Here is a 461373-nt window from a genome sequence, read left to right as displayed (position 1 = left end):
CTGGGCGGGTGATCATCAGCCAGAAGATAGCCAGCACCGCTGCGAACGCCGGAAATCCGAATGCGAACCACCACCGGAAGAGACGGTCATACTCGGCGGGCAGCTTGGCGTCGGTCTCGACCGCACGGACGGCAAGATCGCGCATTTGCATCTGCATCCACACGACAGGCAGCCAGAAGGCGCCGGTCACCACATAGAGTGCGATGGATGCCGCAATCCAGCCATCGCCAAGGGAATACCCGCTCGACCAAGCGAGCCATGTGCCGGTGATCGGCTGCAGGATCACGGCACTCGCCGTGAACAGGAAGTCGGCCAGCACGACCGTCCGCGCGACCCCCGCGATCTCGCGCGGGTCACCGCGTAGATGCGCCACCAGCATGAAGAAGGCGATGCCGGCACCGGTGCCGAGCAGGACCGCAGCACCGATGATGTGCACCATCTTCACAAGGAAATAGAGCATCAGCGATCCTCTCGGATCGCCATGGCGACCAGATTGAGCATCAGCACCGGCCAGATCTTCAGCATCGGCCCAAGTGGATCGGCCCACAGCCGCGGCACCAGTGTCGTACCGATCACGACATAGGTGAGCGAGATGATCAGTGCTGCCCACAGCCCATAGCGGCTCAAAGGCCGGTAAAGAATTGCAAGGCCAATGACGATGTCGGCGAGTGCGCCGGCGATGACGGTGAGAGCCGCGAATTGTTCTTGCAGCCTGCCTTCCCGGAGCAACGACATGCCAATTTCCCAGCCCGGGCCGAGCGAGATGATGCCTGTGGCGATCCAGAACAGGCCGAAGACGCCGAATACCAGCGGCTTGAGCACATAGAGCCGTGCAAACCAGCGTTCCTGCACCGAGGCGGGTTCGCATGTGAGCGCGACTTCGAGATCGCGCGGCATCATGCCGGTGACCTGACGCCAGGGCTCGGGATCACCGGTCGCGCCGCGCCGCATCTCGCCCTGTGCCGTCGCGTTGACCGGCGTTGCCCAGCCCAGCATCTGTGCAACGTCACCGGCGCGATAAGCTGCCGAAGCCGCCCAGGACGGCAGGTGCAGGCGGTAAGCCGGCCTCCAGCGCAGCCAAGAGCGAAACAGCGCGACCGCGTCGCTGAAGGCCATCCGCCGCGGACCGGCCAGATCAAGCGCGAGGCGGGAAGGCGCGCCGGGTTGCAGGAAGAACACAACCGTGTCGACGACGTCGTCGAGATGCACCGGTTGGATCGCCGCCGTGTCCGGCATGACCGGTAGAACCGGTAGTGATGCCAGCCCTCGCAACAGCGCGCTGCCACCATAGGCGGCCCGGCCCACCACGACGGAAGGCCGCAGCACGACCCAATCGAGGTCCCGCGCCATCAAGGCGGCTTCGCCGTCCCGTTTGGTGCGGGAAAAATCGGTCAGGGCATCGCGATTGCTGCCGATCGCCGAGAATAGGATCACACGGCGGACGCCCGCGCTTTCGCACGCCGCATAAAGCGCCGCACTGCCGGCGACATGAACGCCTTGCATGTCCTGCCCCTGCAGGGCACCCGCCGCGTTGATGACGGCATCGACGCCTGCAAGAAGGCTCTTCCATGTCGAAGCATCGGTGGTTCGAGCAATATCGAGGGCGATGTGGTGCGCTTCGGGTGCCGCCGCATGACGCGACACCAATACGCATTCATGCCCTTCAGCGGACAGCCTGGCGTGGATTGCCGATCCAATAAGCCCCGTACCCCCAACGAGAAGGATGCGCATTACCGGGTCCTTCGGTTGGCGGCCCAGATACCGCAAACCGCTTCAAACTCTGATGATGCTGACGAATAAAGCGGGGCTGATGCGATCGTTCCTCGCGGCGGAACGGGTGAGTTCGCTGCAACCAGCGCCTAGATTACCGGCTGTTACCACTTACACCTCTGGACCCATCGCGGACACTATATCGGCCTTGGTCCATGGCAGTTTTTGACCCCGTTGCAGCCTTTCGACCTATCGCAGTTGCTGGTAAAATCGGCACAAAGCGCTAGGGAGAGAGCGATGCGGTCTCAGGCGGTGCCTGCACATCCAGTGGGGGGCGATGTCACGTCGACGGTGCTCGCCATCGGCCGCTCCGATTTTCCAAATGTGCTGATCGACACTCTGCGGCGGCAGGCCGATGTCGGCCATTGCATGGTGTTCGCGTTGAGCCGCGCCGGCGCTGCGCGCTGCCTGCTCGATGCCGGCAACATCCCGATCGGCGGTGATCTCGGTGCCGCCTATGCCGGACATTTCCACGAATCCGATCCCAACCGGGATACGCTGTTCGAACGCGAGAGTGGCGCGCCGATCATGCTGCCCGCGTTCGCGCCGCGCATGTATGGGGCGCGCTACCGGAAAATCTTCTTCCAGGATTCCGGCATCGTCGACAAATGCGCGACCGCGATCTGGGTCGATGACACCTGCTTCTACGTGAATTTCTACCGCATCACCGCGCAAGGCCGATTCAGCGCCGCGCAGCGCGAGCGGCTTTGGGCGATTGCACCGGCGATCGGCGCGAGCGTCGCGCGTCATTTTCAGCAGACCGCAACGCCCGATCAGTCTTTAGCTGCCTTGTTCGCGACGCGCGCGCCGCTTGCCGGGCTCACCCCGCGCGAGCAAGAGGTCTGCCGGCACATCCTCGCGGGCTACAGCTCCGAGGCGATCTCGAAAGGGCTCGGCATCAGCCTGCATTCGACCCTGACCTATCGCAAGCGCGCCTATGAGCGGCTCGGCATCTCCTCGCAGAATGAATTGTTCGCGATCGTGCTGCGCCTGCTTGCGGGTCCCCGCAGCCTGAACTGACGGGTACTCCAAGTCCCGATATCTGCTTCCGAGAGCAAAGCGGATACGCAGCCTGCCCGTCATGATCGTCGCCTTTTGACCTGAAGCCGCCGTCGATGAAGGGACGTAGTGTGTCCGCTCCGCCGGACCTCGACTCGTTTCGCGATGAGAAGCGCGTCGTCCACGTCGGGACCTGAATATCGAGCGATACTCCCGATTTTGATGCTGCCGAACAAGGATTCGGCGTTAACCATCGCTGACGGTTTCAGTCTGAGCGACATCGCTTCGAAGTTTCTTAAATTTTGCTGGGTACCTCTTCCAGGGACAGTGACCTGGGGAAAGATATGGGTAAGCGGGCGAAACGTGGAAAGGCAGAGACGCTCGCGATACCAATGGTCACGAGAGTCGCGATTGGCGCCGTGGCCGTCGCCGTGGTGGGGTACAGTTTGCTGTCTCGCCCGACGAGCGTGCAACCGATACGAAAACCGCCCGCGCAACAAGCCCAGGCGTCGTCAACTCCGGTTTACGTGGCAACTCCAGTTCGCGCAGCAGCGGCAGCGCCGGCTCCTGCTCCGGCTCCGATTCCGGCTCCGGCGCCTCTGGTCGAACCACCAAAAGCCGCTGACGGTCCCGGAGCACTTGTCCGGCAGGTGGTTGACTACGCCAGCCATCAGACGCCGGGCACCGTGATCATCGATACCGGAAGCACATTCCTTTATTTCGTTCTGAACGACAGGCAGGCGATGCGCTACGGCATCGGTGTCGGCCGCGAAGGTTTCACATGGTCCGGTGAACAGACTGTGGCCCGTAAAGCAGAATGGCCGGATTGGCATCCGCCTGCGGAGATGGTCTCGCGTCAACCTTATCTGCCGCGGTTCATGGCGGGTGGCCCCGGCAATCCGCTCGGCGCGCGGGCGATGTATCTCGGCGAGACCGAATATAGAATTCACGGCACCAACAAGCCCGATACGATCGGGAAGCGGGTTTCGTCCGGCTGTATCCGGCTGACCAATGAGGACGTCGTGGACCTTTATGAGCGGGTGAAGGTCGGGGCGAAAGTGATCGTGCTTCCGGCAACCGCTGCCCGTCGACCATCCCAGGGAGCGCCGCTAGACGCCGCTTCCCGATCGCCGGACCCGGCATCGCCGCCGAACCGGCCCTCGGCAACTAACGCGCAGATGCCGTCATCTGGACCGAAGATCGCCGAGGCCCAGTAACTCAGTCCGTCCCTATCGCTAGGGACAGACGCCGGTCGCGGAGTTCGGTAGTCTGGCCTGGAACAAACGAGAATCCAGGGGAGACCGCCTTGAGCACCGCGCCGCGCATCGACATCGACCCTGATACATTCTGGGCCGATCCCTATCCGGTGCTCGCGGAAATGCGCAAGCAGGCGCCGATCGCCTTCGTGCCGCAGCTCGGCTCGACGCTGCTGACGAGCCGCGACGACATCTCGATCTCCGAAAAGCAGATTGACGTGTTCTCCTCGCACCAGCCGGCAGGCCTGATGAACCGGCTGATGGGCCACAACATGATGCGCAAGGACGGCGAGGCGCATCAGGTCGAGCGCCGCGCGATGTTTCCGACGGTGTCGCCGAAGACGGTGAAGGCGCACTGGACGGCGCAGTTCCAGGCCCATGCCGACCGCATCATCGACGCGATCGAACCCGGGCGCATCGATTTCATGCGCGACTTCGCCTTGCCGTTCTCCGGCGAATGTCTGAAGTCGATCACCGGCCTCACCAATATCGGTTTCCAGGACATGGATGCGTGGTCGCAGGGCATGATCGAGGGCATCGCCAACTATGCCGGCGATCCCGCGGTCGAGGCGCGCTGCCATGCCGCGACGTCAGGCATCGACACCGCGATCGACGACATCCTGCCGGTGATGCGCAAAAATCCCGACCAGAGCATCCTCGGCGTGCTCCTCGCCTCCGGCATGCCCATGGAGAGCGTGCGCGCCAACGTCAAGCTGGCGATCTCAGGCGGCCAGAACGAGCCGCGCAAGGCCATCGCCGGCACGGTCTGGGCGCTGCTCACCCATCCCGACCAGCTCGATCTCGTGCGCAGGGGCGAGGTGTCCTGGCTCCAGGCCTTCGAGGAGTATGCCCGCTGGATCTCGCCGATTGGCATGTCGCCGCGCCGCATCGCAAGACCCTGGAGCATCCGCGACGTGTCATTCGAGCTCGATGAGCGCGTGTTCCTGATGTTCGGCTCGGCCAATCGCGATGAGAAGCATTTTGAGCGTGCCGACCAGTTTGACGTGAGACGAGACACGTCGAAGAGCGTCGCCTTTGGCGCCGGCCCGCATTTCTGCGCCGGCGCCTGGGCTTCCCGCGCCATGATCGCCGACGTCGCGCTGCCGACCGTGTTCGCGCGCGTCAAGCAGCTCGAGATCGCTGACGACGAGCCGGTGCGGATCGGCGGCTGGGCGTTCCGTGGGCTGCTCAATCTGCCGATGAGGTGGAATTAGCCTGCAATGTATCTGCGCTTCGCGCCAACGGGACGCAAGCGGTTGCCTCAACTGCGGTGTCATCGCCCGGCTTGACCGGGCGATCCAGTACGCCGCGGCGGTTGTGTGAAGCATTGACGCCTCAGGAATACTGGATTCCCCGCTTTCGCGGGGAATGACGGTGGAGGTGGTGCATGGAGCTCCGCGCCACACGGCTCCTAGTCCGCGACGATGACATAATGCCACTGTTTTGCCCGACGCGTCAAACGAATTTCGTAAAATAAGAAATCCGTGTTGAAGCAAGACGTTGGCTACTGTGCATGGGGTTGTTTTCGCACTTTCTTACCGGGGCGTGCGATTGTCACATTCGCGTGCAGAAAAAATTCGCGCTGCATTCGCTTGCCCGATTGAAAGATTGATCATGCGCGCGGCCTCGCGCGCAGTGCTCGTATCGCTATTTCTCCGCACGTCTCGACACCTCCGATAAGCCGCACCATCATTCGATACACGCGAATGAATGACGGCCGCGTGCGGCCGGGAGTGTTGAATGCAGCGTCGGGACTTTCTGAAGCTTTCCGTTGGAACTGCGGCCGCAGCGGCGTTCGCGTCCCGCGCCAACGCGCAAGGCGCGGTGAAGGAAATTCGTATCGGCTACCAGAAGACCGGCGTGCTGGTGATCGCGCGCCAGCAGGCCGCGCTGGAAAAACATTTCACGCCGCAAGGTATCGACGTGAAATGGATCGAGTTCTCTTCGGGCCCGCCGATGATGGAAGCCATGAATGTCGGCAGCGTCGATTTCGGCGCGGTCGGCGATTCCCCGCCGGTGTTCGCCCAGGCCGCGGGCGCCGCGATCGTCTATGCTGCGGGCCAGCCCATCACCAACGGCCAGGGCATCCTGGTGCCGAAGGATTCGCCGATCCGCTCCATCGCTGATCTCAAGGGCAAGCGCGTCGGCTTCACCAAGGGCTCGAGCGCGCACAACATCGTGTTGCAGACCCTGGAGAAGGCGGGCCTCACCTATGCCGACATCACGCCGGTCTATCTCACGCCGCCGGATGCCGGGCCTGCCTTTGCCAATGGCAGCATCGAGGCCTGGGCGATCTGGGATCCTTACTTTGCGATCGGCGAGACCAAGCAGGGCGGCCGCATCCTGATCAATTCGCGCGACGTCACCAGGACCAACTCCTTCTACATCGCCAATCGCGAATTCGCGAAGAACCACGGGGCCGTCCTGCAACAGATCGTCGATGTGACGACCGCGGCGGGTAAATGGGCCGAACAGCACCGCGATGAGGTCGCCAAATCGCTCGCCGCGATCACCGGCGTCCCGCTGGACATTCAGACCGTCGCGGCCAATCGCGCGAACTTCGTGGTCGGGCCCGTCACCGACGACATCGTTGCGACCCAGCAGGGCGTTGCCGACCGCTTCTACAAACTCGGCCTGATCCCGAAGCCGATCGTCATCCGCGACATCGTCTGGCGCAATCCGGCAGCCTGATCGTGCCGACGAGCCTTCCCATCCAAAAGGGTTTGAACATGAGGCGTATCATTCAGCGTCTGATCGCGGCCATCGTGCTGTCGATCGGCATCGTCGCCGCCGCGGTCGGCACGTCCTACGGACAGGATAAAGTGGTCCGCATCGGCTACCAGAAATACGGCAAGCTGGTGCTGCTCAAGAGCAAGGGCACGCTGGAGCCGAAGCTTGCCGCCGACGGCTACAAGGTGGTGTGGACCGAATTCCCGTCGGGTCCGCCGCTGCTCGAAGCGCTCAATGTCGGCGCGATCGATTTCGGCAACACCGGCGAAGCCCCGCCGATCTTTGCGCAAGCCGCCGGCGCGCCGATCCAGTATGTCGCCTATGAGCCGCCGGCGCCGAAGGGCGAGGCGATCCTGGTGCCGAAGGACAGCCCGCTGAAATCGGTCACTGAACTCAAGGGCAAGAAGGTCGCGCTCAACAAGGGCTCCAACGTCCACTACCTCCTGGTCAAGGCGCTCGAGAAGGCGGGCGTGAAGTATTCCGAGATCGAGCCGGTGTACCTGGCGCCGGCCGACGCGCGCGCCGCCTTCGAGCGCGGCGCGGTCGATGCCTGGGTGATCTGGGATCCGTTCCAGGCCGCGGCGGAGGCGGCCACCGGTGCGCGCACGCTCGCCGACGGCGCCGGCATCGTCGCCAATTACCAGTTCTATTTCTCCTCCAAGAAATTTCTCGGAGCCAATCCGAAGATCGTCGACGCCGTGCTCGCCGAGCTCAGCACTGTCGACGATTGGGCCAAGGGCGACATCCATGCGGTGGCCGAGCAGCTGGCGCCGTCGATCGGCCTGTCGGTCCCCGTGGTCGAGGTCGCGTTGAAGCGGCAGGCCTACGGCATCAAGCCGATCACCGATGCCGTCATCGCCGACCAGCAGCAGGTCGCCGACGCGTTCTTCGCGTTAGGTCTGATTCCGAAGGCAATCAAGATTTCCGACGTGGCGCGCAAACCAGGAACATGAGCAGCACGATGAGCAAGCAAGCGAACGCCAACATCCTCTGGTTCCTGCCGACCCACGGCGACGGCCGTTATCTCGGTACCGGCATCGGCGGCCGCGAGGTCAATTTCACCTATCTGCGCCAGATCGCACAGGCCGCCGATCAGCTCGGTTATTTCGGCGTGCTGCTGCCGACCGGGCGGTCTTGCGAGGATTCCTGGATCGTCGCCTCCAGCGTCGCGCCATTCACCGAGCGGCTGCGCTATCTCGTCGCCGTCCGGCCCGGCCTGCAATCGCCGAGCGTGGCGGCGCGCATGACGGCGACGCTCGATCGTATCTCGAACGGCCGGCTTCTCGTCAATGTCGTCACCGGCGGTGATCCCGTCGAGAACAAGGGCGACGGCATCTTCCTCGGCCATGACGAGCGCTACGAGGTCACCCGCGAGTTCCTCAGCGTCTATAGCGACCTGCTCGCCGGAAAGACGGTCAATGTCGAGGGCAAGCACATCCATATCGAGGGCGGCAAGTTGCTGTTTCCTCCGGTGCAGTCGCCGCGTCCGCCGCTCTATTTCGGCGGCTCGTCCGATGCCGGCATCGACGTCGCCGTCGATACCGTCGACAAATACCTCACCTGGGGTGAGCCGCCGGCGCTGGTGGCCGAGAAGATCGCGAAGGTGAGGGACGTCGCCGCTGCGCGTGGGCGAAAGCTCTCCTTCGGCATCCGCCTTCACGTGATCGTCCGCGAGACCAATGAAGCGGCCTGGCGTGCCGCGAACGAGCTGATCAAATATGTCAGCGACGACACCATCGCGTTGGCGCAGAAGAACTTTGCCCGCATGGACTCCGTCGGCCAACAGCGCATGGCCCAGCTTCATGGCGGCAAACGCGACCAGCTCGAGATCGCGCCGAACCTGTGGGCCGGTGTCGGCCTCGTGCGCGGCGGCGCCGGCACCGCGTTGGTCGGCGACGCTCAGACCGTCGCGGCCCGTATCAGGGAGTATCAGGACCTCGGCATCGACACCTTCATCATGTCGGGCTACCCGCATCTGGAGGAAGCCTATCGCTTCGCCGAGCTGGTATTCCCGCTGCTATCGCTGGAGCAACCCTCAAACGTGACGAAGCTGCACTTCAACGGCGGTCCTTTCGGCGAAACGGTCGGCAGCGATTTCCGTCCGCAGCACGGGGTGTCGCAGTCATGAGCCTAATCGACAGCGTTTCGCTCCCGCGCAGCATTCGTTTGCCGCGGGTCGACGGCCTGATCCAGTGGATCGTGCCGCTCGCCATCATCGCGATCTGGCAGGTCGCGAGCGTCACCGGCTTCGTGCCGACCCGGGTGCTGCCGGCGCCGAGCGACGTCGTGCTCGCAGGTTGGAAGCTGCTGCTCTCCGGCGAGCTCGTTCGCAACATCGGGGTCTCGTTCTGGCGCGCCTCGATCGGCTTTCTGATCGGCGGCAGCATCGGTTTCGCGTTCGGACTCGCCAACGGCCTGTCGCAGCTCTCGACAAAGCTGACCGACACCACGCTCCAGATGGTGCGCAACGTGCCGCATCTGGCGCTGATCCCGCTGGTCATCCTCTGGTTCGGCATCGACGAGAGCGCGAAGCTGTTCCTGGTGGCGCTTGGCGTATTCTTCCCGATCTACCTCAACACGCTGCACGGCATCCGCACGGTCGATCCGCAGTTGATCGAGATGGGCCGCATCTACGGCATGACCGACGGCGAATTGTTTCGCCGGGTGATCTTCCCGGGCGCGCTGCCCTCGATCTTCGTCGGCATCCGCTTCGCGCTCGGCATCATGTGGCTGACCCTGATCGTCGCCGAGACCATCGCGGCGTCCTCGGGCCTCGGCTACATGGCGATGCAGGCGCGCGAGTTCATGCTGATCGACGTCGTCGTGCTCTCGATCCTGATCTACGCCCTGCTCGGCAAGCTCGCCGACAGCGTCTCCCGCGTGCTGGAGCGTCTGACGCTCGCCTGGCACCCCGCCTTCCAGAAACGTTGAGCAGAAATACTGAGAATCCCATGCAGACAGCGCTTCGTACCTCCCTTCCGGAAACCGAGCTCGCCAGCCGCGCCAATTTCGCGCCGCACGCCCGTGTGGTGCGCGAGGAGCGCCCGACGACGACCGCCGGCCTGCCGCTCAGCATCCGTGGCTTGCGCAAATCCTTCGGCGACAACGAGGTGCTGCGCGGCATCGATCTGCACATCCCCGCCGGCCAGTTCGTCGCCATCGTCGGCAAGAGCGGTTGTGGCAAGAGCACACTGCTGCGGCTCATCGCCGGCCTGGAGAAGATCGACGCCGGCAGCATCAGCTTCGGCCAGGATATCCAGCCCGAGGACATCCGCGTCATGTTCCAGGAGCCGCGGCTGCTGCCCTGGGCGCGCGTGCTCGCCAATGTCGAGGTCGGCCTTGGCCGCGACCGCGCCTCGGGCGATGCGCATGCGCGCGCCGAGAAGGCGCTGACCGAAGTTGGCCTTGCCGACAAGCGCGACCAGTGGCCCTCGGTGCTGTCGGGGGGCCAGAAACAGCGCGTCGCGCTTGGCCGCGCGCTGGTCTCCCGCCCGCGCGTGCTCGCCTTCGACGAGCCGCTCGGCGCGCTGGACGCTTTGACCCGAATCTCGATGCAGCGTCTCTTGGAGCGCGTCTGGCGCGACCAGGGCTTTACCGCGATCCTGGTGACCCATGACGTCGCCGAAGCGGTCGCCTTGGCCGACCGGGTGCTGGTGATCGAGGAGGGCCGGATCGCCCATGACGTCACGGTTAACGCGGCCCGGCCTCGCCAGCGCGGTTCGGCCGAGCTTGCGGGGCTCGAAGGCTCGATCCTGAGTCACCTGTTATCGGCGGACGATCGTACCTAAATACAGAGAACCCCATTTCGGGGAGCAACGCCATGAATGTAGTGCCCCGCGATCTCATGACCGAAATCCCTGTCTCGTCCGCCGATTTCCGCGGCGCTATGCGCCACCTCACCGGCGGCGTCAGCGTCATCACCGCCGGGCGGGGCAGGGACATCACCGGCATGACGGTGACCTCGGTGACCTCGCTATCAGTCGAACCGCCGACACTGCTGGTCAGCATCAACAGGGACGCCTCGTCCTTTCCATTGATCCGTCGCCACAGTGCCTTCGGCGTGAACATCCTCAATGCCGACCAGCTCGATGTCGCCGAACGTTTTGCCGGCAAGGGCGGACTGAAGGGCGCCGACCGCTTTGCAGGCGCCCAATGGGTGACATCAGTTTCGGGTGTTCCGCTGCTGGTGGGCGCGCTCTCGGCGTTCGACTGCGAGGTCGAGGAGATCATCGAGCGTCACTCGCACGGCATCGTCATCGGCCGTGTCAGGGATATCAGGAGCTCGACCCGCACCGCCGCGCTGGCCTATTGGCATGGGCAATATGTGGCAGTCGACCAGGACGAAGATGCGGCCAGGCTCGCCGACGTCAGCGTTCCCGCGCGCGCCCGGCGCGGCATTTGATCGCCGCTGGCCGGCGGCCCACAGGCTGGCCTTTTTCCCGTCATCGCTCTAGAAGCGCCTGAGCCTTCCGCCGGGACGGCAATGGAGCGGATCGATGAAGCGCGTTGCGACCTGGGCCTTCTACGCTATCGGCGCGCTCGCGATCGCCTATCTCGCGCTCTATGCCTATGCGATGTTCAGCGGCCAGCCGATCGTGCCGGGCGATCCCATCCACATCTTCCGCAAGCCCGACGCGCCGAGTTATTCGTAGGACCTCCTAGGTCTCGTAGGGTGGACAAAGCGAAGCGTGCCCACCACTTCTATCCAGCGAAGACAAATGGTGGGCACGGCGCAAGTGCGCCTTTGCCCACCCTACGACACCTGCGTTCACCCCCTTAAAATCGCCAACGCCAGCGCCTGTGCGCGCGGCACGATGCTGTCGAGCTCGAGATATTCCTCCGGCGTGTGCGCGAGCCCGCCGACCGGCCCGAGGCCGCAGATGGTCGGCGTGCCCACAGCGGCGGTGAAGCCGGAATCGGCGCAGCCGCCGGAGAACTCGCCCTGCAGAGTGGTGAGGCCCACCTGCCTTGCGGCGGCCTGATAATCTTCGAACAGCGCCTTCGACTCCGCGCTCTGCACCACCGGCACGAACTCGCCCTTGATCGTCAGTGTCGCGCTGGTGCCCGGCACGTAGGAGGTCGCGACGATGTTTTCGATCGCACCCATGATCCGCGCGCGATCGGCCGGATCGACATAGCGCAGGTCGATCTGCCCTTCCGCGGAAGGCGCCGTCGTGTTGACGGACTGCCCGCCCGAGACGAGGCCGACATTGAGCGTGATGCCCTTGTCGAGGTCGGTGAGCGCGTGGATCTGGACGATCTTGTGCGCGAGCTCGCCGATGGCGCTGACACCGGCGGCGAAATTGGCGCCGGAATGCGCCGCCTTGCCGGTGATGGTCATGTACATGAAGATGCCGCCCTTGCGCCCGGTGACGACGTTGCCTGTGGGCCGGCCCGGCTCGGAATTGAACACCGCGCGGGCCGCGCGTCCCTCGCGCTCGATCACCGGGCGCGAGGAGGGCGAGCCGATTTCCTCGTCGGAGGTGATCAGCAGCTTGATCGGATGCGGATTGCCGCCGAATTTGTGGAAGGCGGTCGCCACGAACACGTTCATGACGAGCCCGGACTTCATGTCGGCAACGCCGGGTCCATAGGCGCGGCCATCTCGAATCGTAAATGGACGCCGCCCGGCCTCGCCCTTACCGAACACGGTGTCGCGATGTCCCATCAACAGCACCGGCTTCTCGTTGCTGCCGGGCTTTGCGACCTCGGCATGAATGGCGTCGCCAAACGTGCCGTGGCTTTCGCGCCGGTACGGAATGCCATGCTCGGCAAAATGCCGCTCGAACCGCGCACCGACCGCATCGACGCCTTCCTTGTCGTAGGATCCGGAATCGATGTTCACGACATCGCGGAGCAGATCGATCATCGCTTGCCGCTGCGACGTCAGCCAATCCGTGATTTGAGCTTCAGACATGTTTATCCCCGTGTGGTTCTCACGGGGGTTATAGAGCCTCGCGCTGCCGCGACCTAGTCGCCGGATGCGGTGCGGCCATGTTGCGCGCTATGGATTGGGACGCGTAGTGCCTCCTCAGTGTCGTCCTGGCGAAAGCCAGGACCCATACCGCGGAGCCTCTCGAGTATGGGCGGTAGGTGTACCGGACGACTAATCTTCGCCAAACCTCTCCCTGGGGTAATGGGTCCTGGCTTTCGCCAGGACGACACTGAGAGTGCGACGCAGGTTGCCTTGAAAACAAAATGCCCGGGACTGGCCCGGGCATCTGCATTCTCGATCAGCGTGGCCGCCTCACGCCCCGATCGGCACGCGCGGATATTCACCCGGCGTGCCCGCTGGCGGGATCGGGATGCCGCCGTCGGCGTATTCGTTGAGCTTGTTGCGCAGCGTGCGGATCGAGATCCCCAAGATGTTGGCGGCATGGGTGCGGTTGCCGAGACAGTGCTTCAGCGTCTCCAAGATCAGGTCGCGCTCGACATCGGCGACCGTGCGCCCCACAAGCGCGCGCGTCACCTGCTCGGCGGCCATCGTGGCATGCGCCACCGCCGGTGCGGTCTTGGCGAGGTCGAGGCGGTCGCCGTCGGGCGTGATGATCGCGTCGGGGCCGATCTCGTCGCCCTGCGCCATCAGCACGGCGCGATGCATGGTGTTTTCGAGCTCGCGAACGTTGCCCTGCCAGCGGTTGCTGGAGAGCACGCGGCGCGCCTCCGCCGAGATCGGGCGCAGCGGCACGCCGTTGGCCTCGGCATATTTCTTCACGAAGTGCTGGGCGAGCTCGAGGATGTCGGCGGGACGCTCGCGCAGCGGCGGGATCTTCAAATTCACGACGTTGAGGCGGAACAGCAGATCCTCGCGGAACGTGCCTTCGCGCACGGCTTCAGCGAGGTTGCGGTTCGAGGTCGCGATGATGCGGATGTCGACGGCGACAGGCTTGGTACCGCCGACGCGGTCGATCACGCGTTCCTGGATGGCGCGCAAGAGCTTGGATTGCAGGCGGACGTCCATCTCCGAGATTTCGTCGAGCAGCAGCGTGCCGCCGGTCGCCTCTTCGAACTTGCCGATACGGCGAGCCACCGCGCCGGTGAAGGCGCCCTTCTCGTGCCCGAACAGCTCGGACTCCAGCAGATGCTCGGGGATCGCGGCGCAGTTGATCGAGATGAACGGGCGCTTGGCGCGTGCCGAGCGGGTGTGGACGTAGCGGGCCAGCACTTCCTTGCCGGTGCCGGACTCGCCGGTGATCATCACCGAGGCGTCGGAGCCCGCGATCTGCTGGGCGAGCTTGATCACCCTGGCCATCGCCTCGTCGCGATAGACCAGCTCGCGGGAATCATTGGCAACGGCAGCCAGCACCGCGGCGATCAGCTCCGGATCCGGCGGCAGCGGGATGTATTCCTTGGCGCCGGCATGGATCGCGGCGACCGCGGCGCGGGCATCGTTGGTGATGCCGCAGGCGACGATCGGAGCGTGAATGTGCTCGGCCTCCAGCCGCATCACGAGGTCGCGGATGTCGTGGGCGACGTCGACCAGCAGGAGGTCGGCACCCTTGCCGCCGCGCAAGACGCGCATCGCCTGCTCGTGATCCTCGGCATGGGTCACGGTGGCGCCGTTCTCCATCGCGATCTTGGTGGCGGTGGTGAGCTGGCCCTTCAATGTGCCAACGATGAGAAGCCGCATGTCAGTCTCCTGTCCGTCTGGTCGCGCTGCCGCGCGTCATTCCCGTGTGTTCGCTAGCCGCGTTCGGTCTTGATGATTTCGGTCATGGTCACGCCGAGCTTGTCCTCGACCAGCACCACCTCGCCGCGGGCGACGAGACGGTTGTTGACGTAGATGTCGATGGCCTCGCCGACGCGGCGGTCGAGCTCGAGCACGGTGCCGGGCCCGAGCTTCAACAGCTCGCCGACATCCATCTTGGAGCGGCCGAGCACAGCCGAGACCTGCACCGGCACGTCGAACACGGCTTCGAGGTCGGCGGCGACGCGCGCCGCATATTCGTCCTCGTTGTAGCCGACGTCGGTGCCGGCAGGCGGCATCGGGCCGTTGAGATCGGGCAGCGGGACCTGTCCGTCGGTGTCGCTCATGGCTTAATTCCCCCTGCGGGACGCGATATAGCGTCCGACCATGTCGTCGATCTTGGCTGCGATGGCGCCGCGCTCCAGCACGACGCCGCCATCGGCCCATTCGATCCGGCAGTCGCCGGTGGCAATCTCCGGCTCGGCCAGGATGACCAGCCGGCCTTCGAAGCCGCTCTGCTTGGCGAGCCGCTCGAACTTGTCGCGCGCAGCGTCGTAGAGCGCGTCGTTGATGCGGACGACGAGATGCGGCGTCGCCACCAGATGCGAGAAGCAGTCCTTGACCAGTGCGACGATCTCGCCGAGCGGCTCGGCGGCGACCAGATCGGCGCACAGCTTGCGCGCCACCGCGACCGCGACGTCGACCGCCTCGGTCTCCATCTTGGACTCGATGTTGCCGATGCCGGAGGCGATGCCCCGGATCGCGATGTTGATCTCCTCCATGGCGAGCGCGACGCGGCGGTCGCTCTCGGCCTTGGCCTCGCGCTGGCCGGCGGCAAAGCCGTCCTGATAGGCGCGTGCCTCGGCTTCCGCGATCTTCTGGGCGATCTCGGCCGCCGTCGCGGCCTTCTCGCGCGTCGAGCGCTCGGGCGCGGCGAAGTCGGTATCGAACAGGAATTTTGCCGGAGCGCCCATCAGTACACCAGCTCGTCGTCGGCGCGATTCTTGGTCAGCATGATCTCGCCCTTGGCGGCGAGGTCCTTGGCGAGGTTGACGAGCAGCGCCTGCGCCTCGTCGACGTCGCGCAGGCGCACCGGCCCCATCGCCGCCATGTCGTCCTGGAGCATCTTGGCCGCGCGCGAGGACATGTTGCCGAAGAAGAAGCTGCGGACGTCCTCGTTGGCGCTCTTGAGCGCGACACCGAGCTTGTCCTTGTCGACGTTGCGCATCAGGGTCTGGGCCGAGCCGGAGTCCAGCTTGACGAGGTCGTCGAAGGTGAACATCAGCGCCTTGATGCGCTCGGCCGATTCCCGGTTCTCCTCTTCCAGCGAGGTGATGAAGCGGGTCTCGGTCTGGCGATCGAAATTGTTGAAGATTTCCGCCATCACCTCGTGGGCGTCGCGACGGCGGGTCTGCGACAGGTTGGACATGAATTCGGTGCGCAGCGTCTTCTCCACGCTCTCGATCACCTCCTTCTGCACGGCTTCCATCTTCAGCATGCGGTTGACGACGTCGAGCGCGAGCTCCTCCGGGAAGATGCCGAGCACGCGGGCGGCGTGCTCCGGCTTCAGCTTCGACAGCACCACCGCGATGGTTTGCGGATATTCGTTCTTGAGATAGTTCGCGAGCACCTCTTCCTGCACGTTGGAGAGCTTCTCCCACATGTTGCGGCCGGCGGGGCCGCGGATCTCGTCCATAATGCCGTTGACGCGCTCCGGCGGCAGGTATTGCTGGAGCAGTCGCTCGGTGGCGTCGAAATTGCCCATCAGCGCGCCCGAGGCCGACATGCGCGAGACGAATTCGAGCAGCATGTCTTCGACGGTGTCGACCTCGACGGTACCGAGTGTCGACATCTCCAGCGAGAGCTGGCGCACCTCGTCGTCGTCGAGCAGCGACCAGATCTTGCCGCCATATTGCTCACCCAGCGCCAGCATCAGGATCGCGGCACGCTTCGGCCCGCCCAACGCGGCGGTCTTGGCGCCGCCCGCGCGGTTGCCGGCGCGCTGACCGAGCGTGGAGATCACGCTGGTGATGTCGTTGGAGTTGGCGTTCTGCAGATTGGCGGCCATGTCAGATCACTTCTTGATTCACTTGGCAAAGTTACTTGGCTTGGTTATTTCGCGGGTTCGGTCAGCCATTGGCGGATGATGGCGACGGTTTCGTTGGGGTTGCGCTCGGCGAGCTCGCCGACGCGATGAACGGACTGGGCGTGAACCTGGCCCTGAATGGTGGCGACGTCGATGGCGCTGGCGGCGCCGCCCGGCAGCAGCGGCTGGCCGGTGGCGGGTGCGGCCTCTTCCGAAGCGGAGGGGCCCGTCAGCACGCCGGAGATGGCGGCGGCGACTTCGTCGGAGGCGAGGATGCGCTTGACCAGCGGGCGGATCACCAGGAACAGCACGACCAGGCCGAGCAGCATCATCACGCCGAGCTCGACGAAGTACATGACGTCGTCCTTGGTGAACTGGAGCATGCCGAGGAAGCCCGAGGGTTCGCCGATCGGAGCGGTGGAGGGCGCATCGGCAAAGCGGAGGTTAACGACCTCGACCTGGTCGCCGCGCTTCTGGTCGAAGCCGATCGCCGAGCGCACCAGCGCGGCGATGCGGTCGAGCTGCTCCTTGGTGCGGTCCTGATAGGCCAGCTCGCCCTTGTCGTTCTTGGAATAGATGCCGTCGACCAGCACCGCGACCGAGATGCGGTTGACCCGGCCGGCCTCGGTCACTTCGGTCTTGGTGGTGCGGGAGATCTCGTAATTGTTGGTCTCTTCGGTCTTCTTGCTCTGGTCCTTGGCCGCGACGCCGTTGTTCTGCTGGTTGCCGGGCAGCTCGTTATTGACTGTGACCTGGCCGTTGTTGTCGGCGGTCATGCTCTGCTCTTCGCGGGTCTGGCTCGAGCGCAGCACGCGGCCTTCGGGATCGAACTTGTCCGAGGTCTGGGTGACCTTGTTGAAGTCGAAATCGGCGGAGAGCTGTACGCGGGCGCGGCCGGAGCCGACCACGGAGGAGACGATGTCCTCGACCTGCTTGCGCATCCGCTTCTCGAAGGCGATGCGGCGCTCGTCGCCGACCGCCTGCTCCGGATCGGTCGCGGCGCCGTCGGCCAGCAGCTGGCCGGCTTCGTCGACGATCGAGACCCGCTGCGGCTTCAGCCCGTTGACGGCGGAGGCGACGAGATGGCGGATGGCGCGGATCTGCTGGGCTTCCAGCGAGCCGCGGACGCGGACCACGATCGAGGCCGACGGCTCCGGCGCCTCGCGCGCGAACAGCGGGCGCTCCGGCAGCACCAGATGGACGCGGGCAGCCTGGATGCGGTCGATGGCGCGGATGGTGCGGGCGAGCTCGCCTTCGAGCGCGCGGAGGTGATTGATGTTCTGGACGAAGGAGGTGGTGCCGAGCGCGTCCGACTTGTCGAACACCTCGTAGCCGACGCCGCCGCCCTTGGGCAGGCCGCCCTCGGCAAGCTTCATCCGCAGGCGCGTGACCTTGTCCTTGGGCACCATGATGATGGAGCCCTCGTTACGGATCTCGAACTGGATGCCCTGGCGTTCCAGGTCCTTGATGATGCCCGAGGAATCCTCGACGCTGAGGTCCGTGAACAGCGTCGTCATCTGCGGCGTGGTGACGCGCATGATGACGAACGCGAAGAAGCCGATGAGCGCGGCGGTAACCGCGATCATCGCCCCGAATCGGGCGGCCCCGATACCTTTCAGGAAGTCGACCAGACCTTGCAAGCAACCGCCCCAACAGCTTCGGCCGCTTTCACTGGAAAGGCCGAGTGGGCAATTATTGCCTAGGTGATGGTTTCGATATGGTTAACGACGGTTAAGAGGTCGGACAAAAGTTAACACCATGAAAAATCGGCCTCGCAGGGCGAGGCCGATTTTCGTCAAAAGCTGCAGATTTCCGGATCGCTTACTGGCGATATTGCTGGATGCGGGTGGTGCGAAGACCCGCCAGACCGTGCTGGTCGATGGAAAACTGCCAGGAGAGGAATTCGTCGACCGTCAGGGTATAACGGCTGCAGGCCTCCTCAAGGGAGAGAAGTCCACCGCGCACAGCGGCGACGACTTCGGCCTTGCGGCGGATGACCCAGCGTTTGGTGCCGGGTGCGGGCAGATCCGCGATCGTCAACGGACTGCCGTCCGGCCCGATGACGTATTTTACCCTCGGGCGATGGGGTTCTGTCATGGCGTACTCACAAACTCTCAACCACTGAACTCACGCCGTAACCCTACGCCCCGCGGCTTAAAAATCCGCTAAGCCTAAGGCTTCAATACAATTCTCGTTGAAACTGGCTGGAACGCGCTCGTCTCGGCCGGCGGGACGGGTGCGTCCAGGCCAGTCGAGGGGGACTTCGTAAATACTTTACTAACGAACGAGGCCTGCGCGCGCTCTTTCGGGCGTCGTCCCGGCCTAGTGCGCAATTGCGCACGGGGGCCGGGACCCATAACCACAGGGAGGAGTTTGGCGAAGACCCGTAGTTCGGAAGTCTTTCTTGGTACTGCTACCAGCGGTTCATCGATAGATCACGCGGTATGAATCCCGGCCTTCGCCGGGATGACACCGTATATGTAACGGCCCGCCAGCCCTCAATTGCTGCCGGTGGCGATGATGCTCTTGACCTGGCTCAGGGTGTAGCTGGCGCCGTCGATGGTGAGCAGCGGCGGCGACTGGGTCAGGTCGACCGATGACACCGTGCCCTGCACCTGCGCGGCGATGCCGACGGTGTTGTTCGCCACATCCTTGCCCGTGGCCGAGATCGTGTACTTGCCGTCAGGCCATTGCGTGCCGTCATTGCCCATGCCGTTCCAGGTGAAGGGGATGTCGGTGCCGGCGGCGGCGGTATATTTGCCGGTGAACACAGTCTGGCCGCTGGCATTGGCGACGGTGATGTCGACGGTCGAGTCGGTCGGCACATTGAGATGCCAGGTCGCCGACGATTTCGTCATGGTCGCGGTCGAGCCGTCGACCAGGGCGGTCTTGCCGACGAAGCCCAGCGCCTGGGTCGCCTGCGTGGTCTGCTGCAGGGTGACGAGCTGGGACAGCGAATCGTTGGTCTTGAGCTGCTGCTCGACGCCGGCGAACTGCACCAGCTGCTGGGTGAATTGGTTGGTATCGAGCGGATCCAGCGGATTCTGGTTCTGCAGCTGCGTCGTCAGCAGCGTCAGGAAGGTCTGGAAATTGCCGGCGAGCGTCGATCCCGTGGTCGAGCTCAGCGAGTTCGACGAGGAGGATTTCGGGATGTCGGTCGTCCCGGAGACGACGGAAGGTGCGGTGGCGGCATTCGTGGTGGCCATGTCGAATACTCCTTACACTCTGATGTCGACGCCGCTGCTCGGCCCATACATGCGGCCGTAGCCGCGCCCGACGGGCGCCGCTGCAACGGTTTCGTCCTCGCTGATGATCAGCCGGCGGGCATTGCCGCCATTGTCGTTGTTCTGGCCGGAGTTCTGCCCCGATGAATTCTGGTCGCGCAGGCTGAAGGACAACCCGTTGCTGCCGGTCTTGAAGCCGGCATCGTCGAGCGCGCGCTGCAATTGCGGCGCGTCCTGACGCAGCATTTGCAGTGTTTCCGGCTTCTCCACGGTGAGATGCGAGGTGACCTGGCCGTTGCGGTCGACATTGATGCGGACGTCGATGCGGCCGAGCTCGACCGGATCGAGGCTGATGTCGAAGCGGGACTTGCCGGCGCGCACGGCGGCCGCGATCTCGATCGGTATGCCGCTGATCGGCACCGCCGTGTTGGTTGCCGCGGTTGCGGTGAGCGTCGCGATCGATGCAGTGGCGGTCGAGGTCGTATTGGTCAGCGGCGCCTGCACGGCGGAGGCGGCTTGTGCGCTGGTATCCGTCGGGGCGACAGCCGCCTGCGGTCCCGCATGAACGTGCGCGGCGGATGCGCCAGGGGCCGCATCGGCGGTAGGCTCAGTGCCGGCCGCCTTCGTGCCAGTCGTTCCGCCATCTGCCTGCGGCTTGGCGGCCTGCGGATGCGTGGCGGCGTTGAGGGTCGCTGCGCCCGCTGCTTGCGGCGTGGCGGCGTTCGCTTTGCCGGTGTCCTGGCCGATATTGGAGATGTTGGTCTGGGCCTGCGCCGTGGCCGCGGCCTTGAATGAGGTCTTTGGCGTGCCCTGGTCCACGGCGGCGATCAGGCCGCCATTGGCTTTCGCATCGGTCGCGGTGGCCTCGCCCGTGCCGGTCGCGGTCTCGCCGAGCGTGGTCGTGGTGTCCGCATCGACCTCGGCGCTCGCGGTCTTGGCACTCTTGTCGCCCGCGGTGGCGGTATCGGTCTTGGCGCCCTGGATCTGCGCCGCGGTGGAGGCGCTGGCGGCGAGGCCGGCGGCGGCGATCGTCAGCGGTGAGGCGGAGCCGGTGGCCTGGTTCGCAGCCGCATTCGGATCGACCGGCACGACCGGTGCGGCAACGACGATCGCGTTCGGATCGGGCACGGCGACTTGCGTCGCATCGGTCGCCACGGCGGCCGCCGCGTCGACGGCGGCCACGACGGTGTCGGTGCCGTCGGTCTTGTCACCCTTGGTCTCGTCGGATTTGTCGGCCGATTTGGCGTCGGAGGCCTCGACCTTGTCCTTGGTCTTGCCGGCGTCCTTGGCCGGATCGGTCGTCGTGTCGCTCGTCTCATCGTTCTTGGTCGGCGCGGACGTGTCGGTGTCGTCGCTCGCCTTGCTCTGCGAGGACTGATCCGTGGACGACGTGTTGCGCGCAGCTCTGTCCGAGGAGGACGACGAAGACGAAGCATCGCTCCGGCGCGGCGCAGTGTCCTGCGCCTGCGAGGCTGCGTTGTTGCTGATCGCCTGGGTGTTGCTGTCGACCAGCGAGCCGAAGGAATCGGCCGCGGAATTATCCTTCGCCGCTTGCGACCGGGCAGACCTTTGCTGCGCGCTTTGGACTTGCACGCTTGCCACGACATCCGACGTCCGACCGACCACAGGCGACCCCTTGGAAACATCTTCGGCAGGAAGGGAGCAAGGAGCGGGCCAGCGCCCCTTCATGTCCATTTCAACAGCAAAATCAAAGTCTTGCGAAATCGGTGCCGCCGCCACGAGGCCTGCCGCGACCCCGTCATTTCTGCCTCCCCGGCAAGAATTGCCCTAAGCTGGCCGCCCGCGTGATTGCTTCAACGGAATGCCGCCTATATTAAAGAGGTCACTCTCAGCCGCTTTCGACCGGGCAGTCGTGCCCCCCGGGGGAACCAAGGTTCCCGGGGATCGCCCGATATCCCGCCGGAAGCACAGGAAATGCGGATCACACCACGCCGCCGTCACAACGCTTTAAGGCCCATGCTCAACAGTCTGGATCTCGAAGGCCGTCCTGAGGACACCAGGGTCGTCGTTGCCATGTCGGGCGGCGTCGATTCCTCGACGACGGCTGCGCTGCTCAAGGCTGAGGGCTACGACGTCGTCGGCATCACGCTCCAGCTCTACGACCATGGTGCGGCGACCCATCGCAAGGGCGCCTGCTGCGCCGGCCAGGATATCCACGACGCCCGCGATGTCGCGGCCAAGCTCGGCATTCCCCATTACGTGCTCGACTACGAGGACCGTTTTCGCGAGTCCGTCATCGACAACTTTGCCGACTCTTACGCGCTCGGTGAGACGCCGGTGCCGTGCATCGAGTGCAACCGTTCGGTCAAGTTCCGCGATCTCCTGAAGACCGCGCGCGAGCTCGGCGCCACCGCGCTCGCCACCGGCCATTACGTCGCCTCGCGTCGCCTGAATGACGGCTCGCGCGCGCTGGTGTGCGCCGCCGACGCCGATCGTGATCAGAGCTATTTCCTGTTCGCGACCACGCGCGAGCAGCTCGACTTCCTGCGCTTTCCCTTGGGCGACATGACCAAGCCGCAGACGCGCGAGCTCGCGCGCCGCTTTGGGCTCGCGGTCGCCGACAAGCACGACAGCCAGGACATCTGCTTCGTGCCGACGGGACGCTACACCGACATCATCACGCGCCTGCGGCCGAACGCGATGGATCCCGGCGACATCGTCGATCTCGACGGACGCGTGCTCGGCCAGCACAACGGCATCGCCAATTTCACCGTCGGCCAGCGCCGCGGCCTCGGCATTGCGGCGACCGCGCCGCTGTTCGTAGTGCGCCTTGAAGCCGCCAATCGCCGCGTCGTGGTCGGTCCGCGCGATGCCCTGAAGATGCACCGCATCCTGCTGCGCGACGTCAATTGGATCGGCGACGGTGACATCGACCGCGCCATCGGTGGCGGCCTCGAAATGTTCGTGCGCGTGCGCTCGACCCGCAGCCCCCAGCCCGCGTGGCTGCGCGGCGGCAATGGTCATTACGAGGTCGAGCTCGTTGCCGGCGAAGAGGGCGTCTCGCCGGGCCAGGCCTGCGTGTTCTACGACGCGCCTGGCGGCCAGGCGCGCGTGCTCGGCGGCGGCTTCATTCAGAGCGCCGCAGCGAAGGTCGGTACGGCCTCATTGCGGCCGCTCGCGGAAGCCGTGCGCGGCTAATCATGACGAAATTGGATCGCACTGCCGCGGCACCGGAAGTGCGCCCCCTCTCCCGCTTGCGGGAGAGGGTTGGGGAGAGGGCTCTCTCCACACGCGATATCTCGCGGGCGGATAGAACCCTCACCCGGCAGCTACGCGCCGACCTCTCCCGCAAGCGGGAGAGGCTCAGACCGCGCGCGGGGCGACTTTTGAATCCACCAACACGCATCACACACTAGAAGCGCGCAAGGGCAGGGGGCATGGCAGCAGACATCTCGCGGGCCGGGGTCGAGAAGGCCTATGGCCGCTGGGCGCCGGTCTATGATCTCGTGTTCGGCAAGGTGTTCGACGCCGGACGGCAGTCGACCATCGCGGAGGCCGACCGCATCGGCGGCCGCATCCTCGACGTCGGCGTCGGCACCGGGCTATCGCTCTCGGACTATGCGCGCACCACGAAAATCTGCGGCGTCGACATCTCCGAGCCGATGTTGCGCAAGGCACAGGCGCGCGTGCGCGCGCTGCGGCTCTCCAATGTCGAAGTGCTCTCGGTGATGGACGCGAAAAACCTCGCCTTCCCCGAAAACTTCTTCGACGCGGTGGTCGCGCAATATGTCATCACCGCCGTGCCCGATCCCGAAGGCACGCTCGACGAGTTCGTGCGCGTGCTCAAGCACGGCGGCGAGCTGATCCTCGTCAATCACATCGGCGCCGAGACGGGCCCGCGAAAACTGTTCGAGCTCGCCTTCGCACCCGTAGCCCGCCGCCTCGGCTGGCGCCCGGAATTCCCGTGGGCCCGCCTCGCCAATTGGGCCGCAAAACACGGCGGCGTCACGCTAGCCGAGCGCCGACCGATGCCGCCGATGGGGCATTTTTCGCTGATCCGCTACCGCAAATCGTGATCGTGATTGGACTGGCGCGCAGCCAGCCAGGCCGGCAGTGCGCCCCTCTCCCGCTTGCGGGAGAGGGTAGGGGAGAGGGCTCTCTCCACCAGCGATATCTCTCGCGCGGATAAAGCTTTCACCACCCCGTCATTGCGAGCCAACGGGTCCGCGCGAAGCGCGGCCCGATGACAGGCTCTGCGAAGCAATCCAGACTGTCTCCGCGGAAAAACCCTGGATTGCTTCGCTGCGCTCGCAATGACGGGGGAATACTTCAGGGATCGCCCGATCACATCGCGCTTGGCCCGGGAACGGGCCCCACGCCCAGCGCGTTTCCTTCCCATGCGCACGACATCAAACATCATCCTAGCGGGCCTCCTGATCGCCGCCTCCGGCAGCGCGATCGCGCAGGCCCCGCCCGCCCCGGCGACGCCGCCGCAACAGACCGCGCCACCGTCTCCGCAACATCCGACCAATTGCACAGCCCAGGACCGTCTGAACCGCCAGCCTGACGGCACCACCACCGGCCAGGCCCGGGAACCGCTCGGCGACAAGTTGGCCAAATCCGAGGGCGTGCTTTGCCCGCCCGCCGGCATCGACCCCGAGATGCACGCGCCCGCGCCCGACACCGGCGCCAACACCCCGGTGATCCCACCCCCGGGCAGCCCCGGCGGCGATCCGAACGTGCGGCCGAAATAGGCTGATTCTTCGCCCCCTTTCTCCGCCTCTCCCCGCCCGCGGGGAGAGGCTGGAATTCTGCGCAAAAGCGCGGATTCCGGGTGAGGGGGACTCTCCACAGGTCTGGTGTCGGAATGGGCCGGTCCGTCGCTGAATTCACTCAGCTAATCGACCGGGCTTTGCTTGACTTCCCGCCGCCCCCTTCCTTATATGCCGCGCGTTCGCGAGATCGGCCGTTTCGGCCACCGCGAGCCCTGTGGCGGGGTAGCTCAGCTGGTTAGAGCACGGGAATCATAATCCTGGGGTCGGGGGTTCGAGTCCCTCCCCCGCTACCAACCAATTCATTGTCCAGCCCGGACACATAGGTAACAGGTCGTACCTAAGACATGGGTGACAACCTCGTGCCGAACGGGTTGTCGAGGGGTTGCAGGGTCACTCACTCCAAGCATTCATGGCACAGCCGCATTGTTGCTCGGCACGCGCGTTCGCCGTCAACCCCGCGCGCCAAAGGCGCGCCCCTGCGGGCTGCGGGGGTTGACCGCTCAGCGCGGCCGAGCCAAGGGCTGCCGTGCCAAGAATGAGCAAGACTGCCTCTCGGTCAAAGCGAGGATGTCGTACCGGAGACATCGGTGACGGGCTTTGGGCCGAATGGGTTGTCGAGGGGCTGCAAGGTCTTTTGCTCCAGGTCGAAGTAGCCCAGATCGTAGTGCATGAAGCTGACGAGCCAAATGCCGTCGTCGACCTCCTTGATGCCGAGCTTTTGGCCGGCCAGCACGACGGAGATATTGATTTTCTTGCGGTGCAGGCAAAGGCGCCCACAGGATGTGATGACGACGTCGCGATCGTGGAAGGGATAGGTCAGTTCGGGCAGGCCATCGTAGCGGCGTGCTGAAGCTGTGTAGAGGTCTGCGGGACGCTTCATATCGAGAGCTTCGTGAGGGCGTTCCTCATTGAACTCGTGCCGGAAGCTATCAAAGCGATCCTGCTGCTGGAGGCTGTTGAACCCCGGCGGTCTGGTGGCTTCCCTTTTGAGCGTGAGATGCATGCGCTCATGACGGCCGTTCTGCTGCGGATGGCCTGGCTTAATGCGCTCGATCGCAATGCCGAGCCGGAGCCACCACACTGACAGCTTCGAGAGATTGAACAAAGCATTGGGACTGGCAAAGGGGACGCCATTGTCGGAGCGGATGGCAAACGGCAGGCCGCGCTCGCGGAACAGCTGCTCAAAGGCTGTGAGGGCAGCGTCTTCGCGCGTTGAGTCCAGCGCTTCGCAGAGCAGCAGAAAGCGCGAGGCATGGTCGGTAACGGTCAGTGGATAGCAGTATCGGCCATTGCCGAGCTTGAACTCGCCCTTGAAGTCGGCGCACCACAGATCATTGGGGAGCGTGCCCGGCGACAGCGGCGTGCCGTGCGCATGGTGGCGCGGCCCGCTGCTGCGCTTGACCAGACCGTGGCGGTCGAGCACCGCATGAATGGTGCTTTTGGCGGGAACCCTGATGTCGCCATCGAGCCGGCGTACCAGCAGTTCTCGGATCTTGCGGGCGCCCCAGTGCGGCTTCTCGGCCTTGAGCTGGACAATCAGGGTCTCGACCTGTTGCGGGAGCTGATTGGCGTAGCGTATGGGCCGCCTGGAGCGGTCGCTCAACGCCCCAAGCCCTTGCTCCTTGTAGCGGTCGAAAATCTTATAGCCGGTCTTGCGGGAGATGCCGAACTCGCGGCAGACCTCGGTCATGGCTTCCCCATCCAGAAGCCGGGCGACAAAGCGCAGGCGCTCTTCCATTACCGAACTCACTTTCCACGGCATCCACACCTCCCGCAGAACAAAAGCGGAAAGTGTAACCCATGTGTCCGGTACGTTCTGTCACCTATGTCTCGGGCCGCTCACACGAGCATTATCAAGACTTTGTCTGTGACGTCGGCAAGGCCTTTTCGTTGGTCCCGAGCGGTCCGTACAAATTCCGTACAAACCATCGCGCAATTCCGGCCCCGCAATTTCGAGTCCTTGACCCGTTGAACGATTTTACACTTGGGGGCTCTGTATTTAGGAATCCTCCACCACGTTGAAGATTCCTACGCCTGCGCCGCCTCGTAAGAGATTTGAGACCGAGCCCTCTCCGCGTACGCGATTTGAGACCGGCGTAAGAGATCTGAGACCGGCCGCTACCCTGCGTTCGTTTTTTTCTGCGCGGGTTCCGGTTTTTCTGCGGACCGCGAGTCCTTGCGCTTCATTGCCGCAGCGGCTGCGCAAGAAAGCCGTGCCGCGACTATCGAGGCCGAACGCGCGGCGCTCGAAGAGCGGGCGCAGGCCGAGGAGACCCAGTGGGAGAAGCAGAAGAACGTCCTTCGCGGGGCGCGGGAGTAGGCCGGCAGCCTTGTGCGCCGCTGGCGGTCTCATGCCGCTCATCCGATAGTTGGTTTGCGTCGGCTCTATGTTGCTTACGCTGCTCTTGCCAAGTCCCAGCCGGGATGTAGAGTTCGAGAGATTTTTTAACACCCTTTAATTCGACGCCGCAGTGATTGCGTTACGATAGTTCTTTCTTCTGGGGGTGCCCCATGTTCGATCCTGCTACCACCGCACTATTGCGCGCGGTCCTGAACGAGGTCTGCGAAAACGTTTCCCAAGCCGAGACCGGCGCCCGTACCCACGTGGCTTCGAAAATCCTGGAAGCCGCGACCAGAGGCGACACATCTCTGGACCACCTCAAGCAGGTCGGGCGCCAAGCTCTCTCGCGAGCGCCGACCATGTGGCGCTGACCGGCCAAGGGGGCGGGGTGAATTTCCAGGTCACGGTGCTGAAGATCCTGGTGAGCTACCCGGACGGATTTGCCGTTATGGCCGACCTCAAGCGCGACATGGCGATCCTGGCCACCAGCGGTAGCGACTGGGCCGATCGCACCAAGCGGCTGGCTGCCCGCGTGCCGGACCTCGACATCTTCTCGCAAGGCCTGGTCGAGCGCGAAAATGGCGGTTGGAAGATCACCGCCAAGGGGCGCGTCGTCCTGGAATTCATGGAGACCCGCCCCGCCGCCGAGCCGCTGATGGAGACGGTGCCGGCCGATGCGCCGGTGCCACCGCTGCCGCAGTCCGCCGAGCGCGCGAGGCGGCGGCGCGAACGTCGCGAGCGTCGGCGCGAGGCGCGCGAACGGGCGCGGGCGAACGCTTCCTAGTCTGCGTAGCAGCGCCCGCTCAGAAGAAGGCTGCTAGACTCAGGCCGTAGCTCATTGCGGCAATGAGGGAAAGCAGCAATTCCAGGTCGCAGAAAATCACGATGGTCTTGGGCGGAGCGTGCGCGGCGCGGCAACCGAGACAATCCGAAGGAGTCAGCGAAAAGGCTACGCAAAGCCGCCAGCGGTCAGACGGAAATGCTGATGCCTCTCGCCAACAAGAAGCAGGCGAAGGAGTCGGTGACGAAGAAGCCGGCTGCCAAGGCAACGGAGGTCGGATGATGTGGTGAGGCTCGACCCGATGAAATGGCGCGGTCCCGGTAGAGGTGGCCCCGGCTCTCGACATAGACCGAGAGGGGGCCACGTTCGTTGGACCTTCAAGCCTTGAAGAAGGTCGCAAGATAGAGCACGGCAGCCAAAAGGACCGTGATGCCGATGACTGTTAGGGCGGCCTGTTTGGTCGAAACGTCGCGCATATCAACGCCTCCTTCAGTTGGACACGCCTAGTATCGTCAGGGACCGCTTGTTATGACCCGGCGTTTGAAACTCGATGGCTTGGCCAACGGACAGGCCGATCAACGCAGCGCCGACCGGCGTAAGAACCGAGACGCGCTTTAGCGTTATGTCCGCTTCGTGCGGATACACCAACACCACGTCCCGGACTTCGCCGGTCTTGTCATCGCAGTACCGGACCTGCGAGCCCATGCGAACCACGCCGCGCAGATCTGAATTGTCCGCCACCACGCTTGCACGCTCCATCTCCTGTGAAAGGAAATGGGCCACGCGCGGGAAAAGCATCGCGCTCGAACTGGCGAGGGCGCTTAGACGCCTGGCCTCATCCTCCATCACTGTGATGGGCGGCAACGCGATTTCAGGCCTGCTCTTGCGATTGGTCTCGCTCATTACTTTCTCTCCTTTCCTAAGCGGCTGATGGCCCCGGATCATCGTCATCAAAGAGCTTTTCGCCCCTGACCACCGGATTGCTAAACAGAGCCCTGACAACATCATCCGGACCAGCTCGACTGACGCGTTCGATCCTGACGACGTTGGTGCGCCCTGCGGTGAAGAAGGGGATTTCGGTTCCGACCTTCAGCCCCACCAACGCTGCGCCCAACGGTGACATCACCGGGATTTGTGTTCGCTCAGACGTGTAGTCTTCCGGGTATACCAATTGCCTCGTCTCGCGAGGGAAGCCCCAGTTGATCCAGAACGTCACCCACGAACCCATTGTGACGATACTGTCCAGTCTGGCTGCGCGATCAGGGACGATTTCCGCACGGTTGATCTCATTCAGCAGAAAACGTGCATCCACGTCGCCCTGACCCGCGGCCACCCGCGCGAGCCGTTCCAAGCGGCGATGGTCAGACGCCGGAAGAGTGACGTCGGGGATAGAGGGAACGTTCATGACATGCCTCCTTGTTTGGCTTCCCTGCGGGAGAGCCACACACCAAACCTGTTTGATGAAAGAAGGGATATCCGGACGGCACCAACTACCGTCCGGCTAAGCTCCTGCTTGGAGCCGTCCGGCGTGCAAGCAACGCCGCGCAATGCGCGGATCGATGTCGAGGACGTGGATCATGTCATCACAAACATAGGACCTTCCACCCGACCCTGCATCGCGACCAAAGCGCGCACGGTCCACGCATTCCCTGACGCGAAGAAGCTGAAGGAGTCGGCGAAGAAGTCGTAGGCCAAGCCGCCACACTGGAAATCGGCGTAGCTCTCTCGAGGTCTAGCCGAACAGCCATTGCCGGTTCGCTTAGGAAGGGCGCTGTTCGGTCGGCAGCCCTCTTGCCGCAGATCATGGACGCGACCAGGTTTTCGCGATGCTCGAAGCTTGCGATCAGCACGCCGAGGACGTGCGCCACGACGAGGCCGCCGACGGTCAGGTTGGCCAGGAATTCGTGGACGTGTTCGATCAGCTTGAAGTAGGCGTCCGTCGTCATCATGTAGCCCGTGGCGCAGATGCCGGCCAGCGCGACGAGGAGCGCGAGGATCAGGGCACCGCCCGCCGGGTTGTGCCCGATGTAGCGGGGAGCTCTAAGCATCGCGACATCGCGGAGATAGGCGAGCACCTCGCGTGGCGGACGAACGAAGTTCGAAAATCGCGCATGCGGCGGGCCGACGAAGCCCCAGACGATGCGGGCTGCGAGGAGGCCGGCGATGGCGTAGCCGGCCGCGACATGCACCCGCTCGATCTCGTCGCCGGTGGCGTAGGCGATCACGAAAACAGGCCACCAACGACCAGTGGAAGATCCGCGCCGCGACGTGCGTCCTACTCGGTGGTGGAAGCGCGAAGGAGCGCGCGGACGAACATGTTGAAATCCTCCTTAGTTCACTATGGAGTTGTCTTATTTTTGTGAATCAATCAGGATTTGTGGCGTAAGGGGTTGGCTTGGCGGAAGCATCACCGCCAGGCTAAGGGCTGGGGACGGGAATGGCTGTAAGAGCAAAAAGAGCTAAACGCAGGCAGCGGGCAAAGTGGCTCTTGTTCGTTGATACCAACATTCTGCTCGACTTCTATCGGCTGCCAGGAGCGTCCGCGACGCGCACGTTAGCGCAACTAGAAAAGCACAAAGAGTCCCTCATCCTGACCGACCAAGTCTGGATGGAATTCTTGAAGAACAGGCAGAAGGTGATCACTCAAACAATTCGGGAGTTTGTAAAACCGGTAAACTCAAAGACCCCATCGTTTCTCAACGATGCACAAGCAGCGAAGACCTTCACGTCGCACCAAAAGAAGGCTCAAGCACAATACGAAAAGGTGATAGGTCAGATCGAGAAGGCTTTAAGAGATCCGGCGCGCCACGACAAATTGTTCAGGTCGCTTTCGCGGATATTCAGCTACCAATCTTCGCTAAATCTCAAGCGGCCGAGCAAGCGCCGATACGCCATTCGTCACCTCGCTAGAAAGCGATTCGGGCTGGGTTACCCGCCACGTAAGGACGACACGCTGAAGATGGGCGATGCGATCAATTGGGAATGGATAATTGAATGTGCATCTGAAAGCGCTGGAAAAGAGAATATCGTCATTGTGTCGCGCGACGGCGATTTTGGAACCTTTTACGGCAAAGAAGCGATCCTGAATGATTGGCTGCGGCTCGAATTCAAGGAAAGAGTGAGTCGCAAGCGAAAGATTGAACTCCGAAATACGCTCTCCGCGGCGCTAAAGCTGCTCGACGTAAACGTATCAGAATCGGATGCCAAGGAAGAGAGGATTGTTGCGACGGCAACGCCCGAGACTGTGAGTGAGGGTGCGACTGAGCGTCGTTTGCTTAAAACGATACTAAAGCTAACGTTCGACGGAAAAAAAGAAGATCCGCCGTCCGACGATGAGTGAGCACGTTTCCTATCTCCACCGTGATAGGATTGGTAATAGGCACGTTCAGCGATGCCGAGCAGCCAGGCCTGCCGCGGTTTCGTAGTCCGCGCAGCGATCTGGGAATACTGGACCCGTGGGGCCCTTCAGAACCAAATCGGCGGGCGAACCATTCACGGAACACTCCTGGACTACCAAGGCGAGGAGTCAATTCTTGCGATTGTGGGGCCACTTTGGCCACTAGGCTGGGGGTGATATCCGGAAAACTTACCGCATGGTGAAGGGAAAAATCCGGTCCCCATTCGACGTGAACCTTAGGGCCCTCGGGGTGGGGGAGCCTACATCACTTGGCGGGACGCGGTCCTCAAGCCCAGTTGGCCAATGTGAGTGAGATCGTGCCCCCGCGTCGTTGATACGACCAAATCCATATCGCCCCCCGAAGGCTAACCTTCACTCGTCCTGAATTCCGTATGTCTCATTAGTCGTCGTCATTATTACCCGACCGCCCGATGGCGCGCTGCATGAACCGCGGCGCTTGATCCCGCGCAATACGAGATGGCGCTCGCTCAGAAGGATCGCGCCCAATCCTTGGCTGCAGTTCTCTGACATCGCAAAAGAAGTCGGCCTGCCGTCGCAACTCGTCGGCGATCATTGACGGCTGAGTGGCAAGACTGGACACGACGGTAACACGGACCCCGTGACGCTGCACCGCTTCCACCAGTGGGCGAAAGTCGCCGTCGCCAGAGAACAACACCATTTCGTCGATTTGATCTGCGAGCTCCATCGCATCGACCGCCAGTTCAATGTCCATGTTGCCCTTGACCTTACGACGGCCGCTTGCGTCAATGAACTCCCTGGTGGCCTTCGTCACCACGGTGAAGCCGTTGTAATCCAGCCAATCGATCAGCGGGCGGATCGAGGAGTATTCCTGATCCTCGATGATCGCCGTGTAGTAGAACGCGCGCACCAGCGTTCCACGGTTCTGAAATTCTTTAAGCAGGCGCTTGTAGTCGACATCGAAGCCAAGATTCTTGGCGGTTGCATAAAGGTTAGCACCATCAATGAACAGCGCGACCTTGCTGGGGGCGGAGGACATCAAGATGTGACTGCGTTCGTGCTCGGTTTCAACGAAACTGGCTATTGAATTGGGATGGAAACACCGAAGGCAGGTGATGTAGCTGAAAATCATCTAACATCATTAGGAGAGTCGTCGGTCGTCGGATTGACATAAATGTGACTTCCGCTTTTTATCTTTGTACGAAATCGTACACATGGATGCCCGCGGTCGTTGAGGGGGCGTTAGGACATTCCACTCGATGTCTGCTGAAGTCCGAAACAGATTGCTGCGTCTTCTTCCGCATGACGAACTTGAGCATGTTCTGTCGCTCTCGGAAGAGGTGGCGCTGGCGAAACGCCAAGTGCTTCACCGCTACGGCGTTCGCATGCAGCATGTCTATTTCGTGGAGACCGGGCTTGTGTCGGTCGGTGCCAAGGTGAGCTCGCAAAAGTTTATTGAGGTGTGGCTGATTGGCTCGGAAGGACTTGTCGGAATACCTCTCGCTTTGACGACAAACGCGCGGCCGATGCACCGCCGAACTGTACTGGTGGCGGGTGCGGCCTATCGGCTCAGGGTGGATCGGTTTCAACAGGCGCTTGCTAATCTGCCGACGTTTCGCACCGTGGTGCACGCCTATATCGCGTCCGCGCTTGTTCAGACCGTCCAGTCAGGGGCATGCAATACGTCCCATCAGTTACAGCAGCGCCTCGGGCGATGGCTGCTGCTCGCGCGCGATGCTCTGGAATCTGACGACATCCCTCTCACGCACCAAGTGCTGGCTCAGCTTCTCGGGGTACGTCGTGCAGGCGTCACGGACTGCCTTCTCCAATTCAGGAGGGCGGGGCTTATCGAAATGATGCGTGGCCGCCTTGTCGTCCGCGATCCTGTTCGACTGGCGCAAATCTCCTGCGATTGCTGGCGTTTGATCGAACGCGAGTACGAACGTCAAATCCTTTCTCTTAGTGCTCCCAACAGCGAAGCGTTGGGCGCGTAAAATCCCTTGGTGGATGGACGCCCTAACGCGCGCAGGCGCAATTTGGCCGTGGCGTAACGCGGTTCGGCGAGAAAGATCGCGCCCATGTTGGCGCAAAAACTCGCGCTCGAAAGCTGCGAAGGCAAGGCGCTCGCAATTGCCAAACAATTCACTCCGCGGGACTCCTACTTTAGGCCAACAAGCCTTACTCGGCACGTGTGACAGGTCGAATGGAGATGGCCATCGTTTCGACCACCTTTGTCGAGGGCTCGTCCGCGACGAGCGCGTGGCCGTCATATTGATTTCCGTATGATAGTGGTCGCGACCGATCTTTTGCCCTGCCGTGTGTGGCCATATTGGCCCCTTCCTCTGGCAAGATCCGTGATGCGCTCGTGTCGTTAGCAGGCCGCGCCGTGCTGGCCTTCATTGCCGATCGATGGCGGCCACGATATAGTTCATCGTTGTGATCCGGCCCGCTTCCAATAATCCTTCAGCCGGATGGGAGTGGTCTGCCCCGCGCGCGCGGGTGGCTTTGAATCGGGGCGAACCCTTCCGCTTCCGCACGCCGGGGCTCCGTTCCATGGAGATCCGTCGCGTAAAAGTTTGCCTGTGCTCCGCTGGGGAACGCAGCTACTTCAATGTTGCAAGGTAGCCAATGATGTCCGCCCGATCCGTCGTGTTCTTCAGCCCCGCGTAGGGCATCTTGTTTCCGGGGACGGCCTTCTGCGGCGATTCCAGATATGCATCGAGCGTCTTCTCGTCCCAGACGATTCCGGAATTCTTCATCGCGTTACTGTAGCGAAAGCCGGGAGCCGTTCCAGCCGTCCTGCCGACAATCCCTTCCAGGCCCGGACCGACACGGTTGGTATGGTCCGTGGCGTGGCATGCCGCGCAAGCCTTGAAGACGCTCTTTCCGTGAGCGTCATCCTGTGTGTAGCCGGGGCTCGCGGTTGAGCCTGCAAGCATGAGCACGGCGATAAATGCGCCGAACCTTCCCGTGTCTTTCATTGTTGAACTCATTTTGCGAACGGGCTTAGAGGTGGCGCGGCCGTGCGACGTAGTCGTTGAGATCGTCGCCGAGTCTCAGCGCGAGCGCTCCCAACGGTCCGGTCGGATTGTAGCCGGCGTTGAAGGGGTAGACGGATGCCCCGACGACAAAGAGGTTCTCTGCGTCCCAATGCTGCAGATGGGGAGACACAACGCTGGTGCCGGGATCACTTCCCATGATCGTACCGCCTGTCACATGGGTGGTCTGGTAGACACGACCGTCGTAGGGTCCCTTGCGGGGTGCTGTCGGCGGCGCGACATCGGCGCCTGTCGCCTTGGCGATCTCGTCGATCTTCTTCGAAAGATATATCGACATCTTGTGCTCGTTCTCGCGAACGTCGAACGTCATGCGCAGAAGTGGTTGTCCATAGGCATCGACATAGGTCGGATCGAGATCGACATAATTCTCGCGATTCGGATACCAGCTGCCATGCGCGGATATGCTGAAATTATGCGCGTACCAATCTGCGTTGGCCTTCTTCCATGTCGAGCCCCATTTCGGCGTTCCGGGCGGCACGGCACGGCTCGTGATCGGCCGTCCGTTGGTCACATTAGCGTAGATGTATCCGCCTCCAAGGAAGCCGAGTTTGCTGTGGTCGAAATGGTCGCCGTTGAACTCGTCGATCACGGTCTGTGAAGCGCCGGAAGCAAGGAACGGGTTGATCCAACGGTCCTTGAAGAAGACATGTGTGCTCGACATCGTCTGGTGGCAGAAATTCTTGCCGACCACCCCATTGCCAGTCTTCGGATCGTAGGGCGTGCCGATCCCCGCCATCAGCAGGAACTTGTTGTTCGACATGGTAAAGGACGAAAGCACGACGACGTCGGCAGGCTGTTCATATTCTTCGCCGGTCACACGGTCTATGTAGCGCACGCCCGTCACGCGCTTGGTCTTGCGATCATAGAGGATCTCGAGAACATGGGTTCGCAAGCGCAGCTCGAAACCCTTGCGCTTCCGCAGCATCGGGTAAAGCAGGACTTCAGGGCTTGCCTTGGCGTTGGCTTCGCAGATGAAGCGTTCGCAATGACCACAGAACTGGCATTGACCAAGCTGCATGCCGTCAGGGTTGGTATAGGCCACCGGTGAGTTCGCCGCCGGCATGGGAAACGGTTTGTAGCCGAGCTTCTTGGTCGCTTCGGTAAAGATCACGCCCGCCTCGGTGATCGGCAGCGGTTTTTGCGGGTATTCGTTCTGCCGCGGTGCCTCGAAGGGGTTGCCGCTGTCCTGCACCTTGCCGCGCAGATTGCCTGCTTTGCCGGCAATACCGAACAGCTTCTCGAATTGGTCGTGATAGGGCTCCATCTGAGCATAGGTGACGCCCCAATCCTGGATCGCCATGTCGGCCGGAATGGCCTTCTTTCCATAGCGATTCTCGAGATGGGTGCGCATTTCCGGATCATGCTCGCCCCAGCGCCAGGTTTGGCCGTTCCAGTGATTGGCAGCACCGCCCATCCCCTCCCCCGGCTTGAAGGCCTGAAGGCGTCGTATCGGCAGGGCCGTCTCGCCACCGTTATGGCGAAGCGTGTAGGTCTGGATGGACCAATCCTGAAAGAGGTTGCCATGGACGTCCCAGCGCAGTTCGTCGCGCTGCGAGGGCAGGCTTGTTGCGGCGCTATGGGTGCGGTCATCACCGCGCTCGAGGACGAGAACGTCGACGCCTTTTGCCGTCAGCTGCCTGGCGGTCAGCGCGGCTGTAAATCCTCCGCCAACAAAAACGACAGTGCGGTGCTTTAAGCGTGTAGCCATGATTACCTCCCTTAGGCGAAGTCGGCGATCGATTTCGGATCGGCGGCACCAGGGAAGGGCTTGCCTCGAAAATCGATCATGTCCTGCGAATAAACCGCAGGAAGGCCTGGATAGCCGATGGCTCTCCAGAACACCTTGCCGACATTGCCGCCGTAAACTGGATCGGCGAAACAGGCTTGCTCAAATAACGGATAGACGAGTTCGTTGAACCACGAGGCGAGCGGGACGCTCTCGTCTGTCACCTTGCCATCGGCAATTTCGTGAAGAAATTTGTCCGCGTCACTCTCATCCAATTCACTGAAGCGTTTGCCGTACTGCTTTTGGCAGGCCGCATCTGCGGCAGCGAGCCCCGCCTTGAAAAACTGCTCGGGTGTGAGCGGTAATTGATAGCCCAGCTCAGGTTTACCTTCTCGCCAGGGGCCGCGCATATACAGCCGCGCGCCCTTGCCGAAGCCGCCGGCGAGTTGCCGATCGATGAAGACCCCAAGCCCGCAATCGACGCCGCCGGGTGTCAGCGCATCCGCCGGACACATCACGTTGACCATTGCCTCGACAAAGCCGGCTTCGTCTGGTCCGAAGGACAGATAGCCAGGTACTGGCAGCAGTAGTGTGCTTTCGCCGGAGCCAGCGGCGGCATTCGCCGTCTGGGCGGATGCAGGCTGGACCACTTCAGCAAGAACAGTGGTTGTGGCGGCCGTGGCGAGGACGGCGCGCGGCGCCATCGAAGCTGCGCCGACAACCCCGACGAGGAAGTCACGCCGGTTCGCACGAAGAGTCTTGTCCATCCGATCATTGGTCATGGGAGCTCCATTCCTGTTTTCAGATCACGACGCAATTACTGCGACAATCCAGGTTAGAGGCGAACGACATTCAGATTCTGTCTGATTACCTCGCCGAGAAGTAGTGCCGCGTCAGCATCATCTAAACTTGCATGCTGTATCTCATCCGAAATAACGTCAAACAAACGAATTTAATTGACGCTTCAGCGCATCATTTGTGTTGGATGAAGCATGGACATCGAACTCGCGGGAACCTTCTTGGAAATCGTTTCGACAGGACGATTTTGTGGCAGCGGGTGCGTCACCAAGTGGCGTTGCTGCCTGGTCACGGGGCTGCGTTGACCATCGCCAGCGAGGTTACGTTATCGCAACCGTTCTTGCTCGACTGGGCGCTATGGATGCGCCGATCGCTTCCTGACATCGCGCTTCGCGCTACGTCGACGTGCCGCACGATCTCCGTTCGGCCTTGCGATCCGGTGCATAGACATACACGACGCCCGGCGGATCGGTCTCGTCCTACGGGCGGTCGTTCCGTGCATAGGCCCAGAGCTGCCCGGTGCGTATCCGTTCATTGGGTTTGCAGTCGGTATGCCCAGCGACCCTCAACAAGTGCTGGTGTTCTGAATCGTGCCTGCGGGGTCTCGATAATCGTATCTGACCAGTTCGCCCAACGGACCCGGATCCGCAACCTCATCAGAAGCCAGAAACGTCGGCCATGCTCCATTTCGTTTCAAACGAGGCCGCAGCACTCCTTCAAGTCATAATGATCGACATGGTCTTGACCGGTGACAACGCCATTGTCATCGGCTTGGCCGCGGCAGGGTCACCGCTGCAGCAACGGACGAAAGCCGTCCTGGTGGGTATCACGACGGTCCTGCGGATAACGTTCGCCGCAGCCACGACCCAGCTGTTGCAGACGGTGGGGCTGGTGCTTGCGGGGGGCATTCTCCTGCTTTGGGTGAGTTGGAGAATGTTCCGAGAATTGCGGCTTTCCGCGGAGGGGAAGAACGACGCAGTCGAAGCAATGACCGATATAGACATCAATGCAGACGGGACAATTGCAAGGCATGCCCCGCGGAAGTCGTTTGCTCAGGCTGCAAGTCAGATCGTCGTGGCGGATGTATCAATGTCCCTCGACAATGTGTGGCCGTCGCAGGCACCGCACGAGAGCATCTCACTGTTCTGATCATTGGGCTTGGCTTGTCGGTTGCACTCATGGGCATCGCGGCGAGCTATGTCGCTCGGCTGTTGCACAGGCACTCGGAATCGAACCTCTTGGAAACCAATTTGCAGGGGAGGTCGCAATGGATCTCGCACAAGACGATTTTGCGATCCTTTAAGTGAGGCGCGTTCCAAACATAAATCCTGCACTCAAACGACAGTTAAATTCGTTTGCTAGGTGTTGTCGTTGATGAAATACCAAAATGGCGTTACGGCGCTCGTCAAAGGCTTGATTAAAGGTCGCGCCGATATAGGAGGACGTGATGTCACAAACCCTACCTTCAAAGAACGTTGCCAATCGTCGACGCTTCCTTACGCTGGCGGTTGCTACCGCGGCGATCGTTCCGGTTTCGGAAAGCGCTCTCGCGCGCGCCAGGCACGATCACAGCAAGACCGCCGCTTCGGGATCTGACGCACAAAAGAATGCTGCGAGTGATCAGAAGACGTTTCAAACCGCAGTGGCCCTTCGAGATCTTTGGCTTGGTCACATTTTCTGGGTGCGGAACGTTTCGGTCGCAGCGATCGACAAGAACGATTCGGCGATGAAGGCCTCGGAAAAGCAAGCAGTTGCAAATGCGCAAGCTATCGCCGCCTCAATTGAGCCCTTTTATGGTGCACCAGCAAGGGATAAGTTTTTCAAGCTTCTCGCTGGCCATTATGGCGCGGTGAAAGCCTATCTGGTTGCAGCTGTAGCCGGTGATGTTTCTGCCCAGGCAAAGGCAACTCAGTCCCTTACGTCAAACGCCGATGAGATCGCGACCTTCTTGAGTCAAGCGAATCCTTATTTGCCGAAAGACGCAGTGCAAAGCCTTCTTCTGGCGCATGGCGGCCATCACATCCAACAAATCCAGCAACTGAGGGATCGCAATTACGACGCCGAGGCCCAGACCTGGGAAGAAATGAAGAAGCATGTCTATCAAATAGCAGACGCGACGGCGGACGCTCTGGCCAAACAATTCGCTAAAAAGTTTTCCTGACGTTTGCCAGCCGCATGGGCAAACCCAGCGTTTTCCTGTCGGCGGACATGACGACCGGAGCACATCCGCCGAATTATCGCCTGGCGCGACGTCGATGCCCGTCGCATTCAGAACGGAGGTGACTGGATGAAACCGACAAAGACACTTCACGATTTGGGCCAAAGCCTGTGGCTCGACAACATCACTCGCGATTTGCTGAACAATGGCACCTTGCAACGTTACATCGACGATCTCTCGGTGACGGGAGTGACGTCGAACCCCACGATCTTCGATCATGCGATCAAAAACAGCGCAACCTATAACGCCGACATTTCCCGCAACGCATTGCCGACGAAATCGGCCGAAGATCTGTTTTTCGATCTGGCCCTGGCAGATTTGACCCGGGCTGCCGAGTTGTTCCAATCTGTTTTCGCCCGGACAAACGGGATGGACGGCTGGGTGTCGCTGGAAGTCTCGCCCGCCTTCGCTCATGACAACGACAGAACCATCGAGGCGGCGCGCGACCTTCACCGGCGTGGCGGCAAGCCCAACCTGTTCATTAAGATTCCCGGCACTGCCGAAGGGCTGCCTGCCATCGAGGCGGCTATCTTTGCCGGCGTTCCCATCAACGTCACACTGCTTTTTTCACGCGAGCAATATGTCGCGACAGCCGAAGCCTATCTGCGCGGCGTCGAGCGGCGCATCGCGGCGGGACTGAACCCGGCAGTCGCCTCGGTCGCCTCGCTCTTCGTCAGCCGCTGGGATGTCGCGGTCGCCGGCAAGGTTCCGGGCGAGCTGACAAACCGGCTCGGCATAGCCGTCGCTCAGCGGACCTACAAGGCTTATCGAGAGTTGCTCGCATCCCCGCGCTTCCTGCGCGCCGCCAACGCGGGCGCACTGCCTCAGCGCCTGCTATGGGCCAGCACCGGCACCAAAGATCCGCACGCCTCCGATATCCTCTACATCAAAGCACTCGCGGCACCCTTCACTATCAACACGATACCGGACGCGACCCTTAAGGCCTTCGACGACCACGGCGAGGTCGACACGACGCTTGCTCCTGACGGAGGCGACTGCGAGAGAGTTCTCACCCACTTCGTAAGGGCCGGTATCGATATCGACGTGCTCGCCGCCAAGCTGCAGGACGACGGCGCCCAGTCTTTCGTCAAGTCTTGGAACGATCTGATGGGCCGTATCGAATCCAAGGGCATCGCGATCCGCAAAGCGAGCTGACGTAGATGGTTATGACGTCCCGTACGCCACACTCTGTGAGGAAACATCGGTGAGCATTCCAGCTCTATGCCGTCGCCTGCGTTGGAAAAGCATGACACGATCGAGGCAAATTACCAGGAGGCGACTTCATGACCCCTGACGTTGATCGGTTTTATCGAACGCTGGTGCGCGAAGCGCCTGATGCCATCATCTATGCGGATTCGCAAGGCACCATCACTTTTTGGAACAGAGCTGCGGAGCGCATCTTTGGATTTTCCGAGGCCGAGGCCGTGGGAAAATCGCTTGATATCATCATCCCGGAGAGCCTTCGAACGCGCCACTGGGATGGCTTTGCAGAAACCATCCGAACCGGGAAGACGCGTTACGGTGCCGGTGACGTCCTTGCAGTGCCGGCGTTACGAAAAGATGGAACGCGCATCTCGATTGAATTCACTATCCTGCCGTTCTCCGACCGAACCGGTCGCATACTGGGAATGGCTGCGATCCTTCGTGATGTCACTGAGCGATTTGAGGAGCTGAAGCGATTGCGCGCGGTAGCCGCGACCCACGTCTTCAGCTGAGCTTTCGTCGAACGCTCGATCCAAATGAGATGCGTCTTGCCGAAGGCGCGGGACCGACAGATAGGCCGTTCTGCTCTGGAGAGGAAGCACTCCCAAGACAATGGTCCCGCCTAGCCTATGGTTCTCCCGACCCATCGCCATCGTAGCAGCGCCTCGCATCCGGTCACGACGTTGGCCGTGAGATCGACCAGAGGCTGGTACCGCAGTTCGAACTCACCGCGCACAAGCGCTTGACGAAGATCAAACTTTAGCTCGCGTCACTGACGGACCTTGCATCGTATTCGGGCACGAAGTAGCGGAAGGTGCGGCGTTCCTCGGATTTCGCCGCGTACATTGCGAGATCTGCGCATTTCAGCAGGTTGTCAAGATTGTCGCCGTAATCCGGCGGGATCGCGATGCCGATGCTGGCGTCGACCCGAAGCTTGCAATTCACAGGTGCGCGCAGCGCCTTCAGGATCTGCTCCGCCAGCACGCTCAGCTCGGCCTTATCGCTGGTACCTGCCGTGACGATCGCAAATTCACCGCCCCCGAGCCGCGCGACTAGGTCGTTGCCGGTGACACAGCTGCGCAGACGGTTTGCCGCCTGGCGCAACCACGGTAAGGAAAGCGTAAATGGCAAGCCTTCTCGCGGGCGTTCGCGGTGACTAGAGATTTAGACCAGTGGATTGTGGCGTGCGGTACGTCCGTTCTCGTCGAGTGGATCGAACAGTTGGACCTCCTGCCTGTGTGCGGCGCGAAAGCCGGCAGAGCGATCCCGGTTCTCCTTGACGTCGAGCGCAATGCCTACAACCGCCAAGAAGGTTTCGAGTATCGAGGGGTCACTGTCGGATACATCTCGTGAACCTTCCGGAATTCGCGTGTGATCTCTTCATAGCCGACTGCGTCGAGGAAGTCGCAGAGGACCGTGTCCGCGTTCGCATGCACGTTAGAGCCCTCCCCGCCGTGTCTTTGGAGAGAGCGAAGTCTCTCAATCGCGTCTTGTTTAGTCATGATTGAGCGTTCGATTTCTGACTTCGACGGTGCTAACATTCCAACCTGCTTTCTTGGCGATTGGGAGACCGCAGTATGTCGCCTCACGCGCCTCGTGGATTCATCTATTCAATTCGGGGCAAGACCTCAAATGGATGAAACGGCGGCGGCGAAGATAACGTCCACTCCAGCGTAGTCGCACCAGGCCCCCACGGGTTGTCCGCAGTCTTCTCCTTCCGGACGAACGCATAGACCATGCCAACGAAGAACGCGATCAGACCAGCTGCGGAGATATATGATCCAACCGAGGCAATCTGGTTCAAGCCTGCAAATGCATCAGGATAATCTGCGATTCGTCGCGGCATTCCCGACAATCCGAGAAAATGCATCGGAAAAAAAGCAAGATTGACGCCGACAAATGTCAGCCAGAAGTGTAGGTTGCCGACGGCTTTCGAGTACATGTATCCGGTCATTTTCGGAAACCAGTAATACCAGCCTGCGAAGATCGCGAACACGGCGCCAAGCGATAACACATAATGGAAGTGTGCAACCACGTAGTAAGTATCTTGCAACGTGCGGTCGATGCCTGGATTGGCGAGTACAACACCAGTGACGCCGCCGATTGTAAATACGAAGATGAACCCGATCGCCCACAGCATCGGCGTTTTGAATGTCATGGACCCGCCCCACATAGTGGCTATCCACGAAAAGATCTTAATGCCGGTCGGCACCGCAATCACCATGCTGGCGACCGCAAAATACGCCTGGGCGCTGCTCGACATCCCGACGGTATACATGTGATGGGCCCAGACCAAAAAGCCGATGACTCCGATTGCAATCAGTGCATAGACCATTCCGAGATAGCCGAAGATCGGCTTGCGGCTGAACGTGGAAACCACATGACTGACGATGCCAAAGCCTGGCAATATCATGATGTAAACCTCGGGGTGGCCGAAGAACCAGAACAAATGCTGATACAAGACTGGGTCTCCGCCGCCTTCCGGGGCAAAGAACGTTGTTCCAAAATTACGATCGGTGAGAAGCATCGTGATGGCACCGGCGAGTACCGGCAGCGACAGCAATAACAGGAAAGCCGTCACGAGGACCGACCACGCGAATAACGGCATTTTATGGAGGGTCATGCCCGGCGCCCGCATATTGAAAATGGTGGTGATGAAATTGATCGAACCGAGGATCGAAGACGCACCCGCGAGGTGCATCGATAGGATCACGAAATCGACGGCGGGCCCGGGATGGCCTGAGGTCGATAGGGGCGCGTAGAGCGTCCAACCCGTACCAGCGCCGTTTGAGCTGGGCCCGCCTTCGACGAACATCGAGATGATGAGTAGCGCAAACGACGCTGGCAGCAGCCAAAACGAAATGTTGTTCATGCGCGGAAACGCCATGTCCGGCGCGCCGATCATCAGCGGCAGCATCCAGTTGCCAAACCCACCCATCATCGCCGGCATGAGCGTGAAAAAGATCATGATCAGGCCATGACCGGTTACGAACACGTTATAGGTGTGCGTGTTGGAGAAAATCTGGAGGCCTGGGAGCTGCAATTCCATCCGAATCACGACGGAGAGGACTCCGCCAATCAAGCCCGCGCAAATCGCGAACACGAAGTACATCGTACCGATGTCTTTGTGGTTGGTTGAGTAAAGATAGCGCCGCCATCCTGTCGGATTTGCGTGAGCTAAAGTGTGCGCGTCAATGACCCTCGACGTAGTCGACATTATTAGATAGCTCCGACAAATCGGCTCGCACTCTTAGGTGATATCCAACATTCGCGCTTGTACCAAGTTGCGGACTTGACCTCGATGGCTGGTCCATTTGCTGCCGCAGCAAGGTTGCTATCTGTGTCTCACCCGCGGATGCGTCGGGCAATCGAATTTAATTGTCGTCTGAGTGCATTATTTTTGATCGATCTTGAACGAGAGCGCCGTCTTGCCGCTTATCCTGTTCGTTTGACTCCGCGAGATTTCCAATTGAGGTTTCTGCATCAGGCATCAGATTAAGGAAAATGATCGGTCACGTTTCCTATCATTGATGACTGTGTGTCCTGGCGGTCAACATCTCTTGACCACGGCAGTATCTCGGCTGTCGAATGGGATGTGTGGAGCGTTATCAGAGCGGTCGTCGACAGACTGATTGTCGTAAAACTTGAGCGCCAGTTTGAGCGATTCATTGCCGACCTTGACGCCGCCCGCTGCATTGATCTTGTCGGTCGCAAGTTGATAGGCGTCGCGATAATAGCGGCTGGTATTGGCGACCCGGCCCCGTCAATTGTACAGATGCTCCCAGGACGATGTCTTTTGCAAAAGCCGCCCGATGGCATCGTAAAGGTTGCGACCACTAGATAGGGCGTTTTAACATGAAGTTCATCACTTCCCCCGTGCCTTCAGTTGCTGAATCGGCGTGACGTTACTCGCTCTTCGCTCGGACTTTACGGCGACGAGCACGCTGCATGGAGGCTGGTGCAAGATAGATTCGCCGACCGAGCCATTCAACCAGCGCGCAAGCGTCCCCTGATCCCGATGACCGACGACGATCAAATCCGCGTCTATCTCTCTTGCGGACAGAATTATCTGTTCCGTTGGCTTGCCGTACTTAAGTTCGCTGGTTGCAGTACATCCAGCGCCTCGTAAACGCCTCACGCCCTCGTCAAGCACGGCCTGGATTACAAATTGTTGATTATCGGGGGTGAAAGACATTGCCTCAACGATAAGCATGCTTTCGGACGGGTCTATGATCGCAAGAAGATGAACCGTCGCACCGCACGCTGATGCCAAGGTCTCGGCTTGAGCCAGAGCTTCGCGACCATCGGGTGAGCCATCGAAAGCCAAGAGAATTTTCTGATACATGCGAGATCTCCTTTTTCGACATTTGGACCGACGTCCTGCGCCATTTGCTGCCGGGCCTGAGGCTCCGCCCTGCGTAGGCAACAACGGAATCACGCCTACTCACTAACCTGCCATCGATACTAAGGACGCCCGAAGCAAGGCTGTGGCGCCTCTGTTAGGGTTGCTGGCGGCTACTGCGAATAGATGCCCAGGCTGCAGGCGTCCTTCATCGATAGGCCAAACCGTACAGGCGATGACCGATCGTGCCGAGAATGCCAGGACTAACGAAGCGCGAACGTTCGTTCATCACCCCGCTCAACATTCTGAGCAGAGAAGTCGCCAGCTCAAATCCCGAAACGATTCTGCTGTCATCTGGGTCTCTGTTGCGCCTCGCAGCCAGTGCACCGATCACCGATCGTTGCCAACAGCGTATGTCCGCAACTAATTTTGACAAACGAAAAGTATCGCCACTTAATATCGAGTTTATTGGTGTGACGTCTCGCACGGATACGCAGCTGGCAAGGATCGCGCTTCGGTATCGCGTGGAAGCTTCATTAGCGCCGCTGACCGGCGTGACGTAAGCCAGTCGACGGTCGGCACGCACATTCACACGCTTGAAGACCAAAGGACTGCAAAGTCTTCGCCCGCAACAAGGCTGGCGCGACGCTCATGCCTGCCGGTCGATAATTTCAGGATTGGGACCCGAGTTTTATACGAGGCTCGGCATCACGCTCGAGATCATGCACAGGGTCGCAAGGCGGAAAAGCAACAATTGAGGTTCGAAAAAGCGTCCGAAGCGATCGAGAAGATCGCGCCTGTTTAAGCGCAATGCAGGGCGTGAGAAATCGGAGCCTCGGTCCACCCGCTCCACCCTCGAAGTAGACGACGGAGGAAGTGCGCGCATACCAGACTGCAAACCGAGCCATTTCGAACTTTTCCGACGTAACAAGTTTCTTGATGCAAACCGACAATATTTCTCGCTTGTGAAATTGGACCAAAAGGCGAGAGTTGCGTGCAGCCCATTAAGCAATGGACGGTCTGACGAAAATCAGGAGGGCGACTCCTCATCATCTCGTTCTCGCAGGGAAACGAAATCATGCAGAAAGTTCGGTTACCAAAACAAGCTGACTTAGACGACACCATCAAGAAACTGGCATCCTCTCCGTGCGGGATGAATGACGGCGATCCCGTCAATTTCGGCGATTGGTCTAAGGAAGAAGTACTGAATTTCCTCAAAGAGCTTCTTGAAGGGGAGCGTATCGGCGTCAAGGCGTTTGCGGCAATCGGACGCGCTGCCGACCTTCATGTTGCAGACATGATTTTTGAGTCTGAACTGGCCCAAGGGGCAATCTGCCTACTACTCAGAAAAGAGATTGCTATGCGAGGAGGAACCGATGCGGTTAGCAGCAAAAACACAACCGCAATGCTTAGTGCAAAATGCGGCCTGCAGCGTGTGATCGCATTCGCGAGCTGCAATCAGAGCAGGTTGGCGGACATGATCGAGGAAGCCGTTTTGAACATCTTCGATTCAAAGCTGAATGCGAAGCTTGTGTATCTGCTGCTGCTGCACCGCAAACAGGTCGAGCAACTTGAAACCCTTCTCACCTAAACGTCTCGGATGCGACTTCCTGATCTCTGTTAAATTCGTCCTGATGCTGCGGGAAAACGCCTTCGCGCCGAGCTTTGAAACTAACAATCGCGGGGCCAATGGTTGCTTGATAAATGTTCCCCATGCTGACAGCGCCGGCTCTGACATTGCTCCTTGTAGCCGTTGTTGTCGGCCTGGGCATCGCCTTCGTGTTGGTGCTCTGGGAGATCGAACAGGCGTCCAAACCGCGACGCAGCAGCGATCGGTTAGCTGCAACGGCGCCGCAACGTTTGCCAACACGGCGCCTTCCCCATCGAGAGTGGGAGTGTGAAATGACCGGACTTTCTCGTCTCGAGTCCCAGTACGATGCGTTCCTATTCGCGTCGGTTTGCGAGACAGATGAGATGACGTTGAGCGTCTTGTCCGTACTCGCGCGTCAGGACGTCGATCCATGGCAAGAGGCCGCTTGCTTGACCCAGCTTTCCAGGGATCAGGCGATAAACAGCCTTGCTTCGAAGATATGGAAATCGAACAGCGATCGGTGGTCGCCGTCGGAAGCAAGCATACTGGCGGCTCGTTTGATCGAGCTTCTTCCCTCACATAGCCGCCGCCATTCCAGCTCACTCTGGACGGACAACGGCAACGGCAGGCTGACGTTTTGGGTGGTCGCTGGGATGTTATTTATGTCAATGGCCATATCGGCAAATAGCGTGCGGAAAGTGACCAAGGACTCCAGCGCCCCGGCCCATAGCGTCAGCATGGCTGTACAGGAAGATGCGGTGACGCGATCGTCGCGCGGGATTGGAACAGACTAAGACATCGAAGATACGGGAGGAATATCGATGAGCAAGAGAATTGTTGCCGAGAACATCAAGCTAAAACGCGCATACGATTCCGTTGGCTCGGGCGATGGCACTCGAATACTGATCGATCGTCTGTGGCCTCGTGGCGTCAGAAAATCAGATGCTGCGATCGATCTCTGGGCCAAGGACATTGCTCCCAGCACCGCGCTGCGGAGGTGGTTCGGACATGATCCTGCTCGCTGGCACGAGTTTCGACGCCGCTACTCGGAGGAGATACATCGGAATCGCGACCGACTCGGGGAACTACGCGCCCTCGCTCAAAAAGGACGGATTACACTCGTTTTTTCAGCGCATGATGAGGTTCGTAACGACGCCGTTGTTTTGAGAGAGATCCTTCTTGGTCGAAACATCCCACGAGGGGCGCATCTTCGCTGGCGGTCGCTATGACGGTAGCTAATCGTAGCTTGGACGGCCGCACGTCATGCTTCGGACGCTCCTCCGTTTGAATGCGCTCACCGCGTTCATATGTTCTTGGACTGCCGTGACCTTTGGAAACAGGCTGGCTGATATGTCGATCATGGAAAACAGACCCACCAATCAAGTCACACGTTCAGACTTGCCTTTCCGATCTCGTAATGGTGCCGGGCGCGCCTTCATCGACCACCGAGCTCTTGCGTCTTGCGTCAGGAGATCGAGCGATCTGAGATTGTTGCCGCAGAAGCGGATCGTCGCTCATCGCGGCAGGAACTCGCGCCTCTTTCATCGACCACGACTCACAAAGGAGTCGAAGGTTCGATTGATCCGTCCCGGGAACGTCGGGCAGATCAACCTATCTCGATCCTTTCGCCGCTTGGCAGCGCGCTATTGGGGCTCTCGATCGACTGCGTCGACTATGCGGGTCAGGAACGCAGGCTAATCGTTTGTTCGTTCTTTCGCATCGAGCAAAGGTATGAGCGCTATGCCAATCCTGGGCACCGCGCTCCCTTCGGACTCCGATACCGGGCTAGACGGCGCGCCTGACCTTGAGCACGGTCAGCTCACGCTTTTCGCCGGTTCTGGTATGGAATGAAATAGTCTGATTGACCGAAAGCCCGAGAAGTGCAGCGCCGACCGGCGTCAAAACGGACACGCGCCGACGTGTGATGTCGGCATCTAGCGGATAAACCAGAATGATTTCCTGAACCGTTCCGGTTTGTTCCTCTCGAAATTCAACCTGGCTGCCGAGACTGACGATGTCCGGACGCAATGTTTCCGCCGGAAGGACATGCGCACGATCGAGTTCCTCACGAAGATACTCGCATACTTCCATTATCGGCCCGCGGGTCAGCAACGAAAGCGCAGATAGCTTGGCGAAGTGGTTCGCATCGATGGCAATTGGCGGTCTCTTTTCGGCTGTCCTGTCACGATGCATGTCGTACTCCCTAAAGTTAGTGAGCGATTGATCTCGTTCCAATCTAGGCAGCCTGGGGACCGTCGTCATCGGGCCAGCGCGGATCGGGGGAAGCCCGAGCGGCCTTGCGGCGAGCTTTGAGCGGAAACAGCAAGGGTGCGCCCGCCGGCGCGACCACATCCTCGACAATAACTGAGTGAAGTCCACCCTCGTTACTGAAGAATTTTATACGATGCCCGATGCTTACTCCGAGAACGGCGGCACCCAACGGCGAAAGTACTGATAGACCGACTTGATCGTTTCTGAGCCCGTCTGGATAGACCAGAACTCTGCTTTCAGACTGCCTGCTGCCATCGATCCTATATGTTACCCACTCGTTCATGCGAGCAACGCCGTCAGGTATCTTGTTAGTGTCGAACACAACGGCCCGACGAAGCTCCGACATCAGAAACCTGCCGACCGGATGACGCTCTCTCACAGCATTAGTAGCCAGTCGTTCTAGACGCGCATAGTCTCGTCGCGCGACGAGGATTGGAGGCAATTGCCCGGCCATGTCGACTCCCAATGATGTCATATGAAAGACACGCACCATTTGATAAGGGACAACGAAGCTTGCTACGATCCCTCGCGTTCTGAAGGGTTAAGACACATCCGTCGCATCTTGCGGGCAAGGTCGACGAGGCCGTCGGTGAAATCGCCTAGTGCGTTCAGTTGATTTCGATAATGCGCACCTGAAAACTCGATCGCCTCCATTCCAGTTTTCGCGCCAGCAAGCTGCGCTAAATACTCGAACGACCGCAGTGCACTGGCGCCTGACAATTTCATGCTCTTAAGGTTATGGTCAGCAATAGCCGCAACTGCGTTGCCGGCGGCTGTCATATACAACCGGCCTATCTCTCTTGTTTCCATCGTCGCTTTCTCCTTCTGTCACAATAATCTCGATCTTTCGGTCGAAGCACGGATCGCCATCAGTATTGGTACGTGACAGCTTTCGTAGGCTAGGCCGTTAGATCGCGTTGCCGTCGCCTAGCGGCGAATCCACGCGTGGGGCTCAAGCGCGAAACGATCGCGGAGTGCTCCGGAACGTCGCAATCAAGCAGGACAGCATTTGTGTGGAAACTTAAGCCCGGGCAGCAACAAAGGCAGCCCGGGCTACTTGCCGACTTGCAAGAGGCCCGCGCGACAACAATACGTTTGATCAAGCGCAATGATAACCATAGCGATATATTTGGCGAGATATCCCACGAAATCAAGCTGTCGAAGTAGCCCGCGCCGTTTTGTCGCTAACTTAGCTGCGCAATTCCCGTTCTCTAGACACCACCGCATCATAACGGAATCGAAAGGTATCTAGTTGATCGTTTCGGCGGTTCGCGTTTCTTACTTCGCCTAAGGACGCCGGCTCCTGTGCGTTTTGCTGCAGCACTGTGCGGACGCGAAGTCGCCAATGACAGTAGAGAGCTCTACATGCTGAATGGCCTAGAACGATTTGAAGCGCAGCGTGGCACTGCGAGGACACACCCGCGGCAACAGTCAGGCGACTTCAACGCATTGCGTTTCTCTCCATGGCTAGTTCGGCCTGCAAGCTGGCGAGGTCGCGGTAGATCGACGCGACCGCAAGTACGCGGTCCTTGCTTTTGTATTTCAGCAGGCAATCCCGGGCGGCGATGCTGCCGTCGACAGCAATCTCGTCCCACCTTTCGGCGTGACCGACGTAATTGATCGGCACGTCGTAATGCTGGCTCCAGAAAAATGGCACCGCATCGAACACCTCACGTGCTCCCAACATATTGCGGGCCGCAGCCTGTCCCTGGCGCTCCGCCACCACCCAATGCTCGACCCGGATATTTGCGCCCGAATGCGGATCGGGCCAGCGCGCGATATCGCCCGCTGCGTAGATTCCAGGGATGCTGGTTTCGAGAAAGGCATTCACGGTAACCCCGCGTTCCAGCGAAAGACCGGCCTGCTCGGCCAGGCCCAGCCGTGGACGCACGCCGACGCCGACGACCACAGCGTCGGCCTCCAACACGCCGCCGCCCTTTAGCGTCGCGCGTTTGCCGTCGATCGCGACCACGGTATCTCCGAGATGGAAGATGACGCCGTGCTCTTCGTGCAGCGCTCGCACGAAGTTTCCCATATCGGGCCCAAGCACGCGCTCCATCGGCCGTTGCTCCGGTGCAACGACGTGGACCTCCATACCTCGCGCACGCAATGCCGCCGCGACCTCGAGGCCAATGAAGCTGGTACCGATTACGATTGCGCGGCGCGCGCCGTTCAGAGACTCGATGATCGCTCGGCAATCCGCAAGCGAGCGCAGCGTATGGACATGCGGCTGGTCAGCGCCCGGGATCGGCAGCCTCACGGGCTCCGCACCTGTCGCCAGCAGCAAGCGGTCGAAAGGAATATCGCTACCGCCTTCAATGGCGACATGGCGTGCCTTGGTATCGATCGAGACGACCTCTGTATTGAGCCGCAGATCGACACGGGCTTCAGCGTAGAAGTTGCCCGGACCCAATGGCAACCAATCTTCTGGCGCGCTGCCAGCGAGATAGTCCTTAGATAGGTTCGGTCGATCGACTGGCGGTGCGCTATCGTTGCTCAGCATGACAATGCTGCCGCGAAACTCCTGCCGCCTCAGCATCTCCGCCGCGGCGAATCCCGCCGCTCCACCGCCGACGATCACGATCTTGCCGGGTGCATCAACGGGGCCCTTACCGCGCGACTTTGGCTGTTGGCGCTTTCTCCGAACGAAGATACGGTCGTCCTCGTAGTCGACTTGCCAGACCACGAGCGGGGAGAGCGCCGGCGCGCGGGTTGCTTCGCCGGTCCGCATATCGAAACAGGCGTGGTGCCAGGGGCAGCGGATGCTCTCGGCAACCACAAGCCCTTCGGCGAGCGGCCCGTGATAGTGACTGCAATAAGCGTCGATGGCAAAAATCTCCGGGCCGGAGCGCACCAGCAGAACATCCTGATCGCCGACATGCCCAAGTAGGGTCTCGCTCGTGAACATGCTAAGCGCGATGCCATGCGCCAGATCCGGACCGTTAGGCTCAGCTTTGTCCGCCATGTTCCTCTCCTTCAGAGGTTACACTTTGCATTAAACAGCCATCCCGAGGAATTCCTGGCGCGTCAGCGCACTGTCGCGGAAGCACCCCAGCATACGGCTGGTTACCAGATCCGTGCCAAGCTTGTGCACACCGCGGGTGGTCATGCAGTGATGCGTTGCCTTGATAATCACGCCAACACCCTGCGGCTTAACCACATCGTTGATGGTGTTGGCGATTTGCGCCGTCATCTTCTCCTGAATCTGTAGGCGCTTGGCATAAACGTCGACTACCCGGGCCAGCTTGGAAATGCCGACCACGCGGCCATCCGGGATATAGGCCACCCAAGCCCGGCCGATGATCGGCGCAATGTGGTGCTCGCAATGGCTTTCGAAGCGAATGTCCCGCAGCACGATCATTTCGTCATACCCTTCGATCTCCTCGAAGGTCTTTTGAAGCATTTCAGCGGGATCCTGGCCGTAACCCGAGAAATGCTCCTCGAATGAGCGGGTCACACGAGCCGGCGTTTCGATGAGACCGTCTCGGTCAGGATCTTCGCCGGCCCATCGGATGATGGTTCGGACCGCTGCTTCGACTTCCGTTCGACTCGGCCTTTTAAGTTCCGGTTGTGATGCTCTGCGATCCAGCATATGCACATTTGGATTCATCCGTATGCCCTTCTACGGCCGACGTCGAAGCGACGCTTGCTTCCATATCGAAGCCTCTTAGATGGTCTGCGAGCAGAAAGGTTCCGGAGGTCAGCGGGACAAAGAGAGCGGATTTCAAAAACTCAATCTGCAACGAGCGTTTTAAACTTCGCGCTTCCTCTGAACAAACGAAATTACTTGAGAGTTAGAAGCAGAGTTCATGCGGGGTGGAGGACGGTCAGCGCGAGCGGGTCTTCTTTCTGTTCCGACTGACTTGTCATCGCCGCATGCGTCTACAAGACAAGGATGAGATAACAATGCACTAGACCTTGTGCGCCGGCGCGCAATGCCTGCTTGCATCCCTCTGCAGCTCCGGTATGGACCGCCAACGGCAGGTCAAGCTGCTGCGCGGATTGTTCGAGACCCAGCATTTCATCTTCGAACCAGGTCACTATGGCGAGATCGTCGCCGGCGCTTATATCCGCCGGTGTTCATGGTCTTGATCAAGTTGCCGCCGAAAGCGTGCTCCACGCGGAGCAACTCGCGAATCCTCGCCGGCGAGTCCGCAACTGGACAGTCCCATATGGCATCGGCACGGGAAACGGGAACATGCCTTGCAGGTCGCCGTGGCCCGCGGTTGCGCTGATCATGTGAGCAACAATCAGACGCGGTCCCCGAACTAGGCCGCTGTCGATGGCGTCTCGCAGGTTGACGGGGGGCCCGTTCCGGATCCAGCGCGCCATATCGCGAGGTGGCGTGAAGCTATAGCGCATGAGTGCAACCGAAGAGATCAAAGCTGGTGCATGAGCTTTCCTAGCCGGCATGCGGAGTGCAAGCGAAGTGCGTGCACATTGCGCTCGCTCCGCTGACCGGATGATCCCGTTGGTAGGTGAGATCGATATCACTCGAAACAGGACGTTCGGTTCTTCGGCAGCTTCCGTCGCGGGTCTGGGCCCCGATATCGATATGATGGTCACGGCCGGAAACTCCAGAAAATCAGCGCCCGCCGCGAGGACGCATTATCTCTGCTGAAATCCAGCGGGCTCGCCGCTGAGCTGTCGCGCGATGAGCGGAAGGTGTTACGAATGTAGGGTGGCAACGAATAGGGCGCGCGCCGGAGGTCTTTTCGTCGCGGCGTGCAGAACACGGTCCACTCGGTGCTGGTTCCGCTGTGCTGGCCGTTTCCGCCTTCGCGCGTTTGATCGATCATTATCTCTGCATCTCTGCCAACGAGATCAATCCACGTTTCCGCCCGACCTCGACGCGAGTGCCCTCGACTGACGCGGCGGTTTAGACAGTCGTCTGTCCTTCGTCGCCGGTGTTGCGCCTCGGGGTGATTTGAGAGGCTGGGCTGCTACGCGTGACCTTTGGTGGATCGCTGGCCGGGAATGTTTCCTCAAGCTGACGGTTCAACTCGTCATCAAGTTCACGCTTTTCGCGCTGTTCGCGCGTTTCGTTTTCCTTGGGCATTGCGCGACCTCCGTTTTGGATTTCTGCTCCGCGACGACACGACCCGCGCCCCCCGAAGACGATAACGCCCGCTGACCAGGCACTGAGTAGGCGGCCTTACTTGCCGGAAGCAGCGCTTTTATGACTCCCAGGCGCATTTTTTTGGACGCTGGCGAGCGCCGGGGAGAGCGTCCAGACGACCTGTGGATCCGCCGATATCTAGGTGGGCCAGATCCAATATGATACCGTGGCGAACGCTGCACGCGGTTTACGATGAACCAACGTGCAATCCGGTGAACCATCCGAAGGATCGCGAGGTGAAAGCCTCCATCGATGCGCGCCAATTGGCCCCGGACCGGTGATCGATCTGTTTGAGGACTCGGACGTTCCCGGCGTGCGGTTCTTCCGAAAGCCACCGAAGCGATCCTTAAGCTGATCAAGCGTTCCTCAGGCATGCCAATTGTCCGCCCATACGCTTCTTCGCCGCCTGCAAGTTTCCCACGGGGTGGGCCTCTTGATCTCGCTACACGGTTAAACCGGCGAGTTTCATGATCACGCGGAAGATCAGCGCAAGAACACCAAGCGCGACCACACTCGCAACCCAGATCAGCACGAGCCAGCAGAAACGGCGCGGCCATGACTTTTGTTCGATCTGCGCGAACTCGGTCAATGATAGCCGTCCCCCGGCGTTACCTTGCCGCGAAACACATAATAGGACCACGCGGTATAGACCAGTATGATCGGGATGATGAAGAGCGCGCCCACAAGCGTAAAGCCCATGCTCTGCGGCGGAGCCGAGGCCGCCCGGATGGAGATGTCCGGTGGAATGATGTTCGGCCACAGGCTGATCGCCAGTCCGCTATAGCCGAGGAAAAGCAGCATCAGCGCGAGCAGGAACGGCGCGGCGTGCGTCGACCCCTTCAACATCTTTAAGAGAAGCCAGGTCGTGGCCAGCACCAGTACAGGCACCGGGGAGAAAAAGAGCAGATTTGGAAACGTGAACCAACGCTCCGCGACATGCGGATGATCAAGCGGCGTCCAGAGGCTGACGAGACCGATCACGGCAAGCAAGACTAGCGTGATAGGCCGCGCCAGCGCGATCATCCGCTGCTGTAGGTCACCCTCGGTCTTTATGATCAGCCAAGTGCTCCCCAGTAGCGCATATGCCACGATAAGTCCAAATCCGGTGAAGATACTAAAGGGCGAAAGCCAATCGAGTGGATCACCCGCGTAAGCGCCGTCACGTACGGTGAAGCCGTTGATGAAGGCGCCCAGCGACACGCCCTGAAAATAGGTGGCTAAATAGGATCCCCACATGAAGGCGTGATCCCAGAACGGCTTGTGGGTCTCATCCGCCTTGAAGCGGAACTCAAAGGCAACGCCGCGCCAGATCAATCCGGCCAGCATAAGGATCAGGGGAAGGTAGAGCGCGCTAAGGATGACTGCATAGGCCAGTGGGAACGCCGCCATCAGCGCGGCACCGCCGAGCACCAGCCATGTCTCGTTGCCGTCCCAGACAGGTGCCACCGTGTTGACCATCGTGTCGCGGTCCTCCCGATTCCGCACAAAGGGAAACAGGATGCCGATGCCGAGGTCGAAGCCATCCATGACGACATACATCATCAGACCGAAGCCGATGATAATCGCCCAGACTATCGGAAGATCGATGCCCATGTGTATCAGCCTCCTTGCCTGAAGGCGGGATCAATAGCGTCGGGGGCGGCAGACAGCGGCCTGGCCGGACGGCGCTTCTGCAGCAGATCGGCGTCGGTGGTATCGTCAGGCTCGCGTTCTTTCGGTCCACGGCCGACAAGCCTCAGCATGTAACTGACCCCAGTGCCGAACACCACAACATACATGACGATGAAGATGATCAGCGTCGTTGAGAGTACCAGCGCCGCATGGTCGGAGACCGCGTCCTTGGTGCGCATGACGCCATAAATCACCCAAGGCTGGCGGCCGATCTCGGTTGTATACCATCCGGCGAGGATTGCGGTCAGTCCGGATGGGCCCATCACAAGCGCAAAGCGCAAGAACCAGCGCGATTGGTACAGGCGCTCGCGCCAACGCAGCCACAGTCCCCAGACACCGAGCAGCAGCATCAGGAAGCCAAGCCCTACCATGATCCGAAAACTCCAGAACACGATGGTCGAATTCGGACGATCTTCCGGGGCAAATTCCTTCAGTCCGGGGAACTGGCCGTTCCATTCATGGGTGAGAATCAGGCTGCCGAGATTGGGAATTGCTATGGCGTAGCGCGTCAACTCGGCCTCCATATCCGGCCATCCGAACAGGATGAGCGGAACGCCTTCGCCCGGCTTGCTTTCCCAGTGACCCTCCATCGCCGCGATCTTGGCCGGCTGATGCTTGAGTGTGTTGAGACCATGCAGGTCGCCAATCAGAATCTGCAATGGCGCAACCGCCAGCACCATCCACATCGCCATGGACATCATGGTCCGTACTGCGCGTGTGTCGTTTCCTTTGAGCAGGTGCCAGGCACCGGAGGCACCAACAAACAGTGCGGTCGAAAGGAACGCAGCGATGGTCATATGAGCGAGGCGATAGGAAAATGACGGATTAAAAATGACCTGCAGCCAATCCACCGGCACCACGCGGCCGTCGATGATCTCGAAACCTTGCGGCGTTTGCATCCAGCTGTTCGACGCCAGAATCCACGACGTCGAAATCAGCGTGCCAAGCGCCACCATCACGGTCGAGAAGAAATGGAGCCCGGGCCCGACCTTGTTCCAGCCGAACAGCATCACGCCGAGGAATCCCGCTTCCAGAAAAAACGCTGTCAGCACCTCATAAGCAAGAAGAGGACCGGTAATGCTCCCGGCGAATGATGAGAAATAGCTCCAGTTTGTGCCGAACTGGTAGGCCATCACCAACCCGGACACGACGCCCATCGCAAAATTGACGGCGAAGATCTTAGACCAGAAATAGTAGAGCTCGCGATAGACGATTTCGTTCCGCCACAACCACAGCGCTTCCAGAACGACGAGATAGCTTGCCAGACCAATCGTAATGGCCGGAAAGACGATGTGGAAGGAAATCGTAAAACCGAACTGAATGCGGGCGAGTTCAAGCGCGGTCAAATCGAACATTGCGCACCTCTTACGAACGCTGGGACGTTCGGGCCTTTGACAATAGTATCGGGAACAAACAACGCTTGATTATCCTAGTTACGCCAACTCAGCATGCAATGGCACCCGACACGATGCGTTCGATCCATCTCTCTCGTCACATGGGGATCTCGCAGGCATCCACAAGCGGCTATCTCTTCTGGGTACCGAAATCTGGGCGGTTCACGAAAGGATTGTCGTTCAGTGTTGGTCGGACTGCGCGACGTTACATTGCCGCCAGCTCGCGAGCATCGCCGGCCATGTGAAAGAATGGAATCGTCTGACTAGCCGAGGGCGCCAGCGGGGATCATCGCGAAGACGCGCCTCTGAGGCGCGCCAATTTGCCGCTGGTATCGCAAAGCCTGCGCCCCATTCGCGGCCCCTGATTCACACGCGACCGTGAGTTTCGCGTGGCTCGCGCAATTTGCAGGACGCATCAATTTTTATGATGCTAACGCGCAAATTTTGTCGCTTGTCAAATGCGCGCGAAAGACAAAAGGTGAAACCAACGTGGATGGAAATTGAACCGAAGAGGACCGGTAACTGCTCGAAGTGATGCACTTTTTTGGCGCAACCAAGCCGCCCGGTCGCGAGGGACCCCAGACGAGAAGAACGACCGAGGGATTCCATGAATGATGACAAATCAACGGAAGTCATGAATGGCCCGGCAGATCTCGCTGACGCGGTTCTTGGAACGGTCTCGGACGCGATCATTGCCGCCGATAGGGCGGGAGTAATCAAATTCTGGAATCCGGGAGCAGTTCGGATTTTTGGCTTTACCGCAGAGGAAGCCCTCGGGCATTCCCTCGATTTGATCATTCCGAAGAATCTAAGAGCCCGCCATTGGAAGGGGTACTATCGCGTGATGGAAACCGGCGAAAGTCGTTACGACCACGACGACCTGTTGTCGGTGCCTGGAGTGACTAAAGATGGCCGGCGTATTTCTGTCGAGTTTACAGTTCTGCTATTGCGAGATGAGATGGAGAAACCGATTGGAATTGCAGCGATTATTCGAGACGTCACGAGGCGCTTTGAAGAAATCTGAAAACTGAAACGTCAGGCGATAGAGTCCAAGGCGTGACAATGAATATCGACCACGTCGCACTTCACTATGATGGCCCGTCTAAACTTCCGCCGGTGACGATTTCGGAGACCGATCGAGCAAGACTGGTCTCAGCCGCGACTGCCGCACTGACGGATAGGCTTGCGTCGCCGGCCGCCTCAAATCTGCTGAGAGAGATTAGCCGAGCCACTATTGTCCCTGATGCCCTACTTCCAGAAAATGTGGTCGCCGTCCACTCACACGTGGACGTGCACGACAACCTAACCGGTACAACTAGCCAAATAGTCATCGTTTTTCCAGACGAGACGTGCACCAAGCCAAATGAGGTTTCAGTTTTGACCCCGCTGGGGGTCGCCATAATTGGCTTATCTGAGGGTGCTTCGGTTGATTGGTGCACAGCCAGCGGCGATCGAAGCAGCAAAACGGTTCTTCGTTGTTGGCGGATTCCAGAGTGCGCTGGCCATCATTGATTGCGCTAGGCAGCGCCAGCGCGCGATCAATGAACTGGCTCCAATGCTATCCCAATGGAAGAGGGGAGCTCAATGGCCGCGTCTTTATACCCTCCATCGTCGCGCGAGCCGGCCGAGAAGCGCCGGGCGCTCGCTCCCGATATTGAGAACGCTTTTCAAGCGTTTAGTCAGAAGGTCTTCGCCGACAGTGCGTTGTCGAAAAAGACAAAGCGCTGGAAAAGGCGCGAATGGCAGTCAAACCTGAAACGCGGAAGTGGCGATGGAGACTGAATGCGCCGGGTATGATCATGCCGAGTATAGCCGTCGCCGCGGCTCATCGTGCGAGTGCTGCGCATCGCTGCAGTTTGACATTCCGGACAAAGCCTCTATCTATGAGTTATCATGTTTAGGTTCGCGAGATTTCGTCGTGGCCTGCAACGCGCAGGTAACCTGATCGCGGGCAATTAGCCCCGAGCTCAGCGCGCGCTGTCGCATCCCGGGCTCGGGGAATCTCACCAAAACAGCTGAGCCGCTCCGACCCTCGGTGGTCCGTTGCACGTCGAGTGCATCAAGCCTCGGATGACTACACCGACGCTCGCTCGACGACGGCTCCGGGCCTTCCGCCTGAAGCGGTGCCATTGCGAAATTACGCTCGTTGCGAAACTACAGGAGACAATAATGTCGACGCATCAGAAGACTGGCGCGCGAACCAAACACCTCAAGCCCTCCATTACGCTGACGGCCAGCGACCACGAGCGGCTCTCCGACCTCGTGCGCGCAGCGATGAACAACATGCCCGACGTGGCGTCCGGCCTCGCCGACGAAATCGAGCGTGCGCATGTTGTGACAAAAGGCCGCCATCCGATTGACGCGGTTTGCATGGGATCCGAAGTGAAGTTCCGCGACGACACGAGCGGGAGAATTCAAAAAGCGATCCTTGTCTATCCGGACCAAGCTGACATCTCCCAAGGCAAGATTTCTGTACTGACGCCGATCGGAACTGCTCTGATTGGGCTTCGGGCGGGGTCTTCCATAACTTGGGAAACGCGGACCGGCGAGCTTAGGCGGCTTACCGTGCTTGAGGTACGTGAGACGCTGCCGGCCTGAGCATTGCGCGAAGAGCAGCCGCGCGGCGATGCGCCGTGCGGCGTTAAGCCAGTAGACGTCGTGGGCGCGTCTGGCATGATGGATTGCTCTACCAGGGAGAGCCTCGGGCAGTTTGGCCCGAGTTTGGCGTGCAGCGACTCGCATCGAACTCGGGCATCACAAAATAGATCCCACCGCGATCCAATCCAGCTCGGCTGGATAGCCGAGTGGTGGGGCATTCTCCTTCACTCAAGGTAAGCCGCGCTGTCGACTATTCGACTTCCGCTTTCGCGACCGCGCGCAACACGGTAAGCGCTGCACCCAATGTAGTAGCCTCTACGTTCGTTGAGTGGGCGGCATAGACCGGAAACGAGAAGCGGGGCGCGCCAGGGACCAGATGTAGTTTTCCCGATGCTAGATGGGGCTGAACTGCATGCATTCGGAAGTAACCAGAACCACCCTCCAACAGAACATAGTTAAGGCCCAGGGGCCCAAGATTGGCCACTAGGCTGGGGGTGATATCCGGAAAACTTACCGCATGGTGAAGGGAAAAATCTGGTCCCCATTCGACGTGAACGTATCTCGGATCATTTGCGCGATATGTCCTGAGGTCGGTTGTTACCAGAACGAGCTCCTCCTCAATCAGCAAGTCTATCTCTAAACCAGGTCGATGCTGGGGCGCGTACATGATCGCGATATCCACCAGTCCGGCCGCTACGTGCGTTATTAGATCTTGCGGAACATCGACATGAACGCGCAGCGCTATGTCCGGATGCGAGCGTCGCATCATCCTGACCCATTCGACCAGAAGCGGCTGCCACAAGCTGACCTCGCTTCCAACCGTCAAAACCGCGCGGTGTCCTTCGGGTACCGCTACCTGCTGTTTTGCGCGCTGCCACAGTTGCACGAATGTCGGAGCGTAACGAAGGAATTGTTCGCCCGCCGGGGTGAGGCTCGCGCCGGCCTTATTGCGAACGAAAAGCGGTCGCCCGAGCTGCTGCTCAAGGAGGCGTACACGCGCGCTGACCGTTGTTTGGGCGACATGCAGACGGTCGGCGGCTTTGATGAAGCTTCCGGTAGAGACGATCTCTAAAAAAGTCCTGGCAAGCTCAATATCCATGCGTTGATAGCATAATTAATGAGGACAAATGTCAATGAAATTCGTTTGTCTGCACTGTTGTTCGATGAGAGGCTAATTGCATCACCGGTGACAGGAGAATCTGGTGCTCAAGTCTGTCCCGTCATCGAGGAAGCAGCTAACGGTTAGCTTCGATTTTGGAGCAGAGAGAAGAAGTTGAATCCGATCTCGACGCTAGTACTTGCTTTAGCCTCGCTCGTGGTCAGCCCAGTTCGAGGCCAAGATGCCATCCCCGGTGGCCGCCCTGACGCCGGTGCGATCGTGTTCAAGAAATGCATGGCCTGTCACCAGATAGGCCCTAATGCTCAAAATGGAATTGCACCGGTGCTAAACGGCGTCGTTAACCGGCCAGCGGGTCAATATCCAAACTATAACTACTCATCAGCGAACAAAAATTCAGGTTTGGTGTGGGACGAGCGGACATTGTTCGTCTATCTACGTGCGCCTGCGAAAGTCGTACCGGGCACAAAGATGATCTTCTCCGGTCTGAAGAGAGATCAGGAAATATCGGACGTGATCGCTTACCTGAAGCAATTCGCTGCGAACGGCACACAATCGAGGTCGAGGTGAGGGTGTACGCCGGCTATTCACCCGAACAGGGATCCCAATGAAAGCAGCCTGTCAAACTTACACACGCTAAGGTCGTAACTCGCGGAGGTAAAGTGTATGGGTTTGCCGAACGATCGTCCTATGTGTCCGGTCTGCAGGCATAAGATGGCGCTGGCGCGCATTTCGGCTGGCCGGCGGGGGTTTGAGATACGTACGTTCGAATGCTCGACCTGCGGTCGGACGGAAAATATCTCGCTCGCCGTTGATCCCATGAAGACGAACGCCGTGGGTTGGTTTGCAGCGGACTTTCCTGACATAAAGATGATCTTCTCCGATCTGAAGAGATCGCGAAATTCGCTTACTTGAAGCAATTCACTGCCGGTGCCGATGGAAGACACAGTGGTGAGCATGGGCCGCTGCGCCTTTAGCCGGTGCGGAACACTAACGAAAGAACTTGCCATGGACGAGAAGCCAGACACCATTAGCGAAGCAGTCGGCGTCTTTGGGAGCGCGAATGATCTTCAGGCGGCAATCGACGAACTCCTGAGCTCCGGCTTCCATCGGGCCGATTTGAGTTTGCTCGCCAGTGAAGAGGCGGTGAATGAAAAGCTTGATAGCGGCTTTGCAAACGCGCGCGCCGTGCAGGACGACCCGGTCGTTCCGCGAACGGCGTATGTCTCGCCTGAGGCCATTGGGGACGCTCAAGGTGGCATAGTGGGTGGCCTTGCATATGCAGGAGCAACCGTTGCCGCAGGCGCAGTGCTTATTTCCGGCGGAGCAATGGTCGCCGGGATCGTCGCGGCAACATTAGTCGGCGGAGCAGGAGGAGTCATCGGCGCGCTTCTGGCTAAGTGGCTGGGTGATAACCATGCGCAGTATCTGCAGACGCAAATCGACCATGGAGGTCTGCTACTATGGGTGCGAACCAGGGACGCTAAGGCCGAGGATCGCGCAGTAAACGTCTTGAAGAGACATTCGTCACGAGATGTTCACGTGCACACGCTGCCGCAGCCGGCTGCCCGGGTTCAGTTGGAGGCGCAGGAGCTCCCGCATCGATGAAGGAGGGAAATGCCTCGGCGTTCCCGTGGCCCAGATCTTAACCTTGGCAAGAACACAGTGCGTTGTTTGCGCCGATTGGCAGGAAAATTACAGTAGTTCGAAAGACCAGCGGAGGAAACGATATGCGTAGAACATTGTTAGTCGTGCTCAGTACAGCGTTCGTTGGGGGCGACGGGGATTGCGCAGAGCACGCCTCCCAGTTCCGATCTAACTCTGCCGCCAGCGCTTGAGGCGAGGATGCTGAAGCTTCCGCGCACCATCAGGCTTGACCCCTCGGATACGTTCGTGTTTGACCGAGCGGCCGATCCGGGCGAATGGGCCGTCTCGGGGGCTTTCGTATTCGAGGATTGCAACGATCCAACCGCTCTTGGCCAGAAGCAACGTGTGGCGTTGCGCTCGGGCTTTCTCGGCATCGAAAGCTTGGGTTGGTCGACGCTTGCCATCGTAACCGAGGCGACGGAGACGGACATCCTAGATGCTGTTGAGCGTCTCGCCGCGCAACTCCAGGCGCAGTTCGGCGCGCCTGATCTTCAGGTTGCTCGCGTAGCTGCGGAAGAAGAGGTCGCGTTTGCGGCTTCACTTTGCGATCATTCGCCGCAGACGCTGCTCGCTGTGCAGCGCAGTCTCGAGAACGGTGAGTTGCGCGAGCAGTTTCGTACGCTGAAGCCACGGGAACCAGTGAAGGGTGTCGATCGATTGCACGCGCATGCGCGCGCCTTCACCTTCTATGAGGTTGAAGGTGAAGAGCAGGCCGCGGAACATATCGATCTTCGCGGTCTGATAATCGCCGATCGCACATGAGAAATCCCATTGGGCAAGCACTTCGTGTTGCTCATCATCCATGGAGGGTCAGGGAAGGAGCCCCGTCGGCCGCCGAAGTGTCACGCTTTCACTGAAGATAACAGTTCAAGCACGACTCTTTCCGGCTACAAATCCAATGGCGTAGGCTACGAGCGTCGTTACTATGTCAAACCACGAACGGCGCTTGTCTCTAATTCATGCCGACCAGATTGTGTCCCGGATCGCCGACGCGCGTCTCGCTCGTTGAAAATGCGACGTCGACCGTCTCTTGTTGAACATGAAGCACATAGGAAGCCCCGACTCCGATCGCTGCCGCGCAAATCACTGCTGCAATGAAAGCTTTCATGACGTTGCCTCCAGAAGATGACGTCTCCAACCTAGTGCGTGCAGGGTACAATGCAAGAGATGTCGTGTCATGCCCGCCGACACTGCCCGCCAGTTATTGGCTCGTGACCGAAGACCTGATTAAGGATGTCGCTTATAGGATACGCGAAATTGAGACTCGTTCATCTTCGAAACTCGATATTGCTGAGAAGCCGACAGCGAGTACGCTGGGCCGCGCTCATTGGTTCTAAATAGTACCGAAGTGGAGTCGCGAAATGAGCCTGACGCACGCTAACTCTCCCTGGCCAGTTGAAATTCGCGTTGCGAAGGATCGTCGTACGCTGCACGTTGGGTTCGACGATGGTGCATCCTTCGACCTTTCCGCAGAACTGTTGCGAGTGACGAGCCCCTCTGCCGAAGTCCAAGGTCATTCTGAGTCCGAGCGCAAGACGATCGGCGGAAAGCGAAATGTTGGGATCCTTTCAGTCGATCCCATCGGAAACTATGCGGTACGCCTCGGCTTTGACGACATGCACTCGACCGGGATCTTTTCCTGGGCACTTCTGCATGAGACCGGGCGCAATGCGGGACCGCGATTCCAATCGTATCTGGATGATCTTGCCGCCAAGGGCCTCGATCGCGACAAGCCCGGCGTCCGTTAGCAGTTCGAACCGTGTTTATTCTGGAACTAACGGGCCGCTCAGTGGCAAGCCACACATTTCAAGACGTTTTCGTGGATCCCGGCGTCGCATGACGTGCGATCATTCTGCGACTTCTCTATGTTCAACGAGTTTTGCGTCAGACCGCTTTCTGCTGCCGTAGAGGCTGGCCGCCAACAGCCACGCTGGCATATTCGCTGTCTCGCCCCATATGCTGACTAGCGCAAAGTCATGGGACCGGGACGACAGTCTCGCCGAAGCTGCAGAAAAGGAGATATACATGCCGGACGTCGGACATCAGTCGAGCACACGGGGGCTTGCACAGAAGCGCAAGGAGTTGTCACCTAATGCTGAGGCCGCTTTTCAAAACTTCAGTCAAGCGGTTTTCGCGGGCGGCGCGCTACCTACCAAGGTTAAGCAGATCATCGCCGTCGCGGTGGCACATGTTACCCAATGCCCTTACTGCATTAAGGGGCACACGAAGGCGGCGCTGCGGGATGGCGCCTCGCAAGAAGAGCTGATGGAGGCGATCTGGGTCGCAGCTGAAATGCGAGCAGGAGGGGCTTACGCTCATTCTCTTCTGGCAATTGAGGAAATGAAGAAAGCTGCGGCGACGAATGCGTGAGCCGACGATCGCCGTGGATGTCTGGCCGACTTCTCGTCACTGACGAATACCCCAAAGTCTATCTGGCATTGGGTGGAACTAGCCCGTAGCCGATGTTGCGGAACACCGATGCCGCCGCTCTGCGCTCAGCGAACCAGTCCAGCGTCATCAGACCCCACGGGTTGACATTGAAGGATGCAAGCGTAAAGCGGTCCTTGTCATCTTGGCACTCACGTCCGGGAAAGTGCTGCGCACGAAACCGCAGAATCCCCTGATAAGGCTTCCGATCCGGAATTTGGAGGCGGTCGCGTGAACGTAATAGCAGCGCTCGTGCGGATTCCCATCGGCGTCGTGGTTGAACGATGTAAGGCAAATTCGCCGTGGTCTGAATTTATCTGGCGCCCGACGGCAGTGCTTGGCGGCCTCCCGGACGCGGATCCATGGACGCAGCTTGCGAGCGATGAAGAAAGCGTGACCTTCTACGCAGGTGCGGCGGAGATCGAGCTTTATCGCACCGAAACGGAAAACTACCGAAATAATCTCGTCTCGGCCGTGCCCTCACTGTGGGTCGCACTGCTCTCAACCGCAGGCGATCCCCCGTATGAAATTGCCGCCGTCACGGCGGACCCAGCAGAAGGGGAGGCTTTGACAGAACCGGGCCAAGGAATTGTGGAAGCCGTGCCGATGCCCGCCTCGGTGCGTGATACCATTGTCTCGTTTATCGCCGAACACCATGTCGAGCGAGCCTTCGAAAAGCGTCAGCGCAACCGGGCGGATCCGGAAGCGTTGGCACGGCGTGGCCCGCAATACAGGAGCGGCGATGAGTAATGATCTGGAGTTTCTGGCGCGATGGTCCCGCCGCAAGCATCACGCGGCTACAGAAATCACGCAATCGAAATCGGAGCATGCCCCTGATGATCTTGTCCCTTCGGCCGCTTCTCTTGCGCCGGGCGAGATTAGACTGCCGTTCGACCCTACGAGTTTTCCTAGAATCGAATCCATCGCTGCCGAGTCTAATATCCGCGCCTTTCTCGGAGCCGGGGTACCCGTCGATTTGGCACGTGCGGCGCTTCGTCGCGTGTGGTCGTTAGATCCTGCGATCCGCGACTTTGTCGGCCTGTCGGAGAACTCCTGGGACTTCAATGCATCAGGCGCGATGACGGGCTTCGGACCAATCGACGGGGAGGAAGTCGGGCGGCTCTTGACGCGGCTCGTAGGAGAGCCGGACACCATAGCCGCTGCGGTGCATCGTTCGCTCTCGGCTTCTCCCGCGAATGATCCTCAGATACAAGCACGCGAACCCAGGATGGTCGAGCAACAGGGGCCAAACCTCGAATTGGTGGCGCCGGATTCAGCTCAAGATCAACGGCCGGATTTGGATAAGACCAGCTCAGTGCAGCACAGCACGACGGAGCCGTCGCTTCACAACGTGGACGTATCTCAGCCGAACGCCGATCTGCGAACCTGCCGCGAAGTCATAGTGGCGCATTGCCTACGTCCGGTAATGCGCGGAAGGAGACGCACGACAGTGAGTTTCCAGCCTCTCTAGAATTGAAATAAGTCGAAATAGTCGACCAGCCCGACGCGCATTCGAGAGTCTCAGTGGATTGGGCTTGGGACGTCGCGAGCATTTGCGTGCCCGAGGCATTCGCTCTTTTGGGGGCATGGCTGAGAATAGCTGACTTGGAGCGTTAGGGTTGCTCCGTCTCTGTTGCGTACGAGTTCCGATCGCGCGAGCAGATTTTCAACGATACTGCACATGTTGATCTGGCCGCAATTCGGCCGGTCCGTGCACGCACCAAGCTCTAGCAGGAGCGATCTCTACGAAACGTTTCTAGAGCTCGGTGTTCCTAATATCTCTAACAAGAAAACTGCATTCAATTCTCAATAGAATTCGATTGTCTCATGTGTCCGCTGATGAGAGGGTCCTGCAAGTCGACGTTGCTGCGCATGCGTACTGAGCGAGCGATTGGCAGAGCGCACAGTCTGCGCATTTGGTGAGAGGCTAACGGGATGACCGGGCTTATCCGAAGTGGCGTACCGCAAAAAACGAAAAATCAAACAGGCGAGCAGAAAACTCAGGAAGCAGGCCGGTCAGTTGGTGGCGCTCTCGAGCTGGCACCTTTGATCGGTCCTGTGCCGAGCTTGTCTAGCGTTCCGAAGCGCGAGTTGTCAGTTGAAGCCGTGATGGATCTCGCAAGCGAGATCTTGTGGTCCGAACCTAGCCGCGAGCAACTGCTCGGGACCGACGACGTCGACGCGAACCGCGCCCAGGAATATTCGCTGCTCGCTATGCTGCTGGCGCGTCCACCAGATCGAGCCGCGCTCAGTCGGATTGCCAAACTTCACGGCGATTCGACGCCGCTCGGCCTCGCGCATCTGGCTCTTGCGTGTGCAGCCGGAAATGCCTGCGCGGAAAAGGTCGATCGCGAGTACTTTGACCTCTTTATTGGCGTTGGCCGCGGCGAGTTGCTTCCCTACGGATCATACTATCTCACAGGCTTTCTTAACGAACGGCCGCTGGCGCGATTGCGCGAGGATCTCCGCGCGCACCGCATTGAACGCACCGAAGGACAGGCGGAGCCGGAGGATCATGTCGCCATTCTTTGCGAGATTATGTCCGGTATGGCCAGTGGTCAATTTCCAATAGCCATTCAGACGCAGCAGCAGTTCTTCGCGAAACATCTCGCCCCCTGGATTGGTCGTTTCTTCAGTGATTTGGCGCGAGCCGAGGCGGCTGAGTTTTACCGTGACGTGGGAACGCTTGGCCGTCTCTTCCTGGAAATCGAGGCAGAGGCGTTCAGGCTGTGAGGAAAAGTGCGCATCGGGAGGACGCGAGAATGCATACGATAGACAGGTCGTCATTCGGACGTCGTCAATTCCTTCGTGCACTTGGCGCGGGAGCGGCGGTCGCCGCCACGTTGCCGCTTGCTCCAGAGGCGAAAGCCGATAGCGAGAGCACCGACGAAAAGCGCAAGTCTCGCTACAAGGAAAGCGATCACGTGAAAGCCTACTACCGCGTCAATCGTTATCCGAGCTAAAGGAGGAAACTGTGCTGATCAAGAGGACGGAACGCGAAAAGCACCGGAGCTCGCTCGCCGCCTTCGTCGGTGGGGCGAATGAGCGTCTCGATCGTCGCGCCTTTTTGAGCCGCTCGGGCCTTGCAGCGGGCGGTTTCGCGGCTCTAGGAGCGCTGCCGCTCGTCAGCGTGCGCAAGGCGAAGGCCGGTCCGCCGCCCGCGGCAGGCGCTGCGGTCACCATCCATAAGAACATCTGCACGCATTGCGCTGTTGGTTGCACGGTCACTGCGGAAGTATCCAACGGCGTATGGATCGGACAAGAGCCGAGTTGGGACAGTCCGATCAACCGAGGCTCGCATTGCGCCAAGGGAGCTTCGGTGCGCGAGCTGGTGCACAGCGAACGCCGGCTAAAATACCCGATGAAGCTCGTTAACGGCGAGTGGTCTCGTATCAAATGGGACCAGGCGATCGATGAGATCGGCGACAAGATGCTGGAAATCCGTCGAAAATCCGGGCCGGAATCGCTCTATTGGATGGGCTCGGCGAAATTCTCCAACGAAGGCGCGTATCTCTTCCGAAAAATTGCGGCGTTCTGGGGCACCAACAACAACGACCACCAGGCGCGCATCTGTCATTCGACCACCGTCACCGGTGTGGCCAATACCTGGGGCTACGGCGCGATGACCAACAGCTTCAATGATGTCCGCAACTCCAAGACCATGGTTTTCATGGGCTGCAACCCGGCGGAGGCACATCCGGTTTCGCTGCAGCATATGCTTGAAGGCAAGGAACTCAACAGGGCGAACTTCATCGTCATCGATCCGCGGCTGACGCGCACCGCCGCACACGCAAACGAGTATGTCCGCATCCGTCCCGGTACCGACATTCCGGTGTTGATGGGGATGATGTGGCACATCTTCAAGAATGGCTGGGAGGACAAGGAGTTCATCAAACAGCGCGTCCACGGTTTCGAGGAAGCGCGCAAGGAAATAGACAAGTGGAATCCTGAAGAGGTCGAACGGGTCAGTGGAGTTCCGGGCGCGCAACTCGAGCGGGTCGCCAAATTGTTCGCGACCGAGAAGCCCTCAACCCTGCTCTGGTCCATGGGCCAGACCCATCACACGGTCGGCACCGCGAACGTTCGCGCCAGCTGCATGCTATTGTTGGCGACTGGCAACGTCGGCAAGCCGGGGACCGGCGCCAACATCATTCGTGGCCATGACAATGTGCAAGGCGCGACGGACATTGGCGTCGATACCGTGACGACGCCGTTTTACTATGGTCTCAGCGAAGGTGCGTGGAAGCATTGGAGTCGTGTTTGGGAGGTCGACTACGATTATCTGGTCTCCCGCTTCGATTCCAAAGAAATGATGGAAACAGCGGGCATTCCCCTGACGCGTTGGTTTGATGCCGTTCTTCTGCCCAGAGACCAGGTGGACCAGAGCGACAACGTGCGAGGCATGTTCGTACAAGGACACGCGAGCAACAGCATCACGCGTATCCCGGAATCAATGAAGGCGTTGCCGCAGCTTGATCTGCTGGTTGTCGCCGATCCGCACCCCACCACCTGGGCCTCGCTTGCCGTGGCGGCCGGGCGCAAGGACAACATGTATCTGCTGCCGATTTGCACCCAGTTCGAAACCTCCGGCTCGCGCGTTGCGTCCAATCGCTCGCTGCAGTGGGGCGAGCCAATCGTTAAACCAAGCTTCGAGTCCAAGGACGATTATCAAGTTCTCTACTTAATAGCCAAGAAGCTAGGTTTCGCCGATCTCATGTTCAAGAACATCAAGGTCGAGGGTGATCGCCCGGTCCCCGAAGATGTCCTGCGCGAAATGAATCGGGGAAGCTGGAGCACCGGCTACACCGGCCAGTCGCCGGAGCGACTGAAGGCGCACATGAGGAACCAGCACAAGTTCGACCTAGTGACCATGCGCGCACCCAAGGACGATCCGGAGGTTGGCGGCGACTTCTATGGTCTGCCCTGGCCGTGTTGGGGCACGCCAGAGATCAGGCATCCCGGCTCTCCCATCCTCTACAACAGCGACGTTGCTGTCATGGACGGCGGAAATGGATTCCGTGCGCGATTTGGGGTGGAGCGTAACGGCCAGACACTGCTGGCCGAAGGTTCATATTTGCCGGGTTCGGAGATTAAGGACGGCTATCCCGAGTTCACGATGGGTGTTTTCAAGAAGCTGGGCTGGGACAAGGATCTTACGCCCGCAGAGCTCGCGACAATCGAGAAAGTCGCAGGCAGCCCTGACAATATCGACACGGTGTCATGGTCGACGGATCTTTCCGGCGGCATTCAGCGTGTTGCTTTGAAACACGGCTGTTCGCCCTACGGCAACGGCAAAGCGCGGACCGTGGCTTGGAACCTGCCCGATCCGATTCCCGTCCACCGCGAACCTATCTACACGCCGAGAATTGATCTCGTTGCGAAGTATCCGACGTTGCCCGATGCGAAGCAGTTCAGACTGCCGAATATCGGGTTCTCGGTACAGAAGAGTGCAGTCGATAGAGGCATTGCCAGGGCGTTCCCGCTGATCGTTTCGTCGGGTCGCCTTGTCGAATACGAAGGGGGTGGCGAGGAGACCCGCTCCAATAGGTGGCTCGCCGAGCTGCAGCAGGAAATGTTCATCGAAATCAGTCCAGCGGATGCGGCCGAACGCGGAATCGAGGATGGCAGTTGGGTCTGGGTCACAGGAGCTGAGAACAGCGCTAAGGCAAAAATGAAAGCGCTGGTCACTGAACGCGTCGGCAAAGGCGTGACCTGGATGCCCTTTCATTTCGGTGGCTGGTTCGCCGGCGAGGATCTTCGGTCCAGATATCCACAGGGCGCCGATCCGATAGTGCTCGGCGAAAGCGCCAACACAATCATGACCTACGGCTACGACCCGGCTACCGGCATGCAGGAGCCCAAAGTCAGTTTGTGTCAGATCAGCGCGGCGTAAGGAGGCCACACCATGGCTCGCATGAAGTTTCTCTGCGACGCCGAGCGTTGCATCGAGTGCAACGCTTGCGTTACTGCCTGCAAGAACGAGCACGATGTTCCGTGGGGTATCAACCGCCGGCGTGTCGTAACCATCAATGACGGCAAGCCGGGCGAGAGGTCGGTCTCGATGGCCTGCATGCATTGCACGGATGCACCGTGCCAAGCAGTATGCCCGGTGAACTGCTTCATCACCACCGCAGATGGCGTCGTTCTACACTCTAAAGATCTCTGCATCGGCTGTGGCTATTGCTTCTACGCCTGTCCGTTCGGCGCGCCGCAATACCCCCGCGTCGGAAACTTCGGCTCGCGCGGCAAGATGGACAAATGCACCTACTGCGCCGGAGGTCCTGAAACGGACGGCTCGAAAGAAGAATATGCGAAATACGGCGCCAACCGATTGGCCGAAGGCAAGCTGCCCCTATGCGCGGAGATGTGTTCCACCAAATCGCTCCTCGCTGGCGATGGCGAGGTCATCGCGCAAATCTATAAGGAGCGCGTGATGAAACGCGGTTACGGCTCTGGCGCCTGGGGTTGGAAGACCGCGTATCGCGAGACCATCGCGTCTTGATCCGATTGCGATGGTCAAGGCTCGATTACGTTTGAACTCGGCCCTCACAGGAGGTTGTGACATGATGATTATTGTCGCCAAATTTCGTGTCATTGTCGGGGCGCTGGCGTTTCTAGTAATGGCGCTCGGAGCGCAACTCTCGAGCGCTCAGCAACCCACGTCGGTTAACCCTGAGGCGAGCGCGGTGAAGGAAAGTCAGCTCTTCCAGGAGCTGAATCGCATCACAGGTCGCTGCACTGTACCTGATCAGAAGGCCTGCACGATCGAGCAGCCCGCCGGTCGTGATTGGCGCCATTTTCACGAAGTGACTCTCCGTTGGATCGGTGGCCTCGCCATCATAGGTACTCTTGTCGTGCTCATTGTTTTCTATCTCTGGCGCGGCATGGTGAGAATCGAAAGCGGACGGTCAGGTCGTACCATCGTGCGGTTCAACGGCTTCGAACGGTTCGCGCATTGGATGACGGCAACCTGTTTCATCATTCTTGCCCTTTCGGGGCTCAACATAACCTTCGGCAAGCCTCTGCTGTTGCCCCTCATCGGCGCCGAGCCGTTCACGGCCTGGTCGCAATGGGCAAAATACGCCCACAACTATTTGAGCTTCCCGTTCACGATCGGCGTGTTCTTGATCTTCCTCATGTGGTTGGCGGGAAATATCCCCAACCGCGTCGATCTGGAATGGTTGAAGCGCGGCGGCGGCATTGTCGGTCGTGACCACCCGCCAGCATACCGGTTCAACGCCGGGCAGAAGATGATTTACTGGATCGTCGTTCTCGGTGGCACTGCGGTAGCCGCTAGTGGCTATGTGTTGATGTTTCCCTTCTATGGCACAGACATTGCGAGCATGCAGGCCGCCCAAGTCACGCATGCTATCGTCGCTGTTCTGTTCGTCGCCGCCATGATCGGGCACATTTATATCGGTACCGTAGGCATGGAAGGTGCGTTTGAAGCGATGGGGACCGGCGCCGTTGACCTCAATTGGGCCAAGGAACACCATAATCTATGGCTTGAGGAGGAAAAGGCTCAGTCGGGACCGAGCGAGACTCAGCGGCAGCCGGCCGCAACCTTGGCGAAATAGGCATCTTCACGAATTCGGCCGATAGCGAGCCGTGGAGTATGACGACGTTCATTTTACGTTTCGGCAGCGCTCGTAGGGATACAGCGCGCGTCGTCAAGCTGGCAATGCCGACTGCGAGGATCGGTGCCGCGGGAGAAAATGTTGAGTGATACAGCACCTCATCTGATGATCTGCAGTTGCGAGAAAACCATGTCGCTGGACGCGCGGACGATAGGCCGCGCCTGTACGGGGCGGATCACCCAGGCCAACCAGCTCTGCGGTATCGAAATCGACCGGTTCAAGGCGGCGCTCGCCGATGGCGTACCTATTTCAGTAGCCTGTACCCAGGAAGCACCCTTGTTCCGGGAAGTGGCAGAAGATCTCGTCTTTTCCTCAGCGCTCACCTTCGTCAACATTCGAGAGACTGCGGGATGGTCGAAGGATGCGGCCGCGGCTGCCCCGAAGGTTGCAGCGCTGATCGCGGCGGCAGCGGAGGATACGCCGCCAATCGGGCTGGTGACGCTTAAAAGCGACGGCATCGCCCTGATCTATGGCCGCGACGGGGTAGCGATCGAGGTCGGTCGTCGACTCGCCGAGCGTCTCGATATCACGGTCCTTCTGACCAAGCCTGGCGATGTGATGCCTCGCCACCTAAACGAGTTTCCAGTCCTGAAGGGTAGCGTGCGCAATGGTCGTGGCCGTCTCGGCCAGTTTGAGCTCACGATCGACGACTACGCCTTTCCGGCGCCTTCGTCGCGCAACCGGCTGGAGTTCGGAGCCCCGCGCGATGGCGCGGTCTCGACCTGCGACATCGTGCTGGATTTAAGTGGTGACTTGCCGCTATTTCCCGCGCACGAATTGAGGCCCGGTTACCTGCGAGCCGATCCCCGCGACCGCGCCGCAGTCGAAAAAATGATCGCGGACGCTGGCCATTTGGTCGGCACGTTCGACAAGCCGCTTTTTATCCAGTTGGACGAATCGCTCTGTGCCCATTCGCGCTCAGGAATCACCGGCTGCACGCGTTGCCTGGACCTTTGTCCGACTGGCGCGATCACGCCGAACGGCGACGCGGTGGAAATCGACCCCGCCGTCTGTGCGGGCTGTGGCTCATGCGCCGCGGCCTGCCCGACCGGAGCAGTATCCTATGCGCTGCCGGCCGCGGATGCGCTGATGCGACGGTTGCGCACGCTTGTGCAGGCCTATCGCAAGGCGGGCGGTACCGATGCCGTCGTGCTGCTTCATGATGGCGACCATGGCGCGCCGCTCATCGACGCGCTGGCGCGGCTCGGCGACGGCCTGCCGGCAAATGTACTCCCTGTCCGGGTCAACGAAGTCACGCAGGTTGGACCCGAAGCGATTGCTGCGCTGTTCGCTTACGGCGCAACCGGCGTCGCAATCCTGACGCGTGCAAAACCCACTCACGATCCTCTCGGCCTGCGACGGATTGTTGAGACGTCGGGAACCATCGTCGCAACGCTTGGCTTTGGCGATGGACTGGTGCACATCATCGACACCGATGACCCTGATCGACTCCGTGCCATGCTGGACGCAGCGCCGGTTGGCGTTGCGACCAAAAAGCCAGCCACCTTCGTTCCGCGCGGCGCCAAGCGCGGCCTGCTCGAAACCACTTTTCGCGAACTGCACCTCGCGGCGCCAGTGCCCGTCGATGTTGTGGCGCTCGCGCCCGGCGCTCCATTCGGTGGCGTGTTGTTGAATGTCGATAGCTGCACGCTCTGTCACTCTTGTGTGACGGCTTGTCCCACCGGCGCACTGTCGGACAACCCAGAGCGCGCAATGCTGCGTTTCACCGAAAGCATCTGCGTACAATGCGGGCTGTGCGAAGCGACTTGTCCCGAGGACGCCATTACCCTGCAGCCGCGGCTCGATTTTCAGGCGTGGAATGCGCCACAGCGGGTGTTGAAGGAAGAGGATCCCTTCCATTGCATCGCATGCGGCAAGCCGTTCGGCACCAAGAGTTCAATCGAACGCGTCGTCGCCAAACTTGAGGAAAAGCATTGGATGTTTACCGGTGCCAATGCACGGCGCATCGATGTCGTGAAGATGTGCGAGGACTGCCGCGTCGAGGCCGTGGTCAACGAAAGTTTCGACCCTCATGCGGCGCCGCGCCCACTGACCGTGACCACCGAGGATTACTTGCGCGCTCGCGAAGCGGGTAAGGACAATCCGATCAAGTAGTTCACCCCCTCAAACACGCTGCAGCAGGTCAGTCAGGAGATTGGTGTGTCCGTTACCGAGACCGAAGCACGGGCGCGCGCGACGTCGAAGCCAACCGCTATTCCAGGTATCAGGCATATTGTCGCAGTCGCCTCTGGTAAGGGCGGCGTCGGAAAGTCCACGACGTCGTGCAATCTCGCCCTTGGATTCGTCGCGCTCGGGCTGAAGGTCGGCATCCTCGATGCTGACGTCTACGGTCCTTCGCAGCCAAAACTGTTCGGGCTTCGTGGCAAGCCACGGCTGATCGGCGCGCGGACGCTGGAGCCGATGGAGCGGTTCGGCGTGAAAGTCATGTCGATCGGTTTTCTCGTTGAGGAAAACCTCGCAACGATCTGGCGCGGGCCGATGGTGATATCGGCCATCACCCAGATGCTACGCGAAGTCGCATGGGGCGATCTAGACGTGCTCGTCGTCGATCTGCCGCCCGGCACCGGCGATGCGTCACTCACGATGGCACAACTGACGCCGCTCGCAGGCGCAGTGATCGTCTCGACGCCGCAGGACATTGCGTTAATCGATACAAGGCGCGGCGTCGCAATGTTCCGGAAGGTAAATGTGCCGTTGCTCGGCATGATTGAGAACATGTCGAGCTTTTGCTGTCCTGATTGCGGTCACGTATCGCCGATCTTCGGCCATGGCGGCGCGCGGATCGCGGCCGAAAAGGTCGGTGCGCCGTTCCTCGGCGAGATACCGCTGCACATCCAGATTCGCGCGACTTCGGATGAAGGGCGTCCGATTGTTGCGACCGAGCCCGAGAGCGTCCACGCCAAACTCTATATCGGAATCGCCCGTGAAGTCTGGTTGGCGCTGTCAACGGAACGAACCAACAAGCCCGCGCCACGTATCGTCATCGAATGAATTGGCAGGAGTCCGAGCCGAATGACTTGGCAACGTTGAAGATCAAAGTGCCGGCGGCCATGCTTCTGCTCATGCGTCGAATTTGAATTGCATTGCGGCAAGACCGCGCGTCGCCGTGGTGGACGACGGTGGGAGGCGCTCAAACATCCCGATCGCCTGCGGGGCCAAGGCTTTCCGCGCCACAGCGTCCACACCAGCCGGGAAAGCGATCTGCGCGCCCCGCGTTGGGAGAATACCGCGCGGGAACCGAATCCAGGCCATTGTCGAATCTCTTGCGGCAGATCCGAACCAGCTTCGCATTCCGGTCGATCATGACGGGACCTGTTTTGTCAGGGACCGACAGTCACGTCAACTTATCACTTTGGGCGGATCGGCAGCCCGACCAAGGGATTCTGAGGGTTCATATGAAGCTTTTTGTCAGGGGTCATCGCCAGGATCAGGTAGACGGGCTTCGATTCGATCTTTTCGATCACCACGGTGGGATCCTCGAACTTCAACTGGTAGAGGCCAACAATACTCGCTTCGCCTCTCGGGTCCTGAGAACCGGCATTCCACAAATTATCGCCAATTTGCGTACACCGCCTCAATCCTTGATAGCGCGCCGGACCGCTTGTCTGAGCTGAGGTATAACCTCCTGTTCAAACCAGGGTTGTCTTTGCATCCAGATTCGGCTTCGCCAACTCGGATGTGGAAGGGGGAAGAACTTCGGACCATATTCGGCAAAAGCCTTTACCGTCTCCGTCATCGAGCTCTTCCGACCTGATTCGAGATAGCGCTTTTGGGAATATTGACCGACTAGCAGCGTCAACCGAAGATTCGGCAGATGGTCGAGTACGCGTCCGTGCCAGAGCGGAGCGCACTCCGGACGAGGCGGATTATCACCGCCGTTCGCCGCCGCGCCGGGATAACAAAATCCAATAGGAAGGATCGCGACCTTTCTCTGGTTGTAAAAGATCGAGCGGCTCAAATCCGTCCAATCCCTCAGGCGATCGCCGCTTGCGTCGTTCCACGGGATACCAGTCTCATGCACCTTGCTGCCTGGCGCCTGACTGATGATCAATAGCCGTGCGCTTCCTGACGCGCGCAAGATTGGCCGGGCGCCGTGCGGAAGCGTGGCTTCGCAAATCCGACAATTACCAATTTCGTGCAAGACGCGTGATAAGGTCACTCGTGGGGCACCTCAATTTGCTACTCTGATATGGCGAACCAAACGAGCGCTGCAAGTCCCAGAGTGCCAACCCTGCAAATCCGCCAGTTCGTGTCTACCGAGAGATCAGCGCATCGGCATCGTGGCGCCAGTGCCGCTGATCGGAATAGAGTGGGACACCTACGCCGGACAGAGTAATGACCGACTACGGAATCGCCTCCCGCTAAGTGCCCCGAAATTGTTGGAACTGTGATTGCGAAACAGATCACGACGTTGCTGAACGAAACGTCGGACTGAGAGACCTTCTTCTAGTGCGCTCAACGTACTGACGGGCACATCGACAAAAATGCAGTTAAGTTTCAATAAAATTCGTTTGTCTAACGTCGTTGCGGGATAGATCGTTGTGCTGTCCGCGATCGAGGCGGGCGCTGATAAGTCGAAAGTCGGCTCTTTACCTCTGAAGGTGGGTGTTGCGGCGACGTCATATTAGACCAGGGAGAAATCGTGGCGAAGGTCTCTCGCGTGCTACCAGCCGCCCGACCTCCGGGCCGTCTTCATGCGGCACATGTCGCTGCCGAAGAAATTGATGGGCGCGTTCTGTTACCGAATGGCGATGGCTTGGCAGCGCACCGACGATCCGGAGAAGGTCGATCCATGGTTCTTGCGGGGCTCGTCGGGCTTCGAGATCTCGCCCGAACTGACGCCGCGTGAAAGCGGAGCGATTTTCGACAAGCTCACCGTGTCCGCCCTGGAGGGCACGCCGCTTTCGATGGCGCTCCGTGACAGCTGCATCACATCGATTGCCTCTGTCGGTGTCGCGATGGAAATCGAGATCGAACCCACGCCCAGACCCGTCGCTGAACTCGGCACGATTCTGGTCGTCGTGGAGGACGCCTGCGGCGGCGACGAACACGCCGAAGCGGCGCAGCCCTTCGTTGAATCGCTAAAATCCGCGGGGGATACCGTATTCAACGACGTAGAAGCGTTCTGCCAAGCATTGAAGTGCAAGGGCGGATGAACGACTTTGCGCGATCCGTCCGCGCGGCCGTCTCGCTGATCGGCGAGGCCGATCCCGAACTTCTCGACATTGTCGTCCTGTCGGTGCGCGTCAGCCTGACGGCCAGCATCGTCGCGTTGGTGGTCGGCGCTCCCATCGGGGCCTGGCTTGCGATCGCCCGCTTCTCGGGCCGGCACGCGCTCATCGTCCTTACCAACGCGCTGCTCGGCCTGCCCCCCGTCGTGGTCGGTCTCGGGCTCTACCTATTCCTTTCGCGGTCCGGCCCCCTAGGAGCTGCGGGGCTACTATTCACGCCAACCGCCATGGTGATCGCCCAGACGCTACTTGCCACGCCGATCGTGGTCGCGCTGGTGCATCGACCGTCCACATTACTCTGGGCGGAATACGGCGATCTCGCGCGCACCGATGGACTGTCGGTCGTGCGCAGCATCGCCCTCCTGTTCGCACTCGGGCGGGCATCGCTGCTGACGGCCTTCCTCGCCGCCTTCGGGCGGGCCATCGCCGAGGTCGGTGCCATCATCATCGTGGGCGGTAACATTCGTGGCTTCACTCGCACGATGACCACTGCGATAGCGCTCGAAACCAGCAAGGGGGACCTTCCGCTGGCGCTCGGGCTCGGACTGATCCTGCTCATGCTGAGCGTGGCGGTCTCTACCGTCGCATTACTGCTGGTGGGGCGCGTTGGGGAAAAATAGCCACTCGCCGCCGACCTTATAGGCGGCTATGGTCTCCTGCCCCTTGGGCGAGATGATCCAGTCGTTGAATGCCTGTCCGTCCGTCGCCTTCACGTCCGGATCCTTGGCCAGACTCGCCAGCATCACGCCATACTGGTTGAAGAGCCGCTTATGCCTTCGGTCAAGATGGCGAGATCGTCGCGATTCTTGAACGACAGCCAGGTCCCTCGCTCCCACAGCAGGTAGGCATTCGATGACGACACCATGTTGAGCGCCGGCCTCGTGCCCTCGCGGATTTCATGGCGCGTTAGCACTTCCCCCAGCTTCACCAAACCGGCCAATGGTTTTGCGCACGCTCATCCATTCAACCGAAAAAAATGGATTTAAGTGTCAGTATAATTCGTTTGTCTAACGTCCATACAGGAAGGATCCTCAGGCCTACCGAGGTGAAGACGCTGCTCATCATCTTCCTGCTGCTGTGCCTCAATGTCAGGTCGGTCACCGAGACGATGATCGTTATACTGTCGCTGCCGTTCGCGCTCGTCGGCGGGGCTTTGGCTGATTTGGTGGCTCGGTTTCAATCTTTCGGTTGCCGTTGCCGTCGGCTTCATCGCGCTCGCCGGCGTCGCTGCTGAGACCGGCGGGTGGACATTGAGCCGCGCCCATCTCCGCAAGGCGGTCATGTAGGGTGCCCTCGGGCGCGTCCGCCCGAAGATGATGACCGTGGTCGCCAGATAGGCGGCATGGTCTCGTCGACGTTGCTCACGCTGATCGTGATCCCGGCCATCTTTGGGTTGGTCAAAGGCTTCCGTTTGCCTCCTGCAAGCAAACCACGGCCGCCGATCGAGACGAAAGCGATCGTGACGAAACTGAGAATCCCGGAGCCTGCCAAATGAGGTGAGCCATGATGAACGACATGATGTCAGGAATGATGGGCGGCATGGGTCTCGTTACCGCGCTTATCGTCATCGTTCTGGTGTTGGGGATGGCCGCGCTGATCAAATATCTCTTCTTCACAAACAGGGGAGATTGACATACGTCGCATCCTATTTGCGGCGCTCGCGGCTGTCCTCGTCTTCCCGCCGGTTCGCGCCCAGCAAGACAGCTTCGCTCGCGGGGAGCGGGATTTTCGTGTCTGCGCACCCGGTACACGGTCCGAATATCGGTTATCCGTAATGGCTTGATCTTTCTGCAGATTCTAGCCTCTTCCAGGGGGTGGCAGAGAGTCCCACTCTCTCCGCCATCGGCCCGTCGTGAGTACCAATAGCTTCGTATCACCTGCGAAATCCTGCGAATTCGGCTCGCTGCAACACAAGTGCAACATCGTGCAGCGCATCTCTACCTGTTCCTCGCAGGCTTCGTGTTGATCATATCCGCGCAGGATATCGCCAAAGGGCCGAAAGGCATTGTATCGCAGCGCCTCAACGGGATAGGACCGTTCAGATTCAAAGAGCAGCCTGCGGCGTCGCTCTCTGCCGCGTCAGACGGTCGACGACGAGCAGATAACGGGAATGGAATCCGCATAGCCTTCCGCCTGCAATAAGGCCCTGACCTTGTCCTCGGCGCCCGCGGGCGCGTTAGGGCCGACAAGAATTTCCGCAATGGCGCTCGGGGTTCTCAAGAGCAATGGCACCTCGATGTACGCGCGCGTGCCCAACATCTTCCGGTGCGCGTCGAACCGGTTGCGAACTCCCATCACAATCCCGCGGACCTCCCGCTCGTTGGCGAATTTCATTTCCTTGGCCGTCAAACAGTTCCAGATGAGCTGTGAGGCGAGAACCTCGCGCGCCATGGCCGCCAGATAGGAAACCGGTCGTACGAGGTCGATCCATTGCCGGTTGCGGCGCACGACTTGGCTGGTAATGGCTGCCGCCTTCCTGATCACGAGTCGGTGTCGGGCCTTCGTTTCGCGATCGCCGTAGATTACCCGGCCGATGTGGAGGTTCTCGTTGGCCTGGGCGCTGAGCACATCCGTGTCCGGTTGCAGCAGGAGGGGCGTTACGCCGATGGCGAAGCCCTGACCATTCCTGCCATACTGCCGCCATTGCCCCGGATCGTCACGATGGCGGCTGAGGCTGAACAGGTAGAAATCGAACGGGCTGGCAAGGCCATTAGTCACCAGCATGTCTTCGAGGCAGCCGCAAAAATGCTTGGTCCAGAAGTCTTCGGACTTACCCACCTGTCGAATGACGTCGAGAGCGCCCGCCAGCGAATACTCGAATTCCTTCGGATCACTCTGGTGAAGATGGCTGAAGCACCAGAGCTTCTCGTGCCGCAGGATGCCAGCCAGCGCCTCTTCACCCGTGTAGTGATAGAGCGGCACGGTCGGGGTTGCCGCGTTCTGCTCGACTAGCAGCTGCTTCTTCGACCAAGCAGCGAACTTCTCCACCGCCACAATCAGCGGTGGCGGCAGCGCGTGCCGGTCCTCGTGGCTGGTCTCCTTGTCCATGATTCCGATTTAGCCCGGCCGCCTGCGAAAGCAAAGCTTGGGCGCGTCGGCACGCCGACCGGGCTCTATGCGCGTGCCGCGCGCCGGGCCAAGGTCCCGGCCTGTCGGTAACGATCCCTCGCGCGACATTTCGGCACGTACCATCCGCTTGTCGTGTCGTCGGGCTCGCCGCGCCTCAGCCCAGCGAAAGTGATCTGCTCCTGAACCGAGCGCGAAATGCTGATGCCGATCGAGGGCACGAAGCCGAAGGAGACGGCGGTGAAGAAGCCGTCGTCGAGGCCGCAGCGAAAGTCAGCCTGAGGTCTGGATAGGAGGACCGCATGGATAACCGATGGCCCTGACGTCGACGCTTAGGTGCCTAGGAGGCGAATTTAACCATATTGACGGCGCATCCGCCGAGACGGTTCCTCCGTGCGCTCAGGATCGTGCTTTGCGCCGACGAGAAGGGCCGTCCTGAGCTCTTTGCTGCCCGCGATCATGGTGGCCTTCATCGAGCCTGCGAAAGCTCTCGACGCGCCCGCTGCAGTCGCTGCATGAAGTGTGATGGCTTCGACGGTCGAAGCGAGCACAGGAGTATCAGTAATGTCTGGATCGCAGTTTGACGGTGCCCAACTCGATTTGTTTCCGTCCTACATGATCACCAAGAGGAGTTCTCGCCGGTTCATCGTTCGCACGACGGAGGATGGTCGTGGGATCCAGCGCTGCGTTGCCAGGTTGTGCGAGCACTTCGGGGGCCGTTATGTCGCCCGGGAGCAGGGTTACATCATGAGCAAGGCCGGCGTGGCCAACATGGAGGCGGCCTACGCAAAAGGCTACGAAGCGTTTTTCTGGCTGCTGAGCGACAAGGATAGGTAGTCTATTGCGAGCCCGCGCCGACGGATGCAGTTTGCAGCGGCAACTGTCGATTTTGCACAGTATAGCACGGAAGTTAGCCATCAAGGACTCACGGCACGATTGCTCAGTGCCGTGAATCCCAAGAGTACGGCCGCTTTTCTCACGCCAGGATTCAATGCTCAGCTTAGCGCCGGCAATGGCGACGTGCTTGGAGCAGGCGAGGCCGCCAGCACGACGTTCCCGCCTAGAAGCCGAGCCGGCCCTTCCAACTGCGATTCACCGGCAGTGCGGTCGGATGCAGAAGGCCACGGCGGCAGAGGCGGCAAGCCGAGAACGTTGCGTACAGGGCCGAACGATCTCCGGTGAGCTGCGCATGCACCAAGCCTGGCGAGCGCCTCATAGTGAGCCGGCACGGGGTAGCCCTTGTGATCCGCGAATTCGTAGCCGGGGTGACGCGCGTCGAGCATCCGCATCACCGCGTCGCGCTCGACTTTCGCAAGGATGGAGGCGGCGGCGATGCTGGCGGATTTGGAGTCGCCTTTGATGATCGGCCGCTGAGGGATGTCGATTTCCTTCAATCGCTTCGCGTCGATCAGCAAATGCTGCGGCGTCTCTCCCAATCCCTGGACCGCGCGCCGCATCGCCTGGATGCCCGCCCAATAGATGTTGATCGCGTCGATCTCTTCGACCTCGACGAACGGGACACTCCAACTCTCGGCCTTTTCCTTGATCTCCTTCGCGAGCCGCGGCATCAAGCCTTTTCGAATCGTCGATTCCGATTATCCGCGTGCCGGGTTTAAGGATCACGGCGGCAGCGGACACCGGCCCCGCGAGCGGGCTCATGCCGGCCTCGTCCACGCCTGCCACCGCATGATGGCCGCTTTGCCAGAGAGACGTCTCGAAGCGAAGCATTTTGCGAAGCCGCTGTCCTTCGGACCTGTTTTCGAAGCGTCGTCTTTCGATTGAGGCCAAAATGGCACGCGCCCCCGCGCGGCTGTCGGCGCGCAAGACCTGCTCGACGCTCGCCTCAAGGGGTCTTTTCTCGACGACATAGCGCTGACGCAGCACGTCGAGTGAATATCGGGTCAATGCAGCCTCTGTACGTTTGGGTCTGGCTCGGCTGCGCATTTCCGTGAAATTTGTGGCGATTATCTGAAAGACGTAAAAATCCGACCTCATCAGCGGTTATCGACGCAGCGAGACAGCCTCACCACAGGCGGTGGTTGAGATAGTGGGAATCCCTCCCCCTAGGCCGCGATTGCGCGAAATCCGCCGTAAAACAAGGATTCCTAAATAGCCCGGCCGTGATTTGTGACCACCGCCGTGTACCACCCGTCCGGCGATTTTGGGCGTCAATCTCGGCCTACTTCGGGGCGATCGGGGACGTCTCGAACGGGGGTTGGGCGCCGATCCCGGGGGGCCGATCCCGCCCGCACAACAGCGTTTGTTAAGCTTCCCGTCCATATTCCTGTGACCGCAGGGTCAATCGATCACGGGATCACAGAATTACAGGCGACGGGCTCCAAGGGCGCCCTGGACAAGGAGCGGCGAGGTGGCCACACGGAAGAACCTTCTCGGAGATCTCGTTGCTGACGCGCCGGCGCTTGCGCCCGGTCCCGCTCCGGATGTGGCTTCGATGGTGCGGTGCCGGCGCCCGGCGCCGCCCAGGCCAAGCGGCAATCGCCCGGCAGGTGTCGACCGACCGATGGCTTTCAGGCTCTCGAGCTCGGCCGGCCCCGGCGGGGCCACGGCGCCGGCCTCGTCGCGGCGTAGCATGGGCACGCTGAAGGAACGAACGCGCCAGATGTCGCTCTATCTGGAGCCGGCGTCCTACGACGCGCTGCGGGATATCGCGCACGGGATGCTGCTGCAGGCGGTTGACCAGTTTCTGAAGAAGCGCGTTACGCCGCCGGAATGATGCGATTGCCTCCCGTACTATCGCGCGGATAAAGGCGGTCAGGGCCCACGCGATCGATCATGCGTCGCAGGTTGAAAGCAGCCTATCGGTACGTGCCAATCGCCGGGAAGAAGCCAGCGAAGGCCGCGGCGAAGAAGCGCGATCAGGCAAGGCGGCCGAGCGGGCGCCGCTTCTGGCGGAGGTAGTGCGTAATTCCGGACAGCGTCATCGCGTTCAGGACCCGGTCGGCAGGGACGCGGCCTTTGCGGGCCATCTCGACGCCCCAGTGCACGTTCTCCAGCTCTGGAATCGAGTGCGCGTCCGGATTGCTGCTCAGCATGCAGCCCAACTCAAGCGCCGCCTGGTGCCAGCGCCAATCCAGGTCGAGACGCCACGGATGGGCATTGATCTCGACGACAACGTCGTGCTTCACGCAGGCCCGCAGCACCTTCTCGACGTCGGTTTCGTAGCCTGGCCGAGGCTGCATCTGTCGCCCGGTCATGTGGCCGATGATGGCGGTCGAGGATGGGAGACCGCCCGAAGCAGGCGCTGCGTCTGCGCCTTGCGGTCCAGCTTGAGGCGGCCATGGATGCTCGCCACCACGAAGTCGAGCCGCTCCAGCACGTCATCCGCATAGTGCAGCGAGCCGTCTACCAGAATGTCGGATTCGATGCCTTTCAGGATCCGGAAATCCTTGCCGAAGCGCTTGTTCAGCCGGTCGGCTTCGCGGTGCTCCTGCGCGATCTCCTCCACGGAGAGACCGCCTGCGTAGCGCGCGGACTTGGAGTGGTCGGCGACCCCTGAAATACTCGAACCCGCGCTGGCGGGTGTGGGACCCTCGAACACGAAGGGGCTCTACTCCCCGACCGGCTGCTGCGATCCCACCAGGACGACGACTCTCCTAATCCTTCGCTTTGTTCCTCTTTAGGAACTTGGAGTTGAGCTTGTCGTTATGATGGCAAGTTGCCTGAGAGCAAAACGAGGATTGACCCATGCAGAGGCGACGCCGTTTCAAGCAAGCGCTGTCGTTGCAGGATCGCCTGGCATCGTTCGCCAGGCAGGTGAGCGAGAACGCATCCAAGCTTCCGCCGGGCCCCGACAAAGAAAGCCTGCTGAAAAAGGCGCGTCAGGCCGAGACCGCCTCCCGGCTGGATGGATGGGTCGCCGCAAGCGACCGACAGCAGCGCCAAGCGCAACCCCCCTCGCTCATTCCCACGCGGAGCCGGCCATGACCGAGCTCGATGACCGCACGATGGCTAACCTCGACGTCGTTCTCGATGAGGTCTGCCGGTCGCTCCCTCACGGGGGCGACCACGAACTGAGGAAGCAGATCGCAGAAAAACTGCTCGAAAGCGCCAAAAACGGAAACCGCACGCTCGCCGCCCTTACCGAGGTCGGGAAAGCCGCGCTGGCGGAAGCGACCAAGAAGTCCGCCTGAAGGTCGCTGGCACACTCGCAAGCTGTTGCAATCCGTCGGGTACGGTTTCTTTCCTCATTCGGCAATCGAGTTCATCAGCCGCGCAGCGACATCCAGCGCATGCGCGGGTCGCCACTTGCGGACATCACTCACACGCCCGCTCGACCAGTTCACCTTTCAGTTTTCGGGGTGAAGACGGTCGGATTGTCATCGCGAGACGCGCATCAGCTAGGTGAATACGAGTCAGACAACGCCTTTCATGCCAAAGGCTGCCAGCTGGCGGCTAGTGAGGCACGGCCAGTTAACGGAGCGGGTCGACTTTGGCAGCCATGTCGGGGGCCCGGCTCACGCGGTAGCGCGCATTACCACAGTTGAGCACCCAAACGGCATAATCAGGTCTTGAGCGCTTCGCGTCCTTCTTCGCACCAATCGCCTTGTCACAGACGAATCCCTGCAAGCGGATCTGGGCAGCTAACATACTTTGCACGTTCTCCTGGGCAGCCAGCCCAGTGGATCCGCTGAAAGCGAAAGACACTGCTAAGGCGCGGACGTACAGTACAGCCGACCAACCAGGTGCCATGTGCCCCTCCTCTCGATGGTTCCTGAGCGGCAATTGCCAGCCTCCCTCGTCCAGCCTGCGGCGGCAGACGATTTGTTTATGCCTGCCGCCGCCGCATGTCACTTCACCTGCTCGACTTCGCTCAGCCGCCAGCTCTTCGTGAAGAACGGCTCAAGCGGGCTGTAGAGGCGCAGGATCACGAACCAGCCTTTCTTCGGGTCGGTCTGTATCCAGTTGCCGCGCTTCACTCCTGCGGGCTGTGTCGGGCCGAAGTAGATCGTCGTGGAGCCGTCGGCATCCGCCTCTGCCGCTGGCGAGGGGTAGCTCTGGCTGCCGGCGCGAGGATAGCGCTGGGGCGTGTCGAGCATCGAGCGCGTCATGTTGTCGTACACCGTGAACGACCAGAAGTTCTCTTCCGGAATGCCCTTGGGCAGCGTCACCTTGTAGGTCTTGGCGCCGTCGAAGTAATTCCTGTCCGCATCGGTCATCGCCAGCAGATATTGTGAGCCGATGCCGGGCAGGCGCATCGCCATTGCTGGCGTGATGCCGGTGACCCCGTAGAAGAAGTTGGTGCGCGCGTCCATGGTGCGGTAGCCGGTGGTCGGGAAGGGTTTGACTCCCTCGCGCGTGATCTCCGGGATCGGCGTTTCGAACTCGTAACCGCTCACGAACAGGAAGTTGAACCACGACGAGTTCGGGTAATAGAACCAGCTCGGGTCGCGCGGGACCATGAACAGGGCGCGCGAGGTCGCGTTGGCAAGCGCGAGCGCCTCGGTCATGATCTTCTTCATGCGTGCATCGGGCGCGAACGGCTTGCCTTTGACGATGCCGATGGCGGCGACCGGTCCCATCAGTTCTGCATCGAGCGAGGTGGCCGGCTCCTTCTGCACGACCTCGTTGAGCATGTCGTAGAAGGTCCAGTCGTTCGGCGGAAGGGTATTCATCACCTTGCCGCTGCCTTCATGGAAAACGGTCGGCGGTGGTGCGGTGACCCGCCCCAGCTTGGCTTTGCCGGCCAGGAAGTCCGAAATCGGCGTGCCCACGCCGCCCGGCTCGTAAGGGTAGACCTTGGTGAACTTACGGATTGTCTCGGCGACCGGCTTGGGGTCCTTGTGATCCTCCAAAAACGAGCGGCCGAACCACAGGATGGTGTTGGTGCGGGAACGCCCGATGAAGTATCCGCCGTCCGGCAGTTGCCCCTTATAGTCCGGCGGCACGATCAGGTACTTGCCGCCCTCTCCGCGGTCGGGCCCGGGTAGGCCGAGGTCGACGATCCAGCGAAACCAGGCATCCTGCACGGTGCCGAGAAACTTGGGCGGTGTCTCCACCACCACGGGCCCCTTGCTGAGATCGAGGTAGCCCATGACGTAGATGGTGTCGGCGTTCGCCGTCAGGAACAGCGACTTGGCATCCATCAGGTCGGAGAAGACGATCACCTCGTTCTCCTTGACGCCGACGCTCCGCAGACCCTCGCGCAGCGCGTGGATGCTGACGCCGCGCATGTTGTCCATGAACGCGCGATAGGCATAGGTGAAGTCGAGATTGTCGAAGAGCCGGTCGGCGGTGGCCTTGCTCGGGACACCGTCCTTGAACTCGAGCGCGCCGATGCGCGACTCGACTTTGTCCGGCGTGACCAGTGATGATGGAATAGGAGCCGGGGTCTGGGCAGTTGCGAAGTGCGGCAGCAGCAATACGGCGCAGCCAGCGATAGCTGCGATGCATCTGACGGCATTCATCATCGTTGTCGCCTCCCTGTGGAATACAACGTCCCCCTAGGAATGCAGCGCCTTCACAATTATAGCTTGTGAAACGCGCTAGACAATCCGCCTGAGCAGTCTCCCAGCAGCCAAACACATTGCGATCTGCTCGAAGGTGATTGGCGGAGCGCAACGTAAAACCGTGCACGCAAGGCTGAAGCGTTCGACACGAGGGCGGCACTTGGACCGGACTGGCTCAACAGCTCAACTACTTCGTTATAATCCTTCGAGTCGGTGCGACGGTGCTGGTGGGTGCCATTGGCGACAGCGAAAACGTCAGCCACGTATTCCAGCCGGCCGGCCGATTTTCTGCAGCGAACTCGCCATAGCCCTTCAAGTTCAAATATCCCTGCCAGTCTCCAACCGGAAACAGATATCCGACCTGAGGGCCGACGCCCACGACGCGCGACCGGAAACCGCCCAGAATTGGATTCGGACCAAAATCGTCCGTGATCTGTTGATAGTAGTAGCCGACCAACCCGACAAAGAGCTGCTTCGAGAGAAACTGCGAAGCACCCCAATCAATGTGGAAATCGATGCCACTTTGGTATTGCGTGTCAGGGTTCTTGAAATTGTAGGTGAACCCGGCAACCGCCGAAAATTCGTGCCCCAACTTCTCATTGAAATAGGTGTAGCCGCCGCCGCCGTCGATCGCGCCGTGCCCAATGCCAAGGTTGGCGAGACGCATCGGATCGTAGGCGCCAACCGGGATGTCACCGGTTAAATAGGTCATGAAATTGTGGACGCCGGCGTTCCACTTCAGCGTCATCTGAGGATATAGATCCCCAAGGGAGGTGACTGAATCAGAAAGTGTGCCGGTGCGGGTTGTCGCAAACGGCCCAACCGCCGTCGTCAGTGTTCCGTCGAGCGTTGCGGCGGATCGACCAAACAATCCGGTGATGCCGATCGCCAATTGTCCGCCGAGTACGGGCGTGGCGAACGTGTAGGTTGGGTTGAGCAGGAGAAGATCGCCCTGCGCGTTCAAACGCAGACTCAAATCGACATTGACGTTAGCGGGGATTCGGCTGACGCGAATTTCTCTTGCTGCGGCGGCGTTACCGAATGCCGAGACGCTCGTATGATAGTAGACCTCGGCCATTGACCAGCCGGGGACCGCGGGCACTGCCGCGAGGCTACCGAAGCGCCCTGGAAGCCAGTACGAAACGCCGTCCTCGTCCGCATATGCCGCGTCGGACAAGAGAGCCGCCAACGCCACCGCCAGGCCGATCGTTGCGCCAATTGGCCGATAACGAGACATTGGTTGGGATATGTACCGCATCACCTGCTTGTCCTCCCGCCAACAAATGACAATGTATCGATCCGCATTCAAAGTCTCACGCCCCGGCAGCGACCTGCTCACACTGCCCGCTTCGAGGGGCGCCGAAGTCACGCCGTCTTGCCGCTCCTTCGGGCGGAAGCGCTCTGTAAACTCCGAACCTGGCGAACAAAGCTCAGGTCCCGACGGTCGCCGGCGGTCAGACCGTGGTCACCTTTTTCACGGGCGGAATCTTCCACGATCCATCGATGATCGAAGGGTTCTTCTCGTTTGGCCAGTACAGCCTCATCATAAGGACGAAATCGCCGGATGGCGCAGGAAGCCAATTCGACTCCTTCTCCTTGCCCGGCGAGTCTTTCTGAATGTAGATGTCCGTTGAGCCGTCGGGATTGGACTTCAGATTCTGGCGCGCACTGATCGAATAACGGTTGAGCGGATTGTTCACGAAGAAATAGTCGGCGTCGTACATGGTCACCGACCAGAAACCGAGCGCCGGTGGCATCTGCCCCTTGGGGAAGCGAATAACATACTTGTTCGCGCCATTGTATTTTCGGCCTTCCGCGTCCTTCTGCGATGTCGGATAGACAGCATCCTGGGGCCGGTTTGCACCGAGTCCGATGGCAGTGACCAGCGCCCGCATCAGATAGTCGGTGCCGTAGATGCCTGTCTTGGTCGTGAATCCCCAGCCGTTCTCCTCCTTCATGTCCTTGTTGATCTTGAACTGGAGCATGATCCGGTCGAACGCGATCTCGGGTACGCGTTTGACGAAATCTGCCTTCAGCTTGCTGGCATCGAAATCCTGCCCCGCTACGATGCCGATCCTCGCGAACTTAGCGAGTTGTGGCATATCCGCAGCCGCGGGCGGGTTGTCCTTCATCAGCTTGCAAAGCAGAGTGAAATAAGCCGCCGCGTCCATGCGGTTGACCTGGTCGCGCACTGCCGTCTTCATGTCCTGGGACGGGTCGACCGCGCCCGGCGGCGGCGTGTAGGGCTTGCCGTACAAACTCAACGGCACGAGCTTGACCTCGTCCTGCAGCTTGTGCACCTCGGCATAGTCTTCCGGCGTGCCGGTACAATAGATGCGCCCGAGCAGCCACACGATGCTGGTGGGCGACTTGTATTCCTTGATGCCCTTCGGCAGCGTGCCCTTCCAGCCGGGGCCGGTGATCGCGTAGGTCTGCGCGCCGGTGCCAGTGGTTCGCTTGCCCGGCACCTGGAATACTGTGGTCCAGCCGTCGAGCATCGGAAATAGCGCGTAACGGCCCTTCATGTCCGGGAGGCTCAGCACCCACGGCTCCTTGCCAACGTCAAAGAACGCGCTGGTATAAAGTGTATCCGCGTTCGGCGCCGTCACATCCCGGAAGGACGCGTTTGGATATTCGCGCAGCTTGATGATCTGACCCATCGGCGCCCGCGTCCCGACCGGCGCTGCGACGTTGGTGATGACCCTCCGCGTCATCTCCATCGTCACCAGCGGATAGCCGAAGATATAGGCGTCGGTTGCAAGCGCGAAGTCTTCAAGGCCCTCGCCGAGGCCGAGGAGTTCACCGAACTCGGCACGACTCGGTACGCTCATCGAGGTGCTGGCAAGCAGGCTCATACCGCCAATCATCGCTTTGCGACGGGTGATACTCATGGAACGAACTCCTTGACGTAAGATATCGAAACCTCGTGATCGTTCTTCAAATTGGCTCGATGCCCGAGCGTCCCGTCCTCAATTGTCTCAGTAGCAAGGCGGATAGGGGTAATAGCCGCAGGCTGGGCGGCTATAGCCGTACGCATAGGGCGCAGCGTATGCAGCCGCTCCGACCGCGCCGGCATACATCGCGCCGCGGAATGCAGAGCGACGCGCGACGCCGGCAAACGAGAGCGGCGTGAACGGCCGGCCGATGATGTCGATGAAGAGGGCCGCTCCGCCGTCCGCTCCGGCGAGATCGCCTTCGAGGTTCTGAACATTGAAGGTCAGCTTATCGCCCTCGAGCTTCGGGTTCTTCAGCACCACGACGGCATCCTTGACCGAACCATCCTTGCCGAGTACCGACACGGTGGCGTTGGGAGGATTCTTGGCGAAGCTGTCGTCACCCGATCCCCATTCCGCGATGACATCGGCAGTCGGCTGGTGGCCCGCTGCCCTGACCGGCCGATCCGCAAATATGATTGCGCTCGGCGTTATGCCGACCAGCGTCAGGGTGTCGCCTTGCAGCATGGCGCCGCGCGCATTCAACACGAACAGCGAAGGCACGATCTCCGGCTTGGCCGCGGTTGTGGGTGTGCCGATTGTTTTCATCGACGGCTGTGGCGGCGTGGTTTGCGCAACAGCGGCTTCGACGCCGAGTGCCATTGCTGCGGCCAGCAGGCCGGCGATCTGAACTCTTCTCGCGCGGGTCATGTTTGCCTCACGGGTTGGTTCTTGAAAACCTGCGTTCGCGAAAGGTAGGCAGTCTCCGTAATAGGCACAGCAGGGCGCACGCTGTCCGCTGCAAAAGACGCAGCAGGCGTCCGCGGGATCGAAATAGCGCTGGTCTTTTAAAAAGGGTCGTCCAAGCCGGCTTCGAGGAGGTTTGCTTCACTACCTCCGCGAGCATTCACGCTAACACAAGGCAACTGCGGCTGCCACCGCTCATCCTATGTTATCTCGCGTGCGGGAGGTTTGTCATAGTTCAACGCCGCGCAATGTGCCGACCATCGGCGATCCAACTGATTTGCCAGCAGATTTTCTTGGGGCGCGCTCGCGATCTTCGATCGCTCGATTGCGGTTGCGATATCTGCGTTGTTTGGTCGCAGGACCTTCGGTCACCGCAGGCGAGGTCCGTTCAATAGCGGACGTTGCGACAGGACTGCCGGACGATAGCAGGGCCGGCCCGTCTCCTTGGCGATTGCACGCTACGCTGCTCCACGTCTGTCCTAGTCAGCGGCGGACCAGGCAAGTTGTTGAGCGTGGCGAGCAGGTCTTCCGTCGGAATCCAACATGGAGCCGGGGCCTTTGCGACCTCCTCCCGTTCTGCCTCCCACTTGCTCCAAACCGAACTTGCGCGATCGAGCGCGCTGACTATGTCGCGGGCAAGTCTATGCACGCTGTGGGAATCACGCAAATGCCGCAACGAGGGGCTCTTCACATAGTCGAAAAGGAGCGAGGCCACGGCGTACTGGCGGTCGGCGTTCATGCGCTCACCTCCACTTCCCTTTCCAAATCTGCGCGGCCCTACGAAGGTCCGGAAATATACGACCTGAGTGTGACCGACGACGCGTCAATTTTGGGGAATTCCCGGTCCTTGCACGCCGATCGGCGTCGGTGAACAGGGTCTCTGAATTGCCTCGGGACCTTCCGAACTGCAGGTCGGGATGTATGACTTATTCGGCCGCTCGCAGTCGCAACCGAGAACGACATCGGCCATTCCGCTCAGAGCAGGATTAGCTCCTGGAATTCGCTCGGACGGCCGTGCGCTTCCTAGGCTTGAGCAAGCTCACCTTTTTTTCGAATGCCTCCCGGCCCCCGACGGCGCTCCCGTCGGCATCGACGCAGAAATAGAATTCCTTTCCGTAGCTATAGTAGGCCCAGCCATCGGCCGGCCCCTCGACGATCTCGTTCTCGGGCAGGCTGACCTTCATTTCGATTACACCCCGCGCGCGCAGCACTCGGAATGCTTCGTTCAACGTGAAGGCCATCCTTTTTAATCCTTGGTTGCCGGCATGGCCCGAATCGGGCCGATAGGCGCGCGCGATGTGAATGTTGCACGCTAAATCCTCGTCGAGAAGCGGGAGAAGGCGGTCAATTCCTGGACCCGCGGATCGGCGTCGCGGAGATAGATCTCGGCCCGCAGAAACGCGATCTCGTCGGCGAACGCGTCCTCGGTAACGTCGATGTACCACGACTTCGGTCGACCGTCGCTGCCGTCGTTCCAGCGATAGCCGCGGCGTTTCAACGAGTCCTTGAGTTCGAACGGCGACTGCTCCGCCCAGACCCGCAGGGTCTTCCGTCGTGCGGTCTCAAGCAGGAGCGCGAGCGCCGGCGATCCGGTCGTCGGCAATTCGAAAGCGAGAACCTCCAGCAAGGCGTGGCAGTCGTCGACCGCCCGGTGCGCCTGGTGGAAGTAGCCGGCTCCGTTCAGCAGGTAGCCGAGCTGCGAACCCGCGAAGCCGAAATTGCGCCAGTCGATCTCGCTCATGCTGCAGGCCCAGGCCTTGTGCTCGAACACGGGCCAGTATCGCTCTACGAATCTCCTATCGAAAGCGCTGTTATGCGCGATCGTGACGACTGCGTTTTCGACGAAGGACGTGACGGCGGCATCGTCGAATCTGTGACCCGCCACCATCTCGTCGGTGATGCCGGTGAGTGCCGTCACTTCCGCGGAAATGGGCGCGCTCGGCTCATTGAAGGCGGAGAACACGTCTCTGACGCCGATGATTCGGCCGTCCGGCGTGTAGTCGAACTTGACCATCCCGAGCTCGATGATCTCATCTTTGGCGTGATCGAGGCCGGTAGTCTCGGTGTCCAGAAGGATGCCCGTCCTGCAATCCTGCCCGATGGTCGGCTGGTACGTGGGCCGCGGCACCAGGCGCCGCAGCACCCGGTAGTCCGCCGACCGGCTCAAGGCTTCCGCCATCGCGGCCAGATTCGTCGTGTCCTGAAGCATGGATATGGTTTGGCACGATATCTCATCAGGAGGTACTCGAAAACCAAGCGATTCACGGGCTTTTCGGCTCGCATCAGCCCATTAGAGCCCTGCTGCGGACTGCCGCTTCGCCCCGGACCAACCGGTGCCCGCGCGCTTGTGCTCAGCTTAATCGTCGACCGGATATGACCGGGTCCTACCGTTGGGAGCGTTCTGCTCGAGCCAATTGTCGGCCGCCTGCTTGGAGGCGAAGAGCTTGGCCCAGGAGGCGTCGCCGTCAGCACTCCGCCAGCAGCCGGGGCCGTCGACTTCTTGACGTGAGCGTCGCACGCGCCAAGTCGGCAACAAGTTCGCTCCTTGGCGCGCTTATGGCCCAAATGGCTGCCGCACCGCCCCTGATCAAGATCGAGGCGGGAGTGCAAGACAGCTATCCGCACACCCACACAAAGCCGATCGGACTACGGCGCCAGCAAGCGCCTACGCCATATGGCCACCAGCGGCCATTCCAGTACCGCCTCCCGGTGCCGTACCACACTCCTCCATAGTAGGGCCGGCCAACGACGGCGGCTCCGCCTCGGGGACCGACGACAGCCGCGCGGCCTCGCGGGCCAACGACAGCGGCTCCGCCGCGCGGGCCTCGAACGGCCGCTCCTCGTGGGCCAACAACAGCACCTCCACCACGCGGACCGCGTACGGCTGCCCGAGCCAAGTGCACGTTGGATGACGAAGGAATCGCGTCAACCAGGTGCGGATCGGCGGGGACGGCACGCGCTCCATTTTGGAGTCCGAACCCGAGCACTGTGACGAGTACAACAGAAGACAGCAGTAGCGCCTTATGCATGTTTCACCTCCAGGATGCTCCACGGAGGTACTGTATCCCGTCTCAAGGGTCGCGAGGCAGTTTTTTGCTCGCAGCGCCGGGCCGATGCCCGTCTGACATGAACGACGGAGAGGACTGATTCAGGCCTCTGCCGATCCCGAGAGGAGCATCGTCGGCGGCGTTGCCCTTGGCGCCGGAGCGCGTCCGTAGCTTGATCCGCTGCTCTTGAGATCGTACCGCTTTGCCAGGTCGAGCAGTCGCCGCTTGGTGAACGGGTCCGCATTCTCCGCCAGCTCGCGCGCCCGCTGCGCGAAGCCTCTGTAGAACTCTTCCACGACGCCACCCCCGCAACATCACCGAGAGCCGGATTTCAATGCGGGACGCTCTTCGCGTCAAGTGGTCTGACGCATCCGACGAAGAGCAACATGAGCGGCGACACAGGACGAAGCGTCCGCCGGCAAACATGCCTTTGCTTTCTGGTCGCTTCGGCTGCGTCCCGCGATAACTGCTCGGTCATCGTCGAACCGCGTTGCTTTGCGCGCCTCGCGAATTGTCTTGAGCGAGCGCTCGATGCGGAACTAAGCTGGGGCGGCAGGGAAATCGGATGTCGGTATCGCACCAGGTGCGGAAGTTGTGCCCGGTCTGCGGGAGGGCGATGAAGCTCGTTCCGGACCGGACGGGGCGCGACGCCGACCGATACGTCTGTCCCGCCTGCGACGATGATCCGCTGCACGATCCCGCCGCCCGGAGGTGGGTGGACAGTCCGTTGCGGCCGCCGGCGAAGTAGGGCCAGAGCGCCACACTCCGAACGTCCAGGTCTGAGGCGCGTGCAACGCGTGGCGGCCCGTCCATTGCCGCGACAGGGCTGGCGAGATCGGCGCCAGCCCATCAAATCCTTTGGAGGTTCTGCTGGGAACGTGGGGAGGTGCGATGTCGACCGTCGCGAAGTTGCTGGCGCGGAAGGAACGGCTCCTTGCGCAGCTCGAGAGCGATCCTGGGGCCAACGAGCGCGAGGAGATCGAAAGATTGCTCGCGCAGATCGAGACCGCGCTCAGCCTGCTCGAGCCCGGAAACGCCGCACCGAGCGAGGAATAGGATGGAATGCAGATCGGCCCCGGCAGCTGCATCGCTGCCGAGGCCGATCGTGCTCTCAAACTGTCCAAATGCTTCCGCCGTCCAACCCGCAGGTCCGGGCTTCGTTCCATCGAACGTGCCCGCGGGTTGTTCTCGGAGCCGACGCCGTATCCTGCGGTCGCAAAATCTTGGGGCGGAGCCCGGAGTGCCTAGGAAGTCCGGGGCTCCGCAACCGTAACGGCACCGCAGCACGCTCTCTTGCCGCTCGGTACGAAGCCAACTCTGCGCCTCCGAACGGTTCGCTTTGAGCCATCTCAACTTCGCGTCGCCGACCACGAAAAGGATCGACGTTGTCCCTCAAGCCGACTTGTGCAGACGGCGATGCTGAGGGAAATACCATCGCATGACTTCCCGCAGCTTGTCGGAATCTTCCCGGGCCCAGTTGCGCATGATCTCGCAACCGAAGGAGATCGCCGTGATCGGCCTTGCCCCGGCCTGGATCATTCGGTCGAACGCGCGTTCGTGCGCGGCCGGCGAGATGCCGCCCACGGCGTCGGCGACCGGGTAGATCTCATAGCCTTCGGCCAGCATGTCCAGCGTCGGAAAGGCGAGGCAGACCTCGGTCCAGAGCGCCCCGATGACCACCTTGCGTCGCCCCGTGTCCTGGACCGCCTTGCGGAAGTCTTCGTCTTCCCACGCGTTGACGCCGGTGCGGTCGATTTCTTCCACTCCCGGCAGAGCCGCGCGGATCTCCGGAATCGTGCCTTCGTTCACGCCCATGTCGACCGCCACCGTCGAGAGCACCACTGGGATGCCGTAGGCCTGAGCGAGTTTGCACAGCGCAATCGCATTCAGGGTGATCTCCTCACGCGAGGATGAAGTCACGCTGGAATACTGCTCAGGTTGGTAGTCGATCAGGACAAGAACGCAGTTTTGCGGGGTCAGAAGGTGATCGGCCTTCGGATCGCGGACGGGTTCGGGTCGGGTCTTTGCCACGTTGTTTCTCTTCGAATGGAAGTGAAGCGGTGATCAGGTGATGATCAAGGTCTATACCACCAAGATCTCCTGATGCGAGCTTCACCGCGGTCGATTAGCCGGAGGTCGGCCATCACAAGGTGCTGAGATCGTCCGGCACCTCGCCGAACTTCCCGATCAGCTTGGCGTCGCTGAAGTCGCCGCTGGACGGATCGCCGGTTCGGCTGAACGCAATGGCACCCGCGTGGCCGGGCTTTCTGGATAGCGCCTCGGCCCGCATGACGGCGGCGTTGGCGCTCAGGCACTCCGTCGCCTCGCCGGGGGCTAGGCCGTAGTCGGAGAAAACGAACGGTAGAGCGACATAGTAGGTCGCCATCTGCTTCATCCTTGCGTTCTCGCACTCGTGGGAGCCGTCCACGGGCGTAGCCGGTCGACACCTTCGACCGGAGCGCTTCGAGCTGGGGAAAGTCGTTGGTCACGATCAGCGCCTTCACCGCCTCACGAGCGTCGCCTCCGCAGGCCTCGATTGCCTGGTCGGCCGCCAGCTTGAGGTCGGCCAGCTCGGAGGCGGCGGCTTCGGGTGTTGCGGGCATAAGGCATGTTCATTGTTTGTTCGAAGTGAGTCAAGTCGACAAAACGGCCCGAAGTCCAGCCGCCTCCTGCCGAATTGTGCGCGCCGGCAAGCGCTTGGTCTGGCGGACCGCTGAGCTGGATCAAGGTAAAAATACCTACAGAACAGATCGGGAAGGTTCTGAAATCGTCTCCGAGCGGGTTCGCGATGTCGGAACCAGGCAATCTCGTTCGTCTTGAATCCAGGCCGCCCCGAACCGGAGTTCTGCGTACATGGCGCCCCGAGCCAACTGGAAAGGGTTTCTGAGACTCTCGCTCGTCACGTGTCCAGTGGCGCTATACCCGGCGACGTCGGAGAGCGAGAAGATCAGCTTCAACCAGCTCAACCGACAGACGGGTCATCGCATCAAGTACCTGAAGGTCGACGCCGATACCGGCGACGAAGTGCCCAACGAGGACATCGTCAAGGGCTACGAACTCGACAAGGGCCAGTACATCGAGGTCACGAAAGAGCAGCTCGAGGAGATCGCGCTGGAATCCACGCGCACCATCGAGATCGACGAGTTCGTCGACAAGGCCGACATCGACCCGCGCTACCTGATCCGGCCCTACTACATCCGCCCCGACGGCAAAGTCGGCCACGACGCCTTCGCGGTCATCCGCGAGACCATCCGCGAGATGAACAAGGTCGCGATCGGCCGCGTCGTCCTGACCAACCGCGAGCACATCATCGCGCTCGAGCCGATGGACAAGGGCCTGGTGGGCACGCTGCTGCGCTATCCGTATGAGGTGCGTAGCGAGCAGGAATATTTCGACGAGATCCAGGACGTGAAGGTCACGAAGGACATGCTCGATCTCGCCAAACACATCGTGAACCAGAAGGCGGGGCGCTTCGATCCGGCGAAATTCGAGGATCACTACGAGAGCGCCCTGGTCGAGCTCATCAATCAGAAGCGGGCCGGCAAGGTCATCCGTCCGAAGGAGCGGCCGAAGGGCGAGAACGTCGTCGATCTGATGGACGCGCTACGCAAGAGCGTGGGCGGCGCTGCGACCGAGGTCGCCAAGTCGAAAAAGCCTGCCAAGAAGCCGAAGAAGGCGGCGGCCGGCCAAAAGGAGATGTTGATGCCGATCGCCGGGAAGAAGCCGGCGAAGGAGGCCGCCGCCAAGAAGCCGGCGGCCAGGCCGCAAAGGAAGTCGGCGTAGGCCGGATCCACAAACGAGCGAGCTGGGTATGCAGGAAGCGTCCCACCTGAGTTTTCCGGAGATCCGTTTTGACCATTGGCTTCTGTTCATTCAGGCGATCGTTTTCGGGCTGGTAGCAAATTACCTTTATGACCGATCCAAGCACGACCGAACAAAGCTATTCACCTACGCAGTTATCCTTCAGGCCACAGGGATCATGATTACCGGTTGGATCGCAGCTTGCCAAATGCCTTTGGACCCGAAAGACCTGCAGCAGCACCCGGCGTATCTGATCAGAGGAATGCTTTGGCTGCAGGCGGGAGGAATTTGGAGCTACGACGGGCGTGGTCGGAATTTGCGCGGCTCGCCGGGTGGAGCGAGGCGCCGGACCCGACCCTGGCCGAACTCTTCCGGAATTTGTCTATCTTGTCGTTGTTTATCGTGGGCCCGGTCGTTTACGGGCACTATCTTTGGACCGCCAGACGACAGAAAGCTGCCGCCCGAGAATAGTGGTCCAGGCTTCCTTCGGGCGTTCGGCATCCGTCGTTTATGCTTTGGCGCTACGATATCGCGGGCATGGACAGCGCTTATGATCCCGAGTGCGAAGCCGAAGCGGCGATGAAGCTGGCGTCGCGACCGACGAATTGGAGCGGCATCAGCATCGAGATCGCTCCTGCTTGGTCGAATCCTTTCGCCCTGTCGCTCGTTCCGGCGCTTAGCCCGGAGCAGGGATTCGCAATCGTCAGGGCTATGGCTTGTCCACCAGTTCCGCAGCGTGTGCAGAACGCTACATTCCCGGCCCGGGGTCTTCCTTCGCGCCACGCGCAACGATTCTCAGCGCCCCGTCCGGAAGCGGTCGCTGCAGCGCCTTGGCCTTTCCCATTGAGGCGCGCCTCTAGACGTCGTGCTCCTCCGTTGTGGTCAGGATCACGGGCATGGCCTTGAGGTGAACGCGCGTGCATTTCAACCGCGCCGGTCTGCAGGCAAATGGCTATCCAGCATCTCAGCCCCCGGCCCATAGTGCGTCATTTCTGTCGGCGGCGTTCCGCGCAATGTCAAGTATCGCGAGAGCCCGGTCTTGATGGCCACCAGCAGCGGCGCTGCGACGACAAAGAGCAGGGCGACTGCATTGAAGGCCGTATCGAAGGCGATAACCGTGGATTGGCGAATGACGACTCCGTCCAGCACGGACGTCGAAGCCCGGCTGGCCAGGGCGTCCATTCCTGTCGCGGCAAGCATTGCTGCTGTCATTCTCAGCCGCTCGCTGACCGCCGGAGAACCGGCGGTCAGACTGGCCCCCAGCACCGTCACGTTGCCGGCGACACTGTGCTCGATCAGCGTCTGGAGGACGGCCACGCCGATCAGGCCGCCGAGTTGTCGACCGGTATTGAAGAGGCCTATGCCGGACGCGCGGTTGCCTTGGTTGAGGTTGCTGAAAGCAATCAGGGTGATCGATAGAAACAGGAAGCCGAGGCCGAGCCCCCGCAAGAGGACGGCAGCCATCATGTCGTGCGCGCCGCTTTCGCTGGTCGAGCCGGACAACATCCACATCGCCACCATGATCGTCAGAATTCCAAGGGGCACCGTGGCGACCGGAGGAACGCGGCGAACCTGCATCAGGAAGACGGCGACAAGGAGCGTGCCAACGAAGAGCGCACCGCTTGGCAACAACAGCAGGCCGGCGTCCGTAGGCCTGAATGCCAGCACGGAGACGGCAAAAGAGGGAATCAAGAACGCGCTGCCGAACAATGCAGCGCCTGCAACAAAACTGACAATGAACGCGAAGGAAAAATCTTCCGATTGAAACGGGGTGAAGTCGATCAGGCCGCGACCTCCAGTCAATATTTGCTGGCTGAGAAATGCCAGAAACGCGGCCGCTCCAGTCACTGTGAGCCAGAGGATTCCGGGCGCCTCGAACCAGTTCCAGCGACTGCCCTGATTGAGAACATAGGTCAGACTGAAGAGTGCGATCGAGATCAATGAGAGGCCGATCCAGTCAAGCGGACGGCGGACGAGCGTACCGGACCGCGGGTTGCCGGCGATCAGGAGCAGGCCGGCAGCCGCCAGCGCCAGCGGAACGACGCTGAAGAAAATCCATGTCCAGGACCGACTGTCGATCAACCAGCCCTGCAGTGCCGGAGCGGCGGTCGCGGGTGCCACGACCGATCCCATCGCAAACAACGCCTGAAGGATTGGCTGTTGGGATCGCGGATAGGCGCGGAAAATGATCGCCTGGCCTGCGACAAGCAGGATCGCGCCGGAGAAGCCCTGCACCATGCGCAGCGCGATCAGCAGGTCCAGCCGGGCGCTAATGGCGGTGATGCCACACGCCCCGCCCATGACCAGGGTTGAACAGATGACTAGGCGGCACGCATCAACACGCTGCATCAGCCAGGGAGTGGCTACGAAGCCAATCAGCTTCAGCGCTGTGTATCCGATATCGAGCCAGGCGAACTCATCGGGAGTGGTGTGGGTGTCGCCGATGATATAGCCACGCCCGAGCGACAGCACGGTGCTCGCGATGGCATCCGTTAACGTGGCGAGCACAATGCCCGTGACGAGAAGGGGTCCTGCGGCGGATCGTCCGCGGCTTGGTATGGTGCACGCGACCTTGATCATGAGCCGCTCCCGTGGTCGACGTCGACGCGCGCGGACAGGCCGGGCACGAGCCGGCCGGGCAACGGATTGCTTGCGAAGCGGATCTTCACCGGCACGCGCTGAACGACGCGAACGAAGTTTCCGGTTGCGTTGTCTGTCGGCAGCAAGCTGAAGGCGGAGCCGCTGCCGGGCGCAAAGCTGTCCACGACACCTTGTAGAGGCTGGTCCGAGTAGCTATCGACGATGATGCGGACGCGCTGGCCGGGCCGGATCCGTTCGATCTGGGTCTCCTTGAAGTTCGCCACGACCCACACATCGCTGACCGGTACGATGTCGAGCAGGGAAGTGCCCGGCGCGACAAGGCGGCCCACACGGACCTGGCGGTTGCCGATTACGCCGTCGACTGGCGCATGCACGACGGTATTGTCGAGATCGATCTGGGCGAGGTCGCGCGCGGCCCGCGCCTGTGCCACGGCGGCCACCGCCGCCTCCCGCTGACTGGCGAGGACGGCGATGCGCTGCTTCTGCGCCTCCACCGTGGCGGCCGCTGCGGAGACAGCCGCTTCAGCTTTCGACAGCGCCGCATCGCTTTCGTCAACCTGAGCCTGGCTGACCGCATTCGTACGGATCAGCTCGCGGCGCCGATCGGAGGCTTTGGTGGCCAGAGCCATCTCGGCCATACTCGAACGCTTCTGCGCCTCGGCCTGCCGGATCAGCGTATCCTGAAGCGGGATCTCCGCATCGACATTGGCGAGCCGGGCCTGCGCGGCCTCGACATTAGCCTCAGCTTGCGCCAGCCGCGCGCGGTAGTCCCGATCGTCGATCCGGAACAGGACGTCGCCCGCATGAACGGCCTGGTTGTCCCGAACCTCCACCGCCGTGACGTAGCCCGCAACCTTTGGTGCAAGCGAGGTGACGTCGCCACGAATATAGGCATTGTCCGTCGACGTCTCGCCTGAATGGGCATAGGTCCATCCGGCCAGCATGGTCACGACCGAGCCGAGGCATAGCAACAAGCCGATAACCTTCTTCTTGTTGGGATGCGCCACGATGTTCTCCTACCGTTGACAGCTCTGCCTATTCTCGCGGCTACCGTGCGGTCCAGCCGCCATCGATAGAGATCGCCGTGCCGGTGATCTGGTCTGCTGCGGCCGAACAGAGAAAGGCGACGGTGCCGCCAAGCTGCTCCGGAGAAGCGAATTGCAGCGAGGGCTGCTTCTCGATGAGAAGCTCCTCGGTCGCTTCCTTCTGGCTGATGCCTCGCTGCGCAGCCATGTCGCTGATCTGCTTTTCGACGAGTCGCGTTCGCACCCAGCCGGGGCAGACCGCGTTGCAGGTCACTCCGCTCCCGGCCGTCTCGAGGCCCACCACCTTGGTGAGGCCGACCAGGCCGTGTTTCGCCGCGACGTAAGCCGCCTTGTGGGTCGAGGCGACAAGGCCGTGTGCCGAGGCGATGTTGACGATTCGGCCCCAGCCCCGCTTTTTCATCTGCGGCAGGGCCGTCGCGATGCCGTGGAACGCCGCCGACAGGTTGATGTCGAGGATGGCATGCCACTTGGCGGACGGGAATTCATCGACCGGCGCGGTGAACTGGATGCCGGCATTGTTGACGAGGATGTCCACCCGTCCAAACATCTCGATGGTGGCGTCGATCAGTCGACGCACGGCCTCGCCCTTCGACATGTCGGCGCCATCATAAATGACGCGCACGCCATGCTCGCGCGCGATGCCGCTGCGAATTTTCTCGATCTCGCCGGCGTCGCCGAAACCGTTCAACACGATATCGGCGCCGAGCTTGGCGAGTTCCTTCGCAATGCCGAGTCCGATGCCGCTGGTCGATCCGGTGACGATGGCTACCTTGCCGTTCAACATGGGAGTTCCTTTCGATGTTCAGGAGATGAGTTGGCCGAGAGCTCAGTCGCGGCGATGTATGTCGTGGGTGACGATGCCAAGCTCGGGCGGCGGCGGGTCGAGGCGACGGCCGTCGGCAAGCGTGCGGCGGATGTCTTCCCGTCCGCTCTGCCAGTGTGCACGCATGGCGCTCAGCCCGAACTCGTAATCCCTGGAATGGCCCTCGTGGGGTTTGGTCTGATAGATCAGGTGGATGATGTTGTGGGAGCGATGGCGCGCCATATCCGAGATGGCGCGGATTTCCGGATCCTGCTTTGCGGCTTCCGGCAATCTCTCGATCGTCCGCTGTAGCGCCTGACGCATCTTCTGCATTCGCAGCGCTTGGTCGGTAACGGCGCGTGTGCGGCTCGAATACTGGATGTCCTTCTGCCGGCTCGATACCTCCATCATGTCGTAGGGAACGCGACCCTTGGCCGACCAAAGGTCGATCTGGAACGCCAGCGTGTCGCAGGGTTCGCCGGAGACCACGCGGGACAGGGGCGTGTTCGAAACCACGCCGCCATCCCAATAGTGCTCGCCTTCGATCTCGACGGCGGGGAATCCCGGCGGCAGGGCGCCCGAAGCCATGAAATGCCTCGGACCCAGCCGGCGCTCGGCGGTGTCGAAATAGGTTAGGTTGCCGGTACGAACGTTGACCGCGCCGACGGAAACGCGGACCTCGCCCGAGTTGAGACGGTCGAAGTCGACGAGTCGCTCGAGCGTTTTCTGCAACGGCGCAGTGTCGTAGAAGCTGGTCGCGGCATCGCCTGAGAATGGCGACCACAACGGCGACGGGAAGCGCGGCTTGAAGAAGCCTGGCTGGCCCTGCACCAGTGCCCGCATCGCCGCGAGCGCGTTGCGTACCGAGTGGATGTCGAATGCAAAGGGCAGGGCATTGGCCAGCCCCTCACCGGCGGGCCACTCGATCGAAAAGGCGCAGATGGTCTCCCAGAACTCGCGCAGCCGATCCACGCGCTCGGCCTCGGGCGAGCCGGCGATGATGGCGGCATTAAGTGCACCGATCGAGATGCCGGCCAGCCAGTTCGGCCGGATGCCGGCCTCGTGCAGACCCTCGTAGACCCCAGCCTGATAGGCGCCCAGCGCGCCGCCGCCTTGCAGCACCAGGGCGACGACATCGTATGGCAGCGACCTTGTTTGCTGCAGCTCAGAACCGGTTTGCTCGCGCATCACGTTCAGCATGGCTAATACTCCTTGCATGCGGCTCAGCCGGCGTTGCCTTCGATCAAGATTTCGGACTCAGTACCGCGTCGCCGTGAGACGGCGGCCGGCGAGAGATAGTCATGGACCACGGTGCCAAGGCCGAGGGTCAGATCAGCGATCACGTGCTTGGCCGACAGCACTTGCAGCACCGGCAGTTCGGCGACGGGCGCAAGCGCGTGCGAGTAGAGGTCGAGCGCAGCGGGCCCGGTCCAGGCGCCCCTCACCGTGATGTCCTCGCAATGGAAGCGCACGAGTTCGCAGATGCGCGCCGTGCCGTCGACATGCGGGATGATCTTGAGCAGGAAATTGGGCGCGGCGAGTTTTCGCGCCTCCGTCGCAGCATCGAGGGCGCGATGCTTGTAGCCCATGGTGCCGGTCGCGATGCGCACCGAACCGTAGTTCAAGGTGCCGACCAGGGTGTCGATCTCGACGGTGAGCTTCGGCTGCGCCAGCTTCTTGGGAAAGCCCCACAGTTCGCGCCCCCCGGCAATCGGCGGATGATCGTTCAGGAACATCTGGTGCACGAAGCTGCCGGTCTGGCCCTTGTAGCTCACCGGGATGACCTGGCCGCTTTCGGTGTAATCGCCGAAGCCGGTCGAGTCCGGCATGCGGATGAATTCGTAATTGACCACCGGCTCGATCAGATCTAGCGGCTCCGGCACGATCCGGCGCAGTGCTTCGGGATCGGTCCGGTACTGAATGATGAAGTATTCGCGGTTGAGAAATCGGTAGGGGCCCGGTGGAAACGCCGGGTTCGTCAACGGCATGGCGAACGCGCTCGTGCGCACGGTCTCGTGTTTCATCGGAATAGCTCTGCTGATGCTGTGATGTGAGCAGGTCGCGCGCCTTGCGCGCGCGGCCAAAGCTGGTGATTTACCGGAGGATTGGTGACACGCTTGCGAGCGGGGCCGGAGGCGCGAACTTGTTTTGCGCTATGAGTTCGCGCCTCGTTCGGTGCTAAGCCAAGAAGCGCTCAATAGTCCCACCAGGCCGGGACCCAGCGAAAGAGCTCGCCGGCGGCCGCGACCCGGCCTATGGACGGGAACGGCATATGCGTGCCCACCAGCCACGAACCGGTCGCCACCAGCTCCCACAGAAGTTCGAGCCGGACACGGGTCGCCTCCTCAGGGTCGTGCTCAAAGCCGTTGTGCCATTCGGGGTGGTCGAACGAGACCGGGAATATGGCGTCGCCAGCGAACATCAGCCGGTCGTCGCCGGAGGCCAGGCGAACCACGCTGTGCCCTGGGGTGTGGCCGCCTGTGCGACGGACGACGACCCCGGGCGCAATCTTGGACTCTTCTTCGAAGAGCTGTAGCTGGCCGTGATATTCGTCCAGGAATTGCTTGGACGCCCGCCGAGCCAAGTCTGCGAGCACCGGCGGCATGGCAGTGCGGGAGAAGTCGGGGGAAGCCCAGAACTTGACCTCGGCGGCGGCCACGTGGATCCGCAGGTCCGGGCGCAGCCGCTTCTTCACGCCGTCGACCAGCAGTCCGCCAACGTGATCGAAGTGCATGTGGGTCAGCACCACGTCGGTCACGGAGCCAAGATCGATGCCAGCGGCTTCGAGGCGCTGGCCCCACTGTCCCGCCCGCGGAAAGTCCGGGTACTCCTCTCCCAGCCCAGCGTCGATGAGGATGGTTTGGCCGCCGCTGCGCACCACCACCTCGTTCAGTGCCCAATCGAAGGCGTCCCGCGACAAGAACATGTTGTCCAGCCAGGCCGCCCGGACGGCCGGATCGGCATTGGTAGCCATGGACTCGGATGGCGGCGTTAGCACCCCATCGCTGATCACGAGCACCTCGATGTCGCCGATTCGCAGTGCATAGCGCCACGGAACCAGCTCGTCGGTCGCGGTTCTGCCGTGAGGGGAGGTGGTGTCGAGGTTCTTGATAGGCTTCTGCTTGATGCTGCGGATCGTCTGGTTCATCTTCAAGACTCCATTGCTTGACGTTGAGGTTCGATCTCTATGTTGGATTCCGGATGGGCCGCGCTTGACGCGGAGGCGCGGCCCGTGTTGCGTCGGGCGCCTACAGCTTGGTGACTTGCTCCGGATCGGCCGAGTCGAGTGCGGCGGCGCGCTCGGGCTTGGGCGGATAGATCCAGACGCCGTTGATCTCCTGCTTGGTTTTCTTGGCGACATCGCCGACCATTTCCACCGTGCGCTCCCAGCCGCGCGTGAACAGCGCGCCGGCCTCCCCGAGGTCGAGGCAGGTGACGTAGGCCTTCTGGTGGTAGCGCTTGGTCGGGACGCCAAGCAGTTCTGCCGCGGCGTTGTTGCCGGCGAAGGCGCCCATCCGCGTGGCGTGCTGGCACGACATCAGCGCATAGTTGCCCTCGTCGTCGCAGGCGGCGCGAGCGGCATCGCCGGTGGCGAACACGTCGGGCACACCGGGCACGCGCAAACAGGGATCGACCAGCAGCCGGCCGAAACTGTCGCGTTCAGCGGGGATCTGTTGCGTCAGTGGTGCCGCGCGAATGCCGGCCGCCCAGATCACCGTCTCCGTCTCGATGTGATCGCCGTTTGAAAGCGTGACGCCGGATTTGTCCAGCGCGGCGACGCCGACGCCCACGCGGATTTCCACGCCGACCTTTCGCAGCGCTTCCTCGATGACGGGGCGGGGCCCTTCGCCCATGTCGGGGGCGATCGCCGGATTGCGTTCGACGATGATGACGCGTGGCTTGGCACCGCTGCCCAGGATCGCGCGCAGTCGCGTGGGCATTTCGGTGGCCGCCTCGATTCCGGTGAAGCCGCCGCCGGCAACGACGACCGTGTCGCGACCGTTCACCGCAGGCCGCTTCGGCAAGCTATGCAGATGTTTGTCGAGGGCAACCGCATCATCGAGCGAGGCGACGCTGAAACCATGTTCGGCGAGTCCGGGAATATTGGGGCGGAACAGCCGGCTGCCGGTGGCCACGACCAGGCGATCGTAGGAAAGGGTCTTTCGCGTGCCTTTGTTGGTTGCGATCTGCACCATGCGAGACTTGGTGTCCACCGTCTCGGCACTGCCTTGCACGTGCACGACGTCGATGGCGTTGAGGACATCGAGCAGAGGCGCGGTCATGGTTTCGGGCTTCGGCTCATAGAGCCGCGGACGAACCACGAGCGTCGGCTCGGGCGCAACGAGCGCGATCTCGAGCTCTTCGGGCGAAGCGCCCTTGATATCGCGCAAGCGCGCTGCAGAGAGGGCGGCGTACATGCCGGCAAAGCCGGCACCGATGATGACTAGTCGCATGTGTTGGCTCCTGTGGTTGGACTTCCAATAGTCGCGCGCTGCTGCTCGCTGCCCGCGCAGCGATCGGCGACGACGCGAAGAGTGAAATGAGATGTCTCGGCCCTTACGGACGGAGGCAGTCCGGTATCGATGACATCGGCATGAAGGCCTCACATGCCGGCGCGACAGCCCAGCGAACCCAGCGGCCAACCGGAGCGAAGGACGATCGGCTGAGCGGTCCGCGCCATGTCCTCATAGGGAAGCCGCGGAGCGGTCCTGATCATGATGGACGTGACCGGCTTGATCATTTGCAGCGACTGCGTGGGCACTTCGTCGTCGCCTCCGGCTGCTGACGTGAAGCGGACAGCCAACGAAAGTCCATACAAAGTTGCTGTGCTAAGGCCTCTGCGCTGTGACGAGTGATTGGCAGCCGGCTGACGAAGTTCCTCCAGGTCATCTCTAGTCTCCGTCTGTTGGTTCGGACATGATGATGGTCTAACCGATCAGTCCTGCCGCTGCCCCAGAGGGATTGCCGTCACTGTAGAGAGATTGCTGCTAACGCATGCGCCTCCGCCAGTCGCGCGGTGTCTCGCCGGTCATTTTCCTGAACGCCGCAGCGAAGGCGGTCTGCGAGGAATAGCCGAGAGCGGCTGCGATCGAAACGATGTACTCATCGGTGTTGCGCAGCATGTTCATCGCCTGCTCGATCCGGTGCTGCCGCAGCCAGGCATGCGGCGACAACCCTGTGCTTTCCTTGAAGGCGCGGCAGAAGTGGAAGCGCGACAGACCGGCGTCCGAAGCCAGGGCTGCGAGCGAGACGTCCGCCTCGGCATCCGAGCGTAGGCGCTCGACCGCGCGGCGGAGCGCCGTCGGAGACAGCCCACCCAAGGTCGGCTGAAAGCGCGCTGGCGTACCGGCGTGCGCAGCCAACACCCGTGTGGCGAGAAGGTCGGTCATTTGTTGCCTGAACAGGGCATCAAGGGCCGCGCTACCATCCATTGCTTCCACTGCGCTCGTGAGCAATCGAGAAGTAATGAGGTCGGGGTGCGCGGTTCGCTCCAGGAGGTCACCGACCCCAGCCATGTCGGCTTCGACTGCGACACGCTCAAGCGTTCTATGCGGTAGATAGAGCTGAATGACATCGACAGCTCCAGGAATATCCCATCGGGCGCTCGAGCCGGCTGGAATGATCGTCACAACCCCGGTGCGCGCCGTTCCGAGCGCGACTAATCTTCCGCTGCGGCGCTCCAGGCGCTGTGTGCCGGTCGGATACGTCATGACGACGTGATCGGTCATTGGCTCGACGACATCGTGCAGGGCGCCGTGCTTCCAATGGGCGATCGCGCCACCGAATGGTTCCGACGCAATGCGTATCGGCGCGGTTCTTAGCACGCGCGCCATTTCGGCATCGGCGGCACGCCGTTCGCCGCTCGGCAAAATGCGGTTGTGCATCTCGGGAGTGTCTGGGTGATTTTCGTGAAGATCGCGCTTGGTCGGCGTGCAGCTCATGGACCTGTCCTCGCCGTTGAGTGGCATTTCGTTTGAGCGTTGGGCGCGCCTTCTACTGCTCTGCAGGTCTTCGGTCTTTCCCAAAACGGGGGTGCATTGCCTGATTTTGCTCCAAGCGGCAGTCACGCGACTGCGACCTAGATCCCGCTCAATAGATGCGCACTGCCGCCCTCTGCTGACAAATGAGGCAATTGACAACTCGGGTGATGAGTAGCGGGGCCGTGAAGGGACAACCGCGATGGATTGTCACAAAATTGCCGCGACCAAAGGACTCTAGACGGTCGTTCGCTCACGGCGGATAATGAGCTGATGTTCTGCGGACCTAGGGACAAACCGGCTCCGCGCAAGTTCACGGATGAGATCGACGCATGGCACAGGCGGGCGCCTTCGGCGCGAAGCTCGGGCAGCCTTTGAACCTGAAGGACGCGCCCTCGCTGATTACGCGCACCCTGCGTAGTGCCGAACTCGCGGTTGTCGAGACGCGGGATGACAATCCCGTGCAGGGCCTCTGCGGCTCTTTGCCTTCTGACGATGCTTATCTCGTCAGTCTCAAATTTCGAGATTACCCGGATTGCGAATGCTGGGAGCGCGGCAGGTGCGTCATCAAGGCGGATATCCGCAGCGGCGCGACATATCTGTACGATTTGAAACGCGATCCGCGCTACGTCATCGACAAGCCGTTCCACTCCTTGTTCTTCTATCTGCCGCGCTCGGCGCTCGACGACATCGCCAAGCAGAGCGGCGCGCCGCGCATTGGCGAACTCGCCTATCAGCCCGGGATCGGCCATGACGACGCGATTGTCCGCCATCTCGGCGCGTCGCTGCACCATGCACTGCATCGGCCAAATGAAGCCAACCAGCTTTTCGTCGACCACATGATGCTCGCGCTGTCAGCGCATGTCGCGCAGGTCTATGGCGGGCTGCGGCGCAACACCGATCTCGCGCGCGGCGGACTTGCGTCGTGGCAGATGAAGCGTGCCTGCGAACGGCTGGAGTCCGACCTCGGTGGAAGCCTTTCACTCCAACAGATCGCCGCTGAGTTCGACCTTTCCGTCAGCCATTTTTCCCGGGCGTTTCGTATGTCCACCGGCTTGCCGCCGCACCAGTGGCTGCTGCACCAACGTATCAAGGCGGCCAAGCAGTTGCTGAGCGTTCGCGACCTGCCGCTGGCCGAGATCGCGATCTCGGCGGGGTTTGCCAATCAAAGCCACTTTACGCGGGTGTTCTCTTCGCTGGTCGGCGTCAGTCCGGGCGCGTGGCGCCGCGAGAAGCATGGCGGCTCGGAAACTGAAACATAGTCGGCTTACCCTCGCATCCTCTGCGATATGGCGTAGGCGGTGCGGCGCGCGGCAAAGATCTCGTCCAGGGGATGACCGATGCCTTCCGCGAGAGTTGCCGGATTGAAGTTCGCCTCATCGCACGTCTCGTTGGCTTCGACTCCCGTGATGACAATCGTGCCTAGCCGCACCGCTTCGCGCTCGTCTTCGTCCGGCCATCGGACGGTCACGTCCATGACGGGATCGCCGCTCCGGTCGAGCAGCGCCATCACGCTGAACCTGACGTCGCGTGCCGCGATCCGCTGATCGAGATTGTCGCTCAGGAAGTCGGCAGACTTTCCCCCGGCTTCGTCCTCGGTCAGCGTAACCTCTCCGCCGACCGGCTCGACCTTGAATTTGATGAAACGCGTCTCGCCTCTTGAGTTCGTCGCGGGAAAGGCGTGCACGCCCCAATAGGTCGTCCCTGCAAAGCTTCCCGGCAAAGGCTGCGCGGCGAGATAATTCGCCTGAAACAGCGTTTCGGGATTGGCAGAGGAGAACGCCTTGACCTTCGCCGCATCGATCTTGCCGTCCGGCCCGGGAATGCGCGCCTTGAGGAAGTCCAACATCTGGTCGAGCGTTCTCGCAAAATGCACAGGCGCGTTCTGTGTGAAAAGCTCCGAGCGCTGACCGTCGCTGCCGAGCCGGAAGGCGAAACCGCGCAGCACAAGCTTGTCCGTGTCTGCGACCTTCGGATGGGCGCCGCCTACAGAGAACCGCGCCAGCACGCGGGATGGCTTCGTAAAACTCCGGGATTTCGTGATCTCGCTGGCCTGATTCGACGGGGCATAGGTGCCGCGAACGCATTGGCCCTTGGCAAAGCTCGCGCGTGCCTTTGGCGGCGCGTCGGCTAGCGTTCGCAGGGCTTCGACGATTGACGCGGCGGTGGCGGCGCTGCTCGGGAACTCGGGCATTCGTGGCCTCGGCCTGATCTTGGGTCTCGTTGTGGGCGCTGCGCGGGTCCGGTGTCTTCCCTGAATCGGCCGTGTCTTGTCCGATCCTGCTCGAGGGCTAGGATCGATAGCCGATCGAAGCCGCGAGCGATGGCGATCATCTAGCGGACCAGCCGCGCCGCCGCGCCAGAGCTATTGACGTGATTCCAGAGCTATTGCTGCCAATCCGGGAATTCCCGACCGCTCGCCCGCTCGCGCGAGTAACCGAGCGCGACCGGGAAAGCCGAGACGGTGAGGCGACCGACGTCGTCGTGGACCTCCCGAAGCCCCGCGATGCCGCCCAGCGGGCGGTGAACATTGCTGGTGCAGGCGGGCTGCACGGTTGTGTCGTTGAAGAACAGGGACATTGTATCTCTCCGGATTGAGAGATCACGAGACCAACGTCGTTAGACCAGAAAGGACCTTTGAAGCGTCACGCCTTCGCAGCGAACCATCGCAATGGAGGGGTGTCATCATCGGCTCTTCGGTTTGCGCCTTTCAGTTGCGGCGAGAGCGAATGCACTACATCTGCAAGCTCGGCCGGAGCGTGGGACGAAAACCGATCAGTCCATGTGGCGCATCTGCGTCACACGACGTCGGGCCTTGCGATCTGGCTTAAACCTCCGCGAACCGGATTCGATTGCGAGTACTTTGGGTCAGCGGCGTGCCGTAGTTCCAACAAAAGCAACAGTCCGAGCGTCTCCGCGTATGCGTGGTCGTCTACGCTGCCGTCGTAATTGTACACGAGCACGCCGATGCCGATACCCGCGGGGCTCCGCAAATCCACATATCCGATGGGCTTGTCAGTCAGCATCCGCGTCAGGATAAGTGCCGCGTAGAACTCTCTGAAGAATGTCCCTTGACGATTGATTTCTAGAACGCGGCGCAAACCCCGTTCGTAGAAGCGAAGCCACTTGTGAGCGTCGTAACGCTGGTATTGCTTTGTCTTGATCGCGAAACCAAAGGGAGACAGAGGCCGCAAAAAGATGCCGTCCAAGCCAAGGTTTAGGTATTCATCGATGATGTCGTCGACGCGATCCAAACTCGCTTCTGTCGTTGTCATCAACGCCCCGACCCGATCCGGCCCAAGGACTTCTTTCGCAGACGTATCCCGGCGACCGCTAACTCATAACTAGTGTCGCCCGGTCTCGGTCGGTTTTTGTTATGCAGTTCGGCAGGGCCATCGAGGGATGTGGAGAGCAATATTTCGTTAGATTTGCAAAACTCCAAAACGGAGTCATCCAACAAGGCGAGATTTGAGGCGATAACGAAGTCAACCTTTTTGCCGACGATTCTGGCCGCGGTGAAGGCGGGGGCATCGCACCGCGAGGCAGGTGAACGGTTTGGGGTGAGCGCGGCAAGCGTGAGCCGGTGACCGAAACCTCACTGATCTGCATGAGCGGGTTCACCGGGGAGCATATCGGGCACTGCCATCACGCCGGACGTACATACCGAAGGCTGATGGGAAACAGCGTCCGCTGGCGGTTGCGGCACTCGAGGACAAGATCGTCCAGAGAGCGACCGCGGCTGTGCTGAACGCCATCTACGAGGAAGACTTCCTCGGGTTCAGCTACGGATTCCGACCCAAGCGAGGTCAGCACAATGCGCTGGATGCGCTGGTCGTCGGGGTCACGAGCAGGCGAGTGAACTTCATTTTTGACGCAGATGTGGCCTCCTTTTTTGACTCAGTCAGCAAAGACTGGCTGGTGCGATTTGTGGAGCACCGTATCGGCGATCTGCGCATTATCCGCCTGATCCAGAAGTGGTTGAAGGCTGGTGTCCTAGAGAACGGGGTTGTCACGGTCAGTGAAAAGGGGACGGGGCAAGGGTCGGTAATCTCACCGCTGCTCGCCAACATCTACCTGCATTACGTGTTCGACCTCTGGGCCGCGCGCTGGCGACGGCACGAGGCCACGGGCGACATGATCCTCATGCGGTATGCTGATGACATTGTCGTCGGCTTCGAGCACGAGGCGGACGCCCGGCGCTTCTGGGACGATATGCGCAAGCGGTTCGAGGAGTTCTCGCTGTCGCTCAATCCGGACAAGACCCGCCTGCTCGAGTTCGGCCGCTTTGCGGCAGAACGACGAGCTCATCGCGGGCTCGGAAAACCGGAGACCTTCAACTTTCTTGGCTTTACCTTCATCTGTGAACGCAACAGCCGTGGGCAGTTCCTTGTCAAAAGAACAACACGGCGCGATCGCATGCGGGCAACGCTCAGGAGGATCAAGGAGGAATTGCGACGGCGCATGCACGAACCTATCCCCGAGCACGGGGCCTGGCTCAAGCAAGTGGTCAGAGGCTTCTTCGCCTATCATGCCGTGCCGACCAACGGCCCTGCATTGAGAGCATTCTACTATCATGTGACGCGCATCTGGTTGCGCACGCTGCGGCGGCGCGGCCAGAAGGACCGCTTCTCATGGCAACGAATGCAAGGATTGGCCGCCGACTGGCTCCCCCAACCGCGTATCCTTCACCCGTATCCTGACAAGCGCTTCGCCGTCATGCACCCGAGGCAGGAGCCGTGTGCGGGAATTCCGCCTGCACGGATTTGGGCGGGGGGCGGTCAGCAATGACCGTCCCTACCGCGCTTCGCTCTGAGTTCTTCGCATTTTGACCCGAACCCGACGCATCGTTATCACCTGAGCTACTTTCGGGCCTACCGGAGCCCGAGGCTCTCCCTTTGCTGGGATCGCCGACGCCGTAGAGTTGGTCTTCTTGCAGTGCGCCATTGTGCTAGACTTCCGCCGTCAATTCCATAGGGGATGGACCGTGGTCGAGCAGCCCGTCGAGCGCAGACTTGCCGCGATCTTGGCCGCCGACGTGGCGGGCTATAGCCGGCTGATAGGGGCTGACGAAGAAGGGACAATCGCGAGGCTCCGGATGCTGCGGCAGGACGTCATCGATCCAGCCATCTCCATCCATCATGGTCACATCGTCAAAACGACCGGAGATGGAATGCTAGTCGAGTTCGCCTCGGTCGTCGATGCCGTCCGTTGCGCCCTCGAGTTACAGCGCCAGACAAGCGATCGAAATACGGGCGTCGCTGCCGATAAGCAAATCAGTTTCCGCATCGGGATCAATCTTGGTGACGTAGTGGTCGAATCCGACGGCGACCTGATGGGCGATGGCGTGAATGTGGCCGCACGCTTGGAGAACATCGCGCCTTCGGGCAGCGTCTGTCTGTCCCGCGCAGCCTACGATCAGGTCAAGGGCAAGATTGCCGTGGCAGTGCATGATCGGGGCCGACAGCGCCTGAAAAACATCGCCGAGCCAGTGCAGGTGTTCATGATCGACTCGACTGGCACGCCGCTGCCGTCGCTCGCGAGATCCGGCATCCGATCAACTACAGTGGCTGCAGCCGCAATTCTCGCTCTCGCAGCTGTCGGGGGTGGCGGGGCGTGGTATCTGCTAAGTGGCACGGGCGTCACATCGCGGGTAACCCAGACCCCACAAAACGTTGCGCCATCCAGGACAGCATCGCGCTTATCCATCGTTGTGCTTCCCTTCAGCAACCTGAGCGGCGATCCGGGGCAGGATTACTTTGCCGATGCAGTCACCGACGGCCTGACGACAGATCTCTCGCGGATTCAGGGCAGCTTCGTTATCGCACGCAACACGGCGTTCACCTACAAGGGCAGGCCAATAGATGTCCGGCAGATCGGAAGTGAACTCGGTGTCCGCTATGCGCTCGAGGGCAGCGTGCAGCGCGTCGGCGATCAGGTCCGGATCAACGCGCAGCTGATCGATACCGAGACGGGCGGCCATGTCTGGTCGGACCGCTTCGATCGTCCCCGCAGCAACTATTTGGAATTGCAGGATGACATAACCGGCCGGATCGCACGTATGCTGGGACTGGAATTGGTTGTCCTCGCCGGCCGCAGCATCGAACTGGAGCACCAGACCAATCCGACCGCATCGGATCTTGCCTTGCAAGGGTGGGCCGCCTTGTACAAGCCGGCTGCGCCAGAAACGCGAGAGGAAGCGCGACGTCTGTTTGAGCGTGCTATCGAACTTGATCCTCACACATTGAGGGCGGTGACAGGACTTTCCCTGACACTCGCGAATCTGGTTATCAATGGACAATCGTCCAACCCGGACGGGGATTTGCGCCGTGCCTACGAACTTTCGGAGCGGGCAGTCCGGCTTGATCCGAACAATGCAGCCGCCCATGCGCAGCGCGCTCGTATCCTGCAGGCACAGCGGCGGCAGCGGGAGGCGGCCGAAGAGTACAGAGTCTCGCTGCAAATCAACAGCAACGTACCGACGACGACACTTTTTCTTGGTGAGACGCTAGTCTTCACCGGAAAATCCCTGGATGCAATCCCGCTATTCGAACGCGCCATTGAACTCAGCCCCCGCGACCCCGGCCTCGGCACGTGGCAGTTCGAAATGGGTCGGGCAATGATACTCCTCAGGCGCGACGACGAGGCGCTGACGTGGCTGAGCAGATCGGTGGCCACCAATCCGAGACTTGCATATGCCCAGCTTTACTACGCCGCGATCCAGGCTATCAAAGGCGATCTTTCCGCTGCCCGCGCAGCACTTGAGACCGCCGGTCGCCTGAACCCGAATTACACGTCGCTGGCGAAATTCAAGACCACAGATCTGTCCGATGATCCTACCTATGTGGAGCAGCGCGCCTACGTGGAAGAGGCTTTGCGCAAGGCGGGATTGCCCGAGCAGTGACTTCTGCTTCTGGCCCGTCGGCGAAGTTGCGCCTCGGCGGTCGGTAGTCCGCTCGTTGAGCCACGGCGGACCAGATTTGCTCAACCTGAGTTCTTCGCGTTTTGACCCGAAGCCGATCTTAGGCCGCCGCGCCGCGTCCAGAGCGGTTCTGCCTGCATCATCTGTGCAGGTGGCTTAGGTTGAATATGCTAGGCTCCATTTGATGGTCCAGTAGTCGACGCGATGAAGTGGGATCGCTTCATTGGTGTCAACAACTTAGCTGAGGTCGCGCCATGCCGTTCCGTTTCAGGATAGTTGTCACAGTCTTGCTCTTCGTGGGAGCTTCCGTATCGGGTGGCGAGTTGCAGGTAAATGGATTTCCCACCGATGCCAACTTCTTCCCGATTGGCGTTTGGTTGCAATCGCCGACTCGCGCTGCCTCTTACAAGGCAATCGGGATCAATACCTTTGTGGGATTGTACGAAGGACCCACTGAAGAGCAACTCGCCGCATTGGCGCGGCAGCACATGTTCGCCGTTGCCGGCCAAAACGACGTTGCGCTGAAATCGGTCAACCGGCACGTTATAAAAGCGTGGATGCAAGAAGACGAACCGGACAATGCCCGACCAATCGGGCCAGGACTGTACGGAACATGCATTCCAGCAATTGAAGTCGCTCGGCGTACGCAAGAGATGAAAGCCCGGGATCCAACGCGACCGATGATGATCAATTTCGGGCAGGGTGTGGCCAACGAATTCTGGCGCGGTCGTGGCCCCTGCAACGGTGATCAGGGATACTACGATATTGCGATCCAAGGTGCAGATATCTTGTCGTACGACATCTATCCAGTGGGATCCACTACGCCTCAAGTTAAAGGAAGGCTGGAATATGTTGCGGGTGGCGTCACCAATCTCGCGAAGAGGGCTACCGATGAGCAAAGCGTATGGATGGCGCTCGAGACGACGGCACTAGATCCTACTCGTCGACCGACTGCGGCGGAAGTTCGGGCGGAGATCTGGATGGCATTGATTCATGGCGCGACAGGAATTTTTTATTTCGTGCATGAGTTTAAACCAAACTTCCGGGAAGACGCCATCTTCCGTTACCCCGATATCGTGGAGGAGGTCACGAGAACGAACCGATTGATCTTGTCTCTCTCGCCAGCGTTGAAGAGCCCAAGCGTATCCGGGGCTATATCCGTAAGCTCGCAGGTCCCGATCGCAACCATGGTGAAGGTGTACAAAGACAACACGTATATCTTTGCCGTCGCGATGCAGAACTCTCCGTCCACAGCGCGGATCACGGTCAATAACGTTCATCAGACCAGTGCTCGGGTCGTCGGCGAGGAGCGTAGCGTATCCCTCGCACAAGGTTCTTTCGAAGACCAATTTGAAGGCTACGGGGTACATCTTTATCAAATTCCCTAGCAGGCCATTCTGGAGCGAACGGGATTTCGCCGCCCAAGCTGCGACTTCCGAATTTGGCCCAACTCGGACTTCTGGTAACGTCAGCTATCGCGTAGCTATCAGGGGCGCAGCAGACATCCACGGCCCGATCGCGATTTCCGGAATCCTGCCGAGCGCCGCATTTGCCCCTCGCATGGAACCGAAACCTTCTTACTCAACGTGGAGCTTAAGCGACGGGGCTCGCAGTGGAATGAGTCGAGCCATGACCCAGAGCAATGTGTTTCTTACTTTCACAAGCGTTGCTCTCCTGATCGAGGTCGGGCGTTTCATCGCACTCGGGGTAATCTGAACCAGCCTTGTCTTCGCCACCACGACCTAAGTCGCGGTGGATCCCGACCAATGGAGTTCTCTTCGTCGATGGGAACGATCGAGGGCGCCTCGCCGTCCAGCTCGCGAAGTCGCTGCATCTGCCTTTTGAGGCTTGAGGGCAACTCGACTTCCTCTCGCAGCAATCCACGCAGACGCTCTCCAATCTCATGAGCGATTGCATGGCCGTGTGTCTGGTCAATGCTGATGTTGGGCATGCTCGTTCGGTCCCGTGAGCATGGTCAAATCGATTACTCGGGCGTTCCAAGCCCTGCCCACGATCCAATACTTCCTTTTCTGGAAGGAGAGGCGGAGACCGTTGCCTTTGGCTATCTGCGCGGGCGCTGGTTTCTAAACAGCGGGTCCTTGCGTCAACGACCTTTGGCTATCCCACGACGTGCGCTGCTTGTTGAAACAGCGGGCGACAGTCTCATATGTTAATGCCGCGACGGGATGATCGTTCCCGGTGGGGCCGTACACCAAGTGCCAATTCTCAAGCGGCGTTGGCCGGGCGACTTTGCGGATATGCGTTCACTTCGATTTCAACGACGTCCTTCGATCGCCGTCGAAGGTTGTAAAATGTAAGTTCATGTTCGAGCATTGGGCAGTGGAAACTAACGAGCGCTGTATCCGGCAATCGGCAGAGTTCATCGATGAGATCGCCCACAGTAATGATCGGGGGATCGGCGGTCGCATTGCGGATAGCCTTACTCATGGCGCTACTCCTTGCGCTAACCTGCCCTAATCGTCCCAGACCAGCCTTGTGCAAGCCCCGCACTCGAAGACGCGGACGGTCTTGCCGTTTACAGTATGAAGGACAGTTCGGAGGAGCCGGAGCGAACTGTCGCAATGGGGACATCGCCGATCGTCCGCTGGATTAACTTCCGGAGATGAACAATCGACCACCATGGCCGCTCCTTTGCGTGTCTTCCGTTTCACAAAGTTAGCCAGGTTCGATTTGGTTCCGTCTGCGCACACGTTCTGTTTGATTCGTCGAAGAGAATGCAACGCAGCAACCCTCAGGATTCGTTCTCGTGGCCCAACAGCTTGTGCATCGCCCGACAGATGAAATGGATCTAACGCGACAGGGTTACTGGCGGTGTTTGAACCGGTTTTTGCTGTTTCGTAAGTTCCTGTTTGTCGCCTTTTTATCTTAACCTAGGAGCCGACCGGGAGATGTCCCACGTGGGTAATCAATGACCTGGAAGTCTTCACATCGTTTGTTGAAAGCAGTTGCGAGCGCACAAACGCCGGGACCGAACCAACGCGAATCAGGATCGCCCGATCGCGCGAGCAACTTGAGCGTTCGCGCAAATAGACCAGGCTCAGTTGGCGGGCAAATTGGATTGCCCAAAACTTCTCCCATCAGCACTAAACCAGCCGGCATATGCTCTGCGCTGCATGAGTCCGTTCCTGGGCCCTTAGCCGAAGAAGACTAAGGCCATTGCGGTGTCGGCTGTCGGGGGTACAGCGGCACGACAACGGGCCCGCCGGCTCGCGCTGGCGGGCCACCCCGGCGTACTGGCCTAGAAGGCGCATCCACGTCGGCGGATGCGCGTTTATTCGAGAACCTCATATTCGAACGCTACGCCCTCAGGGTCGTTTGTCTCGAACCATTTCTCTGCGGCATCCTGGTTAGCAAACACTTTAATGTGGTCCTTGTCGCCAGCCTGCTTGCCGGTGTTGACGTATACGAAGACTGTCATAGCTCGCGCTCCATCGCGGGATGGCTCCGGTTCTTCACCTTGATCCAGTGCTTCTGCCGCCCACCACGATACGGCCGATCGCGATGCTTGGAGACCAAGCCCTCTAGGCCCATCCGGCAAGCCGCCCGAAATAGGTCGGGCCCGATCTCGCCGCGCTCGAACGGTGCCACGCTGATCCCGTCCGGCCGGCGCGCCAAGAGCTGCTCCAAGTGTGGTTTGCGCATGTGGAGGGGCAGGGACCGCAGGTCGTCGCCGCCCATCGCAAGGATATCGAAGGCGTAGAGCTGCACCTCGTGGTCGTCTTGCCGGCTGTGCAGCGCGTTGAAGTCGCTGATGCCGTCCACCCCAAGGATCACGGCCTCGCCATCGATCACAAAGCGCTTCTGCCGGTTCTTCAGCGCGGCCTCAGCAATCCAGGGGTAGCGCTTCGTCCAGCCGGTGCCGTTGCGAGAGAGCAGGCGCACGCGTTCGTTCTCCCGGATGACCAGCATCCGGTAGCCGTCATGCTTCACTTCATGAATCCAGTCCGGCCCGTTCGGGACCTGCTTGCCGGCGGTCGCCAGGCACAGCTTGTATGCCTTAAACATACCGAGCAGATAAATAGTTCGGCGCGAAATTGCGAATCCCTGCCTCAGCGGCTCGCCGCTCTCTCCACGAACTTCAGGACGCATGCCGCCACTTCGTCGAACTCGACAAGGCGGCGGCGTAGCTCATCGGCGATCTCTACGGTTACATCGCGCGACCACCCCTCTGTCGTGTTGAATGCCACGATGCGAGTGGGATCCTCATACAAGCCGTCCATCAGGTCCCGCATCAGCGTCGCGCGACCGGTGTCCTCTTCGGCTGTTTCGCACCAGGCTCGCCGGCCGGCAAATTCCTCGACCACAAGGTAGACATCCTGGTCTGCTGCCACATGAGGCGCAATCGACGGGGAGCGGCTCATACCCGGAAAACTCCAACAAAAGTGCAAGTTCCATCATGCATATTGCGTGATTAAATCGAGAGATAAAATAAAACATAATGTCTATTAAACAATTTAAATCGTGCATATTATTTAAATTTAGATTAGGCTAGGAACTGGTTCGGGCAAATTGCGAGGCGAACCATGCAGTTCCTATCGGCGGGTGACCTGTTTCTCATATCCGCGATGACAGGGACGGTCTTGCTGGTTGAGATCGGACTTTTCATCATTTTGGGCATGATCTGACGGACGCCAGGAAGCGCGGCTTTTACGTCAGCATCACCGTTGCTTCTTGTGCTTCTTGTCTGGCCTCTTTTTCGATTTCAGAACGTCGGCCTGGTTTTGGAAGGCGCGCGCTAGCGTCCGCAGTTGCTCTGATACTTCCGCATCTGCGGCTGCCTTTGCGGCGCGCGCGGCCTTTTCAGCTTGCTTGCGCAGCTGTTTGAGTTCCTTCGCCATGGATGAGCTCCTTGCGCGCGGCAGTAGCTAAGTTGATCCTTCCGGATCACGCCTCGACAACGTGATGCCGACACAAGGTCTCAGCTTGGTGCCAGCCCCGGAGCTGAGGCCTTTTTATCGCCTGTGCACATTTTTGCACAACGCACCGGAACGCAATCCGGGTTCCTGACTAATCTCAAGGGGACTTCGGATCGGATAAGAGACGTGCCGCGCTACACCTCCTTCGCCCGAGAAGCCGCAGCAACGCTGCTGCGAATGGCCAAAACAACAAAAGACCCGCAGGTTGCCTCCGGATTGATCCAGCGTGCAGCCGATCTGAAGGACCGCACGGGCGAACTGCCCCCGGTTGATATTGAGGCGGTCGCCGAGGAACCAAAGAAGCCTCTAACGACGAACTGAGGCTGCCTCAGTTGGCGGCCTCTTTTCATCTCGAACTCGTGTAAGCAAAAATCGCCCCAGCTCCATGGGCGGCGACGCTGAGGCCAATCGGGGTCGACCTGGGCGACGGGAAAAATGGCATGGTTCCTGTCTGGAGCAAGCATCGCAATGTGCTGAAGCGAACAGAAGCGCTGGCAGCGCAGAGGTAAGCTAGCAATGCTTGGCCTTCCCCTAGGTCCAAGCAACCTCCAAGCGGCCCCGGCCTTTCTCGACGCCCAAAACCCACGGCCGGGGCCGTTCCGCTCGGTCAACCGGCCTGATACAGAGCAATCGAAAACTAGTTTAAATGGATTTCATAGCGACGTTTGAGGCGGTCGCTTGTGGTCTTTGCTGCGTATTGAATGCGTGCAAGGTCGCAGCCTTCCTGCGCGACGACATGCAGCTTCCAGTCTGAGGTGCCGGGTCGTGGATCGGGCCCGAACTCAACTTCGATGGACACGACCTTTTCTGTGCCTGGAAAACTTCGGATCTCCTGCAGCGCAATTCGCTCGAGCTCATCCTTCGACACCGGTGATCTGGACACCGTTCGCTTCTAAGGGTGGAGGCGGCTGCTTGAAGCCGCGCTCAGCTCAATGCAATCAGTGACCTCGACGTTCCTCAGATGAGAAGGCGCATCGCGCATCGCTCCAAGCTCGCGCCGATTTTATGGTCAGCGCAATTGCTGCAGAGCTTCCGGAGTCAGCTCGTATCGACTCCCCACCTTTTTCAACCAGCGCGCGTTAAGCATAAGCCTTGCAGTGTAGAACCCGCACAGTGGACGGTTGCCTCCTGGATGAAATAGCAGGCCGTCGCGTTCGATCAGATAGCCGTACAGCTGTGCGCTCCGCAGCGGCCTCAGCATTCCCACCATAATCGGCGTTGCTCCTTCGGGCGACGCGGCTCGGCTGGACAGGAGGTCTATGGGCGGGCAGTTGTACCGGTGAGCCGCTGCGAAAACAATGGCGGCTCTGCGCATATCGTTCCTACCTTTGGGGCGCATCCTGTCTGTTGGCGCTGTGAGCAGCCCGAAGAGGAACGGCGAATCGTCCGCTCTGGAACTGGAACCCTACTTATCCCGTTTTTAGCTAGCGGGCAGAACAAGGAGGAGGAAACCATGCCAGTCGTACTGCTTTGGGCTGTGCCTACGGTTCTCGTGATCGGTGGCGTCAGCTACTATTTTCTTCGTGTCGTGCACTGATCCTGTTGTTTTGAGCGTTCGGGCGATGCTTGATGGCGCCTAGGTCGACGCTGCAGCACTGCCGGAAGCCCAGCGCCCTCCCATTGCCCGGCGCTGGGCAGCTATTTGAAAAGGTCGAACCATGAAGCACGCGCTTCCGACAATCGGAATTGTTCTAGGGCTGATCGTGACACCTGCACTCGCCGACCCCTGGAAGGATGAGAGCGGCAAAGGCCGATGGGGCTACGATCATGGTCCTTACCGCGCCTACAACTACGACCGCGAGTACAAGCAGGAGTATTACCGAGGCCCCTGCAAGATCGAGCGTAAGTGGGGCAAGCACGGCGATTACAAAGAAGAGACGAAGTGCAAGGGCTATCGCGACTGACCGCCGAGCGCTGGAAGCGGCCTAGTTTGTAGGCCCGCAACTGCAAAATGCGGCAAAGGCCCCAGCCCGGGACTGGCCGGCTGCGGCCTTTGTACCCACAATCTTCATCCTTCGGACTCGCCCACGCAAATGCGCATCGCCGGTTTGTTTCCTGGAATTTCCGAATTAGGAACGTTCCTCATTCCTCCTGATTAGACGTGTTTGAGGAGGAAGGGACCATGGACGGACTGATTTATCTCATCGGCTTGATCGTCGTGATCATGGCGATCCTGTCGTTCTTCGGCCTGCGCTGAGAGAACGATAATGGCTATTGAAACACTCTCATGCGGGAAGAAGTCATGGAGGGCGGGGTGGCCGCCGAGGACCGCCGGACCATCCAATGGAGCTCGGTGCTCGCAGGCGCTTTCGCCGCCGGCGCGATGTCGTTCATCCTGGTCAGCTTTGGCGTTGCCATCGGTCTCGGCGTCAGTTCGGCCGCGCCGACCTGGCGTGATGCCTCCGCGGCGCTGGCGCTGCTCTCCGGGCTGTATCTGATCATCCAGGCGATCTTCAGCTTCGGCTTCGGCGGTTACATCGCCGGCCGGACCGCGCGCCCGGCGCCCGTCCTTGCAACGATCGAGGATGAGGGCGAGCGGCGGGACGGGCTGCACGGCCTGACGGCGTGGGCTCTCGCGGTGCTCCTCGGCGCCGCGCTGCTTGCACTGCTCGGTCCAGCCGCGATCGACCGCTCGCCGATGCGCAGCTCGGCCAGCAATATGTCTGCCGCCGAACCGCTGTTGAGCTATGAGCTCGACAAGCTGCTCCGCGCACCGCGGCGACCCCCCAACACCGATCTGCGGGAAGCCCGCGCCGAAGCGGGACGCATCCTGATGACGTCATCGAGCCACAGCGGTGTCAGCACCGATGACCGGACCTATCTCGTGCAGCAGGTGGCCGCGCTCACGGGACTTGCGGCGCCCGACGCGGAACGACGGGTCGACGCGCTCATCGCAGACTCGAAGACGGCCATCAACCGCGCGCGGCGCAACGCGATCATCGTGGCCTTCTCGGTTGCGGCCGCGACCTTGATCGGGGCCGCGGTCGCCTGGGCCGCAGCCGTAGCCGGCGGGCGGCATCGTGACGGAGAACCGCTGCCGAATTGGATGGCGAGCTCCAATCGCTTCCATCGCAACCCGCGCGCAATGCCGGTGCCGTAGGCCCAAAGCAAATGGCCGGGCGCGGGTGGCGGGCGGACAAGATTACGAGGTTCGCTATGAGGCGAGGAAGACGCGCCGCTCGGCTTCCGCCGTGAAGAAGGCGGTCAAGAAGGTGGGCAGCAGCCGTAAGAAGGCTGAGCGGCGCTTGGGCCGATGAGGGCGGTGGCGTTCAGGCATCGATTTCTTAGGAACGAGCGCCCCCGCAGCCAGTTCAATGATCGGTCTTGCGTGCCCATCCTTTCGCGAGACCTATTGCCAACTAAGCTCCAGCTCGTCCCCCGGCGGGCTGGGGCGTTCCTGTTGCGTCAGATTCACAAACTTGAATCCCAGAGGGGATGATTCTGCGGGATGAAGCGGCGTTTGCCGATCAGACAGCGGCGGACCCCTCGGTCCCAGCTCGTTTTCAATCTGAAAACCTCAGGCTGGGGCCAATGTGGTCTATGCCGGGCGCGTTCGATCAGTACCAGCCCATCTTGAAACAGAGACCAAACCAACCAGCGAGCGCGATTAGAGCGGCGATGTTGATGTACTTCTGAGCGTTCTGCATCACTGCACCGCAATCAAAGGCGCCCCGCCATGCGGAAGAATGGTGGTTGCTCGCTGCCCGTTCCACCTCTCCGGCCTTGACCGGATCAACAAGGTTCCGGTTTGTGGCGGCCGGTTCATCTCTCCACCTTATGTGCTTTGGCGTGTTCTTCTCGACCTGCGGGACCATGCGGGCGGGGTCGGGCGCGCCCGGAACGCCCCGCGGGCCGAGCAGCTCACGCGTAATGTCATCCTCGGTTCTTTCCGGCTCGACGCCGTTGATGGGCCGCTGTCGCACGGGAGCGACCTTCTGTGAGCGCACTGGCGACCCTCAAGCCTCCTCATCAGGTCTGAAGGTCTGCGGCTGACTTGGTGGCGGCATTTTGAAGGGGATGGGAAACGTTGTGCGCGCCAGGTTTTCCAGCGCTGCTCGTTGCTCGGAGAGACGGCTTTCAATGTACTCGCGCTCGATGTCGGAAAGGCGGGTCTTGAGCAGCCGGTGGTAGCGGTGGATGTTGTTGCGGTGGGTGCGCAAGCGGGCGAGCTTTACTTCGAGTGTCATCATCGTCGTCCTCGACGGTCTATGCGAGCAATCCTTTCAAAGGTCGGAGGGGCCCCTCCGCGCAAGATTTTAGATAGGCTTGATCTTTTTTCAAGATGGGCAGGAAAGTTCGGGCGACGGGCCAGGGCAGCGTGCGGGGCTCGAGATCACAGAGAAGTCGCTTTACGCGGCGAACCGATCCGAGAAGTCGGCGATAGCGGTCGACGCCATTGCGATGCACACGAATGCGGGCAAAATCCTCATCGAGGGACGATTGCTCGCAGTCCTTGGCCGGTCGCCAAGCGGCCTTTTGCGGCGCCACAACGGCCTGCAGTTCTGCAAGATTTTTTTCGACCACCTCTTGAAATGGCCGCTCGTTTTTCTAAGTGGTTTTTCGCCGCGAGAGCGGTGTGCCGGATGCCAGATCGGGTCCGGCATGGGCGCCGGGCCGGTGACCTTATGGCCTCAGCCTAGCGCTCCTTCGTATCCATCTTGCTCTTTGGAGGACTTGGTTATGAGGACCACCTTTGACTTCGCGCCCCTGTGGCGCTCCACCATCGGCTTCGACCATCTGGCCGACCTCGTCGACAGCACGCTGAGCCAGACGACCGAGGACAACTATCCCCCCTACAACATCGAACGCACCAGCGAGGATCACTACCGGATCAGCCTTGCCGTGGCGGGCTTCGGCGTCAACGAGATCGCCGTGACGGCCGAGCACAACGCGCTCACCATCGAGGGCGCGAAGTCCGACGGCGCCGAGCGCGAATATCTCTACCAGGGCATCGCCGCGCGTCCGTTCCGGCGCGTGTTCAACCTCGCCGATTACGTCCAGGTGAAGCAGGCATCCTTCCGGGACGGACTGCTGATCATCGACCTCGTCCGCGAGGTCCCGGAAGCGATGAAGCCGCGGCAAATCCAGATCGCGAGCGGCGCTTCTCCTTCCTCGCAGATCGAGCAGAAGAAGGTAGCTTAGGCTATTGAAAGCATTGAGGTGGAGCGCGGAACGTGGCGTCCGCGCCCCCGCCTGTTGAATAAAGGAGAGACACATGCCCATTCGTGATCTCATTCCCTCGTCCAGGAACCAGGAGCTCGCGCGTCGCGACAGTTTCGATCCGTTCTTGACGCTTCATCGCGAGATGAACCGGATGTTCGACGACGTGTTTCGCGGCTTTGGCGGTACGGGCCTGTCGCCCCTGATGGAGGGCCGGTTCGGCTGGCCCAAAATCGAACTCAGCGACACCGACAAGAAGCTGACGATCTCGGCCGAACTCCCGGGCTTGACCGAGAATGACGTCCAGATCGAAATCGCCAAAGGCGTCCTGACCATCCGCGGCGAGAAGAAGGACGAGCGCAAGGACGAAGGCAAATACTTTACCGAGCGCTATTATGGCGCCTTCGAGCGGCAGATCCCGCTCGAGGATGTTGACGAAGACAACGCCGAGGCGTCGTTCAAGAACGGCGTCCTGACCATTTCCCTGCCGAAGTCCGAGAACCCGCGAGCCGGCGCCAAGCGCATCGCGATCAATACACAGTAGCGACGATCACGGACGGCGGCGGCGCCGCCGTCCGCCCTCATCGATACCAATACCGTCCCTTGGAAAGGAGCGTAAAGGGAGGCATCCATGACCGACGTCAAAGCGAACACCGGCACTCTTCACCCTCTTTTTCACCCCGCTGCGCACTACGCCTCTCCGGCCGATGTCCTGAACGATGGCGAGCTCTCCGCACCGGAGAAGCGGATCATCCTGTCGTCCTGGGCCTCCGACATGTTCGCGGTCGAATCCTGTCCGGCCTTGCGCGAGATTCCCGGCATGGACCACACCATCCGGCTCGCCGATATCCTGGCGGCGCTGCGCCAGCTTGATGGCGGCGATGACGACCCGCCGCCCGGCGGCATTCCGATGCGGTTGCGGCGGCCGTGGGCCGCCGCGCAGCAGAGATGATGAAGATGCCAGTCAAACAAAGCAGCAAGCGGCCGCTTGAAGATATTGAGAATCTAAACAAGGCTTTTTGCAAAGCCCTACGCGCGCTAGATCTGGTCGATCGCAATGATCCGATCGCCGAAATGGTGGCCCGCAAGATCATTGCTATCGGCGCAACGGGCGTTCGCGATCCAGCGATGATTTCGGAAATCGCTATAAGGCAGTTCAAAACGTGGGGTGTCCCACCAGTGGACACCGTGGTTCTCCGGTAGAGACCAAAGTCACCTCAGTTGGCGGCCTCTGTCCGACGGACGGCGGGCCGCTCAAGCTGAACGCTTGCCTTCATCAGCCGTCAGCATCTGCATGATCTGGATGGCTTTCCGCCCCAGCAGGAGAGCGCCTCAAAGCTCGCGCTCTATCGCGGGATGGCTCCGGTTCTTCACCTTGATCCACTGCTTCTGCCGACCGCCACGGTATGGCCGATCGCGATGCTTGGAGACCAGGCCCTCAAGTCCCATCCGGCAAGCCGCCCGAAATAGATCAGGCCCAATCTCGCCACGCTCGAACGGCGCCACGGTGATCCCGTCCGGCCGGCGCGCCAGCAGCCGTTCGAGGTTCGTCTTGTGCAGGTGCAGCGGCAGATCGCGCAGATCGTTGCCGTCGATGGCGAGGACGTCGAAGGCGTAGAGCTGGACTTCGTGATCATGCTTGCGGGAGTGCAGCGCGTTGAAATCGGAGATGCCGTCGATGCCGAGGATCACGGCTTCGCCATCGATGACGAAGTGCTTCTGCCGGTTCTTGAGCGCAGCCTCGGCGATCCACGGATAGCGCTTGGTCCAGTCGCTCCCGTTGCGCGAAAGCAGGCGCACGCGCTTGTCTTCCCGGATGACCAACATCCGGTATACGGGTCGAGGGAACAATTCTTCCCGGCGCGGAAAAGCTGGCGACGGCGGCGACCAACCCCGGCAGCGCATCCTCGTTCAGAGCGTCCTTGGTCTTGTCGAAGAAGACTTTGCGCGTGCGCCTGCGGTCGGCGTCCGAGAACCAAGAGTGAAGAGCCTTCCAGTAGATGCGCTCGTCGCTCAGCCTGGCGAAGAAGAGCACGACCGGCACGTTCGAGCCCAACCAGTAATCTAGATCCTCTTGCCTGCAGATGTAGCTGAAGCTTATCGGTCTCCTCGGTGAGCCGGCCCTCTTTCTGAGTCTTCAACTGAGCGGTAATCCACTGCGCCCGGACCTCACCCGTTACCGGATCCCTCAATTCGAGAAAGCCGTCGATGCCAGCGTCCAGTGGCCCGTTCGGCTGAAAGTTCAGGCCGACCGACAGCAGGCGAGCCCCAAGGAGGTGCACGCCCTGCTCACCAATTCTCTGCTGTTCGGAGATCTTCTTCACGGTACCCCGACTCGCTGCAAATCCAACCGTATAGGCAGTATGCAACGAGAGCGAGAGTCCAGACAGGAAACTCGCTCTCCACACGAAAGCGACCGCTTGAATGATGCCTCGCTTCTTACTTCCCGAGCGGATGCTGATTCCCAATCCTCGGCGGCCGATGCGGCTTTGCTGCGGGGGGCGAGCTGACTGGAGGGCGCGGCCGTCTCGAACGTCGCGAGAGCGAAAGGCCGAGACCCATGGCGGCTTGGTTCGGGGGGCTGGGCCCGGCATTCGTGAGCCTCTAGTATTCGTATGGTGCTGCGTTAGATCACGCCGACTAGGCAAAGTGACTTGAGATCTAGCGCCATGGCGCCTCCAACGGCGCCGTGGCTCGCTTCGTCCCAGAGCCTCGCAGTCGAACAGACGCGCGCAAATGCGAAACGGCGTTTCGCATTTTAGTCCTTGGAGATTCCTTCGGCAGGCTTACGGTAGGCCACCGCTTGCCGCGCGGTGTTGCTCAGTGTGGTGTCGTTGGCGCGTCGTACCCTTCATTGCCTGCTTTGCGAGTGACCGTGGTTTGCTGCGGTGCAAAAAGGCGCAACGAGAGGTTTTGCCGCGATGGCCACTTTCGATTACTCAAGCCTTCCGCCGTCTGATGCTGATGCTCTGCGAGTGATTGCCGAGCGTTTGCGCGATCTTATCCCCAACGCGACTTCGCTCGTGATCGAAATCGGCGACTTGCTCAGAGCCGCAAAGAGCAAGCTCGAACATGGTACGTTCGGCCAATACTGCCTGGATAAGGTGGGAATTGAGCCCCGCACCGCAGAAAACTATCTCGCTCTTTCAGACCTGGCGAAAGTATATCCGTCGTCGGATCTTGCGAAGATTTCAGCTCGGACGGCGTACAAAATGGCGGCCAAGTCGGCCCCGGCCGACGTCGTAGAAGCGATCATGGGCGAGGTCCGTGGCGGCAAGATTCCCAGCTTTAACGACGTGCAACGCCGTCTCGCGAAGAGCAAGCCGGTGCCCTCATCCGGCCATGATGCCGGCGACGTCGCTGATCTTGCTGATCGCCTGATCGATGCGCTTGATCCGCGCAACATCGGTGACCTCGATCGTTTCCTGCGCAGGGGCACGAAGCGCGCGATCATAGCGCTTTGCGATGAGCTTCAGCGTGGTCTCGAAAGACAGCATCCGCAAACGGCGGCTGCAGACATGTTGCCGAAAAACTTGCTGTAGGGCAGCTCCAAATTTGATGGATAAACTGGCGCAAGATGTCGTCCGAGCGCGTTGGAAATCCGATCTGGCTTGCGAAGAGTCCCGCGAGCTGGGTTATCGAGAAGGAACGGAGCCCGTATTTGATTTTTAGAGGACATCGTAGGGAGCAGTGTAGGAACCGAAGTAGGCAAGGATTTGCCGACACCCCCCGTTACTTCCCCCAAAATGTAACGCTTGATTTAGGGAAAAGTAACGTTCAATTCTCGAAAAGTAACGCTTGATTTGGGAGCGTCGGTCTCAAATCCTTCGTTACAGAACTCGGAATTGAACGTTACTTTTCTCGAATTCACCGTTACCACGCTAGGCCTATAGGCGGGGGGAGGCAGAGTCCTTCCTCCCGGTTCGGGCGACCCGGCTTTCTACGCGCTCAAGGCGTTCTTGGTTCGGCTAGAGCCGAACGCGCATAAGGTCAATTCAGTCCGAAAAATAGTCAGTCTTCGCTCCGGACTCGTGCGCCTTCAACGCCGACAAGACCACGGCGCCGGCTTCGACGAATTTCGTGGGTTCGGTGGAGTGCCGGAAACCCCACCCGATCCACGAAACCGAGAGTTCTCTCGTCAAGGAATGGCCGAGGTCCGTAAGCCCCACGATCTGCGCCAAGACCAGCGCAGCGGCGGCCTCGCCGTTGAGCGCGCAGCGCAGCAGCGAGGTCATCGTGATGTCGGTGTGAAAATCGATGTTCTCGATCGGCATCAACGAAAGCGCCGTGGCGATGGCGGCAGCGACATCGCCATTCAGGGCTGCACGAAGTTCGTCACTGCCGCGAAGGACGTCGACGTGACGGAGCGTCTCGCCGATCTGCGCGCGCTCTCGCTCGCGAAAGGCATGCGCGGGCAGCTTCCGCCACCAGGTCACCGGCGTGCTGTCGTTCGGGGTGAACGGCCACGGCCGGTCGGCCGTGAACCTCCATGCCTGATCTTGGAGGGTAGGAAGAGGAATTTCGCCGCCGTGGAGGTCGGTGTGGCGTTCACCACCGCTGCAAAGCGCGACCGTGGTCTTGCCGCTGCGCCCGGGTGCCTTGGTCATGTCCTTCATAACGACGTCCTTTCCTTGACGATGCCGTCGCGGAGCTGACACGACCGCGTAGCCCGTCTGGTTAGATCTGCGTCAATTCAGAACGTTTTTCTCACGTCATATTAATAAAGTCAGTTGATCTGACAAATTAACCTTAATAGAGTCTTGCGATATGATTTCCTTAGAACAAATCCGCGCAGCTCGAGCTTGGCTGGGCATCTCGCAGCAAGAACTCGCCGACGCGGCGAAGGTTGAGGTGCGAACCATTCACCGCATTGAAAGCGGGTTTCAGGGAGCGACGGATCGGACGCTCAAAAAAATCCGGACCGCGTTTGAAGCGCGAGGCGTTGATTTTTTATTCGATGGAAGCAAGGCGAGTGGGATCCGAGTGCGAGGCAATTCGCTCCTAAGCCGGCCGCGGTCCCGGTAACACCAGTTTCCGCAGCGGCTATATTCGGTTCGAGTAGCGGTCCAGCGCCGTGAATTCCTGTCGAAGAATGTCTGCGTCGAGCTGGGAACTGATGCGCGTTACCCTTTGTCAGATACCGCCCACCGTATTTGTCGATCAGAGGTCCAACCTTGATCCGATATTCTTCAAATATAGCGGGCTCCGTGATGATGTGATGTGTTCAGCGACAGGTAAGCCTTTGAGGCCAGTCTCCGCTTTGATTCGCATGCCGGAAAATTATCACACCAGCCCACCAGCGGCAGGGTCAGCGCCCGGTATTGTGCGATACAAAATGTCGTTGCGGGGACGCGCGACTGCCCGCCGGACAATATCTTACGACCTTGTTTCCCAATCTTGCCTCGCGCAAGCGCCCGCCGGCGAGTTCGCTGGACATGGGGCTAATCCGGAGTGAGCGGCTTGCGTAATGGTCAATATTTCGGCCGTAATTGGCCAAGCTCCCAAAATGATTTCATTCCCTAGGGGATCTCCGCGCGCAGGCGGCGAGGTTCACTAGCCGCGGTCGCCCACCGCTCCACTCACTCGCTGCGCGTTCGCTCTTTCTTCGTGTGTGATACCTTTGTGTAGTGTACGATTGTTCGGACATCGAGAGCGAGCGCCAGGCCATGAGAGGCGTCACGGAGTGGCTCGAGTCAATCGGCTTATCGACGTACGCCCAGCGCTTCGCCGAAAACGGCATTGACCTCTCGGTCGTCCGCGACCTGACAGAACAGGATCTAAAGGAGCTGGGCGTCCTGCTAGGTCATCGGCGCAAGCTGGTTCGCGCCATCGCAGAGCTTGATGACGAAGTTAGGCCTCCGGCTAAAGCAGAGCTTTACCTGAGCCGACCGGATGAGGGCGAGCGGCGTTATCTTACAGTGATGTTTTGTGACTTGGTTGGCTCCACTGCCCTTGCGGCGCGATTGGACCCGGAGGATATGCGAACGCTGATTGGCGCGTATCACAGCTGCATCACCGAAGTCATAAGCCGCTATCAGGGAAAGATAGCCCGTTACATGGGCGACGGGGTGCTGATCTATTTCGGCTATCCGAAAGCGCATGAGGATGATGCCGAACAGGCTGTGCGCGCCGCCCTTGCAATCATTGATGCCGTAGCGAGCGTCCGGAATGTCGCCGCTGCCCTGGAGGTTCGCGTCGGCATTGCGACAGGCACTGTCGTGGTCACCGAGCTTCTGATTGGGAGTGTTCCGGCGGAGCAGGCAGTTGTTGGTGAGACGCCGAACCTCGCCGCGCGACTACAAACGATGGCCGAGCCAGGATCTGTGTTGATCTGCGCGAGGACGCGCCGGCTCGCCGGGGGGGAGTTCGAGTACTGCGAGCTAGATCCCGTCGCGCTGAAAGGCTGGGCGGAGCCGGTCCGGGCGTATCAGGTGCTGCGGACTAGCGGTGTCGAGAGCCGATTCGAGGCGATGCACACCACCAAGCTGCCACCGTTGTTCGGGCGTGACGAGGAGATGGAGCTGTTGTTACGCCGCTGGCGACAAGCTACCCAGGAAGAAGGTCGGGTGGTGACCCTTACGGGCGAGCCGGGGATTGGCAAATCCCACATTGCGTCGGCGCTTAACGAGCGGCTTCAGGGTGAATCCCACGCCACCCTGCGCTATTTCTGCTCCGAGCATCATACCCACAGCGCATTGTTCCCGTTCATCAGCCAACTCGAACGTGCTGCCGGATTTAAGCACAGCGACTCGCCTCAGGAGAAGCTATCCAAGCTGGACGCTCTGTTGGCGCAATCCACACGTAATCCCGAACACTTGGCAGTCTTGGCAAAGTTGTTGGTGCTGCCGGCGGATGATCACCACCGGCTGCAGGACCTCACTCCACAAAAACGTAAAGAGAAGACCTTCGCGGCATTATTGGCCCAGCTTGATGGATTAGCGGCGAGGCAGCCGGTCTTACTCATTTTCGAAGATGTGCATTGGATTGATCCAACCTCGCTTGAGCTGCTCGCAGCTATGGTGGAGCATACGCCGCGGCTTAGGGCACTGGTGCTGATCACGGCGAGAGCCGAATTCACTCCCCCCTGGCCGAGTTATCCTCACACCACCACCATCCCGCTCACCCGACTTAGCCGACGCAACGGCACAGCGTTGGTCCTGCGGGTGACCGGAGGCAAAACCCTCCCCAAGGAGGTAATGGAGCATATTCTCGCACACACCGATGGCGTGCCTCTATTCGTCGAGGAATTAACGAAGATGGTGCTGGAAGGCGGGCTTTTGCGAGAGCGCGACGGGGAATATGTTCTTGAGGGACCTCTGCCGTCATTCGCAATCCCAACTACCTTGCAGGCTTCGCTGATGGCTCGCCTTGATCGGTTGTCACCGGTGCGGGATGTGGCCCAAATCGGTGCTGTCGCGGGGCGAGAATTTCACTACGAGCTTTTGAGCGCCGTCGCTGGACTGCAGAAGCAGAAGTTGGACGAGGCACTTGAGCAGTTGGTCCGTTCGGAACTGATGTTTTGCAGGGGTGAAAATCCACACGCGGTATACACGTTCAAGCACGCTTTGGTGCGAGACGCCGCATATGCTGGGCTCCTGAAGAGCCGCCGCGTGCATCTGCACGCCGCTATCGCGAAGGCGCTGGAGCAGAAATTCCCCGAAGCGGTACGAACGCAGCCCGAGATAATTGCGTGCCATTACACTCAAGCGAAGAACCACGAACGGGCCTTACACTACTGGTACGAAGCAGGCAGGCAGTCAGCGGCCCGCTCGGCGCACAATGAAGCGGTCCGTCACCTGAAGCAAGGGCTGGATCAGATTCCCAAGATCGACAACCCGTTGCTACGCAACAAGTCGGAGTTGCTGCTTCAGATATCACTCGGCAACGCTCTCCGGGCAATTAACGGCTGGAGCACTGACAGCGTGAAGTATGCGTACACGCGAGCACTTCAACTCTGCAACGAGAGTGGGCTTGACGAACATGTCTTGCCTGCGATCTTTGGTTTATGGACGTGGAATTTCGTTCACGCATCGCTTGGTGAAGCGCAAGCCCTTGCAGAACATTTGCTGGATAGCGCCGAGAGGGCGGATAACTCGGTTTTCAGGGTTCTTGCCCACGAGGCTGTAGGGTTTACCTTGTTTGCACAGGGGAAATTTGCCGATGCTCACGCGGAGCTGCAACGTAGTGTTGGCCTCTGTGAGGACAGTAAGGCTGCAGAATACCTTGACCTGTCGGCACAGGACCCCCGAGTTCATGTCCGCGCATACGATGGCATGACTCTCTGCTTGCTCGGTCAACCAGATCGAGCTTTGCAAATGTGCGCGGAGGCACGCCGATACGCAGAGGCGTCTCAACATCCCTTTAGTGAGGCAATCGTACGAACGATAAGCCTTCGCGTGCATCAGCTTCGGGGCGATGCCGCCGCTGTTGCCGCGGAGGCGAACGTCGCCGTTGCATTCTGCAAAGAACATCAGTTTGCGCACTATCTGGCTATGGCCCTTATTTTGCGCGGATGGGCAAGCGCTTACCAAGGCAACTTTGAGAAAGGTCTCGCCGAAATTCAGGAAGGCTTGGAACAAGAGCGCGCCACTGGCGCGCTATTATTTGAGTCTTACGCTTTGGGCCTATTGGCGGATGCATGCATAGAGCACGAACGGTACGCGAAAGCGCTCGACTTTTTGAAGCAGGCGCAATCGAGGCTTAATGGAGAGAATTCCGAACGCTTTTACGCGGCTGAGATATATCGTTTGTTCGCCGAAGCCTACCTCCGATCGAACCAGGACTTGGATCAGGCGGAGTACTATTGTTCTAAAGGCCTTGAGGTTGCGCGCGAACAGAAAGCGAAGTCCCTGGAACTTAGACTTTGTTTGAGCATGTGTGACCTGAGCGAACTGAGACACAACGCAGATAAGTGTCGCTTACAACTCGGCGAGATTTACGGATCGTTTAGCGAAGGTTTTGAAACTCCGGACCTTGTCAAAGCCAAGGCAAGATTAGAAAGCGCTTGGTAATGATCAGCTTTGGACTTCTTTGGATCGAAATGCGACCGAGAGGAGGGCCGCTTCTGTGAAGGGTTTCGGATGCCGGCCCAATGATTGACGGTGCCGCGGGCTCCGAGGGTCGGCGTCCGAAAGCCTCCAAGGGAGGAAACCGCGGGAGGGGATACGTTGGTGGTGCGGCGTGCGCTATGGGGATTTGAGCGCCGCGGGCGGAGCGTGCGATTGGGATCGAGCCGACGCAGCAAGCTGGCTGACGATGCCGCGGCTGATGGAAGAGCGACAGATTGCGTCGAACGCAGCAAATTGTCGGGCGATTTTAGACGACAGCTTTACATCTGAGTGCACTCTGCCGTGGCCGGTCGAGAGCCGGCGCGTGTAACGAGCAGATTTGTAGGACTTTGACGCGGTCATGAGGTGTCGATCCTGATGACGCTCTGAGGACCTGTTGGCTGGTACCGTGACGTTGCACCGCGCGCGAAGACCTCGATGACGATCATGCGACCGCCGCAGCACGGACAGCTCGGCTTGCTGGGATCGATGGCGGCAGCGGTGGGCTCATCTTGAGGTTTTGCAACGGCGAGCAGCTCACGGGCGCGGGCTATAGCGCGACAATCAGGATGAGAGCGGCGCGTCAATCAAGATGAGACGAGGCGGCCGAGTCAGGAGATAATTGACGCTGGCCGCCGGCTTGGCAAGCGTTGATTGACGCTGCGCGACAATCAAGCGGCGCTGCCAGCGTCAATCGCAGTCTTGTCGAGTTCGTTGGGGGTAGTGTGAACAGGCGGCCGGCCTGGACCGCGCTTGCGATCGAGGGCAACTTTTCGACGGTAACTTTCGACGTTCATCTCGAGGATCGTGGCGTGGTGGACCAAACGATCGATGGCAGCCAACGTCATTGCTTGGTCCGGGAAGATACGCCCCCATTCGCCAAATGGCTGATTGGCCGTGATCAGCAGCGAGCGTCGTTCGTAGCGGGCGGCGATCAACTCGAACAGCACACTGGTTTCCGCCTGATCCTTGCTCACATATGTGATGTCGTCGAGGATCAGGAGGTCATAGCGATCGAGTTTGCCGATCGCGGACTCCAGCGCCAGCTCGCGCCGCGCGACCTGCAGCCGTTGCACCAGATCAGTGGTGCGCGCGAAGAGAACGCGCCAACCGTTCTCGACGAGAGCCAGGCCGATCGCCGCGCCGAGATGGGTCTTGCCGCCGCCCGGTGGACCGAACAAGAGCAAATTGGCGCCGGCCTTCAACCAGGCGTCGCCGGCAGCGAGCGCCATCGCCTGTGCCTTTGATAGCATCGGCACGCTCTCGAAGTCGAAGGTGGCGAGCGTCTTGCCGGCGGGCAAACGCGCTTCCACCATGTGTCGCTCGATCCGACGGCGGGTACGATCGGATGCCTCGTGCTCGGCAAGGGCGGCGAGGAAGCGGGCGGCAGGCCACCCTTCCTTGTCCGACTGTGCGGCGAGCTTCGGCCAGATCGCCTTGACGCCCGGCAGGCGGAGCTCATTGAGAAGCAACTCGACACGAGCAGCATCGACGGAGGTGGCGATGCTGGTCATGCTGCCTCTCCCAGATTCGAGCGGCCCGACATGACGCTGACGGAGGCGAGTTCATCGTAGACGTCGAGCGGCGCCAGCTTGACGGCGACGCGCGGGATCGAGGCCGCCTCGGGTCGGAAGCGGTCGCGCAGCGCGGCAAGATCGGGTAACTGTCCGGCGTCCAGATCCATCGCGATCGCCTTGGCGAGCTCGGCTTCGCAGGCTCGCTCGTGGGCCAGCGCTAGAAGTTCGACCGTCACCTTGCAGGCGCGCCGATCGTCACCGTGCTCCCGCAAGGTCTCGAACAGGCGTCTGTAAGCGGCGCGCGGGAAGAGCTGGTCGCGATAGACGAGGTTGAGGAGCGCCATCGGCTTGCGCCGCAGGGCATGGATGACGTGCCGATAATCGACGACATGCCCGCCCTGGCTCTCCGACACAGGCCGACCGCGCCGCAACGTCACAACCGGCGTGACGCCGAGGAAGCATTCGAGCCGGTCGTCGAAGATGCGCACACGCAGGCGATGGCCAATCAGCCTTGAAGGAACGGTGTAGAACACGCGCCGCAGGATGAAGCCGCCTGACGACGTCACCGGGATCACTTTCTCGTCGAAGTCGGTCGTGCGGCCTTTCGGCAGCGGCGCCAATGCCTCCTTCTCGAGCGCGATCGGCTTGGCGAGATTGGCGTTGCGCCGGCCGACAATCTCGTCGACAAAAGCCCGGTAGGCATCGAGACTGGCGAAGTCGCGCGTCCCCCGCAGCAACAGCGCATCTTCCAGTGCGCGCTTGAGATGGCCGTGCGCACTCTCGATCGAGCCGTTCTCGTGTGCAATGCCCGCATTGTTGCGTGTTGGTGCCATGCCATAGTGGCCCATCAGCGCAGCGTAGCGCTGTGTCAGATCCTCACGCGCGTCAGCCGCCAGATTGCGGAACGCCGCCGATAGGCTGTCGCTGCGATGCTCCCGTGGAACGCCGCCAAGCGCCCACAGGGCGTTCTGCAAGCCCTCCGCCAGGGCGACGAAGCTTTCGCCCCCGAGCACGACATGGGCATGCTCGAAGCCGGAGAACGCCAACCGGAAGTGATAGAGCCGGTGATCGAGTGGCTCACCTACGATGGTAATGCCGAGCGCGCTCACGTCGGTGAAGTCGGACAGACCCAGCCGCCCGGGCTCGTGCTCTTGGCGGAAGATCACGTCCTGTTCGGGGCCGTTGAGCGCCCGCCACGCATTGATGCGCCGCTCCAGCGTGCGTCGGATGTTGGGGTTGAGGTCGCGATGCCGCCGGCGCAGTTCGTCCAGCACACCGATCACGCGGATGCCGGGAGCAGCCTTCAGGATCGGAACGATCTCGGCGTCCCAATAGGGCGCGAGTGGATCGGATCGTCGCCGGCCCCTCGGCGCCTTCTTCTGCGATGGCGGGCGCGCATCGCCCTCAATCCGATACGCACTCGCTTTCGAGAACCCCGCCTTGGCCGCGGCCGCTTCGGGGGACAATGTCAGTCGGTAGGTCATGTACAGCCTCATCTGGTGGTCGGTGATGTGAAGGCCAGGCAAGGCATCGATTCCCTCTTGTCGAGACGAATCAAAAGCTTGCACCAGCCCCGCCCAGCCGCCAGACGGGTCCAAAAACGCGCCACGCCGATGGGGACGGTCCTCCGGTCGGGCTACGCCCTCCCTTCGGTCCGTCCCCATCGGCGCAGTCTCACCTTGATTGTCGCTGGAGTCTCACCCTGATCGCCGCCGCGCAGCGGGCGATGTTATCGGCGCAAGCGCCTTTGGCGAACAGGCCGTAGTGGCGGATGCGGTGGAAGCCGCGTGGCAGCACGTGGATGAGGAAGCGGCGGATGAACTCGAAGGTCCCGAGCGTCATCTGCTTGTAGCGATCACGGCCCTCGATGCGATAGTCCTTCCACTTGAAGGTGACGCCACGCTGGTCGCAGGCAATCAGGCGGCTGTTGGCGATGGCAACACGGTGGGTGTAGCGCGACAGATAGGCCAGCACTGCCTCGGGACCGCCGAACGGCCGCTTGGCGTAGACGACCCACTCGGCCTTGCGCAGCGGGGTGAGGTAAGCTGCGAAGGATTGCGCCTCGGCGAGGTGGGCGTAATCGCCGAAGAAGCTGAGGCGGCCGGCTTGGTGGGCAGCGACGAGCTTCTCCAGGAACACGCGCCGGAACAGGCGGGAGAGTACGCGCACCGGCAGCAAGAAGCCCGGCCGGCACGATATCCAGCGCTTATTGTCCAGCGAGATGCCGCCGCCCGGCACGATCATGTGCACATGCGGGTGATGGGTGAGCGCCGAGCCCCAGGTGTGCAGCACGGAGGTAATGCCGATCCTGGCCCCCAAATGCTTCGGATCGGCGGCGATCGTCAGCATGGTCTCGGCCGAGACCTTGAACAAGAGGTCGTAGAGGACGGTCTTGTTCTGGTAAGCGATGTCGGCGATGGCCGCCGGCAGCGTGAACACCACATGATAGTACGGCACCGGCAGCAGCTCGGCCGCGCGGTCGGCAAGCCATTCCTTCGCGGCGGCGCCCTGGCACTTCGGGCAGTGCCGGTTGCGGCAGGAGTTGTAGGCGATGGTCGTATAGGCGCAGTCCTCACAGCGCGCGACATGGCCGCCGAGGGCTGCCGTGCGGCAGCGCTCGATCGCCGACATCACCTTGAGCTGGTGGAGGCTGACATGGCCGGCATGGGCCTTGCGCCATGCCGGGCCATGGTCGCGGAAGATATCCGCAACCTCCAAAGCCGGGCGCGACACCGCTTTGGCGTCAGCCGGGCGGCCGGATCTCCTTGAGTTTGAGCGCGATGTGCTCCAGCGGGCTCATGACCTCGCTGATCGTCTTGGTCGCGACGCGGGTATACAGCGCCGTGGTGTCGAGCTTGGCATGACCGAGCAGCACCTGGATCACGCGGACATCGATGTTCTGCTCCAGGAGGTGGGTAGCGAAGCTGTGCCGCAAGGTGTGCAGCGAGACGCGCTTGTTGATCTCCGCCATTTGCGCAGCGGCGTGACAGGCGCGATTGAGCTGGCGCGTGGTCATCGGCTGCGCCGGATCGCGTCCCGGGAACAGCCAACCCTGCGGACGCGCCGCCTTCCACCAGGCCCGCAGCAGGTCCAGCAGGCTCGGCGATAGCATGACGTGACGGTCCTTGCCGCCCTTGCCCTGCTCGACGCGGATGATCATGCGCTTGCTGTCGATATCGGAGACCTTGAGCGAGACCACTTCAGTGGCGCGCAGGCCAGCGCCGTAGGCCACGCTCAAGGCCGCCTTGTACTTCAGCCCCGGCGCGGCATCGAGCAGCCGCGCCACTTCCTCGACGCTGAGCACCACCGGCAGCTTGCGCGGCTCGTGAATGACATGGGTGTGTTCGACGATCTCGTGGCGCTTGAGCGTGACCCGAAAGAAGAACCGCAGCGTCGAGACGGTCTGGTTGATGGTCGGCACGCCAACGCCGCTTGCCGTCAGATGTAGCTGATAGCGGCGCACGTCCTCGAAGGTCGCCGTATCCGGCGAGCGCCCGAGAAACGCGGCGAAGTTCTTGATTCTTTGCACGTAGTCATGTTGGGTCTTCGGCGCGAGCTTGCGGATCGTCATGTCCTCGATCATGCGCCGGCGCAACGGGCTCATTGCCTCGTCGGTCATGGGGATGCTCCTGTCTTGGATGAAGGTTGCGAACCCCTCATCTCAAGACAGGACGCCCCGTCGCGCTATCGTCTTGGCTGTGTCGCCAGCCCCGGGGTCCTACCGCGCGAGCGGTTTAGTCCTGTGGCGCAAAGCGGGCATCCTGCGGACACGCCACTTCTGCTAATGGGATGGTCCGGCCGTGCTCCGGCCCTGCCAGCAGCGAATGCTGGCAGGGGGCACCGAAGACAAGGAGCACGCCATGTCTCAGAAACTCAACGCAGCGATCGCCGTGATCGGCATCGATATCGGCAAGAACTCGTTCCACATCGTGGGTCATGATCACCGCGGTGCCATCGTGCTGCGGCAGAAGTGGTCACGCGGCCAGGTGGAAACGCGGCTCGCCAACCTCCCGCCGTGCTTGATCGGTATGGAGGCGTGCGTCGGCGCCCATCATCTCAGCCGCAAGCTCCAAATGCTTGGCCACGACGCCCGCCTGATGCCGGCGAAATACGTGCGCCCGTATTCGAAGGGACAGAAGAATGACTTCCGAGATGCGGAAGCCATCGCCGAGGCGGTCCAACGCCCGACCATGAAGTTCGTCGCGACCAAGAGCGCCGATCAGCTCGACCTACAGGCACTGCACCGCGTCCGCGATCGATTGGTCGGTCAGCGTACTGGCGTCATCAATCAGATCCGTGCGTTCCTGCTGGAGCGGGGCATCGCCGTGCGGCAAGGCCCACATTCCCTGCGATCCGAGTTGCCGGGTATCCTCGCGACCCGCACCGATGTGCTCTCGCCTCGCATGTTGCGCATCATCGAGGGGCTGGCGGACGACTGGCGCCGGCTGGATGAGCGTATCGAGGGTCTCTCGAACGAGATCGAAACACTCGCCCGTCAAGATGAGGCCTGCCAGCGCCCGATGACGGTGCCTGGCATTGGCCCGATCATCTCGAGCGCAATGGTGGCCGCGATCGGCACTGGAGAGGTGTTCTCGAAAGGCCGCGACTTCGGCGCCTGGCTCGGACTGGTGCCGAAGCAGATATCGACCGGCGACCGTACGATCCTCGGCAGTATATCACGGCGCGGCAATCGCTACCTGCGCGCGCTGTTCGTGCAAGCCGCGTGGGTTGTGCTGGTCAAGGTCAAGTGCTGGGAGCGCTATGGCCTCAACTTGTGGATCGAAGCCGCCAAGAAGCGATTGCACCACAACGTGCTGGCGATTGCGCTCGCCAACAAGCTCGCCCGGATCGCCTGGGCGGTTCTCAATAAGGGACGCGCCTTCGAATGCGTCACGACGGAGGAGACGGCGTCCCGACCGGCCTGATCCTCGCGCCGTGCGCGGGGCCGTCAAGGCGCAGCCTGGCAGCAGCAGAGCAAGACGTCAGGACAGCACGACGGCCGGCCTTGACGGCCCCTTGCGCGCGGCGCGTCTGCGCGCGCAGGCCGGGACGAAGGAGCGACCGCCAGGCACGAACAAACGAACAGCGCGAAGTGAGGAGCTATCGATGACGTAACAACACCCTTACCCGCCGAGGTCTGCGAGAGGATGAGACGACGATGGAGAATCGGTCTTCCCGGCGCATGCGAACCCTGGTGACCCAAATGGCCCGGTCGAGGCCTGTCCGCTAACCAGATCACATGCGTGCTGATAACCATGATGGCCCGGAGCACTGTGCTCCAAGCCGAGGCCGGATACATTGATGCAAGACCGCATCTACCGGATCGTCGAAATCTTCTTGCACCGCGCGGCCGGACCATACATGTGGGTCAAAGGCTGCCCTCGTTAGCCAGCATGACCTTGGTCGGGTCACCTGTATGAAGCGGACATCCCCGCGCTCTGGGCTGAGGTCAGCGACGGGCCATTTCCGGACACATGCACAGCAAACAGCGTCTCTATTCAATCACCTCGTCGGCGCGGGCGAGTATCGAAGGCGGTACGGTGAGGCCGAGTGCCTTGGCAGTCTTTATGTTGATCACCAACTCGAATTTGGTCGGCTGCTCCACCGGTAGATCGGATGGCTTGATGCCTTTGAGAAGCTTATCGACATAGTTGCCTGCACGCCGCCATATATCGGGTAATTCGGGTCCGTAGACGACCAATCCGCCTTTGGCAAATTGTCGGAAGAGATAAATCGCGGGCAAATTGTGCTTAGCCGCGAGGGCGACAACTCGCGGGGCCTCGAAAACAGTAAGATAGTCGCCCAAAACTATTATTGCGTCGGCGTGCTGGGCGATGGCCGAGGTAAAGGCAGCATCCAGCTCCTCGGCCTTGCTCGCCTCAACTGTCGGAAGGGCCACGCCCATGTTTCCGGCCGTACGCGGTATTTCTTCCGCTAAGAGTAGCCGGTGAATTGCATTTTCTGGATTGACCAACAGCGCAATCTTCGCAGCGCCAGGCACCAGTTCCCGGAGGATCTCTACAAATTTTCCTGTCATACCTCCGGGCACTGAGGTCGCGAGACCAGTGATGTTGCCGCCCGGATGTGACAGGCTTTGCACGAGGCCAACAGCTATGGGATCGTACACCGCCACGAACACAATCGGAATGGTGGTAGTGGCCGCTTTCAGGGCTAGGGCTGGGTTCGGTCCCGAAGCAATTATCAATTCGGGAGTTAAAGCCACCAATTCAGCAGCTAAAGCTGGTAGGCCGTCGGCGGCGTCACGATATTCGACAAGCAGGTTCTTGCCCTCGATCCAGCCCTTCTCGCGCAAGCCGCGAAGCCATGCAGCGTGACTTGGGTCGCGGACCGGATCATCTGCCCAACGGCCAAGGAAGCCAATTCGGCGAGGTTTGGTTTGCGCGAGCGAATGCCGAGATGAAACGAGCACCGCCGCAGTAGCCGCTATGAACTCCCGCCGCTTCATTCGTTCCTCATCGCAGCTTGAGGACGATGGGGCGCAGAGTATCAGCCCTTGACGTTCGTCGCACTCAGTGAAGTGCAATTCTCCGTCGCGAAGCGGCGCGATGCCGCATGCCCGCAATGGGTCAAAGGCCGCCCTCGGGAGCTTACCGGAGACGGTCGGCTCATCTCCCAGAGGCAGACATCGCGGCGTCTGATTGAGCGGCCACGGGGCCATTATCCGACATCAACCGTTCGTGGATCATGTTGGCTAGGACAGGGTAACGCCACTGCAGAACCGCGACGGGGCACTGCAGCCAGGCTCAAAGCAATTGCTGGGAGGGCAAGCCAAAGGATTCGTCGGGACCGACCATGCGATGCACGTGTGGATGGGGTAAGCCACTCGTCCGATCAGACTGGCAAGCAGTCCGTCTCCAATCGTTGGACTCGCCGATCGGATATCCCGCCAGTCTTGCTGACAGAAATTCCATCGCCCTGCCCGACACCCCGTCGTGCGCAGGTATTTAGGAAGTCGGTCGGTCTGGGTTCGGGACCCATTCCTCCGCGGTTGAGTCCCAATGATGGGTGTCGTCGAACTGCTTCCAGAGTGGCTGCTTTTGCTTCCTTTCGCCGTTCTGCCGGTTTGCCTGTGTGCGGACGACAAGCGCCACAGCCATCATTACCCATTCGCGAGCACTATGTCGGGAGTTCCATTTGATTGCTGCAAGCATTGGAGGCCTCCGTCAAGGTAAGAACCTTTCCCCACATTAGCGCGCGCCACGAGCGAAGAGATGTAAGCTACTTCGCAGGCAGTCAAGATCTTCGACATAGCCGAGGGCGATCACGGCGCGGCGAACGCGAGCAAATCGTCGGCTTGCCCTTTCCGTTAAGCCTCAAGGGCAGCGGTCGGCGGCCCTGGGTGGGGATTCATCGTAAGGGAGCCGCAGGCGGCCCGAAAAGCCAGTCCACCTTCCATTGCAGAGGAGCAGATCGAAGCCGACAACCCGTTGGCGCGCGGGCGAGCGTCGGTTTGCTCGGCCCGGCACCTGCAAGTGTCCTTTCCGTCGCAAGATGGAATGGGCCGGGAATAGAAGCAGCAATCCCTGCAACGATGGGCTCGCCCAATGATGTCGCTGCCATCGTGATTGTCATCAAAGATATGGCGACTACAAGCACATCGATCACAATGCGCTTCGAAAAGTGTTTCGTCATGAGTTGAGCCCTCACAACCGAGATGAAGTACTGCGCAGTTACAATCTTAGTCCGTGCGCAAATGGGTATCCCGAGCCATCGCCGCTTGTTCGTTATTGCGCCTCGTCGACGAGAGCCACAGGCCTTGCGGCCGCTTCAATTCGGCGCGCCGTAGCTGAATTCGTGCTGCGTGTCTGTGCTGCCAACGCTACTCTGATCAGCACGATCATAATCGGCTTGAAGGCCTTCAGGACTCTGTCCCGCAATCAGAAGCTGCTTCCGCATTTCTGCGAGGAGGCCCCCACCGTTTGAGTATCGCTATGAGATATTCCACCACGGATTTTCGGATAATCTAAGCCCCAGCGATGCTGTCCGATGTGAGCCCATCCACAGGCTGCGCCAATCTCAAAGAAAATGATCGGCTGACGTGCTTGTCGGTGCAAAACGGAACAGGGCTAGTTACCTAAAATCAAGTATAGCAGGCTTCTGTTTCAGCAAAACTTCGTCAAACAACTCAAGATCGCTGCTGCGCGAATAAAAATCCAACTACAGCGCGAAATGATTTACCACTGGATGCAAGCCCCGTTGGCTGCAACGCCGCCTGTTAGCCACCGGACCGAGGCAAGAATGGATCGACCGAGGCAGCTAGTCGGTCCGCCACTTGCATGTTCGGCGTGGACTGCTTTTCGGTAGGCAGCGAGCGGAGAGAACTGGCGGCCAGCCCGGTACAAGCGACAAGAGCAGCTATTGCTACCGCAGCGAGATATTTGGTTCTCATCTTGTCCCTCCCTTCATAGCCAGGAATTAACCGGGCGCTCTTAGAAATGGTTCCGGGTGCTGTTCGTTTCCTCGTTCGAATAGAGCCTACGTCGCGATCCCAAAGGAACGAAAGCGCCCGTCAAGGCTTTGGCAGAACACGAGGCCGTCGCTCGCCGGTCCTAACACGGCGCAGATCGCGGGATAGCCAAAGGTCGCGGCCACCGACCCGCTATGCTCAGTGCAAGCGCTCGCGTAGATAGCCAAAAGCGGCGGTCTCCGGTTCCACCAGTAGAGGGCAGCCGTGCTCGCAGGCGGAGAGCTGCGAAAAAGGGGTAGGCACGGAGGTCCGTTGTGCCCCGCCGCATCGACATAGACCACGAACACAGCCGAGCAATTGCTAAAGAAATCGGCGAGAAATTGCGCGCCGCGCTAAAGCCTGAGCCGGACCAACCGGAGAGGCTTAAAACGCAGATCGAACGGCTCCGGAAATTAGAGGAGCGCTCACCGTCAATCGTCCCCAATACCGAGCATGGGAACAAATCTCACCGTTAAGCCGTGTAGGCTACACGTCCTCAAGCGTGATCAGCATATCGAGATCACTCGTGCTCTCTTTGCGTAATTTTACGAGCGGCTGATATTCTGGCGAGTTGTACCACGCGTCGAGCGATTGCTTGTTGGGGGACTCGATGATGACCACGCGATCCGGCTCCCAGTGACCGCCTTCGGGGAATTGATGCGCGCCGCCCTTGGTCAGATACCGCCCGCCATATTTTTCGATCATCGGCCCGACCTTGACCCGGTACTCCTCGAATACGGCGGGCTCGGTGATGACGTGCTCAGCGATCACGTAAGCCTTCGGCATGGCCGCTCTCCCGCATGGTGTCCCGATAGAACCCTATCACGGATCGGCCCTAAACGGGCTTCTGCTCAAAAGGGAAGGCCGCGAGGACCCATTGAATGTTCTTTGGGTCCTCCCAGCAAGGCAGCGCGGGGCAAGTTCGCGCGACGGCCCGCCTTGAGAATATCTGGCGGTCTCGTTTCCCCACTTTGATTTCTCTTAGACGGCTACCGGTGCATACCGTCGTGGGCTACTCCGGGGCGAGCCTCATGCGTAAATCGCGGTAAACCCGGTCCGCGGGGCGGGGGAACGGCTAGCCGGGCGAAGGCTCAAGTGGCATCGTAATCCCGAGCCAAATCGGGCGCGTACGACGGCCGCTGTACCCCTGATAGCGGCGCCATAGCGGAATCCGAGTTGGGCCAGAAGCGGTCGTCGACCCGAACATCCTTTAGGCACGATACTTGCGTCGCCATGACTCGATCAACGCAGCGAGCTTGCCGTCGAGCACCTCATCCCCTCTGCCAAGCCTGCCTAGTATTCAAGCCAATAATCGCCCACCAGCGCGTGGGTTTTGCAGAACTTCTCGCTGTTCGCCCGACAGACGACAAGTCGCGTGAGCTGCCCATCGGGGTCGCGCGAACGAAACGCGGGACCAGCAGATGACCGCTAGACAGCGTAACACTCAACTCAAACGATTTATACCCACTACGGTCCGGGCCGGGACTCATATGAAACCGGTTCTCGCGCCATGATTTTAAGTCGAGATCGGCACCACTCTCCTCGCTGGATAAACAATGGACGGTCTGACTAACACTGCAGCCTAGTCGGTGCCCTGCGCGGGGCACAGACGCGCAAACAGTTCCCACAGCCGCATGTCATCGGGCCAGCGATCGGCAACGCCATGCTGCTGCACCTGTAGTCCGCTAGAGGCCTCGGGCCCATCTCGCGCATCCCGAACATCGGCCGCAAAACTCAGCAGCCGCGCAAGGGCTAGTGGCGTCGTCTAGTCCTGGAGGGGAGCGAGGGTAAACTGGAAGACGGCGCCCCGCGGTTTATTCACGGTGACCCACAACCGTCCGCCATGAGCCGCAATGATCGACCGGCAGATGGCAAGCCCCATGCCTAGGCCGTTAGGCTTGGTCGTGTAAAACGCGTCGAAAACACGTTCCGCACTCGTCGGCTCGAGCCCCGGGCCCGAATCCCGTACAGCGACGAGCACGCCGCCTGCAACATCCCTTTCGGTACTGATCTGCAACTCCCGCTTGCCGTCCTCAAGGCTGTTCATGGCTTCCACGGCATTGAGGATTAGATTAAGGAGCACTTGCTGCAGCTGAATGCGCTCACCTTCGATTTGCGGCAGGTCCTCAGCGAGTTGCATCTGTACCGAGATTCCATGCCTCACTGCCTCGCTCCGGACCATGGCGATGACGTCCAGAACGGCTGCGTTGACGTCGAGCCGACTTTTGGGCACCGGCGCTTTCCTGACCATAGCGCGGATCCGGTGGACGATGTCGCCAGCTCGTTGGCAATCTGTGACAATGTGGTGGAGGGACTCGCGGCCCTTGTCCAGGTTTGGCGGGTCCGCGGCGAGCCAGTTCAAGGCGGCGTCGGCGTTAGTAAGCACAGCCGAGATCGGCTGATTGATCTCATGGGCAATCGAGGCCGTCAGCTGCCCCATTGTGGCTACGCGACTGACATGAGCGAGCTCGACCTGTGTCTTTTGGCGTTCGACAATGCCTTTCTTGAAAACATTGACCGCGGCCGCCATCGCGCCGATTTCGTCACGCCGATCAATTCCGGGCACGTCGATGCTCGTGTCTCCCTTGGCAAGCGCCGCCATAGCCCCGGTCATGCGTGTGATCGGCCGCGCGATCGCGCGTGTGAGTAGTATGCCCATCAACACTGCGATCATGAGCGAGGCTGCGGCGCCCATCACGGTTGCCGTGTATGCAGTAGCATATGCCAACTTCTGTACGGCGTCACGCCTTGCCAACAGATCGCGCTCAACCTTCTCGATTTCGCTCGCCTTGGCGCGGATTGCGTCCATGGCAGCTTTGCCGGTCGCCCCCTCCAACGTGCGCGCCTGCTCCCGAGTCGTGGGATCCGCCATCAGCGCGATCTCCCGCTCGGCGGTCTCGACGCGCCACGTCATCGCTAGCTTGTTCAATTCATCTAGACGACTTTGCTGGTCTGGGTTATCCGAAGTCTGTTCTCTTAATTTTCGGATTGCCGCGCTGAAGTTGGCGCTGCCTCTGCGGTACGGGTCCAAGAATTTCTCGTCGCCGCTGATCAAATAGCCGCGCAGACTAGTTTGTTGATCCAGCGCTGCGGCCACTGCCGCCTCTAGCGTGTCCAACACGTCAGTGGTATGGACCCGCCGGTTTTTGGCCTCTTCGATCACGCTAAGTCTGTCGTAGACGATTGCGCCGCTCACGAATATGACTGCTACCACGGCGGCAAATGCCGCCATCAATTTGTGCAAAATCAGTAAACTCGAAAACTGGGGCACCTGACCCTCAAGGCCGAAGTCCGCGACCGACCAGACAGCTAGGTCGAGATTGCTCCCAAGCGATGGCATTCGCAAGAATTGGTATGGGACCGTGACGGGGCAAAGCGGCGCAGCCTCCGGAGTGGAGCGCAGTCAGTGTCTCGTCGGGCAACGGGGAAATTTTGGCGTGCCGTCGGACACAACAGGGCCGTCATATCGACGCGACCTTCATGACATCCAATGTTCCGCGAAAGATCATCTCAAGTGCCACGTAGAGAATGACGGCCAGACCGACGTAAGCAATCCAGCGATGAGTCTCCAGAAGGCGGGCAATGAAAGAAGCGGCCATTCCCATCATCGCGATGGAAAGGCCCAAGCCGAAAATCAGGACCACTGGATGCTCCCGCGCAGCCCCTGCGACGGCCAGAACATTGTCGAGAGACATGGAAGCGTCGGCAACGATAATTTGCCAACTCGCTTGGATGAGTGTTTTACGAGGTTTGCTTTCTGGGATTGCTCCAATTGCCCCTTTCCTATCGGTGGGGCCCGTGGGGGACGTGCGCAACTCTCGCCACATTTTCCAGCATACCCACAATAACAGGATCCCGCCAGCGAGCGGGAGGCCGACGATCTGCAGGATCTGCGTCGCTATCCCGGCTAACAGAAGGCGCAGTATCGTCGCGGCGACTATACCGATCAAAATCGCCTTGCTTCGTTGGGCCTGAGGAAGTCCCGCTGCGGCAAGACCGATGACGATGGCATTATCGCCGGCGAGCACAAGGTCGATTAGAACGACCTGCAAGAGTACGCTAAGAACATCCGTATTGAGAAAATCTAACACGGATCATGGTCCCCGATGCCAGGCAAATGGCAACTCCGAGCGATGGTCGCATACGTTCTTATGGATTGACCGTTACCATCCAAAACAGAGCGGCCAATTCAACTCTAGTCCGACGTCGCCGGCAATCAGGGCGCCAGGTGACGACCTCCCAAAACGGCGTCCGAATGTTGTCCGACCGGCGCCCCGAAAAGCATTGCGACTTGATCTGGTTCGCCAAAAACCGCTGCGGCGCAACACATCATGGTGAATGCACCTGCGATATCCCAGAGCGTAACATGTTCTGACGTTACATGTTCTGGCTTTGCCCAGGCCAAGAGCGCGGTGATCATCGCGTCTGAGAAAAATAGAAGACTGAGCGCTGGTAAGACGAGTTGGGAATCCAGCAGGAGTATCATAAAGAGGGCGGGAGTCGCGACCAGGATGCTCAACAACGCGAATAAGCAGAATGTGTCCCGCCAAGGAGCATTCCTGTTCCAACTTGCATGAGAAGCGATCATTTGATCCTCCTGCATACGAGCGCTTTATGTAGGAGCCATCTACTCGTTGAACTACCCGGTCTACTTGGCCGTTTTCCGCCTCTCCAACCAATGTTTTGTTGTCCTATGCCGGCGACCCTCAATCAACGTAAGAACGCCAGCGGTCGTTACGGCAACAATGACAACGGCTGCGAGCCCCTCGACGGAGGCCAAGGTCTCATACCACTTGTTCCAAAGCTCAATCATGTGCTGGCCTCTCTCGAGAGCGCACCCACGACCGATAGATTTCACCGCTTAAAAGACGACCGTATGCAATCAGAAACACAATGCTACTGATGGTCGCGCGCGTTTTGGCCGCGCGGCAACATGACCATGATCCGTTTGGCGCGCACGCGCATCAATCTTTCTACTGGAACGTGCGTGAACTCCGGCCGATCCGCCTGCTTGTTCCGCTGAGTGTGGACCCGTTCGATAGCATCGAGTCACATGCCGGCTCGTGGATCAACACGAGATCTATGGCTGAAAATGCTCATTGCGTTGACGATGGGGCTGAGTCTCTGGTTGGTGTACGGGCTCATTCGATGCGACTGGGTCATAATTGCCGCGAACGTCGTCGGTGCGGGGCTGGCAGGGACTGTACTCGGCTGCAAGCTCCGGGATCTCCACCGGTCCTGAATTTCATCACTGCATCTTGTCCAACTTGCGTCCGCTCTTTCCTCAAGAAGCGAAGTCAATGTTGATTTCCCACATCTTGCCTTCGGGCCAATTGCCGACATCCCCATGCCGACGTGGTGATACCGCAAATTCAAAATTGGGTGGACCAGTACTGGTTCTCTAGCCAGGAACACCAGATAATCCAATATAGTTGACGACTAAGACGGCGCTCCTCCGCCGCCATTTCCAATTTGGCTTGCCGGTACGGCGCAGCGGAGCGCATCCTGATTACCGAACTGTCAGCTTCGGGCGCCAATCAGGCTCGCTAGGGACACAAGACAGGTCCACACCCGCAAGGAAGGAGGGAATCATGAAGCAGAGGCATTTAAGTATCGCTGTGCTCGTCTGTGCGGCCTTCCTTGCGCTGCCGATGACCGGTGGCGCACAGATTCTCGTGTCCGGCAACGACGAGAAGGTCTTGTGGGACGACGCCGGCAAGACGATCTACCTGCCGCCCGGCAAGGATACGATCTCCTTCATCGATATCGGCGACCGTGAGAACCCGAAGATCCTGACGAGCATTGCACTCGAGAACAGCATTTTTGGGCCGCCTACCAATCTTGCCGTGCATCCAAGCGGTGAGATCGCGCTGGTCGCTAACTCAGTGACGCAGATAAAGGATGGCGAGAGCTGGAAGCCGGTGCCGGACGACAAAGTCTACATCTTCGACTTGAAGGCGAGCCCGCGTAAGCACATCGGCACCGTCAACGTCGGCAGGCAGCCATCGGGGCTTGATATCAGCAAGAAAGGTGACCTGGCACTCGTCACGAACCGCGCCGACAATTCGGTCAGCGTCCTCAGCATCTCCGGCAAGGAGGTGAAGGTCACAGACACGATTGCGATGGGCGATAGCGTCGCGCATGTCGCAATCTGGCGGACGGCACCAAGGGACTGGCTGTTAAGCCGGTCGTCAACAAGGTCGCGTTCTTGAAGATCGACGGTCAAAAGGTCCTCTACGAGAAGTACGATATGCCGACCGGCGTTTTCCCGTATAACGTCGACATCGTACCGAACGGCAAGGTCGCGCTCGTCGCCAACAACGGGGGAGGCGGCTACGCCGATGGCAATGTCGATACGGTGAGCGTCATCGACCTTGAGCAAAATCCGCCGCGCGTCATTGACCACATCGTCGTGGGCGATGCGCCGGAAGGCTTTGCCATTAGCCCAAAGGGCGACTTAGCGCTTGCAATTCTCGTCGGTGGCAACTCCGATAAGAAAGCGTTCTTCTCACGCAAAGCAGGCGCGGCCGTGGTGCTGAAGATCAATGACAAGAAGGTGACGTGCGCATTCCAGGAATGGTGATCAGGTGTTCCAGACGATGGCGATCACGGATTCCAGATGATCGTGATCACAGGAGACGAACACGACTGACAGGTTTAAGTGTGCTGGAAATAGTCTCCTCGTCAAGGGTGGTTGGGCTGGCTTGGAGATCGTCCCGGCGGTCCATGGGAGGGCCCCGTGCGCGGCGCGGAGTGCCCCCACGAGCGACGTAGCGACGCGCGCGGGAGGGGCCTGTGGGCCGGCGGGGCGATCGTGCGCGAGGCGCTCACGGTTTTTTCTTTTCGCCGGCCTGACGGCGCAGGCTGTCGCCCTTGAGCTCAAGGCGATGCGCATTGTGAATGATGCGGTCCAATATCGCATCGCCAAGAGTGGGGTCGGCAATGACGTCGTGCCATTGCGACACGGGGACCTGACTTGTGATCAACAACGACCCCTTGTCGTAGCGATCATCGACAATCTCGAGCAGGTCGCGCCGCTGGTCGGCGGTGAGCGGTTCGGGTCCCCAGTCGTCGAGAATGAGGAGATTGACGCGCTCCAGAGCGGCGATCAGGCGCGCCAGACGGCCTTCGCCGCGCGCCTGGGCGAGATCGGCGAACAGGCGAGATGCCCTCTTGTAGAGGACGGAGAAGCCGTCGCGGCAAGCCTTGTTGCCGAGCGCGCAGGCAAGCCAGGACTTGCCGGTGCCGGTTGGGCCGACGATGACCAGGTGGTTGGCATCACGGATCCATTGGCAGGTGGCGAGGGTCTGGAAGAGCGAACGGTCAAGGCCGCGGGCGGTGCGATAATCGACATTCTCGATGGCGGCCGCCTGGCGGAGCTTGGCACTGGTCAAGCGGCGCGTGAGGCGGCGGTTGTCACGGGCGGTGACCTCGCGATCGACGAGGAGGCCGAGCCAATCGGGATGCGGCATCCCGGCCGCCTCGGGATTGTTCTGCAGTTCGACGAGGGTATCGGCCATGGCGGCGAGGCCGAGGGCGCGCAAGCGATCGACGGTAGGGTGAATGAGCATGCTGATCTCTCCTGATCAATTGTAGTAACTGCGGCCACGGATGTTGGCGTGGAAGAGGATGGGCGCCTCCTCGGCGGGCGGAGCGGTTCTGTCAGTGCCGTTCTTGAGGATGGCGGCGACCGATTTGTACGAACGGGCGTTGATCAGGAGGGCACGGGCGCAGGCGGCGTCGATGCGTTCCTGGCCGTAGCGCTTGACCAGCCCGAGAATGCCGATGGCGGAGCGGAAGCCCTGTTCCGGATGCGGCCGCGACCGCAGGATGACGTCGATCAGAGTGTCGGCGTCGGGGCCGACCTTGGCGGCTTCGGAACGAATACGCTCGTGGGTCCAGTCACGATAGCGGCGATGCGAGCTCGGCATATGCTCGGAAATCGTCGTTGGGCGATGCGGCAGCGTGCTGCGCAGGTGCGAGGCGATGCGCTTGCCGCGCAGGAAAATCTCGACCGTTCGCGCGGTGATCCGAGCCTCGACCTCCTGATGCACGAGGTTGTGAGGAACGCTGTAGTAATGTTTGGCGATCTCGACATGATAGTCGAGATTGACCCGGCAGCGCTTCCACTCGGCATACTCGTACGGTTCATCCGGCAAGGGGGTGAGCGCCGGACGATCGAGCTCCTCGAACAGGTCGCGCCGACTTCGTCCCCAGCTGCGCAGCGGTCGATTGTTGAGATCGGCGAGAAGCACACGGATCGCCTCGTTGAGGGCGGCAAGCGAGAAGAAGCGGTGGTTGCGCAGGCGCGCCAGAATCCATCGTCCGACGATTTGGACGCCGACTTCGACCTTGGCCTTGTCGCGCGGCCGATACGGCCGCGCCGGGACGATGGCGGTGCGGTAATGGCGGGCGAGATCGGCATAGGTCCGGTTGACCATCGGCTCATGAAAGCAGGCCCGGGTGATGCCGGCCTTCAGGTTGTCGCTCACCGTCTGCCGGGCCACGCCGCCGAAATAGGCAAACGCCCGAACGTGCGAGGCGATCCAGTCCGGCAGGCTCTGGCTGAGGCTGGCCTCGGCGTAGGTGTAGTTCGAGGCGCCGAGCACGGCGACGAAGATCTGCGCGCTCCGCACCTCACCGCTGAGCCCGTCAACCACCTCCATGGTGTGGCCGGAATAATCAACGAACAGCTTCTCGCCGGCGACATGAACCTGGCGCAGGGGCGGCTTGAGGCGGCCGGCCCATTCCTTGTAGCGTTCACAGAACCACGAGTAGCTGAAGCTGTCGGAGTTTGCGTCGCAATACTCCTCCCACAACAGCATCAGCGTGACGTTTGAGCGCCGCAGCTCGCGATGCACCAGCGCCCAATCCGGCTGCGGACGCTCGTCGCTGGGCCGATCGGATGGTGGCGGATATAGGCGGTTCTCGAGCCGGACATCGTCATCCAGCTCCGGCGGCAACGGCCAGGTCAGGCCGGCGCGGCGGGTTCGGTTCAGGTACTTGCTGACCGTGCCTTGGGCCAGGCCGAGGCTGCGGGCAACGGCGCGTTGCGACATGCCGACGCTGTAGTGCAGGCGTAGAACTTCACGAATGTGGCGCATGGACAGTCTCTCGGTCGGCATCCCGATCCTCTGCGGTTAGGCAAAAGACCAAGGTAGCCAGGTTGCAGACTGTCAGCGGTGGACGCCTCCTGGTTGCCCCCCGATCGCGATCACTGGAAATAGCGATCACGATCGGCTGGAAATGGTGATCACGATGCTCTGGAACGCGTGATCACGATGGCCTGGAATCGGTGATCACGATCGGCTGGAACGCGCAGGTGACGAAAGTAAGCGACGAGATCGAGGTCGGCGGGCTTGCCGAGGGCGTCGCCTTTTCGCCGGACGGCAACTACGCCTATATCGGAAACTTCCTCGATAGCAACATGTCGATCATGAGGATAAACGGGACGCAAGTCACCGACACTGGCAACAAACTGCAACTGCCAGGTCATCCGGCCTCGCTCCGCGGTGCGCCGAAGTAATGGGATACTTGAAAAGGAGGACTTCGAGGCTGCGCAAATGGCCGTTCTGGGTCTTGGCCGTGTAAAAACGGCCTTACAGGATCATCAGTCTTGAAGCCAAAACTGGTCCGGTCTCAGGCCGCGATCGCGGCGATCAGCGGCCTGATCCCGAGGATATTCATTGCTCGGGTCAGATTGTAGGCCAGAACCGAGAGGGCCATCTCGGCGGCTACCTTTGGGAGGGTTTTGGTCAGGAAGTGCGTTGCTCCCATGCGTGCCTTCATCGTGCCGAACGGGTGCTCGACAGTCTCGCGACGAAGGCGCATAGCGAGCGGGTTCGCATCGAGCCGCTGCTGCACGGCGTCGAGCAGATCCTCGTGCTCCCATCGCGTGATCCGTCGCTCTGACCCGGGCGTACACTGGGGTTTGATCGAGCAATTCTTACAGGCGCTGGTCCAGTATCGCCGCAGCATCTTGTCGGCTTCTTCGTTTGTATAGCGATACGGCAATCGCTCCCCGGCCGGACAACGATAGGCGTCTTCCTCCGGCAAATAGACAAAGTCCTGCTTACCGAAGCGTCCGTCCGACTTGGCGCCCGAAGTCATCGGCTTAGGCAGAGTTACCGTGATGCCGGCCTCGTGGCAGGCGAGGATCTCCGGGCTGCTGAAGTAGCCGCGATCGGCAACGGCCTCGAGCGTCTCAGCCTTCAGAACAGCCTTCGCCTGCCTGGCCATATTGGCAAGTTGTGCCCGATCTGAGCCGCTGTTCGTCACCTCATGCGCGATGATCAGGTGATTGTCGGTATCGACGGCGACTTGGACATTGTAGCCGACAACGCCGGATCCGCGGCCACTGGTTGCCATCGAACGGCTATCCGGATCGGTCAGGGAGATTTGCTGATCCGGCGAAGCAAGCATCTGCTTCTCATAGGCAGCAAGCTTGCCCATCTCCCCCTTCAGCTTCGTCAGCTTCTCGGTAAGCCTCGTCACCTTCGCCGCCAGCGCCTCGCTCGGCTGCTGTCGGTCGGCCGTGTCAAGTTGGCCCAAATAGCGCGCGACGCTCTCCTCCAACTGAGCACGCCGCCGCTCCACCTTCGCGCGCGTGAAGTTCCTGTCCCGGTTGTTCACGGCCTTGAACTTGCTCCCATCGATGGCGACGCTCGCCGTCGTGAGAAGACCCATCCCGCGGCAGAGCTCGACAAAACGCGCACAGACCTTACGCAGCCCGACGCTGTTGTCCTTGCGGAAGTCCGCGATCGTCTTGTGATCAGGAGCAAGCCGACCCAGCAGCCACATCACCTCGATGTTCCGTCCAGCCTCTCGTTCCAGCCGCCGGCTTGACTGTACCCGGTTCAGATAGCCGTAGATGTAAAGCTTCAGGAGAACCGAGGGGTGATACGACGGCCGGCCAGTCGCCGCCGGCGCAACTCCGCCGAAGCACATCTCGGCCAGATCAAGCGCATCGACAAACTCGTCGATCGCGCGAACAGGGTTGTTCTCGTCAATGAAATCATCGAGGCATTCAGGCAACAGCGTCCGCTGCCCACGATCCGCCTCTTCAACGAAGCGCCTCATCGATTCCCCCAAAGAATCACAGGAGAATCATAACAGCAGCCCAGCGTTTTCACACATGGGGTAATTCCGGGCTCGGAGCCATACTCAGGCTCTGGGAATCAGCTCTCCAGGACTCGATGAGGCCTACCTCAGGGCCTTGCAATGACGGAGAGAGGTAATGGAGCGCTATGTCGGACTAGACGTGTCACTGAAACTGACTTCGATCTGCATCGTCGATCGGACAGGAAAAATCGAGCGCGAAGGGGTGGTTACGTCTGACCCGGAGGCGATCGCGACGTTCATCAAATTGCACACGTCACACGTCGTTCGGATTGGACTCGAGACCGGAGCAACGTCGACATGGCTGTGGACCGAGCTGAATAAGATCGGGTTACCCGTTATCTGCATTGACGCCAGGCATGCGAAGGCGGTTCTGAAGATGCAGATCAATAAGAGCGACCGAAATGACGCTGCTGGCATAGCGCGTATCATGCAATGTGGTTGGTACAAGAAGGTTTGCGTCAAGGATCTCGATAGTCACGCGACCAAAGCCCTTCTTGTCAGTCGAGCTCTGCTCGTCAAGATCAAGCGGGATATCGAAAATCAAATCCGGGGGCTCCTCAAGAATCTTGGGCTTGTCATCGGACGAGCAAAGATGAATATGTTTGCTGTGCGTGCCGCGCAGTTGGCCGAGGATCGGTCAGAGCTTTTTGCCGCGGTAGATCCATTGCTGAAGGCACGCGAGGCCGTCGAGCAACAGATTGTGGTCCTTGACCGCAAGGTGCTGCGGCTTGCTCGCAACAATGCTCAGGTGCGACGGTTCATGACGGCTCCTGGCATCGGCCCGGTCACGGCCCTTTGCTTCCTTGCGACGATCGATGACCCCGCTCGCTTCAAGAGATCACGAAGCGTCGGAGCCTACGCAGGACTAACGACCCGCCGATACGCATCCGGCGAAATTGACTGGACGGGCCGAATCTCGAAATGCGGCGATAAGATGCTGCGAAGTTACCTCTACGAGGCGGCCAATGTGCTGCTCACACGCGTAGCAAAATGGTCAGCACTCAAAGGATGGGGCATTCGGCTTGCGAAACGAAGCGGGCTACGCAAAGCCAAGGTTGCAGTTGCCCGAAAACTTGCTGTCATTCTGCATCGGATGTGGATCGATGGTACCGAATTTAAATGGTCATCAAAGGATGCTGCTGATCAGCCTGCATAAAGGATAACGAGTTCCCGCCGAACAGCGGGAGCGAACGTCCCTGCCGGGACGCTGGCGTTGGTGAGATCGCCCCTGGCTTTGCGGTGCTCGAAATGGCAAAGCGCGCTTCACACATTGATCCGCTAACGTCATCTTACGCCATCATGCGGAGGGCACGCCCCTACCGCGGAGAGAACCATGGACCCGGCAAGGATGTTCAAGGAGAGCTTGACCTCACGCCCGGAATTAGAGAACGGCCTGGGCCAATTCCGGAAGTTAGCCGTTTGATAAAATAGTCAGATCGGCCGCCCTCATTAGCGTGGCCGATCTCCGTCGACGACTGCGGAGGCGCTATTCGCTCATTCGGTTATTCCGCCCTACCATCTGCACCTTCTTAACTTCCTCTGCCGTCAGCTTCGGTCGGTCGATCATGAGCGTCAGCTTGTTGCGCTTGCCGGCGAACTTCATCGGCACCTGCCTAATTCTTGTCGTCGACCGGGGTACCGGTGTCGGCGCCGACGTCAAAGGTCTCGTCCTATTGCAAGACAATCGGAACCGTGCGGGGCGACGACCTTGCCATCGACCTTGAGCACGCTGGTGCGGCCCCCGGCCGATGCCGCCCCGCTGTTGAATGCAAGTGTGGCTAGGCGCCGAACCGTCCGCCCTGGGTGACCAGCATGCCCTCGGCTCCTCCCGCGGGATCTCTGCCTACGCCGTATTCGTGTAAGCGCGGTGTCAGCAATGGCCGACCCACGTCGGCCCCCGTCGCCGGCCGCCGAAACCAGCAAATGCAACGCGGCCCCGTGGGATCGAAATAAACAGCCAGCAGCTGTATGAGCGATTTAAAGTTCGCTTGGATCAAATGCCAATGGGGTAGGCGCTTTGATGAGCACCAAAAACAATCGGCGCTAAATTCTAGCAAACGCAAGCCCTTGCCTGGCGCTCATTCAACCTCCAAGCGTTCAATTAATATTCTGTCCATCTTTTTGGTTTAATTTAAACATTTAATATGATATTTTAATGGCATTTATTTGACTCGGGGCTTGAGATTGGATCGGCATCCCAGATTTTGACAAACTCGTTTTGGTGGCAAGGGGCCCGATTGACAATCGATTTGCGCTCTACGGTGTGAACCCTTTACTCGGAGAAAAATTATGGAGCAGAAAGGTTCTCATTCGACACGCATCCCAAAGTCAGGCTCAATCAGCTTCGGCCGTTCGAAAGCAGATTGCGTGATTCGCAGCATCTCCGCATACGGTGCCGCCCTGGATATTGTTGGAGATGGAAAGATTCCCGACGACTTCGCGCTGACCATCATTCCGGACGGTGACCTGCGCCGGTGTGCAGTGGTCTGGCGTAAAGACAAGCGTATCGCCGTCGCATTCTATTGACACGCCACCAGCTCATGCGGATGCAGGTGGAAGTTCTTAGGGCCATAGGCGCGCCGGCGACGACCAGGGGCTGGTGCACAGAAACCCGGCTTTAACATAACCAATCAACCCTACCTGCCGACGCGCGTGTCACCAACCGCATGCGGTGAGGTGTTGTTTTTTTGGAAGCTACCCAAAACGGCTCTGGTCAGGCCTGTCAGGAGGAAAGACTTATGGCCGAGAAGTGGATGGAGCAGCCCATCTGGGATCCGATTGCCCTTGCAGCGCAACTGCGTGACATCACGAAACAAACCCAAGTATTGATGCGGCACTTCACGCCTCATGAGGCTGACGCGATTAAGTTCGGCGTGGGCGAATGGTCAATGCTTGGGTTTGATTTTTTCGAGTTCATGACGAGGATGATGACCGACCCGGCGGTGGTCGCACGCGCGCAGATCGGCCTATTCCACAACATGGTAGGTATCTGGCAGAAAACCGCGGTACGCCTACTCATGCTGCGTGCACGCGAGGCCGATACCCCAAAAGATAAACGGTTCAAGCATCCGGAGTGGAGCGAGAATGCTGTCTTTAGCTTTGTGAAAGACAGTTATCTTGTTGCAGCAGCGTCGGTTCTTTCTGCAATCCGCGAAGTCAAAGGCATGGACGATGCCTCTGCCCGCAAGGTCGACTTCTATACCCGCCAGCTGGTTGACGCCCTGTCCCCTTCCAATTTCGTCGCTACCAATCCGGAGGTCCTCACCGCAACCTTGGCGTCGGGCGGACAGAACCTGCTGCGCGGTTTGGAGAACCTTCTTGCCGATCTGGAGCGCGGCAAAGGCCGTCTTGCGATCACGATGACCGACATGAAGGCTTTCCGCCTCGGCGAAAACATCGCAATGACTCCCGGAAAAGTGATCTATCAAAACGAGCTCATGCAACTAATCCAATATACGCCGTCGACACGAGAGGTCCGCAGGCGGCCACTCCTCATCGTGCCGCCGTGGATCAACAAGTTCTATGTTCTCGATCTGCAGCCGAAAAACTCTTTCATAAAATGGGCCGTCGATCAGGGACATACTGTTCTCGTCATCTCCTGGGTAAACCCCGACAAGCAGCACGCTGAAAAGACCTTCGAAAACTACATGCTCGAGGGCCCCTTGGCGGCCCTCGATGCTATCGAGTCTGCGACCGGAGAGCATAGCGTCAACGCGATCGGCTATTGCCTCGGCGGAACACTGCTCGCCTCGACGCTGGCATATTTGGTCGCGAAGGGCGAGGACCGGATTACAAGCGTCACCTATTTCGCGACGCTCGTCGATTTTACCGAAGTTGGGGATATGGCCGTCTTCATAGACGAAGAGCAATTGGCATATCTCGAAAGACGGATGCGCCAGCATGGATATCTGGAAGCGCATCAAATGGCGACGACGTTCAACATGTTGCGCGCCAATGACCTGATCTGGTCGTTTGTCGTTAGCAATTATCTGCTCGGCAAGAAGCAAATGCCCGGTGATCTTTTGTTTTGGAACTCCGATTCGACCCGCATGCCCGCGGCGATGCATTCGTTCTACTTGCGCAGGATGTATCACGAAAATCTCCTGACAAAACCCGGTGGGATCACGTTGGCGGATACGCCGATAGATCTGTCGAAGGTCAGGACTCCGAGTTTCATTCTGGCAACCCGCGAAGACCACATCGCGCCGTGGAAATCGACCTATGCGGCGACACGCTTGTACTCCGGACCGGTCAAGTTCGTTTTATCCGATGCTGGCCATATGGCTGGCGTCATCAGCCCACCAGGCACCAAATACGGGCATTGGGTGAACGACGATTTGCCGCCCAGTCCAGACGAATGGTTCGTCAACGCTGCGCCTTGTCAACGGTCGTGGTGGCTGCTTTGGGACGAATGGATGACCCAATTTGACGAAGGCCGCGTTCCGGCTCGCGACCCGGGCAGCGGTGGGTTGCCGATTATCGAAAACGCGCCCGGTTCCTACGTCCGCGTGAGATCGATGGCCTTGTAGGTTGCGGCGGAAGTGATCTGCCTCGCCGCCCTCCAAAAGGCCGCCAGCTATCTCGAGTTCGGATTGTGAGCACCATCGGCCGAACTGACCGGCCATGCTGGCGCTTCCCATGTCGGGCCTCCGGATGCGCCATTGCGCGTTGGCTATGTTGTAAACGGAGGACAGCGATAGATATGAACGCCTGGTCGCCTGCCTCGCTGGAGCGGCGTCCGACCAAGTCAACACCTGACTTCACTCGACGCGCCACACGCATCGAGCTCGAATAAAATTCCGTCAGGGCGATCAGTGCGGTCCTCGAGGTCCCTTTGTTCTCTGCGACGCGGCGCCACATACCTCATGGTTGCGTGATACCATCGACACACGAGAAAATACCGGGTGAGTAAGAAACCATTAATTATTCGAAGACAAGGATCGAACAATTTTAGATTGATTTTCGCAATGCATTTTCAGCATTGGGTCGGTGGAGACCGCAATGTCAAACGTGTTGAATTTTACGAGGCCAGGCCGCGTATCCGAGCAACCGAGTCCCAGCCGCGATTCGACGCCGGATCGCCAACCATTCTCGCAGGTCGAAGTTTTGCACATGAATGCGACGCTGGAAATTGCCTGCGCCATCACCCTGCTGGAAGCGAGTCACCTGCGAATACGCAAGATGGCCGCAGAGATCGCAAATCCCTCAATCAAGGCAAAGCTGCAAGGTGATCTGAGACTGATCGAGCAAATGCTTGAACTTGCCAAGTCGAAAGCGTCCGCCATTTAGAATTCCTGTTTTCATTCCAATTTGGAAAGCCATTGCAATGCTCACGAACATAAAGATCGCCGGCCGCCTTATGATTGGTTTCGGCTTACTCCTGGTCTTGACGGCCGCGATCGGCGGGTACTCGATCCACGCCTCCTACAACGCGAATGACGCTTTCGCAGTTGTGATCAGACAAAAAAATCACGTTGCTGACGACGAGCGCATAGAAAAGCGTGTCTTCGAGGCGCGCATGCACGTTTGGCTGGCTCTGGGTACCGGTGACCAGTCGCATTGGGAAAGGGCCGCCGATGCTTATAAGAAGGCGCTCGCACGACTCGATGGACTCATTGCCGACACAAAGGGTGCCGCCCGCCTGATTGGGGTCAAGGAGTTGAAAGCGGCGGTCGAAGACAACCAAGCTAAGGCGCTCAGGCTGAGGGAGTTCAAAGGAAGAAACACCGCCCTGGACACCGATGAAGCGAAGTCCGCAGTCGGTGCGGCGCTTGCGGCAGGGGCCAAGATCGAAACCATTGCGGAGCCACTCGCCGAGGATTACGAGAATGCGGCGCAAGCGACAGTATCAAGGGCGGAAGAAGATCTTGTCACAGCCATCAAAATGGCCTCGGTCCTCGGCGTTCTGAGTGTGCTGATTGGGATCGCTCTCTCGGTGCTAACGTCACGCAGCATCAGCAAGCCGATTCGGGCGCTGACCGCTTCGATGTTAGAGCTTTCCAACGGAAATTTTGATGTTGTGCTTCCTGGTCTTGGTCGCCGAGACGAAATTGGCGCAATTGCCAGTGCCGTTGAACGCTTCAAACTGAGGGCGGCCGAGAAGGCACGAGCCGAAGCCGAGGCCAAAGCCGCACAGGTTCACATCGCCGCCGAGCAGCGGAAGGCGGATATGCGCGAGCTCGCCGATGCGTTTGAAGCGGCCGTCGGCGAGATTGTCGAAACCGTCTCCTCTGCGTCCACCGAGCTCGAGGCTTCCGCCGGGTCGCTGACGAAAACCGCCGATTCGACCCAGCATCAATCCAGCGGAGTCGCATCAGCATCCGAGCAGGCGTCAGCGAGCGTGCAGTCGGTCGCTTCGGTCGCCGAAGAAATGGCAGCTTCGGTCAACGAGATCAGCCGGCAAGTGCAAGAATCAGCGCGAATTGCTGGTGAAGCGGTGCGCCAGGCGGAGAACGCTGACGAACGAGTCCATACGCTTTCGCAGGCCGCAAGCAGGATAGGAACTGTCGTCGAGATCATCAATACGATCGCCGGACAAACCAACCTTCTCGCCTTGAATGCGACGATCGAAGCGGCTCGCGCTGGCGAAGCTGGTCGCGGATTTGCGGTCGTTGCGTCAGAGGTAAAAACGCTGGCCGAACAGACCGCCAAAGCAACCAAGGAAACTAGCGATCAGATCATCGGAATCCAATCTTCCACCCGCGAGTCCGTTGCGAGCCTCAAGGAAGTCAGCGGCGTCATCAAGCGGATCTCCGAGATCTGTTCGACGATCGCCGCGGCGGTCGAGGGAGCAGGGCGCGGCGAACCAGGAGATTACGCGCAACGTACAGCAGGCCGCAATCGGGGTTACTGAGGTCGCCTCGAACATCGCCGAGGTGAACCGCCTCTACCCAGGTTCTTGCGGCGGCGAAATTGTTGTCGCAGGACAGCAGTCGTTTGAAGCTGGAAGTACAGAAGTTTCTAGCTAATGCGCGGGCAGCTTAGTCAGCAGCGAATATTGAAGCACCTGGCTCGCGGGCTTTAGCAGAATAGTGCGAGTTTGAGCCGCCCTTTACACCAAAATGCATCCAACGTGCGACGGGAAGGTATTTATCAATGACTGAAGTCATTCAATTCAAACCCAAGAGCCCCAAATCCGCCGACGAGAACATCGAGGTAATCGCAACGCGATACCCGGATCTCGCCGATGCCATGCGCCATTTCGCTCGCATCAAGAGCCTCTCGAAGGAGATGTTGACCGTCGCGCTCAATCAGCTCGACGACGTAGCTCGCTCAACGCGAGAGGCATCAACGTCTTCCTCAGAAACGTCTGCTCTGCACGAGCAATTGGACATGTTCTTGTCGATGCTCGTGCAGCTTCGCACTACAATCGATCGACTGTGAGCGGGCAAGTGTCGTTGCCGACTTTCCTCGCAGCGAGGAGTGTAAAGGCGGGTCTTAGATGCAGAGAGGTTGATCGTGCTCCAACCCCGGAGCATTCAGGGTAGTGAGCTGCCTGGATCCGTCGGACTGCTCACGCAGTCGATCAGTTGACCCAAGTCGGGCAGGGTCGGGGAGGACTAATGGCCGGATGGAGCCTAATAGTCGCGCAGTCGCGCAGGGGGGCAGAAGCCGATCGGGGCAGTGGCGCCTTTCGACGCCACTGGGCACTGGGCCATTAAGGCTTCGTTGACCAAGTTGTTCATATAACGAGCGGTTATTTTCCTTGAGGGAGCCGATGAAGGTCTGGGTCAGCCTGGCTTTGCTTGCGGCGTTCGTGCCGTTAGGGCAGCGCTTTGGCTCGACGGCGGCGGAGACATCGAGCGAGGCGGCGCAGATCCGCGCCAGCTACCGTCGGCCGACGGCAATTCCTTTCCCGGATGGCAACCCTTACTCAGCGCCAAAAGCGGCTCTTGGGAAGATGCTGTTCTTCGATCCGCTGCTCTCGAGGTCTCGCACCGTTTCGTGTGCGACTTGCCACAATCCGTCGCTGTCGTGGGGAGATGGCCTTGCGCGTGCGGTTGGGGAAGATCCGAAAGGCCTGCCGCTGCGTGCGCCCACTCTGATTGATGTGGCATTCACCGAGCCTTTGGGCTGGGACGGGAAGTTCAGGGATATCGAATCCGTGACTTTTGGTCCGATCACTGGCCGGGCGAACATGAACTTGACGGAATCGGAGTTGATTGACCGTTTGTCCACCACACCGGCCTATGTCGATGCGTTCGCAAGCGCATACGGGGGTAGCGCGATCACCCGGCCGAGGATCGAAGCTGCCTTGGCGACCTTTCAACGCACCATTGTCGCTGAGGAGTCCCCGTTCGACCGCTGGATCATGGGCGAGGAAACCGCAATCAGCGCGGCGGCCAAACGCGGGTTTGAGATCTTCAACGGCAAAGCGCGGTGCTCAAACTGCCATAGCGGGCCATCTTTTACAGACGGATCGTTTCAGGATATCGGCACTGCACAAGGTGACAATATAGGACGCGGCCGGCTGTTTCCGACATCACAAAAGCTCCGGTACGCGTTCAAGACGCCGACCTTGCGCAACGTCGCGCAGCGTGCCCCCTACATGCACGACGGATCGGTCGCAACGCTCGAAGACGTCATCGAACTCTATGATCGGGGTGGTATTGATCGTCCAAGCCGGTCGCCATCAATCAGACCTCTGTTTCTGACCGCAAACGAAAAGACGGACTTGGTCGCCTTTCTGCAGACGCTCAGTGCCACGTCCACAGCGACTCCCGTTCCCGACTTGCCGCGCTGACACTGTCCCGATCGCGTTTCTGAGCTGCCTCAGCAAAGGTGCGGCAATGCCGATCCGAGCAGGCCAAAGCCGAGGACAACAAGGGCGCCCGTCCAAAACTCAAAAGTTTCGCTGCGTACGGCGAAGCGCCCTGCATGGCGGACCAGCAGCGAGCCTCCTGCCGCACGCGCCAGACCTAATGCTCTGAACATGGACTGCTCCAGCCATCCGTTTTGTCGATATTCAGTACGACAGCGGGATTGAGGTCTCGTCCTCGAAATCTGTAAAATTTGAAAGGACTTGCTGGAGCTTTGACGGCTTGAATCGGTCCGCGCTGGTCCAATTAACCACCAAACAACCAGCGGATGTTGCGACGGTCACAATCCTTAAAATTTATGCTAAGGTGAATAAATCGTTAAAGCTGTGCTTTCCAAAACGGGCGGTTTTTCAAATGTTCAGTTCGTGGGCGCGGGATGCCATAGCGGCATCTCGGGCCGTTTCCTTGCTCTCGAAGTTTGTCGCCGCATTTTCCTTCTGGATCGTGGGGACTCAAGCCGCCAGCGCCCATGTCAAATGGTTCTGTGCGTATGATGCCGCCGGACAGCCAAGGGGCCTTGAGAACGTCCTGTGTCCGGATTTTGAGCTCCTCCTCGGAGTAGCCTTGCTCTGGTTTTTTTCCGGCTGCCTGGTGGAGCGCACGTCCTTGGGCGAACTGCTGGTCCGCTCCATCAACCGCGTCACGGAAGGCTTGCGGCTGCACACCGAGGTGATGATCCGCGCGGTCTGCGGCTTTTTCTTTATCTCGCTCTGGGCGGTCGGCGGTATCATCCTGACCCCCGAACTGAAGACAACGTCGCCTCAGGTGGGACTTCTTCAACTTGCCATCGCTGCCGGCCTGCTGTCGCGCCGCACGATGCCATTCTCGGCGGCGGGAATCGTGGTGTTGTTCGGGCTTGCCGTCCGCGATTACGGCACGTTTCATCTGGCCGATTACCCGATCTTTCTGGGTCTTGCGGCCTATCTTGCTCTCACGGGATGGCGAAAGGATTTGTTCGGCGTTCCGCCGCTCGATGTCGTGCGCTATGCCACCGCCGTTACTCTGATGTGGGCGTCAGTGGAGAAGTGGGCCTATCCGGAATGGAGCTTTCCGCTGCTGATCGAGCACCCCGGCATCACGCTTGGATTCGACAATGAGTTCTATATGCGGGCCGCTGGCATGATCGAGTTCACGCTCGCCTTTGCTTTGGCCTGGACGCCCCTGGTCAGGCGGGTTGCGGCCGCCATGTTGCTCGGCATGTTCATCAGCGCGTGCTTCGAATTCGGCTGGCTTGATGTGATCGGGCACTCGGGGATTATTGTCGTCCTGGTCGCGATCCTTGCCGACGACCGCCCGTGGGAAGCCGAGTATCGCGCCCCGTGGCTGGCTCCCGCCGGACTATGTGCGGCGCTGACCGTTACGCTGTTCACCTACTACGTCGGTCACGCTGCGATCTTCAACACCTCGATACTCTAGGCTCTCTACTTGGTGACATGCACGCCAAGCTTCATCTTGGGATGAATGCCGCACAGGACCGTGTAGTCACCCGCCACGGAAAACACGACGTCGAATTGGCTGCCCGGCTTTTGATCACCGCTGTCGAACTCGAACGTCTCCGCGCTCAAATAGGCATGATGCAAGAGCTCGCCATCGTCGTTAACGAATCGTAAAGTCTCGCCGCGTTTGATAATGATTTCTCGCGGCCTGAATTCGCGATCCCTTTGCGAGATCGTATAGGGATTTGCGCCTAGCGCGACTCCTGTGAGGAGTCCCCCTACAATGGTGACTGTGATCCCGAGGCCGAACTTCCCTGCGCGGAACGGTGCCAGCCTTTCCATTATTTCAACTCCGCTGAAAACATCAATTTAACCAAAATTCGAACCAGCTCGGATCTTCCGCAAGCGCAACTACTCCATAGTTATCACAGGTTGATCTTAACGATTTCCGCATCCCTTCCAGTCATTACTAGGGAAATTTGAGGCGGGCGCAGCCTGACTGCGTCCGCGCACACTTTTACGATTAGTAGTTTACAGCGAAAGACACCGCGATGATTGGTTTCGTCGGCAGGGTTGCGCGTCAATCGACAGGGATTCTTGCGGCCCTCCAGTCCAGGGCCGGCTCCGTGTCGCGCCTCATCATCGTGCGTGGGTCGATTCGAACCGGCATCTTGATATTTTGTCTCGCCATGAGCGCGATTGCGGCAGCCCTCGGTGGTTATGCCACCCTTGGTATTCGCCATGCAGGCGATCTGGTTGCCAGAACGTTCGACGAGTCGCTGATGTCGATCAACTACGCGCGCGCGGCTGGCGCTGATTTCGCCGCAATGCGCGTGGCATCGGCACAACGCCTCCTCACCAAGGACCCTTCGGTCCGCGCTCGACTAGACGCCGAAATTGACGAACTTGCGAAGTCGCTTTCGGAAGACGTGACGATAGCGGCGGAACGGTCGCAGTCCGCGCGCGCCGCAAAGGCTGCTGCCAAGGTTCAGGAAGCGGCAAACGCGTGGATTGCGCTGCATCAGCCGCTCCAATTGCCAACCGACGAGGATGGGAGCGTCGCAAGGAATGCGCAGGAGGTCGAACTCGATAAGTACTCGAAAACGGTTAATCAGCAGATTGAGCTGCTCGTAAATTATACCGCCGGTGACGGTTTTCTGTTCCGTCAACGCGCCCTGGCCGCGATCAAACGGGATCTGCAACTCAATGTGGCTGGGCTGACCATCGCGCTTCTGATGTCCGGGCTGTTTTCGTGGATATTGGCACGCCGGATCATCGGTCCGGTCGCGATCGCCTCCAAAGCGGCGACCAGCATTGCCGCCGGCAATTTGAACACGGACATTCCGAAGGGCGGTGATGATGAGCTGGGCATCCTACTGAGCGCAATGGGGAGGATGCGGGACAACATCAAATCGATGGTTGATCGCGAGGTCGCGCAACGGCGTTCGGCCCAGGCGCGGCTTTCGGATGCACTCGAGAACTCCCGTGAGGGGGTCATCCTCCTGGATAAGGACGGCGAGATCGCCTTGGCCAATTCCAGAGCCAGCGAATTCATCCGTTGCTTGCCCGAACTGGTGCACCCAAGTTCGTTGCGCCTGGCGCGGCCATCGAGTGAGGACGCCTCACTGGGGGGCGCGCTCCGAGACGCGCGTGGCGACGTCGATGGCATCGACGGCGAAGCCTTGCTCCCGGATGGCAGGTGGCTGCGGGTCAGCCGCAGCCCCACCCAGGAAGGCGGCCTGATGCTCGTCTATAGCGACATTACCGGTTTGAAACAGCAGAAGGCCGAGTTGCATGCGACAAATCTGAGACTGGATGCGGCGCTCACCCACATGTCGCAAGGACTCTGTCTTTATGACGGAGAGGGACGGTTGCAGGTCGTCAACCGCCGCTTCTGTGAGATATTTGATATTTCGCCGGAGCTTGTGCTTCCGGGCATGACTTTCGAAGATGTCCTCCGCCTGAGCGTTGCTGCGGGCAATCATGGTAACCAGACGGTGGCCGATCTTCTGGCGGAATGCGAGGGCTTGGCCCGACGCAAGGGCAGCAACTATTTTCAGCACCTCAGTGACGGACGCGTCGTCTCGATTGCCCATCGCTCTACATCTGACGGCGGCTGGCTCATCAGTTGTGAAGACGTGACCGAACAACAGAGGGCTCAGTCTCAAATCGCCTTCATGGCGCGCCATGACGCTCTGACCAGATTGCCAAACCGGTCTCTGTTCGCCGAGCGGATTGAGCAGGCTGTCGCAGAGACGGCCCTCGGCGCGGGATTTGCCCTGTTCTGCATCGATTTGGACAATTTCAAGCAGATCAATGACACGTTGGGACATCCCGTGGGGGATGGGCTGCTTTGCGCGGTCGCCGACCGATTGGGTGCCTGCGTCCGGGAGGCTGACACAGTTGCGCGTCTGGGTGGCGATGAATTCGCGATCATCCAAGCTGACGTCGGGACTGCCGAAGAGGCCGAGCGCCTCGCCCAGCGCATCGTGGAATGTGTCGGAGCGCCGTATCAACTGAACGGGCATCGCGTCATCGTCGGCTGCAGCGTCGGCATTTCGCTCGCGCCAGGTGACGGCACGACCCGCGAAAAGCTCCTGAAAAATGCGGACATGGCGTTGTACCGGTCGAAAATGGACGGCAGGGGAAAATGGCGGTTTTTCGAGCCGGCAATGGACGCCAATGTGCAGAGCCGCCGAGCTCTCGAAGTCGACCTTCGCGAGGCCGTGGCCAAAGACGAGTTCGCGCTGTTCTACCAGCCGATTTATGACTTGCGGAAGGACCGGATCAGCGGCTTCGAAGCATTATTGCGCTGGCAGCACCCGAAGAGGGGTTTGGTGCCGCCCGACCAATTCATCCCGCTCGCAGAAGAGATCGGTCTTATCACTTCGCTAGGTGAGTGGGTGCTGAACCGCGCCTGCGAGCAGGCGTCTGGCTGGCCCAACGAACTTAAAGTTGCGGTCAACGTCTCGCCGATTCAATTTCGCGATGCGAGCCTGGCGAACGTCATCGCCAACGCGCTCGATAAGTCAGCGCTGGCTCCGCACCGTCTTGAGCTCGAAATCACCGAGTCCGTTCTCCTCGGCAATAGCACTGAAACCATTGCGACATTGCATGAGCTGAAGGCGCGTGGCCTGCGCATTGCTTTGGATGATTTCGGCACCGGCTATTCGTCACTGAGTTACCTGCGCAGTTTTCCCTTTGACAAGATCAAGATCGATCAGTCCTTCGTCCGTGACGCAACGGCAACCAAGGGATCGAAATTGATCGTCAGAGCCATTACCAGCCTCGGAAGAAGCCTGGGCATGACGACAACGGCGGAGGGGGTCGAGACGGTTGAGCAGTTGAACCAGATGAAGGCGGAAGGATGCAACGAGGCGCAGGGATTCTTGTTCAGCCGACCGGTCCCTGCAACCGAACTCGCAACAACGATCCTGAGCTTGCGTAATGGTCTTAAGCGCAGTGACTGGAGCAGGGCGATAGCCAGTTAGCACCGCCCGAGGCTTGTGCCTCAACTTCGCGAAATCGACTACGGCCCCCTGGACTATCGTCCCCTTGGTAGCTGCGCAGCTCTCACCGCAAGCGGCCGCACCTGTCTGTGGATGTAGGAGAAAATTGGCGACCGAGGCGAGCTGTTGCGCCATCGAATTTGTCGGAGCGTCGAGCGGCTCTTCAACCTGCAGCTTTACTGTCGGTTAGCTTAGTCGCGATAGTGTTCCCATATGCGAGCAGGGCAAAACATCCAGCGCGCGCGCTGGCCCGGCTGGCTGAACGCAGCCGCGCTGCTTATCGCGAGTTGGAGTGTCGTCGCAGCACTATCGCTGCGCCCGCGCCTCGGTGCCGAGCTGGTGGCCGCGGCGTTTCCGCCATGGTGGAGTGCCCAGGAGGCGTTTCTGGCCACGGCATCCGCCAACGCAGCCATCGTCAGGACGACCGCCATTCCAGCTTTGCTGGTCGTACGGCCCGGCGACCACGATGGCCTCTCCCGGCTCCGCGACGCCGGTGCTTGGCTGATTATTGATCCGCAGGCGGTCGCCGCCTGCATCAAAGCAGATGATTTGAGAGCGGACGATTTGAGAACGAACCATTTGGAGATTGTAAATGACCTTCGAAGGCGATGAACTGGAACGCTTGCGCCAGTCCACCAGCAAGATCCTGCTCGCGGTGCTCTGGCTGCATGTGCCGGTTGCTGTCATCATTGCTCGGACACTCGGTGCCGACTGGCGTGCGCCGGCTTCCTTCATGGTCGCGATGGCACTGGCCGCGACCTGGTCGTGGCGAATGAGCGGGAGTGGGCTTTCGAGCCGCTTGGTCTTTGCCGTCGCCTTGATGGCCGGCGTGTCCATGTTTGTCTTCCAGTTCGCGGGACATGCTTGGCAGGTCGACATGCACATGTACTTCTTTGCCGCACTGGCGATCCTGGTCGCCTATTGTGATTATCGGCCCATTATCGCCGGCACAGCGGCGGTCGCGCTGCATCATCTGACGCTGAACTTCATTCTCCCCGCGGCTGTTTATCCGGGAGGCGCCGACTTTGGTCGGGTCATTCTCCACGCCGCTATCCTGCTTGTCGAGGCCGGCATATTGATCTGGCTTGCGCAGACACTTTCAAGTCTATTCGCGATGGCGGCGGAGAAAACGGCGGAGGCCGAGGCTGCCACCGCGGCCGAAGCGCGCGCCAATAGCGATCGAATCCGGAATGAGCAAGCTAAGCGAGACCGGGATGCAGCAAGGCACCAGCTCTCCGTCGGCTTCGAGCGCAAGATCAGTGAAGTCGTCGCGGCGGTTGCCGTGGCGGCCGGCGAGATGCAGGGTCTGGCGGCATCCATGAATGAGGGCAACGCGGAAACGACGCGGCAAACCGCAGCCGCTGCAGCAGCCTCGACGCAGGCCTCGACAAATGTGGAAACCGTCGCATCTGCCACGTCGGAGCTCACTGGTTCCATCAATAGCATCGCCAAGCAGGTAACGCGCTCCGCCGGGATTGCGGCCAGGGCGACCGAGCAAGCACAGCGCACCAATACCGTTTTTGAAGGTCTTGCTGCGGGTACGCGGAAGATCGGTGAGGTCGTGACGCTCATCCACAACATTGCCGGTCAGACCAATCTGTTGGCCTTGAATGCGACGATCGAGGCCGCGCGCGCCGGCGAGCATGGCCGCGGATTTGCGGTCGTCGCGAGCGAGGTAAAGGATTTAGCCAACCAGACGGCCAAAGCGACCGAGGAAATTGCAGCACAGATTCAGGATATCCAAGCTGCCACCGTTAAGGCCGTGAACGCGATCGCAGCGATAGGTACCACTATCGTCGAGATTGATCAGATCTCCGGTGAAATCGCAGCGGCGGTCGATCAGCAGAGTGCCGCAACGCACGAAATTGCGGGCAACCTGCAGCAGGCAGCTGATCGCACGAAAGACGTGAGCGAGAGCATCGTCAACATCAATAGCGCGTCCGAGGAGGCGAGCAGCGCCGCAGGTCGGCTGTTTGATGCTGCGACAGCGCTCTCGTCACAATCCGATCAGCTTAAGTTCGAAGTCGACAGCTTTCTGAGCTCGTTATCGGCCGCGTGAGGTCACCCGCAATAAAGCATTCTGGCGCATACCGACCGTGCGCCCTCAGAGTTGAACCATCTAAGCGGTTCTAATGCCGCCTTCGCGTATGGGCGGCCACCAGGCACAGTGAGCTTTGCGTTCGAAGCAAGCTCACGCCGGAAGGTGGTCGCCAATGGAATTTTGAAATCATTCGATCTCCCGCTTCAGTCGCAAGTGAATACCGGAGATTTCCGCGCGGCCGCTGGCCAGTAAGCGGTCCACGACTGCGTCGCTGATGATCTTCGTGCCAAAGCGCCAGCCTCCTCTCGGGCGCCGCTCGAACGAACTGAGTTCAAGAAGGCGGAGGTAATTGCGATCGTAACGGAGTTTTGCTTCCGGCATCAGGCTCCCCCACAATGAGCTCGAACGACTGACCCAAGCCTCGTCCGGCAAACAGAACTTGTCAACTTTTGCGTGCAGCACTCTTTAGCACAATGATATCTGGAGGCGCATTTTTGCCTCCCCTCCGGAATAAAACGCGCCAAACGCACTTTCATAAGGTTGCCGTGCGCGAGCTGTGGAGCCCCGCAGCGCAGCGGCCTACGGCGGATAGAGGTACTCGCCGGTCGGGTTGCGGACGACGCCGACACGCCGCTCGCGAACGCGTTCGATAAAGGGGCCGGGTTGATGTAGCCGACGATTGTCTGCAGGTGGCGGTCACTCGGCGCAGGCACCTGCGCGGATCAGGTCATCACGGCCGGCGGCGTGAGCGCGATTACAGGTAAGGGAGCACGGCTTCCCTGCCTTGCAGGCACGAGCCATCTTGAGTTCCTGAGGAGTAAGGGGGCTGGACTGAGTGTCTGAAACTTTTTTTACGGAATCGACTCGCTCAACAATCGTCATCCCGTGGCCATTGTCCCATCCGTACGCCTGGACTTCGCAGACGTCATCTTCCTTGCAGAAGTCGTAGACCTTGCCGGCGGGCTCGCCTGTGAAGCTGCAGTTCCCAATCACCAGAGTGTGGACGCCGGAGAAATCACCTCGGCAGGTGACGGACTTGGTGACCTTCGTGGGTCCGGCGGCAACCGCGGTTGACGACAGAACGAGCAAAGAAATAACGGGGAGGATCTTGTGCATGGTCTCACTCTTAGTGCTTGGATGGCGTCGCAGCTTCGTCCGCGGGCGCGGACGCGCGATAAAAAGTCTGGGATGCTGTCTGCCACGTCTCAGGATCTACTACCATTCCTGAGCCCAATGCGATCGGCGTGGCCATCAAGTGGAAGCCGAGCATGGCTCGGACTCGATCGGTGCATCGTTGCCAGGGCTGGCGGTGGGACAAGTTCGCTCGCGTCGCTCCTTCATGCGAATGACGGTATGTCCGACGTTGCGGTGCCGCTGAACGCACGCGGCCAGTTCCCGCGAAACTGAAGTGCAGGGCGACCGGCCGGCCGAACGACTCCCTTTTGGCTCCGCACGTTGGGAGGGTTCGCGCGATTTTTGCACAATGGAGGAGCGAGTGCGTCGGCGAGCGGCTACGCCGCAGCGCTTTGGGGAGCAGGTTCGGGGGCACTGCGGGAGAGGAGGCGGCTCAGTCTTGCCAAGTCGTCTCCGGACGCGGCCTGGCATCGCGACCCACCGTCGAATTTGGCCTGGTAGAGAGCCGCGTCGGCGACCCGCAGTAGGTCGGCCGAGCGGCTTCCGTGCTCGGGCGACATCGCGATGCCGACGCTCACCCCGATGCGAGCCGATGTTCCGGAACCGAGGTCATAAGGTGCGCCGATGGTCTCGACCAGTCGCCACCCGAAGGTCATCGCTTCTTCTGCGGTGCGGTCCGCGGCGAGCACGACAAACTCGTCGCCGCCTAGTCGCGCCGGCAGGTCGCCTTCGCGCAGAAGGCCACGCATGCGCTCAGCCACGCTCTCCAGCAACCGGTCGCCCGCAGCGTGTCCATGCGTGTCGTTGACAGCTTTGAAATCGTCCAAATCGAGATAGAGCAGCGCCAGCGCCTCGCCGGAGCGGTCCGGCCTCCGCAGCCGCTGCTCGAGGACAGCTTTCCGACGCCGGATGGCAGTGCAATCAGGGACTATATCCACGTCAACGACCTGGCGCAGGCGCACCTTCTCGCAGGCGACATGCTGGTGGCTCGAGGCGGTACTCATGTTTTCAATCTCGGTACAGGGGTTGGCACGAGTGTGCTCGAACTAATAAAGGCCGTGAAGCGTGTCTCCGGAGACGATCCGGTCGTCCGCCGCGGCCCACGCCGCGCGGGCGACCCGCCCACGCTCGTCGCCTCCTTTGCCAAAGCCAAGCGGGAGCTCGGTTGGAGCCCGCGCCAATCCGGGATCGATTTCATTATTGAGACTGCGCTCAGGTGGAGCGATAGCAACCCGCCGGCATATTTCGCACGACGATGATGGACACCCCATTCGCAGGAACTGGATTGGGAAGAGGCGTGACGCATGTCTCCGTGACGTCGGCGTCCGATGTTGCGGAAACGACATTGAACGAGGGCATGACGGTGTTCTGGCGCGCCGACCAGCCGATCGGCCATGTGCTGATGCATGAAGGCCAGATAGCGGCGGCCAGGATCGATCATATCGACGACGCCTTCCTGTCAGCCGTCGATTCCCAAGTGCGAATCCCGACGAAAGTGAGGCTCTCGGCGAGCGTGGTGATCTGCACGCGCGACCGTCCGGAGGAGCTGAAAAAATGCTTGTCGTCGTTGCCGCGGCAGACCCATCCTCCCCGAGAAGTCATTGTGGTGGACAATGCATCGCGCGATCGGCGGACGCGGGATGTCGCGTTGGCCGCGGCAGCAACCTATATTCGCGAGGAGCGACCCGGTCTGGATATTGCACGCAATGCCGGCGCGCTCCAGGCGACCGGAGAAATTGTCGCCTATACGGACGACGATGTGCTGCTTCACCCGCGTTGGCTGGAGCAACTGACATGTGCGTTTGATTCTCCCGAAATCGGTGCGGTGACTGGGCTGGTGCTTCCCGCCGAGCTCGCGACTGAGGCGCAACGGCACTTCGAGACGTATTGGGGATTTGGCAAGGGCTATCGCGAACAGGATTACGACAGCGCAGCCTTCCGGTCGCATCGCGGCCAGGTCCTTCCCGCGTGGGACATCGGCGCCGGAGCGAGCATGGCGTTCCGGCGCGAGGTGTTTCAGGCCGTCGGGCTCTTTGATGAGCGCCTGGACGTCGGTCAGGCCGGCTGCTCGGGCGACTCGGAATACTGGTATCGATTGCTCGCGGGCGGCTACACGTGTCGTTACACTCCGGCGTCAGTCGCATTCCACTTTCACCGCAGGACAATGGATGGCCTGGCCAGCCAGATCTATCACTACATGCGCGGTCATGCGGCCGCACTTTTGGTGCAGTATGAAAGAACCGGAATCTCAGCGAACCGGCGTCTGGCCTACTATCACAAGCCGCGTTGGTACTTCTCTCGGCTGCTCCGGAAAGTAGTGGAAGGAGACAATATTCGCGACCGCTTCCTGAAGGAGGAGGTGACCGGGTATCTCGCCGGATTGCTGTTCTATCATCGCCGAAGGTTTCGCAGATGACGGCCCATCCGCGTACGTCCGTCGTGATCGCCGCCCGCGATGCTGCAGGGACCGTTGCTGAAACGCTTGACAGCGTGCTCGCGCAGAGCGCCGCCGACTGGGAGGCGCTTGTCGTGGATGACGGTTCGACCGATGCCACGGCCGCGATCGTGGCTGAATACGTGGCGCGGGATTCCCGCTTTCGGATTCTGCAGACTGGCGGAGCAGGCGCTTCCGGTGCCCGCAACAAGGGAATTGCAAGCGCGCGCGGCGAACGAATACTGTTCCTGGACAGTGACGATTGGATTGATCGATCCTTCCTTGCGCGGATGAATGCTGCGCTGGATCGCGATCCCGCGGCGGTGGCCGCCTATTGCAACTGTTGCCGGGTTATGCCTGACGGCAGTGAAACTCCCGTTCGCCGCGATCCGGCCATCCAGGACAACGCATTTGAACGGTTCGCCCGCACGTGTGCCACGTTCATCCATGGCGTGCTCGTCCTAAAGGGCGCGGTCGCAAAGGTTGGTGGCTTTGAGACCAGTCTCCGCACGTGCGAAGATTGGGACCTATGGCAACGGATCGCTCGCTGCGGCGGCAGGTGGATCCATGTCGATGAGAAATTGAGCTATTATCGAACAAGCGACCGTTCTCTGACACAAGACGTCAAACGGATGCTGGCCGATGCGCAGGTGGTCATTGCGCGCGGATTTTCCAGCGATAAGCGCGTCAGCGAGCCGGCACCTGCACATCGGTCTGGAGCATCAACTGCATATGGCAGCGCCGCGACGGCGTACGCGTATTTCGCGCTCTGGTGCGCCGGAGTTGAATGCGGCCGCAGGAACGCCAGCGATCCATCGCTGGAAACGCTCAGCGACATTCCAAAGACCGAGACAACGGCGGACTTCATTGCCGCTGTTCTGCTCGATGCCGTGACGGTCGGGGCAAGAACGGTGCCCGCCAAGCTGGCGGAACGGTGGCCGCAATACGGGGAGGGCGTAACCAACCTCATTTCAGCGATCGGTCGCGCATGGAACGACCCGGCGGCAGGGCGAAAGTGCCAATACCGCTTTGAGCGGAAAGTGCTCGACTATGACGACCTTTCGGCGCCCAGGGTCCTCACGTTGACGTTCGGCACGCGCGTTGACCTTCGCCGTATCGGTACTATTAGGCCGATCGGGACTGTTGATCGATTGTACGTCTATCTCTGTGACGGGCCTCGCATCCTGACGCTGCTCGATATTGGTGCCCTCGGCACTGTCGACAGCCGCTTCTGGATCGCGCTGGCCGGCCATGGCCTCGTTCATTTGCAGGTCAAAGACCAGATTGGAAGGCTGGTTCGGGCGAAAATCGCACTCCACAAGCGGACCGAACGGGTTCGATCTTTGATGCGAGACGGCCGAGATACTCATCGGGAGCGCCTGCGCGAGTTGGCCACGCGGGCCTCGCGTGAGGCGCGGCCGCTGGCCATTTCAGGTATCCCCGATTCCAGCAGACGGAAGCGATGTGCCGAAAAGCCTCGAGACACCGCACGCCAGCAATTTTGGGAGGGTTTCTTCGAGCAGGAGGATCCTGGAACTATGGTTCGCCGTATGAACAGGAAAAGTACACTCGGCAGCTCGAGCTTCTGCCAGACCAGCCAGTGGATCACGCGCTCGAGCTCGCGTGCGCGGAAGGACATTTCACGCGCCAATTGGCACCCAGGGTCAAGCGCCTCAGGGCCGCCGATATTTCGACCAAGGCGCTCGATCGCGCTCGTGTCCGATGCAATGGGCATCAGAATATCGAATTCTCTCAACTGGATTTGTCCGCCGATCCGCTCCCGCAGGACATCGATCTGATCGTCTGCTCCGAGGTCCTTTACTACCTTAATAATGAAGCCGAACTAGAGTCGGTCGCGAAGCGACTGGTGCAGGCGCTGCGTCCTGGCGGTCACCTTGTGGCGGCCCATGCCTTTGTGTTGAAGGACAACATGTCGCGAACGGGGCTCGACTGGGAGAGTCCGTATGGGGCGGAGACGATCACACGAATTCTCCAGGGCGTACCCGGACTCGCCCTGGAGACGTCGATCGAGACGGAGCTGTACCGTATCGATCGGTTCAGGCGGTTACTTCCGGGCGAAGCGGCCCCTGACACACAGGTGACATGCGCGGCTATCGACGCGCCGATCGAGGTCGAGGTTGCGCGGTCCATCGTGTGGGGTGGGGCTGCGGCGCGCAGGTTTGACGTCGCGCAATCCGAAAGACGCACGCACGTTCCGGTCCTGATGTACCACCGAATTGCGGCCGAAGGACCCGGCGAACTGGCGCGGTACCGCTTGTCTCCGGATGCGTTCGGGCAACAGATGCTGTGGCTGCGCCGAAATGGCTACCACGCGATCAATTCGGATCAGCTCGCCTGGTTCGTGGCAAGCAATCATCCGTTCGTTGGCAGGCCGGTGCTGATCACCTTCGACGATGGGTACGAGGATTTTGCCGAGCATGCATGGCCGATCCTGCAGGCAAACGATTTCTCGGCAGAGGTGTTCGTTGCGACCGACTTCGCGGGAAAGCGGGCGGAGTGGGATGCTCCGTTCGGAGAACCCGCTCCGCTGCTCGATGCGGTCAGGATTGCCGGGCTTGCCGCCGAAGGCGTATCCTTTGGTAGCCATTTGGCGAGCCACCCGCGCAGCGAGGAACTTGCGACCTGGAATCTCGCCGAGGAACTGACGCGATCTCGTGCGCAATTGGAGCGATGGCTTGGGCGACCTATAACGTCGCTTGCCGCGCCGTTTGGCTCCACGGATCAGCGGCTTGGAATCCTCGCAGCCGAATGCGGCTACAAGACCCTGTTCAAAACGGTCAGCCGGGCCGCCACCCTCAGAGACAATTTGTTAGACCTGCCGCGAATTGAGGTCAGGGGCGATTTTACGCTGGACACATTCGCGCGCTGCTTGGAGCAGTATCAATGAGCACCGGTGCGCTCCTCGTCAGTGTGGTTATTCCGGCCTACAACGCCGATGCAACGATCGACGAGACGCTTCGCAGCGTCAGATCTCAGTCGCATCGGGAGCTGGAAATCATAGTCGTGGACGACGGCTCCACCGACAATACGATTGCGGTCGTCCAGCGACATTTGGCCGAGGATTCTCGAATAACCATCATAGAACAGCGTAATGCAGGGGTGGCGGCCGCCCGGAATGCGGGCTGGCAGGCGGCGCGCGCGGACTTCGTCGCGTTCATTGATGCCGATGATCTCTGGACGCTCCGCAAGATTGAGAAACAGCTTCAAGCCTTGCTTGATGCAGGAGAGCGGACTGGTCTTGTCTACAGCTGGTATGACTGGATCGATGCCGATAGTCGCGTAACTGCCAGGTCCGATCCCGTCTTTCATGCGGGCGAGGTGCTGGACTATCTCTGTCAGGGAAATTTCATTGGCAACGGCAGCTCGGCGCTGGTCCGCCGCGAAGCCCTCATAGCTGCAAAAGGTTTCGAGAGCGGACTCAGGGCATCGGGGGCAGAAGGCTGCGAGGATCTGCTGTTCTATTGCCGTGTCGCGGAGGCGTACCAGTTCGCGGTCGTGCCCGAGTACCAGATCGGCTATCGTTACCTCCCGAACAACATGTCAAGCAACAAGACGCGGATGTTCCGGTCGTGGATGCTGGTCGCGGATGAGATCATGACGCGGCACCCTGAGCGCAGGGCGCTCCTCGACCTGGGCTTCAGAAACTATGCGCGTTGGCTGCTTCGCAGAGCTCTGACGGGCGGTCAGTTGTGGTACTTCGTTTCAATCTTTGGACACCTTTTCAGACGGCATCCCTTGCTCGCGCTCAGGGTCGCCGTGCACGATGTTCCGCGGGATACCGTCTCGGAAATCCGGTGGAAATGGCGTCATCAGCGTCGCAGGGTGGTTCGACCTCCAGCTTCGTTGTTTGCCATCGGCGATCCAAGTCAATCGCTATGACAGAGCACCCGAACAACATACGAAGACCGAGAGCTGCTCGCCGCGCTGCATTGGTCGAACTGTTCAAGCTGCTCAAGCTTGCTCCGCTGCCCGGTTGGGTGACGCCCGCGCTGATTGTCCTTGGCCTTGCTACATCGTTGGCGGAGACGGTCGGGATTACTCTCGTACTCCTGTTCTTCTATTTCGCCATGGGTCAGGTGGAACTTGCAACGTCGACCAGTGGCCTCCTGGGCGAAGCGCTCCGATATGCGGCTAACTGGTTTCACAGCTCGAGCGAAACTGCTGTCGTGCTGCTCCTTCTCATCATTGCTCGCGGTGCTCTTTCCTTTATCAACACATTAATCAGTGCGCGTGTTGGAGAGAAGATCAATGAAGTCGCGCGCAACCGCGTTCATCTGCAGTATCTGTCAACTTCGTATTCGTTCTTCCAACGCCATGACGAAGCATATCTCATGGAGGTGTTGGGAACCGAGACATGGGTGATCTCCGGGGCATACGCCACTCTTACCCGCATTATCGTGAGTTCGTGCTCGGTTTTTCTCTTCGCGTCCTTTCTGTTGGCGCTCTCGATCAAGATAACCGTCCTCGCCGTCGCGGCCTCAATGCTCGTGTCGGCTGGATTGCGTCATCTTTCGTTGCCGATTCAGCAGTTGGGTGCCGGCGTCAAGCTGGTTCATCAAAAACTGGGTGAGCATATGCTGATGACACTCCAGGGTATGCGCACGATCCGCGCATATGGCCAGGAGGAGGTTCACCAGAAGCGCTTCGAGCACGCGTCGACGCAGGCACGGCAGGTCGCGCTGCGGCTTGCGCGTCTGTCCGCTCTGGTCTCGCCCCTGACGGAGGTGGGCTATCTTGCCGTGCTGTTTCTCGTCATCGCGTTCGCTGATATGTGGGGAATTGGCTTCGCGACAAGCTTGACCGCGGTCGCATTGCTCTATCGATTGCAGCCGCATATGCGAGATCTGGAAGGGAACCTGCTGTATATGGCGCAGATCGAGCCGCAGCTGCGGTCCATCAGACACATGCTGTCGACAGATGACAAGGAGTACCCGAAGGCCGGGCACGTGGCCGTGGCTAAACTGGAGAACGGCATTTCATTTCGCAACGTGACGTTCCGCTATGATGCCGGTACCGAGCCCGCGCTTTTGAATGCTTCGTTTGACATTCCTGCGGGGAAGACCACTGCGCTCATTGGAGCCAGTGGAGCGGGCAAGACCACGATCGTAAATCTATTGTTGCGACTCTATTCGGCCAACGCGGGTGTCATACGGGTTGATGGGCGATCCATCGAAGACGTTCGTCGAACCGATTGGCTCGGCATGCTCGCGATTGCGGGTCAGGATGTCGACCTGGTCGAAGGCACGGTGATCGAAAACGTGCGGATGGCCAAGAACGAGGCCTCCGAGGAAGAGGTTCGGCAGGCGCTGCGGGTCGCGGGCATTTCAGAGGTCGTCGAGGCCTTACCGGATAAATACGACACCTGGATAGGGCAGCATGGCCTGCGCTTCTCGGGCGGTCAGCGTCAGCGACTTGGTCTTGCACGTGCGATTGTGCGCAATCCAAAGTTTCTCATCCTCGACGAAGCGATGAGCGCGCTCGATCGAACCCTGGAGGAAAACGTTCGACGTGCGATTCAGCTGCAGTTGAAGGGCCGAACCTTATTGCTCATTACGCATCGCATCGAGTCCGTGCTCGATGCAGACCACGTGGTTTCTATCGAAAATGGCCGGGTTTGTGCGGAAGGCCCTCCATCGAAGGTTCTGGCGAATGCAAACCGTATGCTTTCGAGGAATCCTTCGAAATCTTCGGAACCGGCATCAAGTCCCGCTTCCAATATCTAGCCGCGCCTGAGGCGAGCCCGGTCAAAACGTTGTCCACACACAGAGGTTGCGTCGGGGACTTGCAAGACCACATGGTCGGCGTTTTGCGGGTAGCGAGACGGATACTGCTTCGCGCCGATCGTCAGCTGCAGCTGGTCGGTATAAAGGTCCCGGTGAAGCCGGATTCTTCGCCAGCCGCTGCGATCACGGGCGCGTGACGGGTTTTTCTAACTACCGCACGGCACGAAGATCGGCAACACCTCGGGACCGTAGCCGGTCGCAAAGACAAACGGAAGTGACAGCGCACCAGTTCGTCAGCGAGGGAGAACGCTCGATCTCCACGCAAATCGACATTGACCACTGCGTCGAAGCCACCATTCGCAATCTGGTCGTTCGCCTCGGCGCTTCGCCGAATGGACCGATCACTGCCGCTCCATGCGCCTTCAATTCCTGCTCCAAAGCACCGCCGTCGGATTGGATTATCCCTCGACGAAGCAAGACTAGGCTCGGAATGAGACGCTATCATCATTGCTCCTGATGGAGAACGTGCGCAGCCCTCAGAGCATGCGAAGCACCAAGCGAATGGAATTTGCGGTCAACCGCTTGCCCGCCCCCTTTGATGTGCCGCCAATCCATTTTCAATCGCAATAAAAAACGGCTCCAGTAGTGGGACTGGAGCCGTCACCTTCCTAAAGAGCGCCTCGACTTTGGGGGGCTTGGAGGGCTCGGAAGAGCGCCTTCATTCTGCGCTGAGCTTTTCGATCCCGTCAACTTTCGAGCCGATGCACTCAGGAACAAAAGTCAGACGATTGCGCTATCATCATGGCCAAGCACCGGACTGTCGCTCGCAAACTCAATCTGCGACAGTTTGACTTCGACACATCAGAGATAATAGGCTTTCGCAAAACAAGCCGAAGGGGAGGTTCGCAGTTGGAGAAGGTGAGACGCTTGCGCGCGATGGGTTCGCTCTGCCGTCAAAATGCCGCGTACAACAGCATGAACAAGTGGAAGCTCCTCGCGGAAGCAGAATACTGGGAGCATCTAGCTGAGCTTGAGCTGTCGTCCTATTTCGAAGAATGTAATGCCGTCAGCCCGACCAGTTCGCATGATCTGGCCGCGTGAGAAAATCTGCAATCCGGCGGACGAAGATCAAAGTTTGGCCGACTCTTCAAAAGTCAGGGGGCGTGCAGTGAGTAACCGCAATCGGGTGTACGACCGCCTTGTTCTGTGCCAGCGCGCTCAGGCGCTCATTTTTCAGCTTGCCGAACTGGAGATTCTTCGAGGCCGAGTGCAGGAGGCCGAGGAGAATACGCTGCTCTGTCGAGCGGCAGCCCCGGTGAGGTCAACCATTCACTAATGGGCGGCATCCTGCAGGCTGATTGCCGGGGGCGTTTTTCTATGGTGCAGCTCAGTGTTCGGGACTCGAAATGACGTGTGCGACGCTTGCGCCGATGAGTCAGCATTTTAGCGATCAGTCTGGAGGTGCATAAGCATCGCGTTGCAGGCTGCCTCGGCCTGCGCGAATGTATCGAAGGGCGAGCCGCCGATCTTGGTCGCGCCTTTGCTCACATGGAGTGGACGCCATGAAGCCATATAGCCTGCGCGTCCGTGAAATTAGGGACCGTTCGAATTCTCAAAGTAAGCGACGAGATTAAGTCAACCGTTCAGCGACAAGGGTATTACGTTCGTAGCTTGCGGCTCACGAATAAGAGCATCACTTAGTTCGAGCGCATTCGGACGGCGGGGGCTGCAATCTCGACAGCAGGGCTGTAGAGCCTGGAACGGCTTTTCGAATGACTGCCGGGTCTATAAACCAAACCCGCGGCCGATCTCCCGCATAAGCCTGATCGCGGCGTCAGTATTGCGCCCACTGAAGAGCACTCCATCAAGCTGAGAAAAGATGCCCATTCCAAATAGCGCGATAGCAATGCCTCTAAGCATGGTTGTGGCCCGGATTGAACGATGCTGACAAAGTTCAAAACGGCCCCAGCCGCAGGATGGGGTAAGCAGCCGGGGCCGGCATTCCCATTCCATATGCCGCAATCGGCGGGCGGCACGCTCCAAGATTAGGCACAGAGGAGCTAACGAACTATTTCGCGAGACCGCTCCGCTTCATTCGGCTCAATGCGAGACGCAGCGAGGACATTCGCTTCTGCGGCTTTGCTAAGCTGTCATGCAAATTCCTCTAAGCTCCTGTGGCATTCAACTTTTACCGTCCTTGATGATCCTCTTGCACGCTCGAAGACATGATATTTGGAAGCGTCATCGTCCACACGAATGGTCACCTCAACGTGGCGACAATCTCAAAAAGCAAACCCTAGTAGGCTCGCGGCGTTTGAGCGTTCCACTGCCACGCAATCTGTGGATGAGTGAAGATCGCCGGATCGGCCTGTTCGATGCTGCGGCGCTGGCCTCGTGTTCTTTCAGTCGATCGAGAAGCCAAGCGGATGATAGATAAGGAAAAATGTGCGTTGGCCTTCTTCCAACGCGATCGCGGCACTCAATTTGTCTGCCGCTTTTGAACCGAAGCCTCGTCGATTAGGAAATCGTCCAACTTCCGGCCGCCTCGAAGCTGCGGCCGCAGCCACCGAGGCAGCCTGCCGCGACCCGACCATGTCTCCGCCGGGTTCTTCGGATTGCGATATTTGGGACGGACGGGCGGGTATGGACGGCGCTTACGATCGAACCGTGTGGCCTCGTCGGCCAGTCCAATCTTGTGGAGCCGCTCCTCCAATCGTGCTTTTTGCACTAACATTTTCTGAGTGAGGCTGGCGGTGACCTGTTGGTGAAGTATCCAGAGCTCGTCAAGGGAGAGCGAATTGAAATGCTCGGTGTTCATGGCTCGATCCGAATTCTTGGGCGAAGGCCCAGGCAGACAAGTCGGGAATGAAGGAGCAGACAAGCCGTCAGTTAAACATTGGTCGGGCAATCCACATTTAAATGCGGGAGGTAGCAGGGAGAAAGGCATGACGGGGGTAATATCATGGCGGAGCATTTAATTCGGGCGAGGGACAACCCTCGCTGACGGCCCGCAGACCGGTATCATGACATCCACAAACTTAGCGCCCGACCAGTTGCGCTTTCGCATTGCCATTGCCGGCGCGGAGATAGGCGCAAAAGTTGGCGCAGCCGCGGCAATCGGCCGGGCGGCCGCGTCGCGGACCGCAAGCGGGATCGATCGCGGCGGACGCAGGTGGCTCGATTTAATTGAGCGCACAGCCGCGTGTCGCAACCCAGGAATGCCGGACCGGCCTAATTAATTCGGCTGGCATGGGCACAATTAATTCATCACGCCGTCAGATTTAAGCCGCATGGGAGCCCATGTCGCGGCGAAAGCTCGTTCCGGATGGGGGGCGCAACACCGGGAGTTTTCTATGTCCGGTCATTTACGATTTTACTTGGTCAGTTTGGTCCTTGTCGGAGTTCTTTCAGGGACACCTGCATTCTCGAACCCTTTTGCCGAGTTGTTCAATATCACTCCCCGCGAACCTGCTCCAACCTCTTCGGCGCAAGCGGAATGCTTGTGGCGCCCCGGCAACTCGACCCCTGACGGCCAGCATTGGGTCTATCGAATGGACGGTCACCGCAAATGCTGGTTCCTGGCCGAGGGCATCACGACGGTGAAGAAGCCCGTTCGTCGCCGCGCGGCCAAAGATCACGTCGCCAGTTTGGACGAGAACGAAACTGTGCGGCGCAGCCGGAGCGCGGTCGTTGATGCGCGTGCGGAGTTGCTGCGGTCCGCGCCGGCCGAGAGGTCTCAGCCGCCTCTACCCGAAATCAAGGTAGCTGATGCCGCTTCCGAACTCGGTACGCTTCCCGCCCCGACGTCGGCGGCCCCCATCCCGGAGCTTCACAGCCGCCTGCCCGCGCCCGAAGAATCCGTGCCTCGCCAAGTCGTTGTTGAGCAGCTTCTCGCGGTCGCGCCGGTGGCCAGCGATGCGGTGCTTTCGCCCGATCCTATGGTGCTGGGCTTGCGGAGTGGGGAGGCGCGCGACGAGTCGCGGAGCTGGACGGCAACTTGGTTAGGCATGCTGCTGATGACGCTGGGGGGCCTCTCCGTCTTAAGCTCGAGCCGCACGCTTCGGCAAGCGGTGAGAGTAGGGCACTGAGGTAGCTAGGCAGGTATCTGACGCGCCGCACGCGATCGATGAGCTCTAACGCTGGTATAGCCGAATTGCCACACGTACAAAGGTTCCGCCCGTCTGGACTTAGTTTGGCGCTGCCTGAGACGGACATTCGACTACCGTGACGGTCTCCATCTGGATGGGACGGCCATCATGCTGGACTGCACTCGATCCAACCCAAATCCATGGACTATTCTCCGTGGAATTGCAGGTTTTCTCGAATCGCTTGCAGCACTTCTTTTGGAGAAGAGCAAAAACGAGCGATCAAGAAAGTATTCGCCTGCCAACCCCGGGCGTGCCTGGGCTGGCTGCGGACGCACGGGGGCCGCCCGACGCACCACTTACGCAGCGCGCCGGCTGATATCGTATCGCCAAAATCGCAGGGGCAGCGTCCCAGATGATCTTCATCCAGATTAATTTGATGGTGCGAGTTCTCCCGGGCACACGGAGTTCATAACTCCCTTCCGATCGCCGGGTGGCTCCGGTTCTTCACGCTGATCCAGTGCTTCTGCCGACCGCCACGATAGGGTCGATCGCGATGCTTGGAGACCAGGCCCTCAAGTCCCAAGCCGCCAGAAATAGGTCAGGTCCAATCTCCCCGCGCTCGAACGGTGCCACGCTGATCCGGCCTGAGCGCTAATAGCTGCTGCAGATTTGCTTTGCGCAGGTGGAGGGGCGGGGACCGCTCTCGCGCTTTCCGAGACACAAGCAGAACTAATTTGAGCCGGGCGACAAAGGCAGCTACTGGACCCATAGCCGCCTTCATATCCACGCTCTTAAGTAATGCCTCGATAGGTCCGCCATTCCGCTAGGCGAGCGGCTGCGTCAGCAATCTAGACTTGGGAAGTGATCCGTAGCTTTTTAAGCAGACGCTTCCTTTGGTCGGAGATTTGATCAATTGTCCCACCGAGCTTGGCAGCAATCTGTCTGTCGGTTTTCCCTGCGGCGAGACGCCTTAAGAGCTGCTTTTCCCGCGGGCTTAGATTTTGCTCGGTCATCAATCTTACCCCGCCGAACTAGGTAAGTACCTCTTATCGCCATCAAAAAGCACATGCTAGGCGGAACACGGTGCCGTTGAGCAGGGAGGCCAATCGTGCGTAGGACGGTTTTGAAGCCGGGTATGCCTCGTTCGCTTTGCTGAACGCTTGGCGCTCGTTATCCTATCGTTCTGAGACAAGAACCGCCGGCCTCCGAGCAGACGGCTTCGCGCTACAGCGCCGGAGACCTTCAGAAAGGAAGGGCTGAGATCAAAACTGCAGGCACTTGATGTAAATCAAACGTCCACTTGAACCGGAGCAAAGGCTTCCGTTGCGTGCCGATGTGCGAGCGGCATCGCCTCGCAAGTTCACGGCACCCCTGCAAGCAATGGAGGAATGCCATGCTTCGATGCCTTCTCACTCTTTTGGCTGCTCTGGTTCTCGTCACGGTCAGCCTTATTCCTGACGATGCATACGCCCGCCGTGGCGGCGGAGGTGGGTTCCGTGGCGGCGGTGGATTTCATGGCGGCGGCATGCGCGCTGGGGCGGTCCACGGCGGCGCGCGCGTTGCGCATGTGCGAGGCGGCGGCCGGTATGGCGTCGCTGGGCGTGGTTACGGATACCGACCAGTGCAAGGCCGACCTGTGGCGCGCGCAGCGGTCGCCCGAGGGGCCTACCGCAATGCGGCCTACCGCGGAGCATATAGGGGTGCGGCGTATGGTCTAGGTGCAGCGGCGGTAGGAGCCGCGGCAGCCGGCGCCTACGGCTACTACGGCGGTTACAACAATTGCACCTACGACACTTACGGAAATTGGGTGTGTCCCGGCCAGTACCCATACTATCGGTATTGAGACGAGCACCTGGGACGACGCGAGCCAGTTCTTCATGCCGTCCCTTCCCCTCGGGCTCAAGAAGGCAGGGCTAACGCCTTAGCAAGTGCTGCAAGCTGTCAGGCGCCGCTCCCATCGGAACGGAGGGCGGTGGCATCTCTGTGTCTCGCTATGCGCACTTCTCTTGAGTCAAAGCCCGAAGCGAAGATTACCAAGCTACGACATCACGTAATCACTGCCGCATCCGGCATCTTACATCGTGGAGCGAGCCATATGAGAGGACCGATAGCAACGTTCTTGGCAGGAAACCTCTTACTGGCTGGCGCAAGTCCAGGCCATTCCGCAATACGCATTGTCAATGATCGCGGCGGACCAATCGCCTACTACATAGAGAGATACGAGAAGATGCGCGCTTCGCATCAATCCGTCGTAATAGACGGGCTTTGCGCCTCAGCCTGCACGATTGACTTAGCGACCATCGCTGCGGACAACATTTGCGTAACCTCAAGAGCGAAATTGGCCTTTCATGCTGCGTGGGAGTTCGGCAGGAGTGGACGGACCTTCACACATCAGGGCGCGACTCGGATGCTTTACTCGATGTATCCCTCGCCAGTCCAACGGTGGCTTGACAGTCGCGGAGGTCTAACTTCCCGAACCATTTTCCTCGAAGGCAAACAGTTGCATGGCATGTACAGGGGGTGCGTCCCCGATATGCAGGCAAATTGAGACTCAAAAGACCGGGAAGTCTCGAAAACACGAGATCGGCCGCCAGTCGAGAGAGGACTGGCTGTGTCGGGCACTCTAGCCCGGAGCTATGGGATCATCGGGATCGGCACTGGCCTTGATCGCGGTGTCCAACTTTCTGGCCATCTGCCGAAATCTTTTGGCAAGCCGAGCGAAGCGTTCGCGCTTGGCGGGATCAGCGGTAAGCTTGCTGAGCAGCGCGCAATCCTCGGCGTCGGTCAAAAGCTTTTCCAGCTTATCGGCGACGTCCATGGGATGCTGAGCCTGGACGGTTGGCCCGAGGACAGCGATGAGCCGATCTAGCAGCCACAGTTCCGCGCCGTTTTCATGCGGCAGGTACTGCGCGCGTTCTTTAGCTGCCTCATCGTCGGCGCATTCCAGATCGATCCGGCTGGCCACATGGCCGGTCTCGTCCAAAAGGTATGCGTAATAGGTTGCCATCAAGGCGTCCCCAGCCCGAGGAACTTACCATTTTTTCCCGGCCGGAGAGGAACTTAAATTTGCGACGAGACAGCATTCATCGCCTGCTCGAAGCAGCACAACAACTTTTTTGCCGATCTTTCCCAAATTGCAACTGATCGTAAACCCTGCCGCAGCTAATAGTTGTGGGATGGACGATGATGTTGCCGAACCGTCTTTCAGCGCGTGGCGTCGTAGCCTGCAGCGCCTTGCTGCTTGGATGGTGCGTGGAAACAGAATCGAGGAGCCGACGCGTCCTACTGTTGCAACGAGAACGCCGGCGCCAACTAGGCATGAAGCGCCGCCACGGCAAACGCTTCCGCCGCGCCCCTAAAGGAACCGGAACACCAAGCGGTGTTGAAGCTCTATGCCTAGTGCTCTGGTCGCTTGCCGCCGCCTGCGTGGTGGCGTTCAGTGTGGCCGCAATGGTTTCTCCTCGCTAATCGAAGTTTCTCCTCACTAATCGAACAAGAGGCCGTCCGCATTGGCGGCCTCTTTCACATCATCCGCTCGCCAATGTCGTCTCCTGGCCCTAGCCGAACAAGGCTGAGCCTATTGTGATATCGGCTATTGGCGGGTTAGGCGATGGACCGTTCAACGCTACCCCCTAATGGCTTAGTGCCTGATTCTGTATTTTGCCGTAAAATTTACGCTGTCCAGCTTCGCTAATTGGGAGGTTAGGATGAAAAAGTCTTTTGTCGTCGCGACATTGATCCTGTTCGCAGGTCCTGCGATGGCCCAAAACGCGATGAAAGTGGTCAAGCCCGATGGGTTAACATGGACGGAGCATCCGGTCTTCAAGGGCGTGCAAACCGTGATCTTGATCGGCGACCCGACCAAAGCCGAGACAATCGTCCAACGCGTGAAATTCCCCCCGAACTATAAAGTTGCCCCGCACATACATCCTTACGCCGAGGTCGTCACCGTGATGAGTGGCAGCTTCGGGAATGCCATGGGTGAAAAGTTCGACCCATCGCAAGGGGAGCTGTTGAAGGCGGGTTCCGTATTCGCGCTGACAGCGAAGCATCCCCATTATGTTTGGACGACAAACGAGGAGACGATCGTCCAAATTGTGTTCACCGGGCCAGGGGGCATCGAGTTCATTAACCCGGCCGACGACCCGCGCAAGAAGTAAAAAGAGCGCCAAGGGCGGCGCAACCAACTACTCCGTGTCCCCCCGATGAGGTGATCGAATAGATATGCTGGCAGCGCGTGAGTCGCGCATCTTTTGGCAGCGCCGCGATCTGAACGGAAACGTGCAAGACTACGCGTCTAATAGACGCATCATCCATACATCGTTCTGCGCAACTCCTCCTTCGAAGCAGAGTATGATTGCCATCGTGGAAATTGATGATGGAGATACTTGCTCCGACCAAATTTGTAACCCGCAACCCCTCTGGGAGGAAACCATGAGGTATCATCTCAATTCATCGTGGATGTGCGGTTGTGTTGTGCTTGCTTTGGCAGTCCTGGCGGCCACTGTCCCGGCCTTGGCAGAAGAAGCGGGCCAATGGTTCGGTCGAGCCGTTCTGGTCACCCTGTCCAGTAAGAGCGTGAAGCTGGAAGATAGGGCTGACCATACGGTGTCGGTCACCGAATACGACGGCGCCGTGTTCAATGCCGATGGCAAGCCCTTCCTTGACAAAGCTCGCTATCAGGTTGTTGATCTGACGGATGCTGGCAATTCCAGCGGCGGCCATAAGACCTTCACAGAGGCCGACGGATCCAAGGTCTTTGCCAAGTACGTCCTGAAAGACGCGAAGCCGAAAGAGTTCCGCGGCACCTTCGAGTTCACTGGCGGCACGGGAAAATATGCCGGGATCACGGGCCGCGGTGAGTACCACGTCGTGCTGGTCAGCGACACGGCCTTGTGGGATGAACTCCGCGGCGAGTACAAAATTCCGGCTACCGTCGGAAGTTCGCGACCTGATCCGACCAAATGAACATTTGGCACCACCAGCATGAGAGCATCTAGACTGGCCCCGCTGCGGCCGAAGCCGAGCGGGGCCTTTACATTTCGAACGAGAAGTCTTGCGGCTGCGTCTGCCTAAGTATGTCCGTTCCTGGCCGCAATGTCGGCTTCGAGACAAAGGACTAAACCGCTCGCGCGGTAGGACCCCGGGGCTGGCGACACAGCCAAGACGATAGCGCGACGGGGCGTCCTGTCTTGAGATGAGGGGTTCGCAACCTTCATCCAAGACAGGAGCATCCCCATGACCGACGAGGCAATGAGCCCGTTGCGCCGGCGCATGATCGAGGACATGACGATCCGCAAGCTCGCGCCGAAGACCCAACATGACTACGTGCAAAGAATCAAGAACTTCGCCGCGTTTCTCGGGCGCTCGCCGGATACGGCGACCTTCGAGGACGTGCGCCGCTATCAGCTACATCTGACGGCAAGCGGCGTTGGCGTGCCGACCATCAACCAGACCGTCTCGACGCTGCGGTTCTTCTTTCGGGTCACGCTCAAGCGCCACGAGATCGTCGAACACACCCATGTCATTCACGAGCCGCGCAAGCTGCCGGTGGTGCTCAGCGTCGAGGAAGTGGCGCGGCTGCTCGATGCCGCGCCGGGGCTGAAGTACAAGGCGGCCTTGAGCGTGGCCTACGGCGCTGGCCTGCGCGCCACTGAAGTGGTCTCGCTCAAGGTCTCCGATATCGACAGCAAGCGCATGATCATCCGCGTCGAGCAGGGCAAGGGCGGCAAGGACCGTCACGTCATGCTATCGCCGAGCCTGCTGGACCTGCTGCGGGCCTGGTGGAAGGCGGCGCGTCCGCAGGGTTGGCTGTTCCCGGGACGCGATCCGGCGCAGCCGATGACCACGCGCCAGCTCAATCGCGCCTGTCACGCCGCTGCGCAAATGGCGGAGATCAACAAGCGCGTCTCGCTGCACACCTTGCGGCACAGCTTCGCTACCCACCTCCTGGAGCAGAACATCGATGTCCGCGTGATCCAGGTGCTGCTCGGTCATGCCAAGCTCGACACCACGGCGCTGTATACCCGCGTCGCGACCAAGACGATCAGCGAGGTCATGAGCCCGCTGGAGCACATCGCGCTCAAACTCAAGGAGATCCGGCCGCCCGGCTGACGCCAAAGCGGTGTCGCGCCCGGCTTTGGAGGTTGCGGATATCTTCCGCGACCATGGCCCGGCATGGCGCAAGGCCCATGCCGGCCATGTCAGCCTCCACCAGCTCAAGGTGATGTCGGCGATCGAGCGCTGCCGCACGGCAGCCCTCGGCGGCCATGTCGCGCGCTGTGAGGACTGCGCCTATACGACCATCGCCTACAACTCCTGCCGCAACCGGCACTGCCCGAAGTGCCAGGGCGCCGCCGCGAAGGAATGGCTTGCCGACCGCGCGGCCGAGCTGCTGCCGGTGCCGTACTATCATGTGGTGTTCACGCTGCCGGCGGCCATCGCCGACATCGCTTACCAGAACAAGACCGTCCTCTACGACCTCTTGTTCAAGGTCTCGGCCGAGACCATGCTGACGATCGCCGCCGATCCGAAGCATTTGGGGGCCAGGATCGGCATTACCTCCGTGCTGCACACCTGGGGCTCGGCGCTCACCCATCACCCGCATGTGCACATGATCGTGCCGGGCGGCGGCATCTCGCTGGACAATAAGCGCTGGATATCGTGCCGGCCGGGCTTCTTGCTGCCGGTGCGCGTACTCTCCCGCCTGTTCCGGCGCGTGTTCCTGGAGAAGCTCGTCGCTGCCCACCAAGCCGGCCGCCTCAGCTTCTTCGGCGATTACGCCCACCTCGCCGAGGCGCAATCCTTCGCAGCTTACCTCACCCCGCTGCGCAAGGCCGAGTGGGTCGTCTACGCCAAGCGGCCGTTCGGCGGTCCCGAGGCAGTGCTGGCCTATCTGTCGCGCTACACCCACCGTGTTGCCATCGCCAACAGCCGCCTGATTGCCTGCGACCAGCGTGGCGTCACCTTCAAGTGGAAGGACTATCGCATCGAGGGCCGTGATCGCTACAAGCAGATGACGCTCGGGACCTTCGAGTTCATCCGCCGCTTCCTCATCCACGTGCTGCCACGCGGCTTCCACCGCATCCGCCACTACGGCCTGTTCGCCAAAGGCGCTTGCGCCGATAACATCGCCCGCGCCCGTGAGCTGCTCGCCGTTGCAAAACCTCAAGATGAGCCCACCGCTGCCGCCATCGATCCCAGCAAGCCGAGCTGTCCGTGCTGCGGCGGTCGCATGATCGTCATCGAGGTCTTCGCGCGCGGTGCAACGTCACGGTACCAGCCAACAGGTCCTCAGAGCGTCATCAGGATCGACACCTCATGACCGCGTCAAAGTCCTACAAATCTGCTCGTTACACGCGCCGGCTCTCGACCGGCCACGGCAGAGTGCACTCAGATGTAAAGCTGTCGTCTAAAATCGCCCGACAATTTGCTGCGTTCGACGCAATCTGTCGCTCTTCCATCAGCCGCGGCATCGTCAGCCAGCTTGCTGCGTCGGCTCGATCCCAATCGCACGCTCCGCCCGCGGCGCTCAAATCCCCATAGCGCACGCCGCACCACCAACGTATCCCCTCCCGCGGTTTCCTCCCTTGGAGGCTTTCGGACGCCGACCCTCGGAGCCCGCGGCACCGTCAATCATTGGGCCGGCATCCGAAACCCTTCACACAAGCAGAACTAATTTGAGCCGGGCGACAAAGGCAGCTACTGACCCACTTGTATGGTCCGGCCGCGCGGTGCAAGAAGATTTCGACGATCCGGTAGATGCGGTCTTGCATCAATGTATCCGGCCTCGGCTTGGAGCGCAGTGCTCCGGGCCATCATGAATATCAGCGCGCATGGGATCTGGTTAGCGGACAGGCCTCAGACGGGCCATTTGGGTCACCAGTGTTCGCATGCGCCGGGAAGACCGGTTCTCCATCGTCGTGTCATCCTCTCGCAGACCTCGGCGGGTAAGGGTGTTGTTACGTCATCGATAGCTCCTCACTTCGCGCTGTTCCTTTGTTCGTGCCTGGCGGTCGTTCCTTCGTCCCGGCCTGCGCGCGCAGACGCGCCGCGCGCAAGGGGCCGTCAAGGCCGGCCGTCGTGCTGTCCTGACGTCTTGCTCTGCTGCTGCCAGGCTGCGCCTTGACGGCCCGCGCACGGCGCGAGGATCAGGCCGGTCGGGACATCGTCTCCTCCGTCGTGACGCATTCGAAGGCGCGTCCCTTGTTGAGACCGCCCAGGCGATCCGGGCGAGCTTGTTGGCGAGCGCAATCGCCAGCACGTTGTGGTGCAAGCGCTTCTTGGCGGCTTCGATCCACAAGTTGAGGCCATAGCGCTCCCAGCACTTGACCTTGACCAGCACAACCCACGCGGCTTGCACGAACAGCGCGCGCAGGTAGCGATTGCCGCGCCGTGATATGCTGCCGAGGATCGTACGGTCGCCGGTCGATATCTGCTTCGGCACCAGTCCGAGCCAGGCGCCGAAGTCGCGGCCTTTCGAGAACACCTCTCCCGTGCCGATCGCGGTCACCATTGCGCTCGAGATGATCGGGCCAATGCCAGGTACCTCATCAGGCGCTGGCAGACCTGATCTTGACGGGCGAGTGTTTCGATCTCGTTCGAGAGACCCTCGATACGCTCATCCAGCCGGCGCCAGTCGTCCGCCAGCCCCTCGATGATGCGCAACATGCGAGGCGAGAGCGCATCGGTGCTTGTCGCCAAGATACCCGGCAACTCGGACCGCAGGGAAAGCGGGCCTTGCCGCACGGCGATGCCCCGCTCCAGCAGGAACGCACGGATTTGATTGATGACGCCGGTACGCTGACCGACCAATCGATCGCGGACGCGATGCAGTGCCTGTAGGTCGAGCTGATCGGCGGTCTTGGTCGCGACGAACTTCATGGTCGGACGTTGGACCGCCTCGGCGATGGCTTCCGCATCTCGGAAGTCATTCTTCTGTCCCTTCGAATACGGGCGCACGTATTTCGCCGGCATCAGGCGGGCGTCGTGGCCAAGCATTTGGAGTTTGCGGCTGAGACGATGGGCGCCGACGCAGGCCTCCATACCGATCAAGCACGGCGGCAGGTTGGCGAGCCGCGTTTCCACCTGGCCGCGTGACCACTTCTGCCGCAGCACGATGGCACCGCGGTGATCATGACCCACGATGTGGAACGAGTTCTTGCCGATATCGATGCCGATCACGGCGATCGCTGCGTTGAGTTTCTGAGACATGGCGTGCTCCTTGTCTTCGGTGCCCCCTGCCAGCATTCGCTGCTGGCAGGGCCGGAGCACGGCCGGACCATCCCATTAGCAGACATTAGCGCTGCGCTGCCATAGGCGGCGGCGTAGCGTTACCAAGGATTAATTTCTTCGATAGGAGGCGGAAAGAATCGATCTTCTAAGATGGCCTCAGTAAGGGGGAGATCGAGTGATCGCCATGCGCCACGGCTCCCTCTTGCACGCTGTTACCACAGCCGGTCTATTCTTGGGATTCAGCCTCATCTCAGATGCATCCGCCGCGACCGCCGACCACGCTTTGACTGTCTCCGTCGACGATTTCAAATATAGAGACACGTCGAGCGAGCCCACCGATCAGACGGCGTGCATGAAAAGCGATTGCGGGCTTTCGTGACCGCGCTGCGGGACGATGTCACGGCAGACCGCCGTTTTGAGCTCGTGCCGTCCTCCTGCGCACCAAATTGTCCGACCGACGGACGGGCGTTGCGCGATCGGCTGCGCGCGGCGTCACAGGCCGGCGCGCAGATCCTGATTATCGGCATCGTTCAAAAGCTAAGCACGCTGGTGCAGATTGCGCGGATTGCCGCCATCGATACAACAGCCCAGCGCGTCATGTTCAGAAAGTACTTCCAGTTCCGCGGTGACAATGACGAGGCATGGCAGCGGGCGGAGCGCTTTGTATCGGAGGAGATCCGCGACCGGCTGCTAGAAAGCAGATCACAGCAATAGGCGACGCGCGGCTCATGTGCATGGCCCCGCGAGTCCGGTTTTGTGACGAACGCGAAGTCCGGGCCAAGCCGCTCCTCGTCGGCTCATCAGGGTGGACAAGGCCACGGCCGACAGCTCTGACCTTCGGCACCACGCACTTTCCTTCATCCGCCTTGAGTGGTCTTGATTCTGCCGGTGGCGATGGGGCGGGCTTGAAAAACGCTGTCAGCGGCGGCAATCTCGGCCTGATTGAGGCTTCGATCTGACGAATCTCGGCTTATGCCGACCGATACGAGGATCGACGATGAAGCAGCGGCCGACAGTGTGGCTTGCCATTGTTGCGGGCGTGGTCCTGGTGCTTGCTGTCGCCTGGGCCGCCATCCTCTGGACGCGCCCAGAGCCTATTCGCATCGCATTCGCCAATTCGCTCTCTGGCCCGTCCGCCCCGGCCGGGGCGGAAAGCCTGGTCGCGACGCAGCTTGCAATCGACGAGATGAATGCCAAGGGGGGTGTCAACGGACGGCTGATTGAGCTCGTTCTGTTCGACGACGCAAGCAACCCAGCCGTGGCGCGCGCGAATGCGCAGGCGATTGCCGACAGCCCGTGCGTCGCTGTCCTCGGACATTATCTCAGCTCCGCGTCGCTCGCGGCGGCGCCGATATATAAGGATGCGCGGATACCGGCACTCACGGGAAGCTCGGCTGCCGACGATCTGACAAACAACAGTGAATATTATTTTCGCGCGCTGTCGCCGGTCTCCGTGCAGGCGCGCTCGATCGCGGAACATCTGCGCGCCGTGATGAGGGAGCCAAAAGTCCGTCTCGTTCACACGCGCGATTCCTACGGCAAGAGTTTTGAGCGTGGATTTGCGACGGCCTATCCGGCGGAGCAGTTGCGTGTGTTCGGACTGGACGTCGCAGCCGGTCAGATCGGATCGACGGATGAGGCGCTGGACGCTGCCGCGCAGGAGCCCGGGCCCGGTGTTATTGTCGTCGGCGCGGCAACCGATTTTAGCGCAGACATCGTCAAGGCGCTCCGCCGCCGCGGCATCAAGGGAATGATCATTGCATCCCAAGCCGCGGCCCGCGAAAGCTATTTGCAGAATTTCGCCAATGAGCCCGAGGAAAACGCGCAGCCGGGTTTCTTCAGCGAGAATCTGTATGCTGCTTCCTCGCTGATGTTCGACAGTGCCGGCGTGGCAGCGCAGGTCTTTGCCGCCGACTACAAAGCGAAAGCGGGAACCTTGCCAAGCTGGGTTGCCGGCGGCTCGTATGACGCTGCGCGCCTGATGATCGATGCGCTAAAACGAGCTGCCGTACATCCCCGGTTTATGGGGCAGGGGATTCAGAAACGATCCGACAGCAAGGTTGCAGATCGCGACCGTGTGCGCGTCGCGCTCGCCGCGATCGACGATCCGAAATCGGCGGTCGTCGGGCTGACTGGGCGGCTCTATTTCAACGCGAACCGCGACATTCCGCGCCCGATTCGATTGGGTTTCTTCCGTTACGGTTTGTTCGTCACTGCGCCGCTGCAACTCGTGCGCATCGATCAGCCCAAAGGAATCGATCTCGCCGCGGAACGAGAGGAGGGCCATGTCGTCACGTTCGACGACCGACACTACTGGATACAGCGCGTCGTTTATACCGGCATCGACATTATTCGCGTCAACCGGATCGACGTGAAACTGAATTCGTTCAGCGTCGACTTCTATCTTTGGATGCGGTTCGCCGGCGACGATGAGGCGCAGACGCATGTCGAATTTCCGGCCTTGGCGGATCGCGGGGCGTTCGATCCGGCTCGGCCAATTCAGGCTGGACGAGAAGACGGCCTGAGCTATCGGCTCTATCGCATCAGCGGCGATTTCAAGGCTCGTTTCGATCTCCATGATTATCCATTCGACACGCAGCAACTGCGCCTGCATCTCCAGAACACGGAACAGCGTCGGGAACTCATCACCTACGTCATCGATCGGTTCGGCTTGCGCCTCGCCGATGATGGAAGCTCGCGGGCCGAGGACGGGGCCTATTCCGGACTTCAGCTCTGGCGATTTCTCGGACTGAACTATTTTGTCGAATCTCAGTCCAGCGGATCGACGCTCGGAAAGGCGTCTTTGTTTGGTGCCGAGGCAATGACGGAATTCGCAGGCTTCGATGCGACCATCATGCTGCGCCGCAGCTCCGCCATCTACATGTTGAAGAACCTGCTGCCGCTGTTTCTGCTCGTGCTCGTCGTGTTCGCGACGCTGTTCTTTCCCGAAACCATGTTTCGTGAACGCGTGACGATTCCAGTGACCTCGATCCTAGCGAGCGCGGTGCTGCTCGTGACGGTCGCCAGTCAGGTGGGCGATGTCGGATACACGGTGGTAGTCGAAGAGATGTTCTACATTTTCTTCATACTATGCCTGATGACGATATTGGCGGGCTACAAACATGAAAAACTTCGAGACGCCGGCCGAAAGCGCGCCGCTATTATTTTGGATCACGCAGCGCGGGTCATTTATGCCGGGACAGCACTCGCTGTAATCGTCGTGCTCTACCGGCGTTATGCCGTGTGAGTAAGCGTGGATACCTCGCCGATCCGCCGCACCTTCTTGAAATTCGCAGCATGGGTCCGGATCTGGCCTTCGCGACCAATCGTGCGGCACGGGGAAACGTCCGAAGTCGAGGTGAGACCAGAAGTCACCCGCTAACGCTCAAACCGACGCTCATGCCCCGATCCGGAAGTTGGCGTCAGGGTAACGACAGGCCCGGCGTCTCCAATGCCAGCCATCCACCGTTATCAGTTGTGGGATCATCCTGCGGATCGGACGCCTCGTGGATCGACGTCTCGGTTCGCGGCGACGCAGTCGATCTCGCCGCGCGAGATACCGATATCGTGGAGCGCCATGTCGCCCAGTCGGACAAGTTGGCCTTTAGCCATCGGCGTTCGTGTCTTTCGCGAAGGGCGGCGCGGTAATTGGCGAGCAGGGTTCAGCCCAAGTCGAACCGGCGCGAGGGTTTGTCTCGATGCGGACAGGCAAAGCCTGAAGATAGAAATCATAGGCCGTAATTGTTCGGCCGCCGTCGCGTCGCCAACGCAATTTCCGTTTGAAGCAATTTCGGCTCAATGGCCGAGACGACAGCAACGGCGACTTCGTCCTAGAGGGCGAACACGTCCGTCAGGTCGCGCTCCCGTCGGCCCAGATGTGCGCGCCTGTCACCGCATCGATTCTAATAACCCACCTCGCCCCGCAAGGGGCGAGGTGCTGAGGCTCAGGAGCCCTCGAACTTGAACGATACGTTGAGCTTGGCGCGATAGGTCTCAACCTTTCCTTTGTCATCCAGTTGCATATCGAGCTTGACGACCTCTGCGATGCGAAGATCCCGGAGAGATTTTGCAGCTTGCTCGACCGCATTGGCAGCCGCCTTCTCCCATGAGTCGCTGCTGGTACCGACCAGTTCTATGACCTTGTAGACGCTGTCAGGCATGTCCTCCTCCTGTCCGGTCTGAGCCAGGAAGTCTAGCATCAGGATCTCGACGCTGATACCGTTTCGGGGATGCCTCGGAGCCGAGAAGGGGCAGACTGCATTTGGCGGAGGGCGGCTCTTACCTCCGAATTGACTGCCGGACCAGCGCATTCATGCCCGCTCATGGGCGGTGGAGGGAGAGGGGTCTGATTGGCTGTCACTTTCCTGTTTGACCCTCACCGACTTCATGCGGTTCTCCGGCGAGCTTGGTTGGGCCAGCTTCTGACCCTAACGCGAGGATCGCGGTCGCGGTCGGCACGTCAGCAGTTAAGGCCAGACCGGAGATGCCGAGACGTGCCAAATCGACGCGATTGACCCGAGCGGTCACGTTGAGGCGTGAGGCTCACAGCTTTCGTTGCCGTGCGTTCCAATGCCTTTCAAGATTGACGATCAGCTGATCGCTAAGATGCAGGAAAGCCTGCTCGAAGGCGTAGGTCGTCAGATATTTGCGCAATGCTTCTAGCGGTTCGGTTTGCTGCCGGATGGCTTTCCGATTTGCGCCAGGGCTCACCATTCCTGATCCGACTGCGCGCTCGATGCACCGTGAGACAGCCAAGTCCATCTCGTCGGCCGCCACCACTTCGTTGGCAATCAGCCGACCCTCCGGTGTGTCAGCGTAGAACATCCGATCAAATAGAATTGCCTCGCGTGCCAGCCGCTCACCGACAAAACGCGGTAAGCGCATGTTCGCGGCACCGGGCAAGAACCCTTCCTTGCGCGCGGGCAAATTGAAGTAGGACCCCGCTTCGGCAATAACATAATCGACTACCAGCAGAATCTGGCAGCCGCCGCCGATAGCGAACTTATCGACGGCCGCGATCCACAATTTCTCCCAGGTCCGTTCAGGCTCCTCGAGCGGTATACCGAGGTGATCAGGTTCATCCTCGACTAGCACGCCGCGGTAAAGTTTGTTGTGCATTCCCATGCTTCTGAAAAGGAAAGATAGATAGCTCTGCTTTCCCTGGTAGATGCGCGTCAGGTTGATCCCCGATGAAAACACGCGCTGGCCTTGGTACTTCGGATGATTGACCGGGCTCCCCCGCAGCACGCCGGGCCGAAGGAACAGGCCAACCGGCTTCCGTCAACCGATCTTGTCCAAAGTGGTAGTGCGGATCTGGTAGAGCGTACCGCGACCTGAAATCCCACCCGCCGGCCGCCCCAGGTCGGCGGGTTTTTCTTTGCTGAGCGAATCAAGTAGCCTCCGCGCTTTCATAGGAGGCCCTCTGATGTCAATTCAGATCGTGGGCGCCACCGTCGGACGGCAATTCATTGAGGGGCAGCCCGATCGCTTTACTTGGCGTGTCAGCTATGAGCGGGACGGCCGCGGACTTTTCCACTACGAGGTCGACGGCCGAAGAGCACAATCATCGATGGACGCCGTTGAAATCGCCCGGCGCGAACTTGGCGCAGATTAGCCGATGAAGAAACTCGAAGGCCCGCCGGTTCACGCTGGTGGGCCTCTGTCTTGGAAGCGTTTGCGCTCAGAAGTTCGGATCGTAATCTACCGTCCAAACTCCCGCCGGCTCACAAGTCGGCGGATTTGTCATTGGACTAGCCGTCCTGGCAGGTGATGCCGAGGCGGTCACAGGTGAGTGCGAATAACTCTTTTGATTTAGAATCTTCAAAGCAGAACCTGGTGCCGATCTCCGCGCGGTCGGTCCACCAGCTGACGTTAGCTCCTTGCGCGGTGCGGGAAGCTTCGCCCCGTACCAGCGCCTCTCGTTCCTCGGAGAGACGGCTTTCGATGTACTCGCGCTCCAGATCGGAAAGGCGGGTCTTAAGCAGCCGGTGGTAGCGGTGAATGTTATTGCGGTAGGTTCGCAAGCGGGCGAGCTTTCCATCGAGTGCCATCATCGTCATCCTCGACGGTCACAAGCAATCCTTTCCAAAAAGGTCGGAGGAGCCCCCTCCGGCGAAAGACTTAGAGAGGCCTGATCTGGTTTCAAGATGGATAAGGAAAGTTAGGGCGAGGGGGCCGGACCGGCCGCTGCTTCGGAGGACATCAGGTAGGGAGCAAAGTGCTACCCGGTTCTTCGGCGCTGGTTGGATTCCGGCCCCGATGGGACCTGCATGCCGGCGGTCGCCAGGCAGACGAAGATAAACAGTTCGACGCGAAATTGCGAATCCCTGCCTCAGCGCCTCGCCGCTCTCTCCACGAACTTCAGGACGCATGCCGCCACTTCGTCGAACTCGACAACTCGGCGGCGTAGCTCATCTGCGATATCTACGGTTACATCGCGCGACCGTCCCTCTGCCGTGTTGAAGGCCACGATGCGAGTGGGATGCTTATATAGGCCGTCCATCAGGTGCCGCATCAGCGTCGCGCGACCAGTGTCCTCTTCGGCCGTTTCGCACCAAGCTCGCCGGCCGGCAAATTCCTCGACCACAAGGTAGACATCTTGGTCTGCTGCCACATGAGGCACAATCGACAGGGAACGGCCCATACCCAGACCCCAACAAATTCCATCATCGATAATGCGTTATTAAATCGAAAATAAAATAAAACAAATGCAAATAAACAGTTTAAATCGTGCATATTATTTAAATTTGGATTAGGCTAGGAATGGTTGGGGCAAATTGCGAGCGGAACCATGCAGTTCCTATCCGCGGGTGACCTGTTTCTCATATCCGCGATGACAGGGACGGTCTTGCTGGTTGAGATCGGCTTTTCATCATTTTGGGCATGATCTGACGGACGGCAGGAAGCGCGGCTTTTACGTCAGCATCACCGTTGATTCTTGTGCTTCTTGTCTGCCTTTTTCGATCTCACGTCGGCCTGGCTTTGGAAAGCGCGCTAGTGTCCGCAGTTGCTCTGATACTTCCGCATCTGCGGCTACCTTTGCGGCGCGCGCGGCCTTTTCAGCTTGCTTGCGCAGCTGTTTGATTTCCTTCGCCATGGATGAGCTCCTTGCGCGCCCGTCGCTTGGCCGCAGAAAACCTCCGGGCTTGATCGTGGGCATCAGGCTTAACGCTTCAAATCGGGTAGCGCTCGCGACTATTTCCTGATGCCGGCAGCGAAACTTGTCGATCGCCTGAGGTTCACCGACAAGCGTTGCGGCCTGCGTTGGTTCAATCGCATCGGTGACCTCGCGCGGGCTATGAAGAGGCGGCTGGGCCGGGAGGCCAGGCAATGTGAGCGCGAGGGCGTCGGACGTTCAAGCCGAGGACCGTGCCAAAGAAACTGAACACGCGCCAGCTCTTGTCGCCATGTCACCGAGCGCTCCATTCTCGCGTCAACCAGATGTTGTGCTGAGACCTTTTGGCGAGTGCCTCGCGATTTAAATGGATTTCTATCGTTTCTGGCCGGCGAGATGTCGGAACTTGCCATGCCCCATTCGTCTTGAATCGGCAAAGCTTAACGGAGTTCCGCGTAATCGCCCCCCGCGCCAACTGGAAAGGCTTCCTGCGACTGTCTCCGGTCACCTGTCCTGTCGCGCTGTATCCGGCGACCTCGGCGAGCGAGAAGATCGCATTCAACCAGCTCAACCGGGCCACGGGCCACCGCGTCAAGTACCTGAAGGTCGACGCTGACACCGGCGACGAGGTGCCCAACGAGGACATCGTCAAGGGATACCAGTTCGAGAAGCACCAATTCATTGAAGTGACCAAGGAGGAGCCCGAGGAAATCGCGCTAGAGTCGAACGCGCACCATTGAGATCGATGAGTTCGTCAAGAGGGCGGATATCCGCAGTAGATCGGACACTGGTCCTCGTCCACAACCAGCGCTTTGGACCGAAGCGGACATTTGATCAGGGCTGTAGCAGCGAGAGGAGGCGCTGTCGGTCTTGATCGCGCGCTGGTTTTCGCGCAATATTTCGAGTTCTTTTTCAGCGTTGTCCGTATTCAGACCTTGCCGCTTCAACTCAATAATCAGCGCCTCTTGCGCCGCAAGCTGCCGCTCTCCTTCTACTACATCGCGTTCGACCTGCCTCAACTCATCGTCGATCGGGTCTTTGTACATCGGGAATACTCAGCAGGGAGAAGTCTCGCCGGCTGCGTTGGTTCTTTGAAATTCCAACTTGGCTGACTTTCCCACGTTCCTGCTGGAAAGCCATTTTGCCTATACGAGTGTTGTGCGAACGCGGCGATGTGAGGCCGCTTCAACTATTGGCCCGTCGCAACAACTACCGGCGACGCCTTGATGTCGGCCGTGAGTGGCAAACCGGACGCCACTTTGGCCGGGCCGAACAGATGCGATTGACTCATAACGGAATTACGGAACCGCTACGGACCTGATGACCATCGGCGCCTATTCGGGTAGACTGGCTCTAGCCCTCGAACCTGAACGGGTGTGGGCATGGCCCGGAAGCTCGCCGCTATCGTCGCCGCCGACGTTGTCGGCTACAGCCGGCTGATGGGTGTCGACGAAGCCGAGACCTTGGCGGCGCTCAAGACGCATCAACGAGAACTGATCGCGCCGAACATTGCCGAGCACCAGGGCCGCATCGTCAAGACAACAGGCGATGGCCTCCTGATCGAATTCTCGAGCGTGATCGAAGCCGTCGAATGCGCGGTCGAGGTACAGCGCGCTATGCAGGGTCGCAATGAGGACGTCCCGGCGGACCATCGCATCGAGTTCCGCGTCGGCGTCAATCTCGGGGACATTATCATCGACGGCGACGATATTTACGGCGATGGTGTCAATGTTGCGGCACGGCTCGAAGCCCTCGCCGAAGCCAATGGGATTTGCGTGAGCAGAGTCGTGCACGATCAAGTACGCGACAAGCTAGATCTGGTCTTTGAGGATCTCGGCGAGCGGCAGCTCAAGAACATCGCTCGACCGGTCCACGTATTCCGAGTGCCAGCACCAGCTACAGAGCTGCGGACGCAATCGGCAAGCCCCGCACTGGCGCTTCCGGACAAACCGTCGATTGCGGTATTACCTTTCACCAACATGAGCGGGGATCCCGAACAGGACTACCTTGCCGATGGAATGGTCGAGGACATCATCACGGCGCTATCTCATTTCAAGGCGCTGTTTGTCATCGCCCGCAATTCCAGCTTCGCGTACAAGGGGCGCGCCGTCGACGTGAAGGTAGTCGGGCGTGAGCTTGGAGTTCGCTATGTGTTGGAAGGAAGCGTTCGCAGGGCGACAAACCGGCTGCGCATCACGGGACAGCTTATCGATACCGCTACTGGCGCGCATCTTTGGGCGAACCGGTTTGATGGTGGGCTCGGCGACATTTTCGATCTGCAGGACCAGGTGACGGAGAGCATTGTCGGAGCAATCGCGCCGGCGGTGGAGAGAGCCGAGATAGAGCGTGCTACACGCAAGGCAACCGAGCGTCTTGAAGCCTATGATCACTACTTGCGCGGTTTAGCTAAGTCCTATCAGGATGCTAGTCAGCAAGCGTGCAGCGAGGCACCGCACCTATTCAACAGCGCGATCGAGCTGGACCCCTACTTTGCGACAGCCTACGCTCGTGCCGCCTTTTGCTATGCCAATGCCAAGGCCTTTGGCTGGATTTCACTCACACCGGAGGAGGTGGCCGAGGTATCGAGGCTCGCTCAGCGGGCGGTTGAGTTAGGTAGGGATGATGCAATCGCGCTCGCTGATAGCGGATGGGCATTGGCATATGTTGTTCGCGATCTCGATCGAGGCGCCGCCTTAATCGATCGCGCGCTTGCGCTCAATTCCAATGTGGCCGAGGCGTGGGATTGCGGTGGCTGGGTAAAGAATTGGCTCGGCGAATACGAACTAGCGATCGAGCGCTTCAAGCGGGGCATACGCCTAAGCCCACTTGATCCGTGGGGCGCACCGATGCGAGCTGGGACTGCGCATGCTCATTTTTTCCTAAGTCGCTATGACGAAGCGGCATCGTGGGCGGCAATCGCGTTGCAGGAAAATCCAAACTCTCAACCTCTACTTCGTATTGGCGCTGCGAGCTATGCGATGGCGGGAAGGCTCGATCAAGCGCAGAAGGCGGTCGTGCGCCTGCGCCAACTCAATCCTACACTGCGGGTTTCCAACCTCAAAAACGTGCTGGGACCTTATCGGCGTGCCGAAGACATCTCGCGATACGAAGAAGGATTGCGGCGAGCCGGGCTCCCCGAATGATACCGCTGAAGGAAGGAAACGTTAACTTGACCGTTGCTTTCGAGACTTCGGTTATTCGGTAACCACATGCGATGTCTGCGCATCTAACCTTACACCGGACGGAGAAGCGATGAGCGACAGAATGTCGCCAATTGGCCCATCGGCGAACTGCCACGGCTTCCAATTGAAGTCAGCTCGATGGTCCGGAGCCGACCGCGTTGGCGCACGCCGGTATTCGCCAGTTGGTCCCGAAAACGGACATTGATCAGACCTTCACCGGGCACGTTTCACCACCGCGGCATGCTTGGCGCTGACGCTCTCACCGCGCGGAACAGACGTGCGCGCTTTGGTCGCGATGCAGGCTCGGGCGGAAGGTCCTATGTTGGAAATGACATGATCCACGTCCTCGAAATCGATCCGCGCATTGCGCGGCGTTGTTTGCGCGCCGGGCGGCTCCAAGTGTGGCTCCCCCATGGGAAGCCAAACAAGGAAGCATGTCATGAGCTTTCCCTCCATTCCCAGGGTCACTCTTTCGGCCTCCGAGCATCGCCACCTGGAACGGCTCGCGCGCGCGGGCGCAGCTCGGGGCGACGGCACGCTGAATCTCACTCAACAGAAAGCGTGCATCCACGTCCTAGGAAATGGTAGGCAACAACCCAGAGAATGGGATGCCTCGCAGGCAATCTATGCCCAACGATCGCTCTGAGGGCAAGAAGGGTTCTCCTCTTTTGCGCGGGGAGCGCGTGCGTCTCGGGCCGGTCAACCTTCGAATACTCTCGAGAAGCTGGCCTGATAACAAAGCCCCGCGCAAAACAAGGCTTCTCATTCGTAGGATCCCCCGGCTCGGAAGCTGATCGGCGTTATCTGAGCGGGTTGAACGCGTACGCGAACCCGATCCTGCCGGACTGCATGGATTGCTCTACTGCTTCGAGCGCGAATAGGCCTGACTATTTGCGCCAGAGGTGCAAACTGATCTTGCGTCCGAGCGGTGTCGAACTTGATGTAGCGATACTCGGCTCGTATCCGCCAGTTGGAGGCGAGTCTTCGTTCCAGCCCCACGCCTCCCGTTGGGCCATTCGCCCAGAACGTTTCGTTCGGCTGGTAGAAGCCATTGTCCGTCAGGTTGCGAGCCTCGAACTGAGCAAAGGTCCAACCGCCTAGTCCGTACAGCAACGTGTCCTCGTCCAGAAGAACACCCGCACGAAGGAAAGCGCTGGCTAGCCAGCGCGCAGCTACCTGAGGGCGATAATCACTTGTAGCAGTCGCTCCCGTTGGCCCTGCTGAATTGAAGTACGTATATCGACCCTCGGTACCTGATCAGGCCATGCTATCTGCGGCCGGACGGGAAGGTGGGCCACGACGCCTCGCGGTGATCCGGGAAACCATCCGTGAGATGGACAAGGTCGCGATCGGGCGGGTCGTGCTGACCAATCGCGAGCACATCATCGCGCTTGAGCCCCTGGACAAAGGTCTCGTCGGCACGCTGCTGCGATACCCTTATGAGGTGCGTAGCGAGCAGGAATATTTCGACGAGATCCAAGACGTGAAGGTCACCAAGGACATGCTGGACCTGGCCAGGCACATCGTGAACCAGAGGGCGGGGCGGTTCGATCCCGAGAAGTTCGAGGACCACTACGAGAGCGCGCTAATTGACCTCATCAATCAAATGCGTGCCGGCAAGACCATCCGCCCGAAGGATCGGCCGAAGGGAGAGAACGTCGTCGACTTGATGGAAACGCTGCGGCGAAGCGTCGGTAAGGAGGCTGCCCCGGCGGCCAAGCCTGCAAAAAAGGCGCGGAAGGCCGCGGCCGGCCAAAAGGAGATGCTGATGCCGATTTCCGGGAAGAAGCCGGCGAAAAGGGGCAGCAGGCAAGAAGCCCGCGGCAGGAACGCGCCGGAAGTCGGCGTGAAGCACCCAGTGAATCGCCGCGATCGATAAAACGTCGTGCGGCAACGGCGCCGGATACTACGATCGAGGCGACATGCGCACGGCCGGCCCATGTCTGCTTTAGGCCCCGGATGCCGACAATTCGTAGGGTGTGGATCGAAGACTGCTTATGACCGGAACGGACTTCACCTGGCCATACCCGTTAATTTCACGCGGCGCGTTCCTTGTCCGACTGTTCCTTTGTGCCGATTGCGGTTTCTTCCAGTCCTTTTTCGTAATTGCCCGCGAACCTCTCAATACTATCGGCCCACATCCTCAGCAACGAGACTTGAAAGTGTATAATTGGATTCAAAGCATTCATCCCGATTGCTGTCGCTGCGGCGACGCGCCTTTGTGGGTCACGTACGGAACCGTTTGCATTAGCGATGTCGTCTGCCATGCCGCTCGCTCCTTCGCTCTGTTGTTATCGCCTAAAGCTGAGTGCCGGGCTGTGGACTGCGTGATTCTAAACAGTCCGCCAGAATTTAGTCTGCGGCGACTCTCGCGCACCGGTCGTCGTGCAATTCGTCTAGTTTTTTCAAGTAAGCGACTGCCGCTATTTGCAAAAGATCAAAATCATTCTCGCCAGCACCACGCAGACCGGCGACGTAGCTATAGAGGGCGAAGCGCCTGTTATCGTTCTCGCTGATGCCGCTGTGGAACAGCAGGTAGTTCCGCACAACCCTTGAGACCCGCACGAAACCTCAAGCAGGCGCAACGGAGGGGGCCTATTCGGCGCGTCCAGCGCAGTCAGTCCCAGCCGGCGCTCATGCCCCTCAATGGACGGTCGGTTGACATTTCTGAGTTCGAGAGCCGAAACAGTAAGGCGGTCTTTCCCTATAGATGGAAACCGATGCGTGTTCTTGGCGTTGGGATCAATGGACGATGACAATCTGCAAGCTCGCAGCGAACAAGCTCTCGTCGTCGTGACCCTTAGCACGGCGACGCTGATCGCCTGCGTTACACTTTTAGTATCTCAATTGTAAGCTTCATTTGGCGGTGATTGAGTAGTTCGCCGCGATGGCGCGAGTTGGCCTGGGCGAACACGTCCGGTAAGGAGGGCGACGCGGACCTCGCGGGGCGTTCTAGCCCCGAATGGGCATACTGAGCTAGAGCGCTCAGTTACAAGGAAAATGCCACCGGAGGCGGCTAGTCTTGGTCTTCCCTCTTGCTTATTTTTCGAGGGCGTCAGCGGCGTCCCGCGCGAGCAAAGTCGGAAAACGTGCGGGTGAAATATCCTCAAAGAGGGCGGTCACGCCCTAAAGGCCGCGTCGTAAGACCTGCCAAAGCGCCGACACAAAATTCCAGTGTGGTCGGGGTGACGTATCGTCCTGGCGATGCGCGGCCGACGGTGCACTGCCGTCCAATTCGGTCAGCCGCTCCACCATATTTTGCAGTTGCAATGGTAGTGGGTTGCAATGGTAGTGGGGTGAGATCGTCCGTGAGGGTGCCGCGAAGTTGCTCACCAGTCTCGTTGCAGATCGCCCGGCGATGCTCCGGATGATCTAAACTGGGGGGATGGACCACGGACGCGGTCGGAGGGATGTCCGCCATGGCTGCCACCGTTGGCTTGATGTGCACAGCCTCCTTGCCATGCACGGGTATCCTGCCGCCGCGTAACGCGCGACATGCTACCTTGATCCCGGCTTTGCACTAATACCGCTGCTCCAAGCGTCCGAAGTTCTCCGATAGCCAATCGGTTCCTCGTGCTATCATGCTCTCCCGCGTGGGCTTAGGAGGCAAGAAATGTCTACCTACCTGCGATTACAAACCGCCGACTTGAAGCCCGAAATGGTCAGCCGCATCACGGCAGCTTACGAGCAGGCGCTCCATACGCTTTGCGTTAAGGATCGCGACGATCCGCTCACGGAAAAGGTCGCAAGCAAGATCATCAGGATCGCCCAAACGGAGGCTCTCGCCCCGGCAGAAATTGCGGCTTTGGCGATCAAGGAACTCGAAATGCGTTAGGCATTGTGCTTAACGCCCTTCGAACCCGAAACATTTCCGCCATCAGGAGGTTGGCTAGTGGGCTTCGGGGCTTCGCAATATGCGAGTCACGCCATGACCTCTTTACCGCCGTGCGAAGCAATTCTTACAGTCGCCATCATGGGCCTCACTGTCCTAATCGAGATTGCGCTTTTCGCCTCGATCGGAATGTTCTGAGAGACCCGCGTATGGCCCTTCGGCCTGAGCACCCCTCAAGTCCGGCCAAGCTTGTCGCCGTTTCCCGCAACCATCGACCTGCCAACGGAACTAATTTTCAGCGAACACAATTGTCTTGTCATAGCGATGGAGGATCATCGCCATGAGGATCGAATATTTCTCTGCGATTGTGATAGCTGTTCTTGCCGTTGGGACCGGGCTGGCCGTCAATTCTCTCGGCTCGCTGCCTACCGACCAGCAGTCCACGCCGGCCGCCACGCAAGTTGCGGACCGATTAGCTCTGTCAATGGATCCGTTTCTGATGCGGTCTGGTGGCTAACAGATTGGGGTGAGGCGACGCCCGGCACGCTCAGCCTTGTGCCCGCGCTTTGAGCGCTCTTCCAACCGATGCGCGACTGGCTGGCGGCCAAGACGTGGAGCGACGGCCTCAGCGCGACATCTCGGTCTGCATTGCAGCTAGTAGTAAGTCGTTCCGCGCTGCAGTTGGATTTTGTTCGTAGTCGGTTGGCGACGCGCGAGAGGACCTTTCATCGACTCGGCAGGCGGTAGTTAGTGGACTGCCTACAGGTGCAGGCATTTGCTGATCGTCACCCATTTCGCGTTTGGGTCGCGACAGGCTATGTTCAACTTTCTTAGATTGAAAATAGGCTTGAGCTGCAGAGTGTTAGCCACTTCATAATTCTTGTCGAGCCTGCCGGCTTAAGCTTGTAGAGACAACCGCTCGGGAGGCAACGATGACACCCGGCTGGCTCATTTTCCCTGCGAATATCGCCTGTATCTACTTCCTGACCATCGTGAGCTTGATCATCCTTGGCGCTTGGTAGGCAGCTGACGAGAGAATCTTCAGAGAGCGCGCTCTGAAGATTCGTCCCTAGACCGACGTGCACTCATGTAGGTCAGCAATTCGATCGGGTGCGGCATGGATTGCCCGAGTTGCGGCAGAGTCAACCCAGAGGGAAAGAAGGTCTGCGGCGACTGCGGCGCGCCGCTATTCCTTCGCTGCTCGGCGTGCGGGGCCGACAATCCGCCAGGCAAGAACTTCTGTGGCGACTGTGGCGCAGCACTCACGCTGCGAGTAGCAGCAGGGGCGGGCGCATCGACGTCCATCGTGGCACGGGTCGCGGAGCGCTCGAGCTTGTCACCCGCACCAAGTTCTTCCGCCGAGCGTCGCCAGCTGACAGTGATGTTTTGCGACCTCGTCGACTCGACGGGACTTGCGACAAAGCTCGATCCAGAAGATCTACGAGACATAATCGCCGAGTACCGCGATAGCGTAGCGGCAGTCGTCCGCAAATACGGTGGCACCATCAGCCGCTACATCGGCGATGGCATGCTCATCCTGTTCGGCCATCCTTCAGCGCATGAGGACGATGCCGAACGCGCAGTGCGCGCTGCGCTTGAGATCGCCGCGCCCAGGCACGCGTCGGGAGCCCCACCCGGGTTCGAGCTGCGGGTTCGCCTTGGGCTCGCGACTGGTCTCGTCATCGTAGGTGACCTTATCGGCAGCGAAGCGGCGGAGGCACAGGCGGTCCTTGGCGAGACGCCGAATCTGGCCGCTCGACTCCAGGCCCTCGCCGAGCCGGATGGAGTGGTAATCGCTGAGGACACGCGGCGGCTCATCGGCGGGCTCTTCGACTACGAGGATCTCGGCGCGGTCACGCTGAAGGGCTTCGCCGCGCCGGTGCAAGCCTGGCGGGTGCTGCATGAGGGAACAGCGGAAGGCCGCTTCGAGGCGTTGCACCCTTCAGTTCTCGCCCCGCTGGTTGGGCGTGAGGAAGAACTCGCGCGGCTGGAACGGAGCTGGCGCCGTGCAGGGGCGGGTACCGGTCAAGTAATATTGCTAGTCGGCGAGGCGGGGATCGGCAAGTCGCGCCTCGTGGCGGCTCTCCAGGAGCGTATCAAGCGCGAGCCGCACACCTGCTTGCGCTATTTCTGCTCGCCACGTCATCAGGAAAGCGCACTCTATCCCTTCACCGCACAACTCCAGCGAGCGGCTGGTTTCGATCGTGAGGACACACCGAGGGCGAAGCTCGACAAACTCCGAGTGCTGCTATCCCCCGCATTGCCATCCGACGAGGACGTGGCGATCCTGGCCGAGCTGCTGTCGATCCCGAAGGGTGATCTGTACCTGCCCGTTACCGTTACGCCGCAACAAAAGAAGGAGAGAAGCTTCGCCGCTCTGGCTCGCCAGCTTGAAACTCTCGCGCAAAGACATCCAATCATGGTCGTGTTCGAGGACATGCAATGGATCGATCCGAGCTCGCGCGAGCTGCTGGACCGGACGGTCGATCGAGTAGCGAGCATACCGGTTTTGGTCCTGATCACCTGCCGCCCCGAGTTCCAGTTGGTATGGACCGGAAAACCGCACGTCAGCTTGCTCGTGCTGAACCGGCTTGACCAGAACGCGGGCGCTGCGCTGATCCGGAGCGTGGCTGGCACCCGGACGCTGCCGACCGAAATCGTCAATGAAATTGCTGAACGAACGGATGGCGTGCCGCTGTTCGTCGAGGAGTTGACCAAAGCGGTGCTCGAAACGAGCCCCGAGGGGGCCGCGCGAGCCATCTCTTTCGCGCCCCTGCCCGGACTTGCTGTGCCGGCCACATTGCATGCTTCGTTGATGGCGCGGCTCGACCGAATCGGTCCGATAGCTAAGGAGGTGGCCCAAGTCGGCGCGGCCATTGGCCGCGAGTTCTCCTACGATCTGCTTGCCGCGATCGTACAGCGGTGTGACAACGAGCTGCAAGCGGCGATCGATCGGCTGATCAACGCCGGGCTCATGTTTGGGCGTGGCGAACCGCCCGACGCCAATTTCTTGTTCAAACACGCACTGGTCCAAGACGCGGCATACGGCACACTGTTGCGCGGCCAACGCCGCGAGTTGCACGCGCGGATCGCTGGCACGCTTGAGGAGAGGCTCGCTCGGGGCATCCAAGAGCAACCGGAGATTCTCGCCCACCATTGCGGGCATGCGGGTCTGATCGAAAAGGCGGTTTCCTATTGGCAGAAGGCTGGTGAGCGTTCCAAGGCTCGATCGGCAATGACGGAAGCAATCGTGCAGATGCGAAAGGCGCTCGATCTGCTATCCCATCTGCCGGACACCCCCGGGCGCCAGGGTACCGAAACGGACCTTCAACTCGCGCTCGGCGGCGCATTGATCGCCGCAAAGGGCCATGCGGCCGAAGAGACCGGCAGGGCCTACGCCCGGGCGCGCTGCCTCTGCGAGTCACTGAACGACACGCCGAACCTGCTCAAGGCGCTCTGGGGCGAGTTCGTGCATTATCACGTGCGCGGTGAAACGGGCCGATCGCATCGCATCGCCGAGGACCTGCTCGATTTGGCAGGACGACAAAACGACGCGGCCATTCTTGTCGCCGGTCATCGGGCAGTCGGCGACAGCTGGCTTCATCGCGGACAATTGGCCTTGGCGCGTACCCATCTTGAGCGGGGGCTCGCCCTCTACGATCCGGAGCAGCAGCGCTTTCTGACGGCTCTGTTCGCAGAAAACGCCCGCGTAGCGATGCTTTCGTTCCTGTCGCTGACGTGTGGCCTACTTGGCTTCGCCGATCAGGCGCGCGTGCAGAGCAGTGACGCCCTGGCAGAGGCGCGCGAGTCGTCCCACCCGATCAGCCTCGCATTCGCGCTGAGCGTTGCCTGCCGATTGCATTTCGTGCTCGATGATGCGGATATGGTTGGGCGACGGGCGGAGGAGCTAGTTGCGCTCACCACCGAGCAGAGCTTTGCCTTCTTTCTCGCGATGGGGACGGCATATCGCGGCTGGACGCTGGCCGAGGCCGGCGACGCAGAAGCCGGGGTGGACTTACTGCGGCGCGGTATCGAGGGATTCCAGGCCTCCGGCGCAGTGTGGACTCTTCCATTCTACCTCGCGCAGCTCGCGGCAGCCGGGGCAAAGGCTGCGCGATTTGAAACCGGCCTCGGTCAACTATCCGACGCCTTGGCACTCACCGAGAAATTGGGGGTGCGATGGTTCGAGGCCGAACTGCACCGCCGACGAGGCGAGTTGATGCTGGCGGCTCGGCCGGGCGCCGAGGCCGAGGCGGAGACCGAGTTTCGCCACGCCATTGCGATTGCTCGCCAGCAGGAAGCGAAACTCTGGGAACTTCGCTCTGCCGTCAGTCTCGCCCGGCTCTGGCGTGATCAGGATAAGGTTGACGAAGCACGCGGTCTTCTCGCGCCGATCTACGGTTGGTTCAACGAAGGCTTCGACGTTCGCGACTTGAAGGAAAGCAAAGCACTGCTGGAAGATCTCTGGGCGTAGACAGTTTCTGAAGGCAAGACGGACGGACTTCGTCTAGCACGTCGGGCCAATCTTGCGATAATGTCATTTCAGCGGGGCGCAGCCAGACCTGCGTTCAGGCAGAATCCGAACCAAAGAGACCGTCGTCAGTGCCTGTCTTCGGGCCGGCACTCGGGACAAGTGTCGCCGATCCCGTCCAGGACTTCCGCTACGGCGACGGCAGCCGCCTCTGGCGAGACCCCGTACGGCGGCGTCTCTCGGGCGATCTCGATCGCGCGATCGCGGGCATGAGGATCCGTGCGGTCCTGCATCCAACCATGCTCCTCGCATTCACGAATGGCGCCAGCTTCCAACAACACCGACCGAGCCCAGCCTTCGATCGTGCGATAAGCGGGGCGTCGCTCCCGGAACATCAACATCACGAACTCCATCGACGCGGAAGGAATCGCCATCCAAGCCCGCCGTTCCGGCGCATAGCACAGAGCAGGGATTCGAAATGTGTAGGCTCAATCTTGTCCAGTGAAGGTCTGTGGACAGCTATTGTCCCGATTTCATGAGCTTCCCGTGTTCGCAGGCTTGGCACGTCGTGAAGCTGAAGTTGCGGAGCGTTGCACATTTGCAACCCGCACAGGCGTTCGAGGTAGTAAGCTGCTCGATCAGAATGATCGAAACATATTTCGTGTTTACTTCGACAGGCATTAGCAGGGGGCGAAAAATGTTTGATGTCTATCGCAATGGGAAGCGTGACTTGCTCGTTCTAAGCACAGGCTCCGCGATACCCGGGGCTTACTCTGCAAATAAGTGGCGCAAGAGCAGAAAAAGAATTCTCAAAGTAAGCGACGAGATTAGGTCAACGGTTCAGCGACAAGGGTATTACGTTCGTAGCTTGCGGGCCACGAAGAAGGGGATGATTTAGTTCGACGTCGACCGCTACTTGGCCAAGTTGCAGCCGATGCCCGGCGTATTGCGCAAGCCATTGTTCGCCGAATTTCGATAGCGTTCTCGACGCAACTTGCATACTACAATACCGGCTGCTCGCAACCTCATAACCGTTTGTCAATCGCTTTGGCATAATTCTGAACACGGACATTCTACAGATGGCCAGCGTGGCCATCGCTATTATGGCAAGCCTAGTCCGAGTTGGCCTGTCCTGTTGTACTCGCGTAAAGCTGTATTTTTCATCATCTCTTTTTTTGATTGCGTTCCGGCAAAGCAACGCCGACTCGCGAATAGAGAGTTGCGACGATGTCGTCAGCGCTAAAATTTCGGCAGCCCTACAAACCGAAATCTGAGACAAGTCCCTCGTGCCAGAGATTGCCTGAGATTGTGGCGAATGTCGCCGCTCTATTGTCGCAAGTTCAATCTCTAGAAATTCAAACAACAGATGACATCCGTCAGGCCATCTTCATTCTTGAACTCGCGAATGGCTGCATCCGATTGATCGTGGGGCAGACAAAACTGAATGAAACGACCAGGACGACCCTTCTAGCTCAGTCGACGAAGATCGATTTGCTTATTGCAGAAACGCGTAGGGAGGCGGCGCATTTATTTGGAGAAACTGATTTGAACTTGGGGATTGCAGATGACGGGTGCGCGGCGGCGATCAGGGTGAGACTCCAGCGACAATCAAGGTGAGACTGCGCCGATGGGGACGGACCGAAGGGAGGGCGTAGCCCGACCGGAGGACCGTCCCCATCGGCGTGGCGCGTTTTTGGACCCGTCTGGCGGCTGGGCGGGGCTGGTGCAAGCTTTTGATTCGTCTCGACAAGAGGGAATCGATGCCTTGCCTGGCCTTCACATCACCGACCACCAGATGAGGCTGTACATGACCTACCGACTGACATTGTCCCCCGAAGCGGCCGCGGCCAAGGCGGGGTTCTCGAAAGCGAGTGCGTATCGGATTGAGGGCGATGCGCGCCCGCCATCGCAGAAGAAGGCGCCGAGGGGCCGGCGACGATCCGATCCACTCGCGCCCTATTGGGACGCCGAGATCGTTCCGATCCTGAAGGCTGCTCCCGGCATCCGCGTGATCGGTGTGCTGGACGAACTGCGCCGGCGGCATCGCGACCTCAACCCCAACATCCGACGCACGCTGGAGCGGCGCATCAATGCGTGGCGGGCGCTCAACGGCCCCGAACAGGACGTGATCTTCCGCCAAGAGCACGAGCCCGGGCGGCTGGGTCTGTCCGACTTCACCGACGTGAGCGCGCTCGGCATTACCATCGTAGGTGAGCCACTCGATCACCGGCTCTATCACTTCCGGTTGGCGTTCTCCGGCTTCGAGCATGCCCATGTCGTGCTCGGGGGCGAAAGCTTCGTCGCCCTGGCGGAGGGCTTGCAGAACGCCCTGTGGGCGCTTGGCGGCGTTCCACGGGAGCATCGCAGCGACAGCCTATCGGCGGCGTTCCGCAATCTGGCGGCTGACGCGCGTGAGGATCTGACACAGCGCTACGCTGCGCTGATGGGCCACTATGGCATGGCACCAACACGCAACAATGCGGGCATTGCACACGAGAACGGCTCGATCGAGAGTGCGCACGGCCATCTCAAGCGCGCACTGGAAGATGCGCTGTTGCTGCGGGGGACGCGCGACTTCGCCAGTCTCGATGCCTACCGGGCTTTTGTCGACGAGATTGTCGGCCGGCGCAACGCCAATCTCGCCAAGCCGATCGCGCTCGAGAAGGAGGCATTGGCGCCGCTGCCGAAAGGCCGCACGACCGACTTCGACGAGAAAGTGATCCCGGTGACGTCGTCAGGCGGCTTCATCCTGCGGCGCGTGTTCTACACCGTTCCTTCAAGGCTGATTGGCCATCGCCTGCGTGTGCGCATCTTCGACGACCGGCTCGAATGCTTCCTCGGCGTCACGCCGGTTGTGACGTTGCGGCGCGGTCGGCCTGTGTCGGAGAGCCAGGGCGGGCATGTCGTCGATTATCGGCACGTCATCCATGCCCTGCGGCGCAAGCCGATGGCGCTCCTCAACCTCGTCTATCGCGACCAGCTCTTCCCGCGCGCCGCTTACAGACGCCTGTTCGAGACCTTGCGGGAGCACGGTGACGATCGGCGCGCCTGCAAGGTGACGGTCGAACTTCTAGCGCTGGCCCACGAGCGAGCCTGCGAAGCCGAGCTCGCCAAGGCGATCGCGATGGATCTGGACGCCGGACAGTTACCCGATCTTGCCGCGCTGCGCGACCGCTTCCGACCCGAGGCGGCCTCGATCCCGCGCGTCGCCGTCAAGCTGGCGCCGCTCGACGTCTACGATGAACTCGCCTCCGTCAGCGTCATGTCGGGCCGCTCGAATCTGGGAGAGGCAGCATGACCAGCATCGCCACCTCCGTCGATGCTGCTCGTGTCGAGTTGCTTCTCAATGAGCTCCGCCTGCCGGGCGTCAAGGCGATCTGGCCGAAGCTCGCCGCACAGTCGGACAAGGAAGGGTGGCCTGCCGCCCGCTTCCTCGCCGCCCTTGCCGAGCACGAGGCATCCGATCGTACCCGCCGTCGGATCGAGCGACACATGGTGGAAGCGCGTTTGCCCGCCGGCAAGACGCTCGCCACCTTCGACTTCGAGAGCGTGCCGATGCTATCAAAGGCACAGGCGATGGCGCTCGCTGCCGGCGACGCCTGGTTGAAGGCCGGCGCCAATTTGCTCTTGTTCGGTCCACCGGGCGGCGGCAAGACCCATCTCGGCGCGGCGATCGGCCTGGCTCTCGTCGAGAACGGTTGGCGCGTTCTCTTCGCGCGCACCACTGATCTGGTGCAACGGCTGCAGGTCGCGCGGCGCGAGCTGGCGCTGGAGTCCGCGATCGGCAAACTCGATCGCTATGACCTCCTGATCCTCGACGACATCACATATGTGAGCAAGGATCAGGCGGAAACCAGTGTGCTGTTCGAGTTGATCGCCGCCCGCTACGAACGACGCTCGCTGCTGATCACGGCCAATCAGCCATTTGGCGAATGGGGGCGTATCTTCCCGGACCAAGCAATGACGTTGGCTGCCATCGATCGTTTGGTCCACCACGCCACGATCCTCGAGATGAACGTCGAAAGTTACCGTCGAAAAGTTGCCCTCGATCGCAAGCGCGGTCCAGGCCGGCCGCCTGTTCACACTACCCCCAACGAACTCGACAAGACTGCGATTGACGCTGGCAGCGCCGCTTGATTGTCGCGCAGCGTCAATCAACGCTTGCCAAGCCGGCGGCCAGCGTCAATTATCTCCTGACTCGGCCGCCTCGTCTCATCTTGATTGACGCGCCGCTCTCATCCTGATTGTCGCGCTATAGACGGGAAACAGTCGAAAGGCGCACCGTGTTCGGTTTGAACACAAGCATACCGTCAGCATCAGCAATGCCTCTAAGCATGGTCGTGGCCCGGATTGAACGATGCTGAGAAAGTTCAAAACGGCCCCAGCCGCAGGATGGGGTGAGCATCCGGGGCCGGCATTCCCATTCTCATTCCATGTGCCGCATCGGCGGTGGGCGGCACGCTCCAACATTAGGCACAGAGGACGAACTATTTCGCGAGACCGCTGCCCATTTCATTCGGCTCAATGCGAGACGCAGTGAGGACATTCGCGGCCTGCGGCCTTGCTGGGCGTTGGGCTTCTTCCCAACGCGATCGCGGCCGCGGCGCTCAATTTGTCTGCCGCTTTTGAATCGAAAACTGGTCGATTAGGAAATCGTCCAACTTCCGGCCGCCTCGAAGCTGCGGCCGCAGCCACCGAGGCAGCCTGCCGCGACCCGACCATGTCTCCGCCGGGTTCTTCGGATTGCGATATTTGGGACGGACGGGCGGGTATGGGCGACGCTTACGATCGAACCGTGTGGCCTCGTCGGCCAGTCCGATCTTGTGGAGCCGTTTTTCCAATTGTGCTTTTTGCACTAACATTCTCTGAGTGAGGCTGGCGGTGACCTGTTGGTGAAGTATCCAGAGCTCGTCAAGGGAGAGCGAATTGAAGTGCTCGGTGTTCATGGATCCGATCCGAATTCTCGGGAGGAGGCCCAGGCAGACGAGTCGGGAATGAAGGAGAAGACAAGCCGCCAGATAGATATTTGTCCTACAATCCACATTTAAATGCGGAGGTGGCAGGGAGAAAGGCATGACGGGGGTAATACCATGGCGGAGCATTTAATTTGTGCGAGGAGGCAACCCCGCTGACCGGTATCATGACATCACAATCGTCACTGAATCGCGCTACACTGGGCAGTGTATCTGACGCGCTCACCGCGCGATCGATGAGCTCTAAGCTGGTATAGCCGAATTGCCACACGTACAAAGGTTCCGCGCGTCTAGACCTGGTTTGGCACTGCCTGAGACGGACATTCGATTACGATGACGATCCCCTCTTTTGGTTGGGACGGCCATCATGCGGTATAAGGTGTTCGTGGTGGACAGCAGCCGGCGAGTGATCTGCGCCGCAAAGCTTGACTGCATTAACGAGCAGGCGGCGAGGCGTCGAGCCGAGCAAATGTATGGCGAGCACGACGTGGAGCTTTGGGAAGGCGATCGGCTCGTTGCCTGCTTTTCAAGGTGCAACGTCGAACGGAAATCGGTGCGACTCCGTCCTGAATAGACGGCCCATTTCGCCGTCGAGTTAGTTCACGGCACTTGCTCTGCCGCCCGGTTTAACACGCTTTCTTCTGCCGATTGTTCTCGCTTCTACGCGTCGGAGCTTACTTCGAAGCTTCTCCACTTCTCTCAGCTCCGCCACAAGCGCTTGGCGTCGTTCATTCAGAACAGCACAAGTATAATTCTGACGCATACTGGACATGACCCGCCTCAAAATATGGAAGTCGATGAAAAGAGAAAAGACGAGAGATCGCTCGGCCGAAGCTCGTGAGCCAAAACCGCAGCCGCCAGATGCTCCCAGTACTCTGCCTCAGCGAGCAGTTTCCAGCTTCTCTCAGGTTGGCGCGCGGCAGTCTATCGGCAAAGCAACCTCATTGCGTCGAAAGCGGCGGGCAACTTCCATTCCGGCCTCCCATGTTTTCCCCAAAGATATTTTTCAATCTTGAAGTGGAGTCATCATGATTATCGTCCATAATCAAATTTAGCGTTTAACAGCGTCAATTGGATTAACGTCGACGAGCTGACCGGAGTTACTTTCGGTTCAGCTTCACATCCGTTTCGAATGCTGCTTGCTAGGATGCGTTGAAACGCATCTGCGCTCGATCGCGCGCGTGCGGGAAGCGTGGCTCGGTCAGCTTCGCAGAAACCAAGCCAAAGCTGTAAGTAGATAACCTTGCCTCCTCAACCGACGTCTCGTTGCCGGCCCCGTTTGGTGACTCCAAGCTATGGCCCGTGGGTCGGGGGATTCATGGAACGGGAGCGGTTGCAGAGCATGTCTGTGGAGGAGCTGTCGCAACTCCACACGCTAGTCAATGACATTCTCTCACTGAGGCTCTTGGCGAAAAAGGAAGAGCTGGAATGACGGCTTGGGCTGCTCAACCGAGGCGAAAATACTTCCTTAACTGGGTTTGACCCGGAGGAGTGAGGTCGCAGAAGTGTTGCCTCCTTGACAGCCGATTCCGTCGACTTCCGGCCACGGTGAACAGTGGACCTCGTCTCATTTGAAATCACGGCGCCTGCGGCGGGCCGCTGCTCGATGCCTTGCGGAAATGAGTGCCCTAATGCAATAGCCAGCGATGACGCCGATGGGGTGAATGCGGCCGCCACTATCAAAGGTAAAGAGAACCGCTGCATACAAGCGAATGCGGTACCAGGCTGCAGCGTTCCTACCTGGGCCACCGAACGGCTCGTATCGCCGAGGCTTAGTGCAATACGCGAGCGGCTTCTGCTAGCCGGACCTTCTCTCTCAGCCCCTCAAGATCTTTCATTGCTTTAAGCAATCTCACCAGATCAGAGATCATGTGTGCCAGAGTAGGCTTGCGCGGCTTTGGAACTCGAAATTTCTGTTTCATCGCGAAACGGCTCCCTGCCAGGACCGATGGAAGTAGGGGTGGATCGGCAAGGACCGTGCCAGCGAAGTGCAACCAGTCACGCCAGAGAGCGCGGGAGGGCCAGCGGGGTCATCGCGTCGGCAGCCGGTCAACCATATTTGCCAAAACCTTCGGCGGCAGCCCAATCCCCGAGAGCTTCCAGGTCGTCCTGTCGAGATGCATGCTGACGCTACCTGCGTCCTGACTGTCGCCAAGCCGCAACGCAAACTCGACAGGCTTCACCAGGGTGATCCGTCCGGCGAAAACGAAGATGTTTGAGATGTCGAGCTCGGCCAATGACGACATCGTTCCGAAGGTGATGTTCTCTGCGCCGTTGCGAACAGTGCCGCTCTTTAAAAGGGCGGACACATTTTCCGGCGTCATGAGCTTGATCGCGAAGTCATCGGCGATCGTTGCACCGAACGCGTTTATCGCCATTCGCTCGAATGGGCGCACCGGCCGCTTTTGGGCAAGTCGATCGAGGTAGGTGGACACAACCTGATCGACAAGGGAATGGCGGACACGCGGCAAATCCGTTCGGGCCATGACTTGAGAGGCGTCTCCGCTCCGAACGGCCGAAACGAGATCCAACGCGGAAACGAAAGCCGATCCGGCATACACCACAAGGCAGAGCAGGAGGACCGCAACGATGCCTAGGAGCCACTTCATGGAGCGGCAATCGAGGCGGCCGGGCTTTGTTCCTGAAGCTAACCGAGCCCGTGTTCATCGGTAGCAGCAACGTCAATCGAAAGGACTGTCAATTGTGCCCTTACAGGTTGGACAAACTCGCCAAGGAGCGGGCGCTCGGCGTTTGCCTGAAAACCCTTGGGCACCGGCGCTGTCCGCCTCTTTGACGAGCCGGCCGCGCAGCAACGCGAGCACGGCGGCTTCCTCGGGCTTTAGATTTTCCATCGCGTTCCGAAGCTCGGTCTCGGCTTGTGACTTGACCTGGAAGACGAGGTTGCCGTCCAAGTAGCAGTTCAGCACCCTCGGGGTGGATGTAGCACTTCCTGCAGATCGTGGGCGTGTTGCCAAGCCGTGCGGAGACTTTTTCGATCGCACTGCGAAGATTGCGCTTGGCCTCGGCGGCGCTGTCAAAGCTCCGAAGTTCATTCAGGGCCATGGCCGCCAGCACGGTCCCGGCCCAGGTTCGGAGATCTTTGGCTGTGATATCCTTCCCTGTGATTTCATTGAGGTACTTATTGACGTCGGTTGATGTGACATCCCGGCAATTGCCTTGTTCGTCGAGGTACTGAAGCAGTTCCTGCCCGGGTAACTTCTGACAGACCCTGATGATCTTAGCGACGCGGCGGTCTCGTACACGCAACGACCACTGCTTGCCGCTCTTGCCTGTGAAGCGGAAACGCATCTCGTTTTTCTCGACCGCGACGTGCCGATTCTTCAGCGTGGTCAGGCCATAGCTGTTGTTCTGCCTGGCGTAATCATCATTCCCTACGCGGATCAGCGTGGTCTCCAGGAGATGCAAGACCGTTGCCAGAACTTTTTCCCGCAGCAGGCCGCGCAATGCCATGTGCTCGCGAACGGTTTGTCGGATGGAAGACAGCGCGTCGGCAAACGCAACCACATGCTCGTATTTCGTGCTCTCCCGCACCTCACGGAAGCGCGCATGGTAGCGATATTGCTTGCGTCCTTTTGCGTCACGACCGGTCGCTTGGATGTGACCACTCGGAAACGGGCAAATCCACACGTCAGTCCAGGCGGGCGGGATCGCCAGTGCCCGGATCCGCTTCATCGCGTCAGGGTCGATGAGCCTTGAGGCATCGGGCCGAATGTAGCTGAAGCCGGTCCCCACCTTCTTGCGACGAATACCCGGTCGTTCGTCGGAAATATCTGAGGCCGGCAGATTCGGCGGCATCCCGCGGGTCGACGATCGCCTGCGCGCTATCAGGTGGCTCGACCAGCAACACACTGACTCCTTTCATGCGCTAAATGAACTTTTGCGATGAACGGCGGTTCCATAAAGTTTTGATGGAGGCATGACGGCCTGAGCTGTCGACCTGATCGCAAGCTTAGAGGAAATTAATGTTAGCAATGACGACGGTCGGCGCGGATGAAGCAACGGCGTGTGTCGGGTCATCCGGCTTTGTGGTGGCGCGCGCCGCGCTTTGCGGGGGTCCGTTTCCCCGTGCCGCGCCGGCCCGCAGGCTGGGCGGGACGCTCGGCGGCGACGCTTCGGCGGAGCGCGTCCATGAGGTTGACGACGTTCTCGCGTGATGGCTTGCTCGATGGCCGCTGCACTGGGCGTTTCGCCTGCTTCCTGCGCAGGATGCGCACGAGCGCTCTGCGGTAGTGATCCTCCAGCATAGCAGGATCGAAATCGGCCGACCTCGTCCGGATGATGTGCTGCGCGAGCTTCATCATTTCGGACGGCAGCTTCATTTCCGGAATTTCGCTGAAATAGTCCGCCTCATTTCGGATGTCCTGCGCGAAGCGCAGCGTCACGCCGAGAAGGCCGCGACCTGCCGGTTCGAGGAGAACTGGCCGCTCGCGCGAGGACAGCACCACGCGCGCAAGCCCGACAACGCCCTCCCGGCTCATTGCGTCTCGAAACACCGCAAACGATTCTTGACTGATCTCCTCGCGCGGCACGATGTAGTACGGCTTCTCAAAATATTGCGCATCGATCTGCCCTGCGGGAAGGAAGCGTTCGATCTGGATCGCGCGCGTATTCTGCGGCCGCGGGCGAAGGATAGTTTCCTCCTGCTCCTCGTCTTCATCCTCATAGTCGGAGGCGCCTTCGTCGGCCTGGTCGCCAAGGTCGGCGGGAGCGGTTGGCGGGCTTATACCGTGGGGTGGCGCGGTAAGCTCCTCCTCACCAGGCCCCGAGCGCATGCGTCTGGCCCGCTCAAGGTCTCGGTCCTCGACCAGCAGAAAGTCGTTCTTACCGACCTCATACCCCCGCGCCTTGTCTGTTGCATCAACGGTTTGGCCTGTGACTGAATCGGTCAGTCTGTGTTTGAGGCGATGGCCCGTTCGGCGGTTGACCTGCCGAAACGAGATACGCTCGGCCGCCGAGATTGCGGGATAGAGCGCAATCGGACACGAGACGAAGGACAGCTTCAGATAGCCCTTCCAGTAGGGGCGGGAGGCCGGCACCGGAAACTCCAACGCAACAGGGGTATAAACGCCAAGCTGGTAGGCAAAGACCGCGGAATTAACGGCCGAAATGGACGGGAGTTTCAAGCGCTTGAGAATCGTCCCGCGTGCCGGCGGGATGGCATCGCTCGAAGTCCCTCTGATCAGGGTCTCAAGCGAGGTCCTTTCGTTCTGAGCGAAGTAGGGGTTGACTTACCTACAATACTCGTTCGGAGCCGCCCGGAGTGCTGTCACGACAGAGAAGGAGGCCGTCAGATCGCGAACAGGACGTGCGGATCGACTTGATCCGACGGGTCTGTGCGGCCAAACTTCGCTTTCGGAGCCAGTTCTCTGATTTGACTTGCGCCTTGGCTCCATCGTTCGCACGCCATGCAGGCTATAAAGCACCGATAAGACCCCTGTGCGCATTCCCGCACCAATCGCCTATATAGTCCTGTACGTCGCCCTCTACTCGGCGTTCGGCGCCGCATCTCCGTTCTGGCCAAAATTTTTCGAAACGCGAACTCTGGCGACTCAGCAGATCGCTCTGATCCTCGCTGCCGCAATCCTGATGCGGCTCGTTTCCGGACCGTCAGTTGCTATGCTGGCGGATCGGCTCGGGTCATTGCGCCTCGTGCTCGCGGGCTGTGCTGCCGTGGCGGCCGCAGCAGCCGTCGCATTGTTTTGGGCCGATAAATTCTGGTTCTTGCTTCTTGTCGCGTTGGTTCAGGCTGCCGCTCTCGCCCCCACCACCTCGATCGCTGATGCGTTATCGGTCAATACAGCGAGGCCTCGGTTCGCGGGAAGGCCATTCGAGTACGGGTGGATACGGGGGCTGGCTCCGCGGCTTTCGTCCTGGGAACACTGGTCGCCGGACAACTCGTAAGCCCCGCCGATCTCACCCCGGTTATCTGGATGAACGCTGCCTTCCTGATCGCCGCCGCTGGCGCCACTGCATTGCTACCTGGGCAAGTCCGATCGCAGAGGTCGCCGTCCTTCGCCATGTCAGAGGTGAAAGCCCTGATCAGCGTGTCGCAGTTTCGCATCATGATTGTCGCATCGGCTTTGATCTATGGCAGTCATGCCGCGCACGATGCATTTGCAGTGATCAGGTGGAGCGATGCGGACATCAGCACTTCGGCGATTAGCTTCCTGTTGTCGGAAGCGGTGGTCGCTGAAGTGTTGGTGTTCATGCTGGCCGGTCCAGCGCTCCTGGATAGGTTTGGCGTGCGTGGCGCGGCTATCTTGGCAGCTGCGGCCGGAATCGTTCGCTGGTCCGTAGCAGGCGTGACCACCTCGGTGTTGCTGCTCTCGCTGATACAGCCGTTGCACGGACTAACGTTCGCTCTGCTTCATCTCGCTTGCATGCGAATGATGGGGACGCTGGTCGCAGCAAGCGTCGCCGCAACTGCTCAATCTCTCTATGCGTTTGGCTCGGGGTTGCTAACGGCAGTACTAACCTTCTTGTCCGGCGAACTGCATGCTTCCTATGCCGGGCGGCGTTCTTTCCTATGGCGGCGCTCTGCGTCCTCCTCCCATTCGCCTGGTTTGGCTTCGTCAATGGGAGGGGCTGATCCTTCGGTCGAGCGAACGGGGGTAGCGGCCGTCGGTCTACGCACCGCCGAAACGCAGAATTCGAACTGCGTCTCATGCCTCGGCCAGTTCGGCGGTCGGGCGAGATCCTGTTCGAGCCAACTGACGTCGTCTGCAACATGCATCTCATGCTCCGTCGGGACCACGTCGGGGCCTCTCGAAGGGCACGGCAGTCTAAAAAATCCACACTGACAGCGACGTAGCCTCGAATTTTCAGCTTAGTTGCTGTCGTCATGCGGGCTTTGCGGACAGGTGTCCCGATCCATTCGGCACGCCCTGAATTCTCCGATACGGCACAACTTTCGCCGATGCCCAAGCGAGGACCGTGGCGGCTCAACCAAGGAGCCGGCTTCGCCGAAACATGAAACCGGTCGGTGCGAACCTTCTGGCTACCTCCAGCGCGCGATTCTCGCAGCATTCCAGCGCGATCTTTTGGGAAAGCATAACATCTCCGACCGGCAGATTACCACGCGGCATGAAACACAGGCCGCGCGTAGGGCGACCCTTTTCGTCGATCTCGCAGACGTTCGTCGACGCGCCCGCGTAGATCCGATATTGCCTGCCAGTGTCGCCACCGATGACCTCGAAATAGCCCTTTCCCGCGAACTGTGCACGCTGGGCCGGCGATAGCCACGTCCGCAAGAGCTGCAGCGAGCGGCCGTCCGGAGTTCTCTCGGCGCCGTGTCTGATGAAGAGAGCCCGAATGGCTCTCGCCCGCCGGCGTTCATCTCGGCGAGATGATCTGAAGCCCAACATGACGCGGGCCGATCACCCGCCGACCAGCCTGGGGAAGAAGACGGTTTCTTCGGCGTTCGGGTCAAACGATCGCATTTGCGATACTTGACCCAGACCCGTCCGGACCGCCGCGGCGAAGCCGGCATCGGTCAGTTCGTAGAACCGCCGCTCCGCCTTCGCGAGCTCTCGTGCGTCGTCTGGATTGAAAAAGTGACGGCTGTCGCCGGTACTGTCCATCACGATCTGGATCGCCATGATCGTCTTCCTCGGAATGATGATGGCCAAGGACTTGATCCAAGTATCCGCCCGAAGTCGCGAAGTTTCAAGACAAGAAGAGGTCATCGCAACGCCGGGCTTGCCCAAAGAAAGCTATGCCGGTGACGCCTGCGATAAACCCGGCATCAACAGTGAACCGACTGCCGAGCGGTATTAAATTCCGATCGTATAAGTGCAAGGGCGGGCTGTGGATGGTTGAGCGCTCCGAGCGGAGCATGTGCCGGAGAGCCAAGTAGGAACCAGCCGGAGAAAGGAGATTTAGTTTACTAGATGCATTTCGAAGGGTTTGCCAATGGCGATCGATGCTTTTAGAGGAACAACGCCACTGTTTCTTCCAGAACGTTTTTTCGTCGGGCGGCTAGAAGGTTGGGCAGTGCTCGAAAGTCTAGTTGGCGGACTACTAAAGCGCGCAACCATTGCTGGTCACGGCGAACTGGATGCGGACACGGATACAGTGCTGTTCGTCGAGTCATACACATTTGACGATGGTCATAGTGATACTCTGCATTGGACGTTCCGAAAGGGTGAGGAAGGCAAGTACACCGGCTTGGAAAACCGACTGGAAGGTGAAGCCATTGGGGAGCAAGCCGGTTGCGCATTCCATTGGAAATACACGCGCGATACCCCGCAAGGGGACGGCAAATCGTTCAAGTTGAATTTCGACGATTGGTTTTATGGAATCGATGAACGAGCTTGCATAGTCCGCGGCCGTGCTGGCCGTGCTGGCATCCCGTTTGCGACGGCGCACGTTACTTACCATAAGCTTTAGCTTCGCTGGTGTCCGCCACTGCCACAGGGAGAGCGGGTGAGGACTCAGGGGAGATCGAACCGCGAACGCGTGGGTCGGCAACTGCTGGCAGACGTTTCCGGGCATGGAACGCCGGGTACGGCTGCAACGACGGCGTAGTCCTGGCGACGCTGTAGAATTGCTCGTGGAGCACCTCCGCTGGCCGATGCGCTCAAACTAAATCATTCCTTGTTGGTGACCTCTAGGCTACGGACGAAATACCGTTCTGGACGCTTGGCCTAATTTCGTCGCTTATTTTGCGGATTCCGCTTCTGCTCTTGCGCCAGTTGTTTGCAGAGTAAGCTTCGGGTGTCGTAGCTCCTGTGCTTAGAACGGGCAATTCCCGCTTGCCATTGCGATAGACCTCGAACACTTCTCGCCCCCGCTGATCGTATCGAAGTAAACGCGAAATATGTTTCAGTCATTCTGATCGACCAGCTTACTACCTCCAATGGCTGCGCGGGCTGTAAATGTGCAACGCTCCGCGACTTATGCTTCGGCGGCATTGTCATGACCTCGGAATAAACAGGCGTCCCGGTCTGCCGAGCTTCTCAAGACGGGTCTCGACGTTGAGCATTGGAACCTGCTCGGGATCAAAGCCCTCAAGCTCAACCCAGCCTCGCACCGCCCTTTCTGCGGGACATCCTGGTCGAGGCTGTGATAAGCTGCTTTTCAGCGCGCCTTGGCCGGGCCGGACGAAGATCAGCGTCCTTCTCAGTGGCTTGCCTGACGGCGGAGTCCAGCAATTTGGCCCGCCTTTTCGGCTCGGCGCTGATAGCGATAGTGGCTTCCAGGTCCAGCGGGCATGTCGAGCGAGACTTTTGCCCGAAATGGTGCCGGGCGCGCCGATGGCAAGCGAAAGGCTATCCTGGCCGCGTTGTCCGCGGCGGGCCACTCGGTGAGGTCAACCGTTGCTCTACAACTCTATCCAAGTACCTTCTGAAATCATCCATAAATGGCAAGAGGTCGTGGATGTGCTTGCCGAGATCATGCACGTTCCTTCTGCTTTGATCATGCGAGTAGAGCCGCCCAACATCAAAGTTTTCGTATCCAGCGAGTCCAAAGGGAACCCCTACGAACCGAATGAACTCGCACCCCTTAACACGGGGCTTTATTGCGAAACCGTGATGAAGACGTGCCAACCTCTGCTCGTTCCAGACGCCCTTCGCGACGAAGCGTGGAAATCAAACCCTGACATCAAGCTGGGGATGATTTCCTACCTTGGGGTACCGATCAGTTGGCCCGATGGCGAGGTATTCGGAACGATTTGCGTTCTCGACAACAAAAGCAACGAGTACAGCAAGCCCTACCTCAGACTCCTGCATCAGTTGCGCGACGCGGTGCAGATTGATTTGCAAAGGTTAGCGGCACAGCACAGACAGCTCGAAGAACGTGAGACGAAGATCCGGCGTCTGGTCGATGCCAACATCATCGGAATCTACATCTGGGAGCTCGATGGTCGGCTCCTTGAGGCCAATGATACGTTTCTGCGTCTGGTGGGATACGATCGCGAGGATCTTATCTCGGGTCGTGTGCGCTGGACGGACCTCACGCCGCTGGAATGGCGAGATCGCACCGCACGCGCCCAGGAAGAATTAAAGAGGACTGGCGCGGTGCAACCCTTTGAGAAGGAGTACCTTCGCAAGGACGGCAGCCGCGTGCCCGTGCTGATCGGCTCGGCGGCGTTCGATGAACAGCGAGACCAAGGCGTCGCGTTCGTGCTCGATCTGACCGAGCGCAAGCGGGCGGAAGCGGAAGCCCGCGAAAACGAGCGGCGCTACCGCGAAGCGCTGATGGAGCTCGCGCACGTCAATCGCGTCACGACAATGGGCCAACTGACGGCTTCGATTTCACACGAAATGAAGCAGCCGATCGGGGCGGTTGTCGCCAACGCAGAGGCTGGGTTGAACTGGCTTGATGCTCAACCGCCAGAACTGAATCGGATTCGCCAGACGCTTGGTTGGATAATAACTGATAGCCTGCGAGCCGGCGAGATCATCGGTCGGATCCAAGGGCTTATCAAGAAGGCACCTCCGCGGCGAGAGGAAATGGAGATCAACGCGGCAGTGCTTGAGGTCATAGCTCTGACCCATGGCGAAGTGGTGAAGAACGGCGTCTCGGTGCGGACGCACCTCGCGGAGGGCTTGCCGCTCATTCGAGTAGATCGGGTCCAACTGCAACAAGTGGTCCTCAACTTGATCATCAACGCCGTCGAAGCGATGAGCGCCGTCCGCGAGGAGCCGCGTGAGTTGCTGATCAGCACCGACAGAGATGCCCTGAATGGCGTGCTCGTCAGCTTGCGAGATTCGGGGCCGGGACTGGATCCGGCGAGCCTTGAGCACGTCTTCGATCCATTCTACACGACCAAGCCCAGTGGCCTGGGCATGGGATTATCAATTTGCCGTTCAATCGTGGAAGCGCACGGGGGACGCATATGGGCGGGCGCCAATGAAACTCGGGGTGCCGTTTTTCAATTCAGCCTGCCTCTAGAGCGAGAGGAGACCAGTTCCACTGAATACGCTGGCCAATGCCGGCGGTCCGAGAAGGCGGATACGGATCGCGAAAACGAGAGCCCGTTCTACGCGACGGCGGATGTCCCTACCTAGATCGGCCGCCCCGCGCTGGCGTCAGGCTGCGCGGTAGGGGTAGACCAGCACAAGCGGAGCCTCCACAGGGGGCGGGCGACGCCCAACTAAGCCGTGCAGTCGCGGTTCTATCCGGGACATGAATATCCGGTCGGCTTACTCATTGGCAAAGCGGGGGGCAACGCGAGTCAGCAATTGGAGGCACGCCCCGGTTCGCCAGCGCAGGCCTTTGTACTTCAGATCGCAGTTCGTGCGCCTTCGGCGCGTGACATCAGGACGATCCAGCCTCTTGATGCGGCTCGCCTTCAGGACTCAGCACGGCTTGGTCGAGCCCAACGCCGCCGAGCCGCTCGCGAGCGCGCGCGGGCGAAAGCAACCTGATAGACCTACCGAGCGCTTCTCCGCCAAAGGTATCGAAGCTTCGGGAAACACCGGAAACTCTCGCCATCGCGTTGAGTTGGCAGCGACTGGGTGCGATCGCTTGGAGCGGGAGGATGGTCGACGAAGTCACGGTGAGAACGGCGGCAGAGACGGCCTGGACCGTATACCGGGCGGCGCACCCTGACGTCGACGTTCAGGACAGCCGCCGTTGCCTGCTTGAGCGCTATGACGGGAAGAGCGAGAGAGCGATGCCGAAGAACTCGCCAGCTTCGGGATAGCCTACCTGCACCAGCTTCCCGAGGACGAATGTTGACGGGCATGAAGATGCTCGTCGCGCGCGTGGTTCGCGAGAGCACAAGGCCCGGTTGGACGCTGCTCGCGATTTCATACCTTATTTCCGCCGTCATCGTGATTGCCCTGCGGTTGTGATCGGGGCCTAAGGGTGTTGTTACGTCATCGATCGCTCCTCACCTGCGCGCGCAGACGCGCCGTGCGCGGGGCCGTCAAGGCCGGCCGTCGTGTTGTCCTGACGTCATGTTCTGCTGCCGCCAGGCTGCGCCTTGGCGGCCCCGCGCACGGCGCGAGGATCAGGCCGGTCGGGACGCCGTCTCCTCCGTCGTGACGCATTCGAAGGCGCGTCCCTTGTTGAGGACCGCCCAGGCGATCCGGGCGAGCTTGTTGGCGAGCGCAATCGCCAGCACGTTGTGGTGTAATCGCTTTTTGGCGGCTTTGATCCAGGAGTCGAGGCCATAGCGCTCCCAGCACTTGACCTTGACCAGCACAACCCACGCGGCTTGCACGAACAGCGCGCGCAGGTAGCGATTGCCGTGCCGTGATATACTGCCGAGGATCGTGCGGTCGCCGGTCGATATCTGTTTCGGCACCAGTCCAAGCCAGGCACCGAAGTCGCGGCCTTTCGAGAACACGTCTCCAGTGCCGATCGCGGCCACCATCGCGCTCGAGATGATCGGGCCAATGCCAGGCACCGTCATCAGTCGCTGGCAGGCCTGATCTTGACGGGCGAGTGTTTCGATCTCGTTCGAGAGACCCTCGATACGCTCATCCAGCCGGCGCCAATCGTCCGCCAGAGCCTCGATGATGCGCAACATGCGAGGCGAGAGCACATCAGTGCGAGTTGCCAAGATACCCGGCAACTCGAACCGCAGGGAATGCAGGCCTTGCCGCACGGCGATGCCCCGCTCCAGCAGGAACGCACGGATCTGATTGATGGCGCCGGTACGCTGACCGACCAATCGATCGCGGACGCGGTGCAGTGCCTGAAGATCGAGCTGATCGGCGGTCTTGGTCGCGACGAACTTCATGGTCGGGCGTTGGACCGCCTCGGCGATGGCCTCCGCATCTCGGAAGTCATTCTTCTGTCCCTTCGAATACGGGCGCACGTATTTCGCCGGCATCAGGCGGGCGTCGTGGCCAAGCATTTGGAGCTTGCAGCTGAGATGATGGGCGCCGACGCAGGCTTCCATACCGATCAAGCACGGCGGCAGATTGGCAAGTCGCGCCTCGACCTGGCCACGCGACCATTTCTGCCGCAGCACGATCGCACCACGGTGATCCTGCCCTACGACATGGAACGAGTTCTTGCCGATATCGATGCCGATCACGGCGATCGCTGCGTTGAGTCGGGCTCCGCTCGGATTGGTGCCTCTGGTCGCCTCCAGTTCTGGCCGCCCTGTCGGCGCCAGATTAGCGAATCCCACTCCGGATACCTCGCGGGTCGATGCCTCGATTCGAGGCAACGTAGTCGATCTCACCGCGGGAAGTGCCGATATCCATCAGTTCCCTGTCACTTAGGTCGCACAACGCCGCGCGCAATTTCTGCCGTTCGCGCCGCTCTTGAAAGGCATCCCAGTATTTCCAGATGAGGCCAGACGCGTACCGTGTCGATGCGGATGTCCGTTCCAGCCACGTTGTGCTGTAGGTCGTGCTCATTGCGGTGTCTCCCTCGGAATGCTCTCTAGGGTGCCAGGAGATCGGTGGGCGCGCTTGACCGGCAGCTTACATTTTCCTCATCGGCAGCTTATTCTTGCATTTTCTAGCGGGGCCAAAGCGCTAGCCGGTGATCGGGGGCTCCTCATGCAAGGGATTTCGTTGCGCTATCTGTTTGAGGACTACGCATTAGACCCGGAGCGTCGCGAGCTATATCGCGGCGCGGATGTCGTCTCCGTGGCGCCACAGGTATTTGATCTGCTGAACTACTTGATCCGCAACCGCGATCGCGTCGTCGGCAAAGACGACCTCATCAACGCCATTTGGAATGGGCGCAGCGTGTCGGATGCAGCATTGACGACCCGCCTGAATGTCGCCCGGAGCGCGATTGGCGACACCGGCGAGGAACAGCGCCTCATCAAGACACTGCCACGAAGGGGTTTCCGCTTCGTCGGGCCAGTGCGGGAAGTGCAAGTGCCCGGAGGCGCGGCAGTGGCCGACAAGTCGGTGGCGCCGCCGACATCCGTCCTCACACTGCCGGATAAACCCTCGATTGCGGTACTTCCGTTCGCGAACCTGAGCTCCGATCCGGAGCAGGAGTATTTCGCAGATGGCGTCGTCGAGGATATCACGATGGCCCTCTCTCTCTTTCGTTGGCTGTTTGTGATCGCACGCAATTCCAGCTTCACGTACAAAGGCCGGACCGTGGACGTGAAGCAGGTCGGCCACGAGCTTGGAGTGCGCTACGTACTCGAAGGTAGCGTGCGCAAAGCCGGAAACCGCGTTCGTATCGCGGGTCAGCTTATCGATACCGAAACTGGAGCACATCTCTGGGCGGACCGCTTTGAGGGGCCGATCGAGGATATGTTCGATCTACAGGACCATGTGACTTCCAGCGTCGTGGGAGCAATCGCCCCGAAGCTGCAGCATGAGGAGATCAAGCGGGCTAGGCGCAAACCAACCGAAGATTTGGATGCGTACGACTATTACCTGCGGGGGCTGGCGAAAGCTCGTTGGTCCGAGGACGCGAACAACGAGGCGCTCCAGCTCTTTTACAAGGCGATCGAGCTGGACACTCGTCTGGCCTGTGCCTATGGCATGGCCGCTTGGTGCTATGTTCGACGCAAAGCGCTTGGTTGCATGAACGATCAAGTGCAGGAAAGTGCGGAAGCCACACGGCTGGGCCGGAAGGCAGTGGATCTGGGGGCAGATGATCCATTCGCGCTATGTATGGGTGGATACGCTCTCGCCTTTGTAGCCCATGAGTTCGATGACGCTGCGGCTTTCATGGATCGGGCACTGGCCGTCAATCCAAACTTAGCCAGAGCTTGGATGCTCAGTGCCTGGTTGAGAGTTTGGAGAGGCGAGCCGGACCTCGCACTTGAGCACTCTGCGCATGCCATGCGCCTAAGCCCGCGCGATCCGTCCATGTACTACACCACGCACGGAGCCATGGCATATGCTCATTTTCTGGCGAGCCGCTACGATCTTGCGTTGTCATCCGCCGAAAAGGCAATGCGCGACAATCCGAGTTTTCTGCTGTCAATCTGCATTTCCGCAGCCAGCAATGCGCTCGCCGGACGGCTTGAGCAAGCGCAAAGAGCCATGTTACGCGCGCTCGAATTCAATCCCGATTTGCACGCCTCCAATCTAAGAGATTTGGCACCATTTCGCCGGACGGAGGACTTCGCGATCTTCGCTAGAGCTCTCCGTGACGCCGGCCTGCCAGAGTGAGACGCGCTCCGTCGCGCGCGGCAGCGCGATTTGTCAAGTAGCACTCGACATGTCGGCTCGTGGCCACACGCGAAGAAGAACGAAAAGCTTCCCGGGTCCGGTGTCAGGGGAAGAGCGGACTTGGGCCGCATGGTCGCCGACCGCACCTGTTGTGTTGACACCCAGCGGCTGTTCGAGCGGCTACAGCCTCCCGGCTAACCAGCTGGTATTTTTGTCCGCAGCTCTTGGGTACCGCGTTGCTGATCGGCACCTCGTTATACCCTGCGCGAGGCTGGAATTGACGCGATCGAGCAGGCAGCGGCGGCCGCTCCATGTTTTCGACATGCGGTCAGGCTAGATCGGCGGGGCAAAGTGGCCCACAAAAGGGAGGTATCGATGTACATCAATTGGGACGTAACGATACGCTTTGACCCGAGCTCGGTCCTGCCTTCCACACAGCATGGCATTCCTGTTCCGAGTTACGGAAACTATGGTGGCCCAAACTATTCTGCTGGCGAAGAAGGTGGGAGAACTCCTGAGTTCGGAACAGCCGACTATCTGGCTCATCCTCCAAAGGACGATCTCGATCAGCTCTTTTATGCACACGATCTCGTCTATCAGCATTTGAGGGATGGCACTGCAACCCCACAGCAGACCTTCGATGCGGATGCCAAGCTGCTGGAGGGCATGTACGCGCTAACGCAGTCAGAACCTGCGCTGTTCGCCAACGACCCTGAAGCACTTCTCTATGAGGGGTTCGCCACCATCGGCATTCTCGGCAAGATTGAAACTACGCCGGGCGAAAGTGAATATCTCCACTCGACTCTTTCTCAGTCCGAGGAGCTGTTGCTGGCTACTGCGGCAATACAAAACTTTGAGACTGGACTCGCCGAAACGCCAGGCAACGAATCCCGCAGCTTGCATGGCGCGTTGCACGTGTTCGAAGCTCATTTCGGAGATCTTCTGCTCGCATAAGAGGAGCAGTTTTAGAGGGACTGTTGATCGGCTATTCGCTGCTACGAAAAGGTCGCCCGACGGGGTGACCTCTGTTCGTCGTTCACGGCTTCCTTTGGGCTGCGAATTTGTGCACGTCGGGCGATGAACGTCCGCTTGCGCCGAACGCTGCCGCTCCGGTAACGTCGCTGCTGGCCCATCAGCGAAGTAACGCCTCGTCTGACGGAGGTCCGCTCATTGGGGCATGGCGGACTAGAGTTGCTCACCCCGAGTTCTTCGCATTGTGTGAAGGGTTTCGGATGCCGGCCCAATGATTGACGGTGCCGCGGGCTCCGAGGGTCGGCGTCCGAAAGCCTCCAAGGGAGGAAACCGCGGGAGGGGATACGTTGGTGGTGCGGCGTGCGCTATGGGGATTTGAGCGCCGCGGGCGGAGCGTGCGATTGGGATCGAGCCGACGCAGCAAGCTGGCTGACGATGCCGCGGCTGATGGAAGAGCGACAGATTGCGTCGAACGCAGCAAATTGTCGGGCGATTTTAGACGACAGCTTTACATCTGAGTGCACTCTGCCGTGGCCGGTCGAGAGCCGGCGCGTGTAACGAGCAGATTTGTAGGACTTTGACGCGGTCATGAGGTGTCGATCCTGATGACGCTCTGAGGACCTGTTGGCTGGTACCGTGACGTTGCACCGCGCGCGAAGACCTCGATGACGATCATGCGACCGCCGCAGCACGGACAGCTCGGCTTGCTGGGATCGATGGCGGCAGCGGTGGGCTCATCTTGAGGTTTTGCAACGGCGAGCAGCTCACGGGCGCGGGCGATGTTATCGGCGCAAGCGCCTTTGGCGAACAGGCCGTAGTGGCGGATGCGGTGGAAGCCGCGTGGCAGCACGTGGATGAGGAAGCGGCGGATGAACTCGAAGGTCCCGAGCGTCATCTGCTTGTAGCGATCACGGCCCTCGATGCGATAGTCCTTCCACTTGAAGGTGACGCCACGCTGGTCGCAGGCAATCAGGCGGCTGTTGGCGATGGCAACACGGTGGGTGTAGCGCGACAGATAGGCCAGCACTGCCTCGGGACCGCCGAACGGCCGCTTGGCGTAGACGACCCACTCGGCCTTGCGCAGCGGGGTGAGGTAAGCTGCGAAGGATTGCGCCTCGGCGAGGTGGGCGTAATCGCCGAAGAAGCTGAGGCGGCCGGCTTGGTGGGCAGCGACGAGCTTCTCCAGGAACACGCGCCGGAACAGGCGGGAGAGTACGCGCACCGGCAGCAAGAAGCCCGGCCGGCACGATATCCAGCGCTTATTGTCCAGCGAGATGCCGCCGCCCGGCACGATCATGTGCACATGCGGGTGATGGGTGAGCGCCGAGCCCCAGGTGTGCAGCACGGAGGTAATGCCGATCCTGGCCCCCAAATGCTTCGGATCGGCGGCGATCGTCAGCATGGTCTCGGCCGAGACCTTGAACAAGAGGTCGTAGAGGACGGTCTTGTTCTGGTAAGCGATGTCGGCGATGGCCGCCGGCAGCGTGAACACCACATGATAGTACGGCACCGGCAGCAGCTCGGCCGCGCGGTCGGCAAGCCATTCCTTCGCGGCGGCGCCCTGGCACTTCGGGCAGTGCCGGTTGCGGCAGGAGTTGTAGGCGATGGTCGTATAGGCGCAGTCCTCACAGCGCGCGACATGGCCGCCGAGGGCTGCCGTGCGGCAGCGCTCGATCGCCGACATCACCTTGAGCTGGTGGAGGCTGACATGGCCGGCATGGGCCTTGCGCCATGCCGGGCCATGGTCGCGGAAGATATCCGCAACCTCCAAAGCCGGGCGCGACACCGCTTTGGCGTCAGCCGGGCGGCCGGATCTCCTTGAGTTTGAGCGCGATGTGCTCCAGCGGGCTCATGACCTCGCTGATCGTCTTGGTCGCGACGCGGGTATACAGCGCCGTGGTGTCGAGCTTGGCATGACCGAGCAGCACCTGGATCACGCGGACATCGATGTTCTGCTCCAGGAGGTGGGTAGCGAAGCTGTGCCGCAAGGTGTGCAGCGAGACGCGCTTGTTGATCTCCGCCATTTGCGCAGCGGCGTGACAGGCGCGATTGAGCTGGCGCGTGGTCATCGGCTGCGCCGGATCGCGTCCCGGGAACAGCCAACCCTGCGGACGCGCCGCCTTCCACCAGGCCCGCAGCAGGTCCAGCAGGCTCGGCGATAGCATGACGTGACGGTCCTTGCCGCCCTTGCCCTGCTCGACGCGGATGATCATGCGCTTGCTGTCGATATCGGAGACCTTGAGCGAGACCACTTCAGTGGCGCGCAGGCCAGCGCCGTAGGCCACGCTCAAGGCCGCCTTGTACTTCAGCCCCGGCGCGGCATCGAGCAGCCGCGCCACTTCCTCGACGCTGAGCACCACCGGCAGCTTGCGCGGCTCGTGAATGACATGGGTGTGTTCGACGATCTCGTGGCGCTTGAGCGTGACCCGAAAGAAGAACCGCAGCGTCGAGACGGTCTGGTTGATGGTCGGCACGCCAACGCCGCTTGCCGTCAGATGTAGCTGATAGCGGCGCACGTCCTCGAAGGTCGCCGTATCCGGCGAGCGCCCGAGAAACGCGGCGAAGTTCTTGATTCTTTGCACGTAGTCATGTTGGGTCTTCGGCGCGAGCTTGCGGATCGTCATGTCCTCGATCATGCGCCGGCGCAACGGGCTCATTGCCTCGTCGGTCATGGGGATGCTCCTGTCTTGGATGAAGGTTGCGAACCCCTCATCTCAAGACAGGACGCCCCGTCGCGCTATCGTCTTGGCTGTGTCGCCAGCCCCGGGGTCCTACCGCGCGAGCGGTTTAGTCCTTTGTCGCGAAGCAGACTTCGGGCACCCAAAGTGCTATGCTTCAGCCAAACGTAGCCAATAAGGCACTATCATGCCGTACCTCATGCGAACTCCCGCGGTAGAAGAGCTGCCCGCGCTCTCAGCGTTATGTTTTCGGTCGAAAGCAGTATGGGGTTACGATAACGACTTCATGGAGGCGTGCCGTCGTGAACTCTCGTTTGATCCGCTTGAATTGCAGTCAACCTCGATCGTTGTTGCGGAAGAGCACGGGAGAATCGTTGGCGTCGCGCAGGTCAAGGTGGTTGGAAAGGAAGCCGACTTGCTCAAGCTCTTCGTTGAGCCTACCGTGCTGAGAGGTGGTGTAGGCAGGGCTCTATTTGTTTGGGCCTGCGGTCGGGCAGCAGCTATGGGCGCAGACAAGCTTATGATCGAGGGCGACCCGCAGGCCCCGCCCTTCTATAGACGGATGGGTGCAGAAGACTGCGGTTTCGTGCCGTCTGGCTCGATAGCCGGAAGATTGCTTCCAAAACTCGTTAGAGACCTGCGAGAATGCGAAGTTCGGGCGGCGTCCTCAGTTGTCGGCTGATCGAGGTAGACCAGAAGCAACCGGCCGACCTTCCAAACTGCGCTCATGACCCACAACAGACATCCACGCGGCTGCGGGTATACTGTCCTGTATGACCATCGAACTCGTCCTGCTCGCCGCAAGCGTAGTCCTCGGCATCGTGCACATCATTATCGTGTCGCACCTGCAGAGCTGGCAACGAGGCTATTGGTGGACTGCCAGCTCAAGGGAACACAGCGTTGCGCCGCTCACCGGCATTGCCGGAAGGGCTGAACGAGCACTTCGAAACCATCTTGAGATCTTTCCATTCTTCTCCGCTGCAATTCTTGCCGTCACCGTGACAAACACCCACAGCTGGCTGACCGTCTGGGGAGCCCACTTCTACTTTTGGGGTCGCATCCTCTACGCAATCCTGTATATGGCGGACCTGCCGTTAGCTCGTTCGCTCGTGTGGAACATCCCGACGACCGGCATCCTGATGATTGTTGCCGGGCTATTCCTGAAGTGACGGACCGCACGATCTAGGCTCATGTGTGGCACCTCTTCGCTTCCTCTGAAATGGTTAGCAGCGGATGCCAGCCTCGGCTTACCTCAACGCAGGCTTGTTCGTGGTCGCCGCGGCCGCCGCATTGTTCGTCGCAGCTGGCACGGTCGCCATCCCGGGCTTTTGGGCGTATCTCGCAATCTTTGCCGTCGTCATGATCGTTTCGTTCGCGATGCTCGATCCAGACCTCTTGCGCGAACGTATGCGGCCGGGCGGCATGAAGCCGCCACTCGCGCTGAAAGTCTTCTCGCTGGTTCTGTTTATGCATTGGATCGTTGCCGGGCTCGACCGTGGGCGTTTCCATGCCCGGCTGGCTGCAAGGCATTTGTCTGTTCACGGTCGGGTCCGGTTACGCCCTGGCACTATGGGCGATGCACGTGAACCGGTTCTTCTCCTCGGTCATTCGCATCCAGTCCGACCGCGGCCAGTACGTCGTTACCACGGGGCCTTACGCCTTCGTTCGCCATCCTGGATACACCGCCGGGATACTGATTATAGCGGCAAGCGGACCCGCACTCGAATCGTGGCTCGCGGCCGCGCTCGTTGTGATCTTCAGCCAGCCGTTTCTGCTCCATGGCACCATCACCGAGGATCGAATTCTTCACGTAGAGCTTGCGGGCTATTCGGACTACGCCGCGCGGGTCCGATGGCGGCTCGTCCCGAGCATTTGGTGAGAGCCAAACCTCACTCGGGAAAGATGCTCCTCGCCAAACGGGTCCAGCCTCTCGTAAATTCTGGTCCCATGAAGAATGAGACCGCGTGGATCGTTGTACCTGCTATCGGGGCGTTGCCCTGCTACTGGCCGCAAGAGTAATCCATGGGACCTGGCTTCTACGATCCACATCTAACACCCGAAAGCATCGCCGAGAACTACGTAAAGGTCGAATCGATCGAGGGCTTCTTCGAGCCGGGTCCGTTCGAGCCCGGGTAATCGAACTGCTCGTCGAAGCCCGGCAGACCTGCCGACGATCAGATCGGTCAAATTCGAGTTTGTCATAACCTCAAGACCGCGAAAGTGCCCGGGCTTGAAATATCACCAATGGTGTCGGCCCGCGCCGACGAGATCATCGGGTGACGATCCTGCCCATACCGGTTTGGCAGCCGCGTTCGACAGTCTAATGAGTCCGGAGTCCGGAAGTGGCCGATACTGCTGAAAAAGTCGAAAATAGTACCAGCGCAAAAATCTTGCTGAAATCAGCTCAGGGCGACCTCCGAAAGAAAAGCCTTCACGGCAAAGCTAGGAAGACCGCAGAGCGATCCAGTGTAGATTGACGTGGTCCCCGGTGTCTAACGGCGTCGACCGCACCGGTAGCACCTTAGAAAATAGGCGTGCGCGTCACATGGGACTTTTTCAACGGAATCGACCCTTAACGACGGTTTGCGCGACGCCTGAATATTTCCGAAGTTGAGGGTAGTCCGCACTTTGGCTGCTAACGGCGCTAAACCGGACGCCACGCGGATAGCCCAATTCGGTCGAGAATGACCCTAGCCGCTTCGAGCCGCCCTGAGGGGATCTTGGTGGTTGGGCGGGGGCAGGCAGTGTGGCATAATCCACGACGTGGACCCGTTAAGTCCATTGCTTCTTTGTCAAAGGAGAATCGCCATGTCCACGTACATGCTTCTCTGCAATTTCACCGAGCAAGGTGTTCGGACCATCTAGGACATGCCGCAGCGTCGAGCGGCCGCCAGGGAGTTGGGCAAAAAGTTTGGCGTTGACATCAAGGCCGGCTATCTCGCCATGGGAACATATGACCTCATCATCCACGCCGAGGCCACCGACGATGAGGCCATGGCCAAGTTTCTCTTGTCGCTGGCCGCCATCGGGAACGTACGAACGACTTCGGTCAAGGTGTTCGCGGAAGCGGACGTTGACAAGATCATCGCGGGACTTGCGTAAGCTAACGCAAATCAAAACGAAGGTCAGTTGTTGTGAAGGGTTTCGGATGCCGGCCCAATGATTGACGGTGCCGCGGGCTCCGAGGGTCGGCGTCCGAAAGCCTCCAAGGGAGGAAACCGCGGGAGGGGATACGTTGGTGGTGCGGCGTGCGCTATGGGGATTTGAGCGCCGCGGGCGGAGCGTGCGATTGGGATCGAGCCGACGCAGCAAGCTGGCTGACGATGCCGCGGCTGATGGAAGAGCGACAGATTGCGTCGAACGCAGCAAATTGTCGGGCGATTTTAGACGACAGCTTTACATCTGAGTGCACTCTGCCGTGGCCGGTCGAGAGCCGGCGCGTGTAACGAGCAGATTTGTAGGACTTTGACGCGGTCATGAGGTGTCGATCCTGATGACGCTCTGAGGACCTGTTGGCTGGTACCGTGACGTTGCACCGCGCGCGAAGACCTCGATGACGATCATGCGACCGCCGCAGCACGGACAGCTCGGCTTGCTGGGATCGATGGCGGCAGCGGTGGGCTCATCTTGAGGTTTTGCAACGGCGAGCAGCTCACGGGCGCGGGCGATGTTATCGGCGCAAGCGCCTTTGGCGAACAGGCCGTAGTGGCGGATGCGGTGGAAGCCGCGTGGCAGCACGTGGATGAGGAAGCGGCGGATGAACTCGAAGGTCCCGAGCGTCATCTGCTTGTAGCGATCACGGCCCTCGATGCGATAGTCCTTCCACTTGAAGGTGACGCCACGCTGGTCGCAGGCAATCAGGCGGCTGTTGGCGATGGCAACACGGTGGGTGTAGCGCGACAGATAGGCCAGCACTGCCTCGGGACCGCCGAACGGCCGCTTGGCGTAGACGACCCACTCGGCCTTGCGCAGCGGGGTGAGGTAAGCTGCGAAGGATTGCGCCTCGGCGAGGTGGGCGTAATCGCCGAAGAAGCTGAGGCGGCCGGCTTGGTGGGCAGCGACGAGCTTCTCCAGGAACACGCGCCGGAACAGGCGGGAGAGTACGCGCACCGGCAGCAAGAAGCCCGGCCGGCACGATATCCAGCGCTTATTGTCCAGCGAGATGCCGCCGCCCGGCACGATCATGTGCACATGCGGGTGATGGGTGAGCGCCGAGCCCCAGGTGTGCAGCACGGAGGTAATGCCGATCCTGGCCCCCAAATGCTTCGGATCGGCGGCGATCGTCAGCATGGTCTCGGCCGAGACCTTGAACAAGAGGTCGTAGAGGACGGTCTTGTTCTGGTAAGCGATGTCGGCGATGGCCGCCGGCAGCGTGAACACCACATGATAGTACGGCACCGGCAGCAGCTCGGCCGCGCGGTCGGCAAGCCATTCCTTCGCGGCGGCGCCCTGGCACTTCGGGCAGTGCCGGTTGCGGCAGGAGTTGTAGGCGATGGTCGTATAGGCGCAGTCCTCACAGCGCGCGACATGGCCGCCGAGGGCTGCCGTGCGGCAGCGCTCGATCGCCGACATCACCTTGAGCTGGTGGAGGCTGACATGGCCGGCATGGGCCTTGCGCCATGCCGGGCCATGGTCGCGGAAGATATCCGCAACCTCCAAAGCCGGGCGCGACACCGCTTTGGCGTCAGCCGGGCGGCCGGATCTCCTTGAGTTTGAGCGCGATGTGCTCCAGCGGGCTCATGACCTCGCTGATCGTCTTGGTCGCGACGCGGGTATACAGCGCCGTGGTGTCGAGCTTGGCATGACCGAGCAGCACCTGGATCACGCGGACATCGATGTTCTGCTCCAGGAGGTGGGTAGCGAAGCTGTGCCGCAAGGTGTGCAGCGAGACGCGCTTGTTGATCTCCGCCATTTGCGCAGCGGCGTGACAGGCGCGATTGAGCTGGCGCGTGGTCATCGGCTGCGCCGGATCGCGTCCCGGGAACAGCCAACCCTGCGGACGCGCCGCCTTCCACCAGGCCCGCAGCAGGTCCAGCAGGCTCGGCGATAGCATGACGTGACGGTCCTTGCCGCCCTTGCCCTGCTCGACGCGGATGATCATGCGCTTGCTGTCGATATCGGAGACCTTGAGCGAGACCACTTCAGTGGCGCGCAGGCCAGCGCCGTAGGCCACGCTCAAGGCCGCCTTGTACTTCAGCCCCGGCGCGGCATCGAGCAGCCGCGCCACTTCCTCGACGCTGAGCACCACCGGCAGCTTGCGCGGCTCGTGAATGACATGGGTGTGTTCGACGATCTCGTGGCGCTTGAGCGTGACCCGAAAGAAGAACCGCAGCGTCGAGACGGTCTGGTTGATGGTCGGCACGCCAACGCCGCTTGCCGTCAGATGTAGCTGATAGCGGCGCACGTCCTCGAAGGTCGCCGTATCCGGCGAGCGCCCGAGAAACGCGGCGAAGTTCTTGATTCTTTGCACGTAGTCATGTTGGGTCTTCGGCGCGAGCTTGCGGATCGTCATGTCCTCGATCATGCGCCGGCGCAACGGGCTCATTGCCTCGTCGGTCATGGGGATGCTCCTGTCTTGGATGAAGGTTGCGAACCCCTCATCTCAAGACAGGACGCCCCGTCGCGCTATCGTCTTGGCTGTGTCGCCAGCCCCGGGGTCCTACCGCGCGAGCGGTTTAGTCCTCTGGCACATAACGTCGGCCAGCGCAGGGACATGTCTGAAGTTGACGGCAGACCGGAAATAACAAGCCGACCTTCAAAACAACGCTCATGACCCGGAATGGACATTGGGTCGCAGCCGCGAAGGCTCGTTGGTACAGCCGTTCTGCTCTGTTTGGAAACAGGCATCTGATAAATTTGGCCGACGCCATCGACTGGGAGACGGCATGATGACAGCTGCGTCGGAAGTCAAATCTGCGGGCGCGAACATTCAGGCAAGCACGATCAGCACCATTGTGCTCGGCTTTGCAGCCGATCCAATGGCCCGTTGGGTTTGGTCCGACTCATCCGAATATCTCAGGATTATGCCTGAGTTCGTTAACGCATTTGGCGGACGGGCATTCGAGCATGGCACGGCTTACATCACGGAAGGGGCTCGCGCGGCCGCCCTGTGGCTGCCGCCCGGCGTCGAGCCTGATGAAGCGGCCATGGGCGCAATCATGGCGCAGTCTCTTCGTCCGGAGATCGCCGACGATATTCCACACCTGCTTCAGGGAATGGCCGAACATCATCCCCACGAGCCACATTGGTATCTGCCCCTCATTGCCGTCGATCCGAACTGGATCGGCCAAGGCCTCGGCACATTGCTGATGAAACACGCTCTTCGACGATGTGACGAGGAGGGCATCGCCGCCTACCTTGAAAGTTCGAATCCGCGAAACATTTCCCTTTATGAGCGCCACGGCTTCAGGATCATCGGTGAGATACAACACGGATCTTCGCCGACGATGACGCCAATGTTGCGGACGGTTTCTTGAGCGGAATGGCGGCCGGTTCTCCTTCCAACAGGAGGTATATATCGGCATAGCCTTCGCTTCAAACTGACTACGTCCGCAGGTGGGCCCCAAGGCGAAGTGGAGCGATCGATCGTTGAGGTCCGCTGTTAGTTGCAGAACGGACCTGCCGCTCTGCTCACAGCTCGCGCTCCATCGCCGGGTGTTTGCGGTTCTTCACCTTGATCCAGTGCTTGGTCCTACCGCCCTGATACGGCCGGTCACGCCGCTTGGATACCAGCCCTTCAAGTCCTACAGCTCGAAACAGATCAGGCCCAAGCTCGCCACGCTCAAACGGATTGACGAACACGCCTTCAGGACGCCGCGCCAATAGGCGCTCCAAGTTCGTCTTCCGCATCGACCGCGGGAGCATGCGCAAGTCGTCACTGCCTTCAGTAAGAATATCGAAGGCGCAGAACTGCACCTCGTGATCGTGCTTGCGCGAGTGAAGCGCGTTGAAATCGGAGATGCCATCGACGCCGAGCACGACTTGCTTCGCCATCGAGGACAAAATGCTTGATCCGGTTCTTGAGGGCGGCTTCGACGAGCCTGCTCGGCATGCCATCGCCGTCCAAGCCGGCGGCGATGGCTTTGATCCGATTGAGGTCAACGCTTCGGTAGCGACGCCATCACCTCGCCCGCGTCCCCGTCTTCAAGGCAAGGAGTGACGGTCAACGGGAGTAGGTCAGCCCATTGAGAGACCCAACGATACATGGCCTTTGGATCAGTCGATTCGGAGATGGCAAATCCCTGACCGTTCATGCCATGCCAACGCCCCAACATCTTGACGCCCTCGGGTGGTGCGCCACCGGTTTCTAAGAACCGTGCGACTGCTGTGTTGAATGTGCCTTGAGGTACAGTCCAAGCGACTATGAACTTCATGTGAGTCTCCCAAAATTGCAATTTAATGGATGAAACTCGCGGGTTGGCCGCTCGCATACGATAGCGCCTACCCGTCCAATAGCAATGACGAACGAACAGGTCTGCTGATTTGTTCAAGCGCCGTTTAGGCAGCAGCGCAATTCTTAATCGGCGGAATGTCCCATCGGGGTCACTCGCACCGATCCTGAATCTCTGCTTGGGCGTCAGAAGCTGACGCCCGCGCCTTTATGCCGCCGGGATTTTTTGTTTTCAGGACCATCCGCCAACTCAGTTGAAGGTATGAAACCTCAGCTTTAACGAACCATCTGCTTGGCGTTCGAAAACGTGCATTGCAAGTCCACTGAATGCCGCCGGCTTGCCATCCTTGTCCTTACCTGTAGCGCTCCACTTGGCCGTGCCAATCACGACCTTGTCGTCTCCGCCAGCGTCGATGACCTCCAGCTTATGATTGGTCACACCATTTGCGAAGAACCCGGCAAAAAACTTTTCAATCTCCGCTGGCCCGGATGTGACTTCGTGGGTCGGCGGCAGCACCTTGGCTGTCGGGACATAGTTGGCAGCGACTGCCTTCGCGTCCTGCTTGTTAAATGCGGCGTCAAAGGTGGCGTAGGCTTTCTCCACGTCCGTCTTGGCGTCCGCCGCGAGCGATATCGCCGGAGCGGCGGTGAGCAGAAAAGCCATTAATGTTGATGCTAAAGTAATGCGCATGGAACATTCTCCTCTCGAAGGTTGTCGTCTTTCGCGTCCCAAAAGTCGGTCCTGTGCGGATTTTTACTCACCATCTTCGCAGTCGCTCACGCTTCGCCGTCACACAAAGAAGCGTCGCCGTCACACAAAGAAGAAGTCGTTCGCGTGCAGACTAGTGATGGCGGAGATGTCACCAGCGGAGCGCGTAACGGCGCTTCATCAAACAACTTAGAAGCATGAAGGCCCGACCATCTGCGTCAGTTGCTACGACAGTCGTGACCGCAGTTGTGTCCTCTGGAATTGAAACAGCGGCCGTCCCCCGCCTCCATCGGAGGTGATAACCGGGCCGCCGCCTGGCACACCGGCGCCGTCCTGATACGACTGTTATACTTCGGCCTGCGACAATGCGCGGTTATAGATTGCCACACCATCGAGCAGACCATCGAAGCCGAATGCCTCGGCATGGCCGATTGTCAGTGGCGCGTTGACGTCTGGGAGGACTAATGACTCGGCGGCGGATCCGACAAGTTGTCCATCAACATAAAACTGGTATGACGATCCAGACTTGACGAGATCGAACGAGTACCACTGAAAAACCATTTGTTTGTCGTTCCGCCCCCTTCATCTTGCCCTATAAGCACATCTCCGGGCTGTCCTGCGCTGCCGCTAGGGATTGAATTGAAATTGGCCCAGAACTCAAGCGTGAAATCCCCGGATCCGAAGTTCCAGTCAGGTGAATCGGCCACGCTTACATAATCCGACGATCCGTTAAATTGAAGGGCGTTGCCGGTGACGCCGGGTACATGAGTGGCGCCACCATCGTACCCGTCTTGCTGATCGTGCGCGACGGAACCGCTAGTTTCATCGAAGGAGTAAAAGACAAGCGGATCATTCGCCATGTGATCTCTCCGTATGAGAGCACAGCAACGCGATCAATCCGCAGCTAATCGCGAGTCTGGCTCGACGGAATTCGCTAGCGACAGGGCAGATCGCTATCGTCGTTGATGCCATCTGCCAGGGCAGTGACGCGGTGCGCGTGTTTCACCTAAGCCTACGGTCCACCACCGCTGGATGTAAGGAAGGGAAACTAATGTGCCTGCTCGGAAGTAGTAGCAAAGCTCCCCAACACATCGAGTTTCAAGCCCGGAGAAATACCGTAAATGGTGTTGACAAAGATAGGGATTAATTGCTGGCAACGATCCGAGTCAGCAAGTCTGACTGTTCGTCGAAGACAACTTTCGCTGCGGACTGAATTTGAAATCGATGCAGCTTAAACGATCGCTATGGACGTATCCGTGGCGGCCGGCAGAAGCAATGGGTCAAGGTCAACACCCCGATGGGGTGAAGGCCCGCCAGCTCGCCAGCCCCGGCGGCCTTCCCTCACGTTGATGCAGTCAAGCCAATTATAGCAAGCCATAACGGCCACGATGCGCTCCGTCTCACCGGGGTGCGCGTCGCGACGCCGGACGCGCTGGTCTTGACCTCGGGTACCTCAGTCCGGAGTCGGGTCCGGCCTCGAAGGAATGTTGAATCAATCCTGGCACTGCCGCCTACGCTTGTGATTCATCACCGCTATGACGGCTGCAATCTGACGCGGCCTTCTGGCGTCGATCACTTCATCAAATGGGCGGGCGGCCGCGCGCGGGTGAGTTGGCTCTTGGGCGGCGTCAATCAGGGTAAGGCACCGAATCTCAGTTGGATGTCTACCTGGCGCTCAGCATGACGCCGCCGCGCTTTCATGTGCGTATGACGTAGCAAGTCACGAGAGAGGGCCTACGGCGCGCTTCGGCCGCAATGTGAGCGGGGTGTCCAAAGCACCTTCATTCGAATTCGGGTCCTTCGAAACAGTCCGTTAGCTTTCATGTGGCTAGCTAACAAGCGTGCCGATTACCGCCGATTGCGGCACATTGGAATGGGAATGCCGGCCCCGGCTGTTTCTCCCAACCTGCGGCTGGGGCCGTTTTGAACTTTCGCTGCATCGTTCAACCCGGTCCATAACCATGTTTAGAGGCATTGCCATCGCGCTATTTGGAATGGGCATCTTTTCGCAGCTTGATCGAGCGTTCTTCTATGGCCGCCATACCGACGCCGCGCTCAAGCTTGCGCGGGAGATTGGCCGAGGCTTTGGGCTGTAGGTCCCCTGCGCCGCGCTCAAGATCGCTCGGGGATTACTTCTTCAACAGCAGTCCCATGGTTCGCGCCATACGCCTCACCGATCCAGCGTGGCGGCCGAGTTCGGCGGCTATCCTCGATGTGCCAACTCCCTGCCGGGCGAGCCTGTCTAATCGTCGGACCTCTTGGTCGGCCCATTGCTTTGGCTTCTGTGTTTTCATGGTGAGCGCGACCTGCAAAAAGGATCGTCACTTGGAGAGAGCAGCTATGTAGCTTCGGTCTAAGACGGTCGGTCTGACCGCGCCGTCGAACAGCACCGTCACGCCAGGGGTGCGACTACTGGTTTCGACAATGGTGCCGGTCTTATGGGCGAACTCTGGGAGCTGAACGATCCCCAGCTCGCTCATCATGAAGCGACTGCCGACAACAAGCTTGTCAGGTTGCTGAGCGCTCATTTGGTGCCGAACTCGTCTCATTGTGAGCCGACAAGACGTTTCTGTGGACTTGCCGTCGCCTTCGTCTTTGCGGTGACGAATTGGACTCCGACGTGAGACCCATCCACCCAAATCAGCTCGCAGCGCCGAAATGCCAGTCCAGTGGACGACAGAACTAGGAAGAACTCCTGTGCCTTGAGGGGGTCCGTTGAGCCCTCGACCTCAAGCTTGGCACCGCTTGCAGAGGCATCGATGAGAATGCAGCTTCTTCGCCACGTGCCATCAACACCCATGATGCTCACGATGTGCTTGTGTTCAAACCGAACGCGGTGCGCCTTTCGATTGTCCTCGGTCATCTGCAATCCACGATTTCAAATCAGTTGGTTCAAACAAACAGGTCGCCTCTCTGCGGGTCTCTGCAATCAGCAGATCGATCCGCGCCGACTGAGCCGGTAGAGTCGTTCTGGCTGTCTCGTTCAGTGGGATTTGTCCGACGATCACCCGGATGCAGCCATTCGCGAGTTCAAGAATGAAGATCGCCTGACGAGCGTCATCTATTGTCTGAATTTCGAGAGCTTGAACTCGCGACAACAGAGCGGCGATGTTGGCGAGAATGTCAGGCAGTTTCTGGCGCGAGGGGGACGTCTTGGAGTTCGCGTTGTGCGGCTGGCGAAATTTAAGCACCGACGACATCGTCGCAATCTCTATTTGGTTCGGCGGCAGTGCCGAAAGGTATCGCAATGAAAATACAGGTATACGCGAGTACAAAGACAGGCCCACTCGGGCAAGCATTGCGGTCGTAAGAACGGCCACGCCGACCGACCGTCGAAGTCCGTGTTCAAAGTTTTAAGTCAAAGCGGTTGAAAAAAAGTTAGCAAGTTGCGAGCAACCGGTATCGTAGTACGCAGGTTGCATCGAGAGCATCGAAATTCGGCGGACACAATGATCGAATACTCCGGGCTAGCCGTGCGCGGTGAAGCAGAAGTCGCTGAGCGTTGCACGTTTGCAACCCGCACAGCCGTGCGAGGTGGTAAGCTGAGGGATCAGAATGACTGAAACATATTTCGTGCTTTCTTCAATACGATTAGCGGGGGCGAAAAGTGTTTGATGTCCATCGCAATGAGAAGCGCGATTTTCTCGTTCTAAGCACAGGCTCTGCGATACCCGCAGTTTACTCTCAGAATAAGTGGCGCAAGAGCAGAAAACGAGTTCTCAAAGTCAGCGATGAGATCAAGTCAGCCGTTCAAAGACAGGGCTATTACGTTCGCAGCTTGCGGGTCACCAAGGACCGGATGCTCTAGGTCGAGCGGGCCGGCGGCTTCTCTCCATGTGCAATCTTTACAGCATCACCGCCAACCAAGCCGCCATCCTCGCGCTATTCCGCGTGGTCAACCGCTACGTCGGCAACTTGCAGCCGATGGCCGGCGTCTTCCCGGACTATCCAGCTCCCGTGATCCGCAAACGGAAGCCGGAAGTGAAATGACTCTGATGCGCTGGGGGGCATGACGCCGCCGCTGCGCACTGGCGGGCCGCGGGTCCAACATCCGCAACACGTCACCGCCGCATTGGCGCGGCTGGCTGAAGCCTGAGAACCGGTGCCTCGTGCCCTTCAACAGCTTCGCCGAATAGGCGCCGGAGCCGGCAAATCAGAATTTGCTCCCTAGCCCAGGCAGCAAGAGACGAATTTCCAAATTCGTGCAAAAGCTGTTCGCCAGGAATTAATCAGCCTTAATGGTAAGAATTGCTTAAAGCAAGATCGTTACAACTTCTACTAGCATCGGGCGTTTACAACTGGTCCGGTCCAGGGGAGAGACGGCCACCTGTCAGATGGTATTGCGACGGGAGGGCATCACAAATTTAGTCCTTTTGGGGAGAATGCCATGTTTGCGAAGATGCCCATCCGCACCAAAATCTCCGCTGTCGTCGTCGGCCTCTTGCTGGCACTACTCGCCACCAGCGCGTTTGCAATCTGGAAGATGCAGGTGATCAACGCCGCGGTCATCGACATGCAGACCAACTGGCTCCCAAGCATCCGCGTGCTCGGCGAGCTGCGCGCAACCACGATCACTTACCGCAATGCGGTGCGGCAACACCTGCTGAACGACCGTGCAGAGGACAAGGTGGACTTTGACAAGCGGATCGAGCAGGTCGCCGAAAGGATGGCGCAGAATATCGCGGGCTACGAGAAGCTCATCTCCAGTGCGCGGGAGCGTGCGCTCTACGACGAATGGCGCGGTCTCTGGAACGAATACATGAAGGGCTCGCAGGAGGTGCTGCGTCTGTCGCGCGCCGCGGTTGGCCGTTTCCCCGAAGAGGCCAACGAGCTGAACAGCAAAACCGTCAATCCCGTCGGCCTGAAGGCCGACAAGGTCCTGACGAATGCCATCGACCTGAACAACAAAGGCGCGGACGAGGCGGGAGCGGAGGCCGCGGCCGCCTACAACTATACCTTCAATACTGTTGTGGCGATCGCGACGACCGCCGGCCTCGTCGGCGCCCTCGTCGCCTTCTTCTTGGTGAGAAACGTCTCGCGAGGCATTGCCGCGATCGTCTCGCCGATGAAAGCGCTCAGTGCTGGTGATCTGTCGGCTGAGGTAACGCATCAGGGCGAGCGCACCGAGATCGGGCAAATGGCCGATGCATTGCAGGTGTTCAAGGAGGCACTGATCGCCAAGAAGGAGGCAGAGGAAGGCAGGGCCGAGCAGGAGCGGCAGCAGGCCAAGCTCCAGCGGCGCGAGATGGATCGACTTGCCGACGCATTCGAGACTGCGGTGGGCGAAATCGTTCAGACGGTCTCCTCAGCTTCGAGCCAGCTTGAATCATCTGCAAGCGCGCTGAGGTCGACGGCCGAACGCACGCAGAGCGTGGCGACTGGCGTCGCCGCGGCTTCCAATGAAGCGACAACCAACGTCCAGTCGGTCGCGTCTGCCTCAGAAGAGTTAGCAGCCTCGGTGGGAGAAGTCGGCCGGCAGGTGCAGGAGTCCTCGCGCATCGCAAGCGAGGCGGTCCGACAGGCCGGAATAACGAATGAACAGATCACGCGTTTGGCGCAGGCAGCGGCGCGAATTGGGGATGTCATCGATCTCATCAACAGCATTGCCGGCCAAACCAATCTCCTGGCGCTCAACGCCACGATCGAGGCGGCGCGCGCAGGTGATGCCGGTCGCGGCTTCGCCGTGGTCGCGAGCGAGGTCAAGGCGTTGGCCGAACAGACCGCCAAGGCGACGGAAGAGATCAGCCAGCAGGTCGGGAGCATGCAGGACGCTACAGGAAAATCTGTCGCGGCCATCACGGATATCAGCGGCACCATTGCCAGAATGTCCGAAATCGCCACGGCGGTCGCGGTTGCGGTGGAGCAGCAGGGCGCGGCGACGCACGAGATTGCTCGAAACATTCAGCAGGCGGCCCAAGGCACCGGCGAGGTCAGTTCCGGCGTCGCCGACGTGCAACGGGGCGCAGCCGAAACGGGCAGCGCGTCGGCTCAGCTCCTGTCATCCGCCGGGCTGTTGTCGCGCAATTCGACTAGACTCAGCGACGAGGTCGCGAATTTCCTGCGCACTGTTCGAGCGTGACGCGTTCCCGAGAGTGGGTGGCAGTTGTTCGGCGCGCGGCTTGCGCAGCTAGGTCAAGCTTGTCCGCGCCAACCGGCAGCGAGGAGGATTGTGAGCCCCTTCAGTTCGGCTAAAGTACCTTCCTGAAGCGGTGCACCATCGCCTGATCGGCAAACGCGATCACTGCGAAGAAGAGTTCGCGCCTGAGGAGCTGACCGTTCTTGCGCCGCCGGCCGGGGACTGCGAGTTGATCTGCGCTCGGTGTATCGAAATCAAGCTCCGTCGAGCTGTCGCGAAGCTGCCGCGTGGTGATAACTGATGCTGGAAGGCCCGTTGGGGATGAACGCCTTGGCGTTGCTCCCGTTGCCTCCCGATGCCATCGCAAATTCCAAGTTGGCTAGGCGCCTAAAATATGGTCGTTGCGCGTCCCGCTCCGTATAGCGCGGTGGGCGGCCCATCGGGCTGCATTGAAAGAACGAGAGCAGCGCGCGGACGCATGGATTGCGACCGTCCCGCAGACCGACTACGACGCGATCGTCGAGGGGTTGCGCGCCCTTCGACGTGGCGTGCGGGGACGCAGGCCACACCTAGCAACTGCAACAAACCGCGCGTCTACCGGGCGTCTTTCCCATCCCCTTTATAGGCGAGCTTTTGTATCTCAGAGATTATTTTCCCCTTTACGCGTCCTTTTCCTGTGATCGGCCGCAGTTGAAGTTCTAAGTCGGCTACGAGTGTCTTAAACTGACCTCGCAGCGTCGCCGATAGAGGATGCGTGCGATAATACGCAAATAGACGGAGAACCATCGCGTTCTTGACCCAACGATCGACGTTCGGCTCAGAAGAGATTTCTGTAAACCTCTTGATGGCGCGAGACGGGTCCAGTTCGAGCAGGATGAAAAGCGAGAAAAGTCGCCGCAGGAGAGAAAATTCAGTTTCTCGGGAGACCTCGTCAAGGAGTTCTGCAAGCTTCTCACTGCCAATATTTTGGTAGGCGATGTCCGAAAGAGCGGCGGGCCAAGCGAAGGCCACCGTTTCCTCGAAGTAAATCACTGCCTTGATAAGTGGCTCTTTATCCTTCAACTGGGGGTCGCTTTCGAGGTCTCGTCGGAGTTCCTCTAATACCTCCTTGAATGATGACAGTACTCCTCGCAATCCCTTATCCCAAAAACTTAAGCAATAGTGCAGATGTTCCTTCTTCTGGGCTCGATCCACGAATTCGAGATTTCGAAGGAGTTCGCTATAGAGCTCCAAAACAATAAAATAGCTCTCAATTCGTCCTGGACGATTAGATGCCACTTTCTTCGGCTCGCCTCGCGATTGACGCTCCTCGAGTCGCCGATCGGCAGAATCTAAGATGGCATCGATTTGGTTGGCCGTAAGTGGCTCCTTGCGAGATATCGATCACAAGATCGAGTTGGCCGAGCTAAGGGCCAAGGCCGCTGATATTTACTCGGCGATGGCCGATCTCAAAATGGCGCTCGTCGATGCGCGCGACGAGATCGAGGAAAAGGACAAAGAAATTGAACGGCTAAGGAAATCGTTTGAGTTCAAGGGCAACACCATCGAAGCACGCAACATGCTTTATGAGGCGCGCGACGGCCATCCTGTAGGGATGCCTTTTTGCCCAAGATACCTAACTGTCGATGGTCGATTTATCAAGCTGACCAAGCTTGAGAAGCCCGGTAAACCCGCTCAATGTCCGCAGTGCAAGTCGGACTACGACCGTCAAAGCGAGTTTTTTCTTCCTCAAGGTGGCTCCTGAGCAAGCTAGCGTGGGCATCCCATGCCGTGACTTTGGTGTTCGCATGGATCGGCGCAGCCTTTGCCGCCGACATCAATGGGCGTGCCAGCATCCTCGACGGCGACACGCTCGAAATCCACGGCACCCGCATCCGCCTTTGGGGCATCGATGCGCTAGAGAGCAGCCAGCGTAGCCGGGGGGTCATGATTGCCGCACGCAAGCGCCGCGCCCTTGCGCCGCCTACCAAACCCCGAGAGCCATCAAAAAGACAATGGTGAGGGACGAGCCGCAAGCGACTATGGCACGCCAGCTGCTTCATCGAAGGCGGAAGATGCGTGGCGTTGCTGCGCATCTCCCCTCCGCCGAAACCAGATGTGGGCGACCATGCTCGAACTCCATGCCATCTCGAAACGGTTCGGCGCCATCGTCGTTGCAGACGCGATCGACCTGACGCTGTCCTCCGGCGAGGCGCTGGGCGTGATCGGGCCAAACGGCGCCGGCAAATCGACGTTGTTCAACCTGATCACCGGGCTGCTGCGGCCCGATGCCGGCCGCATCGTTCTCGATGGCGCCGACATTACGGGTCTCTCGCCCGAGGCACGCTGTCGCGCCGGCATCGGGCGCTCGTTCCAGATCCCGCAGCCGTTCGACCATCTCTCGGTGTTCGAGAACCTTGCAGTCGCCGCGCTGTTCGGCGGCGGCCTGTCGGAGGCGGATGCGATCCAGCATTGCGGCCGCATGCTCGATCTGACCGGCCTCGAAGCCAAGGCCAATCGGCTCGCGGGCAGCCTGCCGCTGCTCGATCGCAAGCGGCTCGAACTGGCGCGGGCGCTCGCCACCCGGCCGCGCACGCTGTTGCTCGACGAGATCGCGGGCGGCCTCACAGATGCCGAATGCCACGAACTGGTCGAGACCATCCGCATCATCCATGCCGAAGGCATCGGCATCATCTGGATCGAGCACGTGGTGCATGCGCTGCTCGCGGTTGTGCAGCGGCTGGTCGTCTTGAACTTTGGCAAGGTTGTCGCCCAGGGCGCACCCGTCGAGGTGATGCGCTCGCGCGAGGTCGAGACCATCTATATGGGCGTGCCGGCATGACCGCGCTGCTCAATGTCACGGCGCTCGATGCGTTCTACGGCGACTTCCAGGCGCTGTTCGGCATCGATTTCGAGCTGAACGAGGGCGAGGCGGTCGCAGTGATCGGCGCCAACGGCGCCGGCAAGTCGACCATGCTGAAATCGCTGGCGGGGCTGGTGAAGAACCGTCCCGATGCGATCCGCCTCGAGGGACGGGCGATCGGCGATGCGTCCGCCGCCAGCATCGTCCGGCTCGGCCTCGCGCTGGTGCCGGAGGGCCGCCAGCTGTTTCCCTCGCTCAGCGTCTAGGAGAACCTCTTGATCGGCGCCTATGGCAGCGAACGCAGCGCGCCGTGGGATCTCGCCGCGGTCTACCGCATGTTCCCGGTGCTGAGGGAGCGGCGGCGCGGCGCCGTCACCGCGCTGTCGGGTGGGCAGCAGCAGATGGTGGCGATCGGCCGCGCGCTGATGTCCAACCCACAGGTCCTGCTGTGCGACGAGATCAGCCTCGGCCTCGCGCCGATCGTGGTGGAGGACATCTACCGCATGCTGCCGCAGATCCGCTCTGGCGGTACCGCCGTCGTGCTGGTCGAGCAGGACATCGCCCGCGCATTGCGGGCTTCGGATCGCTTCTACTGTTTGCAGGAGGGACGGGTGACGCTGAGCGGACGGCCAAGGGATGTCGATCAGGACACGATCCGCGCGGCCTATTTCGGAGCATGAGGGAGCGATGAGCGGGTTCGACACCATCATCGAAGGCGTGCTGCTCGGCGGCGTCTATGCGCTGTTCGCGCTCGGCCTGTCGCTGATCTTCGGCATCATGCGCCTGGTCAATCTGGCGCATGGCGATCTGATCCTGCTTGCCGCCTATCTGGTGCTCAGCGCCACCACCGCGCTTGGTGTGCCACTTGCGGCCGCATCCCTGCTGGTCGTCATCACGATGTTCGTGCTCGGCTTCGTGCTGCAGCGGCTGGTGCTGGAGTGGGTGCTCGGCGACGACATCCTCCCGCCGCTGCTCGTCACCTTCGGCCTGTCGATCGTGATCCAGAACGGACTGCTGCTCGGCTACGGCGCCGACAGCCGCCGGCTGCAGGCAGGCGCCTTCGAATCCTCGTCGGTGGCGCTCGCCCCCGGCGTGAGCGTCGGGCTGGCGCCGCTGACCGCGCTGGTGACGGCGGTTGCCGCCGTCGCGCTGCTCCAGCTCATCTTCTATCGCACCTCGCTCGGCCGGGCATTCCGCGCCACTGCGGATAACCCCGCGATCGCGCAGTTGATGGGCGTCAACGAGCGCAACGTCTACGCCATCGCGGTCGGGCTGTCGCTCGCAGTGTCGGTGATCGCCGCTATTGTGCTCGGTATCCGCGCCAGCTTTGATCCGTCGATCGGACCGGCGCGGCTGCTCTACGCATTCGAGGCGGTGATCATCGGCGGGCTCGGCAGCCTGTGGGGGACGCTGGCGGGCGGCATCGTGCTCGGGCTGGCGCAGGCGATCGGAGGGCGGATCAATCCGGAATGGCAGATCCTGGCCGGCCATCTCGCCTTCCTTGTCGTGCTGATGGTGCGGCCGCGCGGCCTGTTCCCGGCGAGGCGGACATGAGCGTCGAAAGCATCCATATCCCGGCAAGTCGCGAGCAGGGCCTGGTGGACACGCCGGTGTGGCGGGTTCGGGTCGGCACGCGGCTGTCGCGCGTCGCGGCCGTGGCCGGCATCGCGCTGATCGTGGCGCTGGCCGCGCTGCCCGCGATCGCCTCGCGCAACCTGATCCAGGATCTGATCTTCGTCTTCACCATGCTGACCTTGGCACAGCTCTGGAACGTGCTGGCCGGGTGGGGCGGGCTGGTATCGGTCGGGCAGCAGGCGTTTGTCGGGCTCGGCGCCTATGCGCTGTTTGCCGGCATCGTGATGGCCGGGCTCGATCCGGTTGCGGCGATCCCGCTGGCCGGACTGTTCGCGGCGCTGGTCGCGGCGGTGCTCGGGCCGCTGCTGTTCCGGCTGGAAGGGCCATATTTCGCGATCGGCAGCTGGGTCGCCGCCGAAGCGCTGCGGCTAATCTGCGCCCAGTTCAAGTCGCTCGGCGGCGGCACCGGGATGTCGATCTCGCCGGGCGAACTGTCGCAGATGGTCGGGCTGAAGGCGGTGCAGGCGCTGCTTGGCATGCGCCCGGCGGCCGCGCGTGACGTGCTGGTTTACTGGCTGGCGCTGCTGCTCGCCGTGCTGGTCACGCTCGGCATCTACGCCTTCGTGCGCTCGCACCACGGCCTTGCGCTGGCCGCAAGCCGTGACAACGCAGCGGCGGCGCGCAGCGTCGGCGTCCGCACCGGGCGGACTCGTCACGTGCTGTGGATCGCAGTCGCGTTCGCCACCGGCATGGTCGGCGCCGTGGTTTATTTGCAGAAGGCGCGTATTTCGCCTGATGCGGCCTTCAGCGTCACCGACTGGACCGCCTATGTCATCTTCATCGTCGTGATCGGCGGGGTGCGCACCATCGAAGGTCCCATGGTAGGCGTGCTCCTGCTGTGGGGGCTCGTCACCTATCTCGCCCAATTTGGCAGTCTCTATCTGGTCGTGCTCGGCACGCTCGCCATCCTGATCATGCTGTTCATGCCCCACGGCGTGTGGGGCGCGGCAGCTCGACGCTGGCAATTACAGCCGTTCCCGACCCAGCGCTTGCTCGGCCGCAGCAAGTCCAGTCCAATGCCATTGTGACCCTCGTCCATTCAGAAACGCCGCCAGTCCGTCTTTGCGAAGGACGCGCTCGGGCGTCCAGGAGGTTAATTGCCCAAGCTGCTACCGTTTGGATGTGATGGAGCCGCGAGGCAATTCCGCTCCTTGCTTTGAAGAACGCTATCGAGCGCAAATTGAAAGTGCGATTCGTTCATTTGCGGGCCCAAACGCGAGCTCGCTTTCGATTCTCCATGATATCGCCCGCTTTGGCACGAGCTGGGCGACGCGGCCATTCAAAGATCACGTTCAAACGGGTAAAGTGGCGCTCGCCCAGAGCTCGCGATCTGCCCTTATGCGAAGGAATGGATGAGGTATCGCAGGTTTGGTTGGTGTGGGGAAAGGCGGTAGCGCTCCCCCGCTACCAATCGTACGAGTTTCTCCGCCAAGCTACGATTTTCCGCGACACCATGCGCTCGAAGGTAGCGCTTTGGGCCGGCGACATGGGTGGTCGCCAGCGCCGGATCAATGGCGGTTGAGGCGATACCGCTGACGCGTCGATTGATAACAAGGCCGCGCCGCTGCCTCTTCCGTCTCCGAACGCGTATCCAAGGCGGCCGGAAGAACATTGATCGGCAGATCGTCAAAGCCGAGGCGTAGAACGGCGAATAAATCTCCAAACCAAGCGCCGTCACCGATTTGAAGCTCCGACTTTGGGAATGCGACCAGAAGCGCCCAACGCTCCTGCGACATCAAACGCGTCCGGGTTCAATCGAAGGCAGCACGATGCGCCGCCATCCGGCTTCACCAATCGACAGGACTCTTCTGGTTGTTGACCCTAGGCCGCAACCGTCGAGAGCCCGGTCGCAAGCGGCCTTTGATCTCCACGTCAAACGCGCCCTGGCGGGGCGAGGAGCCTACGCATGTCTAGCGGCAGTTCATGGCGAAGTGGGCACTTTTTTCATCGATCGCTTCCCCAATCCAAACGCACTCAGGATCTTTGTTTGGATCATCCCAGCGACGTCGATGGTGTGAGACGAGCGTGAAGAACTTGAACTTGTCATGATCGAAATAGCTCGCGCATCGCCGGTGGCGATAGCCGGGACGCCTTTGGGGAAGTGCAGCGCGGATAGAGGCGCTTGAACTTGCCACGGCTGCTCCGCAGCTACGCAAGGGCGCGCTGGAATCACGCCTTTGAAATTTGCCGATCATGAGTCCGATGTGGATGTTCCCCGTTGCAAGAAATTCTGTGAGGACTCGTTACCGGAATGCCGCCCAAACACAATAATGGCAAAGAGTCGCGCGCGGAACTCTTCGGATGGGGCACACAGTTTCTAGAGCATTTTTTCGTGGAGCGTACCTGAACAGTGGAGCTTTCTTGAACGTCGTGGTCTTTGTTCAATCAATAGAAGATCACGAAGACGATTTTTTCTGTGCCCTACATGTCCATCATGATGTCTATCAATTTCGCGTGTGGTGCCTGTTGAATGCGGAGACAGGGGATCGCCGGGCCTGAGTTGCAGAGGCTCGAGTTGTCAACAGGCGAGTACGGAGCGGAACAATCAAGCAAATCGTGTTGCGACGATGCCTGCCGCTGCGGCGGGCAAGGCGAGGATATTTTGTCGCTGCGGCGCGACGCATCCTGCGTTCGGGGTGTGTCGCCGTCGTCGGTTGGTCGCTGTGCGAGCAGGCTCACGCGCTCGATTTCTTTGGCCTTTTCGGTTCCGACGATCCGCCGCCGGTCAGCGCCACGACGCTGTCCTATCGGCTGGAGATTGAGGCCAAGACGCTGGATGGCAAGAATGATAGTGACGCCAAGCAGGTGTTGCGCGATGCCTCCGGCACCTATCGCCTCCGACAGGAACCACCGCCGGATGGCGAAGGTCTCGTGCGCCGGCTTCAGGCCGATATCAATCCGCTGCTCGATGCCCTTTGGGGGCTTGGCCGCTATAATGCCCAGATCGATGTAACGGTGGACGGAGTTCCCGTATCCCCCGACGAGACCGGGCTCGCCGCCGCGGCGCGTCGGGCCGACACCTTTCGCAATCGGTCGGTCGTTCCAATCAAGGTCACCGCACGGCTCGGTCCGTTGTTCAAGCTGCGCACCGTCGAAGTGGACTATGCGCGCGAGCAAGCGCCGCGTGGATTGCCGCGCCGCGCCTTTGCGCTGAAGTCCGGCGATCCCGCGATTTCGGCCGACCTGCGCGCCGCGCAGGTGAAGCTCGTGGACTGGTTCCGCAGCAACGGACATCCGCTTGCGAAGATTGCCGACGTCAAGGCCACCGTCGATCATGCGGCCGCCGCAATGGACTTTCGGCTGCGGGTCGAAGCGGGCCCCGAAGCCGGCATCGGCGCCGTCACGATCTCGGGCGGAGATGTCGACCCGAGGGTGGTCGCCACGCATGTCCACCTGAGGGAAGGCGAGCCTTATTCGCCCGAGCGGCTTGCCTTGACGAAGACCTCGATCGCTAGGATCCCAGCCATCGGAGGAATTCGCATCCGCGAGGCCGACAAGCTCGACGCCAATGGCAACCTGCCGGTCTTCATCGATTTGACAGAAAGGCCGAGGCACGCGGTCGGTCTCTCGGCGAAATATTCCACCGTCGATGGTCCCGGCATTGCGGGCTATTACGAGGATCGGAACATATTCGGCGGCGGCGAGCGCCTGAGGCTCGAAGCGTCCGCCTCGCTTCTACAACGGGTCGACGGCACGTCCTTCAACGGCTTCAATAATCTCCACGCCTCGGATTTCGGCGCGCGATTGACCGCTACCTTCATCAAGCCGGGCATGTTCGGTACGGCCAACGATCTTCTGGTCGAGGCCACTGCGTTCCGCGAGCGTGTCGGCAACAACGACCTCGGCGGTTACGCCGACGATACGGTGCGCGGCACATTCGGCGTGATCCACCGCTTTTCGGAAGCGGCTTCGCTGCAGGCCGGTCTTCAGGTCGAGCAATCGAAATCGCTGGACGTGCTGGGGCGGGTCGACGCGACGCTGATCGGCTTCACCGCGACCGGCCGCTACGACACCACCGACAATCCGCTCGACCCCACGCGCGGTGTGCGCCTGTCGGCGACCGTCAATGCCTATCCGAAGCTGATGGGCTCCACCATCGATCTATTCGAAGGGCGGATCGCGGGCTCGGCCTACTATGCGCTCGACGAGCAGGCCAATTACGTTCTGGCGGGCCGGTTGGCTGCAGGCTCGCTTGCGGGAGCGCCGCTCGCCGAGATCCCGGATGCGCATCGCTTCTTCGCTGGCGGCGGCGGATCCGTGCGCGGTTACGGGTTCAATACCATTTCGCCGATGATGTTCGGCCAAATCACCGGTGGTCGCAGCCTGATCGAGGGCTCCGCCGAGGTGCGGGTGAGGATCACGCCCACCATCGGCCTCGTGCCATTCTTCGACTTTGGCACCGCCTCCCGATCATCCGTGCCAGGCTTCGACGACTATGTGGGCTATGGGGCGGGACTTGGCTTGCGTTATCTCACGCCGGTCGGCCCGATCCGCCTCGATGTTGCGACGCCGCTGAATCCACGCCCCGGCGACAGCCGGTATGCAATCTATGTCAGCATTGGGCAAGCATTCTGATGCGCATCCGACGACCGCTCATCGTTTGTTCCGCCGTCGCCGCCCTCGGGCTCGTCTGCGTCGCGTTGCTCGGCATCGTAGGCTACGGAATGGTGGGCGGGAGCGGCGAGAACCAGCAGGATGTGCTGGCCAGTCTTGTCTCGCGGACGCTCTCGACACCGGCGACCCAGGTCCATGTCGGCGCCGTCGATGGCGTGTTGTCCTCGGATGCCACGGTCCGCGACGTCAGCATCACCGACAAGGACGGAGTCTGGCTGACGCTCGACAAGGCGCGCCTCGTCTGGCGACGCAGCGCACTGCTGCTGGGGCGACTGGAGATCGACCGTCTCGAGATCGGCACGCTTGAGATCAGGCGAAAGCCTCTGCCATCCGACCAACCTGTCGCCGAGTCCGACCAGCCGATCCTGCCCGACCTTCCGGTGAAGGTGCAGGTGAAGGCTTTCGACCTGCGAGCCCTGACGCTTGGGCAGTCCATTCTGGGTGAAGCCCTCAGTGTCGCGGCGACCGGCAATACCGAGCTCGGCTCGCCCGCCGAAGGGCTCGTCTTCAATCTCGACGCCATCCGCAAGGATTTTCCGGGCCGCTTCAATGCCGCTCTCGCCTACGTTCCGCAGGGAAATGCGCTGACCCTCAACGTCACGCTTGACGAGCCGGCCCATGGACTCATGTCGAAGCTCGGTCATTTGCCGGGCGAGCCGCCCGTCACATTCGCACTGGGCGGCCAGGGCACGCTCGACAGCTTTCGTGGTGCCCTGAAGTTGCAGGCCGGCCCCACGATCGATGCGACCGGCACGATTACGCTTGACCGAAACGGTGCGGGCCGAGGGCTCGCAACGCGCCTTACTAGCCATCTCGGGCCGTTGTTGCCGGCAATTGCCGCGCCGGTCTTTGCCGGTGAAACCAAGCTCGACAGCACGACGCGTATTGGTGACGACGGCAGCGTCGTACTGGACGGGCTGACGCTCACGAGTCATCTCGCCCGGCTCGACGCGAAGGGCTTGCTCGGAGCCGACAAGATGATGGATTTCGCGGCTTCCATCCGCGCCCTGCCAAGCAACGGCGACGTGACCGAAACCGACCACGGCTCGATCCGCAGCCTCGTCTTCGATAGCCGCGTCACCGGCCCGATCAAGGCTCCCACAGCATCGGTCAAGCTCGCGCTGTCGGGTGCTCATCTACCGGACGGAGACGTCGAGACGCTTGACGCTTCCGTCACGGCCCTCCCTCGCGCCGAAGCCAGCGATCCCGCAACGCGTATTATCCTTGACGCGAACCTGCGCGCCTCCGGCATTGCGGCACGCGACGCGAGTCTGGCGGCCGCGATCGGCAACACCGCATCGCTCGTGCTCCACGGCGATACGGACCTGGGCGGCCGCGCCAGGATCGAGCGTCTCGAAATCGGCACCTCCACGGTTCAGGCGACCTATACAGGTGATGTCAGCGCCGATCGCCTGCATGGCCGTGCTGCCGGCACCGTGCCCGACCTCGGGTACTTTGCCGACCTTGCCGGGCTGAAGCTCAAGGGCTCGGCGGCGTTCGGCCTCGATCTCGACGCGGACCTCCAGCGTGGCAGCTTTGACGCCCGAATGTCAGGCACCGGCGAGAAGCTTGCGACGGGACTTGCGGCGCTCGATGGGCTCGCGGGGGCGCGGCTCGCACTCGCAGCCGATCTCTCTGCCGATGGCCGCGACACCTACACGGTCCGCGGCGCGTCGCTCGACGGAGCCAATGTCGCGGTTCGCGTCAAGGGAACGGTGACGCGCGACTCGAGCGACCTGTCGGCCCATGTGGACTTGCCGGATCTCTCGGCGGCCGATGCGCGCCTCACCGGTGCGGGAGCTCTCGACGTCGGCATGACCGGCGGGCTCGCGCATCCCAGCGTTTCGTTCGGAGCCTCCGTGGATCGCGCCACCGCGATGCGGCGCCCCATTCCGCATCTGGAGCTCGCCGCGACGGTCAACGACATCAACGGGCTCTGTGCCGTCGACGCCAAGCTCAGCGGCTCCGTCGACGGCAACCCGGCGCACGGGATTGTTCAGGTGAGCCGCCGATCGTCGGAGCGTGACGATCGCGGAGCTCCCGCCTTTGCCGGATGGCACGCAAAGACCCTCGACATCGCGATCGGCTCGGTGTCTCTGAAGGGCGCAGGAACGGTCGACGCGCAGAGATTCGCGAGCGGGCAGATTCGCTTCGCAGCTGGGGCGCTCGCCGACCTCTCACCGCTTGTTCTCACAGAACTCGCCGGTTCGGCCTCACTCGACCTTGCCGCTTCGGCCGATGGCGGCCGGCAGTCCGTCCGTCTCGTTGGCAAGGGCGCGGGAATCCGCGCCGCCGGTGCGGCCATCCGCAGTTTCGATCTGCGCGCCGATGGCGCCGATCTCTACAGCCATCCGGTGCTCAATGCGGATGCCCGGGTCAACGATGTCGCGTTCGGCGGTCAGACCGTCTCGAGCATCGCGCTGACGGCCAGGGGCAATGCCGATACGAGCGCGATCGGTCTCTCCGCCAAGGCTGCCGGCTTCGATCTCGATGCCGCGGGTGCGTTGACGTCCAGGCAGCGGACGCGGTTCGACCTCAATCGTTTCACCGCACGGCGTGGCGCCAACGCGCTCGTGCTGCAGGGGCCCGCAGGCTTCACGCTCGAAGACCGCACGGTGCTGATCGAGCATCTGGCCCTCGGAATTGGGACTGGCCGCTTCACTGTCGATGGCAAGGCCGGCAAGGCGCTCGACCTCAAGGCCGTGGCAAGTGCGATCCCGCTCGGCGCGGCCGATGTCGCGGCGCCCGGTTTGGGGCTCGCCGGGACGCTTGACGCTTCAGCCGCGATCGCCGGCTCCGCGAGCGCGCCGATGGGTCAATACAACGTGGCCGTCAAGCAGCTCGCGGCGCCGCAGACCAGGAGCGCGGGCTTGCCGCCGATCGACATTGCCGCGAATGGGCGGCTCGATGGAGGCCGCGCGAGCCTGAACACCACAGTTGCCGCGGGAAAAGCCGGCACGTTCACGGCGTCGGGCACGCTGCCGCTCGACGCCATGGGCCCGATTGCGCTGACCGCGAAGGGCCGCCTCGATGCCGCCGTCGCCAATGCGATGCTCTCCGCCTCCGGCCGCACCGTATCCGGTAGCGTCGCGCTCGATGCCCGTGTCGGCGGCACGCGCTCGAAGCCTCAGATCGGCGGTGTCGCCACCATGAGCGGAGGCACCTTCCGTGATAGCATGCTCGGCACGCGCCTCGATGCCATCGAGGCGAAAATCACCGCCGAAGGAGAGCGGATCGTCGTGGAGCGCCTGGCCGCGGTGACGCCCAACGGCGGCACGTTGTCAGGCTCCGGCCAGGTGAGGGTCGCCCCGGATGCAGGCTTCCCAGGCACGGTCTCGATCCGTGGCCAGCAGGCGACCCTCGCCGCCAGCGCGCTGGCGACCGCTCAGGCCAATCTCGCCCTCGACGTCACGGGCGCCCTGGCGCGCGATCCACGGATTGCCGGTCGCATCGACCTGACTCGCGTCAATGTCGATATTCCGGACCGCCTGCCTTCGACGCTCAAGCCGATCGACGGCATCAACCATGTGAACGCCTCGGGCCAGGTCGCCGCACGCCTTGCGGCTGCGCGCAAGGAGGAGACGCTAAAGGGCAACAAGGGGCGCCCGGCACTCTTCAACGCGTCGCTCGACGTGACGGTCTCGGCGCCGAACCACGTCTTTATCCATGGCCGCGGGGCGACTGCGGAGCTCGGCGGCTCCATTCACGTGGGTGGCACGACCAACGGTCCGGTGCCGAAGGGCGCCTTCTCGCTTTTCCAGGGCAAGCTGGTGGTGCTCGGAAAGACGTTGAACTTCACCAAGGGTAATCTCTCCTTCAACGGAGATCTCGCGCCCGAGCTCGATTTCGCGGCAGAGATACAGGCTTCCGACATCACCGCACAGGTCGGAATCTCGGGACCGGCGGCCGCGCCGGTCTTCGCCTTCCATTCGCAGCCCGAGTTGCCGCAGGATGAGATCCTGTCGCGCATTCTCTTTCAGAAGGCCTCGGGCAGCCTGACGACCTCGCAGGCCGTACAGCTCGCAGGGGCCGCGGCTCAGTTTGCAAGCGGTGGCGAGGGAACGGTGGACCGCATGCGCCGCTCGCTTGGGGTCGACAATCTGGACGTGGGTGCCGGGGCGGGCGGTCCGATGGTCGGCGCCTCGCGCGCGATCGGCGACAGGCTGAGCGTGGGTGTGCGGACGGGCGCGAGCCAAAGCCAGTCAGGTGTGTCGGCCAATGTCGACGTGACGCGCCACATCCGCGTCGAGTCGGATGTTGATGCGAAGGGCTCGACATCCGTCGGGATCGGCACGCGATTCGAATGGTAACGCAAAAGCGATTCTTCGACCCATCCCGGCTCATCCGAGAGGGGCGATCATCTGTCGTGCCGCGAGAACGCGAAGGCGCGTCTGCTGTTGGAAAATCGAAGCTGCTTGGCAAATCGATGTCCCCTGGCTGGAGTGCTCGCAGCGTGAGCGGCAACGAGGTCAGCGATTGTGTCGCGCGGGAGAGCGGTGTCCACGGGCTCATCCCCCGAAGCCGTAGTAGTCGCGCACCGCCGGCTCGCGCAGCTTGCCCGGCTCGAAGACCACGCCATCGGGCGCGCCGAGCATGAAATAGCCGCCACCTCCGCCCAGGCGGCGGATCGGATTGGGAATATGCAGGCTCGCGACCTTCATGCGTTCGTACAGCTCGTCGATACCGACGACCTGCATGCCGAGATGGTGGACGGCGTTCTTGCCTTCGCCGCGCGGAAGCTGGTCGTAGAGGTGGATGGCGCCAATACCGACCTTGATGAAGACGTTCCGCGCACCCGCGACATCGCCATCCCACGTCACTTTTGCATCGAACCATGTCCTATAGAAGTCGATGGTGGCATCGACGTTGGATGCAAACAGATGCACGTGCTGGAGGTGGTAGCGCTGCTTGGTGCCGTAGGGGTACTGCCATTCGTTTTCGGGCGTCGTCATTGTTGTCCTCGGATGTTTGATATCGCGTCAGTGCTTCACGAGCGGGCAGGTGCTCTCAGTCAGCGGAATGGTCAGGTCTCGAGCCGGGATCGTGCGCAAAATCTTGTAGAGGTCCCACTCCCCCTTGGACTCCTTGGGAGCCTTGACCTCGGCGAGATACATGTCGCGAACGACGCGGCCGTCCTCGCGGATCGTGGCGCCGTGGGTGAAGGCGCTCTCGATCGGCGTTGCGCGCATCTTCGCGATCACGTTGTTTGCGTCGTCCGATCCGGTTGCCTCGATCGCCTGCAGATAATGACGGACGGCCTCATAAACGCCGATCTGCATGAAGGTCGGCCGCTGGCCCTTGCGCCGGCCTGCGAACTTCTCCGACCAAGCGCGGGTCTGTTCGTTGAGATCCCAGTAGAACGGCGTCGTGAGAAAGGTGCCTTGCGTTGCCTGGAGGCCGAGCGAGTGGACGTCGGTGAGCAGCAGCAGCATCGCGGCCATCTTCTGCCCGCCGGCAGTCAGGCCGAACTCCTCGGCCTGCTTGATGGTTGCGACCGTATCGCCGGCGGCGTTTGCGAGCCCGACGATATTCGCCTTCGAAGCCTGCGCTTGCAGAAGGAAGGAGGCGAAATCGGTGGTGCCTTGCGGGTGCGCGGAAGCTCCCAATACCTTGCCGCCATTGGCTTGAACGACGGCGCTGGCATCCTTCTGAAGCTGATGACCGAAAGCGTAGTCCGCGGTCACGAAGTACCAGCTCTTGCCGCCGCCCTCGACCACGGTCTTGGCCGTGCCGCGGGCGAGGGCATAGGTATCGAAGGTCCAGGCCACGCTGGTCGGCGCGCAGAACTGGTTGGTGAGCGCGGTCGTTCCGGGCGACGAAAACAGCATGACGCGCGACCGTGTCCGGGCGACCTCCTGAACCGCCAGCGCGACGGCCGAGTTCGGAACGTCGGCGATGGCGTCCACGCCCTCCTGCTCGAACCATTTGCGGGCGATGCTGGCGCCAACGTCGGGCTTGAGCTGATGGTCTGCGAACACGATCTGCACAGGCTTGCCGGCGACGCGGTTGCCGAATTCCTCCGCAGCCAGTTGCGCCGCGACGACCGAGCCTTCGCCCGTGGCATCGGAGACGATGCCCGACATGTCGGTCAACACGCCGATCTTGACGACGTCGTCGGAGATCTGTGCGCAAGCAGGCGCGCTTGCGCCGATCGCCAGTCCTGCGACGAGCATCCCGAATACCAGCCTCATCCAGCGTTCCCCATCATGATTTGATGAAAGGGTCTGTGTCAGAGCCGGTTTCCTCGCCTTCGATCGGACACGCCGCTTCCTCTACACGGTGCATGGCGATCTCAGCGACATCACGGCGATGGCGATCGATCCAGCGAGCGGCAAGCTTGCCGTGATCAACCGTCAGAGCACGGAAGGAAAGAACCCGGTCCACCTCGCGATCGACCCGAGCAACCGGTTTGTGGTGGTCGCCAATCACATCACCTCCACGCTTGCTCTGCTGTCCCGGCACGAGGACGGGTCGCTCGGCGCCGTGATCGATCTGGTTAAGCTCGAGGGCAAGATCGGGCCACATCGTGTTGAGCAGCCCTTTGCCAAGCCGCACCAAGTCGAGTTCGATCCGTCGGGAAAGTTCATCGTGGTGCCGGACAAGGGGCTCGACCTCGTCTTCACCTACAGGATCGACGCCCAACAAGGAAAGCTCGTGCTCGTCGGCAAGCCGGCGCGGGCGCGTGAAGGGGCAGGCCCGCGTCACGTGGCGTTTCATCCCGGCGGCCGACTCGCCTATGTCGTCAACGAGCTCGACTCGACCGTTACGTCCTATCATTTCGATCCTGCAACCGGCACGCTTGCGCCGTTCCAGATCGTGTCGGCGGTGCCTGATGCCTACACGGGAAATAGCCGGGCGGCAGAGATCGCGGTGTCGGCAGACGGACGTTTTGTCTATGCGTCAAATCGCGGCGACGACAGCATCGCAACGTTCGCGATCGAGCCGGCGAGCGGAAGGCTATCGCCCATTGGCTGGACGGCGACTGGCGGCAAGACGCCTCGGTTCTTTGCGCTGGCACTGTCGGACAAATTCCTGTTCGTGGCGAACGAGGACACCGACACGATCAAGCTGCTCAAGCGCGACCACACCAGCGGCGGCCTCGTTGCTACAGAGCAGGCCATCCATGTTGGAAGTCCCGTTTGCATTCTCGTCAGGCCAGGTTGATCTGGAACTCATCTCAAATATTCAAGCCAGCTCGCGCAGCTTGGCTGCCCATGCAACCGAAGCTGAGCGCCTTGCTGGTCTCGGCTAGTCCAGACCGGCGTCACAAATTCGCCGGCTGAGGTAAGAGGGACGCGGCACGACCCGTGTCGGTCTTGAGGTGCGGCGAAGGTGTACAGCCGGGAGAGATGTATCACGCTCCGACCCGCACCCAAGATCAAGACAAGCTTCTGGAGTTACTAGGGGATTTCCTTTTTTGGAATGTGATGGCGGATCCCTCCCCCGCTACCGACGACTTCAAAGCGCATCATCGATCGACGTCTGGCCAAGTCCGCGCCGCGTAGCCGAGCTCGCGGGAGGAAAGGAACTCTTGCGCATGATCGAGGCTTGAATCCGCGGGCCAGCGTCGCCGCCGATTGCTGGTCTGCACGGCCCCGCCTCCAAGCCCCCATACTCCCCAAGGATGGGGCCGTGCTTTAGAGCAGGAGGTGCCCATGCCTGAGCCGACCGAGCAGGAGATCAGAGAGCGCGCGCACCGACTGTGGGAGCAAGCAGGCAAGCCCGAAGGTCGTGAGGACGAGTTTTGGCGCGCGGCCGAGCAGCAGTTGCGCAACGAGGACAAGTCGAACACCACGCGGACGCCGGATACGCTGTGACCCGCAAGAAATGCCCCTTCTGCCACGGTCTGGGATGGGTCTGCGAAAACCATCCGCTCCGGCCTTGGAGTGAGAAGTTGGGCGGCTGCCGGTGCGGTGAGGGAATGCCCTGCACCTGCAACACGACCGAAGATCCCGAAACAAGGGCAGTGATCGTCGAGGCGGATACGACGTGGCATTAAAGCATGATCCGGAAAAGTGCGAAGCGGTTTTCCGGAAAGATCATGCATAAACAGAAACCTGAAGCGCGATGAGGATTCATCCAAGTCTCATCGCGCTTGAGAACCGTCACGGCCGGCTCAGTTCGAAATGGTGGTCTGCGTCTGCGCTGCACGCGGAACGGAACTCTCGAGAATGAATTGAGGCTCTAAGCAGCATGAGCTGTGGTGCGGGTCCGTTCGCAGGGCGCGGTGTTCACCGTGGACGAGCAGCAAAAGATAGAGCACCAGATCGAGCTCGCAACGCGAGCGGCGGTGCTCGCCAAGGACGAAACCACTGTCACGCGATTCAGGAGCTTTGCCGAGGAGCTGACGCAGAAGCTCCTCCGCATGATGCGCCGCGGCAAGGTGCGGGCTCGCGCCTACGAGCTCTGGGAGCAGGCCGGCCGTCCGGCCAACCGCGACTTGGACTTTTGGCTGGAGGCTGAACGGCAGGTGGAAGAAGAGCGCGAACAAAGGAAAGGCTTTTGACCGAAATAGCGACGATCGCCGCCGGCGGCACTGGCCGCAAGGCGCTGGCTCCGGCCGCCCTGCCATAGAAAAAAGCCGCCGAGGTCTTCACCCTGGCGGCCTCGAAGTCCGTAGCTGTTGATCGCCTCCCCAGCCTCGTGCGTACCGCCGTTACCTTGTTTGCGGCCATGCCCGGTTGTTGTAGGCGAGGGCGAGTGATTCTGCTGTGACGTGAATCACACAGTGGAGGGATAATGGGGTCCGGTGCAGGGTGTCCATAAGGGCCTGCGATGGACCATTAAGCCGGCCGAGCTCGCCACCGCCTATGTCATGCTCGCCGATCCGCTCTCGAGCTACATATCAGGGGCGACCCTCGCCGTCACCGGCGGCAAGCCGTTTATCTGACCCGCAGCTCAATGATCGCGTGAACGGTCGTGGAGAGCGCGCTCCCCGTGATCGTGCTGCGCGTCAGGTGCGATACCAGCTCGCTAAGTTCCACGTCGTGACGTCCCAGCCCGACATGTCGACCATGAGGTTGTTGACGTTGGCGTTGACGACGTTGCGGGAGAGCAGCGGCAGGAAGACGTTAGCCTCGCAAAAGGTCTCGTCGACCTTGATCAGCAGTGCGGCGCGCTTGACCGGGTCGAGCTCGTTCTGCGCGGCCTTGTAGGCCTTGTCGGCTTCGGGATCGGAATAGCGGGAGATGTTGCGGCCCAGCCATTTGTTGTCCTTGCTGGCGATCTCCCAGGAGACGCACTGGTTCAGGAAACGCTCCGGATCGGGCTGCGGCTGCGTGGTGTTATACATCTCCATGTCGGCGTAGAATTTCGAGTAGGTGTCGGGGTTGCCCACATCCGAGGAGAAGAACACCGATGCGGTGACCGCCTTGATCTCGATCTCGATGCCGGCCTTCTCGCAGGCCTGCTTGATGATGGCTTGCGTCTTCTGGCGCGGGGCGTTGGTCGAGGTCTGGAAGACGTATTTGAGCTTCTTGCCGTCCTTCTCGCGGATGCCGTCCGCGCCCTTCTTCCAGCCGGCCTCGTCGAGGATCTTGTTGGCCTTGTCGATGCTGAACTCGTATTTGAGCTTGGGCGACTTGAACTGCTTGGGCGCGTTGACGAAGCTCGCGGTGGCGACACCGCCGCGGCCGTAGATGAATTTCTGGATCGAATCGCGGTCGAGCAGGAGGTTGATCGCGCGGCGCACGGCCGGATCGGACAGCGTCGGATGCTTGGTCTTGGCGTTCGAACGCTCGCCGTCGACCTCGGTCCACGGGTCGGTTGTGTTGAGGATGATGAACTCGACATTGCCGGACGGCGTGATGTCGAGCTTGCCCTTGCCGCTCGCCTCCATGCGCTTGAGGACCTCCTCCTCCACCTGCATGTTCCAGGCGAAGTCATATTCGCCGGTCTGCAGCACCGCGCGCGCCGCCGACACCGCATCGCCGCCACCCTTGATCTCGAGCGTGTCGAAATGCGGCTGGTTCTTGACGTGATAGTCGAGGTTACGTTCGGCGCGGATCAGGTCGCCGGGCTTGAACTCGACGAATTTGTATGGGCCGGTGCCGACCGGCTTCAGATTGGCCGGTGCCTCGCGCGACTTGGCGCCGCTATAGTCGCCGAAATGATGCTTCGGCAAGATCTGGCCGACCGAGCCGACGAAGGGATCGGCCCAGAACGGCGTCGGCGCCTTGAAGATCACCTTGATGGTGTGGTCGTCGATCTTCTCGACCTTGATGTCCTTGTATGATCCCGTGGTGTAGGCCGCAGTTGCGAGATCTGCGGCGTACTGCCAGGTGAAGACGACGTCGTCGGCGGTGAAGGGCTTGCCGTCGTGCCATTTGACGCCCTGCTTCAACTTCCAGATCACGCTCGTGCCGTCGGCCGCAAGGCTGCCGTTCGCCTTGGTCGGGACCTCGGCGGCGAGGCAGGGGATCAAATTGCCCTCCTTGTCCCAGCCGGCGAGCGGCTCGAAGAAGACGCGCGAGGCCATCTGGTCCTTGGTGCCGATCGCGAAATGCGGATTGAGCAGGGTCGGCGCCTGCCAGAACAGCAGCTTGAGCGGGCCGCCGCCGCCGGCCTTGGCCGGCTTGTACGGCAACGTGGCGTCCGCCATCGCCACATCGTTCCAGACCAGGATCTGGCTCGCGATCGGCGCTGCGATTCCGATCGCAGCCACCTTTTGGATGAACGAGCGTCGCGACAGCGTGCCTTGCTTCACTTCCGCGACCAGATTGCGGATTTCGTTCTCGTTCATCGGATGACCTCCACCTCGAAGACAAATCGTCGCCAGCAGCCATCATGTTGCATCATGCACAAGGCGGCAATGCCGGCAAGGCCGCAAGGCCCTGCGACGAAATGACGATGTGGAGCAACCCTGCGGGCGACGACCCGGATCGCCGCCCGAGAGCACCCAGGCGGCGATCCAGTGCGAACTTATGTGAACTTGGGGAAGTTCTAAGGCCGCGCCGAAACGCTAACCCGGTCACTGCTGGCGCATCAAGTTTCGTGATGTTGCCCCAGTCGGAGATTCATTGCAGCCGCCAGGAAATTGCCACACATGACCCCTGGAGCGCAGGCCTTAGCGGATGCTGACAACACCAATCGCCAGCACCGTGACGCGCCTCTGCGGAAGGCGCCGTCGCCGTGATTTCGTTTCCTGTTTGGTGCCGAATGGAGAAAGTGCGCCCGCCACCGCCTGCCAATATGGATTTCAATTTCATTGATTTCGCGCGGCAGAGAAGCGAATACGGTTCCATCATTGCCGAAGACCTACGGAGACCAAGATGTCGTTTCGCCTTCCCCTGATCCTCGCGACCGTGCTTGCCGCTTGGTCGGCCGCAGCCACCGCCGAGACCATCAAGATCGGCGTGACGCCGGGACCGCACGCGCAGATCCTGGAAGCGGTGAAGCCGATCGCCGCCAAGCAGGGCCTCGACATCCAGCTGATCGAGTTCTCCGACTATGTCGTGCCGAACGCGGCGCTCGATGCCGGCGAGATCCAGGCCAATTCATTCCAGAACCAGCCTTACCTGGACAACCAGAAGGCCGACCGCGGCTACAAGATCGAGGCCGTCGCGCTCACCGTGAACTTCCCGATCGGCGTGTATTCGAAGAAGCACAAGGCCTTCGCCGAGATTCCCGACGGCGGCAAGGTCTCGATCCCCAACGATCCGACCAACGGTGGTCGCGTGCTGCTGCTGCTGCGCGACAAGGGCGTGATCAAGCTGAAGGAGGGCACCGGCTTCAAGCCGACGGTGCTCGATATCACCGAGAATCCCAAGAAGCTGAAGTTTATCGAGGTCGATGCGGCGCAGGCGCCGCGCGCGCTCGACGATGTCGACGCTGCCGCGATCAACACCAATTATGCAACTCAGGCGGGACTCGATCCCGTCAAGGATCCGATCCTGCGCGAGGACCCGAAGGGTCCCTATGTCAACCTGATCGCCGTTCGCAGCGCGGACAAGGACAAGCCCTGGGTCAAGACCCTCGTCGACAGCTACCACACCCCCGAGGTCAAGGAGTTCGTCCTGACCAAGTTCAAGGGCGCGGTGCTGCCGAGCTGGTAGGCAGTCTGCCCAGGCTTCAGCGCAGGGGCGATGCCGACGGGCAGCCCTGCGCAATGCCCGCTTGTCTGGAGCTGCGGCAACCGACATCATCGGGGTCCATCCTCGCCCGGCAGGGGTCGTATGAAACGCTTTGCAAACCTGAAACGACTGGGATTTTTCACGCGGCTGCTCGACGAGGCTCCCCCGGCCGAGCGATATCGCTTCGCGGCCGAGCAGATCGTGCGCGCGGAAAAGGCGGGGCTCGATTCCGCCTGGATCGCGCAACACCATTTCCACGAGCGCGAAGGCGGCCTGCCGTCGCCCTTCGCCTTCCTCGGCTACGTCGCCGCGCAGACCTCGCGCATCCGCCTCGGCACCGGCATCGTTACCTTACCGCTCGAGAGCGCCGTGAGAGTGGCGGAGGATGCCGCGGTGCTCGATCTGCTCTGCAATGGCCGTTTCGAGCTCGGCGTCGGCACTGGCGGCAACCCGTCGGCCTTCGCCGCCTTTGGTCTCGACAGCGCGCAGCGCAACGAGATCTTTGCCCGCAATCTCGACGTCGTCCGCACCGCGCTGGCCGGCAAGCCGCTTGATGGTGGCGACACGCTCTATCCGCAGCGACCGGAATTGGACAAGCGCATCTGGCAGGCGACATTCTCGGTCGCGGGCGGTGCCCGTGCCGGCAAGGCCGGCGATGGCTTGCTGCTGTCGCGCACTCAGCCGCGGACCAAGGAGGCGCCGCGTGCAACACTGTCTGAGATCCAGAATCCGATCATCGACGCCTATCTGGAAGCTCTGCCACCAGGACGCGAGCCGCGCATCATGGCCTCGCGCAGCGTCTTTGTCGCCGACGACCGCACTGAGGCGATGCGCCTTGCCGACATCGGACTGCGGCGCGCGCTGCCGCAATTCCTCAAGGGCGGCCACGCCAAGCCGGGCGAGACGCTGGAGGAGATGATCACCGCGTTCGACACCCATGTCGGCGCGGCCGACGACGTCATCGCCTCGCTCCGCACCGATGCCACGCTGGAACGGGTGACCGATCTGGTGTTCCAGGCGCATTCGGTCGATGCGCCGCATCTCTATATCCTGCGTTCGATCGAGCTGGTCGCAGACAAGGTCGCGCCGGCGCTGGGTTGGACTCGGACGGCGCCTGGTGTGGCATTGGCGGGCTAACCCGAACGAACAGGATGGCGTTGCACGAGGCTGAATGATGGCAACAAAAGATATCATCGACACGCTCGCCGGAATCGAACCGGGATCGGCTCTGGATGCCATCCGCGCACGCCGCCTTCAGGCGCGCGAGAACGCCCAGAAGAGCTATCTTTCACTATTCGAGCCGATCGACGCGAGCGAGTTCTCGCTTGTAGAGCGTGCCGCGATCGCGGCTTTCGTGACCGGGCTCCATGGCGAGTCTCCCGTCGCGGCCTTCTATCGCGAGAAGCTTGCAGCGAACACGGATGGAGCGGCGCTTCTCGCGGCGATCCAGGTCGAGATCGAGCGCGGCAAGACGTCGGGCCCGTATGGCGCCTTTCCGGCTGGCCCGTTGTCGATCGAGAACAAGGCCGGCCTGATCTACCGTGTGAGCGCGGGGCGTAAGCCCGATCTCAGCGCCCGGCTTGTTGCGGCGCTCGAGCATGCGCATCTCTTGGTGTTCCGTCCCCGCGATGCCGCCTCCGCCGACATGAAGGCGCTGCTCGCCGCCGGCTGGTCGAACACCGGCATCGTCACCTTCTCCCAGCTCGTTGCGTTCCTGTCGTTCCAGGTGCGCGTGGTCACTGGTCTGCGCGTGCTCGGCGCTTCGCTCGGGCGCACCTCGGCCGGCGCGTAAGGAGATCGCATCATGAGTGCTGCAAGCAAAGTCAATCCGCCCGTCGTCTTCACCCAGGACGAGCTCGGCTGGGTGTCGTGGATCGATCCGCTGCCCGAGGCCGAATTGACCGAACGGCATTTCGCGGGCCTCGTCGATCGTGCCCGCGCCAAGTCGGAATATTTCCGCCTGCTGGTGCGCGATCCCGAGGTGCTGGAAGCCCGCACCAAGACCGACAAGGACATCTTCTACAACGTCGCCGATGGCCTGCCGCGCGCCGAGCGCGAGCTCGCGGCGGCAGCAACCTCGCGCTACAACGGCTGCATCTATTGCGCCTCCGTGCATGCGCGCTTCGCCAGCACCTACTCCAAGCGTCGCGACGACGTGCAGCGTCTGCTCGACGAAGGCGTCAAGGCCGATCTCGGCGAGCGTTGGAATGCCGTCGTCAAGGCGTCGGTGGCGCTGGCCGCAACGCCGATCGCGTTCGGCCCCGACAATGTCGAGGAGCTGCGCCGCGCCGGTCTCGACGATGCCGAGATCGTCGACGTCATCAATGGCGCGTCGTTCTTCAACTGGGCCAACCGGCTGATGCTGTCGCTCGGCGAGCCCTCGAAATAGGCAGTCGCAGCGGCATAGAAATTGCTGCTTGTTTCAACACTGAATGGATGGAGCCGTGCATGAGCAACATCGATCGTCGGTCCCTGGTCAAGGGCTCGCTCGCCGCCATGATGGCAGGAGCCGCCTTCTCGCGGAGCGCGTTTGCGCAATCCTCCGAGCCGATCCTGCTCGGCGTCAGCGGTCCCTTGACCGGCCCGAACGCGCAATATGGCGCGCAGTGGAAGCAGGGCTTTGATCTCGCGCTCGACGAGATCATGGCTGCCGGCGGCATCAATGGCCGCAAGCTCGCCTACCAATTCGAGGACAGCCAGAGCGATCCGCGCCAGTCGGTGGCGATCGCCCAGAAATTCGTCTCCGATGCCCGCATCGTCATGGAGCTCGGCGACTTCTCGAGTCCCGCCTCGATGGCGGCCTCGCCGATCTATCAGCGCGGCGGCCTCGTTCAGTTCGGCTTCACCAATTCGCACCCCGATTTCACCAAGGGCGGCGACTTCATGTGGAGCACGTCCGTGAGCCAGGCCGACGAGCAGCCGCTCCTGGCGTCCTACGCCGTCAGGCGCCTCGGCCTGAAGAAGCTCGCGGTGCTGCACCTCAACACCGATTGGGGCCGCACCAGCCGTGACCATTTCGTCAAGGCGGCCAAGGAATACGGCGCCGAGATCGCGGTGACCGAAGGCTACATCGCCGAGGAGCGCGATTTTCGCTCCACCCTGGTGCGCGTGCGCGATGCCAATCCGGACGGGCTGATCCTGATCTCCTATTATTCCGACGGCGCGCTGATCGCCCGTCAGGCGCGCCAGGTCGGCCTGAAGCAGACCATCTGCGCGGCGAGCTCGGTCTACTCGCCGAAATTCCTGGAGCTCGGCGGCGAGGCGGTCGAGGACGTTCATCTCGGCACGCGCTATTTCCCCCAAGACCCGCGGCCCGAGGTGAAGAAATTCATCACGGGCTTCAAGGCGAAATATGGTGGGCAGGAGCCTGACGCCTTCAACGCCTATTCCTATGACGCGATGAACATGGCCGCTGCCGTCCTCAAGATCGGCGGCACCGACCGCCGCGCCATCCGCGACGCTTTCGCCAAGGTCAAGGACGTCTCCAGCGTCATCTTCGGCTCGGCGACGTTCGACGTCGAGAGCCGCCGCGTCAAAGGCGCCATGAATGCCGAGCTCGTCGTGCGCAAGGGTCAGTTCGCGCTCTGGGACGGCAAGCCGACCTGACACGATGGCCGGAGCATCCGCTCCGGCCGCTTCTCTCAACTTGGGACCATCGCGTGGCTTCCTGGCTCGACTACACGATCAACGGACTGATCGTCGGCAATGTCTATGCCCTCGTTGCGGTCGGGCTCGCGCTGATCTTCGGCGTCAGCCGGTTGATCAACTTTGCCCAGGGCTCGATCTATCTCGTCGGCGCCTATATCGGCTGGGTCGCGGTGGTGCAGTTGCATACACAGCTGCCGCTCACCATCATCGTGGTCGCGGTCGCCGCCGCGATCGTCGGGTTGATCATCGAGCGGTTCGGCCTCCGTCCGCTGCAGAACTCGGTGCGTATCGCGCCGCTCTTGGCGACGATCGGCATCAGTTTCGTGCTCGATCAGCTGGTGATGCTGACCTTCTCGCCCAATCCGCGCGCGTTGCCGAGCCAATTGCCGGACGTCCGCTTCCAGGTCGGCAACGGCACGATCGGGCCGCTTGATCTGCTCATTGCCAGCGTTGGCATCGCCAGCGCGCTGCTGCTGTTCGTGTTCCTGCGCTATACCAAGCTCGGCTGGGCGGTGCGTGCCACCGCGCAGGACCGTGACGCCGCGATGCAGATGGGCGTCGACGTCAACCGGGTCAATCAGGCCGTGTTCGGCATTGCGGCAGCGCTCGGCGGCGTCTCCGGCATGCTGGTCGGCATGTACTACAACCAGATCGATACCGCGATGAGCCTTCAGGCCACGCTCAAGGGCGTCGTTGCCGAAGTCGTCGGCGGCGCCGGCAACGTGCCGGGCGCGGTGGTCGGCAGCCTGCTGCTCGGATTGGTGGAGAGCTACGGCGTCGCCGTGTTCGGCACCAGCTACCGCAACCTGTTCGCCTTTCTGCTGCTGGTCGTCGTGCTCGTGCTGCGGCCGAACGGCCTGTTTGCGAGTGCCCGCCAGGCGCCGCCGGAGCCGCTCACCGGCACTTTCATCGCGCCGAGCCGCCCGGTGCGCATTCCGCGCTGGGCCTTGCTGGTCGCCGTCGGTGGGTTCGCGATCCTGCCGCTGTTCCCGGTGTCCTTCTACGTGCTCCAGACCCTGATCAACGCCTGGCTCCTCGGCATGCTCGCGCTCAGCCTCACGCTGGTTGCGGGCACGGTGGGCCAGGTCTCGCTCGGCCATGCCGCGCTGCTGGCGATCGGCGCCTACACCGCCGCGCTGCTGTCGCTGGCGTTCTCCGTTCCGGTCGGCCTCGCCATCATCGGCGGCGGCCTGATGAGCGCAGCGCTCGGCACGCTCCTGATCTCGCCGTCGTTCCGTTTGCGCGGGCATTACGTGTCGATCGCAACGCTTGCCATCGGCGAGATCGTGTCGCTGGTGATCCTGAACTGGGAGAGCGTCACGCGCGGCCCGATCGGCATCTCCGGCATCCCGCCGCTGTCGCTGTTCGGCTACGACCTGATCAGCCCGGCGTCGGTCTACTGGTTCAGCCTTGCGGTGATGGTCGTGCTGGCGCTGCTTCAGGGCCGCCTGCTTGCCTCGCATCTCGGCCGCAGCTTTCGTGCCATCCGCGACGACGACATCGCCGCGCGCGCCTATGGCCTCAGCCTCAACCGTTACAAGTCGCTGGCCTTCATTTTCGGCGGCTTCGCCGCCGGCGTCAGCGGCGGCATCGCCGCGCATCTTTATTCCTACATCAACCACGAGACCTTCAACACGCAGCAGTCGATCCTGGCGCTGACCGTCGTCATCCTCGGCGGCCTCGGCAACGTCGTCGGCGCAATTCTCGGATCGGTGGCGCTGGTCGGCCTGCCGGAACTCTTCCGGATCGCGGCGGAGTATCGCATCCTGATCTACGGCATCGTGCTCTTGCTGCTCGTGCGGTTCAGGCCGCAGGGCCTGTTGGGGACGATCTGATGTCCGAGCAGCACATCCCCATGTTGTCCCTGCGCGGGCTGACGCGCCGCTTCGGCGGTCTCACCGCGGTCGATGCCATCGATCTCGACCTCGCCAGGGGCGAGCTGATCAGCATCATCGGCCCGAACGGCGCCGGCAAGACGACGCTGTTCAATCTCGTGACCGGTCTCGACCGGCCCGATGCCGGTACCGTCAGCTTCGCAAGGCAGGACATCACGGGTCTGTCGCCGGAACGGCTCGCAGGCCAGGGCATTGCGCGCACCTTCCAGCTCGGCCGCGTCTTCGGTAATCTCAGCGTCATGGACAACGTCCTGATCGGCGCGCACACGCGGTTGCGCGCAGTGAAGCCGGCCGTGCCGGTGATCGGCCCGCTGCTGGAATTGGGGCTGGCGCTGCTGCGTCCTGCGAGTGTCAGAGACGAGGAGGAGCGGCTGCGCGAAGAGGTGAAAGCCATTCTCGCCCGCTTCGGCGAACGGCTGCTGCCGCGGATCGACCAGCCCGCCTATAGCCTCTCCTACGCCAACCGCCGCCGCGTCGAGATTGCACGTGCGCTGGCGCTGAAGCCGCGCCTGTTGCTGCTGGACGAGCCGACCGCCGGCATGAACCCGACCGAGACCGCGGAGATGCAGGCCCTCGTTGCCGAGCTGAAGGCGGAGGGGCTGACCATCCTCCTGATCGAGCACAAGCTGGAAATGGTGATGCGGCTGTCCGACCGTGTCATCGTCATGGACGAGGGCAAGAAGATCGCGGAAGGGCCGGGCGAGGTGGTGCGGAGCGATCCCAAGGTGATCGAGGCCTATCTCGGCCACGGCCTCTCCGCAACGGCGGAGCAGGAGAGCGCGGCATGACGAACGTTTCTCCCGCACCGCTGCTGGCGCTGTCTGATGTCAACACCTTCTATGGCCAGGCCCAGGTGCATTTCGACCTCTCGATATCGGTCGCGCGCGGCCACATCGTCTGCCTGCTCGGCGGCAATGCCAGCGGCAAGTCGACGACGATGAAGATCATCCTTGGCCTGGTGAAACCGCGCTCGGGCGAGGTGACGTTCGACGGTGCATCGCTGATCGGGCTGACCACGCCGCAGATCGTCCGCCGCGGCATCGCCTCGGTGCCGGAGGCGCGGCGGCTGTTCGCGGACATGAGCGTCCGCGAGAACATCTTGATGGGCGCCTTCGTGCGCAATGATCGCGATGTCGTGGCCCAGGATCTCGACAGGATGCTCACGCTGTTCCCAAAGCTCGGCCAGCGGCTGTCGCAGCGCGCCGGCTCGCTCTCCGGCGGCGAGCAGCAGATGGTGGCGATGGCTCGCGCGCTGATGAGCCGTCCGCGCATGATCGTGATGGACGAGCCGACCATGGGCCTGTCGCCGCTCTATGTCGACCGCGTGCTGGAGCTGATCCGCACCATCAATCAGGACGGCGTCTCGGTGTTCATGGTCGAGCAGAATGCCAGCCTCGCGCTCGAGATCGCGCATGAAGCCTATGTGCTCCAGACCGGCAAGATCGTGCTCTCCGGCCCGGCGCGGACACTGAAAGACGATCCCCGCATCCGCGACGCCTATCTCGGCGGCTCGGAAGCTGCGTAGGGCGAGCTTGACCTCATGGTTCGAGACGCCCGCTATTGCGGGCTCCTCACCATGAGGGTCCACGGCTTTGCCGCAAAATAAGACCTCATCCTGAGGGCCCGCGCGAGCGGGCGTCTCGAAGGATGGCCGCAAGCACCGCTGCAAATCCGTGCCGCCCCTCCGGGATTGCACTGGTCAGTATGACCATCTTATGAAAAAATCATACCGCTGGCGCGACGGGGCGTGCAACGGACGGAATGGTTGTCGTGACGAGATGGTCTTTGCGGGCGGTCGAGCCCGGAGCGGCGCTCCTGTTCGGGGGGCTCATTGCCGCCAACATCGCCGCGTGGGCGTGGGCCTTTGCGCGGTTCGGCGACCGGCCGACGGTGATGGCGACCGCGCTGCTGGCCTGGGTCTTCGGCCTCCGCCACGCCGTCGATGCCGACCACATCGCCGCGATCGACAATGTCGTGCGCAAGCTGATGCAGGCGGGCGGCGCGCCGCGCAGCGTCGGCCTCTATTTCGCGCTAGGCCATTCCACCGTCGTCGTGGTCGCGACCATGCTGCTCGCGCTCGGCGTGGTGAGCCTTGGCGGCGACAGCCTGCTCAAGGAGATCGGCGGCCTGATTGGCACCTCGGTGTCGGCGCTGTTCCTGCTGGTAATCGCGGCCATCAACCTCGCCATCTTCGCCGGCCTGTGGCGGACGTTTCGCGCGGCGCGAGAGCACGGCGTTCACGACGCCGCAGGCCTCGATGCGCTGCTCGCCAATCGCGGCGTCCTGGCGCGCCTGCTCGGGCCGATGTTCCGCCTGGTGACAAAGCCGGGGCATATGTACCCGCTCGGCTTCCTGTTCGGGCTTGGTTTCGATACCGCGACCGAGATCGGCCTGCTCAGCATTTCCGCCAGCGAAGCCGCGCGCGGTACCTCGCTCGCCGATGTCCTGGTCTTTCCGGCGCTGTTTGCATCAGGCATGGCGCTCGTCGACACCGCAGACTCCGCATTGATGGTGAGCGCCTATCGCTGGGCCTTCGTCGATCCCCTGCGAAAACTCTGGTACAACCTCACGATCACCGGCGCCTCGGTCGCAGTGGCGCTTCTTATCGGCGGCATCGAGGCGCTCGGCCTGATCAGCGATCGGCTCGATCTCTCCGGCGGCGTGTGGGCGGTGGTCGAGGGCCTCAACGAGTCGCTGGCCAATGTCGGCTTCGTCGTGATCGCGCTGTTCGCGGTCGCCTGGCTCGTCTCGGTCGTACTCTATCGCCGCATGTTCGCGGATGATGCGCCGGATGCGGCCCGCGGCTTCGATGCGACCGAGGCGGCGTAAGTGAGGAGACGCCCCTGAATCCGCGGGCTCAGAGCGCGGCCGCGCTCTGCGCGGGCTCCATCGGCAAATCATCGCCATTGGGATCGCCCGGCGCCGTCGCCCAGGCCAGCTCCACCAGCGTCACGATCCGGCGGCCGCCGCCGTCGAGCTGGCAGACGATCAGGCCCTGCTCCTCCATATAGCTGAGCAGCCGCTGCGCGCGGCGCAGCGAGTGCGAGCCATAGGCGCGGGCGATCGCGGCATCGCCGGGACACGGCCAGCCCTCCTTCGCCGCGCGCGCGATCATCATGAACACGCCCTGCATGTCGTCGGGCAGGATCGAGGCGCGCAGCGAGACGTCCTGCCAGGCGTCATCGTCGGCGAGATCAGTGCCGAGCCCGGCCCGCGCATGCGTCAGCATGCGGCGGAATTCGTTGAGATCAGGCACGGCCGCGCCGAGCCCCTCGATGCGGCAGCGGACCACGAACTCCTGATAGAGCACGCCGATGGCGCGGAAGCCGGCGTCGGGCTCGGCCAGCACGGCACGAAGGGTACGATCCACGCGCTCGCGCCGCTCAGCGAGCTCTTCGGCGCTGACCGGCAGCTCGATCGGTTCCGCGCGCGCTTCGGGCGCGGCGGCCGCCTTTGCGGCGCGCAGCTGCTCGAGCAGATCCGGCGCGGGCCGGCGCTGCGGGCGGCTGGCATCGGGCGGCGGCGCCGCCAGGATCACGGCGCGCGCATCTTCCAGCGTCGCTTCCGGCAGCGGCATCAGCCGCGGTGTGGAATTGCGCGGGCTCGTGTCGGTCGGGCCGATGTTCAAGCGCAGGGGGCGGCGCGACAGCGCAGGTCCCAGTGCCATGAACTGTCCGCGCTCGAGATCGCGAAAAGCTTCGGCCTGCCGCCGCTCCATGCCGAGCAGGTCGGCGGCGCGCGCCATGTCGATGTCGAGAAAGGTCCGGCCCATCAGGAAGTTGGAGGCTTCCGCTGCGACATTCTTGGCGAGCTTCGCCAAACGCTGGGTTGCGATGATGCCGGCGAGCCCGCGCTTGCGGCCGCGGCACATCAGATTGGTCATGGCGCCGAGCGACAGTTTTCGCGCCTCGTCCGAGACTTCGCCCGCAACCGCCGGCGCAAACAGCTGCGCCTCGTCGACGACCACCAGCATCGGGTACCAATGATCGCGGTCGACGTCGAACATCCCGCCGAGGAACGCCGCGGCGCGCCGCATCTGGTTCTCGGCGTCGAGCCCTTCGAGATTAAGCACGGTGGAGACGCGATGCAGCCGCGCGCGCTCGCCGGCGACCTGAAGGCCGCGCTCGGTGTGATCCTCGGCTTCGATCACCAGATGGCCGAAGCGCTCGGCCAGCGTGACAAAGTCACCTTCGGGGTCGATGATGGCCTGCTGCACCCAGGGCGCGCTCTGTTCCAGGAGCCGTCGCAAGAGATGCGATTTGCCGGAGCCCGAATTGCCCTGCACCAGGAGGCGGGTCGCCAGCAGTTCCTCGAGGTCCATGGCCGCCGCGGCACCCGCCGTGGTCTGCCCCATCTCGATCGCAACCGTCATGTCCCCGACTCAAGTCCCGTCATTCGCGGACAGGGGCTTATCAACCCGGCCGGGGCGCGTCGAGCGCTACCGCGCGAATCAGGCCGTGTTGCCCACGGCGGAGTTCAGGCGTGATGCGACAGCTGTAGAAGCACAGGCCGATAGGGCGGTTGCGGATCGTCGTCCTCGTTCTCAGGAATGACGCAGGATCCGAATTCCTGCCTGATCCGTTCGATCTCGGCTATGCGCTCATGCAGCCGCTGCAAATGCTCGGGCGACGTCGCCCGCCAGAACCGGAAGGTGTCGGCGGTGAGCGGCAGGAATGCGGTGCCGAACAGCGTCGGATCGGGAACGACGGTGCGTCCCAGCAGCAGGAACCGCGCGGTGCCGGACACGACGAGGGTCGCATAGCCGCGGTTTCCGATCCGCCTGATCCCGTTCAGCGACCATTCGGCAAGCTTGCTGAAATAAGGCTCCTCGCGCCAGCGATCGGGACAATCATCGTCGACCGTGACGTTGACGGCGTCCTGGCTGAAATGCACCACGATGCCCGACGTCGCCGGAAACCAGTCGTCATCGAGATGGCCCTGCAGCCAGGCACAGACGAACGACCGGCACATTTGCGGGCGGCGATCGTAGATGGTGCATCCCGTGCCCGCCTGCCAATGTTTGCAGAGCTGGTTCACCGGCTTGTCGACGCCGGCCACTTCGAGGATATCGCAGCAGGCGTTGCACGAGCCGCATTGCCGAACCGGGCGCGCCGCCTTCGGCAGGCCGGTCGCGCGAAAGCCCTGGCCGTCGCGCACCAGCAGCTTCTGCTTCTCCAGTGCGGTCAACGCGCGCTCGATCTTGAGACGGGACAGTCCGGTGGCGTCGATCACGCTCTTCATCGTCGTCGCGCCTGCCTCGACCGCGCGGACGACGCTCAGCATCGCCTGATCCATTGTTGTTGTTCTTGTTCTCTTGGCCGTGCATTGCGATCATGCCGGAACAACGGACCGGCAAACAGGTCATAGACACCTGACCTAAAAAGATATGTTGCTCACCTCTCTGCCGCTGGGCAAGCAGTCGGACCCGTTCTGCGCGCATGCAACGTTTGCGCGAATGAAGGGCCTGCACGTGAGGGAAGCCCGTTCGCGTCGAATCGGCTCGCTTTGCTCGCGAAGCGCCGGGATATGACGGGCGGCATGCCGTGGTCTCACGCAGTCGTGATATCAGTGGACCGCGCGTAGGTGCGATGCGAGGGCGACGACCCGGCCGTGCGTCCGATGTGCGACGACCGTCGTTGAGTTTGCGCCACACTGGGAACAGTGCGGTACGCCGAATCTGCAGTGAGCGCTGGTTCAGATCGTCACGGCGGCGCGGCATGGTGACGTTGGGCGCAACGCTCGGCGCCGGCGCCCGCCGTCTCGGGGCGTCCCGACCTGGTCACGCGCACCGGTGCGATCACGCTGGTCGCCATGACCGGCGCGATCCGGATTCAATCGCTCTGGAGTGCGTGAGGGCCGACGCCGCTGGAAACGGCGCGCGCTACTGCGCGCCCGATCCGCCCTGCACGATCTTCTCGTTCAGCTTATGGTCCACGGTGTCGACGGTGCGGTCGATCTCGGCGTCGGGCACGCCGAGCTGATGTGAGATCAGCTTCACCAGAAGGTCGACGCGCTCGATGAAGGGCGCGCCGCTCGCGACCGCGCGCGCGGCCGAGGACGGCTTGAGCAGGCTCTCCGCGGCCTTGGCATATTTCGCGAACGGCACCTGGTCCTGCGGATCGGCGCCGAGGCGGCGGGCGATCGCGTCGACATGGTCGTAGATCGTCTGCGAGCGCTTGAGATCGCCGTGCACCGCGTCGCGGATCGACTGCGGCTCATTGGGCGTGATGCAGCGGTAATTGCCGGTCAGCAGCATCGACCATTTCGCCAGTGGCACGAACAACGAGTCGAACACCTTCAGCTTCACTGGCACGTCGTGGCCGTCGAGTGTCACCGCGTCGATGTCGGCTTCGAGCTCGCGCAGCAGCTTGTTGTGCTTCTCGTCTGCGAACACCGATGCCTTGAAGTTTGTGGGCAGGCCGACATGGAGCACGTTCGCCGCCTCTTCCGGCGGACGGAACGCCTGCGGGTCGGGCGAGCACAGCGTCACCAGCCCCGGCTCGAATCGCTCCCACACCTGCGCATTGGTGTAGGCCTCCTCGAGATCCATGTCCGCGAGCGCCGGAATCCGCTTCAGATAGGGCAGCGGCGGCATGTTCATGATCGACAGGCACGGCAGCTTCGCCGCGGCGATCTTGACCATGAGAACGCGCACCGTGTGGTTGGTGTATTGCGGCTCCTGCATCGCCAGGCCAACCAGGTCGTAACGGGAGAGGTCGACATTGGCCGGTGTCACGGCGTCGAGCTTGCCGGGCAGGTCGCGCGAGAAGATCGCGCGGTGCACTGCCTCGTCGCGCAACTTGATGCGCACCTCGGTACCGTCCCGGTTGATCAGCTCCGCGGTCTTGGCGCGGCAGACCAGGGTCACGTTATGACCCGCCATCAGCAGCTTCGTGCCCAGCAGCGAGCCGTAGGAAGCCCCAAGAATCAAAATGTTACGCGCCATGTTTCGTCCCTCAGAGCGGTCATGTGATTTTGGGCCTCGGCCGTGGTCCGAGGGCGGGTTGGCCGCATGTAAAGCGAAGTGCGCGAGGATGGCAACTGGGATAATGCATACAAAGGCGGCTGATATTCCCGCTTCGTTCGCATTTTGACGAGGAGCTCAACAGGATCGTGCCGCGGCAAGGCTCGCAAACGTCAGGACGGCAAGGCACGGCCGCTTCGGTCACAACGCCGAGAATCTCGATTTAAAGAATTCGGCAAAATCGTATCGCTCTTCCGGCTCGCGGGAGAGGCAAACAGCTGGAGCGGCGCGTCGCGCGGCGGTTTGCGACGATCAGATGACAATCCGCCGGATCTGCCGCTGAAATCGCGATTGCCTCCTCTGTCATCAAGCCCCTCTATATTTTAGGCGCCCGTCACAACAAAAAACTACAAACCGGGGACCGCAAAAATGCCAGAATGGCGCGGGGCGCAGACCAAGTGTCAGCAAGGGAGCTGAGCTGTGACGACTGAGTTGAGCCGGCGGGGACGTCGTATCGGGACCGGCTCGTTTGAACGATGGAGCGCCGGCAACTTCGCTGCGCGAAGCGAAGGCGGAGCGATCGTCAGGATGAATCGTATCGCGCAAAAGGCGCAAGCGGGCGCACGCGGTGCGGAGACTGCATTGCGTTCTCGCCATCCATGTCCGGGCAGCCGCTGACGGCGCCGTTCGGGGGGGACATGGAAGGTGATCATTGGCCTCACGGCTCGCGCGACGGTGCCGGTCGCGATCTGACGGGCTTGCGCAATCGCGTGTCCGAATTCTTCGAAAGCCTCACCGGTGCAGAGCTTGCGCGTGAGACGCACAGACATCTGTGGGTCGCGGATTGGCTGCGGGTCGCAGACGACTACCGGCTGTTCGCCGAGTCCGCGCGCAGAGATGGTTCGGCCCGGGTTGCGTCGGAAGCGGGGCTGTGTTCGCTCACGGCCCTCGAAGTCGCGCGAAGCTTGTCCTGTCCGGAGGATCCGGCGCTGGCCGGCCTCGCAGGCAGGGTCGGAGCCAACCTGAAAGCTTTCATGGACGGGTTCGGTCCGGCGATGGAGCGCGTCGAGATCGATGGCCTCGATCAGGGCCCGCTGTCCGGCTTCTTCGTGCCGGCGTCGCGTGGCGGACCTTGCGCACCCGCAATTATCTGCATTGGTGACGAGGACATCACGCTGGACTCGATGATGAGCCGGCTGTTGCCGGCCACACGCGGCGGGACCACGTCACTCCTCTTCCTCGGTGCCGGCGCCTCACCCGGTAGCCGCGGCGTGGAGCCGCAAATGCTTCAGTGCTGGCTGGACTATCTGGAAGCGCGTCAGGATGTCGACGCGCAGCAGATCGCGGTCTATGGCGAAGGGACGGGTGCCAGTCGTGCCTCCCGCCTCGCCGTTTCGGACTGCCGGATAGCCGCCGCGGTGTGCGACGCCGACTGTTGACCTCGGTCGCGCGTCGCGCATCAGTGCATTGGATGACCGGCGTCGATGAGAGAGCCTCGAATGGCGCGTTGCCGCCGTCGCGTCGGATCGCTTGCCCGCTTCTCATGGTGGTCGGCAGCCGCTCGATGCTGCGGGAGCGAGAGGCTCTCGAGTTGCAGGCCACCTATCGGCGGGCCGGAGCCGATTGCTCGGTCGTCGTGCCGAACCGCATCCCGCACCCGCTGGGTGAGACCGAGAATTTCATCGCCGCCGACAATTTCATTGTCCAATGGCTCGACAGCAAGTTTGGAGTGGCTCGTCAATTCGATCCCGTGACTTACCTCTAGCGCATCACGTGGACCTGTGAAGCGCCCGGGGCCAGGCGGATCATGAAGCCTCGATCGCCAGCAATCGTGCCGCCAACCGGGCGTTCTTGGCGATCGTCGCGAGCGTGGCGTTCAACTCGGCCAAGGTCTTTTCGTCGAGTTCATTGAACATGGTCGAGTTAAAGGCGAGCTTTCGCTTGGCCAGCTTTTCGATTTCCGTGGTCGCCTTTGCGGTGAGCGACATCAGAACGAAGCGGGCATCGTCCGGGGCCGCTCGTCGCGACAGAAATCCGCGCCTTTCGAGCGCCTTGGTTTGGTTGGTGACGAACGCGGGGTGGACCCGCAACTTATTCGCGATGTCGATGCCGGCGACGCCTCGCCCCTCATCGAGTTCGGTGATGGCCATCAGGATGAGCCATTGCGGCTGGGTGATGCCCAGCAGTCCGGCCCAGCTGGTGTGGATGTCCTCCAGCTGGGAGTGGATTTCGACGACGTTCCAAATGAATTCCGTAATCGCCCTGTCGAGCTTCTTCTCGAGCACCCTGGCTTCCCTCGTTCGATTCCTTTGATCCCTTTTTGCGGATAGTAACGGGATATTGAGCAGGCGTCTCGCCTGTCGCGCACGAAGATGGCGCAGATGTTGCACCCTGAAAGCGACCGACAGTTTAGTGCTTGCAAAAATCAATTGATTAAATTACGTCTCGACCACTCTCTCTGTGGCTCTTGACCTTGTCACGGCCGGCGACGTGAGACCTTCAAAAAAGCCCTCAGGATGCCCCCTGAGGGCTTTTCCGTCTATTTATGGCCTGCGAACGACGCTCTGTTGCCTTTGGGCCACATCCGCGCCGGAAACAGCGATTTACTAAATCAACAAATTGAGGTGATTGTTTTTATAAACTATACGAAAGGAACGACGGAGGGGGGGCACCTCGCTGTCGTTTCAGTCCGGACCTTCAGTGCGGACCTGAATTGAACGGAAATCAAAGTGGGTGAAGCGGCCTCCTCCGAGGAGCCGAGCCCCCTGAAGCGACCTGGAGGTTTACGAATGAAGTTAACGAAGACGCTGTTTCTCGGCTCGGCAGCCGGCCTGATGGCCGTCTCCGGGGCGTTCGCAGCCGATCTGCCGGTGAAGGCCAAGGCGGTCGAATACGTCAAGATCTGCTCGCTGTACGGCGCCGGTTTCTACTACATCCCGGGCACCGACACCTGCATCAAGCTGGGCGGCTATCTGCGCGCCGACGCGAACTTCAACACCAACTCGGACTTCAGCCCGAACCAGAGCGGTTTTGCCGGCGCCCGCAACCGCCTCGCGAACTACTACACCTTCCGTGCTCGTGAAGACCTGAACATCGACACGCGCACCGCGACCGAGTACGGCGTGGTCCGCACCTATTTCGACGCGGTCTTCACTTGGACCACCGGTGGCTACGCCGGCACGGGCTCCGCTACGGGCACGACTGGCTACACCGCCACGACGGCTGGCACCACCACCATCAACCCGTCGGACGGCGGCACCTCGGGCGGTGCGCTCGGCGTGTATTACGCCTTCATCCAGTTCGCCGGCTTCACCATGGGTAAGGCCGTGTCGCAGTTCGATGCGCCCTGGACCAACTATCCGGGCAACATCACCGACAATCTCGTCGGCGGCAGCGGCACGGTCACTGGTGTCAACCAGTTCACCTATACCGCTGACTTCGGTCAGGGCGTGACGGCGGCGTTCTCGGCGGAAGACGCGACGGCCTATTATCAGGCCGGCAACCTCAACATGTCCGGCGCGACTGCGGCTACCATGGTTGGCGGTTCGTACGGCTCCAACGCCATCGGCGGCTCGCGTTCGCCGAACCTCGTTGCTCAGGTGCGCGTCGACCAGGCCTGGGGCCTGTTCCAGGCGTCGGTTGCCGCGCATGACAACCACGTCGCCTACTACGGCGCGACCGAGCCGACCGGCCACCCCGACGACAAGTGGGGTTGGGCAGTTCAGCTCGCTCTGTCGATCAAGAACATCCCGACCGGCGCGGGTGACACGATCAACATCCAGGGCGTCTACACCGACGGTGCGACCCGCTACAACTTCCAGAACCTGTCGGGCAGCACGTATTCGCTGTTCGGCAGCTCGGGCATTGCCTATCAGAGCGTCGGCTTCGCCAATGCTCCTGACACGGTGTTCGTCACCGGCTCGCAGCAGGAGACGGTCAAGACCTGGGGCTTCCGTGGCGCTTACACCCACAACTGGAATCCCAACTGGAACTCCGCGCTCTACGGTGCCTACGCTCAGGCCCAGTTCGGCACGCTTGCCAAGACCACGCTCTGTGGCGCTGGCGGTACAGGTGGCGTGTTCGGCGGCCTCGCCGGTGTGACGAGCTGCAACCCCGACTTCGCTATCGGCCAGCTCGGTATCGTCACCCGCTGGACCCCGATCAAGAACCTGACGTTCTCGGCCGACCTCTCCTGGACGCACCTCGACCAGAAGTATTCGGGCACGGCCGTCCTCAGCCCGGCTGCCAACACTGCCAAGCCGACCGCTGTGTACGAGCTGAAGGACCAGGACTCGATCGCCATGATCCTGCGCGCCCAGCGCAACTGGTAAGATCTTTCCAACCAGTGGAACGAACACCCGGCGGGAAACCGCCGGGTGTTTTTTGTGCGCATTCTGCATGATATCCGACCCCTCGTGCGGACGGAGCGGAAGCGTAATCCCGGGCGCTGTAGAATGGGGGTGCGATCCCGGACAACGCTCCATCCGGGCTACGGCGCCCGACGGGCAAAACACCTGGATGTTTCCACATGCGGCGTTGTCAATCCGTCCTCGCCAAAAGATTCGACTTTACAGAAATTCGGATTTGTCGTATGTGTCGGCCATCCCGGCTCACTCTTGAGGGGCGATCTTGTGTCGTCACGTGTCGCGAGAGCCGGGTTGCGGTGGACGCGGCAGCGTCGGCACGAAGGGTGCGGGCAGGGCGGGTAGTCCCTGTGAGCTCGCAGCCGCGCGCGGACGAGCGGCGCTGAAAGGCTCGTCTCGCTAGCTTTCCCGTGACGTCGACAGCGCGGGAAAACTCTGCGGCGAACATGCGAGCCGCGCGTACGGCAAAACCGTGTGGTCCTGGCCGTCGTTGCTACGGTCAAGCCCTTCGAAGATGCGCGCGAGCCCGACCGGGCGGACGGCATCGTCAATTCGCGGGGTGAGGGAGGCCAGAAGGAACTCGGCTCCCGGGAGAGCGCGGCATAAGCCGTCCGACCACTGCGCAAGGAAGGCCGTGTGTACGGCTTCACCTGTATGCCGCTGTGCAATTTCTTTTGCGCTACACGCGCACAGCGGACCGTGGGTGCCAGCCGGCACCTGGCCTTCCCTGCGCCCTCTTGCATCGAGAGGGTGGAGCGACGAAGCAAAGCTCGGGCGAAATCAGCCGCGAGAACGGGAAGGCGTGTCTGCGATTCAAATGGGGATTGGGGAGCAGAGCAGCGCCGATGCCTCTTGCTCCGTCATTGCGGGCGCCCGCCTCACCCCTGGCTTGCCACCCGCGCACGGTCGAGATGTGCCTCGATCTTCGGGCGGTCGCGGGTGCGCTCGAAGCTGGTGCAGAGCAGCTCGGTCTCCTCGAGCGAAACGGGGGCGCGATACAGCCGGCACATGAACTCGGCGGTCGCGCGTCCCTTGCCGGTGCCCGGGCCGCGTTCGGCGAGAAACATGCAGTCCCGGCAGATGCTGGCGTCGAGGCGCTGATGGGCCGCGTCGAGATGATTGAGGATCTCCCGCAGCGAGTCACGCAATCTGATGCACTCGTCAGTGCCGAGCGAGGTGACTGCGTTCAGCACGTGATTGATCGGGTCGTGCTGGCTCAGGCATTTCTCGCCTTGCGCGGTGACGTGAAGCACGACCGAACGCTTGTCCTCGTGCGACGGCTTTCGCACCAGGAAGGACTTGCCCTCGAGCGTCTTCACGATCTGCGATGCCGTGGCCCTGGTGGCGCCGATGAAGCCGGCAAGCGCGGACGGCGTGCGCGAGAACCTGTTGGCGCGGCCGAGAAAGCGCAGCGCCATCCATTCGCGATCGCGCAATCCATGCTGATTGCCTTCGAAATACCAAGCCCTCGCCGCCTGAACCAGCAGCTCGACGGCTTCTCGCGCCAATGGCATGAATCTACCTCGTCCCCGGAACTTCGTGTGCGGCGTTCCGAAGCCGCCTCGCGCCCTGGCTTGCGAATCCGTCGTGAGGCGTCAGACCGCTGGAGGTGCCCGACGAGCACGTCGTGTCCAATTCTCGCTCGAAGGCAGGGACTGCAACGCGACCGACCCGGACTGATGGGCGCCGCGTCGTTCGAAGCGCAAGCCTGCGTCGCTGAGGGCATACCAATAGCGTCGTCGTCGCACGGGAGCCCGAGTTGCCGTCGCCAGCAGACGATGGATCGGAGTAGTTCAACCGAGGCCCCTAAAAGTTCAAGTCGCAAGCAGACGTTTCTTGTATCCATCGAAACGATGAATGAGCTTCTCAACAAAATCAAGTACAGACGCTCTCTAAGACTGGATGTCGTTGCGGGCGAATGTAACGTTCAAGACAATCTCGCTCGTCGGCACACATGATAGTGAACGCAATACGCTGCCCGATGAGCAGCATGCACCGCAACTATACGTCGGTTTGTGCACGCCACGTTGCTGTCTGTCGTTGATGCAAGTTGATCGAAGCTTGTGCATGACGACGATGTGCGTCGGCATGTCATCCACAACTTGTACGACCGTCGGGGAATCACCTGAGGGAACTCACAGGAATTGCACGCGGCGGTTGTTGCGGTCGCGGTCGCCGGAATGGCCCGTTCGTCGCTTCTGCTCGATTCCTCTCGTCCGATCGACTGACGTTCCCGCGACGCAAGCCGGTCATGGCTGCGCGTGCGCATGCGCTGGAAGCGTGGCCGCATGCGCAATCGGCTGTCGAAAACAACGGGCAGGGCGTCGCGCGCCATCTCACCGCGCAACCTGCTACTCGCCCCTGAGCATGTCCCGGAGTTCGCGGAATGGATCGGCGCTCGGTGGGGCCGACGCGTCCTGCCGCATCGCGCTGTAGATTCTCGGAACCATGTCGACCGCCTGGTCAAGACCCGAATCACGTCCCGATTGATATCCGCCCATCAGGCGAAGGTCGCGCGTGTCCTCGTATTTGGCGATCATGGCGCGCAGCTTGCTCACCAATTCGCGCTCTTCGGGGTCCCAGACGTTATGGGCGAGGCGGGAGACCGAGGCCAGAACGTCCACGGCCGGATAGCGCGCCTGGTCGGCGATGTGCCTGGAGAGCACGATGTGTCCATCGAGCGTGCTGCGGATGGTGTCGGCGATCGGCTCGTTGTGATCGTCGCCGTCGACCAGCACGGAGAAAATCCCGGTGATCGTGCCGGATCCCTCCTCGCCTGGGCCGGCGCGCTCCAGAAGCCGCGGCAGATCGGTGAAGACCGTCGGCGCGTAGCCGCGCGCGACCGCGGGCTCGCCTGCGGCGAGTGCAACCTCGCGGGCGGCGTGGGCGAAGCGGGTGATCGAATCGACCATCAGCAGCACCGATTCGCCGCGGTCGCGGAAATATTCGGCGACCGCCATCGCCGTCTTCGGCGCCAGCCGCCGCATCATCGGGCTCTCGTCTCCCGTCGACACGATTGTGACGGCGCGGTGACGGTCGGTGCCCAGCACGTCCTCGATGAACTCGCGCACCTCGCGGCCGCGCTCGCCGACCAGCGCCAGCACGACCGTGTCAAAACCCTGGCTGCGGGCGAGCATCGCCAGCAGCGTCGATTTGCCGACGCCGGAGCCGGCAAAGATGCCGACGCGCTGGCCGGCGCAGATCGGCGAGAACAGGTCGATGACGCGCACGCCGGTGCGCAGCGGCTTGTGCACGCGTGCGCGCTTCATGGCCGAAGGTGCCTCGGCTTCCGCCGAGACCGCACGCGATCCCGGCGTGAGGGGCCCCTGGCCGTCCAGCGGTGCGCCGAGCGCACTGATGACGCGGCCCTTCCAACTCGGATCGGGCGCAAAGGACAACGGCGGCATCCGGTATGCGACCGAGCCCAGCCCGCCGGCGAATTGGCGATCGAACGGCTTGGCGATGATGCCCTCGCTGTCGATCCGCACCACCTCGCCGATCTGGGGCCTGCCGGCCGAATTGACGCCGATGAGCTCGCCGAGCCTCACGAAGCGCGACAGGCCGGAGACGCGGAAATGCGTCGGCGCGATCTCGGAGATCGCGCCGCTGACGCTTGGCAGGGGCGTGCTCTGCTGAAGCTCCAGCAGCGCCCACTCGAGTTGCCGAAGAGCGTTCAAGGAAACCGTCCAACCTCATTGCGCGCGAGGCGCAGCCTATTTGCCGGGTTCGCCCAGCGTCCGGATTGCATTCTGGAGCGAGCTCTCGGTGCCCTCGATCATCGAATTGGTGCCGTCGAAGGCGCGCGAGGCTGCGATCAGCTTCGTCAATTCCATCATCGGATTGGCGCCGGAGCCTTCGACGTAGCCTTGCTTGAAGCCGTCGCGGGAGAAATCGGCGATCGCGGTCGCGGGACGATCGGGCGTGACGCCGGAATTGCCATAGCGCTCGAGATTGGCGTCAGCGGGAATGCTGAACAGGCCGATGGTGCCGATCTCGTTGTTGTCCTGGGTGATGGCGCCGCTGCGCGCGATCGAGATCGGTCCGCCGTTGGGATCGAGCGTGATTTGCGCGCCGCCGGAATCGATCACGGGAAAACCGGACACGGTCTGAAGGTCGCCGTTGGGGGCGATCTGGAGGCGGCCGTCACGGGTATAGACCGTGCCGTTCGGACCGGCGAAGGCGATCCAGCCCTGTCCGACCACGGCGACGTCGAGCGGGTTGCCGCTCTCGGTGATGTTGCCCGTCTCGCGGGAGATGATGTTGTCGCCGGGCGAGGAGAAGGCGACCGGGTTCGCGCCCGCCTTGGACAGCACGGTCTCGAACTTCACCACGTCGGTGCGGAACGCCGCCGTGTTGACGTTGGCGACGTTGTTGGCGATCGTCTGAAGGCGCTTTTCGAGGGCGACCTGCGCCGACAATCCCACATAGAGAGCCGATTGCATGACTTACTTTCCGAAGCGGATGGACTGAAGTTTCGAGAGCATGTCGGTATCCATGCTGGCCATCGACGACGCGCCGCCGATCAGGACCAGCGCGGGGTTGGTCGAGTTGTCGCTCTGGGCCTGGGCCGCATCCCACATCGCGGCAAAGCGCTGCACGAATTTGGTGACCTTGGCCGGGTCCTGGAAATCGGTGAGCTTGATCTTGTCCGTGATCATCTTGGCCTGGGCGTCGATGTCGGCCGAGCTGATCGTCGACGGCAGGCCGAGCGCGGTCTGAACCACCTGCGTCAGCGCCTTGTCGGCGAGGATCTGGTAGGCGGTGGTGACGGTGGAGGCCTTGCGGGTGAAATACAGCGCCAGCCGCAGGCCCTCGTTCTGGTCGCCGGCCTTCTGCTCCATCGTCTGCCTGACATATTGGGTCGCCGTCCCGGTCGTGGCCTGGGTGGTCTGGGTGGCGTTGCTGCCGAGGGCGGCGAAGTTGAACGCCGTGGCGAATTCACGATAGCGGACGTCGGTGAGCTTGTTGGCGAAGGTGTTCTTGTTGGCGACACCTTCGGTCAGCACCTTGCGCATGAACGCTTTGGCATAGGTCATGTCGCTGAGGCCGTAGGCCTTCATCGCATAGGAGTAGAGCCGGTAGTCCTTCAGGAAATCGTCGATGGTCTTCACGTTGCCGATATGGCTGAGGAAATAATCGGTCTCGCGGCTGACGTCCGGCTGTTTCGCGACCTGTGTCAGCGACTTACCCATATCCTTGGTCAGTCTGGTGTAATCCGCGATGGTGGATAGCATGACACGCGTCCCTCTGGCCGCTCTTGCAACATCGTCTCAAGCTGCCGCGAATTGCTTGCGCGAGGCTGGCGGTCCCGAAGCCAGCTTCGCGCAAGCGTCGCCGACTAGATATTCCCGCTGGGATCGGCGATGGAGCGGCGCGTTGGGCAGTTTCGTGGGGATTTTCATCACGGTGGCGGCACTGCTCGGCGGATTTGCCGCCATGGGCGGGCACCTGGCCGTGCTCATGCAGCCGTGGGAGTTCGTGATCATCATGGGCACCGCCGTCGGCACCTTCATCGTCGCCAATCCGTGGAAGACGGTCGTGGACACCGGCGTTGCCTGCATGCAGGCCATCACCGGCGCTGTCCCCAGTGAGCGCTATTATCTCGATCTGCTCGGCGCGCTCCATGCCCTGATGCGCGAGCTGCGGGGCAAGGGTCGCAACGAGGTCGAGGCGCACATCGACGATCCCTCCTCATCGGAGATCTTCAAGGCGTTTCCGAGCGTGCTCTCCGACCCCGCGCTGCTCCAGTTCATCTGCGACTATGTCCGCCTGATCATCATGGGGAATGCGCGCACGCACGAGATCGAGGCGTTGATGGACGAGGAGATCCACACCATCGTGAAGAGCAAGCTGACGCCATACCATGCGCTTGTGGTGGTGTCCGAGGCGCTGCCGGCGCTCGGCATCGTCGCCGCGGTGCTCGGCGTCATCAAGGCCATGGGGGCCCTCGACCAGTCGCCGAAGCTGCTGGGCGGCTTCATCGGCGCGGCCCTCGTCGGCACCTTCGCCGGCATCTTCCTGTCCTACGGCATCATTTCGCCCTTCGCGCTGAAGATCAAGATGACGCGCGAGAAGAAGTGCCGGCCCTATATCATTGTCAAGCAGACGTTGCTGGCGTTCATGAACGGCGCCATGCCGCAGATCGCCGTCGAGCACGGCCGCAAGATGATCGCCAGCACCGAGCGGCCGTCGATCGACGTCGTCGAGAACGAGACGATTGCAGGACCTAAGGCCGTCGTCACCGAGGTTGAACCGAAGGCTGCCCGCGCATGATGATGGAAGACGTCGACGTCGATCAGCGCAAGCAGCTGCCAAACTACCTGCTGGACGCCGCCGGCATATCGATCGAACGCATGCCGATGCTCAATGTGATCTTCGATCGCATGGCGGCATCGTGCACGGACAGCCTGCAGCCGATGGCCGGAACGCCGTGCTATTTCTCGGTCAACGGCATCACCAATGACCGCGTCGGCGACATCATCAAGGACTACGAGGCCAACGCGGTCGCGGCGGTGCTCTATGCCGAGCAGTGGGACTCCCGTGTCATCATCATGCTCGACCGCGATTTCGTGTTCACCATGGTCGAGGCGATGTTCGGCTCCGACGGCGCCGAACCGCCGCTCGACGTCGAGCGCGCGTTCTCGAACATCGAAATCCGCCTGGTCCAGGCGCTGTTCGAGCGGTTCGCCAAGGCGCTGCAATCCGCCTTTGCCGGCACCTCGAACGTCACCTTCCGCGTGGAACGGGTCGAGACCGCTATGGCCTCGCTGGCGATCGGACGCAGCGGCAACATGTCCATCTGCGCGAACATCATGTTGCAGGCGCTCTATCGCGGCGGCCAGATGTTCCTCATCATTCCGCACTCCGCGCTCAACCCGCTCAGGCAGAAGCTCGCGCATGTCGTCGTCAGCGACGGCCGCGCGGCCGATCCGCGCTGGCGCGAGCAGATGGAGAGCGAGGTTCACCGCACCGAGGTGACGCTGAGCGCGGTGCTCGACGAGAAGATGATATCGCTCGGCGACGTCGTGAAGTTCCAGGTCGGGCAGGTGCTCGAGCTCGAAGCCACGCCGCGCACGCTCGCCCGGCTCGAAAGCAACAACCAGGTGCTGTTCTGGTGTCAGATCGGCCAGCTTGATGGCTATTACGCCATGCAGGTGGCAGATCCCGTCGATCAGAAACGGGAGTTCGTCGATGATATCCTATCTCGTTGATGCCGTGCTGCTGATTGCGCTCGCTTTTACCAGCATGCGGGTGACCCGGATGCACCGCGAACTGGCGCGACTGCGCAGCTACCAGGGTGAATTCTCGACCATCGTCCATGAGACGGCGGGCGCCTTCGACACGGTCATCAACGCGGCGCACGATTCCACCGCAAATCTCGGACGGCTCGCCAACGTGCTGAGCACGAAGATCGATCAGGCCCACGAAGCGATCGCGGCGCTCGATGCAAGGACCGGGCTCGCGCCCGTCGCGACTGCAGGCGGCGCCGACGTGAACAAGCATTGAAGCCGGAGCCGGCGAAAACGATACGGTCGGAGCGCGGCGGCGCTCCGGGAGCGGAAATACCAAGAGGCGATACCAAATGGCGCAATCCTTCGACTATGAGTCTGCCACTCGCGCATCGGCATCCGACGAGGGGCACACCGATGCATCTCCACTGGAGCGGCTGGCGGAGATTGCCGCGCGCACGGCGGAGGAGACCGGCAAGTTCGCCAACGTCGATGCCATCCTGCGCATTCCCGTCACCATGCAGGTGGTGCTGGGATCGGCGACCATTCCGGTGGCGAACCTGATGAAGCTCGGGCGCGGCGCCGTGGTGCCGCTCGATCATCGGGTCGGCGAACCTGTCGATGTCGTCGTCAACGGCCGCATCGTCGCCCGTGGCGAGGTGGTCGTGGTCGAAGAAGACAATTCCCGCTTCGGCGTCTCGCTGACGGAGATCGTCGGTCCGCTGGGGCAGGGTGATACCTGACCATGGCGGCACAGGTCGGCATCGCTCCCGTCAAGCAGCGAGGCGTCGCCACGCTGGGCGGAACGGAAAAGGTCGCGGCCCTCCTCCTGGCCATGGGCCGGCAGGCGGCCGCGAGCGTGCTTCAGCAGTTCGAGCCGCAGGAGATCCGCATCGTCACCAAGGCCGCGGCGGAGCTGCGGCCGATCACGGCGCAGGAGCTCGAGGGAATCGTCGAGGAGTTCGCCCAGCAATTCTCGATGGGCGCCAACATCCTTGGCACGCTCGGCGGTCTGGAGGCCGTGCTCGGTGACGTGCTGCCGGCCGACCAGGTCTCGCAGATCATGTCGGACCTGCTCGGCAATTCGAGCCGCTCGGTCTGGGATCGCGTCTCCTCGGTATCGGAGAACTCGCTCGCGAGCTATCTCTCCAAGGAGCACCCGCAGACCGCGGCGCTGATCCTGTCCAAGGTGAAGCCGGCCTGCGCCGCCAAGGTGATGAGCCAGCTGCCATCCAGCCTGCGCAACGAGCTGATGCGGCGCGTGCTGAGCCTCAAGCCGATCGTCGACGACGCCATGCGCATCATCGAGAAGACGCTGCACGAGGACCTGACGCTCAACTTCGCCCGCAACCTCGGCGCCGACACCTACGCCCGCGTCGCCGACATCATCAACAAGATGGAGCGCGGCCATATCGAGGACATGCTGAAGAGCCTGTCGGAGAAGCGACCGAAGTCGGCCGAAGTGCTGAAGGAGCTGCTTTTCACGTTCGACGACGTCATCAACCTGACGCCGAAGGCGCGCACCATGATCTTCGACCAGGTGCCGACCGATCGCATCGTCGTCGCGCTGAAGGGGACCGACAAGAGCTTCCGCGAGCTGATCCTGTCCTCGGTCGCCTCGCGCGTCCGCCGCGTCGTCGAACACGAGCTCGCCATCGGCGAGCCGTCGAACCAGCGCGATGTGCTTGAGGCGCGGCGCGTGATCACCGACCTCGCGCTCGAGCTCGCGGAGAAGGGTGAAATCGAGCTCAACCCCGAGCAGGAGGATGAGCTGGTCTTCCGCTGACCGCTGAACGGGCATGGCAGAAACATCCGATCAGGAGAGCAAGACAGAAGAGCCGACCGAGAAGAAAGTCCGTGATGCGCTCGAACAGGGCAAAATCCCGGTCTCTCGGGAGGCTTCCATCTTCGCCTCGATGGCCGCGCTGATGGTGATCCAGGCCTTCCTGATCGGCCAGGGCGTGCAGCAACTGACCCCGACGCTGAAGAGCTTTCTCGACGATCCCGAAGGCTTCCCGCTCAGCACCGCGGCCGACGCACAGAACCTGCTCACCGTGGTGGGACTTCATTCACTGCGATTCCTGGTGCCGCTGGTCGTCATCATGATGGTATTCGGCCTCGCCGCCTCGCTGCTGCAAAATGCGCCGCGTTTGGTGCTGGAGCGCATCAAGCCGGACGTGTCGCGCATCTCCCCGGTCAGCGGCTGGAACCGCCTGTTCGGCACGCAGGGACTCGTCGAGTTCGCCAAGTCGCTGTTCAAGCTCGCCTCGGTGACCGCCGTCGTCGCCTTCGTGCTGCGCTCGTCCGAGGCGAAGGCGTTCGAGGCGATGTACACCGATCCGGTGGCGCTGCCCGAAATGATCCTCAACATCGCGATGCGGATCGTCTCGGCGATCTGCATCGCGACCATCGTCCTGGTCGCGATCGATCTCGCCTGGTCGCGCTTCCACTGGCGACGCGAGCTGCGCATGACCAAGCAGGAGATCAAGGACGAGCACAAGCAGGCCGAGGGCGATCCGCTGATCAAGGCGCGCCTGCGCTCGCTGGCGCGCGACCGCTCGCGCCAGCGCATGATCGCCTCCGCCGCGCGCGCGACGCTGGTGATCGCGAACCCGACGCATTTCGCCATCGCGCTGCGCTACAAGCGCGAGGAGAATGCGGCGCCGCTGGTGGTCGCCAAGGGCATGGACGTGATCGCGCTGAAGATCCGCGAAGTTGCCGAGCAGAATCGGATTCCCGTGATCGAGAACAAGGCGCTGGCGCGCGCGCTCTACGAGGCGGTGCAGGTCGACCAGGTGATTCCGGCGGAATTCTTCCGCCCCGTCGCCGAGATCATCTACTTCCTCCAGTCCAAGCAGACCGCACGGCCCGAGAAGGTCCAGTAGATTTCCGAGGATGGTGCTTCGCGCAACAGCTTGACGAAAGCTTAACGCCCTAGGGTTCTCCCGAATGGACCAGAACGGGGCTGTCGTGGGACCGCTTTATCTCTTCGAACTCGCATCGTCGCAGGCGCGCTACCTCGAACTCCGCCAGTCGACCATCGCCACCAACGTCGCCAACGCCAACACGCCGGGCTTCAAGGCGCGCGACGTCGAGCCCTTCAACAAGGTGCTCGACGGCATGCCGGTCAGGCTCGCGACGACGTCGCCCTCGCACATGCAGTTGTCCGCCGCCGAGACCGACACGCGCAAGATCGCCAAGAAGGACAGCTGGGAAGTGGTTCACTCCGGCAATTCGGTCAGTCTGGAGCAGGAGATGATCAAGGGCAACGACGTCAATCGCGACTATTCGATGAACTCGGCGATCGTGCGGTCGTTTCACCGCATGGTCCTGTCGAGCGCAAAGGCTTGAGGTGAATTGACATGCTGGACTCTCTGCAGTCGTCATTGACCGTCGCAAGCTCCGGGCTCGAGGCGCAATCGACGCGCATGCGCATCGTCTCGGAGAACCTCGCCAACGCGACGTCGACCGGGCGCACCGCCGGGGCTGATCCGTATCAGCGCAAGACCATCACCTTCGATGCCGCCATGGACCGTGCCTCGGGTGCACAGCTTGCGAAAGTCAAGGAGATCGGGGTCGACACCACGCCGTATCGCGTCGAGTACGATCCGGGGCATCCCGCCGCCGACAAGGCCGGCTACGTCAAGCTGCCGAACGTCAACATGATGATCGAGATGGCCGACATGCGTGAGGTCAACCGGTCCTATGAGGCCAATCTCCAGGTCGTGAAACAAGTGCGGTCGATGCTGGGAATGACCATCGACCTCTTGAGGAGCTGACAATGCTTGAGGCGATTTCATCCACCGCGATCTCTGCTGGGCGAGCCGCGAGCCGCGCGACCGAGACGCAGGCCATCTCGCCGGCGGCGACGACCGCGATCCAGGCCAGTGACGATGTCGGCTTCGAATCGGTGATGAAGCAGGTGACGACGGACGCGATCGGAACGCTGAAGGCGGGCGAGGCGGCGTCGATCTCGGCGATGCAGGGCAAGGAATCGACGCGGCGCGTCGTGGAGGCGCTGATGTCGGCCGAGCAGGCCTTGCAGACGGCGGTCGCGGTTCGCGACAAGGTCGTGCAGGCCTACCAAGAAGTCGTTCGGATGTCGATTTGATCTGAAGGAGTGACGATCGTGAAATCGCTCGCCATTGCGGCCACTGGAATGAACGCCCAGCAGACCAACATCGAGGTCATCGCCAACAACATCGCCAACATCAACTCGACGTCGTACAAGCGGGCGCGCGCGGAATTCACCGATCTGTTCTATCAGATGGACCGGATGCAGGGTGTCGCCAATGTCAACGGCTCCTCGCCGATTCCGGAGGGTGCCAATCTCGGCCTCGGCGTCAAGTCGGCGGCGATCCGCAAGCTGCACATCCAGGGCGCGCTGACGCAGACCGGCAATCCCTATGACCTCGCCATCAATGGCCGCGGCTGGTTTCAGGTGCTGGGCCCCAACAACGAGGTGCAATACACCCGCGCCGGCTCGTTCAATACGAATGCCAACGGCCAGCTCGTCACGATCGACGGCTATCTGCTGGACCCCGCGATCACGGTGCCGCAGGGAACGGTCGAGGTCACGGTCAACCAGACCGGACAGGTGTTCGCCAAGCTGGACACGGAAATAAATCCGCGGCAGATCGGCCAGCTCAATCTCGCCAATTTCGCCAACGAGGCGGGGCTCGAGCCGCTCGGCAGCAATCTCTACCGCGAGACGACCGCGTCCGGTACGCCGGTCGTCGGGCTGCCGGGCGATTCCGGCTACGGCAAGATCAACCAGAAATATCTCGAAGCCTCGAACGTCGATCCCGTCAAGGAAATCACCGAGTTGATCTCGGCGCAGCGTGCCTACGAAATGAACGCCAAGGTCATCCAGGCCTCGGATGAAATGGCCTCGACTGTCTCGAAGGGCATGCGCTAGTTCGGGTGGCTCGATGTTGAACAGGGTGGGCCTGATCATGCGCGGGTTGGCCGCCGTGCTGCTGGTTCTCGCCTCGGCGCGCCTGGCGGCGGCCGAGGAGAAGCGGCTTCCCGTGCCGGCCGTCTCGATCCGCGCGGGCGAGCTGATCCGGGACGACATGATCACCGAGCGCGCCTTCGCGCCGAGCCTGCTCGGCGTTGCCATGTTCATCGAAGGACGCCAGGTCCTGATTGGTCGCATGGCGCGGCGCACGCTGCTGCCGGGCCAGCCGATCCCGACCAATTCGGTGGAGGATCCCTGGACGGTTGCCCGCGGTGCCATGGTCAAGGTCGTGGTGGAGGACAGCGGCCTGTCCATCGTCACCTACGGCTCGGCGATGCAATCGGGCGCGGCCGGCGCGCTCATCCCGGTGCGAAACACCGACACCGGCGTGATCATCAGGGGCATCGTCCAGCCGGACGGCACGGTCAAGGTCGTGGATGGGTCATGACCAGAGTCCTGCTTGCGCTCGTCCTCCTCCTCGCTACCGCCAGCGCTCAGGCCGCGGTCCGCATCAAGGACATCGCGGACATCAAGGGACTGCGCGAGAACCAGATCGTCGGCTATGGCCTCGTCATCGGCCTGAACGGCACCGGCGACACGCTCCGCAATGCGCCGTTCACGGAACAGTCCCTGCAATCGATGCTTGAGAACATGGGCATCAATGTCAGGAACGAGACCACGAGCACCAACAATCCCACGCGTCCGACGACGCTGCGCACACGCAACGTCGCGGCCGTGATGGTGACCGCGGACCTGCCGCCCTCGATCGGAGCCGGCGAGCGGATGGACGTGACCGTGTCGTCGCTCGGCGATGCGACCTCGCTGCTCGGCGGCACGCTGGTGATGACGTCGCTGCGGGCGGCGGATGGTGCGGTCTATGCGGTCGCGCAAGGCGCGATCACGGTCGCCGGCTACAGCGTCGGCGGCCAGGCGCAGAACGTCAGCCAGGGCACGCCGACCGCGGGGCGCATCCCGAACGGCGCGCTGGTCGAGCGCGAAGTGCAGGGAAGCCTCCATGAAATGGAATTCCTGGTGCTGGAGCTCAAGAACCCGGACTTCGTTACCGCAACGCGCATTCTCGACGCCATCAACCGCTACGCCGGCGGCCGCTATCGCGCGCAGATCGCCTTCGAGCGCGACTATCGCACGATCGTGCTGTCGAAGCCGCGCAACATCGGCCCGGTCCGATTCCTGGCCGAAATCGGCGAGCTAACGGTCGAGCCGGACACGCCCGCACGGGTGGTGATCAACGAGCGCACCGGCACGGTGGTGATCGGACGCGACGTACGGATATCGACCGTTGCCGTGACGCACGGCAATCTGACGGTGCGCGTCACCGAGCTTCCCGTGGTCTCGCAGCCGGCGCCCTTCTCGCGAGGTCAGACGGTGGTCGTTCCGCAGACCGTGGTCGAGGCCAACGAGGCCGGCGCGCAGGTGGCGATCCTGAGCGGCGTCGATCTCCAGCGCCTAGTACGCGGGCTGAATCAGATCGGACTGAAACCATCAGGCATCATCGCCATCCTCCAGGCGATCAAGACGGCCGGCGCGCTCCAGGCCGATGTCATCGTGCAATGATGCACAAGCGTCGTGCAAGCTTGGTCGCTCAATGCTCTGGTCTCGACCGAGAATCGCACGCGGCCCGATGCTGAAGCTGGATCACAAAGCCAAACTCCTCCTCGTCGCGGTGTGGACGCTTGCGGGCGCTTCGCCCGTGCTGGCGCTGGACGAGGCGAAGCCATCGAGGCCGCTCAACCTGCTCTCCTTCGCGCGTGCCCGCGCGTCCGGACCGCAGAAGCCGGGCACGCCGTCCACCCCGAATCCGGGCGGAAGCGCCTCCGTCCATGCGACGGCGTGGGCGGCGGAAGATTCAGGTCCGGCTATCACCGGCGCCGTGCCGGCTTCCGAGACGCCGGCGCCGGCACCTGTACGTGCAGCCAAACCCGGCAGCGTCACGGCGCCGCCGAAGCCCACACCGCCACAGGCCGCCGTGTCCGTCGACAATGACGTCGCGCTGTTCTGCAGCAACGTGGCCGACCCCGCCGTCGATGCAAGGCTGGCCTGGCAGCTCAAGGAGCTGGAGAAGGCCGAGAACCTGCTGCGCGAACGGATCGCCGAGGTCGAGGCCAAGCGTGCCGAATACGAGAAGTGGATGGCGCTGCGCGACGATTTCCTGAAGAAAGCCGAAGCCAGCGTCGTCGAGATCTATTCGCGCATGAAGCCGGAGGCTGCGGCGACCCAGATTGCCGGCATGGCCGACGAGACCGCCGCCGCCGTGCTCGCCAAGCTCAGCCCGAGGAGCTCGAGCGCAATCTTCAACGAGATGGATACGGCGCGCGCGGCGCACCTCGCCGATTTGCTCGGCGGCATGCGTCGCGTGGATGACGGAAAGAGCAAATAGATGAACAAGCCGATCCTCATCCTCTACCTGACGGCGTCCGTGTTCCTGGCCGGATGCCTTCATGATCCGGCCGAAGTCCTGACCGGTCCGCAAATGTCGCCTGTCGGCAGCGGCTTGAGGACGCAGGCCGATCCGATCCCGGTGACGCCGCGCCTGCGTACGCCCGTCAGCTATCGATCGACTTGGGACGACGGCACCGATCTCTACCGCGATCCCCGCGCCCGGCGTACCGGCGACGTCGTGACGGTGATCATCTCGATGCAGGACAAGGCCAAGCTCGACAACAAGACCGGCCGCTCGCGCGATTCGCAGGTCAAGTTCGGACTCGACTGGCTGATGGACGTCGCAGGATGGAGCGACAAGGGCCAGACCAACGCCAATCTCAGCACCAACACCCAGATCAAGGGTAACGGCCAGATCGACCGCACCGAGGATATCAAGCTCTCGATCGCCGCCATCGTCACCGACGTGCTGCCGAACGGCAATATGATGATCAGCGGCTCGCAGGAATTCCGCGTCAACACCGAGATGCGCGTGCTCAATGTCGGCGGCATCGTGCGTCCGCGCGACATCTCGCGAGCCAACACGATCTCCTACGACAAGATCGCTGAGGCGCGCGTGTCCTATGGTGGCCGCGGCAATCTGTCTGACGTGCAGCAGCCTGGATGGGGACACCGGATCTATGACGCCGTGGCACCATTCTGAGATCCGCACCGGCCGGGCCGCGTCGCGAGGGCAGGGGACGTGATGCGCCTGATTGCGGCCATTGTCGTGCTGACCCTTGTCGCGATCGGTGCGGGCGCTCTTGCCGGCCTGCATCTGTTTGCGGCCGCCGAGCGCGTCGCCGATGCGAAGAAGAGCGCCACGCCGCCGCCGATTGCGTCTAGCTACGCCGGCAGCGCGCGGCTTCGAAAACTGTCCCCGATTGTGACCAATCTCGCTGCCCCTGCCAACAACTGGGCCCGCGTCGAGGCCTCCATGGTGACGGAGAGCATGAGCGACGAGGATGCCGGCATCCTGGCCGCCCACATCAGCGAGGACATCATCACCTATCTGCGGTCGGCATCGGTTGGCCAGTTCGAGGGATCGCGCGGGCTCCAGCACCTGCGCGACGACCTGACCGAGCGCGCCAATATCCGCTCGTCGGGCAAGGTCCGCGAATTGATCATTGAGACGTTGGTGATCCAGTGAGAGTGAGAGTCCTGCTGCTCGCGTTGATCCTGGTCGTGCTGCCCGAAGTGGCGCTGGCCCAGATTCCGGACCTCAACTCGCTGCTGCCGCCCGGCAACGGCTCGACCAGCGGCCGCATCATCCAGCTGATGGCGCTGATCACGGTGCTGTCGGTGGCGCCGGGCCTGCTCATCATGGTGACGAGCTTCACGCGATTTGCGGTCGCGCTGTCGTTCCTGCGCGCCGGTCTCGGCCTCCAGACCACGCCGGCCAACCTGGTGCTGATCAGCCTCGCGCTGTTCATGACCTTCTACGTGATGGCGCCGACATTCGACCGCGCCTGGGAGACCGGCGTCCAGCCGCTGATGAAGAACGAGATCTCGGAGGAAGAGGCCTATCTGAAGATCACCGATCCCTTCCGCGAGTTCATGCTGGCCCACGTTCGCGACAAGGATCTCCAGACCTTCGAGGCGCTCGCCGCGGAAAGCTTTCGCAGGAAGTTCGACGATAAGCGCATCGACATGCGCGTCATCATTCCGGCCTTCATGATCTCCGAGCTCAGGCGTTCGTTCGAGATCGGATTCCTCATCATCCTGCCGTTCCTCGTCATCGACATGATCGTGGCGACGCTGACCATGTCGATGGGCATGATGATGATGCCGCCGACGATCCTCGCGCTGCCGTTCAAGATGCTGTTCTTCGTGCTGATCGACGGCTGGAACCTGCTTGCCTCCGGATTGGTGCGGTCGTTCTCCTGAAAGAGCGCGGCTCGGACCGCGTCATCATGGTTAGCGGATGGTAACTGCGATACCGCCGCTACAGCGATGATATTCAAGGCGATTTTAATCCGGCGGCAAGATTCGGCGTGCTAGCAAGGCGTCACGGCGGGTTGGACCCCACCCACATCAGTCCAAAGGCATGATGCCGCCCCTCCGTACCGGTGAAAGCCCGGTATGTCCCAAAGTGAAAATGTAACGCGTACATAAAGGGACATTCGCAATGTCAAGCCTGCTCACGAACTCGTCCGCCATGACCGCGCTCCAGACCCTGCGGTCTGTCAGCTCGCAACTCTCCACGACGCAGACCCGGATCTCCACCGGCCAGCGCGTGGCCACCGCCTCCGACAACGCCGCCTACTGGTCGATCGCGACCTCGATGCGCGCCGACAACGCCGCGCTCTCCGCCGTCTCCGACTCGCTCGGTCTGTCGGCCGCGACCGTCGACACCGAATATACCGCTCTGAACAAGGTTCTCGGTGACAGCAACTCGGGCCTGACCAAGCTCCAGTCGCTGCTGGTCGAAGCCAAGACTGCTGGTATCGATCGCAGCAAGATCCAGTCGGAAATCACCCAGATCCAGCAGGACATGAAGAACGTGGCCAGCGCGGCGACGTTCAACGGCGTCAACTGGCTGAGCACCACCGCCACCACGCCGGCGACGGTCAATCTCGTGTCGTCGTTTTCGCGCGTCGGCGCCACGCCGACCACCCGCTCGATCACCGTCACCGTCGCGAACTACTCGCTCTACACCTCGACCACGAGCGGCATCTTGGACACGGTGAGCGGCAGTGCGTCGGTCGACACCATCAACATCGGTGCGCTGACCGACTCTGCGGCTGACCAGACCACGCTCGATGGCTACATCGCGCAGGTCACCGCTGCGATCGGCACGGTCTCCTCGGGTGCCGCCAACCTCGGCGCCATCAAGAACCGCATCTCGAACAACTCGGAGTTCGTGAAGTCGCTGATGGATTCGGTTGATCGCGGTATCGGCCAGCTCGTCGACGCCGACATGAACCAGGAGTCCACCCGCCTGGCGGCCCTCCAGGTCCAGCAGCAGCTCGGCGTTCAGGCGCTCTCGATCGCCAACAACAACAGCCAGAGCATCCTGTCGCTGTTCCGCTAAGCGTCAAGACGGTCAGGGCAGGGCCGCGCTTCTCGCGAAGCGCGGCCCTTTCGTTTGCGTGGCGCTGTGCACGCCATGATTTCGGCCGCCCTGTTGCGGTCCGATCACAGGGCCACAAGCCTCGCACAAGCTTCGCTGGCTAGTCTCGCCGCTACGACGGGTTGGGTTCACGCGCATTTCCGCATCCCAAAGGCATGATGCCGCCCTGTCGTACCGGTGCAAGCCCGGTATGTCCCCAAAATCCAATCTGCTTTCAAAGGGACATCAAAGATGGCTTCCAGCCTGCTTACCAACTCCGCTGCAATGACTGCGCTCCAGACCCTCCGGAATGTCAGCGCCAGCCTGCAGACGACCGAAAACCGGATCTCGACCGGCCAGCGGGTCGCGACCGCTTCGGACAACTCGGCCTATTGGTCGATCGCGACTTCGATGCGCGCCGACAACGCTGCGCTCTCCGCCGTCTCCGACTCGCTCGGTCTGTCGGCTGCGACCGTCGACACCGAATACACCGCTCTGAACAAGGTCATCGGCGACAGCAACTCCGGCCTCACCAAGCTCCAGGCGCTGCTGGTCGAAGCCAAGACCGCCGGCATCGACCGCACCAAGATCCAGGCCGAAATCACCCAGATCCAGCAGGACATGAAGAACGTGGCCAACGCGGCGACGTTCAACGGCGTGAACTGGCTGAGCACCACCGCCACCACCCCGGCGACGGTGAACCTGGTCTCGTCGTTCTCGCGCGTCGGCGGCACGCCCACGATCAACACCATCACGGTGACGGTTGCCAACTACTCGCTCTACACCTCGACCACGGCCGGCATCCTGGACACGGTGAGCGGCACCGCATCGGTCGACACGATCAGCATCGCTGCGCTGACCGACTCGGCGACCGACCAGACCACGCTCGATGGCTACATCGCGCAGGTCACCGCCGCGATCAACACCGTCAGCCAGTCCGCCGCGAACCTCGGCGCCATCAAGAACCGCATCTCGAACAACACGGAGTTCGTGAAGTCGCTGATGGACTCGGTGGATCGCGGTATCGGCCAGCTCGTCGACGCCGACATGAACGCGGAATCGACCCGCCTTCAGGCGCTCCAGACCCAGCAGCAGCTCGGCGTTCAAGCGCTCTCGATCGCCAACCAGAACAGCCAGAGCATCCTGTCGCTGTTCCGCAGCTAAGCGGCGCTTTCGAAAACGACCGTGCTCCCCGCGGAGCACGGTCCCCGCCGAGATCGGCGGACGTGACGGCACAAGACGTGCCCGAGATCGACCTTCCGACGTCAGATCTTATGCGACATGTCGCAGCCGCCCGGCGGCAATGCGTCCGGCCGTCCGTTGCCGATGTCGATTGCGCTACCGAATTTGTAAGATTGCAACGCCTCGCCAGCGAACCGACACATTCGCGCCCGCGCGCAACCTTCAGACAAGGTTGGCAGCGGAGTGTCTCATACGTTCGCATTGCTACGAGGTCATATGCTGCTCAGTCGTGCGCAGGTACAGCAACTGCTCAACAATCTGCTGGAGCTTGGGCCACGACGCCTGATGGCCTTGGGGCTGATCGGCTTTGCCGTTCTCGTTACCGTCGTCGGCGGTGCCTACTATCTGAGCCGGCCGGAGTTCGAGACGCTCTATACCGGCCTCACCCGCGAAGACGTGACGCGCATGGGCGCCGCGCTGCGCGAGCAGAACATCGCCTTCGACGTCAATACGGCCGGAGACGCCGTCTCGGTGCGCCCGAGCCAGACCATGCAGGCGCGGATGCTGCTTGCCGAAAAGGGCCTGCCGACCAGTGCTAATTCCGGCTACGAGCTGTTCGACAAGATCGGCTCGCTCGGTCTGACCTCGTTCATGCAGGAGGTCACCAAGCTGCGGGCGCTGGAAGGCGAGATTGCGCGCACGGTGCAGCTGATGAAGGGCGTGAAGGCCGCGCGGGTGCATATCGTCATGCCCGTACGCGGCTCGTTCCGTGCAACGCAGCAGCCGCCCTCGGCATCGGTCGTGCTGCGCACCGACGGCGCGATCGAGGCGCGCACGGCGCAGTCGATCCGTCATCTCGTCGCGGCCGCCATTCCCGGCATGAGCCGCGACAAGGTGACGGTGCTGGACGCCGACGGCTCGATGCTGCTCGCCGAAGAGGATGAGGCCAGCGCCGCGCCGACCAAGATGGCAAGCCTTCAGAAGACGGTCGGCGGCATGGTGCAGGAGAACATCCGCAAGGCGCTGACGCCTTATCTGGGTCTCGACAATTTCGAGGTGAGCGTCGCACCGCAGCTCTCCACCGATAAGCGGCAGATCAATGAAACCGTCTACGATCCCGAGAGCCGCGCCGAGCGTTCGGTGCGGAACGTGCGCGAGAAGGAGTCTTCGCAGAACGCGGATCGGTCGACGCCGACCACTGTGCAGCAGAACCTCCCCGATCAGCAGGTGAACGCCGGCGGAAGCAAGAATTCCAGCGAGGACAAGACCCGCCGCGAGGACGTCACCAATTTCGAGGTGTCGTCCAAGACCACGACGACGGTGAGCGACGGCTATTCGGTCAAGAAGCTCTTCATCGCGGTCCTGGTCAACCGCGCGCGCCTCGTCGCCGATCTCGGCGACAAGAGCAACCAGGCCATCATCGACAGCAAGCTCGCCGAGATCAGCCAGCTCGCGGCCACCGCCGGCGGACTGGACAAGCAGCGCGGCGACCAGATCCAGGTGACGGCCGTCGACTTCATTGAGGGCTCGCGCGAGCTGGCGCCGGTGCCGCCGATCAGTTTCGTCGAGATGATCAACAAACAGCTCGGCAGCGTCATCAACGCGGTGACCATCCTCGCCGTTGCCTCGATGCTGGTCTGGTTCGGTCTTCGGCCGGCGGTCAACGGTATTCTCACCCATCGCGCCGAACAGGAGCAGACCGAGGCAGCAGAGGCTGCCGCCCTCGAGGCCGCGGCCCTTGCATTGCCTGACAGCGAGGAGGCCGAGCTCAACCTCGTCGAAGATCTCGAAGGCAAGATGCAGCGAACGCCGCAAAAGCGGCTGGAGCAGATCGTCCGGCTCGATCAGATGCAGGCGGCCGCGATCCTTAAAGACTGGATGCGACGCGAGGAGGCGGCATGAACGCAGCAATCGGAAAGCTCCTGACGCAGTTCGATGCGAACGGCCGGGCCAAGTCGCCGCCGCCTCCGCCGCCGCCCAAGATCCAGGACGTGCTGACAAGGCCGAGGGAGGTTCGGCGCGAGCCGCAACCTCAGCCTCAGCCGCAGCCACAGACCCATTCGCAGCAGCAGCTTCAGCCGCCGTCCCCGGCAGCGGAAGCTCCGCCGGTCAACCTTCTCGACGATGCCTATCGTCGCGGACATGCGGCCGGCGTCGCGGAAGGCGAGGCCAGGCTTGCGGAGGAACGCGTCCGCAGCGCGATCCGGCTCGGCGAGGAGCGGGCCAAGTGGTCCGACCAGCAGGCGGCCACCATCGTCAACGGCTTCGAGACGGCTTGCCGCGAGATTGAGACCAATATCGCGAGCTCCGTTGCGCGGATATTGCTGCCGTTTCTCACGGAAGCGGTCCGCGACAAGGCGATCGAGTCGCTGGTCGAGCAGATCGCGGCGTTGACCGGCAATTCGCCGGTGCCGGCGTTCAAGGTCACCGGCCCGAGCGAGTTGCTGGACCTGGTGAAGGCGCAGCTCGAGAAGGCCCGGCGGACAGGCATCGCCTATGAGGCGGCCGACACCTTCGAGGTCCGCGTCGTCGCCGACCAGACCGTGATCGAGACTCAGATCTCGGCCTGGAGCGAACGCCTCAAGGAGGCGCGCCGGTAGTCCGCCATGAATGAGGTCAAACCAGAGCTCGTGATCATCCGCCGGCGCAGCGCCTTCGACGACGAGAAGCCGCACGGTGGCGTCTGGAAGATCGCCTATGCGGACTTCATGACCGCGATGATGGCGTTCTTCCTGGTCATGTGGCTGCTCAATGCACTCAACCAGGATCAGAAGCAGGTGGTCGCGAGCTATTTCAATCCGATCAAGCTCGCGGAAAATGCACCTGCTCCGAAGGGTCTGAAGGACCTCTCCAGGAAGGAGCCGTCGTCATTCGAAGGCCAGGACGGCAGGCGTAAGCCGGCGGGGCCGAACGAAGAACGTCGCGGCGACTCGCCGACGGCGGAGAAGCCGCCCTTCTACGAAGAGAAGGTCCTGTTCCGCGATCCCTATGCGACGCTTGCCGAGATCGCCAACAGTGCGAACCAGGTTTCGGGCCAGCGGCGCGCCGGCGCCCTGACATCGGCCGAAGAGGACGGCCTCAAGGGCGGCGACGCTTACCGCGATCCCTTCGATCCCGGTTATTGGAAGCTGGCGCCGCAGGTATCGAAGGACGCGGATCGCATCATCGAGAGCGAGCCGAAGCCGAATGTCTCCGCGGGCGATGCGTCCGGCACGGGTCAGGGCGAACCGCAGGCGCGCCGCGCCAAGGTGGATGATGCCGGCGGAAGCGTGGCGCCGAACGCGGATAGCTCGTCCGCAAGCCTGTCGCCCCTGTTGCCGCCTGGGCCTGCGCCGTCGCAATCCTCGCGCGAGGGCAGCGCCCAAGCGACCGCTCAGGCCAATGCTGCCGCGCAGGCGCGGCCCAACGATACGACGAAGGACTCCGAGCCGCGCGATGCGGCGCAAACGCAGCAGCCGACCGTCAAGCAGCTTCAGTCTGCGATCGCGGACGCGCTGTCGGACGTCAAGGCCGGCGCTGGACCGGCGGCCGAGGTTCGTCAGGTCGAGGAAGGCCTACTGATCAGCCTGACTGACGATGCGAGTTTCGGCATGTTCGCGGTCGGCTCGGCGGAGCCGCGGCCCGAACTCGTTCGCGTGATCGACAAGATCGGCCCGCTGCTGACGAAGCGGCCCGGCATGATCATCGTCCGCGGTCACACCGACAATCGGCCGTACAAGTCGGAGACCTACGACAATTGGCGACTGTCGACCGCCCGTGCGCAGATGGCCTATTACATGCTGGTCCGCTCCGGCGTCGATGCGCAGCGGATCGAGCATGTCGAAGGTTACGCCGACCGGCGGCCGAAACTGCCGAACGATCCGGCGGCCGCGCAGAATCGCCGGATCGAGATCCTGATCCGGGAGAAGCGCCCTTGATCTGGCCGCTCCTCCGCACCGTCTTGCTGCTGCTGCCGTTCACGATGGCAGGCGCATTGGCCGAGCCGGCGCCGGCCCCGGTATCGGGGGAGCCGTATGAACTCGTGCGCGCATTGCAGGCTGTGCAGGACGGCATCGCCAATGGTGACACCGCGGCGCATGGGAGCCACATCGCGCTGATCCGGCAGGTCGGCGAGAAATTTCTCGCCGCCGACGCGGACGTGTGGAGCAATCCGCGGAACGGCCAGGCTGTCGTCATCTATCTGCTCAGCGGCGGCGCGCCGCAGGTTGTGCGCAAGCTGCCGCGCGGCAAGCTGAATGTCGACGAGCGACTGTTCAATGGTGCGCTGGCCTATGTCGAGGGCCGCCAGGACGAAGCGCGCGAGCTGCTCAAGGACGTCAAGCCGCGCACGCTTCCGTCGGGCCTGGGCGGGCAGGTCGCGCTGGTTCAGGGCGCGCTGTTCGCACGTGCCGAGGCCTCGCTCGCGATCGAGCGCCTCGACGACGCGCGCCTGCTCCTGCCCGGTACGCTCGTAGAGGAGGCGGCGCTGCGGCGCGAGATCCTGCTGGTTGGGCAGGCCGAGGAATTCGACAAGTTCGAGTTCCTGACGCTGGCCTATATCCGCCATTACCGCAACTCGATCTATGCCGGCGATTTCTGGCAGCGCTTCTCCACGGGCCTGACGCAATCAAGCCTCGCGCTCGACGACCGCCGCTTTGCGCGGATCACGGCCCTGCTGGAGCAGATCGATCGCGCGAGCCGCCTCAAGCTCTATCTCGTGATCGCGCGCGCGGCGATGCTGCGCGGACAGCTGGCCGTGACCCGGCTCGCCGGCGAGCGTGCGCTGACGCTCAGCGCCGATGCGTCAGCGGATCGCGAGCGTGCGCATTTCTTCCGTGGCACCTCGCGGACGCTCACCGACGAGTATGACGGCGGTCTCGCCGAGCTGAAGGCACTCGACCGCTCGAAGCTGCCCGAGCGCGACGTTCCCCTTCTGAATGCGACGGTGCAGCTCGCGCTCGACGTCCGCAAGCCGTTCGCCGGCGGATCCGCGGCCGCAGCCGACAAGCCTCCGGCAACGCCGGCGCGCCTCGACCTTGCGTCATCGACCGCGACCATCGCGCGTGCGCAGAAGCAGCTCGGCGAACTTGAACTCCTCACCAGGGATCGCCGTCCATGACCAAGCTCAGCGGAACCTCCGGACAACCATTCTCGGGCCTCGCCGAAAGCCTCAACATGCGCAGCACGTCGCGCTCCGCCAAGAGCGCGGGGGCGAAATCATCGGCAGACTCGTCGTTCAACGATCTGCTCCACACCGTCTCCAATCTCGCCAAGCGCGCGCTCGACGATCAGGGCAGCGACACGAGCGCAAAAGCCGGAATACTGCGCACGCATCTGACGCACCCAATCGGGACAGACACGGCGAAGGACGAGGCGACGTCCGACCGCATCTCAGCGGCTGACGAGCCCAAGTCCAGTCACAAGACCGGCGACCGGAAGATCGACGAATCGTCGGAGACGGCAGATCCGGTCGACCCGACCGCAGCGGCGGACGTTACGAAGGGCATCCCCGTGATCGTCGGACAGGGGCTCGCCGCCGTGCCGGCCGCGAAGCCGCAGCCGGCGGCGGTTGACAAGCAAGACGCGTCCGCACGCGACGAGCGCATGTCCACGAAGCGTGAGGTTCAGGCCGCCGGCACGGCGAAGATCGCTACAACCGAGTCCGCGCCATCCGCTCTCGCTTCGGCCGGCACGCGTTCTCAGGATGCGGCGCTCCCGGCCGCACAGCAAGGCAGCGAGACATCGCCGAAGGCAATGCCGGCGCCTGGTTTCGAGGCGGTCACGGCCAATGTGGAACGCGCCGTCAAAGCCTCGGCGCGGGATGCATTGCCGGAGACGACCAAGGTCACCGTGGTGCAGCAGGAGACCCATCTGCCACCGGCGCAGTTCAACGCGCCGCAACAGGTCGCCAACGCCGTCGTTGCCGAGCTGAAGGAATCCGCGACGACCTCTGCCACCGCCGATCCCGCAGCGTCCCAGACCAACGCGCCGGACCAGCCGCTCAAGATCCTGACCATCAATCTGGAGCCGCCGGCGCTCGGCAACGTCACCGTGCGCCTGCGTCTCGTCCGCGCCGAAGTGTCGGTCCATCTCGCGGCCGAACGCAAGGATACCAGCCAGATGCTGGACCAGCAGCGCGACTCGATCCGCGATCTCATGCAGTCGGCGGGCTATGTCGCTGACGTCGCGCCGGTCCAGCACGGCTCGCTGGACGGATTCCAGAGCGGCTCCGGCCAGTCGCAGTCACAGCTTTCGAGCCAGCAGCCGCCGCCATCGCAGTCGCAAGGCTCGTTTGGTGGCGCCAGCACGTCGTCGGGGCAGTCCAACGGCGACGCGAAGCAGGCCCGGCAGGAACGCCAGCCCAATCAGGAGACGCGTCATGAGCAGGACGTGGCGCCGCAGATTCGTCGCGGCCCTGTTTATCTGTAACGCCGGCGCTGCCGAGGCGGCGGTCGACAACGCGCGCCCCTGCGAGCGCGAGATGGCGCGTGCGGCCCGGCAGCACGGGATTCCGCTCGGCATTCTCTATGCGGTCGGCCTTACCGAGACCGGGCGGCGCGGCGCGCTCCATCCCTACGCGCTCGGCGCCGACGGCCAGACCGTGTTCGCCAAGGACATGAACGATGCGATCGCGAATTTCGAAACCATGCGAAGCAAGGGCATCAAGCTGATCGACCTCGGCTGCATGCAGATCAATCACTATTATCACGGCGACAAGTTCGCCTCGGTGCGCGCGATGTTCGATCCGGCCAAGAACGTCGAATATGCCGCGCTCTTCCTGAAAGAGCTGAAGCAGCGCGAGGGCAGCTGGACCATGGCGGTCGCCCGCTACAATGCGGGGCCCAACAATCAGCCGGCGCAGAAGCGCTACGTCTGTCACATCGTTGCCCATCTCGTCTCCAGCGGCTTTGGCGCGTGGACCGACAAGGCGCGCTCGTTCTGTCAGCCGAAGACGACCTGACGACATCAAGTTGTGCACGGTTCCCCACCATCAGCCCCGCGCAAGCAAGAACCCTCATTGTAACTTCAACCTACCACAGGAGCCCAATCCATGAGCCTCTACGGCGTTATGCGCACCGGCGTTTCCGGGATGAGCGCGCAGTCCAACAAGCTGTCGACGGTCTCGGACAACATCGCGAACGTCAACACCACGGGTTACAAGCGGGCTTCGACCGAATTCTCCTCGCTGATCCTGAAGAGCGGCTCGGGCAATTACGACTCCGGCGCCGTCGAGACCACGGTCCGCTACGCCATCAGTGACGCGGGGCATACACAGTTCACCACGTCGACCACCGACCTCTCCATCCAAGGCAACGGCTTCTTCGTGGTGTCGAACGCCAACAACACGCAGCAGTTCATGACGCGCGCTGGATCGTTCGTGCCGGACTCCCAGGGCAATCTGGTGAATGCGGCCGGTTATTACCTCTTGGGCAAGCCGGGCAAGGTGGACATCTCGCAAAATACCCTCGGCGGGTTGCAGATCGTGAACATCGCGCAGGTGTCGCAGCAACCCGTAGCGTCAACGGCGGGGACGCTGACGACCGGCAATCTGGATCCAAAAGCGGCTGTCATTGCTGGTCCTCCCGGTCCGGCCTCATATTCATCGAAGAGCTCGATCGTCGCTTACGACAATATCGGCCGAGCCGTCACGATCGACCTCTATATGTCCCACACCGCAACGGCCGCCGGCTCGGACACCTGGCAGATGCAGGCCTATGATTCTGCGACCGGTACGGCGCTCGGCGCCGCCACCACCTATACCTTCGATACGACAACGGCCGGGAAAGGCGCGCTGGCCGCCGCAAGTCCGACAACTCTCGCGATACCGGTCCTCGGCGGCGCGACCGTGACCCTCGATGTGTCGAATTTGACGCAAGCCGGCACGGATTTCAGCTTCAAGGCGACCGTCAACGGCAGCGTTCCGTCGGCCATCGACAAGGTCGACGTTGACGAGAATGGGTACGTGACAGCGATCCTCAAGAACGGCCAGCAGCTGTCACTGTTCACAATCGCAATTGCGGACGTGGCGAGCCCCGACAATCTCACGCCGGAACCGGGCAATGTTTACTCCACCAATATGAACTCCGGGAACGCGGAGGTCACGAATGCCGGCAGAGCTGGGCTCGGCACCGTCCAGTCCGGCTCGCTCGAAGACTCCAACGTCGATCTCGCGGACGAGCTCACCGGTATGATCGAGGCGCAGCGCGGCTTCACCGCGAACTCGAAATCGTTCCAGACCGGCGCCGACCTGCTCGACGTCGTCGTCAACCTGAAGCGCTGAATCCTCGAGCGCTCATCCCGGGCAAGAGCAAATCATGTCCCTTACCGCCGCTCTCGACTCCGCTCGTGCTTCGCTCATGGCGTCGGGCATCCAGTCGTCGACGATCTCGCGCAACATCGCCGGTGCCAGCACAGCCGGCTATTCGCGCAAGATCGCCGTGCTGGATAATCTTCCCAATGCCGGTGTTTATGTCGCGGCGATCCAGCGAGCCGCCAGCGGTGGCCTGTTCACCAATGTCCTGACCGCGACGTCGGCGTCCGCCAAGCAGAGCGCGATCTATGACGGTCTCCAGAAGATCGCGACCTCGACGGTGGACGATCCCGAGCTCGAGCAGTCGCCGACCGCCCAGCTCACCAAGCTGAAGCAGGCGCTCCAGCAATACGCGAACTCGACGGACAACGCGACGTTGGCGCAGGCCGCGGTGACCTCCGCCAAGGACATGGCGACCGCGCTCAACCAGGCCACCAAGACCGTGCAGTCGGTCCGCGAAGGCGCGGACGCCGACATGGCGACGTCGGTCGCCAATATCAATCAGCTCCTCACCCAGTTCGACAAGGTCAACACCGCGATCGTGAGGGGGACGATCTCCGGTGACGACGTCACCGACTATCTCGACCAGCGCGACAGCATCGTTTCGAAGCTGTCGCAGGAGGTCGGCGTCTCGATGTCGCTCCGCGCCAACGGTGATGCGGCGCTCTACACCGACAGCGGCGTCGTGCTGTTCGACAAGACGGCGCGAACAGTGAGCTTCACGGCGACCAACGTCTATACGCCGGGCACCACGGGCAATGCGGTCTATATCGATGGCGTCCCGGTCACCGGTGCCAATTCCGTGATGCCGCTCAAGACAGGCAAGCTCGCGGGGCTCGCCGAATTGCGCGACAACGCCACGGTCACCTATCAGAGCCAGCTCGACGAAATCGCGCGCGGTCTGATCGACGCCTTCAAGGAGGTCGACCAGTCCGGCGCCGCGCTGCCCGATGTGCCCGGCCTCTTCACCTATCCCGGTGCGCCCGCGATGCCCGCGAGCGCCACCATTTCGGTCGGCCTTGCCGGCACGATCAGTGTTGCCGCGTCGGTCGATCCGGCCTCGGGCGGCAACCCGAACCTGCTGCGCGACGGCGCGATCAGCGGCAACGCCGCCTATAATTACAACACGACCGGCAACGCCGGCTTCTCGGCGCGGCTCCAGCAGCTCATCAACGAGATGGACGCGCCGCAGCCGTTCGATACCACGGCGCAGGGCAAGCCGAGCGGCAGCGTGATCGAATTCGCGTCCTCCTCGGCGAGCTGGATCGAAAGCCAGCGCAAGGCCGCGGACGACAGCGTCAAGTACCAGAACACGTTGCTCGACCGCAGCACCGCGGCGCTGTCCAACGTCAACGGCGTCAACATGGACGACGAGATGTCGCTGATGCTCCAGGTCGAGCGCACCTATTCGGCATCGTCGAAGATCATTTCCACCGTCGATGAGATGTTGCAGAGCCTGCTGGCTGCCGTGGGGAATTAAGTCATGATGAGCGCGAACTACATCTCGACCTTGATGCTGTCTTCGTCCTTGAGGTCATCGATCACCAACAATCAGAGCGCGCTGAGCAAGGCTTCGAAGGAGGCGACCACGGGTCGCTTCGCGGACGTCGGCCTCGAGCTCGGCACGGGGACGGGTCGCGACGTGAGCTTGCGCGCCGAATTCAACTTCGCCGACCAGCTCGTCGATACCAACGAGCTCGTCGCGGGTCGGCTTGACGTGACGCAGAACCGGATCACCCAGCTCGGCTCGACCGCGTCGGACTTCCTCAAGAACCTGATCGCCGCCCGCGATGCCGATAGCGGTGCGCGGATCATCCTGCCGAGCGCATCCGCCAATCTCCAGGATCTCATCGGCGCGCTCAACGTCTCCTATAATGGCTCGTACCTCTTCGGCGGCATCAATACGCAGACCCAGCCGGTCACGAATTACACCGCCGGCTCGGCCAGCAAGAACCAGGTCGATGCGGACTTCCTCGCGAGCTTCGGCTTCGCGCAGTCCTCGGCCAGCGTGAGCACCATCACTCCGGCGCAGATGCAGAACTTCCTCGACAACACCCTCGACACCGAGTTCGCGAGCCCGGCCTGGAACACCAACTGGTCGCCGGCGACAGACCAGACGCTGTCGAGCCGCATCTCCACGACCGAGGTCGTCGACAGTTCCGTCAGCGCCAACCAGCCCGGCTTCCGCAAGCTGGCCGAGGCCTACACCATGCTCACCGATCTCGGAAACACGAGCCTGAGCAAGGATACGTTCCAGGTCGTCGTCGACAAGGCCATCAGCCTCGTCAGCGGTGCCATCAACGATCTCGCCGTGCTCGGGGGCACGGTCGGCTCGATCCAGCAACGCGTCACCGGCGCGACCGAGAAGCTGAAGATCCAGAAGGACATCCTCAACGACCAGATCGTCAAGATGGAGGCGGTCGACCCGACCGAGGCCTCGGTCCGGGTCAACACCTTGCAGACCCAGATCCAGACGGCGCTCGCGCTCACCTCGCAGCTCCAGAAGATCAGCCTCATCAACTATCTCTGAGCCAAAGTTCGCTGGTAAGGCTCGCATCCTTGTCCTGTTATTCGGTCTCCCGTGCAGAGTGGTTCTGATGACGTTTGAAGCCTATGAAGCGGTCGTCGACGAGAGTGGCCATGAGGCGCGGGGCCGCGAGCGGCAGGCACTCAGCCTCGGCATCGACCGGCTCGAGCGGATTCAGCGAGGCGGATTCCGCCTCGAGGATCTGGTCGAGAGCCTGCTCTATGTCCGGCGGCTGTGGACGATCTTCATCGAGGATCTCTCGCATCCGGAGAACGGATTGCCGGACAAGCTGCGGGCCGACATCATCTCGATCGGCCTGTGGGTCGTCAAGGAAGCCGATCGCCTTCGCGAAGAGAAATCGAACGACGTGATGCAGCTCATCGAAATCAACCGCCTGATCCGAGACGCTCTTTGATGAAGATCTCCTTGCGGGCGGGCGAACGGATCTACATCAACGGCGCGGTGCTGCGCGTGGACCGCAAGGTCTCCGTCGAGCTCGTCAACGACGTGATGTTCCTGCTCGAAGGGCAGGTCATGCAAGCGTCCGACGCCACCACGGCGATGCGGCAGCTTTATTTCATCGTGCAGCTCATGCTGATGAACCCGACCGACGTCCGGGATGCGTCGGCGCTCTACGCGCAGCATCACGCGGCCCTGCTTGCGGTGTGCGAGAACGGCGAGATGCTCGACGCACTTGCCGCGGTCGATGAGCTGGTCGAGACGACCCGTTACTTCGAGGCGCTCAAGCGGATCCGGGCGCTGTTCCCGGTGGAGCAGGCGATCCTGGCCGGCGCCACCACCCATACCCCATTCGAGGCTGCCTGACAGCGGAGAACTAGATGAACGTCACCAGCGCGACCGACACGACCGGCAAGTCCTCCAGTGCGACCAGCTCCACCACGGCCACGTCGAGCAACAGCGTCGACTACAACACCTTCCTTCAGCTGCTCGTCGCCGAGATGAAGAATCAGGATCCGACCAATCCGATGGACACCTCGCAATATATGAGCCAGTTCGCGCAGCTCTCGACGGTCGAGCAGGCCATGCAGACCAATGCGAAGCTGGATGCGCTGCTGTCCTCGCAGTCGTTGTCGCAGGCCAACGGGCTGATCGGAAAGACCGTCAGCTTCACCGACTCGACCGGCGCCAGCTTCAGCGGCAAGGTCGCTTCGGTCTCGATCAACAGCGACGGCTCCATCGCCACCCTCGAGAACGGCACGAAGGTTGCCGTCGGGCCCGGGCTCACCATCAGCCAATCATGAACGAGCGGGACGCCCTCGACATCGTCCAGGCCGCGATCTGGACCATCATCGTCGCCTCCGGGCCCGCGGTCGGTGCCGCAATGCTCGTCGGCACCGTCATTGCACTGATCCAGGCCCTGACCCAGATCCAGGAAGTGACGCTGACCTTCGTCCCGAAGATCATCGTGATTCTCCTGGTCGTCGCCGTCTCCGGCTCGTTCATCGGGGCGCATCTCTCCACCTTCACCGAGATGGTCTATTCGCGGATCGAGCACGGCTTCTGATCTCCGGGGCACCACCCTCGCGTAAGCTTTGCACGGCAGATTACCGGGCGGATCCTCTGCCGGTGACCCATGGCCGATACGTTAGCTGCTAGCCTGCCAAGCCCGCGCCGCCTCGGGGCGGACGCCTTCTTCGCAGGCGGTATCGTGACCATGCTCACGATCCTGTTCCTGCCCATACCGCCGATCCTGATCGATCTCGGCCTCGCTTTCTCCATCGCGCTCTCGGCGCTGATCCTGATGGTCGCGCTGTGGATCCAGCGGCCGCTCGACTTCTCGGCCTTCCCGACCGTGCTGCTGATCGCGACGATCCTGCGCCTCGCGCTGAACGTCGCGACGACGCGCCTGATCCTGTCGCGGGGCGGGGAGGGCGAACAGGCCGCGGGCTACGTCGTCGCCGGATTCTCGAAGTTCGTCATGGGTGGCGACTTCGTCATCGGCCTGATCATCTTCGCGATCCTGGTGACGGTGAACTTCGTCGTGATCACCAAGGGCGCGACGCGTATCGCCGAAGTCGGTGCCCGCTTCACCCTGGACGCCATCCCCGGCAAGCAGATGGCGATCGACGCGGATTTGTCGGCGGGCCTGATCGACGACAAGGAAGCCCAGCGCCGGCGCCGGGAGCTCGAAGAGGAGAGCGCGTTCTTCGGCGCCATGGACGGCGCCTCGAAATTCGTCCGCGGCGACGCCATCGCCGGCCTGATCATCACCGCGATCAACATCTTCGGCGGCATCATCATCGGCGTCACCCATCACGGGCTGACGCTGTCGCGTGCCGCCGACGTCTACACGAAACTGTCCGTCGGCGACGGCCTGGTGTCGCAGATGCCGGCACTGATCGTGTCGCTGTCGGCAGGCCTCCTGGTCTCCAAGGGCGGCACCAGGGGGTCGGCGGAGCAGGCCGTGCTGCGGCAGCTCGGCAGCTATCCGCGCGCGGTATCCGCCGCCGCGCTGATGATGTTCGTGCTCGCCTTGATGCCGGGGCTGCCGATGGCGCCGTTCGTGCTGCTCGGCGGCGTCATGGCCTTCGTCGGCTATTCGCTGCCGAAGCGGCAGGCGGCGCTGAAGCAGAAGGAAGATGCGCGCAAGGCCGACGAACGTGCCCAGGCCGATGCCAAGGAATCCGTCAAGGAGCAGCTCAAGACCGCGGAGATTGAGCTGGCGCTCGGCGGCCATCTTTCGGTCCATCTCCTGGGCTCGCGCACCGAGCTTGCGCACCGCGTCGCCAAGATCCGCAAGAAGTTCGCCAAGCAGTACGGCTTCGTGATTCCGGAGATCAAGCTCAGTGACAATCTGTCGATCGATCCCAAGGGGTATCAGATCCGGATCCACGACACGCGCGTCGCCCATGGCGAGCTCAGGCTCGGCGAGGTGCTGGTGCTGGTCGACAAGGACGGAAAGCCCGATGTCCCCGGCGAAGAGGTGATCGAGCCCGCCTTCGGCATGAAGGCGCTGTGGGTGACGGAGGCCTTCACCGACGAAGTCAAGCGGCAGGGCTGCAAGCCGGTCGACAATCTGTCGGTGCTGCTCACGCATCTCAGCGAGGTGATCCGGGCGAATCTCGCCCAGCTCCTGTCCTACAAGGACATGCGCGCCCTGCTCGACCGGCTCGATCCGGAATACAAGCGCCTGGTCGAGGATCTCTGTCCGTCGCAGATCTCCTATTCGGGACTGCTGGCGATCCTGAAGATTCTGCTGGCCGAGCGCGTGTCGATCCGCAACCTTCACCTCATCCTCGAGTGATCGCCGAGATCGCGCCGCACGTTCGGCGCTCCGAGCAGGTCGCAGAGCATGTGCGGACACGTCTAGCCCAGCAGATCTGCGGCGACCTCTCCGACAACGGCGTGCTGAACGTGGTCCGCCTCGGCAATCGTTGGGACTTGGCGTTCCATCAGAGCCTGAAGCGCGACGGCAAGGGCGACGTCGTCGAGTTCGACGCCGATCCACGCCTGATCGAGCAGTTCGCGACCGAGGCCAGTGCGGCGATTCGCAAGTTCACCGAGAACGGCACCAGCGTGGTGCTGGCGGTGACCCCCGAAGCCCGTCCCTATGTCCGCATGATCCTGGAGCGGGTGTTCCCGACCTTGCCGATCCTGTCGCATGTCGAAGTCGCACGCAGCGCCGAGATCAGGGCGCTCGGAGCCGTATCGTGATCAGCGGCCTCGCCGACAGCGTGCTGGTGACGTTCATCGTGTTCTGCCGCATCGGCGCCTGCCTGATGCTGGTGCCCGGCTATTCCAGCATCAACGTTCCGGCCCAGGTCCGCCTGTTCGTCGCGCTCGTCACGACGTTCGCGTTGACGCCGATCCTGATCGCGGTCCTGAAACCGCTCACGGACAACGCGGCGCCGCTGACGCTCGCGCTCCTGATCTGCTCCGAGCTCGTGGTCGGCAGCGTCATCGGCCTCGGTGGGCGTGTGTTCTTCCTCGCGCTTCAGACCATGGCGACCGTGATGGCGAGCGCGATCGGACTGAGCAACATCCCGGGCACGCCGGTCGGCGATACCGATCCGGCGCCGGCCCTGGTGCCGCTGATCATGGCGGCCGTCACTACGCTGTTCTTCATGACCGACCAGCATTGGCAGGTGCTGCGCGGGCTGATGAACTCCTACGACGTCTGGCATCCCGGGAACAGGCTCGGCGGCAGCATGGCGCTCGACCAGCTCGTCGGCCGCCTCTCGGAAGCGTTCGTGCTGACGCTGCGCATCACCAGCCCCTTCATCGTCTATTCGGTCATTGTCAACCTGGCGGTCGGCCTGATCAACAAGCTGACCCCGGCCATACCGGTCTATTTCATCTCGGTGCCCTTCGTCCTGTTCGGCGGCTTCCTGCTGCTCTATCTCACCAGCGACGAGCTGCTGACGCAGTTCATGCTCGGCGTCTCGTCATGGCTGGCGGAGTGATGGTCATGACGTCGCGCGCGGACAAGCTCGGTCGGATGGTCTCGCTGGTGAAGCTCCAGCTCCGGCTGTCCGAATGGCAGCTTGCGCAATTGCGCCAGCAGGAGCGCAGCCTGCAGGACGAGCAGGAATGGCTGGTCGGGGCCCTGAACGAAGGGAAGCCGCCGGCGGGATCATCAAGCGAATCGATCGCGCGGCGCCTCAACAGGACGAGCGTCGGCGCCCGCGCGGTTCAGGCGCAGGCATCGCAGCAGCTCGACCTGGTTCGCTCGGAGAGCCGCCGTGTGAAGCAGCTCGAGCAGGTTGCGAAAGCGGCGCTCGCCGACAAGCTTCGCGACGCGGAGAAGCGATCGCTCGAGGAAATGACGGGCACAAGCCCAGCCGTGCGCGAGTGGACGCCGTGGCCAGCCAGCCGGAACAAGACATGATCGTGACAGCGACACCCGACCTCGTTCTCGACGTCCTCGAAGCCGCCGACCCCGTGGCGCAGCGCGCGGCCACCGCGAAGCTCGATGCGCTGAAATCATCGGACGCCGATTTCGCCGCCACGATGGAGGCGGAGGTCGGCAAGGCCAAGGCGGCTGCTGCCGATCAATCCGCGACGAAGATGTCCGAAGCACAGTCGGGCGCAGTGAACGGCGCTCCGGTGCAGGTGATCAAGGCGCCGGCCTCCGGCGAGGTGTACCGGAAGTTCGAGGCCTTCATCCTCCAGACCTTCGTCGAGACGATGTTGCCGAAGGAGTCGGAGGAGGTCTTCGGCAAGGGCACGGCCGGCGGCGTTTGGAAGTCGATGCTGGCGGAGCAACTCGGTAGCCAGCTGGCCAAGGGCAAGGGCATTGGCATCGCCAGGCAGCTCGCTGCCGCGCATCCGGCAGGACCGGACGTTACGGGGAAGGCCGGATGACGATCCGGGAATGGGTGACAGAAGTTGAAGGGTGAATTTCCTATGCAGGCACAACAAGGCGCGGCGGCCCTGGTGATGGAACAGCCGGTCGCGGACATCGAGGCGACGACGACGGACCCAGCAGATGCGCTGCTGCCCGTGCTCCTGCCGAATCCCGGCGGCGAAGCGGTGATCGAGGGCACTGACGCGGCGAGATCGGACGAGATGCGCGGCCTCCTCGCGGCGATCCGCCGGCTCGAAAGCATCGTCGAGGAGGAGACGGCTGCGCTCGCGGCCGGAAAGAAGATCGATTTCGACGATTTCAGCGCCCGCAAGAGCCGGAGCATGCTCGAATTCGTCCGCCTGATGCGGGCACGGATGCATCTCGGCGGCGAGATCGAGATCACCGAGGAGATCCAGCGGTTGCGCGAGAAGCTGGAGCGGAATCGCTCCGTCCTCGAAATGCATTACGACGCGGTGCGCGAGGTCGCGACGGTCATCGTCAAGGCGATCAAGGATGCCGATTCGGACGGCACCTATACCGGTCGCGCAACACAGGATGGAAAATGATCAGACTGGTGCTGGCCGGGCTCTGGGTATGCATCCTCACCGCAGGCACGAGCTATGCCGTGGCCTATTGGAAGGAAAACGGCAGCCTGCTGCCGGCGAAAGACGAATATCTCGATGGGCTGCAATATCAGAAGACGCGGGCGCTGAGCGTGCCCATGGTCGAGAACGGCAACGTGCAGGGCTACATCGTCGCGCGCTTCGTCTACACGGTTGAGGCGCGGACCATGCACCAGCTCAGCGTTCCGCCGGAGCCGTTCGTCGTCGACGAGGCCTTCCGCAGGATCTATGCCGACGATCGGCTCGATTTCAGGAAGCTCGCCCGCTACGACCTCTCCGTCCTCACGACGGCCATCAAGCAGCGCGTCAACGAGCGGATGCAGGCCGACGTGGTCCAGGACGTCCTGGTTGAGGACTTCAACTACGTGTCGAAGGAAGAATTCCAGCAGAAGCCGTAGCTCGCTCTTCGCTGCTGCGCTTCGGCGGCATTCCTGCCGCTTCCGTCAGCCTTCAGAACACTCCGGCCTCCGCGGGGATATCTCCGCGAAGGCCGCCTTCGTATCGCTGTCTTGCCGCGCTAGTTACCTGCCGAATACGCTGCCGGGGCGGCGTGCGCCCTGTTCAGGAGGATGCCGACCTCGTCGAGCTCCTGCATCGGTACGTCGATCGTCTCGCCGGCCGGGATGTTGAGGCGATACCCGACGTAGCGCCGGGCCACGATCGCGTCGAAGCCGAGGCGGTCGCGGAGCTTCTTGCGCAGCTTGCTGACGTGGCTCTCGATCACGCTCTCGTCGAAGGTCGACTCGAAGATGCCATAGACCGCGTTGAAGATCTGCGTCTTGGTGATCCACTTGCCGTGGTTGCTCACCATATATTCGAGAATGCGCAGTTCGCGGCGGGGCAGGGTGAGGGCGTGGCCTGCGATCTCGGGGTCACGCCCGTTGAAGAAGACCTGGATCCTGGTCTCGCAGGGCCTTGGCAGCTCGCCAACCCGGCGGCGCGCGATCGCCGCCGTTCGGGCGAGGATTTCGCGCAGGTGGATCGGCACGTGCACGACGTCGTCGACGCCGGACTCGAACAGCTCCAGCGTGTTCTTGAGCATCTTCTGGCCGCTCATGGCGATGATGGGAGCCGAGGAACGCTTGCGCATCGCCCGCGGCAGGCTTCCGCGGGCATCGCAGTCCCCGAGCAGGAAGGCGTCCACCGCCGCCAGATCCGATTCACTCGCAGATTGCAGCCAGTCCCAGAATTCTCCGGAGGAGAAGCCGATCGACGATACACCTTCGCGAACGAGCCCTCCGACGTAGCTGTTCGCGACGCTCTCGCGATCATCAACGATAATATACATCAGTCTTTCGCCCCTGTTTCGCACTTGTTGCGCGCCCGGTTGGTTATTGTGATGCCCCGGCTCGGCAACGATGCTGTTTGACGACATTCCATCCCGCGTATCGTTGTTATGGTTCCGATATTCGCGGGCAGCCCTACGCATTCAGTGCCTGCGTCTCGCAGGCCTGCTACTTCGACTCGATACTGAACGCTTACTGCGTGAGGCCCGGCGGGTGTCTTACGGATCACCTCGCGGAGCGGATTGAGAAACGACCTAGAACAGTTGCGCCAAGTTGCTCATCGCGTCCGAACACTACTGAACTGTGTCGATCTCCTCGCCAACTGACGAGAATCACTTGACTAGGACCGTAACGGTTGCCCATTTCCGATCAAGCGTGCGCCACAAAGCGATTGCTACGTGTGCTTGATGCTGTTGGTTCGCTTCGAGTTGTTTCTTGATATATTCAAACGCATCAGTTGATTTGGATCTTGAACTAGTTTTGCACGTGGCATTCCTAAAGTTCCGCATCCCCGTATAATTACAGCCGTTTTGGGTGATGCTGCTCGTCATGCAAATTGAGGGGTTTTCAACCCGGGATTGACCCCCATGACCCCGTTTCCACATGCGACAATTCGACTCATGTACAGCGGCGAGACTCCAGCTTGGCGAAATCTTGGCGAGGGTGTGTCTTTCGAGTCGCACTCTTGCCACGTGCATGACGTGTTCGACTCATCTGACGTCGCATCGCGCGCCATGAAAAGTTTTTCGGTGCGCACGGTTCAGGCAAGCTTCGACACATAACGTTGCCGTTCGACAGATCGAACCGAACGGAGCATTTCCAAAATGTTGTCCGATGGACAAGCTCGTCCCAACGCGACCACTGATGTTTCCGCGGCGGCGAAGCCGGCGCCAGAGGCGCGCGATACAAAGGACAATGCGGCACGAGCGACCAAGCCCGCAGCGAGCGCAAAGCGTGTTTCCGCTGCGGCGAGCGATGAAGCTCTGGCGAAAGAAGCGCTCGAAGGGCTGAAGCGCATTCGCGCCAAGGCGCGCCTCGACAAGATGGCGCTACCGAAACCTGCGCCGGCCGTGATCAAGCCGGCTGTGATCGTGGCCAAGCCGCCGCCGCCGCGCCCGACATGGGTCGCGCCGCTCGCAACATTGGCCGTCGCCGCCATTCTGGTGGTCTGCGCCTGCACCGGCGTGATCGCCTATCTCACCACCACGCAGCCCGTCCAGAACAACGTTGCGGCCAATACGGAGATCAGGAATCTGCGCGAGACGGTCGCGCAACTGCGCAAGCAGGTGTCGGGCGTGTCCGAAAATCTCGACGGCCTGCGTACCGCGGTCGATCAATCGAGCAAGGCGACCAATGACCGCTTCGGCAGGTTTGCCGAGAACCTGGACCGCATCGAGCGGGTGAGCTCGTCCTCCACAGTGAAGCTCGACAAGCTCGCCCAAGGACAGGCTCAGGTACAGGCCCAGGCTCCGGCGCCGGCAACTGTGGCATCGCAGCTGCCGTCATCGCAGGCAATGCCGATGATGGCCTCGGTCGCTGCGCCCGAGGTCACAGGCTCGCTTGCTCCGTCGGCGCCGCGCAAGGTGATCAAGGGCTGGTCGGTCCGCCAGGCCTATGAGGGAATTGCGATCCTGCAAAGCCCGAACGGCGTCATCGAGGCCGTGCTGGGACAGCAGGTACCCGGGCTCGGCCGTATCGAGGACATCAGGAACGAGAACGGGCGTCTGGTGGTGGAGTCCAGCGGAGGCGTCGTCTATTCGTCGCGCAAGGCAACGCCCTGATCGATGGAGTCTTCTATTGGCGGTGATGCTCGAAGCTGGTGCATAGCAGATCGACCTCCGTCTCCGCGATCGGTGCGCGAAACAGGCGACAGCTGAACTCCACCGTCGTCTTGCTGTCCGTGGCGGTGCGATCTTCTCGGAGGAAGATGCATCGCCTGCAAACATCGGTGTGGTGCCGCTGCTCGGCTGCGTCCGACTGATCCAGCACGTGCCGCAACGTGTCGCGAAAGCGGATCTTGACGTCGTCGTCGAGGACGGCAATCGCCTCGACGAGAACGGTGACGGGGTCGCGCACCAGGAACTTCTTGCCCTGCTGCGTCACGCTCAGCATCACCGAGCGCTTGTCCTTGGCCGAGCGCTTCCGCTCGAGATAGCCGAGCCGCTCAAGCTCGCCGATGATGAATGAGGCGGTGCCGCGCGTGGTGCCGACGTAGCTCGCCAGCGCCGAAGGCGTCCGGGAGAACGGGTTGGCGCGAGAGAGGAAGCGCAGCGCCATCCACTCGCGGTCGCGCAATCCGTGCTTGGTGCCTTCGAACCACAGCATTCGCGCGACCTGCTCCAACAGTTCAATCGATTCGCGAGCCAAATTCATTTCAATTCCAGGTCGGATAAAGCTTTATTCAATTGAGCCCTGAGTGAGCGCAATCTGGGTGGACGAGATGATGCACTCGGGCGCTCCTTCGTCCTGGCCGGACGGCAGTTCGCGCCGGGAAGACCTTCTCCGGTTTCCGGAGATGGAACTTCCGGCCGTGGAACTAGGGCGTCACAAAGAAAGTTCGAGTAAATCGCTCGGCTCAACTCTTCTGAAAATTTCAATCAAATCACGGCGGCTCGCGCCCGGATTGACGGTGATGTGCGATGACTGAGCAATATGATGTGTCGCTCCGGCCCTGATGACGCCCATTTGTTGCAACGGCGCGCGTCGATTTGCGCGGGGGCGCGGATCGTTGGCGGCTTCTCCCGGATGGACTGCGGCGGAAGAACCGCAGTTTTCGGTTAATGGATATCGCGCCGCAACGCGGCCAAGCAGTTAAATCCGGCACACGATCAGATCCGGAAAAGCCTGGCGAGCCGATACCGGGATTCCCGTCGTTCAGGAGCCCTATCGTCCTTCGCCTGCGCGCCACAGGGCATCGAGGCCGTGCCGATAGGTCGGGCAGGCGAGGGTGACGCCGAGCTCGCGCTTCAGTTTTGCGTTGGAGACCCGGGCGCTGCTGGCATAGAAGCTGCGGGCCATCGCCGACATCTCGGCGGTCGCGAACGCTTCTTCCGGCGGTGGTGCAACGCCCATCAGCTGCGCGGCGTAGGCGATCACGTCCTGTGGCGGCGCAGGCTCGTCGTCGCACACGTTCCAGGTGCCGCCGCCCTGGTGATGAATCGCGGCCATGATCGCGCTCGCGATGTCGTCGACATGGATGCGGTTGAAGACCTGTCCCGGCTTGATGATGCGCCGGGCCGTTCCTGCCCGTAGCGTCGCGAGCGCGTTGCGGCCGGGACCGTAGATGCCGGCAAGTCGCAGGATCGCGACATCGCCGCCTGACGCATCCGTCCAGGCTTGCTCCGCTGCGATCCGCATTTGCGTGCGCTCGAGCGCAGCCTGCGGCGGCGTGTTCTCGTCGACCCACCCGCCTGCGTGATCGCCATATACGCCAATTGTGGAGAGATAAACGACCTTGCGGCGGCCTGCTGCCAGCACATTGCCGAACGCCCCAAGCGCGGGATCGCCGGCACCGCCGGGCGGGATCGAGATGAGAAGGACATCGGCGTCGCTGATGCGTTCGACCGCCCTGCGATCTGGATCACGCCCGGAGAAGGGATGCAGCTCGATGCCGGCGAGATCATGCCGCTGGGTGGGATCGCGCACGGTGCCGGCGACGTGCGAGAAGGCGCCGCCGAACCTGCGGACGAAGTGCCTGGCGCTATAGCCGAAGCCAAGAATGAAGAGCCGCATGCGTCTGCCGTGCTGGTCGGAGTTCCCGTCGCGCCGCTGCGCGCCTCCCCGCTCATAAGAGATTTTTGGGGCCGGCAAAAGATATTGCGATTTGTCTCACCTGCGGCCTCGGGCGATGGTCACCCGGGCGTCAGGGGAGATCATCGATCATGCAGGCAGAAGCACCCGCCGCGTTAGCATGCGAGGCCGCCGACCTGATCCGGCGCGCCGCCGCGCTGATCTTCGATGTCGACGGCACGCTGGCCGAAACCGAGGAGCTGCATCGGCAGGCCTTCAATCGTGCCTTCTCGTGCCACGGGCTCGGCTGGGAGTGGGACCGCGCCGTCTACAAAGACCTGCTGCGGGTGACTGGGGGCAAGGAACGCATGCGCGCCTACCATGCAAGGCGGCGGATCGCCCAGCCATTGGCGGACGCGGACATCGCGGAGCTTCACCGCATCAAGACCGCCCACTATGCCGAGCTGGTCGAGACCGGCTGCTGCCCCTTACGGCCCGGCGTGGCGGAGCTGCTCGCCGTGGCGAGGGAGCGCGGCCAGCGGCTCGCGATCGCGACCACCACTTCTCACGGCAATATCGACGCCTTGCTCTCGCAGGCACTGGGGACGGGCTGGGCCGGCGATTTCGACGCGATCGTTGCCGGCGACGACGTGCGGCATAAGAAGCCGGCGCCGGACGTCTATCTCGATGTCCTGGCGCGGCTGAAGCTGAATGCGCACGACTGCGTCGCGATCGAAGATTCCGCCAACGGCCTGATCGCGGCCTCACGTGCCGGCATACCGGTTCTGATCACGCGCAGCATGTTCTTCCGGGACGATGATTTCAGCGATGCGCGGGTCGTGCTGGACGATTTGTCGGGGCTTGAATGAGGCGCCAAACAAAAAGTCGCAAAACAACCCCATGCACAGTAGCTCACGCCGGCGTGATCGCCGTCTTCAGTGGACCCGGTGGCTCGGGCTATCCTCTTCTGCCTGCTCGACAATCTGCGCGATCGGGCTCGACTGGTGATGCACCAGGCGCCAGCCGTCGCCGACGCGCCGGAAATGGTTCGATGCGGCCAAGGCGGTGCCGTCGACGATCTCGATGCAGAGCACCCGCGCGCTGTCGCCGTCGATGATCGCCTGCGGCTCGGCGCAGACGATCTGCGGCCGCTCCGGGTTTTGCAGGATGTCGCGCCAGCTTCCGATCACGGTGGCCCGCCCGATAATGGCCGGCCAGCCGGGATGGATGCAGGAAATGGCGTCATCATCCGCCCACATCCGCTCCATTTCGTCGAAATTGCCGGTCGAAAAGGCGGCGTAGAAGGCCGCGTTCGCGGCGATGACCTTGCTGTCCTTTGCCATGCCTCTCGGGTGCGGCAATGACTGGCAAAAATCAAGCGCGACTTCCGTCAATTTTGACCGCAGTGCAGCATGGCCCGTTCGCAGTCACGCCGAGACGTGCGTTGCCACTGCCCGCCGTGCGCCATCCTTGTAGAGACGGCCGAGCGCCGCGGTCACCGCCTCACGCAGGCGCGGCTCGGCGCCAAGCGGCCCGAACACCTTCGCGACGGCGAGCAATGCGGGCGCGAGCCGTTCGGCGACAGGACCTGCCTCGCGCGCCAATGCGGCGAATTCGCCGGCGAGCGGATCGCGCACGTCGATGGCGCGGCCCTGCTCGTCGAGGCCGGTGACGTAGCGCATCCAGCCGGCCACCGCGAGCGCATGGGTTGCGATCGGCAAATCCTTGCGCAGGCGATCCTGCATCGCGCCGAGCAGGCGCTGCGGCAGCTTCTGCGAGCCGTCCATCGCGATCTGCCAAGTGCGGTGGTGTAGTGCAGGATTGGCGAAGCGCTCGAGCAGCGAGGCGCGATAGGCGGCAAGGTCGGTACCTGAAGGCATTGTTAGCGTCACCGCGGCTTCTTCCATCACCTGCGCGGCGAGGCGCGCGAAATGCAGGTCCTGCATGGTGTCGGCGATGGTCTCGTAGCCTGAGAGATAGCCGAGATAGGCGAGCGCCGAATGGCTGGCATTGAGCAGCCGCAGCTTCATCAGCTCGAACGGCTTCACGTCGCTGACGAGCTCGACGCCTGCGGCGGCGAGATCGGGCCGGCCCGCCGTGAAGCGGTCCTCGACCACCCATTGCGTGAACGGCTCGGTCATCACGGGCCATGCATCGCGCATGCCCAGCGCGGATGACACCGCTTCCCGGTCGGCATCCGTGGTTTCCGGCACGATGCGGTCGACCATGGTCGAGGGGAAGGCGACCGCATCCGCGATCCACTTGCCGAGCTCCTTCGAGCGCAGCGCGGCGAACTGCGTCACGATCCGCTGCACGGTGTGGCCGTTGGCGGCGAGGTTGTCGCAGCACAGCACTGTGAAGGGCGGAAGGCCCTGTGCGCGGCGGCGTGCCAGCGCAGCCACGATGAAGCCGGGCGCCGAGCGCGGCGCGTCGAAATTATTGAGATCGTGCACGATGTCGGGATGCCGCTCGTCGAGATCGCCGGTCTGCGGCGTGTGGCAATAGCCCTTCTCGGTGACGGTCAGGGAGACGATGCGAATGGCGGGATCGGCCATCCGCCCGACCAGCCGTGCCGGATCCTCGCGCGCGACGACGCTGCCGAGCAGCGCGCCGATGACGCGGTGCTCGGTGCCTTCGGCCGATCGTATGGCAACGGTGTAGAGGTGGTCCTGTGGGGCGAGGGCATCGCGCGTATCCGGGCTGCGCAGGCTCGCGCCGACGATGCCCCAGGACGCAGCGCCTGCGGCAAGGCAATCGTCGATGACGACGGCCTGATGCGCGCGATGAAACGCGCCGAGACCAAGATGCACGATTCCGGACGTGACGCGCGAGCGGTCATAGGCCGGCCGGCGGATGCGAGGTGGCAGCCGGTCGAGATTGGCGCGGCCAAGGCGCGTCGAATTAAGGCGCATGGACGTCTCCCCTTTGCTTTGCCGCTGCTTGACACGGCGCCCGTCCTCGGTCAATGCTCCGGTCAATTGGTAAGACCAATTTTCCAAAATTGGCCGGTCGCGGAGTGCTTGAGGTGCGTCGCGCGATCCTTTCGGGAGGACCAGCGTGCCGCTGGAAGCTGTGGAGGCGAGACGGCTCTATCGCCAGGTCGCCGATCAATTGCGAAGCCTGATCGACAGCGGCGAGTACGCGGTCGGCAGCCGCTTGCCGACCGAGCGCGAGCTCGCCGAGCAGCTCAAGGTGTCGCGGCCGACGGTGCGCGAAGCCCTGATCGCGCTCGAGGTCGAAGGCCGCCTCCGCATCCGCGTCGGGTCCGGCATCTACGTGATCGAGCCCGCCGCCATTGCGGCACCGGCACCCGCTTCCGTCATCGAAGGCCCGTTCGAGCTGCTGCGCGCCCGCGAATTCCTGGAAAGCGCCATCGCCGAACAGGCCGCGCGCGTGGCAACCAAGGACGATATCTCCCGCATCGATGCGTCCCTTGTCGCGATGGAGAATGTCGAGCATCCCGGCGAAGCTTCGATGGTCCACGACCGCGCGTTTCACGTCGCAATCGCCGGCAGCCTTGGCAACGCAGTCCTGGTGCGCGTGGTCGGCGAGCTGTTCGATCAGCGCCTCAATCCCTATTTCGCGCAGCTTGCGCATTATTTCGAGAGCCCGGGCACGTGGCGCACGGCGCTCGACGAGCATCGCGCGGTGCGCGACGCGATCGTGGCGCATGATCCGGACGCCGCGCGCGATGCCATGCGCGTTCATCTGGCGCGCTCCCAGGAACGCTTTGCGCAGAATTTTGGCGCCGAGAACGCGGCGGGATCGTCGTCCGGACGCGGCAGCATGGCGCGACCTGCGGCAAAACCGTCAAAACCAAAACATGCGCCGAAGAAGCGGGCTGCGAGCAGCCACGCGCGGCGGCGATGAGATTGGGCGGTCCGCATCCTTGTCGGGGCGGGCGAACAAGAAGCAGACTTGAACGATGGAGGAAAAGTCGATGTTGAAGAAGATGACGATTGCCGCGGCGATCACCGCCGCTGCGCTGCTGGCTGCGACCAATGCGGGCATGGCGCAGACCAAGCTCAAATGGGCTCATGTCTACGAGACGTCGGAGCCGTTCCACACCGCCTCTGTCTGGGCCGCGCAGGAGATCGGCAAGCGCACCAACGGGCGCTATCAGATCGAGGTCTATCCGGCCTCCCAGCTCGGCAAGGAGGCCGACATCAACCAGGGCCTGTCGCTCGGCTCGGTCGACATCATCATCTCCGGCTCGAGCTTCGCGGCCAAGAGCTTTCCGCCGATCGGCGTGACCTATTATCCCTACACCTTCCGTGATGCCGACCATCTGCTCGCCTACACCAAGAGCGACATCTTCAAGGAGCTCGCCAAGGGCTATGAGGACAAGAGCGGCCACCACATCGTCGCGGTGACCTATTACGGCGTGCGCCAGACCTCGTCGAACAAGCCGATCAAGACCTGCGCCGACATGAAGGGCCTGAAGATTCGCGTGCCCGACGTGCCGGCCTATCTGGCGATGCCGCGCGCCTGCGGCGCCAACACCGCGCCGATCGCCTTCGCCGAAGTCTATCTCGCGCTCCAGAACGGCACCGTCGAGGCGCAGGAGAATCCGCTGACCACGATCGAGGCCAAGAAGTTCTACGAGGTGCAGAAGCACATCGTGCTGACTGGCCATATCGTCGATCACCTCAACACAGTGGTCGCCGGCGCGCTGTGGAAGAAGCTCTCCGACGAGGACAAGAAGATCTTCACCGACGTGGCGCAGGAAGCCGCCGCCAAGGCCACCGGAGAGATCAAGCAGAACGAGGCCAAGCTGGTCGCCTTCTTCAAGGAGAAGGGCTTGAGCGTGACCGAGGTCGACAAGAACGAGTTCCGCGACACCGTGCTGAAGAACGTTGCGTTCGAGACCTTTGGTTATCGCAAGGCCGACTGGGAGCGGATTCAGGCGGTCAAGTAACCGATGCCCGTCGTTCCGGAGCGACGCGTAAGCGTCGAATCCGGAAACCTCGAGATTCCGGGTTCGGCTCTTCGAGCCGCCCGGAATGACGATTGAGACGTTTGAGGAGCAACCCCATGTCGACCGCCGAAATACACCGGCAGATCACCGCGGACGAGATCGCCCACACCTTCGAGGAGGAGGCGACGCCGAAGGTCGATCTCGGCATCTACGCGTTCGAGGATTGGGTGGCGCTGGCGATCTTCTGGGTGATGGCGCTCGCCGTCTTCCTCCAGTTCTTCACCCGCTACGTGCTCAACGACAGCTACGCCTGGACCGAGGAGATCGCGACCTATTGCCTGATCGGCGTGGTCTTCATCGGCGCCGCGATGTGCGTGCGGCTGTCGCGGCACATCCAGGTCGATCTCGTCTATCGCTATCTGCCGCGGCCCGTGGGCCGTGCGCTGTCGACGGTGATCGACCTGATCCGGATCGCCTTCTTCGGCTACGCCACCAAGCTGGTCTGGGTCTACATCCAGATCATCGGCGACGAGCAGATGACCACGATCAACTTCCCCAAGAACTATGTCTATTACGCCGTGCTGCTCGGTTTCGTGCTGATGTTCCTTCGCTCGGTGCAGGCGGCGCTGCAACACTGGCGGCAGGGTTATTCGGTCCTCGAACGTCCCGGTGCCTACGACGGATCGGAGATATAACATCATGCTGCTGTTGCTCGGAGGCTTTCTCATCCTGATGCTGCTCGGCGTTCCCGTGGCGATTGCCATGGCCGCGTCGTCGCTGCTCTACATCCTGGTCAGCGGCGTGACGCCCGACGTCACGCTGGCGCAGCGCATGATCGCCGGCGTCGAGAGCTTTCCGCTGCTGGCCGTGCCGTTCTTCATCCTGGCCGGCAACCTCATGAACATTGCCGGCGTCACCGGGCGCATTTACAAATTCGCCGTCGCGCTGGTCGGGTGGATGCGCGGCGGCCTCGGTCACGTCAACATCATCGGCTCGGTGATCTTCTCCGGCATGTCCGGCACCGCGATCGCGGACGCCGCCGGTCTCGGCACCATCGAGATCAAGGCGATGAAGGACCACGGCTACTCTACTGAGTTCTCGGTCGGCGTCACCGCAGCCTCGGCGACGCTCGGGCCGATCATCCCGCCGTCGCTGCCCTTCGTGATCTACGGCATGATGGCGAACGTCTCGATCGGCGCGCTGTTTCTCGGCGGCGTCATTCCCGGCATCGTCCTGACCCTGTTCATGATGGCCACCGTCACCTATTTCGCGCACAAGAACAAATGGGGCAGCGATACGCCGTTCTCCTGGCCGCAGCTCGGCTCGGCCGGGCTCGAGATTGTCATCGTGCTCTCGTTTCCCCTCGCGATCTGGCTGATGGTGCTGGCCGGTCTTTCGGTCAACATGGCCGTGGTCATCGGTCTCGGCACGCTGCTGGTGATCGACTGGTATTTCGACTTCTCGGCGGTGATGGCGCTGATGGCGCCGGTGATCCTGATCGGCGGCATGACGCTCGGCTGGTTCACGCCGACGGAAGCCGCGGTCGCCGCCGTGATCTGGTCGCTGTTCCTCGGCCTCATCCGCTACCGCACCATGACGCTGCAAACGGTGGCGAAGGCGACCTTCGACACCATCGAGACCACGGCCTCGGTGCTGTTTATCGTCACGGCGGCCTCGATCTTCGCGTGGCTGCTGACCGTGTCACAGGCCGCGCAGACGTTGTCGGACTGGATGCTCAGCGTCACCCACAACAAATGGGTGTTCCTGGCACTCGCCAACGTCCTGATCCTGTTCGTCGGCTGCTTCATCGACACCACGGCGGCGATCACCATCCTAGTGCCGATCCTGCTACCGATCGTGCTCAAGCTCGGCATCGATCCCATTCATTTCGGCCTGATCATGACGCTGAACCTGATGATAGGCCTGCTGCACCCGCCGCTCGGCATGGTGCTGTTCGTGCTTGCCCGCGTGGCAAAGCTCTCGGTCGAGCGCACGACGGTGGCGATCCTGCCCTGGCTGGTGCCGCTGATGCTCGCGCTGATCGCGATCACCTACATTCCCGACCTGACCCTCTGGCTGCCAAAATACATGGGACTCTCCAAATGACCTCCACTGCTCTCGCCGCGACCCTGTTCGGACCAGAAGACCTGCGCATGATCGAGCATCCGCTCGACAAACTCAGTGACGGCATGGTGCGCATCCGCTTCGGCGCCGGCGGCATCTGCGGTTCGGACATGCATTATTTCCGCCACGCCCGCACCGGTGATTTCGTGGTGAAGTCGCCGCTGGTGCTGGGCCACGAGATCTCCGGTGAGGTCGTGGAGATCGCAGGTCCCGCAGCAAACCTGAAGATCGGGGACCGCGTCGCCGTCAATCCGTCGCGCTGGTGCGGCCATTGCGTCGCCTGCCGCGAGGGCCGGCCGAACCTCTGCGAGAACATCTACTTCATGGGCTCGGCCTCGAAGACGCCGCACATGCAGGGCGGCTTCGCCAATTACTTCGATGCGATCCCGGCGCAGTGCGTGAAGATCCCGGATCACGTGTCCTATCAGGCTGCGGCGCTGGCCGAACCGCTCGCGGTCTGCCTGCACGCGGTCGCGCGCGCCGGCAACATCGAGGGCAAGCGCGGCATCATCTTCGGCGCCGGCCCGATCGGGCTTCTGACCATGCTCGCCGCACACCGCGCCGGCATGACTGATGTCACGGTGGCCGACATCGCGCCGGCGCCACTGGCTTTCGCAAGCCGGCTCGGCGCCTCGCATGTCGAAAACGTCTCGGGCGGGGAGGAGGGTCTGAAGGCGCAGGCGGCTTCGCGACCCTATGACGTCGCGTTCGAGGTCTCCGGCACGGCCGCGGGGCTTGCGAGCGCGATCGGCATCGTGCGGCGCGGCGGCGTCGTGGTACAGATCGGCAATCTGCCGGGCGGGCAGATCCCGACGCCGTCGAACGCGGTGATGGCGAAGGAGATCGACCTGCGCGGCTCGTTCCGCTTTGGCTTCGAGTTCATGACGGCGGTGGAACTGATCGCGGCCGGTAGTCTCGATGTGCTGTCGCTGGTCACCGCCGAACGGCCGCTGTCGACCGCGCCCGATGCGCTCAGGCTGGCACTCGACCGCTCGCAGAGCGTCAAGGTCGTGCTGACCGCGAACTGATTGGAGAACTGGCATGATGCTGGAGGGATGGCGCTGGTACGGGCCGGATGATCCGGTGTCGCTCGACGATGTCAGGCAGGCCGGCGCGACCGACATTGTCTCCGCGCTGCATCAGGTACCGATCGGGGAAGCCTGGACGCGCAAGGCGGTCGAGGAGCGCAAGAATTTCATCGAGAACGGCCAGCCCGGCCGTTCGCCGCTGACCTGGTCGGTGGTGGAATCGATTCCGATCCCCGACGACGTCAAGCGGCTCGGGGGCAAGGCGACGAAGTCGATCGAGGCGTGGATCGCAAGTCTTGAAGCCGTGGCCGCTTCCGGCATCAAGATCATCTGCTACAATTTCATGCCTGTCGTCGACTGGTGCCGCACCGATCTGGAATGGGAGCTGCCGAACGGCGCCCGTGCCATGCGCTTCGACCAGGACCGCTTTGCCGCCTTCGAGCTGCATATCCTCAAGCGACCTGCCGCCGTGCAGGAGTATTCGCCGGAGCAGCAGGCGCGCGCGAAACGGCTGTTCGACAAGATGAGCCAGGCCGACATCGACTACCTCGTCATGGTCATTGCCAGCGCGCTGCCGGGCTCGACCACCGAGCCGATGACCATCCCGCAATTCCGCGACCGGCTGGAAACGTATCGCGACATCACGCCAACGATCCTGCGGCGGCATCTCGCCGAATTCCTGGGCCGGGTCGCGCCGGTCGCCGAGCAACTCGGCGTATCGCTGACGCTGCATCCGGATGATCCGCCGCGCCCGCTGTTCGGCTTGCCGCGCGTTGCCTCGACGGCCGAGGATTACCAGGCGCTGTTCGACGCCGTGCCGTCCAAGGCGAACGGCATCTGCCTGTGCACGGGCTCACTCGGCGTGCGGCCTGAGAACAATCTGCCGGAAATGGCAGAGCGCTTTGGCCCTCGCATCGCCTTTGCCCATCTGCGCGCGACCAAGCGCGAGGCCGACGGCCTGTCGTTCTACGAGTCCGATCATCTCGACGGCGACGTCGACATGGTCGCAGTGCTTAAGGCGCTGCTAAAGGAGAATGCGCGGCGTTCCCGAGACAAGAGAATCGTGTTCCGTCCCGATCACGGCCACCGCATGCTCGACGATCTCGCCGCCACCAAGCGCACCAATCCCGGCTACACCGCGATCGGCCGCCTGCGCGGCCTCGCGGAACTCCGCGGCGCGATCAGGGCGATCGAGCATCGGTGAACTCTTCGCCTCTCCCCGCTTGCGGGGAGAGGCCGGAATGCGCGCTGAAAGCGCGGATTCCGGGTGAGGGGGACTCGCCGCGAGTCAGATAACCGCTATACGAAAGCCCCACCCACATCGTCATTGCGAGCGTAGCGAAGCAATCCAGAATCCCTCCGCGGAAAGAATCTGGATTGCTTCGCTGCGCTCGCAATGACGTGGGGGGAGAGGTGCCTCACTCCAACGCGTCCTCAATAGCACGCCGCCATCGCGCCGAGTTTCGGATAGAGCCGGTCAATCGCGGCGATCTCGCTTTTCATCTGGGCGATGATCCAGTCGCGGATCTCGACGGCGATGGGGCGCATCGGTCGGTTGCGCGGCGGCAGGAATTCGCAGACGCGGCGCGTGGTGGTGAGGGTATCGGAGGCCGGCACCAGCGCGCCGGTGAGAAGCCAGTGCGAGGCCACCGTCAGCCAGCCGAGCGCGATGCCCTGGCCGAGCAGCGCGGCCTGCACCACCACGGCATAGTCGGTGAAGCTCAGCGCCTTGGCCGCGCCGCGGCGCCCGGTGAGGAGCGATGCGTAATCGGCGGCCCAGTCGCCCGGCGTCTCGGCGAGGCGGATGATGGTGTTGCCTTCAGTGGGATCGGTCTCACCAAGATAGCCGGGGCTGCACATCGGCAGCATGACTTCCTTCATGATCAGCGTGCCGCCGGACGACGGCTCGTCGCGATCGCGAAAGCGCATGCCGAGATCGACATTGTCCACTGGCCCGCGCAGCGCGCCGGAGATCAGCTGGAAGCGGAGATCGACTTGCGGAAACTGCTTCTGGAGCTTGTCGATGCGCGGCATCAGCCAATGCGTGGTGAAGGCGGAGGAGACCGACAGCGTCACCGTCTCGGTGCCCTTGCGCCGCCGTTCGATTTCCACGAGGCCGCTCTCGATGCTGCGAAAGCCTTCGAGCACGCGGCGATACAGCAGTTCGCCTTCTTCGGTGAGCACCGCGCGTCCGGCCGTGCGATCGAACAGGCGAACGCCGAGATGCTCCTCGAGTTGGCCGAGCATCCGGCTCACCGCCGGCTGCGTGACGTTCAATTCTGCGGCCGCCGCGGTGAAGCTGCCATTGCGCGCCGCCGCGTCGAAGACGAACAGGGCGTTGCTGGACGGCAGCATGCGGCGCAGCTCGGGCATAACCTCATGTTATGAGCCGCGTGAGAATTTGGCAATTGCCGAGTTTTGCCAAGTCTGGTGTCATTGGCATGACAGCCCAAAAGACAGGGCCTGCGGAGGAAGATTTGGTGCGGTGCACGCTTCGTCCGTGAGTGCTCGGAATCCCTGTCTATAAAGCAGGCTTATGGCGCGCAGTGAGGCACGCCATCACACGGACGTGGCGAGGGTCGATCGTTGGACAAGCGAGCGGAAAGCGTCGAGATCAAGTCCGCGAGCAAGACGTACGGCGCGGTTCGCGCCCTCGATGACGTGTCCCTCAATGTCGGCGCCGGCGAGTTCGTCTCGCTGCTCGGCCCGTCCGGTTCCGGCAAGACCACGCTGCTCGGCATTTTGGGCGGCTTCATCCTGCCATCTAGCGGAGCAATTCTCTTCGGCGGCCGCGACGTCACCTGGATGCCGCCGCACAAGCGCGATCTCGGCGTCGTGTTCCAGAACTACGCGCTGTTCCCGCATATGAGCGTCGGCGAGAATGTCGCCTTTCCCTTGCGCGCGCGCCGGCTGCCGAAAGCGAGCTGGCCTGACAAGGTGCGCGCAGCGCTCGCGATGGTCGGCCTCGCCGGCTATGAGGCGCGCGGCATCGCGCAGCTCTCCGGCGGCCAGCGCCAGCGCGTGGCGTTGGCCCGCGCCATGATCTTCGAGCCGCGGCTGATCCTGATGGACGAGCCGCTCTCCGCGCTCGACAAGCAGCTGCGCGAATCCATGCAGATCGAGCTGCGCGCGCTGCACAAGCGCATCGGCGCCACAATCATCTACGTCACCCATGATCAGCGTGAGGCGCTGACCATGAGCGATCGGGTCGCCGTGATGAAGGACGGCAGGCTGATCCAGATCGACGTGCCCGAGCGGTTGCACGATCATCCCGCAAATTCCTTTGTCGCGAGTTTCATCGGGGAAGCAACGATGCTGCCCGTTCGCCGTGTCGATGCGGCCAGCGTCGCGCTCGGCAACGCGCTGCTGCGCAGCGCCCGTGCCATTCCGGATGGCGATGCGTTGATGCTCGCCGTGCATAGCGAAAAACTGCTGATCGACGACGGCGTGCAGGATGCCGCCTGTAACCGGCTGACGGGCACGGTCACCGACGTCGTCTATCAGGGCGAGAGCCTACGTGTCTTCCTGGCGCTGGAAGGCGGCATCGCGCTGAGCCTGCGCCAGCCGAGCTACCATCAGGCCTACAGCCGCATTCCGCCGCTCGGCGGCAGTCTCACCGTCACCCTTCACCCCGAGGACACCATCGTGGTGCCCAGGGTGGACTGAAGCCTTGTTGCAACCTGAGAGAAGAAACGAACATGTCGACCCAAGCCGCGTTCAGCAATTTCAAGGTTCTCACCTTCGACGTCGTCGGCACCTTGATCGACTTCGAGACCGGCGTGCTCGCCGCGGTGCGCAGGATCTCGGGCAAGACGCCAGCCGAGCTCAGCGACGACCAGATATTCGAATCCTACAAGCGCGGTCGTGACAAGCATTACGAGCGCTCGAGCGAGGTGATGTTCCACGTCTACCGCTATCTCGCCAAGGAGCTCGGGCTGCCGGCCGACGATGCGTCCTGCGACATGTTCCAGCTCGCCGTGCTGCGCTGGGGGCCGTTCCCGGATTCGGTCGAGGCGCTCAAGCGCCTGCGCACCAAATTCCGGCTGGTCGCGATGACCAATGCCGACCGCGTTGCGCTCTCCTGTTACGCGCATGCGCTCGGCAATCCCTTCGACGACACGGTCTGCGCCGACGAGACCGGCGTGGCCAAGCCGAACCCGGAATTCTTCGCCTACAACAAGGGTCGCCAGTCCGCCTTCGGCTACAAGCAGTCCGACATCCTGCACGTCGCGCAGAGCCAGTACCACGACATCGGGATCGCGCGGAAGCTCGGCTACAAGGTGTGCTGGATCGAGCGCCGCCAGGGCATTGCCGGCTTCGGCGGCACGCCGGCGGTGGAGACGCTGACCAAGCCGGATTTCCATTATCCGACGCTGAAGGCGCTCGCCGACGCCGCTATCGGCCCGGCGGCCTGAGTCCGTGAGCGCAGGCATGACACGGGACTGGAGCGCGCTGCCGTCAGCCAATTCGCTGTGGGCCGCCACGGCCGAGCCGGCGCGCGAGTTTCCGGTTCTGTCGGGCGAGCGACAGGCGGATGTGGTGATCATCGGTGCGGGCTATACCGGCCTCTCCGCTGCGCACCACATCGCCAGAAGCGGGCTCGCACCGGTCGTGCTGGAGGCCAACCGCCCCGGCTGGGGCGCGAGCGGCCGCAATGGTGGGGTGATCACCGCGAAATTCCGCCTCTCGTTCCGCGAGATCGATGCCGTGCACGGCCGCGCCATGGCGCGGCGCATGTACGAGATCGCGCATGAATCGACCGACATGGTCGAAGAGATGGTCTCGGAGTTCGGCATCACCAGCGCAAACCTCACCCGCACCGGCCAGGTCAAGGCGGCGCATAACGAGACGACGCTGAAGGCCGCGATCGACGAAGCCAACTGGATGACGCGCGAGATGGGCGATGCGGAGGTCCGCATCCTCGACAAGCGCGGCGTGCGCGAGGAGACCGGCTCGGACGTCTTTGTCGGCGGTGTGCTCAATCCCGGCTCGGGCGGCATTCATCCGCTGAATTATCTGCGCGGCCTTGCCGACGGCGTCGCGCGCCGCGGCGTTGCCATCTTCCAGGAGTCGCCGGTGCTCAAACTCCGGCGGGAGAATGGCGGCATCGTCGCCGAGACGCCGAAAGGCGCGGTGCGGGCGAAGCAGGCGATCATCGCCACCAACAGCTATTCGGATCTGACCGATGCCACCGCGCAGATGCAGCGCACGCTGATCCCGTTCCGCAGCGCCATCATTGCCACCGACAGGCTGCCGCGCAATCTCGCCGGCAAGCTGATGCCGACGGGGCGCACCTATACCGAGACCAAGCGCATGATGCGCTGGTTCCGGATGGTCGACAATCGCGTGATCTTCGGCGGCCGTGGCGCCTTCGGCAAGCAGGATTCCGAACCGGCGTTTGATGCGTTGCGCAAGGCGATGGTCGGCATTTTCCCGGATCTCGCCGATATCCCGCTCGCCTATAAATGGTCGGGCCTTGTCGCGATGACGCTGGACTCGGTGCCGCATATCGGCCGGCTCGACGACCGCACGCTGGTCTCGATGGGCTACAATGGCGCCGGTGTCGCAATGTCGAGCCTGATGGGCCGCTATCTCGCTGCTTTCGTGCGCGGCGAGACGCCCGAGGTCGGCCTGCTCGATATCAGGCGCATGAAAGCGATTCCGTTCTATCCGCTGCGCGAGCCCGCCGTGCGCATGGTCGCCGGCTGGTACCAGTTTCTCGATGCGATCGGTCAGTGAGATCTATTTGGAGGAGGTGAGGATGACGACGAAGCAGAAGTTTGGATTTGGCTGCGCATTGCTTGGTGCAATCGGATTGACCACCACGGCTGCCAGTGCCGCCGAGCAGATCACCTTCGTCTCGCAGGGCGGCGCCTATCAGCAGGCGCAGACGGTGGCGATCCTCGATCCCTCCGCCAAGAAGCTCGGCATCACCATCAACCAGGACTCCATTCCCGACGCCTGGCCCGCGATCAAGACCCAGGTCGGCAGCGGCAAGCCGATCTGGGATGTTGTCGACACCCCGACCGGCTATTGCCTGCGCGGCGGCGAGCAGGGGCTGATCGAGAAGCTCGACTTCTCCAAGATCCCCAACGCAGCGGCGATGCCTGAGGCCTATCGCAGTCCCTATTCGGTGTCCTACGAATTCTATTCCAGCGTGCTGGCCTACAGCCAGAAGACGTTCCCGAAGGATGCGCCGAACAGCTGGGCCGATTTCTGGGACGTCAAGAAATTCCCCGGCCGCCGGGCGCTGCGCAACCACCCGATCGCCACGCTCGAGGCGGCGCTGATGGCGGACGGCGTCGCGCCCGACAAGCTCTATCCGCTCGACGTCGACCGCGCCTTCAAGAAGCTGGAAGAGATCAAGCCGCACATCACGGTGTGGTGGACCTCGGGCGCGCAGTCGGCGCAGCTGCTCAATGACGGTGAGGTCGACATGGAGATGGCCTGGAACGGCCGCGTCAGCGCGGTCGCCAAGGAAGGCGCCAAGGTGGCCTTCACCTACAACCAGGGCATCCTGCAGAGCACTTCGCTCTGCATTCTCAAGGGCGCGCCGAATCACGAGACGGCGGTGAAGTTCCTCAACGAGGCCGTCGATCCCGTGCACCAGGCCAACCTGCCGCTCCACATCGACTACGGCCCCGGTAATCCGAAGGCGTTCGAGACCAATGTGATCAAGCCCGAGCGCGCCGCGCAATTGCCGAGCGAGCCGGCCAACGCGGCCAAGCAGGCGCTGATGTCCTATGCCTGGTGGTCCTCGCCCGCGGGCGAAGCGGCCGAGAAGCGCTGGGCGTCGTTCATGCAGAAGTGAGCGAGGCAGCCTTGACGACATCCGTGTCCGATCCATCGCAGAAGCATCAGCGCCGCGAGCACGGCCTGATGCTGGCGCTGGTGTCGCCGGCACTATTGGTGATCTTGGCGCTGATCATGCTGCCGGTCGGTTGGCTCGCCTGGCAGTCGGTCTACCACGACGGCTTTACGCTGGAGAATTATCGCCGCGTGTTCACCGAAGATGTCTATTGGCGCAGCTTTGCGCTGACCTTCGAGATCAGTCTCGCGGTCACATTGATTGCGCTGCTGCTCGGCTATCCCGTGGCCTATCTCGCCAACTCGTTGCCGAAAGCGTGGAGCATCCTCGTCCTGTCGCTGGTCGTGCTGCCGTTCTGGACCAGCGTGCTGGTCCGGGCCTATGCGTGGCTGGCGCTGCTGCAGCGCACCGGCGTGATCAACCAGTTCCTGCGCTATCTGGACGTGATCTCCGAGCCGCTCGCGCTGGTCCACAACACGTTCGGCACGGTGGTTGCGACCGTGCACATCCTGCTGCCGTTCATGGTGCTGCCGCTCTATGCCACCATGCAGAAGATCCCCGGCGATCTCATGCAGGCCGGCGCCAGCCTGGGTGCGAGCCCGTCGTTGACGTTCTTCCGCGTGTTCCTGCCGCTGTCGCTGCCGGGCGTGCTCGCTGGCTGCACCATGGTGTTCGTGCTCTGCCTCGGCTTCTACATCACGCCGGAGCTGCTCGGTGGCGGCCGCACCGTGATGGTGTCGATGCTGGTGAGCCGCAATGTCGAGCTCTACAACCAGTTCGGGGCGGCCAGCGCGGTCGCGGTGGTGCTGCTCCTGAGCGTGCTCCTGATCTTCTTCGTCGTCAGCCGCTTCATCTCGCTCGACCGCGTGTTGGGGCAGAAATGATGCGCGCCTCGCCCGCACGGATTGCGCTCTACGTGATCAGCGCGCTGGTGCTGGTCTATCTGATCCTTCCCGTGCTGATCATCGCGCCGATCTCGTTCTCGAGCGCGCGGTTCCTGACTTTCCCGCCGCCGTCGTTCTCGCTGCGCTGGTACCAGCAATATTTCGCCAACTCCGCCTGGATGCAGGCGACGCGGGTGACGCTGACGGTCGCGCTGCTGACCGTCGTGATCGCGACCCCGCTCGGCGTGGCCGCCGCCTATGCCATCAGCCAGTCGAAGCTGCGCATCATGCGCATCATCCACATGGCACTGCTGCTGCCGCTGGTGGTGCCGATCATCATCACCGCGGTCGGCATCTTCTTCGTCTATGCCAAGGTCGGCCTGGTCGCGACCATGCCCGGCCTCGTGCTCGCGAACGTGATGCTGGGATTGCCCTATGTCGTCATCTCGGTGCTCGCGGGCCTGCAGAGCTTCGACCCCGCGCAGGAGATGGTGGCGCGCAGCCTCGGCATGAACCGCCTGCGCAGCTTCTTCGCGGTGACGCTGCCACAGATCAAGTCGAGCGTGCTCGCCGGCGGCATCTTCGCCTTCATCTCGGCGATGGACGAGACCATCGTCGCACTGTTCATCTCCGGCGGCCAGTTCCAGCCGCTGACCAAGCGCATGTTCACCGCGCTCCGCGACGAGATCGACCCGACCATCGCCGCGATCTCGACGCTGATGACGGCGGCCTCCTTCATGCTGGTGCTACTGGCGAGCACGCGGCAGAAGAGGAGCGGGTGAGGGGAGTTATTGTCGTCCTGGCGAAGGCCAGGACCCATTACCCCCAGGGAGTGTTTTGGCGAAGATTGGTCGTTCGGGATTAGTACCATCCGCAACCGACAGACCTCGCGGTATGGGTCCTGGCCTTCGCCAGGACGACAGCTGAGTTTGCGGCGCGCCGCACCCTCACCCCTTCGCCCCCAGCCAGGCCAAAATCATCTCCACGATCTGGGTGCGGCTCTTCGCCAGCACCCCGAGTTCGCTGAGGTCGCGGTCGAACAGCGCACCAAACGTGTCGCGGTTGGCGACGCGGAAGAAGCAATAGGAGGAGATGGCGAGGTGCAGGTCGATGGCGTCGACGTCGTCGCGGAAGGCGCCTTCCGCGCGGCCGCGCTTCAGGATGCCGTCGAGCGTCGCGATCACGCTGGCGTTGAGCTGGCGCAGCTGCGGGTTCTGCTTCAGATGCTTGCCATGGTGGATATTCTCGATGCTGACGAGGCGGATGAAGTCCGGATTGCGTTCGTCATGGTCGAAGGTGGCCTCGATCAGGCGGCGCAATCCCTCGCGGGCGTCGCAGCTTTCGATGTCGAGCTGGTCCTCCAGCGCGCGGATTCTGCGATAGGCCTCTTCGAGCACCGCGAGGTAGAGCTGCTCCTTGCCGCCGAAATAATAGTAGATCATCCGCTTCGACGTGCGCGTCCGCGCGGCGATGGCGTCGACCCGCGCGCCGGAATAGCCCTCGCGGGCGAATTCGGTCATCGCCACTTCGAGGATATCGCGCTTGGTGCGCTCGGGGTCGTTGGTACGCTTTAATGGGGGCGGCATGCGTTCGAGCATCATCCCATGGCGAAATCGGCCGCCGTCTCGGCATGAATTGCCGTCGTGTCGAACGTCTCGACTGAGGTGTCGTCCGGGCCGACCAGCATCGTGATCTCGGTACAGCCGAGGATGATGCACTCCGCGCCGGCGGTGACGAGCGCTGCCATCACCTCCTGATAGCGCCGGCGCGAGGGAGCGGTGACAGTTCCAAGGCACAGCTCATCGTAGATGATGCGGTTCACGTCGGCGCGGGCGTCGGCGGGAGGAACCAGGACATCGAGATCATGCGCGCGCAGCCGGTCGGTGTAAAAGTCCTGCTCCATCGTGAATTTCGTGCCGAGCAGCCCGAGCCGCCGGTACCCTTTGGCCCGGATCCGCTGGGCCGTTGCGTCCCCGATGTGAATGAATGGAACGGTCAAGCTCGACATGATGTCGGGTGCCAGTTTGTGCATCGTGTTCGTGCACAACACGATCGCACGGGCCCCGGCGCTTTCGAGCCGCCGTGCGACCTCCGCCAGGCTGGCCGCCGCCTCGCTCCAGCGATCGGCGTACTGCATTTCCTTGATCTGTTGAAAATCGTAGGAATACATCAGCAGCGGCGCCGAATGCAGCTTGCCCTTGCGGTCGCGGACCCGCTCATTGATGAGCTTATAGTAGAGTGCGGTGCTCTCCCAGCTCATGCCTCCAATCAGGCCGATGGTTTGCATTCCCATGCTCCAGACGATTTGGTCCGGCCGGATCGTAGACGAAGACGACGAAGCTCACCATCGTGACAGGGAAAATAGACCGGTTGGCGTGTGGCCCATGGCGGAGGCCGGGATTGCGCGGACGTGGCCTCAAAGCCCGATCAGTGCAAACGGCAAGGGCGGGCATGACGCCTGCGCAGGCGGCGAGAAGCCTTTCGATCTTGCGCGTCCTGTCGGCCTGTCCTACGCCAATTCCGCACATAATGGCGAGGCGCTCGGGCGCATCGCCAAAGCCTTGAGGGAGCCGTCATGACCATTCGCAACACCCGCACCGGGGGCCAGATCCTGATCGACCAGCTGGTCGCGCAAGGGGTCGAGCGCGTTACCTGCGTGCCGGGCGAGAGCTATCTGGCGGCGCTCGATGCGCTGCATGACAGCCCGATCGACGTCGTGATCTGCCGCGCCGAAGGCGGCGCCGCGATGATGGCGGAGGCCTATGGCAAGCTCACTGGCCGCCCCGGAATCTGCTTCGTCACCCGCGGACCCGGCGCGACCAATGCCAGCCACGGCGTCCACATCGCGATGCAGGATTCGACGCCGATGATCCTGTTCGTCGGCCAGGTCGACACTGGCATGCGCGAGCGCGAGGCGTTCCAGGAGCTCGACTACAAGGCGGTGTTCGGCACCATGGCGAAATGGGCGGTCGAGATCGATCGCCCCGATCGCATTCCGGAGCTGGTGGCGCGCGCGTTCCGCGTCGCCATGCAGGGCCGGCCGGGTCCCGTGGTGATCTCGCTGCCCGAGAACATGCTGACCGAGACCGCGGCGGTTGCGGACGCCATGCGGATCGAGCCTGCGGTGAGCTGGCCGGCGCCGGCCGACATCGAAAAGCTCGGCGCCATGCTCGCCAACGCCAAGGCGCCGCTCGTCATCCTCGGCGGCTCGCGCTGGACCGACGAGGCGACCAGGAGCATCGCGCGATTCGCCGAGCGGTTCGACCTGCCGGTTGCGACCTCGTTCCGCCGGGCCTCGCTGATCGACGCCGACCATTCGCATTACGCCGGCGATCTCGGCATCGGGCCGAGCCCGGGGCTGAAGGCGCGCATCGAGGGCGCCGACGTCATTCTGCTCATCGGCGGCCGCATGTCGGAGATGCCGTCCTCGTCCTACACGCTGCTCGACATTCCGACCCCGCAGCAGAAGCTGATCCACGTGCATCCGGGCTCGGAAGAGCTCGGCCGCGTCTATCAGCCGGCCCTTGCGATCCAGGCGACGCCCGCCGCATTCGCCGCCGCGGTCGAAACGCTGAAGCCTTCCGGTGCGGTGGCCTGGAAGGGCGAAGCGGCGAAAGCACATGCCGATTATCTTGCCTGGACCGAGAAGGCGCGCGAGCTGCCGGGCAGGTTCCAGTACGGCCAGGTCATGACCTGGCTGCGCGACCGCCTGCCGAAGGACGCGATCGTCTGCAACGGCGCAGGCAATTATGCCGGCTGGATCCATCGTCATCACCGCTTTCACAGCTTTGCCGCGCAGCTTGCGCCGACCTCGGGCTCGATGGGCTATGGCGTGCCGGCGGGCGTGCTGGCAAAACGGCAATACCCGGATCGCGTCGTCGTCGCCTTTGCCGGTGACGGCTGCTTCCTGATGAACGGCCAGGAGTTCGCGACCGCCGTGCAGTACGATGCGCCGCTGATCGTCATCGTCGTCGACAATTCGCAATACGGCACCATCCGTATGCACCAGGAGCGCGACTATCCCGGCCGCGTCGTCGGCACCCAGCTCAAGAACCCCGATTTCGCGCTGTACGCGAAGGCGTTCGGCGGCCATGGCGAGCGCGTCGAGCGCACCGAGGAATTCGCACCCGCGTTCGAGCGCGCGCTCGCCTCGGGCAAGCCGTCCATCCTCCACTGCATCATCGATCCGCGCGCGATCTCGGTCGGCAAGGATTTTGTGCCAGCGGTGAAGGCTTAGCGATGGCGACCGGCCGCCACGTCGCCATCATCGGCGCCGGCGCGGTCGGCGTGATCAGCGCCATTGAAGCGCTGCGCGAGGGCCATCGCGTCACGTTGATCGATCCGGGCGAGCCCGGTGGCGAGCAGGCGGCCAGCTACGGTAATGCCGGCTGGCTGTCGTCGCATTCGGTGATCCCGCCGGCCGAGCCGGGCGTCTGGAAGAAGGTGCCGGGTTATCTGATAGACCCGCTCGGCCCACTCGCGATCCGCTGGTCCTATTTGCCGAAGGCGCTGCCCTGGCTGATCAAATATCTGCTCTCGGGTTGGACGGAGGCGCGGGTCGAGAAGACGGCGTTCGCGCTGCGCGATCTGTTGAAGGACGCACCGCTTCTGCACAAAAAGCTCGCGGAGGAGGCGGGCATGCCTGAATTGATCGAGCGTAACGGCGTGATGCATGTGTTCCCGTCGCGCGGCAATTTCGACAACGATCTCGGCTGGCATCTACGCAAGAAGGTCGGTGTCGAATGGCTCGAGCTCAACGCCGATGAGATGCGCCAGCGCGAGCCGGACCTGCATCCGCGCTACACGTTTGGTGTGGTGGTGGAGGAGGCCGGCCGCTGCCGCAATCCCGGCGCCTATGTCGCGGCCCTCGCGCAACATGCGATGGCAGGCGGTGCGAAGCACGTGCGGGCCAAGGCAACGGGTCTCAAGCTCTCCGGCAACACGCTCGTCGCCGTCGTCACCGAGACCGGCGAGATCCCTTGCGATGCCGCAGTGGTGGCGGCGGGCGCCCGCTCGAAGCAATTGACTGCGTCGGTCGGCGATCCGCTGCCACTCGAGACCGAGCGTGGCTATCACGTCATGATCGAGAATCCTGAAACGGGTCCGCGCAGCTCGATGATGGCGTCAGATGCCAAGATGGTGGTGAACTGGACCGACAAAGGCCTGCGCGCCGCCGGCACGGTCGAGATCGCCGGCTTAGAGGCCGCGCCGAACTGGAAGCGTGCCGAGATTCTGCGCAACCACCTCTTCAGCATGTTCCCAAAACTGCCGAAGGACATTCCAGCCTCGCGCATCAAAACCTGGTTCGGTCATCGGCCGAGCATGCCGGATGGACGGCCCTGCATCGGCTATGCGCGGGCCTCGCGCGACATCGTCTATGCCTTCGGCCATGGCCATGTCGGCCTGGTCGGCTCGGCGCGTACCGGCCGGCTCGTCGCGCAGCTCCTCAGCGGCAAGCAGCCTGAGATCCCGCTCGCGCCGTTCGCACCCGATCGTTTCCTCTGAGATCGCACCATGACCCATCCAGCCAATTCGTCCTCCCGCATCGCCCGTGGCGGCAAGGCCATCTATGGCGCGCCGCTCGGCATTTTGATGCTGGAAGCGCGCTTTCCTCGCATTCCCGGCGACATGGGCAACGGCACGACCTGGCCGTTCCCCGTGCTGTATCGCGTGGTGAGCGGCGCCTCGCCGGAGAAGGTGGTGCTGAACGGCGCGGCCGGCCTGCTGCCTGATTTCATCGACGCGGCGAAGGACCTGGTGCGGCTCGGCGCCGAAGCGATCACCACCAATTGCGGCTTCCTGTCGCTGTTCCAGAAGGAGATCGCGGCCGCCGTCGGCGTGCCGGTTGCGACCTCCTCGCTGATGCAGGTGCCGTGGGTGCAGGCGACCTTGCCGCCGGGCAAGCGCGTCGGCCTCGTCACCGTGTCGGGCTCGACGCTCTCGCCCGCCCATCTCGAAGGTGCAGGCGTGCCGCTCGATACGCCGCTGGTCGGCACCGAGAACGGCAAGGAATTCTTCCGCGTCCTGATCAAGGCCGAGAAGGACGACATGGACGTCGCGCAGGCCGAGCGAGACGTGGTTGAGGCCGGCAAGCAGCTCGTCGCTGGGAACCCGGATGTCGGCGCCATCGTGCTTGAGTGCACCAACATGCCGCCTTATGCGGCCGCGCTTCAGGCCGAGGTCGGATTGCCGGTTTACGACATCTATTCCATGATCACCTGGTTTCATGCTGGACTGCGCCCGCGCGTCTTTGCGTGAACGCGTTCGTAAGATCGTCACAAGTCCTGGAGCGAACCCATGAAACTATCCGGCAAGGTCGCCGTCATCACCGGCGCGGCGCGCGGCATCGGCAAGGCCTGCGCGAAGAGATTCTTGGACGACGGCGTCAAGGTGGTCATCGCCGACGTCGATACCGATGCGCTCGAGAAGACGGTCAACGAGCTGGGCAAGCCCAAAGAGCTGTATGCCCTGCCGTGCCACGTCGCGCGGCGCGCGGACGTCGATCGTGCGGTCGCCACCGCGGTCCGGGAGTTCGGTCGGCTCGACATCATGGTCAACAATGCCGGTGTCGCCCGCAACCAGGATATTCTCGATATCACCGAGCAGGATTTCGACGAGATCATCGGCATCAATTTGAAAGGCGCGTTCTTCGGCGTGCAGGCCGCGGCGAAGCAGATGATTGCGCAAGGTGGCGGGGGGGTCATCATCAACATGTCCTCGGTGAATGCGCTGCTGGCGATCCCGACGCTTGCGACCTATGCCATCTCCAAGGGTGGCATGAAGCAGCTCACCTCCGTCGCGGCCGTCGCACTGGCCCCGCACAACATCCGCGTCGTCGCGGTCGGGCCGGGCACGATCCTGACCGACATGGTGGCGTCGTCCATCTACACTTCGGAGGAGGCCCGCAAGACCGTGATGTCGCGCACGCCGGCGGGCCGCGGCGGCGAGCCGAGCGAGGTGGCCTCCGTCGTGGCGTTCCTTGCCAGCGACGATGCGTCCTACATCACCGGACAGACGATCTATCCGGATGGCGGCCGGCTGGTTTTGAACTACACGGTGCCGGTGAAGGAGAAGTAGGGCTCGCTGCCTCTCACTCCGCCGCGACCGTCATGCCGTGGCCGAGCCGCTTCGAGATGGCGCCGGCGCAGTCGCGCAGCGCATGGGCGATCGGGCTGTCCCAGCGCGCATCGAAGGTGCCTTCCGGTCCCATCGCGGTGATGACCAGCGCGACATGGCCGGAATGATCGAACACCGGTGCTGAGAACGCATTGACGCCGGGCAGGGGATCGCCGAGCGCGCGGGCGAGGCCATGCTTGCGGACTTCAGCGAGCATCTCGGTGACCTTCGCGCCTTTCACCGCGCGCTTGGGATTGTACCCGACGCCATGGCGGTCGAGGCCGCTTTCGAGCGCGGCATTGATGGTCTTCTCCGGCAGGAAGGCCGCGAAGGCGCGGCCGGTCGCGGTCTCCAGCAGCGCCATCACCGAGCCGGCCCGCATCACGATGTGGACGGGCTGGGCCGGCTCTTCCAGTTGCACCACGGTCGGACCGTGTGTGCCCCAGACCGCGAGCGAGACCGCGTGGCCGATCTGGCTCGCGAGCGCCGCGATCTTGGGACGTGCGATGCGCACGCCGGAGAGGCGGCGCAGGCTGATCAGGCCGAGCTCCAGCGCCAGCGCGCCGATCTCGTAGCGGCCGGTGGTCTCGTCCTGCTCGATCAGCCCGATACGGGAAAAGCTGGCGAGATAAGGATGTGCCTTGGCCGGCGTCATGCCGGCCTCGCGGGCGAGATCGCGCAGCATCATCGGCTCGCCGCTCCTTGCGAGCGCACGGAGCAGTTCTCCGCCGACCTCGATCGACTGGATGCCGCGGCTTTCCCTCTTCATGCGCCTCCTGGCGTGCGTCTGCTTAGGCCGCCTTGCGCTTGGCGGCGCTGTCGGCCAGATGTCGTCCGGCAATGTAGCCGAAGGTCAGCGCCGGCCCAAGCGTGATGCCGGCGCCGGGATAATTGCCGCCCATGATGCTCGCCATGTCATTGCCGGCGGCATAGAGCCCGGGAATCACCCGGCCTTCGGCGTCGAGCGCCCGCGCGTTCTCGTCGGTGACGATGCCGGCATAGGTGCCGAGATCGCCGATCACCATCTTGATGGCGTAGAACGGCCCGTTCTCGATCGGTGCGACGCAGGGGTTCGGGCCATGCAGGGCATCGCCCTGGTAGCGATTATAGGCCTTCGAGCCCTTGCCAAAGGCGGCATCGTGGCCTTGCGGCGCGGTCGCATTGAACTGCTTGACGGTCTCGGTGAACGCCTTGGCATCGATGCCGGCCTTCGCCGCCAGTGCCTCCAGCGTGTCGCCACGCATGAGGTAGCCGGTCCGCAAATGATGGCCAAGCGGCATCGGGAATGGCGGCACGCAGCCGAGGCCATATTTGCGCAGCGTCTTGTGATCGCAGACGAGGAAGGCGGCAATCTCCTCGCCGGGCTTGGCGGCCTTCATCATGGCCTGGACGAAGTCGTGATAGGAATTGCCTTCATTGGCAAAGCGCCTGCCGTCGCGCATCACCGCGATCACGCCGGGCTTGGCGCGGTCGATGAAATGCGGCATCACGCCCTTTGAGCCGTCCTTGCGCGTGGTCAGCGACACCGGGACCCAGGCGGCCGCGTTCGGCAGGCGATCCTCGACATGCCCGCCGGCGCTTTCCGCAAGGCGGAGGCCGTCACCGGTGTTGCCAGTCGGTCCCGGCGAATAGTGCTCAGTGCCGGTCGGCGCATGTGGAAACATCTTTCTGCGCCGCTCGACATCGTGCGGGAAGCCGCCGCAGGCGAGCACGACGCCCTGGCGCGCACGGACGCGCACATCGCGTCCCTCACGCGAAACGATCGCGCCGGTGACGGCGCCATTCTCGACCGTCAGCTCGCGCGCCGGCGAGGACAGCCACATCGGAATCCTCAGATCGAGCGCGGATTTTGCCAGCCGTCCGGCCAGCGCATTGCCGTTGGTCAAGGTCATGCCGCGGCCGTAGCGCAGCACGTCTATGAAATGCCGCGACAGGCGCTTGGCGACATAGACCGCGGAGGCCAGCGACTTCGTCACGCGCATGAAGTGAATGATCTCCTTGCCGGAGCCTAACATCATGCCGAACACGGTCAGCTCGGGCAGCGGCATGCCCAGCGCCGTGATGTGATCGCCGAGCTCGCGGCCGTCGAACGGGCGCGTCACCATGGAGCGGCCGCCCTGCGCGCCGCCGGGTGCTTCGGCGTGGTAGTCGGGAAACACCAGCGGCATGTCGAAGCGGAGCGCGGTCTTGGTGATGAAGAAATCGACCGCCTCGGGTCCCGCGCTCAGGAATGCATCGACCCGTGCCGCATCGTAATTGTTGCCGGCCTCGTGCCGCAGATAGGTGCGGGCCCGCTCCGGCGTCTCCTCGATGCCATAGGCCTTGGCAAGAGAGGTGCCGGGGATCCAGAGCCAGCCGCCGGAGCGGGCGGTGGTGCCGCCGAAGCGCGATTCCTTCTCGACAATGAGCACGTCGAGGCCGCGAGAACGCGCCGTGATTGCCGCCGACATGCCGGAGGCGCCTGATCCGGCCACGAGCACATCGCACTCGTAAGTCTCAATTGCGCTGCGCTCGTTACCGGTCATGCGGGCCTCACTTCTTCAAGAGTGGGCATTTGGACTCGGAGACCGGACGGAAGGCGTCCTCGCCCTTCACGGTCTTGACGATGTCCAGATAGTCCCACGGCTCCTTGGACTGCTCGGGCTTTTTCACCTTGGCGAGATACATGTCGCGGATGACGCGTCCGTCCTCGCGCAACTTGCCGCCATGGACGAATGTATCCTCGATCGGCAGCTCGCGCATCTTGGCCATTACCTTGGCGGACTCGTCGGTCCCGGCGGCCTTGATGGCCTTGAGATAATGCAGCACCGAGCCGTAGACGCCGGTCTGGATCATGGTCGGCATCACCTTGGTGCGCTCGTAGAACTTCTTCGACCAAGCGCGGGTCGCCTCGTCCATGGCCCAGTAGGAGGCCGTGGTCATGTAGGTGCCCTGCGCGGCCTTGAGGCCGATCGCGTGCACGTCGGTGTCGAACATCAACAGGCCGACCAGCTTCTGACCGCCCTGGACGAGGCCGAATTCGCCGGACTGCTTGATGGCGTTGTCGGTGTCCTGGCCGGCATTGGCGAACGCGACCACGTCGGATTTCGAGCTCTGGGCCTGGAGCGCGAAGGAGGAGAAATCGGCGGTGTTGGTCGGATGCTTGACGCCGCCGAGCACCTTGCCGCCCATCTCGTTGATGAAGCGGGTTGCGTCCCTCTCGAGCTGCTGGCCGAAGGCGTAGTCGGCGGTGATGAAGTACCAGGACTTGCCGCCCTCCTTGATCACGGCGGAGGCCGTCACCTTCGACAGGGCATAGGTGTCGTAAGTGAAGTGCACGGTGTTGGGGCTGCACAGCTCGTCGGTCAGCGAGCTCGCGCCGGGGCCCGAGAGCAGGGCGACCTTGCCCCGCTCGCGCACCATGTTGTGCACGGCGATCGCGATGCCGGAATTGGGGATGTCGACGACCGCGTCGACCTTGCCGTTGTCGAACCAGCCGCGCACGATCTGAACGCCGACATCGGTCTTCATCTGATGGTCGGCACTGATGATTTCGATCGGCTTGCCGAGCACGGTCGGCCCAAATTCCTCCACGGCCATCTTGGCCGCTTCGACCGAGCCCGGTCCGCTATTGTCGCGGCCCCAGCTCGACAGATCCGTCAGCACGCCGATCCGCACCACGTCGTCGGAGACTTGCGCAGTGGCCGCTGTGGTCATGGCAGCTGAAGTCATGGCCGCGAGCATGGCGCAGGCCAGAAGCCCTTTCATCGTGGTTCCCTCTCTATGGGCCGCTTAGCGCGGCGGGTTATTCTGGTGGCAAATTAGATATTGGCGAATGAATTTGTCAATGGCGAATAAAGGCTGGGTTCCATGACGGCCGCGACGACTCAGCGGAGATGTGCCCGCAACTGTCACCACGAGCGCAGCGAAGCAATCCAGAATCCCTCCGTGGACGCAGTCTGGATTGCTTCGTCGCAAGGGCTCCTCGCAATGACGGTTGTCGAAGCAGCGGTACCCGACACTCTCGTGTCCCGGACGCGATGCAACGCCCCTTAGCGTTGCAGCGCAGAGCCAGGACCCATACGACACGGATTGCGCGAGGCCGCATGGGCCCCGGCTCTGCAGCGCATCACTTCGTGCTGCGCAGCGTCCGGGGCACGAGAGCAATCGAATGCGCGGGCAGGTTGCAAGCGTCGGCGCGATTATTCATGATGCCGTCCGGAATCTTTGGGGGCAGGGCATGCCGGCAGCAACGGGGCTCTCCGCTTCGGCGGAGAAATCGACGACGGCGCATGTAGTGTGGGCGAGCGCGCTCGGCACCGCGATCGAATGGTACGACTTCCTGATCTACGGCACTGCCGCGGCGCTCGTCTTCAACAAGCTGTTCTTCCCGAGCTTCGATCCCTTCGTCGGCACGCTCGTGGCGTTCTCGACCTATGCGGTCGGCTTTGTGGCGCGGCCGATCGGCGGCGCAATCATCGGGCATTACGGCGACCGGCTCGGCCGCAAGACCATGCTGGTCGCGACCATGATCGCGATGGGGCTCGGCACCTTCCTGATCGGCTGCCTGCCGACCTACAGCCAGATCGGCGTCTGGGCGCCGATCCTGCTCGTCTGCCTGCGCTTCGTCCAGGGCATCGGCCTCGGGGGCGAATGGAGCGGCGCGGTGGTGATGGTGATCGAGCACGCCGGCAATCGCCGCGGCTTTTACGGCAGCCTGGTGCAGGTCGGCTTTCCCGTCGGCGTCGCCGCCTCGACCGGCATCTTCGGCCTGATGACGAAGCTGCCCGAGGCCGACTTCCTCAGCTGGGGCTGGCGCGTGCCGTTCCTGATCAGCATTCTGCTCGTCGGTATCGGCTTCATCGTGCGGCTCAAGCTGGCGGAAACGCCGCATTTCAAGGAGGTGGTCGAGCGCAAGGAGGTGCTGGCGCAGCCGGTGCTCGAGGTGCTGCGCCGCGACTGGCGCAGCTTTCTGCTGGCGATCGGCATCACGGTATCGGAGGTCGGGCTCGCTTATCTCCTCACCGTCTTCACCGTGGTCTATGCCACGACGAAGCTCGGACTGCCGCGGCAGGTGATCCTGGACGCGGTCGTCTGTGCCGCCATCGTCGAGTTCGCGACGCTGCCGCTCGCGGGGTGGCTCTCCGACCTTTTCGGCCGCAAGGCGCTGTATCTCGCCGGCGGCGTGTTCTCGGTAGCGCTGGCGTTCCCGCTGTTCTGGTTCCTCGACACCAGGGAGCCGGCGCTGATCACGCTCGCGCTCGTCGTCACCATGACGCTGACCCATGCGCTGCTGTTCGGGCCAAAGGCCGCATTCATGCCGGAGCTGTTCCGCACCCAGGTGCGCTACAGCGGCGCCTCGCTCGGCGCCAACGTCGCGGCGGCATTGAGCGGCGGCTTCTCGCCGTTGATTGCGGCCGCGCTGCTGGCATGGGCCGGCTCGTACTGGGCGGTGTCGGTCTACATCGTCGCGCTGTCGATCGTCACGATCATCGCAACGCTGATGGCACCGGAGACGGCGCGGGAGTCACTGAAGTCCTGAGCGTCGCGGCAAGCAGGCGGGATTTGCCGCGTTCGGAATCACCAGGAAGGTGATGGTCGCTGGCGCAAGCCGGATTGCTCCCGCCGGTGTTGCCCGCGCCTCGAGCCTGGGCAGCATGCCATCGGCAGTCAGCGTGAGCGTCTTGCCGTTCAACTGCACGGTCGGGCCCTGGAGCCGCACCGCGTGCAGTGTGTACCGCTCGGCAGAATCCGAGAGCGTCAGCGGGTGCGTTGCGCTGCGCGAGGCGTTGATGGCGAGCAGCGACACCGCGCCCGCCATGGCCGGGTGGCAATGCGCGTAGAGATGAAGATCGGACGAAGCGGCCTTGCCTGCGTCGAGCACGATCGTTCCCATCAGCCCGCGCCAGAGCAGCGCAGCCCAGTAACTCGGCCGCGGCCGGAACGTTGCTTCGTCGAGCAGACCGTAATCGCTGGCGGCCAGCGTATTGTGCATCACCACCTGGACGCCGGCCTTCGCCAGGCGTCCGAGCTGGTCGAGATAGCGGAAGGTGTCGAGAAAGGTCTGGTCCCATCGGCCGCCGCCGCAGGCCGCATCAGCCGTCTCGGTCAGCCAGATCGGCTTGCCCGGTTCGAAGGCGTCGCGCAGGGCTTGGTAGATCTTGAGTGTCGCATCCGTGCGCGCCAGCCATTCCTCCGAGAGCGCCTGCGCCGGATCATCGTGCCCGCCGCAGCGTGGCGAGATCGTGTTGTAGTGATGATAGGAGAAGCGATCGACGCCGGGTCCGGATGCGGCGAGCAGGTCGCGCGTTGTGATGGCCGCGCCGGATGGCGATGGTGCGTCGCCGGCCGAGCCTGGGCCGAGGATCAGCGTCTCCGGCGCGGCGCGTCGCATCCAGTCGCGGAAGACCTTGAAGTCGCGGCCATAGGCGGTCGCGTCATAGCCGGCCGGTGCACCGTTGGTCGCTGCGAGCGTCGGCTCGTTCATGAATTCTGCGGCGGCGATGCGGCCGCCCAGCGCGCGTGTGGTGTCGACCACCTGCTGCGCCTGGTCCGGTTTCCACACGCCATCGGTATCGCGGCTGCCGGGACTGATCGCAAAAGAGGTGACGATCTCCGCATCGACCGCGCGCGCGAACTCGACGACGCCGCGCCACTGCGCACGGCTGAGCACGGAGTTGAATCCCGGCGGCGGCTTTCCCGGCGCGTCGGCAAAGAACGTCGCATTGGCCCAGGTTCCGCTGACGCGCAGATAGGCCGGCGACAAGGCGGCCGCGAGCAGGCGCAGGCGTGCATTGGCCAGATCGATCGGCGGTCTTGCGCTGTAACGATCCAGCTGGTCGAAGCCTCGTGCCGTTCGCGGATAGGGCTTCCAGAACCGTCCGCCGGTCACCTCCACCATCTCGATGTTGTAGGACTGAAAGCGCGTATCGATCGTTGCGACCGCCTTCAACTGCGCTGCCGCGACGGTGCTGTCGTCGGCGCGCGCCGCGCACAACGTTGCGGCCGCGAGCAGCGCAATCGTCATCGCCCCTGCTGCTGCGCAAGTGGTCCGGCGCGTTCGGGAGCCTTGTCGATCATGCATGATATTTCTTCATGCCCGCTGCGGGTCCACATGCACAAGGCCCCCCGGGCCTTGCCTAAATCGACATTTCTATCTTCCTTTGCCGTCGCCGCCGAGAGCTTCCGGGGCATCCGCGCCGGGGCGCGCTGGAGAACCCGTTGCGAGGGCCTGTTGGGACGAGCCCGACAGCCGACGATCAACGCGGGTAGGGCGAAAAAATTTCTGGCAGCCCCCTTGAAATCGATATCCGTTTTTCTAAGTCGTCTTTCGCCGCGAGAGCGGTGTGCCGGATGCCAGAATCGGGTCCGGCGCGGGCGCCGGGCTGGTCTTTTCGGACCCGTCTGAAACCCCCGCCTTGCGCTCCTTCGTATCCATCTTGCTCTTTGGAGGACTTGGTTATGAGGACCAATTTTGATTTCGCGCCTTTGTGGCGCTCCACCATCGGCTTCGACCACCTGGCCGACCTCGTCGACAGCACGCTGCGCCAGGCGACCGAGGACAACTATCCCCCCTACAACATCGAGCGTTCCGGTGAAGACCACTACCGGATCAGCCTTGCCGTGGCGGGGTTCGGCGTTAGCGACATCGCGGTGACGGCCGAACAGAACGCGCTCACCATCGAGGGCAAGAAGCCCGAGACTGCTGCGCGCGAATACCTGTACCAGGGCATTGCCGCCCGCCCCTTCAGGCGCGTGTTCAATCTCGCCGACTATGTTCAGGTGAAGCAGGCCTCGTTCCAGGACGGGCTCCTGATCATCGACCTCGTCCGCGAGGTTCCGGAAGCCATGAAGCCGCGCCGGATCGAGATCGCGAGCTGCACATCTCCTACGTCGCAGATCGAGCAGCAGAAAGCAGCTTAGGCTCGTCCAAAGCGTTATCTTGGAGCGTGGACGGCATGTGGCCTCCGCGCTCCCGAGACCGTTGAATGAAGGAGAACACCATGGCTATTCGCGATCTTATTCCCTGGTCGAGAAACCAGGAACTTGTGCAGTTGCGCGGCAACTACGATCCGTTCATGACGCTGCATCGCGAGATGAACCGTCTGTTCGACGATATGTTCCGGGGCTTTGGCGGACCCGGCCTGTCGCCGCTCATGGAGGGGCGCTTCGGCTGGCCCAAGATCGAGCTCAGCGACACCGACAAGACGCTGACGATCTCGGCGGAGCTGCCCGGGATGACGGAGAAGGACGTCCAGATCGAAATCGCCAGGGGCGTCCTGACGATCCGCGGCGAGAAGAAGGATGAGCGCAAGCACGAAGGCAAATACTTCACCGAGCGCTACTACGGCGCCTTCGAGCGGCAGATTCCGCTTGAGGACGTCGATGAAGACAAGGCAGAGGCATCGTTTAAGGACGGGGTCCTGACCGTATCGCTGCCGAAGTCGGAGAAGGCACGCGAAGGCGTCAAGCGCATCGCAATCAATACGCATTAGCAACCACGGGCGGCGGCGGTGGGCGCCGCCGTCCATCATCAACAAACCCGTCCCTTGGAAAGGAGCATGAGGGGAGGCACGACCGATGACCAACGTGAATACCAATGCCGGCACTCTCAACCCGCTGTTTCATCCCGCTGCCCATTACGACTCACCTGCCGACGTCCTGAATGCTGAGGAGCTCTCCACACCGGAGAAACGGATCATCCTCTCGTCCTGGGCGTCCGACATATACGCGATCGAATCCTGTCCCGCTCTGCGCGAGATGCCGGGCACGAGCCAGACCGTCCGACTCGCCGATATTCTGACGGCGTTGCGCCGGCTCGACGGCGACAATGACAATGACGACCCGCCGCGCGGCGGCGGCGTCCCGATGCGGCTGCGGCGGCCCTGGGCCGCCGCGGAGCGGCGAGCAGCATGATGCTCACGCACACCGTTCTGGCGCTCGTGCTGCTTGGCCAAGCCTCGGCGACCTTGGCCGTTCCGTTTCTGGCCATGACCGGTCTCATCGCTGCGCCGCGTGACTGAAGCCACAAAGCTCTTCCATGCAATCCCGGGCGAAGCGGCAGGTGACGAAGATGAATGCTGTGCGTTTGCTTTCTCTGGCGTTGCTGGTGCTGGCGCTCACGGCGTCGCAGCCGGCCGCTGGCCAAATCCCAGACCTGAAGACGGGCGGGTCGGTGCCGACCCTGGCACCGCTGGTGCGCCAGGTAACGCCGGCCGTCGTCAACATCTCCGTGCATGGACGCGTGCGCGAGGACAATCCGCTCTATCGCGACCCGCTCTTCCGCGAATTCTTCGACGTCCCCAGGCAGATCGAGAAGGAGGTCAACGCGACCGGCTCCGGGGTCATCGTCGATGCCCAGCGCGGCTACGTACTGACCAACAATCACGTGGTCGAAGGTACCACCTCCGCCGTTCAGATCACCACCCAGGACGGCCGGCAGTTTTCCGCCAAAGTCATCGGCCGTGATCCGCCGACGGATGTCGCGGTGCTCCAGATCCAGAACCCGGCCGGGCTCAAGGCGCTTTCCTTCGGCGACAGCGACGCGCTCGAAGTCGGGGATTTCGTGCTTGCGATCGGCAACCAGTCGCCGCGCCGATCAGTGTTGCTGGCATACCAAATATCGATTATCAGCCAGATCGGCGCGCATGACGGCTTGCAACCCCGGTTGAGGGCGCAAGCTGGGAACGGCGAGTTCCATGGTCGATTGCCCCTTGTTGGCCGGCAAGCGAACTTCGTACGGCCATATTTGAGCAGGAGTGATCTCCCGCGAGGGAGGCACTCCGATGAACAAGGCTCTGATCACCGCCATTGCAATGCTGGCTTGCGTGCCCGCGAGCGCAGTTGCGCAGGAGCGCGCGGGCGATGCAGCGCTCGGCGCCTTATCCGGTGCGGTCGTGCTGGGCCCGGTCGGAGCCGTCGCGGGAGCTTTGGTCGGCTACACCGCCGGACCTTCGATCGCTCGATCCTGGGGCATGAGAGGTTCGCAGTCGGCAAGGCACCGCCAGCCGCCGCGTCGCGCGGCCGCGACCCGCGTCCCACCGCCCGCGCGCGAGGCGATGGCTGCCAACGGCCAGATGAGAGCTGCCGGCAATCCGACGCCGCCGGTTCAAGCCGCGCCCGCCGTGCCGCCGCAAACCTCGACGCCGCCCGTTCAGGGATTCGACTGAGGCCGATCGATAGTCCGCGCAATCAGCGCGGCTTGGCGAACGATCATGGCGAGGCTTGCGTCCTGATCTAGGGTTGGCCGAGGATATTCTTCGCGGCGCGAAGATGCGGCTTGTCGATCATCTGGCCGTCGAGCCGCAGCGTGCCGGAATTGGGATTGCTCGCGAACGCGGCGATCACCTTCGTAGCCCATCTGCGCTCGGCGTCGGTCGGCTCGAAGGCCGCGTTGACGATATCGACATGCTTGGGATGGATCAGTGCCTTGGCCGAAAAACCGTCGCGCCGTGCCGCGCGCGTTTCGGCTTCGAGGCCGGCGAGATTGTCGATGTCGGTATAGACGGTATCGATCGGTGCGACCTCGGCCGCCGCCGCCGCCATCAGGCAGAGATCGCGCGCGAGCCGATAGGGGCTGTGGAACACGCCGCCCGAGGCTTTCTCGGTGGCGCCGAGCGAGGCCGAAAGGTCTTCCGCGCCCCACATCAGGCCGGCGAGGCGCGGGGAGCATCCCTTGTAGCTGCCGAGGCCGAAGATCGAGCCCGCGGTCTCGGTCGCGACGCAGACGATACGCGTCGTGCCGACCCTGATGCCAGACGCCGCCTCGAACGCTTCGAGCCAAGTTGCCACCTGCCGCACATCGTCGCCGCCTTGCGATTTCGGCAGCACGATGCCGTCGGGCTTGCCGGGCATCACCGCCGCGAGATCGGCGAGTGTCATGCCGGTGTCGAGCGCGTTGATGCGGACATAGAGCTGGTGCGGGCCGCGAGAGCCCTTCAGCATCGCGAGCGTCAACCCGCGTGCTTCGTCCTTCTTCTCGGTGACGACGGAGTCCTCGAGATCGATGATCAGCGCGTCGGCCTTGCCTTCGCTCGCCTTCTCGAATTTGCGCGGGGAATCACCCGGCACGAACAGCATCGAACGCATCAGACTGGCCTCTTGTGCATCATCGCCATACGCCGGCATTTGCCGACGATCTCATCGTTCTGGTTAAGAGCGTGGTGCTCGAACTCGACGATGCCCGCCCTGGGGCGCGATTTCGATTCCCGCAACGAAAGCACCTTCGTCGTTGCCCGTAACGTATCGCCATGGAAGACAGGCTTTGGAAAAGTGACGTCGGTCATGCCGAGATTGGCAACGGTAGTCCCCAGGGTCGTATCATAGACTGTCATGCCGATCATGATGCCGAGGGTGTAAAGGCTGTTGAAAATGCGCTGGCCGAATTCGGTCTTTTCGGAGAAATGCGCGTCGATGTGCAGCGGCTGGGGGTTGAGTGTCAGCAGGCTGAACATGGTGTTGTCCATCTCCGTGACGGTCCGGGTCAGCGGATGCCTGAACTCCTGGCCCACGGAAAAATCCTCGTAATAAAGTCCGGCCATCGCGGTTTCCCTCCCTGCGAAATAACAGCGCGCTCGCACAGTCGCGCCGCATGACCCTATGCATGGTACACACAGTTGGCGGACAAATTCACGTATCTGTATTCAGTTTTTCCAGCTAAAGAACGCAACCGAGGGAACGTCCGGCGCAGCAATCGGTCATGGCCTTTTGGGTGGGTCACGCGAAGAGAACAGAGATTGCGCGCGGTCGCGGCTGCCACGGTCATTTTCCAACTCGCCTCAAGATCGGGCCCGTGAGTCGCCGCTGCTCCCAATAAGGAGATCAAGAACATGGATTTCGCGCTCACCGATCAGCAGGAAGCCATTCGCGATGCCATCGCCAAGATCTGCGAAGGCTTCCCCGATGCCTATTGGCTGAAGAAGGACCACGACGGCGGCTTCCCGCACGACTTCCACAAGGCGCTGGCCGACGCTGGCTGGCTCGGCATCTGCGTGCCGGAGGAGTACGGCGGCTCTGGGCTCGGCATCACGGAAGCCGCGATCATGATGCGCACCATCGCCGAATCCGGCGCCGGCATGTCCGGCGCCTCTGCGGTGCACATCAACGTGTTCGGACTCAACCCCGTCGTCGTGTTCGGCACCGAGGCGCAGCGCAAGCGCATGCTGCCGCCGATGGTCGAGGGCCGCGAGAAGGCGTGCTTCGCTGTCACCGAGCCCAACACTGGCCTCAACACCACCCAGCTCAAGACCCGCGCGGTCGCCAAGAACGACCGCTACATCGTCAACGGTCAGAAGGTGTGGATCTCGACCGCGCAGGTCGCGCACAAGATCCTGCTGCTGGCGCGCACCACGCCGCTGGAAGAGGTGCGCTCGCCGACCCACGGCCTCAGCCTGTTCTACACCGATTTCGACCGCAACAGGATCAAGGTGCACGAGATCGAGAAAATGGGCCGCAAGATCGTCGATTCCAACGAGCTGTTCTTCGAGGACTTTGAAATTCCGATGGAGGATCGGATCGGCGAGGAAGGCAAAGGCTTCCAGTACATCCTCGAAGGCATGAACCCGGAGCGTATCCTGATCGCGGCGGAGGCCGTGGGGCTCGGCAAGCTCGCGCTGTCGCGCGCGACCGAGTACGCCAAGACGCGCGTGGTGTTCAACCGCCCGATCGGCAAGAACCAGGGCATCCAGCATCCGCTGGCGGTGAACTGGGTCGAGCTCGAGGCGGCCTGGTTGATGGTGATGTCGGCGGCCTGGCAATACGACAAGGGCATGCCCTGCGGCGCCGCAGCCAATGCGGCAAAGTATCTCGCGGGCGAAGCCGGCTTCTCGGCCTGCGAGCAGGCGGTGATGACCCATGGCGGCTTTGGTTACGCCAAGGAATTCCACGTCGAGCGGTACCTGCGCGAGATCCTGATCCCGCGCATCGCGCCGGTCAGTCCGCAGCTTGCGCTCAGCTTCATCGCAGAAAAGGTGCTGGGGCTCGCGAAGTCCTACTGAACGAGTCTTGTGGCGCAACCAAACAGGCCGGCCTATTCGGCGGCGATGCGTTCCATGGCCATGGCGCGAAGCCTGGCGCGCTGGATCTTGACGCCGTTGGCACTGTCGGTGACGGGGAAGGCGTCCACGACATAGATCCGCGCCGGCACCTTGTAGCCGGCGAGCCGTTCGCGCAGATGGGCAGTCAGCGCGTCCTGTCGCGGTGGCTCTCCAGCCGGGATCACGAAGGCGACGCAGCGTGCCTGACCCCTAAGATCGACCGCAACCACCTGAGCGTCGGCCACCCCAGCGCACGACTTGAGCTCGTCTTCGATTTCGCCGGGCGCGACCAGGAAGCCGCCGAGCCGCATCGCATCGCCTGCGCGCGTCTCGTAGACGAAGGAGCCATCGCCGCGCAGATGGCCGATGTCGCCGGTGCGGAAGAACCCGTCGGCGGTGATCGCTTCGCGCGTCGCCTCGGGATTGTTGAAGTAGCCGAGGAAGCGCGACGGCGCGCTGATCTCGATCTCGCCGGAAACGCCCTGGGCCGCAAGCTCGCCGGTCTCGACATCGCGGACGCGAACTTTCGCGTTGGGCGACATCGGCCAGCCGCCGCCTTCGATGCGGTCGGCGAAGGCATCGCTGCCGCGGCCGATCGAGAACAGCGCCTGCACCTCGCTCGACCCGTAGAGGCCGAACAGCGACATGCCGCGCGCCTCGGCCTCCGCGGCCAGCTCGCGCCAGCCGGGCTGGAACGCGGCGAAGCCGCAGATTTCGAGATGCGGAAACGGACGTGGTGCATCGGTGAGCGCGAGGATGCGGCGGACCATCTCGTCCGAGCCGAAGGAGTGCGTGATCCTGCACGCGCTGAGGATCTTCGCCGCCGGCGCCGCTTCGAAGGCGTCGAGCACATGAATGGTCGCGCCCGCTGCGATGAAGCCGAGCAGGCTCGTCATGCCAAACGTGCCGCAGAACGGCAGCATCGCGAGCAGCGAGTGGCGCTGTGGATCAAGCTTGAGCTCTTGGACGATGGAGGCGGCGTGCGTTGCCAGCGTCCGCTGCGAATGGGCGACGAGCTTCGGGCCCTTGGTCGTGCCCGATGTCGTGTAGAGCAGCACCGGCAGGTCGATGTCGTCCTGAGCCGGCGGAGCGGGCGGACAGGACCGCTCGAACGCATCGAACCGCACACAAGGCCAGTGTGCCGGGATGGCCTCCGCGCCGACCACCGCGAGCTGTCGCAGCGCGGGCACCTCGTCGTTGGCGATATCGGCGAGAATGGCGGCAAAGTCGATCGAGCGGAACGCGGCCTCGACCACCATCAGCTTGGCACCGGACACCCGTAGCAGATGCGCGACCTCCGCGCTGCGATAGCGCGTATTGACGGCGGCAACGACCGCGCCCAGGCGGGCGGCGGCGAACAGCAGTGCGAGCCATTCGATCCGGTTGACCAGCCAGACCGCGACGACGTCGCCCCTGCCGATTCCGTGCGCGGCGAGCCAGGCGGCGGTCTGCTCGATCCTTTCTGAGAACTCTGCGGGCGTGACCGGCGTGCCGTCGAACACGAAGACGGGACCGGCGGCCTCGGTCCGGATCAGCGATTGCAGCGAAAATCTGTCGGTCAGCATGGCAATCGGAGTAACCCGATCGCGCAAAGCTGTCTACTTGGTGCCGAACATCCGGTCGCCGGCATCGCCCAGGCCCGGCACGATGTAGCCGTGGTCGTTGAGCCGCTCGTCGATCGCGGCGGTCCAGATCGGCACGTCGGGATGCTCGCTCTGGAACTGGGCGATGCCCTCGGGCGCGGCGAGAAGGCAGACGAAGCGGATGTCGCGGGCGCCGCGCGCCTTGAGCAGGGATGCGCCGGCGCAGGCCGAGTTGCCGGTCGCGAGCATCGGGTCCATCAGGATCACGGTGCGGTCGGACAGGTCCTGCGGTGCCTTGAAGTAATATTCCACGGCCTGCAGCGTCTCGGGGTCGCGGTAGAGCCCGATATGGGCGATGCGCGCCGAAGGCATCAAGGCGAGCATGCCATCGAGGAAGCCGACGCCGGCGCGCAGGATCGGCGCCAGCGTGAGCTTCTTGCCGGCGATCTTCGGCGCCTGCATCGGCGCGATCGGCGTCTCGATCTCGACCAGCTCCAGCGGCAGGTCACGCGTCACCTCGTAGCAGAGCAGCATCCCGATCTCGTTCAGGATCTCGCGAAAGCTCTTGGTCGAGCGGTCCTTCTCCCGCATCAAAGAGAGCTTGTGCTGGACCAGGGGGTGGGCGACGACATTGACGCTGCTTGTGCTCATGAAACCGATCTACACGGTTCCGTGAAATTGCGCCAGATCGGGCAGGCCCTTTCCGCGGGATAGCTGGCCTCAACCGGGCATTGCGGCTGCGCTGCGCGCGCGGTTGCTCGCTTCAAAGGCAGCCATGGCCGGCTCGCGTGCAGTTGCCGAGCGCGGCGGCGCGACCCTAAACGCCCAGGCCGCGTGCTGCCAGCGCGATCACGAGCGTCAGCACGGCGCCCCAGATCATGCTCAGCGTCATCGTCAAGACGATAACGGTGACCACCCGCTCCAGATTTCGCCTGCCGGTCTGCATGCGCGTTTAACCGACATTGTCGCAGCCGATCGGCTCGTAGAGCGGATCGCGGGCCGGACGAACAGAGGGAACGCTCGGCCGGGCTGCCTCCGCGGTCCGCACCTGCACCTCGGCAAAGGCCGACATCAGAGAGAGCGCAAGGTCGGCATGGCGGGCCTCGACCGCCGAGTCCAGCCAGTCCGGCAGTTCGCGTTGGCGCGACAGGGCGCAATGCCACTCCCCATCGTCATAGGCGATACGGCGGACTTGCCAAAGCGGCAGCTCGAGCTCCATCAATGTGAGCGCGGCATCGGCCCAAGCCTCGACGTCGATCAGGCTCATGACGCGCGCGGTGCCTGCGCTTTGCCTGAGCGAGGGGAAGCGTCGGCACGCCGTATCGATGATCTCGATCATCAACGGCCGAGTCACTGCACTCGCGGCGCGAATGCGTTCACCCAGCAAGAGCAGATCACGGCGTTCGAGAGTGGCGGTCACTTAGGCCTCGTGGACATCTGCGTCGGTCAGTCGGCCGGCGTGTCCAAGATGGCTGGAACGGCATTTGAAAACGAGGTGAGAAAGGGGCTGAAGATATAAGGATTTCATAAAGGCGCGGATGCGCTTGCCTGACCAAACACGGCAAGCCAGCTCGCAGGCCTTTATGAGATTCCTATAACTTCGCCGCGGCCTCCGTCTCGAAAACCTATGTCCGCAGTGGCACGTCAGCGTCGTGCTGCCGGCAGGCCGAGAATAATTGCCGGGCATAGGGACAGACGAGGATCATCTCCATGATGGACATTCTGATGCTGGCGCTGGGCTTTGCCTTCTTCGCGCTCGCGGTCGGCTACACCTACGCCTGCGAGCGGCTGTGACGGAGCGGATCATGATCTTCGATTATGCGCTCGCCGGCGCCGTCTCGTTCGGCCTTCTGATGTATCTCACCTACGCGCTGCTGCGGCCCGAACGGTTCTGAGCGGGCGCCGCTCAAACGCGATTCCACAAAGGCTCTCTCCATGACTGTGATCGGTTGGCTCCAGATCATTCTGTTTTGCGCCATTATCGTTACGCTGACCAAGCCGCTCGGCTGGCACATGACGCGCGTGTTCAACGGCGAGCGGACGTTCCTGTCGCCGGTGTTGCGTCCGATCGAGGTCGGAATCTACTGGGTATCGGGCGTCGACGAGAAGCGCGAGCAGCACTGGCTGACCTACACGGTCGCCATGTTGCTGTTCCATGTCGGCGGCTTCCTCATCATCTATGGCGTGATGCGGCTTCAGGCCGTGCTGCCCTTCAATCCGGCCGGGCAGAGCGCGGCCGCCGAGGATCTCTCCTTCAACACCGCGGTCTCCTTCATCACCAACACCAACTGGCAGAACTACGGCGGCGAGAGCACGCTGTCCTATCTCGTGCAGATGCTCGGCCTGACGCACCAGAACTTCCTGTCGGCCGCGACCGGCATCGCGCTGGCGATGGCCTTGATCCGCGGCTTCTCGCGCGCCTCGATGCGCACGGTCGGCAATTTCTGGGTCGACGTCGTCAGGTGTACGCTCTACGTGCTGCTGCCGATCTGCGTCGTCTATGCGCTGTTCCTGGTCTGGCAGGGCATGCCGCAGACGCTCGGGCCGTATATCGAGGCGACCACGCTCGAAGGCGCCAAGCAGACCATCGCGGTCGGGCCGGTCGCCTCGCAGGTTGCGATCAAGATGCTCGGCACCAATGGCGGCGGTTTCTTCAACGCCAACGCCGCGCACCCCTTCGAGAACCCGACCGCGCTGTCGAACTTCGTGCAGATGCTCTCGATCTTCGCGCTCGGCGCCGCGCTCACCAACGTGTTCGGCCGCATGGTCGGCAACCAGCGCCAGGGCTGGGCGATCCTCTCCGTGATGGGTGTGCTGTTTCTGGTCGGCGTGGCCATCACCTATTGGGCGGAGGCGCACGGCACCTCGACGCTCCATCCGCTGGGTCTGACCGGCGGCAACATGGAGGGCAAGGAGGTCCGCTTTGGCATTGTTGCCTCCTCGTTGTTCGCCGTCGTCACCACCGCCGCCTCCTGCGGTGCGGTCAATGCGATGCATGACAGTTTTACCGCCCTCGGCGGCATGATCCCGCTGATCAACATCGAGCTCGGCGAAATCATTGTCGGTGGCGTCGGCGCCGGTATGTACGGCATGCTGCTGTTCGTCATTCTCGCGATCTTCGTCGCAGGACTGATGGTTGGCCGCACCCCGGAATATGTCGGCAAGAAGATCGAGGCGCGCGAGGTCAAGATGGCGATGCTGGCCATCCTGGTGCTGCCGCTGATGATCCTCGGCTGGACCGCCGTCGGCGTGGTCTATCCGGCGGCAGTCGCCTCCATGGCAAATGCCGGACCGCACGGCTTCACCGAAGTGCTCTACGCCTTCACATCGGCGGCCGGCAACAACGGCTCGGCTTTCGCCGGGCTCACCGGCAACACGTTCTTCTACAACCTGACGCTGGCAAGCGCGATGTTCGTCGGCCGCTTCTTCATGATCGTCCCGGCCATGGCGATCGCGGGATCGCTTGCGGAGAAAAAGTCGATTCCACCGTCCATGGGCACGTTCCCGACCACCGGCGCCCTGTTCGTCGGCCTCGTCGTCGGCGTCATCCTGATCATGGGCGGCCTGACCTTCTTCCCGGCGCTCGCCCTCGGCCCGATCGTCGAACATCTGGCGATGAACGCCGGCAACCTGTTCTGATTGTTGGAGTGGCCTCCATGGATACGATGAAACTGCAAAAACGTGCGCCGATGTCGGCAATGCTCGATCCTGGAATCGTGATGCCCGCGATCCGCGCCTCCTTCATCAAGCTCGATCCGCGGCTGATGGTGAGGAACCCTGTCATGTTCGTGGTCGAGGTCGTGGCTGCGCTCACCACGGTGATCTTCCTGCGTGACATTGTCACCGGTGGTGCCAGCCTCGGCTTCACCTTCCAGATCATCGTCTGGCTCTGGTTCACGGTGCTGTTCGCCAATTTCGCCGAAGCGGTGGCCGAAGGCCGCGGCAAGGCGCAGGCCGAATCGCTGCGCAAGACCCGCACCGAAAGCCAGGCCAAGCTCCTGACCGGTGCCGAGCAGTCCTTCAAGCTCGTGCCTGGCACGAGCCTCAAGGTCGGCGACATCGTGCTGGTCGAGGCCGGTGACACCATTCCTTCCGACGGCGAGGTGATCGAGGGCGTCGCCTCCGTCAACGAGGCCGCCATCACCGGCGAATCCGCACCCGTGATCCGCGAATCCGGCGGCGACCGCTCTGCGGTCACCGGTGGCACGCAGGTGCTGTCGGACTGGATCCGCGTCCGCATCACCGCAGCCCAGGGCTCGACTTTCATCGATCGCATGATCAAGCTGGTCGAGGGCGCCGAGCGGCAGAAGACTCCGAACGAGATCGCGCTCAACATCCTGCTCGCCGGTCTCACCATCATCTTCGTGTTCGCCACCGTCACCATCCCGAGCTATGCGGCCTATGCCGGCGGCTCGATCTCAGTGATCGTGCTGGTCGCCCTGTTCGTGACGCTGATCCCGACCACGATCGGCGCGCTGTTGTCGGCGATCGGCATCGCCGGCATGGACCGCCTGGTGCGCTTCAACGTGCTGGCGATGTCCGGCCGCGCCGTCGAGGCTGCCGGTGACGTCGACACGCTGCTGCTGGACAAGACCGGCACCATCACGCTCGGCAACCGGCAGGCGACGGCCTTCCGTCCTGTGCGCGGTGTCACCGAGCAGGAACTGGCGGACGCGGCCCAACTCGCCTCGCTCGCTGATGAGACACCGGAGGGCCGCTCCATCGTCGTGCTGGCGAAGGAGAAATACGGCATCCGTGGCCGCGACATGGCCGAGCTTGGCGCCACTTTCATCCCGTTCACCGCGCAGACCCGCATGAGCGGCGTCGATGCCGGCGGCTCGTCGGTACGCAAGGGCGCGGTCGATGCCATGCTGAATTATGTCGGCGGCGGCGCGCCGCTGGCCGTTGCCTCCGGTAACGCGGTGCGGGCAATCCAGCCGGCCGCGCTGTCGGATCTCGGTCGCGAGATCCAGGCCATTGCCGATGATATCTCGAAGGCCGGCGGTACGCCGCTGGCCGTCGCCAGGGACGAGAAGCTGCTCGGCGTCATCCAGCTCAAGGACATCGTCAAGGGCGGCATCCGCGAGCGCTTTGCCGAGCTTCGGCGCATGGGCATCCGCACCATCATGATCACCGGCGACAATCCGATGACGGCGGCTGCGATCGCCGCGGAGGCCGGCGTCGACGACTTCCTGGCGCAGGCAACGCCGGAGGACAAGCTCAAGCTGATCCGCGACGAGCAGGCCAAGGGCAAGCTGGTCGCCATGTGCGGCGACGGCACCAACGATGCGCCGGCGCTCGCGCAGGCCGACGTCGGTGTCGCCATGAACACCGGCACCCAGGCCGCCCGCGAGGCCGGCAACATGGTCGACCTCGATTCCAATCCGACCAAGCTGATCGAGGTGGTCGAGATCGGCAAGCAGCTCTTGATGACGCGCGGTGCGCTGACCACGTTCTCGATCGCCAACGACGTCGCCAAGTATTTTGCGATCATCCCGGCGATGTTCCTGGCGTTCTACCCCCAACTCAGCGTGCTCAACGTCATGAACCTGTCGAGTCCGCAGAGCGCCATCCTGTCGGCGATCATCTTCAACGCGCTCATCATCATCGCGCTGATCCCACTGGCGCTGAAAGGCGTTGCCTACCGCGCCGTCGGCGCCGGCGCGCTGCTCCAACGCAACCTCTTGATCTACGGCCTCGGCGGCATCGTCATTCCCTTTGTCGGCATCAAGGCGATCGACCTCGTCGTCACCGCCTTGCATTTGGCATAGCCCCGTCATTGCGAGGAACCCTTGCGACGAAGCAATCCAGGCTGCCTCCATGGAAAGACCCTGGATTGCTTCGCTTCGCTCGCAATGACAGGAAGACATAGGAGAACCAAGATGCTCAGAGAAATTCGCCCCGCCATCGTGCTGTTGCTGGCGCTCACCGCCATCACGGGCCTTGCCTATCCGCTCGCAATGACTGCCATCGCCGGCACGTTGTTTCCCGTGCAGGCGCAGGGCAGCCTGATCGAGAGGGACGGCAAGGTGGTCGGCTCCGCCCTGATCGGGCAGGAGTTCAAGGAGGACAAATACTTTCACGGCCGCCCTTCGGCGACGGTTGCGCCGGACCCTAATGATTCAACCAAAACGGTGCCGGCGCCCTACAACGCCGCCAATTCGGGCGGCTCCAATCTCGGCCCGACCAGCAAGGCGCTGGCCGACCGGCTCAAGGAAGATGTGGACAAGCTGAAGGCTGAGAACCCGAATGCGGCCGTGCCGGTCGATCTGGTCACGACGTCGGCCAGCGGCCTCGACCCTGATATCTCGCCGGAGGCGGCGCAATTCCAGGTGCCGCGCGTGGCGAAGGCGCGGAAGATGCCGGAGGATCAAGTCGAGCAACTCGTGGCTGCCAACACCGAAGGCCGTTTGCTCGGCCTGATCGGCGAGCCCCGCGTCAACGTGCTGGCGCTGAATCTCGCGCTCGACCGCGCCGCGAAGTAGTCTAGGCTCGGCACGCGGGGGTGATTATATTGGCCTGATGGTTCAACAGCGCCGTGATCCCGAACAACGTCCGTCGCCCGAGGCGCTGCTGGAAGCAGCGCGGCGGGAGGAGAGCGCGAGCGGCAGGCTGAAGATCTTCGTCGGCGCCGCCCCCGGCGTCGGCAAGACCTACGAGATGCTGCAAAGCGCTCACGCCAAGCGCAAGGCGGGGGTCGACGTCGTGGTCGGCTTCGTCGAGACCCACGGCCGCGCTGAGACCGAGGTGCTGGTGCGCGGGCTCGAGGTGGTCCCGCGCAAGCGGCTCGATTACCGCGGCCAGGTGGTCGAGGAGATGGACCTCGACGCCGTGATCGCGCGCCGGCCGCAGATTGCGCTGGTCGACGAGCTCGCCCACACCAACGCGGCGGGCAGCCGCCACCCCAAGCGCTATCTCGACGTCGAGGAGCTGCTCTCCCACGGCATCGACGTCTATACCGCCGTCAACATCCAGCACATCGAGAGCCTGAACGACGTCATCGCCCAGATCACCCATGTGCGGGTGCGCGAGACCGTGCCGGATTCGGTGTTCGACCTGGCCGATGCGATCGAGCTGATCGACCTCACGCCTGATGATCTGATCCAGCGGCTGAAGGAGGGCAAGGTCTATGTGCCCAAGCAGGCTGAGCGGGCGCTGGAGCATTATTTCTCGCCAGGCAACCTGACCGCGTTGCGCGAGCTCGCGCTGCGGCGCACGGCCGAGCGGGTCGACGAGCAACTGCTCACCCATATGCAGGCGAACGCCATCGCCGGTCCGTGGGCCGCGGGCGAGCGCATCCTCGTCTGCGTCAGCGAGGATCCGCGCGCGGCCGGGCTGGTACGGTATACCAAGCGGTTGGCCGATCGGCTGCACGCCCCGTTCACCGCGCTCTCGATCGAGACGCGGCGATCCCTGCAATTGTCCGACGATGAGCGCGACCGGCTGGCCGATACGCTGCGGCTGGCCGAATCGCTCGGCGGCGAGGCGCTGACGATTCCCGCCGTCGGCCGCCGCATCGCCGACGACGTCGTCAACTTCGCGCAAGGCAACAACGTCACCCAGATCGTGATCGGCAAGTCGACGCGCTCGCGCTGGTTCGAGATGACGCGCGGCTCAGTCGTGCATGACCTGGTGCGCCGCGCCGGCAACATCACGGTCCATGTCATCGCCGGTGACGAGCTGCCCGGCGAGGCCGTGCCCAAGACCGCGGTGCAGACCGCTGCTCGCTCGGAGCCGTTCAACCCGCGGCCCTATCTGAAGGCGCTCGGCATCGTGCTGATCGGCCTCGGCGCCGCCGAGCTGATCCAGCCCTATTTCGGCCTCGAGAACGTCGATCTTGTGCTGCTGACCTCGGTCGTCGCGGTTGCCGTCCGCTATGGCTTGTGGCCGTCCCTGATGGCAACAGTGGCGGCGTCGCTTTGCTACAACTTCTTCTTCATTCCGCCGATCTACACCTTCACGATCACCGACCCGACCAACGTTGCCGCCTTCGTGCTGTTCATGGTGGTGGCGATGATCGTCTCCAATGTCGCGGCGCGCGTGCGCATCCAGGCCGACACCGCGATCGGTCGGATCCGGATGACCGAGCAGCTCCATGCCTTCAGCCGCAAGCTCGCCGGCACCGCAACGCTCGACGACGTCTTGTGGGCAACCGCCTACCAGATCGCCCTGATGCTGAAGGTCCGCGTCGTGTTGCTGCTGCCGGAAGAGGGCCTGCTCACGGTGAAATCCGGCTATCCGCCGGAGGATGAGCTCGATCAGGCCGACCTCGCCGCCGCCAACTGGGCCTGGAGCAACGACCGCCCCGCAGGCCGCGGCTCGGACACGCTGCCGGGTGCGAAACGGCTGTTCCTGCCGATGCGCACCGGGCGCGGGCCAATCGGCGTCATCGGCATCGACAACGACCGCACCGGCCCGCTATTGACCCCGGACCAGCGCCGGCTGCTCGACGCGCTGGTCGACCAGGGCGCGCTCGCGATCGAGCGCGTGCTGCTGGTCGAGGACATGGACCGCGTCAAGCGCACCGTCGAATCCGAGCGGCTGCGCTCGGCGCTCCTGACCTCGATCTCGCACGATTTGAAGACGCCGCTGGCCTCCGTGCTCGGGGCGGCCTCCACCATGCGCGACCTCGCCGGCGCGCTCTCGGACACCGAGAAGCGCGACCTGCTCGCGACCGTGATCGACGAATCCGAGCGGCTCAACCGCTTCATCGCCAATCTGCTCGACATGACCAAGCTCGAATCCGGCGCCATCGTGCCCAACACGGCGCTGCACGATCTCGGCGAGATCGTCGGTAGCGCGCTGCGGCGGGCGGCCAAGATCCTCGCTGCCCACAAGGTCGAGCTCGTGCTGGCGGCCGATCTGCCCATGCTCGAGCTCGATGCCGTGCTGTTCGAGCAAGTGCTGTTCAACCTGCTCGACAACGCCGCGAAATATTCGCCGGCCGACACCACGATTGCGATCCGCAGTCAGCGCGAGCGCGATCACGTCGTTCTCCAGATCGCCGATGAGGGCGGCGGCATCCCATCCGACGAGCTTGAGAGCGTGTTCGACAAGTTCTATCGCGTGCAGAAGGGGGACCATGTCCGTCCCGGCACCGGGCTCGGCCTTGCCATCTCCCGCGGCTTCGTCGAGGCGATGCGGGGCACGATCTCGGCCGCCAACCGCAGCGACCGGAGCGGCGCGATCCTCACCATCCGTCTGCCCGTCGCAGTGCAGACCCACGCATTGGATACCGCTGCATGAGTGCTGCCCTGATCAAGGTTCTGGTCATCGATGACGAGCCACCGATCCGAAAATTGCTGCGGATGGGGCTGACGACGCAGGGCTATGAAATCCTGGAGGCGTCGAACGGCAAGACCGCGCTGGACAAGCTTGCCGAAGAGCCGGCGCTGATCATCCTCGATCTCGGCCTGCCCGACATCCAGGGCCACGAGTTGCTGCGCGCCATCCGCGCGCGCAACGAGGGCGTGCCGATCGTGGTGCTGTCGAGCCGCGGCGATGAGGCCGGCAAGGTGCAGGCGCTCGATCTCGGCGCCGACGATTACCTGACCAAGCCGTTCGGCATGGATGAGCTTCTGGCCCGCTTGCGTGCCGCACTGCGCCACCAGCTTCAGATCAAGGGCGAGCGCCCTGTGTTCCGCACGGGCGATCTCTCCGTCGATCTCGTCCGCCGCATCGTCAAGGTCGGCGAGCGCGATGTGAAGCTATCGCCGAAGGAATACGACCTTCTTCGCGTGCTGGTGCAGCACGCCGGCAAGGTGCTCACCCACCGCTTCCTGCTCAAGGAGCTCTGGGACGAACTGACGGATGCGCAATATCTGCGCGTCTATGTCCGTCAGCTCCGCCAGAAGATCGAAGTCGACCCGGAACGGCCGCAATTTGTGCTGACGGAGACGGGGATCGGATACAGGCTGAAGGCCGGGGATTAGGTCAGCCGTCATTCCGGGGCGCGCGTCAGCGCGAGCCCGGAATCCATTTCTCCGCCAGTCGCGCTTGGACGATGGATTCCGGGCTCGATGCTTCGCATCGCTCCGGAATGACAGTCAACCCGCCTTGCGATGCCGCGCTGGCGACCGGTGCGCCTTCCTGGCGGCTCGGTGCCGCCCCTGCGCACGCCGCGCATGGGACTTCGCCGCAGTCTTTTTTCCTCTTCCGCGTCCCTTCAGGCTCTGCTTCAGCGCATCCATGAGGCTGACGACGTTGCTCGGTCGTTCTTCGGGCTCCGGCAGCTCGATCTTCTTGCCGCTGGCCTTGCGCTTCACCAGCGCTTTCAGCGCGTTCTCGTACTCGTCCTTGAATTCGCTAGGATCGAAATGCGCGGCCTTGGAGTGCAGGATGTGGCCGGCGAGCTCGACCATGTCCTTAGTGATTTTCGGGCTCTTAATGTCCTCGAAGAACTGGTCCTCGTCCCGCAGCTCGTAAGGATAGCGCAGCGTGGTGCCGAGCAGGCCCTTGCCGAGCGGCTCGATCGCCATCACGTGCTCGCGGTTGGTGAGCACGATCTTTGCGAGTGCCACGCGGTCCTGATCTTTCATGGCGTCGCGGATCACCGCGAAGGCGTCGACTGCGGCTTTGCCATCGGGGGCGATGTAATAGGGGTGGTTGAGGTAGCGCTGGTCGATTTCCTCGCTCGGCACGAAGCTCTCGATGTCGATGGTGTGGTTGCTCTCGATCTGGACCGCCTCGAGCTCCTCCGGTTCGACCTCGACATATTTGCCCTTGCTCAGCTCGTAGCCGCGCCCCTTCTGGTCGCTCTCGACGACGTCGCCGGTCTCGGAATCGATCATCTGCTGCTTGAGCCGGTTCCCGGTCTCGCGGTTGATGAGATGAAACCGAGTCTTCTCCGCGGCGGTCGCAGCCGGATAGAGCATGACCGGACAGCTGACCAGCGAGAGCTTCAACGTTCCCTTCCAATAGGCACGCGGGGCCATTCCATTCTCCAGCGTTTTCAAGGCGTTTTGGAACCCCAACCCTTCCGTGGGGTTTTGGTTCCGGGTGGGACTTTCGCCGTGATAGGCTTGAATGCCGAAAGAGAAGCGGGACCAGTCGTGCTGCAAAAACTCTCCACTTACCGACAGAAGCGTGACTTCGAGAAGACGCCCGAGCCATCAGGCAAGACCCCTGTCGCGCCCTCGAAGCAGCGGCGCTTCGTGATCCAGAAGCATGATGCCAGTCGGCTGCATTACGACTTCCGGCTCGAGTTGGACGGCGTCTTCAAGTCCTGGGCGGTGACGAAGGGGCCCTCGCTCGATCCGCATGACAAGCGGCTGGCAGTCGAGGTCGAGGACCATCCGCTCGACTATGGTGATTTCGAAGGTACGATTCCAGAAGGGCAGTACGGCGGCGGCACCGTGATGCTGTGGGATCGAGGCACTTGGGAATCGGAAGATCCGGAAGCCGGCTTCAAGAAGGGCGATCTCAAATTCATCCTGCATGGCGACAAGCTGCACGGAAGCTGGGTGCTGGTGCGCATGCGCAACCGCGGCGGCGAAAAGCGGACCAACTGGCTGCTGATCAAGCACCGCGACGAACATGTCCGCGAAGGCGCCGACAACGACATCCTCGACCAGGACAAGTCCGTCGCCTCCGGTCGCGCGATGGAGCAGATCGCCGAAGGGAAGGGCCGCGCGCCCAAACCTTTCATGCTGGCCAAGGGTCTTAGGGGTCCCAAGGGCAAGGCCAATGCGGTCTGGCAGTCCAACCGCGCCGAGGAGGCGAAAGGGCGAACGGTGAAGCCGGCGCCGCGCACGGCGTTGAAGGCCGGAACGACGGCAAGGAAGAAGGCGACGACAGCAGCAAACACGAAGAAGGTTTCAGAGATACCGGATTTCGTGGCGCCGCAGCTCTGTACGCTGGTCGATCGGCCGCCGGCCGACCGGGGCTGGTGTCACGAGATCAAGTTCGACGGCTATCGCGTCCAGCTCCGGGTCGAGGACGGCGAAGCAACGCTCAAGACGCGCAAAGGCCTCGACTGGACCGGCAAGTTCGCCTCCATTGCCAAGGATGCGGGCGTGCTGCCGGACGTGATGATCGACGGCGAGATCGTCGCGCTCGATCACAACGGCGCGCCGAACTTCTCCTCGCTTCAGGCTGCGTTGTCCGATGGCAAGACCGACGAGCTGATCTTCTTTGCCTTCGACCTGCTGTTCGCCGAGAACCAGGATTACCGCCGACTGCCGCTCGGCGAACGCAAGGCCCGGCTGAAGGAGCTCCTGGAATCGCGCAAGCGGAAGGCGAGCCAGATCCGATATGTCGAGCATTTCGAGAGCGGGGGCGATGCCGTGCTGCAATCGGCGTGCAAGCTCGAGCTCGAGGGGGTGGTATCGAAGAAGCTGGATGCCCCGTATCGTTCCGGCCGCACCGAGAGCTGGGTCAAGTCGAAATGTCGCGCCGGCCACGAGGTGGTGATCGGCGGCTACAAGACCACGAATGGCAAGTTCCGCTCACTGATGGCCGGCGTGCAGCGCGGCGATCATCTCGCCTTCGTCGGCATGGTCGGCACCGGCTTTGGCGCGGACAAGGTCAAACGCATCATGCCGTCGTTGAAGGCCATGGCGACCAGGGAAAGTCCCTTCGGCGGCAAGAATGCGCCGAAGAAGACCCGCGAGATGCACTGGCTGAAGCCGGAGCTCGTCGCCGAGATCGAGTTCGCCGGCTTCACCGCCGACGGCAATGTCCGCCAAGCAGCTTTCAAAGGCCTGCGGCAGGACAAGCCTGCCGAGGAGGTCGAGGCCGAGACGCCAGTCGACACCGAGCTCGCCAAACCCTCAGCCAAAGGAGTGAAGCGCGCAAAAGCGAAGCCAGGCGCGCGATCGGCCCCCAGCGGCAGCAACGCCGAGATCATGGGTGTCGTCATCTCCAAGCCGGACAAGGAGCTCTGGCCCGACGGCGGACATGGCGATCCCGTCACCAAGCTGGACCTTGCCCGCTATCTCGAAGCCGTCGGCGAATGGATGATCGTGCACCTGAAGGGCCGGCCTTGCTCGCTGATCCGCGCTCCTGACGGCATCAAGGGCGAATGCTTCTTTCAGCGCCATGCCATGCAGGGCACGTCGAACCTTCTGGAGCTCGCAAGGGTCTCCGGCGACCGCAAGCCGTACCTGCAGATCGATCGGATCGAAGGGCTCGCTGCAGTGGCGCAGGTCGGCGGCGTCGAGCTGCATCCATGGAATTGCGCGCCTTATGCCTATGACACGCCGGGACGGCTGGTGTTCGATCTCGACCCTGCACCCGACCTCGACTTCGCCGACGTCGTCGAGGCGGCCAAGGAGATGCGGCAGCGGCTCGCCGATATCGGCATGGACAGCTTCTGCAAGACCACTGGCGGCAAGGGCATCCATGTGGTGGTGCCGCTGCTCCACGGCGCGCGCGACAAGGTGAGCTGGAAGGAGGCCAAGGCGTTTGCGCAAGGCGTCTGCCAGTGGATGGCCAATGACGATCCCGAACGCTATCTGCTCAACATGTCCAAGAAATTGCGCAAGGGAAAGATCTTCCTGGACTATTTGCGCAACGACCGTATGTCGACGGCGATTGCCCCGCTGTCGCCGCGCGCGCGCGCCGGTGCCACGGTGTCGATGCCGCTGACTTGGGCGCAGGTGAAGAGCGATCTCGATCCGAAGCGCTATACGATGCGCACCGTGCCGGGCCTGCTGGCGCGATCGAAAGCGTGGGAAGGTTATGATGATGCCGCCGCCTCAATCAAGGCGGCCATGAAGAAGCTGGCGTCGAAAAAGTAGGGTGGGTTAGCCGAAGGCGTAACCCACCAACTTCGTTCTATATTCGCAGGAAGCGTGGTGGGTTACGCTTCGCTAACCCACCCTACAAGGGTGCCTATATCCGTCCCATCAGGAGCAGGATTAGCAGGATGACGATGACGAGTCCGAGGCCGCCGCCGCCGTAATAGCCGGTGCCGTAGAACGGCCCGCCGCCAATGCCGCTGAAGCCGCCGAGCAGGGCGATGACCAAGATGATCAGAATGATCGTGCCGATAGACATGCGAGTCTCCTCCAGCCCTTTCTTGAAAGGGGCGTTGCACCTGTCCCGTCGTGCGGGGGCAACTTGCCGCAGGTTTTAAAGTTCCGCGTTCGCAAATGGGTCCCAGCTCCGGCATGCATGGAACTTTTGCCGTTTCATGCGGCATGATCAGGTGAGGGGCAGTCAGCAGGGTCACGGCCATGTCAGAACCGCTCGTCGTCTCAATTCCGCATCGTCTCGGCCGCGATGAGGCGGTGCGCCGGCTCAAGACGGGGCTTGGCCGCGCCGCAGCGAGCATTCCCGTGTTGCAAGTCGAAGAGGAGCGCTGGAGCGGCGACAGCATGAATTTCCGCATCCGCGCGCTCGGGCAGATCGCAACCGGCCAGGTCGACGTCACCGAAGATCACGTCCGGGTCGAGGTGGTGCTGCCCTGGCTGTTGCAGCGCTTTGCCGAGATGGCCCAGATCGCAATCAGGAAGCGCGGACAGTTGCTGCTGACCAAGGACGGGGGCAAGTAGCCTCAGGCGCGCACGCGCTGCCGTATCGGCTTTGCTGCACTGGCGGTGCGCGCCTCGATGATTGCCGCGGGAAGACCGCGCAGAGCCTGCGCAAGCGGCAGTTCGTTGCTCGCAAGATCCGTCGCGGCATAGCCGGTGATGTCGACGGTGCCATCGAAGCCCTCCAGCGCGGGCCATTCCCGGCCCGCTTGCGTGAACGGCGCGAAGTGACGCCCGACCACGACGATCGCGGCCGCGCGGCCATGGCGGCGGGCGAAGGCGATGACGTGGTCAGCATGCCCGCCGCTCACCTCGAGCGGCTGATAGTCGCCCCGCACGAAGATGTCGGGAAGCCGGTTGCGCAGCTCGAGAAGATGACGCGTCCAGGCCAGCTTGAGCTGGCCGTCCGGCCAGGCCTTGATCAGGCCACGCCAATCCGGCTGGTCCAGTGAGCTCAGCGCTGCACGGCAGGCGACAAAGTCCACGGGACGACGGTTGTCGGGGTCGACCAGCGACAGGTCCCAGAATTCGGTGCCTTGGTAGAAGTCCGGCACGCCCGGCAGTGTCGCCTTGAGCGTGAGCTGGCTCAGCGAGTTCAACATGCCGAGCAGTGCAACGCGGCGGGCCAGGGTCTGCAGCGCCTCCAGGAATTCTGCGGACTGAGCGGGGTCGAGGATCTTGCCGATGAAGCTCTTGACGCCGTTTTCATACGCTTCGTGCGGATTGAGCCAGCTCGTCTCCTCCTTGCCTTCACGCGCGGCCTTGAGGGCATAGGCCTGGATGCGCTCGATGAAGCCGGCATCCGGTCCCTGGAGCGGCCAGGCCCCCAGCAGGGTCTGGTAGAGCATGTACTCGAAGGTCGCCGACGGCGCGCGGAAACTGCCGTGGTGTGTGAGATGCGGCGCGTTCAACACCTTCCAGCGCGCCACCGCGCTGGTCCATTCGCCGGGAATCTCGCTGAGCGCAGCAATACGCGCGCGGGCATCCTCGCCGCGCTTGGTATCGTGGGTGGCCGTCGCGGTCATGCCGTGCGGCCATTCCTTGGCGCGCGCCTGCATCGCCTGATGGAAAGCGGGAAGGGTGAGGCCGATGCTCGCGGGATCGCCGCCGACCTCGTTCAGCGCGAGCAGCCGGTGGAATTGATAGAACGCGGTGTCCTCCAGCGACTTCGCCATCATCGGTCCGGTGAATTGCTGCACCTTCAGCGCGAAGCGGCGCACGCGCGGGGCGCTGTGCGGGGGACGGCCGGGCTTGAGCAGGTCCATGGTCAGGGCGTCGCGCAGGAAATCGAAAATGCCGTCATCCGCGGCGAACCATTCTGCGCGCGCCCGCGCGATGGTCTCCTCGATCAGCTTGCGATCGTGCGCGGTCGGCGCGCTCGTCGTGAGGTAGGTGCGGTAGACCGGGAAATGCAGCACATAGAGTTCGAGCGCCTGGCGCAGGCTGTCGGCGGAGAAATCGCGCGTCGAGTAATGCCCGTTGGCGATGCGCGCCAAAAGCCGCGTCAGCACGGTGAACTCGCTGGTCAGCAGCGTCTCCAGCACCCGCCGCTTGGCGTCCTTGACGTAAGGCGCAAGCCGGGGCGGCCGGTTGCTGATCTGCCGCCAGGTCTCGTCCAGCGCCGCCAGCCCCTTGCCGTCGACCAGGACCTGGGTGAGGACGTTCATCCATTCATAGCCGGTGGTGCCCTGGACGCCGGCGAAGTGCGGCAGGCGTTCGTGCTCGCACAGGATCTTCTCGATCAGGGTATAAAAGGGCTTCGTCGTACCCAGTGCATCGCGAACCAGCCGGCGCAGCCGCTGGCAATATTGCGCGGGATCGCGCAGGCCGTCGATGTGATCGAGGCGGATGCCTTGCAATCTGCCGTCGGCGATGAGTTGCTTCACCAGGCGATGCGTGGCGGCAAACGTGCCGGGATCCTCGACGCGCAAGCCCGCAAGCCCGTTGACGTCGAAGAAGCGGCGATAGTTGATGTCACTGGAGGCGAGCCGCCAGTGACCGAGCTTGTAGTGTTGACGCTCGAGCAGATGATGCAGCGCCAGCGTCTGCGCGGGACGGTCTTTGGCGGCGCGATAGGCGGCAAGACCTCGCGCGATGATGTCGGCAGCACCCGCAATGCCCTTGAGTTCTGCCTTAAAGGCGGGAGCTTCCTTGCGGTTGGGACGGCGCAGTCCGGTGTAGCGCGCCGCGAGCGCGAGCAGGCGCTTGCCGGGCTCCGTTTCTGCCGCGTCCGCTTCCTTGACGATCATCCGCAGCACTTCGCCATAGCGCTCCGGCGCGACAGGTAAGCGATGCTCGAAATACCAGGCGGAAAGACTTCCCTCATCCGGATCGTAGCGCAGCTCGATCTCGCCGCGCTCAAGCGCCTCGCCATAGGACACGCCGAGAATCGGCAGCAGCACGCCGCCGCGGGCGCGGAAGGCCAGTTGATCCCAGTCGATGTCGAAGGAGACCGCATGCGGTGAAGCCTGGCCCCACTCCAGCACGTCGAGCCACCAGGGATTGTCGGCGAAATGCACGCCGACATGATTGGGTACGAAGTCGATGATGAGGCCGAGATCGTGCTGCTGAAGCGTCTCGCTCAGCCGTGCGAAGCCGGCCTCGCCGCCGAGTTCGGGACTGAACTGGCTATGATCGACGGTGTCGTAGCCGTGGGTCGAGCCCTTGCGCGCCTTCATCACCGGCGAGGCATAGAGGTGCGTGATCCCCAGCGCCTTGAGATAGGGCACGACCGCGGCGGCCTTGTCGAAGTCGAAATCCGCGGTGAGCTGGAGCCGGTAGGTCGCGAGCGGAATGGCGGGAGGCATGCTAACCTCCGAGATGCCAAACCACCGACCAGGGCGGAAGCCGCTCGCCGGCCTCGCCGCCCCAGATCGGCGTGCCCGCATTGCTCTTGGAATACGCGACATCCTTGTCCGAGAGATTCGCGGTCAGGCGTAGCGTCGCGCCGTCCCCCATGCGCCAATGTGCCGTGAGCAAGCCGGTATCTGCTGCCTCGGCATCGCCGAACCTCGCTCCTTTCAGCCGCGGCATGATCTCCTTGCGCCGGAGCGCGAGCAGCTCGCGCACCAGTGCAAGCCGCGCGTCCTGCTCGGGCGTGCGGCCATTCCAGTCGAGCACGGCCAATTGCAGCGTTGCCGGATCGAGCGGATCAGGCACCTCATCGCCGTATTTCTCATAGGCCCAGGCATATTCCTGCTTGCGCCCCTTGCGCACGGCATCGGCCAATCCGTCGTGGAAGTCGCAGAAGAATGGGAAGGGCACCGTGGAGCCCCATTCCTCGCCCTGAAACAGCATCGGCACCATCGGCGCGAGCAGGGTGACCGCGAGAGCGGCCTCGATCTGTTTTGGCGATGCCAGGCTCTCGAGCCGGTCGCCGAGCGGGCGGTTGCCGATCTGGTCGTGGTTCTGGAGAAAGTTGACGAAGGTCGCCGGCGGCAGCTCGCCGCTCGGCTCGCCGCGCGGCTTCTTGCCCCAGAATTCCGAGATCTCGCCCTGGTAGACGAAGCCGGAGGCGAGCGCACGCGCAAGATCCATGCGCGGCGTCTGGTAATCGCCATAATAGCCGGCATGCTCGCCGGTCAGCATCACGTGCCAGACGTGATGATAATCGTCGTTCCATTGGCCGCGATATTTGCCGTTCGGCGGGTCCTGCGCGGCATCGAGCAGGCTGGCGCGGTTGTCACCGTTCTCCAGCACGAGGTGGATGTGGCGTCCCGTGGCCTTGGCGAGCTCGCCGGCGGCAACGCTGAGGTCCTGCAGCATGGACTGCTCGCCCGGGACAGCCATGATGTGATTGGCCGCGTCGAGCCTGAGGCCATCGAAACGGTAGTCGCTGAGCCAGGACAGCGCGTTCTCAACCGCGAACGCGCGCACCTGCGGCACGCGATAATCGATTGTGCTGCCCCAGGGCGTGTGCGCGTCGGTAAAGAAGGTCGGCGCATAGCGGCCGAGATAATTCCCCTCGGGGCCGAAATGATTGTAGACGACGTCGAGGAACACCATGAGTCCGCGCAAATGCGCCTCGTCGATCAGTGTCTTCAGGTCTTCAGGGCGGCCATAGGCGCTGTCGGGCGCATACCACAGTACGCCGTCATAGCCCCAGCCGCGGCGGCCGGCGAAATCGGCCAGCGGCATCAATTCCAGTGCGGTGATGCCGCTCGCTGTGAGATGATCGAGCTTGTCGATCATGGCGCGGTAGGTGCCCTCTGGCGTGAAGGTGCCGACATGGGTCTCGATCAGCACCGTCTCTTCCCAGGGACGGCCGCGCCAATCGCGCGCGCGCCACACAAAGGCGTCGTGATCGATCATCTCGCTCGGGCCGAACACATCTTCGGGCTGGAATGCCGAGGCCGGATCGGGCACGTCGATCTCGTCGTCGATCCGGAATTTGTAATTGCTACCGGCGCGCAGGCCGGCAATGTCGGCCACGTACCAGCCATCCTGCCGGCGCTGCATCGCGTGCCTTCTGTCGAGCAGGAGATCGACGCGGCGCGCGCCGGGCGCCCACAGCCGGAACGACGCGCCGTCCTTGGTCGGCCTCGCCCCGAAGGATGGCCTCATAGCGCCCCCGCGAAGGCGAGCACGGATCGCGGCGGCGCCTTGCTGTCGCTTCCGGGCAGGAAGTCGATCGAGTTCAGCCTGGCCTCGGTCGTGTTGAGGATCTGCTGCCAGCTCTTGTATTCGGTCATTTTGGGCAATTTGAATGCGATCTCTTCGGGAGCGGCGTTCAGAACGATAAAGATCGCGGCGCTGCCCGGTTCCATCGGCCCCATCACATAGGAGAGAAACCGCCCTTCCGGGAATTTCCAGTCGTTCTCCGTCATCTCGTCCCCGGCGGGCGTCAGCCACAGCGCGCCGTAGGAGATGCCGTCCTTGGTGCGGCCGTCGAGCCAGCGATGGCTGCGGAGTTGCGAGAACCGGCGGCGGATGTCGGCGAGGTGGGCGACGAAATCGACCATGTCGTCGCCCTCCTTGCCGAGATTGTCCCAGCCGACCCAGCCGATCTCGTTGTCCTGGCAATAGGCGTTGTTGTTGCCGGATTGGGAATTGCCGACCTCGTCGCCGGCGAGGATCAGCGGAACGCCTTGCGCCAGCATCAGGCAGGCCAGCACGTTCTTGCGAAGCTGCCGACGCAGGCCGAGGATTTGGGGATCGTCGGTCGGGCCCTCGACGCCGCAATTGTTGCTGTGGTTGTCGTTGGAGCCGTCGCGATTGTCCTCGCCGTTGGCCTCGTTGTGCTTCTCGTTGTAGCTGAAGAGGTCGGCGAGCGTGAAGCCGTCATGCACGGTGATGTGGTTGATGCCGGCGCGCGGCCGCCTTCCGTCATGGTTGAACAGGTCTGATGACGCCGTCATGCGGCTGGAGATGTCGCCGATCAGGCTGCCTTCGCCGCTCCAGTAGCGGCGCATGGCGCTGCGATAGCGATCGTTCCACTCCGACCATTGCGAGGGGAAGGCGCCGACCTGATAGCCGCCGAGCCCGAGATCCCACGGTTCGGCGACGAGCTTGACGGTCGCCAGCACCGGATCCTGCCGGACCGCAGTCAGGAACGAGATGCCGCGATCAAAGCCGTTCGGGCCGCGCGCCAGCGTGGTGGCGAGGTCGAAACGGAAGCCGTCGACATGGCAGACCTCGACCCAGTAGCGAAGCGAATCCATCACCATCTGGAGCACGCGCGGATGGGTGAGGTTCACCGACGAGCCGCAACCGGTGAAATCGTCGTAATAGCGCGGGTTCTCGCGGTTCAGCCAGTAGTAGGAGGCGTTGTCGATGCCGCGATAGCACAGCGTCGGGCCGAGGTGATTGCCCTCGGCGGTGTGGTTGTAGACAACGTCCAGCATCACCTCGATGCCGGCATCGTGCAGCCGCGCGACCGTGGTGCGGAAGGAATCCAGCGCGTTGTCCTGGGCGTAGCGCGGCTCGGGCGCGAAGAAGGACAACGTGTTGTAACCCCAGTAATTGGCGAGCTTCTTCTCCACCAGGATGCGGTCGTCGACGAAGCTGTGGATCGGGAGAAGCTCAATCGTGGTGACGCCGAGCCTCTTCAGATGCTCGATCATCGCCGGCGACGAGAGGCCACCATAAGTGCCGCGCAGATTCGGCGGCACGTCGTCGCGCTTCTGCGTCAGGCCCTTGACGTGGGCCTCGTAGATGATGGTGTCTTCCCAGGGGATGTTGGGACGGATCTCGCGCCGGCCCCAGTTGAAGGTCTCGTCGACGACGACGGCCTTCGGCATGCCGCGCGCATTGTCGCGCCGGTCGAACGACAGATCCTCGCGCGGCGAGCCGGTGCGGTAGGCGAAATGCGCATCGCTCCAGACCAGCCGTCCGGCCAGCCGCTTGGCATAGGGGTCGAGCAGCAGCTTGTTGGCGTTGAAGCGGTGGCCGTGCTCGGGCTCGTAGGGGCCGTGCACGCGATAGCCGTAGAGCTGGCCGGGCGAGACGTCGTTGAGATAGCCGTGCCAGACGTCCTCGGTCCGTTCCGGCAACTCGATGCGTTCGAGCTCGCGGCGGCCTTGCGTGTCGAACAGGCAGAGCTCGACCTTCTGCGCGTTGGCGGAGAACAGCGCGAAATTGGTGCCGCGTCCGTCCCAGCTTGCGCCGAGGCGTGCGGGCGATCCAGCAGTCAAGCGCATGTGTCAGCTTTCTGGAACGAGGAAGATCGCGGCAAGTGGCGGAATGGTGAGGCGGAGCTCGCCGCCCTCGGCATGGACTTCGCCGATGTTGCCGACGTTGCTGCCGCCATAGTGGGCGGAATCCGAGTTGAGCACTTCCTTCCACTTGCCGCCAAGGGGCACGCGAACGCGATAGTTCTGGTAGACGTTCGGCGAGAAGTTGACGATCACCAGGCACCGCGCTTGCTCGTCAAAGCCCCTGCGCAGCCAGGCGAACACGTTGCGATTGGCGTCGTCGGTGATCAGCCATTCGAAGCCGGCCTGGTCGCAATCCATCTGGTGTAGCGCCGGCACCGCGCGATAGAGCCGGTTGAGGTCGCGGATCAGCGCCTGGATGCCGGAATGGTACTTGTATTCGAGCAGGTGCCAGTCGAGCGACTGGTCATGGTTCCATTCGCGGCTCTGCGCGATCTCCGCACCCATGAACAATAGCTTCTTGCCGGGATGGCCGAACATGAAGCTGTAATAGGCGCGCAAGTTTGCGAATCGCTGCCACTCGTCGCCAGGCATGCGGCCGAGGATCGAGCGCTTGCCGTGCACGACCTCGTCATGCGACAGCGGCAGGATGAAGTTTTCAGAGAACGCGTAGTGCAGGCCGAACAGGATCTCACCGTGGTGGTGCTTGCGGTAGATCGGATCCTTGCTGATGTAGCTCAGCGTATCGTGCATCCAGCCCATGTTCCACTTGTAGCCAAAGCCGAGCCCGCCGAATTCGACCGGGCGTGAGACCTGAGGCCAGGCGGTGGACTCCTCGGCGGCCGTGGTCGCCTGCGGGAAGCGGGCGAAGACTTCCGTGTTGAAACGGCGCAGGAAGTTGATCGCCTCGATGTTCTCCCGCCCGCCATACTGGTTCGGAATCCACGCGCCGGGCGGCCGGCTGTAATCGAGATAGAGCATCGATGCCACGGCATCGACGCGCAGGCCGTCGATCGCGTAGCGCTCCAGCCAGAACAGCGCGTTCGACACCAGGAAGTTCGTCACTTCGGTGCGGCCGTAATTGTAGATCAGCGTGCCCCAGTCGAGGTGGCGCCCCTGGAGCGGGTTGGCGTGCTCGTAGAGCGAGGTACCGTCGAAATGACCTAGCCCGTGCGGATCGTCCGGGAAGTGGCCGGGCACCCAGTCGAGCAGCACGCCGACGCCTTCGCGGTGGCAGGCATCGACGAGAACGGCAAAATCCTCCGGCGTGCCGAAGCGGCTGGTCGGGGCATAGAGGCCGGTCGGCTGGTAACCCCAGGAGCCGTCGAACGGATGCTCGCTCATCGGGAGGAATTCGAGATGGGTGAAGCACATGTCGCGGGCATAGGCCGGCAGCTGCTCGGCCAGTTCGCGATAGGTCAGCCATTCATTGCCGTTCTTGCGCCGCCACGAGCCGAGATGGACCTCGTAGATCGACATCGGCGCCGACAGCGCGTTGATGCCGTCGGGCGCCGGCCGCGGCCGCGGCAGGCGCGCCTCGTCGAACACGATCGACGCTGTCTTGGGCCGCACCTCGCTCGCAAAGGCCAGCGGATCGGATTTCAACGGAAGCATATGGCCGTGCGGGCCGATGACTTCGAACTTGTAGTGATCGCCAATCTTCGCATGCGGGATGAACAGCTCCCAATAGCCGCTGCCGCGTACCCGCATGGGATGGCGTCGCCCGTCCCAGAAATTGAAATCGCCGACCACGGACACCCGCCGCGCATTCGGCGCCAGCACCACGAAGCCGATACCGTCGACACCTTCGTGCCGCATCGGATGGGCGCCGAGCTTGTCGTAGAGGCGCTGGTGGGTGCCTTCGCCGAGCAGATAAAGGTCGAAATCGGTCAGGATCGGCGGAAAGCGGTAGGCGTCCTCGAACTCGACGACGTTGCCGCCGAATTTCGCGCGCAACTGGTAATGCTTCGAGCCGTTGGGCAGGGCCCCGATGAACAGGCCGGAATCGTGCACACGGTCGAGCGGGGCGACTTCGCCATGCTCGCCGACCGCCTCGACATTGGAGGCTTCGGGGAGAAAGGCGCGCACCACGCTTCTACCGCCCTCGGGATGCAGCCCGAGATAGTGGAAGGGATCGGAGTGGCGGCCTTCGATGATCGCGTAGGCCTCGGCAGGCAGTTTAGGCATGGGCTTCGCTCTCGGCACTGGACAGAATGCGAAGCAGTCCGGTCAGCGGCGCATTGAGCCCCTCAGGCCGGTGGGACAGCTCGTACTCTACTTCGTTGAACGCTTGATCAAGCAGGAAGAAGCTTATCAGGCCGTCCGCGGATTGCGGATCTTGCGGCCACAGCCGCCGATCGGTCATGGTTTCGCGATAGGCGGACAAGAAGGTTGCGGTAGCGCGCTCGCGCCATTCGTCGAGCGCGGCCGCGAGTCGGCCCTGCTCATCGGAAGCGCCCGTCAGCGCGCGGCTGAGGGCCGCGTTGACCGAAACATCAATCGAGTGGATCAGGCCCGCGACGTCGCGCGCGGCCGGCGCCTTGCGCCGCTTGTCGGCCAGTGGCACACGCGGATCGCCGTCGAAGTCGATGATGAAGATATCGTCCTTCACGATCAGAGTTTGCCCGAGACGGAAGTCGCCATGATGACGGATGTTCAACCCGCCGATCCCGGAAGGCAATAGCGCATTCAGCCGGTCGGGCAGGGTCGCGCGCGCCTCCGTGAGCTGATCGATCAGCGGCCGGTCCGCCTCCCGCAGGCCGTCGCGGCTGTCGGCCAGCCGTTCGAAGACCCGCTCGGCGCGCGCCTTGAGGCCGGAGACGAGGCGCGTGATGTACGAGAAGCCGATCGGCTCCGGAGCGAGCTCGTCCGGCTTTGCCGCGGCCAGCGCGACATGCAGCTCGCCGAGCCGCCGGCCGATCTGCGCGATGAAGTGCAGATAAGGCGCCTGCTCCTGGGTTTCGCGGAGCGTTTCGCCCGCCGGCAATACGCGCTGCTCGTCGATATAGCGATCGAGATAGCCCGTGGTCACAGTCCAGCCGTCGCCCTGGTTCTCGACATAGGCATGCAGCACGCCGAGCGCGCTGCGCTGCTCGCCCTCGACCAGCTCGACGCTACCCAGCAGGGCCGGCGTGTTGGCAAAGCGGGCGACCTCTGTGAGATAGTGGCCGATCTCGATCTCGGGACTGATGCCGGTTTCGAGCCGACGATAGATCTTGGCGACGTATTGATTGTCGATCAGCGCGGTGCTGTTCGACTGCTCGATCGCGCGGATGCGTTCGGGCTCCTTGATGATGTAATCGGCAAACCGGCTGGTCGCCTTGAATTCCAGCCGCAGATTGTTCTCTTCCACTGCCAGGTTCTGCGACAAATTGCGCAGGAACAGGCCGATGAAGATCTGCTCGGTCGCGACATCGAGCAGCGTGCCTTCGCGCGCGCCCTGACGCACTGCGGCGAGCGCCTTCGGGTTGAAGCGTTCGCGATCGAAGCGCACCCACTCGATCTGCAACGGCAGCACGTAGCGTGTCGTCTCGTTCCCCTGCTTGGTCTCGAAGAACGCGATCCAGGGCCGGTTGTCGCCGATGTCGCAGAACGGCGCCGCCGAGGTCAGCGTGGTCTTGATGTGCTTGGCATTGTGCTCGGGATACCATCGCGTCCGCGACAGGAATCCCGGCAGCACGTCGCGCTCGAACACGCCGCGCTCGCGGGCGAGCGACACCCAATTCGAGTTCACCGGCACCACCAGCGTCTCGAACTCCGGCACCGCGCGCGGCGTCACCGGCTCGGACTTGTCGCGCTCCTGAAGCTGGAACCAGTAGAAGCCGTAGGGCCCCAGCGTGATCATGTAGGGCAGCTCGCCGATCGCGGGGAAGCGCGTGCGGCCGAGCATTTCCTGCGGGATGCGGTCCTTCCAGGGCGACAGATCGAGCTCGGTCGCCTGCGCGGCGCGCGACAAATTGGCGACGCAGAGGATCACCTCGTCGCGATATTGCCGGACGTAAGCCAGCACGGCGCGGTTGGCCGGGCGGATGAAGGTCATGGTGCCGCGGCCGAAGGCAAGCGTCGACTTGCGCACCGAGATCAGCCGCTTGGTGGCGCTGAGTAGCGAGGACAGGCTGCGCGACTGCGCCTCCACGTTCACCGACTCGTAGCCGTAGACCGGGTCCATGATCAGCGGCGCGTAGAGGCGGGCCGGGTCGCAGCGTGAGAAGCCGCCGTTGCGGTCCGGGCTCCACTGCATCGGCGTGCGCACGCCGTTGCGGTCGCCGAGATAGATGTTGTCGCCCATGCCGATCTCGTCGCCGTAATAGACGATCGGCGTGCCGGGGAAGGACAGCAGCAGCGAGTTCATCAGCTCGATCTTGCGGCGGTCATTGTCCATCAGCGGCGCAAGGCGCCGGCGGATGCCGACATTGATGCGCGCGCGCGGGTCGTTGGCGTAGGTGGTCCAGAGATAGTCGCGCTCGACGTCGGTGACCATCTCCAGCGTCAATTCGTCATGGTTGCGCAGGAACAGCGCCCATTGGCAGCTCGCCGGAATGTCCGGAGTCTGGCGCAGGATGTCGGTGATCGGGAAACGGTCCTCCTGCGCGATCGCCATGTAGATCCGCGGCATCAGCGGGAAATGATAGGCCATGTGGCACTCGTCGCCACGGCCGAAATATTCCTGCACGTCCTCCGGCCATTGATTGGCCTCGGCCAGCAGAAGCTTGCCCTTGGAGTAGGCGTCGAGCTCCTGGCGCAAGCGCTTGATGATCGCATGCGTCTCGGGCAGGTTCTCGTTCGAGGTGCCCTCGCGCTCGCACAGATAGGGAATGGCATCCAACCGGAAGCCGTCGACACCGGCATCGAGCCAGCGCTTCATCACCTGGATGAGCGCGCTCACCACGCGCGGATTGTCGAAATTGAGGTCCGGCTGGTGCGAGAAGAAGCGGTGCCAGTAGAAGGCGCCGGCCTCGGGGTCCCAGGTCCAGTTCGACTTCTCCGTGTCGGTGAAGATGATGCGCGTGCCCTGGTATTTCTGATCGGTGTCGCTCCAGACATACCAGTTGCGGGCGCTCGAGCCCGGATGGCTGCGGCGCGCCCGCTTGAACCATTTGTGTTGGTCCGAGGTGTGGTTGACGACGAGCTCGGTGATGACGCGCAGGCCCCGCTTCTGCGCCTCCTGGATGAAGCGCTTGAAATCCTTCATCGTCCCGAAATCGGGATTGACCGCGCCGTAATCGGCGATGTCGTAACCGTCGTCGCGGCCAGGCGAGGGATAGAACGGCAGCAGCCACAGCGCAGTGACGCCGAGTTCCTGGAGATAGGGCAGCTTCTCCGTCAGCCCGGCGAAGTCGCCGATGCCGTCATTGTTGCTGTCGGCAAACGCCTTGACGTGGAGCTGGTAGATGATGGCGTCCTTGTACCAGAGCTCGTCCACGATCTCGGCAGCCTCGGCTTTCTTGGTGTCGACGGAAGACAGAACATTCATGGCATGAACCCTTACGCCAGGCCGCGGAACAAGAGCGCCGGATCGCGCTCGGGATCGATACGCAGCCTGACCCCGCCCCATTCGATGCGGGACTGTTCGCCGGTGAGGAGGTTTTCGAGTGCCGTCACATGTTGTCGCTGCCCGCCGACGTCAACGGTGACGTCACCGAGCGGCAGCCAGAATTCGTGCACATGGCGCGACAGCGCGATCACGACGATGACGGTGTTGGCGGGCTCGGCTGCCTCCTTGGCGAAGGCGATGGTCTCGCCGTCCTCGACGCCGAGGAAGCGCAAATTGGCCGTCTGCCGGAGCGCTGCATTTTCGTTGCGGATGCGATTGAGCGCGGTGATGTAGGGCTTGATGTTGCCGGGCTTGTCCCAGTCGCGCTGCTTGATCCGGTATTTTTCGGAATCCAGATATTCTTCACGGCCGGGAATCGCCTCGTGCTCCAAGAGCTCGAATCCGCCAAAGATGCCGTAATTGCCCGACAGCGTCGTGGCCAACGCAAGGCGCGACTTGAACGCCCATGCTTCGCCGCTCTGGAGGTGATAGGGCAGCAGGTCCGCCGTGTTGACGAACAGGTTCGGTCGATAGAAGTCGCGTTCGGGATAGCGCGTCAGCTCGCCGAGATATTGCTCCAGCTCCCACCGCGAGGTGCGCCAGGGGAAATAGGTGAAGGACTGCGCAAAGCCGAGCTTGGCGAGGCCCTTCATCAGCTTCGGCCGCGCAAAGGTCTTGGAGAACAGGATCACCTCGGGATGGCGGCGGCGGATGTCGCGGATCAGCCATTCCCAGAACGGAAGCGGCGCGGTGTCGTGATTGTCGATGGCGAAGATGGTCACGCCATGGTCGATCCAGAACAGCATGGCATCACGAAACGCGTTCCACAGTCCAGGCCTGTCGACGGAGTTGAAATCTGGGATGACGATGTCCGAATAGGGGCCATCCGCCGTCCGTACCGAGCGATCCGGCCGCCACTTGAACCATTCCGGATGCTGCGTCAGCCAGGGATGGTCCGGCGAGCATTGCACGGCGAAGTCGAGCGCGAGCTCGAGGCCGTATTCCAGGCAGGTCGCAACCAATGCGCGGAAATCCTCGATGGTGCCGAGCTCGGGATGCAGCGCATCGTGTCCGCTTTCCATCGTCCCGATCGCATAGGGCGAGCCGGGATCGCCTGCACTCGCCACCTGCGCATTGTTGCGGCCCTTGCGGCGGGTATGGCCGATCGGGTGGATCGGCGTGAAGTAGAGCACGTCAAAACCCATCGCGGCGATGTCGGGTACGCGGGCGATGCAATCGCGAAGCGTGCCATGCTGGCCGGGGATCCGGCTCTGGCTGCGCGGCATCATCTGGTACCAGGCGCCAAAGCGCGCCTTGTCGCGGTCGATGATCAGCGGAAAGGGGGCCGAGCGAGTGAGGTCGGGCCGCGACTGGCTCTCGGCCATGGCTTCGCCGAGCTCGGTTGCGAGCAGCGGGCCGACCTCGCCGCTCTGCAGATAGTCCTCGCATTGCCTGATGATGACCACTGCTGCGTCTTGCCGTGCGCCATGCGCCTTGGTCAAGAGGCCGGCGCCCTCGATCGCGTCGAGAGTGACGTCCGCACCGGCGCGTTGTTTGCGCGCGACGCCGTGGGACCAGGTGGCGAACTCGTCGGTCCAGGCTTCGATGGCATAGATGTATTGACCGGCCGTGGTCGGGACGAAGGCGCCCGACCAGCGGTCATTGCCATGACGGATCATCGGCTCACGCTGCCATTCGCGGTCCTGCTCGCGGCGCCACAGCAACGCGGCGCCGATCACGGCATCGCCGTCGCGATAGATGTCGGCCCAGACCTCGACCCGGTCGCCCGCGATCCGCTTCACGGCGAAGCGGCCGCCATCGATCAAGGGATAGACGTCTTCGATGAGGAAAGCGCTGCCGGCGGCGGCACTTTCGACAGTTTGAATTGTCTTGTTCACGGTGATGCCATTGACAAGAAAGCAGGGGCCCGTTTCCCTTGTCGGGAACCTACGCTTGATACCTATATAAAAAGCCGCTTGTGTGTCATTAGTTCCGGCGGGGAACGGCAGGCGCGGTTTGTGAGTTAAGCCCGACTAACGTCTTTCGCTGCCTCGTTAAATCGATGCCCCCGGCAAAAGGGTGGCCTGCAAGCTGCGTGCCGAATGGATCTCATAACTCAAGCCCGGATCAAGGGCGTCCAGTCCGAATTCATCGATGCCTTGGGCAAGCTGCGGGTCACCGACCCCGTGGCCCTCAAATCCATCCTCGACGCCCTGCCCGAGAAGCGGGTTTACCGCTTCGTCGGCGGGCCGGTCGTGGTGCGCGCCTTGGGGCATCCGCGGACTGAATTGGCGGCCATCGGTGCGCCACCGCTGCAATGGAAATTGGCCGCAAACGGCAAATCGATCGCGCAAGGCGAGACGCGCGAGCCCGTGATCGCCTGGCCGGCCGGCCTGCCGCTCGGCTATCACCGTTTGACGCTGACCGATGCCGAAGGTGTGACGGAAGAGGTGCCGATGATCGTGGCGCCCGAGCGCGCCTTCGGCGGCGATTTCGACCGCGGCTGGTTGCTTGCCGTGCAGCTCTACAGCGTCCGCTCCAACCGCAATTGGGGTATCGGTGACTTCACGGACCTGGCCGATCTCGTCCGGCTCGCCAAGCAATTGGGGGCCGACGGCGTTGGGCTCAATCCGTTGCATGTGCTGTTCGATGACCACCCCGCCGATTGCAGCCCCTATTCGCCGAACAGCCGGCTGTTTCTCAATCCGCTCTATATCGACGTCGCGGCAATCCCGGAATTTGCGCCCGACCTCGTGCCGGATGCCGCCGCGACCGCAGCACGGCTGCGCGAGGGCGATCGTGTGCCATACGCGGACATGGCGGCGTTGAAATGGCTGGGCCTGCGCGCTGCTTTCAACAGTTTCGTGACGAGCGCGAGCGAAGCACGCCGCCGGGAGTTTGACGCCTTCCGCGCCGCCCGCGGTCCGCTGTTGTCCCGCTTTGCCTGCTTCGAAGTGCTGCGCCATCGTTTCACCGCGCCATGGTGGGAATGGCCGGTGGAATGGCAAAAGCCCGACGATGCGACATGCGCTGCGCTGCGCAATGGGTCCGACAAGCGCGACGTCGAGTTCGTCGAATTCGTGCAATGGACGGCTGATAGCCAGTTGCATGCCGCCAAGGAGCTGGCCAGCCAGCTCGGCATGCCGGTCGGGCTCTATCTCGACGTTGCCGTCGGCGTGCAATCCAACGGCTTCGATGCCTGGAACGAGCAGATGGCGATTTCGCGCCATCTCGCCGTCGGCGCGCCGCCCGATGTGCTCAATACCGTCGGCCAGGACTGGGGCCTCGCCGGCTTCAACGCCGGCGGCCTGGAGGCCCAATCCTTCGTGCCGTTCGCCGACATGCTCGCGGCCTCGATGCGCCATGCAGGTGCCATCAGGCTCGATCACGTGCTTGGCTTGAAGCGACTTTATCTGGTGCCGCGCGGTTTCAAGCCCGACAACGGTGCCTATGTGCAGATGCCGTTCGAGGCGCTGCTGGCGGCGGTGGCGTGCGAGAGTGCGGCTCATAAATGCATCGTGATCGGCGAGGACCTCGGTACAGTGCCGGAAGGCTTCCGCGAGACCATGCAGGATTTCGGCATCTGGTCCTACCTCGTCATGATGTTCGAGCGCGACGATGCCGGCCACTTCCGCAATGTCGACCACTACCGGCCCAACGCACTCGTCACGCTGAATACGCACGACCTGTCGACCTATGCCGGCTGGCGCTCCTTCAGCGACCTCAAGATGAAGCTTTCGCTCGGGATCGATCCCGGCGAAAGCGAGCAGGCGCGCTGGGACGCGCTCGGCAGGCTCGACGAGATTTTGCGCCAGAACGGCATCAACGCCAACGATCTCTATTCCGTACTCGCCTTCCTGTCGCGCACGCCGTCGCGGCTGCTCGCGGTGTCGCTGGAGGATCTGCTCGGCGTGATCGATCAGCCCAACATCCCCGGCACGATCGACGAGCATCCGAACTGGCGCCAGCGGCTTCCTGTTACACTCGACAAGATCGCCTCCAAGGTCGATCTCGAGGCTTTGAAGGCCGCGACGCGGGAACGTTCATTGACCGGCGGGAGTTGAACAGCCGGGGTTTCTCAGGCTCGAACGACATTGTCTCAGAGGATCGAGGACTATGCGCTGATAGGCGACTGCGAGACCGCGGCGCTGGTCGGGCGCAACGGCTCGATCGATTGGCTGTGCTGGCCGGCCTTCGATTCCGACGCCTGCTTTGCCGCGATCCTCGGCACGCACAAGAACGGCCGCTGGCTGATCGCACCCAGCGAGGATGTCACGGCTACGTCGCGCCGTTATCTTGGTCATTCACTCATCCTCGAAACCCGCATCGAGACGAAGAGCGGCACCGTCGCGCTGATCGATTTCATGCCGCCACGCGGCAAGGCATCCGACATCGTGAGGCTGGTCCGCGGTATCAGCGGCGCGATGAAGATGCGGATGCAGCTCGTCATCCGCTTCGGCTTCGGCGCCGATATTCCCTGGGTGCGGCGGATCGACCATTCTCTGATGGCAATCGCCGGCCCGGACATGATTGTGCTGCGCACGCCTGTCGAGACCCGCGGCGAGGATTTGACCACGGTTTCCGACTTCGAGGTGACGGCCGGCCAGACCATACCCTTCGTGCTGACCTACGGGCCCTCGCATATCGAGCCGCCGGCGCCGATCGACCCGGAGATCGCGCTACAGGAGACCGAAAGATTCTGGCACGACTGGTGCAGCCATTGCACCCGCGACGGCGGCTATCACGATCTCATCGTACGCTCGCTGATCACGCTGAAAGCGCTGACCTTCGCCCCGACCGGCGGCATCGTGGCGGCACCCACCACCTCATTGCCGGAAAAGCTCGGGGGCAGCAGGAACTGGGATTATCGCTTCTGCTGGCTGCGCGATGCCACCTTCACGCTGCTTGCGCTGATGAACTCGGGCTATACCGACGAAGCCTTGGCCTGGCACAATTGGCTCTTGCGCGCCGCCGCCGGCTCGCCCTCGAACATGCAGATCATGTACGGCATCTGGGGCCATCGGCGACTCTTGGAATGGGAGGCGGGCTGGCTCGACGGCTATGAGGGCGCCCGGCCGGTGCGCGTCGGCAATGCCGCGCATGCGCAGCTTCAGCTCGACGTCTATGGCGAGCTGATTGACGTTTTCCACCAGTCGCGCATGGTCAAGCTCAAGCTCGACGAGCAGAGCTGGGCGCTGGAATGCGCAGTGCTCAATCATCTCGCCGAGGTCTGGGACCGGCCCGATCACGGCATCTGGGAACGCCGCGGCCAGCCCAAACACTACGTCTTCTCCAAAGTCATGACCTGGGTCGCCTTCGATCGCGGCATCAAGAGTGCGGAGACATTTGGCTTCAAGGCGCCGGTGCTGCACTGGCAGGCCTTGCGCGAGGCCATTCATCGCGACGTCTGCAACAACGGTTTCGACGCCGACCAAAACACGTTCGTCGAGTCCTACGGCACGAAGCTGCTCGATGCCAGCGTGCTACTGCTGCCGGCGGTCGGTTTCCTGCCGGCGGCCGATCCGCGCATCTGCGGCACCATCGCTGCTGTCGAGAAGTGCCTGATGCGCGATGGCTTCGTGCTGCGGCACGATCCGCGCGAGCTGCCTGCGGGTCAGCCGCCGCTCGAAGGCGCTTTCCTGGCCTGTAGCCTATGGCTGGCTGATGCTCATGTGCTGTCGGGCAATCTCGACAAGGCGCAAGTCTTGTTCGATCGTGTGGTGGGCATCGCGAACGATGTCGGGCTGCTGGCGGAGGAATACGATTCCGTGGCGCGGCGCCAGACCGGCAACTTCCCGCAGGCGCTGACCCACATCGCGCTGATCAACACCGCGCATAATCTGTCGGCGGCCAGGCGGGAGAGCGAGAAGCCGGCCGTGCAGCGGTCGCAGTAAGGTGAGCGTGTAACAGTGCCAAGTGCGGTGAAATGCGGCTTGATCGCTGTCAGGGCGGAGGTGCGCCCCCTCTCTCGCTTGCGGGAGAGGGTGCTTCCACAATGGGACAATCCCCAAGAGGAGAAAGCCCTCACCCGCCGCTACGCGGCGACCTCTCCCGCAAGCGGGAGAGGTGAACGAGCGGCAGCCACCTTAACCAACCCCGTTCAGCTTCAAGATCATCTCCATCGCCTCGGCAAAACCATCCTGCTCGTTGGTCGCGGTGACGTGGGTGGCGTGGTCCTTGACGTTGTCGGTGGCATTGCCCATGGCAATCGAGACGCCGCTGACGCGGAACATCGCGAGGTCGTTCTGCATGTCGCCGATGGTCGCGACGGCCTCGGTCGTAATGCCCACGCGCTTGGCAATGGCCTGAACGAAGGTGCCCTTGTTGAATCCGGGCGGGGTGATGTCGAGATAGTAGGTTTGCGAGCGCACCGCGGTGGCCTCGTTGCCGAGCGCCTCCTGCATCGCCTTCTCGCAACGCTCGAGGCCGACCGCATCGGCACTGGCGCCGACGATCTTGCAGGCGCTCGCAAGGTACGGCGAAAAATCCGTCACGATGGTCGGATCGGCGCGGATCGTGCGCTGCTCATGCGCGACATAGCTGCCCTCGGGATTGTCGATCAGCCATTTGTCGGTGGTGAAGAGCCACGCGTCGGCGCCGAATTCGCGCAGGATTCGCAACGATCGCTCGGCCGCGCCGGCTGGGATGAGGTGCTGCTCGACCGGCCTCATCTCGGGATCGACGATCGAGGAGCCGTTGAACGGCCCGACCGGCAGCCAGAGCGCCAGCGGCTCGATCAGGAAGCGCATGCCGATCGCGGGGCGGCTGGAGGTGATGGTGAAGCCGATGCCCGCCTCGTGCAGCCGCTGCACGGTAGACCTCGCACGCTCCGTCAGCGTCTTGTCCTTGGTCAGCAGCGTGCCGTCGACGTCGGAGACGACCAGTGAGATCTTCGTCATGGCATGACCTTAAGGTTCAGGTTTCTTGAAGGTTCAACTTCTTGGCCTCAGCGCCTGGCCCCACCCAACCTCAATTGCCGCACCACGCCGTCCACGATCGCCTCGACGGATTCGTCGATCGAGACGGTGATGGCGTGCTCGCCGGCTTCCGGCGGCTCCAGCGTGTTGAACTGGCTGGTCAGCAGCTCGGGCGGCATGAAATGACCCTTGCGGTGCGCGAGCCGCTCGGCGATCAGCTCCTTGGTGCCCTTCAGGAAGACGAAGCGGACGTCGTCGCGACCACGCAGCAGCACGTCACGATAGGCGTGTTTCAGCGCCGAGCAGGCGATGATGACGTGCTCGCGGCGTCCGCAGACCCGTGCGATCTCGTCGGCGATGGCGTTGAGCCAGGGCCAGCGGTCTTCGTCGGCGAGCGGATGGCCCGCCTTCATCTTCTCGACATTGCTGGCGGGATGAAAGCTGTCGCCGTCCTCGAAGCGCCAGCCAAGGCGCTGGCCGAGCGCTTCCGCGATCGTGCTCTTGCCCGAGCCAGACACGCCCATCACGATCAATGCACAAGGTGCTTCAACGCCCGCCACGAATTCCCTCCGGAAGCGCGGCCTGGTCGACCAGCCAGACGGTCTCACGATTCGAGCGCGCGCGTAACGCCGGCAGAGTCTCGCCATTGAGGAGGCGCGTCAAGATCGCCTGCTTGTCGTGCCCGGCAATCTCGAACAGCATTTCGCGGCAGGATGCCAGAACGGGCAAGGTGAGCGAGACCCGCGGCACGAAAGGCGCGACATTGGCTTTGGGCACCCCGATGACCCAGCGTTCGGTCTCCTCGATTTCGGGATAGCCGGGAAACAGTGAGGCGGTGTGGCCGTCCGGCCCCGCGCCCATCAGGACCATGTCGAACAGCGGCCGCACCGAATTGAGCCGGTCAGCGCCGTAGAAGGCTTGCAGCTCGCGCGCATAGGCCTCGGCGGCGCGATCGGGATTTTCGGTCGTGGTCGGGATCGGGTGGATATGGCCTGAGGGGGCACTGCGATCAAGAAATGTCGCGCGGGCCACTGCCATGTTGTTGAGGGGATCGCTTTCCGGCACGAAACGCTCGTCGCCGATGAACCAGTGCACGCGCTCCCACGGAATTTTTTCACGCCAGGCATCGCTGCCGAGCAATTGATAGAGCTTCTTCGGGCTGGAACCGCCGGTGAGGCAGATTGCGATGCGCGAGGGGTTGGCGGCGATCCGCGCCATTACCCGTTCGGCCGCGGTCTGCGCCAGCGCTTCGGCGTCGGCCGCGACGATCAGCTTCGGCTGCTCGGCCGCCATCACGAGTACTTCCGCCAGCTTCGTCCGTCGCGCCGGAGCAGCTCGTCCGCGCAGGCCGGGCCGTCGCTGCCGGCTTGATAGGTCTCGATGCCGTTGGTGCCCGCACTTTTCCAGGCGTCCAGGAACGGCTGCACCGCCTGCCATCCGGCCTCGATACCGTCGGCGCGCTGGAACAGGATGTTGTCGCCGATCATGCAGTCATAGAGCAGCGTCTCGTAGCCGGTCGAGGGATCGGCGCGGAAATAGTCACCATAGCGGAACTTCATTTCGACGCCGTCGATGGTGACGCTCGGTCCCGGGATCTTGGCGTTGAACTGGAGCTCGATGGTCTCGGTCGGCGCGATGCCGATGGTGAGGAAGTTCTGCGACAGGCGGTCGACTGTCGTGCCTGAGAACATCGACAGCGGCGCCTGCTTGAACTTGATCGCGACCTCCGTGCGCTTGTGGCCCAGCGCCTTGCCGGTGCGCAAATAGAAGGGCACGCCGGCCCAGCGCCAATTGTCGATCATCAGCTTCAGCGCGACAAAGGTCTCGGTGGTGCTGCCTGGCTTGACGTCCGCCGTGGTGCGATAATCCGGAATCTCCTCGTCGCCGATGCGGCCCGCGAGATACTGCGCGCGCACCGAGCTCTTCAGCGCTTCTTCTTCGCTCGGCCGCTGGATCGCGGTGAGCACTTCGGCCTTCTCGGAGCGGACCGAATGCGCGTCGAAACGGCTCGGCGGCTCCATCGCGACCAGCGACATCAGCTGGAACAGATGGTTCGGCACCATGTCGCGAAGCGCACCAGTGGCATCGTAGAAGCCCCCGCGGTGGCCGACGCCGAGCTTCTCCTCCACCGTGATCTGGACGTGGTCGATATGGTTGCGATTCCAGATCGGCTCGAACATGCCGTTGGCGAAGCGCAGAACCAGGATGTTCTGCACCGTTTCCTTGCCGAGATAATGATCGATCCGATAGATCTGGTGCTCGTCCATGATCTTCAGCAGTTCGGCATTCAGCGCGCGCGCCGAGGCGAGGTCGGTGCCGAACGGCTTCTCGATCACCAGCCGCCGCCAGGCGCCGTTCTGCTTCGTCAGGCCGGTGCGTCCGAGCTCGCGCGCGGTCGGCGCGAAAGCCGCGGGCGGGGTCGCGAGGTAGAACAGCCGGTTGCCGCCGGTGCCTCGCGCGCATTCCAGCGAATCCAGATGCTCGCCCAAGCGATCGAAGGAGGGCGGATCCTTCGCATCGGCCTCGACGAAAGTCACGCATTGCAGCAGCTGTTTTGCGACGTCGTCGTCGACCGGGCGGGTTGCAAACTCGCGCAGGCCCTTCATCAGGCTGTCACGCAGCTCGCCATCCGACTGAGCCTTGCGGCCGACGCCGACGACGCAGAATTTCTCCGGCAGAAGGTCTTCGGCGGCGAGATTGTAGAGCGATGGCATCACCAGCCGATGGGTCAGGTCGCCGGTCACGCCAAAGATGACGAAGGCGCAATTTTCCGGCTTGCGCTTTGGCTGCGGGTCTTTTGTCACGAATTGTGGCCTTCGCTTGAGTAGGTTTTACTTCGGCTTCGGCGCGCCGGGCTGCTTGGGCTCCTTGTGGCCGCCGAACCCTGCGCGCATCGCGGAGAGAATTTTCTCGGCAAAGGTGTGTTCCTTGCGGGAACGGAAACGTGTGTAGAGTGCCGCGGTCAGGACCTCGGCGGGCACCGCCTCGTCGATCGCCGCATTCACGGTCCAGCGTCCTTCGCCGGAATCCTCGACGAAACCGGAATATTCCGACAATGCCGGGCTGTCGGCGAGCGCCGTCGAGGTGAGGTCGAGCAGCCAGGATGGGATCACGCTGCCGCGCCGCCACACCTCGGCAATGTCGGCGAGATCGAAATCGTAGCGATGGTCCGCCGGCAGCGCCTCGATATTGGCGTTCTTGAGGATGTCAAAACCTTCGGCATAGGCCTGCATCAGGCCGTATTCGATGCCGTTATGGATCATCTTGACGAAATGGCCGGCCCCGACGGGGCCTGCATGGATGTAGCCCTGCTCGATGCGGGGATCGCGGCCATCGCGCCCCGGCGTGCGCGGAATGTCGCCGGTACCGGGCGCGAGCGCGGCGAAGATCGGATCGAGCCGGTCGACCACCGGTTTCTCGCCGCCGATCATCATGCAATAGCCGCGGTCGAGCCCCCAGACGCCGCCTGACGTGCCGACGTCGACATAGTGGATGCCGCGCTCCTTCAGCGCCTTGCCGCGGCGGACGTCGTCCTGCCAGAAGGTGTTGCCGCCGTCGATGATGACGTCGCCGGCCTGCATCACGCCCGCGATCGTGTCGATCGTGGTCTCGGTGATGCGCCCCGCCGGCAGCATCACCCAGGCCGTGCGCGGCCGCTCCAGTTTCGAGATGAATTCCTCGAGCGTCGCGGAACCGACTGCGCCGTCCGCGGCCAGGCCGGCGACGGCCTTGGCGTCCTTGTCGTAGACCACGGTCGAATGGCCGTGACGCATCAGGCGGCGAACGATGTTGCCGCCCATCCGGCCGAGGCCGATCATGCCGAGTTGCATGTGAGAGCTTCCTTTAGTTCAGTGCATCGTTAAGCGCCGCATTGAGCGCCACGAGACCTTTCTTGAGCCCGCCCTTGAGGTGGACGCGCAGCGCGCGCCGGCCGCGTTCGGTAAGCACGTCGAAATCGCCGCGCGCCTGGGCTGCCTTGATCACACCAAAACTCGCCTTCTGGCCCGGCACCGGTAGATCCTTGGCATCGTCTGCCGTGATCTGGAGGAACACGCCGCTGTCCGGTCCGCCCTTGTAGGCCTGACCGGTGGAGTGCAGGAAGCGCGGTCCGAACTCGGCGCAGGTCGCGACATGCCGCTTCTCGCGCACTTCGAGCCGCATGGCCTGGAGTGCGTCGATGGTCGCCTTGTCCCGCGCGATGTAGCCGAGCAGGGCGACATAATCGCCATGGCCCGAGCGCGACAGATGCGCCTTCAGCCAGGAGGAGAGATCGCCATTGGCGCCGGCGGCACGCAGCGCCGTGGCGTTAGCCTCATCGGTGTAGAGATCGGCTTCATCGGTGCTGACCACCGGCTCCTCGGCCGGCAGCGCGCCGGTCTTCTCGAACTCTGAAGTGAGCTCGCGGGTCTTGATCTTGGCCGCTTCCACGTCCGGTTGGTCGAACGGGTTGATGCCGAGAATGCTGCCGGCCACGGCCGTCGCCATCTCGAAGCGGAAGAACTCCTGGCCGAGATGGTCGATCGACTTCATGACGATGCGCGCCACGGGATGGCCGGCCGCCTCGATCGCGGCAAGCTTGGAATCATGGGCGGCGTCCGCCTCGCCGTCGATGCGGATGTCGATGAAGAACCGGTCGTTGCCGTAAATTGCGGGTTCGCCCAGCGGCTCGCCCTCGATCGGGATCAGGCCCTTGCCCTCCTTGCCGGTCGATTCCGCGATGAGCTGCTCGGCCCAGGCGCCGAAATCGGCGATCTTCTTCGATGGCAGGATCGTCACCTTGTCGCGGCCTTCGAGGCCGGCGAGACCCATGGCAAGGCCGAGCTGCACGCCCGGGTTCTCGGATGGCGGCACGTCCGGCCCGCAGGAGCGGGCCATCGCGAGCGTATGCTTGACGAAGGTCTTGACGTCGATGCCCGCGGTTGCCGCCGGCACCAGGCCGAACGGCGAGAGCACCGAATAGCGGCCGCCGATCGTGGGCTCGCCGTGGAAGATGCGGGCGTAGTTCAGCTTCTTCGCCGCCTTCTCCAGCGACGAGCCGGGATCGGTCACCGCGATGAAGCGATGGCCGGTCTTCACCTTCGGCCCGACCGCCTTGGCAACCTGCTCATGGAAATAGTCCTTCATCGCGTTCGGCTCGGTGGTGCCGCCGGACTTGCTGGAGACGATGAAGACGGTGTTGGCGATGTCGATCTTCGCCTCCATCGCCCGAACCTCCGCCGGATCGGTGGAATCCAGCACATGCAGTTTCGGGAAGCCGGGCTTTTTCCCAAAGGTCTCGGCCAGCACCTCCGGCCCGAGGCTCGATCCGCCCATGCCGAGCACGACGGCGTCCGAGAATTGCTGGCCCTTCACGCGGCCCGCATAGTCCTCGTAGTCGGCGATGTCGGCCTTGGCTGCGCTGTCGAGCCAACCGAGCCATTTGTCCTCATCGGTGCCGGTCCAGACCGACTTGTCGCGCTGCCATAGCCTGCGGATCTTGGCGGATGCGCGCCATTCCTCGGTGCTCTTGGCCACGGCGTTGCCGAGCCCATCGCCGAGCGAGAGGAGCTGGCGGTCGAGTGCGGGCCCGAGCACCACGGCGCGCTTATGGGCGACGGCGCCATAGAGCTTGTCGGCGGCGTCGGCGAACAGCTTGACGCCGTCCTTGACGAGTTCCTCGGTGATCGCATCGAGCGAGATGCCGGAGCGTTCCAGCTCCTCCAGCACGCGCCTTGCGTCGTCGACATTCTCCTCCAGGGTGTCGCGCAGCTTGCCATGGTCGCGGAACGCCTCCAGCGTCGCCGGCGGCATCGTGTTGATGGTGGCGGGGCCGATCAGCTCCTCGACATAGAGGACGTCGCTGTAGTCCTTGTTCTTGGTGCCGGTGGACGCCCACAGCATGCGCTGCGGCTTGGCGCCCTTGGCGGCGAGCTTCTCCCAGCGCGGGCCGGAGAACAGGCGCTTGTAGTCCTGATAGGCGAGCTTGGCATTGGCGATCGCGACCTTGCCCTTCAGCGCTGCGAGGCGCTCCTTTTCGCTGGGGTCGTTGGCACGGGCGATCTTCTCGTCGAGCTGCTTGTCGACCAAGGTGTCGATCCGGCTGACGAAGAAGCTCGCGACGCTCGCCACATGCGACGGATCGCCGCCGCCCGCGACGTATTTTTCCAGGCCGGCGAGGTAGGCCTCGGCGACATCAAGATAGACCTCCTTGGAGAACAGCAGCGTGATGTTGATGCTGATCCCGTCGCCAATGAGCTGTTCGATCGCTGGCAGGCCCTCCGGCGTCGCAGGTACCTTCACCATCAGGTTCTTGCGATCGACGTCCTTCCAGAGCCGTCGCGCCTCGGCGACCGTGCCGGCCGTATCCATCGCCAGATAGGGCGAGACCTCCAGGCTGACATAGCCGTCGCCTCCCTCGAGCCGGTCGTAGACCGGGCGCAGCACGTCGGCGGCGTTCTGGATGTCCTCGACCGCGACGGCCTCGAACAGGTCGGCCACGGTCCGGTCGCCGCGCTTCAGCGCCTTGCCGATCGAGGCGTCATATTCGTCCGAGCTGCCGATCGCCTTCTCGAAAATCGAGGGATTGGAGGTGACGCCCTTGACGCCGTCGGTGTCGATCAGTCGCTTCAGGTTGCCCTTGGCGATGAAGCCACGGGCCAGGAAGTCCAGCCAGACGGCTTGTCCGTGCTTTTCCAGTTCTTTGACGGGATTCATGATGTTTATTTATCTCCAAGCCTGCGGGCGAGGGGGTTCCGCGCCGGTCCTGACGCGCTATCCTCTAGCCTACATGCTCCCGGGAGGGAACCAATCAAGAGGATAAGCGTCATACCCTCGGGTGTAACTCCGTCGCGATCATGGCGATCCAGGCGGGCGTAGGTGTGTTGCGTAAAGGGCGTTGGCTGGGAAGACTCGGCCGGCGGTTTCGTTGGGTAACGTCAGCCGGCCAGGGGTTGTGTGGCGTGCGATCGACCGGGGCGTCGGTGGATTTGTCGCGAACGGCCATGCGGGGGGAAGCATGCACGCACATCATGGTGGTGCTCGCTGTCACTGACAGTCCTCCGCATCGGCAATGAATTTCTGCCGTCGGATTTGATTGCAGAGATCTCTGCTGAAGAATGTCGCGACCACAAGATGATCGTGCTGACGCCGACGCCGGCCTCGCGGCCGATTTTGGTACACTGATGCGCTTGCCGCGACGGTGCACGCAGCCGACGGTCCATGCACTGCATTGCAGCAGGAAGATGAACGCGGCGCTCAAGGCTTCGCCCTACAAGCGTCATAAGATCGCCGCTGGCAGATCGCTATGCTGCAGCGCCGGATGGTCCAATCCCCGGTAATGCCCGGATGTTGCGACCAAGTGACATTTCCTGGAAATGAGCCAATATGGATGTAGATTCGCTCAAATTACAGGCATGTGCCTGTTCGTAACTCAACGAGTGCCTACGTTGTGCATTGCGTCGAGTCGTCACCCGGGTGTCCAATGATCGTCATGTGCTCACGCTGATTCGAAACGGCCTGAGGAACGGTCCGGTAACTGCTTTCGTTTCAGCTTGTAGCGGAACTCACGCGGAGAGGGATCATGTACAACGATTCTCTATTCAACGCTTTCGCTCGGTCGTTCGAGGCGAGAAGCCAGCACGACATGTCGATGGCGGAATATCTGGAATCGTGTCGAAGCGATCCCATGAAATACGCGAATGCGGCCGAACGACTACTAGCGGCGATCGGTGAGCCTCAGACGATTGACACGGCCAAGGACCCACGCCTTGGCCGCATTTTTTTGAACCGCACGATCCGCACCTATCCGGCCTTCGCCGGCTTCTACGGCATGGAAGAAACCATCGAGCGCATCGTCGGCTTCTTCCGTCACGCGGCGCAAGGCCTCGAAGAGCGCAAGCAGATCCTCTATTTGCTCGGTCCGGTCGGTGGCGGCAAATCATCGCTCGCCGAGCGGTTGAAGTCGCTGATGGAAGTGCAGCCCATCTACGTGCTGAAGGCCGGCGACGAGCTCTCGCCCGTGTTCGAGAGCCCGCTCAGCCTGTTCGATCCCGATCAGCTCGGGCCGATGCTGGAGGAGAAGTACGGCATTCCGCGCCGCCGCCTCACCGGCCTGATGAGCCCGTGGTGCTACAAGCGGCTGGAATCCTTCGGCGGCGACATCTCGCAATTCCGCGTTGCCAAGATCCAGCCGTCGAGGCTGCGCCAGATCGCGGTCGCCAAGACCGAGCCCGGTGATGAGAACAATCAGGACATCTCCTCGCTGGTCGGCAAGGTCGACATCCGCAAGCTCGAGACCTACGCGCAGAACGATCCCGACGCCTACAGCTATTCCGGCGGCCTCAACCGCGCCAACCAGGGCATCCTCGAATTCGTCGAGATGTTCAAGGCGCCGATCAAGATGCTGCATCCGTTGCTGACCGCGACGCAGGAAGGCAACTACATTGGCACCGAGAATATCGGCGCGATCCCCTTCACCGGCATCATCCTCGCGCACTCCAACGAAGCCGAGTGGTCGAGCTTCAAGGCCAACAAGAACAACGAGGCGTTCATCGACCGCATCTGCGTCATCAAGGTGCCGTACTGCCTCAGGGTCACCGAAGAGCAGAAGATCTACGAGAAGCTGATCCAGGGTTCCGAGCTCGCCTCGGCTCCTTGTGCGCCTTCGACGCTGGAGACGCTGGCGCGGTTCTCGGTGATGTCGCGCCTGCGCAAGCACGAGAACTCCACCCTGTTCGGCAAGATGCGGGTCTATGACGGCGAGAGCCTGAAAGAGTCCGATCCGAAGGCGCGCAGCGTCCAGGAATATCGCGATGCCGCCGGCGTCGACGAGGGCATGGACGGTGCCTCCACCCGCTTCGCGTTCAAGGTTCTGGCCGCGACCTTCAACCACGATCCGCAGGAGGTCGCCGCCGACGCCGTGCACCTGATGTACGCGCTGGAGCAGGCGATCCGCCGCGAGCAGCTTCCGGAGGAAACCGAGAAACGTTATCTCGAATTCATCAAGGCGGAACTCGCGCCGCGCTATGCCGAGTTCATCGGCAACGAGATCCAGAAGGCCTATCTCGAATCCTACTCCGATTACGGCCAGAATCTGTTCGACCGCTACGTCGACTATGCCGACGCCTGGATCGAGGATCAGGACTTCAAGGATCCCGACACCGGCCAGCTGCTGGATCGCGAGTTGTTGAACCAGGAACTGACGAAAATCGAGAAACCGGCGGGCATTGCCAACCCGAAGGACTTCCGCAACGAGGTCGTCAAATTCTCGTTACGCTCGCGGGCCCAGAACGCTGGCAAGAATCCGACCTGGACCTCCTACGAGAAGATTCGCGACGTGATCGAAAAGCGGATATTCTCCCAGGTCGAGGACCTGCTTCCGGTCATCTCCTTCGGGTCGAAGAAGGACGGCGAGACGGAGAAGAAGCACGGCGAGTTCGTCGCACGCATGGTGGAGCGCGGCTACACCGAGCGTCAGGTTCGCCGGCTCGTCGAATGGTACATGCGCGTGAAGCAGGCCGGCTAAGGCGGATGGGACAGTGGCCATTCACATTATTGACAGGCGCCTGAATCCAGGCGGCAAGAGTCTTGAGAACCGGCAGCGGTTCTTGCGTCGGGCCAAATCCCTGGTGCAGGGCGCCGTCAAGAAGACCTCGCAGGAACGCGACATCAAGGATGTCCTGGAGGGTGGCGAGGTCACGATCCCGCTCGACGGCATGCACGAGCCGCGTTTCCGCCGCGAGGGCGGCACGCGCGACATGGTGCTGCCCGGAAACAAGAAGTTCATCGAGGGCGACTATCTCCAGCGCTCCGGCCAGGGCAGCGCCAAGGATTCCGGTCCCGGCGAGGGCGACAGCGAGGACGCGTTCCGCTTCGTGCTGAGCCGCGACGAGTTCGTCGACCTCTTCCTCGACGATCTCGAGCTGCCGGATCTTGCCAAGCGCAAGATCGCGCAGACCGAGAGCGAGGGCATCCAGCGCGCCGGCTACACCACCTCGGGTTCGCCCGCCAACATCTCGGTGAGCCGGACGGTGCAGCTCGCGCTCGCCCGCCGCATCGCGCTCCGCCGTCCCCGCAAGAGCGAGATCGATGAGCTGGAAGCCGAGATTGCCGCCTGCACCGACGAGGACGTGCGCGCCGAGCTGCTGGCCAAGCTCGAAAAGCTCAAGGCGAAATCCAAGCGCATCCCGTTCATCGACCCGCTCGACATCCGCTACCGCCGCTTCGAGACGGTGCCGCGGCCGGTGGCGCAGGCCGTGATGTTCTGCCTGATGGACGTCTCGGGCTCGATGTCCGAGCACATGAAGGATCTGGCCAAGCGCTTCTACATGCTGCTCTACGTGTTCCTGAAGCGCCGCTACAAGCATGTCGAGATCGTCTTCATCCGCCACACCGACCGCGCCGAGGAGGTCGACGAGCAGACCTTCTTCTACGGCCCGGCCTCGGGCGGCACGCTGGTGTCCAGCGCGCTCCAGGCGATGCACGAAATCGTGCGCGAGCGCTTCAATCCGGCGGACTGGAACATCTACGCCGCGCAAGCCTCCGACGGCGACAATTCCTATTCCGACGGCGAGCTCACGGGCCTGCTGCTGACCGACAAGATCCTGCCGGTCTGCCAGTTCTTTGCCTATCTCGAGGTCGGCGAGTCCGGCGGCAGCGCCTTCGATCTTTCCGACTCCTCGCTCTGGACCCTCTATGAGCGCCTGCGCAGCAGCGGCGCACCGCTCTCGATGCGCAAGGTCTCGGAGCGCAGCGAGATCTTTCCGGTGTTCCACGACCTGTTCCAGCGCCGCGAAACCAGCCAGGAGAAGGCCGCTCCATGACGGAACGCTTGTTCGAAGGCGCGGATTGGGATTTTCGCACCTTGCAGCGCATCACCGATGCCTGCGAGGAGATCGCGTTGAAGGATCTCGGTCTCGACGTCTATCCGAACCAGATCGAGGTCATCACCGCCGAGCAGATGCTGGACGCGTACTCGTCGGTCGGCATGCCCTTGTTCTACAAGCACTGGTCGTTCGGCAAGCATTTTGCGTTTCACGAAGCGTCCTATCGCAAGGGCCTGATGGGCCTTGCCTATGAGATCGTGATCAACTCCTCGCCCTGCATCTCCTACCTGATGGAGGAGAACACGGCGACGATGCAGACGCTGGTGATCGCGCATGCCGCCTTCGGCCACAACCACTTCTTCAAGAACAACTATCTGTTCAAGCAGTGGACCGATGCCGACGGCATCCTGGATTATCTCGACTTCGCCAAGAATTATGTCGCAAGCTGCGAAGAGCGCTATGGCCGCATCGAGGTCGAGCGCACGCTCGACGCTGCACACGCGCTGATGTCGCACGGCATCGACCGCTATCCCGGCAAGAAGAAGCTCGATTTGCGCGCCGAAGAGAAGCGGGCAGGGCGCCGCCGCCAGCATGAGGAGGAGGTCTTCAACGACCTCTGGCGCACAGTCCCGAAGGGCGCCGCCAAGAGCCGGTCCGCGCTCAGCATCGAGCGCCGCCGCAAGCTGCTCGGCCTGCCGCAGGAGAATTTGCTCTATTTCCTGGAGAAGAGCGCACCGCGGCTGGCGCCGTGGCAGCGCGAGCTGCTGCGCATCGTGCGCCATATCGCGCAATATTTCTATCCGCAGAGCCAGACCAAGGTCATGAACGAGGGGACGGCGACCTACGTCCACTACCGCATCATGACCATGCTGCACGAGCGAGGCCGCATCACCGACGGCAACTTCCTCGAATTCCTGGGATCGCACACCAACGTGGTGTTCCAGCCCGAGTTCGACGATCCACGCTTCTCCGGCTTCAATCCCTATGCGCTCGGTTTTGCCGTGATGCAGGACATCGAGCGCATCGTCACCAAACCGGAAGACGAGGACCGCGAATGGTTCCCGGACATTGCCGGCAGGGGCGACGTGATGGGCGTGCTGCGCGACGTCTGGGCCAATTACCGCGATGAAAGTTTTATCGGCCAGTTCCTAAGCCCCAGGCTGATGCGGCACTTCCGCATGTTCCACCTGCATGACGATCCCGAGGAGCGCGCGGGAATCCGGGTCGACGCCATCCACGACGAACGCGGCTTCCGCCGCGTCCGCCGCGAGCTGGCACGGCAGCATGACGTCGGCTTCATCGACGCCAATATCGAGGTGGTCGATGTCGATCTCTCCGGCGACCGCCGGCTAATCCTGCATCACCACGTCATCAAGGGCTCGCAGCTCAACGAGACCGACGCCAAGCGCGTGCTTCAGCACCTGGCCGATCTCTGGACCTACGACGTCTCACTGATCGAGGTCGACGCCAACGACAAGGTCCTGCGCGAATACGTCGTAAGCCCGCGCCCGATCCCGGCGGCAGTGGCGTAAGGAGGCCAGCCGCCAGCTCCTAGAGCACGATGAAACTGGCCCTTGTGATTTACCGCGAGGCAGATGCGCTCCCTCCCCCGCTTGCGGGGGAGGGCTGGGGAGAGGGTATCTCCGCAGTGGGACTCCCCCAGAGGAGAGAGCCCTTACCCGCGCCTTCGGCGCGACCTCTCCCACAAGCGGGAGAGGTTGAAGCCAGCCCGCGGCTCATCCTTCGAGACGCCCGCCTTTGGCGGGCCCTCAGGATGACGACGGAATGCGCGGCAGCACTTTCAACGGGCACGGATGCCGATTAGCCTCATCCTGAGGAGACCGCGGCGCGGTCGTCTCGAAGGACGAGGCGGTTGCTTTGGCCGTCGCCAAGAATTTACATCAACCTAGGTCGATCGGTTCTTGGCCGGCTTCTTCTTGGCCTTGGACGCATTCAACTCCACCGCCGCGCGAATGAGCGCCTTCAACGCCTTCTCGTTGATCTTCTCGCCCTCGCGAATATCGATCGCGCGGCGCACGTTGCCGTCGAGGCTGGAGTTGAATAGCCCCGCGGGATCCTCCAGCGCCGCGCCCTTGGCAAAGGTCATCTTCACCACTTCCTTGTAGGTCTCGCCGGTGCAGATGATGCCGTCGTGCTCCCACACGGGAACGCCGCGCCATTTCCATTCCTCGACGACATCAGGGTCGGCTTCCTTGATCAGGCCACGGATCCGCCCCAGCATCTCACCGCGCCAGTCGCCGAGCTCCTTGATCCTGCCGTCGATCAGCTTGGAGGGGGAAGCCCCATTCGCTTCCTTCGCGCCAGCCTTCTTCGCCGTCACAGCCTTCTTCATCATCTGGCCTCGTTCACGCTGCGGCTGACATAGGGCCGCGCGAACAGATATAACCCGGTCGCGAGCAACGGAATGAGTGGGACGAGCGCCAGGAAGCCGATCCAGACGGCCTGGATCTGCGTGATCATCGCCACGATGTTCGCGATGACGGCGAGCGTGAAAGCCATCGACAGCCAGCGATGAATCTGCCGAATCCACATCTGCGTGCTCATTGGACCTCCTTTGAAAATGATCGGAATGGATGGCGGGGGCTAGCCCGTCCGCGCCAGTAGCTCATCGAGCTTGGCAAAAAACTGCTTCCAGCCGGCATGCGCGCCGCCATAAGCCTGCTTCTGCGTCGGGCTGAAGCCCGCTTGCTCGACGCGCAGATGCGTGCCGACGCCGGTCGGCGTCAGCGTGAAGGTCACGACGCTTTTCAGGTCGAACGCCGCATCCTCATGCGAGAAATTCCAGGTGTAGGCGAGCGTCTTCTGCGGCTCGATGGTGAGCACCTCGCAATCGAGCACGCCGCCCCATTCGCCGCGCAGGTTGAAGCGATGGCCGACGACCGGCTTGAAGTCGTTCTTCATCAGCCATTCCTCGATCAGATGCGGCTGCGTCAGCGCGCGCCACAGCCGCTCCGCCGGAAAGGCAAATTCGCGCTCAACGATTACGGAGCGTGTTTCAGTCATTGGTCCATCCTCTTCAGGAGATCGTCGAGCGCGTCGAGCCGGTTCTGCCAGAAGCCGGCCATCTGGCTGGTCCAGTCGATCAGCGGATTGAGCGCACCGGGCTGCGCGCTGTAATGAGTCTGGCGTCCTTCGTGGCGGTCGCGCACGAGGCCGGCCTGCTTCAAGGCGCCGAGATGCTTTGAGACCGCCGGCTGGGACACGCCCGACCGCGCCGTCAGTGCCCCGACCGTCTGCTCGCCCTCCCGGCACAGCCGTTCGAAGATCGCCCGCCGGGTCGGATCGGCGAGTGTCCTGAACAGGAGGTCGTGAGTGGCGGACATGCAAAATCCATAACTCATAGGTTATGGATCAACTCATAACCGGGAAGTTATGGATGAGTCAAGCGCGATGCGAATGAATCGGGAAGGGCGGCCACAAACTCCCCTTACCTCTCCCGCTTGCGGGAGAGGTCGACGCGAAGCGTCGGGTGAGGGTTTCTCCTCTCGGGGAGTCCCACTGCGGCGACACCTCTCCCCAGCCCTCCCCCGCAAACGGGGGAGGGAGCGGACCTCCTTTGCGGCGCCTTACGGCCGCAAGTACAAATACCCCTGCGCCTGAAGCTCGGCGAGGCGGACCACGCCGCCGTTCTCCGCGCTGACGAAGCCCGGCAACAACTCCTTCAGTGAGACGTTCTGCGCCTTCATCGTGTTGCCGCAGGCGGCGAGCTCGACGCCGTCCTTGGAGAAGTCACCGACACGCTTGCTGACGTCGGGGTTGGCCTGCGCCGCGTGAAACGCCTTCAGCGCCGGTCCGTGGATCACCAGCGCGATCGTGACATGGTCGGTACCACCGACGCCGTCGATGTGGTTCTGGATGTTGCCGAGCACGAAATTGACCTTCTCGGCGTCGCTGAGGTGATAGGCCACCTTGAGCTTGTTGCCCGCGCTTGCCTCAGTGGCGGCTCGTGCACGCGATACGCCAAAGGCCGCGCCCAAAGCGGAGACGGCGCTCCACAACATGTTCCGGCGATTCATGGCGATCTCCCTCGACCAAGACTTTGCCGGACACAAATCATTTGTGGCGCAGCGCGGCGAGTTCCTTACGGTCGGTCACGAGCGAAGCGCACTCGCCGGTGTCGGTGCGGTCGAGGCGGAAGATCTTGTCGTCGGCGCCGGCGACCAGCGATTGCTCCGCCTCGTCATCCGGCTTGTTGTTCTGCCAGACCCTGACCTGCTCGAGCCGGATGATCGCGGACTTGTTGTCCTTGGCGAGCGCCACCTCGATCCCGCCGCCCTCGCAGTCGACGCCGCAGCCCATGCGGACCTCGTCCCCCTGACTGAGAAGCACCGCATGACTGCCGCACGAGCCGCTGGAGTCGAAATCGCCCGAGCGATGGCGATAGCGAAAACCGAGGCGGAAGGAATTGTGCAGCTGCTTGTCCTCCTTGTCGGCTTCCGCCGAGATCAGCAGCTTCATGGAAGCGACTTTCTGCTTGGGATGCCGCGCCAGATGCTCGGCATCGTACCGGCGGACGAAGCAGGCATAGGCCTTGTCCGCAGGCGCTCCCGCATAGAGCCGCGCATTGAAGGCGTCGGCTTCGGCCTTTGTGGTCTCGCGGACCTTGTCCTCATCGGCGTGGGCGACGCTGGTTAGCGCAGCCAAAGTGAGGGCAGCAAAGATGGAAAGCTTCATGACGACCTCGGGCGCGTGACAACCTTGCCGCAGCAGGACAGAACTCCTGTCCGTTAGACGCAGGCGAGGTGCATCGCGTTCAAGCTTCAGAAGTCGCTTCGTGCGACCATCGCGGCGCCGATTTGGGCCAGTGGGTTCGCGCCGGGCCTTAGTCATTGATGGGATCAAGAAGGTTCAAGCGGTGCAGCGCCTTGATGCTTCGGAACCCGATGCCGGCGATTGCCGCGACATTGTCTTGGTTCGTCAATGTGATAGCTTTCACAGACGACCGCCTTTGGCGGTCGTAAGCTGGGACTGCCTTGTAAGCTTGTGGAGTCCCCCGCATGGGCGAAATTCGCAACTTCAGATCCGGCAATCAGGATGAGCCGCCTCCACACGGGCCCATGCCTCGCCGTCTTGCGGCGATCATCGTCGGTGACATCGCTTCCTACAGCCGCATCATGCAGGCCGACGAGGAGGGGACGCATGTCCGCGTCAAGCGCATCGAGCGCGATATCATCCAGCCCACCATCATCGAACACCATGGAAGTCTGGTGAAGACGACGGGCGATGGCTTCATCGCCATTTTCGATAGCCCTGTTGAGGCCGTTCGCTGCAGTATCGTCATCCAGCAGAACCTCATCGGCCGCAACGCCTCGCTTCCGAAGCATTCGCGCCTCGAATACCGGATTGGCGTCAATCTCGGCGACGTGATCGTAGAGCCGGACGACGTCTACGGCGACGGCGTCAACATCGCCACCCGCATTGAGGGCATTGCCGAGCCCGGCCAGGTCTATATCTCGGGCGCGATCTACGAGCAGATCAAGCACAAGGTGGTGTGCGGCTATGAGTCGCTCGGGGATCGCAAGGTCAAGAATATCACCGATCCGGTGCGCATCTATCGCGTGCTGCCGGATGCCGATGCGGTCGGCAGGACGCGAAGCAGGCGCGAGAGCGTCCTGCTATTTCTTCTGATCACGGCATTGCTGGTGATTGCCGGCTACGTGCTTTGGTACGTGCTGACGCAGCCCGGCAGGATGGGCGAGCAGGCCGCTACGCCAACCGCTTCCCCGGCCGCGTCACCGATCCCGCAGCCATCGCCGCGCGAGGCGGCGACGCAGACGCCGCAACCCTCTCCGTCATTGGCTTCTGCCCCTCCGTCGCCGTCACCGTCGCCCAGCCCATCGGCGACGCCACCTCGCGAACCCGAGATGATCGGCATTCGCGGCGGCAGCTTCGCGATGGGAAGCAATGACGATCCGACCGAGCGGCCTGTCCACCAGGTCACGATCAAGCCTTTCTCGATCGCAAAATATCCGGTGACTGTGCAGGAATGGAACGAGTGCGCCGCCGCCAAGGCGTGCGGATTCACCGCCACCGGCAAGGACGATTCCCCCGTCGGCAATGTGAGCTGGACCGACGCGCAGCAATATGCCGCCTGGCTCGCGCAGGCGACGAAGAAGCCCTACCGGCTTCCGAGCGAGGCCGAATGGGAATATGCGGCGCGCGGCGGAACGCAGACCAAATATTGGTGGGGCGACAAGCTTCAGCCGGGCATGGCCGGATGCAAGGATTGCGGTGATCTTGCGGCCGAGCAGCCGGCCAAGGTCGGCAGCTTCAGGCCCAATCCATTCGGACTCTACGACATGGGCGGCGGCATCGATCAGTGGGTCGAGGACTGCTGGCACAGGACCTATCAGGGCGCGCCGAGCGACGGCTCGGCGTGGAGCAGCGCGGACTGCAGCTCTCATGTCCTGCGGTCGGGCTCCTGGAAGAACGATTCAAGATATGTCCGGCCGTCAAACCGCGATGGTTACGACACCAATGTCCGTTACCCCACGCATGGATTCCGTGTCGCGCTCAGTCCATAAGTGCTGGAGTAGATTTGATGAAGATCATTTCCTGCGCCGCCCTGGCGGCCGCGATCGCATTGCTCCCGGGCGCGGCCTACTCGCAGGGCAAGAGCGCGCACAAGGACGCCAAGCTCTATTTCATCACGCCGCATGACGGGCAGAAAGTTCGCGGTGGAGTCTGGGTCCGGTTCGGCTTACGCAACATGGGTGTGACGCATGCCGGTGATGACTACCAGAACGCCGGTCATCACCATCTGCTGGTCGACGTCAATGATCCCATCGATCCCAAGGAGCCGATCCCGCAAGACAAGTCGCACCTGCATTTCGGCGCAGGGCAAACCGAAACCATGTTGGACCTTCTGCCGGGCACCCACACGCTGCAGCTGGTGCTCGGTGACGCCAAGCACTATCCGTTCGTTCCGCCGGTCGTGTCGGAGAAGATCACGATCCGCGTCAGGCCGACTGCTTCAGCGCGGAGTAAATGATCACCGCAGGCTGGCGTTGATCTTGTCCAGCACCGCCGAGCCCGGGCAGAGCGCATCCGCCTCCAGCGTGTTGAGCGGCGTCTCGACCGTGTTGAGATGCTCGTGCAGGTCTTCCGCGTCGGGGTCGACATAGAGCAGGCCGGTGACGATCTGCCCCTTGGCGGCGTGCTTTTGCAGGAAGGTCATCGCGCCCAAACGGTCATGCGGATCGTAGTCGGCGTCGATCTTGCGCAGCGCGACCTTGCTGCCGTCGTGCTGCTCCACCACCTGCACCGTGCCCGGCGCATAGTCCACCGCGATCGGATCGCGGCCGACCAGCACGTCGAGCCGGTTCACCGCGTCATTGTGCTCGCGGACATAGTCGAAGCTCTTGGTCGAGCCGGCGTGATTGTTGAAGGCGATGCAGGGGCTGATGACGTCGATGAACGACGCGCCCTTGTGGCGGATCGCCGCCGCAATCAGCGGCACGAGCTGGGTCTTGTCGCCGGAGAAGCTGCGCGCGACGAAGGTGGCACCGAGTTGCAGCGCGATCGCGACGAGGTCGATGGCGTTGTCGGTGTTGGTGACGCCCTTCTTGCTCTTCGAGCCGCGGTCAGCGGTGGCCGAGAACTGACCCTTGGTCAGGCCGTAGACGCCATTGTTCTCGACGATATAGGTCATGTTGACGGCGCGCCGGATCGAATGGGCGAACTGGCCGAAGCCGATCGAGGCGGAATCGCCGTCGCCGGAGACGCCGAGATAGATCAAATCGCGGTTGGCGAGGTTGGCGCCTGTCAGCACGCTGGGCATGCGGCCATGCACCGAGTTGAAGCCGTGTGAGTTGCCGAGGAAATAGTCCGGCGTCTTCGACGAGCAGCCGATGCCGGAGATTTTTGCCACCCGATGCGGCTCGATCGAGAGCTCATAGCAGGCCTCGATGATCGAGGCCGTGATCGAATCGTGGCCGCAGCCGGCGCACAGCGTCGAGATCTTGCCTTCGTAATCGCGGCGGGTATAGCCGAGCTCGTTCTTCTTCAGGCCCGGATGGTGGAATTTCGGCTTGGCAATATAGGTCATGCGAGCACCTGAAATTTCCGCGGCGTCATGGCCGGGCTTGTCCCGGCCATCCACGTCTTGGCCAGGAGAAAGAAAGGCGTGGATGCCCGGGTCAAGCCCGGGCATGACGGAGGAGAGCGCAAGGTGTTGTTCATGACACGGCCTTGCGGAGCGGGGTCACCTTGAGGTGATCCTGATGGTCGCCAATGGCTTTTGCGATGAAACGGGCGGTGATCGGGGTGCCGTCGTAATGCACGATCGGCACGAGGCGGACGGGATCGATGCCATTCTCGTTGACGATGAGCTGGCGGAGTTGGCTGTCGCGGTTCTGCTCGACCACATAGACGAAGTCGTGCTCGGCGAGGAAGCTCGCCACGCTAGAGTGGAACGGGAAGGCGCGGATGCGCAGACGGTCGAGCTGGTGCCCGCGCGCTTCCAACAGGCCGACCGCTTCGTCCATCGCCGGTGAGGTCGAGCCGAAATAGATCACGCCATATTTGGTCGGCCGTTCCGCATTGGCCTGCAGCGGGCGCGGCACCAGATCCTGCGCGGTCTCGAACTTGCGCACCAGGCGCTGCATATTGTCGGCATAGACCGTGCCTTCCTCGGAGTAGCGCGCATAGCGGTCGCGCGAGGTGCCGCGGGTGAAGTATGAGCCCTTGGTCGGATGCGTGCCCGGATAGGTGCGGTAGGGGATGCCGTCGCCGTCGACGTCGAGATAGCGGCCGAAGTCGCGGCCTTCCTCCAGCATCTCCGCCGTCATGATCTTGCCGCGGTCATACTGCCGGGCATCGTCCCACTTCAGCGGACGGCAGAGCCGGTGGTTCATGCCGATGTCGAGGTCGAGCATCAGGAAGATGGTGGTTTGCAGCCGCTCGGCGAGATCGAACGCGGCAGCGGCGAATTCGAACGCCTCGGCGGGATCTTCCGGGAACAGCAGCACATGCTTGGTGTCGCCGTGCGAGGCATAGGCGCAGGCGATGATGTCGCATTGCTGGGTGCGCGTCGGCATGCCCGTCGAGGGGCCGGCGCGCTGGATGTTCATGATCACGGCCGGGATCTCGGCGAAATAGGAGAGGCCGATGAACTCGGTCATCAAGGAGATGCCGGGGCCCGAGGTCGCGGTGAAGGCGCGGGCGCCGTTCCAGGAGGCACCGATGACGATGCCAATCGAAGCGAGCTCGTCCTCGCCCTGCACGATGGCGTATTTCGCCTTGCCGGTCTCGGGATCGTGCCGGTACTTCTTGCAGTGGGCGGTGAAGGCCTCCGCCACCGACGAGGACGGCGTGATCGGATACCAGGCGCACACGGTGGCACCGCCATAGACCGCGCCGAGCGCGGCGGCGCTATTGCCCTCGATGAAGATGCGGTCGCCGACCTTGTCGGACTTCTTCACCCTGAGCCCGATCGGGCATTTCAAATTCTGCAGCGCCCAGTCACGGCCGAGATGCAGCGCGTGGACGTTGGAGGAGAGCAGCTTCTCTTTGCCCTTGTACTGCTCGCCGATCAGTTGCTCGATCAGCTTCGGATCCATGTCGAGCAGCGCACTGAGGCTACCCAGATAGATGATGTTCTTGAACAGCTGGCGCTGGCGCGGATCAGTATAGGTCGAGTTGGTGATCGCGGTGAGCGGCACGCCAATCACGGTGATGTCGTCGCGGAATTTGGTCGACGGCATCGGCTTGGTGGAATCGTAGAACAGGTAACCGCCGGGCTCGATGCCGGCGACGTCCTTGTCCCAGGTCTGCGGGTTCATCGCCACCATCATGTCGACGCCGCCGCGGGCGCCGAGATGACCGGCCTCCGTCACCCGCACCTCGTACCAAGTCGGCAGGCCCTGGATGTTGGAGGGGAAGATGTTGCGCGGGCTCACGGGGACGCCATGGCGCAGGATCGCGCGCGCGAACATCTCGTTGGCGCTGGCCGAGCCCGAGCCGTTGACGTTGGCGAAGCGGACGACGAAGTCGTTTACGCTGCTGATCGGCTTTTTGTCGGACATGTCGAACCTGCGTGGGTCATATCGATGAAATATTTCTGCATGTCCCAGGCGCCGGTGGGACAACGCTCCGCGCACAGCCCGCAATGCAGGCAGACGTCCTCGTCCTTCACCATCACGCGCCCGGTCTTGAGATCCGAGGAGACGTAGAGATCCTGGTCCGGATGCGGCGCGGGCGCCTTCAGCCGCTGGCGCAGGTCGTTCTCCTCGCCGTTGTCAGTGAAGGTGATGCAATCCATCGGGCAGATGTCGGCGCAAGCATCGCACTCGATGCAGAGCGAGGTCGAGAACACGGTCTGGACGTCGCAGTTCAGGCAGCGCTCGGCTTCACCCAGTGCGAGCTTGACGTCGTAGCCGAGCTCGACCTCGGCGCGGATGTCCTTCAGCGCGATGACCTTGTCGCGATGCGGCACCTTGAAGCGCTTGTCGTTGGAGATGTCGTTGTCATAGCTCCATTCGTGGATGCCCATCTTCTGCGAGGAGATTTGCACCTCCGGCAGCGGGCGCTCGGTGATGTCCTCGCCCGAGAGCATCTTGTGGATCGACAGCGCAGCGTCATGGCCGTGCGCGACCGCCCAGATGATGTTCTTCGGCCCGAATGCGGCATCGCCCCCGAAGAACACCTTTGGATTGGTCGACGCGAAGGTCTTGGGATCGACCTTGGGCATGTGCCATTTGTCGAACTCGATGCCGCAATCCTGTTCGATCCAGGGGAAGGCGTTTTCCTGGCCGACCGCGACCAGCACGTCGTCGCAGGTGATCGTCTCGTCCGGTTCGCCCGATGGCACCAGGTTGCGCCGGCCCTTGGCGTCGTATTCGGCTTTCACCTTCTGGAAGGTGACGCCGATCAGCTTGCCGGCGACATGCTTGAAAGCCACCGGGACCATGTAGTTGAGGATCGGGATGTCCTCGTGGAGCGCGTCTTCCTTCTCCCAGGGCGAGGCCTTCATCTCCTCGAAGCCGGAGCGGACGACGACCTTGACGTCTTCGCCGCCGAGGCGGCGCGCGGTGCGGCAGCAATCCATCGCGGTGTTGCCGCCGCCGAGCACGATCACGCGCTTGCCTATTCTGTCGGTATGGCCGAACGACACCGAGGCCAGCCATTCGATGCCGATATGGATGTTGGCAGCGGCTTCCTTGCGGCCGGGAATGTCGAGCTCGCGGCCGCGCGGCGCGCCGGAGCCGACGAAGATCGCGTCGTATTTCTCCGCGAGCAGCGCCTTCATGCTGTCGATGCGATGGCCGCCCTTGAAGTCGACGCCGAGACCCAGGATGTAGCCGGTCTCCTCGTCGATGACCGAATTGGGCAGGCGGAATTTCGGGATCTGCGAGCGCATCATGCCGCCGGCTTCGGGATCGCCGTCGAACACGGTGCAGTGATAGCCGAGCGGCGCGAGGTCGCGCGCCACCGTCAGCGAAGCCGGGCCGCCGCCGACCAGCGCAACGCGCTTGCCGTTCTTCGCGGCTGGGCGCGGCAGGCGCTGCTTGATGTCGTCCTTGAAGTCGGCGGCGACACGCTTGAGGCGGCAGATCGCGACCGGATTGTCCTCGACGCGCCCGCGCCGGCACGCCGGCTCGCATGGACGATCGCAAGTGCGTCCCAGAATTCCGGGAAACACGTTCGATTTCCAATTGATCATGTAGGCGTCGCTGTAGCGGCCTTGGGCGATCAGTCGGATATATTCGGGAACCGGGGTGTGCGCAGGACAGGCCCACTGGCAATCGACCACTTTGTGAAAGTAGTCGGGGGCCGCAATATCGGTCGGTTTCATTCCTACCCTGTCCGCGCAGGCCCCAAAGACCCCGCGGCCTTTTCTTGAGCTTGGCGAGCGCTTAATGCGCTTCGATCTGGTTTCTGAATGACGTCATTGGGTTAGCTTATTAGAACGGCTCCGAAGTACAACGGCAAATTTGCGCGATCACCGCCTTTCATGGGAGCTACGCGCGCACAGCATTAACGCCGCGCACGATGTGCGTGCGATGCAGCATATTGCGGTGCGTGTGTGCGCGCGCTAGCCGCGCGGGATGTCGCTCTTGGCCAAATCCCACATCAGGCAATAGGTGCCGACGGAGATGGGAAGCGGCAAGGGCGCGGCGGCGGGGCCGGTGAAGCGTTCGGCGATCACGGCCGAGACCGCGCCGACATGCGTGCCGTCGATCAGCACGAACCAGTCGTGCGCGCCTTCATTGCGTACCGCCGGAATGTCCGCCGTTGCACCCGACAATTCGGGCTCGCTCTCCAGCAGGTGCATGGAGATGATACCGTCGCGCTGGTCCGGCGCCAGCTTGTCTTGCAATGCATCGCGCCATCGCGCTGCTTGGTCGGGTGTCGGCCGCAACCGCACCACGCCGAGCGCGGCGCCACGTCCGGTGCCGTTGCTGATGGTGACGCGCGCGACGACGCGGAGCATGTCCTTGAAACGCGCCATGCATTGCCGCGACCAGTCGGTCGGGCTCGCGAGCCGCGCGCGGTAGGCGGGACTATCGAGCACGTCGAGCGTGGCGGTCGAATACAGGCAGAGATATTTGGGATTGGCGGCATGCGCGACATAGCGCCGCGCCTCCAGGAATCCGTCGATCGCGACGCGCTCTTCCAGATGCTCGCGATCGCACCAGCGGTTGAAATCGGCCTCATCGGCCGCGTCGATGTTCATCGACGTCAGCAGCATGCCTTTCCCGGCGAGCGGCATTCTTCTTATCCTGTTATCGCGCGGTCTTCGACGCGAGGTCCGCGATCGACTTCATGACCGCGTCCCGCACGCCGGCATCATAGAGCGAATGTCCGGCTTCTTCCACGACGCGAAGCTCGGAATTCGGCCAAACCTTCGCGAGTGCCTGCGACGTCTCGGGCGGGCACAACAGATCGTAGCGGCCCTGGACGATGATGCCGGGGATGCCGGCGAGCCACCCTGCATTGCGCAACAGCTGGCTCTCGGTCATGAAGCTGTCGTTGACGAAATAGTGCGCCTCCATGAACGGTGTCGCAGGCAGCGTGCGCCAGACGTTCAGCGAGGCCAGGTCCAGCCGCGTCTTGGCGGGCTTGTGCTCGGACAAGGTGCGCTCGGTGTCGTGCCAGGCCCGCGCGGCGGGGCCGTGCACGGCCGGGTCGCCATCGAGGATGCGGCGCCAATAGGCCTCCACCGGCCGCGTCCGCTCCTCTAGCGGCAGCACGCTGAGAAAATCCTCGTACAGCGCGGGATAGAATTGTGACAGGCGCGAGGTGAACGCCGTCTCGACCTCCGCCCGCGTGCCGAGAAACGTCGCGCGCAGCGCGATGCCGGAGACGCGCTCGGGATGCGCCTCTGCATAAGCCAGCGCCAGCGTCGCGCCCCAGGAGCCACCGACCACCATCCAGCGCTGGAAGCCAAACTTGTCGCGGATCTTCTCCATGTCCGCGATGAGGTGCGCCGTGGTGTTGTGGTCGCGCGATCCCTTCGGACGGCTGCGGCCGCAGCCGCGCTGGTCGAACAACACGGCACAGAAGCGATCAGGATCGAACAGGCGGCGATGGTCGGGCTGGCAGCCGCTGCCAGGCCCGCCATGCAGATAGATCGCGGGGATGCCGTCGGCGCGGCCGATGCTCTCGACATAGAGCTCAAAGCCGTCGCCGACATCGAGCATGTCGGAGGTCAGCGGCGCAAACGGATCGGCCCGCCTGATCGAGCTGGCCGCGTCGGCGTCAGGTCCCATTCTCGGATTCCAGAGTGCCGCCGGCGAAGTTGCGATAGAGGAAGCGGTTGGTCTCGCCCTCGGCCTCGCGCTCGGCCTGCTTGAAGATGGTCTCGTGCAGCGGCGACAGCGCGCAGGCCGGATCGGTGTTGGCGGCATCGCCCGTCAGCGCGAAGGCCTGGCAGCGGCAGCCGCCGAAATCGATCTCGCGGAATTCGCAAGACTTGCACGGCTCCTTCATCCAGCCGGTGCCGCGGTAGCGGTTGAAGGCGTCGGAGTTCTGCCAGATCCAGGCGATCGAGTGATTGGAGCGCACGGATTCGAACTCGAGCCCGGTGATGCTCTCGGCGGCGTGGCAGGGCAGCACCTTGCCGGCGGGCGAGATGTTGAAGAACTGCCGGCCCCAGCCGCCCATGCATTTCTTCGGCCGCAGCGCGTAATAGTCGGGAACGACGTAGTCGATCGCGAGTGTGCCCTTCAGGCGTTCGCGCGCCTCCTCGACGAGGCGGGTGCATTCGTCGAGCTGCGCCACCGTCGGCATCAGCGCGGCGCGATTCTTCAGCGCCCAGCCGTAATATTGCACATTGGCGACCTCGAGCCGATCGGCATCGAGATCGACCGCCATCTGGATGATGTCGGGGAGCTGGTGCAGGTTCTGCCGATGCATCACCGCGTTCACGGTGAGCGGCAGATCGAGCTCGCGCGTCCATCTGGCGACTTCGAGCTTCTTGCGGTGACCGTTTTTGTAACCGGCGACGCGATCGGCGAGGCCTTCTTCGACGCCCTGGAAGCTGATCTGGACGTGGCAGAGCCCGGCATCCGCAAGATCGCTGAGCTTGTCGCGCGTCAGCAGCACGGCCGATGTGATCAGGTTGGTATAGAGGCCGACGTCGCTGGCATGCTTGACCAGCTCGACCAGGTCCTTCCGCGCCGTCGGCTCGCCGCCGGAGAAATGCACCTGGAGCACGCCGATCTCGGCGAGCTCGCTCAGCACCTTCTTCCATTCCTCTGTCGTGAGCTCCTTGCTCGAGCGGTCGAGCTCGACCGGGTTGGAGCAATAGGGGCATTGCAGCGGGCAGCGGTGGGTGATTTCGAGCAGCACGGCGAGCGGAATGCCGAAGGTCTCGGCCGTCGAGCGCTGCTTCTCCAGCACCGCGAGGCTGTCGCTGACATCTGGCGGGATGGTGGGATTGCCGAGCACATCGCTCATGACGTCTTCTCCCGGGCCTCCGTGAGAAAGCCCTTGTCGGCGAGATCCTGCAGCATGACGATGACATCGGCGAGGATCGCCTCGCGCGGCGCGGCATATTTCGCGGCCAGCTGATCGGCGACGTCGCCGACATTGCGCTGACCGTCGCAGAGCTGCAAGACCTCGACCGCGATCTCGTCCGGGGCCAGCACCCGTTCTGGCGCCAGGATCACCCAGACTTGTCGCGTCTCGTCGTATTTCAGCTTGGCATGCCGCGGCAGCACGGGGCGGCTTGCCTCGCTGACGCTGATGTTCCGCGGCCCGGCCATTGCTGCTCCTTTTTAGCCCGCTTTGGGCACGAAGGCGCCCGGCGGAATGTGACCCTCGACATAGGCGTGATAGAGCGCATCCAGTTGCACCCACAGCACGTTGGTCTTGAAGATCAGCGCGCTGCACACCTGCGCGCGCTGCTCCGGCGTCGTGGCATGCGCCTTGACATAGTCGAGCGCAAAATTGGCATCGCGCGGCGCCTGGGTCAGGCGTCGCTTGAAGTAGCTCATGATGTCGGGGTTGACGAAGTCGTAATGCGCCAGCATGCCGGAGATGCGCTCTTCGTGCAGGTTCGGCGCGAACAATTCGGTCAGCGAGGAGGCGATCGCCTCCAGCGGGCTCTTCTCGCGGCAGTAATGGACATAGGCCTCGACCGCGAAGCGCGTCGCCGGCAGGATGCCTTCGGTCGATTCCACGTAAGCCGTGTCGAGGCCCAGGCCTTCGGTCAGCTTGAGCCAGCGCTCGATGCCGCCCTCGCTGCCGACATCGCCGTCATGGTCCTCGATGCGGTGGCGCCATTCCAGACGCGTGGCGCGGTCGCGAAAGCGCGAGATGACGACCGCGTCCTTGATCGGGATCGTGCTCTGGTAATAGTAGCGGTTCAGCGCCCAGGCCTGCACCTGACCCTTGTTCAGCTTGCCGCCATGCAGCAGCTTATGGAACGGATGCAGGCTGTGATAGCGCGTCGCCCCGATATGGCGCAGCGTCGCCTCGAGCTCCTCGGCGCTAGTGAGCTTGATGTCCTTGCCGATCGAGAGCGCGGTCATTCCTGTCAGTGACGCGGCATTCACAGCACAATCTCCGTTCCATCCGCGGGTATCTGCCAGCCCGCCTCTTCAGTGGCTTTCCGCTCGGGTGAAGCGGGCAGCAGCGCCGGATTCGAGTTATTGATATGCAGAAAAATCTTCCTGTCGATAGTGAGGTCAGCCAGCCGCGCGATCGCGCCGTCGGCGCCGGACATCGCGACATGGCCCATGCTCTTGCCGGTCTTGTGGCCGAGCCCGGCCCTGATCATCTCGTCGTCGCGCCAGACCGTGCCGTCGAAGAACACCAGCGCCGCGCCGTCGATCTCGGCCTTGAGCGCATCGGTGACCTCGGCGCAGGCCGCGATGAAATAGAAGCACTTGCCGCTGGTCTTGTCGGTGATCTTCAGGCCCAGCGTATCGCCGTCGCCGGTCTCTCCGCCAGGATGGGCCTTGCCTTCCAGATACCAGGCCGACTTGCCCGGCACCGCGAACGGCAGCACCTCGATCCCTGAACGCGCGCCGTCCGGCAGTCGCGGCTCGAACGGCTCGCCGATGTCGGTCGGCTGGCGCCGTACGTTCTTCTCGTTCAGCACGTTGAAGATGCTGTTGCTCTTCAGGATCGCCAGCACCTTCTCATGCGCGTAAACCGTGAAGGGCGAGCCCTCGCGCATCGACAGCAGGCCTGCGACCGCGTCGACTTCGCCGTTGGTCAGGATCACGCCGGCAATCGGCGTATGGCGCAGCGCGCCGGCCTTCGGGTGCAGCTGCGGCGTGGCGTTCAATTGCTGGCGAAGGTCGGGGGAGGCGTTGATCAGGAACCAGTGCTCGCCGTCGCCGCTGAAGGCGACCGACGCCTGGGTTCGCAAGAGGTCATGGCCGCTGGCACGGGCCGCTCGGCAGCCCTCGCAGCCGCAATTCCATTGCGGCACTCCGCCGCCGGCTGCGGCGCCCAGGACGACGACGCGAAGCATGATCCGTCTCCTGGAGGGAACATACCCGGTGGATCTCAGGCCGACGCAAATGCCGACACAGATTCTTTCTTTCGGCAACGTGTCGTGACTGAAAGATCCACCGGCGCAGAACGCGAAATCGCCCGCCGCTTACTTGCGGGTGGCGCTCACATACATGTTGATTTCCATGCCGCAGGGCACTTCGACGATCTTCGGGGCTTTCCAGGCCATTTGGCTCTCCATTTTCGCGAAACCGGACGTATCCGCCCGCACTCAAGTTAATGCGGGCGGAGAAGTTCGCCAGTGAAATTTTCCCGACCAAGGTAGTAGGCCGGCGGAATTGTTGCGCTGCAAAGAGAGCATATTGCGGCCGTAAGATCAGCTACTGACGGACGCAAAAAAACGCCGATAGGTCGTGATCCCTGTCGGGATAAAGCAGTTGTGAGTATAGAACGGCTTCCAATCGGCCGCAGGCGACCCCATTGGATCAGGCATGCCCAGATATTTCTTCAACACCCGTATCGGCGACGAACTGATCGTGGATCCTGACGGCGAGGATCTGCGCAACCCCGATCGCGCGTGGGAGGTCGCCCGCCAGATGATCCTGGAGGTGGTGAAGTCGGAGGGCGCCCAGCCGGCCCTGCTCGAGGCCGTCATCGAGGTGACCGACGATGACGGGGAGATCGTGCTGGAGTTTCCCTTCACCGAGGCGCTGCTGGACATGCCGGACCAGTCCGCGACAAGGCATTGAGGCCCGCGGACGGGTAAGGGGCGCGCGGCTCCCTCCACGTCATTGCGAGCGTAGCGAAGCAATCCAGAATCCCTCGGCGGAGGCAGTCTGGATTGCTTCGTCGCAAGGGCTCCTCGCAATGACGGAGAATGAGGCACCACTCCGGCACCAAACCCGCCCTTCGCCCCTGCGAAATCCGCATGGCTTTGCCGCGGTCCCGGCGCTAAAAGACGCCGGTCATACGGAGCAAGCCATGCAAGATCTCTGGCGCCTGTCGGCCGCCGACCTCGCCACCCTCGTCAAGTCCAAAAAGGTATCCGCCAGGGAGGCCGCCAAGGCCGGTCTCGCCCGTCTGGACGCCGTCAATCCCGCGCTCAACGCGGTGATCGACCACCGGCCGGACGACGTGCTCAAACAGGCTGACGCCGTCGACGCCGCCATCGCGCGGGGCGAGGACCCCGGCGTGCTCGCCGGCGTGCCCGTCACCATCAAGGCGAATGTCGACCAGGAAGGCTTTGCCACCACCAACGGCCTGAAACTCCAGCGCGACGCGATCGCGCGCGAGGACAACCCGGTGGTCGCCAATTTCCGCAAAGCCGGCGCCATCCTGCTTGGCCGCACCAATTGTCCGGCCTTCTCCTACCGCTGGTTCACCACCAATCTGATCCATGGCGACACCAAGAACCCCCGCGATGCTTCGCTGACCCCCGGCGGCTCCTCCGGCGGCGCCGGCTCGGCGGTCGCGGCCGGCATCGGCCACATCGCCCACGGCACCGACATCGCCGGCTCGATCCGCTATCCCGCCTATGCCTGCGGCGTGCACGGCCTGCGCCCGACGCTCGGCCGTATTCCCGCTTTCAATCCCGCGCTGCCGGAGCGCCCGATCGGGCCGCAGATCATGGCGGTCTCTGGCCCGCTGGCGCGCACCGTCAACGACTTGCGCATCTCGCTCGCCGCGATGTCGGCCCGCGACATCCGCGATCCCTGGTTCGTGCCGGTGCCACTGGAAGGCCCCGCACGGCCGAAGCGCGCCGCGCTCTGTCTCAATCCGGGCGGCCTTGCCACCACGCCGGAGGTGAAGGCGGCGGTGAGCGATGCCGGCGAGCGGCTGGAGCGCGCGGGCTGGACCGTCGACATCATCGAGGATACGCCGCCGACGCGCGAGGCGGTCGAGTGGCAGATCAAGCTGTGGCTCGGCGATGGCTACGAGGCGCAGCTGGAGGCGGCCGAGCGCGAGGGCGATCCCGGCGCGCTGGCCTGCCTGCGCGGCAACCGCAGCAAGGTCACGCCGATGGACCAGGCGAATTACGCGAAGGCGCTGACCCGCCGCGCGACGCTAACCCGCGAATGGATGCTGTTCTTCGAAAAATATGCCGTGCTGCTGACGCCGGTCTCCGGCGAGCTGCCGTTCCCCGATCATCTCGACCTCAAGGATGACGAGTCCTTCAAGCGCGTCTGGGAAGCGCAGCTGCCGCAGATTGCGATTCCCTTCATGGGCTTGCCGGGGCTCGTGGTCTCCACCGGTCTCGTCGGCAAGGCGCCGGTCGGCGTGCACATCGTCTCCGGCCGCTACCGCGAGGATCTGTGCTTGCTCGCGGGTGAAGCGATCGAGGCCGGCGGCGTGCCGCCGTCGCCGATCGATCCCGTGGGCTAGCGATGACCGCCATCTACGACTTCAAGGCCAACTCGCTCGCCGGCGAGGAAGTGCCGATGCGCCGTTTCGAGGGACAGGTGCTGCTGATCGTCAACACCGCGAGCAAATGCGGCTTCACGCCGCAATATCGCGGGTTGGAGGATCTCTATCGCGATCTGTCGCCGCGCGGCTTCTCGGTGCTCGGCTTTCCCTGCAACCAGTTCGGCGCGCAGGAGCCGGGACAGGCGGACGAGATCCAGGCGTTCTGTTCGACCAATTATGACGTCACCTTCCCGCTGTTCGAGAAGATCGACGTCAACGGCGCCAACGCACACCCTCTGTATGAGTACCTGAAACGGCAGCAATCCGGGCTCTTGGGCGCCTCCATCAAATGGAATTTCACCAAATTCCTGGTGGACCGTGCCGGCAAGGTGGTCGCGCGCTACGCGCCGACCGCGCGGCCCGAAGGATTGCGCAATCAAATCGAAACACTGCTGTGAGCGAAACAATCATGAGCGACGAATTTCCGGACCGCCTGTCGGTCGATCCGAACAGCCCCTATTACAACGCGGACATCCTGGCGCGCGACGTCGGCATCCGCTTCAAGGGCATCGAGAAGACCAATGTCGAGGAATACTGCATCAGCGAAGGCTGGGTCCGCGTCACCGCCGGCAACGCCAAGGATCGCTACGGCAACCCGCTGACCATCAAGGTGCACGGTCCGGTCGAGCCGTATTTCAGGGATAAGAAGTAGTTCGAACTGAGCGCGCACCGCTCTCTCCTCGTCATTGCGAGGAGCCCTTGCGACGAAGCAATCCAGAGTCTTTCCGCGGGTAGCAGCCTGGATTGCTTCGCTTCGCTCGCAATGACGAAAGTGAAAGGCCAACCCCATGTCCGTCCGCATCGTCGACGTCCGCGAAATTACCAAACCGATCTCCTCGCCGATCCGCAACGCCTATATCGACTTCACCAAGATGACGACGAGCCTGGTCGCCGTCGTCACCGACGTGGTGCGCGACGGCAAGCGTGTCGTCGGCTACGGCTTCAACTCCAACGGCCGTTACGGGCAGGGCGGTCTGATCCGCGAGCGCTTTGCCGCGCGCATTCTCGAAGCTGATCCGAACTCGCTGCTCGATGCCGCCGGCGACAATCTCGACCCCGACAAGGTCTGGGCCGCGATGATGACCAATGAGAAGCCGGGCGGCCATGGCGAGCGCTCGGTCGCGGTTGGCACCATCGATATGGCGGTGTGGGACGCGGTGGCGAAGATCGCGGGCAAGCCGCTGTTTCGCCTGCTTGCCGAGCGGCACGGCGTGACCGCCAATCCGCGCGTGTTCGTCTATGCCGCCGGCGGCTATTACTATCCCGGCAAAGACCTCTCGATGCTGCGCGGCGAGATGCGCGGTTATCTCGACCGCGGCTACAACGTCGTGAAGATGAAGATCGGCGGCGCCCCGATCGACGAGGACCGCACCCGCATCGAGGCGGTGCTGAAGGAGATCGGCAAGGATGCGCACCTCGCCGTCGACGCCAACGGCCGCTTCAACCTCGAGACCGGCATCGCCTACGCAAAAATGCTGCGCGATTATCCCTTGTTCTGGTACGAGGAGGTCGGCGATCCCCTCGACTACGCACTGCAAGCCGCGCTCGCCGAGTTCTATCCGGGCCCGATGGCAACCGGCGAAAACCTGTTCAGCCACCAGGACGCCCGCAACCTGATCCGCTACGGCGGCATGCGCCCCGATCGCGACTGGCTGCAATTCGACTGCGCACTGTCCTACGGCCTGTGCGAATACCAGCGCACGCTGGAGGTGCTGAAGACCTATGGCTGGTCCCCCAGCCGCTGCATCCCGCATGGCGGCCACCAGATGTCGCTCAACATCGCAGCCGGCTTGGGCCTAGGCGGCAATGAGAGCTACCCCGACCTGTTCCAGCCCTATGGCGGCTTCCCGGACGGCGTTCGCGTCGAGAACGGCCACATCACCATGCCGGAGCTGGCAGGCATCGGCTTCGAGGGCAAGTTGGATCTCTACAAGGAAATGAAGGCGCTGGTGGAGTAGCCCGCCTGGTCGCCACAAACTCCGTCATTGCGAGCGCAGCGAAGCAATCCAGAGGCTTTCTGCGGAGGCAGTCTGGATTGCTTCGTCGCATCAGCGCAAAATTGCTGCGCAATTTTGTCGCGAGCTCCTCGCAATGACGGTGGCGCGAGCAAGGCCCCTTACGACAACCGCATATCCAAGAGCCGCCGTCCTTCGCCCTTCAGCAGCTTCTTCACCGCGCTGGATGCCACGACCTCGCCGTCGTTGGCGTAGGCTTCGTGGTTCTTCTCGATGTCGTCGAGGCGGTAGAGGTAGTTGACCATGACACCGGCGGACTCGCGCATGCCCTTCGGTGAGAGGTCCCCTAGCCAGTTGATGCGCTCGAGCCGGGCGCCGTTGCCGAGATGGAAGCGGGCGACGGAGTCGATCAGCTTGCCCTTCGGCGTACGTGCCTTCAGGAAATAGTACGCCGCGAGCGGCTCCAGCAAGCTGCGCAGCAGCGCTGTCGTCTCGGGATGCTCGAACCATTTGGGATCGTCGAGACGCTTCAGCGTCTCGCAGTCCTCGTCCGACAGCGGCAGGTCCTTGTCCTGCTTCACCCATTGCATGAAGCCCGGAACCGGCGAGAGCGTCACGAAGGTGTCGAGCTTCGGCAGCTCGCGGCGCAGCTCCTCGACCACCTGCTTGATCAGGAAGCTGCCGAACGAGATGCCGCCAAGGCCACGCTGGGTGTTGGAGATCGAATAGAACACGGCAGTGCGCGCGCGCTCGATCGGCAGATGTTGGCGGTCCACCGCGAGCAGCGGCGCAATCGCACCGGGGATGGTCTCGGTCAGCGCCACCTCGACGAAGATCAGGGGCTCGTCGACCATCGCAGGGTGGAAGAAGGCGTAGCAGCGGCGGTCGACCGGATCGATGCGGCGGCGCAGATCGTCCCAGTCGGAGATCTCATGCACGGCTTCGTAACGGATGATCTTTTCGAGGATGTTGGCCGGGGTCGACCAGTCGATCCTGCGCAGCACGAGAAACCCCCTGTTGAACCACGAAGAGAGAAGATGCGAGACGTCGCGATCGAGCGCAGCGAGATCGGTGTGCCCGTTCATCATGCCGAGCAAATCGGCCCGCATGCTGACGAGGTCGCCGGTGCCGCCCGGCGCGCGGTTGAGGCGGCGGATCAGCTCCTGCCGGCGCGGCTCGGAAGCGAAATGCAGCGAGCTCGCGTCCTCGTCGGTGGGCTGGGCGCGCCATTTCTCGATCGCCTTGGACAGCCGCTCCCGATCGGGGCCGAAATCGCGCACCAGCGCCTCGAAGAAAGCGCGGCGTCCGGCCGCATCCAGCTCCTGGTAGAGATCGAGCACCTCGCGCGCCATCGCCGTGCCCGAGGCTTCGCCCCGGCCCGAGAGCAGCGCGTCGCAAAGCGCCATCAGCCCGGCGGCGTCTGGTTTGGTATCCGAGCCGTCGCCGCGGCGAAGCAGCGTGCGGCCGCGCTCGGAGATGGTGGCGAGCAGGTCGGAGAAGAAGGCGTTGGCCATCTGGACTTTTCGATTCCGGTTTGTGCGATGCGGAAGCTTACATGGGATTTAGGCGGAAGCCGATGACAATCAAGCAGGGGAATGCGGCATCTTTAGTTGGGCTGTGCGTTTCGAGAATGCTGTCATGCCCCGCGAGGGTTGTGTGACGCCACGCAACGCGCTGTCATGCCCCGGCTTGACCGGGGCATCCAGTACGCAGTGGCTTCTCGGTTCAAGCCGCGCCGTCTCTGGATACTGGATTGCCCGCCTTCGCGGGCAATGACGCCGAATTTGGAATAGCAGCCTACTTCCCCGCAAATTCCGTCGGCGTCCGCCCCGTCACCTGCCGGAACGCTGCCGAGAACGCCGGCACACTGGCATAGCCCAGCTGCGTCGCAAGCTGCTTCACCGACACGTTCGCATCCGTCGATAGCCGCTGGATCGCCGCCGCAATCCTTGCGCGCTGGCACCAGCTCTTGAAGCTCAGCTGCGTTTCCGTGGAGAACAGCCGCGACAGCGTGCGCGCGGAGGTTCCGACCGCGCGCGCCAGCGTGTCGATGTCGTGCAGGCCGGTAGGATCGTCGAGCACGATCATCGCGGCGCGGCGGCAGCGCACTTCGCGCGGCAGCGGCACGAAGGTCGTGGAATCCTCGGCCTGGTGCAATTCCAGCATCACGAGACGAACCAGCAGCTCGGTCCGCGCCTCGGTATTGCCCGCATCGAACAGCGCCAGGATCGCCTGGTGCAGCAGCGGCGACACCCGGACCACGAACTCCTTGGTCAGTCCCTCATATTGCTGCTCGCGCTTCAGCCAGGGCAGATCGAAATACAGCGTGCGCATCTCGATGTCGGCGAGCAGGTCGATAGCGTGCTCGAGCCCGGCGGGCACCCAGACCGCGCGGTCCGGCGGCACCAGCCAGCGCCCTCCGGGCGTCGTCACCTGCATGGTGCCCTTGGCGGCATAGATCAGCTGCGCCTCGCGGTGCAAGTGCGGGTCGATCCGCAAGCCCTTGGGATAGTCGCGCGCGACCAGGTGCACGCCCGCGGTCGAGCGGTGGTTGCCCCGGACCTCCCGGAGGATTGGCGTTTCGACGACAGTCATTGGCAGCATCCCGTCATGTCCGGGACATATAACTCATTTCGGAGCAGGAGAGGATTCGTATGAACAGCCCCAGCCGGGTCATCAGTTTCGTCAATGCCGGCCATTTCATCGACCATTATTCGATGCTGATCTTTGCCGCCGCCGTCATCATCATGGGGCCGGCGCTCGGCATGGCCTATTCGGAACTCTTGCCTTACGCGACGCCGGGCTTCGTCGCCTTCGGCGCGGGCTCGCTGCTCACCGGCTGGCTCGGGGACCGCTGGAGCCGCCGCCACATGATGCTGATCTTCTTCGTCGGCATCGGCGCCTCCATGATCGCGGTCGGCTTCGTGCAGACCCCGGCGCAGCTCGGCGCGGCGCTGCTCGCGATCGGCATGTTTGCCTCGATCTATCATCCCGTCGGCACCGCGATGATCGTGTCCTATGCCGACAAGCTCGGCCGCGAGATGGGGCTCAACGGCGTCTGGGGCAATCTCGGTGTTGCCTCCTCGGCGCTGGTCACCGGCGTGATCGGCCAATATCTCGGCTGGCGGTTTGCTTTCATCGTTCCCGGCATCGTCACCATCCTGATCGGCATCGCGTTTGCGCTGACGGTCGTGCACGAGGACCGCAAGGGCTCCAAGCAGGCGGCGGCGCAGGCGCGCGTCGCCAAGCAGGACATGTGGCGCGTGGTGTTGTCGCTCCTGATCGTCGTGATCGCGATCTCCACCACCTTCAACGCCGTCACCGTGGCGCTGCCGAAACTGTTCGCCGAGCGGCTCGCGGACCTGACCAAGAGCCCGGCGCTGCTCGGCGTCATCGCGGCCGGTGTCTACGTGTTCGGCGCGATGACGCAGTACACGATCGGCCGGCTGCTCGACCGCTATTCGCTGAAGACGGTGGCGCTGCCGCTGTCCTTCATGCTGGCGCCGTTCCTGTATCTGGCCGCAAGCCTGTCCAATCTGCCGCTGATCGTGGTTTCGATCGGCATAGTCATGGGCGCGTTCGGGCAGGTCACGGTGAACGACGCCATGGTCGGCAAGTACACCACGGAAGAATGGCGCTCGCGCGCCTATGCCGTGCGCTATTTCGTCGGCTTTACCGCGGCCGGTGCCTCGGTCGGCCTGGTCGCCTGGCTCTACGAGCAGGGCGGCTTCGTCACCATGCTGCACGCCTTCGCCGCCCTCTGCCTGCTCGCGATCGCCGCCGCACTGATCCTGCCGCGCGAGATCCGGGCGCCTCAGGCGGCGTGAAGCGCCATCGTGAGGTGCACTGCTCACGCTACACGTCATTGCGAGCGCAGCGAAGCAATCCAGAATCTTTCCGTGGAGGGACTCTGGATTGCTTCGTCGCAAGAGCTCCTCGCAATGACAGAGAACAGTCGCAATGACGGGGGATGTGGCGGCACGTCGCTTAGTGCCTGCCGATGATGCCATTCTGCCGGTGTTTTGCCCGACGTGTCAAACGCCGGTTGCCGCCGGAAAACCTCAACGCCAACAACGCCGTTCTACTGTGCATGGGGTTGTTTTCGCATTTTTTGTTGAAGCACCCCAACGCCCGGCAGCGCAAAGCCGGAACTCCCTCCGCCTCCCGCGGGTTCTACCCCTGTCGCCCCGGCGCTTCGCCGGGCAGATGAAGGGGGAATGACACCCGCATGCAGTGGAGCCTGCTCCGACCGGTCGGCCTTGTCCCCGCGGCGCTTGTCCTCACCACCATTGCGGCGAGTGCTGAGGGCGACAAATCGGCCGGTCCGTCCGAATTCCTCCTGGTGGCGCAGATCGTCTTGCTGATCGGGGTCGGCCGCGGTCTCGGCGAGATCATGCAGCGCATCGGCCAGCCCTCGGTGATGGGCGAACTGCTCGCCGGCATCATCCTGGGGCCGTCGCTGTTCGGCTGGATCTGGCCCGAGGCGCAGCACGCGATCTTCCCGAAGACGCCCGAGCAGAAGGCGATGATCGACGGCATCGCCCAGTTCGGCATTCTGCTGCTGCTGCTGCTGACCGGCATGGAGACCGACCTCAAGCTGGTCCGGAGGGTCGGCAAGGCGGCGATCGCGATCTCGATTGCCGGCATCCTCGTGCCCTTCGCCTTCGGCTTTGCGCTCGGCGAGTTCCTGCCGGATGCGCTGCTGCCCGATCCGCACGCGCGCCTCGTGGCCTCGCTGTTCATGGGCACCGCACTGTCGATCTCCTCGGTCAAGATCGTCGCCGTGGTCGTGCGCGAGATGAACTTCATGCGCCGCAATGTCGGGCAGATCATCGTCGCGACCGCCGTCATCGACGACACCATCGGCTGGATCATCATCGCCGTCATCTTCAGCCTGGCCTCGCACGGCACGCTCGATATCGCCTCCGTGGCCAAGGCCATGCTGGGAACGTTCGCCTTCCTGGCCGTCAGCTTCACCATTGGCCGTCGCCTGGTGTTCCAGCTGATCCGCTGGGCGAACGACAATCTCGTCAGCGCGGCGGCCGTCATCACGGTGATCCTGCTGTTGATGAGCGTCATGGCAATGATCACTCATCTGATCGGCGTCCACACCGTGCTAGGTGCCTTCGTCGCCGGCATCCTGGTCGGGGAGTCTCCGATCCTGACCCGGCAGATCGACGAGCGCCTGCGCGGCCTGATCTCGAGCTTCTTCATGCCGGTGTTCTTCGGCCTCGCCGGGCTCAGCGCCGACCTCTCGGTGCTTCGCGATCCCAATCTCCTGATGCTCACCGGCCTGCTGGTCGTGATCGCCAGCGTCGGCAAGTTCGGCGGCGCGTTCGTCGGCGGCACCCTGGGCGGGCTGAATGCGAGGGAATCGCTGGCGCTCGCCAGCGGCATGAACGCGCGCGGCTCGACCGAGGTCATCATCGCCACCATCGGCCTCTCCATCGGCGTGCTCAGCCAGAACCTGTTCACCATGATCGTGACCATGGCGATCCTGACCACGATGGCGATGCCGCCGATGCTGCGCGCGGCGCTGGCAAAGCTGCCGGTGAACGAGGAGGAGAAGGAACGGCTGGAGCGGGAAGAATTCGAGAAGCGTGGCTTCATCGCCAATCTCGAACGTCCCTTGCTCGCGGTGGACGAGAGCGTCAACGCCACCTTCGCCGCGCATGTCGCGGGCGTGATCGCCGGCATGCGCGGCCTGCCGATCACCGTGCTGCACATCGGCGAGCGCGCCAGGGAGCAGGACAAGGGCGAGGGCGAGAGCCACGAAGCCGTGGTGAAGAAGGCGGCCGCAACCGTCTCCGCCAATGGTGACGGCGAAGCCGGCAGCGTCGATGTCGTCACCCGGACCAGGCGCGCGGAGCTCGGCGAGACCATTGCCGACGAAGCGCGCAAGGGCTTTGACCTTCTCGTCGTCGGCATCGACAAGGTCGCTGCCGCCAAGGATCGCTTCGACCGGAAGATCGAGGACATCGCCGCCGAGTTCGAGGGGCCGCTCGCGATCGTGGTGGCCAAGGGCAGGCACTTGAAGCAGCCGGTGCCCGACGCGCTCAACATCCTCGTTCCGGTTTCCGGCAGCGGCGTCTCCAAGCGCGGCGCCGAGGTCGCGGTGGCGCTGGCGCAGGCCGGCTCAGGCTCGCTCCGGGTGATCTATGTGACGACGACGCGCGACAAGGGCGCGCAGCGCGGCACCTCTCGCGGACTGAGCCAGGAGACGGGCATCCTCAAGGACACCAGCGATCTCGCCGCCCGTTACGACGTCGACATCACCACGACGCTACGCGTGAACCGCGCGCCGGAGACGGCGATCCTGCGCGAGATCGACACCACCGACGTCGACCTCGTGGTCATGGGCGTCGACCGGATCCAGGCCGAGCATCTCTCCTTCGGCAGCGTCGCCGCCGCTGTGTTGAGGCAGTCGAAGGTGTCCGTGCTGCTGGTCTCGAGCGGCGAGGCGCGACAGGCACCGGCGGAGAAGGCGTAGAAGATGGTGCGCTCCCTCTCCCGCAAGCGGGAGAGGTTACACCGAGAACGCCGCGCCGCCGATCGTACCGATACTCTCAGGTCTTCACCTCCGCGACCACCTTCGCCTTCGGCGCTTTCTTCGACGCGCGCCAATTCTCGAAGCGCTGCACCACCACGAAGAAGGCCGGCACGAACAGCACTGCGAGGCAGGTCGAGGCCAGCATGCCCGAGAACACGGTGATGCCGATCGACTTTCGCGCGCTGGCGCCGGCGCCGGTGGCGAGCACCAGGGGCACCACGCCGAGGATGAAGGCGAACGAAGTCATCAGGATCGGACGGAAGCGGGCGCGCGCCGCCTCGATCGCGGAATCCAGGAGCGGCTTGCCGTCGCGGCCGTGCAGCTCCAGTCCGACCTCGACGATCAGGATCGCGTTCTTGGCCGACAGCGCAATGAGCAGGATCAAGCCGATCTGGCAGTAGAGGTTGTTGTCGATCTTGAGCCCGCTGAGGATCAGCATCGGCCCGAGCAGCGACAGCGGCACCGCGAGGATCACCGAGATCGGCGCGTACCAGCTCTCATACTGGCCGGCGAGCACGAGATAGACCAGCAGCATGGCGAGGCCGAACACCCAGTAGATCTGGTTGGAAACCGCCTTCTCCTGGTAGGACATCGCGGTCCATTCATAGCCGGTGCCCGGCGGCAGTGTCTTGTCTGCGATCTCTTCCATCAGCTTCAGCGACTGGCCGGAGGAATAACCCTGCGCCGGCAGGCCGATGACGGTCGACGATGGATAGAGGTTGTAGAGGCTGATCAGCGACGGGCCGGTGGCCGGCGTGATCTTGGCGACGGTGCCAATCGGGATCATGTCGCCGTTCGAGTTGCGGACCTGCATGTTGGCGATGTCGCGCTCGGTGACGCGGAAGGCCGGATCAGCCTGGGTGTAGACCTGGAACACGCGGCCGAACTTGTTGAACTGGTTGACGTAGGATGAGCCCAGATAGGTCGATAGCGCCGAGAACACCTGATCGGTGGTGACGTGCAGCGTCTGGGTCTTGACGCGATCGATCTCGACGTTGAACTGCGGCACCGACGAGCGGAACGAGGACTGCACGCGCTGCAGCGCGCTCTGGCTCTGGCCGTTACTGACCATCGCCCCGGTGATGGCCTGCAGCTTGGCGAAATCGCTGTTGCCGTCGCGCAGCTCGACCTGCATCGAAAATCCCGCGGCGTTGCCGATGCCCTGGATCGGCGGCGGCGGTAGCACGATGGTGCGCGCCTCCATGATGGTCGCGAGTTTGTCGTTGAGCCCGTACACCAGCGAGCGCAGATCCTCGCCGGGCCCTTTGCGGGCTTCCCAGTCCTTCAGGATGATGTAGGCGACGCCCGCATTGGCAAGGCTGGCGCTGTTGTCGAGCGCGGAGATGCCGGCGATGGTGATGACCTGCTGGACGCCTGGAGTGTCCTTGATCAGCTCGCTCGCTCTGTCGAGCACCGTCTGGGTTCGCTCCAACGCGGCGCCGTCGGGCAGCTGCACGGCAGCGATCAGATAGCCCTGGTCCTCGATCGGCAGGAAACCGGTCGGCACCCGCGACAGGCCGTAGCCGCCGATCCCGATCAGGACCAGCGCCACCGCGACCGAGACGGTGGCGTGCCGGACCAGGAAGCCGATCAGGCGGGTGTAACCGCGCTCGAGCCGGTTATAGACGGCGTTGAAGCCGCGGTAGAAGAAATTGCGCTGCTCCGGCGGCACCGCCGGCCGCAGCCAGAGCGCACACTGCGTCGGTTTCAAGGTCGCCGCGTTGATGGCGGAGAGAAGCGCGGTCGCGGCGATCACCAGCGCGAATTGCGAATAGATGCGCCCGGTCAGTCCTGCGAGGAACGAGGCCGGCAAGAACACCGAGATCAGCACCAGGGTGATGCCGACGATCGGCGCGAACAGCTGGTCCATCGCCCTGATCGCGGCGTCGTGGCCGTTCATGCCCTGCTCGATGTTGTGGGCTGCGCCTTCGACCACCACGATGGCGTCGTCGACCACGATGCCGATCGCCAGCACGATCGCGAACAGCGTCGACATGTTGATGGTGAAGCCAAGCGCCGCCATCGCGGCGAAGGCGCCGATGATGGTCACCGGCACGGTGGTTGCCGGCACCAGCATGGCGCGCCAATCCTGCAAGAAAACAAGGATCACGACCAGCACCAACAGGCCGGCCTCGATCAGCGTCATGTAGACCTCGTGCACCGAGGCCTCCACGAACTTGGTGGTGTCGAACGGCGTGTCGTATTTGATGCCTTCGGGGAAGTGCTTGGCGAGTTCCGCCATCTTCTTCTCGACCGCCTGCTCGACCTGGAGCGCATTGGCGCCGGGCGACTGGAATACGCCGATGCCGGTCGCGGGCTGCTTGTTGAGCGAGAAGATCTGGCTATAGGTCTGCGCGCCGAGCTCGACCCAGCCGACGTCGCGCACGCGCGTGACGTCGCCGCTGGTGCCCGATTTGACGATGATGTTCTCGAACTGGCTGGTGTCGTCGAGCCGTCCGTTGACGTTGAGCGTGTACTGAAACGCCTGGCCCGGCGGCGTCGGTGGCGCACCGACCTGGCCGGCGGAGACCTGCTGGCTCTGCTGCTGGATCGCGTTGATGACGTCCTGCGGCACCAGGCCACGGACTTGCAGCTTGTTGGGATCGAGCCAGACCCGCATCGAATACTGGCCGGCGCCGAACACCGTGACGTTGCCGACGCCGGGCAGGCGCGAGAGCTCGTCGCGGATGTTGATGGTGGCGTAGTTGCTCAGATACAGGCTGTCGTACTTCGCGTCGGGCGAGGTCAGCGTCACGAATAGCAGGATCGAGGTCGACCGCTTCTGCACGGTGACGCCCTGGTTCTGCACCGCCTGCGGTAATTGCGCCAGCGCGCTGGAGACGCGGTTCTGCACCAGCACCTGCGCGAAATTGAGGTCGGTGCCGATCTTGAAGGTCACGGTCAGCGTGTAGGTGCCGTCGGAGCCGCTGTAGGACTGCATGTAGAGCATGTCCTCGACGCCGTTGACCTGCTGCTCGATCGGCAGCGCCACGGTGTCGATCACGGTCTTGGCGCTGGCGCCGGGATAGCGCGTGGTGACCTGCACGGTCGGCGGCACCACATCGGGATATTGCGCGATCGCGAGATTGAACAGCGCGACGCCGCCGATCAGGATCATCAGCAGCGCGATGACGTTCGAGAGGACCGGCCGCTCGATGAAGAATTTTGAAATCATGGCCGGCGCTCCTACTTGGCAGAGGCCTGCGGCTGCTCGATCTTCGTCACTTGCGGGTCGATCTTCTGGCCCGGGATCACCCGCAGCAATCCCGCAATCACCACGCGGTCGTCCGGCTTCAGACCGCTCTCGATCACGCGCAGGCCATTGTCGACGGGACCGATCTGCACCTTGCGCTGCTCGACGACGTTGTCGCTGTTGACCACCAGCAGATAGCGGCCGCCCTGGTCGCTGCCGAGCGCGGTGTCGGGGACGAGCAGGGCGCTCTTCTCCTGGTCGAAGGGCACGCGGACGCGGACGAAGTAGCCGGGCAGCAGCACCCGCTTGTCGTTGGGCACGATGCCGCGCACGGCGAGCGTGCCCGTCGATGTATTGAGGGTCGGCGAGACGTAGTCGAGGTGGCCTTCATGCGGATAGCCGGTCTCGGTCTGGAGGCCCACTTGGATCGGCAACTGTTTGAGGTCGGCGACGGTCAACCCGCGGCGCGCCGCTTCGGCGCGGATGCGCAGCACGTCCTGCTCGTTGACCGTGAAGTTCACCCAGATCGGGTCCAGCGCGACGATCTGCGCGAGCTGGGTCGGAGAGGAGACGCCGACGAGCTCGCCGATCGAGACCAAGTGCGCGCTGACGATGCCGTCGAACGGCGCCGTCACCCTGGTATAGCTGTAATTGACCTCGGCGAGCCTGGTATTGACCTGGGCCTGCTGCAGACTGGCCTGCGCGTTGTCGCGGGTGGATGTCGAGGTGTCGAGCGTGGACTGCGAGACCGCCTGGCGCTGCACGAGCTCGACCTGGCGCTTGTAATCGGCTTCGGCCTGCTTGACCGTGGCCTGCGCGCCGACCTCCGCGGCCTTCGCCTGCTCGACCTTAAGCTTGTAGGTCTCCGGCTCGATGGTGAAGAGCTGGGTGCCCTGCTTGACGAAGCTGCCGTCCTGATAGTCGATCGATTGCAGAAAACCTTGCACGCGCGCGACGAGATCGACGCTCTTGATCGGCGCAGTGTTGCCGGTGGCTTCGACATAGCGCGTCACGGCGCGCTGCACCGGCTTTGCCACGTCCACCTTGGGCGGCGGCGGTGCCACGAAGGTGTTCTTGTCCTCGCAGCCGGCGAGCGCGATCACGGCGATTGCCGTTACCAAGGCTCGCCCGACATGTCTCCACGCTTCCTTACATCGTGCCGGAGATGCGGGATTCGCGCGTGTCATTCGGTGGCCCCCGGGTTGCTGTCTGTCGGTGCGGCAGGCTACCAACAAATGCCCGTCCGTGGAACACCATAGCCATGGCAGTCAGCGGCCTTGCACTGCAAACGGCGGCGTGGCCTTTGACAGGTTTGTCATGACAAATGGCTTTTCACTGAGCGCACGATCGACCAGAATTGTGTCAAAGGCCATGTGACCGACGTGATGCATTCAGAAGAAGAAAAGGTGAGGAGACCATGACATGCCCACGTCGCTCCAGTCGGCCCTTGCCAGCCTCGTTCTCGCAGCGGCGGCGCCATGCCCGCGCTAGCTGATGGCCTGAAGGACGAGATCGCACCGACCGGCAAGCTGCGGGTTGCGATCGCGATCAGCCCGGCGGGCGGTGCGTTCTGGTCGACCAAGACCGAGGCCGGCTATGCCGGCGTTCCCGTCGATCTCGGCAAGGAGTTGGCGGCGCAACTCGGCGTGCCCGTCGAATACGTCGTGCATCAGAATTCCGGCCAGATCACCGACGCCGCGTCGAAAGGCACATGGGACGTCACCTGGCTTCCCAAGGATCCCGAGCGCGAGACCAAGATGATGTTCGGCCCGATCTACGAGGTCGCCGACGCCACCTATATCGTCAAACCCGGTTCGAACATCGCCAACTTTGCCACGCTCGACCAGGCGGGCGTTAAGGTCGCGGCCGTCAATGCCACCACCACCATGCGCGGCGCCATCGCGCATCTGAAGAACGCGAAGGTCACGGGCTATCAGACCTATGACGAGATCTTCGGCCTCCTCAAGAGCGGCGAGATCGATGCCTTCGCGCTGTCGCGCGACCAGCTCAACAAGCTGGCGCAGAAGATTCCGGGGACAAAGGTGCTCAACGAGACCTTCAAGAAGACCGTGACCGCTGTCGCCGTCCCGCACGGCCACAGCCAGGCATTGGCGTTAATCACCAAATTCATGACGGAGGCCACCACGAACGGCACGCTGCGCAAGGCCTATGACAACAACGGCCTGAAGGATTCGCCGATCCGGACGGAATAGCCTCGGCGTGGTTTGTACACGATCCGGCTAGATCCCGGTCACAGCCGCCCCACGCGCATGCCACGCTGAAAGCACCGCGCTTTCCTCATCGGAGCTGAGACCGACCACCGGCCCGTTGCTGGCGCGGAGCCAATGAAGCGTATCGCGCGCGGTCATCCCGATCGGCCGTGCGGTCAAGCCGGCCGCGCGCGCCGGCGAGGTGTCGCGCGTCAGGAATCCGGCGAAGTCGGGCAGGGGCAGCCACAGCGGCAGCGACCGCGGACCCGCCCAGCGCCGCACGTCATGCGCTTCCAGAAAGGCGCGATCGACCCACGTGAACGTGCACGAGGCGTCCAGCGCTGAGGCGCATTCGGCCAGGAATTCGCCGCGCGTGCGCACCGGTCCGATCCCATCGTAGATGCCCGTGAGGCCAACCTCTGCCGCATGCACGATCCATTGCGCGAGGTCGCGCACGTCGATGGATTGGACCGCATCATCCGGCGATCCCGGCGCCAGCACCTCGCCGCCGCGCGCGAGCCGTGCCGCCCAATAGGCGAACCGTCCCGTCGGGTCCTCCGGCCCGGCGATGAGGCCGGCCCGGCAGATGAAGGCATCGTCGCCGACAGCCTGCTCGCAAGCGACCTTGGCGGCGCCGTAAATGGCATCGGTGCTGTGCTCCAAATCCTCCGCCGCGGGCTCGCGCAATGGCGCCGTGTCGGCGCGTTGTCCTGGTATCCGGTTATCCGCATACACACTGATCGTCGACACGAAAGTCCAATGCACGCCCGGCCGCTTCAGCGCCGCGACTGCGCGACGGACCTGGCCGGGATGACGCGAGACGTCGACCGCGGCATCGAACGTCTCGCCCGCGAGCGGCGCAAGACCGTCGGCCACATCACGGTCGACCCGAATGAAGCGCGCGCCCGCCGCAATCGGCCCCGCCAGGCCGCGCGCGGCGCAGGTCACGTCATGACCGGCGGCGCAGGCATGGGCCGCGACCGCCCGCCCGAGAAACTGGCTGCCGCCGAGAATGAGGATGCGCATGGGATGGTCCGTGCCGCTGATGAGACGAGAGACTACAACGTCCGGTAGCGCTTGCAACCGATCTGTCAGCGCCCCTTGATCTCCGCGTACTTCGCCATCGCGCGCTCGAACTTTCGGTTGAACAGCCACATCGCGGCAAGGATCTCGCGGAAGCTTGCGGAGGCTCGCGCCCGGTCGGCCTGTCCGAAAGCAAAGATGCTGTTGTTGCGCAGGTGCTTCATGATCGTGGGGCTGGACACCCTGTAGTTCAGGAGATCGCCCGATTTGAGCGCGGATCTGGTCGGGGTGGGCACGATCTGGATCAGCTCGAATAGCTTCATCTGGTCGATCGGGTCGGGCAGCGTCTTCACGATTCCCGGGATCTCCCGGAACAGATCGGCATGCGCGTTCATCAGGCCGTCGCGCACGTTGGTCCAGTGATTGAAGCGGTGATCGGAGCCGCGGGCGCGCGCCTCCTCCTTGTCGTCGCGCGCGCTCAGTTCGGGATCGAGCGCTGCGATCTCGCCCTTGATGGCCTCCCATTTCCTGCGGCCGTTGCGGTCCTCGGACGGGCCGGTCTGAAAGCTGCCCATATAGGTGTTCGAGCGTCCGTTACGAACATTCTGCTTGCCGTTGGTTTCTGCAAAGAACAGCCCGAGGCTGATGCGCCCCGCAGCGTCCGCGTGGCCAGGTGCAAGTCCCTTGGCACGCGCGATCGCCGTGGCGAGATGGACGACGTCCTCGAACGGCGTCGGCGAGTTCTGCGCATTGGCAGGCGGCGCCTCCATGATGTCGAACAGTTTCGAATATTCGTCGATCAAAGGCTCGATGTCGGCGTCGAAATAGGCTGGAGGAATCTCGAACTTATTGGGCTTTCCGATTCTAGCGGGAATGGCGTCAGTGAGATCCTTGTAGGTGCTGATGACGGCGACGCGCGCCAGATACAGCGCCTGTCCCGGCAGGTTCGGCAGCGGCTGCTTCGCCTCGATCTGGCGCCGCCGCTCGGTCAGGACCGACTTGAAGTCGGCGAGCGCCCGCTCGTAGGCGGCGAGCGCCTCGGATTGTTTTGCCGTGAGCGTGCCCTGCTGTCCGACGGTGGGTGCCGTCAAGAGGGCGAGCGCCGTCAAGGCAGCGGCAACAAGATATCTCGGTCCCATGCGGTTCCCCGGCAGCTGTCGAATCGTCGCCACGGAACGTAAGCATCAGACGCGGAGGCTGGCGAGATGCAATCTCTCCCGAGCCGACGGCTGCCCTCTCCACCTATAGCGCGCGCTTCGAACTTTCCGGGGCGAGCAGGATGCCGATGAAGGCGCAGGCCGCGATCGCCTCGAAGTAGAGGATCACAGGGGTGAAGCTGCCGCTCGATCCCATCAGGGCGGTGCCGACCAGGGGCGCGATGCCGCCGCCCAGGATGATGCCGAGCTGCTTGCCGAGCGAGGAGCCGCTGACGCGAACCTCTGTCGGAAACTGCTCCGCCGTGAAGGCTGCTTCCGGCGCAAACATCATGGCGTGAATGATTCCGATCGAGACGACCAGGCCCATGACGAGCAGTGTCGGGTCCTTGGTCGCGACGAGCTGGAAGTAGATCGGGTACCACGCCGCCGCCAGCAGGATGCCGATCGCGATGAACGGACGGCGGCCGAAGCGGTCCGAATAGGCCGCGATCAGCGGCACCATGCACATTTCCAGCACGTTGGCGACCATGGTCCCGAAGGTGACGCTGGACTGCGCCATGCCGAGCGACTTGACGGCATAGCCGAGCACGAAGACCGTGCTCATGTACTGGAACGTGCTGTGCGCCATATTGACGAGGCAGCCGAACAGCACCGATTTCTTCCACGACCGCGCCACGTCGAGCAGCGGTGCCCTCGGCCGCGCGGCTGAGGCCTGGACCGCCTTGAAAAGGGTCGACTCGTCGACCTGGAGGCGGATGTAGGTGCCGAGCACCACCAGGACGAGGCTGAGCACGAAGGGCACGCGCCAGACCCATTGCGCAAAATCCTGCGGGGTCGAGACGAAACCGAGCAAGGCGATGAAGCCGGAGGCCAGGATCACGCCGATCGGACCGGACGCGTTGACAAAGGAGGCGAAGAATCCGCGTCTTGCTGACGGCGCATTCTCCAGCGTCAGCGACACCGCGTTCATGTATTCGCCGCCGAAGGCAAACCCCTGCACGAAGCGCAAGGCGACCAGCGCGATCGGCGCCAGGAGCCCGATCGAATCGTAGCTCGGCAGGCAGCCGATCAAGAAGCTCGCGAGACCCATCAGCACGAAGGTGATCGTCAGCATCGCCTTGCGGCCGAGCTGGTCGCCGTAATGGCCGAACACCATGCCGCCGAGCGGGCGGGCGACGAAGCCGACTGCAAACGTCGCATAGACCGCCAGCATGCTCGCCGTCGAATCCATCTTCGGAAAGAAGAAGCGGTCGAAGACGATGGGGGCGGTGAAGGCGTAGATGAAGAAATCGTAGTGTTCGATCACCGATCCGAGCGAGGACGCGATCACGAGCTTACGGAACGCCGGCGTGATTGGCGCCGCCTCGGCGCGACTGGTCGCCCCGGTTATGACCTCGGCAGTGTTGCTCATACGTTTCCCCTCTCTGCTTTTGCTTATGTCGTCTCTAGGCGCGCCGGCCTGGCGGCGGAAGGAGGCAGGCCTCGCCTCCGCCCAGGATGCAAAGACTTGTCAAATGGCGCTCACCGCGCCTCGTCGACGACTGGATTGCGCAGGATTGCGAGCTTCTCGACCTCGACCTCGACGACGTCGCCGGGCTTCATCCAGAGCGGCGGGGTGCGCTTGGCGCCGACACCGCCGGGCGTGCCGCTGACGATGACGTCGCCGGGCTCGAGCCGGGTGAAGGTCGAGCAATATTCGATCTGGCGCGGGATATCGAAGATCATGTGCTTGATCTGCGCTTCCTGCACGACCTGCCCGTTCAGGCGTGTGATGAGCTTGAGCTCGCCAAGCTCGCCGAGCTCGTCCGGCGTCATCATCCACGGGCCGAACGCGCCGGTATCGGGAAAATTCTTGCCCGGCGTGAACTGGTGGGTGTGGCGCTGGAAATCGCGGATGCTGCCGTCGTTGTAGCAGGAGTAGCCGGCAACGTGACCCATCGCTTCGCTGCGGGAGATGTATCGTCCGCCCTTGCCGATGATGACCGCGAGCTCGCCCTCGAAGTCGAGATGGGTCGAGACGCGCGGCCGGATGATGGGCTTCAGATGCCCGGTCTGACTGTTGGAATAGCGCGAGAAGATGGTGGGGTGCTCGACCTCGGGGCGGCCGGTTTCCTTCCGGTGCGTCTCGTAGTTCAGGCCGACGCACAGGATCTTGTCCGGGTTCGGAATAACAGGCAGCCAGCTGAGCCCCGCAAGCGGCGTGGCGGCCGCCTTGGGCTTCGCGTCCGCGACGCCTGCGAGGGTACCTGCGATGGCGGCCCTCAGATCGGCATAGCGGGTGGCGAGCACGGCGCCGACATCGAGGAAATTGCTGCCCTCGACAAGGCCCCAGGTCGTCCGTCCGTCGATCGCAGCGGTCGCGAGTTTCATGCTGTCTTCTCCATTTTGAAATCCGGATCGGGATGGCCGTGCAGGCGCGAAGTGACCTCGTGCAAGAGATTGCCGAGCTCGGCCGCGTTGCGCGCCGCCCCGAACACGTAATGATCGGGCCGTACGATCGCGGCCACGACGCCGTGGCGGTCGAACCAGCGGGCCAGTACGCCGTCGGTCTCTTCGAGCACGCCGGATGCATCGGCGCCGGCAGGCGCGATTGTCGTCGCGATCAACTGCGGATGCGCGGCGCAGAGCGCCATGAGGGAGGGGGCCTCGCTGCGGCGGCCGTCGATGAGCACGCGTAAGCGGGGTCCGGTGATCTTGTCGAGCAGGCAAGGCGCGCCATCGTGCAGGACCTGAGGCTGCGGAAACAGGCTGCCGCGCGCGGCTCCATCCTGATCGGCCAGGAAGCCCGTGCGGAGCGGCGGGATGATCTCCTGCCGCGTGATTTCGAGCGGCTTGCCGCCGCCTTCGATCAGGATCTGCGCATCGCGGCGTCGCGCGGCGGCCGGATCACGCTCGCAGATCGACTGGCCGATCGCCTTGATCTTTCCGGTCAGCTCGATCACGTGCTGCTTGCGCTCGGCCGTGTAGCTGTCGAGCAGGATGTCGGGCGAAACGCCCCTCAGCACGGAATCGAGCTTCCAGACGAGATTGGTCGCATCGCGCAGGCCCTGGCACATGCCCTGGCCGATGAAGGGTGGCTGTTGATGCGCGGCATCGCCGGCGATGATGATGCGATCGTTGCGCCAATCAGCGGCAACCAGGGCGTGGAAACGATAGGATGCCGCGCGCCACAATTCGCCATCCTCCGGCGCGAGCCACGGTGCGAGCAGCTTCCATACATTTTCCGGCCGCGCCATCTGCCTGGGGTCTTCGCCCGGCAGCAGCATGATCTCCCAGCGGCGATGGTTGTTAGGGCCGATCAGGAAGCTGACGGGGCGCGTCGGATTGCAGAACTGCGCGGAGTTCTGCGGCAGCTTTGCGAGCGCGGCCTGATTGACCCGGACGTCGACCACGAGCCAGGGCTCATCGAAGATCAGGTCTTCGAGCACGATGCCGGCGATCTGTCGCACCGTGCTCGAGGCACCATCGCAGCCGAGGACGTAACGCGCCGTCACCGTCCGCGATTGTCCTGCCGCATCCTTCAACGTCGCCCCGACGCGGTCTGTCCGCTGCACGAGATCGACCAGCTCGACGCCGAGCTCGGCACGGACACAGGAAAAGCTCAAGGCGTGACGGCGCAGCTCGGCCTCGACCGGCGGCTGGCTGAACACCATGCTGGGCGTGTAGCCGAGCGGGTAGGGCTTTTCGATCATGTGGACGCGCCGGATCAATTGACCGTCGACGCCAAAATGCTCGGAGGCGGTGAAGGGCTCGACATGGGGCGCGATCGCATCGGCCAATCCCATATTGTCGAAGTGACGAAAGATCTCGTGATCGAGCGCGATCGCACGTGGCCTGTCGTAGATGTCGGTGAGGCGATCGACGACGAGCGTGCGATGGCCGAGACGGCCGAGCAGCCCGGCCGCGACGGCGCCGGTCGGTCCGAAGCCGACGACGAGCACATCGTAATCCGCGGTGGCGGCGGACATCATCATGCGCGGCGATCCCTATCGAAGAGCACGGAGAGTTGCGCGGTCTTGCAGGCCTCGCTCTTGGGCGGCGCAATGCCCCATTGGTCGGTGCGTCCCGGCGGCCAGACCCATTCCGCGGGCCCCTTCGCGCGATAGCTGTCGTCGACCTGGAGGACTTCGGCGGTGTATTCGATGACGGCCCCGTCCGGATCGATGAAATAGGCGAACACGTTGTCGCCGGGCCCATGCCGGCCGACTCCCCAGCCGATCGGAAAGCCGTGATCAATCATGCGGCCGGAGCCGCGCATCACCGACTCCAGATCCGGCATCAAGAAGGCGACGTGGTTGAGACCGTTGCTTGGTGCTTCCGCGAGCACGACAGCGTGGTGATCGCTGTTGCAGCGCAGGAATGCCATCAGCTTCGAGCGGTCGGTCAGGCGAAAGCCGAGCACCTGCTGGTAGAGCGTCGAGAGCTTTTCGATGTCGGCGCTGTTGATGTTGACGTGGGCGAGCCGCTCGGGGCGGTCAGCCACGATGCGCGCCGTCTTGGTGCGATCGCCGTGGACGAACTCCATGCAGCAGCCCTGCGGCTCGCGGATCACGAAGTGCGTGCCGCCCGATGGCGCGTGCGATGGCCCGGGCAGCGTGATGATCTCGCAATCCGCCTCGCGTGCGCGCGCGAACAGGCGGTCGAGATCGTCGCGCGAGCGGACGCGAAAAGTGACTTTGCAGAGCGCAGTCCGCTCGCCCTGCGAGAGCTCGAGAACGTGAAAATCCGCGCCCGTCGCGGCGAGATAGACCGTGCCCTCGGCTTCGGCCGCGACATCGAGGCCCCAGACCTTCGTATAGAAGTCGGCGGAGACGCCAAGGCGCGGCGTCGCAATCTCGACGCTGCGCAACGCGACCACCGGAAAATCGGACATCGGGCTTCCTCGTCAAGGCAGAGGGCCGCACCCGAATAGCCGCGGATCGCCCACCAAGCCGGTTGTTGTTGGCGAACGAGTAATCTATATAAATCTATCCGTAAAGGCGAAATTTATAAATTATTTGGCGCTTGCCGCCTGATGTACAAAAAATCTCGATGAATCAGTGGGACGCCATGAGCTCAGACCTGTCGAGCCCGAAGACCGACGCGCCGGCGACGCTGGCGACGAGCATCTATGCCCGCCTCAAGGCCGACATCCTGACCACGCGCCTTGCGCCCGGACGCAAGCTCCAGTCGCGCTTTCTGATGGAGCACTACAATGTCGGGCAGACCCCGCTCCGCGAGGCGCTCAACCGTCTCACCACCGAGGAGTTCGTCGTCGGCATGGAGCAGCGCGGCTTCTACGTGAAGCCGGTCAGCAAGGACGAGCTCCGGGAATTGACCAAGACGCGCTGCTGGGTCGAAGGGCTGGCCTTGCGCGAATCCATGCAGAACGCGACGCAAGAATGGGAGGAGGCGCTTCTGGTGACGCATCACCGCCTCGACCGCACGCCGCGTTCGCTCGATCCGGAAAAGTTCGCGGACAATCCCGAGTGGGAAAAGGCGCACCGCGCGTTTCACGCGACGCTGATTGGCCTGTGCGGCTCGCGCCCGCTGCTCGGCTTCTGCGAGCAGCTTGCCGACCGGCTCTACCGCTATCGCATGATGTCGATCGCGAAGGCCTACCCGGTCCGGAAGATCGGGACCGAGCATGCACAGATCCTCCAGGCCGTGCTCGACCGGAAGACCGACGATGCCGTCGCGCTGCTGCAGCAGCACTATCAGCGCACGGCGGATGTTATCGATTCGGATCTCGAGACAGTGCTGCCGAAGTCCGACACGCCTTACGCAGCGCGATAGTCCGGCGCCGTGGCCAAGAATTTGGCATAGGCATCCGCATCCGGCGGCGAGAAGCGCCCGGCGAGCCCGCCGCGCTTCTGGTTCTTCGCGCCGATATCGGCCATCAGCTCGTCGAAATGGCGGTAGTGATACGGCGCGACGCACAGGCCGCCATAGACGCCCGCGGCCGGCCGTTCGACGCGCTTGAAGTGCAGCATCATCTCGATGTTGTCGCGCATGGCTTGCGCCGTCGGTTGGTTGGCGAGCTGGCCATCGGCATAGCGCACCAGCCAGTTCGCGGCGAGATCGGCGCAGAGCACGGTGCAGAACGATGAATTGAAGCCGACGAAGCCGAGCTCGGGCAGATCAGGGTTGGCGATCAGGCGATAGAGCCGGTACTGCCCGTCGGCATCGACCAGCTTTTGCTGATAGGCCGCGGGCAGGAACGGCACGCCGAGCTTGTAGCCGATCGCGAGCACGGCAATGTCGGCGCCGATGCGCTCGCCGCCGCTCATCACGATGCTGTCGCCGTCATAATGATCGAACGTGCCGAACACCGCCTTGATGCGGCCGTCGGCGACCATGGGATAGAAGCCCGGCGTTGCGATCGGCACCGAGCAGTTGACGCCGTCCTCGATCCGCTCCTTCGGAACCATGTTGCACCGGTTGAGCTTGAGCTGCGCCTTCAGCAGGCTCTCCAGCCCGCGCCAGTTCGTCCAAACCAGCGGCGCGGCGAGGCGGTGCGCGAGCCGGGCCATCGTGCTGATGCCCCAGCCCGGAAACATCTCCTCCTGCGCGCGGATGTAGAGGATGCGCTTGAAGTTCACGAGCCCGCCGATGAAATAGGGGATGCGCCAGACCGGCTCGCGCATCACGATGGTGACCTCGCGCGCGCCTGCCTTGACTGCGTTCACGGCGATATCGGTCGCGGATTTCGAGCCGCCGAGCACGACGACGCGCCGCCCTTTTGCCAGGGCGGCATCATTGTATTTCGACGAATGCAGAATCTGGCCGCCGTTTGCCACAAAGCCGTCCTCGCCCGGGCAATGCAGCTCGCGCGGTTCGTTGAACTGACCGGTGCAGACCGCGACGAAATCGAAGTCTTCCTGCGACGTCGCACCGTCCTTGCCGCGCAGCCCCAGCGCCCAGCCCGGTTTGCCGTCGGCGCGCCGCGCCATCCCGGCGATCTCGGTGTTGAGGCGCAGCATGCGGTCGAGGCCAAAACTCTTCGCGTAGTCGGCGAGATAGGCGTGGACCTGCGGCCCGGTCGGCCATTCCGGATAGGCGTCCGGCATGGCGCGGTCGGTGTAGCGGTAGAGCTCCTTCGGGCTCTGGGTCTGCACTTCGGGATAGGAGCGCGCCGGCTCCCAGACGCCGCCGAGATCGCCGCTGCGCTCGATGATGGTGACGCGGTGACCGCGGATGGAGAACGCTTTTGCGGCGGCAAGGCCGGAGACGCCGGCGCCGATCACGCAGACATGCTTCGGAGTGATCATGAGTTTGCTCGCAATCAGTGTGTTTCGCGCGCAAGCGGCCACGTTCGGCCGCAAGGCGCGGCCGACGGAGCTGCAAGCAGATGAAAGTGACGAGGAGGCGGGCGCCTAGTCGTTCGCCTCTGGCGGCAGGAAGTCGACCTCGTGCAGCGCCGAGATGCGTACGACTTCGGCAGGGTCGGTCAGGTTGTGCAGCTGGTTGAACAGCGCCTCCAGCTTCTGCATCGGCGAGACCCAGAACAGCGCGCGGCACGGCTTGTCGGACTTGTTGAAATAGCCGTGCGGGATGCCGCGCGGCATGCGCACGAGGTCGCCGGCATGGGCCTTGACCCATTGGCCGTCGAGCTTGAGGTCGAGCGTGCCCTCCTGCACCAGGATGAACTCGTCCTGGGTCGGATGGATGTGCACCGGCACGAACTGGCCGGGATCGCTGTTGGTCTCGAACGCGAAGGTGGAGTCGGTCACGGCCTTGGGGAAATAGACCTGGCCCAGGATGTTCCAGCTCTTGCCGCCATAGCCCGTGCCGTTTGCAGTAATGCCCTTTTCGAGTGCAGTCATGCTCGCCTCCTCATGGATTCCGGCGGGGATGGAGCATCGGCCAGTCGTGGCCCGCCTGTCTATCCGCTAAACGAATCCGCAACGGCTGTTGCCATGCAGCACGACGATTTTGCGGATGCGGCCCTTTTCGCTGTCACGGAACTATTATAGGCTTAAAGTAATTCCGTGACGCGAAGCGTGGTCGACGATGTCCGCAGCTGTGCTGGAAATGAGCGCGAGACCAACCGCAGCCGAACGGCTTGCGGATTTCGCCCGCGTCACCACTGACGATGTCGACGAAGCAGCCGAGCAGATCGGACGCATCTTCTGTCCGCACGATCTCAAGCCGACGCGTGCGCGTGCCGCCGGCTTCTCCGCCCGGCACAATTGCGCGGCATTCGCAGGCTTTTCCATCAACTATGTCGCCTATGGCGGATCGGTCAGCATTGATCCCGGCTGCCTCGAACGCTTTTTCCTGGTCCAAGTCCCGCTCACGGGCACCGCCCGCATTCGTGCCGGCGCCTGCGAGCTCGATGCCGTGCCGGACCGGACGGCGTCACTGCTGTCGCCGACGATCCCGACGCGCATGACCTGGGCCGACTGCGCGCAAGCGATCCTGCTGCTCGATCGTCGCATGGTCGAGCAGCGCGTCGCGGCGCTGTCGGGCAGGGCGGCCGGCACGGTCGAGTTCGATCCTGTGATCGACCTGGACGCGCCGTCGGGGCGGGCGTTTCGGGCCAGCCTTGCAGAGCTGATGACGCTTGCCGAACGTCTCGGTCCCGCCGGCAGGCTGTCACCGGTCGCGATGGCCGATTGGCGCGAGGTTCTGCTGGATCACCTCCTGAATGGCCAGCGGCATGACCTGTCGGATGCGATCAGGACGTTTTCGGGCCGGGCCGAGCGTCTGCCGCGCGCGCTTCGCGCCGCGCGGGACCATCTTGCGGACAATGCCGGCGAACCGCTCGACCTCGCGCAGCTCGCCTGCGCCTCCGGCATCGGCATTCGCGCGCTCCAGCTCGGCTTCCGCCGTCACTTCGGCCTCTCGATCTCGCAGATGCTGCTCGACATGCGCCTTGCCGGCCTGAACGCCCGCCTCGCGCAGGCTTCACCCGATGCCTCCATCACCGAGATCGCTTTCGATCTCGGCTTCACCCACCTCGGCCGCATGGCGGGGGCCTACCGCGAAAAATTCGGCGAGACGCCCTCGGCGACGTTGCGGCGAAGGATGAGCTGAAGCGAGACGCCTATCTCCGCGGCCGCGTCGTGCCGTTGTCTTCGGCCGCCTGCCTGCGCAGAAAAGCCTCGACGTCAGCCTGCACGGAGTAGGGCGTCGGGATCGCATCGCCGGCGGAATCGACCGCGGTGTCGAGACAGCGGCGCAGCATGCGTGCGAGCTCCGCCTTGCGATAGGGCTTTCTCAGCAGCGGCGCGCCCATCGTGGCGCGTCCCTGCGTATGCAGCGAATCATAGGCATATCCGGATGTGAACAGCACCCGCAGGGACGGCCGCGCGGCCCCATTTGCTCGGCGAGCTCCCGTCCGTTCATGCCGCCGGCCATCACGATGTCGGTAAAGAGCAGGTCGAACGCGGAGCCTTCGGCCGAAACGGCCAGCGCTTCGGCCGCATTGGCGGCGGAGATGACCTTGTAGCCGAGGCTCTCGAGCTGGACGGTGACGTAGCGGCGGACGTCGCGGTCGTCCTCGACGCAAAGGACGGTTTCCTTACCCCCGACGATCTTGCGGTCGTCATAGCCAGTCGGGCGAAGCGCGCTCGTCTCCGCCTTCGGCAGGTAGATCGTGAAAACCGTGCCGCTTCCTTCTTCGGACGCGACCTTGATGCCGCCGCCGGACTGCTTGACGAAGCCGAACACCATGCTGAGCCCGAGTCCCGTACCCTTGCCGACCTCCTTGGTCGAGAAGAACGGATCGAAGATGCGCTCGAGGATGGCCTGCGGAATGCCGGTGCCGGTATCGGCAATCTCGATCTCGACATAGTCGCCGGCATAGCCGGCGCCGACCGCCACCGCTTCGCGGACGCCAAACACGACGTTGCGCGTCGTCAGCGTCAGCTTGCCGTCGTCCAGCATGGCATCGCGGGCGTTGATCGCGAGGTTGAGCAGCGCCGAGCTCAGTTGGCCGCGGTCGGCGTAGGCGAGCCAGACGTTGCCGCCAAGCCTGGTCACGATCTCGACCTTCTTGTCGAAGGTCGCCAGCAGCAGCTTTGCCAGCTCCTCGATGAGCTCGTTGACATCGATCTCGGCCGGCTGGAGCGCCTGCTTGCGGGCAAAGGAGAGCAGGCTCGACGTCAGCGCGGCGCCGCGGTCGGCGGCTTCGCTGATCAGCTTGGTGATGGTCGCAAGCGGCGGGTTGTCCTTGACGGCGTCCGCAAGGATCTCGATCGTGCCGGTGATCACGGTGAGCATGTTGTTGAATTCGTGCGCGATGCCGCCGGTGAGCTGGCCGACCGCCTCCATCTTCTGGGCCTGGATCAATTGCTCCTCGGCAGCGCGCTTATGGGTGATGTCCCTGACGAAGGTGTTGATGATGGAGCGCTCTCCTACCCGTAACACCGTGCTGGACGCCTCGGTCAGGATGCGGTCGCCGTTCCTGTGGATCAGGCTGACCTCGAAGCGCATGCCGCTTGGTGCGGCCGACAATTCCGGAACGAGTCGCGCCATGCGCTGCCTGAAGGCGGCGCGGAGCGGCTCGGCGACGATGAGATCGACGACATCGGCGCCAAGAGCCTCCTCGCGCGCCCATCCGGTCAGGGCCTCGGCCTGAAGGCTCCACTCCAGCACGACACCGCTGTCGTCGATCTGAATGAAGGCATCGAGTGCGGTCCTGATGACGGCTTGCGTCATATGCGCACTGTCGCTGCGTGCTTGCGACAGTGCGGCCGATTGCGCGGCGGCGCGTTTTGCCTCTGATGTCTCGATGGCCCGCGTGCAAAGCCGCGCGAGCAGCGCTGCAACGGCGGCGCTCACCAGCAGGGCAATGAGTTGGGCCGTGCCGAACCCTGCGCTGCCAGTCACGGCATAGGAGGCGAGAAGGGCCGCAGCGGTCACGATGACCTGGGCGGCCATCGCAAGTGTCAGAAGCCCCCTGAGTTTCATGGTCTCACACCAAAGACGCCAACCGCGGACCGCCCGGCCGCTCCGTCCGGCTTGATGTGAGCTACAGACTCCGCGTGGCTCCGTCGAGGGGCAATTTACGGTGGTAGCGGGCGGCGGGGCCCCCTCAGGAGAGGGAGTACCGTATCATCCCGCTGGCGGATCGGTCTGGCGCAGCGTCGTCACCCAGATCACGCGCGCCACCTGCTGGGTCGGGTTGTCGAACATGTGCGGCACGATGCTCGGAAAGCGAAAGCTGTCGCCGGCCTCCAGTACATGAGCCTGGTTGTCGAGCCACAGCCGCAGGCTGCCCGAGAGGATGTAGCCGGCCTTCTCGCCAGTGTGTTGCAGGAAGTCGGTGCCGGACGAGGCGCCGGGATTGAGCGTGAGCTCGTAGAGCTCGAGCTGGCCCTTGCCGTCAGGCGTGAGCGCTTCCTTGACCACGCCGCTGGCGGTGAGCCGCAGCAGCCGCCGGTTATTCTTGCGCACGATGTAGCGCTGCACGTCGGCGGGATCGCTGCTCTCGAAGAAATAGGAGATGGGAACGTCGAGCGCGATGCTGAGCAGGCGCAGCGTGCGGATCGACGGCATGGCACGCGCGCGTTCGAGCTGGCTGATCATGCCCGTGGAGAGGCCGGTCTTGTTGGCGACGTCCTGGATCGAGAGGCCGGCGCGCTGACGCAGCAGCCGCACGGTCTCGCCGAGGCGCTGGTCGACCGCATCGTCGGCCTCGATCGCCGGGGCGTCCTTCGGATCCTTCGTATCGCCGCGACCATCCATGTCGCTCTCCCATGCATCATCTCAGCCTCGGACCACTAGGCCCTGGCTTTAGTCGGAGTGAAAAGGTCGCGCATTCTAGCAATACGATTGACAGCTGTATTTAGTCGTGATGAAATTTTGGCTGAAAAATTTAGAAGCACTAAAGCCCACTCCTGTCCCTTCGCCGGGGTCTCGGGGCGCGGGGGACGGTGCCGCGTGCGACAACGGAGAGTGGCCATGGCAGACGGCACCGGCAAGTTCGGCGTTGGAGCAGTGCATCTCGGCATTCCGAATCGCCGTCAGTTCTTCCAGCTTGGGGCCGGCGTCGCGACAGGATGGACCCTTGCAGGCAACGCCTTCGCGCAGGTCGAACGCCCGACCAATCCGCCGGACAAGCCGCGCGGGCAGGTGATCGCAGCGCTGTCGCAGGAGCCGACCGTCTTTCATCCCTTGATGCCCGGCATCGAGGTCGATCAGGGCGTCTGGTGGCAGGTGTTCTCTCTGCTCTGGTTCATCGATCCCGCCGGCAATTTCGTTCCCGACCTCGCACGCGAAGTCCCGACCATCGAGAATGGCGGTCTGTCGGCCGACGGTCTGACCTGGAAGATCAAGCTGCGCAGCGACGTGAAGTGGCATGACGGCACGCCGTTCACGGCCGATGACGTCAAGTTCTCGCTCGAGCTGATCAACAATCCCGATTTTCGCGCCCGCAGCCGCGTCGGCCATAGCCTGGTCAAGGACATCAAGGTCGTCGCGCCCGATGAGATCCACTGGCGAATGGAAGCGCCTTATTCGCCCTACATGTCGATCCTGGGATCGCTGACCTTCATCGTGCCCAAGCACATCCTGGAGAAGGTCTCCGATCCGAACGCCTCACCATTCCACAATGCGCCTGTCGGCACCGGGCCGTTCCGCTGGGGCGAGCGCGTGCCCGGCGACCACATCCTGCTCAATGCCCACACCGGCTATCACGGCAAGGGACCGTACGTCGAACGCGTGGTCTTCAAATACATTCCTGATCTCACCGTTCTCTACACCCAGTTCCGCACCGGCCAGGTCGACTACACCGGCCTGCAGGGTATCTTGCCGAATTTCGTGCAGGAGGCGAAGACGCTGAAGGGGCGCAAGATCGTCGTCTCCTCGACGTCCTCTGTGGAGCACATCGCGCCCAATCTGGGTTTCAGTCCCTTTGCCGACCGCGCGGTGCGCGAGGCGCTCTATCTCGCCATCAACAAGCAAGCGATCATCGATGCGCTCAATTACGGATTGCCCAAGCAGACCGAGAGCTTCGTGCCGCAGCAGGCGTGGTCGTTCCAGCAGGGACTGCCGCAGCATAAATACGATCCGGCCAAGGCCAACGCGCTGCTCGATGCCGTTGGATGGGTTCGCGGCTCCGGAGGCATTCGCGAGAAGGGCGGCGTCAAGCTCGAATTCGCCAACTCCACGACGTCAGGCAACGCGGTGCGCGAGCAGACCCAGCAGCTTCTGATCCAGGACTGGCGTGCGATCGGCGCTGCGATGCGCGTCAACAACATGCCGGCGGCCGTGATCTGGGGCGACTTCTGGCAGCAGTCGAAGTTCAACTCGGTGATCGTGGGCGTGAATTTCATGTTGGGCAGCGACCCCGACGTGACGCCGCGCTTCGGCTCAGGCTCCATTCCCGCCAAAGGCGGCCGCGGCTACAACACCTATCAGTACCAGAGCGCGGAGGCCGACCGGCTGCTCGCCGAAGGCGCCAAGCAGTTCGATCTGTCACAGCGCAAGGCGACCTATGGCGAGCTGCAGAAGCTGATCCGTAACGATCTCGCCATCCTGCCGCTGTTTCAGGGGTTCATTGCCGAGGGCGTCAAGGAGGGGCTGCAAGGCTTCCGTCCCAACATCAACACCTCCATCAACTGCTGGAACATCCGCGAATGGTATTGGGCCTGATCTATCAGGTGTGCAGGGCAGCCTGAGATGGCCCGTTACGTCGTCAACCGCCTGGCCCAGGCGATCATGCTGCTGGTGATCGTCTCGGGAATCGGCTTTGCCATCCTACACCTGGCGCCCGGCGGACCGCTCTCGCAATTCGCGGCCTCCGCGCAGATGACACAGGAGGATCTCGACCGCGTCACCAAGCAGCTCGGGCTCGATCGCCCGCTGCCGATCCAGTATCTCGACTGGTTCGGTCGCATGGTGCGCGGCGATTGGGGCCGCTCCTATCGCGACGGCGAGGCGGTGCTGTCGGTGATCTCTTCGCATCTCGGCGCAACCCTCGAATTGATGGCGACGGCGACGATCATCGCCGTGCTGCTCGGCTGCTGGATCGGCGTGCTGGGTGCGCTGCGCCGCTATTCGCTGTTCGACACGCTCGCAACCGTCGGCGCCATGATCGCACTGTCGATCCCGACCTTCTGGTTCGGGCTCGTCACCATCTATGTCTTCTCGGTGAAGCTCGGCTGGCTGCCGGCCGGCAACCGCGAGACCGTCGGCGATGGCTCATTCCTCGACCTGCTGCATCACCTGATTGCGCCGGCGATGGTGCTGGCGCTGGTCGAGACCGCGATGTGGGGCCGCTTCATGCGTTCCTCCATGCTGGAAGTCATCAACCAGGATTACATCCGCACCGCCCGCGCCAAGGGCATGCCTGAGTGGCGCATCCTCACCGTGCACGCGCTGCGGAACGCGCTGCTGCCGATGATCACGGTCGCGGGCCTTCAGTTTCCGACGCTGCTCGGTGGCGCGCTGGTGGCCGAGACCGTCTTCACCTGGCCCGGCATGGGCCGGCTGTTCCTCGATTCCATCGGCTATCGTGACTATCCCGTGGTGATGGGCATCTTGATGTTCTCGGCGACCATGGTGCTGATCGGCTCGTTGCTCGCCGACATCTTCTACGCCGTCGTCGATCCGCGCATCCGGGTGGGCTAGGCGATGGCGACGGCGACCCTTTCCACAGTCCAGCCCGCCCCCGGCCAGGCCGCCTGGCGGCGCTTCCGCCGGCACCGCCTCGCACTCGCGGGTGCCGTGATCATTCTGGTGCTCGTGCTCGGCTCGGCGTTCGGTCCTTATCTGCTGCCGTTCGACGACACCTATATCGACATCATGAAGCGGTTCGCGCCGCCGCTGTCGGGTGCGCATATCCTCGGCACCGACGAGCTCGGCCGCGACGTGCTCGCGCGCTTGATGATGGGCGGCCGCGTCTCGCTCTCGATCGGCATCGTGGCGATGGTGATCGCGATGGCGGTCGGCATCGTCGTCGGCGCCTTCGCCGGTTTCTACGGCGGCGTGGCCGGCGCGGTGCTGATGCGGCTCGTCGACGCCGTGCTGTGCTTCCCGACCATCTTCCTGCTGCTTGCGCTGGCGGCGCTCACCGAGCCTGGTCTCATCACCACCACCGTGCTGATTGCGGCAACTGCATGGATGGCCGTTGCCCGCGTCGTCGAGGCGCAGGTGCGATCGCTGCGGGAGCGCGAGTTTGCGGTCGCCGCGCTCGCCTTCGGCTCCTCGAACCTGCGGATCATGTTCCGCGAGCTCGTGCCCAACGCGATCGCGCCGATCGTGGTCGCGGCGACGCTGAACGTCGCCAAGGCGATCCTGCTCGAATCCTATGTCAGCTATCTCGGCTACGGCATCCAGCCGCCGGCCGCGAGCTGGGGCAACATGCTCAACAACGCCCAGATCTATCTCACCAGCGCGCCCTGGCTCGCGATCGCGCCGGGCGTCGCCATCACGCTGGCGGTCACCAGCTTCAACTTCCTCGGTGACGGCCTGCGCGATGCGCTCGATCCGCGAATGAACATCCCATGACGAGCCGAGTTCCGTTCGAACTGAATTCCAGGAGTGCCCCATGTCCCCGCCGCTCAACCGTATAAACAGCGATGAACGCCTGCCGGCACAGGCGGATGTCGTCGTCATCGGCGGCGGCGTGATCGGCGTGTCTGCGGCCTATCATCTGGCGAAGAAGGGCCTTTCCGTCGCGCTGGTCGAGAAGGGGCATGTCGGCGGCGAACAGTCGAGCCGCAATTGGGGCTGGTGCCGCCAACAGGGCCGCGCGCGCGAGGAGATTCCGCTGGCACGTGAGGCGCTGCGGCTGTGGGAGGACATGCAGAACGACGCCGGCGTCGATGCCGGCTTCCGCCGCACCGGCGTGCTGTTCCTGACCAAGAGCAAGGACGAGCTTGCGAGCTGG

At 62.1% G+C, this 461373-nt stretch carries 414 protein-coding genes, 1 tRNA gene and 25 pseudogenes (2 of these 440 only partly in view); 244 read left to right on the top strand and 196 right to left on the bottom strand.

What is annotated here, in order from left to right; translation table 11 throughout:
- Positions 1-460: the 5' portion of a DUF2269 domain-containing protein gene (locus LRP30_RS37860; RefSeq protein ID WP_128943801.1), read on the bottom strand. It extends 20 nt beyond the left edge of the window; the window shows 460 of its 480 coding nt (coding positions 1-460); the start codon lies at positions 458-460; its stop codon lies off the left edge, out of view.
- Complete coding sequence (locus LRP30_RS37855; protein WP_249758115.1) at positions 460-1731, bottom strand: SDR family oxidoreductase; 1272 nt, start codon at positions 1729-1731, stop codon at positions 460-462. Before LRP30_RS37855 ends, LRP30_RS37860 begins: the two co-directional genes overlap by 1 nt.
- A 276-nt stretch (positions 1732-2007) precedes the next feature.
- On the opposite strand from LRP30_RS37855, the gene LRP30_RS37850 reads away from it, so the two are divergent.
- The 10 genes from LRP30_RS37850 (at position 2008) to LRP30_RS37805 (ending at position 11407) form a co-directional block, all read left to right on the top strand.
- Positions 2008-2790: a helix-turn-helix transcriptional regulator gene (locus LRP30_RS37850; RefSeq protein ID WP_249758114.1), complete on the top strand. Its 783-nt coding sequence runs from the start codon at positions 2008-2010 to the stop codon at positions 2788-2790.
- A gap of 323 nt (positions 2791-3113) precedes the next feature.
- Positions 3114-3986 (top strand): L,D-transpeptidase, encoded by an 873-nt coding sequence (locus tag LRP30_RS37845; RefSeq protein WP_249758113.1) that lies wholly within the window; start codon positions 3114-3116, stop codon positions 3984-3986.
- An 89-nt stretch (positions 3987-4075) separates the two neighbouring features.
- Positions 4076-5239: a cytochrome P450 gene (locus LRP30_RS37840; protein WP_128940186.1), complete on the top strand. Its 1164-nt coding sequence runs from the start codon at positions 4076-4078 to the stop codon at positions 5237-5239.
- Between the two features lie 526 nt (positions 5240-5765).
- Complete coding sequence (locus LRP30_RS37835) at positions 5766-6716, top strand: sulfonate ABC transporter substrate-binding protein (RefSeq protein ID WP_128943797.1); 951 nt, start codon at positions 5766-5768, stop codon at positions 6714-6716.
- A 38-nt stretch (positions 6717-6754) separates the two neighbouring features.
- Positions 6755-7708, top strand: a complete 954-nt coding sequence (locus LRP30_RS37830; RefSeq protein WP_249758112.1) for a sulfonate ABC transporter substrate-binding protein — start codon at positions 6755-6757, stop codon at positions 7706-7708.
- An 8-nt stretch (positions 7709-7716) separates the two neighbouring features.
- Entirely contained in the window at positions 7717-8883 is a 1167-nt protein-coding gene (ssuD, locus tag LRP30_RS37825; protein ID WP_249758111.1) for an FMNH2-dependent alkanesulfonate monooxygenase, read from the top strand.
- Positions 8880-9686 (top strand): aliphatic sulfonate ABC transporter permease SsuC, encoded by an 807-nt coding sequence (gene ssuC / locus LRP30_RS37820; RefSeq protein WP_249758110.1) that lies wholly within the window; start codon positions 8880-8882, stop codon positions 9684-9686. The genes ssuD and ssuC overlap by 4 nt, the downstream gene beginning before the upstream one ends.
- A gap of 20 nt (positions 9687-9706) precedes the next feature.
- The gene (locus LRP30_RS37815; protein ID WP_128936428.1) at positions 9707-10543 is read left to right on the top strand and encodes an ATP-binding cassette domain-containing protein; all 837 of its coding nucleotides are present in this window, start codon (positions 9707-9709) and stop codon (positions 10541-10543) included.
- 32 nt (positions 10544-10575) lie between these two features.
- Positions 10576-11157 (top strand): flavin reductase family protein, encoded by a 582-nt coding sequence (locus tag LRP30_RS37810; protein WP_128943792.1) that lies wholly within the window; start codon positions 10576-10578, stop codon positions 11155-11157.
- 94 nt (positions 11158-11251) lie between these two features.
- Complete coding sequence (locus tag LRP30_RS37805) at positions 11252-11407, top strand: hypothetical protein (RefSeq protein ID WP_008131268.1); 156 nt, start codon at positions 11252-11254, stop codon at positions 11405-11407.
- 116 nt (positions 11408-11523) lie between these two features.
- Here the strand turns inward: LRP30_RS37805 and LRP30_RS37800 are convergent, their stop codons facing one another.
- The 9 genes from LRP30_RS37800 to LRP30_RS37760 all read right to left on the bottom strand — a co-directional run bounded on the left by LRP30_RS37800 (position 11524) and on the right by LRP30_RS37760 (position 21378).
- Positions 11524-12672 carry a M20 family metallopeptidase gene (locus LRP30_RS37800; protein WP_249758109.1) on the bottom strand — a complete coding sequence of 383 codons (1149 nt, stop codon included), beginning with the start codon at positions 12670-12672 and terminating at the stop codon, positions 11524-11526.
- Between the two features lie 330 nt (positions 12673-13002).
- The gene (locus LRP30_RS37795; RefSeq protein WP_249758108.1) at positions 13003-14385 is read right to left on the bottom strand and encodes a sigma-54 dependent transcriptional regulator; all 1383 of its coding nucleotides are present in this window, start codon (positions 14383-14385) and stop codon (positions 13003-13005) included.
- A gap of 53 nt (positions 14386-14438) precedes the next feature.
- The gene (gene fliN, locus LRP30_RS37790; protein WP_091888362.1) at positions 14439-14789 is read right to left on the bottom strand and encodes a flagellar motor switch protein FliN; all 351 of its coding nucleotides are present in this window, start codon (positions 14787-14789) and stop codon (positions 14439-14441) included.
- Positions 14790-14792: 3 nt separating this feature from the next.
- Positions 14793-15416: a FliH/SctL family protein gene (locus tag LRP30_RS37785; protein WP_249758107.1), complete on the bottom strand. Its 624-nt coding sequence runs from the start codon at positions 15414-15416 to the stop codon at positions 14793-14795.
- The gene (gene fliG, locus LRP30_RS37780) at positions 15416-16510 is read right to left on the bottom strand and encodes a flagellar motor switch protein FliG (protein ID WP_128936423.1); all 1095 of its coding nucleotides are present in this window, start codon (positions 16508-16510) and stop codon (positions 15416-15418) included. Before fliG ends, LRP30_RS37785 begins: the two co-directional genes overlap by 1 nt.
- A gap of 44 nt (positions 16511-16554) precedes the next feature.
- The gene (gene fliF / locus LRP30_RS37775; protein WP_128936422.1) at positions 16555-18168 is read right to left on the bottom strand and encodes a flagellar basal-body MS-ring/collar protein FliF; all 1614 of its coding nucleotides are present in this window, start codon (positions 18166-18168) and stop codon (positions 16555-16557) included.
- Positions 18169-18349: 181 nt separating this feature from the next.
- Positions 18350-18625 carry a DUF1153 domain-containing protein gene (locus LRP30_RS37770; protein ID WP_002714638.1) on the bottom strand — a complete coding sequence of 92 codons (276 nt, stop codon included), beginning with the start codon at positions 18623-18625 and terminating at the stop codon, positions 18350-18352.
- 401 nt (positions 18626-19026) lie between these two features.
- Positions 19027-19734 carry a flagellar hook capping FlgD N-terminal domain-containing protein gene (locus tag LRP30_RS37765; RefSeq protein WP_091888371.1) on the bottom strand — a complete coding sequence of 236 codons (708 nt, stop codon included), beginning with the start codon at positions 19732-19734 and terminating at the stop codon, positions 19027-19029.
- A 12-nt stretch (positions 19735-19746) separates the two neighbouring features.
- A complete protein-coding gene (locus LRP30_RS37760; RefSeq protein ID WP_249758106.1) occupies positions 19747-21378 on the bottom strand; it encodes a flagellar hook-length control protein FliK in 1632 nt (543 codons plus the stop codon).
- A gap of 351 nt (positions 21379-21729) precedes the next feature.
- On the opposite strand from LRP30_RS37760, the gene mnmA reads away from it, so the two are divergent.
- The 4 genes from mnmA to LRP30_RS37740 all read left to right on the top strand — a co-directional run bounded on the left by mnmA (position 21730) and on the right by LRP30_RS37740 (position 24781).
- Positions 21730-22911 (top strand): tRNA 2-thiouridine(34) synthase MnmA, encoded by a 1182-nt coding sequence (gene mnmA / locus LRP30_RS37755; RefSeq protein ID WP_249758105.1) that lies wholly within the window; start codon positions 21730-21732, stop codon positions 22909-22911.
- 239 nt (positions 22912-23150) lie between these two features.
- Positions 23151-23789 (top strand): class I SAM-dependent methyltransferase, encoded by a 639-nt coding sequence (locus tag LRP30_RS37750; protein ID WP_128937987.1) that lies wholly within the window; start codon positions 23151-23153, stop codon positions 23787-23789.
- Between the two features lie 321 nt (positions 23790-24110).
- Positions 24111-24467: a hypothetical protein gene (locus LRP30_RS37745; RefSeq protein ID WP_091888379.1), complete on the top strand. Its 357-nt coding sequence runs from the start codon at positions 24111-24113 to the stop codon at positions 24465-24467.
- A gap of 237 nt (positions 24468-24704) precedes the next feature.
- A tRNA-Met gene (locus LRP30_RS37740) sits at positions 24705-24781 on the top strand.
- 263 nt (positions 24782-25044) lie between these two features.
- Here LRP30_RS37740 and LRP30_RS37735 read toward each other — a convergent pair.
- On the bottom strand, positions 25045-26250 hold the full coding sequence (locus tag LRP30_RS37735) for an integrase core domain-containing protein (protein WP_249756508.1): 1206 nt from the start codon (positions 26248-26250) through the stop codon (positions 25045-25047).
- A gap of 414 nt (positions 26251-26664) precedes the next feature.
- On the opposite strand from LRP30_RS37735, the gene LRP30_RS37730 reads away from it, so the two are divergent.
- The 3 genes from LRP30_RS37730 to LRP30_RS37720 all read left to right on the top strand — a co-directional run bounded on the left by LRP30_RS37730 (position 26665) and on the right by LRP30_RS37720 (position 27613).
- Entirely contained in the window at positions 26665-26808 is a 144-nt protein-coding gene (locus LRP30_RS37730) for a hypothetical protein (RefSeq protein WP_249758104.1), read from the top strand.
- Between the two features lie 191 nt (positions 26809-26999).
- Positions 27000-27200: a hypothetical protein gene (locus LRP30_RS37725; RefSeq protein WP_249758103.1), complete on the top strand. Its 201-nt coding sequence runs from the start codon at positions 27000-27002 to the stop codon at positions 27198-27200.
- A 17-nt stretch (positions 27201-27217) separates the two neighbouring features.
- Entirely contained in the window at positions 27218-27613 is a 396-nt protein-coding gene (locus LRP30_RS37720) for a hypothetical protein (RefSeq protein WP_249761926.1), read from the top strand.
- Positions 27614-28099: 486 nt separating this feature from the next.
- On the opposite strand, the gene rnk (LRP30_RS37715) is transcribed toward LRP30_RS37720, so the two are convergent.
- From rnk (LRP30_RS37715) to LRP30_RS37705, 3 genes are all read right to left on the bottom strand, one after another.
- On the bottom strand, positions 28100-28513 hold the full coding sequence (rnk, locus tag LRP30_RS37715; RefSeq protein ID WP_249758102.1) for a nucleoside diphosphate kinase regulator: 414 nt from the start codon (positions 28511-28513) through the stop codon (positions 28100-28102).
- A 16-nt stretch (positions 28514-28529) separates the two neighbouring features.
- Positions 28530-29015 (bottom strand): GreA/GreB family elongation factor, encoded by a 486-nt coding sequence (locus LRP30_RS37710; protein WP_249758101.1) that lies wholly within the window; start codon positions 29013-29015, stop codon positions 28530-28532.
- A 178-nt stretch (positions 29016-29193) separates the two neighbouring features.
- Positions 29194-29835: a cytochrome b/b6 domain-containing protein gene (locus tag LRP30_RS37705; RefSeq protein ID WP_346016193.1), complete on the bottom strand. Its 642-nt coding sequence runs from the start codon at positions 29833-29835 to the stop codon at positions 29194-29196.
- A gap of 212 nt (positions 29836-30047) precedes the next feature.
- Between LRP30_RS37705 and LRP30_RS37700 the strand changes: the two genes are divergently transcribed.
- Positions 30048-30950 carry a PIN domain-containing protein gene (locus LRP30_RS37700; RefSeq protein ID WP_249758100.1) on the top strand — a complete coding sequence of 301 codons (903 nt, stop codon included), beginning with the start codon at positions 30048-30050 and terminating at the stop codon, positions 30948-30950.
- 457 nt (positions 30951-31407) lie between these two features.
- On the opposite strand, the gene LRP30_RS37695 is transcribed toward LRP30_RS37700, so the two are convergent.
- Complete coding sequence (locus LRP30_RS37695; RefSeq protein WP_249761925.1) at positions 31408-32025, bottom strand: NYN domain-containing protein; 618 nt, start codon at positions 32023-32025, stop codon at positions 31408-31410.
- A 220-nt stretch (positions 32026-32245) separates the two neighbouring features.
- Here LRP30_RS37695 and LRP30_RS37690 point away from each other — a divergent pair, with 220 nt between their 5' ends.
- Positions 32246-32980 carry a Crp/Fnr family transcriptional regulator gene (locus LRP30_RS37690; protein ID WP_249758099.1) on the top strand — a complete coding sequence of 245 codons (735 nt, stop codon included), beginning with the start codon at positions 32246-32248 and terminating at the stop codon, positions 32978-32980.
- 609 nt (positions 32981-33589) lie between these two features.
- On the opposite strand, the gene LRP30_RS37685 is transcribed toward LRP30_RS37690, so the two are convergent.
- Genes LRP30_RS37685 through LRP30_RS37675 form a run of 3 tightly spaced genes read right to left on the bottom strand, consistent with a single transcriptional unit; the run spans position 33590 to position 36553 of the window.
- The gene (locus LRP30_RS37685) at positions 33590-33967 is read right to left on the bottom strand and encodes a cytochrome c family protein (protein WP_249758098.1); all 378 of its coding nucleotides are present in this window, start codon (positions 33965-33967) and stop codon (positions 33590-33592) included.
- A gap of 25 nt (positions 33968-33992) precedes the next feature.
- Positions 33993-35753, bottom strand: coding sequence for a GMC family oxidoreductase (locus tag LRP30_RS37680; protein ID WP_249758097.1), 1761 nt, complete (start codon positions 35751-35753; stop codon positions 33993-33995).
- An 11-nt stretch (positions 35754-35764) separates the two neighbouring features.
- Positions 35765-36553 carry a gluconate 2-dehydrogenase subunit 3 family protein gene (locus LRP30_RS37675; RefSeq protein ID WP_249758096.1) on the bottom strand — a complete coding sequence of 263 codons (789 nt, stop codon included), beginning with the start codon at positions 36551-36553 and terminating at the stop codon, positions 35765-35767.
- A 694-nt stretch (positions 36554-37247) separates the two neighbouring features.
- On the opposite strand from LRP30_RS37675, the pseudogene LRP30_RS37670 reads away from it, so the two are divergent.
- The 4 genes and pseudogenes from LRP30_RS37670 to LRP30_RS37655 form a co-directional block, all read left to right on the top strand.
- Positions 37248-37792, top strand: a pseudogene (locus LRP30_RS37670) (YjbE family putative metal transport protein); the annotation flags it as partial.
- Positions 37793-38016: 224 nt separating this feature from the next.
- Entirely contained in the window at positions 38017-38730 is a 714-nt protein-coding gene (locus LRP30_RS37665; RefSeq protein WP_249758095.1) for a hypothetical protein, read from the top strand.
- A gap of 126 nt (positions 38731-38856) precedes the next feature.
- Positions 38857-39942, top strand: coding sequence for a transaldolase (gene tal, locus LRP30_RS37660; protein WP_249758094.1), 1086 nt, complete (start codon positions 38857-38859; stop codon positions 39940-39942).
- A gap of 128 nt (positions 39943-40070) precedes the next feature.
- The gene (locus LRP30_RS37655; protein WP_249758093.1) at positions 40071-40502 is read left to right on the top strand and encodes a PAS domain S-box protein; all 432 of its coding nucleotides are present in this window, start codon (positions 40071-40073) and stop codon (positions 40500-40502) included.
- 110 nt (positions 40503-40612) lie between these two features.
- Here the strand turns inward: LRP30_RS37655 and LRP30_RS37650 are convergent, their stop codons facing one another.
- From LRP30_RS37650 to LRP30_RS37625, 6 genes and pseudogenes are all read right to left on the bottom strand, one after another.
- Positions 40613-40726 (bottom strand): hypothetical protein, encoded by a 114-nt coding sequence (locus LRP30_RS37650; protein ID WP_249758092.1) that lies wholly within the window; start codon positions 40724-40726, stop codon positions 40613-40615.
- A 23-nt stretch (positions 40727-40749) separates the two neighbouring features.
- On the bottom strand, positions 40750-41121 hold the full coding sequence (locus LRP30_RS37645) for a GGDEF domain-containing protein (RefSeq protein ID WP_249758091.1): 372 nt from the start codon (positions 41119-41121) through the stop codon (positions 40750-40752).
- A 33-nt stretch (positions 41122-41154) separates the two neighbouring features.
- The gene (locus tag LRP30_RS37640) at positions 41155-41298 is read right to left on the bottom strand and encodes a hypothetical protein (protein WP_249758090.1); all 144 of its coding nucleotides are present in this window, start codon (positions 41296-41298) and stop codon (positions 41155-41157) included.
- Positions 41299-41596: 298 nt separating this feature from the next.
- On the bottom strand, positions 41597-43207 hold the full coding sequence (gene ctaD, locus LRP30_RS37635; protein ID WP_249758089.1) for a cytochrome c oxidase subunit I: 1611 nt from the start codon (positions 43205-43207) through the stop codon (positions 41597-41599).
- Positions 43208-43615: 408 nt separating this feature from the next.
- Positions 43616-43781: pseudogene (locus tag LRP30_RS37630) on the bottom strand (amino acid ABC transporter substrate-binding protein); the annotation flags it as partial.
- Positions 43782-43855: 74 nt separating this feature from the next.
- Positions 43856-44335 (bottom strand): universal stress protein, encoded by a 480-nt coding sequence (locus LRP30_RS37625; protein ID WP_249758088.1) that lies wholly within the window; start codon positions 44333-44335, stop codon positions 43856-43858.
- Positions 44336-44586: 251 nt separating this feature from the next.
- On the opposite strand from LRP30_RS37625, the gene LRP30_RS37620 reads away from it, so the two are divergent.
- The 4 genes from LRP30_RS37620 to LRP30_RS37605 all read left to right on the top strand — a co-directional run bounded on the left by LRP30_RS37620 (position 44587) and on the right by LRP30_RS37605 (position 47152).
- A complete protein-coding gene (locus LRP30_RS37620) occupies positions 44587-44895 on the top strand; it encodes a hypothetical protein (protein ID WP_249758087.1) in 309 nt (102 codons plus the stop codon).
- 515 nt (positions 44896-45410) lie between these two features.
- On the top strand, positions 45411-45923 hold the full coding sequence (locus LRP30_RS37615) for a hypothetical protein (protein WP_249758086.1): 513 nt from the start codon (positions 45411-45413) through the stop codon (positions 45921-45923).
- A 122-nt stretch (positions 45924-46045) separates the two neighbouring features.
- Positions 46046-46717, top strand: coding sequence for a hypothetical protein (locus tag LRP30_RS37610; protein WP_249758085.1), 672 nt, complete (start codon positions 46046-46048; stop codon positions 46715-46717).
- Positions 46718-46744: 27 nt separating this feature from the next.
- Positions 46745-47152, top strand: coding sequence for a DUF488 family protein (locus tag LRP30_RS37605; protein ID WP_249758084.1), 408 nt, complete (start codon positions 46745-46747; stop codon positions 47150-47152).
- 556 nt (positions 47153-47708) lie between these two features.
- Here LRP30_RS37605 and rnk (LRP30_RS37600) read toward each other — a convergent pair.
- From rnk (LRP30_RS37600) to folE, 5 genes are all read right to left on the bottom strand, one after another.
- Positions 47709-48116 (bottom strand): nucleoside diphosphate kinase regulator, encoded by a 408-nt coding sequence (gene rnk, locus LRP30_RS37600; protein WP_249758083.1) that lies wholly within the window; start codon positions 48114-48116, stop codon positions 47709-47711.
- A 43-nt stretch (positions 48117-48159) separates the two neighbouring features.
- Positions 48160-48648 (bottom strand): GreA/GreB family elongation factor, encoded by a 489-nt coding sequence (locus tag LRP30_RS37595; RefSeq protein ID WP_249758082.1) that lies wholly within the window; start codon positions 48646-48648, stop codon positions 48160-48162.
- 62 nt (positions 48649-48710) lie between these two features.
- Complete coding sequence (locus LRP30_RS37590; protein WP_249758081.1) at positions 48711-49004, bottom strand: hypothetical protein; 294 nt, start codon at positions 49002-49004, stop codon at positions 48711-48713.
- Between the two features lie 631 nt (positions 49005-49635).
- The gene (locus tag LRP30_RS37585) at positions 49636-51159 is read right to left on the bottom strand and encodes an FAD-dependent oxidoreductase (RefSeq protein ID WP_249758080.1); all 1524 of its coding nucleotides are present in this window, start codon (positions 51157-51159) and stop codon (positions 49636-49638) included.
- 30 nt (positions 51160-51189) lie between these two features.
- On the bottom strand, positions 51190-51804 hold the full coding sequence (gene folE / locus LRP30_RS37580) for a GTP cyclohydrolase I FolE (RefSeq protein WP_249758079.1): 615 nt from the start codon (positions 51802-51804) through the stop codon (positions 51190-51192).
- Positions 51805-52160: 356 nt separating this feature from the next.
- On the opposite strand from folE, the gene LRP30_RS45140 reads away from it, so the two are divergent.
- Positions 52161-52286: a hypothetical protein gene (locus LRP30_RS45140; RefSeq protein WP_256477644.1), complete on the top strand. Its 126-nt coding sequence runs from the start codon at positions 52161-52163 to the stop codon at positions 52284-52286.
- 470 nt (positions 52287-52756) lie between these two features.
- Here the strand turns inward: LRP30_RS45140 and LRP30_RS37575 are convergent, their stop codons facing one another.
- The 5 genes from LRP30_RS37575 to LRP30_RS37555 form a co-directional block, all read right to left on the bottom strand.
- Positions 52757-52993, bottom strand: a complete 237-nt coding sequence (locus tag LRP30_RS37575; protein WP_249758078.1) for a hypothetical protein — start codon at positions 52991-52993, stop codon at positions 52757-52759.
- Between the two features lie 80 nt (positions 52994-53073).
- Complete coding sequence (locus tag LRP30_RS37570; RefSeq protein WP_249758077.1) at positions 53074-53253, bottom strand: hypothetical protein; 180 nt, start codon at positions 53251-53253, stop codon at positions 53074-53076.
- 502 nt (positions 53254-53755) lie between these two features.
- Entirely contained in the window at positions 53756-53902 is a 147-nt protein-coding gene (locus LRP30_RS37565; RefSeq protein ID WP_249758076.1) for a DUF2474 domain-containing protein, read from the bottom strand.
- The gene (gene cydB / locus LRP30_RS37560) at positions 53899-54906 is read right to left on the bottom strand and encodes a cytochrome d ubiquinol oxidase subunit II (RefSeq protein WP_249758075.1); all 1008 of its coding nucleotides are present in this window, start codon (positions 54904-54906) and stop codon (positions 53899-53901) included. The genes LRP30_RS37565 and cydB overlap by 4 nt, the downstream gene beginning before the upstream one ends.
- A gap of 5 nt (positions 54907-54911) precedes the next feature.
- On the bottom strand, positions 54912-56339 hold the full coding sequence (locus tag LRP30_RS37555; protein ID WP_249758074.1) for a cytochrome ubiquinol oxidase subunit I: 1428 nt from the start codon (positions 56337-56339) through the stop codon (positions 54912-54914).
- Between the two features lie 646 nt (positions 56340-56985).
- On the opposite strand from LRP30_RS37555, the gene LRP30_RS37550 reads away from it, so the two are divergent.
- From LRP30_RS37550 to rnk (LRP30_RS37540), 3 genes are all read left to right on the top strand, one after another.
- Positions 56986-57402: a PAS domain S-box protein gene (locus LRP30_RS37550; protein WP_249758073.1), complete on the top strand. Its 417-nt coding sequence runs from the start codon at positions 56986-56988 to the stop codon at positions 57400-57402.
- 560 nt (positions 57403-57962) lie between these two features.
- A complete protein-coding gene (locus LRP30_RS37545; RefSeq protein WP_249758072.1) occupies positions 57963-58160 on the top strand; it encodes a hypothetical protein in 198 nt (65 codons plus the stop codon).
- Between the two features lie 387 nt (positions 58161-58547).
- Complete coding sequence (gene rnk, locus LRP30_RS37540; protein WP_249758071.1) at positions 58548-58976, top strand: nucleoside diphosphate kinase regulator; 429 nt, start codon at positions 58548-58550, stop codon at positions 58974-58976.
- A 250-nt stretch (positions 58977-59226) separates the two neighbouring features.
- Here the strand turns inward: rnk (LRP30_RS37540) and LRP30_RS37535 are convergent, their stop codons facing one another.
- The gene (locus LRP30_RS37535) at positions 59227-60075 is read right to left on the bottom strand and encodes a LysR family transcriptional regulator (RefSeq protein ID WP_249758070.1); all 849 of its coding nucleotides are present in this window, start codon (positions 60073-60075) and stop codon (positions 59227-59229) included.
- Between the two features lie 174 nt (positions 60076-60249).
- Between LRP30_RS37535 and LRP30_RS37530 the strand changes: the two genes are divergently transcribed.
- The 3 genes from LRP30_RS37530 (at position 60250) to LRP30_RS37520 (ending at position 62502) form a co-directional block, all read left to right on the top strand.
- The gene (locus tag LRP30_RS37530) at positions 60250-60663 is read left to right on the top strand and encodes a cytochrome c family protein (RefSeq protein ID WP_249758069.1); all 414 of its coding nucleotides are present in this window, start codon (positions 60250-60252) and stop codon (positions 60661-60663) included.
- Between the two features lie 438 nt (positions 60664-61101).
- Complete coding sequence (locus tag LRP30_RS37525; RefSeq protein ID WP_249758068.1) at positions 61102-61701, top strand: hypothetical protein; 600 nt, start codon at positions 61102-61104, stop codon at positions 61699-61701.
- Positions 61702-61938: 237 nt separating this feature from the next.
- On the top strand, positions 61939-62502 hold the full coding sequence (locus LRP30_RS37520; protein ID WP_249758067.1) for a DUF6505 family protein: 564 nt from the start codon (positions 61939-61941) through the stop codon (positions 62500-62502).
- 190 nt (positions 62503-62692) lie between these two features.
- On the opposite strand, the gene LRP30_RS37515 is transcribed toward LRP30_RS37520, so the two are convergent.
- Complete coding sequence (locus LRP30_RS37515; protein WP_249758066.1) at positions 62693-62848, bottom strand: hypothetical protein; 156 nt, start codon at positions 62846-62848, stop codon at positions 62693-62695.
- A 253-nt stretch (positions 62849-63101) separates the two neighbouring features.
- On the opposite strand from LRP30_RS37515, the gene LRP30_RS37510 reads away from it, so the two are divergent.
- From LRP30_RS37510 to LRP30_RS37460, 11 genes and pseudogenes are all read left to right on the top strand, one after another.
- On the top strand, positions 63102-63488 hold the full coding sequence (locus tag LRP30_RS37510) for a DUF971 domain-containing protein (protein WP_249758065.1): 387 nt from the start codon (positions 63102-63104) through the stop codon (positions 63486-63488).
- 277 nt (positions 63489-63765) lie between these two features.
- Positions 63766-64110 carry a carboxymuconolactone decarboxylase family protein gene (locus LRP30_RS37505; protein ID WP_249758064.1) on the top strand — a complete coding sequence of 115 codons (345 nt, stop codon included), beginning with the start codon at positions 63766-63768 and terminating at the stop codon, positions 64108-64110.
- A gap of 288 nt (positions 64111-64398) precedes the next feature.
- Complete coding sequence (locus tag LRP30_RS37500) at positions 64399-64917, top strand: DUF3305 domain-containing protein (protein WP_249758063.1); 519 nt, start codon at positions 64399-64401, stop codon at positions 64915-64917.
- Entirely contained in the window at positions 64910-65638 is a 729-nt protein-coding gene (locus LRP30_RS37495; protein WP_249758062.1) for a DUF3306 domain-containing protein, read from the top strand. The genes LRP30_RS37500 and LRP30_RS37495 overlap by 8 nt, the downstream gene beginning before the upstream one ends.
- A 464-nt stretch (positions 65639-66102) precedes the next feature.
- Positions 66103-66900 (top strand): molecular chaperone TorD family protein, encoded by a 798-nt coding sequence (locus tag LRP30_RS37490; RefSeq protein WP_249758061.1) that lies wholly within the window; start codon positions 66103-66105, stop codon positions 66898-66900.
- Positions 66901-66929: 29 nt separating this feature from the next.
- A complete protein-coding gene (locus tag LRP30_RS37485; protein WP_249758060.1) occupies positions 66930-67130 on the top strand; it encodes a twin-arginine translocation signal domain-containing protein in 201 nt (66 codons plus the stop codon).
- An 11-nt stretch (positions 67131-67141) separates the two neighbouring features.
- The gene (locus tag LRP30_RS37480; RefSeq protein ID WP_249758059.1) at positions 67142-70060 is read left to right on the top strand and encodes a formate dehydrogenase subunit alpha; all 2919 of its coding nucleotides are present in this window, start codon (positions 67142-67144) and stop codon (positions 70058-70060) included.
- Between the two features lie 12 nt (positions 70061-70072).
- Positions 70073-70669, top strand: a complete 597-nt coding sequence (fdh3B, locus tag LRP30_RS37475) for a formate dehydrogenase FDH3 subunit beta (protein WP_249758058.1) — start codon at positions 70073-70075, stop codon at positions 70667-70669.
- Between the two features lie 64 nt (positions 70670-70733).
- Positions 70734-71744, top strand: a complete 1011-nt coding sequence (locus LRP30_RS37470; protein WP_249761924.1) for a formate dehydrogenase subunit gamma — start codon at positions 70734-70736, stop codon at positions 71742-71744.
- Positions 71745-71933: 189 nt separating this feature from the next.
- Positions 71934-73919 carry a 4Fe-4S binding protein gene (locus tag LRP30_RS37465; RefSeq protein WP_249758057.1) on the top strand — a complete coding sequence of 662 codons (1986 nt, stop codon included), beginning with the start codon at positions 71934-71936 and terminating at the stop codon, positions 73917-73919.
- Between the two features lie 99 nt (positions 73920-74018).
- Positions 74019-74816: pseudogene (locus LRP30_RS37460) on the top strand (Mrp/NBP35 family ATP-binding protein); the annotation flags it as partial.
- A 583-nt stretch (positions 74817-75399) separates the two neighbouring features.
- Here LRP30_RS37460 and LRP30_RS37455 read toward each other — a convergent pair.
- Positions 75400-75876, bottom strand: a complete 477-nt coding sequence (locus tag LRP30_RS37455; RefSeq protein WP_249758056.1) for a uracil-DNA glycosylase family protein — start codon at positions 75874-75876, stop codon at positions 75400-75402.
- Between the two features lie 652 nt (positions 75877-76528).
- Between LRP30_RS37455 and LRP30_RS37450 the strand changes: the two genes are divergently transcribed.
- Together LRP30_RS37450 and LRP30_RS37445 are read left to right on the top strand one after the other, a co-directional pair.
- Entirely contained in the window at positions 76529-76981 is a 453-nt protein-coding gene (locus tag LRP30_RS37450) for an isochorismatase family protein (protein ID WP_249758055.1), read from the top strand.
- The gene (locus LRP30_RS37445; protein WP_249758054.1) at positions 76978-77676 is read left to right on the top strand and encodes an ABC transporter permease; all 699 of its coding nucleotides are present in this window, start codon (positions 76978-76980) and stop codon (positions 77674-77676) included. The genes LRP30_RS37450 and LRP30_RS37445 overlap by 4 nt, the downstream gene beginning before the upstream one ends.
- Here the strand turns inward: LRP30_RS37445 and LRP30_RS37440 are convergent.
- Positions 77644-77954: pseudogene (locus LRP30_RS37440) on the bottom strand (tungsten ABC transporter substrate-binding protein); the annotation flags it as partial. The gene LRP30_RS37445 and the pseudogene LRP30_RS37440 overlap by 33 nt on opposite strands.
- 153 nt (positions 77955-78107) lie before the next feature.
- On the opposite strand from LRP30_RS37440, the pseudogene LRP30_RS37435 reads away from it, so the two are divergent.
- Positions 78108-78551, top strand: a pseudogene (locus LRP30_RS37435) (efflux RND transporter permease subunit); the annotation flags it as partial.
- 8 nt (positions 78552-78559) lie between these two features.
- Positions 78560-78688: a hypothetical protein gene (locus LRP30_RS45135; RefSeq protein ID WP_256477643.1), complete on the top strand. Its 129-nt coding sequence runs from the start codon at positions 78560-78562 to the stop codon at positions 78686-78688.
- A gap of 447 nt (positions 78689-79135) precedes the next feature.
- Here the strand turns inward: LRP30_RS45135 and LRP30_RS37430 are convergent, their stop codons facing one another.
- Complete coding sequence (locus LRP30_RS37430) at positions 79136-80104, bottom strand: DUF2971 domain-containing protein (protein ID WP_249758053.1); 969 nt, start codon at positions 80102-80104, stop codon at positions 79136-79138.
- A gap of 582 nt (positions 80105-80686) precedes the next feature.
- On the opposite strand from LRP30_RS37430, the gene LRP30_RS37425 reads away from it, so the two are divergent.
- On the top strand, positions 80687-80959 hold the full coding sequence (locus LRP30_RS37425) for a hypothetical protein (RefSeq protein WP_249758052.1): 273 nt from the start codon (positions 80687-80689) through the stop codon (positions 80957-80959).
- Between the two features lie 158 nt (positions 80960-81117).
- Here LRP30_RS37425 and LRP30_RS37420 read toward each other — a convergent pair.
- Positions 81118-81781 (bottom strand): annotated as a pseudogene (locus tag LRP30_RS37420) (ribonuclease HII).
- An 862-nt stretch (positions 81782-82643) separates the two neighbouring features.
- On the opposite strand from LRP30_RS37420, the gene LRP30_RS37415 reads away from it, so the two are divergent.
- Positions 82644-82856 (top strand): hypothetical protein, encoded by a 213-nt coding sequence (locus LRP30_RS37415; RefSeq protein WP_249758051.1) that lies wholly within the window; start codon positions 82644-82646, stop codon positions 82854-82856.
- Positions 82857-82998: 142 nt separating this feature from the next.
- Here the strand turns inward: LRP30_RS37415 and LRP30_RS37410 are convergent.
- A pseudogene (locus tag LRP30_RS37410) lies at positions 82999-83664 on the bottom strand (PHP domain-containing protein); the annotation flags it as partial.
- A gap of 163 nt (positions 83665-83827) precedes the next feature.
- On the opposite strand from LRP30_RS37410, the gene LRP30_RS37405 reads away from it, so the two are divergent.
- On the top strand, positions 83828-84067 hold the full coding sequence (locus LRP30_RS37405; RefSeq protein WP_249758050.1) for a hypothetical protein: 240 nt from the start codon (positions 83828-83830) through the stop codon (positions 84065-84067).
- On the top strand, positions 84064-84273 hold the full coding sequence (locus LRP30_RS37400) for a hypothetical protein (protein WP_249758049.1): 210 nt from the start codon (positions 84064-84066) through the stop codon (positions 84271-84273). The genes LRP30_RS37405 and LRP30_RS37400 overlap by 4 nt, the downstream gene beginning before the upstream one ends.
- A 657-nt stretch (positions 84274-84930) precedes the next feature.
- Here the strand turns inward: LRP30_RS37400 and LRP30_RS37395 are convergent.
- From LRP30_RS37395 to LRP30_RS37365, 7 genes are all read right to left on the bottom strand, one after another.
- Positions 84931-86550, bottom strand: coding sequence for a DUF1254 domain-containing protein (locus LRP30_RS37395; protein ID WP_249758048.1), 1620 nt, complete (start codon positions 86548-86550; stop codon positions 84931-84933).
- Between the two features lie 226 nt (positions 86551-86776).
- Positions 86777-87850, bottom strand: a complete 1074-nt coding sequence (locus LRP30_RS37390) for a transporter (protein WP_249761923.1) — start codon at positions 87848-87850, stop codon at positions 86777-86779.
- A 193-nt stretch (positions 87851-88043) separates the two neighbouring features.
- Positions 88044-89480: a DUF1254 domain-containing protein gene (locus LRP30_RS37385; RefSeq protein WP_249758047.1), complete on the bottom strand. Its 1437-nt coding sequence runs from the start codon at positions 89478-89480 to the stop codon at positions 88044-88046.
- A gap of 87 nt (positions 89481-89567) precedes the next feature.
- Positions 89568-90233 (bottom strand): hypothetical protein, encoded by a 666-nt coding sequence (locus tag LRP30_RS37380; RefSeq protein ID WP_249758046.1) that lies wholly within the window; start codon positions 90231-90233, stop codon positions 89568-89570.
- A gap of 1022 nt (positions 90234-91255) precedes the next feature.
- A complete protein-coding gene (locus tag LRP30_RS37375) occupies positions 91256-91510 on the bottom strand; it encodes a hypothetical protein (protein WP_249758045.1) in 255 nt (84 codons plus the stop codon).
- A 71-nt stretch (positions 91511-91581) separates the two neighbouring features.
- Complete coding sequence (locus tag LRP30_RS37370) at positions 91582-92478, bottom strand: 3'-5' exonuclease (RefSeq protein WP_249758044.1); 897 nt, start codon at positions 92476-92478, stop codon at positions 91582-91584.
- Positions 92479-93417: 939 nt separating this feature from the next.
- Positions 93418-93612 (bottom strand): hypothetical protein, encoded by a 195-nt coding sequence (locus tag LRP30_RS37365; RefSeq protein WP_249758043.1) that lies wholly within the window; start codon positions 93610-93612, stop codon positions 93418-93420.
- A 595-nt stretch (positions 93613-94207) separates the two neighbouring features.
- Between LRP30_RS37365 and LRP30_RS37360 the strand changes: the two genes are divergently transcribed.
- Positions 94208-94372 (top strand): hypothetical protein, encoded by a 165-nt coding sequence (locus LRP30_RS37360; RefSeq protein WP_249758042.1) that lies wholly within the window; start codon positions 94208-94210, stop codon positions 94370-94372.
- A 336-nt stretch (positions 94373-94708) separates the two neighbouring features.
- On the opposite strand, the gene LRP30_RS37355 is transcribed toward LRP30_RS37360, so the two are convergent.
- Together LRP30_RS37355 and LRP30_RS37350 are read right to left on the bottom strand one after the other, a co-directional pair.
- Positions 94709-95347 (bottom strand): hydrolase, encoded by a 639-nt coding sequence (locus LRP30_RS37355; protein WP_249758041.1) that lies wholly within the window; start codon positions 95345-95347, stop codon positions 94709-94711.
- A 112-nt stretch (positions 95348-95459) separates the two neighbouring features.
- Positions 95460-95702, bottom strand: a complete 243-nt coding sequence (locus LRP30_RS37350) for a hypothetical protein (RefSeq protein WP_249758040.1) — start codon at positions 95700-95702, stop codon at positions 95460-95462.
- 467 nt (positions 95703-96169) lie between these two features.
- On the opposite strand from LRP30_RS37350, the gene LRP30_RS37345 reads away from it, so the two are divergent.
- The gene (locus tag LRP30_RS37345) at positions 96170-97099 is read left to right on the top strand and encodes a Ku protein (protein ID WP_249758039.1); all 930 of its coding nucleotides are present in this window, start codon (positions 96170-96172) and stop codon (positions 97097-97099) included.
- 766 nt (positions 97100-97865) lie between these two features.
- Here the strand turns inward: LRP30_RS37345 and LRP30_RS37340 are convergent.
- From LRP30_RS37340 to LRP30_RS37300, 9 genes and pseudogenes are all read right to left on the bottom strand, one after another.
- A pseudogene (locus LRP30_RS37340) lies at positions 97866-98030 on the bottom strand (SOS response-associated peptidase); the annotation flags it as partial.
- An 11-nt stretch (positions 98031-98041) separates the two neighbouring features.
- The gene (locus tag LRP30_RS37335; protein ID WP_249758038.1) at positions 98042-99697 is read right to left on the bottom strand and encodes an MFS transporter; all 1656 of its coding nucleotides are present in this window, start codon (positions 99695-99697) and stop codon (positions 98042-98044) included.
- Positions 99694-100725: an HlyD family secretion protein gene (locus LRP30_RS37330; protein ID WP_249758037.1), complete on the bottom strand. Its 1032-nt coding sequence runs from the start codon at positions 100723-100725 to the stop codon at positions 99694-99696. Before LRP30_RS37330 ends, LRP30_RS37335 begins: the two co-directional genes overlap by 4 nt.
- A gap of 40 nt (positions 100726-100765) precedes the next feature.
- On the bottom strand, positions 100766-101548 hold the full coding sequence (locus LRP30_RS37325; RefSeq protein ID WP_249758036.1) for a 3-hydroxybutyrate dehydrogenase: 783 nt from the start codon (positions 101546-101548) through the stop codon (positions 100766-100768).
- A 42-nt stretch (positions 101549-101590) separates the two neighbouring features.
- Entirely contained in the window at positions 101591-102766 is a 1176-nt protein-coding gene (locus tag LRP30_RS37320; RefSeq protein WP_249758035.1) for a patatin-like phospholipase family protein, read from the bottom strand.
- Positions 102767-102789: 23 nt separating this feature from the next.
- On the bottom strand, positions 102790-103590 hold the full coding sequence (locus LRP30_RS37315) for an acetoacetate decarboxylase (RefSeq protein ID WP_249758034.1): 801 nt from the start codon (positions 103588-103590) through the stop codon (positions 102790-102792).
- 170 nt (positions 103591-103760) lie between these two features.
- A complete protein-coding gene (locus LRP30_RS37310; protein ID WP_249758033.1) occupies positions 103761-104714 on the bottom strand; it encodes an MBL fold metallo-hydrolase in 954 nt (317 codons plus the stop codon).
- 100 nt (positions 104715-104814) lie between these two features.
- On the bottom strand, positions 104815-106020 hold the full coding sequence (locus LRP30_RS37305; RefSeq protein ID WP_249758032.1) for an NAD(P)/FAD-dependent oxidoreductase: 1206 nt from the start codon (positions 106018-106020) through the stop codon (positions 104815-104817).
- Positions 106021-106554: 534 nt separating this feature from the next.
- Complete coding sequence (locus LRP30_RS37300) at positions 106555-107451, bottom strand: AraC family transcriptional regulator (protein WP_249761922.1); 897 nt, start codon at positions 107449-107451, stop codon at positions 106555-106557.
- A gap of 425 nt (positions 107452-107876) precedes the next feature.
- Between LRP30_RS37300 and LRP30_RS37295 the strand changes: the two genes are divergently transcribed.
- Positions 107877-108806, top strand: a complete 930-nt coding sequence (locus LRP30_RS37295; RefSeq protein WP_249758031.1) for an AraC family transcriptional regulator — start codon at positions 107877-107879, stop codon at positions 108804-108806.
- A gap of 5 nt (positions 108807-108811) precedes the next feature.
- Here the strand turns inward: LRP30_RS37295 and LRP30_RS37290 are convergent, their stop codons facing one another.
- The 3 genes from LRP30_RS37290 to LRP30_RS37280 all read right to left on the bottom strand — a co-directional run bounded on the left by LRP30_RS37290 (position 108812) and on the right by LRP30_RS37280 (position 110819).
- On the bottom strand, positions 108812-109738 hold the full coding sequence (locus LRP30_RS37290) for a catalase (protein ID WP_249758030.1): 927 nt from the start codon (positions 109736-109738) through the stop codon (positions 108812-108814).
- Positions 109739-109929: 191 nt separating this feature from the next.
- Positions 109930-110124, bottom strand: coding sequence for a hypothetical protein (locus LRP30_RS37285; protein ID WP_249758029.1), 195 nt, complete (start codon positions 110122-110124; stop codon positions 109930-109932).
- A 218-nt stretch (positions 110125-110342) separates the two neighbouring features.
- Positions 110343-110819 (bottom strand): hypothetical protein, encoded by a 477-nt coding sequence (locus LRP30_RS37280; RefSeq protein ID WP_249758028.1) that lies wholly within the window; start codon positions 110817-110819, stop codon positions 110343-110345.
- Between the two features lie 328 nt (positions 110820-111147).
- Here LRP30_RS37280 and ltrA point away from each other — a divergent pair, with 328 nt between their 5' ends.
- The 3 genes from ltrA (at position 111148) to LRP30_RS37265 (ending at position 115851) form a co-directional block, all read left to right on the top strand.
- Positions 111148-112332, top strand: coding sequence for a group II intron reverse transcriptase/maturase (gene ltrA / locus LRP30_RS37275; RefSeq protein WP_346016240.1), 1185 nt, complete (start codon positions 111148-111150; stop codon positions 112330-112332).
- 196 nt (positions 112333-112528) lie between these two features.
- Positions 112529-114445 carry an adenylate/guanylate cyclase domain-containing protein gene (locus tag LRP30_RS37270; RefSeq protein WP_249758027.1) on the top strand — a complete coding sequence of 639 codons (1917 nt, stop codon included), beginning with the start codon at positions 112529-112531 and terminating at the stop codon, positions 114443-114445.
- A 272-nt stretch (positions 114446-114717) separates the two neighbouring features.
- On the top strand, positions 114718-115851 hold the full coding sequence (locus tag LRP30_RS37265) for a hypothetical protein (RefSeq protein WP_249758026.1): 1134 nt from the start codon (positions 114718-114720) through the stop codon (positions 115849-115851).
- 838 nt (positions 115852-116689) lie between these two features.
- Here the strand turns inward: LRP30_RS37265 and LRP30_RS37260 are convergent.
- The 5 genes from LRP30_RS37260 to LRP30_RS37240 all read right to left on the bottom strand — a co-directional run bounded on the left by LRP30_RS37260 (position 116690) and on the right by LRP30_RS37240 (position 119322).
- Positions 116690-116911 carry a hypothetical protein gene (locus LRP30_RS37260; RefSeq protein WP_245508549.1) on the bottom strand — a complete coding sequence of 74 codons (222 nt, stop codon included), beginning with the start codon at positions 116909-116911 and terminating at the stop codon, positions 116690-116692.
- Positions 116912-117755: 844 nt separating this feature from the next.
- Positions 117756-117902, bottom strand: coding sequence for a hypothetical protein (locus LRP30_RS37255; RefSeq protein WP_249758025.1), 147 nt, complete (start codon positions 117900-117902; stop codon positions 117756-117758).
- Complete coding sequence (locus LRP30_RS37250; RefSeq protein ID WP_249761921.1) at positions 117899-118489, bottom strand: RNA ligase family protein; 591 nt, start codon at positions 118487-118489, stop codon at positions 117899-117901. Before LRP30_RS37250 ends, LRP30_RS37255 begins: the two co-directional genes overlap by 4 nt.
- Positions 118490-118533: 44 nt before the next feature.
- On the bottom strand, positions 118534-118845 hold the full coding sequence (locus LRP30_RS37245; protein WP_249758024.1) for a hypothetical protein: 312 nt from the start codon (positions 118843-118845) through the stop codon (positions 118534-118536).
- A 297-nt stretch (positions 118846-119142) separates the two neighbouring features.
- Positions 119143-119322 (bottom strand): hypothetical protein, encoded by a 180-nt coding sequence (locus LRP30_RS37240; RefSeq protein ID WP_128942910.1) that lies wholly within the window; start codon positions 119320-119322, stop codon positions 119143-119145.
- Positions 119323-119526: 204 nt separating this feature from the next.
- Between LRP30_RS37240 and LRP30_RS37235 the strand changes: the two genes are divergently transcribed.
- Positions 119527-119721, top strand: coding sequence for a hypothetical protein (locus tag LRP30_RS37235; protein ID WP_249758023.1), 195 nt, complete (start codon positions 119527-119529; stop codon positions 119719-119721).
- A gap of 316 nt (positions 119722-120037) precedes the next feature.
- Here LRP30_RS37235 and LRP30_RS37230 read toward each other — a convergent pair whose 3' ends face one another.
- Positions 120038-120283, bottom strand: a complete 246-nt coding sequence (locus tag LRP30_RS37230; RefSeq protein WP_249758022.1) for a hypothetical protein — start codon at positions 120281-120283, stop codon at positions 120038-120040.
- A gap of 775 nt (positions 120284-121058) precedes the next feature.
- On the opposite strand from LRP30_RS37230, the gene LRP30_RS37225 reads away from it, so the two are divergent.
- From LRP30_RS37225 to LRP30_RS37215, 3 genes are all read left to right on the top strand, one after another.
- Positions 121059-121304 (top strand): hypothetical protein, encoded by a 246-nt coding sequence (locus LRP30_RS37225; protein WP_128942906.1) that lies wholly within the window; start codon positions 121059-121061, stop codon positions 121302-121304.
- Between the two features lie 323 nt (positions 121305-121627).
- Positions 121628-122500, top strand: a complete 873-nt coding sequence (locus LRP30_RS37220; protein ID WP_249758021.1) for a hypothetical protein — start codon at positions 121628-121630, stop codon at positions 122498-122500.
- Complete coding sequence (locus LRP30_RS37215; RefSeq protein WP_249761920.1) at positions 122469-122657, top strand: DUF3606 domain-containing protein; 189 nt, start codon at positions 122469-122471, stop codon at positions 122655-122657. The genes LRP30_RS37220 and LRP30_RS37215 overlap by 32 nt, the downstream gene beginning before the upstream one ends.
- 300 nt (positions 122658-122957) lie before the next feature.
- On the opposite strand, the gene LRP30_RS37210 is transcribed toward LRP30_RS37215, so the two are convergent.
- Both LRP30_RS37210 and LRP30_RS37205 read right to left on the bottom strand, forming a co-directional pair.
- Positions 122958-123323: a hypothetical protein gene (locus LRP30_RS37210; protein WP_249761994.1), complete on the bottom strand. Its 366-nt coding sequence runs from the start codon at positions 123321-123323 to the stop codon at positions 122958-122960.
- Positions 123324-123356: 33 nt separating this feature from the next.
- Positions 123357-123590 (bottom strand): hypothetical protein, encoded by a 234-nt coding sequence (locus tag LRP30_RS37205; RefSeq protein ID WP_346016192.1) that lies wholly within the window; start codon positions 123588-123590, stop codon positions 123357-123359.
- 490 nt (positions 123591-124080) lie between these two features.
- Between LRP30_RS37205 and LRP30_RS37200 the strand changes: the two genes are divergently transcribed.
- The 4 genes from LRP30_RS37200 (at position 124081) to LRP30_RS37185 (ending at position 125763) form a co-directional block, all read left to right on the top strand.
- A complete protein-coding gene (locus LRP30_RS37200; RefSeq protein WP_128942913.1) occupies positions 124081-124542 on the top strand; it encodes an Hsp20 family protein in 462 nt (153 codons plus the stop codon).
- Between the two features lie 73 nt (positions 124543-124615).
- Positions 124616-125104, top strand: a complete 489-nt coding sequence (locus LRP30_RS37195; RefSeq protein WP_249758020.1) for an Hsp20/alpha crystallin family protein — start codon at positions 124616-124618, stop codon at positions 125102-125104.
- Between the two features lie 87 nt (positions 125105-125191).
- Positions 125192-125512 (top strand): hypothetical protein, encoded by a 321-nt coding sequence (locus LRP30_RS37190; protein ID WP_128942902.1) that lies wholly within the window; start codon positions 125192-125194, stop codon positions 125510-125512.
- Entirely contained in the window at positions 125509-125763 is a 255-nt protein-coding gene (locus LRP30_RS37185) for a hypothetical protein (RefSeq protein ID WP_164935227.1), read from the top strand. Before LRP30_RS37190 ends, LRP30_RS37185 begins: the two co-directional genes overlap by 4 nt.
- A gap of 129 nt (positions 125764-125892) precedes the next feature.
- On the opposite strand, the gene LRP30_RS37180 is transcribed toward LRP30_RS37185, so the two are convergent.
- The gene (locus tag LRP30_RS37180) at positions 125893-126360 is read right to left on the bottom strand and encodes a DNA ligase (protein WP_346016191.1); all 468 of its coding nucleotides are present in this window, start codon (positions 126358-126360) and stop codon (positions 125893-125895) included.
- Positions 126361-127481: 1121 nt separating this feature from the next.
- On the opposite strand from LRP30_RS37180, the gene LRP30_RS37175 reads away from it, so the two are divergent.
- On the top strand, positions 127482-128102 hold the full coding sequence (locus LRP30_RS37175) for a DUF3102 domain-containing protein (protein WP_249758019.1): 621 nt from the start codon (positions 127482-127484) through the stop codon (positions 128100-128102).
- A 453-nt stretch (positions 128103-128555) separates the two neighbouring features.
- Here the strand turns inward: LRP30_RS37175 and LRP30_RS37170 are convergent, their stop codons facing one another.
- Complete coding sequence (locus LRP30_RS37170; RefSeq protein ID WP_249758018.1) at positions 128556-129176, bottom strand: hypothetical protein; 621 nt, start codon at positions 129174-129176, stop codon at positions 128556-128558.
- Between the two features lie 151 nt (positions 129177-129327).
- Here LRP30_RS37170 and LRP30_RS37165 point away from each other — a divergent pair, with 151 nt between their 5' ends.
- Together LRP30_RS37165 and LRP30_RS37160 are read left to right on the top strand one after the other, a co-directional pair.
- Entirely contained in the window at positions 129328-129585 is a 258-nt protein-coding gene (locus LRP30_RS37165; RefSeq protein ID WP_249758017.1) for a helix-turn-helix domain-containing protein, read from the top strand.
- Between the two features lie 641 nt (positions 129586-130226).
- Positions 130227-133571 (top strand): adenylate/guanylate cyclase domain-containing protein, encoded by a 3345-nt coding sequence (locus LRP30_RS37160; protein WP_249758016.1) that lies wholly within the window; start codon positions 130227-130229, stop codon positions 133569-133571.
- Positions 133572-134278: 707 nt separating this feature from the next.
- Here the strand turns inward: LRP30_RS37160 and istB (LRP30_RS37155) are convergent.
- From istB (LRP30_RS37155) to LRP30_RS37140, 4 genes and pseudogenes are all read right to left on the bottom strand, one after another.
- On the bottom strand, positions 134279-135121 hold the full coding sequence (gene istB, locus LRP30_RS37155) for an IS21-like element helper ATPase IstB (protein ID WP_249756397.1): 843 nt from the start codon (positions 135119-135121) through the stop codon (positions 134279-134281).
- A complete protein-coding gene (gene istA, locus LRP30_RS37150; RefSeq protein ID WP_249761693.1) occupies positions 135118-136620 on the bottom strand; it encodes an IS21 family transposase in 1503 nt (500 codons plus the stop codon). The genes istB (LRP30_RS37155) and istA (LRP30_RS37150) overlap by 4 nt, the downstream gene beginning before the upstream one ends.
- 223 nt (positions 136621-136843) lie before the next feature.
- Positions 136844-137857 (bottom strand): annotated as a pseudogene (locus LRP30_RS37145) (IS91 family transposase); the annotation flags it as partial.
- Positions 137858-137867: 10 nt separating this feature from the next.
- Positions 137868-138743 (bottom strand): site-specific integrase, encoded by an 876-nt coding sequence (locus LRP30_RS37140; protein ID WP_249757956.1) that lies wholly within the window; start codon positions 138741-138743, stop codon positions 137868-137870.
- Positions 138744-138984: 241 nt separating this feature from the next.
- Between LRP30_RS37140 and LRP30_RS37135 the strand changes: the two genes are divergently transcribed.
- Positions 138985-140049: an IS110 family transposase gene (locus LRP30_RS37135; protein WP_249758015.1), complete on the top strand. Its 1065-nt coding sequence runs from the start codon at positions 138985-138987 to the stop codon at positions 140047-140049.
- Positions 140050-140618: 569 nt separating this feature from the next.
- Here the strand turns inward: LRP30_RS37135 and LRP30_RS37130 are convergent.
- The 5 genes from LRP30_RS37130 to LRP30_RS37110 form a co-directional block, all read right to left on the bottom strand.
- Positions 140619-141590, bottom strand: coding sequence for an ABC transporter substrate-binding protein (locus LRP30_RS37130; RefSeq protein WP_249758014.1), 972 nt, complete (start codon positions 141588-141590; stop codon positions 140619-140621).
- A gap of 2487 nt (positions 141591-144077) precedes the next feature.
- Positions 144078-144377 carry a DUF1330 domain-containing protein gene (locus LRP30_RS37125; protein ID WP_249758013.1) on the bottom strand — a complete coding sequence of 100 codons (300 nt, stop codon included), beginning with the start codon at positions 144375-144377 and terminating at the stop codon, positions 144078-144080.
- Positions 144378-145356: 979 nt separating this feature from the next.
- Positions 145357-146862 carry a CHASE3 domain-containing protein gene (locus tag LRP30_RS37120; protein ID WP_249758012.1) on the bottom strand — a complete coding sequence of 502 codons (1506 nt, stop codon included), beginning with the start codon at positions 146860-146862 and terminating at the stop codon, positions 145357-145359.
- A 190-nt stretch (positions 146863-147052) separates the two neighbouring features.
- Positions 147053-147682: a TerC family protein gene (locus LRP30_RS37115; RefSeq protein WP_249758011.1), complete on the bottom strand. Its 630-nt coding sequence runs from the start codon at positions 147680-147682 to the stop codon at positions 147053-147055.
- 125 nt (positions 147683-147807) lie between these two features.
- Positions 147808-148179 (bottom strand): hypothetical protein, encoded by a 372-nt coding sequence (locus LRP30_RS37110; RefSeq protein ID WP_249758010.1) that lies wholly within the window; start codon positions 148177-148179, stop codon positions 147808-147810.
- Between the two features lie 465 nt (positions 148180-148644).
- Here LRP30_RS37110 and LRP30_RS37105 point away from each other — a divergent pair, with 465 nt between their 5' ends.
- The 3 genes from LRP30_RS37105 to LRP30_RS37095 all read left to right on the top strand — a co-directional run bounded on the left by LRP30_RS37105 (position 148645) and on the right by LRP30_RS37095 (position 150174).
- The gene (locus LRP30_RS37105) at positions 148645-148833 is read left to right on the top strand and encodes a SemiSWEET family transporter (protein WP_346016190.1); all 189 of its coding nucleotides are present in this window, start codon (positions 148645-148647) and stop codon (positions 148831-148833) included.
- A 349-nt stretch (positions 148834-149182) separates the two neighbouring features.
- Complete coding sequence (locus tag LRP30_RS37100; RefSeq protein ID WP_249758009.1) at positions 149183-149803, top strand: hypothetical protein; 621 nt, start codon at positions 149183-149185, stop codon at positions 149801-149803.
- The gene (locus LRP30_RS37095; protein WP_249758008.1) at positions 149800-150174 is read left to right on the top strand and encodes a hypothetical protein; all 375 of its coding nucleotides are present in this window, start codon (positions 149800-149802) and stop codon (positions 150172-150174) included. The genes LRP30_RS37100 and LRP30_RS37095 overlap by 4 nt, the downstream gene beginning before the upstream one ends.
- Positions 150175-150418: 244 nt before the next feature.
- Here the strand turns inward: LRP30_RS37095 and istB (LRP30_RS37090) are convergent, their stop codons facing one another.
- Both istB (LRP30_RS37090) and istA (LRP30_RS37085) read right to left on the bottom strand, forming a co-directional pair.
- On the bottom strand, positions 150419-151162 hold the full coding sequence (istB, locus tag LRP30_RS37090) for an IS21-like element helper ATPase IstB (RefSeq protein ID WP_249758007.1): 744 nt from the start codon (positions 151160-151162) through the stop codon (positions 150419-150421).
- 15 nt (positions 151163-151177) lie between these two features.
- Entirely contained in the window at positions 151178-152716 is a 1539-nt protein-coding gene (istA, locus tag LRP30_RS37085) for an IS21 family transposase (protein WP_249758006.1), read from the bottom strand.
- A gap of 197 nt (positions 152717-152913) precedes the next feature.
- Here istA (LRP30_RS37085) and LRP30_RS37080 point away from each other — a divergent pair, with 197 nt between their 5' ends.
- Positions 152914-153117 (top strand): hypothetical protein, encoded by a 204-nt coding sequence (locus tag LRP30_RS37080; RefSeq protein WP_249758005.1) that lies wholly within the window; start codon positions 152914-152916, stop codon positions 153115-153117.
- 113 nt (positions 153118-153230) lie between these two features.
- On the opposite strand, the gene LRP30_RS37075 is transcribed toward LRP30_RS37080, so the two are convergent.
- The gene (locus LRP30_RS37075; protein WP_249761917.1) at positions 153231-154670 is read right to left on the bottom strand and encodes an IS1182 family transposase; all 1440 of its coding nucleotides are present in this window, start codon (positions 154668-154670) and stop codon (positions 153231-153233) included.
- Between the two features lie 157 nt (positions 154671-154827).
- Between LRP30_RS37075 and LRP30_RS37070 the strand changes: the two genes are divergently transcribed.
- The 8 genes and pseudogenes from LRP30_RS37070 (at position 154828) to LRP30_RS37035 (ending at position 164947) form a co-directional block, all read left to right on the top strand.
- Positions 154828-155868: an IS110 family transposase gene (locus tag LRP30_RS37070; protein ID WP_249758004.1), complete on the top strand. Its 1041-nt coding sequence runs from the start codon at positions 154828-154830 to the stop codon at positions 155866-155868.
- Positions 155869-157001: 1133 nt separating this feature from the next.
- A complete protein-coding gene (locus LRP30_RS37065) occupies positions 157002-157238 on the top strand; it encodes a PilZ domain-containing protein (protein ID WP_249758003.1) in 237 nt (78 codons plus the stop codon).
- A 212-nt stretch (positions 157239-157450) separates the two neighbouring features.
- Positions 157451-159241, top strand: a complete 1791-nt coding sequence (gene phaC / locus LRP30_RS37060) for a class I poly(R)-hydroxyalkanoic acid synthase (protein WP_249758002.1) — start codon at positions 157451-157453, stop codon at positions 159239-159241.
- A 472-nt stretch (positions 159242-159713) separates the two neighbouring features.
- Positions 159714-160001, top strand: a complete 288-nt coding sequence (locus LRP30_RS37055) for a hypothetical protein (RefSeq protein WP_249758001.1) — start codon at positions 159714-159716, stop codon at positions 159999-160001.
- Between the two features lie 37 nt (positions 160002-160038).
- Positions 160039-161696, top strand: a pseudogene (locus tag LRP30_RS37050) (HAMP domain-containing methyl-accepting chemotaxis protein).
- A gap of 111 nt (positions 161697-161807) precedes the next feature.
- On the top strand, positions 161808-162095 hold the full coding sequence (locus tag LRP30_RS37045) for a hypothetical protein (protein ID WP_249758000.1): 288 nt from the start codon (positions 161808-161810) through the stop codon (positions 162093-162095).
- Between the two features lie 334 nt (positions 162096-162429).
- Positions 162430-163455 (top strand): cytochrome c peroxidase, encoded by a 1026-nt coding sequence (locus tag LRP30_RS37040; protein WP_249757999.1) that lies wholly within the window; start codon positions 162430-162432, stop codon positions 163453-163455.
- 430 nt (positions 163456-163885) lie between these two features.
- The gene (locus LRP30_RS37035) at positions 163886-164947 is read left to right on the top strand and encodes a hypothetical protein (protein WP_249761916.1); all 1062 of its coding nucleotides are present in this window, start codon (positions 163886-163888) and stop codon (positions 164945-164947) included.
- A 5-nt stretch (positions 164948-164952) separates the two neighbouring features.
- Here LRP30_RS37035 and LRP30_RS37030 read toward each other — a convergent pair whose 3' ends face one another.
- Positions 164953-165309 carry a methylamine utilization protein gene (locus LRP30_RS37030; RefSeq protein ID WP_249757998.1) on the bottom strand — a complete coding sequence of 119 codons (357 nt, stop codon included), beginning with the start codon at positions 165307-165309 and terminating at the stop codon, positions 164953-164955.
- Between the two features lie 209 nt (positions 165310-165518).
- Between LRP30_RS37030 and LRP30_RS37025 the strand changes: the two genes are divergently transcribed.
- The 3 genes from LRP30_RS37025 (at position 165519) to LRP30_RS45195 (ending at position 170535) form a co-directional block, all read left to right on the top strand.
- A complete protein-coding gene (locus LRP30_RS37025; RefSeq protein ID WP_249757997.1) occupies positions 165519-168458 on the top strand; it encodes an EAL domain-containing protein in 2940 nt (979 codons plus the stop codon).
- A 231-nt stretch (positions 168459-168689) separates the two neighbouring features.
- Positions 168690-169088: a hypothetical protein gene (locus LRP30_RS37020; protein ID WP_346016189.1), complete on the top strand. Its 399-nt coding sequence runs from the start codon at positions 168690-168692 to the stop codon at positions 169086-169088.
- The gene (locus LRP30_RS45195) at positions 169069-170535 is read left to right on the top strand and encodes a methyl-accepting chemotaxis protein (protein ID WP_276017363.1); all 1467 of its coding nucleotides are present in this window, start codon (positions 169069-169071) and stop codon (positions 170533-170535) included. Before LRP30_RS37020 ends, LRP30_RS45195 begins: the two co-directional genes overlap by 20 nt.
- 168 nt (positions 170536-170703) lie before the next feature.
- On the opposite strand, the gene LRP30_RS37010 is transcribed toward LRP30_RS45195, so the two are convergent.
- From LRP30_RS37010 to LRP30_RS37000, 3 genes are all read right to left on the bottom strand, one after another.
- The gene (locus tag LRP30_RS37010; protein ID WP_249757996.1) at positions 170704-170898 is read right to left on the bottom strand and encodes a hypothetical protein; all 195 of its coding nucleotides are present in this window, start codon (positions 170896-170898) and stop codon (positions 170704-170706) included.
- A 315-nt stretch (positions 170899-171213) separates the two neighbouring features.
- Positions 171214-171633, bottom strand: a complete 420-nt coding sequence (locus tag LRP30_RS37005; protein ID WP_249757995.1) for a hypothetical protein — start codon at positions 171631-171633, stop codon at positions 171214-171216.
- A 395-nt stretch (positions 171634-172028) separates the two neighbouring features.
- Positions 172029-172655 (bottom strand): GGDEF domain-containing protein, encoded by a 627-nt coding sequence (locus LRP30_RS37000; protein ID WP_249757994.1) that lies wholly within the window; start codon positions 172653-172655, stop codon positions 172029-172031.
- Here LRP30_RS37000 and LRP30_RS36995 point away from each other — a divergent pair.
- The 7 genes and pseudogenes from LRP30_RS36995 (at position 172572) to LRP30_RS36965 (ending at position 180930) form a co-directional block, all read left to right on the top strand.
- Positions 172572-172910: a hypothetical protein gene (locus tag LRP30_RS36995; RefSeq protein ID WP_249761915.1), complete on the top strand. Its 339-nt coding sequence runs from the start codon at positions 172572-172574 to the stop codon at positions 172908-172910. The two genes, LRP30_RS37000 and LRP30_RS36995, sit on opposite strands and share 84 nt — an antisense overlap.
- Before the next feature lie 86 nt (positions 172911-172996).
- Positions 172997-174067: a glycosyltransferase gene (locus LRP30_RS36990; protein ID WP_249757993.1), complete on the top strand. Its 1071-nt coding sequence runs from the start codon at positions 172997-172999 to the stop codon at positions 174065-174067.
- A pseudogene (locus LRP30_RS36985) lies at positions 174064-174654 on the top strand (glycosyltransferase family 2 protein); the annotation flags it as partial. The gene LRP30_RS36990 and the pseudogene LRP30_RS36985, both read left to right, overlap by 4 nt.
- 893 nt (positions 174655-175547) lie before the next feature.
- Entirely contained in the window at positions 175548-176993 is a 1446-nt protein-coding gene (locus tag LRP30_RS36980; RefSeq protein WP_249757992.1) for an SAM-dependent methyltransferase, read from the top strand.
- A complete protein-coding gene (locus LRP30_RS36975; RefSeq protein ID WP_249757991.1) occupies positions 176990-177985 on the top strand; it encodes a glycosyltransferase family 2 protein in 996 nt (331 codons plus the stop codon). Before LRP30_RS36980 ends, LRP30_RS36975 begins: the two co-directional genes overlap by 4 nt.
- Before the next feature lie 50 nt (positions 177986-178035).
- On the top strand, positions 178036-179829 hold the full coding sequence (locus tag LRP30_RS36970; RefSeq protein WP_249757990.1) for an ABC transporter ATP-binding protein: 1794 nt from the start codon (positions 178036-178038) through the stop codon (positions 179827-179829).
- A gap of 909 nt (positions 179830-180738) precedes the next feature.
- Positions 180739-180930: a hypothetical protein gene (locus tag LRP30_RS36965; RefSeq protein WP_091898359.1), complete on the top strand. Its 192-nt coding sequence runs from the start codon at positions 180739-180741 to the stop codon at positions 180928-180930.
- 1378 nt (positions 180931-182308) lie between these two features.
- Here LRP30_RS36965 and LRP30_RS36960 read toward each other — a convergent pair.
- On the bottom strand, positions 182309-182647 hold the full coding sequence (locus LRP30_RS36960; RefSeq protein ID WP_249757989.1) for an H-NS histone family protein: 339 nt from the start codon (positions 182645-182647) through the stop codon (positions 182309-182311).
- Between the two features lie 535 nt (positions 182648-183182).
- Here LRP30_RS36960 and LRP30_RS36955 point away from each other — a divergent pair.
- Entirely contained in the window at positions 183183-183917 is a 735-nt protein-coding gene (locus tag LRP30_RS36955) for a hypothetical protein (RefSeq protein WP_249757988.1), read from the top strand.
- 1360 nt (positions 183918-185277) lie between these two features.
- Here LRP30_RS36955 and LRP30_RS36945 read toward each other — a convergent pair.
- Together LRP30_RS36945 and LRP30_RS36940 are read right to left on the bottom strand one after the other, a co-directional pair.
- Positions 185278-185484, bottom strand: coding sequence for a hypothetical protein (locus LRP30_RS36945; RefSeq protein WP_249757987.1), 207 nt, complete (start codon positions 185482-185484; stop codon positions 185278-185280).
- A gap of 1056 nt (positions 185485-186540) precedes the next feature.
- Complete coding sequence (locus LRP30_RS36940) at positions 186541-186924, bottom strand: hypothetical protein (RefSeq protein WP_249757986.1); 384 nt, start codon at positions 186922-186924, stop codon at positions 186541-186543.
- Positions 186925-187624: 700 nt separating this feature from the next.
- Here LRP30_RS36940 and LRP30_RS36935 point away from each other — a divergent pair.
- From LRP30_RS36935 to LRP30_RS36920, 4 genes are all read left to right on the top strand, one after another.
- A complete protein-coding gene (locus LRP30_RS36935; protein ID WP_249757985.1) occupies positions 187625-188077 on the top strand; it encodes a cupin domain-containing protein in 453 nt (150 codons plus the stop codon).
- A 193-nt stretch (positions 188078-188270) separates the two neighbouring features.
- Positions 188271-188885: a hypothetical protein gene (locus tag LRP30_RS36930; protein ID WP_249757984.1), complete on the top strand. Its 615-nt coding sequence runs from the start codon at positions 188271-188273 to the stop codon at positions 188883-188885.
- Positions 188886-189155: 270 nt separating this feature from the next.
- Complete coding sequence (locus LRP30_RS36925; protein WP_249757956.1) at positions 189156-190031, top strand: site-specific integrase; 876 nt, start codon at positions 189156-189158, stop codon at positions 190029-190031.
- 10 nt (positions 190032-190041) lie between these two features.
- The gene (locus LRP30_RS36920) at positions 190042-191241 is read left to right on the top strand and encodes an IS91 family transposase (RefSeq protein ID WP_249757957.1); all 1200 of its coding nucleotides are present in this window, start codon (positions 190042-190044) and stop codon (positions 191239-191241) included.
- Positions 191242-192067: 826 nt separating this feature from the next.
- Here the strand turns inward: LRP30_RS36920 and LRP30_RS36915 are convergent.
- Positions 192068-193130 (bottom strand): annotated as a pseudogene (locus LRP30_RS36915) (IS110 family transposase).
- Between the two features lie 369 nt (positions 193131-193499).
- Between LRP30_RS36915 and LRP30_RS36910 the strand changes: the two are divergent.
- Complete coding sequence (locus LRP30_RS36910; protein ID WP_249757983.1) at positions 193500-193865, top strand: DUF2380 domain-containing protein; 366 nt, start codon at positions 193500-193502, stop codon at positions 193863-193865.
- Between the two features lie 283 nt (positions 193866-194148).
- The gene (locus LRP30_RS36905) at positions 194149-196398 is read left to right on the top strand and encodes an ABC transporter substrate-binding protein (protein WP_249757982.1); all 2250 of its coding nucleotides are present in this window, start codon (positions 194149-194151) and stop codon (positions 196396-196398) included.
- 697 nt (positions 196399-197095) lie between these two features.
- Here LRP30_RS36905 and LRP30_RS36900 read toward each other — a convergent pair.
- Together LRP30_RS36900 and LRP30_RS36895 are read right to left on the bottom strand one after the other, a co-directional pair.
- Positions 197096-197311 (bottom strand): dodecin family protein, encoded by a 216-nt coding sequence (locus LRP30_RS36900; RefSeq protein ID WP_249757981.1) that lies wholly within the window; start codon positions 197309-197311, stop codon positions 197096-197098.
- Between the two features lie 382 nt (positions 197312-197693).
- A complete protein-coding gene (locus tag LRP30_RS36895) occupies positions 197694-198269 on the bottom strand; it encodes an enoyl-CoA hydratase/isomerase family protein (protein WP_249757980.1) in 576 nt (191 codons plus the stop codon).
- A gap of 307 nt (positions 198270-198576) precedes the next feature.
- Here LRP30_RS36895 and LRP30_RS36890 point away from each other — a divergent pair, with 307 nt between their 5' ends.
- Positions 198577-198765 (top strand): hypothetical protein, encoded by a 189-nt coding sequence (locus tag LRP30_RS36890; RefSeq protein WP_249757979.1) that lies wholly within the window; start codon positions 198577-198579, stop codon positions 198763-198765.
- Positions 198766-198901: 136 nt separating this feature from the next.
- On the opposite strand, the gene LRP30_RS36885 is transcribed toward LRP30_RS36890, so the two are convergent.
- The 3 genes from LRP30_RS36885 to LRP30_RS36875 form a co-directional block, all read right to left on the bottom strand.
- Positions 198902-199204 (bottom strand): hypothetical protein, encoded by a 303-nt coding sequence (locus tag LRP30_RS36885; RefSeq protein WP_249757978.1) that lies wholly within the window; start codon positions 199202-199204, stop codon positions 198902-198904.
- Between the two features lie 278 nt (positions 199205-199482).
- Positions 199483-199794: a hypothetical protein gene (locus LRP30_RS36880; RefSeq protein WP_249757977.1), complete on the bottom strand. Its 312-nt coding sequence runs from the start codon at positions 199792-199794 to the stop codon at positions 199483-199485.
- 270 nt (positions 199795-200064) lie between these two features.
- Positions 200065-200247 carry a hypothetical protein gene (locus LRP30_RS36875; protein ID WP_249757976.1) on the bottom strand — a complete coding sequence of 61 codons (183 nt, stop codon included), beginning with the start codon at positions 200245-200247 and terminating at the stop codon, positions 200065-200067.
- Positions 200248-200723: 476 nt separating this feature from the next.
- Here LRP30_RS36875 and LRP30_RS36870 point away from each other — a divergent pair.
- From LRP30_RS36870 to LRP30_RS36860, 3 genes and pseudogenes are all read left to right on the top strand, one after another.
- Positions 200724-201036, top strand: a pseudogene (locus LRP30_RS36870) (Ku protein); the annotation flags it as partial.
- A 59-nt stretch (positions 201037-201095) separates the two neighbouring features.
- Positions 201096-201377, top strand: a complete 282-nt coding sequence (locus tag LRP30_RS36865; RefSeq protein ID WP_249757975.1) for a hypothetical protein — start codon at positions 201096-201098, stop codon at positions 201375-201377.
- Between the two features lie 270 nt (positions 201378-201647).
- A complete protein-coding gene (locus LRP30_RS36860) occupies positions 201648-203408 on the top strand; it encodes an adenylate/guanylate cyclase domain-containing protein (protein ID WP_249757974.1) in 1761 nt (586 codons plus the stop codon).
- Between the two features lie 252 nt (positions 203409-203660).
- Here the strand turns inward: LRP30_RS36860 and LRP30_RS36855 are convergent, their stop codons facing one another.
- The gene (locus LRP30_RS36855) at positions 203661-203846 is read right to left on the bottom strand and encodes a hypothetical protein (RefSeq protein ID WP_249757973.1); all 186 of its coding nucleotides are present in this window, start codon (positions 203844-203846) and stop codon (positions 203661-203663) included.
- An 839-nt stretch (positions 203847-204685) separates the two neighbouring features.
- On the opposite strand from LRP30_RS36855, the pseudogene LRP30_RS36850 reads away from it, so the two are divergent.
- Positions 204686-205297: pseudogene (locus tag LRP30_RS36850) on the top strand (Ku protein); the annotation flags it as partial.
- 186 nt (positions 205298-205483) lie between these two features.
- Here the strand turns inward: LRP30_RS36850 and LRP30_RS36845 are convergent.
- Positions 205484-205714 (bottom strand): hypothetical protein, encoded by a 231-nt coding sequence (locus LRP30_RS36845; RefSeq protein ID WP_249757972.1) that lies wholly within the window; start codon positions 205712-205714, stop codon positions 205484-205486.
- Between the two features lie 1346 nt (positions 205715-207060).
- Between LRP30_RS36845 and LRP30_RS36840 the strand changes: the two genes are divergently transcribed.
- A complete protein-coding gene (locus LRP30_RS36840; protein WP_249756556.1) occupies positions 207061-207282 on the top strand; it encodes a hypothetical protein in 222 nt (73 codons plus the stop codon).
- 1330 nt (positions 207283-208612) lie between these two features.
- Positions 208613-211753, top strand: coding sequence for an AAA family ATPase (locus LRP30_RS36835; RefSeq protein WP_249756555.1), 3141 nt, complete (start codon positions 208613-208615; stop codon positions 211751-211753).
- Between the two features lie 125 nt (positions 211754-211878).
- Here the strand turns inward: LRP30_RS36835 and LRP30_RS36830 are convergent, their stop codons facing one another.
- Positions 211879-212151 (bottom strand): hypothetical protein, encoded by a 273-nt coding sequence (locus LRP30_RS36830; protein ID WP_249761822.1) that lies wholly within the window; start codon positions 212149-212151, stop codon positions 211879-211881.
- Positions 212152-212447: 296 nt separating this feature from the next.
- Here LRP30_RS36830 and LRP30_RS36825 point away from each other — a divergent pair, with 296 nt between their 5' ends.
- The 4 genes from LRP30_RS36825 (at position 212448) to istB (LRP30_RS36810) (ending at position 215887) form a co-directional block, all read left to right on the top strand.
- The gene (locus LRP30_RS36825) at positions 212448-212648 is read left to right on the top strand and encodes a hypothetical protein (RefSeq protein WP_091891403.1); all 201 of its coding nucleotides are present in this window, start codon (positions 212448-212450) and stop codon (positions 212646-212648) included.
- 398 nt (positions 212649-213046) lie between these two features.
- Positions 213047-213367 (top strand): hypothetical protein, encoded by a 321-nt coding sequence (locus LRP30_RS36820; protein ID WP_249757971.1) that lies wholly within the window; start codon positions 213047-213049, stop codon positions 213365-213367.
- 178 nt (positions 213368-213545) lie between these two features.
- Positions 213546-215048, top strand: coding sequence for an IS21 family transposase (gene istA, locus LRP30_RS36815; protein WP_249761693.1), 1503 nt, complete (start codon positions 213546-213548; stop codon positions 215046-215048).
- The gene (gene istB / locus LRP30_RS36810) at positions 215045-215887 is read left to right on the top strand and encodes an IS21-like element helper ATPase IstB (RefSeq protein ID WP_249756397.1); all 843 of its coding nucleotides are present in this window, start codon (positions 215045-215047) and stop codon (positions 215885-215887) included. Before istA (LRP30_RS36815) ends, istB (LRP30_RS36810) begins: the two co-directional genes overlap by 4 nt.
- A 470-nt stretch (positions 215888-216357) precedes the next feature.
- On the opposite strand, the gene LRP30_RS36805 is transcribed toward istB (LRP30_RS36810), so the two are convergent.
- The 4 genes and pseudogenes from LRP30_RS36805 to LRP30_RS36790 all read right to left on the bottom strand — a co-directional run bounded on the left by LRP30_RS36805 (position 216358) and on the right by LRP30_RS36790 (position 221780).
- Entirely contained in the window at positions 216358-216696 is a 339-nt protein-coding gene (locus LRP30_RS36805; RefSeq protein WP_249757970.1) for an H-NS histone family protein, read from the bottom strand.
- A gap of 2057 nt (positions 216697-218753) precedes the next feature.
- Positions 218754-219332, bottom strand: coding sequence for a DUF2939 domain-containing protein (locus LRP30_RS36800; RefSeq protein ID WP_249757969.1), 579 nt, complete (start codon positions 219330-219332; stop codon positions 218754-218756).
- 72 nt (positions 219333-219404) lie between these two features.
- Positions 219405-220606 (bottom strand): annotated as a pseudogene (locus LRP30_RS36795) (DNA topoisomerase IB).
- A gap of 151 nt (positions 220607-220757) precedes the next feature.
- Positions 220758-221780 (bottom strand): Ku protein, encoded by a 1023-nt coding sequence (locus LRP30_RS36790; RefSeq protein ID WP_249757968.1) that lies wholly within the window; start codon positions 221778-221780, stop codon positions 220758-220760.
- Positions 221781-222180: 400 nt separating this feature from the next.
- Between LRP30_RS36790 and LRP30_RS45130 the strand changes: the two genes are divergently transcribed.
- A complete protein-coding gene (locus LRP30_RS45130; protein ID WP_256477642.1) occupies positions 222181-222645 on the top strand; it encodes an MFS transporter in 465 nt (154 codons plus the stop codon).
- Positions 222646-222674: 29 nt separating this feature from the next.
- Positions 222675-223544, top strand: coding sequence for an MFS transporter (locus tag LRP30_RS36785; RefSeq protein WP_346016188.1), 870 nt, complete (start codon positions 222675-222677; stop codon positions 223542-223544).
- Positions 223545-223685: 141 nt separating this feature from the next.
- Here the strand turns inward: LRP30_RS36785 and LRP30_RS36780 are convergent, their stop codons facing one another.
- Together LRP30_RS36780 and LRP30_RS36775 are read right to left on the bottom strand one after the other, a co-directional pair.
- Complete coding sequence (locus LRP30_RS36780; protein WP_249757967.1) at positions 223686-224108, bottom strand: hypothetical protein; 423 nt, start codon at positions 224106-224108, stop codon at positions 223686-223688.
- 12 nt (positions 224109-224120) lie between these two features.
- Positions 224121-224342, bottom strand: a complete 222-nt coding sequence (locus LRP30_RS36775; protein ID WP_249757966.1) for a hypothetical protein — start codon at positions 224340-224342, stop codon at positions 224121-224123.
- Between LRP30_RS36775 and LRP30_RS36770 the strand changes: the two genes are divergently transcribed.
- The 4 genes and pseudogenes from LRP30_RS36770 to LRP30_RS36750 form a co-directional block, all read left to right on the top strand.
- Positions 224341-224520 carry a hypothetical protein gene (locus LRP30_RS36770; protein ID WP_249757965.1) on the top strand — a complete coding sequence of 60 codons (180 nt, stop codon included), beginning with the start codon at positions 224341-224343 and terminating at the stop codon, positions 224518-224520. The two genes, LRP30_RS36775 and LRP30_RS36770, sit on opposite strands and share 2 nt — an antisense overlap.
- Before the next feature lie 135 nt (positions 224521-224655).
- Complete coding sequence (locus LRP30_RS36765) at positions 224656-225132, top strand: DUF3833 family protein (protein ID WP_249757964.1); 477 nt, start codon at positions 224656-224658, stop codon at positions 225130-225132.
- A 1007-nt stretch (positions 225133-226139) separates the two neighbouring features.
- Positions 226140-226424, top strand: a pseudogene (locus tag LRP30_RS36755) (GAF domain-containing protein); the annotation flags it as partial.
- Positions 226425-226460: 36 nt separating this feature from the next.
- A pseudogene (locus tag LRP30_RS36750) lies at positions 226461-227756 on the top strand (ATP-binding protein); the annotation flags it as partial.
- 947 nt (positions 227757-228703) lie between these two features.
- Here LRP30_RS36750 and LRP30_RS36745 read toward each other — a convergent pair.
- Together LRP30_RS36745 and LRP30_RS36740 are read right to left on the bottom strand one after the other, a co-directional pair.
- Complete coding sequence (locus tag LRP30_RS36745) at positions 228704-229795, bottom strand: IS110 family transposase (RefSeq protein ID WP_249761914.1); 1092 nt, start codon at positions 229793-229795, stop codon at positions 228704-228706.
- A gap of 25 nt (positions 229796-229820) precedes the next feature.
- Entirely contained in the window at positions 229821-230066 is a 246-nt protein-coding gene (locus LRP30_RS36740) for a DUF1127 domain-containing protein (RefSeq protein ID WP_249757963.1), read from the bottom strand.
- 159 nt (positions 230067-230225) lie between these two features.
- Here LRP30_RS36740 and LRP30_RS36735 point away from each other — a divergent pair, with 159 nt between their 5' ends.
- Entirely contained in the window at positions 230226-231797 is a 1572-nt protein-coding gene (locus LRP30_RS36735; RefSeq protein WP_128937587.1) for a winged helix-turn-helix domain-containing protein, read from the top strand.
- A 375-nt stretch (positions 231798-232172) separates the two neighbouring features.
- Positions 232173-232751, top strand: coding sequence for a hypothetical protein (locus LRP30_RS36730; protein ID WP_128936281.1), 579 nt, complete (start codon positions 232173-232175; stop codon positions 232749-232751).
- 604 nt (positions 232752-233355) lie between these two features.
- Here LRP30_RS36730 and LRP30_RS36725 read toward each other — a convergent pair.
- The gene (locus LRP30_RS36725) at positions 233356-234555 is read right to left on the bottom strand and encodes an IS91 family transposase (RefSeq protein WP_249757957.1); all 1200 of its coding nucleotides are present in this window, start codon (positions 234553-234555) and stop codon (positions 233356-233358) included.
- Between the two features lie 10 nt (positions 234556-234565).
- Positions 234566-235441, bottom strand: coding sequence for a site-specific integrase (locus tag LRP30_RS36720; protein WP_249757956.1), 876 nt, complete (start codon positions 235439-235441; stop codon positions 234566-234568).
- Between the two features lie 193 nt (positions 235442-235634).
- Between LRP30_RS36720 and LRP30_RS36715 the strand changes: the two genes are divergently transcribed.
- Together LRP30_RS36715 and LRP30_RS36710 are read left to right on the top strand one after the other, a co-directional pair.
- The gene (locus LRP30_RS36715; RefSeq protein ID WP_249757962.1) at positions 235635-236129 is read left to right on the top strand and encodes a GNAT family N-acetyltransferase; all 495 of its coding nucleotides are present in this window, start codon (positions 235635-235637) and stop codon (positions 236127-236129) included.
- 91 nt (positions 236130-236220) lie between these two features.
- Entirely contained in the window at positions 236221-236616 is a 396-nt protein-coding gene (locus LRP30_RS36710; RefSeq protein ID WP_249757961.1) for an MAPEG family protein, read from the top strand.
- A gap of 19 nt (positions 236617-236635) precedes the next feature.
- Here the strand turns inward: LRP30_RS36710 and LRP30_RS36705 are convergent, their stop codons facing one another.
- The gene (locus LRP30_RS36705) at positions 236636-236956 is read right to left on the bottom strand and encodes a hypothetical protein (protein WP_249757960.1); all 321 of its coding nucleotides are present in this window, start codon (positions 236954-236956) and stop codon (positions 236636-236638) included.
- Between LRP30_RS36705 and LRP30_RS36700 the strand changes: the two genes are divergently transcribed.
- Positions 236955-237326, top strand: coding sequence for an isoprenylcysteine carboxylmethyltransferase family protein (locus tag LRP30_RS36700; RefSeq protein ID WP_249757959.1), 372 nt, complete (start codon positions 236955-236957; stop codon positions 237324-237326). The genes LRP30_RS36705 and LRP30_RS36700 overlap by 2 nt on opposite strands.
- Positions 237327-238315: 989 nt before the next feature.
- Positions 238316-238549, top strand: coding sequence for a GYD domain-containing protein (locus LRP30_RS36695; protein WP_249757958.1), 234 nt, complete (start codon positions 238316-238318; stop codon positions 238547-238549).
- A 372-nt stretch (positions 238550-238921) separates the two neighbouring features.
- On the opposite strand, the gene LRP30_RS36690 is transcribed toward LRP30_RS36695, so the two are convergent.
- Both LRP30_RS36690 and LRP30_RS36685 read right to left on the bottom strand, forming a co-directional pair.
- The gene (locus tag LRP30_RS36690) at positions 238922-240121 is read right to left on the bottom strand and encodes an IS91 family transposase (RefSeq protein WP_249757957.1); all 1200 of its coding nucleotides are present in this window, start codon (positions 240119-240121) and stop codon (positions 238922-238924) included.
- A 10-nt stretch (positions 240122-240131) separates the two neighbouring features.
- Entirely contained in the window at positions 240132-241007 is an 876-nt protein-coding gene (locus LRP30_RS36685; protein WP_249757956.1) for a site-specific integrase, read from the bottom strand.
- 328 nt (positions 241008-241335) lie between these two features.
- On the opposite strand from LRP30_RS36685, the gene LRP30_RS36680 reads away from it, so the two are divergent.
- The gene (locus LRP30_RS36680; RefSeq protein ID WP_128937586.1) at positions 241336-241923 is read left to right on the top strand and encodes an N-acetyltransferase; all 588 of its coding nucleotides are present in this window, start codon (positions 241336-241338) and stop codon (positions 241921-241923) included.
- Between the two features lie 154 nt (positions 241924-242077).
- Here LRP30_RS36680 and LRP30_RS36675 read toward each other — a convergent pair.
- Positions 242078-242486 (bottom strand): annotated as a pseudogene (locus tag LRP30_RS36675) (DNA ligase); the annotation flags it as partial.
- On the opposite strand from LRP30_RS36675, the gene LRP30_RS36670 reads away from it, so the two are divergent.
- Entirely contained in the window at positions 242451-242606 is a 156-nt protein-coding gene (locus tag LRP30_RS36670) for a hypothetical protein (RefSeq protein WP_164940623.1), read from the top strand. The pseudogene LRP30_RS36675 and the gene LRP30_RS36670 sit on opposite strands and share 36 nt — an antisense overlap.
- Here LRP30_RS36670 and LRP30_RS36665 read toward each other — a convergent pair.
- The 3 genes from LRP30_RS36665 to LRP30_RS36655 form a co-directional block, all read right to left on the bottom strand.
- Positions 242545-242820: a DUF3303 family protein gene (locus tag LRP30_RS36665; RefSeq protein ID WP_128936276.1), complete on the bottom strand. Its 276-nt coding sequence runs from the start codon at positions 242818-242820 to the stop codon at positions 242545-242547. The two genes, LRP30_RS36670 and LRP30_RS36665, sit on opposite strands and share 62 nt — an antisense overlap.
- Before the next feature lie 267 nt (positions 242821-243087).
- A complete protein-coding gene (locus LRP30_RS36660) occupies positions 243088-243528 on the bottom strand; it encodes a nuclear transport factor 2 family protein (protein WP_128936275.1) in 441 nt (146 codons plus the stop codon).
- Positions 243529-244007: 479 nt separating this feature from the next.
- The gene (locus tag LRP30_RS36655; protein ID WP_249757955.1) at positions 244008-244406 is read right to left on the bottom strand and encodes a hypothetical protein; all 399 of its coding nucleotides are present in this window, start codon (positions 244404-244406) and stop codon (positions 244008-244010) included.
- Between the two features lie 981 nt (positions 244407-245387).
- Here LRP30_RS36655 and LRP30_RS36650 point away from each other — a divergent pair.
- Positions 245388-245642, top strand: coding sequence for a hypothetical protein (locus LRP30_RS36650; protein WP_249757954.1), 255 nt, complete (start codon positions 245388-245390; stop codon positions 245640-245642).
- Between the two features lie 225 nt (positions 245643-245867).
- Here LRP30_RS36650 and LRP30_RS36645 read toward each other — a convergent pair whose 3' ends face one another.
- The 3 genes from LRP30_RS36645 to LRP30_RS36635 are packed head-to-tail and all read right to left on the bottom strand — an operon-like array spanning position 245868 to position 246746.
- Complete coding sequence (locus tag LRP30_RS36645; protein ID WP_249757953.1) at positions 245868-246074, bottom strand: hypothetical protein; 207 nt, start codon at positions 246072-246074, stop codon at positions 245868-245870.
- A gap of 17 nt (positions 246075-246091) precedes the next feature.
- Positions 246092-246409, bottom strand: coding sequence for a PilZ domain-containing protein (locus LRP30_RS36640; RefSeq protein WP_128936347.1), 318 nt, complete (start codon positions 246407-246409; stop codon positions 246092-246094).
- Positions 246369-246746 (bottom strand): hypothetical protein, encoded by a 378-nt coding sequence (locus tag LRP30_RS36635; protein WP_249757952.1) that lies wholly within the window; start codon positions 246744-246746, stop codon positions 246369-246371. The genes LRP30_RS36640 and LRP30_RS36635 overlap by 41 nt, the downstream gene beginning before the upstream one ends.
- Before the next feature lie 407 nt (positions 246747-247153).
- Here LRP30_RS36635 and LRP30_RS36630 point away from each other — a divergent pair, with 407 nt between their 5' ends.
- From LRP30_RS36630 to LRP30_RS36620, 3 genes and pseudogenes are all read left to right on the top strand, one after another.
- Entirely contained in the window at positions 247154-247354 is a 201-nt protein-coding gene (locus LRP30_RS36630; protein ID WP_249757951.1) for a hypothetical protein, read from the top strand.
- A 26-nt stretch (positions 247355-247380) separates the two neighbouring features.
- Positions 247381-247679, top strand: a pseudogene (locus tag LRP30_RS36625) (SOS response-associated peptidase family protein); the annotation flags it as partial.
- A 254-nt stretch (positions 247680-247933) separates the two neighbouring features.
- A complete protein-coding gene (locus LRP30_RS36620) occupies positions 247934-249625 on the top strand; it encodes a methyl-accepting chemotaxis protein (protein WP_128936271.1) in 1692 nt (563 codons plus the stop codon).
- Between the two features lie 591 nt (positions 249626-250216).
- Here the strand turns inward: LRP30_RS36620 and LRP30_RS36615 are convergent.
- Positions 250217-250900 carry a hypothetical protein gene (locus LRP30_RS36615; protein WP_249757950.1) on the bottom strand — a complete coding sequence of 228 codons (684 nt, stop codon included), beginning with the start codon at positions 250898-250900 and terminating at the stop codon, positions 250217-250219.
- A 58-nt stretch (positions 250901-250958) separates the two neighbouring features.
- On the opposite strand from LRP30_RS36615, the gene LRP30_RS36610 reads away from it, so the two are divergent.
- The 6 genes and pseudogenes from LRP30_RS36610 (at position 250959) to LRP30_RS36585 (ending at position 255127) form a co-directional block, all read left to right on the top strand.
- Complete coding sequence (locus tag LRP30_RS36610) at positions 250959-251366, top strand: hypothetical protein (protein WP_249757949.1); 408 nt, start codon at positions 250959-250961, stop codon at positions 251364-251366.
- 26 nt (positions 251367-251392) lie between these two features.
- Positions 251393-251545, top strand: a pseudogene (locus LRP30_RS36605) (thermonuclease family protein); the annotation flags it as partial.
- A gap of 184 nt (positions 251546-251729) precedes the next feature.
- Entirely contained in the window at positions 251730-252443 is a 714-nt protein-coding gene (locus LRP30_RS36600) for an ABC transporter ATP-binding protein (RefSeq protein WP_249757948.1), read from the top strand.
- A pseudogene (locus LRP30_RS36595) lies at positions 252440-253144 on the top strand (ABC transporter ATP-binding protein). The gene LRP30_RS36600 and the pseudogene LRP30_RS36595 overlap by 4 nt, the downstream one beginning before the upstream one ends.
- A gap of 7 nt (positions 253145-253151) precedes the next feature.
- A complete protein-coding gene (locus LRP30_RS36590) occupies positions 253152-254018 on the top strand; it encodes a branched-chain amino acid ABC transporter permease (protein WP_249757947.1) in 867 nt (288 codons plus the stop codon).
- The gene (locus LRP30_RS36585) at positions 254015-255127 is read left to right on the top strand and encodes a branched-chain amino acid ABC transporter permease (RefSeq protein WP_249757946.1); all 1113 of its coding nucleotides are present in this window, start codon (positions 254015-254017) and stop codon (positions 255125-255127) included. The genes LRP30_RS36590 and LRP30_RS36585 overlap by 4 nt, the downstream gene beginning before the upstream one ends.
- A 480-nt stretch (positions 255128-255607) precedes the next feature.
- On the opposite strand, the gene LRP30_RS36580 is transcribed toward LRP30_RS36585, so the two are convergent.
- Positions 255608-255835: a hypothetical protein gene (locus LRP30_RS36580; protein WP_249757945.1), complete on the bottom strand. Its 228-nt coding sequence runs from the start codon at positions 255833-255835 to the stop codon at positions 255608-255610.
- Positions 255836-256655: 820 nt separating this feature from the next.
- Here LRP30_RS36580 and LRP30_RS36575 point away from each other — a divergent pair.
- Together LRP30_RS36575 and LRP30_RS36570 are read left to right on the top strand one after the other, a co-directional pair.
- Complete coding sequence (locus LRP30_RS36575; RefSeq protein WP_249757944.1) at positions 256656-258674, top strand: BamA/TamA family outer membrane protein; 2019 nt, start codon at positions 256656-256658, stop codon at positions 258672-258674.
- Complete coding sequence (locus LRP30_RS36570) at positions 258674-263023, top strand: translocation/assembly module TamB domain-containing protein (RefSeq protein WP_249757943.1); 4350 nt, start codon at positions 258674-258676, stop codon at positions 263021-263023. The genes LRP30_RS36575 and LRP30_RS36570 overlap by 1 nt, the downstream gene beginning before the upstream one ends.
- 198 nt (positions 263024-263221) lie before the next feature.
- On the opposite strand, the gene LRP30_RS36565 is transcribed toward LRP30_RS36570, so the two are convergent.
- On the bottom strand, positions 263222-263665 hold the full coding sequence (locus LRP30_RS36565; protein WP_249757942.1) for a VOC family protein: 444 nt from the start codon (positions 263663-263665) through the stop codon (positions 263222-263224).
- Between the two features lie 27 nt (positions 263666-263692).
- Complete coding sequence (locus LRP30_RS36560; protein WP_249757941.1) at positions 263693-264904, bottom strand: ABC transporter substrate-binding protein; 1212 nt, start codon at positions 264902-264904, stop codon at positions 263693-263695.
- Positions 264905-264992: 88 nt separating this feature from the next.
- Between LRP30_RS36560 and LRP30_RS36555 the strand changes: the two genes are divergently transcribed.
- From LRP30_RS36555 to LRP30_RS36540, 4 genes and pseudogenes are all read left to right on the top strand, one after another.
- Complete coding sequence (locus tag LRP30_RS36555) at positions 264993-265877, top strand: lactonase family protein (protein ID WP_249757940.1); 885 nt, start codon at positions 264993-264995, stop codon at positions 265875-265877.
- A gap of 491 nt (positions 265878-266368) precedes the next feature.
- Positions 266369-266530: a DUF2934 domain-containing protein gene (locus LRP30_RS36550; protein WP_128936266.1), complete on the top strand. Its 162-nt coding sequence runs from the start codon at positions 266369-266371 to the stop codon at positions 266528-266530.
- Positions 266531-266940: 410 nt separating this feature from the next.
- Complete coding sequence (locus LRP30_RS36545) at positions 266941-267219, top strand: DUF2934 domain-containing protein (RefSeq protein ID WP_245473415.1); 279 nt, start codon at positions 266941-266943, stop codon at positions 267217-267219.
- Positions 267220-267498: 279 nt separating this feature from the next.
- Positions 267499-267603 (top strand): annotated as a pseudogene (locus LRP30_RS36540) (NAD(P)-dependent oxidoreductase); the annotation flags it as partial.
- A gap of 63 nt (positions 267604-267666) precedes the next feature.
- On the opposite strand, the gene LRP30_RS36535 reads toward LRP30_RS36540, so the two are convergent.
- Positions 267667-269454, bottom strand: coding sequence for a peptide ABC transporter substrate-binding protein (locus tag LRP30_RS36535; protein WP_249757939.1), 1788 nt, complete (start codon positions 269452-269454; stop codon positions 267667-267669).
- Between the two features lie 529 nt (positions 269455-269983).
- On the opposite strand from LRP30_RS36535, the gene LRP30_RS36530 reads away from it, so the two are divergent.
- The 9 genes from LRP30_RS36530 to LRP30_RS36490 all read left to right on the top strand — a co-directional run bounded on the left by LRP30_RS36530 (position 269984) and on the right by LRP30_RS36490 (position 279156).
- Entirely contained in the window at positions 269984-270766 is a 783-nt protein-coding gene (locus tag LRP30_RS36530; RefSeq protein WP_128943780.1) for a MetQ/NlpA family ABC transporter substrate-binding protein, read from the top strand.
- Between the two features lie 120 nt (positions 270767-270886).
- Positions 270887-271921 carry a putative FMN-dependent luciferase-like monooxygenase gene (locus LRP30_RS36525; RefSeq protein WP_249757938.1) on the top strand — a complete coding sequence of 345 codons (1035 nt, stop codon included), beginning with the start codon at positions 270887-270889 and terminating at the stop codon, positions 271919-271921.
- Between the two features lie 37 nt (positions 271922-271958).
- Positions 271959-272576 carry a CMD domain protein gene (locus LRP30_RS36520; protein ID WP_249761913.1) on the top strand — a complete coding sequence of 206 codons (618 nt, stop codon included), beginning with the start codon at positions 271959-271961 and terminating at the stop codon, positions 272574-272576.
- Positions 272577-272588: 12 nt separating this feature from the next.
- Positions 272589-273173 carry an alkylhydroperoxidase domain protein gene (locus tag LRP30_RS36515; protein ID WP_249757937.1) on the top strand — a complete coding sequence of 195 codons (585 nt, stop codon included), beginning with the start codon at positions 272589-272591 and terminating at the stop codon, positions 273171-273173.
- Between the two features lie 59 nt (positions 273174-273232).
- Positions 273233-274390, top strand: a complete 1158-nt coding sequence (locus tag LRP30_RS36510; RefSeq protein ID WP_249757936.1) for an ABC transporter substrate-binding protein — start codon at positions 273233-273235, stop codon at positions 274388-274390.
- A 53-nt stretch (positions 274391-274443) separates the two neighbouring features.
- Entirely contained in the window at positions 274444-276267 is a 1824-nt protein-coding gene (locus LRP30_RS36505; protein WP_249757935.1) for an ABC transporter permease, read from the top strand.
- The gene (locus LRP30_RS36500; RefSeq protein WP_164934361.1) at positions 276267-277115 is read left to right on the top strand and encodes an ABC transporter ATP-binding protein; all 849 of its coding nucleotides are present in this window, start codon (positions 276267-276269) and stop codon (positions 277113-277115) included. The genes LRP30_RS36505 and LRP30_RS36500 overlap by 1 nt, the downstream gene beginning before the upstream one ends.
- The gene (locus tag LRP30_RS36495; protein ID WP_128937956.1) at positions 277112-277852 is read left to right on the top strand and encodes an ABC transporter ATP-binding protein; all 741 of its coding nucleotides are present in this window, start codon (positions 277112-277114) and stop codon (positions 277850-277852) included. The genes LRP30_RS36500 and LRP30_RS36495 overlap by 4 nt, the downstream gene beginning before the upstream one ends.
- A 236-nt stretch (positions 277853-278088) precedes the next feature.
- Entirely contained in the window at positions 278089-279156 is a 1068-nt protein-coding gene (locus tag LRP30_RS36490) for a HoxN/HupN/NixA family nickel/cobalt transporter (protein ID WP_249757934.1), read from the top strand.
- A 28-nt stretch (positions 279157-279184) separates the two neighbouring features.
- On the opposite strand, the gene LRP30_RS36485 is transcribed toward LRP30_RS36490, so the two are convergent.
- From LRP30_RS36485 to LRP30_RS36475, 3 genes are all read right to left on the bottom strand, one after another.
- Positions 279185-280699 (bottom strand): ATP-binding protein, encoded by a 1515-nt coding sequence (locus LRP30_RS36485; RefSeq protein ID WP_128936255.1) that lies wholly within the window; start codon positions 280697-280699, stop codon positions 279185-279187.
- Between the two features lie 104 nt (positions 280700-280803).
- A complete protein-coding gene (locus LRP30_RS36480; protein ID WP_128936254.1) occupies positions 280804-281622 on the bottom strand; it encodes a YkgJ family cysteine cluster protein in 819 nt (272 codons plus the stop codon).
- A gap of 586 nt (positions 281623-282208) precedes the next feature.
- Entirely contained in the window at positions 282209-283273 is a 1065-nt protein-coding gene (locus LRP30_RS36475; RefSeq protein WP_249757933.1) for a 2-dehydropantoate 2-reductase, read from the bottom strand.
- 677 nt (positions 283274-283950) lie between these two features.
- Here LRP30_RS36475 and LRP30_RS36470 point away from each other — a divergent pair.
- Both LRP30_RS36470 and LRP30_RS36465 read left to right on the top strand, forming a co-directional pair.
- A complete protein-coding gene (locus tag LRP30_RS36470) occupies positions 283951-284730 on the top strand; it encodes a hypothetical protein (protein ID WP_249757932.1) in 780 nt (259 codons plus the stop codon).
- 32 nt (positions 284731-284762) lie between these two features.
- Positions 284763-285056, top strand: a complete 294-nt coding sequence (locus LRP30_RS36465) for a hypothetical protein (RefSeq protein ID WP_249757931.1) — start codon at positions 284763-284765, stop codon at positions 285054-285056.
- Positions 285057-285096: 40 nt separating this feature from the next.
- On the opposite strand, the gene LRP30_RS36460 is transcribed toward LRP30_RS36465, so the two are convergent.
- A complete protein-coding gene (locus tag LRP30_RS36460; RefSeq protein ID WP_249757930.1) occupies positions 285097-285576 on the bottom strand; it encodes a MarR family transcriptional regulator in 480 nt (159 codons plus the stop codon).
- A 504-nt stretch (positions 285577-286080) separates the two neighbouring features.
- Between LRP30_RS36460 and LRP30_RS36455 the strand changes: the two genes are divergently transcribed.
- Positions 286081-287622: a porin gene (locus tag LRP30_RS36455; RefSeq protein ID WP_128936250.1), complete on the top strand. Its 1542-nt coding sequence runs from the start codon at positions 286081-286083 to the stop codon at positions 287620-287622.
- A 911-nt stretch (positions 287623-288533) separates the two neighbouring features.
- Here the strand turns inward: LRP30_RS36455 and LRP30_RS36450 are convergent.
- From LRP30_RS36450 to LRP30_RS36435, 4 genes are all read right to left on the bottom strand, one after another.
- Positions 288534-289169: a MarR family transcriptional regulator gene (locus tag LRP30_RS36450; RefSeq protein ID WP_091879929.1), complete on the bottom strand. Its 636-nt coding sequence runs from the start codon at positions 289167-289169 to the stop codon at positions 288534-288536.
- 837 nt (positions 289170-290006) lie between these two features.
- A complete protein-coding gene (gene fliI, locus LRP30_RS36445; protein WP_249757929.1) occupies positions 290007-291332 on the bottom strand; it encodes a flagellar protein export ATPase FliI in 1326 nt (441 codons plus the stop codon).
- A gap of 36 nt (positions 291333-291368) precedes the next feature.
- Positions 291369-292097, bottom strand: a complete 729-nt coding sequence (gene flgF / locus LRP30_RS36440) for a flagellar basal-body rod protein FlgF (RefSeq protein WP_128943772.1) — start codon at positions 292095-292097, stop codon at positions 291369-291371.
- A gap of 3 nt (positions 292098-292100) precedes the next feature.
- Positions 292101-292889: a DUF1217 domain-containing protein gene (locus LRP30_RS36435; protein ID WP_091880387.1), complete on the bottom strand. Its 789-nt coding sequence runs from the start codon at positions 292887-292889 to the stop codon at positions 292101-292103.
- A 142-nt stretch (positions 292890-293031) separates the two neighbouring features.
- Here LRP30_RS36435 and motA point away from each other — a divergent pair, with 142 nt between their 5' ends.
- The 37 genes and pseudogenes from motA to LRP30_RS36250 all read left to right on the top strand — a co-directional run bounded on the left by motA (position 293032) and on the right by LRP30_RS36250 (position 323663).
- The gene (gene motA / locus LRP30_RS36430) at positions 293032-293928 is read left to right on the top strand and encodes a flagellar motor stator protein MotA (protein ID WP_128936247.1); all 897 of its coding nucleotides are present in this window, start codon (positions 293032-293034) and stop codon (positions 293926-293928) included.
- Positions 293925-294866 (top strand): FliM/FliN family flagellar motor switch protein, encoded by a 942-nt coding sequence (locus LRP30_RS36425; RefSeq protein ID WP_091879920.1) that lies wholly within the window; start codon positions 293925-293927, stop codon positions 294864-294866. Before motA ends, LRP30_RS36425 begins: the two co-directional genes overlap by 4 nt.
- Positions 294847-295161, top strand: a complete 315-nt coding sequence (locus LRP30_RS36420; RefSeq protein WP_091879917.1) for a hypothetical protein — start codon at positions 294847-294849, stop codon at positions 295159-295161. The genes LRP30_RS36425 and LRP30_RS36420 overlap by 20 nt, the downstream gene beginning before the upstream one ends.
- Positions 295162-295237: 76 nt before the next feature.
- A complete protein-coding gene (gene fliN / locus LRP30_RS36415) occupies positions 295238-295627 on the top strand; it encodes a flagellar motor switch protein FliN (protein WP_091879914.1) in 390 nt (129 codons plus the stop codon).
- Positions 295628-295629: 2 nt separating this feature from the next.
- Positions 295630-296670, top strand: coding sequence for a flagellar motor switch protein FliG (locus LRP30_RS36410; protein WP_091879912.1), 1041 nt, complete (start codon positions 295630-295632; stop codon positions 296668-296670).
- Between the two features lie 13 nt (positions 296671-296683).
- The gene (gene flhB, locus LRP30_RS36405) at positions 296684-297769 is read left to right on the top strand and encodes a flagellar biosynthesis protein FlhB (protein WP_128956041.1); all 1086 of its coding nucleotides are present in this window, start codon (positions 296684-296686) and stop codon (positions 297767-297769) included.
- A gap of 64 nt (positions 297770-297833) precedes the next feature.
- Positions 297834-298235 carry a flagellar basal body rod protein FlgB gene (gene flgB / locus LRP30_RS36400; RefSeq protein WP_091879906.1) on the top strand — a complete coding sequence of 134 codons (402 nt, stop codon included), beginning with the start codon at positions 297834-297836 and terminating at the stop codon, positions 298233-298235.
- Positions 298236-298246: 11 nt separating this feature from the next.
- On the top strand, positions 298247-298663 hold the full coding sequence (flgC, locus tag LRP30_RS36395; protein ID WP_060735083.1) for a flagellar basal body rod protein FlgC: 417 nt from the start codon (positions 298247-298249) through the stop codon (positions 298661-298663).
- Between the two features lie 2 nt (positions 298664-298665).
- Positions 298666-298995, top strand: coding sequence for a flagellar hook-basal body complex protein FliE (locus LRP30_RS36390; protein ID WP_249757928.1), 330 nt, complete (start codon positions 298666-298668; stop codon positions 298993-298995).
- An 18-nt stretch (positions 298996-299013) separates the two neighbouring features.
- A complete protein-coding gene (gene flgG, locus LRP30_RS36385; protein WP_128936243.1) occupies positions 299014-299802 on the top strand; it encodes a flagellar basal-body rod protein FlgG in 789 nt (262 codons plus the stop codon).
- 13 nt (positions 299803-299815) lie between these two features.
- Positions 299816-300292: a flagellar basal body P-ring formation chaperone FlgA gene (flgA, locus tag LRP30_RS36380; protein ID WP_164939203.1), complete on the top strand. Its 477-nt coding sequence runs from the start codon at positions 299816-299818 to the stop codon at positions 300290-300292.
- On the top strand, positions 300289-301419 hold the full coding sequence (gene flgI / locus LRP30_RS36375) for a flagellar basal body P-ring protein FlgI (protein WP_091879897.1): 1131 nt from the start codon (positions 300289-300291) through the stop codon (positions 301417-301419). Before flgA ends, flgI begins: the two co-directional genes overlap by 4 nt.
- A gap of 67 nt (positions 301420-301486) precedes the next feature.
- Positions 301487-302242, top strand: a complete 756-nt coding sequence (locus tag LRP30_RS36370; protein WP_249757927.1) for a MotE family protein — start codon at positions 301487-301489, stop codon at positions 302240-302242.
- Positions 302243-302947 (top strand): flagellar basal body L-ring protein FlgH, encoded by a 705-nt coding sequence (gene flgH, locus LRP30_RS36365; RefSeq protein WP_249757926.1) that lies wholly within the window; start codon positions 302243-302245, stop codon positions 302945-302947. It begins immediately after the preceding gene.
- A 42-nt stretch (positions 302948-302989) separates the two neighbouring features.
- On the top strand, positions 302990-303433 hold the full coding sequence (locus tag LRP30_RS36360) for a flagellar basal body-associated FliL family protein (protein WP_164934357.1): 444 nt from the start codon (positions 302990-302992) through the stop codon (positions 303431-303433).
- Positions 303430-304170, top strand: coding sequence for a flagellar type III secretion system pore protein FliP (fliP, locus tag LRP30_RS36355; RefSeq protein WP_249757925.1), 741 nt, complete (start codon positions 303430-303432; stop codon positions 304168-304170). Before LRP30_RS36360 ends, fliP begins: the two co-directional genes overlap by 4 nt.
- 241 nt (positions 304171-304411) lie before the next feature.
- On the top strand, positions 304412-305317 hold the full coding sequence (locus tag LRP30_RS36350) for a flagellin (RefSeq protein WP_249757924.1): 906 nt from the start codon (positions 304412-304414) through the stop codon (positions 305315-305317).
- 270 nt (positions 305318-305587) lie between these two features.
- On the top strand, positions 305588-306499 hold the full coding sequence (locus LRP30_RS36345) for a flagellin (protein WP_128936236.1): 912 nt from the start codon (positions 305588-305590) through the stop codon (positions 306497-306499).
- A gap of 294 nt (positions 306500-306793) precedes the next feature.
- Entirely contained in the window at positions 306794-308419 is a 1626-nt protein-coding gene (fliF, locus tag LRP30_RS36340; RefSeq protein ID WP_249757923.1) for a flagellar basal-body MS-ring/collar protein FliF, read from the top strand.
- A complete protein-coding gene (locus LRP30_RS36335) occupies positions 308416-309117 on the top strand; it encodes a hypothetical protein (RefSeq protein ID WP_128937940.1) in 702 nt (233 codons plus the stop codon). The genes fliF (LRP30_RS36340) and LRP30_RS36335 overlap by 4 nt, the downstream gene beginning before the upstream one ends.
- 6 nt (positions 309118-309123) lie before the next feature.
- Positions 309124-310434, top strand: a complete 1311-nt coding sequence (locus LRP30_RS36330; protein ID WP_249757922.1) for a MotB family protein — start codon at positions 309124-309126, stop codon at positions 310432-310434.
- The gene (locus LRP30_RS36325; RefSeq protein WP_249757921.1) at positions 310431-311615 is read left to right on the top strand and encodes a chemotaxis protein; all 1185 of its coding nucleotides are present in this window, start codon (positions 310431-310433) and stop codon (positions 311613-311615) included. The genes LRP30_RS36330 and LRP30_RS36325 overlap by 4 nt, the downstream gene beginning before the upstream one ends.
- Positions 311612-312925: a flagellar hook-length control protein FliK gene (locus LRP30_RS36320; protein ID WP_249757920.1), complete on the top strand. Its 1314-nt coding sequence runs from the start codon at positions 311612-311614 to the stop codon at positions 312923-312925. Before LRP30_RS36325 ends, LRP30_RS36320 begins: the two co-directional genes overlap by 4 nt.
- Complete coding sequence (locus LRP30_RS36315) at positions 312876-313457, top strand: transglycosylase SLT domain-containing protein (RefSeq protein ID WP_249757919.1); 582 nt, start codon at positions 312876-312878, stop codon at positions 313455-313457. Before LRP30_RS36320 ends, LRP30_RS36315 begins: the two co-directional genes overlap by 50 nt.
- Positions 313458-313547: 90 nt before the next feature.
- On the top strand, positions 313548-314777 hold the full coding sequence (locus LRP30_RS36310) for a flagellar hook protein FlgE (RefSeq protein ID WP_249757918.1): 1230 nt from the start codon (positions 313548-313550) through the stop codon (positions 314775-314777).
- A gap of 34 nt (positions 314778-314811) precedes the next feature.
- Positions 314812-316287, top strand: coding sequence for a flagellar hook-associated protein FlgK (flgK, locus tag LRP30_RS36305; RefSeq protein ID WP_249757917.1), 1476 nt, complete (start codon positions 314812-314814; stop codon positions 316285-316287).
- Between the two features lie 3 nt (positions 316288-316290).
- The gene (locus LRP30_RS36300; RefSeq protein WP_128936228.1) at positions 316291-317337 is read left to right on the top strand and encodes a flagellar hook-associated family protein; all 1047 of its coding nucleotides are present in this window, start codon (positions 316291-316293) and stop codon (positions 317335-317337) included.
- A 67-nt stretch (positions 317338-317404) separates the two neighbouring features.
- On the top strand, positions 317405-317749 hold the full coding sequence (gene flaF, locus LRP30_RS36295; RefSeq protein WP_128956043.1) for a flagellar biosynthesis regulator FlaF: 345 nt from the start codon (positions 317405-317407) through the stop codon (positions 317747-317749).
- The gene (gene flbT, locus LRP30_RS36290; RefSeq protein WP_249757916.1) at positions 317749-318159 is read left to right on the top strand and encodes a flagellar biosynthesis repressor FlbT; all 411 of its coding nucleotides are present in this window, start codon (positions 317749-317751) and stop codon (positions 318157-318159) included. The genes flaF and flbT overlap by 1 nt, the downstream gene beginning before the upstream one ends.
- Before the next feature lie 14 nt (positions 318160-318173).
- Entirely contained in the window at positions 318174-318596 is a 423-nt protein-coding gene (gene flgD / locus LRP30_RS36285; protein WP_249757915.1) for a flagellar hook assembly protein FlgD, read from the top strand.
- Positions 318593-318859 (top strand): flagellar biosynthesis protein FliQ, encoded by a 267-nt coding sequence (gene fliQ / locus LRP30_RS36280; RefSeq protein ID WP_027572776.1) that lies wholly within the window; start codon positions 318593-318595, stop codon positions 318857-318859. Before flgD ends, fliQ begins: the two co-directional genes overlap by 4 nt.
- Before the next feature lie 69 nt (positions 318860-318928).
- Positions 318929-321009 (top strand): annotated as a pseudogene (gene flhA / locus LRP30_RS36275) (flagellar biosynthesis protein FlhA).
- On the top strand, positions 321006-321758 hold the full coding sequence (gene fliR / locus LRP30_RS36270; RefSeq protein ID WP_249757914.1) for a flagellar biosynthesis protein FliR: 753 nt from the start codon (positions 321006-321008) through the stop codon (positions 321756-321758). Before flhA ends, fliR begins: the two are co-directional and overlap by 4 nt.
- 5 nt (positions 321759-321763) lie before the next feature.
- Positions 321764-322183, top strand: a complete 420-nt coding sequence (locus LRP30_RS36265; protein WP_249757913.1) for a hypothetical protein — start codon at positions 321764-321766, stop codon at positions 322181-322183.
- Positions 322180-322659, top strand: coding sequence for a rod-binding protein (locus LRP30_RS36260; RefSeq protein ID WP_249757912.1), 480 nt, complete (start codon positions 322180-322182; stop codon positions 322657-322659). Before LRP30_RS36265 ends, LRP30_RS36260 begins: the two co-directional genes overlap by 4 nt.
- 42 nt (positions 322660-322701) lie before the next feature.
- A complete protein-coding gene (locus LRP30_RS36255) occupies positions 322702-323208 on the top strand; it encodes a flagellar biosynthesis protein FlgN (RefSeq protein ID WP_249757911.1) in 507 nt (168 codons plus the stop codon).
- Positions 323205-323663, top strand: a complete 459-nt coding sequence (locus tag LRP30_RS36250; RefSeq protein ID WP_091879832.1) for a hypothetical protein — start codon at positions 323205-323207, stop codon at positions 323661-323663. Before LRP30_RS36255 ends, LRP30_RS36250 begins: the two co-directional genes overlap by 4 nt.
- A gap of 119 nt (positions 323664-323782) precedes the next feature.
- On the opposite strand, the gene LRP30_RS36245 is transcribed toward LRP30_RS36250, so the two are convergent.
- The gene (locus tag LRP30_RS36245; RefSeq protein ID WP_164934354.1) at positions 323783-324553 is read right to left on the bottom strand and encodes a response regulator transcription factor; all 771 of its coding nucleotides are present in this window, start codon (positions 324551-324553) and stop codon (positions 323783-323785) included.
- Positions 324554-325375: 822 nt separating this feature from the next.
- Between LRP30_RS36245 and LRP30_RS36240 the strand changes: the two genes are divergently transcribed.
- Entirely contained in the window at positions 325376-326332 is a 957-nt protein-coding gene (locus LRP30_RS36240) for a hypothetical protein (protein ID WP_249757910.1), read from the top strand.
- Positions 326333-326345: 13 nt separating this feature from the next.
- Here LRP30_RS36240 and LRP30_RS36235 read toward each other — a convergent pair whose 3' ends face one another.
- Positions 326346-326924: a MarR family transcriptional regulator gene (locus tag LRP30_RS36235; RefSeq protein WP_249757909.1), complete on the bottom strand. Its 579-nt coding sequence runs from the start codon at positions 326922-326924 to the stop codon at positions 326346-326348.
- Positions 326925-327434: 510 nt separating this feature from the next.
- A complete protein-coding gene (locus LRP30_RS36230; protein ID WP_249757908.1) occupies positions 327435-328283 on the bottom strand; it encodes an SDR family oxidoreductase in 849 nt (282 codons plus the stop codon).
- Positions 328284-328432: 149 nt separating this feature from the next.
- Between LRP30_RS36230 and LRP30_RS36225 the strand changes: the two genes are divergently transcribed.
- On the top strand, positions 328433-329149 hold the full coding sequence (locus LRP30_RS36225; RefSeq protein ID WP_249757907.1) for an HAD family hydrolase: 717 nt from the start codon (positions 328433-328435) through the stop codon (positions 329147-329149).
- A gap of 66 nt (positions 329150-329215) precedes the next feature.
- On the opposite strand, the gene LRP30_RS36220 is transcribed toward LRP30_RS36225, so the two are convergent.
- Both LRP30_RS36220 and LRP30_RS36215 read right to left on the bottom strand, forming a co-directional pair.
- The gene (locus tag LRP30_RS36220; protein ID WP_091879810.1) at positions 329216-329623 is read right to left on the bottom strand and encodes a nuclear transport factor 2 family protein; all 408 of its coding nucleotides are present in this window, start codon (positions 329621-329623) and stop codon (positions 329216-329218) included.
- Positions 329624-329707: 84 nt separating this feature from the next.
- Positions 329708-331192 (bottom strand): mannitol dehydrogenase family protein, encoded by a 1485-nt coding sequence (locus LRP30_RS36215; RefSeq protein ID WP_249757906.1) that lies wholly within the window; start codon positions 331190-331192, stop codon positions 329708-329710.
- Positions 331193-331337: 145 nt separating this feature from the next.
- On the opposite strand from LRP30_RS36215, the gene LRP30_RS36210 reads away from it, so the two are divergent.
- The 6 genes from LRP30_RS36210 to uxuA all read left to right on the top strand — a co-directional run bounded on the left by LRP30_RS36210 (position 331338) and on the right by uxuA (position 337554).
- Positions 331338-332150 (top strand): FadR/GntR family transcriptional regulator, encoded by an 813-nt coding sequence (locus LRP30_RS36210; protein WP_128956048.1) that lies wholly within the window; start codon positions 331338-331340, stop codon positions 332148-332150.
- Between the two features lie 70 nt (positions 332151-332220).
- Positions 332221-333198 (top strand): sialic acid TRAP transporter substrate-binding protein SiaP, encoded by a 978-nt coding sequence (locus LRP30_RS36205; protein ID WP_164934353.1) that lies wholly within the window; start codon positions 332221-332223, stop codon positions 333196-333198.
- A gap of 116 nt (positions 333199-333314) precedes the next feature.
- Positions 333315-333893, top strand: a complete 579-nt coding sequence (locus LRP30_RS36200) for a TRAP transporter small permease (protein WP_249757905.1) — start codon at positions 333315-333317, stop codon at positions 333891-333893.
- A gap of 4 nt (positions 333894-333897) precedes the next feature.
- On the top strand, positions 333898-335304 hold the full coding sequence (locus LRP30_RS36195; RefSeq protein WP_128936211.1) for a TRAP transporter large permease: 1407 nt from the start codon (positions 333898-333900) through the stop codon (positions 335302-335304).
- Complete coding sequence (locus LRP30_RS36190) at positions 335301-336350, top strand: L-idonate 5-dehydrogenase (RefSeq protein WP_249757904.1); 1050 nt, start codon at positions 335301-335303, stop codon at positions 336348-336350. The genes LRP30_RS36195 and LRP30_RS36190 overlap by 4 nt, the downstream gene beginning before the upstream one ends.
- 13 nt (positions 336351-336363) lie before the next feature.
- Positions 336364-337554 (top strand): mannonate dehydratase, encoded by a 1191-nt coding sequence (gene uxuA, locus LRP30_RS36185; protein ID WP_249757903.1) that lies wholly within the window; start codon positions 336364-336366, stop codon positions 337552-337554.
- 230 nt (positions 337555-337784) lie between these two features.
- Here uxuA and LRP30_RS36180 read toward each other — a convergent pair whose 3' ends face one another.
- Positions 337785-338723, bottom strand: a complete 939-nt coding sequence (locus tag LRP30_RS36180; RefSeq protein WP_128936208.1) for a LysR family transcriptional regulator — start codon at positions 338721-338723, stop codon at positions 337785-337787.
- Positions 338724-338936: 213 nt separating this feature from the next.
- Here LRP30_RS36180 and LRP30_RS36175 point away from each other — a divergent pair, with 213 nt between their 5' ends.
- The 6 genes from LRP30_RS36175 (at position 338937) to LRP30_RS36150 (ending at position 344824) form a co-directional block, all read left to right on the top strand.
- Positions 338937-340016 (top strand): ABC transporter ATP-binding protein, encoded by a 1080-nt coding sequence (locus LRP30_RS36175; RefSeq protein WP_249757902.1) that lies wholly within the window; start codon positions 338937-338939, stop codon positions 340014-340016.
- Between the two features lie 32 nt (positions 340017-340048).
- A complete protein-coding gene (locus tag LRP30_RS36170) occupies positions 340049-340765 on the top strand; it encodes an HAD family hydrolase (protein WP_091879782.1) in 717 nt (238 codons plus the stop codon).
- 16 nt (positions 340766-340781) lie between these two features.
- Positions 340782-342089 carry an FAD-binding oxidoreductase gene (locus LRP30_RS36165; RefSeq protein WP_249757901.1) on the top strand — a complete coding sequence of 436 codons (1308 nt, stop codon included), beginning with the start codon at positions 340782-340784 and terminating at the stop codon, positions 342087-342089.
- Between the two features lie 22 nt (positions 342090-342111).
- Entirely contained in the window at positions 342112-343161 is a 1050-nt protein-coding gene (locus LRP30_RS36160) for an ABC transporter substrate-binding protein (protein WP_206734282.1), read from the top strand.
- Between the two features lie 68 nt (positions 343162-343229).
- Complete coding sequence (locus LRP30_RS36155) at positions 343230-344042, top strand: ABC transporter permease (protein ID WP_249761912.1); 813 nt, start codon at positions 343230-343232, stop codon at positions 344040-344042.
- Entirely contained in the window at positions 344039-344824 is a 786-nt protein-coding gene (locus tag LRP30_RS36150; protein WP_128936202.1) for an ABC transporter permease, read from the top strand. Before LRP30_RS36155 ends, LRP30_RS36150 begins: the two co-directional genes overlap by 4 nt.
- A 165-nt stretch (positions 344825-344989) precedes the next feature.
- Here LRP30_RS36150 and LRP30_RS36145 read toward each other — a convergent pair whose 3' ends face one another.
- Together LRP30_RS36145 and LRP30_RS36140 are read right to left on the bottom strand one after the other, a co-directional pair.
- Complete coding sequence (locus LRP30_RS36145; RefSeq protein WP_249761911.1) at positions 344990-345640, bottom strand: TetR/AcrR family transcriptional regulator; 651 nt, start codon at positions 345638-345640, stop codon at positions 344990-344992.
- Positions 345640-346329 (bottom strand): aspartate/glutamate racemase family protein, encoded by a 690-nt coding sequence (locus LRP30_RS36140; protein WP_249757900.1) that lies wholly within the window; start codon positions 346327-346329, stop codon positions 345640-345642. Before LRP30_RS36140 ends, LRP30_RS36145 begins: the two co-directional genes overlap by 1 nt.
- Positions 346330-346426: 97 nt before the next feature.
- On the opposite strand from LRP30_RS36140, the gene LRP30_RS36135 reads away from it, so the two are divergent.
- Genes LRP30_RS36135 through LRP30_RS36115 form a run of 5 tightly spaced genes read left to right on the top strand, consistent with a single transcriptional unit; the run spans position 346427 to position 351119 of the window.
- The gene (locus LRP30_RS36135; RefSeq protein ID WP_249757899.1) at positions 346427-346621 is read left to right on the top strand and encodes a hypothetical protein; all 195 of its coding nucleotides are present in this window, start codon (positions 346427-346429) and stop codon (positions 346619-346621) included.
- The gene (locus tag LRP30_RS36130) at positions 346618-348279 is read left to right on the top strand and encodes a thiamine pyrophosphate-binding protein (RefSeq protein ID WP_249757898.1); all 1662 of its coding nucleotides are present in this window, start codon (positions 346618-346620) and stop codon (positions 348277-348279) included. Before LRP30_RS36135 ends, LRP30_RS36130 begins: the two co-directional genes overlap by 4 nt.
- Positions 348280-348281: 2 nt before the next feature.
- The gene (locus LRP30_RS36125) at positions 348282-349547 is read left to right on the top strand and encodes an FAD-dependent oxidoreductase (protein WP_249757897.1); all 1266 of its coding nucleotides are present in this window, start codon (positions 348282-348284) and stop codon (positions 349545-349547) included.
- A 9-nt stretch (positions 349548-349556) separates the two neighbouring features.
- Positions 349557-350300, top strand: a complete 744-nt coding sequence (locus LRP30_RS36120; protein ID WP_128937908.1) for an aspartate/glutamate racemase family protein — start codon at positions 349557-349559, stop codon at positions 350298-350300.
- 39 nt (positions 350301-350339) lie between these two features.
- Entirely contained in the window at positions 350340-351119 is a 780-nt protein-coding gene (locus LRP30_RS36115) for an SDR family oxidoreductase (RefSeq protein ID WP_249757896.1), read from the top strand.
- 13 nt (positions 351120-351132) lie between these two features.
- Here LRP30_RS36115 and LRP30_RS36110 read toward each other — a convergent pair whose 3' ends face one another.
- From LRP30_RS36110 to LRP30_RS36100, 3 genes are read right to left on the bottom strand one after another with little or no spacing between them, the layout of a single operon-like run.
- Positions 351133-351927, bottom strand: coding sequence for an IclR family transcriptional regulator (locus LRP30_RS36110; RefSeq protein WP_249757895.1), 795 nt, complete (start codon positions 351925-351927; stop codon positions 351133-351135).
- Positions 351928-351949: 22 nt separating this feature from the next.
- Positions 351950-353683 carry an FAD-dependent oxidoreductase gene (locus LRP30_RS36105; RefSeq protein WP_249757894.1) on the bottom strand — a complete coding sequence of 578 codons (1734 nt, stop codon included), beginning with the start codon at positions 353681-353683 and terminating at the stop codon, positions 351950-351952.
- Between the two features lie 7 nt (positions 353684-353690).
- Positions 353691-354905 (bottom strand): ABC transporter substrate-binding protein, encoded by a 1215-nt coding sequence (locus tag LRP30_RS36100; RefSeq protein WP_128937905.1) that lies wholly within the window; start codon positions 354903-354905, stop codon positions 353691-353693.
- 472 nt (positions 354906-355377) lie between these two features.
- Between LRP30_RS36100 and LRP30_RS36095 the strand changes: the two genes are divergently transcribed.
- Positions 355378-356679, top strand: coding sequence for an MFS transporter (locus LRP30_RS36095; protein WP_249757893.1), 1302 nt, complete (start codon positions 355378-355380; stop codon positions 356677-356679).
- Here the strand turns inward: LRP30_RS36095 and LRP30_RS36090 are convergent.
- Positions 356665-358164: a hypothetical protein gene (locus LRP30_RS36090; RefSeq protein WP_249757892.1), complete on the bottom strand. Its 1500-nt coding sequence runs from the start codon at positions 358162-358164 to the stop codon at positions 356665-356667. The two genes, LRP30_RS36095 and LRP30_RS36090, sit on opposite strands and share 15 nt — an antisense overlap.
- A 434-nt stretch (positions 358165-358598) precedes the next feature.
- Between LRP30_RS36090 and LRP30_RS36085 the strand changes: the two genes are divergently transcribed.
- The 4 genes from LRP30_RS36085 (at position 358599) to LRP30_RS36070 (ending at position 361377) form a co-directional block, all read left to right on the top strand.
- Positions 358599-359060, top strand: coding sequence for an Hsp20 family protein (locus LRP30_RS36085; protein ID WP_128936191.1), 462 nt, complete (start codon positions 358599-358601; stop codon positions 359058-359060).
- Between the two features lie 80 nt (positions 359061-359140).
- Positions 359141-359632: an Hsp20/alpha crystallin family protein gene (locus LRP30_RS36080; protein ID WP_128936190.1), complete on the top strand. Its 492-nt coding sequence runs from the start codon at positions 359141-359143 to the stop codon at positions 359630-359632.
- An 85-nt stretch (positions 359633-359717) separates the two neighbouring features.
- The gene (locus LRP30_RS36075; RefSeq protein WP_249757891.1) at positions 359718-360053 is read left to right on the top strand and encodes a hypothetical protein; all 336 of its coding nucleotides are present in this window, start codon (positions 359718-359720) and stop codon (positions 360051-360053) included.
- A 157-nt stretch (positions 360054-360210) separates the two neighbouring features.
- Positions 360211-361377, top strand: a complete 1167-nt coding sequence (locus LRP30_RS36070; protein WP_249757890.1) for a trypsin-like peptidase domain-containing protein — start codon at positions 360211-360213, stop codon at positions 361375-361377.
- On the opposite strand, the gene LRP30_RS36065 is transcribed toward LRP30_RS36070, so the two are convergent.
- Together LRP30_RS36065 and LRP30_RS36060 are read right to left on the bottom strand one after the other, a co-directional pair.
- Complete coding sequence (locus tag LRP30_RS36065; protein WP_249757889.1) at positions 361374-362225, bottom strand: CoA ester lyase; 852 nt, start codon at positions 362223-362225, stop codon at positions 361374-361376. The two genes, LRP30_RS36070 and LRP30_RS36065, sit on opposite strands and share 4 nt — an antisense overlap.
- Positions 362225-362677 carry a MaoC family dehydratase gene (locus LRP30_RS36060; RefSeq protein ID WP_128936185.1) on the bottom strand — a complete coding sequence of 151 codons (453 nt, stop codon included), beginning with the start codon at positions 362675-362677 and terminating at the stop codon, positions 362225-362227. Before LRP30_RS36060 ends, LRP30_RS36065 begins: the two co-directional genes overlap by 1 nt.
- 288 nt (positions 362678-362965) lie before the next feature.
- Here LRP30_RS36060 and LRP30_RS36055 point away from each other — a divergent pair, with 288 nt between their 5' ends.
- On the top strand, positions 362966-364132 hold the full coding sequence (locus LRP30_RS36055) for an acyl-CoA dehydrogenase family protein (RefSeq protein ID WP_128937896.1): 1167 nt from the start codon (positions 362966-362968) through the stop codon (positions 364130-364132).
- Between the two features lie 32 nt (positions 364133-364164).
- Here LRP30_RS36055 and LRP30_RS36050 read toward each other — a convergent pair whose 3' ends face one another.
- The 4 genes from LRP30_RS36050 to LRP30_RS36040 all read right to left on the bottom strand — a co-directional run bounded on the left by LRP30_RS36050 (position 364165) and on the right by LRP30_RS36040 (position 367093).
- On the bottom strand, positions 364165-365736 hold the full coding sequence (locus tag LRP30_RS36050; RefSeq protein ID WP_249757888.1) for an AMP-binding protein: 1572 nt from the start codon (positions 365734-365736) through the stop codon (positions 364165-364167).
- 33 nt (positions 365737-365769) lie between these two features.
- Positions 365770-366405 carry a uracil phosphoribosyltransferase gene (gene upp, locus LRP30_RS36045; protein WP_122401826.1) on the bottom strand — a complete coding sequence of 212 codons (636 nt, stop codon included), beginning with the start codon at positions 366403-366405 and terminating at the stop codon, positions 365770-365772.
- Positions 366406-366571: 166 nt separating this feature from the next.
- Positions 366572-366700, bottom strand: a complete 129-nt coding sequence (locus LRP30_RS45125; RefSeq protein WP_256477640.1) for a hypothetical protein — start codon at positions 366698-366700, stop codon at positions 366572-366574.
- Positions 366701-366706: 6 nt separating this feature from the next.
- Complete coding sequence (locus LRP30_RS36040; protein ID WP_245509145.1) at positions 366707-367093, bottom strand: hypothetical protein; 387 nt, start codon at positions 367091-367093, stop codon at positions 366707-366709.
- A 466-nt stretch (positions 367094-367559) separates the two neighbouring features.
- On the opposite strand from LRP30_RS36040, the gene LRP30_RS36035 reads away from it, so the two are divergent.
- The 6 genes from LRP30_RS36035 to LRP30_RS36010 all read left to right on the top strand — a co-directional run bounded on the left by LRP30_RS36035 (position 367560) and on the right by LRP30_RS36010 (position 375686).
- The gene (locus LRP30_RS36035; protein WP_091879689.1) at positions 367560-367649 is read left to right on the top strand and encodes a K(+)-transporting ATPase subunit F; all 90 of its coding nucleotides are present in this window, start codon (positions 367560-367562) and stop codon (positions 367647-367649) included.
- 40 nt (positions 367650-367689) lie between these two features.
- Positions 367690-369393, top strand: coding sequence for a potassium-transporting ATPase subunit KdpA (gene kdpA, locus LRP30_RS36030; RefSeq protein ID WP_249757887.1), 1704 nt, complete (start codon positions 367690-367692; stop codon positions 369391-369393).
- Between the two features lie 17 nt (positions 369394-369410).
- Positions 369411-371525, top strand: a complete 2115-nt coding sequence (gene kdpB / locus LRP30_RS36025) for a potassium-transporting ATPase subunit KdpB (RefSeq protein WP_249757886.1) — start codon at positions 369411-369413, stop codon at positions 371523-371525.
- A gap of 111 nt (positions 371526-371636) precedes the next feature.
- Entirely contained in the window at positions 371637-372239 is a 603-nt protein-coding gene (locus LRP30_RS36020) for a K(+)-transporting ATPase subunit C (RefSeq protein ID WP_249757885.1), read from the top strand.
- Positions 372240-372276: 37 nt separating this feature from the next.
- Positions 372277-375000, top strand: coding sequence for a sensor histidine kinase KdpD (locus LRP30_RS36015; protein WP_249757884.1), 2724 nt, complete (start codon positions 372277-372279; stop codon positions 374998-375000).
- Positions 374997-375686, top strand: coding sequence for a response regulator transcription factor (locus LRP30_RS36010; RefSeq protein ID WP_249757883.1), 690 nt, complete (start codon positions 374997-374999; stop codon positions 375684-375686). Before LRP30_RS36015 ends, LRP30_RS36010 begins: the two co-directional genes overlap by 4 nt.
- Before the next feature lie 114 nt (positions 375687-375800).
- On the opposite strand, the gene LRP30_RS36005 is transcribed toward LRP30_RS36010, so the two are convergent.
- Complete coding sequence (locus tag LRP30_RS36005) at positions 375801-376688, bottom strand: Ku protein (RefSeq protein WP_128936175.1); 888 nt, start codon at positions 376686-376688, stop codon at positions 375801-375803.
- Positions 376689-376805: 117 nt separating this feature from the next.
- Here LRP30_RS36005 and ligD point away from each other — a divergent pair, with 117 nt between their 5' ends.
- Entirely contained in the window at positions 376806-379493 is a 2688-nt protein-coding gene (gene ligD, locus LRP30_RS36000; RefSeq protein ID WP_249761910.1) for a DNA ligase D, read from the top strand.
- Between the two features lie 94 nt (positions 379494-379587).
- On the opposite strand, the gene LRP30_RS35995 is transcribed toward ligD, so the two are convergent.
- A complete protein-coding gene (locus tag LRP30_RS35995; RefSeq protein WP_018318514.1) occupies positions 379588-379752 on the bottom strand; it encodes a DUF3309 family protein in 165 nt (54 codons plus the stop codon).
- Positions 379753-379931: 179 nt separating this feature from the next.
- On the opposite strand from LRP30_RS35995, the gene LRP30_RS35990 reads away from it, so the two are divergent.
- A complete protein-coding gene (locus tag LRP30_RS35990; RefSeq protein WP_128936174.1) occupies positions 379932-380249 on the top strand; it encodes a polyhydroxyalkanoic acid system family protein in 318 nt (105 codons plus the stop codon).
- A gap of 2 nt (positions 380250-380251) precedes the next feature.
- Here the strand turns inward: LRP30_RS35990 and treY are convergent, their stop codons facing one another.
- Genes treY through LRP30_RS35960 form a run of 6 tightly spaced genes read right to left on the bottom strand, consistent with a single transcriptional unit; the run spans position 380252 to position 394252 of the window.
- The gene (gene treY, locus LRP30_RS35985; protein WP_249757882.1) at positions 380252-383035 is read right to left on the bottom strand and encodes a malto-oligosyltrehalose synthase; all 2784 of its coding nucleotides are present in this window, start codon (positions 383033-383035) and stop codon (positions 380252-380254) included.
- 1 nt (position 383036) lies between these two features.
- Positions 383037-384791: a malto-oligosyltrehalose trehalohydrolase gene (treZ, locus tag LRP30_RS35980; RefSeq protein ID WP_249757881.1), complete on the bottom strand. Its 1755-nt coding sequence runs from the start codon at positions 384789-384791 to the stop codon at positions 383037-383039.
- Positions 384788-386866: a glycogen debranching protein GlgX gene (gene glgX, locus LRP30_RS35975; RefSeq protein ID WP_128936171.1), complete on the bottom strand. Its 2079-nt coding sequence runs from the start codon at positions 386864-386866 to the stop codon at positions 384788-384790. The genes treZ and glgX overlap by 4 nt, the downstream gene beginning before the upstream one ends.
- Before the next feature lie 3 nt (positions 386867-386869).
- Positions 386870-389008 (bottom strand): 1,4-alpha-glucan branching protein GlgB, encoded by a 2139-nt coding sequence (gene glgB, locus LRP30_RS35970; RefSeq protein WP_249757880.1) that lies wholly within the window; start codon positions 389006-389008, stop codon positions 386870-386872.
- Positions 389001-392294, bottom strand: a complete 3294-nt coding sequence (gene treS, locus LRP30_RS35965; protein WP_249757879.1) for a maltose alpha-D-glucosyltransferase — start codon at positions 392292-392294, stop codon at positions 389001-389003. Before treS ends, glgB begins: the two co-directional genes overlap by 8 nt.
- Before the next feature lie 11 nt (positions 392295-392305).
- Positions 392306-394252: a maltotransferase domain-containing protein gene (locus LRP30_RS35960; protein ID WP_249757878.1), complete on the bottom strand. Its 1947-nt coding sequence runs from the start codon at positions 394250-394252 to the stop codon at positions 392306-392308.
- 204 nt (positions 394253-394456) lie between these two features.
- On the opposite strand from LRP30_RS35960, the gene malQ reads away from it, so the two are divergent.
- Both malQ and LRP30_RS35950 read left to right on the top strand, forming a co-directional pair.
- Positions 394457-396418, top strand: a complete 1962-nt coding sequence (gene malQ, locus LRP30_RS35955; protein WP_249757877.1) for a 4-alpha-glucanotransferase — start codon at positions 394457-394459, stop codon at positions 396416-396418.
- 30 nt (positions 396419-396448) lie between these two features.
- Positions 396449-398248 (top strand): glycoside hydrolase family 15 protein, encoded by a 1800-nt coding sequence (locus LRP30_RS35950; RefSeq protein ID WP_249757876.1) that lies wholly within the window; start codon positions 396449-396451, stop codon positions 398246-398248.
- 192 nt (positions 398249-398440) lie between these two features.
- Here LRP30_RS35950 and LRP30_RS35945 read toward each other — a convergent pair whose 3' ends face one another.
- Genes LRP30_RS35945 through LRP30_RS35920 form a run of 6 tightly spaced genes read right to left on the bottom strand, consistent with a single transcriptional unit; the run spans position 398441 to position 405964 of the window.
- The gene (locus LRP30_RS35945; protein ID WP_249757875.1) at positions 398441-399253 is read right to left on the bottom strand and encodes an HAD family hydrolase; all 813 of its coding nucleotides are present in this window, start codon (positions 399251-399253) and stop codon (positions 398441-398443) included.
- A 47-nt stretch (positions 399254-399300) separates the two neighbouring features.
- Complete coding sequence (locus LRP30_RS35940) at positions 399301-399831, bottom strand: gluconokinase (protein WP_249757874.1); 531 nt, start codon at positions 399829-399831, stop codon at positions 399301-399303.
- The gene (pgl, locus tag LRP30_RS35935) at positions 399818-400567 is read right to left on the bottom strand and encodes a 6-phosphogluconolactonase (protein WP_249757873.1); all 750 of its coding nucleotides are present in this window, start codon (positions 400565-400567) and stop codon (positions 399818-399820) included. Before pgl ends, LRP30_RS35940 begins: the two co-directional genes overlap by 14 nt.
- The gene (zwf, locus tag LRP30_RS35930) at positions 400564-402075 is read right to left on the bottom strand and encodes a glucose-6-phosphate dehydrogenase (protein WP_128936162.1); all 1512 of its coding nucleotides are present in this window, start codon (positions 402073-402075) and stop codon (positions 400564-400566) included. Before zwf ends, pgl begins: the two co-directional genes overlap by 4 nt.
- A gap of 27 nt (positions 402076-402102) precedes the next feature.
- Positions 402103-403101, bottom strand: coding sequence for a phosphogluconate dehydrogenase (NAD(+)-dependent, decarboxylating) (gene gnd / locus LRP30_RS35925; protein WP_249757872.1), 999 nt, complete (start codon positions 403099-403101; stop codon positions 402103-402105).
- A gap of 13 nt (positions 403102-403114) precedes the next feature.
- On the bottom strand, positions 403115-405964 hold the full coding sequence (locus LRP30_RS35920; RefSeq protein ID WP_249757871.1) for a bifunctional transaldolase/phosoglucose isomerase: 2850 nt from the start codon (positions 405962-405964) through the stop codon (positions 403115-403117).
- Positions 405965-406829: 865 nt separating this feature from the next.
- Between LRP30_RS35920 and LRP30_RS35910 the strand changes: the two genes are divergently transcribed.
- The 3 genes from LRP30_RS35910 to LRP30_RS35900 are packed head-to-tail and all read left to right on the top strand — an operon-like array spanning position 406830 to position 411605.
- Positions 406830-408773 carry a PrkA family serine protein kinase gene (locus LRP30_RS35910; RefSeq protein ID WP_091879622.1) on the top strand — a complete coding sequence of 648 codons (1944 nt, stop codon included), beginning with the start codon at positions 406830-406832 and terminating at the stop codon, positions 408771-408773.
- 19 nt (positions 408774-408792) lie between these two features.
- Positions 408793-410070 (top strand): YeaH/YhbH family protein, encoded by a 1278-nt coding sequence (locus LRP30_RS35905; RefSeq protein ID WP_206732717.1) that lies wholly within the window; start codon positions 408793-408795, stop codon positions 410068-410070.
- Positions 410067-411605, top strand: coding sequence for a SpoVR family protein (locus LRP30_RS35900; RefSeq protein WP_128936157.1), 1539 nt, complete (start codon positions 410067-410069; stop codon positions 411603-411605). The genes LRP30_RS35905 and LRP30_RS35900 overlap by 4 nt, the downstream gene beginning before the upstream one ends.
- Positions 411606-411979: 374 nt before the next feature.
- On the opposite strand, the gene LRP30_RS35895 is transcribed toward LRP30_RS35900, so the two are convergent.
- The 6 genes from LRP30_RS35895 to LRP30_RS35870 all read right to left on the bottom strand — a co-directional run bounded on the left by LRP30_RS35895 (position 411980) and on the right by LRP30_RS35870 (position 414768).
- Positions 411980-412426, bottom strand: a complete 447-nt coding sequence (locus LRP30_RS35895) for a DUF1801 domain-containing protein (RefSeq protein ID WP_249761909.1) — start codon at positions 412424-412426, stop codon at positions 411980-411982.
- Entirely contained in the window at positions 412426-412638 is a 213-nt protein-coding gene (locus tag LRP30_RS35890) for a hypothetical protein (RefSeq protein ID WP_249757870.1), read from the bottom strand. Before LRP30_RS35890 ends, LRP30_RS35895 begins: the two co-directional genes overlap by 1 nt.
- Positions 412639-412677: 39 nt before the next feature.
- On the bottom strand, positions 412678-413097 hold the full coding sequence (locus LRP30_RS35885; protein WP_128937874.1) for an SRPBCC domain-containing protein: 420 nt from the start codon (positions 413095-413097) through the stop codon (positions 412678-412680).
- On the bottom strand, positions 413094-413417 hold the full coding sequence (locus LRP30_RS35880; protein ID WP_091879607.1) for a metalloregulator ArsR/SmtB family transcription factor: 324 nt from the start codon (positions 413415-413417) through the stop codon (positions 413094-413096). The genes LRP30_RS35885 and LRP30_RS35880 overlap by 4 nt, the downstream gene beginning before the upstream one ends.
- A 243-nt stretch (positions 413418-413660) precedes the next feature.
- Complete coding sequence (locus tag LRP30_RS35875) at positions 413661-414110, bottom strand: DsrE family protein (protein ID WP_249757869.1); 450 nt, start codon at positions 414108-414110, stop codon at positions 413661-413663.
- A gap of 37 nt (positions 414111-414147) precedes the next feature.
- Positions 414148-414768, bottom strand: coding sequence for a hypothetical protein (locus tag LRP30_RS35870; protein ID WP_249757868.1), 621 nt, complete (start codon positions 414766-414768; stop codon positions 414148-414150).
- Positions 414769-415091: 323 nt separating this feature from the next.
- Here LRP30_RS35870 and LRP30_RS35865 point away from each other — a divergent pair, with 323 nt between their 5' ends.
- Both LRP30_RS35865 and LRP30_RS35860 read left to right on the top strand, forming a co-directional pair.
- The gene (locus LRP30_RS35865; protein ID WP_249757867.1) at positions 415092-416618 is read left to right on the top strand and encodes an SUMF1/EgtB/PvdO family nonheme iron enzyme; all 1527 of its coding nucleotides are present in this window, start codon (positions 415092-415094) and stop codon (positions 416616-416618) included.
- Positions 416619-416635: 17 nt separating this feature from the next.
- Entirely contained in the window at positions 416636-417085 is a 450-nt protein-coding gene (locus LRP30_RS35860; RefSeq protein WP_128936151.1) for a DUF4399 domain-containing protein, read from the top strand.
- On the opposite strand, the gene LRP30_RS35855 is transcribed toward LRP30_RS35860, so the two are convergent.
- The 10 genes from LRP30_RS35855 to pqqA all read right to left on the bottom strand — a co-directional run bounded on the left by LRP30_RS35855 (position 417086) and on the right by pqqA (position 427231).
- The gene (locus LRP30_RS35855; protein WP_128936150.1) at positions 417086-418141 is read right to left on the bottom strand and encodes a 2-oxoacid:ferredoxin oxidoreductase subunit beta; all 1056 of its coding nucleotides are present in this window, start codon (positions 418139-418141) and stop codon (positions 417086-417088) included. It lies immediately after the preceding gene.
- Between the two features lie 130 nt (positions 418142-418271).
- Positions 418272-420119 (bottom strand): 2-oxoacid:acceptor oxidoreductase subunit alpha, encoded by a 1848-nt coding sequence (locus LRP30_RS35850; RefSeq protein ID WP_249757866.1) that lies wholly within the window; start codon positions 420117-420119, stop codon positions 418272-418274.
- A complete protein-coding gene (locus tag LRP30_RS35845; protein ID WP_249757865.1) occupies positions 420089-421888 on the bottom strand; it encodes an FAD-dependent oxidoreductase in 1800 nt (599 codons plus the stop codon). The genes LRP30_RS35850 and LRP30_RS35845 overlap by 31 nt, the downstream gene beginning before the upstream one ends.
- Before the next feature lie 240 nt (positions 421889-422128).
- Entirely contained in the window at positions 422129-422806 is a 678-nt protein-coding gene (locus LRP30_RS35840) for a DUF4286 family protein (RefSeq protein WP_249757864.1), read from the bottom strand.
- A gap of 13 nt (positions 422807-422819) precedes the next feature.
- Positions 422820-423806: a prolyl aminopeptidase gene (gene pip / locus LRP30_RS35835; RefSeq protein ID WP_249757863.1), complete on the bottom strand. Its 987-nt coding sequence runs from the start codon at positions 423804-423806 to the stop codon at positions 422820-422822.
- Positions 423796-424995 carry a pyrroloquinoline quinone biosynthesis protein PqqE gene (gene pqqE, locus LRP30_RS35830; RefSeq protein WP_249757862.1) on the bottom strand — a complete coding sequence of 400 codons (1200 nt, stop codon included), beginning with the start codon at positions 424993-424995 and terminating at the stop codon, positions 423796-423798. Before pqqE ends, pip begins: the two co-directional genes overlap by 11 nt.
- The gene (pqqD, locus tag LRP30_RS35825) at positions 424992-425303 is read right to left on the bottom strand and encodes a pyrroloquinoline quinone biosynthesis peptide chaperone PqqD (RefSeq protein ID WP_128945754.1); all 312 of its coding nucleotides are present in this window, start codon (positions 425301-425303) and stop codon (positions 424992-424994) included. Before pqqD ends, pqqE begins: the two co-directional genes overlap by 4 nt.
- Positions 425304-425315: 12 nt before the next feature.
- Positions 425316-426095, bottom strand: a complete 780-nt coding sequence (gene pqqC, locus LRP30_RS35820) for a pyrroloquinoline-quinone synthase PqqC (protein ID WP_249757861.1) — start codon at positions 426093-426095, stop codon at positions 425316-425318.
- A complete protein-coding gene (gene pqqB / locus LRP30_RS35815; protein WP_249757860.1) occupies positions 426092-427021 on the bottom strand; it encodes a pyrroloquinoline quinone biosynthesis protein PqqB in 930 nt (309 codons plus the stop codon). Before pqqB ends, pqqC begins: the two co-directional genes overlap by 4 nt.
- A gap of 129 nt (positions 427022-427150) precedes the next feature.
- A complete protein-coding gene (pqqA, locus tag LRP30_RS35810) occupies positions 427151-427231 on the bottom strand; it encodes a pyrroloquinoline quinone precursor peptide PqqA (RefSeq protein ID WP_007595659.1) in 81 nt (26 codons plus the stop codon).
- Between the two features lie 262 nt (positions 427232-427493).
- Here pqqA and LRP30_RS35805 point away from each other — a divergent pair, with 262 nt between their 5' ends.
- The 5 genes from LRP30_RS35805 (at position 427494) to tarD (ending at position 431423) form a co-directional block, all read left to right on the top strand.
- Positions 427494-427751, top strand: a complete 258-nt coding sequence (locus LRP30_RS35805) for a hypothetical protein (protein ID WP_124162551.1) — start codon at positions 427494-427496, stop codon at positions 427749-427751.
- 232 nt (positions 427752-427983) lie between these two features.
- Positions 427984-429384, top strand: a complete 1401-nt coding sequence (locus LRP30_RS35800) for an amidase family protein (protein ID WP_249757859.1) — start codon at positions 427984-427986, stop codon at positions 429382-429384.
- 2 nt (positions 429385-429386) lie between these two features.
- Positions 429387-429863, top strand: a complete 477-nt coding sequence (locus LRP30_RS35795) for a glutathione peroxidase (protein WP_130212603.1) — start codon at positions 429387-429389, stop codon at positions 429861-429863.
- Positions 429864-429874: 11 nt separating this feature from the next.
- Complete coding sequence (locus tag LRP30_RS35790) at positions 429875-430117, top strand: DUF3297 family protein (protein ID WP_035730878.1); 243 nt, start codon at positions 429875-429877, stop codon at positions 430115-430117.
- A gap of 136 nt (positions 430118-430253) precedes the next feature.
- Positions 430254-431423, top strand: coding sequence for a D(-)-tartrate dehydratase (gene tarD / locus LRP30_RS35785; RefSeq protein ID WP_249757858.1), 1170 nt, complete (start codon positions 430254-430256; stop codon positions 431421-431423).
- 158 nt (positions 431424-431581) lie between these two features.
- On the opposite strand, the gene LRP30_RS35780 is transcribed toward tarD, so the two are convergent.
- Positions 431582-432934: a malonyl-CoA decarboxylase gene (locus LRP30_RS35780; protein ID WP_249757857.1), complete on the bottom strand. Its 1353-nt coding sequence runs from the start codon at positions 432932-432934 to the stop codon at positions 431582-431584.
- 283 nt (positions 432935-433217) lie between these two features.
- Complete coding sequence (locus tag LRP30_RS35775) at positions 433218-434015, bottom strand: helix-turn-helix transcriptional regulator (protein WP_249757856.1); 798 nt, start codon at positions 434013-434015, stop codon at positions 433218-433220.
- Between the two features lie 59 nt (positions 434016-434074).
- On the opposite strand from LRP30_RS35775, the gene LRP30_RS35770 reads away from it, so the two are divergent.
- Positions 434075-435247: an MFS transporter gene (locus LRP30_RS35770; protein ID WP_128945762.1), complete on the top strand. Its 1173-nt coding sequence runs from the start codon at positions 434075-434077 to the stop codon at positions 435245-435247.
- 401 nt (positions 435248-435648) lie between these two features.
- A complete protein-coding gene (locus tag LRP30_RS35765; RefSeq protein ID WP_249757855.1) occupies positions 435649-437910 on the top strand; it encodes a cation:proton antiporter in 2262 nt (753 codons plus the stop codon).
- Between the two features lie 76 nt (positions 437911-437986).
- Here the strand turns inward: LRP30_RS35765 and LRP30_RS35760 are convergent, their stop codons facing one another.
- Both LRP30_RS35760 and LRP30_RS35755 read right to left on the bottom strand, forming a co-directional pair.
- A complete protein-coding gene (locus tag LRP30_RS35760; RefSeq protein ID WP_128937856.1) occupies positions 437987-441145 on the bottom strand; it encodes a multidrug efflux RND transporter permease subunit in 3159 nt (1052 codons plus the stop codon).
- Between the two features lie 11 nt (positions 441146-441156).
- Positions 441157-442350: an efflux RND transporter periplasmic adaptor subunit gene (locus LRP30_RS35755; RefSeq protein WP_249757854.1), complete on the bottom strand. Its 1194-nt coding sequence runs from the start codon at positions 442348-442350 to the stop codon at positions 441157-441159.
- A gap of 235 nt (positions 442351-442585) precedes the next feature.
- On the opposite strand from LRP30_RS35755, the pseudogene LRP30_RS35750 reads away from it, so the two are divergent.
- Positions 442586-443376 (top strand): annotated as a pseudogene (locus LRP30_RS35750) (ABC transporter substrate-binding protein).
- A gap of 27 nt (positions 443377-443403) precedes the next feature.
- Here LRP30_RS35750 and LRP30_RS35745 read toward each other — a convergent pair.
- From LRP30_RS35745 to LRP30_RS35720, 6 genes are all read right to left on the bottom strand, one after another.
- On the bottom strand, positions 443404-444399 hold the full coding sequence (locus LRP30_RS35745) for an NAD-dependent epimerase/dehydratase family protein (protein WP_249757853.1): 996 nt from the start codon (positions 444397-444399) through the stop codon (positions 443404-443406).
- Between the two features lie 65 nt (positions 444400-444464).
- The gene (locus tag LRP30_RS35740) at positions 444465-445535 is read right to left on the bottom strand and encodes a hypothetical protein (RefSeq protein WP_249757852.1); all 1071 of its coding nucleotides are present in this window, start codon (positions 445533-445535) and stop codon (positions 444465-444467) included.
- Between the two features lie 103 nt (positions 445536-445638).
- A complete protein-coding gene (locus tag LRP30_RS35735) occupies positions 445639-446964 on the bottom strand; it encodes an MFS transporter (RefSeq protein WP_128937852.1) in 1326 nt (441 codons plus the stop codon).
- A gap of 110 nt (positions 446965-447074) precedes the next feature.
- A complete protein-coding gene (locus tag LRP30_RS35730) occupies positions 447075-447923 on the bottom strand; it encodes a fumarylacetoacetate hydrolase family protein (protein WP_249757851.1) in 849 nt (282 codons plus the stop codon).
- Entirely contained in the window at positions 447920-449524 is a 1605-nt protein-coding gene (locus LRP30_RS35725; RefSeq protein ID WP_249761908.1) for a bifunctional 3-(3-hydroxy-phenyl)propionate/3-hydroxycinnamic acid hydroxylase, read from the bottom strand. Before LRP30_RS35725 ends, LRP30_RS35730 begins: the two co-directional genes overlap by 4 nt.
- Positions 449524-450426 carry a VOC family protein gene (locus LRP30_RS35720; protein ID WP_249757850.1) on the bottom strand — a complete coding sequence of 301 codons (903 nt, stop codon included), beginning with the start codon at positions 450424-450426 and terminating at the stop codon, positions 449524-449526. The genes LRP30_RS35725 and LRP30_RS35720 overlap by 1 nt, the downstream gene beginning before the upstream one ends.
- A gap of 176 nt (positions 450427-450602) precedes the next feature.
- On the opposite strand from LRP30_RS35720, the gene LRP30_RS35715 reads away from it, so the two are divergent.
- Positions 450603-451328 carry a GntR family transcriptional regulator gene (locus LRP30_RS35715; protein WP_091880341.1) on the top strand — a complete coding sequence of 242 codons (726 nt, stop codon included), beginning with the start codon at positions 450603-450605 and terminating at the stop codon, positions 451326-451328.
- On the opposite strand, the gene LRP30_RS35710 is transcribed toward LRP30_RS35715, so the two are convergent.
- A complete protein-coding gene (locus LRP30_RS35710; protein WP_249757849.1) occupies positions 451313-452803 on the bottom strand; it encodes an NAD(P)/FAD-dependent oxidoreductase in 1491 nt (496 codons plus the stop codon). The genes LRP30_RS35715 and LRP30_RS35710 overlap by 16 nt on opposite strands.
- Positions 452804-452908: 105 nt before the next feature.
- Entirely contained in the window at positions 452909-453358 is a 450-nt protein-coding gene (locus LRP30_RS35705) for a cupin domain-containing protein (RefSeq protein WP_024339447.1), read from the bottom strand.
- A 187-nt stretch (positions 453359-453545) separates the two neighbouring features.
- Between LRP30_RS35705 and LRP30_RS35700 the strand changes: the two genes are divergently transcribed.
- Complete coding sequence (locus tag LRP30_RS35700; RefSeq protein ID WP_206732713.1) at positions 453546-454571, top strand: AraC family transcriptional regulator; 1026 nt, start codon at positions 453546-453548, stop codon at positions 454569-454571.
- A 10-nt stretch (positions 454572-454581) separates the two neighbouring features.
- On the opposite strand, the pseudogene LRP30_RS35695 reads toward LRP30_RS35700, so the two are convergent.
- Both LRP30_RS35695 and LRP30_RS35690 read right to left on the bottom strand, forming a co-directional pair.
- A pseudogene (locus LRP30_RS35695) lies at positions 454582-456449 on the bottom strand (ATP-binding protein).
- A 144-nt stretch (positions 456450-456593) separates the two neighbouring features.
- Positions 456594-457226 (bottom strand): cupin domain-containing protein, encoded by a 633-nt coding sequence (locus tag LRP30_RS35690; protein WP_128937846.1) that lies wholly within the window; start codon positions 457224-457226, stop codon positions 456594-456596.
- Positions 457227-457442: 216 nt separating this feature from the next.
- Between LRP30_RS35690 and LRP30_RS35685 the strand changes: the two genes are divergently transcribed.
- The 4 genes in view from LRP30_RS35685 to LRP30_RS35670 are tightly spaced (at most 40 nt apart) and all read left to right on the top strand, a layout consistent with a single transcriptional unit that may run on beyond the window.
- Complete coding sequence (locus LRP30_RS35685; protein WP_249757848.1) at positions 457443-459134, top strand: peptide ABC transporter substrate-binding protein; 1692 nt, start codon at positions 457443-457445, stop codon at positions 459132-459134.
- 27 nt (positions 459135-459161) lie between these two features.
- Positions 459162-460112, top strand: a complete 951-nt coding sequence (locus LRP30_RS35680; protein ID WP_249757847.1) for an ABC transporter permease — start codon at positions 459162-459164, stop codon at positions 460110-460112.
- Positions 460113-460115: 3 nt separating this feature from the next.
- Positions 460116-460991 (top strand): ABC transporter permease, encoded by an 876-nt coding sequence (locus LRP30_RS35675; RefSeq protein WP_249757846.1) that lies wholly within the window; start codon positions 460116-460118, stop codon positions 460989-460991.
- Between the two features lie 40 nt (positions 460992-461031).
- A protein-coding gene (locus LRP30_RS35670) for an FAD-binding oxidoreductase (protein WP_249757845.1) crosses the window boundary here: on the top strand, positions 461032-461373 show its start. 987 nt of this gene lie beyond the right edge of the window; 342 of the gene's 1329 nt are visible here — the first part of the coding sequence; the start codon lies at positions 461032-461034; its stop codon lies beyond the right edge, outside the window.

The sequence above is a fragment of the Bradyrhizobium sp. C-145 genome, from assembly GCF_023375135.1.
GTDB lineage: Bacteria > Pseudomonadota > Alphaproteobacteria > Rhizobiales > Xanthobacteraceae > Bradyrhizobium > Bradyrhizobium zhanjiangense.
Note: the sequence above shows the minus strand (reverse complement) of the source record. Positions and strands in the feature narration are given on the sequence as shown.

Coding starts and splice junctions, on each gene's coding strand:
- LRP30_RS37855 (WP_249758115.1), bottom strand. CDS start 1,731: ATGCGCATCCTTCTCGTTGGGGGTACGGGGCTTATTGGATCGGCAATC.
- LRP30_RS37850 (WP_249758114.1), top strand. CDS start 2,008: ATGCGGTCTCAGGCGGTGCCTGCACATCCAGTGGGGGGCGATGTCACG.
- LRP30_RS37845 (WP_249758113.1), top strand. CDS start 3,114: ATGGGTAAGCGGGCGAAACGTGGAAAGGCAGAGACGCTCGCGATACCA.
- LRP30_RS37835 (WP_128943797.1), top strand. CDS start 5,766: ATGCAGCGTCGGGACTTTCTGAAGCTTTCCGTTGGAACTGCGGCCGCA.
- LRP30_RS37830 (WP_249758112.1), top strand. CDS start 6,755: ATGAGGCGTATCATTCAGCGTCTGATCGCGGCCATCGTGCTGTCGATC.
- ssuD (WP_249758111.1), top strand. CDS start 7,717: ATGAGCAAGCAAGCGAACGCCAACATCCTCTGGTTCCTGCCGACCCAC.
- ssuC (WP_249758110.1), top strand. CDS start 8,880: ATGAGCCTAATCGACAGCGTTTCGCTCCCGCGCAGCATTCGTTTGCCG.
- LRP30_RS37815 (WP_128936428.1), top strand. CDS start 9,707: ATGCAGACAGCGCTTCGTACCTCCCTTCCGGAAACCGAGCTCGCCAGC.
- LRP30_RS37810 (WP_128943792.1), top strand. CDS start 10,576: ATGAATGTAGTGCCCCGCGATCTCATGACCGAAATCCCTGTCTCGTCC.
- LRP30_RS37805 (WP_008131268.1), top strand. CDS start 11,252: ATGAAGCGCGTTGCGACCTGGGCCTTCTACGCTATCGGCGCGCTCGCG.
- LRP30_RS37800 (WP_249758109.1), bottom strand. CDS start 12,672: ATGTCTGAAGCTCAAATCACGGATTGGCTGACGTCGCAGCGGCAAGCG.
- LRP30_RS37795 (WP_249758108.1), bottom strand. CDS start 14,385: ATGCGGCTTCTCATCGTTGGCACATTGAAGGGCCAGCTCACCACCGCC.
- fliN (WP_091888362.1), bottom strand. CDS start 14,789: ATGAGCGACACCGACGGACAGGTCCCGCTGCCCGATCTCAACGGCCCG.
- LRP30_RS37785 (WP_249758107.1), bottom strand. CDS start 15,416: ATGGGCGCTCCGGCAAAATTCCTGTTCGATACCGACTTCGCCGCGCCC.
- fliG (WP_128936423.1), bottom strand. CDS start 16,510: ATGGCCGCCAATCTGCAGAACGCCAACTCCAACGACATCACCAGCGTG.
- LRP30_RS37770 (WP_002714638.1), bottom strand. CDS start 18,625: ATGACAGAACCCCATCGCCCGAGGGTAAAATACGTCATCGGGCCGGAC.
- LRP30_RS37765 (WP_091888371.1), bottom strand. CDS start 19,734: ATGGCCACCACGAATGCCGCCACCGCACCTTCCGTCGTCTCCGGGACG.
- mnmA (WP_249758105.1), top strand. CDS start 21,730: ATGCTCAACAGTCTGGATCTCGAAGGCCGTCCTGAGGACACCAGGGTC.
- LRP30_RS37750 (WP_128937987.1), top strand. CDS start 23,151: ATGGCAGCAGACATCTCGCGGGCCGGGGTCGAGAAGGCCTATGGCCGC.
- LRP30_RS37745 (WP_091888379.1), top strand. CDS start 24,111: ATGCGCACGACATCAAACATCATCCTAGCGGGCCTCCTGATCGCCGCC.
- LRP30_RS37735 (WP_249756508.1), bottom strand. CDS start 26,250: ATGCCGTGGAAAGTGAGTTCGGTAATGGAAGAGCGCCTGCGCTTTGTC.
- LRP30_RS37725 (WP_249758103.1), top strand. CDS start 27,000: ATGTTCGATCCTGCTACCACCGCACTATTGCGCGCGGTCCTGAACGAG.
- rnk (WP_249758102.1), bottom strand. CDS start 28,513: ATGAGCGAGACCAATCGCAAGAGCAGGCCTGAAATCGCGTTGCCGCCC.
- LRP30_RS37710 (WP_249758101.1), bottom strand. CDS start 29,015: ATGAACGTTCCCTCTATCCCCGACGTCACTCTTCCGGCGTCTGACCAT.
- LRP30_RS37700 (WP_249758100.1), top strand. CDS start 30,048: ATGGCTGTAAGAGCAAAAAGAGCTAAACGCAGGCAGCGGGCAAAGTGG.
- LRP30_RS37695 (WP_249761925.1), bottom strand. CDS start 32,025: ATGTCCTCCGCCCCCAGCAAGGTCGCGCTGTTCATTGATGGTGCTAAC.
- LRP30_RS37690 (WP_249758099.1), top strand. CDS start 32,246: ATGTCTGCTGAAGTCCGAAACAGATTGCTGCGTCTTCTTCCGCATGAC.
- LRP30_RS37685 (WP_249758098.1), bottom strand. CDS start 33,967: ATGAAAGACACGGGAAGGTTCGGCGCATTTATCGCCGTGCTCATGCTT.
- LRP30_RS37680 (WP_249758097.1), bottom strand. CDS start 35,753: ATGGCTACACGCTTAAAGCACCGCACTGTCGTTTTTGTTGGCGGAGGA.
- LRP30_RS37675 (WP_249758096.1), bottom strand. CDS start 36,553: ATGACCAATGATCGGATGGACAAGACTCTTCGTGCGAACCGGCGTGAC.
- LRP30_RS37665 (WP_249758095.1), top strand. CDS start 38,017: ATGTCACAAACCCTACCTTCAAAGAACGTTGCCAATCGTCGACGCTTC.
- tal (WP_249758094.1), top strand. CDS start 38,857: ATGAAACCGACAAAGACACTTCACGATTTGGGCCAAAGCCTGTGGCTC.
- LRP30_RS37655 (WP_249758093.1), top strand. CDS start 40,071: ATGACCCCTGACGTTGATCGGTTTTATCGAACGCTGGTGCGCGAAGCG.
- ctaD (WP_249758089.1), bottom strand. CDS start 43,207: ATGTCGACTACGTCGAGGGTCATTGACGCGCACACTTTAGCTCACGCA.
- LRP30_RS37625 (WP_249758088.1), bottom strand. CDS start 44,335: ATGTATCAGAAAATTCTCTTGGCTTTCGATGGCTCACCCGATGGTCGC.
- LRP30_RS37620 (WP_249758087.1), top strand. CDS start 44,587: ATGCCAGGACTAACGAAGCGCGAACGTTCGTTCATCACCCCGCTCAAC.
- LRP30_RS37615 (WP_249758086.1), top strand. CDS start 45,411: ATGCAGAAAGTTCGGTTACCAAAACAAGCTGACTTAGACGACACCATC.
- LRP30_RS37610 (WP_249758085.1), top strand. CDS start 46,046: ATGCTGACAGCGCCGGCTCTGACATTGCTCCTTGTAGCCGTTGTTGTC.
- LRP30_RS37605 (WP_249758084.1), top strand. CDS start 46,745: ATGAGCAAGAGAATTGTTGCCGAGAACATCAAGCTAAAACGCGCATAC.
- rnk (WP_249758083.1), bottom strand. CDS start 48,116: ATGCATCGTGACAGGACAGCCGAAAAGAGACCGCCAATTGCCATCGAT.
- LRP30_RS37595 (WP_249758082.1), bottom strand. CDS start 48,648: ATGGCCGGGCAATTGCCTCCAATCCTCGTCGCGCGACGAGACTATGCG.
- LRP30_RS37590 (WP_249758081.1), bottom strand. CDS start 49,004: ATGGAAACAAGAGAGATAGGCCGGTTGTATATGACAGCCGCCGGCAAC.
- LRP30_RS37585 (WP_249758080.1), bottom strand. CDS start 51,159: ATGGCGGACAAAGCTGAGCCTAACGGTCCGGATCTGGCGCATGGCATC.
- folE (WP_249758079.1), bottom strand. CDS start 51,804: ATGAATCCAAATGTGCATATGCTGGATCGCAGAGCATCACAACCGGAA.
- LRP30_RS45140 (WP_256477644.1), top strand. CDS start 52,161: ATGGACCGCCAACGGCAGGTCAAGCTGCTGCGCGGATTGTTCGAGACC.
- LRP30_RS37575 (WP_249758078.1), bottom strand. CDS start 52,993: ATGATCGATCAAACGCGCGAAGGCGGAAACGGCCAGCACAGCGGAACC.
- LRP30_RS37570 (WP_249758077.1), bottom strand. CDS start 53,253: ATGCCCAAGGAAAACGAAACGCGCGAACAGCGCGAAAAGCGTGAACTT.
- cydB (WP_249758075.1), bottom strand. CDS start 54,906: ATGGGCATCGATCTTCCGATAGTCTGGGCGATTATCATCGGCTTCGGT.
- LRP30_RS37555 (WP_249758074.1), bottom strand. CDS start 56,339: ATGTTCGATTTGACCGCGCTTGAACTCGCCCGCATTCAGTTCGGTTTT.
- LRP30_RS37550 (WP_249758073.1), top strand. CDS start 56,986: ATGAATGATGACAAATCAACGGAAGTCATGAATGGCCCGGCAGATCTC.
- LRP30_RS37545 (WP_249758072.1), top strand. CDS start 57,963: ATGGCCGCGTCTTTATACCCTCCATCGTCGCGCGAGCCGGCCGAGAAG.
- rnk (WP_249758071.1), top strand. CDS start 58,548: ATGTCGACGCATCAGAAGACTGGCGCGCGAACCAAACACCTCAAGCCC.
- LRP30_RS37535 (WP_249758070.1), bottom strand. CDS start 60,075: ATGGATATTGAGCTTGCCAGGACTTTTTTAGAGATCGTCTCTACCGGA.
- LRP30_RS37525 (WP_249758068.1), top strand. CDS start 61,102: ATGGACGAGAAGCCAGACACCATTAGCGAAGCAGTCGGCGTCTTTGGG.
- LRP30_RS37520 (WP_249758067.1), top strand. CDS start 61,939: ATGCTGAAGCTTCCGCGCACCATCAGGCTTGACCCCTCGGATACGTTC.
- LRP30_RS37515 (WP_249758066.1), bottom strand. CDS start 62,848: ATGAAAGCTTTCATTGCAGCAGTGATTTGCGCGGCAGCGATCGGAGTC.
- LRP30_RS37510 (WP_249758065.1), top strand. CDS start 63,102: ATGAGCCTGACGCACGCTAACTCTCCCTGGCCAGTTGAAATTCGCGTT.
- LRP30_RS37505 (WP_249758064.1), top strand. CDS start 63,766: ATGCCGGACGTCGGACATCAGTCGAGCACACGGGGGCTTGCACAGAAG.
- LRP30_RS37495 (WP_249758062.1), top strand. CDS start 64,910: ATGAGTAATGATCTGGAGTTTCTGGCGCGATGGTCCCGCCGCAAGCAT.
- LRP30_RS37490 (WP_249758061.1), top strand. CDS start 66,103: ATGACCGGGCTTATCCGAAGTGGCGTACCGCAAAAAACGAAAAATCAA.
- LRP30_RS37485 (WP_249758060.1), top strand. CDS start 66,930: ATGCATACGATAGACAGGTCGTCATTCGGACGTCGTCAATTCCTTCGT.
- fdh3B (WP_249758058.1), top strand. CDS start 70,073: ATGGCTCGCATGAAGTTTCTCTGCGACGCCGAGCGTTGCATCGAGTGC.
- LRP30_RS37470 (WP_249761924.1), top strand. CDS start 70,734: ATGATTATTGTCGCCAAATTTCGTGTCATTGTCGGGGCGCTGGCGTTT.
- LRP30_RS37465 (WP_249758057.1), top strand. CDS start 71,934: ATGTCGCTGGACGCGCGGACGATAGGCCGCGCCTGTACGGGGCGGATC.
- LRP30_RS37450 (WP_249758055.1), top strand. CDS start 76,529: ATGTCGCTGCCGAAGAAATTGATGGGCGCGTTCTGTTACCGAATGGCG.
- LRP30_RS37445 (WP_249758054.1), top strand. CDS start 76,978: ATGAACGACTTTGCGCGATCCGTCCGCGCGGCCGTCTCGCTGATCGGC.
- LRP30_RS45135 (WP_256477643.1), top strand. CDS start 78,560: ATGATGAACGACATGATGTCAGGAATGATGGGCGGCATGGGTCTCGTT.
- LRP30_RS37430 (WP_249758053.1), bottom strand. CDS start 80,104: ATGGACAAGGAGACCAGCCACGAGGACCGGCACGCGCTGCCGCCACCG.
- LRP30_RS37425 (WP_249758052.1), top strand. CDS start 80,687: ATGTCTGGATCGCAGTTTGACGGTGCCCAACTCGATTTGTTTCCGTCC.
- LRP30_RS37415 (WP_249758051.1), top strand. CDS start 82,644: ATGGCTTTCAGGCTCTCGAGCTCGGCCGGCCCCGGCGGGGCCACGGCG.
- LRP30_RS37405 (WP_249758050.1), top strand. CDS start 83,828: ATGCAGAGGCGACGCCGTTTCAAGCAAGCGCTGTCGTTGCAGGATCGC.
- LRP30_RS37400 (WP_249758049.1), top strand. CDS start 84,064: ATGACCGAGCTCGATGACCGCACGATGGCTAACCTCGACGTCGTTCTC.
- LRP30_RS37395 (WP_249758048.1), bottom strand. CDS start 86,550: ATGATGAATGCCGTCAGATGCATCGCAGCTATCGCTGGCTGCGCCGTA.
- LRP30_RS37385 (WP_249758047.1), bottom strand. CDS start 89,480: ATGAGTATCACCCGTCGCAAAGCGATGATTGGCGGTATGAGCCTGCTT.
- LRP30_RS37380 (WP_249758046.1), bottom strand. CDS start 90,233: ATGACCCGCGCGAGAAGAGTTCAGATCGCCGGCCTGCTGGCCGCAGCA.
- LRP30_RS37375 (WP_249758045.1), bottom strand. CDS start 91,510: ATGGCCTTCACGTTGAACGAAGCATTCCGAGTGCTGCGCGCGCGGGGT.
- LRP30_RS37370 (WP_249758044.1), bottom strand. CDS start 92,478: ATGCTTCAGGACACGACGAATCTGGCCGCGATGGCGGAAGCCTTGAGC.
- LRP30_RS37360 (WP_249758042.1), top strand. CDS start 94,208: ATGTCGACCGTCGCGAAGTTGCTGGCGCGGAAGGAACGGCTCCTTGCG.
- LRP30_RS37350 (WP_249758040.1), bottom strand. CDS start 95,702: ATGGCGACCTACTATGTCGCTCTACCGTTCGTTTTCTCCGACTACGGC.
- LRP30_RS37345 (WP_249758039.1), top strand. CDS start 96,170: ATGGCGCCCCGAGCCAACTGGAAAGGGTTTCTGAGACTCTCGCTCGTC.
- LRP30_RS37335 (WP_249758038.1), bottom strand. CDS start 99,697: ATGATCAAGGTCGCGTGCACCATACCAAGCCGCGGACGATCCGCCGCA.
- LRP30_RS37325 (WP_249758036.1), bottom strand. CDS start 101,548: ATGTTGAACGGCAAGGTAGCCATCGTCACCGGATCGACCAGCGGCATC.
- LRP30_RS37320 (WP_249758035.1), bottom strand. CDS start 102,766: ATGCTGAACGTGATGCGCGAGCAAACCGGTTCTGAGCTGCAGCAAACA.
- LRP30_RS37315 (WP_249758034.1), bottom strand. CDS start 103,590: ATGAAACACGAGACCGTGCGCACGAGCGCGTTCGCCATGCCGTTGACG.
- LRP30_RS37310 (WP_249758033.1), bottom strand. CDS start 104,714: ATGAACCAGACGATCCGCAGCATCAAGCAGAAGCCTATCAAGAACCTC.
- LRP30_RS37305 (WP_249758032.1), bottom strand. CDS start 106,020: ATGCGACTAGTCATCATCGGTGCCGGCTTTGCCGGCATGTACGCCGCC.
- LRP30_RS37300 (WP_249761922.1), bottom strand. CDS start 107,451: ATGCACAACCGCATTTTGCCGAGCGGCGAACGGCGTGCCGCCGATGCC.
- LRP30_RS37295 (WP_249758031.1), top strand. CDS start 107,877: ATGGCACAGGCGGGCGCCTTCGGCGCGAAGCTCGGGCAGCCTTTGAAC.
- LRP30_RS37290 (WP_249758030.1), bottom strand. CDS start 109,738: ATGCCCGAGTTCCCGAGCAGCGCCGCCACCGCCGCGTCAATCGTCGAA.
- LRP30_RS37285 (WP_249758029.1), bottom strand. CDS start 110,124: ATGTCCCTGTTCTTCAACGACACAACCGTGCAGCCCGCCTGCACCAGC.
- LRP30_RS37280 (WP_249758028.1), bottom strand. CDS start 110,819: ATGACAACGACAGAAGCGAGTTTGGATCGCGTCGACGACATCATCGAT.
- LRP30_RS37265 (WP_249758026.1), top strand. CDS start 114,718: ATGCCGTTCCGTTTCAGGATAGTTGTCACAGTCTTGCTCTTCGTGGGA.
- LRP30_RS37260 (WP_245508549.1), bottom strand. CDS start 116,911: ATGAGTAAGGCTATCCGCAATGCGACCGCCGATCCCCCGATCATTACT.
- LRP30_RS37255 (WP_249758025.1), bottom strand. CDS start 117,902: ATGACAGTCTTCGTATACGTCAACACCGGCAAGCAGGCTGGCGACAAG.
- LRP30_RS37250 (WP_249761921.1), bottom strand. CDS start 118,489: ATGTTTAAGGCATACAAGCTGTGCCTGGCGACCGCCGGCAAGCAGGTC.
- LRP30_RS37245 (WP_249758024.1), bottom strand. CDS start 118,845: ATGAGCCGCTCCCCGTCGATTGCGCCTCATGTGGCAGCAGACCAGGAT.
- LRP30_RS37240 (WP_128942910.1), bottom strand. CDS start 119,322: ATGGCGAAGGAACTCAAACAGCTGCGCAAGCAAGCTGAAAAGGCCGCG.
- LRP30_RS37225 (WP_128942906.1), top strand. CDS start 121,059: ATGAAGCACGCGCTTCCGACAATCGGAATTGTTCTAGGGCTGATCGTG.
- LRP30_RS37220 (WP_249758021.1), top strand. CDS start 121,628: ATGCGGGAAGAAGTCATGGAGGGCGGGGTGGCCGCCGAGGACCGCCGG.
- LRP30_RS37205 (WP_346016192.1), bottom strand. CDS start 123,590: ATGATGACACTCGAAGTAAAGCTCGCCCGCTTGCGCACCCACCGCAAC.
- LRP30_RS37200 (WP_128942913.1), top strand. CDS start 124,081: ATGAGGACCACCTTTGACTTCGCGCCCCTGTGGCGCTCCACCATCGGC.
- LRP30_RS37195 (WP_249758020.1), top strand. CDS start 124,616: ATGCCCATTCGTGATCTCATTCCCTCGTCCAGGAACCAGGAGCTCGCG.
- LRP30_RS37190 (WP_128942902.1), top strand. CDS start 125,192: ATGACCGACGTCAAAGCGAACACCGGCACTCTTCACCCTCTTTTTCAC.
- LRP30_RS37185 (WP_164935227.1), top strand. CDS start 125,509: ATGATGAAGATGCCAGTCAAACAAAGCAGCAAGCGGCCGCTTGAAGAT.
- LRP30_RS37175 (WP_249758019.1), top strand. CDS start 127,482: ATGGCCACTTTCGATTACTCAAGCCTTCCGCCGTCTGATGCTGATGCT.
- LRP30_RS37170 (WP_249758018.1), bottom strand. CDS start 129,176: ATGAAGGACATGACCAAGGCACCCGGGCGCAGCGGCAAGACCACGGTC.
- LRP30_RS37165 (WP_249758017.1), top strand. CDS start 129,328: ATGATTTCCTTAGAACAAATCCGCGCAGCTCGAGCTTGGCTGGGCATC.
- LRP30_RS37160 (WP_249758016.1), top strand. CDS start 130,227: ATGAGAGGCGTCACGGAGTGGCTCGAGTCAATCGGCTTATCGACGTAC.
- istB (WP_249756397.1), bottom strand. CDS start 135,121: ATGACCAGCATCGCCACCTCCGTCGATGCTGCTCGTGTCGAGTTGCTT.
- istA (WP_249761693.1), bottom strand. CDS start 136,620: ATGAGGCTGTACATGACCTACCGACTGACATTGTCCCCCGAAGCGGCC.
- LRP30_RS37140 (WP_249757956.1), bottom strand. CDS start 138,743: ATGACCGACGAGGCAATGAGCCCGTTGCGCCGGCGCATGATCGAGGAC.
- LRP30_RS37135 (WP_249758015.1), top strand. CDS start 138,985: ATGTCTCAGAAACTCAACGCAGCGATCGCCGTGATCGGCATCGATATC.
- LRP30_RS37130 (WP_249758014.1), bottom strand. CDS start 141,590: ATGAAGCGGCGGGAGTTCATAGCGGCTACTGCGGCGGTGCTCGTTTCA.
- LRP30_RS37125 (WP_249758013.1), bottom strand. CDS start 144,377: ATGCCGAAGGCTTACGTGATCGCTGAGCACGTCATCACCGAGCCCGCC.
- LRP30_RS37110 (WP_249758010.1), bottom strand. CDS start 148,179: ATGATCGCTTCTCATGCAAGTTGGAACAGGAATGCTCCTTGGCGGGAC.
- LRP30_RS37105 (WP_346016190.1), top strand. CDS start 148,645: ATGCCGGCTCGTGGATCAACACGAGATCTATGGCTGAAAATGCTCATT.
- LRP30_RS37100 (WP_249758009.1), top strand. CDS start 149,183: ATGAAGCAGAGGCATTTAAGTATCGCTGTGCTCGTCTGTGCGGCCTTC.
- istB (WP_249758007.1), bottom strand. CDS start 151,162: ATGCTCATTCACCCTACCGTCGATCGCTTGCGCGCCCTCGGCCTCGCC.
- istA (WP_249758006.1), bottom strand. CDS start 152,716: ATGCCGACCGAGAGACTGTCCATGCGCCACATTCGTGAAGTTCTACGC.
- LRP30_RS37075 (WP_249761917.1), bottom strand. CDS start 154,670: ATGAGGCGCTTCGTTGAAGAGGCGGATCGTGGGCAGCGGACGCTGTTG.
- LRP30_RS37070 (WP_249758004.1), top strand. CDS start 154,828: ATGGAGCGCTATGTCGGACTAGACGTGTCACTGAAACTGACTTCGATC.
- LRP30_RS37065 (WP_249758003.1), top strand. CDS start 157,002: ATGGAGCAGAAAGGTTCTCATTCGACACGCATCCCAAAGTCAGGCTCA.
- phaC (WP_249758002.1), top strand. CDS start 157,451: ATGGCCGAGAAGTGGATGGAGCAGCCCATCTGGGATCCGATTGCCCTT.
- LRP30_RS37055 (WP_249758001.1), top strand. CDS start 159,714: ATGTCAAACGTGTTGAATTTTACGAGGCCAGGCCGCGTATCCGAGCAA.
- LRP30_RS37045 (WP_249758000.1), top strand. CDS start 161,808: ATGACTGAAGTCATTCAATTCAAACCCAAGAGCCCCAAATCCGCCGAC.
- LRP30_RS37040 (WP_249757999.1), top strand. CDS start 162,430: ATGAAGGTCTGGGTCAGCCTGGCTTTGCTTGCGGCGTTCGTGCCGTTA.
- LRP30_RS37035 (WP_249761916.1), top strand. CDS start 163,886: ATGTTCAGTTCGTGGGCGCGGGATGCCATAGCGGCATCTCGGGCCGTT.
- LRP30_RS37030 (WP_249757998.1), bottom strand. CDS start 165,309: ATGGAAAGGCTGGCACCGTTCCGCGCAGGGAAGTTCGGCCTCGGGATC.
- LRP30_RS37025 (WP_249757997.1), top strand. CDS start 165,519: ATGATTGGTTTCGTCGGCAGGGTTGCGCGTCAATCGACAGGGATTCTT.
- LRP30_RS37020 (WP_346016189.1), top strand. CDS start 168,690: ATGCGAGCAGGGCAAAACATCCAGCGCGCGCGCTGGCCCGGCTGGCTG.
- LRP30_RS45195 (WP_276017363.1), top strand. CDS start 169,069: ATGACCTTCGAAGGCGATGAACTGGAACGCTTGCGCCAGTCCACCAGC.
- LRP30_RS37010 (WP_249757996.1), bottom strand. CDS start 170,898: ATGCCGGAAGCAAAACTCCGTTACGATCGCAATTACCTCCGCCTTCTT.
- LRP30_RS37005 (WP_249757995.1), bottom strand. CDS start 171,633: ATGCACAAGATCCTCCCCGTTATTTCTTTGCTCGTTCTGTCGTCAACC.
- LRP30_RS37000 (WP_249757994.1), bottom strand. CDS start 172,655: ATGAGTACCGCCTCGAGCCACCAGCATGTCGCCTGCGAGAAGGTGCGC.
- LRP30_RS36980 (WP_249757992.1), top strand. CDS start 175,548: ATGTGCCGAAAAGCCTCGAGACACCGCACGCCAGCAATTTTGGGAGGG.
- LRP30_RS36975 (WP_249757991.1), top strand. CDS start 176,990: ATGAGCACCGGTGCGCTCCTCGTCAGTGTGGTTATTCCGGCCTACAAC.
- LRP30_RS36960 (WP_249757989.1), bottom strand. CDS start 182,647: ATGAACACCGAGCATTTCAATTCGCTCTCCCTTGACGAGCTCTGGATA.
- LRP30_RS36955 (WP_249757988.1), top strand. CDS start 183,183: ATGTCCGGTCATTTACGATTTTACTTGGTCAGTTTGGTCCTTGTCGGA.
- LRP30_RS36945 (WP_249757987.1), bottom strand. CDS start 185,484: ATGCGCAACGCGCGCGCCGCCGTGGACCGCCCCAGCGCGCATGCCGCC.
- LRP30_RS36940 (WP_249757986.1), bottom strand. CDS start 186,924: ATGGCAACCTATTACGCATACCTTTTGGACGAGACCGGCCATGTGGCC.
- LRP30_RS36935 (WP_249757985.1), top strand. CDS start 187,625: ATGAAAAAGTCTTTTGTCGTCGCGACATTGATCCTGTTCGCAGGTCCT.
- LRP30_RS36930 (WP_249757984.1), top strand. CDS start 188,271: ATGATTGCCATCGTGGAAATTGATGATGGAGATACTTGCTCCGACCAA.
- LRP30_RS36925 (WP_249757956.1), top strand. CDS start 189,156: ATGACCGACGAGGCAATGAGCCCGTTGCGCCGGCGCATGATCGAGGAC.
- LRP30_RS36905 (WP_249757982.1), top strand. CDS start 194,149: ATGAAGCAGCGGCCGACAGTGTGGCTTGCCATTGTTGCGGGCGTGGTC.
- LRP30_RS36900 (WP_249757981.1), bottom strand. CDS start 197,311: ATGCCTGACAGCGTCTACAAGGTCATAGAACTGGTCGGTACCAGCAGC.
- LRP30_RS36895 (WP_249757980.1), bottom strand. CDS start 198,269: ATGCACAACAAACTTTACCGCGGCGTGCTAGTCGAGGATGAACCTGAT.
- LRP30_RS36890 (WP_249757979.1), top strand. CDS start 198,577: ATGTCAATTCAGATCGTGGGCGCCACCGTCGGACGGCAATTCATTGAG.
- LRP30_RS36885 (WP_249757978.1), bottom strand. CDS start 199,204: ATGATGGCACTCGATGGAAAGCTCGCCCGCTTGCGAACCTACCGCAAT.
- LRP30_RS36880 (WP_249757977.1), bottom strand. CDS start 199,794: ATGGGCCGTTCCCTGTCGATTGTGCCTCATGTGGCAGCAGACCAAGAT.
- LRP30_RS36875 (WP_249757976.1), bottom strand. CDS start 200,247: ATGGCGAAGGAAATCAAACAGCTGCGCAAGCAAGCTGAAAAGGCCGCG.
- LRP30_RS36860 (WP_249757974.1), top strand. CDS start 201,648: ATGGCCCGGAAGCTCGCCGCTATCGTCGCCGCCGACGTTGTCGGCTAC.
- LRP30_RS36845 (WP_249757972.1), bottom strand. CDS start 205,714: ATGGCAGACGACATCGCTAATGCAAACGGTTCCGTACGTGACCCACAA.
- LRP30_RS36840 (WP_249756556.1), top strand. CDS start 207,061: ATGTCTACCTACCTGCGATTACAAACCGCCGACTTGAAGCCCGAAATG.
- LRP30_RS36830 (WP_249761822.1), bottom strand. CDS start 212,151: ATGTTGATGTTCCGGGAGCGACGCCCCGCTTATCGCACGATCGAAGGC.
- LRP30_RS36825 (WP_091891403.1), top strand. CDS start 212,448: ATGTTTGATGTCTATCGCAATGGGAAGCGTGACTTGCTCGTTCTAAGC.
- istA (WP_249761693.1), top strand. CDS start 213,546: ATGAGGCTGTACATGACCTACCGACTGACATTGTCCCCCGAAGCGGCC.
- istB (WP_249756397.1), top strand. CDS start 215,045: ATGACCAGCATCGCCACCTCCGTCGATGCTGCTCGTGTCGAGTTGCTT.
- LRP30_RS36805 (WP_249757970.1), bottom strand. CDS start 216,696: ATGAACACCGAGCACTTCAATTCGCTCTCCCTTGACGAGCTCTGGATA.
- LRP30_RS36800 (WP_249757969.1), bottom strand. CDS start 219,332: ATGAAGTGGCTCCTAGGCATCGTTGCGGTCCTCCTGCTCTGCCTTGTG.
- LRP30_RS36785 (WP_346016188.1), top strand. CDS start 222,675: ATGAACGCTGCCTTCCTGATCGCCGCCGCTGGCGCCACTGCATTGCTA.
- LRP30_RS36780 (WP_249757967.1), bottom strand. CDS start 224,108: ATGTTGGGCTTCAGATCATCTCGCCGAGATGAACGCCGGCGGGCGAGA.
- LRP30_RS36770 (WP_249757965.1), top strand. CDS start 224,341: ATGATCGTCTTCCTCGGAATGATGATGGCCAAGGACTTGATCCAAGTA.
- LRP30_RS36775 (WP_249757966.1), bottom strand. CDS start 224,342: ATGGCGATCCAGATCGTGATGGACAGTACCGGCGACAGCCGTCACTTT.
- LRP30_RS36765 (WP_249757964.1), top strand. CDS start 224,656: ATGGCGATCGATGCTTTTAGAGGAACAACGCCACTGTTTCTTCCAGAA.
- LRP30_RS36740 (WP_249757963.1), bottom strand. CDS start 230,066: ATGAGCACGACCTACAGCACAACGTGGCTGGAACGGACATCCGCATCG.
- LRP30_RS36730 (WP_128936281.1), top strand. CDS start 232,173: ATGTACATCAATTGGGACGTAACGATACGCTTTGACCCGAGCTCGGTC.
- LRP30_RS36720 (WP_249757956.1), bottom strand. CDS start 235,441: ATGACCGACGAGGCAATGAGCCCGTTGCGCCGGCGCATGATCGAGGAC.
- LRP30_RS36715 (WP_249757962.1), top strand. CDS start 235,635: ATGCCGTACCTCATGCGAACTCCCGCGGTAGAAGAGCTGCCCGCGCTC.
- LRP30_RS36710 (WP_249757961.1), top strand. CDS start 236,221: ATGACCATCGAACTCGTCCTGCTCGCCGCAAGCGTAGTCCTCGGCATC.
- LRP30_RS36700 (WP_249757959.1), top strand. CDS start 236,955: ATGCCCGGCTGGCTGCAAGGCATTTGTCTGTTCACGGTCGGGTCCGGT.
- LRP30_RS36705 (WP_249757960.1), bottom strand. CDS start 236,956: ATGGAAACGCCCACGGTCGAGCCCGGCAACGATCCAATGCATAAACAG.
- LRP30_RS36695 (WP_249757958.1), top strand. CDS start 238,316: ATGCCGCAGCGTCGAGCGGCCGCCAGGGAGTTGGGCAAAAAGTTTGGC.
- LRP30_RS36685 (WP_249757956.1), bottom strand. CDS start 241,007: ATGACCGACGAGGCAATGAGCCCGTTGCGCCGGCGCATGATCGAGGAC.
- LRP30_RS36680 (WP_128937586.1), top strand. CDS start 241,336: ATGACAGCTGCGTCGGAAGTCAAATCTGCGGGCGCGAACATTCAGGCA.
- LRP30_RS36670 (WP_164940623.1), top strand. CDS start 242,451: ATGCTTGATCCGGTTCTTGAGGGCGGCTTCGACGAGCCTGCTCGGCAT.
- LRP30_RS36665 (WP_128936276.1), bottom strand. CDS start 242,820: ATGAAGTTCATAGTCGCTTGGACTGTACCTCAAGGCACATTCAACACA.
- LRP30_RS36660 (WP_128936275.1), bottom strand. CDS start 243,528: ATGCGCATTACTTTAGCATCAACATTAATGGCTTTTCTGCTCACCGCC.
- LRP30_RS36655 (WP_249757955.1), bottom strand. CDS start 244,406: ATGGCGAATGATCCGCTTGTCTTTTACTCCTTCGATGAAACTAGCGGT.
- LRP30_RS36645 (WP_249757953.1), bottom strand. CDS start 246,074: ATGAGCGCTCAGCAACCTGACAAGCTTGTTGTCGGCAGTCGCTTCATG.
- LRP30_RS36640 (WP_128936347.1), bottom strand. CDS start 246,409: ATGACCGAGGACAATCGAAAGGCGCACCGCGTTCGGTTTGAACACAAG.
- LRP30_RS36635 (WP_249757952.1), bottom strand. CDS start 246,746: ATGTCGTCGGTGCTTAAATTTCGCCAGCCGCACAACGCGAACTCCAAG.
- LRP30_RS36620 (WP_128936271.1), top strand. CDS start 247,934: ATGTTTGCGAAGATGCCCATCCGCACCAAAATCTCCGCTGTCGTCGTC.
- LRP30_RS36610 (WP_249757949.1), top strand. CDS start 250,959: ATGGCATCGATTTGGTTGGCCGTAAGTGGCTCCTTGCGAGATATCGAT.
- LRP30_RS36600 (WP_249757948.1), top strand. CDS start 251,730: ATGCTCGAACTCCATGCCATCTCGAAACGGTTCGGCGCCATCGTCGTT.
- LRP30_RS36590 (WP_249757947.1), top strand. CDS start 253,152: ATGAGCGGGTTCGACACCATCATCGAAGGCGTGCTGCTCGGCGGCGTC.
- LRP30_RS36585 (WP_249757946.1), top strand. CDS start 254,015: ATGAGCGTCGAAAGCATCCATATCCCGGCAAGTCGCGAGCAGGGCCTG.
- LRP30_RS36580 (WP_249757945.1), bottom strand. CDS start 255,835: ATGTCGCAGGAGCGTTGGGCGCTTCTGGTCGCATTCCCAAAGTCGGAG.
- LRP30_RS36570 (WP_249757943.1), top strand. CDS start 258,674: ATGCGCATCCGACGACCGCTCATCGTTTGTTCCGCCGTCGCCGCCCTC.
- LRP30_RS36565 (WP_249757942.1), bottom strand. CDS start 263,665: ATGACGACGCCCGAAAACGAATGGCAGTACCCCTACGGCACCAAGCAG.
- LRP30_RS36560 (WP_249757941.1), bottom strand. CDS start 264,904: ATGAGGCTGGTATTCGGGATGCTCGTCGCAGGACTGGCGATCGGCGCA.
- LRP30_RS36550 (WP_128936266.1), top strand. CDS start 266,369: ATGCCTGAGCCGACCGAGCAGGAGATCAGAGAGCGCGCGCACCGACTG.
- LRP30_RS36535 (WP_249757939.1), bottom strand. CDS start 269,454: ATGAACGAGAACGAAATCCGCAATCTGGTCGCGGAAGTGAAGCAAGGC.
- LRP30_RS36530 (WP_128943780.1), top strand. CDS start 269,984: ATGTCGTTTCGCCTTCCCCTGATCCTCGCGACCGTGCTTGCCGCTTGG.
- LRP30_RS36525 (WP_249757938.1), top strand. CDS start 270,887: ATGAAACGCTTTGCAAACCTGAAACGACTGGGATTTTTCACGCGGCTG.
- LRP30_RS36520 (WP_249761913.1), top strand. CDS start 271,959: ATGGCAACAAAAGATATCATCGACACGCTCGCCGGAATCGAACCGGGA.
- LRP30_RS36515 (WP_249757937.1), top strand. CDS start 272,589: ATGAGTGCTGCAAGCAAAGTCAATCCGCCCGTCGTCTTCACCCAGGAC.
- LRP30_RS36510 (WP_249757936.1), top strand. CDS start 273,233: ATGAGCAACATCGATCGTCGGTCCCTGGTCAAGGGCTCGCTCGCCGCC.
- LRP30_RS36500 (WP_164934361.1), top strand. CDS start 276,267: ATGTCCGAGCAGCACATCCCCATGTTGTCCCTGCGCGGGCTGACGCGC.
- LRP30_RS36495 (WP_128937956.1), top strand. CDS start 277,112: ATGACGAACGTTTCTCCCGCACCGCTGCTGGCGCTGTCTGATGTCAAC.
- LRP30_RS36490 (WP_249757934.1), top strand. CDS start 278,089: ATGGTTGTCGTGACGAGATGGTCTTTGCGGGCGGTCGAGCCCGGAGCG.
- LRP30_RS36485 (WP_128936255.1), bottom strand. CDS start 280,699: ATGACGGTTGCGATCGAGATGGGGCAGACCACGGCGGGTGCCGCGGCG.
- LRP30_RS36480 (WP_128936254.1), bottom strand. CDS start 281,622: ATGGATCAGGCGATGCTGAGCGTCGTCCGCGCGGTCGAGGCAGGCGCG.
- LRP30_RS36475 (WP_249757933.1), bottom strand. CDS start 283,273: ATGGCGCGTAACATTTTGATTCTTGGGGCTTCCTACGGCTCGCTGCTG.
- LRP30_RS36470 (WP_249757932.1), top strand. CDS start 283,951: ATGTCCGGGCAGCCGCTGACGGCGCCGTTCGGGGGGGACATGGAAGGT.
- LRP30_RS36465 (WP_249757931.1), top strand. CDS start 284,763: ATGACCGGCGTCGATGAGAGAGCCTCGAATGGCGCGTTGCCGCCGTCG.
- LRP30_RS36455 (WP_128936250.1), top strand. CDS start 286,081: ATGAAGTTAACGAAGACGCTGTTTCTCGGCTCGGCAGCCGGCCTGATG.
- LRP30_RS36450 (WP_091879929.1), bottom strand. CDS start 289,169: ATGCCATTGGCGCGAGAAGCCGTCGAGCTGCTGGTTCAGGCGGCGAGG.
- flgF (WP_128943772.1), bottom strand. CDS start 292,097: ATGCAATCGGCTCTCTATGTGGGATTGTCGGCGCAGGTCGCCCTCGAA.
- LRP30_RS36435 (WP_091880387.1), bottom strand. CDS start 292,889: ATGCTATCCACCATCGCGGATTACACCAGACTGACCAAGGATATGGGT.
- LRP30_RS36425 (WP_091879920.1), top strand. CDS start 293,925: ATGATGATGGAAGACGTCGACGTCGATCAGCGCAAGCAGCTGCCAAAC.
- LRP30_RS36420 (WP_091879917.1), top strand. CDS start 294,847: ATGATATCCTATCTCGTTGATGCCGTGCTGCTGATTGCGCTCGCTTTT.
- fliN (WP_091879914.1), top strand. CDS start 295,238: ATGGCGCAATCCTTCGACTATGAGTCTGCCACTCGCGCATCGGCATCC.
- LRP30_RS36410 (WP_091879912.1), top strand. CDS start 295,630: ATGGCGGCACAGGTCGGCATCGCTCCCGTCAAGCAGCGAGGCGTCGCC.
- flhB (WP_128956041.1), top strand. CDS start 296,684: ATGGCAGAAACATCCGATCAGGAGAGCAAGACAGAAGAGCCGACCGAG.
- flgB (WP_091879906.1), top strand. CDS start 297,834: ATGGACCAGAACGGGGCTGTCGTGGGACCGCTTTATCTCTTCGAACTC.
- flgC (WP_060735083.1), top strand. CDS start 298,247: ATGCTGGACTCTCTGCAGTCGTCATTGACCGTCGCAAGCTCCGGGCTC.
- LRP30_RS36390 (WP_249757928.1), top strand. CDS start 298,666: ATGCTTGAGGCGATTTCATCCACCGCGATCTCTGCTGGGCGAGCCGCG.
- flgA (WP_164939203.1), top strand. CDS start 299,816: ATGTTGAACAGGGTGGGCCTGATCATGCGCGGGTTGGCCGCCGTGCTG.
- flgI (WP_091879897.1), top strand. CDS start 300,289: ATGACCAGAGTCCTGCTTGCGCTCGTCCTCCTCCTCGCTACCGCCAGC.
- LRP30_RS36370 (WP_249757927.1), top strand. CDS start 301,487: ATGCTGAAGCTGGATCACAAAGCCAAACTCCTCCTCGTCGCGGTGTGG.
- flgH (WP_249757926.1), top strand. CDS start 302,243: ATGAACAAGCCGATCCTCATCCTCTACCTGACGGCGTCCGTGTTCCTG.
- LRP30_RS36360 (WP_164934357.1), top strand. CDS start 302,990: ATGCGCCTGATTGCGGCCATTGTCGTGCTGACCCTTGTCGCGATCGGT.
- LRP30_RS36350 (WP_249757924.1), top strand. CDS start 304,412: ATGTCAAGCCTGCTCACGAACTCGTCCGCCATGACCGCGCTCCAGACC.
- LRP30_RS36345 (WP_128936236.1), top strand. CDS start 305,588: ATGGCTTCCAGCCTGCTTACCAACTCCGCTGCAATGACTGCGCTCCAG.
- fliF (WP_249757923.1), top strand. CDS start 306,794: ATGCTGCTCAGTCGTGCGCAGGTACAGCAACTGCTCAACAATCTGCTG.
- LRP30_RS36335 (WP_128937940.1), top strand. CDS start 308,416: ATGAACGCAGCAATCGGAAAGCTCCTGACGCAGTTCGATGCGAACGGC.
- LRP30_RS36330 (WP_249757922.1), top strand. CDS start 309,124: ATGAATGAGGTCAAACCAGAGCTCGTGATCATCCGCCGGCGCAGCGCC.
- LRP30_RS36320 (WP_249757920.1), top strand. CDS start 311,612: ATGACCAAGCTCAGCGGAACCTCCGGACAACCATTCTCGGGCCTCGCC.
- LRP30_RS36315 (WP_249757919.1), top strand. CDS start 312,876: ATGAGCAGGACGTGGCGCCGCAGATTCGTCGCGGCCCTGTTTATCTGT.
- LRP30_RS36310 (WP_249757918.1), top strand. CDS start 313,548: ATGAGCCTCTACGGCGTTATGCGCACCGGCGTTTCCGGGATGAGCGCG.
- flgK (WP_249757917.1), top strand. CDS start 314,812: ATGTCCCTTACCGCCGCTCTCGACTCCGCTCGTGCTTCGCTCATGGCG.
- LRP30_RS36300 (WP_128936228.1), top strand. CDS start 316,291: ATGATGAGCGCGAACTACATCTCGACCTTGATGCTGTCTTCGTCCTTG.
- flaF (WP_128956043.1), top strand. CDS start 317,405: ATGACGTTTGAAGCCTATGAAGCGGTCGTCGACGAGAGTGGCCATGAG.
- flbT (WP_249757916.1), top strand. CDS start 317,749: ATGAAGATCTCCTTGCGGGCGGGCGAACGGATCTACATCAACGGCGCG.
- flgD (WP_249757915.1), top strand. CDS start 318,174: ATGAACGTCACCAGCGCGACCGACACGACCGGCAAGTCCTCCAGTGCG.
- fliQ (WP_027572776.1), top strand. CDS start 318,593: ATGAACGAGCGGGACGCCCTCGACATCGTCCAGGCCGCGATCTGGACC.
- LRP30_RS36265 (WP_249757913.1), top strand. CDS start 321,764: ATGACGTCGCGCGCGGACAAGCTCGGTCGGATGGTCTCGCTGGTGAAG.
- LRP30_RS36260 (WP_249757912.1), top strand. CDS start 322,180: ATGATCGTGACAGCGACACCCGACCTCGTTCTCGACGTCCTCGAAGCC.
- LRP30_RS36255 (WP_249757911.1), top strand. CDS start 322,702: ATGCAGGCACAACAAGGCGCGGCGGCCCTGGTGATGGAACAGCCGGTC.
- LRP30_RS36250 (WP_091879832.1), top strand. CDS start 323,205: ATGATCAGACTGGTGCTGGCCGGGCTCTGGGTATGCATCCTCACCGCA.
- LRP30_RS36245 (WP_164934354.1), bottom strand. CDS start 324,553: ATGTATATTATCGTTGATGATCGCGAGAGCGTCGCGAACAGCTACGTC.
- LRP30_RS36240 (WP_249757910.1), top strand. CDS start 325,376: ATGTTGTCCGATGGACAAGCTCGTCCCAACGCGACCACTGATGTTTCC.
- LRP30_RS36235 (WP_249757909.1), bottom strand. CDS start 326,924: ATGAATTTGGCTCGCGAATCGATTGAACTGTTGGAGCAGGTCGCGCGA.
- LRP30_RS36230 (WP_249757908.1), bottom strand. CDS start 328,283: ATGCGGCTCTTCATTCTTGGCTTCGGCTATAGCGCCAGGCACTTCGTC.
- LRP30_RS36225 (WP_249757907.1), top strand. CDS start 328,433: ATGCAGGCAGAAGCACCCGCCGCGTTAGCATGCGAGGCCGCCGACCTG.
- LRP30_RS36220 (WP_091879810.1), bottom strand. CDS start 329,623: ATGGCAAAGGACAGCAAGGTCATCGCCGCGAACGCGGCCTTCTACGCC.
- LRP30_RS36215 (WP_249757906.1), bottom strand. CDS start 331,192: ATGCGCCTTAATTCGACGCGCCTTGGCCGCGCCAATCTCGACCGGCTG.
- LRP30_RS36205 (WP_164934353.1), top strand. CDS start 332,221: ATGTTGAAGAAGATGACGATTGCCGCGGCGATCACCGCCGCTGCGCTG.
- LRP30_RS36200 (WP_249757905.1), top strand. CDS start 333,315: ATGTCGACCGCCGAAATACACCGGCAGATCACCGCGGACGAGATCGCC.
- LRP30_RS36195 (WP_128936211.1), top strand. CDS start 333,898: ATGCTGCTGTTGCTCGGAGGCTTTCTCATCCTGATGCTGCTCGGCGTT.
- LRP30_RS36190 (WP_249757904.1), top strand. CDS start 335,301: ATGACCTCCACTGCTCTCGCCGCGACCCTGTTCGGACCAGAAGACCTG.
- uxuA (WP_249757903.1), top strand. CDS start 336,364: ATGATGCTGGAGGGATGGCGCTGGTACGGGCCGGATGATCCGGTGTCG.
- LRP30_RS36180 (WP_128936208.1), bottom strand. CDS start 338,723: ATGCCCGAGCTGCGCCGCATGCTGCCGTCCAGCAACGCCCTGTTCGTC.
- LRP30_RS36170 (WP_091879782.1), top strand. CDS start 340,049: ATGTCGACCCAAGCCGCGTTCAGCAATTTCAAGGTTCTCACCTTCGAC.
- LRP30_RS36165 (WP_249757901.1), top strand. CDS start 340,782: ATGACACGGGACTGGAGCGCGCTGCCGTCAGCCAATTCGCTGTGGGCC.
- LRP30_RS36160 (WP_206734282.1), top strand. CDS start 342,112: ATGACGACGAAGCAGAAGTTTGGATTTGGCTGCGCATTGCTTGGTGCA.
- LRP30_RS36155 (WP_249761912.1), top strand. CDS start 343,230: ATGCTGGCGCTGGTGTCGCCGGCACTATTGGTGATCTTGGCGCTGATC.
- LRP30_RS36150 (WP_128936202.1), top strand. CDS start 344,039: ATGATGCGCGCCTCGCCCGCACGGATTGCGCTCTACGTGATCAGCGCG.
- LRP30_RS36145 (WP_249761911.1), bottom strand. CDS start 345,640: ATGCTCGAACGCATGCCGCCCCCATTAAAGCGTACCAACGACCCCGAG.
- LRP30_RS36140 (WP_249757900.1), bottom strand. CDS start 346,329: ATGCAAACCATCGGCCTGATTGGAGGCATGAGCTGGGAGAGCACCGCA.
- LRP30_RS36135 (WP_249757899.1), top strand. CDS start 346,427: ATGGCGGAGGCCGGGATTGCGCGGACGTGGCCTCAAAGCCCGATCAGT.
- LRP30_RS36130 (WP_249757898.1), top strand. CDS start 346,618: ATGACCATTCGCAACACCCGCACCGGGGGCCAGATCCTGATCGACCAG.
- LRP30_RS36125 (WP_249757897.1), top strand. CDS start 348,282: ATGGCGACCGGCCGCCACGTCGCCATCATCGGCGCCGGCGCGGTCGGC.
- LRP30_RS36120 (WP_128937908.1), top strand. CDS start 349,557: ATGACCCATCCAGCCAATTCGTCCTCCCGCATCGCCCGTGGCGGCAAG.
- LRP30_RS36115 (WP_249757896.1), top strand. CDS start 350,340: ATGAAACTATCCGGCAAGGTCGCCGTCATCACCGGCGCGGCGCGCGGC.
- LRP30_RS36110 (WP_249757895.1), bottom strand. CDS start 351,927: ATGAAGAGGGAAAGCCGCGGCATCCAGTCGATCGAGGTCGGCGGAGAA.
- LRP30_RS36105 (WP_249757894.1), bottom strand. CDS start 353,683: ATGACCGGTAACGAGCGCAGCGCAATTGAGACTTACGAGTGCGATGTG.
- LRP30_RS36100 (WP_128937905.1), bottom strand. CDS start 354,905: ATGAAAGGGCTTCTGGCCTGCGCCATGCTCGCGGCCATGACTTCAGCT.
- LRP30_RS36095 (WP_249757893.1), top strand. CDS start 355,378: ATGCCGGCAGCAACGGGGCTCTCCGCTTCGGCGGAGAAATCGACGACG.
- LRP30_RS36090 (WP_249757892.1), bottom strand. CDS start 358,164: ATGACGATTGCGCTGCTCGCGGCCGCAACGTTGTGCGCGGCGCGCGCC.
- LRP30_RS36085 (WP_128936191.1), top strand. CDS start 358,599: ATGAGGACCAATTTTGATTTCGCGCCTTTGTGGCGCTCCACCATCGGC.
- LRP30_RS36080 (WP_128936190.1), top strand. CDS start 359,141: ATGGCTATTCGCGATCTTATTCCCTGGTCGAGAAACCAGGAACTTGTG.
- LRP30_RS36075 (WP_249757891.1), top strand. CDS start 359,718: ATGACCAACGTGAATACCAATGCCGGCACTCTCAACCCGCTGTTTCAT.
- LRP30_RS36070 (WP_249757890.1), top strand. CDS start 360,211: ATGAATGCTGTGCGTTTGCTTTCTCTGGCGTTGCTGGTGCTGGCGCTC.
- LRP30_RS36065 (WP_249757889.1), bottom strand. CDS start 362,225: ATGCGTTCGATGCTGTTCGTGCCGGGTGATTCCCCGCGCAAATTCGAG.
- LRP30_RS36060 (WP_128936185.1), bottom strand. CDS start 362,677: ATGGCCGGACTTTATTACGAGGATTTTTCCGTGGGCCAGGAGTTCAGG.
- LRP30_RS36055 (WP_128937896.1), top strand. CDS start 362,966: ATGGATTTCGCGCTCACCGATCAGCAGGAAGCCATTCGCGATGCCATC.
- LRP30_RS36050 (WP_249757888.1), bottom strand. CDS start 365,736: ATGCTGACCGACAGATTTTCGCTGCAATCGCTGATCCGGACCGAGGCC.
- upp (WP_122401826.1), bottom strand. CDS start 366,405: ATGAGCACAAGCAGCGTCAATGTCGTCGCCCACCCCCTGGTCCAGCAC.
- LRP30_RS45125 (WP_256477640.1), bottom strand. CDS start 366,700: ATGCAGACCGGCAGGCGAAATCTGGAGCGGGTGGTCACCGTTATCGTC.
- LRP30_RS36040 (WP_245509145.1), bottom strand. CDS start 367,093: ATGATCGAGATCATCGATACGGCGTGCCGACGCTTCCCCTCGCTCAGG.
- LRP30_RS36035 (WP_091879689.1), top strand. CDS start 367,560: ATGATCTTCGATTATGCGCTCGCCGGCGCCGTCTCGTTCGGCCTTCTG.
- kdpA (WP_249757887.1), top strand. CDS start 367,690: ATGACTGTGATCGGTTGGCTCCAGATCATTCTGTTTTGCGCCATTATC.
- kdpB (WP_249757886.1), top strand. CDS start 369,411: ATGGATACGATGAAACTGCAAAAACGTGCGCCGATGTCGGCAATGCTC.
- LRP30_RS36020 (WP_249757885.1), top strand. CDS start 371,637: ATGCTCAGAGAAATTCGCCCCGCCATCGTGCTGTTGCTGGCGCTCACC.
- LRP30_RS36015 (WP_249757884.1), top strand. CDS start 372,277: ATGGTTCAACAGCGCCGTGATCCCGAACAACGTCCGTCGCCCGAGGCG.
- LRP30_RS36010 (WP_249757883.1), top strand. CDS start 374,997: ATGAGTGCTGCCCTGATCAAGGTTCTGGTCATCGATGACGAGCCACCG.
- LRP30_RS36005 (WP_128936175.1), bottom strand. CDS start 376,688: ATGGCCCCGCGTGCCTATTGGAAGGGAACGTTGAAGCTCTCGCTGGTC.
- LRP30_RS35995 (WP_018318514.1), bottom strand. CDS start 379,752: ATGTCTATCGGCACGATCATTCTGATCATCTTGGTCATCGCCCTGCTC.
- LRP30_RS35990 (WP_128936174.1), top strand. CDS start 379,932: ATGTCAGAACCGCTCGTCGTCTCAATTCCGCATCGTCTCGGCCGCGAT.
- treY (WP_249757882.1), bottom strand. CDS start 383,035: ATGCCTCCCGCCATTCCGCTCGCGACCTACCGGCTCCAGCTCACCGCG.
- treZ (WP_249757881.1), bottom strand. CDS start 384,791: ATGAGGCCATCCTTCGGGGCGAGGCCGACCAAGGACGGCGCGTCGTTC.
- glgX (WP_128936171.1), bottom strand. CDS start 386,866: ATGCGCTTGACTGCTGGATCGCCCGCACGCCTCGGCGCAAGCTGGGAC.
- glgB (WP_249757880.1), bottom strand. CDS start 389,008: ATGCCTAAACTGCCTGCCGAGGCCTACGCGATCATCGAAGGCCGCCAC.
- treS (WP_249757879.1), bottom strand. CDS start 392,294: ATGAATGTTCTGTCTTCCGTCGACACCAAGAAAGCCGAGGCTGCCGAG.
- malQ (WP_249757877.1), top strand. CDS start 394,457: ATGGATCTCATAACTCAAGCCCGGATCAAGGGCGTCCAGTCCGAATTC.
- LRP30_RS35945 (WP_249757875.1), bottom strand. CDS start 399,253: ATGACGAAGATCTCACTGGTCGTCTCCGACGTCGACGGCACGCTGCTG.
- gnd (WP_249757872.1), bottom strand. CDS start 403,101: ATGCAACTCGGCATGATCGGCCTCGGCCGGATGGGCGGCAACATCGTT.
- LRP30_RS35920 (WP_249757871.1), bottom strand. CDS start 405,964: ATGAATCCCGTCAAAGAACTGGAAAAGCACGGACAAGCCGTCTGGCTG.
- LRP30_RS35910 (WP_091879622.1), top strand. CDS start 406,830: ATGTACAACGATTCTCTATTCAACGCTTTCGCTCGGTCGTTCGAGGCG.
- LRP30_RS35900 (WP_128936157.1), top strand. CDS start 410,067: ATGACGGAACGCTTGTTCGAAGGCGCGGATTGGGATTTTCGCACCTTG.
- LRP30_RS35895 (WP_249761909.1), bottom strand. CDS start 412,426: ATGAAGAAGGCTGTGACGGCGAAGAAGGCTGGCGCGAAGGAAGCGAAT.
- LRP30_RS35890 (WP_249757870.1), bottom strand. CDS start 412,638: ATGAGCACGCAGATGTGGATTCGGCAGATTCATCGCTGGCTGTCGATG.
- LRP30_RS35885 (WP_128937874.1), bottom strand. CDS start 413,097: ATGACTGAAACACGCTCCGTAATCGTTGAGCGCGAATTTGCCTTTCCG.
- LRP30_RS35880 (WP_091879607.1), bottom strand. CDS start 413,417: ATGTCCGCCACTCACGACCTCCTGTTCAGGACACTCGCCGATCCGACC.
- LRP30_RS35875 (WP_249757869.1), bottom strand. CDS start 414,110: ATGAATCGCCGGAACATGTTGTGGAGCGCCGTCTCCGCTTTGGGCGCG.
- LRP30_RS35870 (WP_249757868.1), bottom strand. CDS start 414,768: ATGAAGCTTTCCATCTTTGCTGCCCTCACTTTGGCTGCGCTAACCAGC.
- LRP30_RS35865 (WP_249757867.1), top strand. CDS start 415,092: ATGGGCGAAATTCGCAACTTCAGATCCGGCAATCAGGATGAGCCGCCT.
- LRP30_RS35860 (WP_128936151.1), top strand. CDS start 416,636: ATGAAGATCATTTCCTGCGCCGCCCTGGCGGCCGCGATCGCATTGCTC.
- LRP30_RS35855 (WP_128936150.1), bottom strand. CDS start 418,141: ATGACCTATATTGCCAAGCCGAAATTCCACCATCCGGGCCTGAAGAAG.
- LRP30_RS35850 (WP_249757866.1), bottom strand. CDS start 420,119: ATGTCCGACAAAAAGCCGATCAGCAGCGTAAACGACTTCGTCGTCCGC.
- LRP30_RS35845 (WP_249757865.1), bottom strand. CDS start 421,888: ATGAAACCGACCGATATTGCGGCCCCCGACTACTTTCACAAAGTGGTC.
- LRP30_RS35840 (WP_249757864.1), bottom strand. CDS start 422,806: ATGCCGCTCGCCGGGAAAGGCATGCTGCTGACGTCGATGAACATCGAC.
- pip (WP_249757863.1), bottom strand. CDS start 423,806: ATGGGACCTGACGCCGACGCGGCCAGCTCGATCAGGCGGGCCGATCCG.
- pqqE (WP_249757862.1), bottom strand. CDS start 424,995: ATGAGCGATGTGCTCGGCAATCCCACCATCCCGCCAGATGTCAGCGAC.
- pqqD (WP_128945754.1), bottom strand. CDS start 425,303: ATGGCCGGGCCGCGGAACATCAGCGTCAGCGAGGCAAGCCGCCCCGTG.
- pqqB (WP_249757860.1), bottom strand. CDS start 427,021: ATGCTTCGCGTCGTCGTCCTGGGCGCCGCAGCCGGCGGCGGAGTGCCG.
- pqqA (WP_007595659.1), bottom strand. CDS start 427,231: ATGGCCTGGAAAGCCCCGAAGATCGTCGAAGTGCCCTGCGGCATGGAA.
- LRP30_RS35805 (WP_124162551.1), top strand. CDS start 427,494: ATGCCCAGATATTTCTTCAACACCCGTATCGGCGACGAACTGATCGTG.
- LRP30_RS35800 (WP_249757859.1), top strand. CDS start 427,984: ATGCAAGATCTCTGGCGCCTGTCGGCCGCCGACCTCGCCACCCTCGTC.
- LRP30_RS35795 (WP_130212603.1), top strand. CDS start 429,387: ATGACCGCCATCTACGACTTCAAGGCCAACTCGCTCGCCGGCGAGGAA.
- LRP30_RS35790 (WP_035730878.1), top strand. CDS start 429,875: ATGAGCGACGAATTTCCGGACCGCCTGTCGGTCGATCCGAACAGCCCC.
- tarD (WP_249757858.1), top strand. CDS start 430,254: ATGTCCGTCCGCATCGTCGACGTCCGCGAAATTACCAAACCGATCTCC.
- LRP30_RS35780 (WP_249757857.1), bottom strand. CDS start 432,934: ATGGCCAACGCCTTCTTCTCCGACCTGCTCGCCACCATCTCCGAGCGC.
- LRP30_RS35775 (WP_249757856.1), bottom strand. CDS start 434,015: ATGACTGTCGTCGAAACGCCAATCCTCCGGGAGGTCCGGGGCAACCAC.
- LRP30_RS35770 (WP_128945762.1), top strand. CDS start 434,075: ATGAACAGCCCCAGCCGGGTCATCAGTTTCGTCAATGCCGGCCATTTC.
- LRP30_RS35765 (WP_249757855.1), top strand. CDS start 435,649: ATGCAGTGGAGCCTGCTCCGACCGGTCGGCCTTGTCCCCGCGGCGCTT.
- LRP30_RS35760 (WP_128937856.1), bottom strand. CDS start 441,145: ATGATTTCAAAATTCTTCATCGAGCGGCCGGTCCTCTCGAACGTCATC.
- LRP30_RS35755 (WP_249757854.1), bottom strand. CDS start 442,350: ATGACACGCGCGAATCCCGCATCTCCGGCACGATGTAAGGAAGCGTGG.
- LRP30_RS35745 (WP_249757853.1), bottom strand. CDS start 444,399: ATGCGCATCCTCATTCTCGGCGGCAGCCAGTTTCTCGGGCGGGCGGTC.
- LRP30_RS35740 (WP_249757852.1), bottom strand. CDS start 445,535: ATGGGACCGAGATATCTTGTTGCCGCTGCCTTGACGGCGCTCGCCCTC.
- LRP30_RS35735 (WP_128937852.1), bottom strand. CDS start 446,964: ATGAGCAACACTGCCGAGGTCATAACCGGGGCGACCAGTCGCGCCGAG.
- LRP30_RS35730 (WP_249757851.1), bottom strand. CDS start 447,923: ATGAAACTCGCGACCGCTGCGATCGACGGACGGACGACCTGGGGCCTT.
- LRP30_RS35725 (WP_249761908.1), bottom strand. CDS start 449,524: ATGATGTCCGCCGCCACCGCGGATTACGATGTGCTCGTCGTCGGCTTC.
- LRP30_RS35720 (WP_249757850.1), bottom strand. CDS start 450,426: ATGTCCGATTTTCCGGTGGTCGCGTTGCGCAGCGTCGAGATTGCGACG.
- LRP30_RS35715 (WP_091880341.1), top strand. CDS start 450,603: ATGAGCTCAGACCTGTCGAGCCCGAAGACCGACGCGCCGGCGACGCTG.
- LRP30_RS35710 (WP_249757849.1), bottom strand. CDS start 452,803: ATGATCACTCCGAAGCATGTCTGCGTGATCGGCGCCGGCGTCTCCGGC.
- LRP30_RS35705 (WP_024339447.1), bottom strand. CDS start 453,358: ATGACTGCACTCGAAAAGGGCATTACTGCAAACGGCACGGGCTATGGC.
- LRP30_RS35700 (WP_206732713.1), top strand. CDS start 453,546: ATGTCCGCAGCTGTGCTGGAAATGAGCGCGAGACCAACCGCAGCCGAA.
- LRP30_RS35690 (WP_128937846.1), bottom strand. CDS start 457,226: ATGGATGGTCGCGGCGATACGAAGGATCCGAAGGACGCCCCGGCGATC.
- LRP30_RS35685 (WP_249757848.1), top strand. CDS start 457,443: ATGGCAGACGGCACCGGCAAGTTCGGCGTTGGAGCAGTGCATCTCGGC.
- LRP30_RS35680 (WP_249757847.1), top strand. CDS start 459,162: ATGGCCCGTTACGTCGTCAACCGCCTGGCCCAGGCGATCATGCTGCTG.
- LRP30_RS35675 (WP_249757846.1), top strand. CDS start 460,116: ATGGCGACGGCGACCCTTTCCACAGTCCAGCCCGCCCCCGGCCAGGCC.